Origin of the sequence: Kordiimonas gwangyangensis DSM 19435 = JCM 12864, assembly GCF_000375545.1 — a bacterium.
Taxonomy (GTDB): Bacteria; Pseudomonadota; Alphaproteobacteria; order Sphingomonadales; family Kordiimonadaceae; genus Kordiimonas; species Kordiimonas gwangyangensis.
In genome coordinates this window covers 56,254-517,626 of record NZ_AQXF01000003.1, presented here as the reverse complement: position 1 = coordinate 517,626, position 461,373 = coordinate 56,254, and the positions used below count along the sequence as shown (strand labels likewise).

410 protein-coding genes, 4 tRNA genes, 1 other RNA gene and 2 pseudogenes (2 of these 417 cut by a window edge) are annotated in these 461,373 nt (G+C 57.7%); 190 read left to right on the top strand and 227 right to left on the bottom strand.

The annotated features are described in order from the left end of the window. From ppdK to B150_RS0110685, 7 genes are all read right to left on the bottom strand, one after another. A protein-coding gene (ppdK, locus tag B150_RS0110715; RefSeq protein WP_020399923.1) for a pyruvate, phosphate dikinase crosses the window boundary here: on the bottom strand, nucleotides 1–596 show its 5' portion. 2,065 nt of this gene lie to the left of the window's left edge; the window shows 596 of its 2,661 coding nt (coding positions 1–596); the start codon lies at nucleotides 594–596; its stop codon lies off the left edge, out of view. Between the two features lie 106 nt (nucleotides 597–702). Further along, nucleotides 703–2,901 (bottom strand): glycine--tRNA ligase subunit beta, encoded by a 2,199-nt coding sequence (glyS, locus tag B150_RS0110710; RefSeq protein WP_020399922.1) that lies wholly within the window; start codon nucleotides 2,899–2,901, stop codon nucleotides 703–705. A gap of 3 nt (nucleotides 2,902–2,904) precedes the next feature. Continuing rightward, the gene (locus tag B150_RS0110705) at nucleotides 2,905–3,783 is read right to left on the bottom strand and encodes a glycine--tRNA ligase subunit alpha (protein WP_020399921.1); all 879 of its coding nucleotides are present in this window, start codon (nucleotides 3,781–3,783) and stop codon (nucleotides 2,905–2,907) included. Nucleotides 3,784–3,883: 100 nt separating this feature from the next. Further along, nucleotides 3,884–4,624, bottom strand: a complete 741-nt coding sequence (gene map, locus B150_RS0110700; protein WP_020399920.1) for a type I methionyl aminopeptidase — start codon at nucleotides 4,622–4,624, stop codon at nucleotides 3,884–3,886. Continuing rightward, entirely contained in the window at nucleotides 4,621–4,926 is a 306-nt protein-coding gene (locus B150_RS0110695) for a chorismate mutase (protein ID WP_025896611.1), read from the bottom strand. The genes map and B150_RS0110695 overlap by 4 nt, the downstream gene beginning before the upstream one ends. An 18-nt stretch (nucleotides 4,927–4,944) precedes the next feature. Beyond that, entirely contained in the window at nucleotides 4,945–5,820 is an 876-nt protein-coding gene (locus tag B150_RS0110690; protein ID WP_020399918.1) for a S49 family peptidase, read from the bottom strand. 46 nt (nucleotides 5,821–5,866) lie between these two features. Beyond that, entirely contained in the window at nucleotides 5,867–6,682 is an 816-nt protein-coding gene (locus B150_RS0110685; RefSeq protein ID WP_020399917.1) for a tRNA1(Val) (adenine(37)-N6)-methyltransferase, read from the bottom strand. Between the two features lie 180 nt (nucleotides 6,683–6,862). On the opposite strand from B150_RS0110685, the gene B150_RS0110680 reads away from it, so the two are divergent. Next, on the top strand, nucleotides 6,863–7,891 hold the full coding sequence (locus B150_RS0110680) for a polyprenyl synthetase family protein (RefSeq protein ID WP_020399916.1): 1,029 nt from the start codon (nucleotides 6,863–6,865) through the stop codon (nucleotides 7,889–7,891). 73 nt (nucleotides 7,892–7,964) lie between these two features. Next, nucleotides 7,965–8,041, top strand: a tRNA-Pro gene (locus tag B150_RS0110675). Nucleotides 8,042–8,085: 44 nt separating this feature from the next. Here B150_RS0110675 and B150_RS0110670 read toward each other — a convergent pair. The 4 genes from B150_RS0110670 to B150_RS0110655 are packed head-to-tail and all read right to left on the bottom strand — an operon-like array spanning nucleotide 8,086 to nucleotide 12,001. After that, nucleotides 8,086–8,655 (bottom strand): uracil-DNA glycosylase family protein, encoded by a 570-nt coding sequence (locus B150_RS0110670; RefSeq protein WP_020399915.1) that lies wholly within the window; start codon nucleotides 8,653–8,655, stop codon nucleotides 8,086–8,088. Further along, nucleotides 8,655–9,806, bottom strand: a complete 1,152-nt coding sequence (locus B150_RS0110665) for an aromatic ring-hydroxylating oxygenase subunit alpha (protein WP_020399914.1) — start codon at nucleotides 9,804–9,806, stop codon at nucleotides 8,655–8,657. The genes B150_RS0110670 and B150_RS0110665 overlap by 1 nt, the downstream gene beginning before the upstream one ends. Further along, nucleotides 9,807–10,679: a dimethylarginine dimethylaminohydrolase family protein gene (locus B150_RS0110660; protein ID WP_020399913.1), complete on the bottom strand. Its 873-nt coding sequence runs from the start codon at nucleotides 10,677–10,679 to the stop codon at nucleotides 9,807–9,809. Further along, entirely contained in the window at nucleotides 10,676–12,001 is a 1,326-nt protein-coding gene (locus B150_RS0110655; RefSeq protein WP_020399912.1) for an APC family permease, read from the bottom strand. Before B150_RS0110655 ends, B150_RS0110660 begins: the two co-directional genes overlap by 4 nt. A 230-nt stretch (nucleotides 12,002–12,231) precedes the next feature. Here B150_RS0110655 and modA point away from each other — a divergent pair, with 230 nt between their 5' ends. Beyond that, entirely contained in the window at nucleotides 12,232–12,921 is a 690-nt protein-coding gene (gene modA / locus B150_RS20645) for a molybdate ABC transporter substrate-binding protein (RefSeq protein WP_020399911.1), read from the top strand. Between the two features lie 340 nt (nucleotides 12,922–13,261). Next, nucleotides 13,262–14,164: an MBL fold metallo-hydrolase gene (locus B150_RS0110645; RefSeq protein WP_020399910.1), complete on the top strand. Its 903-nt coding sequence runs from the start codon at nucleotides 13,262–13,264 to the stop codon at nucleotides 14,162–14,164. Between the two features lie 3 nt (nucleotides 14,165–14,167). Here B150_RS0110645 and B150_RS0110640 read toward each other — a convergent pair whose 3' ends face one another. Then, nucleotides 14,168–14,974, bottom strand: coding sequence for a DODA-type extradiol aromatic ring-opening family dioxygenase (locus B150_RS0110640; protein ID WP_020399909.1), 807 nt, complete (start codon nucleotides 14,972–14,974; stop codon nucleotides 14,168–14,170). Nucleotides 14,975–15,298: 324 nt separating this feature from the next. Between B150_RS0110640 and nadA the strand changes: the two genes are divergently transcribed. Both nadA and nadC read left to right on the top strand, forming a co-directional pair. Beyond that, nucleotides 15,299–16,297 (top strand): quinolinate synthase NadA, encoded by a 999-nt coding sequence (gene nadA / locus B150_RS0110635; RefSeq protein ID WP_020399908.1) that lies wholly within the window; start codon nucleotides 15,299–15,301, stop codon nucleotides 16,295–16,297. Nucleotides 16,298–16,316: 19 nt separating this feature from the next. Continuing rightward, nucleotides 16,317–17,159, top strand: a complete 843-nt coding sequence (nadC, locus tag B150_RS0110630; protein ID WP_020399907.1) for a carboxylating nicotinate-nucleotide diphosphorylase — start codon at nucleotides 16,317–16,319, stop codon at nucleotides 17,157–17,159. Here the strand turns inward: nadC and B150_RS0110625 are convergent. From B150_RS0110625 to rpmF, 3 genes are all read right to left on the bottom strand, one after another. Then, nucleotides 17,114–17,557, bottom strand: a complete 444-nt coding sequence (locus B150_RS0110625; RefSeq protein ID WP_020399906.1) for a DUF6869 domain-containing protein — start codon at nucleotides 17,555–17,557, stop codon at nucleotides 17,114–17,116. The genes nadC and B150_RS0110625 overlap by 46 nt on opposite strands. Before the next feature lie 110 nt (nucleotides 17,558–17,667). Beyond that, entirely contained in the window at nucleotides 17,668–18,459 is a 792-nt protein-coding gene (locus B150_RS20640) for a M48 family metallopeptidase (protein ID WP_162139690.1), read from the bottom strand. Nucleotides 18,460–18,612: 153 nt separating this feature from the next. After that, complete coding sequence (gene rpmF / locus B150_RS0110615; protein WP_025896608.1) at nucleotides 18,613–18,798, bottom strand: 50S ribosomal protein L32; 186 nt, start codon at nucleotides 18,796–18,798, stop codon at nucleotides 18,613–18,615. 261 nt (nucleotides 18,799–19,059) lie between these two features. Here rpmF and B150_RS0110610 point away from each other — a divergent pair, with 261 nt between their 5' ends. The 8 genes from B150_RS0110610 (at nucleotide 19,060) to B150_RS0110575 (ending at nucleotide 25,827) form a co-directional block, all read left to right on the top strand. Next, a complete protein-coding gene (locus tag B150_RS0110610) occupies nucleotides 19,060–19,998 on the top strand; it encodes a 2-hydroxyacid dehydrogenase (protein WP_020399903.1) in 939 nt (312 codons plus the stop codon). An 82-nt stretch (nucleotides 19,999–20,080) separates the two neighbouring features. Then, a complete protein-coding gene (locus B150_RS0110605) occupies nucleotides 20,081–21,061 on the top strand; it encodes a calcium/sodium antiporter (protein ID WP_020399902.1) in 981 nt (326 codons plus the stop codon). Then, nucleotides 21,058–21,819: an SDR family oxidoreductase gene (locus tag B150_RS0110600; protein WP_020399901.1), complete on the top strand. Its 762-nt coding sequence runs from the start codon at nucleotides 21,058–21,060 to the stop codon at nucleotides 21,817–21,819. The genes B150_RS0110605 and B150_RS0110600 overlap by 4 nt, the downstream gene beginning before the upstream one ends. 2 nt (nucleotides 21,820–21,821) lie before the next feature. Further along, on the top strand, nucleotides 21,822–22,247 hold the full coding sequence (folB, locus tag B150_RS0110595; RefSeq protein ID WP_020399900.1) for a dihydroneopterin aldolase: 426 nt from the start codon (nucleotides 21,822–21,824) through the stop codon (nucleotides 22,245–22,247). Between the two features lie 382 nt (nucleotides 22,248–22,629). Then, nucleotides 22,630–24,483 (top strand): excinuclease ABC subunit UvrC, encoded by a 1,854-nt coding sequence (gene uvrC, locus B150_RS0110590; protein ID WP_020399899.1) that lies wholly within the window; start codon nucleotides 22,630–22,632, stop codon nucleotides 24,481–24,483. Nucleotides 24,484–24,566: 83 nt separating this feature from the next. Then, nucleotides 24,567–25,118 carry a CDP-diacylglycerol--glycerol-3-phosphate 3-phosphatidyltransferase gene (gene pgsA, locus B150_RS0110585; protein WP_026168316.1) on the top strand — a complete coding sequence of 184 codons (552 nt, stop codon included), beginning with the start codon at nucleotides 24,567–24,569 and terminating at the stop codon, nucleotides 25,116–25,118. 3 nt (nucleotides 25,119–25,121) lie between these two features. Next, nucleotides 25,122–25,376: a molybdopterin converting factor subunit 1 gene (gene moaD / locus B150_RS0110580; RefSeq protein WP_020399897.1), complete on the top strand. Its 255-nt coding sequence runs from the start codon at nucleotides 25,122–25,124 to the stop codon at nucleotides 25,374–25,376. A gap of 1 nt (nucleotide 25,377) precedes the next feature. Further along, the gene (locus B150_RS0110575; RefSeq protein ID WP_020399896.1) at nucleotides 25,378–25,827 is read left to right on the top strand and encodes a molybdenum cofactor biosynthesis protein MoaE; all 450 of its coding nucleotides are present in this window, start codon (nucleotides 25,378–25,380) and stop codon (nucleotides 25,825–25,827) included. Between the two features lie 71 nt (nucleotides 25,828–25,898). Here the strand turns inward: B150_RS0110575 and ftsZ are convergent, their stop codons facing one another. The 16 genes from ftsZ to B150_RS0110495 all read right to left on the bottom strand — a co-directional run bounded on the left by ftsZ (nucleotide 25,899) and on the right by B150_RS0110495 (nucleotide 45,043). Further along, nucleotides 25,899–27,557 (bottom strand): cell division protein FtsZ, encoded by a 1,659-nt coding sequence (gene ftsZ / locus B150_RS0110570; protein ID WP_020399895.1) that lies wholly within the window; start codon nucleotides 27,555–27,557, stop codon nucleotides 25,899–25,901. A gap of 70 nt (nucleotides 27,558–27,627) precedes the next feature. After that, complete coding sequence (gene ftsA / locus B150_RS0110565) at nucleotides 27,628–28,893, bottom strand: cell division protein FtsA (RefSeq protein WP_020399894.1); 1,266 nt, start codon at nucleotides 28,891–28,893, stop codon at nucleotides 27,628–27,630. A gap of 20 nt (nucleotides 28,894–28,913) precedes the next feature. Beyond that, entirely contained in the window at nucleotides 28,914–29,696 is a 783-nt protein-coding gene (locus B150_RS0110560; protein WP_020399893.1) for a cell division protein FtsQ/DivIB, read from the bottom strand. After that, nucleotides 29,693–30,625, bottom strand: coding sequence for a UDP-N-acetylmuramate dehydrogenase (murB, locus tag B150_RS0110555; RefSeq protein ID WP_020399892.1), 933 nt, complete (start codon nucleotides 30,623–30,625; stop codon nucleotides 29,693–29,695). The genes B150_RS0110560 and murB overlap by 4 nt, the downstream gene beginning before the upstream one ends. Beyond that, complete coding sequence (murC, locus tag B150_RS0110550) at nucleotides 30,622–32,037, bottom strand: UDP-N-acetylmuramate--L-alanine ligase (RefSeq protein ID WP_020399891.1); 1,416 nt, start codon at nucleotides 32,035–32,037, stop codon at nucleotides 30,622–30,624. Before murC ends, murB begins: the two co-directional genes overlap by 4 nt. Next, nucleotides 32,034–33,143: an undecaprenyldiphospho-muramoylpentapeptide beta-N-acetylglucosaminyltransferase gene (murG, locus tag B150_RS20635; protein WP_020399890.1), complete on the bottom strand. Its 1,110-nt coding sequence runs from the start codon at nucleotides 33,141–33,143 to the stop codon at nucleotides 32,034–32,036. The genes murC and murG overlap by 4 nt, the downstream gene beginning before the upstream one ends. Beyond that, nucleotides 33,140–34,291, bottom strand: coding sequence for a putative lipid II flippase FtsW (ftsW, locus tag B150_RS20630; RefSeq protein ID WP_020399889.1), 1,152 nt, complete (start codon nucleotides 34,289–34,291; stop codon nucleotides 33,140–33,142). Before ftsW ends, murG begins: the two co-directional genes overlap by 4 nt. Further along, a complete protein-coding gene (gene murD, locus B150_RS0110535) occupies nucleotides 34,288–35,652 on the bottom strand; it encodes a UDP-N-acetylmuramoyl-L-alanine--D-glutamate ligase (protein WP_020399888.1) in 1,365 nt (454 codons plus the stop codon). The genes ftsW and murD overlap by 4 nt, the downstream gene beginning before the upstream one ends. A 6-nt stretch (nucleotides 35,653–35,658) precedes the next feature. Next, on the bottom strand, nucleotides 35,659–36,735 hold the full coding sequence (gene mraY, locus B150_RS0110530) for a phospho-N-acetylmuramoyl-pentapeptide-transferase (protein WP_020399887.1): 1,077 nt from the start codon (nucleotides 36,733–36,735) through the stop codon (nucleotides 35,659–35,661). Continuing rightward, the gene (locus tag B150_RS20625; protein WP_020399886.1) at nucleotides 36,725–38,137 is read right to left on the bottom strand and encodes a UDP-N-acetylmuramoyl-tripeptide--D-alanyl-D-alanine ligase; all 1,413 of its coding nucleotides are present in this window, start codon (nucleotides 38,135–38,137) and stop codon (nucleotides 36,725–36,727) included. Before B150_RS20625 ends, mraY begins: the two co-directional genes overlap by 11 nt. A gap of 42 nt (nucleotides 38,138–38,179) precedes the next feature. After that, nucleotides 38,180–39,655, bottom strand: a complete 1,476-nt coding sequence (locus tag B150_RS0110520) for a UDP-N-acetylmuramoyl-L-alanyl-D-glutamate--2,6-diaminopimelate ligase (RefSeq protein WP_020399885.1) — start codon at nucleotides 39,653–39,655, stop codon at nucleotides 38,180–38,182. A gap of 19 nt (nucleotides 39,656–39,674) precedes the next feature. Continuing rightward, entirely contained in the window at nucleotides 39,675–41,360 is a 1,686-nt protein-coding gene (locus B150_RS0110515) for a peptidoglycan D,D-transpeptidase FtsI family protein (protein ID WP_020399884.1), read from the bottom strand. Next, entirely contained in the window at nucleotides 41,357–41,740 is a 384-nt protein-coding gene (gene ftsL, locus B150_RS20620; RefSeq protein WP_020399883.1) for a cell division protein FtsL, read from the bottom strand. The genes B150_RS0110515 and ftsL overlap by 4 nt, the downstream gene beginning before the upstream one ends. Next, a complete protein-coding gene (gene rsmH / locus B150_RS0110505) occupies nucleotides 41,740–42,720 on the bottom strand; it encodes a 16S rRNA (cytosine(1402)-N(4))-methyltransferase RsmH (RefSeq protein WP_020399882.1) in 981 nt (326 codons plus the stop codon). Before rsmH ends, ftsL begins: the two co-directional genes overlap by 1 nt. Beyond that, complete coding sequence (locus B150_RS20615; protein WP_020399881.1) at nucleotides 42,717–43,184, bottom strand: division/cell wall cluster transcriptional repressor MraZ; 468 nt, start codon at nucleotides 43,182–43,184, stop codon at nucleotides 42,717–42,719. The genes rsmH and B150_RS20615 overlap by 4 nt, the downstream gene beginning before the upstream one ends. 386 nt (nucleotides 43,185–43,570) lie before the next feature. Then, the gene (locus B150_RS0110495) at nucleotides 43,571–45,043 is read right to left on the bottom strand and encodes a S41 family peptidase (protein WP_162139689.1); all 1,473 of its coding nucleotides are present in this window, start codon (nucleotides 45,041–45,043) and stop codon (nucleotides 43,571–43,573) included. Nucleotides 45,044–45,209: 166 nt separating this feature from the next. Between B150_RS0110495 and B150_RS22395 the strand changes: the two genes are divergently transcribed. Together B150_RS22395 and hemN are read left to right on the top strand one after the other, a co-directional pair. Next, nucleotides 45,210–46,448, top strand: coding sequence for a winged helix-turn-helix domain-containing protein (locus B150_RS22395; RefSeq protein WP_020399879.1), 1,239 nt, complete (start codon nucleotides 45,210–45,212; stop codon nucleotides 46,446–46,448). A 108-nt stretch (nucleotides 46,449–46,556) separates the two neighbouring features. Beyond that, nucleotides 46,557–47,912 carry an oxygen-independent coproporphyrinogen III oxidase gene (hemN, locus tag B150_RS0110485; protein WP_020399878.1) on the top strand — a complete coding sequence of 452 codons (1,356 nt, stop codon included), beginning with the start codon at nucleotides 46,557–46,559 and terminating at the stop codon, nucleotides 47,910–47,912. A gap of 171 nt (nucleotides 47,913–48,083) precedes the next feature. Here the strand turns inward: hemN and B150_RS0110480 are convergent, their stop codons facing one another. The 11 genes from B150_RS0110480 to B150_RS0110430 all read right to left on the bottom strand — a co-directional run bounded on the left by B150_RS0110480 (nucleotide 48,084) and on the right by B150_RS0110430 (nucleotide 60,084). Then, entirely contained in the window at nucleotides 48,084–48,713 is a 630-nt protein-coding gene (locus B150_RS0110480) for an OmpW/AlkL family protein (protein WP_020399877.1), read from the bottom strand. A 108-nt stretch (nucleotides 48,714–48,821) separates the two neighbouring features. Next, nucleotides 48,822–49,004 carry a cbb3-type cytochrome oxidase assembly protein CcoS gene (gene ccoS / locus B150_RS0110475; RefSeq protein WP_020399876.1) on the bottom strand — a complete coding sequence of 61 codons (183 nt, stop codon included), beginning with the start codon at nucleotides 49,002–49,004 and terminating at the stop codon, nucleotides 48,822–48,824. Next, entirely contained in the window at nucleotides 49,004–51,259 is a 2,256-nt protein-coding gene (locus B150_RS0110470) for a heavy metal translocating P-type ATPase (protein WP_020399875.1), read from the bottom strand. The genes ccoS and B150_RS0110470 overlap by 1 nt, the downstream gene beginning before the upstream one ends. After that, nucleotides 51,256–51,747 carry a FixH family protein gene (locus tag B150_RS20605; RefSeq protein ID WP_162139688.1) on the bottom strand — a complete coding sequence of 164 codons (492 nt, stop codon included), beginning with the start codon at nucleotides 51,745–51,747 and terminating at the stop codon, nucleotides 51,256–51,258. Before B150_RS20605 ends, B150_RS0110470 begins: the two co-directional genes overlap by 4 nt. A 27-nt stretch (nucleotides 51,748–51,774) precedes the next feature. After that, on the bottom strand, nucleotides 51,775–53,190 hold the full coding sequence (ccoG, locus tag B150_RS0110460; protein WP_020399873.1) for a cytochrome c oxidase accessory protein CcoG: 1,416 nt from the start codon (nucleotides 53,188–53,190) through the stop codon (nucleotides 51,775–51,777). 37 nt (nucleotides 53,191–53,227) lie between these two features. Beyond that, complete coding sequence (gene ccoP, locus B150_RS0110455) at nucleotides 53,228–54,100, bottom strand: cytochrome-c oxidase, cbb3-type subunit III (protein ID WP_020399872.1); 873 nt, start codon at nucleotides 54,098–54,100, stop codon at nucleotides 53,228–53,230. After that, nucleotides 54,097–54,249 carry a cbb3-type cytochrome c oxidase subunit 3 gene (locus B150_RS23025; RefSeq protein ID WP_020399871.1) on the bottom strand — a complete coding sequence of 51 codons (153 nt, stop codon included), beginning with the start codon at nucleotides 54,247–54,249 and terminating at the stop codon, nucleotides 54,097–54,099. Before B150_RS23025 ends, ccoP begins: the two co-directional genes overlap by 4 nt. Continuing rightward, complete coding sequence (gene ccoO / locus B150_RS0110445; RefSeq protein WP_020399870.1) at nucleotides 54,246–54,998, bottom strand: cytochrome-c oxidase, cbb3-type subunit II; 753 nt, start codon at nucleotides 54,996–54,998, stop codon at nucleotides 54,246–54,248. Before ccoO ends, B150_RS23025 begins: the two co-directional genes overlap by 4 nt. Then, entirely contained in the window at nucleotides 54,991–56,439 is a 1,449-nt protein-coding gene (gene ccoN / locus B150_RS20600) for a cytochrome-c oxidase, cbb3-type subunit I (protein WP_020399869.1), read from the bottom strand. Before ccoN ends, ccoO begins: the two co-directional genes overlap by 8 nt. A gap of 10 nt (nucleotides 56,440–56,449) precedes the next feature. Next, a complete protein-coding gene (locus B150_RS20595) occupies nucleotides 56,450–57,190 on the bottom strand; it encodes a sulfite exporter TauE/SafE family protein (RefSeq protein WP_020399868.1) in 741 nt (246 codons plus the stop codon). A gap of 212 nt (nucleotides 57,191–57,402) precedes the next feature. Beyond that, nucleotides 57,403–60,084: an ATP-binding protein gene (locus B150_RS0110430; RefSeq protein ID WP_162139687.1), complete on the bottom strand. Its 2,682-nt coding sequence runs from the start codon at nucleotides 60,082–60,084 to the stop codon at nucleotides 57,403–57,405. Between the two features lie 233 nt (nucleotides 60,085–60,317). Between B150_RS0110430 and B150_RS0110420 the strand changes: the two genes are divergently transcribed. Continuing rightward, nucleotides 60,318–61,058 carry a Crp/Fnr family transcriptional regulator gene (locus B150_RS0110420; protein ID WP_020399865.1) on the top strand — a complete coding sequence of 247 codons (741 nt, stop codon included), beginning with the start codon at nucleotides 60,318–60,320 and terminating at the stop codon, nucleotides 61,056–61,058. A gap of 12 nt (nucleotides 61,059–61,070) precedes the next feature. Here B150_RS0110420 and B150_RS0110415 read toward each other — a convergent pair whose 3' ends face one another. Beyond that, complete coding sequence (locus B150_RS0110415; RefSeq protein WP_020399864.1) at nucleotides 61,071–61,652, bottom strand: biliverdin-producing heme oxygenase; 582 nt, start codon at nucleotides 61,650–61,652, stop codon at nucleotides 61,071–61,073. Between the two features lie 128 nt (nucleotides 61,653–61,780). Between B150_RS0110415 and B150_RS0110410 the strand changes: the two genes are divergently transcribed. Beyond that, on the top strand, nucleotides 61,781–62,965 hold the full coding sequence (locus tag B150_RS0110410; protein WP_020399863.1) for a cation:proton antiporter: 1,185 nt from the start codon (nucleotides 61,781–61,783) through the stop codon (nucleotides 62,963–62,965). 88 nt (nucleotides 62,966–63,053) lie between these two features. Here B150_RS0110410 and B150_RS20590 read toward each other — a convergent pair whose 3' ends face one another. Beyond that, nucleotides 63,054–65,537: a zinc-dependent metalloprotease gene (locus B150_RS20590; protein WP_020399862.1), complete on the bottom strand. Its 2,484-nt coding sequence runs from the start codon at nucleotides 65,535–65,537 to the stop codon at nucleotides 63,054–63,056. A 75-nt stretch (nucleotides 65,538–65,612) separates the two neighbouring features. Continuing rightward, nucleotides 65,613–65,980, bottom strand: an RNA gene (gene rnpB / locus B150_RS22420) — RNase P RNA component class A. Nucleotides 65,981–66,104: 124 nt separating this feature from the next. Between rnpB and B150_RS0110400 the strand changes: the two genes are divergently transcribed. Further along, nucleotides 66,105–66,341 carry a hypothetical protein gene (locus B150_RS0110400; RefSeq protein WP_020399861.1) on the top strand — a complete coding sequence of 79 codons (237 nt, stop codon included), beginning with the start codon at nucleotides 66,105–66,107 and terminating at the stop codon, nucleotides 66,339–66,341. A 66-nt stretch (nucleotides 66,342–66,407) separates the two neighbouring features. Here B150_RS0110400 and B150_RS0110395 read toward each other — a convergent pair whose 3' ends face one another. Next, complete coding sequence (locus B150_RS0110395; RefSeq protein ID WP_020399860.1) at nucleotides 66,408–67,118, bottom strand: TetR/AcrR family transcriptional regulator; 711 nt, start codon at nucleotides 67,116–67,118, stop codon at nucleotides 66,408–66,410. A gap of 268 nt (nucleotides 67,119–67,386) precedes the next feature. Between B150_RS0110395 and B150_RS0110390 the strand changes: the two genes are divergently transcribed. Next, the gene (locus B150_RS0110390; RefSeq protein ID WP_020399859.1) at nucleotides 67,387–68,514 is read left to right on the top strand and encodes an efflux RND transporter periplasmic adaptor subunit; all 1,128 of its coding nucleotides are present in this window, start codon (nucleotides 67,387–67,389) and stop codon (nucleotides 68,512–68,514) included. An 11-nt stretch (nucleotides 68,515–68,525) separates the two neighbouring features. Beyond that, nucleotides 68,526–71,681, top strand: a complete 3,156-nt coding sequence (locus B150_RS0110385; protein ID WP_020399858.1) for an efflux RND transporter permease subunit — start codon at nucleotides 68,526–68,528, stop codon at nucleotides 71,679–71,681. Between the two features lie 70 nt (nucleotides 71,682–71,751). Here B150_RS0110385 and B150_RS0110380 read toward each other — a convergent pair whose 3' ends face one another. Genes B150_RS0110380 through B150_RS0110365 form a run of 4 tightly spaced genes read right to left on the bottom strand, consistent with a single transcriptional unit; the run spans nucleotide 71,752 to nucleotide 75,342 of the window. Continuing rightward, a complete protein-coding gene (locus B150_RS0110380) occupies nucleotides 71,752–72,957 on the bottom strand; it encodes a hypothetical protein (RefSeq protein WP_020399857.1) in 1,206 nt (401 codons plus the stop codon). Nucleotides 72,958–72,967: 10 nt separating this feature from the next. Then, entirely contained in the window at nucleotides 72,968–73,702 is a 735-nt protein-coding gene (locus tag B150_RS0110375) for a peptidoglycan recognition protein family protein (RefSeq protein ID WP_020399856.1), read from the bottom strand. A gap of 3 nt (nucleotides 73,703–73,705) precedes the next feature. Next, nucleotides 73,706–74,602 carry a DMT family transporter gene (locus tag B150_RS0110370; RefSeq protein WP_020399855.1) on the bottom strand — a complete coding sequence of 299 codons (897 nt, stop codon included), beginning with the start codon at nucleotides 74,600–74,602 and terminating at the stop codon, nucleotides 73,706–73,708. Next, nucleotides 74,599–75,342 (bottom strand): TerB family tellurite resistance protein, encoded by a 744-nt coding sequence (locus B150_RS0110365; RefSeq protein ID WP_020399854.1) that lies wholly within the window; start codon nucleotides 75,340–75,342, stop codon nucleotides 74,599–74,601. The genes B150_RS0110370 and B150_RS0110365 overlap by 4 nt, the downstream gene beginning before the upstream one ends. Nucleotides 75,343–75,536: 194 nt before the next feature. Here B150_RS0110365 and B150_RS0110360 point away from each other — a divergent pair, with 194 nt between their 5' ends. Then, complete coding sequence (locus B150_RS0110360; protein WP_020399853.1) at nucleotides 75,537–76,667, top strand: beta-ketoacyl-ACP synthase III; 1,131 nt, start codon at nucleotides 75,537–75,539, stop codon at nucleotides 76,665–76,667. Nucleotides 76,668–76,722: 55 nt separating this feature from the next. On the opposite strand, the gene B150_RS0110355 is transcribed toward B150_RS0110360, so the two are convergent. The 4 genes from B150_RS0110355 to B150_RS22390 all read right to left on the bottom strand — a co-directional run bounded on the left by B150_RS0110355 (nucleotide 76,723) and on the right by B150_RS22390 (nucleotide 81,468). Further along, nucleotides 76,723–77,955 (bottom strand): ABC transporter permease, encoded by a 1,233-nt coding sequence (locus tag B150_RS0110355; RefSeq protein ID WP_020399852.1) that lies wholly within the window; start codon nucleotides 77,953–77,955, stop codon nucleotides 76,723–76,725. Continuing rightward, entirely contained in the window at nucleotides 77,952–78,662 is a 711-nt protein-coding gene (locus B150_RS0110350; RefSeq protein WP_020399851.1) for an ABC transporter ATP-binding protein, read from the bottom strand. The genes B150_RS0110355 and B150_RS0110350 overlap by 4 nt, the downstream gene beginning before the upstream one ends. After that, complete coding sequence (locus B150_RS20585; RefSeq protein ID WP_020399850.1) at nucleotides 78,659–80,155, bottom strand: efflux RND transporter periplasmic adaptor subunit; 1,497 nt, start codon at nucleotides 80,153–80,155, stop codon at nucleotides 78,659–78,661. The genes B150_RS0110350 and B150_RS20585 overlap by 4 nt, the downstream gene beginning before the upstream one ends. A 95-nt stretch (nucleotides 80,156–80,250) precedes the next feature. Continuing rightward, on the bottom strand, nucleotides 80,251–81,468 hold the full coding sequence (locus B150_RS22390) for a GGDEF domain-containing protein (protein WP_162139686.1): 1,218 nt from the start codon (nucleotides 81,466–81,468) through the stop codon (nucleotides 80,251–80,253). 210 nt (nucleotides 81,469–81,678) lie between these two features. Between B150_RS22390 and B150_RS0110335 the strand changes: the two genes are divergently transcribed. The 4 genes from B150_RS0110335 (at nucleotide 81,679) to B150_RS23250 (ending at nucleotide 86,631) form a co-directional block, all read left to right on the top strand. After that, nucleotides 81,679–82,056: a BlaI/MecI/CopY family transcriptional regulator gene (locus B150_RS0110335; protein ID WP_020399848.1), complete on the top strand. Its 378-nt coding sequence runs from the start codon at nucleotides 81,679–81,681 to the stop codon at nucleotides 82,054–82,056. Next, on the top strand, nucleotides 82,049–85,000 hold the full coding sequence (locus B150_RS0110330) for a M56 family metallopeptidase (protein WP_020399847.1): 2,952 nt from the start codon (nucleotides 82,049–82,051) through the stop codon (nucleotides 84,998–85,000). Before B150_RS0110335 ends, B150_RS0110330 begins: the two co-directional genes overlap by 8 nt. Before the next feature lie 133 nt (nucleotides 85,001–85,133). Beyond that, on the top strand, nucleotides 85,134–86,312 hold the full coding sequence (locus B150_RS0110325) for a dipeptidase (RefSeq protein ID WP_020399846.1): 1,179 nt from the start codon (nucleotides 85,134–85,136) through the stop codon (nucleotides 86,310–86,312). A 142-nt stretch (nucleotides 86,313–86,454) separates the two neighbouring features. Beyond that, nucleotides 86,455–86,631 (top strand): hypothetical protein, encoded by a 177-nt coding sequence (locus B150_RS23250; protein ID WP_020399845.1) that lies wholly within the window; start codon nucleotides 86,455–86,457, stop codon nucleotides 86,629–86,631. Nucleotides 86,632–86,644: 13 nt separating this feature from the next. On the opposite strand, the gene B150_RS0110315 is transcribed toward B150_RS23250, so the two are convergent. Then, nucleotides 86,645–87,100: a YaiI/YqxD family protein gene (locus B150_RS0110315; protein WP_020399844.1), complete on the bottom strand. Its 456-nt coding sequence runs from the start codon at nucleotides 87,098–87,100 to the stop codon at nucleotides 86,645–86,647. Nucleotides 87,101–87,198: 98 nt separating this feature from the next. Here B150_RS0110315 and B150_RS0110310 point away from each other — a divergent pair, with 98 nt between their 5' ends. The 3 genes from B150_RS0110310 to B150_RS20575 all read left to right on the top strand — a co-directional run bounded on the left by B150_RS0110310 (nucleotide 87,199) and on the right by B150_RS20575 (nucleotide 92,023). Next, entirely contained in the window at nucleotides 87,199–87,768 is a 570-nt protein-coding gene (locus tag B150_RS0110310; RefSeq protein WP_020399843.1) for a hypothetical protein, read from the top strand. 22 nt (nucleotides 87,769–87,790) lie between these two features. Further along, nucleotides 87,791–91,366, top strand: coding sequence for a hydantoinase B/oxoprolinase family protein (locus tag B150_RS0110305; RefSeq protein WP_020399842.1), 3,576 nt, complete (start codon nucleotides 87,791–87,793; stop codon nucleotides 91,364–91,366). A 180-nt stretch (nucleotides 91,367–91,546) separates the two neighbouring features. Continuing rightward, complete coding sequence (locus B150_RS20575; RefSeq protein WP_020399841.1) at nucleotides 91,547–92,023, top strand: energy transducer TonB; 477 nt, start codon at nucleotides 91,547–91,549, stop codon at nucleotides 92,021–92,023. A gap of 72 nt (nucleotides 92,024–92,095) precedes the next feature. Here B150_RS20575 and B150_RS20570 read toward each other — a convergent pair whose 3' ends face one another. Beyond that, the gene (locus B150_RS20570) at nucleotides 92,096–92,878 is read right to left on the bottom strand and encodes a hypothetical protein (RefSeq protein WP_020399840.1); all 783 of its coding nucleotides are present in this window, start codon (nucleotides 92,876–92,878) and stop codon (nucleotides 92,096–92,098) included. Between the two features lie 103 nt (nucleotides 92,879–92,981). After that, nucleotides 92,982–94,709 (bottom strand): DEAD/DEAH box helicase, encoded by a 1,728-nt coding sequence (locus B150_RS20565; RefSeq protein WP_025896440.1) that lies wholly within the window; start codon nucleotides 94,707–94,709, stop codon nucleotides 92,982–92,984. A gap of 319 nt (nucleotides 94,710–95,028) precedes the next feature. On the opposite strand from B150_RS20565, the gene B150_RS20560 reads away from it, so the two are divergent. The 4 genes from B150_RS20560 (at nucleotide 95,029) to B150_RS23020 (ending at nucleotide 99,481) form a co-directional block, all read left to right on the top strand. Further along, nucleotides 95,029–95,799 carry an energy transducer TonB gene (locus B150_RS20560; RefSeq protein WP_020399838.1) on the top strand — a complete coding sequence of 257 codons (771 nt, stop codon included), beginning with the start codon at nucleotides 95,029–95,031 and terminating at the stop codon, nucleotides 95,797–95,799. A gap of 126 nt (nucleotides 95,800–95,925) precedes the next feature. Next, nucleotides 95,926–97,287 (top strand): cytochrome P450, encoded by a 1,362-nt coding sequence (locus B150_RS0110280; RefSeq protein ID WP_020399837.1) that lies wholly within the window; start codon nucleotides 95,926–95,928, stop codon nucleotides 97,285–97,287. A gap of 11 nt (nucleotides 97,288–97,298) precedes the next feature. Beyond that, on the top strand, nucleotides 97,299–98,924 hold the full coding sequence (locus tag B150_RS0110275; protein ID WP_020399836.1) for a GMC family oxidoreductase: 1,626 nt from the start codon (nucleotides 97,299–97,301) through the stop codon (nucleotides 98,922–98,924). Between the two features lie 116 nt (nucleotides 98,925–99,040). After that, nucleotides 99,041–99,481, top strand: coding sequence for a universal stress protein (locus B150_RS23020; protein ID WP_081611401.1), 441 nt, complete (start codon nucleotides 99,041–99,043; stop codon nucleotides 99,479–99,481). Here B150_RS23020 and B150_RS20555 read toward each other — a convergent pair. Beyond that, nucleotides 99,378–101,066 (bottom strand): ATP-binding protein, encoded by a 1,689-nt coding sequence (locus B150_RS20555; protein ID WP_020399834.1) that lies wholly within the window; start codon nucleotides 101,064–101,066, stop codon nucleotides 99,378–99,380. The two genes, B150_RS23020 and B150_RS20555, sit on opposite strands and share 104 nt — an antisense overlap. A gap of 458 nt (nucleotides 101,067–101,524) precedes the next feature. Here B150_RS20555 and B150_RS0110260 point away from each other — a divergent pair, with 458 nt between their 5' ends. After that, nucleotides 101,525–101,914, top strand: coding sequence for a DUF423 domain-containing protein (locus B150_RS0110260; protein WP_020399833.1), 390 nt, complete (start codon nucleotides 101,525–101,527; stop codon nucleotides 101,912–101,914). Between the two features lie 3 nt (nucleotides 101,915–101,917). Here the strand turns inward: B150_RS0110260 and B150_RS20550 are convergent, their stop codons facing one another. The 3 genes from B150_RS20550 to B150_RS20545 form a co-directional block, all read right to left on the bottom strand. Then, entirely contained in the window at nucleotides 101,918–103,279 is a 1,362-nt protein-coding gene (locus B150_RS20550) for an ATP-binding protein (protein ID WP_020399832.1), read from the bottom strand. Between the two features lie 18 nt (nucleotides 103,280–103,297). Next, nucleotides 103,298–103,969: a response regulator transcription factor gene (locus B150_RS0110250; protein WP_020399831.1), complete on the bottom strand. Its 672-nt coding sequence runs from the start codon at nucleotides 103,967–103,969 to the stop codon at nucleotides 103,298–103,300. Nucleotides 103,970–104,031: 62 nt separating this feature from the next. Then, entirely contained in the window at nucleotides 104,032–104,352 is a 321-nt protein-coding gene (locus tag B150_RS20545) for a PepSY domain-containing protein (RefSeq protein WP_020399830.1), read from the bottom strand. 138 nt (nucleotides 104,353–104,490) lie between these two features. Between B150_RS20545 and B150_RS0110240 the strand changes: the two genes are divergently transcribed. Beyond that, nucleotides 104,491–105,348, top strand: a complete 858-nt coding sequence (locus tag B150_RS0110240; RefSeq protein WP_020399829.1) for a universal stress protein — start codon at nucleotides 104,491–104,493, stop codon at nucleotides 105,346–105,348. An 85-nt stretch (nucleotides 105,349–105,433) separates the two neighbouring features. Continuing rightward, entirely contained in the window at nucleotides 105,434–106,591 is a 1,158-nt protein-coding gene (locus B150_RS0110235; RefSeq protein ID WP_020399828.1) for a glycosyltransferase family 4 protein, read from the top strand. Here B150_RS0110235 and B150_RS20540 read toward each other — a convergent pair. The 4 genes from B150_RS20540 to B150_RS20530 all read right to left on the bottom strand — a co-directional run bounded on the left by B150_RS20540 (nucleotide 106,586) and on the right by B150_RS20530 (nucleotide 110,001). Continuing rightward, entirely contained in the window at nucleotides 106,586–107,590 is a 1,005-nt protein-coding gene (locus tag B150_RS20540) for an aminoglycoside phosphotransferase family protein (protein WP_020399827.1), read from the bottom strand. The genes B150_RS0110235 and B150_RS20540 overlap by 6 nt on opposite strands. A gap of 128 nt (nucleotides 107,591–107,718) precedes the next feature. Next, nucleotides 107,719–108,600, bottom strand: coding sequence for a hypothetical protein (locus B150_RS22385; protein ID WP_020399826.1), 882 nt, complete (start codon nucleotides 108,598–108,600; stop codon nucleotides 107,719–107,721). Nucleotides 108,601–108,760: 160 nt separating this feature from the next. Next, nucleotides 108,761–109,519: an enoyl-CoA hydratase gene (locus B150_RS0110220; protein WP_020399825.1), complete on the bottom strand. Its 759-nt coding sequence runs from the start codon at nucleotides 109,517–109,519 to the stop codon at nucleotides 108,761–108,763. Next, entirely contained in the window at nucleotides 109,516–110,001 is a 486-nt protein-coding gene (locus tag B150_RS20530; RefSeq protein WP_020399824.1) for a MarR family winged helix-turn-helix transcriptional regulator, read from the bottom strand. The genes B150_RS0110220 and B150_RS20530 overlap by 4 nt, the downstream gene beginning before the upstream one ends. Before the next feature lie 242 nt (nucleotides 110,002–110,243). Here B150_RS20530 and B150_RS23525 point away from each other — a divergent pair, with 242 nt between their 5' ends. Together B150_RS23525 and B150_RS0110205 are read left to right on the top strand one after the other, a co-directional pair. After that, a complete protein-coding gene (locus B150_RS23525; RefSeq protein ID WP_020399823.1) occupies nucleotides 110,244–110,891 on the top strand; it encodes a CatB-related O-acetyltransferase in 648 nt (215 codons plus the stop codon). Nucleotides 110,892–110,998: 107 nt separating this feature from the next. Continuing rightward, on the top strand, nucleotides 110,999–112,237 hold the full coding sequence (locus B150_RS0110205; protein WP_020399822.1) for a potassium/proton antiporter: 1,239 nt from the start codon (nucleotides 110,999–111,001) through the stop codon (nucleotides 112,235–112,237). Here B150_RS0110205 and B150_RS0110200 read toward each other — a convergent pair. Together B150_RS0110200 and B150_RS0110195 are read right to left on the bottom strand one after the other, a co-directional pair. Then, nucleotides 112,224–112,430, bottom strand: a complete 207-nt coding sequence (locus B150_RS0110200; RefSeq protein ID WP_020399821.1) for a cold-shock protein — start codon at nucleotides 112,428–112,430, stop codon at nucleotides 112,224–112,226. The genes B150_RS0110205 and B150_RS0110200 overlap by 14 nt on opposite strands. Before the next feature lie 16 nt (nucleotides 112,431–112,446). Then, nucleotides 112,447–113,301: a substrate-binding periplasmic protein gene (locus B150_RS0110195; RefSeq protein WP_020399820.1), complete on the bottom strand. Its 855-nt coding sequence runs from the start codon at nucleotides 113,299–113,301 to the stop codon at nucleotides 112,447–112,449. A 192-nt stretch (nucleotides 113,302–113,493) separates the two neighbouring features. Here B150_RS0110195 and B150_RS0110190 point away from each other — a divergent pair, with 192 nt between their 5' ends. The 6 genes from B150_RS0110190 (at nucleotide 113,494) to B150_RS0110165 (ending at nucleotide 119,581) form a co-directional block, all read left to right on the top strand. Continuing rightward, nucleotides 113,494–114,468, top strand: coding sequence for a patatin-like phospholipase family protein (locus tag B150_RS0110190; RefSeq protein ID WP_162139685.1), 975 nt, complete (start codon nucleotides 113,494–113,496; stop codon nucleotides 114,466–114,468). A gap of 68 nt (nucleotides 114,469–114,536) precedes the next feature. Then, nucleotides 114,537–115,340: an aminoglycoside 3-N-acetyltransferase gene (gene aac(3), locus B150_RS20525; protein WP_040565393.1), complete on the top strand. Its 804-nt coding sequence runs from the start codon at nucleotides 114,537–114,539 to the stop codon at nucleotides 115,338–115,340. A 178-nt stretch (nucleotides 115,341–115,518) separates the two neighbouring features. Next, a complete protein-coding gene (locus B150_RS0110180) occupies nucleotides 115,519–116,091 on the top strand; it encodes a helix-turn-helix domain-containing protein (RefSeq protein WP_020399817.1) in 573 nt (190 codons plus the stop codon). 142 nt (nucleotides 116,092–116,233) lie between these two features. Beyond that, nucleotides 116,234–117,430, top strand: a complete 1,197-nt coding sequence (locus B150_RS0110175; RefSeq protein ID WP_020399816.1) for a glycine C-acetyltransferase — start codon at nucleotides 116,234–116,236, stop codon at nucleotides 117,428–117,430. Between the two features lie 37 nt (nucleotides 117,431–117,467). Further along, nucleotides 117,468–118,496 carry an L-threonine 3-dehydrogenase gene (gene tdh / locus B150_RS0110170; protein WP_020399815.1) on the top strand — a complete coding sequence of 343 codons (1,029 nt, stop codon included), beginning with the start codon at nucleotides 117,468–117,470 and terminating at the stop codon, nucleotides 118,494–118,496. A 116-nt stretch (nucleotides 118,497–118,612) separates the two neighbouring features. Continuing rightward, complete coding sequence (locus B150_RS0110165; RefSeq protein ID WP_020399814.1) at nucleotides 118,613–119,581, top strand: DMT family transporter; 969 nt, start codon at nucleotides 118,613–118,615, stop codon at nucleotides 119,579–119,581. On the opposite strand, the gene trmB is transcribed toward B150_RS0110165, so the two are convergent. Further along, entirely contained in the window at nucleotides 119,511–120,194 is a 684-nt protein-coding gene (gene trmB / locus B150_RS23015; RefSeq protein ID WP_081611426.1) for a tRNA (guanine(46)-N(7))-methyltransferase TrmB, read from the bottom strand. The genes B150_RS0110165 and trmB overlap by 71 nt on opposite strands. A 428-nt stretch (nucleotides 120,195–120,622) precedes the next feature. Here trmB and B150_RS22380 point away from each other — a divergent pair, with 428 nt between their 5' ends. Then, nucleotides 120,623–121,222 (top strand): transglutaminase-like cysteine peptidase, encoded by a 600-nt coding sequence (locus B150_RS22380; protein ID WP_202899428.1) that lies wholly within the window; start codon nucleotides 120,623–120,625, stop codon nucleotides 121,220–121,222. A 24-nt stretch (nucleotides 121,223–121,246) separates the two neighbouring features. Here the strand turns inward: B150_RS22380 and B150_RS0110145 are convergent, their stop codons facing one another. The 5 genes from B150_RS0110145 to B150_RS0110125 form a co-directional block, all read right to left on the bottom strand. Beyond that, complete coding sequence (locus B150_RS0110145) at nucleotides 121,247–121,717, bottom strand: aminoacyl-tRNA deacylase (RefSeq protein WP_020399810.1); 471 nt, start codon at nucleotides 121,715–121,717, stop codon at nucleotides 121,247–121,249. Between the two features lie 101 nt (nucleotides 121,718–121,818). Continuing rightward, entirely contained in the window at nucleotides 121,819–123,510 is a 1,692-nt protein-coding gene (locus B150_RS0110140; RefSeq protein ID WP_020399809.1) for an amidohydrolase, read from the bottom strand. A gap of 31 nt (nucleotides 123,511–123,541) precedes the next feature. After that, on the bottom strand, nucleotides 123,542–124,225 hold the full coding sequence (gene trhA / locus B150_RS0110135) for a PAQR family membrane homeostasis protein TrhA (RefSeq protein ID WP_020399808.1): 684 nt from the start codon (nucleotides 124,223–124,225) through the stop codon (nucleotides 123,542–123,544). Nucleotides 124,226–124,291: 66 nt separating this feature from the next. Further along, nucleotides 124,292–125,446, bottom strand: a complete 1,155-nt coding sequence (locus B150_RS0110130; protein WP_020399807.1) for an alpha-hydroxy acid oxidase — start codon at nucleotides 125,444–125,446, stop codon at nucleotides 124,292–124,294. Between the two features lie 114 nt (nucleotides 125,447–125,560). After that, nucleotides 125,561–126,007, bottom strand: a complete 447-nt coding sequence (locus B150_RS0110125; protein ID WP_162139684.1) for a tetratricopeptide repeat protein — start codon at nucleotides 126,005–126,007, stop codon at nucleotides 125,561–125,563. A gap of 184 nt (nucleotides 126,008–126,191) precedes the next feature. On the opposite strand from B150_RS0110125, the gene B150_RS0110120 reads away from it, so the two are divergent. Beyond that, a complete protein-coding gene (locus tag B150_RS0110120; protein WP_020399805.1) occupies nucleotides 126,192–127,112 on the top strand; it encodes a LysR family transcriptional regulator in 921 nt (306 codons plus the stop codon). 4 nt (nucleotides 127,113–127,116) lie between these two features. Continuing rightward, nucleotides 127,117–127,809: a transporter substrate-binding domain-containing protein gene (locus tag B150_RS20515; protein WP_020399804.1), complete on the top strand. Its 693-nt coding sequence runs from the start codon at nucleotides 127,117–127,119 to the stop codon at nucleotides 127,807–127,809. On the opposite strand, the gene B150_RS20510 is transcribed toward B150_RS20515, so the two are convergent. Continuing rightward, a complete protein-coding gene (locus B150_RS20510) occupies nucleotides 127,810–129,075 on the bottom strand; it encodes an MFS transporter (protein WP_020399803.1) in 1,266 nt (421 codons plus the stop codon). 343 nt (nucleotides 129,076–129,418) lie between these two features. On the opposite strand from B150_RS20510, the gene B150_RS20505 reads away from it, so the two are divergent. The 3 genes from B150_RS20505 to B150_RS0110095 all read left to right on the top strand — a co-directional run bounded on the left by B150_RS20505 (nucleotide 129,419) and on the right by B150_RS0110095 (nucleotide 132,077). Continuing rightward, complete coding sequence (locus B150_RS20505) at nucleotides 129,419–130,009, top strand: HD-GYP domain-containing protein (protein ID WP_020399802.1); 591 nt, start codon at nucleotides 129,419–129,421, stop codon at nucleotides 130,007–130,009. A 140-nt stretch (nucleotides 130,010–130,149) separates the two neighbouring features. Continuing rightward, entirely contained in the window at nucleotides 130,150–130,548 is a 399-nt protein-coding gene (locus B150_RS0110100; protein WP_020399801.1) for a putative quinol monooxygenase, read from the top strand. A gap of 260 nt (nucleotides 130,549–130,808) precedes the next feature. Beyond that, complete coding sequence (locus tag B150_RS0110095; protein WP_020399800.1) at nucleotides 130,809–132,077, top strand: amidohydrolase family protein; 1,269 nt, start codon at nucleotides 130,809–130,811, stop codon at nucleotides 132,075–132,077. Here the strand turns inward: B150_RS0110095 and B150_RS22375 are convergent. Then, nucleotides 132,056–132,709 carry a TetR/AcrR family transcriptional regulator gene (locus B150_RS22375; protein ID WP_020399799.1) on the bottom strand — a complete coding sequence of 218 codons (654 nt, stop codon included), beginning with the start codon at nucleotides 132,707–132,709 and terminating at the stop codon, nucleotides 132,056–132,058. The two genes, B150_RS0110095 and B150_RS22375, sit on opposite strands and share 22 nt — an antisense overlap. A gap of 293 nt (nucleotides 132,710–133,002) precedes the next feature. On the opposite strand from B150_RS22375, the gene B150_RS0110085 reads away from it, so the two are divergent. After that, the gene (locus B150_RS0110085; protein ID WP_020399798.1) at nucleotides 133,003–134,559 is read left to right on the top strand and encodes an AlbA family DNA-binding domain-containing protein; all 1,557 of its coding nucleotides are present in this window, start codon (nucleotides 133,003–133,005) and stop codon (nucleotides 134,557–134,559) included. A gap of 55 nt (nucleotides 134,560–134,614) precedes the next feature. Here the strand turns inward: B150_RS0110085 and B150_RS0110080 are convergent. Then, nucleotides 134,615–134,691, bottom strand: a tRNA-Met gene (locus tag B150_RS0110080). 254 nt (nucleotides 134,692–134,945) lie between these two features. Between B150_RS0110080 and B150_RS0110075 the strand changes: the two genes are divergently transcribed. After that, the gene (locus tag B150_RS0110075; protein WP_020399797.1) at nucleotides 134,946–135,419 is read left to right on the top strand and encodes an OsmC family protein; all 474 of its coding nucleotides are present in this window, start codon (nucleotides 134,946–134,948) and stop codon (nucleotides 135,417–135,419) included. Nucleotides 135,420–135,427: 8 nt separating this feature from the next. Here the strand turns inward: B150_RS0110075 and B150_RS20495 are convergent, their stop codons facing one another. Then, the gene (locus tag B150_RS20495) at nucleotides 135,428–136,021 is read right to left on the bottom strand and encodes a TetR/AcrR family transcriptional regulator (RefSeq protein WP_020399796.1); all 594 of its coding nucleotides are present in this window, start codon (nucleotides 136,019–136,021) and stop codon (nucleotides 135,428–135,430) included. Between the two features lie 151 nt (nucleotides 136,022–136,172). Between B150_RS20495 and B150_RS20490 the strand changes: the two genes are divergently transcribed. Next, nucleotides 136,173–137,369: an alkane 1-monooxygenase gene (locus B150_RS20490; protein ID WP_020399795.1), complete on the top strand. Its 1,197-nt coding sequence runs from the start codon at nucleotides 136,173–136,175 to the stop codon at nucleotides 137,367–137,369. A gap of 104 nt (nucleotides 137,370–137,473) precedes the next feature. Then, nucleotides 137,474–137,656, top strand: a complete 183-nt coding sequence (locus B150_RS0110060; RefSeq protein ID WP_020399794.1) for a DUF1328 domain-containing protein — start codon at nucleotides 137,474–137,476, stop codon at nucleotides 137,654–137,656. Between the two features lie 86 nt (nucleotides 137,657–137,742). Here B150_RS0110060 and mnmA read toward each other — a convergent pair whose 3' ends face one another. Beyond that, nucleotides 137,743–138,909, bottom strand: a complete 1,167-nt coding sequence (mnmA, locus tag B150_RS0110055; RefSeq protein ID WP_020399793.1) for a tRNA 2-thiouridine(34) synthase MnmA — start codon at nucleotides 138,907–138,909, stop codon at nucleotides 137,743–137,745. A 287-nt stretch (nucleotides 138,910–139,196) separates the two neighbouring features. Between mnmA and B150_RS0110045 the strand changes: the two genes are divergently transcribed. The 15 genes from B150_RS0110045 (at nucleotide 139,197) to B150_RS20480 (ending at nucleotide 157,255) form a co-directional block, all read left to right on the top strand. Next, the gene (locus B150_RS0110045) at nucleotides 139,197–140,999 is read left to right on the top strand and encodes a flagellar hook-length control protein FliK (protein WP_020399791.1); all 1,803 of its coding nucleotides are present in this window, start codon (nucleotides 139,197–139,199) and stop codon (nucleotides 140,997–140,999) included. A 23-nt stretch (nucleotides 141,000–141,022) separates the two neighbouring features. Continuing rightward, nucleotides 141,023–141,700, top strand: a complete 678-nt coding sequence (locus B150_RS20485; protein WP_020399790.1) for a flagellar hook assembly protein FlgD — start codon at nucleotides 141,023–141,025, stop codon at nucleotides 141,698–141,700. Between the two features lie 124 nt (nucleotides 141,701–141,824). Continuing rightward, the gene (locus B150_RS0110035) at nucleotides 141,825–143,198 is read left to right on the top strand and encodes a flagellar hook protein FlgE (protein WP_020399789.1); all 1,374 of its coding nucleotides are present in this window, start codon (nucleotides 141,825–141,827) and stop codon (nucleotides 143,196–143,198) included. A gap of 179 nt (nucleotides 143,199–143,377) precedes the next feature. After that, a complete protein-coding gene (gene sciP / locus B150_RS0110030) occupies nucleotides 143,378–143,659 on the top strand; it encodes a CtrA inhibitor SciP (protein ID WP_238322456.1) in 282 nt (93 codons plus the stop codon). A 229-nt stretch (nucleotides 143,660–143,888) separates the two neighbouring features. Continuing rightward, complete coding sequence (gene fliF, locus B150_RS0110025) at nucleotides 143,889–145,601, top strand: flagellar basal-body MS-ring/collar protein FliF (protein ID WP_026168310.1); 1,713 nt, start codon at nucleotides 143,889–143,891, stop codon at nucleotides 145,599–145,601. Between the two features lie 63 nt (nucleotides 145,602–145,664). Next, the gene (gene fliG / locus B150_RS0110020; protein WP_035921221.1) at nucleotides 145,665–146,654 is read left to right on the top strand and encodes a flagellar motor switch protein FliG; all 990 of its coding nucleotides are present in this window, start codon (nucleotides 145,665–145,667) and stop codon (nucleotides 146,652–146,654) included. Between the two features lie 15 nt (nucleotides 146,655–146,669). Beyond that, the gene (locus B150_RS0110015; protein ID WP_020399785.1) at nucleotides 146,670–147,320 is read left to right on the top strand and encodes a FliH/SctL family protein; all 651 of its coding nucleotides are present in this window, start codon (nucleotides 146,670–146,672) and stop codon (nucleotides 147,318–147,320) included. A 15-nt stretch (nucleotides 147,321–147,335) separates the two neighbouring features. Then, on the top strand, nucleotides 147,336–147,689 hold the full coding sequence (gene fliN / locus B150_RS0110010) for a flagellar motor switch protein FliN (protein ID WP_020399784.1): 354 nt from the start codon (nucleotides 147,336–147,338) through the stop codon (nucleotides 147,687–147,689). A gap of 31 nt (nucleotides 147,690–147,720) precedes the next feature. Further along, nucleotides 147,721–148,485 carry a motility protein A gene (locus B150_RS0110005; RefSeq protein ID WP_020399783.1) on the top strand — a complete coding sequence of 255 codons (765 nt, stop codon included), beginning with the start codon at nucleotides 147,721–147,723 and terminating at the stop codon, nucleotides 148,483–148,485. A 56-nt stretch (nucleotides 148,486–148,541) separates the two neighbouring features. Further along, nucleotides 148,542–149,933, top strand: a complete 1,392-nt coding sequence (gene flbD / locus B150_RS0110000; protein ID WP_020399782.1) for a sigma-54-dependent transcriptional regulator FlbD — start codon at nucleotides 148,542–148,544, stop codon at nucleotides 149,931–149,933. 35 nt (nucleotides 149,934–149,968) lie between these two features. Next, nucleotides 149,969–152,101: a flagellar biosynthesis protein FlhA gene (flhA, locus tag B150_RS0109995; RefSeq protein WP_020399781.1), complete on the top strand. Its 2,133-nt coding sequence runs from the start codon at nucleotides 149,969–149,971 to the stop codon at nucleotides 152,099–152,101. Between the two features lie 59 nt (nucleotides 152,102–152,160). Then, on the top strand, nucleotides 152,161–153,180 hold the full coding sequence (locus B150_RS0109990; RefSeq protein WP_020399780.1) for a flagellar biosynthesis protein FlhF: 1,020 nt from the start codon (nucleotides 152,161–152,163) through the stop codon (nucleotides 153,178–153,180). Then, a complete protein-coding gene (locus tag B150_RS0109985) occupies nucleotides 153,177–153,965 on the top strand; it encodes a MinD/ParA family protein (RefSeq protein WP_020399779.1) in 789 nt (262 codons plus the stop codon). Before B150_RS0109990 ends, B150_RS0109985 begins: the two co-directional genes overlap by 4 nt. A 35-nt stretch (nucleotides 153,966–154,000) precedes the next feature. Further along, a complete protein-coding gene (locus B150_RS0109980; protein WP_155860024.1) occupies nucleotides 154,001–156,250 on the top strand; it encodes a hypothetical protein in 2,250 nt (749 codons plus the stop codon). Nucleotides 156,251–156,334: 84 nt separating this feature from the next. Next, nucleotides 156,335–157,255: a DMT family transporter gene (locus B150_RS20480; RefSeq protein WP_020399777.1), complete on the top strand. Its 921-nt coding sequence runs from the start codon at nucleotides 156,335–156,337 to the stop codon at nucleotides 157,253–157,255. Here the strand turns inward: B150_RS20480 and B150_RS0109970 are convergent. The 3 genes from B150_RS0109970 to fliI form a co-directional block, all read right to left on the bottom strand. Next, on the bottom strand, nucleotides 157,252–158,625 hold the full coding sequence (locus B150_RS0109970; protein ID WP_020399776.1) for an aminotransferase: 1,374 nt from the start codon (nucleotides 158,623–158,625) through the stop codon (nucleotides 157,252–157,254). The genes B150_RS20480 and B150_RS0109970 overlap by 4 nt on opposite strands. A 99-nt stretch (nucleotides 158,626–158,724) precedes the next feature. Beyond that, nucleotides 158,725–159,174: a flagellar export protein FliJ gene (fliJ, locus tag B150_RS0109965; RefSeq protein WP_020399775.1), complete on the bottom strand. Its 450-nt coding sequence runs from the start codon at nucleotides 159,172–159,174 to the stop codon at nucleotides 158,725–158,727. Continuing rightward, nucleotides 159,174–160,520: a flagellar protein export ATPase FliI gene (gene fliI / locus B150_RS20475; protein ID WP_020399774.1), complete on the bottom strand. Its 1,347-nt coding sequence runs from the start codon at nucleotides 160,518–160,520 to the stop codon at nucleotides 159,174–159,176. The genes fliJ and fliI overlap by 1 nt, the downstream gene beginning before the upstream one ends. A gap of 312 nt (nucleotides 160,521–160,832) precedes the next feature. Between fliI and ctrA the strand changes: the two genes are divergently transcribed. After that, on the top strand, nucleotides 160,833–161,534 hold the full coding sequence (gene ctrA / locus B150_RS0109955; RefSeq protein WP_020399773.1) for a response regulator transcription factor CtrA: 702 nt from the start codon (nucleotides 160,833–160,835) through the stop codon (nucleotides 161,532–161,534). A 295-nt stretch (nucleotides 161,535–161,829) separates the two neighbouring features. Then, entirely contained in the window at nucleotides 161,830–162,216 is a 387-nt protein-coding gene (locus tag B150_RS0109945; RefSeq protein WP_020399771.1) for a GFA family protein, read from the top strand. A 53-nt stretch (nucleotides 162,217–162,269) separates the two neighbouring features. Here the strand turns inward: B150_RS0109945 and B150_RS0109940 are convergent, their stop codons facing one another. The 6 genes from B150_RS0109940 to B150_RS0109915 form a co-directional block, all read right to left on the bottom strand. Then, nucleotides 162,270–163,112 carry a CheR family methyltransferase gene (locus tag B150_RS0109940; RefSeq protein WP_020399770.1) on the bottom strand — a complete coding sequence of 281 codons (843 nt, stop codon included), beginning with the start codon at nucleotides 163,110–163,112 and terminating at the stop codon, nucleotides 162,270–162,272. Further along, nucleotides 163,109–164,350 carry a protein-glutamate methylesterase/protein-glutamine glutaminase gene (locus tag B150_RS0109935; RefSeq protein WP_035921211.1) on the bottom strand — a complete coding sequence of 414 codons (1,242 nt, stop codon included), beginning with the start codon at nucleotides 164,348–164,350 and terminating at the stop codon, nucleotides 163,109–163,111. The genes B150_RS0109940 and B150_RS0109935 overlap by 4 nt, the downstream gene beginning before the upstream one ends. A gap of 76 nt (nucleotides 164,351–164,426) precedes the next feature. Further along, on the bottom strand, nucleotides 164,427–164,792 hold the full coding sequence (locus B150_RS0109930) for a response regulator (protein ID WP_020399768.1): 366 nt from the start codon (nucleotides 164,790–164,792) through the stop codon (nucleotides 164,427–164,429). Nucleotides 164,793–164,870: 78 nt separating this feature from the next. Next, nucleotides 164,871–165,356: a chemotaxis protein CheW gene (locus tag B150_RS0109925; RefSeq protein ID WP_020399767.1), complete on the bottom strand. Its 486-nt coding sequence runs from the start codon at nucleotides 165,354–165,356 to the stop codon at nucleotides 164,871–164,873. Next, the gene (locus tag B150_RS0109920) at nucleotides 165,353–168,442 is read right to left on the bottom strand and encodes a hybrid sensor histidine kinase/response regulator (RefSeq protein ID WP_020399766.1); all 3,090 of its coding nucleotides are present in this window, start codon (nucleotides 168,440–168,442) and stop codon (nucleotides 165,353–165,355) included. The genes B150_RS0109925 and B150_RS0109920 overlap by 4 nt, the downstream gene beginning before the upstream one ends. Nucleotides 168,443–168,570: 128 nt before the next feature. Then, nucleotides 168,571–169,206, bottom strand: coding sequence for a histidine phosphotransferase family protein (locus B150_RS0109915; RefSeq protein WP_020399765.1), 636 nt, complete (start codon nucleotides 169,204–169,206; stop codon nucleotides 168,571–168,573). A gap of 147 nt (nucleotides 169,207–169,353) precedes the next feature. Here B150_RS0109915 and cysQ point away from each other — a divergent pair, with 147 nt between their 5' ends. Further along, nucleotides 169,354–170,169, top strand: coding sequence for a 3'(2'),5'-bisphosphate nucleotidase CysQ (cysQ, locus tag B150_RS0109910; RefSeq protein ID WP_020399764.1), 816 nt, complete (start codon nucleotides 169,354–169,356; stop codon nucleotides 170,167–170,169). Nucleotides 170,170–170,201: 32 nt separating this feature from the next. Here cysQ and B150_RS20470 read toward each other — a convergent pair whose 3' ends face one another. Continuing rightward, a complete protein-coding gene (locus B150_RS20470) occupies nucleotides 170,202–170,642 on the bottom strand; it encodes an SRPBCC family protein (RefSeq protein WP_020399763.1) in 441 nt (146 codons plus the stop codon). Between the two features lie 142 nt (nucleotides 170,643–170,784). Here B150_RS20470 and B150_RS0109900 point away from each other — a divergent pair, with 142 nt between their 5' ends. Beyond that, nucleotides 170,785–171,378 carry a TetR/AcrR family transcriptional regulator gene (locus B150_RS0109900; RefSeq protein WP_020399762.1) on the top strand — a complete coding sequence of 198 codons (594 nt, stop codon included), beginning with the start codon at nucleotides 170,785–170,787 and terminating at the stop codon, nucleotides 171,376–171,378. Nucleotides 171,379–171,381: 3 nt separating this feature from the next. Here B150_RS0109900 and B150_RS0109895 read toward each other — a convergent pair whose 3' ends face one another. Then, nucleotides 171,382–172,518: a sialidase family protein gene (locus B150_RS0109895; protein ID WP_202899421.1), complete on the bottom strand. Its 1,137-nt coding sequence runs from the start codon at nucleotides 172,516–172,518 to the stop codon at nucleotides 171,382–171,384. A 203-nt stretch (nucleotides 172,519–172,721) separates the two neighbouring features. Here B150_RS0109895 and B150_RS0109890 point away from each other — a divergent pair, with 203 nt between their 5' ends. From B150_RS0109890 to B150_RS0109875, 4 genes are all read left to right on the top strand, one after another. Then, nucleotides 172,722–173,297 (top strand): NnrU family protein, encoded by a 576-nt coding sequence (locus B150_RS0109890; RefSeq protein ID WP_020399760.1) that lies wholly within the window; start codon nucleotides 172,722–172,724, stop codon nucleotides 173,295–173,297. A gap of 10 nt (nucleotides 173,298–173,307) precedes the next feature. Continuing rightward, nucleotides 173,308–174,045, top strand: a complete 738-nt coding sequence (locus B150_RS0109885; RefSeq protein WP_020399759.1) for a substrate-binding periplasmic protein — start codon at nucleotides 173,308–173,310, stop codon at nucleotides 174,043–174,045. A 218-nt stretch (nucleotides 174,046–174,263) separates the two neighbouring features. Next, nucleotides 174,264–175,724, top strand: a complete 1,461-nt coding sequence (locus B150_RS0109880) for a flavin-containing monooxygenase (protein ID WP_020399758.1) — start codon at nucleotides 174,264–174,266, stop codon at nucleotides 175,722–175,724. A 130-nt stretch (nucleotides 175,725–175,854) separates the two neighbouring features. Continuing rightward, nucleotides 175,855–177,450 carry a glycosyltransferase gene (locus B150_RS0109875; RefSeq protein WP_020399757.1) on the top strand — a complete coding sequence of 532 codons (1,596 nt, stop codon included), beginning with the start codon at nucleotides 175,855–175,857 and terminating at the stop codon, nucleotides 177,448–177,450. Nucleotides 177,451–177,462: 12 nt separating this feature from the next. Here B150_RS0109875 and B150_RS0109870 read toward each other — a convergent pair whose 3' ends face one another. From B150_RS0109870 to B150_RS0109825, 10 genes are all read right to left on the bottom strand, one after another. After that, entirely contained in the window at nucleotides 177,463–177,804 is a 342-nt protein-coding gene (locus B150_RS0109870; RefSeq protein WP_155860022.1) for a hypothetical protein, read from the bottom strand. 11 nt (nucleotides 177,805–177,815) lie between these two features. Next, nucleotides 177,816–179,171, bottom strand: coding sequence for a Tol-Pal system beta propeller repeat protein TolB (gene tolB / locus B150_RS0109865; protein ID WP_020399755.1), 1,356 nt, complete (start codon nucleotides 179,169–179,171; stop codon nucleotides 177,816–177,818). Between the two features lie 13 nt (nucleotides 179,172–179,184). Continuing rightward, nucleotides 179,185–180,072, bottom strand: coding sequence for a hypothetical protein (locus B150_RS0109860; protein WP_020399754.1), 888 nt, complete (start codon nucleotides 180,070–180,072; stop codon nucleotides 179,185–179,187). 13 nt (nucleotides 180,073–180,085) lie between these two features. Beyond that, entirely contained in the window at nucleotides 180,086–180,529 is a 444-nt protein-coding gene (gene tolR, locus B150_RS0109855; protein WP_020399753.1) for a protein TolR, read from the bottom strand. Next, nucleotides 180,529–181,260, bottom strand: a complete 732-nt coding sequence (tolQ, locus tag B150_RS0109850) for a protein TolQ (protein ID WP_020399752.1) — start codon at nucleotides 181,258–181,260, stop codon at nucleotides 180,529–180,531. Before tolQ ends, tolR begins: the two co-directional genes overlap by 1 nt. A gap of 39 nt (nucleotides 181,261–181,299) precedes the next feature. Next, the gene (locus B150_RS20465; RefSeq protein ID WP_020399751.1) at nucleotides 181,300–181,779 is read right to left on the bottom strand and encodes a thioesterase family protein; all 480 of its coding nucleotides are present in this window, start codon (nucleotides 181,777–181,779) and stop codon (nucleotides 181,300–181,302) included. After that, entirely contained in the window at nucleotides 181,776–182,822 is a 1,047-nt protein-coding gene (gene ruvB, locus B150_RS0109840) for a Holliday junction branch migration DNA helicase RuvB (RefSeq protein ID WP_026168307.1), read from the bottom strand. Before ruvB ends, B150_RS20465 begins: the two co-directional genes overlap by 4 nt. A 2-nt stretch (nucleotides 182,823–182,824) precedes the next feature. Continuing rightward, nucleotides 182,825–183,445 (bottom strand): Holliday junction branch migration protein RuvA, encoded by a 621-nt coding sequence (gene ruvA, locus B150_RS0109835; protein WP_020399749.1) that lies wholly within the window; start codon nucleotides 183,443–183,445, stop codon nucleotides 182,825–182,827. Further along, nucleotides 183,442–183,939 (bottom strand): crossover junction endodeoxyribonuclease RuvC, encoded by a 498-nt coding sequence (ruvC, locus tag B150_RS0109830; RefSeq protein WP_020399748.1) that lies wholly within the window; start codon nucleotides 183,937–183,939, stop codon nucleotides 183,442–183,444. The genes ruvA and ruvC overlap by 4 nt, the downstream gene beginning before the upstream one ends. A gap of 89 nt (nucleotides 183,940–184,028) precedes the next feature. Beyond that, the gene (locus B150_RS0109825; protein WP_020399747.1) at nucleotides 184,029–184,781 is read right to left on the bottom strand and encodes a YebC/PmpR family DNA-binding transcriptional regulator; all 753 of its coding nucleotides are present in this window, start codon (nucleotides 184,779–184,781) and stop codon (nucleotides 184,029–184,031) included. 198 nt (nucleotides 184,782–184,979) lie between these two features. Here B150_RS0109825 and B150_RS0109820 point away from each other — a divergent pair, with 198 nt between their 5' ends. After that, nucleotides 184,980–185,420, top strand: coding sequence for a GFA family protein (locus B150_RS0109820; protein ID WP_020399746.1), 441 nt, complete (start codon nucleotides 184,980–184,982; stop codon nucleotides 185,418–185,420). Here B150_RS0109820 and B150_RS20460 read toward each other — a convergent pair. Beyond that, nucleotides 185,417–186,496 (bottom strand): Kelch repeat-containing protein, encoded by a 1,080-nt coding sequence (locus B150_RS20460; RefSeq protein ID WP_020399745.1) that lies wholly within the window; start codon nucleotides 186,494–186,496, stop codon nucleotides 185,417–185,419. The two genes, B150_RS0109820 and B150_RS20460, sit on opposite strands and share 4 nt — an antisense overlap. A 121-nt stretch (nucleotides 186,497–186,617) precedes the next feature. Between B150_RS20460 and B150_RS0109810 the strand changes: the two genes are divergently transcribed. Both B150_RS0109810 and B150_RS0109805 read left to right on the top strand, forming a co-directional pair. After that, nucleotides 186,618–188,051, top strand: coding sequence for a YfcC family protein (locus B150_RS0109810; protein ID WP_020399744.1), 1,434 nt, complete (start codon nucleotides 186,618–186,620; stop codon nucleotides 188,049–188,051). Nucleotides 188,052–188,057: 6 nt separating this feature from the next. Next, entirely contained in the window at nucleotides 188,058–188,441 is a 384-nt protein-coding gene (locus B150_RS0109805; protein ID WP_202899419.1) for a DUF4112 domain-containing protein, read from the top strand. On the opposite strand, the gene B150_RS0109800 is transcribed toward B150_RS0109805, so the two are convergent. The 4 genes and pseudogenes from B150_RS0109800 to B150_RS23620 form a co-directional block, all read right to left on the bottom strand. Continuing rightward, nucleotides 188,428–189,207 (bottom strand): DUF817 domain-containing protein, encoded by a 780-nt coding sequence (locus B150_RS0109800; protein WP_020399742.1) that lies wholly within the window; start codon nucleotides 189,205–189,207, stop codon nucleotides 188,428–188,430. The genes B150_RS0109805 and B150_RS0109800 overlap by 14 nt on opposite strands. After that, complete coding sequence (locus B150_RS23630) at nucleotides 189,204–189,593, bottom strand: hypothetical protein (protein ID WP_425311194.1); 390 nt, start codon at nucleotides 189,591–189,593, stop codon at nucleotides 189,204–189,206. Before B150_RS23630 ends, B150_RS0109800 begins: the two co-directional genes overlap by 4 nt. 132 nt (nucleotides 189,594–189,725) lie before the next feature. Beyond that, a pseudogene (locus B150_RS23625) lies at nucleotides 189,726–190,550 on the bottom strand (ATP-binding cassette domain-containing protein); the annotation flags it as partial. Nucleotides 190,551–190,580: 30 nt separating this feature from the next. Continuing rightward, nucleotides 190,581–190,943: pseudogene (locus B150_RS23620) on the bottom strand (ATP-binding cassette domain-containing protein); the annotation flags it as partial. A gap of 210 nt (nucleotides 190,944–191,153) precedes the next feature. On the opposite strand from B150_RS23620, the gene B150_RS22370 reads away from it, so the two are divergent. The 3 genes from B150_RS22370 (at nucleotide 191,154) to B150_RS0109780 (ending at nucleotide 193,868) form a co-directional block, all read left to right on the top strand. Further along, nucleotides 191,154–191,690 carry a PH domain-containing protein gene (locus tag B150_RS22370; protein ID WP_020399740.1) on the top strand — a complete coding sequence of 179 codons (537 nt, stop codon included), beginning with the start codon at nucleotides 191,154–191,156 and terminating at the stop codon, nucleotides 191,688–191,690. After that, nucleotides 191,683–193,233, top strand: a complete 1,551-nt coding sequence (locus B150_RS0109785) for a PH domain-containing protein (RefSeq protein ID WP_020399739.1) — start codon at nucleotides 191,683–191,685, stop codon at nucleotides 193,231–193,233. The genes B150_RS22370 and B150_RS0109785 overlap by 8 nt, the downstream gene beginning before the upstream one ends. A 140-nt stretch (nucleotides 193,234–193,373) precedes the next feature. Then, nucleotides 193,374–193,868, top strand: a complete 495-nt coding sequence (locus B150_RS0109780; protein ID WP_020399738.1) for an outer membrane beta-barrel protein — start codon at nucleotides 193,374–193,376, stop codon at nucleotides 193,866–193,868. 80 nt (nucleotides 193,869–193,948) lie between these two features. On the opposite strand, the gene B150_RS0109775 is transcribed toward B150_RS0109780, so the two are convergent. From B150_RS0109775 to B150_RS20450, 4 genes are all read right to left on the bottom strand, one after another. Next, nucleotides 193,949–196,195 (bottom strand): xanthine dehydrogenase family protein molybdopterin-binding subunit, encoded by a 2,247-nt coding sequence (locus B150_RS0109775; RefSeq protein ID WP_020399737.1) that lies wholly within the window; start codon nucleotides 196,193–196,195, stop codon nucleotides 193,949–193,951. After that, on the bottom strand, nucleotides 196,192–196,662 hold the full coding sequence (locus B150_RS0109770; protein ID WP_020399736.1) for a (2Fe-2S)-binding protein: 471 nt from the start codon (nucleotides 196,660–196,662) through the stop codon (nucleotides 196,192–196,194). Before B150_RS0109770 ends, B150_RS0109775 begins: the two co-directional genes overlap by 4 nt. A gap of 121 nt (nucleotides 196,663–196,783) precedes the next feature. Further along, nucleotides 196,784–197,557 (bottom strand): peroxide stress protein YaaA, encoded by a 774-nt coding sequence (yaaA, locus tag B150_RS0109765; protein ID WP_020399735.1) that lies wholly within the window; start codon nucleotides 197,555–197,557, stop codon nucleotides 196,784–196,786. A 29-nt stretch (nucleotides 197,558–197,586) separates the two neighbouring features. Continuing rightward, on the bottom strand, nucleotides 197,587–198,807 hold the full coding sequence (locus B150_RS20450) for an MFS transporter (RefSeq protein ID WP_020399734.1): 1,221 nt from the start codon (nucleotides 198,805–198,807) through the stop codon (nucleotides 197,587–197,589). Nucleotides 198,808–199,044: 237 nt separating this feature from the next. On the opposite strand from B150_RS20450, the gene B150_RS0109755 reads away from it, so the two are divergent. Together B150_RS0109755 and B150_RS0109750 are read left to right on the top strand one after the other, a co-directional pair. After that, a complete protein-coding gene (locus B150_RS0109755; RefSeq protein WP_025896378.1) occupies nucleotides 199,045–200,337 on the top strand; it encodes a cystathionine gamma-synthase family protein in 1,293 nt (430 codons plus the stop codon). 128 nt (nucleotides 200,338–200,465) lie between these two features. After that, nucleotides 200,466–201,680, top strand: coding sequence for a glycosyltransferase family 61 protein (locus tag B150_RS0109750; protein WP_035921077.1), 1,215 nt, complete (start codon nucleotides 200,466–200,468; stop codon nucleotides 201,678–201,680). Here the strand turns inward: B150_RS0109750 and B150_RS0109745 are convergent. The 4 genes from B150_RS0109745 to B150_RS0109730 form a co-directional block, all read right to left on the bottom strand. Then, nucleotides 201,677–202,150 (bottom strand): nuclear transport factor 2 family protein, encoded by a 474-nt coding sequence (locus B150_RS0109745; protein WP_020399731.1) that lies wholly within the window; start codon nucleotides 202,148–202,150, stop codon nucleotides 201,677–201,679. The two genes, B150_RS0109750 and B150_RS0109745, sit on opposite strands and share 4 nt — an antisense overlap. A 2-nt stretch (nucleotides 202,151–202,152) precedes the next feature. Then, entirely contained in the window at nucleotides 202,153–203,724 is a 1,572-nt protein-coding gene (locus tag B150_RS0109740) for a sensor histidine kinase (RefSeq protein WP_020399730.1), read from the bottom strand. A 96-nt stretch (nucleotides 203,725–203,820) separates the two neighbouring features. Further along, the gene (locus tag B150_RS0109735; RefSeq protein WP_020399729.1) at nucleotides 203,821–204,240 is read right to left on the bottom strand and encodes a VOC family protein; all 420 of its coding nucleotides are present in this window, start codon (nucleotides 204,238–204,240) and stop codon (nucleotides 203,821–203,823) included. Nucleotides 204,241–204,273: 33 nt separating this feature from the next. After that, nucleotides 204,274–204,741: a GAF domain-containing protein gene (locus B150_RS0109730; RefSeq protein ID WP_020399728.1), complete on the bottom strand. Its 468-nt coding sequence runs from the start codon at nucleotides 204,739–204,741 to the stop codon at nucleotides 204,274–204,276. 150 nt (nucleotides 204,742–204,891) lie between these two features. Between B150_RS0109730 and B150_RS0109725 the strand changes: the two genes are divergently transcribed. Next, on the top strand, nucleotides 204,892–206,391 hold the full coding sequence (locus tag B150_RS0109725; RefSeq protein WP_020399727.1) for a PQQ-dependent sugar dehydrogenase: 1,500 nt from the start codon (nucleotides 204,892–204,894) through the stop codon (nucleotides 206,389–206,391). 54 nt (nucleotides 206,392–206,445) lie between these two features. Here the strand turns inward: B150_RS0109725 and asnB are convergent, their stop codons facing one another. From asnB to B150_RS20445, 4 genes are all read right to left on the bottom strand, one after another. Next, complete coding sequence (gene asnB / locus B150_RS0109720; RefSeq protein ID WP_020399726.1) at nucleotides 206,446–208,482, bottom strand: asparagine synthase (glutamine-hydrolyzing); 2,037 nt, start codon at nucleotides 208,480–208,482, stop codon at nucleotides 206,446–206,448. Between the two features lie 56 nt (nucleotides 208,483–208,538). Continuing rightward, entirely contained in the window at nucleotides 208,539–209,630 is a 1,092-nt protein-coding gene (locus B150_RS0109715; RefSeq protein WP_020399725.1) for an aspartate/ornithine carbamoyltransferase family protein, read from the bottom strand. Nucleotides 209,631–209,739: 109 nt separating this feature from the next. Next, complete coding sequence (locus tag B150_RS0109705; protein WP_020399723.1) at nucleotides 209,740–211,185, bottom strand: sodium:solute symporter family protein; 1,446 nt, start codon at nucleotides 211,183–211,185, stop codon at nucleotides 209,740–209,742. Between the two features lie 3 nt (nucleotides 211,186–211,188). Then, complete coding sequence (locus tag B150_RS20445) at nucleotides 211,189–211,584, bottom strand: hypothetical protein (RefSeq protein WP_020399722.1); 396 nt, start codon at nucleotides 211,582–211,584, stop codon at nucleotides 211,189–211,191. Nucleotides 211,585–211,789: 205 nt separating this feature from the next. Here B150_RS20445 and B150_RS0109695 point away from each other — a divergent pair, with 205 nt between their 5' ends. Further along, nucleotides 211,790–213,022 carry a Zn-dependent hydrolase gene (locus B150_RS0109695; protein ID WP_020399721.1) on the top strand — a complete coding sequence of 411 codons (1,233 nt, stop codon included), beginning with the start codon at nucleotides 211,790–211,792 and terminating at the stop codon, nucleotides 213,020–213,022. After that, nucleotides 213,022–213,570, top strand: coding sequence for a MarR family winged helix-turn-helix transcriptional regulator (locus B150_RS0109690; protein WP_020399720.1), 549 nt, complete (start codon nucleotides 213,022–213,024; stop codon nucleotides 213,568–213,570). Before B150_RS0109695 ends, B150_RS0109690 begins: the two co-directional genes overlap by 1 nt. A 6-nt stretch (nucleotides 213,571–213,576) precedes the next feature. Here B150_RS0109690 and B150_RS0109685 read toward each other — a convergent pair whose 3' ends face one another. Continuing rightward, complete coding sequence (locus B150_RS0109685) at nucleotides 213,577–214,644, bottom strand: alpha/beta hydrolase (RefSeq protein WP_026168302.1); 1,068 nt, start codon at nucleotides 214,642–214,644, stop codon at nucleotides 213,577–213,579. Nucleotides 214,645–214,826: 182 nt separating this feature from the next. Between B150_RS0109685 and B150_RS0109680 the strand changes: the two genes are divergently transcribed. After that, nucleotides 214,827–215,180: a GFA family protein gene (locus tag B150_RS0109680; RefSeq protein WP_020399718.1), complete on the top strand. Its 354-nt coding sequence runs from the start codon at nucleotides 214,827–214,829 to the stop codon at nucleotides 215,178–215,180. An 87-nt stretch (nucleotides 215,181–215,267) separates the two neighbouring features. Beyond that, a complete protein-coding gene (locus B150_RS20440) occupies nucleotides 215,268–215,705 on the top strand; it encodes an SRPBCC family protein (RefSeq protein ID WP_020399717.1) in 438 nt (145 codons plus the stop codon). A 32-nt stretch (nucleotides 215,706–215,737) separates the two neighbouring features. Here the strand turns inward: B150_RS20440 and B150_RS22365 are convergent, their stop codons facing one another. Further along, nucleotides 215,738–216,190 (bottom strand): hypothetical protein, encoded by a 453-nt coding sequence (locus B150_RS22365; RefSeq protein WP_020399716.1) that lies wholly within the window; start codon nucleotides 216,188–216,190, stop codon nucleotides 215,738–215,740. 127 nt (nucleotides 216,191–216,317) lie between these two features. On the opposite strand from B150_RS22365, the gene B150_RS0109665 reads away from it, so the two are divergent. Both B150_RS0109665 and B150_RS0109660 read left to right on the top strand, forming a co-directional pair. Further along, nucleotides 216,318–216,653, top strand: a complete 336-nt coding sequence (locus B150_RS0109665; RefSeq protein WP_020399715.1) for an ArsR/SmtB family transcription factor — start codon at nucleotides 216,318–216,320, stop codon at nucleotides 216,651–216,653. A gap of 4 nt (nucleotides 216,654–216,657) precedes the next feature. Continuing rightward, nucleotides 216,658–217,359, top strand: a complete 702-nt coding sequence (locus B150_RS0109660; protein WP_020399714.1) for an HAD family hydrolase — start codon at nucleotides 216,658–216,660, stop codon at nucleotides 217,357–217,359. Nucleotides 217,360–217,366: 7 nt separating this feature from the next. Here the strand turns inward: B150_RS0109660 and ureG are convergent, their stop codons facing one another. The 8 genes from ureG to B150_RS0109615 all read right to left on the bottom strand — a co-directional run bounded on the left by ureG (nucleotide 217,367) and on the right by B150_RS0109615 (nucleotide 223,921). Beyond that, nucleotides 217,367–217,990: an urease accessory protein UreG gene (ureG, locus tag B150_RS0109655; protein ID WP_020399713.1), complete on the bottom strand. Its 624-nt coding sequence runs from the start codon at nucleotides 217,988–217,990 to the stop codon at nucleotides 217,367–217,369. After that, complete coding sequence (locus B150_RS0109650) at nucleotides 217,987–218,667, bottom strand: urease accessory protein UreF (protein ID WP_020399712.1); 681 nt, start codon at nucleotides 218,665–218,667, stop codon at nucleotides 217,987–217,989. Before B150_RS0109650 ends, ureG begins: the two co-directional genes overlap by 4 nt. Further along, complete coding sequence (gene ureE / locus B150_RS0109645) at nucleotides 218,645–219,163, bottom strand: urease accessory protein UreE (RefSeq protein WP_020399711.1); 519 nt, start codon at nucleotides 219,161–219,163, stop codon at nucleotides 218,645–218,647. Before ureE ends, B150_RS0109650 begins: the two co-directional genes overlap by 23 nt. A gap of 9 nt (nucleotides 219,164–219,172) precedes the next feature. Then, nucleotides 219,173–220,888, bottom strand: coding sequence for an urease subunit alpha (gene ureC / locus B150_RS0109640; RefSeq protein ID WP_020399710.1), 1,716 nt, complete (start codon nucleotides 220,886–220,888; stop codon nucleotides 219,173–219,175). After that, complete coding sequence (locus B150_RS0109635; protein WP_020399709.1) at nucleotides 220,888–221,196, bottom strand: urease subunit beta; 309 nt, start codon at nucleotides 221,194–221,196, stop codon at nucleotides 220,888–220,890. The genes ureC and B150_RS0109635 overlap by 1 nt, the downstream gene beginning before the upstream one ends. Nucleotides 221,197–221,207: 11 nt before the next feature. Next, nucleotides 221,208–221,510, bottom strand: a complete 303-nt coding sequence (locus tag B150_RS0109630; RefSeq protein ID WP_020399708.1) for an urease subunit gamma — start codon at nucleotides 221,508–221,510, stop codon at nucleotides 221,208–221,210. A gap of 16 nt (nucleotides 221,511–221,526) precedes the next feature. Then, a complete protein-coding gene (locus tag B150_RS20430) occupies nucleotides 221,527–222,384 on the bottom strand; it encodes an urease accessory protein UreD (RefSeq protein ID WP_238322465.1) in 858 nt (285 codons plus the stop codon). 493 nt (nucleotides 222,385–222,877) lie between these two features. Next, nucleotides 222,878–223,921 (bottom strand): oxidoreductase, encoded by a 1,044-nt coding sequence (locus tag B150_RS0109615; RefSeq protein WP_026168300.1) that lies wholly within the window; start codon nucleotides 223,919–223,921, stop codon nucleotides 222,878–222,880. A 116-nt stretch (nucleotides 223,922–224,037) separates the two neighbouring features. On the opposite strand from B150_RS0109615, the gene B150_RS22360 reads away from it, so the two are divergent. Next, entirely contained in the window at nucleotides 224,038–224,898 is an 861-nt protein-coding gene (locus tag B150_RS22360) for a TolB family protein (RefSeq protein WP_025896368.1), read from the top strand. A 59-nt stretch (nucleotides 224,899–224,957) separates the two neighbouring features. Here the strand turns inward: B150_RS22360 and B150_RS0109605 are convergent, their stop codons facing one another. Then, entirely contained in the window at nucleotides 224,958–228,689 is a 3,732-nt protein-coding gene (locus B150_RS0109605) for a right-handed parallel beta-helix repeat-containing protein (protein ID WP_020399703.1), read from the bottom strand. A 534-nt stretch (nucleotides 228,690–229,223) separates the two neighbouring features. Here B150_RS0109605 and B150_RS0109595 point away from each other — a divergent pair. Continuing rightward, nucleotides 229,224–230,276 carry a helix-turn-helix domain-containing protein gene (locus tag B150_RS0109595; protein ID WP_162139683.1) on the top strand — a complete coding sequence of 351 codons (1,053 nt, stop codon included), beginning with the start codon at nucleotides 229,224–229,226 and terminating at the stop codon, nucleotides 230,274–230,276. Here B150_RS0109595 and B150_RS23010 read toward each other — a convergent pair. The 4 genes from B150_RS23010 to B150_RS0109580 all read right to left on the bottom strand — a co-directional run bounded on the left by B150_RS23010 (nucleotide 230,260) and on the right by B150_RS0109580 (nucleotide 234,358). Beyond that, on the bottom strand, nucleotides 230,260–230,394 hold the full coding sequence (locus B150_RS23010; RefSeq protein WP_081611389.1) for a DUF2474 domain-containing protein: 135 nt from the start codon (nucleotides 230,392–230,394) through the stop codon (nucleotides 230,260–230,262). The genes B150_RS0109595 and B150_RS23010 overlap by 17 nt on opposite strands. Continuing rightward, nucleotides 230,394–231,398, bottom strand: coding sequence for a cytochrome d ubiquinol oxidase subunit II (gene cydB / locus B150_RS0109590; RefSeq protein ID WP_020399700.1), 1,005 nt, complete (start codon nucleotides 231,396–231,398; stop codon nucleotides 230,394–230,396). The genes B150_RS23010 and cydB overlap by 1 nt, the downstream gene beginning before the upstream one ends. Next, nucleotides 231,395–232,813, bottom strand: a complete 1,419-nt coding sequence (locus B150_RS0109585) for a cytochrome ubiquinol oxidase subunit I (protein ID WP_020399699.1) — start codon at nucleotides 232,811–232,813, stop codon at nucleotides 231,395–231,397. Before B150_RS0109585 ends, cydB begins: the two co-directional genes overlap by 4 nt. A gap of 108 nt (nucleotides 232,814–232,921) precedes the next feature. Continuing rightward, nucleotides 232,922–234,358: a homospermidine synthase gene (locus tag B150_RS0109580; RefSeq protein WP_020399698.1), complete on the bottom strand. Its 1,437-nt coding sequence runs from the start codon at nucleotides 234,356–234,358 to the stop codon at nucleotides 232,922–232,924. Between the two features lie 258 nt (nucleotides 234,359–234,616). On the opposite strand from B150_RS0109580, the gene B150_RS0109575 reads away from it, so the two are divergent. Together B150_RS0109575 and B150_RS0109570 are read left to right on the top strand one after the other, a co-directional pair. Continuing rightward, a complete protein-coding gene (locus B150_RS0109575) occupies nucleotides 234,617–235,192 on the top strand; it encodes a class I SAM-dependent methyltransferase (protein WP_025896364.1) in 576 nt (191 codons plus the stop codon). 106 nt (nucleotides 235,193–235,298) lie between these two features. Continuing rightward, nucleotides 235,299–237,980 (top strand): winged helix-turn-helix domain-containing protein, encoded by a 2,682-nt coding sequence (locus B150_RS0109570; protein ID WP_081611388.1) that lies wholly within the window; start codon nucleotides 235,299–235,301, stop codon nucleotides 237,978–237,980. Here B150_RS0109570 and B150_RS0109565 read toward each other — a convergent pair. The 4 genes from B150_RS0109565 to B150_RS0109550 form a co-directional block, all read right to left on the bottom strand. Continuing rightward, entirely contained in the window at nucleotides 237,940–239,193 is a 1,254-nt protein-coding gene (locus B150_RS0109565; RefSeq protein ID WP_020399695.1) for a cytosine permease, read from the bottom strand. The two genes, B150_RS0109570 and B150_RS0109565, sit on opposite strands and share 41 nt — an antisense overlap. An 83-nt stretch (nucleotides 239,194–239,276) precedes the next feature. Further along, nucleotides 239,277–241,403, bottom strand: coding sequence for a TonB-dependent receptor (locus B150_RS0109560; RefSeq protein WP_020399694.1), 2,127 nt, complete (start codon nucleotides 241,401–241,403; stop codon nucleotides 239,277–239,279). A 25-nt stretch (nucleotides 241,404–241,428) separates the two neighbouring features. Beyond that, the gene (locus tag B150_RS0109555; protein WP_020399693.1) at nucleotides 241,429–242,526 is read right to left on the bottom strand and encodes an S-methyl thiohydantoin desulfurase family protein; all 1,098 of its coding nucleotides are present in this window, start codon (nucleotides 242,524–242,526) and stop codon (nucleotides 241,429–241,431) included. Nucleotides 242,527–242,544: 18 nt separating this feature from the next. Beyond that, on the bottom strand, nucleotides 242,545–244,104 hold the full coding sequence (locus tag B150_RS0109550; protein ID WP_020399692.1) for a hydantoinase/oxoprolinase N-terminal domain-containing protein: 1,560 nt from the start codon (nucleotides 244,102–244,104) through the stop codon (nucleotides 242,545–242,547). Between the two features lie 322 nt (nucleotides 244,105–244,426). Between B150_RS0109550 and B150_RS0109545 the strand changes: the two genes are divergently transcribed. Further along, nucleotides 244,427–245,713 (top strand): serine hydrolase domain-containing protein, encoded by a 1,287-nt coding sequence (locus tag B150_RS0109545; protein ID WP_211205940.1) that lies wholly within the window; start codon nucleotides 244,427–244,429, stop codon nucleotides 245,711–245,713. A gap of 62 nt (nucleotides 245,714–245,775) precedes the next feature. Here B150_RS0109545 and B150_RS0109540 read toward each other — a convergent pair whose 3' ends face one another. From B150_RS0109540 to B150_RS0109530, 3 genes are read right to left on the bottom strand one after another with little or no spacing between them, the layout of a single operon-like run. Continuing rightward, on the bottom strand, nucleotides 245,776–246,801 hold the full coding sequence (locus B150_RS0109540) for a histone deacetylase family protein (RefSeq protein WP_025896360.1): 1,026 nt from the start codon (nucleotides 246,799–246,801) through the stop codon (nucleotides 245,776–245,778). A gap of 11 nt (nucleotides 246,802–246,812) precedes the next feature. Next, on the bottom strand, nucleotides 246,813–248,147 hold the full coding sequence (locus B150_RS0109535; protein WP_020399689.1) for an aminotransferase family protein: 1,335 nt from the start codon (nucleotides 248,145–248,147) through the stop codon (nucleotides 246,813–246,815). Then, nucleotides 248,144–249,154 (bottom strand): LysR family transcriptional regulator, encoded by a 1,011-nt coding sequence (locus B150_RS0109530; protein WP_020399688.1) that lies wholly within the window; start codon nucleotides 249,152–249,154, stop codon nucleotides 248,144–248,146. Before B150_RS0109530 ends, B150_RS0109535 begins: the two co-directional genes overlap by 4 nt. 103 nt (nucleotides 249,155–249,257) lie before the next feature. Here B150_RS0109530 and kce point away from each other — a divergent pair, with 103 nt between their 5' ends. From kce to B150_RS0109480, 10 genes are all read left to right on the top strand, one after another. Continuing rightward, nucleotides 249,258–250,193, top strand: a complete 936-nt coding sequence (kce, locus tag B150_RS0109525) for a 3,5-dioxohexanoate:acetyl-CoA acetone transferase (RefSeq protein ID WP_020399687.1) — start codon at nucleotides 249,258–249,260, stop codon at nucleotides 250,191–250,193. A 3-nt stretch (nucleotides 250,194–250,196) separates the two neighbouring features. Further along, the gene (locus tag B150_RS20420; RefSeq protein WP_081611386.1) at nucleotides 250,197–250,673 is read left to right on the top strand and encodes a GNAT family N-acetyltransferase; all 477 of its coding nucleotides are present in this window, start codon (nucleotides 250,197–250,199) and stop codon (nucleotides 250,671–250,673) included. A 2-nt stretch (nucleotides 250,674–250,675) separates the two neighbouring features. Further along, entirely contained in the window at nucleotides 250,676–253,195 is a 2,520-nt protein-coding gene (locus B150_RS0109515) for a CehA/McbA family metallohydrolase (RefSeq protein WP_020399685.1), read from the top strand. Then, nucleotides 253,192–255,204, top strand: coding sequence for a dipeptidyl-peptidase 5 (locus B150_RS0109510; protein ID WP_025896358.1), 2,013 nt, complete (start codon nucleotides 253,192–253,194; stop codon nucleotides 255,202–255,204). Before B150_RS0109515 ends, B150_RS0109510 begins: the two co-directional genes overlap by 4 nt. Continuing rightward, entirely contained in the window at nucleotides 255,201–256,478 is a 1,278-nt protein-coding gene (locus B150_RS0109505) for an APC family permease (protein WP_020399683.1), read from the top strand. The genes B150_RS0109510 and B150_RS0109505 overlap by 4 nt, the downstream gene beginning before the upstream one ends. After that, nucleotides 256,475–256,906, top strand: a complete 432-nt coding sequence (locus B150_RS0109500) for an acyl-CoA thioesterase (protein ID WP_020399682.1) — start codon at nucleotides 256,475–256,477, stop codon at nucleotides 256,904–256,906. The genes B150_RS0109505 and B150_RS0109500 overlap by 4 nt, the downstream gene beginning before the upstream one ends. Next, entirely contained in the window at nucleotides 256,890–258,920 is a 2,031-nt protein-coding gene (locus B150_RS0109495) for a tetratricopeptide repeat-containing sulfotransferase family protein (RefSeq protein ID WP_020399681.1), read from the top strand. Before B150_RS0109500 ends, B150_RS0109495 begins: the two co-directional genes overlap by 17 nt. A gap of 24 nt (nucleotides 258,921–258,944) precedes the next feature. Next, a complete protein-coding gene (locus tag B150_RS0109490) occupies nucleotides 258,945–261,281 on the top strand; it encodes a TonB-dependent receptor (RefSeq protein WP_020399680.1) in 2,337 nt (778 codons plus the stop codon). Nucleotides 261,282–261,357: 76 nt separating this feature from the next. Next, nucleotides 261,358–262,650 (top strand): Xaa-Pro dipeptidase, encoded by a 1,293-nt coding sequence (locus B150_RS0109485; RefSeq protein WP_020399679.1) that lies wholly within the window; start codon nucleotides 261,358–261,360, stop codon nucleotides 262,648–262,650. A 21-nt stretch (nucleotides 262,651–262,671) separates the two neighbouring features. Then, the gene (locus B150_RS0109480) at nucleotides 262,672–264,072 is read left to right on the top strand and encodes a M20/M25/M40 family metallo-hydrolase (RefSeq protein ID WP_020399678.1); all 1,401 of its coding nucleotides are present in this window, start codon (nucleotides 262,672–262,674) and stop codon (nucleotides 264,070–264,072) included. A 75-nt stretch (nucleotides 264,073–264,147) separates the two neighbouring features. Here B150_RS0109480 and B150_RS0109475 read toward each other — a convergent pair whose 3' ends face one another. Beyond that, complete coding sequence (locus B150_RS0109475) at nucleotides 264,148–266,151, bottom strand: S9 family peptidase (RefSeq protein WP_020399677.1); 2,004 nt, start codon at nucleotides 266,149–266,151, stop codon at nucleotides 264,148–264,150. A 386-nt stretch (nucleotides 266,152–266,537) separates the two neighbouring features. Between B150_RS0109475 and B150_RS0109470 the strand changes: the two genes are divergently transcribed. From B150_RS0109470 to B150_RS0109455, 4 genes are all read left to right on the top strand, one after another. Next, complete coding sequence (locus B150_RS0109470) at nucleotides 266,538–268,943, top strand: TonB-dependent receptor (protein ID WP_020399676.1); 2,406 nt, start codon at nucleotides 266,538–266,540, stop codon at nucleotides 268,941–268,943. 80 nt (nucleotides 268,944–269,023) lie between these two features. Further along, the gene (locus B150_RS22355) at nucleotides 269,024–271,033 is read left to right on the top strand and encodes a tetratricopeptide repeat-containing sulfotransferase family protein (protein WP_020399675.1); all 2,010 of its coding nucleotides are present in this window, start codon (nucleotides 269,024–269,026) and stop codon (nucleotides 271,031–271,033) included. A 141-nt stretch (nucleotides 271,034–271,174) separates the two neighbouring features. Then, complete coding sequence (locus tag B150_RS0109460) at nucleotides 271,175–273,247, top strand: S9 family peptidase (protein ID WP_025896352.1); 2,073 nt, start codon at nucleotides 271,175–271,177, stop codon at nucleotides 273,245–273,247. 2 nt (nucleotides 273,248–273,249) lie between these two features. Then, the gene (locus B150_RS0109455) at nucleotides 273,250–275,331 is read left to right on the top strand and encodes a S9 family peptidase (RefSeq protein ID WP_020399673.1); all 2,082 of its coding nucleotides are present in this window, start codon (nucleotides 273,250–273,252) and stop codon (nucleotides 275,329–275,331) included. A 100-nt stretch (nucleotides 275,332–275,431) separates the two neighbouring features. On the opposite strand, the gene B150_RS0109450 is transcribed toward B150_RS0109455, so the two are convergent. Further along, complete coding sequence (locus tag B150_RS0109450; RefSeq protein ID WP_025896349.1) at nucleotides 275,432–276,697, bottom strand: glycerate kinase type-2 family protein; 1,266 nt, start codon at nucleotides 276,695–276,697, stop codon at nucleotides 275,432–275,434. Between the two features lie 395 nt (nucleotides 276,698–277,092). After that, a complete protein-coding gene (locus B150_RS0109445; protein WP_081611385.1) occupies nucleotides 277,093–279,855 on the bottom strand; it encodes a TonB-dependent receptor in 2,763 nt (920 codons plus the stop codon). A gap of 313 nt (nucleotides 279,856–280,168) precedes the next feature. On the opposite strand from B150_RS0109445, the gene B150_RS0109440 reads away from it, so the two are divergent. After that, nucleotides 280,169–280,765 (top strand): glutathione S-transferase family protein, encoded by a 597-nt coding sequence (locus B150_RS0109440; RefSeq protein WP_020399670.1) that lies wholly within the window; start codon nucleotides 280,169–280,171, stop codon nucleotides 280,763–280,765. 50 nt (nucleotides 280,766–280,815) lie between these two features. Here the strand turns inward: B150_RS0109440 and B150_RS0109435 are convergent. The 4 genes from B150_RS0109435 to B150_RS20405 all read right to left on the bottom strand — a co-directional run bounded on the left by B150_RS0109435 (nucleotide 280,816) and on the right by B150_RS20405 (nucleotide 283,110). Beyond that, a tRNA-Ile gene (locus tag B150_RS0109435) sits at nucleotides 280,816–280,892 on the bottom strand. A gap of 62 nt (nucleotides 280,893–280,954) precedes the next feature. Continuing rightward, a complete protein-coding gene (locus tag B150_RS22350; protein ID WP_081611384.1) occupies nucleotides 280,955–282,535 on the bottom strand; it encodes a GSCFA domain-containing protein in 1,581 nt (526 codons plus the stop codon). A gap of 86 nt (nucleotides 282,536–282,621) precedes the next feature. Further along, entirely contained in the window at nucleotides 282,622–282,849 is a 228-nt protein-coding gene (locus B150_RS0109425) for a hypothetical protein (protein WP_020399668.1), read from the bottom strand. 42 nt (nucleotides 282,850–282,891) lie between these two features. Beyond that, nucleotides 282,892–283,110 carry a hypothetical protein gene (locus B150_RS20405; RefSeq protein ID WP_020399667.1) on the bottom strand — a complete coding sequence of 73 codons (219 nt, stop codon included), beginning with the start codon at nucleotides 283,108–283,110 and terminating at the stop codon, nucleotides 282,892–282,894. A 140-nt stretch (nucleotides 283,111–283,250) separates the two neighbouring features. On the opposite strand from B150_RS20405, the gene B150_RS0109415 reads away from it, so the two are divergent. Beyond that, nucleotides 283,251–284,687, top strand: coding sequence for a zinc-binding metallopeptidase family protein (locus B150_RS0109415; RefSeq protein ID WP_020399666.1), 1,437 nt, complete (start codon nucleotides 283,251–283,253; stop codon nucleotides 284,685–284,687). 106 nt (nucleotides 284,688–284,793) lie between these two features. Further along, entirely contained in the window at nucleotides 284,794–285,624 is an 831-nt protein-coding gene (locus B150_RS0109410; RefSeq protein ID WP_020399665.1) for a flagellin, read from the top strand. Nucleotides 285,625–285,720: 96 nt separating this feature from the next. Here B150_RS0109410 and B150_RS0109405 read toward each other — a convergent pair whose 3' ends face one another. The 4 genes from B150_RS0109405 to B150_RS20400 all read right to left on the bottom strand — a co-directional run bounded on the left by B150_RS0109405 (nucleotide 285,721) and on the right by B150_RS20400 (nucleotide 291,714). After that, on the bottom strand, nucleotides 285,721–286,581 hold the full coding sequence (locus B150_RS0109405) for an aspartyl protease family protein (protein ID WP_155860020.1): 861 nt from the start codon (nucleotides 286,579–286,581) through the stop codon (nucleotides 285,721–285,723). Between the two features lie 73 nt (nucleotides 286,582–286,654). Next, entirely contained in the window at nucleotides 286,655–288,739 is a 2,085-nt protein-coding gene (gene rpoD / locus B150_RS0109400; protein WP_020399663.1) for an RNA polymerase sigma factor RpoD, read from the bottom strand. A gap of 43 nt (nucleotides 288,740–288,782) precedes the next feature. Then, nucleotides 288,783–290,696, bottom strand: a complete 1,914-nt coding sequence (gene dnaG / locus B150_RS0109395; protein ID WP_020399662.1) for a DNA primase — start codon at nucleotides 290,694–290,696, stop codon at nucleotides 288,783–288,785. A gap of 85 nt (nucleotides 290,697–290,781) precedes the next feature. Next, nucleotides 290,782–291,714 (bottom strand): LysR substrate-binding domain-containing protein, encoded by a 933-nt coding sequence (locus B150_RS20400; RefSeq protein ID WP_020399661.1) that lies wholly within the window; start codon nucleotides 291,712–291,714, stop codon nucleotides 290,782–290,784. Nucleotides 291,715–291,818: 104 nt separating this feature from the next. Here B150_RS20400 and B150_RS0109385 point away from each other — a divergent pair, with 104 nt between their 5' ends. Continuing rightward, nucleotides 291,819–292,031, top strand: coding sequence for a hypothetical protein (locus B150_RS0109385; RefSeq protein ID WP_020399660.1), 213 nt, complete (start codon nucleotides 291,819–291,821; stop codon nucleotides 292,029–292,031). Between the two features lie 456 nt (nucleotides 292,032–292,487). Here the strand turns inward: B150_RS0109385 and B150_RS0109375 are convergent, their stop codons facing one another. Continuing rightward, nucleotides 292,488–292,943 carry a GatB/YqeY domain-containing protein gene (locus tag B150_RS0109375; protein ID WP_025896341.1) on the bottom strand — a complete coding sequence of 152 codons (456 nt, stop codon included), beginning with the start codon at nucleotides 292,941–292,943 and terminating at the stop codon, nucleotides 292,488–292,490. Nucleotides 292,944–293,206: 263 nt separating this feature from the next. Here B150_RS0109375 and carA point away from each other — a divergent pair, with 263 nt between their 5' ends. Further along, nucleotides 293,207–294,388: a glutamine-hydrolyzing carbamoyl-phosphate synthase small subunit gene (gene carA, locus B150_RS0109370; protein WP_020399657.1), complete on the top strand. Its 1,182-nt coding sequence runs from the start codon at nucleotides 293,207–293,209 to the stop codon at nucleotides 294,386–294,388. A 16-nt stretch (nucleotides 294,389–294,404) separates the two neighbouring features. After that, nucleotides 294,405–297,659 carry a carbamoyl-phosphate synthase large subunit gene (carB, locus tag B150_RS0109365; protein WP_020399656.1) on the top strand — a complete coding sequence of 1,085 codons (3,255 nt, stop codon included), beginning with the start codon at nucleotides 294,405–294,407 and terminating at the stop codon, nucleotides 297,657–297,659. Between the two features lie 76 nt (nucleotides 297,660–297,735). Here the strand turns inward: carB and B150_RS22345 are convergent, their stop codons facing one another. Continuing rightward, nucleotides 297,736–298,794, bottom strand: coding sequence for a calcium-binding protein (locus B150_RS22345; protein WP_020399655.1), 1,059 nt, complete (start codon nucleotides 298,792–298,794; stop codon nucleotides 297,736–297,738). A 290-nt stretch (nucleotides 298,795–299,084) separates the two neighbouring features. Here B150_RS22345 and greA point away from each other — a divergent pair, with 290 nt between their 5' ends. After that, nucleotides 299,085–299,558 carry a transcription elongation factor GreA gene (gene greA, locus B150_RS0109355; RefSeq protein WP_020399654.1) on the top strand — a complete coding sequence of 158 codons (474 nt, stop codon included), beginning with the start codon at nucleotides 299,085–299,087 and terminating at the stop codon, nucleotides 299,556–299,558. 54 nt (nucleotides 299,559–299,612) lie between these two features. On the opposite strand, the gene B150_RS22340 is transcribed toward greA, so the two are convergent. The 4 genes from B150_RS22340 to B150_RS0109335 form a co-directional block, all read right to left on the bottom strand. Beyond that, nucleotides 299,613–300,332 (bottom strand): peptidoglycan L,D-endopeptidase MepK, encoded by a 720-nt coding sequence (locus B150_RS22340; protein ID WP_020399653.1) that lies wholly within the window; start codon nucleotides 300,330–300,332, stop codon nucleotides 299,613–299,615. A gap of 3 nt (nucleotides 300,333–300,335) precedes the next feature. Further along, the gene (locus B150_RS0109345) at nucleotides 300,336–302,120 is read right to left on the bottom strand and encodes a L,D-transpeptidase family protein (protein WP_081611383.1); all 1,785 of its coding nucleotides are present in this window, start codon (nucleotides 302,118–302,120) and stop codon (nucleotides 300,336–300,338) included. A gap of 112 nt (nucleotides 302,121–302,232) precedes the next feature. Continuing rightward, entirely contained in the window at nucleotides 302,233–302,661 is a 429-nt protein-coding gene (locus B150_RS0109340; protein ID WP_020399651.1) for an SEL1-like repeat protein, read from the bottom strand. A gap of 12 nt (nucleotides 302,662–302,673) precedes the next feature. Further along, nucleotides 302,674–303,153 carry an Lrp/AsnC family transcriptional regulator gene (locus B150_RS0109335; RefSeq protein ID WP_020399650.1) on the bottom strand — a complete coding sequence of 160 codons (480 nt, stop codon included), beginning with the start codon at nucleotides 303,151–303,153 and terminating at the stop codon, nucleotides 302,674–302,676. A gap of 281 nt (nucleotides 303,154–303,434) precedes the next feature. Here B150_RS0109335 and B150_RS0109330 point away from each other — a divergent pair, with 281 nt between their 5' ends. The 3 genes from B150_RS0109330 to B150_RS0109320 all read left to right on the top strand — a co-directional run bounded on the left by B150_RS0109330 (nucleotide 303,435) and on the right by B150_RS0109320 (nucleotide 306,515). After that, complete coding sequence (locus tag B150_RS0109330) at nucleotides 303,435–305,132, top strand: hypothetical protein (protein WP_155860019.1); 1,698 nt, start codon at nucleotides 303,435–303,437, stop codon at nucleotides 305,130–305,132. Between the two features lie 86 nt (nucleotides 305,133–305,218). After that, on the top strand, nucleotides 305,219–306,178 hold the full coding sequence (locus tag B150_RS0109325) for a TraB/GumN family protein (RefSeq protein ID WP_162139682.1): 960 nt from the start codon (nucleotides 305,219–305,221) through the stop codon (nucleotides 306,176–306,178). Between the two features lie 118 nt (nucleotides 306,179–306,296). Beyond that, complete coding sequence (locus tag B150_RS0109320) at nucleotides 306,297–306,515, top strand: DUF4287 domain-containing protein (RefSeq protein ID WP_020399648.1); 219 nt, start codon at nucleotides 306,297–306,299, stop codon at nucleotides 306,513–306,515. A gap of 44 nt (nucleotides 306,516–306,559) precedes the next feature. Here B150_RS0109320 and B150_RS23005 read toward each other — a convergent pair whose 3' ends face one another. From B150_RS23005 to B150_RS0109305, 3 genes are all read right to left on the bottom strand, one after another. Next, nucleotides 306,560–307,033 (bottom strand): DUF2147 domain-containing protein, encoded by a 474-nt coding sequence (locus tag B150_RS23005; protein ID WP_162139681.1) that lies wholly within the window; start codon nucleotides 307,031–307,033, stop codon nucleotides 306,560–306,562. A gap of 210 nt (nucleotides 307,034–307,243) precedes the next feature. Then, a complete protein-coding gene (locus B150_RS0109310) occupies nucleotides 307,244–308,293 on the bottom strand; it encodes an AraC family transcriptional regulator (protein ID WP_026168295.1) in 1,050 nt (349 codons plus the stop codon). A gap of 196 nt (nucleotides 308,294–308,489) precedes the next feature. Further along, on the bottom strand, nucleotides 308,490–309,176 hold the full coding sequence (locus B150_RS0109305) for a hypothetical protein (protein ID WP_025896326.1): 687 nt from the start codon (nucleotides 309,174–309,176) through the stop codon (nucleotides 308,490–308,492). 354 nt (nucleotides 309,177–309,530) lie between these two features. On the opposite strand from B150_RS0109305, the gene B150_RS0109300 reads away from it, so the two are divergent. Beyond that, complete coding sequence (locus tag B150_RS0109300) at nucleotides 309,531–310,136, top strand: peroxiredoxin (protein ID WP_020399644.1); 606 nt, start codon at nucleotides 309,531–309,533, stop codon at nucleotides 310,134–310,136. Between the two features lie 63 nt (nucleotides 310,137–310,199). Here the strand turns inward: B150_RS0109300 and B150_RS0109295 are convergent, their stop codons facing one another. From B150_RS0109295 to B150_RS20385, 3 genes are all read right to left on the bottom strand, one after another. Further along, entirely contained in the window at nucleotides 310,200–311,513 is a 1,314-nt protein-coding gene (locus tag B150_RS0109295) for an amidohydrolase family protein (protein WP_020399643.1), read from the bottom strand. Nucleotides 311,514–311,621: 108 nt separating this feature from the next. Beyond that, complete coding sequence (locus B150_RS22335; RefSeq protein WP_020399642.1) at nucleotides 311,622–312,215, bottom strand: TetR/AcrR family transcriptional regulator; 594 nt, start codon at nucleotides 312,213–312,215, stop codon at nucleotides 311,622–311,624. After that, complete coding sequence (locus B150_RS20385) at nucleotides 312,196–313,140, bottom strand: sterol desaturase family protein (RefSeq protein WP_020399641.1); 945 nt, start codon at nucleotides 313,138–313,140, stop codon at nucleotides 312,196–312,198. Before B150_RS20385 ends, B150_RS22335 begins: the two co-directional genes overlap by 20 nt. Nucleotides 313,141–313,283: 143 nt before the next feature. On the opposite strand from B150_RS20385, the gene B150_RS0109280 reads away from it, so the two are divergent. After that, complete coding sequence (locus tag B150_RS0109280) at nucleotides 313,284–314,594, top strand: M20/M25/M40 family metallo-hydrolase (RefSeq protein ID WP_020399640.1); 1,311 nt, start codon at nucleotides 313,284–313,286, stop codon at nucleotides 314,592–314,594. A gap of 112 nt (nucleotides 314,595–314,706) precedes the next feature. On the opposite strand, the gene B150_RS0109275 is transcribed toward B150_RS0109280, so the two are convergent. The 3 genes from B150_RS0109275 to B150_RS23240 form a co-directional block, all read right to left on the bottom strand. Continuing rightward, entirely contained in the window at nucleotides 314,707–315,912 is a 1,206-nt protein-coding gene (locus B150_RS0109275) for a DUF547 domain-containing protein (protein ID WP_244873260.1), read from the bottom strand. A 154-nt stretch (nucleotides 315,913–316,066) separates the two neighbouring features. Next, entirely contained in the window at nucleotides 316,067–317,296 is a 1,230-nt protein-coding gene (locus B150_RS0109270) for a DUF547 domain-containing protein (RefSeq protein ID WP_020399638.1), read from the bottom strand. A 71-nt stretch (nucleotides 317,297–317,367) separates the two neighbouring features. Further along, a complete protein-coding gene (locus B150_RS23240) occupies nucleotides 317,368–317,733 on the bottom strand; it encodes a hypothetical protein (RefSeq protein ID WP_155860018.1) in 366 nt (121 codons plus the stop codon). 94 nt (nucleotides 317,734–317,827) lie between these two features. Here B150_RS23240 and B150_RS0109265 point away from each other — a divergent pair, with 94 nt between their 5' ends. From B150_RS0109265 to B150_RS0109255, 3 genes are all read left to right on the top strand, one after another. Further along, the gene (locus B150_RS0109265) at nucleotides 317,828–318,280 is read left to right on the top strand and encodes a MarR family winged helix-turn-helix transcriptional regulator (RefSeq protein ID WP_020399637.1); all 453 of its coding nucleotides are present in this window, start codon (nucleotides 317,828–317,830) and stop codon (nucleotides 318,278–318,280) included. A gap of 150 nt (nucleotides 318,281–318,430) precedes the next feature. After that, nucleotides 318,431–318,856: an organic hydroperoxide resistance protein gene (locus tag B150_RS0109260; RefSeq protein ID WP_020399636.1), complete on the top strand. Its 426-nt coding sequence runs from the start codon at nucleotides 318,431–318,433 to the stop codon at nucleotides 318,854–318,856. A gap of 257 nt (nucleotides 318,857–319,113) precedes the next feature. Beyond that, nucleotides 319,114–319,542 carry a GFA family protein gene (locus B150_RS0109255; RefSeq protein WP_020399635.1) on the top strand — a complete coding sequence of 143 codons (429 nt, stop codon included), beginning with the start codon at nucleotides 319,114–319,116 and terminating at the stop codon, nucleotides 319,540–319,542. On the opposite strand, the gene B150_RS0109250 is transcribed toward B150_RS0109255, so the two are convergent. Both B150_RS0109250 and B150_RS20380 read right to left on the bottom strand, forming a co-directional pair. Beyond that, entirely contained in the window at nucleotides 319,533–319,877 is a 345-nt protein-coding gene (locus B150_RS0109250; RefSeq protein ID WP_020399634.1) for an antibiotic biosynthesis monooxygenase family protein, read from the bottom strand. The genes B150_RS0109255 and B150_RS0109250 overlap by 10 nt on opposite strands. Next, a complete protein-coding gene (locus B150_RS20380; protein ID WP_051078153.1) occupies nucleotides 319,858–320,223 on the bottom strand; it encodes an NIPSNAP family protein in 366 nt (121 codons plus the stop codon). The genes B150_RS0109250 and B150_RS20380 overlap by 20 nt, the downstream gene beginning before the upstream one ends. 79 nt (nucleotides 320,224–320,302) lie before the next feature. On the opposite strand from B150_RS20380, the gene B150_RS0109240 reads away from it, so the two are divergent. From B150_RS0109240 to B150_RS0109220, 5 genes are all read left to right on the top strand, one after another. Continuing rightward, complete coding sequence (locus tag B150_RS0109240; protein ID WP_020399632.1) at nucleotides 320,303–320,986, top strand: ArsR/SmtB family transcription factor; 684 nt, start codon at nucleotides 320,303–320,305, stop codon at nucleotides 320,984–320,986. Nucleotides 320,987–321,157: 171 nt separating this feature from the next. Further along, nucleotides 321,158–322,087, top strand: coding sequence for an aldo/keto reductase (locus B150_RS0109235; protein ID WP_020399631.1), 930 nt, complete (start codon nucleotides 321,158–321,160; stop codon nucleotides 322,085–322,087). Between the two features lie 85 nt (nucleotides 322,088–322,172). Next, nucleotides 322,173–323,033, top strand: a complete 861-nt coding sequence (locus B150_RS22330) for an SMP-30/gluconolactonase/LRE family protein (RefSeq protein ID WP_020399630.1) — start codon at nucleotides 322,173–322,175, stop codon at nucleotides 323,031–323,033. 21 nt (nucleotides 323,034–323,054) lie between these two features. Further along, entirely contained in the window at nucleotides 323,055–323,570 is a 516-nt protein-coding gene (locus tag B150_RS22325) for a hypothetical protein (RefSeq protein ID WP_020399629.1), read from the top strand. 105 nt (nucleotides 323,571–323,675) lie between these two features. Continuing rightward, nucleotides 323,676–323,933: a hypothetical protein gene (locus tag B150_RS0109220; RefSeq protein WP_020399628.1), complete on the top strand. Its 258-nt coding sequence runs from the start codon at nucleotides 323,676–323,678 to the stop codon at nucleotides 323,931–323,933. Here the strand turns inward: B150_RS0109220 and B150_RS22320 are convergent. After that, on the bottom strand, nucleotides 323,926–325,890 hold the full coding sequence (locus B150_RS22320) for a sensor histidine kinase (RefSeq protein ID WP_155860017.1): 1,965 nt from the start codon (nucleotides 325,888–325,890) through the stop codon (nucleotides 323,926–323,928). The genes B150_RS0109220 and B150_RS22320 overlap by 8 nt on opposite strands. Before the next feature lie 189 nt (nucleotides 325,891–326,079). Here B150_RS22320 and B150_RS0109210 point away from each other — a divergent pair, with 189 nt between their 5' ends. From B150_RS0109210 to B150_RS20355, 4 genes are all read left to right on the top strand, one after another. Next, nucleotides 326,080–327,066, top strand: coding sequence for an aldo/keto reductase (locus B150_RS0109210; protein WP_020399626.1), 987 nt, complete (start codon nucleotides 326,080–326,082; stop codon nucleotides 327,064–327,066). 192 nt (nucleotides 327,067–327,258) lie between these two features. Then, the gene (trxB, locus tag B150_RS0109205; RefSeq protein ID WP_020399625.1) at nucleotides 327,259–328,227 is read left to right on the top strand and encodes a thioredoxin-disulfide reductase; all 969 of its coding nucleotides are present in this window, start codon (nucleotides 327,259–327,261) and stop codon (nucleotides 328,225–328,227) included. Nucleotides 328,228–328,389: 162 nt separating this feature from the next. Further along, nucleotides 328,390–330,261 carry a methyl-accepting chemotaxis protein gene (locus B150_RS20360; RefSeq protein ID WP_081611381.1) on the top strand — a complete coding sequence of 624 codons (1,872 nt, stop codon included), beginning with the start codon at nucleotides 328,390–328,392 and terminating at the stop codon, nucleotides 330,259–330,261. A gap of 222 nt (nucleotides 330,262–330,483) precedes the next feature. Continuing rightward, nucleotides 330,484–332,355: a methyl-accepting chemotaxis protein gene (locus B150_RS20355; protein ID WP_020399623.1), complete on the top strand. Its 1,872-nt coding sequence runs from the start codon at nucleotides 330,484–330,486 to the stop codon at nucleotides 332,353–332,355. A gap of 9 nt (nucleotides 332,356–332,364) precedes the next feature. Here the strand turns inward: B150_RS20355 and B150_RS0109190 are convergent, their stop codons facing one another. After that, nucleotides 332,365–332,664 carry a helix-turn-helix transcriptional regulator gene (locus B150_RS0109190; protein ID WP_155860016.1) on the bottom strand — a complete coding sequence of 100 codons (300 nt, stop codon included), beginning with the start codon at nucleotides 332,662–332,664 and terminating at the stop codon, nucleotides 332,365–332,367. Nucleotides 332,665–332,773: 109 nt separating this feature from the next. On the opposite strand from B150_RS0109190, the gene B150_RS0109185 reads away from it, so the two are divergent. Then, on the top strand, nucleotides 332,774–333,667 hold the full coding sequence (locus B150_RS0109185) for a LysR family transcriptional regulator (RefSeq protein ID WP_020399621.1): 894 nt from the start codon (nucleotides 332,774–332,776) through the stop codon (nucleotides 333,665–333,667). On the opposite strand, the gene B150_RS22315 is transcribed toward B150_RS0109185, so the two are convergent. After that, nucleotides 333,664–335,238 (bottom strand): peptidylprolyl isomerase, encoded by a 1,575-nt coding sequence (locus B150_RS22315; protein WP_162139680.1) that lies wholly within the window; start codon nucleotides 335,236–335,238, stop codon nucleotides 333,664–333,666. The genes B150_RS0109185 and B150_RS22315 overlap by 4 nt on opposite strands. A gap of 663 nt (nucleotides 335,239–335,901) precedes the next feature. Between B150_RS22315 and B150_RS0109175 the strand changes: the two genes are divergently transcribed. After that, nucleotides 335,902–336,792 (top strand): hypothetical protein, encoded by an 891-nt coding sequence (locus B150_RS0109175; RefSeq protein WP_155860015.1) that lies wholly within the window; start codon nucleotides 335,902–335,904, stop codon nucleotides 336,790–336,792. A gap of 15 nt (nucleotides 336,793–336,807) precedes the next feature. Here B150_RS0109175 and proC read toward each other — a convergent pair whose 3' ends face one another. The 3 genes from proC to B150_RS0109160 form a co-directional block, all read right to left on the bottom strand. Further along, complete coding sequence (gene proC / locus B150_RS0109170) at nucleotides 336,808–337,641, bottom strand: pyrroline-5-carboxylate reductase (RefSeq protein WP_020399618.1); 834 nt, start codon at nucleotides 337,639–337,641, stop codon at nucleotides 336,808–336,810. A 105-nt stretch (nucleotides 337,642–337,746) separates the two neighbouring features. Continuing rightward, nucleotides 337,747–338,262, bottom strand: coding sequence for a type III secretion system chaperone family protein (locus B150_RS0109165; RefSeq protein ID WP_020399617.1), 516 nt, complete (start codon nucleotides 338,260–338,262; stop codon nucleotides 337,747–337,749). Nucleotides 338,263–338,572: 310 nt separating this feature from the next. Further along, entirely contained in the window at nucleotides 338,573–338,824 is a 252-nt protein-coding gene (locus B150_RS0109160) for an accessory factor UbiK family protein (protein WP_020399616.1), read from the bottom strand. A 178-nt stretch (nucleotides 338,825–339,002) separates the two neighbouring features. On the opposite strand from B150_RS0109160, the gene lgt reads away from it, so the two are divergent. Together lgt and B150_RS0109145 are read left to right on the top strand one after the other, a co-directional pair. After that, the gene (lgt, locus tag B150_RS0109150; protein WP_020399614.1) at nucleotides 339,003–339,842 is read left to right on the top strand and encodes a prolipoprotein diacylglyceryl transferase; all 840 of its coding nucleotides are present in this window, start codon (nucleotides 339,003–339,005) and stop codon (nucleotides 339,840–339,842) included. A gap of 2 nt (nucleotides 339,843–339,844) precedes the next feature. Beyond that, complete coding sequence (locus B150_RS0109145; protein WP_020399613.1) at nucleotides 339,845–340,909, top strand: class I SAM-dependent methyltransferase; 1,065 nt, start codon at nucleotides 339,845–339,847, stop codon at nucleotides 340,907–340,909. Here B150_RS0109145 and B150_RS0109140 read toward each other — a convergent pair. Continuing rightward, nucleotides 340,857–342,209 carry a hypothetical protein gene (locus B150_RS0109140; RefSeq protein ID WP_155860014.1) on the bottom strand — a complete coding sequence of 451 codons (1,353 nt, stop codon included), beginning with the start codon at nucleotides 342,207–342,209 and terminating at the stop codon, nucleotides 340,857–340,859. The genes B150_RS0109145 and B150_RS0109140 overlap by 53 nt on opposite strands. 89 nt (nucleotides 342,210–342,298) lie before the next feature. Between B150_RS0109140 and pgeF the strand changes: the two genes are divergently transcribed. Continuing rightward, nucleotides 342,299–343,060 (top strand): peptidoglycan editing factor PgeF, encoded by a 762-nt coding sequence (gene pgeF, locus B150_RS0109135; RefSeq protein ID WP_020399611.1) that lies wholly within the window; start codon nucleotides 342,299–342,301, stop codon nucleotides 343,058–343,060. A 156-nt stretch (nucleotides 343,061–343,216) separates the two neighbouring features. After that, nucleotides 343,217–344,149 (top strand): ribose-phosphate pyrophosphokinase, encoded by a 933-nt coding sequence (locus B150_RS0109130; protein ID WP_025896303.1) that lies wholly within the window; start codon nucleotides 343,217–343,219, stop codon nucleotides 344,147–344,149. 85 nt (nucleotides 344,150–344,234) lie between these two features. Here the strand turns inward: B150_RS0109130 and B150_RS0109125 are convergent, their stop codons facing one another. Continuing rightward, on the bottom strand, nucleotides 344,235–345,032 hold the full coding sequence (locus B150_RS0109125) for a substrate-binding periplasmic protein (protein WP_155860013.1): 798 nt from the start codon (nucleotides 345,030–345,032) through the stop codon (nucleotides 344,235–344,237). 368 nt (nucleotides 345,033–345,400) lie between these two features. Between B150_RS0109125 and B150_RS0109120 the strand changes: the two genes are divergently transcribed. Genes B150_RS0109120 through ychF form a run of 3 tightly spaced genes read left to right on the top strand, consistent with a single transcriptional unit; the run spans nucleotide 345,401 to nucleotide 347,901 of the window. Next, on the top strand, nucleotides 345,401–346,027 hold the full coding sequence (locus B150_RS0109120; protein ID WP_020399608.1) for a 50S ribosomal protein L25/general stress protein Ctc: 627 nt from the start codon (nucleotides 345,401–345,403) through the stop codon (nucleotides 346,025–346,027). Between the two features lie 51 nt (nucleotides 346,028–346,078). Beyond that, on the top strand, nucleotides 346,079–346,798 hold the full coding sequence (pth, locus tag B150_RS0109115) for an aminoacyl-tRNA hydrolase (protein WP_020399607.1): 720 nt from the start codon (nucleotides 346,079–346,081) through the stop codon (nucleotides 346,796–346,798). After that, nucleotides 346,798–347,901 carry a redox-regulated ATPase YchF gene (gene ychF / locus B150_RS0109110; protein WP_020399606.1) on the top strand — a complete coding sequence of 368 codons (1,104 nt, stop codon included), beginning with the start codon at nucleotides 346,798–346,800 and terminating at the stop codon, nucleotides 347,899–347,901. Before pth ends, ychF begins: the two co-directional genes overlap by 1 nt. On the opposite strand, the gene B150_RS0109105 is transcribed toward ychF, so the two are convergent. The 8 genes from B150_RS0109105 to B150_RS22310 all read right to left on the bottom strand — a co-directional run bounded on the left by B150_RS0109105 (nucleotide 347,898) and on the right by B150_RS22310 (nucleotide 354,777). Further along, a complete protein-coding gene (locus B150_RS0109105; protein WP_020399605.1) occupies nucleotides 347,898–348,374 on the bottom strand; it encodes a putative signal transducing protein in 477 nt (158 codons plus the stop codon). The two genes, ychF and B150_RS0109105, sit on opposite strands and share 4 nt — an antisense overlap. A gap of 29 nt (nucleotides 348,375–348,403) precedes the next feature. Beyond that, complete coding sequence (locus tag B150_RS0109100; protein WP_020399604.1) at nucleotides 348,404–349,036, bottom strand: hypothetical protein; 633 nt, start codon at nucleotides 349,034–349,036, stop codon at nucleotides 348,404–348,406. A 51-nt stretch (nucleotides 349,037–349,087) separates the two neighbouring features. Then, entirely contained in the window at nucleotides 349,088–349,741 is a 654-nt protein-coding gene (locus tag B150_RS0109095; protein WP_020399603.1) for a hypothetical protein, read from the bottom strand. A gap of 70 nt (nucleotides 349,742–349,811) precedes the next feature. After that, nucleotides 349,812–351,119, bottom strand: coding sequence for a metal-dependent hydrolase family protein (locus tag B150_RS0109090; RefSeq protein ID WP_020399602.1), 1,308 nt, complete (start codon nucleotides 351,117–351,119; stop codon nucleotides 349,812–349,814). A gap of 92 nt (nucleotides 351,120–351,211) precedes the next feature. After that, nucleotides 351,212–352,096, bottom strand: a complete 885-nt coding sequence (locus tag B150_RS0109085; protein ID WP_020399601.1) for a DUF3108 domain-containing protein — start codon at nucleotides 352,094–352,096, stop codon at nucleotides 351,212–351,214. 64 nt (nucleotides 352,097–352,160) lie between these two features. Further along, nucleotides 352,161–352,841 (bottom strand): LrgB family protein, encoded by a 681-nt coding sequence (locus tag B150_RS0109080; RefSeq protein ID WP_020399600.1) that lies wholly within the window; start codon nucleotides 352,839–352,841, stop codon nucleotides 352,161–352,163. Then, a complete protein-coding gene (locus B150_RS20350) occupies nucleotides 352,838–353,203 on the bottom strand; it encodes a CidA/LrgA family protein (RefSeq protein WP_162139679.1) in 366 nt (121 codons plus the stop codon). Before B150_RS20350 ends, B150_RS0109080 begins: the two co-directional genes overlap by 4 nt. 29 nt (nucleotides 353,204–353,232) lie before the next feature. Further along, the gene (locus B150_RS22310) at nucleotides 353,233–354,777 is read right to left on the bottom strand and encodes a methyl-accepting chemotaxis protein (protein WP_020399598.1); all 1,545 of its coding nucleotides are present in this window, start codon (nucleotides 354,775–354,777) and stop codon (nucleotides 353,233–353,235) included. A gap of 159 nt (nucleotides 354,778–354,936) precedes the next feature. Here B150_RS22310 and B150_RS0109065 point away from each other — a divergent pair, with 159 nt between their 5' ends. Continuing rightward, a complete protein-coding gene (locus B150_RS0109065; protein ID WP_020399597.1) occupies nucleotides 354,937–355,389 on the top strand; it encodes a MaoC family dehydratase in 453 nt (150 codons plus the stop codon). 5 nt (nucleotides 355,390–355,394) lie between these two features. Here the strand turns inward: B150_RS0109065 and B150_RS0109060 are convergent, their stop codons facing one another. After that, nucleotides 355,395–356,024, bottom strand: a complete 630-nt coding sequence (locus tag B150_RS0109060) for a protein-methionine-sulfoxide reductase heme-binding subunit MsrQ (RefSeq protein WP_020399596.1) — start codon at nucleotides 356,022–356,024, stop codon at nucleotides 355,395–355,397. After that, the gene (gene msrP, locus B150_RS0109055) at nucleotides 356,024–356,986 is read right to left on the bottom strand and encodes a protein-methionine-sulfoxide reductase catalytic subunit MsrP (RefSeq protein WP_020399595.1); all 963 of its coding nucleotides are present in this window, start codon (nucleotides 356,984–356,986) and stop codon (nucleotides 356,024–356,026) included. The genes B150_RS0109060 and msrP overlap by 1 nt, the downstream gene beginning before the upstream one ends. Nucleotides 356,987–357,413: 427 nt before the next feature. Between msrP and B150_RS0109050 the strand changes: the two genes are divergently transcribed. After that, nucleotides 357,414–358,022 (top strand): PAS domain-containing protein, encoded by a 609-nt coding sequence (locus B150_RS0109050; protein ID WP_020399594.1) that lies wholly within the window; start codon nucleotides 357,414–357,416, stop codon nucleotides 358,020–358,022. A 9-nt stretch (nucleotides 358,023–358,031) separates the two neighbouring features. Here B150_RS0109050 and astB read toward each other — a convergent pair whose 3' ends face one another. The 4 genes from astB to B150_RS0109030 form a co-directional block, all read right to left on the bottom strand. Next, nucleotides 358,032–359,366, bottom strand: a complete 1,335-nt coding sequence (gene astB, locus B150_RS0109045; RefSeq protein ID WP_020399593.1) for an N-succinylarginine dihydrolase — start codon at nucleotides 359,364–359,366, stop codon at nucleotides 358,032–358,034. Continuing rightward, entirely contained in the window at nucleotides 359,366–360,844 is a 1,479-nt protein-coding gene (gene astD / locus B150_RS0109040) for a succinylglutamate-semialdehyde dehydrogenase (RefSeq protein ID WP_020399592.1), read from the bottom strand. Before astD ends, astB begins: the two co-directional genes overlap by 1 nt. Then, entirely contained in the window at nucleotides 360,841–361,896 is a 1,056-nt protein-coding gene (locus tag B150_RS20340; protein ID WP_020399591.1) for an arginine N-succinyltransferase, read from the bottom strand. The genes astD and B150_RS20340 overlap by 4 nt, the downstream gene beginning before the upstream one ends. Before the next feature lie 100 nt (nucleotides 361,897–361,996). Further along, on the bottom strand, nucleotides 361,997–363,265 hold the full coding sequence (locus tag B150_RS0109030; protein ID WP_020399590.1) for a hydrolase: 1,269 nt from the start codon (nucleotides 363,263–363,265) through the stop codon (nucleotides 361,997–361,999). Nucleotides 363,266–363,562: 297 nt separating this feature from the next. On the opposite strand from B150_RS0109030, the gene B150_RS0109025 reads away from it, so the two are divergent. Beyond that, complete coding sequence (locus B150_RS0109025; RefSeq protein ID WP_020399589.1) at nucleotides 363,563–364,285, top strand: response regulator transcription factor; 723 nt, start codon at nucleotides 363,563–363,565, stop codon at nucleotides 364,283–364,285. A 77-nt stretch (nucleotides 364,286–364,362) separates the two neighbouring features. On the opposite strand, the gene mmsB is transcribed toward B150_RS0109025, so the two are convergent. From mmsB to B150_RS0109000, 5 genes are all read right to left on the bottom strand, one after another. After that, nucleotides 364,363–365,256, bottom strand: coding sequence for a 3-hydroxyisobutyrate dehydrogenase (gene mmsB / locus B150_RS0109020; RefSeq protein ID WP_020399588.1), 894 nt, complete (start codon nucleotides 365,254–365,256; stop codon nucleotides 364,363–364,365). Nucleotides 365,257–365,280: 24 nt separating this feature from the next. Beyond that, nucleotides 365,281–366,333 carry an enoyl-CoA hydratase/isomerase family protein gene (locus tag B150_RS0109015; protein WP_020399587.1) on the bottom strand — a complete coding sequence of 351 codons (1,053 nt, stop codon included), beginning with the start codon at nucleotides 366,331–366,333 and terminating at the stop codon, nucleotides 365,281–365,283. Between the two features lie 3 nt (nucleotides 366,334–366,336). Then, entirely contained in the window at nucleotides 366,337–367,476 is a 1,140-nt protein-coding gene (locus B150_RS0109010) for an acyl-CoA dehydrogenase family protein (protein ID WP_026168288.1), read from the bottom strand. Nucleotides 367,477–367,573: 97 nt separating this feature from the next. Further along, entirely contained in the window at nucleotides 367,574–370,384 is a 2,811-nt protein-coding gene (locus tag B150_RS0109005) for a M16 family metallopeptidase (RefSeq protein ID WP_020399585.1), read from the bottom strand. 138 nt (nucleotides 370,385–370,522) lie between these two features. Beyond that, nucleotides 370,523–372,028 carry a CoA-acylating methylmalonate-semialdehyde dehydrogenase gene (locus B150_RS0109000; protein WP_020399584.1) on the bottom strand — a complete coding sequence of 502 codons (1,506 nt, stop codon included), beginning with the start codon at nucleotides 372,026–372,028 and terminating at the stop codon, nucleotides 370,523–370,525. Between the two features lie 624 nt (nucleotides 372,029–372,652). Between B150_RS0109000 and B150_RS0108995 the strand changes: the two genes are divergently transcribed. The 4 genes from B150_RS0108995 (at nucleotide 372,653) to B150_RS0108980 (ending at nucleotide 377,341) form a co-directional block, all read left to right on the top strand. Next, a complete protein-coding gene (locus tag B150_RS0108995) occupies nucleotides 372,653–373,849 on the top strand; it encodes a DUF547 domain-containing protein (RefSeq protein WP_020399583.1) in 1,197 nt (398 codons plus the stop codon). Beyond that, the gene (locus B150_RS20335; protein WP_425311191.1) at nucleotides 373,740–375,155 is read left to right on the top strand and encodes a DUF547 domain-containing protein; all 1,416 of its coding nucleotides are present in this window, start codon (nucleotides 373,740–373,742) and stop codon (nucleotides 375,153–375,155) included. Before B150_RS0108995 ends, B150_RS20335 begins: the two co-directional genes overlap by 110 nt. Nucleotides 375,156–375,188: 33 nt before the next feature. Continuing rightward, nucleotides 375,189–376,400: a DUF547 domain-containing protein gene (locus B150_RS0108985; RefSeq protein WP_020399581.1), complete on the top strand. Its 1,212-nt coding sequence runs from the start codon at nucleotides 375,189–375,191 to the stop codon at nucleotides 376,398–376,400. A 44-nt stretch (nucleotides 376,401–376,444) separates the two neighbouring features. Further along, nucleotides 376,445–377,341 (top strand): LysR family transcriptional regulator, encoded by an 897-nt coding sequence (locus B150_RS0108980; RefSeq protein WP_020399580.1) that lies wholly within the window; start codon nucleotides 376,445–376,447, stop codon nucleotides 377,339–377,341. Here the strand turns inward: B150_RS0108980 and B150_RS0108975 are convergent. Continuing rightward, entirely contained in the window at nucleotides 377,338–378,132 is a 795-nt protein-coding gene (locus B150_RS0108975) for a hypothetical protein (protein ID WP_020399579.1), read from the bottom strand. The genes B150_RS0108980 and B150_RS0108975 overlap by 4 nt on opposite strands. A 6-nt stretch (nucleotides 378,133–378,138) precedes the next feature. Next, the gene (locus B150_RS20330) at nucleotides 378,139–379,251 is read right to left on the bottom strand and encodes a sensor histidine kinase (protein WP_020399578.1); all 1,113 of its coding nucleotides are present in this window, start codon (nucleotides 379,249–379,251) and stop codon (nucleotides 378,139–378,141) included. 318 nt (nucleotides 379,252–379,569) lie between these two features. On the opposite strand from B150_RS20330, the gene B150_RS20325 reads away from it, so the two are divergent. The 3 genes from B150_RS20325 to glmS are packed head-to-tail and all read left to right on the top strand — an operon-like array spanning nucleotide 379,570 to nucleotide 383,794. Continuing rightward, nucleotides 379,570–380,571, top strand: coding sequence for a phytanoyl-CoA dioxygenase family protein (locus B150_RS20325; RefSeq protein WP_162139677.1), 1,002 nt, complete (start codon nucleotides 379,570–379,572; stop codon nucleotides 380,569–380,571). A gap of 34 nt (nucleotides 380,572–380,605) precedes the next feature. Then, a complete protein-coding gene (glmU, locus tag B150_RS0108960) occupies nucleotides 380,606–381,973 on the top strand; it encodes a bifunctional UDP-N-acetylglucosamine diphosphorylase/glucosamine-1-phosphate N-acetyltransferase GlmU (RefSeq protein WP_020399576.1) in 1,368 nt (455 codons plus the stop codon). A 3-nt stretch (nucleotides 381,974–381,976) separates the two neighbouring features. Continuing rightward, entirely contained in the window at nucleotides 381,977–383,794 is a 1,818-nt protein-coding gene (glmS, locus tag B150_RS0108955; RefSeq protein WP_020399575.1) for a glutamine--fructose-6-phosphate transaminase (isomerizing), read from the top strand. 54 nt (nucleotides 383,795–383,848) lie between these two features. Here glmS and B150_RS0108950 read toward each other — a convergent pair whose 3' ends face one another. Next, nucleotides 383,849–384,346, bottom strand: coding sequence for a general stress protein (locus B150_RS0108950; protein WP_020399574.1), 498 nt, complete (start codon nucleotides 384,344–384,346; stop codon nucleotides 383,849–383,851). A 233-nt stretch (nucleotides 384,347–384,579) separates the two neighbouring features. On the opposite strand from B150_RS0108950, the gene B150_RS0108945 reads away from it, so the two are divergent. Next, nucleotides 384,580–384,783 carry a CsbD family protein gene (locus B150_RS0108945; RefSeq protein ID WP_020399573.1) on the top strand — a complete coding sequence of 68 codons (204 nt, stop codon included), beginning with the start codon at nucleotides 384,580–384,582 and terminating at the stop codon, nucleotides 384,781–384,783. Nucleotides 384,784–384,829: 46 nt separating this feature from the next. Here B150_RS0108945 and B150_RS0108940 read toward each other — a convergent pair whose 3' ends face one another. Together B150_RS0108940 and B150_RS0108935 are read right to left on the bottom strand one after the other, a co-directional pair. Beyond that, the gene (locus tag B150_RS0108940) at nucleotides 384,830–385,264 is read right to left on the bottom strand and encodes an ASCH domain-containing protein (RefSeq protein WP_020399572.1); all 435 of its coding nucleotides are present in this window, start codon (nucleotides 385,262–385,264) and stop codon (nucleotides 384,830–384,832) included. A gap of 208 nt (nucleotides 385,265–385,472) precedes the next feature. Then, nucleotides 385,473–387,740, bottom strand: coding sequence for a TonB-dependent receptor (locus B150_RS0108935; RefSeq protein ID WP_020399571.1), 2,268 nt, complete (start codon nucleotides 387,738–387,740; stop codon nucleotides 385,473–385,475). A gap of 246 nt (nucleotides 387,741–387,986) precedes the next feature. Between B150_RS0108935 and B150_RS0108930 the strand changes: the two genes are divergently transcribed. Further along, complete coding sequence (locus B150_RS0108930; RefSeq protein WP_211205937.1) at nucleotides 387,987–389,009, top strand: LacI family DNA-binding transcriptional regulator; 1,023 nt, start codon at nucleotides 387,987–387,989, stop codon at nucleotides 389,007–389,009. Here B150_RS0108930 and pgmB read toward each other — a convergent pair. Both pgmB and B150_RS20320 read right to left on the bottom strand, forming a co-directional pair. Beyond that, nucleotides 389,006–389,659, bottom strand: a complete 654-nt coding sequence (gene pgmB, locus B150_RS0108925; RefSeq protein ID WP_020399569.1) for a beta-phosphoglucomutase — start codon at nucleotides 389,657–389,659, stop codon at nucleotides 389,006–389,008. The genes B150_RS0108930 and pgmB overlap by 4 nt on opposite strands. Continuing rightward, on the bottom strand, nucleotides 389,649–391,994 hold the full coding sequence (locus B150_RS20320; protein ID WP_020399568.1) for a glycoside hydrolase family 65 protein: 2,346 nt from the start codon (nucleotides 391,992–391,994) through the stop codon (nucleotides 389,649–389,651). Before B150_RS20320 ends, pgmB begins: the two co-directional genes overlap by 11 nt. 180 nt (nucleotides 391,995–392,174) lie before the next feature. On the opposite strand from B150_RS20320, the gene B150_RS0108915 reads away from it, so the two are divergent. The 3 genes from B150_RS0108915 to B150_RS0108905 all read left to right on the top strand — a co-directional run bounded on the left by B150_RS0108915 (nucleotide 392,175) and on the right by B150_RS0108905 (nucleotide 396,477). Further along, nucleotides 392,175–393,437: an MFS transporter gene (locus B150_RS0108915; RefSeq protein ID WP_020399567.1), complete on the top strand. Its 1,263-nt coding sequence runs from the start codon at nucleotides 392,175–392,177 to the stop codon at nucleotides 393,435–393,437. Nucleotides 393,438–393,674: 237 nt separating this feature from the next. Next, nucleotides 393,675–394,265, top strand: a complete 591-nt coding sequence (locus tag B150_RS0108910) for an N-acyl amino acid synthase FeeM domain-containing protein (protein ID WP_020399566.1) — start codon at nucleotides 393,675–393,677, stop codon at nucleotides 394,263–394,265. A gap of 160 nt (nucleotides 394,266–394,425) precedes the next feature. Continuing rightward, nucleotides 394,426–396,477: a sensor histidine kinase gene (locus B150_RS0108905; RefSeq protein ID WP_020399565.1), complete on the top strand. Its 2,052-nt coding sequence runs from the start codon at nucleotides 394,426–394,428 to the stop codon at nucleotides 396,475–396,477. 7 nt (nucleotides 396,478–396,484) lie between these two features. On the opposite strand, the gene B150_RS0108900 is transcribed toward B150_RS0108905, so the two are convergent. Beyond that, the gene (locus tag B150_RS0108900) at nucleotides 396,485–397,105 is read right to left on the bottom strand and encodes a response regulator (protein WP_020399564.1); all 621 of its coding nucleotides are present in this window, start codon (nucleotides 397,103–397,105) and stop codon (nucleotides 396,485–396,487) included. Nucleotides 397,106–397,256: 151 nt separating this feature from the next. Here B150_RS0108900 and B150_RS0108895 point away from each other — a divergent pair, with 151 nt between their 5' ends. The 3 genes from B150_RS0108895 to B150_RS0108880 all read left to right on the top strand — a co-directional run bounded on the left by B150_RS0108895 (nucleotide 397,257) and on the right by B150_RS0108880 (nucleotide 402,166). Further along, nucleotides 397,257–397,607 (top strand): ArsR/SmtB family transcription factor, encoded by a 351-nt coding sequence (locus tag B150_RS0108895; RefSeq protein ID WP_020399563.1) that lies wholly within the window; start codon nucleotides 397,257–397,259, stop codon nucleotides 397,605–397,607. A 309-nt stretch (nucleotides 397,608–397,916) separates the two neighbouring features. Then, nucleotides 397,917–401,039 carry an efflux RND transporter permease subunit gene (locus B150_RS0108885; protein ID WP_020399561.1) on the top strand — a complete coding sequence of 1,041 codons (3,123 nt, stop codon included), beginning with the start codon at nucleotides 397,917–397,919 and terminating at the stop codon, nucleotides 401,037–401,039. 44 nt (nucleotides 401,040–401,083) lie between these two features. Further along, nucleotides 401,084–402,166: an efflux RND transporter periplasmic adaptor subunit gene (locus B150_RS0108880; protein WP_020399560.1), complete on the top strand. Its 1,083-nt coding sequence runs from the start codon at nucleotides 401,084–401,086 to the stop codon at nucleotides 402,164–402,166. 35 nt (nucleotides 402,167–402,201) lie between these two features. On the opposite strand, the gene B150_RS0108875 is transcribed toward B150_RS0108880, so the two are convergent. The 5 genes from B150_RS0108875 to B150_RS20310 all read right to left on the bottom strand — a co-directional run bounded on the left by B150_RS0108875 (nucleotide 402,202) and on the right by B150_RS20310 (nucleotide 411,661). Further along, nucleotides 402,202–403,200: a hypothetical protein gene (locus tag B150_RS0108875; RefSeq protein WP_020399559.1), complete on the bottom strand. Its 999-nt coding sequence runs from the start codon at nucleotides 403,198–403,200 to the stop codon at nucleotides 402,202–402,204. 110 nt (nucleotides 403,201–403,310) lie between these two features. After that, complete coding sequence (locus B150_RS20315) at nucleotides 403,311–405,833, bottom strand: glycoside hydrolase family 3 protein (RefSeq protein ID WP_020399558.1); 2,523 nt, start codon at nucleotides 405,831–405,833, stop codon at nucleotides 403,311–403,313. A 49-nt stretch (nucleotides 405,834–405,882) separates the two neighbouring features. Next, nucleotides 405,883–407,397: a tryptophan halogenase family protein gene (locus B150_RS0108865; protein WP_020399557.1), complete on the bottom strand. Its 1,515-nt coding sequence runs from the start codon at nucleotides 407,395–407,397 to the stop codon at nucleotides 405,883–405,885. A gap of 88 nt (nucleotides 407,398–407,485) precedes the next feature. Further along, complete coding sequence (locus tag B150_RS0108860; RefSeq protein WP_155860010.1) at nucleotides 407,486–410,449, bottom strand: TonB-dependent receptor; 2,964 nt, start codon at nucleotides 410,447–410,449, stop codon at nucleotides 407,486–407,488. A gap of 186 nt (nucleotides 410,450–410,635) precedes the next feature. Next, nucleotides 410,636–411,661, bottom strand: a complete 1,026-nt coding sequence (locus tag B150_RS20310) for a LacI family DNA-binding transcriptional regulator (protein WP_025896278.1) — start codon at nucleotides 411,659–411,661, stop codon at nucleotides 410,636–410,638. A 194-nt stretch (nucleotides 411,662–411,855) separates the two neighbouring features. Here B150_RS20310 and B150_RS0108850 point away from each other — a divergent pair, with 194 nt between their 5' ends. From B150_RS0108850 to B150_RS0108835, 4 genes are all read left to right on the top strand, one after another. Beyond that, entirely contained in the window at nucleotides 411,856–413,013 is a 1,158-nt protein-coding gene (locus tag B150_RS0108850; RefSeq protein ID WP_020399554.1) for an MFS transporter, read from the top strand. Nucleotides 413,014–413,071: 58 nt separating this feature from the next. After that, nucleotides 413,072–413,650: a choline-binding transcriptional repressor BetI gene (gene betI, locus B150_RS0108845; RefSeq protein WP_020399553.1), complete on the top strand. Its 579-nt coding sequence runs from the start codon at nucleotides 413,072–413,074 to the stop codon at nucleotides 413,648–413,650. A 317-nt stretch (nucleotides 413,651–413,967) separates the two neighbouring features. Then, the gene (locus B150_RS0108840) at nucleotides 413,968–416,292 is read left to right on the top strand and encodes a TonB-dependent receptor domain-containing protein (RefSeq protein ID WP_025896275.1); all 2,325 of its coding nucleotides are present in this window, start codon (nucleotides 413,968–413,970) and stop codon (nucleotides 416,290–416,292) included. Nucleotides 416,293–416,368: 76 nt separating this feature from the next. Next, entirely contained in the window at nucleotides 416,369–417,469 is a 1,101-nt protein-coding gene (locus B150_RS0108835; protein WP_020399551.1) for an alkaline phosphatase D family protein, read from the top strand. 73 nt (nucleotides 417,470–417,542) lie between these two features. Here the strand turns inward: B150_RS0108835 and B150_RS20305 are convergent, their stop codons facing one another. Continuing rightward, the gene (locus B150_RS20305) at nucleotides 417,543–418,682 is read right to left on the bottom strand and encodes an alkaline phosphatase family protein (protein ID WP_211205936.1); all 1,140 of its coding nucleotides are present in this window, start codon (nucleotides 418,680–418,682) and stop codon (nucleotides 417,543–417,545) included. 128 nt (nucleotides 418,683–418,810) lie between these two features. Next, nucleotides 418,811–419,605: a helix-turn-helix domain-containing protein gene (locus B150_RS0108825; RefSeq protein ID WP_020399549.1), complete on the bottom strand. Its 795-nt coding sequence runs from the start codon at nucleotides 419,603–419,605 to the stop codon at nucleotides 418,811–418,813. 149 nt (nucleotides 419,606–419,754) lie between these two features. Here B150_RS0108825 and B150_RS0108820 point away from each other — a divergent pair, with 149 nt between their 5' ends. The 4 genes from B150_RS0108820 to B150_RS0108805 all read left to right on the top strand — a co-directional run bounded on the left by B150_RS0108820 (nucleotide 419,755) and on the right by B150_RS0108805 (nucleotide 422,496). Further along, nucleotides 419,755–420,165: a hypothetical protein gene (locus B150_RS0108820; protein WP_020399548.1), complete on the top strand. Its 411-nt coding sequence runs from the start codon at nucleotides 419,755–419,757 to the stop codon at nucleotides 420,163–420,165. 163 nt (nucleotides 420,166–420,328) lie between these two features. Continuing rightward, nucleotides 420,329–420,700 carry a YciI family protein gene (locus B150_RS0108815; RefSeq protein ID WP_020399547.1) on the top strand — a complete coding sequence of 124 codons (372 nt, stop codon included), beginning with the start codon at nucleotides 420,329–420,331 and terminating at the stop codon, nucleotides 420,698–420,700. Beyond that, entirely contained in the window at nucleotides 420,697–421,950 is a 1,254-nt protein-coding gene (locus B150_RS0108810) for an RNA polymerase sigma factor (protein ID WP_020399546.1), read from the top strand. Before B150_RS0108815 ends, B150_RS0108810 begins: the two co-directional genes overlap by 4 nt. 117 nt (nucleotides 421,951–422,067) lie before the next feature. Then, the gene (locus B150_RS0108805) at nucleotides 422,068–422,496 is read left to right on the top strand and encodes a YciI family protein (protein ID WP_020399545.1); all 429 of its coding nucleotides are present in this window, start codon (nucleotides 422,068–422,070) and stop codon (nucleotides 422,494–422,496) included. A gap of 96 nt (nucleotides 422,497–422,592) precedes the next feature. On the opposite strand, the gene B150_RS0108800 is transcribed toward B150_RS0108805, so the two are convergent. Continuing rightward, on the bottom strand, nucleotides 422,593–424,515 hold the full coding sequence (locus B150_RS0108800) for a TonB-dependent receptor domain-containing protein (protein WP_020399544.1): 1,923 nt from the start codon (nucleotides 424,513–424,515) through the stop codon (nucleotides 422,593–422,595). Between the two features lie 55 nt (nucleotides 424,516–424,570). Next, nucleotides 424,571–425,041, bottom strand: a complete 471-nt coding sequence (locus B150_RS0108795; RefSeq protein WP_020399543.1) for a DUF1203 domain-containing protein — start codon at nucleotides 425,039–425,041, stop codon at nucleotides 424,571–424,573. Between the two features lie 204 nt (nucleotides 425,042–425,245). On the opposite strand from B150_RS0108795, the gene B150_RS0108790 reads away from it, so the two are divergent. Both B150_RS0108790 and B150_RS20300 read left to right on the top strand, forming a co-directional pair. After that, a complete protein-coding gene (locus B150_RS0108790) occupies nucleotides 425,246–426,007 on the top strand; it encodes a substrate-binding periplasmic protein (RefSeq protein WP_155860008.1) in 762 nt (253 codons plus the stop codon). Nucleotides 426,008–426,101: 94 nt separating this feature from the next. Continuing rightward, on the top strand, nucleotides 426,102–427,529 hold the full coding sequence (locus tag B150_RS20300; RefSeq protein WP_020399541.1) for a mechanosensitive ion channel family protein: 1,428 nt from the start codon (nucleotides 426,102–426,104) through the stop codon (nucleotides 427,527–427,529). A gap of 67 nt (nucleotides 427,530–427,596) precedes the next feature. Here B150_RS20300 and B150_RS0108780 read toward each other — a convergent pair whose 3' ends face one another. After that, a complete protein-coding gene (locus B150_RS0108780; protein ID WP_020399540.1) occupies nucleotides 427,597–428,166 on the bottom strand; it encodes a type 1 glutamine amidotransferase domain-containing protein in 570 nt (189 codons plus the stop codon). Nucleotides 428,167–428,184: 18 nt separating this feature from the next. Next, nucleotides 428,185–428,667, bottom strand: coding sequence for a pyridoxamine 5'-phosphate oxidase family protein (locus B150_RS0108775; protein WP_020399539.1), 483 nt, complete (start codon nucleotides 428,665–428,667; stop codon nucleotides 428,185–428,187). Nucleotides 428,668–428,949: 282 nt separating this feature from the next. On the opposite strand from B150_RS0108775, the gene B150_RS0108770 reads away from it, so the two are divergent. Next, nucleotides 428,950–430,107, top strand: coding sequence for a DUF748 domain-containing protein (locus tag B150_RS0108770; RefSeq protein WP_020399538.1), 1,158 nt, complete (start codon nucleotides 428,950–428,952; stop codon nucleotides 430,105–430,107). Here B150_RS0108770 and B150_RS0108765 read toward each other — a convergent pair. From B150_RS0108765 to B150_RS0108735, 7 genes are all read right to left on the bottom strand, one after another. Continuing rightward, nucleotides 430,099–432,255 carry an efflux RND transporter permease subunit gene (locus tag B150_RS0108765; RefSeq protein ID WP_020399537.1) on the bottom strand — a complete coding sequence of 719 codons (2,157 nt, stop codon included), beginning with the start codon at nucleotides 432,253–432,255 and terminating at the stop codon, nucleotides 430,099–430,101. The genes B150_RS0108770 and B150_RS0108765 overlap by 9 nt on opposite strands. A gap of 142 nt (nucleotides 432,256–432,397) precedes the next feature. Continuing rightward, nucleotides 432,398–433,075 carry a hypothetical protein gene (locus B150_RS0108760; protein ID WP_020399536.1) on the bottom strand — a complete coding sequence of 226 codons (678 nt, stop codon included), beginning with the start codon at nucleotides 433,073–433,075 and terminating at the stop codon, nucleotides 432,398–432,400. 226 nt (nucleotides 433,076–433,301) lie between these two features. After that, nucleotides 433,302–433,643: a hypothetical protein gene (locus B150_RS0108755; protein ID WP_155860007.1), complete on the bottom strand. Its 342-nt coding sequence runs from the start codon at nucleotides 433,641–433,643 to the stop codon at nucleotides 433,302–433,304. Nucleotides 433,644–433,647: 4 nt separating this feature from the next. Then, a complete protein-coding gene (locus tag B150_RS0108750) occupies nucleotides 433,648–433,842 on the bottom strand; it encodes a hypothetical protein (protein ID WP_155860006.1) in 195 nt (64 codons plus the stop codon). Between the two features lie 125 nt (nucleotides 433,843–433,967). Then, nucleotides 433,968–434,057, bottom strand: a tRNA-Ser gene (locus B150_RS0108745). 75 nt (nucleotides 434,058–434,132) lie between these two features. Then, nucleotides 434,133–434,540 carry a thiol-disulfide oxidoreductase DCC family protein gene (locus B150_RS0108740; protein ID WP_020399533.1) on the bottom strand — a complete coding sequence of 136 codons (408 nt, stop codon included), beginning with the start codon at nucleotides 434,538–434,540 and terminating at the stop codon, nucleotides 434,133–434,135. Then, a complete protein-coding gene (locus tag B150_RS0108735) occupies nucleotides 434,537–435,889 on the bottom strand; it encodes an HTTM domain-containing protein (RefSeq protein ID WP_020399532.1) in 1,353 nt (450 codons plus the stop codon). The genes B150_RS0108740 and B150_RS0108735 overlap by 4 nt, the downstream gene beginning before the upstream one ends. Nucleotides 435,890–436,089: 200 nt before the next feature. On the opposite strand from B150_RS0108735, the gene B150_RS0108730 reads away from it, so the two are divergent. Together B150_RS0108730 and B150_RS0108725 are read left to right on the top strand one after the other, a co-directional pair. Continuing rightward, entirely contained in the window at nucleotides 436,090–437,070 is a 981-nt protein-coding gene (locus B150_RS0108730; protein ID WP_026168285.1) for an NAD(P)H-dependent flavin oxidoreductase, read from the top strand. A gap of 107 nt (nucleotides 437,071–437,177) precedes the next feature. Continuing rightward, nucleotides 437,178–438,266 carry a dipeptidase gene (locus tag B150_RS0108725; RefSeq protein WP_020399530.1) on the top strand — a complete coding sequence of 363 codons (1,089 nt, stop codon included), beginning with the start codon at nucleotides 437,178–437,180 and terminating at the stop codon, nucleotides 438,264–438,266. On the opposite strand, the gene B150_RS0108720 is transcribed toward B150_RS0108725, so the two are convergent. Continuing rightward, nucleotides 438,263–439,192: a carbon-nitrogen hydrolase family protein gene (locus B150_RS0108720; RefSeq protein ID WP_020399529.1), complete on the bottom strand. Its 930-nt coding sequence runs from the start codon at nucleotides 439,190–439,192 to the stop codon at nucleotides 438,263–438,265. The two genes, B150_RS0108725 and B150_RS0108720, sit on opposite strands and share 4 nt — an antisense overlap. Before the next feature lie 279 nt (nucleotides 439,193–439,471). On the opposite strand from B150_RS0108720, the gene rplU reads away from it, so the two are divergent. The 14 genes from rplU (at nucleotide 439,472) to B150_RS0108650 (ending at nucleotide 453,719) form a co-directional block, all read left to right on the top strand. Next, a complete protein-coding gene (rplU, locus tag B150_RS0108715; RefSeq protein ID WP_020399528.1) occupies nucleotides 439,472–439,834 on the top strand; it encodes a 50S ribosomal protein L21 in 363 nt (120 codons plus the stop codon). 29 nt (nucleotides 439,835–439,863) lie between these two features. Then, on the top strand, nucleotides 439,864–440,115 hold the full coding sequence (gene rpmA / locus B150_RS0108710; RefSeq protein WP_020399527.1) for a 50S ribosomal protein L27: 252 nt from the start codon (nucleotides 439,864–439,866) through the stop codon (nucleotides 440,113–440,115). Between the two features lie 221 nt (nucleotides 440,116–440,336). Further along, entirely contained in the window at nucleotides 440,337–442,520 is a 2,184-nt protein-coding gene (locus B150_RS0108705) for a methyl-accepting chemotaxis protein (RefSeq protein WP_020399526.1), read from the top strand. Nucleotides 442,521–442,641: 121 nt separating this feature from the next. Then, on the top strand, nucleotides 442,642–443,715 hold the full coding sequence (obgE, locus tag B150_RS0108700) for a GTPase ObgE (RefSeq protein ID WP_020399525.1): 1,074 nt from the start codon (nucleotides 442,642–442,644) through the stop codon (nucleotides 443,713–443,715). Nucleotides 443,716–443,726: 11 nt separating this feature from the next. After that, nucleotides 443,727–444,860: a glutamate 5-kinase gene (proB, locus tag B150_RS0108695; protein ID WP_020399524.1), complete on the top strand. Its 1,134-nt coding sequence runs from the start codon at nucleotides 443,727–443,729 to the stop codon at nucleotides 444,858–444,860. Between the two features lie 12 nt (nucleotides 444,861–444,872). Continuing rightward, on the top strand, nucleotides 444,873–446,138 hold the full coding sequence (locus tag B150_RS0108690; RefSeq protein ID WP_020399523.1) for a glutamate-5-semialdehyde dehydrogenase: 1,266 nt from the start codon (nucleotides 444,873–444,875) through the stop codon (nucleotides 446,136–446,138). Nucleotides 446,139–446,140: 2 nt separating this feature from the next. Beyond that, nucleotides 446,141–446,788: a nicotinate (nicotinamide) nucleotide adenylyltransferase gene (gene nadD / locus B150_RS20295; protein ID WP_202899380.1), complete on the top strand. Its 648-nt coding sequence runs from the start codon at nucleotides 446,141–446,143 to the stop codon at nucleotides 446,786–446,788. Then, nucleotides 446,789–447,184, top strand: a complete 396-nt coding sequence (rsfS, locus tag B150_RS0108680; protein ID WP_020399521.1) for a ribosome silencing factor — start codon at nucleotides 446,789–446,791, stop codon at nucleotides 447,182–447,184. It abuts the gene before it with no gap. A 94-nt stretch (nucleotides 447,185–447,278) separates the two neighbouring features. Continuing rightward, entirely contained in the window at nucleotides 447,279–447,740 is a 462-nt protein-coding gene (rlmH, locus tag B150_RS0108675; RefSeq protein WP_020399520.1) for a 23S rRNA (pseudouridine(1915)-N(3))-methyltransferase RlmH, read from the top strand. Between the two features lie 61 nt (nucleotides 447,741–447,801). Continuing rightward, complete coding sequence (gene gpmI / locus B150_RS0108670) at nucleotides 447,802–449,382, top strand: 2,3-bisphosphoglycerate-independent phosphoglycerate mutase (protein WP_020399519.1); 1,581 nt, start codon at nucleotides 447,802–447,804, stop codon at nucleotides 449,380–449,382. Then, the gene (locus tag B150_RS22305) at nucleotides 449,369–450,592 is read left to right on the top strand and encodes a murein hydrolase activator EnvC family protein (protein WP_162139676.1); all 1,224 of its coding nucleotides are present in this window, start codon (nucleotides 449,369–449,371) and stop codon (nucleotides 450,590–450,592) included. The genes gpmI and B150_RS22305 overlap by 14 nt, the downstream gene beginning before the upstream one ends. A 50-nt stretch (nucleotides 450,593–450,642) precedes the next feature. After that, entirely contained in the window at nucleotides 450,643–451,989 is a 1,347-nt protein-coding gene (locus tag B150_RS0108660) for a S41 family peptidase (protein WP_020399517.1), read from the top strand. A 57-nt stretch (nucleotides 451,990–452,046) separates the two neighbouring features. Then, nucleotides 452,047–453,237, top strand: a complete 1,191-nt coding sequence (locus B150_RS20285; protein ID WP_020399516.1) for a divergent polysaccharide deacetylase family protein — start codon at nucleotides 452,047–452,049, stop codon at nucleotides 453,235–453,237. A gap of 14 nt (nucleotides 453,238–453,251) precedes the next feature. Then, nucleotides 453,252–453,719, top strand: coding sequence for an RNA pyrophosphohydrolase (locus tag B150_RS0108650; protein ID WP_020399515.1), 468 nt, complete (start codon nucleotides 453,252–453,254; stop codon nucleotides 453,717–453,719). A 71-nt stretch (nucleotides 453,720–453,790) separates the two neighbouring features. Here B150_RS0108650 and B150_RS0108645 read toward each other — a convergent pair whose 3' ends face one another. The 6 genes from B150_RS0108645 to B150_RS0108620 all read right to left on the bottom strand — a co-directional run bounded on the left by B150_RS0108645 (nucleotide 453,791) and on the right by B150_RS0108620 (nucleotide 460,679). Next, nucleotides 453,791–454,198, bottom strand: coding sequence for a F0F1 ATP synthase subunit epsilon (locus B150_RS0108645; RefSeq protein WP_020399514.1), 408 nt, complete (start codon nucleotides 454,196–454,198; stop codon nucleotides 453,791–453,793). A gap of 20 nt (nucleotides 454,199–454,218) precedes the next feature. After that, a complete protein-coding gene (atpD, locus tag B150_RS0108640) occupies nucleotides 454,219–455,637 on the bottom strand; it encodes a F0F1 ATP synthase subunit beta (protein WP_020399513.1) in 1,419 nt (472 codons plus the stop codon). A gap of 26 nt (nucleotides 455,638–455,663) precedes the next feature. Further along, nucleotides 455,664–456,557 carry a F0F1 ATP synthase subunit gamma gene (locus B150_RS0108635; RefSeq protein WP_020399512.1) on the bottom strand — a complete coding sequence of 298 codons (894 nt, stop codon included), beginning with the start codon at nucleotides 456,555–456,557 and terminating at the stop codon, nucleotides 455,664–455,666. 23 nt (nucleotides 456,558–456,580) lie between these two features. Further along, nucleotides 456,581–458,113 (bottom strand): F0F1 ATP synthase subunit alpha, encoded by a 1,533-nt coding sequence (gene atpA / locus B150_RS0108630; protein ID WP_020399511.1) that lies wholly within the window; start codon nucleotides 458,111–458,113, stop codon nucleotides 456,581–456,583. Next, nucleotides 458,113–458,673: a F0F1 ATP synthase subunit delta gene (locus B150_RS0108625; protein ID WP_020399510.1), complete on the bottom strand. Its 561-nt coding sequence runs from the start codon at nucleotides 458,671–458,673 to the stop codon at nucleotides 458,113–458,115. Before B150_RS0108625 ends, atpA begins: the two co-directional genes overlap by 1 nt. A 311-nt stretch (nucleotides 458,674–458,984) precedes the next feature. Beyond that, nucleotides 458,985–460,679, bottom strand: a complete 1,695-nt coding sequence (locus B150_RS0108620) for a glycosyltransferase family 2 protein (protein ID WP_020399509.1) — start codon at nucleotides 460,677–460,679, stop codon at nucleotides 458,985–458,987. Nucleotides 460,680–460,881: 202 nt separating this feature from the next. Between B150_RS0108620 and B150_RS0108615 the strand changes: the two genes are divergently transcribed. Further along, on the top strand, nucleotides 460,882–461,226 hold the full coding sequence (locus B150_RS0108615; protein ID WP_020399508.1) for a hypothetical protein: 345 nt from the start codon (nucleotides 460,882–460,884) through the stop codon (nucleotides 461,224–461,226). Nucleotides 461,227–461,286: 60 nt separating this feature from the next. Here B150_RS0108615 and B150_RS0108610 read toward each other — a convergent pair whose 3' ends face one another. Continuing rightward, a protein-coding gene (locus B150_RS0108610) for a primosomal protein N' (protein ID WP_025896255.1) crosses the window boundary here: on the bottom strand, nucleotides 461,287–461,373 show its 3' end. The gene runs 2,133 nt beyond the window's last position; 87 of the gene's 2,220 nt are visible here — the last part of the coding sequence; the start codon falls outside the window, past its right edge; its stop codon occupies nucleotides 461,287–461,289.

Here is a 461,373-nt window from a genome sequence, read left to right as displayed (position 1 = left end):
AACGGGTAGCCCAGTTCTTCCTCGGCTTTCGCTTTGAAGGCGTGGGCAATTTCCTGCCAGTCGTCTGCATCAAGGTCTGTGTCGAGGTCGACGCCCTTTTCTTCCTTGTGCAGTTCAATCAGTTCTTCGAAGTGGTAGTGATCAACACCAAGCACCACATCGGAATACATCTGGATAAAACGGCGGTAGCTGTCCCAGGCGAAACGGGCGTTGCCGCTGTTTTTAGCCAGGCCTTCAACCGTTTTATCGTTGAGACCGAGGTTCAGGACAGTGTCCATCATGCCCGGCATCGACACCCGCGCGCCGGAGCGGACGGAAACAAGCAGCGGATTTTCTTCATCGCCGAATTTGGCACCCACGCTCTTCTCGATCGCGACAATCGCCTGGTTCACTTCGCTTTCAAGCGTATCCGGGTAGGTGCGGCCGTTAGCATAATAATAGGTACAGACCTCGGTGGTAATTGTCAGTCCCGGGGGCACCGGCAGGCCGAGGGAGGCCATTTCTGCAAGGTTCGCGCCCTTGCCTCCAAGGAGGTTTTTCATGTCGGCACGCCCTTCAGCAGCGCCGTCACCAAATCTGTATACCCATTTGCTCATGTTAAGCAGTCCTTTACCGCACCGCCCACGTCCCCTTGAGGCGGTGCTGAGTTAGGTCTTGAACACTGGCCCGTTCTGTTTTGTGTTGGCCCAGTACGGTTAAAACTCAGCCTTCTATGAGGCTGAAATCGGCAACGGTATTCACCGCCGCCCGAATTTGGCTCAGAAGCGCAAGCCGGTTAGCCCTAAGCGCTTCATCATCTGCGTTCACGGTCACGCGCTCGAAGAAGGCATCAATCGGTGCCCGCAGTGAAGATAGCGCGGCCATGGCCTTTTCAAAGTCCTCGACCATCAGCGCATCTTCGGCATCTGCTGCCGCCGTCTTGAGTGCGCTTGCGAGCGCTTTTTCTTCCGTGTCCGTCAGCACACCCGCATCCACCGCCTGATCAAAGCTGCGGCCATCCTTCTTCTCCTCAATGCGGAGAATATTGGCGGCGCGCTTGTAGCCGGCGAGCAAGTTGGCCCCGTCTTCCGTATCAAGGAAGGCGGAGAGCGCAGACACGCGCGACAGTACGCGCACGAGGTCGTCATCACCCTTTGCGAACACAGCGTCAATCAGGTCATGGCGAACGCCTTGGTCGCGCTGTTGAACCTTCAGACGGTCCGCGAAGAAGGGCAGAAGATGATCTTCGATTGTGGCTGTCACATGACGCAAAATAGCCTCTTCGCGGGCATCCTCGGAAGCGCCTGCGACCATAAGCCCCAAGTAAGGCTTCAGCGGCTTCGCTGCGTTGACGAGGGTTTCCGCAAGTTCAAGCCTTACGCCGTTCTCCGTGATCAGGCGAATGATGCCAAGCGCGGCGCGGCGAAGGGCGTATGGGTCCTTCGACCCGGTCGGGCGTTTATCAATCGCGAAGAAGCCCATGAGGGTATCGAGCTTTTCGGCAAGCGCGACCGCTACCGACACCGGTGCGGTTGGGCAATCGTCATTGGGGCCTGCGGGCGCATAGTGGTCACGAATGGCATCTGCCACTGCGTCGCTTTCGCCCTGCGCTTTGGCATAGTAGCGGCCCATTACACCCTGAACCTCAGGGAATTCGAACACCATGCCGGAGACAAGGTCAGCTTTCGCGAGCTCTGCGGCGCGCTCAGCCTCATCCACATCACAGCCGGGGATGAACTGCGCGAGATAGCGCGCCAGCGCCTTCATGCGCTCCACGCGGTCAGAGACACGGCCAAGCTCAATATGGAACACAATGTCCGCGAGCTGCGGCAGGTTGTCTTCAAGCTTGTGCTTGAGGTCCTGTTCCCAGAAGAATTTGGCGTCCGACAGCCGCGCAGTCAGCACGCGCTCGTTGCCAGCTGCGACCATCTTGCCACCATCAGTGGGTTCGATGTTCGACACGGTGATGAAGAAAGGTGCCAGCTTGCCCGTCGACTTGTCGCGCGTGACAAAATATTTCTGGTCCTTTTTCATCGTCAGGATCAGCACTTCTTCCGGCACGCTCATGAACGCGGGGTCGAAGGAACCCATGATAGGTACCGGCCATTCAACAAGGCCAGCGACTTCCGCGAGCAGGCCCTTGTCCTCAACCCACTCGACACCCTTCTCAGCCGCCAGCGCTTTCGCGCGGTCAGCGATCAGGGTCATGCGCTCAACCGGATCCAGCATGACCTTATGGTCAAGGAGCTTGGCTTTATAGTCCGCAAAATTGTCGACTGCAAAACTGTCCGGAGCCATAAACCGGTGCCCGTAGGTAACGTTGGTTGCTTCCATTCGCACAGCAGAGGGATAGGGCTTCCACTCGTTTGGAGCTTCCTTTACGTCTTCCTTAGAGATGGTCTTTGTCTCGCCAGTCTCTATCTGGAAGGGAACCAAACGGTCATTAAACACACAAAGAATACTTTGCAGCGGGCGTACCCATTTGAGGCTGCCCTCGCCCCAGCGCTGGGACTTGGGCCACGGGAAGTTGCGCACTGTCTGCTCAAGAACCTGAGCGACAACCGAAGCGGTTTCCTGGCCTTTTTTCTCAATAATCGCATAAAGGAACGTGCCTTTGGGGTCTTCCCGTTCTTCGCACTCATGCCGCGCAACCTTTGCACCGCGCAAGAAACCCTCAATGGCTTTCTCTGGCGCGTCGATGCGCGGGCCGCGGCGTTCCTCACGCACATCAGGCGTACCCAGCGGTAAACCGGAGACCGCGAGCACAAGGCGGCGCGGTGTAGCATAGGCTTCGGAAGCCTCAGCCTTCAGCCCTGCATCCTCAAGCCCCTTGAGCACCATGACTTCAAGGTCCTCGGACGCTTTTTTCTGCATGCCTGCGGGAATTTCTTCCGAGAAAAGTTCGATGAGAAGATCAGCCATGACTTATACCTCCCATCCGTTTTTCTTGATCCAGGCGGCGCAGCATCCTTTGGCAAGGTCGCGAACCCGTCCGATATAAGCCTGTCGTTCCGTCACCGAAATAACCCCACGCGCGTCGAGGAGGTTGAACGTATGGCTCGCGCGGATGCACTGCTCATAGGCAGGTAGTGGCAGCTCGGCTTCGAGAAGCTTCGCGCATTCGTCCTGCGCTTTCTTGAAGTCTTCAAACAGCTTGTCTGTGTTCGCAATTTCGAAGTTGTAGGCCGACTGCTGACGCTCATTCTCAAGGTAAACGTCGCCGTACGTGGCGCCCGCACCGTTGAAGTCGAGATCATAAACATTGTCCACGCCCTGCACGAACATGGCGAGGCGCTCAAGCCCGTAGGTCAGCTCACCTGCGACCGGGCGGCAATCAAAACCGCCAACCTGTTGGAAATAGGTATATTGGCTGACCTCCATGCCGTCACACCAGACTTCCCAACCAAGCCCCCATGCACCAAGCGTCGGACTTTCCCAGTCGTCTTCCACAAAGCGGATATCATGCAGCTTGCTGTCAATCCCGATGGCCTTGAGGCTGCCGAGGTAAAGCTCCTGCATCTCAGCCGGGCTCGGCTTCAGCATCACCTGAAACTGGTAATAGTGCTGAAGGCGGTTCGGGTTTTCACCATAGCGGCCGTCGGTCGGACGGCGGCACGGCTGCACATAAGCGGCTTTCCAGTGGTCGGGACCAAGTGCACGAAGTGTCGTTGCCGGATGGAATGTGCCAGCGCCCATTTCCATGTCATACGGCTGCAGGATCACACAACCCTGTTCGGCCCAGTAATTCTGGAGCGTCAGAATGATTTTCTGGAACGGCATCGCGCCGGTATTCGGGGACGACATAATCGTTGGCCAACTCTTGAAAAAGACGAATCTGCTACTCAAAAATATTGCGGTGCAACCTAACCACTCGCCCCTATGCGGTCAAGCAAGAGAATCCCTGCTAGTCCGTAAGAACAATTGGCGCGCCTTTGGTCACAATGAAAGTATGTTCGAACTGGGCACCAAAGCCCCCGTTCGCGAGGCGAAGCGTCCAGCCGTCGCTATCTTCCACATATGACCTGCTGCGGGTGGCGAGGAACGGCTCGATGGTCATCACCTGCCCTTCCTTGAGGCGCTGGCGGTCGCTCGGGTGGTAGATGTTCGATACCGTCGGCTCTTCATGAATCCAGCCGCCCACACCATGGCCGTTCAGGCCCTCGATGATGCGGTAGCCGTATTTGCGCGCTTCCTTCTCGACAGCCTTGCCCACCACGTTCAGCGGCTGGCCCGCGCGGGCCGCAAACATCGCCTTGCGCTGCGCCGCTTTGGTTGCCTCGAGAAGCTGCAACAGTTCAGGCGCCACTTCACCTACCGGGAAGCTGGCACCCGTATCGGCAAAAAATCCGTCTTTCTCGGCCGAGACATCGATGTTCACGAGTTCACCTTCCTTGAGCGGAATGTCACCCGGAATACCGTGCGCAATGGCGCTGCCGACAGAAATGCAGGTATAGCCCGGAAAATCATATGCCAGCATGGGCGCGGACTTGGCTCCGCGCTCTTCAAGCATCTGGCCGCCCATGGCATCAAGCTCGCGCGGGGTGATGCCGGGGCGGACCGCAGCGCCCATTGCGCGCAGAACGTCGCGGCAAATCGCACCAATTTCCTTCAGCTTTTCAAGCTGGTCCGGGCCGTCAACTGTCATATCTCACCTTTTTCACGGATCCGCTCATGGTGCTGGATCACCTCGCGGATAATAAACTGCAGGAATTTCTCGCTGAACTCCGGATCGAGGTTCGCGGATTTTGCCAGCGAGCGCAGACGTTCAATCTGCGCCTTCTCCCGCCCAGGGTCAGCGGGCGGCAGGTCATGTTCTCTTTTATAGAAACCGACTGCCTTGGTTATTTTGAAGCGTTCCGCGAGCATGAAAACAAGCGCGGCATCGATGTTGTCGATGCTTTCGCGGTAGGCTGTCAGTTGGGCCTCATGGTTGGGCTGTTCTGCCACAAATTCCTCCGTCAAACACTATAGACCAAACCGGTTCCAGAACAGGCGCTCTTCAATGGCGGAGAGAAGACCGCCGGGCAGATCGGCCATGCCGTCAAACCCACTGCCTTCGTCAAAACCACCGCGCCTGAGACCAAGCAGCGAACCAAATCGTGGCTTCTTCTCACCCACAAGCCGGAACCTGACCTTCTTGCCGAACCGGTCCCGAAGTACGCTTCGCATATCACCAATATCGTCAATGAGACCCTGCTTGACGGCATCGGTGCCTGTGAAAACATCCCCGGAGAAAATATGCGTCCGCAGCCCTTTCAGACGCTTACCCCGGCGCTCCCGCACCAAGGACTTGAAATGCTCGTGAATGTCGCCCTGAATGGCTTTAAGCCGTTCTACATCCTCTGCTTTTTCATCTTGAAAAGCATCAAGCATCGCTTTGCTTTCACCGGCAGTATAAAGGCGACGTTCAATGCCGAGTTTTTTGATGGCTTCGGTGAAGCCAAACCCGCTTGAAACCACGCCGATACTGCCAATGATCGAACTCTCGTTCGCGTAAATCTCGTCCCCCGCCAGCGCGAGCATATAACCGCCTGACGCCGCTACATCTTCGGCGAAGGCCAGCACCGGCACATGTTTTTCCCGCGCGAGATCACGGATGCGCTTTGTGATGAGCGCTGACTGCACTGGCGAACCGCCCGGCGAATTGATCTGAAGCGCAACAGCCGCGAGACCCGGCATTGAGAATGCACGCTCGAGCTGGCCCGCCAGCGACGCCAGATTGAGGCCGGAGCGGAACCGCTTGCCGGGCGCAATAACTCCATAAAGCCGCACCACCGCAACAAGGGGGGGCGGGTCGCCAAAAATGGCGCATCTGAGCTTATGGAATGTCTTCGCTATCATCCGTCTCTGTTCACCGGTTTATTGTGTTCCGCAGTTCTTAACGGCTTTAACGCCCACGCGCAAAGGCTTTAAGGTCAAGCGCGGCGCCGTCCCACAAAATAGCCTTGGCTTCCTTGGTATATCTTTCCACGTCACCATGGAGCGCAAGGCCCGGCAGAATACTCGCCGTGCCGTGGGTTCCTTTACGCCCCTGAATGATAACGCGTTTCGCTGGCGCACCGAAGCGCGGCCATAGCGGCATGATCTGGATATCACCCACCCGGCGGTAAAGCTGCGCGATGACCTCATCCACCCGGTCGGCCCTGTAGATAATGGAGACCGTGCCACGGTTCTTGACCTTGTGAATGCAGAACCGCACCCAGTCTTTGAGGGCCGCGCTTGAGTCCATATGGGCAAGGCCCTTATTGGCAACGGGCGGCCTGATGCCCTTGCCGTCCGCGAGATACGGCGGGTTCACCATCACATGGTCATAGGTTGCCTCAGGGCTGGACAGGTCTGTGATGCAACCCTTCTCCACGCTCACCTGATCCTCAAGTTGGTTGTAGGCGATATTGCGGCGCGCGAAGGAAAGCATGTCATCCTGAATATCGATGCCGTGCACCAAAGCCCCCGGCACCCGGCGCGCGAGGCAAAGTGCGGCACCGGCCGAGCCCACGCCGCCCTCTATTATACGGTCCCCGGCTTTCGCGGGCACACAGGCAGCAAGCATGACCGTATCCATCGACACCCGGTAGCCGTCACGCGGTTGAATGAGCTTGATGGCCCCACCCAGAAAATCGTCCACGCTGACGCTATCATCCGCTTCCGCGCATGCCAGCGTTCCACCGTCGGGATCGTCATTCAGGACTGTCTGGTCATTCATAAGCACCCGCCATCAATGCGCACATTTGTACGTATTTACCTTTTATTCATTTTTAGAGCGCGATTGTACGTCGAATTTGCCTGCGGTCAAACATCACAGGCGTGTGTTCGCCTTGCCTTCGAAAAGTTTGGGGGCTATTGTCCGCGCACAAAAAATAGCACGAACAGCAACGGGGTCACCATGTCATCTAATGTCGTATCCATCCACGGGCACCGCAGCGCGGATACCGTGAACAATCCGATCAAAACGCTTCAGGCGCTGGTCGCGGATGATATGAACCTTGTGAACGAGTTGATCCTCGAGCGCATGCAAAGCCCGGTGGCCCTTATCCCTGAGCTTGCAGGCCACCTGATTTCCTCTGGCGGCAAACGCCTTCGCCCGATGCTGACCCTCGCTTCCGCGCAGATGCTAGGCTATGACGGCAAGCGTCACATCGGCCTCGCGACAGCTGTTGAATTCATTCACACCGCGACCCTCCTCCATGACGATGTTGTGGACGAAAGCAACATGCGCCGCGGCAAAAAGACCGCGAACCTGATCTGGGGCAATCAACCCACTGTTCTCGTCGGTGACTTCCTTTTCAGCCGCGCTTTTGAGCTGATGGTAGAAAGCGATTCGCTACGTGTGCTCAAGATCCTGTCGAACACCTCGGCAGTTATTACCGAAGGCGAAGTGCTGCAGCTGACCACCGCCAATGACCTCTCCACGTCGGAAGACAAATACCTGGAAGTCATTAGCGCAAAAACAGCGGTGCTGTTTGCTGCCGCCTGTGAAGTTGCGGGTGTCGTGTCCGAGCAAGGCCGCGAAGTTGAAGAAGCGCTTGATGCATATGGCAAATACCTCGGCATCGCCTTCCAGCTTGTTGATGACGCGCTCGACTATTCCGCCAAGCAGGTAACGCTTGGTAAGGAAATTGGTGATGACTTCCGCGAAGGCAAAGTCACGCTGCCGGTTATCCTCGCTTACCGCCGCGGCACAGACGAAGAAAAAGCCTTCTGGAAACGCACCGTGGAACGCAGGCGCCAAGAAGAAGGCGACCTCGAGGAAGCCATCCGTGTCATGACGAAACACGACACGCTGGGCGGCACCATCGAACGGGCGCGGCATTATGGCGCAATGGCCAAGGATGCCCTTGGGATTTTCAAGGATAGCCCGGCTAAAACAGCGCTCCGCGATATTGTCGACTTCTGCATCGAGCGCGCCTACTAAAATACCCTTGCATGGGCGAAAAGCTTCGCCTATATAGTCGCGCACCAATTGGCCCGTCCCACTTTATTCCTGTCGGGGAATAGCTCAGCCTGGTAGAGCACTGTGTTCGGGACGCAGGGGCCGGAGGTTCGAATCCTCTTTCCCCGACCATTTAAAAGCCGCCCTCATGTAGGGCGGCTTTTTCTGTTTCTGAACTAGATGGCCTGCGCGACGACTGCCCGCAAGCGCAGCAAAACTTCTGCTTCAAACCACGGGTTCTTCTTGAGCCAGATATTGTTGCGTGGACTGGGGTGCGGCAGCAGGAACCTGCCACCCGCGCCATTTTCAGGGTCGCGCACAGCTTCGGTCAGGGTTTTGCCTTTGAGGTATGGCATATGCCAATCCCGCGCGTAGGTGCCAATGACAAGCGTGAGGCTGACATCCGTCAGCATGGCCATCAAAGCTTGTCGCCACTTGGGCGCACATTCGGGCCTTGGTGGCAGGTCGCCGGACTTTCCGGTGCCAGGGTAACAAAAGCCCATGGGCAGGATCGCAACCTTTGTGGCGTCATAGAATGTCGTGCGGTCCACGCCCATCCATGCCCGCAAACGGTCCCCGCTCGCATCATCAAAAGGGATGCCGGTTTCATGCGCCTTGCGGCCCGGCGCTTGGCCAGCGATTAAAATACGCGCTGATGGTGATATCTGAAAAACCGGCCGCGGTGCATGCGGCAGAACTTCCGCACAGTACGTGCACGCGCGTGCGTCGGTGATCACGTCAGACATCAAGTGTTTGCGGGCTTCTGCCGGTAACAAGCGCTTGGCACAGCCTCGCGAATGCGCCGCGCGCTATCAAGCAGGCAGACTTCTGTTTTCGCAAGCGGGCCTGCCGTGAAGCTGGATGATCCCATGCCGTCCTGCACCCTGTTGATAATGGCCGTGTCTTCCGCATTCACTTCTCGGTTGATGCGCCAGTTGAGGTACCGCGCAGCTTTCATTTCGCGCCGGTCGTCAGGTAGCACGTAAGCAATTTCGCGGATCAGAGTCTCATTCGGGGATACGGGAATGAACTGCATGAAATCGATCTGATCGGGATAAATATCAAACGCAAGGTTGGGCCACAGGCGGTAATAAACCCAGTGTTTCTGCTTATCATCCGGCAAATGCTCGACCCGCGGCAGAAGCTTCTTATAGGCACGGGTGGACCAACTGTCCTTGCGAGTCTCCATCACGTCACCCCACATTTTGTGGATATCGCCCTTCACTTCCATGCCGTAACTGTTGCCCACAAGGCCCGAAAGACCGGGGTGCGCCACCGGGATGTGCAGCGCATCAACATAGTTGTCCGCAATCTGTTTCCAGTTCACCGTGCGCGGCCGCAGGGTGATGCGGCCAAGCGGCGTCATATCTTCCATGCGGTAAGGCAATATTTCATCGATATAGGGCGCGAACTGGTCAGCCACACTCGGGCCATCCTTGCTGCCGTCCATCTTCACCCAAACAAAACCAAGAAAAACCTCGGTTCTGACCGGTGCAAGCGGGTGTTCAGCACGGTCAAAGGCTTCAAAGTCACGCTCATAGGGTACGTTGATCAAGGCACCCTCAAGGTCCCAGGTCCAGGCGTGGTAAGGGCAACGGATGCGCCCCGGACAACTGCCCTGATTACCTTCAAGCAAGCGCGAACCACGGTGCCTGCACACGTTATGAAACGCCCGCACACTGCCGTCCTTGCCGCGCACGGCGACAATGCGTTCATTGAGGATATCGAGCGTCGCAAAATCACCGGCCTTGGGAATATCATTGAGATGGCACACCAGTTGCCAGTTTGGGCGAATGACCGCGTCCATTTCGGCACGGAAAAAATCCATGTCGCTATAGGTCCATGATGGCAGGCTTTCATATGCGCCTGTTGGTAAAACCCGGTCATCCATGCTCATTCACTCCCTGACAAGGGGCCGCGTCAGGCAGGTTGGCCCGCCTTCGCCCTTGCGGCTGATTTCGTCACCCACATAAGTCTGCACCCGGCAGCCCGCCGCTTCAAGTCGCGCTTTTGTGAGCGGCAGCCGGTCAAGCATCAATGTGTCACGCGGCCCAACCGCCAGCACATTGCAGCCCATCGGAATAAACTCTTCCTCCGGTACCTCGACAAAACTGATGCCAAGGCCCGTGAGCCAGTTCAGGAAACTGTCCGGCATCAGCGGGCGGTATATCAGCGCCAAATCGCGGTCGAGCGGGCTGATCATCGACATCAAGTGGAAGACATCGTCAGGATGGTCCGGCGCAGGTAGCGACACCACATGCACCTCAACTTCATCACCAAGGAGCTCCTGCAGCTGCCGAATACCTTCCGCATTGGTGCGCGGCCCCTGCCCCACCGCCAGTTTGGTCGCGTCCAACCAAATAAGGTCTCCGCCTTCGATGGTGCCGGGTTTCTCAATACGACCGAGGAGCGGGAATCCGTGTTTATTCAGGAAATGGGCGTTGATTTGCGGCTCATTATTGCGGCTGGCGCGGCCCATGTTACACAGAATCAGACCTTTGGGGCTTACAAGCAGCGCATCACGGGCATAGATACTGTCAAGTGTCAGGCTATCATCACCTGGGAGCGAAAGCACTTCCGCACCGCCAGCTTTCAGCATCCCCAGGAACGTCTCATGTTCGACGATCGCTGGGGCCAGCTTTGGCGCCTCGTGGAAGCGGAGGGTTTGCCACTCGTCCTTTATCTTCGCATCTGACTGATAAGCCGCCTGTGGCGTTCGCACAGCCACTACCTTGATGGCACCATATTCATTGAAGCCAGCGAGTTTCATGAGTTTTCCTTCCTTTCAGCCTGAACCTGCATCCAGACATAGACGGGCACACCCGCAAGCAGCAGCAAAAAGCCCCAATACACTGCATCGCGCCCGGAGCCTGCGATGGCCCAGATGGTGTAAAGAAAACCGATGATTGAGGCGATTGTATCACGTACCCGCCTGAATTTGGATGGACTGGGTGTCCGGACAGAAAACAGCCATGCCGCCGCGGTCGAAAAGGTGATCGGGATCAATGCCGAAAGGGTCGAAATCAATATCAGGAATTCAAACGCAGCCACGAGGCCGTCAACATAATTGAATACCAGCACAAATGACGCCAGCATACCACCCACGACAAAGCCAAATGCGGGCGTACCGCTTTTGGTCAGCCGCGCGAAACGGCGTGGGAACAGACCATCGAGCGCAGCTGCCATGGGCATGTGCCCTGCCACCAGCAGGTTCGCGTTCACGCCGCTCACCGTCGCAATAATAGCGACAGCAGCAATCACCAGCGCCCCAATCGGGCCAACGAGGCGGGTGGCCGCATCCGCAAGCGGCGCGGTTGAATTGACGAGGTCTTGCGCGGGCACAAGACCAAACACCGCAACCGAGACCGCGAGGTATAGCACCACGACGACCATGACCGCAGCAATGGTGGCACGCGGAATTGTTTTGGCGGGGTCTTTTATGTCGCCCGCCGGAATTGTCGCAACTTCAAAGCCGATAAAGGCCCACATGGCCAGCACGCTGGCAGCCGCAAGCGCACTGAGCGGCGGCTCGCTCGGGGTGAGCATGGTATCGAAATTCGCGCTCTCGATACCAAAGAGGCCGACGGTCGCAAGGAACAGGAGCGGCAACAGTTTCGCAAGGCTCGTCACAAGCTGGAAGACACTGCTGTCCTTGATGCTCCGGCAATTGAGGTATACGAGCGACCAAATAATCAGGAGCCCGGTACCTATTGCTAGTGTGTTGGAGGTGCGGAGTATGGGCAGGAAGACGGAAATATAACCAAGGCTGGCAACGGTCACCGCTGCAACAGCCGTCCACAATGATATCCAGTAGCCCCAGGCCATAAGGAAACCGGCAAAACCGCCAAACCCGGCGCGGGAATAAGCGTATGGCCCACCCTCCTTCGGTACGCGCCGCGCCATGAATGCAAGCGCGAGCGCCATGGCGATGGTGCCAGTGCCAGTCACGACCCAGCTCATGAGGCCTAACTTACCATAGGGTGCCAGAACGGTCGGCAGCATAAAAACACCAGAACCAACCATCATGCCGATGGCCAAGCCCCAGGTGCGCCAGAAGCCCATGACGCGCGGCTTTTCACTCTCCACCAGCATTTCTCCCCCGCTGATCTAACGTGAGCCTAGAGCAGGCACAAGGGAAGGCACAACGGAAAATTCATATATCACTTGCTGGTGAGGCAACTTGCGGCATGTAGCGATGCCCCGTAAAACCATGGGGAAGAAAAAAGGACCCGCCCATGTGCCGCCGCCTCTCTACCCTTCTCGTATTCCTGTCTCTCGTACTCACTAGCAACTTGGCGCAAGCCACGGAGCGAGAGGGAACAGTGACTATATTTGCCGCGGCCAGCCTGACGGACGTGCTGCCTGTCCTTGCTGAGGAATGGATCAAATCCGGCCCGGCCCACGCCCCGCGCTTCTCATTTGGCCCCAGCGCTACCATGGCGCGGCAGGTGGCAGCAGGTGCACCCGCCCATATTGTGCTGTCTGCCAACCCGGACTGGGTGAAGTATCTCGCGGATAAAGACCTGCTCACCGGGTCGCCTGTCACCGTAGTGCAAAACCGCCTTGTGCTTGTGGTGCCCGGCGCAGGCCATACGTCTACCACCGCCCTGACAGCGGAACGAATATCTGAGCTTATCGGCGATAAAAAACTGGCCATCGCTGACCCATCCGTGGCACCTGCTGGCGCATATGCAAAGAGCTATCTGGAGGCTATCGGCCTGTGGGACACACTTTCTGGCAGGATTGCGATGGGCTCAAACGTACGGCAGACGCTCACCCTCGCTGAACGGGGCGGCTTGCCCGCCTTTGTCTACGCCACCGACGCCAAACGCAGTACTAAAGTGAATATTGTCGGGGTGGTGCCATCAGACGCTACACCACCGATCCTCTATGCCGCCGGCAGAACAAAACTGGCAAGCGGTGCCGCAGACAGTTTTTTCGCCTTCCTCTCGTCCCCGGCGGCTGCCCCAATCTGGGCCGCTTATGGCTTCGAGCCATATGTATCAAAATAAAACACCTCAAACTGCACCAAAATGAGACATTCTCGTACCCGTTTGATACAGCCAATTTTAGCTAAATAATAAGTCATTGATTTATATTAACAAAAAAACTGGCACGGGGGTTGCGATTACATGCGCGAACCCGGTGCTCCGGCTGCCACCAGAAACCGGGATCAGGAATTTTCAGGGTCACATCCAGCTGCCACTGACCGTGACCTGACGAAATCGAAGTCCGACTGCACCTCAATGCCCCACCTCAATCCGCTGGTGCAGTCGGCTTCGACCCATTTCCCTTCCCTCCGCCAGCATTTCGGTTTACCCCTTGGGCTCTTGCTCAAGTGGGAGATTGTTCATGGGCCCAGAATTCATTCAGGATTTTTCCGCTCTCTACGGTGAACCGGAGAAACTGAGCCCACTTGTAACCCGCGTTCTTTGCAAGAATCCAAGCCCTTTCACCTATACGGGCACCGGCACCTATCTCGTCGGAGAGCATTCTCTGGCTATTATCGACCCCGGGCCGGACATGCCCGAACACGGTGAAGCAATTTTGGCAGCCGCGGGCGAGCGCCCCATCACCCACATTCTTGTCACCCATAGCCATATCGACCACTCGCCCTTGAGCGCATGGCTGGCCGAAAGGACGGGCGCTAAAATCTATGCGTTTGGCGCACACGGCGCGGGCCGGAAAGGTGGCCTCGCAGGCGAGGATGTTGAGGCTGGAGCAGATTGGTCATTCAAGCCCGACGTGCTGCTTGAGGACGGTGAGATCATTGATGGCGGTGAATGGACCATGGTAGCGCACCATACGCCCGGCCACACCGCCAACCACCTGTGTTTCCATCTGAAGGAGGAGAATGTGCTGTTCGTGGGCGACCATATTATGGGTTGGGCCACGACAGTGATCGCGCCGCCGGACGGTGACATGCAGCAATATCTGGATAGTCTGCGCAAGGTGGTGGACCTGGGCGTGGACAAGCTATACCCAACGCACGGGCCTTCGGTCGACAATCCGGACAAGTTTGTGCGTGCCGTTATCACCCACCGCCGCATGCGCGAGGGACAGATCGTGAACCTGCTGCAGGAAGGTCCCATGACCATAGCAGACATGGTCGAGCGCATGTACCGGGAGGTCAACAAGGCCTTGCACCCGGCCGCCGCTCGCTCAGTCCTTGCGCACCTTATATCATTGGTCGAAGACGGCCGTGTAACGTGTGAGGGCGACGCAACCCTGCACGCGACGTACAGCTTGCCCTAACCGTTACCCACCGAAACGGTAGCAGGAATATGCCTTGCCCCCGATCATTTCGGAAAAATCCAGCTTGCCTTTCTCGGCATGCGCCGCACCCACGGCAACCATCAACGGCAACAAATGCTCTTCGCGCGGATGCGCTGCCCTTGCGCCTGGTGCGTTTTCCCAGGCCAGCAAGTCTTGCCAACGCTCCTCTGGCGTATGCTTGGTGAGTACCTCTTGCAGCCAGCCATCGAAATCAAGAGATGCACCGACACCAGGCCTGAAAATGGCACGAAGGTCATGGAAACTGCTGCCGCTTCCTATGATCAGCACACCTTGCTCACGAAGGGCAGCCAGAGCTTTCCCGATTTGCAGATGCAATGCCGGGTCAAGCTGTCGCTGTAACGACAAGGTAACCACAGGCAACTGCGCCTCATGGTCAATAATCATCATCGGTACAAACACAGCGTGATCAAAGCCGCGCATGTCATCGCGTGCCGCAGGAACACCTGCTGCCTCGAGCTTGGCAATGATCTGTCCTGCCAGCACCGGATGGCCGGGCGCCGGGTACCGGAGTTTGTAGGTGTGGTCCGGAAAACCATAATAGTCATAGAGCATGCCTGGGCGCGCAGCACCGGTCACCGTCGGCCTGTCGCTCTCCCAGTGTGCCGACACAATGAGCACCGCTTTCGGGCGCTCTGGCAACGACGCCAACAGGCCTTCAAAATAGACCTTCAGGCCGTCATAGGCACCAGGTCCCAGCGGTTGCGGCAGGTCAGCCCAGAAACACGGGCCACCGCCGTGGGTGATGTAAAATGTGGGTTGTCTTGTCACGCGATATTCTCTTTGCTTTCAAGATTGTCAGCCCTCGCTCACCAGATGTAAGATTGGTACTTACAAAATGTAAGTAGGCATCAAAAGGTAAGCATGGATTGCGTAGCGAATTCGTTGCGCCCGTAAGCCATATCGCGCGCCAAACCTTGAAACCACCAGCATGCACCGCGATATGAAGCATGCCGCCCACCGGTGAACTGGGGCTAACAGAAGAGCCAATAAATCCTTGATTGCCAAGACAGGGTTGGCCCGGTATCAATGCGGCAGATTTTGGCAGAGACACGACTGGCAGCGCCAGTTGGGGCTAACAAAAAGAAGTAGACGATGAACCTGATCAATAACCCACATGTTGACCCTACCCTTGACCTCGTGGCGGAAATCAACCGCCTGCGCGAAGAAAAGAATGCGGTCATTCTGGCCCACTATTATCAGGCGGGTGAAATCCAGGACATCGCGGACTTCGTGGGCGACAGCCTCGACCTTTCCCGCAAGGCTGCCGAGACCGATGCAGACATGATCGTATTCTGCGGCGTGCGCTTCATGGCGGAAGTGGCAAAAATCCTCAGCCCGAAGAAAAAGGTTGTGCTACCTGACCTCAAAGCTGGCTGTAGCCTGGAGGACAGCTGTCCGCCGGACGAGTTTGAGAAGTTTGTAAAAGCGCACCCCGATCATATGGTGCTAAGCTACATCAACTGCTCTGCCGCTGTTAAAGCGCATACGGACATCATTGTCACAAGTTCGAACGCCGAGCATATTGTGCGCCAAATCCCCGAGGATCAGAAGATTATTTTCGCGCCGGACCGTCACCTTGGTGGTTTCCTGTCGCGTAAGCTGGGCCGGGACATGCTGCTGTGGCAGGGCACCTGCATCGTGCACGAACTGTTCAGCGAAAAAGAACTGGTTAAACTGAAAGCCAAACACCCGGGCGCGCCCGTCGCTGCCCACCCAGAGTGCCCGGACAATATCGTCCAGCACGCGGACCATGTTGGCTCCACCAGCTCCATCCTCAAGTTCGCGACCGAAACCGACGCGGATACCATCATTGTAGCGACCGAGCCCGGCATCATCCACCAAATGGAGAAAGCCGCGCCGCACAAAACCTTCATCGGTGCACCGGGCGCTGACGGCAATTGCAGCTGCAACACCTGCCCGTTCATGGCACTCAACACGATGGAGAAGCTTTACCTTTGCCTGCGTGATGAAGGCCCGGAAATTGAGCTGGATGAGGAAACGCGCGTTGCCGCTGAAAAGCCGCTCCGCAAGATGCTTGCAATGAGCCCTACATTAGGTGCCGCCAAGGACGTGTCCGCGATTGGCGCTTAACCGCACAGGGGAATCCGCCATGACAGTCTTTCCGCTCAACGACGCTGAAATCGAAGCCTTCATCGACGTCGCCTTTGCCGAGGACATCGCCACTGGCGACGTGACCTGCGCGACCGTAATACCGGCTGAAGCGCGGCTGACCGCCACGATGAACGCGCGGGAAGAGATGGTCGTCGCGGGCTTACCGCTTTTAGCCCCCATCTTTCACCGGCTTGATTCTGACTGCGTGGTTACCTACCGCGCACAAGACGGGGACAAGGTTCAACCGGGTGCCACACTTGCCGTGATCGAAGGCAAGGCACGTGCGCTGCTGTCTGCCGAGCGTACGGCGCTCAACATCGTGCAGCATCTCTCCGGCATCGCTACGCTCACCCGGCGCTATGTCGATAAGCTTGACGGCACAAATGCGCGCTTGCTGGATACGCGCAAGACCATCCCCGGCCTCAGGAAGCTCGGCAAATATGCGACAGCCATGGGCGGCGCAAAGAACCACCGTATGGGTCTTTTTGATGCTGTCATGATCAAGGACAACCACATTGCTGTGGCGGGTTCAGTGCAAGTGGCAATCGCTGGTGCCAAAGGCGCTGGACGCAACGATATTCAGGTTGAATGCGACACGCTTGAGCAGGTGCGCGAAGCGGTGGACGCGGGCGCGAACAGCCTGCTTCTGGATAACATGCCGCCATCCATGCTCAGAGAAGCCCTTAAAATCGTGGACGGCCGTGTGCCGTGCGAAGCCTCAGGCGGCGTGAACCTGGATACAATCCGCGCGATCGCGGAAACAGGCGTCGACTATATCTCGGTCGGGCGGCTCACTCAGTCCGCCGCGGCGGTTGACATCGGCCTCGACTTTTCTGCCTGAGCCAAAATAGCGCCATGATGGGCCCGAATGCCGGGCAATTCGCCCGCAAGGCGGCTCCAACTATGTTCGTGGAGTGCCCCCTTCCAAACGCACGACAGCGCCACGCAGAAGTTCCGGTTTTCTCGCGCTGCCTCAATCAAAAGCCCCAGCACATCATTGCCGTGGAAGTTGATCAGGTCCTCAAGCGGGCCGGTGCCAAGGAAGGACAGCGCCTTGTTGTTGTCCGCTTCCACCATATTGACGATGACCCAGATCACCCGAAAGGCGATCTTGGCATCCTCGCGGCATAGTCGCCACATGGTTTCAACAGCTCTGAATTCGCTTGCCTCAATGGCCCCGTCATTGAGGAAATATGCCAGATAGTTTCTGGCAAGTTCCTGGATATCACTCTCGGTCATTTTGCACCCCTGTCACATAAAAGTGTGACGCCCCAAAAGGTTACCCCATGACTCGGGTCTGCCTCAAAAAAGCAGGGTGCGCAAATGACCGAGCGCTTTTATCTAAAATTTTAACGAGGATTATACTCGGATAGGTAGCTATCCATCTTGTCAGACAACCGCTTGATGCGCTGATCATCAGTCGGGTGCGTAGACAGCCAAGCCGGTTGCCCACCACCGCCGTCTTTCATGGCTTTCATCTTTTTCCAGAGCCTGACAGCTGCCCGCGGATCATAGCCAGCGCGCGCCATATAGCGCGTACCGACATCATCTGCCTCAAGCTCCATCGCCCGACTATGGGGAAGCTGTACAAAGCCCTGAGCGGCAAGCGCACCAAGGGTTACAGCTATTTGGGACATTTGCTGATCCTCGGTTGTGGCGCCCACTGCAACGCCAACACCAGCGATTGCCATATTCTGTGCCTGTACCCGGCTCATCTTCTCCGCGCCGTGACGCAGGATGGCGTGTGCGATCTCGTGCCCGATAACCGCAGCCAGTTCCTCATCGGAGGTAAAGCTATCGACCATTTTTTTGTAGACCGCGATCTTGCCGCCCGGCAGCGCCCAGGCGTTGAGCACATCTTCGTCGATGACCACAAACTCCCATGGCATGCCCGGATTATCGGAAATCGCCGCGATTCGCCGGCCAATACGCTGGACACGCTTCGCGTCGGCTGTATTCGTTTCCACATCTGCGGTCTTCTTCACTTCATTCATGGCCTCAAGGCCGAGGGCTGCGTCCTGGCTGGGCGGAATGGTGATGAACTGCGACCGTCCGGTCACTTCGTTGGTGGTCATGCAGGCGGTGAGAAGAAGGGCAGCGCCCGCGGCCGTAATCTGGGCCTTGAACTTGCTGATAGGCATCGTGTTGTCCCCAAGTTTGTAGTCCGAGGTTTTCAGCATACTCAACAAGATGGCAACGGGAAGGCAAATCTGATGCGCGCATCAAAAGCAAAGAAAAAGCCGGCCCATATTGGACCGGCTTTTTCTGGAATTCCGTTTCCGGAAGCGTAAGGCTTAGTAGTCGCCTTTGGGCTCCAGAACCTGCTTACCACGATACATACCTGTCTTCAGGTCGATGTGGTGACGCAGCTTGTACTCGCCAGTGTGCGAGTCTTCCTGATAGTTTACGGCTTTCAGGGCATCGTGCGAACGACGCATACCACGGCGAGAGCCAGTTACTTTTCTCTTAGGTACTGCCATTTTTCTAACCTTTTCGCTCGCCGGGGTCCGCCAGAGGCGCCACCGGGCAACACTTAAGGGCTCGCAAACACGCGAACCCCTTGATTCGAGGCGCGCACCATAAGGGGAGCCCCTTTCAATTGCAAGGAAAACCGACACACGTATGTATCGCCTTTCGTTCGGGCGCACAGATAATTGATTCTTCCACTCTTTTCAAGCAGACATTTCGCTAAATCGCCCTATCTTCTCGCCACAGGAATTCGACAAGACGAGAGGGACCCCATGACACGCATCCTGTTCTACCTGCAAGACTACAGCCATGATATCTGGCGCGAGGCGATCAAGCGTGTGGACCCATCAGTGGAATTCCGCAGTTTTCCCGATTGGGGCAGCCCTGATGATGGCCCTGCCTACGCCTTTGTCTGGGAGCCCGAACCCGGCCTTCTGGCACGCTATACCAACATCAAAGCCATCTTCTCGCTCGGCGCGGGCATCGACCACCTGACCCGCGACCCGGACCTACCCAAGAATGTGCCCATCATCCGCATGGGCGACGACGGCTTGAAGGAAGGCATGGCGGAGTTTGTCGCCATGAGCGTGTTGATGCACCACCGCGGTATGCCGCAGCTTATGGCCAAACAGCGCAACCGCGACTGGGGCCGCTACTTTGCCAGTGCCGCAAAAGACGTTCGGGTTGGCATCCTCGGTTATGGCGCTCTCGGGCAGGTTTCTGCCGCTGCTCTGAAACCATTCGGTTACGACCTTGCTGCATGGTCCCGCACTCAGAAGCCCGCCGAAGAGGGCATCACGCTTTATCACGGCGCAGAAAACCTGAATGAGTTCCTTGCGCGCACAGATATTCTTGTCGGGCTGCTACCCAGCACAAAAGAGACTGCAGGCCTCCTAGATTTTGACCGTCTCTCGCTTCTGCCAGAAGGCGCCAGCGTCATCAACGCCGGGCGTGGCAGCCTTATTGTGCTCGATGACCTCATGGCGCTTCTGAATAGTGGCTACCTGCGCGGCGCAACTCTTGATGTCTTCCCGGAAGAACCGCTTCCGAAAGATCATGCACTTTGGGGACTAGACAATGTGCTGATCACTCCCCATATCGCAGCGATAACGCGTCCAGATACCGCCGCAGAATATGTGCTGCGTAATATAGAAAAATTGGAACGCGACGAGACAGCGGAAAACGTTCTGGATTTGACGCGCGGCTACTGACTTTGCTTTTCAGGGCCCGAGTACCTATATATGCGCTAAGCGGCGAGTTTTAGGCCGTGTGTAACAAGGATAAGATCACCATATGGCATACCTTCAAGTTGTCGCCGGTATAGTACTCTTGGTTGTTGCTGGCGACTTTCTGGTCCGCGGATCTGTATCCCTTGCGATGCGCGCCGGGATATCCAAGCTCGTTATCGGCCTTACGATTGTTGCCTTCGGCACCTCAGCCCCTGAAATGCTTGTCGGTGTTGATGCCGTGCTTCAGGGCGCGCCAACCTTGGCCATCGGCAACGTGGTCGGCTCCAACATCGCGAACGCGCTTCTGGTGGTGGGGGTACCTGCCCTCTTGGCCCCCGTGGCCTGCTGCGCCCCCAAGGTTGGGCGCAACCTCGCCATGATGCTGATTGCAACAGCACTTTTTATCGCCCTGTCGATGGACGGCAAGTTTGCTTATATGGAAGGTGCCATCCTTCTCGTGGGCCTCGCCCTTTTCCTTGGCTACTCGGTCATGGCGCGCAAGGCCTGCCCAGTTGAAGCAGCCGCACAAATGGCGGAGATGGAAGAACTGGACCGCAAGCCGGACGGATACGGTGTCGCATTGCTTTGCCTTTTTGGTGGCCTCGCGGGTCTTGCCATTGGTGCCGACCTGCTGGTCATTGGCTCTGTGCAGATCGCAACGGAATTTGGTATTCCGGAAGCCGTCATCGGCCTCACGCTCGTCGCCCTCGGCACAAGCCTGCCAGAGCTTGTAACCTGTGTGATGGCAGCTATTCGCGGCCACTCCGATGTGGCGATTGGCAACGTAATCGGCTCAAATATATTCAACATTCTAGCCATTATGGGTGTGGCCCCACTTTTTGGTACCATCCCGGTACCGGAGACATTCCTTGAAGTTGACCTTTGGGTCATGCTCGGCTCCAGTCTCCTCCTCATCCCGTTTGTTAAAATTCGCAAACAGGTCGGGCGCTTGGGCGGCATCATGATGGTCGCACTTTATATCGGTTACCTCGTATATCTCGCGCACTCTACAGAAAGCGCCGCTGTAATGGGGCTGACACTGTGAAGCGCGCACCTCGCACCGTACTCGTAACGGGTGCCGCGCGGCGCATCGGGCGAGCCATCGCGCAGGACCTTGCCGCCCAGGGTTGGCACGTGGCCGTGCACTACCATGGCTCCACTGATGACGCCGATATGGTGGTCGAGGAGATCGAAGCCTTTGACGGCCGCGCCGTGGCGGTCAAGGCTGACCTCTCTGACGCTGCTGAAACGCTTGCGCTGGTCCAAAATGCAGCGGAAGCACTTGGTGCACCGCTTGCAGCGCTTGTAAACAATGCGTCGCTGTTTGAGGATGACCGGATCGATACCTTCACACCGGAAAGCTGGCACGCGCACATGAGTGTGAACCTGCTCGCGCCTGCGATATTGACCCAGCAGTTCGCGGCACAGCTGGCTGATGGTGTGTCGGGCAACGTCATAAACATGATCGACCAACGTGTCCTGAAGCTCAATCCGCAATATCTGTCCTACACGACATCCAAGGCGGGCCTGATGACCTTGACGCGGACAACGGCACAAGCCCTTGCACCGCGTATCCGCGTAAATGCCATAGGGCCCGGTCCTACGCTGCCGAACCACATGCAGGGTGACGATATGTTCGCGCGTGAGGCTTCGTCCGTGCTGCTCGGCTACGGCCCGAACCTGACAGAAATCTGCGCTGCAGTGCGTTTTCTACTTGAGACTCAATCGATCACAGGGCAAATGATTGCGCTTGATGGTGGCCAGCATCTTGCGTGGCGTACCGCCGATATCCTGGAGGACTGACCATGGCGCAAGACGACGCGACCCAGAAATCAAACATCGTGCATATGCCCTATGCTGATGCGTCGCGCTCTGTGCGGCACGTTTTCGTGCGCGGCTATGAAACAGTCGCCCAGATCGGTGTATGGGAGCACGAGAAGGACACCCGCCAGCGCATCCGTCTGAGTGTGGACCTGTCGGTACTCGAAGATGGCGAGCATCATGACGATCAACTCGTTAAAGTAGTATGCTACAACGAGATTGTCATCGGCATCCAAAAAATCCTTGCCGAGGGTCACATCAACCTTGTTGAAACGCTGGCAGAGAGAATCGCCCAGATGACCCTGGAGGACCCCCGCGTGGTAACGTCGCGGGTGAAGGTAGAGAAGCTCGAGGCGGTTGAGGGCGCACAAAGTGTCGGTGTTGAAATCGAACGCCGCCAACATGCTTAACAAAGCTTAACCAATTAGTAACAATCGGCTTTTCCGAGGCTTTTCGCGCGGAAAGGCCCGAGAAGTTGTACACACCGAATCAATGGCTGCCATAGCCCCAAATTCAACACAAGACGGCAAAGTCCAACAATAAAAAAATATCGCCTTGACTGGCCCTACCCTTATATAAATCAACGACTTAGCAATAGTGCACAAAAAATAAGCAAACCGTAAAAAACCTAGTGTTACAGCGATGTTGCAATGACAACACCAAACTTTCCCACAAGGTTATCCACAGGAAACGTGGAAATCTTTTTGGCGAATCAAAACATAAAAGTCGAACATTGATTCTGGTGTCTCAATCCGGCACAAGTTGAGTGGAATTCACGCAAGGAAGGGCGTCGTGACTGAGGGATCGCTCGAAAAAGGCATCGATACCATCAAGAGCCATGTAAAGACCGCGCCAACGGCTGCGGGGGTTTACAGGATGCTCGACCGTCATGGTGATGTGCTTTATGTCGGCAAGGCGAAAAGCATCAAGAAGCGCATTGTCGCCTATACCCAACCTAAACGATTACCCAACCGTTTGCAGCGCATGGTTGCCGCGACAGAGACCATGGTCTTTGTCACCACCCGCACCGAAGCCGAAGCACTACTGCTGGAAGCGTCGCTGATCAAGCGCTTCAAACCGCCCTTCAACGTGCTGCTGAAGGACGACAAATCCTTCCCTTACATCATGCTGCGCGAAGACCATGAATGGGCGCAGATTGCCAAGCACCGCGGTGCCCGCAAGCACAAGGGCCAGTATTATGGCCCGTTCGCAAGCGTGTCCGCGGTCAACCGCACCCTGAATACGCTGCAGAAAATCTTCCAGCTTCGCTCCTGCACCGATAGCACGCTTGAAACACGCACTCGGGCCTGCTTGCTTTATCAGATCAAGCGCTGTTCCGGCCCCTGTGTCGGCCATGTCTCAAAGGGTGAGTATAATGACATGGTAAGCGAGACACGCGCCTTCCTTGAAGGCCGCACCTCCGGCATTCAAAAGAAACTCGCCGCCGCGATGCAGGAAGCCAGTGACGCGCTTGAGTTTGAAGTCGCGGCCATTTTCCGCGACCGACTGAACGCCCTAACCCACATCCAAAGCCATCAGTCCATGGTCAACGCCATGGTCGATGAAGCGGATGTGATTGCCGCAGCTGAGGTGGGCGGCCAGGTGGGTATTCAGGTCTTCTTCTTCCGTGCCGGGCAGAATTGGGGCCACCGGGCCTATTTCCCCAAGCACGACAAGACCGATACCCTGCCCGAGGTGTTAGGTGCTTTCATCGGCCAGTTCTACGACAACAAACCTGCGCCCAAACTGGTGCTGCTGTCCCACGCCGTGCCTGAGCAGGAATTGCTGATGACCGCCCTTTCAGACCGCATGGGCCGCAAGGTGAGCCTGACGGTACCCGAACGAGGCAAGAAGGCCGATGTTGTGCGTGAGGCAGAGCGTAACGCCAAAGAGGCGCTGGAGCGACGACTGGCGGAAAGCGCGAGCCAGGCACGCCTTCTGGACGGTGTGGCAGAGAAGTTTGGCATGGCAGAGCCACCCAAGCGCATCGAAGTCTATGACAACAGCCATATTCAGGGCACCAATGCCGTCGGCGGGATGATCGTGGCAGGACCGGAAGGCTTCATGAAAAACGCCTACCGCAAGTTCAATATCAAATCCGAGGACGTCGCGCCCGGCGACGACTTTGGCATGATGAAAGAAGTGCTGGAACGCCGCTTCAAACGCCTCCTCAAGGAAGACGCGGACCGTGAGCGTGGCCACTGGCCTGATGTGTTATTGATCGACGGCGGCAAAGGCCAACTTTCAAGCGTGATGGAAATCCTCGAGGATTTGGGCGTGTCCGGTGTCACCGTCGTTGCCATCTCCAAAGGGCCGGACCGGAACGCAGGCCGGGAACAGTTCCATATTCCCGGGCGCGAGAGCTTCATGCTCGCGCATACAGACCCGGTTCTCTATTACCTTCAGCGCCTGCGCGATGAAGCGCATCGCTTCGCCATCGGAACCCACCGCAGCAAACGGTCTGGCGATATTAAGAAGTCGCCGCTCGACGGAGTATCGGGCATTGGTCCCAAACGCAAAAAGGCACTGCTGCACCACTTCGGCTCAGCCAAGGCAGTGGCGGACGCCGACGTGCGCGACCTTGAGGGCGTTGAGGGTATTTCGCGCGCCATGGCCCAACACATTTATGACCATTTCCACGGCTAGATTTCACATGCCGGTGACGGAGATTGACGCTAGTGTCAATTCCGCTATGGTGTCGACACAATCAAGGCGTGGGTAGCATCAGAATGTGGACAATACCAAATTTACTGACACTTTCCCGGATCTTCGTGATCCCGGTACTGGTTGCGTCATTTTTCCTTGATCAACCACTCGGCAGTCATATCGCCTTTATCACCTTCGCCCTTGCCGGCATCACCGACTTTTTTGATGGCTATCTTGCCCGCGCCACCGGTTCGGTCTCCAAAATCGGCGTCTTCCTTGACCCCATTGCGGACAAGCTTATGGTCGCGGCGGTCATCGTCATGGTGGTCTACGCACAGTGGGTAAATGGTGTGCATGTCATCGCCGCCGTCATCATCATGTGCCGTGAACTGCTAGTCTCCGGCCTGCGTGAATTCCTGGCCGGTGTGCATGTCAGTGTACCGGTATCCATGCTGGCAAAATGGAAAACGACTGTGCAGATGCTAGCCCTCGGTATGCTGGTCTGGTCCAAAGGCGCGGTCGAATTTGGCCTGCCAGCACAGGAAATTGGCATCGCGGCGCTTTGGATTGCGGCGGTTCTCACGCTCTACACCGGCTACGATTACCTGCGCGCCAGCCTCAAACACATGGTCTAGGCCATGGCGCAGCTTCTGTATTTCTCATGGGTGCGCGAACGTATTGGCAAATCGGAAGAGCAGTTCGACCTGCCAGACGGTGTGCAAGACGTCGCAGCCCTGATTGAAGTCCTCCGCGAACGTGACAACGGTTACGCCACAGCGTTTGAGGACCTCTCCCGCATTCGTATAGCCGTCGGCCAGTCCCATGTCGGCACGGACCACACGATCAGCGATACCGACGAAATCGCCTTCTTTCCACCGGTGACAGGAGGCTGATGTGGCCAGCATCAGCGTGCAAGCAGATGATTTTGATATCACGGGCGAAATAAACGCACTCAAGGCAGACCGTGTAGACATCGGCGCAATTGTGACCTTCACAGGCACCGTGCGCGACCTTGATGGCTCCCTCACATCCATGACGCTCGAACACTACCCCGGCATGACCGAACGTGAATTGCAGGCTGTCGCAGATGAGGCGGAGGCACGATGGCCACTACAGGCATGCCGCGTCATCCACCGGTATGGCACATTGTCCCCGGGCGAGAATATCGTTCTCGTGATCACCATGAGCGCGCACCGGCATGCGGCCTTTCAAGCCGCCGACTTTCTGATGGATTTCCTCAAGTCACGCGCACCGTTCTGGAAAAAAGAAGAAACCGGCGAAGGCGCCACATGGGTTGACGCGCGGGAGAGTGACGAACTGGCCCTCAAACGCTGGAACAGCTGAACAGCGAGATAGACGATGGCACAAAAAAAGCCGGGCAGATGCCCAGCTTTTTGTTTTGGCTCAATAGGAGCTTAGTTCTGCTGACGCTTCAGGAAGCTCGGGATTTCAAGCTGATCCTTGGCTGGCGCAACGGCCGGGCGTTCCTCTGGCGTTACACCACCCAGGGTCGGCTCCTGCTTCACCGCACCTGCGTCATTTGACGGCGTCTGGCGCGCGACCGGTGCTTCCGGTTCGCCAGAACGCAGCCCAGCTGTCATGAGCTGGAACAGGCTGCGCTTCTGCGGTTGTGCTTCAGTTTCCTCTTCTGCCACCACAGGCTGCTCCTCGGTGCGCTTCTCAGGCGAACCGCTGGCATAAGCCGCTTCCTGGAAGGCATTCGGCTGACCGAGGGAAATCTGGTTCGCCTTTGGTGTCATCGGTGCGTCAGCGATGAAGGTATCTTCACCCTTGGCAGCTACTGCACGCTCCTCAAGTTCGTCCTCAACAGCTTTTGGCGCTTCTACTTCGGCCGCAGGCTCTTCGGCTTCAAACTCGATGGTGTGCTCGCCGGTGGCTTCAGCATCTTCCGGCGTCTCAAGCGCTTCCTGAAGGGCTGCCATGGCAGACATCAGGTCGTCAGCTTTGTCTTCCGCTTCCGGCTTCGCTTCTTCGGCAACAGCAACCTCTACAGGCGCAGTGACTTCAGCTTTCGGTGCCGGCTTTTCTGATACTGGCGGGGTCTCGATCCTGTCGCGGCGCGGCATCGGCATCTGCACGTTGCCAGCACCACCTTCAATGCCCGTTGCAACAACGGACACCCGTAGACGGCCTTCAAGTTCCTGATTGAAAGCAGAACCGAACACGATCAGCGCATCAGGGTCAACCTGGTCACGCACCATGTTCACCGCTTCATCAACTTCATACAGCGTCATGTCCATGCCGCCGGTTACGTTGATGATAACGCCCTTTGCACCTTTGAGCGACGCTTCTTCTAGAAGCGGGTTCGAGATCGCAGCAGCCGCCGCGTCACGTGCACGGGTTTCACCGTCCGCTTCGCCCGTACCCATCATCGCCTTGCCCATTTCGGACATAACGGTGCGCACGTCCGCGAAGTCGAGGTTGATAAGGCCCGGCATAACCATAAGGTCGGTAATACCGCGAACGCCCGAGTGCAGCACTTCGTCTGCCATGTTGAACGCGTCTGCAAAGGTGGTACGTTCGTTCGCGACGCGGAACAGGTTCTGGTTCGGGATAATGATCAGCGTATCAACGTGGCTGGCCAGCTCCTGAATGCCGGACTCCGCAATCTTCATGCGGCGCCCGCCTTCAAAGTGGAACGGCTTTGTGACCACACCAACGGTCAGGATACCCTTTTCACGTGCCCGGCGTGCGATCACAGGTGCTGCGCCGGTGCCCGTTCCGCCGCCCATGCCCGCTGTGATGAATGCCATGTGGCAACCGTTCAGGATATCGTCGATGGTGTCGACAGCTTCTTCCGCTGCGGCTTCACCAATCTTCGGCTGTGCGCCAGCGCCAAGGCCCTGCGTGATTTCCACACCCAGCTGGATGCGGTTGTCGGCCTTCGCGTTTGCAAGCGCTTGTGCGTCGGTGTTCGCGACAACAAAATCCACGCCCTGAAGTTCAGCAGCGATCATGTTGTTGACAGCGTTACAGCCCGCACCGCCAACACCGATCACCGAAATCTTCGGCGTCAGTTCAGTCAGTTCTGTGTTTCCAAAATCGATAGACATTGCCCAATACCTCCGTTTGATCCCTTGTATCTTGCCCGGCACGCCAAAACCAGCGCTACGAGCCCGCCCGTTAAAAGTTTTCCCGTACCCAGCGCGACAGACGGCTCAGCGCGCTTGCTGGGGGTGGGGTTCGTTTGTTTTTTCCGACCTTGCCAACGGTGTCCTCTACCGGTCGCTTGGCTGCATAGATAAGCAGCCCTACGGCTGCGGCGAATGTTGGCGCCTGTGCGGCCTGCGGCAGACCGTTCACAAGTTCGGGGCGACCGATCCGCACCTGGCGGCCCATCACCCTGCTTGCAAGGTCACGCACCCCTTCAGCCTGCGCGACCCCGCCTGTCAGCACGACACGGCGGCCAGCAACACCGGCAAACCCGCACGCTTCAAAACGTTCACTGATAGTGGTGAAAAGAAGCTCAAGCTCTTTCTGGATCACGCCTGTGAGTGCGCTCCGGCGCATACGTACAACAGCGTCATCACGCTCTTCGCCCAGTTGTGGCACTTCGATCTCCAGCCGCTCGTCGAGCGAGTCAACCGTGGCCGCGCCATTGAAGGTTTTCAGCCGCTCGGCATGCTCAAATGGGGTGAGCAAGGAGCGCGCTACCTGTTCTGTGATTTGACCGCCACCAATCGGCAGCACTTCTGCGTGCACGAGCGAGCCTTGCGCAAACACCGCGATAGACGTGGTGCCCGCACCGATATCAATGCAGGCCGCACCCATCTTGGCTTCATCTTCCACAAGGGTGGAAAGGCCCGCCGCAAACGGAGTTACTACTGCACCAGCAACGTTCAAGTGCGCCCGGCGCACACACGCCTGCAGGTTCTGGAGCGGGCCAGCCGCACAGGTCACTACATGAAGTGCGACACTCAGCTTCTTGCCGTACATGCCGAGCGGCGCTTTGATGCCAAAATTGCCGTCCACGGCGTAAGCGGCAGGGAATGCGTGCAGCAATCCGTCTTCGGCGAAGTCGACTTCCTCCTTCGCGAGGGCTACGGCTTTATCGAGGTCGCTTTGGCTGACGGCATGGCCCGCGATATCCACATTCACTTCAACGATACGGCTTTTTGGCTCGCCGCCCGAGAAGGTGAGATACACGTCGCTGACTGTCGCACCCGCCATTTTCTCCGCCTGGTCGACAGAGGCGCGGATCGCGTGCTCTGTGGCTTCCATGTCAACAATGGCGCCACCTGAGACACCGCCGTCACACGCGCGGTTGCCAACACCCTTCACGCGGATATGCCCGCCCGCATCAATTTCAGCGATCAGGCAAGCCACTTTGGCCGACCCTACGTCGAGCGCTGCGATCAATCCTTCAGGTGTGCCGTTCACGGTTTTCATTTGGCCTAACTCAATACTTTCTACGTTGCCCAACCGGTGCCATCCATCAGGCGGTGACCGTCCGGCGATACTCTCATAATCATCCTGTCTGGCAGGCGCATATCAATGACACTGACCTCGCGTTCAAGCAAGCGATACTGCGTTTGAAGTTCGGCAAATTTTTGCCACGCGGTTTGCGCGTCATAGGGTGCCGGAGCGCCTTCTGGCAGCTTCACGCGGACGCCATTGTCAAACACTAGGTCCCAGCGGCGGTCACTGACGCGCACAGCGGTTTTCACGCGCGCAGAAAGTTCAGGGTATTGGTCAAGTAGCGCATAGAGATCATGCGCGCCTTGTTCCGCCCCGGTACCCACAACCAGCATCAGATGTGCATAGTTTTTCAGGCCATGGCTCGTGATCACATGGCCGCTCTCATCAATCAGGCTGATCGTGCCTTCACGCTGCCACAGCGCAAAGGGTTCACGTTCTGTCAGTTGGATTTTGAGCTTGCCGGGCAGGATGCGTGTGACCTCGGCCTTTTTGACCCATGGCAACAGTTCAAGCTGTGTGCGGATATTTTCTAGATTGATCGACAGAAGCGGCACGCCCTTGTCCACATCAAGGGCAGCCAGCACGTCGCTACGGTTGGCGCGCACGAGGCCGTCAAGCTCGAGGTCATTGAGCACAAACCCCGCATCGCGGGAGCGTTCCATGAACCAGCTGTCGATGGTCGGAGCAAGCCAGGTACCATAGGCAACGCCGCTCGCGATCAGCCCGAGGGTGAAGATTAGCCCACGCTTGTGCTTGAGGGCGGTCTGGATCATGCCTCACCTGCCCCGGCCTTACGGCCGATGATGGCGATTTCCCACTCAAGGTCGACGCCCGAATGTGCTTTCACCTTCTCGCGCACCATTTCGCCCAAGGTCTCAACGTCTTCCGCTGTTGCTTCGCCGTGGTTGATGAGGAAATTACAGTGCTTTTCAGAAACCTGCGCATCACCGACACGGAGCCCACGACAGCCTGCAGCGTCAATCAGCTCCCAAGCCTTTTTACCTGCCGGGTTCTTGAAAGTGCTGCCGCCGGTGCGGGTGCCAATGGGCTGGCTTTCCTGTCGCTCGTTTGAGATTTCAGACATACGCTCAAAAATCTCAGCCTCGTCGCCCGTTTTGGTGTGGAAGGAGGCACGCAGGAAAATCAGGTCTTTGGCAGCTTCCGACTTGCGGTAGCTGAAACCAAAGTCTTCCGCGCGCAGTTCATGCACGTGGCCGTAACGGTCAACTGCATGGGCATGAATAAGCACATCAGCGATTTCCTTACCGTAGGCCCCCGCATTCATACGGAGGGCACCACCGATCGTGCCCGGCACGCCGACCATGAACTCAAGGCCCGCGAGACCCGCTTTCGCGGCAGCGCGTGCCACATGCACATCCATCGCGGATGCGCCGGCCTTCACCACATCACCGCGGATTTCAATTTCGGAGAACGCGCGACCGAGCCGGATGACCACGCCTTCCACGCCCCCGTCGCGCACAAGGAGGTTGGAGCCCACGCCAATCACCGTGAGCGGAATGTCACTCGGCACATGGCGCAGGAATGAAACAAGGTCAGCCTCGTCGGCTGGTTCAAACAGCACATCGGCCGGGCCACCGGTCTTGAACCAACTGAGCCGCGACAACGGCGCACCTTCTACAAGGCGGCCTTTTACGTGTGGCAACCGGTCGATAAAGGCATAGTGTTTTGTCGCAACCATCATTGTGATTTCTCCATCGCCTCAAGTGCGGCAGGCAAATCGTTGGCCCACTTCGTGATTGATCCGGCGCCGAGGCAGACGACAACGTCGCCTGGCCTCGCACGCCGGTGAACGGCCTCAGCGAGGTCCGTTTCGCCATAGATTACGTCGACCTGCCGGTGCCCGTGATCCTTGAGGCCAGCGGCCAGACCGTCACGGTCCGCGCCCTCAATCGGGCTCTCACCCGCCTCATACACAGGCGCCACAATGACGGTATCCGCATCATTGAAGCAGGTGCAAAATTCTTCAAACAGGCTCTTGAGCCGCGTGTAACGGTGCGGCTGCACCACGGCGATCACGTTGCGGTCAAAGCTTTCGCGCGCAGCTTTCAGCACGGCTGCAATCTCAACCGGGTGGTGGCCATAGTCATCGATGATGGTGATGTCGTTCACCACACCTGTTTTGGTGAACCGGCGCTTCACACCGCCGAAGTTGGCAAATGCGGCCTTGAGCGTGGCGTCATCAACCTGCATCTCAAGCCCGACCGCGACGGCAGCGAGCGCGTTTTGCACGTTGTGCATGCCCGGCATCGGTAGTTTCACACCGGCGATCAGGCGGCTGTCACCGCCGGTGCGGTCCCGCACCGATACGTCAAACGATACGGCACCATGTTTGGAGACAACATTCACCGCGCGCACATCAGCCTGCGCGGAGGTGCCGTACGTGATGTATCTGCGACCATGCAGGTGCGAGACAAGCCCCTGCACTTCAGGGTGATCGATGCACAGGATGGCGGCACCATAAAACGGAATACGGTCCAGGAAAGCTTTGAACGCCTCTTTCTCCGCATCAAAGGTGCCGTAGAAATCGAGGTGTTCTGCATCCATGTTGGTGACTACAGCAATGGTTGCCGGAAGCTTGACGAAGGTACCGTCGCTCTCGTCCGCCTCAACCACCATCCAGTCGCCCTCACCCAGCCGGGCGTTAGTGCCGTAGCTGTTGATGATGCCTCCGTTGATAACTGTCGGGTCGATGTGCGCAGCTTCAAGAACTGCGGCTACCATCGACGTCGTGGTAGTTTTTCCGTGTGTGCCGGCGACAGACACACACCATTTGAGGCGCATCAGTTCCGCCAGCATTTCAGCCCGACGCACAATAGGCAGCAGCTTTTCGCGCGCAGCAACCAGCTCTGGGTTTTCTTTCTTGATCGCGGAAGAGATAACAACAACCTTGGCATCACCGAGGTTTTCGCCCGTCTGCCCGATTTTCACATCAATGCCCATGCCGCGCAGCCGCACGACGTTCGCATTCTCCGCCGCATCGGAACCCTGCACACTATAGCCAAGGTTGTGCATCACCTCGGCAATGCCGGACATACCAATGCCGCCAATGCCAATGAAATGCACAGTGCCGATATCAAACGGGATACTCTTCATCGGGTCTCGCCCTCCTTACTCGCGATACTCTTTACAATGGCTGCCAAACGGTCTGCCGCGTTCAGGCACGCAACACCACGCATGGCTTCGGATGCGTTCGATAGCGTGCTTGGGTCAGCCAACAGGTCTGTCAATTTCTTGGCCAATGCCTCAGCCGTGAATTTGGCTTCCGGCATGACCCAACCGCCACCCGCGCGTTCAATCACACCGGCGTTTGCGGTCTGGTGATCGTCCGCCGCGATGGCAAGCGGCACCATGATGGCCGGGCGCCCCATGGCGGAAAGTTCCGCCACGGTGGATGCGCCAGACCGGCAAATCACAAGGTGGGAGCGCAGCAGGATGGCGCCCACATCGTCAAAATAGGCTTCAACCGTGTGTTTGATACCAGCCTTCGCATAAGCTTCGCGCACACGTTCAACGTCTTCAGGCCGTGCCTGATGGGTAACCTCCACCCGGCTACGAACTGGCATTGGCAGGGAGGCAAGTGCTGCCGGCACTACGTCAGAGAGGATACGCGCACCCTGGCTACCGCCAATCACCAACAGGCGCACATCGCCAAAACCGAAGGGGACCGAATAAGCGATGTTCGACAGTTTGGAAATCTGGCGGCGGACCGGGTTGCCCGTTACTTCTGTATAAGCTGCGGCTGGGACCCGTTCGCTATGCTCCAGCGATAGCGCCACAACACGCGCTCCCTCCGCCATAAACCGGTTCACACGCCCTAGCACTGCATTCTGCTCATGAAGCACATAAGGCACGCCCTTGCTTCGCGCCGCCAGCACTGCAGGCATGGACGGATAACCGCCAAAGCCAACCACAACAGCTGGCGTGCGTTTTTTGAACTGGCCGCGCACCTGAAAGGTATTCTTGATGATCGAGAGCACGGACCGCACCTTGCCCATCAGCCCGCCACCCATGTGGCTTGAGGTATCGAGCACATACCGGTTCACGTCCACGAGCGCATTCTTGATCGCATCGCCACGCGGGTCCGTGACCAAGAGCACGTCATAGCCATCACGCGACAGTACGTCAGCAACGGCCTCAGCCGGCATCATGTGCCCACCAGTGCCGCCTGCTGCCAGTACGATGTAACGCGCATCGCTCATTCAGCGGCCCTCCAGCCAAGGGGGTCCATGCCCGGCTTGATAAAGCGGTTGCGGCGTGTAAGCGCCAGCACCATGCCCATACCAATCGCGAGCGCGAGCATCGAGGAACCACCGGCCGAGATGAACGGCAGGGTCATGCCTTTGGACGGCAGAAGCGCAAGGTTCACACCGATGTTGATGAGTGTCTGAAGGCCGAACTGCATAATAAGGCCCGCAGCCGCCAGCAAGCGGAATGGGTTCTCTTCTTCAAGAAGGTGTGCAAGGCCGCGAACAACAAGGCCCGCGAACAGGATCAGCAGCATCACACATGCGATAGCGCCGAACTCCTCGCCCACCACAGCAAAAATATAGTCAGTGTGTGCGTCTGGCAGGTGCAGTTTTACTGTGCCCTCACCCGGTCCCTTGCCCAGCATGCCGCCACTCTCGAAAGCCTGCATGGCTTTGTCCATCTGGTAGGTGTCGCCGCTTTCAGGGTTGATAAAGCGGTCGATACGGCTCGCGACGTGGGGCAGCAGTGCGTAGCCAAGGCCAAGCCCCAGAATACCAACAACGCCCGCCAGCATCAGCCACATGAGCGGCAGCCCAGCAAGCGCCATTTGCGCCATCCATACGGTGCTAACGAGCACGGTCTGGCCGAAGTCGGGTTGCAGTACCAGTAGCATGACAACGAGCATATAAAGCCCGAACGCCACTTTCTTCGCGGGGATTTTTTCATCCGTGAAGTGGCTGGAGAGCACCCATGCCGTCGTCACGATAAAGAAAGGTTTCAGGAATTCGCTTGCCTGGAAAGTATAGCTGCCAATTTGCAGCCAGCGGGTAGCGCCCTTGATCTCAGGCCCGATGATCAGCGTGAGCACGGTGAGGCCGAGCATCACCGGGAAGCCCAGCACCGCAAAGCGCCGTACAAGCTGAACTGACATCATGGAAATACCCAAGACTGTAAAGAAGGCGAGCGTCAGGAAAAACGCTTGTTTCTTCACAAAGTGCAGCGGGTCAAGTCCAAGCCGTTCCGCCACCGCCGGGCTTGCCGTCAACGTCAACCAAATGCCGACGGTGATCAGCACCAGAATAAGCGCCAGCATCCAGCGGTCTACTGTCCACCACCAGCGAGAAAGAACCGAGTTGTCACTGCGTGAGAAGGCAATCATGCGGCTTCCTCCTCAATCTTTTTAACGAGGCTGCGGAATACTTCGCCGCGCGCTTCAAAATCACGGAATTGGTCAAACGCGGTGCAGGCCGGCGACAGCAGGATCACATCGCCTTCCGCCGCACTTGCAAATGCTGCATCAATGGCATGCGAAAGGTCGGCGCAGTCCGTCACGTCAACACCGCCACCCACATCATGGGCGATGGCGTCTGCGGCTTCGCCAATCAGGTAAGCGTGTTTCACACTTGTCATCAGCGGCAGAAGCGCACTGAAATCTTTTTCCTTGGGGCGGCCACCAGCAATCCAGTGGATACTGTCAAACGCCTTCAGGGCCCGGGACGCTGCGTCCACATTCGTCGCCTTGCTGTCGTTCACGAAGCGTATACCACGAACATAAGCGATGGTTTCCTGCCGGTGCACAAGCCCGGGGAAACTGCCAAACGCCTTGAGAATATCTTCACCATGGAAACCGAGGATACGGCCTGCAGCATAGGCTGCAGCCATATTCTGCCAGTTGTGGCTACCAAGCAGCATGGGCGCATGCGCAAGCAGATCGCCATAGGATACCGCTTCACCGTCCAGCGCATCGAAAAGCTCGCCGTCCAGCACATACACACCGCCAGACACCGGCTTCTCGACCGAGATCGGCACCGCACGGCCGGAAACACCGGCAATCATCGCGGCACCGTGCCGGTCGTCCACACTGATGATGGCGACGGACTGGTTGTCCTGCATATCAAACAGGCGCTTTTTCGCGCGCACATAGCCGTCAATATCACCGTGCCGGTCCAAGTGGTCCGGCGTGATGTTGAGAAGGATGGCGATATTGGCGTTAAACGCTTTTGTCAGGTCCAGCTGGAATGAGGACATCTCAAGCACATAAACACCGCCTGCATCGAGCGGGTTCAAGGACAGCACACCTTTACCGATATTGCCGCCAATGGCCGAAGGGCGGCCACAAGCTTCAACCATATGGCCGATAAGTGCTGTCGTCGTCGACTTGCCGTTGGTGCCGGTAATCGCAACCACCTTGTGAACCGGAAGGTCGGTGCGTGCGGCTTCAAAAACGTCAAAGTCGCTGATGATGGGCGTACCCGCCTCAGCGCACTTGGTCACAAGCGCATGAGGTTTCGGGTGCGTGAGCGGCACACCGGGCGCCAGCATCAAGGCATCAAGCTCGCCCGCGTCCATCGCATAAAGGTCATGGGCTGCATGATCCACAGCCGCACGGCGTTCCTCCGCGTCATCCCAAGCGAAAACGTCCGCGCCCGATGCCTCAAGCGCGTGCACCGCCGCAACGCCTGTGCGGGCCAGCCCAAAGACGCCGATCTTTTTATCTTTATATGCCGGGGCGGTGATCAATCTCGCTTACCTCAGCTTCAGGGTTGCAAGGCCAACAAGCGCGAGGATCACGGCGATAATCCAGAAGCGGATCACAATCGTGGGCTCAGCCCAGCCTTTTTGTTCATAGTGGTGATGGAGCGGCGCCATGCGGAAAACCCGCTTGCCGGTCAGTTTGAAGGAGAACACCTGCACAATCACCGAAATGGTCTCAAGCCAGAAGAGGCCGCCAATGATGGCCAGCGCCACTTCATGTTTGGTGATAATCGCCATGGTCCCAAGCGCGCCACCGAGCGCGAGGGAGCCAGTATCGCCCATGAACACCATTGCAGGCGGCGCGTTGAACCAGAGGAAACCAAGCCCCGCGCCAATGATGGCACCGGCAAGAACAGCCAGTTCACCTGCGCCCGCAACATAGGTCACACCCAGATACTGCGAGTACACCGTACTACCCACCAGGTAAGCAATGAAACCGAAGGCCGCAGCAGCGATGATGACAGGCATGGTGGCGAGGCCATCAAGGCCGTCCGTCAGGTTCACAGCATTGCCGCACCACACGACCACGAGCATCGCAAACGGAATATAGAGGAAACCAAGGTCAATCAGCAGGTTCTTGGCAAACGGAAGCGCCAAGGTCGGGCTTTCAAGGTCCGCAACCATATAGGCAACTGCGCCCGCGATCGCGAATTCGCATGCGAGGCGGATCTTGCCCGAAACACCGTCAGAGGTGCGCTTGGTAACCTTCAGGTAGTCATCAACAAAACCGATGGCACCGAAACCGAGTGTGACAGCTAGAACAGCCCACACATAAGGGTTCGAAAGGTCCGCCCACAGGAAGGTGGAGACACCGAGCGCAAGCAGGATCATGAAGCCACCCATAGTGGGTGTACCAGCCTTGTTCACGATGTGGCTTTGCGGGCCATCTTCCCGGATTGGCTGGCCTTTTTTCTGTTTTGCCTTCAGCCAGCGAATGATTTTCGGGCCGAAGATGAAACAGATGATCAGCGCCGTGAGAACCGCGCAGCCAGTCCGGAAAGTGAGATAACGAAAGAGGTTAAAAAAGCCGTGTTGCTCCGCGAGCGGGGCTAAAAGGTTATAAAGCATGACGAACTCCCAACATTCTGTCAGCGCTATCGTCGGCAGCTTCGCGTTCGTTGATTTCGAGTAAATCATCAACCAACTGACCAAGCCCGGCGCTGTTTGCCCCTTTTATCATGATCGCATCGCCATCGCGCAGCATTTCCGCGATATTTCTCGCAGAATTTTTTTCCATTTCCCAACGTTCGGTATTGATTTCTGCCGCACGGCCAACTTTGGCCATACGCGGCCCGAATGCGATGACCCGGTCAACGCCGAAACGTTGTAGGTCGCGCACCAGTTTCAGATGAATTTCTTCGCTTTTCTCGCCCAGTTCCCGCATGTCCGCGAGCACCGCGATGCGGCGACCAAAACCTTTGGTCGGCGCGAGCGAAAGCCGGCGCAGCGCTGCTTTCATGCTGAGCGGGTTGGCATTGTAGCTATCGTCAATAAGCGTGCAGCGCGAATGACCAAGCTGCAGCGCATGGATACGGCCACGACCCGGTTCTGCCTGCAACTGCGCGAGCGCGAGGGCGGCATGACCGAGATCACCACCCGCGGCTTTGACAGCTGCGAGCACAAGAAGACTGTTCAGCACCCATTCGCGGCCTGGCTGGCCCACTTTGTAGGTGACTGTTGTGCCAAAAATGTCTGCGGTCAGACAGGTGCACGTACCGTGTTCCGTCATGCGCAGCGGCTTAACGTCCGCTTCGCCCGTTACAGACACAGTAATGAACTTCCGGCCACTCTGTTTCGCTTCCGCCTTCAGGATGTCCGCCCATTCATGGTCAACACCCAGGATGGCAACACCATCTTCGCTAAGCCCTTCAAAAACTTCCGCTTTTGAGCGCGCGATGTCTGACAGTTTCTTGAAGTTGGCTGCATGCGCCGCACCAATCGCGGTGATTACAGCGATATCCGGGTTCACGAGTTTTGCGTTGACGTGAATTTCGCCCGGCGCATTCATGCCAAGCTCAAACACACCGAAGCGGCTTTGGCGCGGCATGCGCGCCAGCGAAAGCGGGACCCCTACATGGTTGTTGAAGCTTTTGATGCTGGCGTGGGTTGCCTCGGTGCGCTCAAGCGCTTGCCGAAGCGCCTGTACTACGCTCGTTTTTCCGGCACTACCCGTCACAGCAATGATTTTGGCTGGAGCCCTGCGCCGCGCCTGTGTGCCCATGGCACGGAGCGCGTCCATCGTATCCGGCACATGCACAAGACGAAGGGCAGGAATGTCCTTGCCAGCCACATCCTCGCACACCAGTGCCGCCACTGCGCCGCGCGAGAAAGCATCGGCGACATGGTCATGTCCGTCTTGCCGTGCGCCCTTGAGCGCCACAAAAAGATCGCCCGGCAGCACATCACGGCTGTCGGTTTGCACACCATCCGCATACCATGGCTGCGCGCCTGCCCCGCCGCACGTTGCCATCAATTCTGCCGATGTCCATAAAGGTTCGTTAAAGTCCACGTTTCAGCCCCCGTTAGCCCCACTGACCTGCCCTGACGCCCCTGTCAGAATTTCCCGGACAGTCCCAATGTCCGAAAATGGCAGTATTTTATCGCCGACGGTCTGGCCCTCTTCATGGCCTTTACCGGCAACGATCAACATATCCCCCTGGCCAAGCGCGGCCATCGCGGTCTCAATGGCTTGCCTGCGGTCGCCCACTTCGGTGGCGTTAGGGCAGGCAACCAGAATATCCTTGCGGATCGCGCTTGCTTTTTCACTGCGCGGATTGTCGTCCGTCACATACACATGGTCCGCGAGCGCGGCGGCAATCTCACCCATTTGCGGGCGTTTGCCTGCATCGCGGTCACCACCACAGCCAAACACAACATGCAGGCTGTTCGGGTTATGACTGCGCGCGGCCTTTAAAACGGTTTTGAGGCCGTCTGGCGTATGCGCGTAATCCACGAACACCGAACCACCACTCGCGGTCTGGCCGATCAGTTCCATGCGCCCCGGCACACCTTTGAGCTGCTCAAGTGCAGCAAAGACAGCCTCAGCGTCGCCACCGGTCGCGAGCACAAGGCCCGCTGCCACCAGCGCGTTGTGTGCCTGAAAGTCACCTACAAGCGGCAATTCGATGGCATAGGCGCTACCGCAATAGCTAACCTCGATGCGCTGGCCGGCGGGTGTTACTTCCTGCGCCACCAGTTGCAGGACCGCGTCCTTGCTTCGACCAACTGTGATCAGCGACAGGCCACGCGCCCACGCGATATCCTCAAGGATGCAGCCCCATGGGTCATCAACATTGATAACCGCAGTGCCGCCGGGGCCAATCAGGTCGCCAAACAGGCGCGCCTTGGCGTAAAAATAGCCCTGCTCGGTCTTGTGATAGTCAAGATGATCCCGTGTCAGGTTGGTGAAGGCCGCCGCCCTGAGGCGCATACCGTCCAACCGGAACTGGTCAAGGCCGTGGCTTGAGGCTTCAATCGCAACATGGTTCACACCTTTGATCGCCAGCATATTGAGCGCGCGGTGTAGCGCCATGGGGTCAGGTGTTGTGAGCCCGCCCGGCTCCTGATAGCGCTCTGAGCGCACACCAAGCGTCCCCATGCTGGCAGCTGGGCTACCGATTACTTCCCAAATCTGGCGCGCGAAATCAGCGACGGAGGTTTTACCGTTGGTGCCAGTCACCGCAACCTGCACTTCGGGCTGACGACCACAAAAACGGGCAGCAAGCTGCGCGTAACGGCGGCGTGGGTTCACATCCTCGATCACCGGAACGCCGACATCAGCGGCATTAAAGCCGTCTGTCGTCAGGACCGCTGAAGCACCGGCGTCAACAGCCGCCTTGATAAACAAACGGCCATCCACCTTGGTGCCAGGAAGTGCGACGAACAGGTCACCGGCCTTCACAGCGCGGCTGTCCACGGTCATGCCGGAGATTTCAACATCCCCCGCAACCGTTGCACCCCCAAGAAGCTGTGCCAGTGTCAGCGCCATTTACCGCCGAAATCCTTCCTCAGTCTTTCTCAATCATCATGGCGAGCTGTTGATAGAGCCCGTCATCCTCACGCTTTGGTGCCACGCCGAGAAGCGGTGCAGTCCGAAGCACAACGTTTTTCACCACAGGCGCCGCTACCCAGCCGCCCGCGCGGAAGCCGAAAGTTTCTTTCGTACCGCGCGGTTCATCCAGAAGGGCGAACACCACATAGCGTGGGTCGTCCATCGGGTAGACGCCAACAAAAGAGGAAATCAGCGCGCGAGTGTCGTAGCCGCCCGCAACCGCTTTCTCTGCCGTGCCTGTTTTGCCCCCAATCCGGTAACCGACTGCATCAGCCCGGCCGCCTGTGCCTTTGGTGACAGCAAGACGAAGGAGCTGACGGATTTTCCGGCTGGTTGACTGCGAGATCACCTGCTTTCCTGTCCGCCAGGCGTCAGGATTCTCAACAACTGTGGCCGCATTAAGTCGCCCGCCGTTCACCATTGCGGAAATGCCGCTGGCGAGCTGAAGCGGGCTGACGGCGATGCCGTGACCATAGGAGATCGTCATGGTCGAAATCTTGCGCCAGGTCTCAGGATAGAGCGGCGCCCCCACTTCCGGCAGCTCGATATTGGATGGCTGCAGGAGGCCGATATTGCTCAGGAACGCTTGTTGACGCTCAGTCCCAAGATCAAGCGCCATCTGCGCCGTGCCAATATTCGACGAGAAGGCAAAAATCTCCGGCAGGGTCAGATAACGCGATTTCGGGTGGTCGTCATTGATGGTGAAGCGCGCGATGCGGATCGGCTTCGTGGCATCATAGCCATCATTAAGTGTTGCAACACCCTGGTCAAGCGCGGCCGCAAACGTGAAGGTCTTGAAGGTGGAGCCAAGCTCGTAAACGCCTTGTGTCACGCGGTTGAAACGCTCCTGCCCACCCGCACCAGACACGCTGTTCGGGTCAAAGTCAGGCAGGCTCACCATAGCGATCACTTCGCCGGTGTTCACATCCATCACGAGGCCCGCTGCACCAATAGCCTGGTGCGCGCTCATCGCGGCCTCAAGCTCATCGGTCAGCGCATATTGTACGCGGGTGTCGAGCGAAAGCTTGATCGGCTGGTCAATCATCGACTTGTCGGCGAGGCGGTCGTTGAAGTAGCGCTCAACACCGCCAAGGCCGTTGCCGTCAACGTCCACAAAACCGAGGGTGTGGGCCGCGAGGCGACCATGGGGATAAACCCGCTCTTCCTCACGCTGGAAATAGAACGCCGGGATGCCAAGCGCATTCACCTGCCATTTTTCACGCGGCGACAGTTTGCGCTTGAGCCAAACAAAGTGACGACCTGAGGCAAGCTTGCTCTCGACTTCAGCGAGCGAAAGATCCGGCAGCACGGATACCAGCTTCACCGCGGCCTCGTGTGCATCCTTGATTTCCTGCGGGTTCGCGTACAGCGAAGCGCCTTCGAGGTTGGTTGCCAGCACCTCGCCGTTACGGTCACGAATGTCTGCGCGCGAGAACTGCACCGCTGGCACCTCAATCTGACGGGACGCCACCTGCACTTCTTCAGGTGTCGACAAGCCAAGCTCAACCGTGCGCACCATCATCACCGCAAAGGCGGCAAAAAACAGCAAGACCGCAACCATCAACCGGTTGCGGGCTACCTCAAGCGCGCTCTTTTGCTGTCCTTCAAGTGACAGCCCTGCGTAGGATGATGCCGATCTCACAGACTGGTTCCTTTCTTGGCTTTCGGCTTGGCTTTATCGTCTTTTTTCTCTCCCCGGGCGGGCAGCAGCACGCCCGGGTCTTCTTCCGCCTCAACGCCCCGCGGGCGGAATGGAATGGTGGTCGGATCCTCAAGAATCTGCTCTGCCTTCGGTGGCATCAGCGCGAGGAAACGTACTGATTTGTCCTGCAGCGCCCGTGGGTTGGTGAGATACGCCCACTCAGCCTCAAGCACACGAATGGCCTCCCGGTCTTCGTGGATTTGCGCGGCAATGGCCTTCACCTTGTCCGCCCGCTCCTGCACGGCAAGCTTGAGCTGAAGCACAGCAGCACCAGCGATGATGGCGGTAATGGCGACAAGAATGGTGAACAGACGACGCATCAGCCTCTCCCCTTCTTGCCGCGCGATGCGGACCACGCAGGTGCTTCGGTGCGAGCTGCTGCGCGAAGCCGGGAAGAACGAGAACGCGGATTACGCCCCATCTCTTCCTCACCCGGCTTCACGGCTCCCCTGCTCTGCAGCTCGAAAGTAGGTTTTGGACCAGCGTCAACAGGCCCCGGCAGGTGACGACTGCCACCCGCGAGATTGCCGCTACGCTCGGCCATGAAATTCTTGACGATCCGATCTTCAAGTGAGTGGAAGCTCACCACTACAAGCCGGCCCTCAGGCTTCAGGATCGCTTCCGCGCCCATAAGGCCGCGCTTGAGTTCACCCAGTTCGTCATTCACATGAATACGGAGTGCCTGGAAAGTGCGCGTTGCCGGATGCACAGCGCGCTGCCCTTTCTTGACCGGCGGACGGCCAAGAATGCGCTCAATCAACCCTGCAAGGTCCTTGGTGCGCTGGAACGGCTTCTCAGCACGGTCTTTAACAATCGCTGCCGCAATGCGGCGCGACTTACGCTCCTCACCGTATTCATAAATGATGTTGGCAAGCTCTTCCTCGCCATAGGTATTCACAACGTCGGCCGCGCTTTCGCCCGACCGCGCCATGCGCATATCGAGGGGGCCATCTTCCTGGAAGGAGAAGCCGCGCTCGGCCTCATCAAGCTGAAACGAGGACACACCGATATCGAGCATCACACCGTCGATGGCGTCATAGCCCGCCTCAGGCAGCAGCGTCGCCATGTCGCCGAAACAGCCTTCAACGATAGCAAAGCGGTCACCAAACTCTTCAGCAAGTGGGGCCGCACGCTTGATTGCGTCCGGGTCGCGGTCAATCGCGACCACACGGCAATCAGCGGCCTCGAGCACCGCGCGGGTGTAACCACCCGCACCAAAGGTGCCGTCCACATAGGTTTCGCCAGCGCGTGGTGCCAGCGCCTCAACAACTTCATCAAGAAGCACCGGAATATGGCTCATGCCTGCCCCCCACCACCGAACGGCGGAAGCTTGGGTGCGGCTTCAGCCGCATGAGAAAGCTGATCCTTGAGGTGCGCCTGATATGCATCGGCACCCCAGATCTGGAATTTGCGGCCAAGACCAACAAATGTGGCGTGGGTATCAATACCTGCGGCATCGCGCATTTCTGCGGGCAGCATCACGCGCCCTTCAGGGTCGAACCCAAGCTGGCTGGCACCGGCAAGAATGGCGGTAGCGACGGACATCTGATCGGGGTTGAAGGGTCCAAAGTCGCCGTAAAGCCGGTCGGAAAGCTGCTCAAGGAAAGACATGTCCGCGCCTTCAATGCAGGGGAAATTCAGCGGACGGTAGACAACGATACCCGGGAAGTGGCTGGCGGCCACGGCCGAACGGAAAGACGCAGGGACCGAGACCCTGCCCTTCTTGTCGACCTTGTTTGTGAATGTGGACAGGAAAAATGCCATTGCCCAACAGTCCCCCGGTTTTTGCCCACCGCACCTGCCGCCAAACAGCGCGCGGTCGTCCAGAACGTCTTCTGAACCTATTTGGGATACCATGGTTTTTTATGGTTGGTCAATGGGACAACATGGGAATTAATGCATTTTCATGGGTTCCTGTTTTCACCTGAATATCTTTAATTTCCTTTTATTTTCATAATTTAACGCTGTTTGTTCCCGCTATGTTTTCACCAAAACGGGTGTTTGGGAATTCTCCCCCAAAGCCCGCTTTATGGGATTTCATGGGAACAGGGGCGCAAACAGAAAAAAGGGCCACACAAATGTGCAGCCCTTGATGGTTTTATAGTCCGGCCTTGTACGCGCAGGTCGCGCGCTGCCCTGCTCTGGCGCGGTTATTTGTTGGCGCGCAGTTTTGTCACCAACGCGTTGAGCACAACATCGTCCTTGGCGGGCACAATGGGTGATGTGATGGGCAGGTCAGGGGTGACACCGTCCGACTTGCGTTCGCCAGATGGGCGGATGATATGAGCTTTGGGGAAGCCGACCGAAATACCGGTCGCCGGCAAGGTGAAGGTTTCCATCGCACCATAGGTGGTTGCCATGTCCGACGTTTTTTCACCCGCAATGACACCAAAGCCATAGTCCTGCACCATCGCCGCAACTGTCACAGCGTTTGAATAGGAGTGACGGTTGATGAGCACATAGACCTGCCCTTCAAACTGCGCGCCGTCCCGCGGCTCCGCAAATGGTAGGTCAAATTCGAACATTTCACCCCGTGGGGTCTCCGCATATTTTTGCGCGAACACCCCCGAGACACCACTAGCTGCATCCGCATTTGCATCAAGCCGCGCCTGGTTGGACGCCGCCGCTTCATCACTTGAGCGGATCAGGAAAGCCGAGTTGAAGCGAAACGGTTTGTCGGCGAACCATGCCAGCATGGGATCGCTGAACGAGTTGTCGCCGCCCGGATTGTCCCTGAGGTCAATAATCAACTTGCGTGCCCCGCCCTCGATAAAACCCTCAAACGCGCTATCGATGAAAGCGACAAAGGCACTGTTGTCCCAAACCTCGTCCGGATTTTCAGCATTATAGAATGGGCCCGGCCGCAGATAAGCAATGCCACCGTCCAGCATTTTCTGAACGCGCTCAACCGAGCTTAACGCGAACTGTTCGGGTTGTTTTTCCGCCTCCTGCGACTGCGCTTCCCGCGTTGTGGCGGGCACGGTCACGGTGCGGGTCATCCCGGCTTGAGTGCGGAGCGTCAGCTCAAAACTCGGCACTTCGCCGATCTCAAGCCACAGATATTGTGGGAAAGAAAACTCCAGCAGGGAATGGGCAATATAGTCGGTATCGGCTGAGATGTTTGATGCCACACGGTCCAGCCAATATTTCATCGGCTTACCGTTAAGGCTCAGCATCTCATCGCCTGCGCTGATCTCCGCCAGGCCGGAATAATTCTCCCCCACGTAGGCGCGGCCATCAACAATGCGCGGGTAAATGGGGAAGTTCACACCGCCCTGCTCGCGGAACCTCGCATAGACAGCGCGCGAAAAATCTATCCGTGCATGGGCGACATTGCCGTAAGCAACAAACTTCTGGAATGCGACCTTCACATCAAACAGGCTGAGCGGCGTATTGAAAGACGCCAGCGTTTCGGTGTAGAGCGCATCATAGGCCTCCTTGTCCCGGTGGGCGTATAGGTCCGCATGCGCGCTTTTGAGGCTAGCGTAAAGGGCTTTAAAGTCAGACCGGATATCCTCCACCGCAATGATGCGGTCATCGCCTTCTTCTTCTGCGTGGATTGGGAAGGCTATAAGTAGCAGAAAGGCAAATGCCCTCGCTGTGTCAAAAATCATTCTTTTCATTGTCATCTCCAATTTGCCAATCAGGCACCTCGTTGATGCGAGTTGCGGCAGGAACAGTCCATGGCCGCGCGCTCCTATATTCCTGACAAAACCCTGACAAGCTTGAAATTACGCCTGTTTTCAGCTTTTCAACTCCGCTACCATCTGCGCCATGGATACGCCTGACATGAAAAAGAGAGCAATCAGCACACCCTTCAAGCTTGGGTACTGGACGGTATTTCCCGACACTGGCCGTATCACGCGCGGGGAAGAAACGATTGTGCTTGAACCCAAAGTGATGGGACTTCTGGAGTTGCTCGCTGGTGCGGACGGTGCTGTGCTGTCGCGTACCGACATTGAAAGCCAGCTTTGGGCCAATGTGTTTGTTGGCGAGGATACGGTTGCACGCACCGTCTCGCGCCTGCGCCGAGCGCTGGGCGACAGCGCCCAGAACCCGAGCTATATCGAAACACTGCCCAAACGCGGCTACCGCCTGATCGTACCTATTGAGCCTATCGAAGAAAAAACGGCGACGACCGGTGCACACAAACCCAAGCCCCGCTTTGCCATGGCATTGGCGGCCTATCTGGCAATTGCAGCGCTTGCGATCTACCTTCTCATCCCCGCGCCACAATCAAACTCCGAAGCAGAAAGCCTTACCGCGCGGGCGAATGACCTCTATATGCAGTTCACCCGCAGCAATAATGAGGCTGCAATAGCGCTTTATGAAAAAGTGCTTGCGATGGACAAAGACTATGCACCCGCGCAAGCGGGGCTCGCGAACGCCCTTGTGCAGCGTGTCATCCGCTGGCCCGCTTCACAGGATTTGGAGGGTGCTGGAAGCCTGGGTGAAGCCCTCGAGCGCGATATGCATGAGAGCGAGCCCGCAACCAAAATACTTTCCCGTGCCACAGCCCTCGCGGAACGCGCAGTGCGGCTTGCACCACGGGACGCAGACGCGCTCAAGGCCCTCGGTTTTGCGTACACGGCCCAAAACCGGATCGACGAGGCTGAAGCGATATATGAGCGCGCACTGAGCGTCGATGAAGACACATGGGAAGTAATGATCAACCTCAGCGAAATTCACACCATCAAGGGCGAGGCAGCTGAGAGCATCACCATGCTTGAGCAGGCGTTCGACACCATGGCACGTGTCTACCATCAGGAGCCACAGCGTGTAGGCCCATGGCAAGCCGCTGTTGGTGCGCTTGTGGGCAAGAAAAAGGAAGAAGCCGGCGCCCCGCAGGAAGCGGAGATATGGTACCGCCGCACGCTCGAAATCTCGCCGTTTGAACCGGAGGCTACCAAACGGCTCGCGGCGCTATTGCGGCAAGCTGGCGACGTGGCGCAGGCCAACCGTCTGTGCACCACCTTGCAGGAAAAGCTGGGCGCCGATGCGGCTTGCCCGGTTTCGGTCGCACCCTAAAAAGCGGTTATATTAAAGCCCTAATCCCGCCCCAGTTGACCTCGGTCAATTCTATTGCTCGTGACCTGCGCTAGGGAGAGCATAGGTCAGATGTAACGGGAGTAGACGATGCAGGCGTCCCATCACGCTTTACTCAAACGCAACACTCAAGTGCCGCGCTACACAAGCTATCCAACGGCACCACATTTTTCTGCCGCTGTGGGGAATGAAACCTTCACCGGCTGGCTGATGGAGCTTGAGGATCATGCCTCGCTATCGCTCTATTTCCACATACCCTATTGCCGGCAGATCTGCTGGTATTGCGGCTGTCACGCCAAGGCGACACGCAAGTACGAACCCGTGGAAGCCTATGTGGAAACACTGCTGACCGAGATTGAACTTGTCGCGAGCCGCCTTTCGGGCGGCCAGACAGTCAAGCATATCCATTTTGGTGGTGGTTCGCCCAGCATGCTGTCCGCAAATGACTTCACGCGCATCATGGCGCATGTGCGGCAGTATTACACCGTCGCACATGGTGCGGAGATCGCCATTGAGCTTGACCCACGCGAAGTATCGGAGGCCAAAGTCGCGGCCTATGCCAAAGCGGGCGTTACCCGCGCAAGCCTCGGCGTGCAGGATTTTCACGAGACAGTACAGAAGGCCATTGGCCGTCGCCAGCCCTTCCATGTGATTTATGATGCCGTTCAGCTGCTGAAGGACTACGGCATCCGCGACATCAACATGGACCTCCTTTACGGCCTGCCGCACCAGACCATCGCGGACATCGAGGAGAATGTGGATTTTGCCTCCGCACTGAGCCCGAGCCGCATCGCGCTTTTTGGCTATGCCCATGTGCCGTGGATGAAAAAGCACATGCGTCTGATTGATGAAGACGCTTTGCCAAACGGCGCCGAACGACTGGCTCAGTTCGATGCCGCGGCAAAACAGCTGGCGGAGCGTGGCTATACCGCCATCGGCCTCGACCATTTTGTGCGCGCGAGCGACGAGATGGCGAAAGCCCTGCATGCACGCACCCTGAAGCGTAATTTCCAAGGCTACACAACGGACGATGCTGATGCCCTGATCGGCTTTGGTGTGTCGGCCATCAGCGCGTTGCCGCAGGGTTACGCGCAGAACACGCTTGTGGCAGCGGATTATGAAAAAGCCGTCAGCGCGGGCAATCACCCAATCATCAAGGGGCGCGCACTATCGAGCGACGACCGTATCCGCCGCGCCGCCATTGAAGAGCTGATGTGTTTCTTTGAACTCGACCTTGAGCTTTTCACCGCCAAGCACATGCTGCCGCGCGACTATCTGGATGATGCACTTGGTGAACTGGAAGCACTGGCCGAGGAAGGGCTTGTGAAGATGAAGGGCCGCAAGGTCATTGTGCCAGCAGATGCCCGCCAGGCGGTGCGCCTCGCCTGCGCGGCTTTTGATGCCTATCTGAGCCCAAGCGCGCAGCGCCACGCACAGGTCGCATAAACACATTGTTCCATTGCCCGGGGTTCCCAATCACACCGGGCACAACTGAACCCGCAACACACCATGTGTCGCGGGTTCTTTTTGTTTATGGATTCACATGACGCAAACAGGGAAAAGCCCGCGACATCGTCATGCCGCGGGCTTCTTTTTTCGGAATCGCTCGGGTAGGGGTCAGAAGCGATAACCGAAACCTACACCAAGAACCCATGGATCGAGATCCACGTCGGCTGTTACCGCGCCACCATTGATGGACACATCGGTGTTCAGCCAGAGTTTCTTGGCATCAACGTTGAAATACCAGTTCTCTTTGATCCGGAAATCGACACCAGCCTGAAGCGCGTAGCCGAAACCGTTGTCATATTCGATATCGTTCACAGCACCTGGGTTGGAGCTATAGAAGAAGGTGTAGTTGAGGCCTGCACCAAGGTATGGCTTCACATCACCTTCAGGGTTGAAGTGATACTGCAGCAGCAGGGTCGGCGGCAGCGCCCAGGTGTGACCGAGGTCCACATCACCGATTGCGGTGCCAAGTGCCGATACATCGTGCTTCGAGGTCGCGAGGATCAGTTCAGCCGCCACATTCTGGGTGAAGAAATAAGTGATATCGAGTTCCGGCACGATGGAGCTGTCTACTTTGGCTTCACCGCCGATCGACACCGTGGAGCTTTCGTCAGGCGCCACATCAATCGCGCGCAGGCGAACGAGCCATGGGCTGTTGCCGCCTTCGGCCATTGCAGGAGTTGCTACAGCCCCAAGAGCCAGGGCACATACAGATGCTTTCAGGAGGTTTGAGATACGCATGGGTTTTTCCTCAAAATTTGTTCTGAAGCCTTGATACAGAACGGCGGGGAAAAACGGCTTGACGATTGTCAAATCTATAACAATTTCAACGCACTATGCGGCGGAATGTCACACCTTGCCGCGGTTATTTGAAGGTATTTGAGGCTCATCATCCTCATCATCGAAAAGAATCCGGTGTGCGGCCCCGTCGAGGTCCTCATATTGGTTGTTTTTCATCGACCAAAGAAAGCCCGCGAGCCCGATAAGCCCAAGCGTGAGCGCAATTGGAATCAGGTAGAGAAGAATTTCCATCAGCCCCTCCGCTTCAGGTTCAGGCGGAACGCATTCATGATCACCACAAGCGATGAACCAGACATGGCAGCCGCCGCCACAAGCGGTGTCACATAGCCAAGCACCGCCACAGGAATGGCGATGATATTATAAAGGATGGCGAGACCAAAGTTTTGCCGCACCAGCCGCGTTGAGCGGTGCGCGACATCGATGGCCTGCACCACCGGCATCAGCGCCTCACCCTGAAATACAATATCAGCAGTATTTTGCGTGATATCAATGGCGCTTGAGGGCGACATGGAAACATGGGCCGCCGCAAGTGCTGGCGCGTCATTGAGGCCGTCCCCCACCATCAGCACTTTTGCGCCTTCACGTGCCAGCGCTTCGAGATAATCCCGTTTTTCAACCGGACTGACTTCGGCTTTATAGGACGTGATGCCAGCCTGCTTGCTGACATCCGAGACCACCGCCGTACGGTCGCCGCTCAACAAGCGCACATCGATATGACGGCGCTTCAGTTCCGCAATCACATCAGCCGCGTCACTGCGCAACCGGTCTGAGAAGGCATAACGCGCGCGCACATCGTCACCAACCTGAAGCCAAAGCTCGAGCGCATTATCCTGCTGCGCCGCTGTCTGGTCACCGCACCATGCGCGGCTACCAAGGCGCATTTCCCAGCCTTCGATCTCCGCACTCAGGCCACGGCCGGGATGCTCGGTCACCTCAAGCTCCATAAGCTCACCGTCATAGGCGGCGCTTAACGCGCGGGCGAGCGGGTGACGGCTGTGCGCCGCAAGCGAAGCCGCGAGGCGCATGTCAGCATTGGAATAGTCATCCGCAATCAGCTCAGGGTGGCCGATGGTCAAGGTGCCGGTTTTATCAAAAATAACGGTGTTGACCTCAGCGAGCTTTTCAAGCGCGTCGCCTGACTTGAGCAGGATACCGGTTTTCATCAGCCGACTGCTGGCCAGCACTTGCACCACCGGAACGGCAAGCCCAAGCGCACAAGGACATGTGATAATAAGTACCGTCACAGCGTGCAGGAGCGACACCTGCCACGGTGCCTGCATGAAAAGCCACCAGCCAATGAAGGTGAGCGCGCCCATGGCATGCACGACCGGGGTATAGAGACTCGCCGCCTTATCCGCCAGCCGCACATAGCGCGCGTTTGCCTGTTCCGACACTTCCATCAACCGCACGATTTCGCTGAGCAGGCTTTTCTCAGTCGCTTTCGACACCCGCACCTGAATGGGGGCTGAAAGATTGAGCGTGCCCGCGAATACTTCCTGCCCGGCTTCCAGCTTCTCCGGCAGGGTTTCGCCAGTAATCAACGAACGGTCAACTTCCGAGCGGCCCTTTTCAACAGTGCCGTCCGCCGGGATATTCTCACCCGCCGCTACAAGCACCAGCATGCCTGCCTTCAGTTCCTTGATCGGCACCTGTTGGGCCTGACCGTCTTCAAACACGGTTGCCATGCCGGACAGGCGGGAGAGCAGGTCAGTGGCGGTTTCCCGCGCCTTGCCTTTGGCACGTGCGTCAAGATAACGGCCAATCAGCAGGAAAAAGAGCAGCATGACCGCGCTATCGAAATAGACATGCTCGCCGTGGCGAAACGCCTCAAAAAGGCTCATGGCACAAGCCAGGGTGACAGCGATTGAAATCGGCACATCCATATTGGTGTGTCCCTGCCGCAGTACCGCGATGGCAGAACGGAAGAAGGGCTGCCCGGCATACAGCACCGTCGGCAAGGCTATAAGAGCCGAAAGCCAGTGGAACAGGTCCCGCGTGGCCATGCCCATGGTCTCACTGTCCGTTGACCAAAGTCCCACCGAGATCAGCATCATGTTGCCAGCCGCGAACCCAGCCACGGCAATCGCGCGCAGGAGGGACCGGGTTTCCTCGTCCACCGCGTCGGCGGCTTTATCAAGCGGGTGCAGACGGTAACCAAGGTTGCTGACTACAGTTGCCAGATGGTCGCCGTATTCGCGCGCGCCGGTCCAGCTCATGTTCACCCTGTTGGTGCTCATATTCACCCGGGCATGGGTAACACCGTCTTCCGAGCCCAGCGCATTTTCAATCAACCGGATGCACGCGGCGCAGTGAATGCCTTCAACACCGAGGGTAAGGTTGAAGCCGCCCTCGTCCATCTCATTGGCAAGGCGCGAAAAGCCACTGCCCTTGGTAACGCTTGCGGCGGCCGCATGGGCCGCCTCACAACCGGGGCAGCAAAAGTCCTGTCCCGGCGCTGTCTTTTCTCCGCAGTGGAGGCAGGTCACGGCTTGTTCACCACGACGCGCTTATGGGTCTGAAACTCTTCATCCCCGCGGGTCGCAAACACCCGCACGTCCCAAAGCCCCTCGACCGGGAAATCAACCGCGGCGCTATAAACGCCGTCCGTGCTTTCCGCGAGATCGAGGGCGAAGTCCATGCCGTCCTGAGTGGGACGCATGAATTCCACCTTCGCAATGGCGCCGGTAAGCGCACTGCCTTCCGCATCACGGAGCGAGTATGCAAGCATGCGGTCACCGGTCAGCACAATCTCACCCTTCCAGCCCAGTTGCTTCTGCGCTTCGGCAGCCGCCACGGTCCTGTTGTAGGCGAGGCCCTTGTCGTAGGCGTGGTCGGTCACCACACCGGTGTGGGTCGATGTCGCCATATAAACGAAGATGCCGTCAATGATCGCGACAAAAACAAAAAAGCCGACGAAGTACCAAGGGATCAACCGGTCCCGTTTGGTCATGCCTGGGTCTTCAAATCGTGCCATGCTCATCATCCCTACTCCCGGCGCGCCTTAAGGCTTGCCGCTCATGAATACGCCGTCATAGTCGGCAGCGTTTGCGCCGCCCACTTCTTCAAGACGGAAATCAACATTTTCGCGGGCGTCCGCTGGTTTGTCTGCCACCACGAACACACGGAAGTGGCCAACGCTGTCAGCATAGACGTGCAGTTGATCGGCTTTGATCTCACCCGCACCTTGCACACGAATTTCCACATTCTCAAGGCCTTTGACAGACAAGCTATATACCTTGTCCTCATGCGCCTTATTGAGGATTTTCACGTCATAGCCATTGCGGATGCGACCGTCAGAAAGCTTTACAAACAGCGGGTTGCGGTCATACAGCACATGCAGTTCCACGGGTGCGCGGTTCATCAGACCAAAGAGCATCACCGCACCTACAAGGGTGATGATGGCCGTGTAATATACCGTACGCGGACGCATGAGGTGCGAACGTTCCTTGAGGCCCGCCTCACGCGCTTCCTGGTTATGCGTGGTGTCATAGCGGATAAGGCCGCGCGGCAGGCCAAGCTTGTCCATGATGCCGTCACAGGCATCTACACAAAGGCCACAGGCGATACACTCCATTTGCAGACCTTCGCGGATGTCGATACCGGTTGGGCACACCTGAACGCAGGCGGTGCAGTCAATGCAGTGGCCGCGGTCGTCCCAGCTGTCGCCCTTCTTGTATTTGCCGCGTGGCTCACCGCGCTTCTCGTCGTAGCCGATGATGAGCGTGTCCTTGTCGAACATCGCGCTCTGGAAGCGGGAATACGGGCACATATACATGCACACCTGTTCACGCGCGAAACCGGCCATCAGGTAGGTGGAGAATGTGAGCGCCAGCACCCAACTCATGACGCCCCATGGCACATCGAAATGGATGATCTGCTCAAGGAGCGTGGGCGCATCGTTGAAATAGAAGACCCAGGCACCGCCCGTCAGCAGCCCAATGACCAGCCAAAGGCTGTGCGTCAGCGCCATTTTCCAGATTTTCTCGAACCCCCAGCGAGCTTCGGCGAGGCGCATGCGCTTCACACGGTCGCCCTGTACGATACGCTCGACCCAGACAAAAAGGTCAGTCCAGACCGTTTGTGGGCAGGCGTAACCGCACCAGACACGGCCAAAGAGGCTGGTCACGAAAAAGAGCGCGACCGCCGCGAGGATGAGAATGCCGGTGAGGTAATATACCTCCTGCGGCCAGATTTCGATAAAGAAGAAATAGGCACGGCGCGCGGGCATGTCGATGAGGATAGCCTGATCAGGCGCATGCGGCCCCCGGTCCCACCGCAGAAACGGTGCAAGATAGTAGATGCCAAGGAGAACCACCATGGAAGCCCATTTGAGTTTCCGGAAGGTTCCCCAGACACGCTTTGGATACACGCGCGCCTTTTTGGCAAAAAGTTGGATGGGGGCTGCATTATCACTCATGGCACATACTCCGCGCTTTTGGCCCGAAAGTGGGGAGTTATTCCTCCCCACCCCCTAGCGAGTGTACATAGATAGCAAGCTGGCGAATGGTGTTGGCATCAAGCCGCGCTTCCCAGGTAGGCATTACACCATGCTTCGGCTTGCGAACCTGTGACATGATGTCCCCTTTCTCGGAACCATAGAACCAGATGGCATCTGCAAGGTTTGGCGCACCAAGTGCGCTGTCACCAAGGCCGTTGTCACCGTGGCAGGATGCACAGTTATCCGCGAACACTTGTGCACCGGCCTCGCTGTCTTCCGCCCGGCCCGAGAGGGCGAGCACATGGTCTGCAACATCGGCGATTTCCTCGCCAGAGAGCATGTCACCAAAGGGCGGCATTTCAGACAGGCGTGTCTCTTCATGCGGGGAGCGGATACCGACACGGATGGTCTCATGGATACTCTCAACGTCACCGCCCCACAGCCAGTCATCGTCGTTGAGGTTCGGGTAACCGGCCGAGCCTGCACCGCCGGTGCCGTGGCAGGTTGCGCAGTTGTCCTTGAAGGCAGCCGCACCACCGGCAACCGCAAAGGCATAAAGCTCCTCGTCAGAGCGGATTTCTGCGAAGGACGCATTCTCGAACCGCTCAAGGTAAGCCGATTTCCGGGCACGGATTTCAGCCTGTTGTTCCTTGAGCTGGTCATACTGTGTCCAGCCCATGGTGCCCTGGGTGCCGCCACGCTCACCATCGCCCGAGAGGGTCGGCCAAGCGGGGTAAACCACCCAGTAACCGATCGACCAGATAACGGTGATGTAGAAGACAATCAGCCACCAGCGCGGTGCCGGGTTGTTGAGTTCCTTGATGCCGTCCCAAGTGTGACCTGTGGTCTCGACACCGGAGACTTTATCGATTTCGTTATTCTTGCTCATAGCTCATCCCCTTTGAGAGGAATATTTTTGTGCGATTCCAGTTTGGTCTTCATTTGCGGCTGGTAGGCCCAGATGGCGATGCCGCAAAAGACGCCGAAGAAGAACAGGAGGCCCGTCAGCCCGGCGTTGTTGGAGAGCCAGTCAATCATTTGCCGCCCTCCCCGTGGCTGGAGCGTGCTTCACCGTCGTGCACATAGTCCTTGAGTTCCGCCATGGTGCCGAGCACCTGGAGGTAGGCGATCAGCGCATCAAGCTCGGTCGTGATCGGCTGACCATCGAAGTTGCGGTAGTTCACCTTTTCGCCGTAGCGCTCAATGAGGCCATCGTGATGGTCGCTCTCGCCCTGTGCTTGCGCCATGGCGTCATTATAGGCGTTCTCGATCATCTCTTCGGTGTAGGGAACACCCGCCATCTTGAGCGCCTTCATGTCGGACCCGATGCCCTCCAGTTTCGCAACCTTGTGCGCGAGGTGGGCATAGGCCGGCATGATGCTTTCCGGCACCACCTGCTGCGGCTTGATCATGTGCTGAACGTGCCAGTCATCCGAATATTTGCCGCCAACGCGTGCGAGGTCCGGCCCTGTGCGTTTGGAGCCCCACTGGAACGGGTGATCGTACATGCTTTCAGCCGCCAGCGAATAGTGGCCGTAGCGCTCTACTTCGTCACGCAGCGGACGGATCTGCTGGCTGTGACAGTTGTAGCAACCCTCGCGAATGTAGACATTCTGGCCCGCAATCTCGAGCGGGGTGTAGGGCCTGACGCCCTTCACCGGCTCGATCGTGGTTTCCATCCGGAAGAGCGGCAGGATCTCGATAATGCCGCCGATGGACACCACAATCACCACAAGGATGAGCATCAGGATGGAGTTTTTCTCCACTTTCTGGTGTTTGTTAAGCATGTGCTGCCTCCGCACCTTGCGTGTCGTCTTCCTCAACCGAAGGGACATTGTCCCCCCGGATGGTTTTGACGAAGTTGTAGACCATGATCAGCGCACCCGAGAGGAACAGGAGCCCACCAAAGGCGCGGATCAGATAGAAGGGATGCATGGCCATCACGGTTTCGACGAAGCTGTACTCAAGGAAGCCCATGCTGTCGTACGACCGCCACATCAGGCCCTGCATGATGCCGGACACCCACATGGCCGCGATATATAGCACGATGCCGATGGTCGCGATCCAGAGGTGCAGGTTCACGAGACGCAGGGAATAAAGCTCTTTCTTCTTCCACAGCACCGGCACGAGGTAATAAAGCGCACCGAAGGAGATGAAGGCCACCCAGCCAAGCGCGCCAGAGTGTACGTGACCAATGGTCCAGTCGGTATAGTGGCTCAGCGCGTTCACGGACTTGATCGACATCAGCGGACCTTCGAACGTGCTCATGCCATAGAAGGCGAGCGAGACGATCATGAAGCGCAGCACGGGGTCTTCACGCAGTTTGTTCCACGCACCCGACAGGGTCATCATACCGTTGATCATGCCACCCCAGGACGGCATCCACAGCATGATCGAGAAGGTCATGCCAAGGGTCTGCGCCCAATCCGGCAGCGCGGTATAGTGAAGGTGGTGCGGGCCGGCCCAGATGTAGATGAAGATCAGCGACCAGAAGTGCAGGATCGACAGACGATAGCTATAGACCGGACGGCCAGCGCGCTTCGGCACAAAGTAGTACATGATGCCAAGGAAGCCGGCTGTCAGGAAGAAGCCTACGGCGTTGTGGCCGTACCACCACTGAATGAGCGCGGACTGCACACCACCCCAGAGCGAATAGCTCTTGGCTTCAGTCAGCGAAATCGGGATCGAGATATTGTTGCCAAGGTGCAGCACAGCCACCGTCACGATGAACGCAAGATAGAACCAGTTGGCCACATAGATGTGCGGCTCGTTCCGGTTCTTCAGCGTCATCAGGAAGACGATGAGATAAGCCACCCAAACGAAGGTGAGCCAAAGGTCAGCGTACCACTCCGGTTCCGCATACTCCTTGGCCTGGGTCACGCCCAGCACATAGCCAAGCGCCGCCATCACGATAAAGGCCTGATAGCCCCAGAAGGTGAATTTGGCCCAGCCATCGCCCCAAAGGCGCGTGCGGCAGGTGCGCTGCACGACAAAATAGCTGGTGGCAAACAGAGCGTTCCCACCGAAGGCGAAGATCACCGCGGAGGTATGAACGGGCCGCAAGCGACCAAAGGTGAGATATTCACCGAAGTTGAGGGCCGGGAAGGCCATCTGCAGCGCGATGAACACGCCAACAGCAAAGCCGACCACGCCCCAGAATACGGTGGCGATCGTGAAAAGCTTCACGATATCGTCGTTATAGTTCGGTTTTTCAGCGAGATTAGTCATAGACCTGCCCTTAGTGATTTCCTGGCAAAATCATGCCCCCAGCGATGATAAAGAGACTGAGACTGTTGAAGACCATCACGCCGCGCGCGAGGGTCGAGAAACGGATTGGCAGGTGGTCGAGTGCATAGCGCCCCCCTGCTCCGGTGAGAAAGAGTGCGGGCATGGTGCCCACGCAGAACGCCGCCATACCGAAAGCGGCGGAGATAGGATCTGCGGTTGCCGCCACTGCCATCAGGGCAGCAGCAAGCAAACCACAGGGTAGGAACCCGAGGGTAACCCCCAGCGCATAGCGGTGCCACGGCGTGGGGGACTGGAAAAACGGTTTGGCAACGCGGCCAAGGCCTGCACCAAAGCGCGCGACCCAGCCGTTCAGAAGGCGTGGGCCCATGCTGCGCTTGAGGCTCGGTACCGCGCTTGCAAGAAACAGCACACCGGCAACCGTGAGCAGCACCACGGCGATACCGCGCTGCAGCGGCACACTGAACACCATGCCCGAAAGGCTGGCGGCGAGAATGCCAAGCAGCATGTAGGTTGTCATGCGGCCGAGGTGATACGGCATGAGCGCGAGGCCACGCACACGTGCAAACAACGACGGTGTCTTCTCAAGGCTTGCGGTTTGCGCAACGACAAACGGGCCGCACATGCCCACACAGTGGGTTGCGCTGCCCATCAAGCCACCCAGAAAGAGGGTCAACAGCAGACCGCCATGGTCGCCAATAACCGCCTGACAATGGGAGAGAAGAAATTCCACGGGAAGCCTCGTTCGTTACATTCGGGGAGAACTTACTTGAGACTACGCGTAAACTGATTGACATTTGTCAAAATGCCGCGACGCCTGCGACAGGTTGTCTCAAGCATCGCGGAAAGCTTAAACCTTCTTGGGGATTTCTGTCCAGAACCTCAACCCCTTGGCGAAGAAAGACGCCGAGAGCGAGTAGGTACTTGAAGCGCTGAATTGCGCGTCTATCCGGCGGTCGCAGCCGATATCTGGGCGGTCAGTTTGGCCTGCATTTCGTCTTCATCTATGGGCTTGGCGATATAGTCATCCATGCCGGCATCTATGCATCTCTGCCGGTCACCGGCCAGCGCATGGGCTGTCATGCCGATGATGGGTGTGCGGTAGGGTCGCTCCGTTTCCTCGAAGGCGCGGATGGCAGCTGTGGCTTCAAAGCCGTTCATGCCCGGCATCTGCACATCCATCAAAATGGCGGCGTAGCGATTTGCCTTGGCAAGCTCGACAGCCTTGTCGCCATTTTCCGCGACATCGAAGGGCATGCCGTAGTTCTCAAGGTAGAAGCTCGCCACCAGCACGTTGGCTGGGTAATCTTCCACCAGCAAGAGCTTACGGCCCTCATCCGGGCTATCCCCTTCCGGTGCTTCCGTCAGCGGCGGGGACGAGATGGCAGTGCCCGGCGCAAGCGGTAGTGCTACCGTGAAGGTAGACCCCGTGCCTTCAACGCTGGTGAGCGAGATATAGCCGCCCATGGCTTCCGTGAGCGTGCGGCTGATCGCAAGGCCAAGCCCCGTGCCACCATAAGTGCGCGAGATGGTGCTATCCGCTTGAACAAACTTGTGGAACACCGTTTCAAGCTTCTCGGCCGCGATACCGATACCGGTGTCCGTCACGCTCAGCTCAACAGTCGGCAACTCCTCCCCCGGTTCCTGCCGGAATGCTGCAGACAGCACCACTTTGCCGCGCTCGGTGAATTTGACCGCGTTGCTGCACAGGTTCAGGAGGATCTGCCTAATGCGGGCGGGGTCGCCGATGAAAAAGCGGTGGTCGCCGAGGCGTTTATCGAGGCTCACACTCAGCTTCTTGTCTTCCGCCCATACGGAACTTATGCGGATCACATCATCGAGGAGCTTGGGTAGGTCGAAAGAGATGGCTTCAATCTCGATATTACGGCTCTCGATCTTGGAGATATCGAGTAGATCGTTGATCAGCTCCAGAAGACCATCGGCGCTCAGTTGAAGGGTCTTGAGTATATCGCGCTGGGTTTCATTCAGATCACCCTTGGCGGATAGCATTTTCGACAGGCCCAAAATCGCATTCATCGGCGTGCGAATTTCGTGGCTCATGTTCGCGAGGAATTCACTCTTGGCCTTATTGGCCTCCTCCGCATTCAGCTTCTCGGCTTCGAGGAGCACAGAAACCACACCTTTCGCGGTGTCGATATCATCTTCTGTCCAAGGCTCGGAACGTTGGCTTACGATCTGCTTCCAAAGTTCAAACGAACTGCGCGGGGTCAGGCGGTAACCCGCACCGGTTTCCTCAACCGGCTTTTCAGGGTTGCCTGCCCACACCACTTCCTGCACCTGGGCATCGCGGAACCAGATGATGTAATTGTGGCTTTTGGCACTGATCGGCACTGCAAACAACCCGCCGGTGAGGTTTTCAAGCCCCTCGACACCTTTGAAGAAAGTCTGCGCATCATCGGTATAGATATGGGTCCAGTCGTCCTGTTTGTTGAGCCACTCCACAAGGTGGCGCACAATCTTCTGGGACGGCGCATGGCCGTAGCGCAGGATATCCGGGAATACTTTCACAACAAGACCGCTGGCTTTCAGGGCTTCACACGCCAGTTGGTGTGTCTGATCCAGAAGCTGGTCTACAGACGCTTTGGCGTCCACTTTTGAGGCGAGCTGGCGCACAAGTGCCGTGCGTTTCTCATGCACCTCACGCCGGGCGACATCCTCAAGTGTCGAGAGCTGGGCCGAGAAAATATGCCCCATGATCTCACAGATGTGCCGCACAGCATAAGGCACATGGTGCGGGCTGTTGTGGTGACAGGCAATCAGCCCCCACAATTTGCCATTCTGGATGATCGAGATCGACATCGACGCCTTGACGTTGATGTTCTCGAGATACTGGATATGCACAGGCGACACGCTCCTGAGCATGCACTGGCTCATATCCAGCGGCTCACCGCCCTGTGGGTCAAAAAGCGGGTGAATGGGCACAGGCTTGTAGCTCGTATCCGCAATCAGGCGCAGATACTGCTGCATATAAAGCCTGCGCGCCTGCTCCGGAATGTCTGAGGCCGGGAAATGCAGTCCCTTGTAGCTGGGCATAAAGTCCGCACGGTCTTCTGCCACCACCTCGCCGTGCCAGTCCGCGTCAAAACGGTACAGTTTCACCCTGTCAAAGCCGGTGATCTGCCGCACGCTTGTAGTCACATGGTCAAAAATGGCGGGCAGCTCAGTGGCGCGGTGCAGGCCAATCGCGAAATTGCGCAATTGGTCCAGAAGCTGGCTCGAAGGCGGTGCTTCTTCCGGGATGAATTCAAACTCAATAATCAGGGACTTGCCGCTTTTGTGCGCGACAGCGTCACAGGTGCGCTCACCCAGCGTCACCTCAAGCGTCTGGATCGGTTGCAGGGGCGCATTCCGTGCAATCTGGTGAAGGGCCTCAATCTGATGAGGTGCAACAAAGTCGGTAAGGCTACGGCCAATACTTTCTTCCGCGCTGATGCCCAGGAACAGCTCGCAGTTTGTACTGATGCGCTGGATGGTCAGTTCAGGGGAAAGTACGACAAGAAGCCCGTGCGGCTGGACAGAACCGGGTATGTGAATAGGTTCGCTGGCACAATGATCCAGCGCTTGCCGCAGTTGATCTTCTGTTAATTGTTCCCTTGGAACGCTCACCTGTTTCGACCCCCGAAATATGCAAAGCGTTATCGTCAATTAAGCCGATAAATTTATGTTCGTCACCAGAATTCGCACCATACCCTTCTTTACGCGTCCCTTATCGACCGGATAGGTGGCCCGAATGGCCTTTTTGTACACTTTTAGACAGAGTTAGAGGGTGATGTATGCTCACATGTGCACACATTCACGATGTTTTTTCCCCAAGTTTGAAGAAAGATCGGAGTGGCCCGATGAAATTGGAAAAGAATCCGGAATATTTGCTGGAGCACAACAACCTACTGCGCACTTTGAAGCCGTCTGACAAGGAAGTGCTTCTGCCCCATGTCACACCTTTTCCGCTTAAAGCGGGCCAGTCGCTCTATGAGCCGGGCGATGATGTTCAGCATGCCTATTTCCCGTGCGATGCGTCGCTTGTTTCCTTCATGGTGATGCTGGAGGACGCCCGTGCGGTTGAGACAGCACTTGTGGGCCGTGAAGGCGCCGTCGGCGGGATAGTGAGTAACGGGCACCTGCCCGCATACTGCCGCGCTGAAGTACGTTTTACCGGCATGGGTATTCGCATCCCGTCAAAGGAGCTGGAGCGCGCCAAGGCGCAGTCCAGCAGTATAGCTCACCTTTTCGCGCGCTATGCAGACTGCCTGATCGCGCAGGTGTTCCAGGCTGTGGCCTGCAATGCCACCCACACAATCGAGCAGCGCGCCGCGAAATGGCTATTGGCGGCCATCTGCCGCACAAACGATAAACTCATCCCCATGACGCAGGAACAGCTTGCCAGCATGCTGGGCGTGGGCCGCAGTTATGTGGCGCGCGTGATGGCTGGCTTCAAGGCCAACGGCAGCGTTGAGACCCGTCGGGGTCGCCTGCTGATCCGTGATGTTGAAACACTGAAGGACATGGCGTGCTCATGTAACACCTTGGTGCATGAACATTTTGAGACCGTGCTGCGCGGCGTATACCCGCCGGAAAAATAGGTTTGCACCAGTCTATTGCTTTTCACCCGCGAGCACATGGTCGCACGCAAGCCTGACGGCTGTGAAAGAGGCCTTGGCTTGGGTAACCGCCCGAACGGTATCCACCCGTGCTTCGCTTTCATACAGGAAGGCAAGGAACTTGCGCCAGTGCGCACCGGTTTCCGTGCCCTGCCCGGCAAAGAAGTGGTTGGTTACCCCGGCTTCAAGCCCCAATTCGCGCGCCAGATGTTTGGAAATCACCTGCCCGCCAAGGCCGGAACCTTCCTTGACATAGAGGTAGCCCATGAGGGCGCTGAAACTCTCAATCGCGGGATAGTTGGTGCGCGGCACAAACGGCAGCTCAAACTCATGAATTTTATGGTCCGCCTCGATAAGCGAAAGCACGTCAGTCTCTTCAAAGCGCGTGGTAGCCGCGGTTCGACTGCCCTCCATCGCCGAATAGGCAATGTAGAAAGCATTGAGGATACGACCATATTGCGCGCGCGTGATCGCTCCCCGGTGCAACGGCTCAAGAAGCGGATGCACATGCAGCGCTTCGTGCAGGTTGTCGGTCTCGGTGCGCAGGCTTTCAAGCAGGGTGCTGGTCGGTGTCATCAATAAACTGTTTAATCGGTCCGGTTGCTACAATAGGCTGGTCATACAGGAGGCCATCACGGGGATAGCACCATGGAAATATGCTTATTTCAAGACACGCGCAGAACAGGCAGCTTTAAGGGACACATATGACCGGGTTATTGATTGTTGCCGCACTGACCATCCTTGTCACCCTCATCGCCCGGCGCCTTGGCACCACGCCCATGACAGTGCCGATGGTTTTCATCGCAGCCGGTGTAGGCCTTGCCCAAACAGGCTTGCTACCAGCGGAGGGGGCGCAGGAAGGCCTGCATTTCCTGGCAGAAATTGCCCTCGTCATCCTGCTGTTTCTGGATGCGGCCAAGGTCAACCTGCGGGAGCTTCTGGCGGAACGCACTGTGCCCCTTCGCATGCTGGTGCTCGGCCTGCCAATTGCGGTGCTGCTCGGCACCGTCGCCGCGGCGGTGTTCCTTCCCGGCTGGCCGGTTTTTGCACTCGCCCTGATGGCAGCGATCCTCGCGCCTACTGACGCCGCGCTTGGCCAACCCGTACTCACTGACGAACGTGTGCCTGAAATGGAACGGCAGACCCTCTCGGTCGAAAGTGGTCTCAATGACGGGCTGGCGCTACCCTCTGTGCTTCTGTTCGCAAGCCTCGCGGCCGCCACCGCAGACGGTGACGGCAGGAACTGGCCGCTTTTTATCGCGAGCCAGCTTGTGCTAGGCCCCTTGGTCGGCGGGCTTGTCGGCTATCTTGGCGGCAAAGTCATCCTGCTCGCTGACCAGCGCGGCCTTAGCACCGGCACGCATGAGGGTATCGCCACCATTGCCTTCGCCTGCGCGGCCTATCTCGGCGCAACCCTGATGGACGGCAACGGTTTCATCGCCGCCTTTGTCGCGGGCATTGCTTTCGGCTATGTGGTCAAACGCCAGATTTCGTTCGTTTACGAATTCACCGAAAGTGAAGGCAAGCTCCTCAGTTGGAGTGCCTTCTTCCTTCTTGGCCTAACGCTTGTGCCGGAGGCGATTGGTAAACTTGACGGTCCCATGCTTGCCCTCATCCTCACCAGCCTTTTTGTCATCCGCCCGCTCGCCATCTGGCTCTCGCTTATGGGCACGGGGTTGCCCGCCCGCACCAAGCTGTTCCTCGGCTGGTTTGGCCCGCGCGGGTTGGCGACCGCACTCTTTGCACTGCTGATTGCGGGTAAAACCGACCCTGAATACGCTGACCCCGTGCTGATGATTGCCATCAACACAGTCTGGATTAGTGCGCTTCTCCACGGGTCGACCGCAGCCCCTGCCGCCGCTTGGTATGGGCGCAAGACGGGCAAATAAGCACCGCACAAATCCCGCACACTTTGCGCACAAAAAAGGGGGCTTAGCGCCCCCTTTCGCACAGTGTTTGCCCAGACTTGTTGGGCTTTTATTCGGTACCGGTGTCGCAGTGCCAGCAAGCTTCCCCGAGCTCGCTACCGATCGGGCTTCCCGGCGGCACAGTCGCCGCAGCCGGTTCCTTCACAGCAGGCGTGCGTGCCCGCGCCATGGCATCACCGATGCGTGCAATCAAACCGCTAGCGAAATGAGCGTTGGAACGCTTCAGCTTTTCAGCCTTGGCCTTCAGACCCATTAGCGCTGCACGGGTTTCAAGCCGCACCGCTGGCGCCACATCTTCACCGAATGTCAGGCCAATAAGCCGCTCGGCATAAAGGCTTGCCACCAACTCCCTCAGGCCTTGCTGCGTGGCGTCCTCACCCTTACTGAAGTCCATCAAGCTATTGCTCGTGCGGGACAAAACAAACCCAAGCCCCGGATGTTCCGCACTCGCATCCCCTTGCGCATCAAGCCTGACAAGGCGTTCAGGCGCCAGGAGGGCATCGAAACTCAGGGCTGCCGCGCTTGAGGCCGCCTGCATCAGGTCAAACGCCGGGCGGCCAGCGCCGTCAAACGCCTCACGGCCGAACTGTGGGTCACCGTCCGAATAGCCAAGCGGCGACAGTGTCATCAGCACCTCATCCTTCACGTCCAGCGCCTCGGGCGACAGGGTTTCAAGGATCAACGACAAGGCTTTCTCCTGCCGTTCCCAAGGCACGACTGTCGGCGCGGGGCGGCCATCCCCCTCGTGACGGTAGACAAAGTCCATACCGCCAAGGCTTTTGGCTGCCGCATCAAGCTGATAGCGGTGGTAAAGGTAAAGCGGCACGATCTTGGTCTGAAGCGCGGTCAGCGCTTCGCCGTCGCGCAGGTTATCCATGCCAAAACGGTCAAGCGCGATACGGCGTACCTTCAGCGTGTTTTCAAGGCTTGCCAGCGGGTCAGACCCCGTGTCCCACACCGCGCCCCGCGCGTGGCCCGTGCTAACGCTGCGGCTGTCGGGGTCGGATACATAAAGGTGGCCGTGCGCGTCCGCCTCGCGGATCAGCTCAGCTTGCGCTTCCGCGTCTGGCTTACCGTTATAGTCACCATAGAGGAACTTCGCCGTCCATTTGTCCCACGTGCCGATACCAACGCCGTAAGCGTGGGAGAAATCAAGCGTGCCATCCTCGTTCGCGCGCACATCCGGTGCCGGATAGTCCATCACACTCGCGCGCTCATCATAGGTGCTCGCGCCCATATTGTGCGCGAAGCCAAGCGCGTGGCCAATCTCATGCGCGGAAAGCTGGCGAATACGCGCAAGCGCCAGTTCAACCGGATCATCCGCCGCGCCGGTGCCTGTCTTCTCAGCGCCCGCAAGCGCTTCAAAAATCTTGATATCCTGACGCACACGCAGGCTACCAAGCAGCACAACGCCGCGCAGCACTTCTCCTGTACGCGGGTCGGAAACCGCCGCACCGTAGGACCAGCCGCGCGTTGCGCGGTGCACCCAGTTCACCACATTGTAGCGGGCGTCAAGCGGGTGAACGCCTTCCGGCAGAACTTCCACAGTGTAACCACCCGGATAGCCGGCCGCCGCAAACGCATCAGCCCACCACATGCCGCCCTCAAGCAGCGCACCGCGGATCGGCTCCGGCGCGCCGTTGTCGATATAGAATTTAATCGGGTTCTTTACTTTCCCGTTTTCGTCCTTCTCAAGCCGGAAACGACGCGCGAGGCGCACAACCGTATCGCCCGCGAGCGGGGCGGACATATCCACGTAGGTCATGCCAATAAGCGCCGCGCGGTCGTCATAAAGGCGCGTCTGATAACCAGCATCGGGCAGTTTGATAAGCGTGGTGTGTGCGATCAATGTCACCGCTTCAGGGACCGGCGTGGTCTGGCGCACTTCGCGGCCAGGTTTGTCGGTCGCGAAGGTGACATAGGCATCGAACTCGCCGTTCTCCGGGAACATGAAGGCGGCTTTGGTATCCACCAGCGAGCGGTCTTTCACGAGCGAGAAGCTGCCCTCGCCCCGGCCTTTGAGGCGTGCGGCAACGCCAACAGCGTCACGGGTCAGGAAGGAGGAGAAATCCACCAGCAGGCGGCCTGTCTCAGCGTCCTCTTCCATAATATCGCCAGACCAGATGATCGACTGCGCGAAACTGGTCTCGACCGCGCGCCTTTCAGCCGTGCTGTCCGCCGTCGCGCGGAAGTTATGGTTCTCCACCATGGCGACAACCTTGTTGCCCATACGGCGGAAGGCGATGATCTCACCGCCCGCTGGCACGCTGCGGTCAAGCCCCACGGGGTTAGAGCCAAGGCCACCCGTGAGGTAAGCCGCGTAAATATAACGCCCGGCAATGCCGTTCTCGTCCGGCTTGTCGAGCGCAAGCAGTACGCGCGCCTTCGCGTGGTCCACATAGGTGGACACAAGGCCGTCCTTGAACTCAAGCCCTTTGGTAGCCTCCGCAAAGTCGGCGTTCGCTGCAAGGCTCAGAGCTACAGACGCCGCGCCGACCATCAGTCCGCGGGTGAAGAATTTCGTGAAAGTCATACACTGTCCCCTTTGATCTCTTTGCAGGAACATTAGCGCATGAAATACGGATTGGAAGGGAAAGCTTGAAGTTAAAGCGGCAGATGGCCTGTAAGCCGGGTTCTGTCCCTGCAAGCAGGTGATGACCATTCCTCTAGGCCCTGTGTTGCCACAGGGCTCAAGCAACCTACCACGACGGGGGCGCAGAAACCCGCCCTGCCCTTAAAGGCAACCGTCCATTTGGTTTTGCTCCCGGTGGGGTTTACCCTGCCATCCCTGTTACCAGGGACGCGGTGCGCTCTTACCGCACCCTTTCATCCTTACCATGCGTACATGGCGGTTTGCTTTCTGTGGCACTTTCCCTGAGGTCGCCCTCGCCGGCCATTAACCGGCACCGTGTTTCCGTGGAGCCCGGACTTTCCTCCCCCGCGCAATTGCGCGGCGGCGGCCATCCGGCCATCTGCCGCCAGCCTTATGGTCACGAGTGCGGCCCCGCGTCAAGGCTGTTGAAACAGCGATCAAAATGGGGCACAGTCCGGCCACGCCGTGTTTTGAGATGTGGCTAGTGTTAAAGCCCAAGGAAAAAGAATGAAAAAACTGTTCGCGATTGCCGCCCTGATGACCGCCAGCCAACTGCTGTCTGCATGCAGCATTTTTGAAAGCAAAGGCGACGAAATCATCTTTGATACGACCCTCGGCCCGGCCACCGAAAGCCAAGTAGCGAGCCTGCCGAACACCCTCAAAGGTGACAGCGACAACGCGCGCTACTCCTCGGAAGCTCTCAAGGGTGATGGTATGGAATCGCTGGACGGTACTGGCAAGTAAACGCCTAACCGCACCAACAAAAAAGCCGCCTCACCGGGCGGCTTTTTGCTTTCTGGGAGGCAGCTATCAAGCCTTATAAAGCTTGAGGAAACAGCTGACAGCGTCTTGCGTCTGCTCCTTGATCTCGGCTTCGGTGATCTCAGCCGCCATGCCAATCTCGCGCATGAAATGCAGCTTGCCCTTGAGGAGCGTGATGAGTTGGCCGCTGGCTTTCTCGATATTGTCGATCTTGAGCTCACCCTTTTCCGTCCAAGCGCGGATAAAGTCCTCAAGCTTCTCGTTCATCTCAGCCGGGCCTGCCTGCCAGAAGATCTGCGCAAGCTCGGGCCCTTTGGCGGCTGCGGCCACCAGCACCCGGTGCATGGCCACCGCCTTCTCGCTCAGGAGCAGGCGGGCATATGTTTCCGCCACCACATATAGGTCTGATTCGAGCGTATGGTCTTCCACCATCTCAAGCGCGGCGTCCGGAAAGTATTTGGCGATCGTGATGTGGATCGCTTCCGAGAAAAGCTGCTCTTTGGATGAGAAGTGGCTGTAAACGGTTTGTTTCGATACGCCTGCCCGCTTGGCAACCTCATCCATGCTGGTGCCGTCAAAGCCATTCTCAAGGAACAGGACCGACGCCGCATCGATAATCGCTGAGTTTTTCTCCTCATCACGAGGACGCCCGCGAGAGGGACGATTGTCTTCTTCCATGTGCGATGCGGTATGCGCAGTCTGGCTTGATGTCACGGCTTGGCCTTTCCGTTCCCTGGATACTTTTGTGGCGCCTTCCATAACCGCTTCCGCAGGAAACTGCAAACACGGCGTCAGGCTTTTAGCTATTTTTTAGACTTATGGGTCTACAAATACTGTATCGCCATGACCATATGCAAGTGTTCAAATGCCCCTATGGCGATTTTACGTTACGGAAATAGGCAAAATAATTTCTGGACTAGACAGTCCAGTTTCCTATATAAGCGGCAAGACAACGATAATGAAAGTCAGCGGCCGCCAAGGTAACCGGGCCATGACACACTGCCACGACAGACCGTAGGGAACGCTCATGAGCACCAACAAGAAACTCGTCAAAGCCGCTGCGATTGCCGCTGCCGCCGGCATTTTCGCCACCGTCTTCGCGCTGAGGCTGCCTGCCGACAGCACCGAGACAAGTGGCCTGAGCCGCGCGCTACCCGTGCGCACTGCTACCGTGAAAATCGAAAACGGCTATCACGCGCGCCGCACCTTCACAGGCCGCGCCGTACCGGGCCGGGTCTCATCGATGGCGTTTGAGCTTGGCGGGACGGTATCCGAGATTAAGGTAGACCTCGGCTCCCACGTGAAAGCCGGGGATGTGCTGGCGGAACTGGATACTGCGCGCCTCAAGGCGCAGCGTGCCCAGCTGATGGCAGAAAAAGACGAAGTGGCAGCGTCGCTTGACCTTGCGGAACGTACGCTCAAGCGGGCGCAGGAAACTTTCCAGAACGGCCATACATCAGCCCAGCGGCTTGATGAAGCGGAAGCCAATGCCATCAGCCTGCGGGCACGCGCCAAACGCCTCGAGGCTGGTATTGCGGCCCTTGATGTCGATGTCGCGAAATCAGAGATGCGCGCGCCATTTGACGGCGTGATTACCGCGCGTCTTGTGGACGAAGGTGTTGTTGTGGGCGCAGGCGCGCGCCTCCTTGAGCTATCAGAAGACAGCCGCATGGAAGCTCATATTGGCATGCCGCCTGAATATGCGTTGGCTGTTGAAGACGGTGCGAAGGTCGAACTGCGTGGCGGCCGCCGCCAGCAGATTGACGGTGCCACTGTGCGCGCCGTGGTGCCTACGATCGAGGGCCAGACCCGTACCATGATGGTGACCTTTGACCTGCCCGAAGCGCAGGCCAGCCGCGGCGAACTGATCACCGCTGTGGTGAACGACTGGCAGGAAACTACGGGTACATGGCTACCGATCCGCGCCCTGTCGTCTGACGTGCGCGGGCTGTGGCGCGTTTACAAGGTTGAGGACGGCGGCGACGGCCCGCATGTGCGGTTCGAGAATGTGCAGGTCCTTTATACCGACACCAACCGCGTGTTTGTAAGCGGCACCATCTCTGACGGTGACCTGATCATCGCGGACGGCGTTGAACGCCTCGCACCCGGCCAGCGCGTGACCGTGCTGGCTGACAATCCCGCCCCACGCGGTTAAGGAGCGCGCAGATGCAAGGTTCGCTTTATAACCACCCGCGGGTCGTGTGGCTTATCCTTCTTCTCATCGTTATTGCCGGTTTCAACAGCTTCTACACCATGCCGAAGCTTGAAGATCCGCACATGGAAAGCCGCATTGTGCAGGTGACCACCCTTTACCCCGGCGCTGATGCCGAACGGGTTGAGGCGGAGATTACCGAAAAACTTGAGCGCAAGATGCGCGAAGTGCCGGAAGTAAAGACGCTGAGGAGTGTATCGAACCCCGGGGTATCACTGATCACGGTGGAACTTGAAGACAGGGTTGATGACGCCAAGCCCATTACCGCCCGCCTTCGCGACAAAGTGGCGGAGGTGACCGACCTGCCAGCAGGCTCCACCGCGCCAGATTTTTCCGACACGCGCATCTACGCGCACTCTGCCATCTTCTCCCTGACATGGCATGCGGATAGCCCCATCAACTATGCCATCCTAGGCCGCCACGCGCGGGAGATTGAAAGCCGTATCCGTAATATGTCCGGCACGGACTTTGTTGACGTTGTCGGCCTGCCGGAAGAGGAAATCCGCATTACTGTGGATGACGCTGAACTGGCCGCCTACGGCATGACCATGTCGGACGTAGCGTCGCGCATTCGCGGCTCGGACGCGCGCGGTGCGGCTGGTGTGGTCTCGGACGGTGAAAACCGCATGGTAGTGCAGGTTTCCGGCGCGCTTGATAGCCTTGCCCGCATTCGCCGCATTCCGCTGGGGCTCGACGAAAACGGTGCCAGCCTGCGTGTGGGAGATGTGGCAAAGGTAGAGCGCGGCTTTGAAAACCCGCCGGGCCAGCTTGCCTACCTTGGCGGACATTATGGTGTCGCCATTGCCGCGCGCATGTTCGAGGATAACCGCATTGACCAGTGGTCCGAACAGCTTGGTCGCCTGATGACGGAGATGCAGGCAACCCTGCCCTCCTCCCTCAAGCTTGAGCGTATTTTCGACCAGCGCGATTATGCCGACGAGCGCCTACACGGCCTGATGGGCAACCTGGCGGAAGGGGCGCTTGTGGTGCTTGTTGTGCTGCTTGTCTCCCTCGGTTGGCGGGCGTCGCTTGTGTCGGCGTCCATCCTGCCGCTCACCATCCTCGCATCGCTTGCGATCACCGACATGATGGGCCTGCGTATTGAGCAGGTGCTGGTAACCGGGCTGATCGTGGCGCTTGGCATCATGGTCGACAACGCCATTGTAATCACGGACGAGATCCAGCATTTGCGCCTCAAAGGCGTTCGCCGCTCTGTCGCGGTTGCCATGACCGTGCGCAAGCTTTGGCTGCCGCTGATGGGCTCTACCCTCACCACCATTATCGCCTTCATGCCGCTTGTGCTGATGCCCGGCAACGCGGGCGACTTCCTTGTGGGTGTGCCTGCCGCTGTTATCTCATCGCTCATCGCGTCTTATGTCATTGCCTTCACCATCATCTCCGCCGTGGCGGGCCGTGTGGTTGAAGGTCGTGACCCGAACGCGAGCGAGAGCGAAAAACAGGAACGTGTCTGGTGGCGGGACGGCGCGAGCGCAAAGTGGCTCGCCGGGCCGTTCAAGCGCAGCCTGCAGTGGTCGGTCAAATATCCGGTGCGTTCGATGATTGTTGCAACCGCCATCCCGGTTATGGGTTTTGTGCTGGCGGGCCAACTGACAGAACAGTTTTTCCCGACCAGCGACCGCAACCAATTCCGCATTGAAATTTACATGCCGGGCCAGACCGCGATTGAAGAAACCCAAAAGGCGGTTGAAGCGGTGCAGAAGCGGCTGGCCACAGACGATAGCGTGCAAAGCTCTCACTGGTTTATCGGCGTGCGCCCGGCCAAATTCTATTACGCGATGGTCGCGCAGACAGACGGTCTCGTGAATGCCGGTGTTGGCGTGGTGACGGTGGACCATTTTGAACTGATCCCCGACATGATCCCGCGCCTACAGGATGAACTGACGGAAATGATCCCCGAAGCCATCGTGCTTGTGCGCGAATTTGGCACCGGCCCACCTATTTCCGCCCCCATTGAGGTGCGTGTGCTCGGCCCGGACCTTGCCACGCTTGAGCGCATCGGCGACGATATCCGCGAAATCCTGAGCAAACTGCCCAACGTGACCATCACACGCTCGAGCCTCAAGGCAGGCCGCCCGATGGTCACCGTGGAAGCGCGTGAGGATGACGTGTCGGTCACCGGCATGACACTCAGCCAGGTCGAGAGCCAGCTTCAGGCGCTGACAACCGGTATCACCGCCACCTTCGTGATTGAAGAAACCCAGCAGGTGCCCGTGCGTGTGATTGCGGACCGTGCCAGCTGGCAGGATATCAACTCCATCGCAAACATGAGCCTGATTGGCACCAACACGCGCCTCGAAGAAGACCGTTCCTTCGCCGATGTGCCGGTGTCCGCTGTGGCCGACGTGAAGCTTTCCACCAAAGTGGGCACCATTGAGCACTACAATAGCGTGCGCATGAACAAGGTCATGGCTTACCTTGAGTTTGACGTGCTGCCCGAAGTGGCGTTCCAGGCGATGAACAGGGAGCTTGAGAAGGCCGACCTGCAAATCCCGCCCGGCTACAAAGTTGAGTTCGGCGGCGAAAGCGAGGAACGCAACGAGGCTGTGGGCCAATTGTTTGGTACCGCTGGCCTTCTGATGGTGATGATGCTGCTTGCCATCGTGCTCACCTTCAACAGCTTCCGCATGGCGTTCGTGACCTTCGCAGCCGCCGTGCAGGCAGCAGGGCTTGGCCTCTTCTCGCTGTGGTTCTTTGGCTACCCGCTCAGCTTTGTGGTGATCTTCGGCTTGATGGGCCTTGTGGGCCTTGCCATTAACGCAGCTATTGTCATCCTGTCGGAGCTTCGCGGCATGCCGGAAGCGCGTGCCGGTGACCCTGACGCCGTGGTTGAAGGCGTGATGAAAACCGGGCGGCATATCCTCTCGACCACCATCACCACGGTGGGGGGCTTCATGCCGCTTATCCTCGCCGGTGGTCAGTTCTGGCCGCCCTTCGCTGTCGCCATCGCGGGTGGTGCCTTCCTCTCCATGGTGGTGAGCTTCTACTACGCGCCGGCAGCCTTCCTGTGGATCACGCGGCGCAGGCCCGTGACTGCGCCAGGCGAAGGCAGCGCGCACGCCGCCAAGGAAGCATCCGCCCACAATTCCTGATGCAGGCAAGACAAATAAAAAGAGCCGGGAAAACCCGGCTCTCTTTGTATTCTGATTATAGCCGAATGCCCTAGTTCAGGAGCGGCGCCATACGCGCCAGTGCCAGCGCCTGATTGTCATCATCTTCCATCGCGCGCACAATGTTTGCCGCGAGATCGAGGTTGGCGTTCTTCAGCGCACCGTTCAGAAGTTTGAGGCGGATAACATCACGCTCATACGCGTCTTCCACATCTTCCACTTCGTCCAGCACTTCTGTCATCTTGGCAGTGACAAGGTCACCAGCGCCATTTGCGCGCAAGGAGGCAAGGTAGCCCGCTTTCGCGTCTACATCGTCAAAATATTCGGTGCGGGCGATGGCGCTATCAAGGTTGCCTAGGGCTGCCTCAACCGGGCCGACCTTGCGGGCAAAGTCCGGCAGCAGCGCGCCGTCACGCAGGCGTTCGCCGTGCAGCACGGCAAGGTCATAGCTTGCGCGGACAAGCGCTTCATCCATGCCTGCGTCATACATGGCGCGGGCACGAAGCGCGGTAGCTTCTGCGCGGGCTGCGATACCCACAACACCCGGGAACAGTTCATCCGCTTCAGCAAGGTAAGCGTCCCGCAGCTCCGCATTGCCTTTGCGGTCCGCGATGACCGCGAGGTTGATGATACCGCGGTAGCGCTGGTCCGTACGGTCAAGCGCGCGGATATCAGCGTCCAGATCCTGAACATTCACTGTCGTGAGCGCGGCTTCGGGCGCGCGGGCCAGAAGGGTCAATTCGCGCCAGAAAGCCCGGCTGCGATTTTGCATCTTGCCAAGTGCGACGCGCGCATCGGCCAGCTCACCATTACCAATGGCTTCCTCAGCTACTTCGGCGAGCACCGTGTCCTTGATGCCTTCGTTTTGCAGTTCATCCGTCAGCGCCAGCGCGCCCGACATATCGCCCGCGCGTGCAAGCAATGGCACAATCTCTTTGATCTTTTCCTGCGTCACGAAGGAGATGTTCACTGTGCGCGCTTCATCCAGCGCCAGCATCAGGGTCTGAACCGCCTGTTCCTTCTGCCCGGTCTCAATCATTGAGGAGGCTACACCAACCAGCACTTTCGCGCGCTCAACACCAAACTCTTCTTCAATCACTGTTTGAAGGGCTGATGTGAATGCGCAGTCGCGCGTGGGTGCCTGAAGACATGCCAGCGTCTGGCCGTTGGGTTTATGGTCTGTCGTGAAAGGGTTTTCCTGGGCGAATACTGGCGTTGCCATGATACCCATCATCGTGGAAAGGAGCAGTGTTTTCATTTTTTATCCCCTATTGGCCTGATTGGCCCGCGATATCTTCCAGAACGGCGGCGGTGCCGATGTCGATTTGGCCAGTTACAGCCTCGGGCCGCCAATGCGCCTGGAAAGCGCGAACTGCAAACTCTGTTGTGGCGCCGAAGGACTGAGTGTCACCTATATGGTAGCCAACGATGCCTAATTGTTTGTTAAACTTCATGACATTGGCATTTTTTTGACCACGTTCAGCGATCACAGTTTTGTCATGTCCGGCCAAGGTAGACCACAGGCCGTAGCCCTTCGCTGCAAGCTGGGCCCACGGGAACAACTCGCCAGGATCTATCTTGCGGTCAGGTGCGATGTCGCTATGGCCGATGTACGCATCTCTTTTGATGTCGTGACGCGCGGCAATGCCGTCAAGAAGCGCTAACAGGGATGTGATCTGTGCGCGCGGGAAAGCGCGGTAGCCAAACTCGTGGCCGGGATTAACCAGCTCAATACCGATAGAATTATGGTTCAGGTTCTCCCGTCCGCGCCAGAATGAGACACCGGCATGCCACGCACGCTTGGCTTCATCCACCAGCGCAAAGATGCGGCCGTCTTCTTCAATCAGATAGTGTGCGGAAACTTCTGCTGCCGGGTCAACAAGGCGGTTGAGCGCCGCAGCGCCCGTTTCCATGCCGGTATAATGGATAATGACCGTATCCGGTTTCACGCCCGCAGGACGCTCATTCCAGTTCGGTGATGGGTAACGGATGAGATCAGCCATGAGCTAAACCGCCGCCCGGTCCTTCGCGACCTCAGCGACGCGCTGCGAGCGCATGTTGTTGCGCAGGGTCACCACCAACACACCGATGAGGGTCAGCACACCGCCAAGCGCCATGCGCCATGTGAATTCTTCGCTCATGATCACCACACCGGCGATCACCGCCACCACAGGGGTGAGGAGGAAATACGGCGACACGACTGATACTTCATATTTACGCAGCAGATGGTTCGCGGTGCTGTGCCCGATAACGGAGGAGCCAATGCCGCTATAAAGCACTGCAAGCCAAGCGTTGGTGCTCGCGGTTTTCACCATTTCCACCTGCCCGCTTTCAAAGGTGAAGGAGAGAAGGAGCGAACCTAGAACGCCCGCAACACCAACCCACGCCTGTGTTGTAACGGCGCGCACATCCTTCAGGCGCCGCATCAGGATCGCCGCGATGGAATACATCAGCGCGCCCACGGTCATCACAAGAAGGCCTTCCCAATATTCAAACACCGTGGGGTCAAGCCCGAGCGCAAGCACACCCGCGAAACTGAGCGCAATGCCCGCCGCCCGCTTCCAGCCCACGGTTTCGCGCAGCACGATGATGGCAAGGAGCGTCGAGAACGGCACATTAAGCTGGGAAGCAATCGCCACCGAGCCTACCCCGTCCGACAGGTATAACGCCCAGAAAACGCAGCTGAAGTGCAGCACACCAAGGGTTACCGCCGCAATCGCCAGGTCTTTCATACGCCCCGGCACAATACGCAGGAACGGCAGCAGCACGATCACCACGGCTGCAAAACGAATGGCATTGGCCATCAGAGGTGAGAAACCTTCCACCGCCCATTTCACGGCAAGGAAGTTGAGGCCCCAGACGATATTGATCATCACCACGAGGAAGATATCGAAGACTTTCAACCCTGTTTCCTCTCGCGGTCAGCCATGACCTGGTCATAGGCTGCGTTAATCTCTGCAGCGCGGCGCGTTGCCACCGCGATAAAATCGTTCGGTACACCGGCCGCGATCAGCCGGTCGGGGTGGTTCTCCCGCACCAGCTTGCGGTAGTGGACTTTAAGGTCCTCATTGCTGATGGACGGCTTCACGCCAAGCACACCATAAGGGCAGCTTGGGTCAGCGCCAATGTGCCGGTGTACAAGCTCAGCGATTTCGTCCTTCGAGAAACCAAAGATATGGGCGACCGCACGAATATAATTCAGCTCGTTTGGGTGCACCTCGCCGTCTGACTTGGCGATGAAAAACAGCGCTTCCAGAAGGTCATGCAGTACCGCGCGGTTGCCACGCATCAGGTCCGCAATCTGCTTCGCGTAGGCATCAAACCCGGCGGTATGCTGGCGCGCCATGTCAAACACACGGCCCACATTGTGCATTTCCTCAGGTGGCACACGGAACACCTGCTTGAAGGCGTCCACTTCCTCGCGTGTTACCCTGCCGTCCGCCTTGGCCATTTTAGCCGCAAGCGCAATCACACCAATGGTGAAGGTCACATTCCGGGTCGCATCATTGCCGCCATTCGCGCGCACCGTGGCTTCAACACCCGCGTCGACGGCTGCACCGGCCACAATACCGATAAGAGCGCCAATAGGCCCGCCAATGGCGAGCCCCGCTGTTCCACCGATAATTTTTCCCCAGATCGACATATCTGAGAGGTAGCACAGCGAATTAAGCCATCCTACAGAAAACTAAGCCATTTTTTGCATGGCAGATATTCCGCACACGAAGGGCAATCATAGGTTGGCGCGCACGGAAAAAGGCAGTATATCTGGGCGCCCTTGTAACAGCGCTGTCACAAAAAGCGCTGACTGTTATTTGCTGAATTGAGGAAAACCAAGGCATGGTCGATGTAGTCATTTCTGGCACGGGTCTTTATGTTCCGCCCCACCGGATCACCAACGAAGAACTCGTGAAAACCTTCAACGAATACGTTGACCAGTTTAATGCCCACCACAAGGCTGACATTGACGCTGGCCTCGTGGCGCCCAAGCAGCACTCAAGCGCAGAATTCATTGAAAAAGCATCGGGCATCAAAGCGCGCCACATGGTGGACGTTGAAGGTGTGATGGACCTCGACCGCATGATGTCCAAAATGCCGGAAGGCGGGCACGGCGACGATGAGCGCCCCTGCTTCCAGGCTCATATGGCGCTTGAAGCCGCCAAGGACGCGCTCGCGCAAGCTGATGTGAAAGCGGAAGAGATCGACCAGATCATCTGCTCCGCCGCTGTACTGCAGCGCTATTTCCCGGCTATCGGTATTGAAGTACAGCACCACCTTGGTACCAAGGGTTCCGCCCTTGATATGGTGATGGGCTGCTCATCCGCGACCTATGGCCTCATTGCCGCCGTGAATGCCATCAAGTCTGGCACCGCAGACCGCATCCTGATGATCAACCCGGAGATTTTCTCCACCATGGTCAACTTCCGTGACCGCGACAGCCACTTCATTTTTGGCGATATCGCGACCGCAGTGGTGCTGGAACGCGCTGACCTCGCCCGGGGCAAGGACCAGTGGAAAGTGAACGGCACCAAGGCCGCAACCCAGTTCTCGAGCAATATCCGCTCACACTATGGCCCGATGACCCGCCTTGACGATGACAGCCTGTTGCGCCGCGACATGTTCTTCATGCAGGAAGGCCGCAAGGTATTCAAGGAACTGCTGCCGCTGGTGACCGAGTTTATCTCAAGCCAGATTGAGGACGCTGGCCTCAAGGTTGAGGACCTCAGCCGCATGTGGCTGCACCAAGCCAACATCAACATGAACATGTATGCCGCGAAGAAACTTCTGGGCCGTGAGCCGGAAGCGAATGAGGCACCGACCGTGCTTGACGAATACGGCAACACCGCAGGCGCAGGTTCCGTGGTTGCCTTCCACAAACACCGCGGTGACCTGAAGGCCGGCGACAAGGGCATCATCTGCTCCTTCGGCGCAGGTTATTCGATCGGCAGCCTGATGGTTGAAAAGCTCTAGAGAGAGCAACGATATTCAAGTGAAAAGGCGCACCCACCGGGATGCGCCTTTTTCTTTATTCGTATCTGAGCGCATCGATAGGATTGAGCTTTGACGCCCGTCGTGCCGGGTAAAAGCCGAAAAACAGGCCCACTGTCGCTGAGCCAAAGAGCGCGAGGATGACATAAACGGGGTCCATCACCACCGGCCACTCGGCATAGTGCGCCACAAGGCCTGAACACAGCGCGCCCACAGCCAAACCCACAAGCCCACCCACAAGGCAAAGCGTGATCGCTTCAACAAGGAACTGCACAAGGATATCCCGCCCGCGTGCGCCCACAGCCATACGCAGGCCAATCTCCCGCGTGCGTTCGGTCACCGACACCAGCATGATATTCATGATGCCGATACCACCCACCACAAGGGAGATAGCGGCAGACGTCGCCAGCAGCATGCCCATGGTGTTCTGCGTCGCTGTGCGTGCCTGAATGAATTCAGACATATTGCGCACGTCAAAGTCAGCCTGGTCGCCGGGGCGAATGTTGCGCCGTTCCATCAGCACCGCTTCCACCTCTTCCTGCACCCGTGCCATAGAAGCACCGTCACGCACCGAGATGAACATCATCTGCACCGGTTCCGCGACCGAGCCTTCACGGCCTGCGAGCCGCGTGCGCGCGGTTGAAATGGGCACAAGAATGGTATCGTCCTGATCGCGGCCCATGCCGCTTTGACCCTTTTCTTCAAGTACGCCAATCACTTCAAACGGGACGTTCTTGATGCGGATACGTTCCCCAATCGGTGACTGGCCGCCAAAAAGTTCGGTCGCGATGGTCTTGCCGATCACGGCCACCTTGGCCTTGCGGCGAATGTCTTCGTCCGTCAGCCGTGAGCCTTCAGCAACATCCCACGCACGGGCAACATGATAGTCCGCATGCACTCCCTGCACGCCGGTCTGCCAGTTTTTATTGCCATAGACAATCGCGCCCGAGCCATTCACCACGCCCGAAATAGCAGCAATATCAGCGACACGGTTCCTGAGCGCGGTGACATCCTTTTCCTCGAACGACTGGCTGGTGCCTGCGCCCGACTGCCGCCCACCCATCCCGCTGGAGCCGGGCCGTGCGATCAGGAGGTTGGTGCCTAGGCTTGAGATAAACTGTTCCACCCGCTGCGATGCACCGGTGGAAATGGACGCCATGGTGATCACGGCGGCGACACCAATAATGATGCCCAGCATGGCTAGCGTGGTGCGAAGCGCGTTCAGGCGAAGCGCTTCAAGTGCCACGATGATGGTTGCAAACAAGGTCATTGTGCTGCCCTTTCGCTCTGGCGCACATCGTCTATGATACGACCGTCCTTGAAGTGCAGGCAGCGCGAGGCATAGGCCGCCACATCTGCGTCGTGCGTGACCATCACAATGGTCATGCCCTCAGCATTCAGACGCTGAAAAAGTTTGAGCACTTCAACCGTGGTCACACTATCGAGGGCACCTGTTGGCTCGTCGGCAAAAATAAGCTTGGGGTTGGTCACCAGCGCGCGGGCAATGGCCACGCGCTGTTGCTGCCCACCCGAAAGTTCATTTGGGTGGTGATCCATGCGCTGATAAAGGTCCACCGCCGTCAGTGCGCGCTCGCAAAGCGCGACTGCGTCCGGGCCGCTGATGCCCGCATACCTGAGCGGCAGCATCACATTGGCAATCGCACTGGTGCGCGGCAGCAGGTTGAACTGCTGGAACACAAAGCCGATCACCTCGTTCCTGAGGTCCGCAAGGTCGTCACGGCTCATCCCCGCAAGGTCACGGCCATCGAGTTTCACGCTACCGCCTGAAGGCTGGTCAAGTGCGCCGCAGATGTTCATAAAGGTGGACTTGCCAGAGCCTGACGGCCCCATGACCGCCACAAATTCGCCGGGCATGATGGTTACGTCCACACCGTCGAGCGCTTTCACCACCTGGCTACCCTGATAATAGTGGCGGTACAGGCCCCTGGCTTCAATAACGGGGATTATCTCGCTCATCCGCGCGGCCTTTCCTCACGCACCACCACTTTGGCACCCGCATCAAGGCCCCGGATCACTTCGGTATGGTCGTCGTCCGACAGGCCGAGGAACACATCGACCAGGTCAAGCTTGCTATCTGCTCCAAGCACCCATAGCTTGACCCGACGCACATTTGCGCGGGCCGATTTGCCGGCCTCGTATTTCGCCCACTGTTCATCGGTCAGGATATCTTTCATCACCTTGTCGAGCGCGGCTTCCATGCGCTGGCGCGCCTGCAGGCGGTCATTGGTGCCGTTGGCTGGCGGCGGGCCCATGCCGATACCACCACCACTTTGGCGGCCCGCCATGGCCTGTTCGCGCATTTTGCTAAACTCGGCCTGCAGCGCCTCGGCCTGTGCGTCCGTCAGTTCAAGCTCCGCCTTGAAACGCTCTATAAACTGGTTATTGCGGCCACTGACCACGCGGGGTGGTTCGTTCAGGATTTCCGCAGGAATAACAGACGGCTTGAAGCGCAGCGCCTCGTTGGCGACACGCAGCACGTCATGCTTTTCGCCGGTGAAAATTTCCACGTTCGCGGTCATGCCCGGCAGCAGCACCTTACCCGGGTTACGGGCGGAGATGACCACCGTGTAGGTCACCACATTGGCTTCCTCCACGGGCGCGAGGCGTATCTGTTTGACCGTGCCGTCAAACGTGCGGTCCGGGAAGGCATCAACACTGAAGGACACGCGGTAGCCTGACTGCACGCTGCCGATGTCAGCCTCGTCCACATCCGCTTCCACCTGAATTTCAGAGAGGTCCTGCGCCAGCTGGAACAAAACCGGCGCCTGCAGGCTGGCCGCCACTGTCTGGCCCACGTCCACACTGCGGGCAATCACCGTGCCCTTGATGGGGGAGCGGATTTCGGTGCGGTCGAGGTCAATTTTGGCCTGGTCGAGCGCGGCTTCGCGCTGCACGACTGTGGCTTTGGCGTTTTCAAGCTGTGCCTGTGTGCTGACAATATCCGCCTGCGCACTGGCGTAGGCCGTTTCCGCACTATCAAGCGCGCTGACGGACACATTGCCGCGTTTTTCAAGGTCTTTCTGGCGCGCGAGGGTGCGTTCCGCCTCGCGGAGCTGCGCTTTGGCGCGCATGATGGCGGCTTCCTGAATGGTCACATTGGCGCGTGCCACTGCAAGCTCGGCTTCTGTCTGCTTCACCCGGGTCGCAAAGGTTTGCGGATCGATGCGGGCGAGAAGCTGGTTCTCCTCCACTTCGTCATTATAGTCCGCGTACATTTCAGCAACCTGCCCCGAAAGCTGGGAGCCGATGTCGACCGTGATCAGCGGACGCACGGAACCGCTTGCGGTCACGCTGCGGCTGATGGAACCGGTGTCGACCGGTTTGGTGACAAAGCTGCCAACGGCGGCTTCGCTGCCACCGTCATCGCTGGTGAAGTACCATATGCCAGCGACCCAAATAAGCGCGGCAACGGCGAACTTGATAAACCGGTTTCCTGACTGACGTTTCATTATGCTCTCTCAACGGGATATGCTTTGAAAGTAGTACGCACACGACAAGGCACACCCTCCGCAAGAGGGCGCAAAAACTTTGATATTAGAGCGTGTTATTCAGCCGGAGGTACCGGCGGCATGCTGCCCGCCTCGGCGATCTGGCCTGCGCCCTGCCGCTGCGCCGCTTTCATGGCCTTATAGGCCGCGTCCAGCATGCCGTCTGTCACCAAATCATCCCCGCGTGCGGTCATCACACCCATGCTAAGGGTCAGTGACACCTCACGGTCATTCACAAGGAAAGGTGTGTCGCACACCGACGACCGCACCCGGTCAGCCACAAGGGCCGCGCCCTCCTCCGAAGTACCGGGCAGCAGCAGCACAAATTCCTCGCCTCCAAACCGGCAGAACACATCCTGCGCGCGGCGGCCGCCCATCACCCGCTCGCCAAACTGGCTCAGCACCATATCTCCCACAAGGTGGCCGTGGCGCAGGTTGATACGTTTGAAACGGTCGATATCAATCATGATCAGCGACACTGGCTCCGATAGCCGGCGCGAGCGTGCGACGACGGTCTTGATCACGGTCATGAAGGCCCGGCGGCTAAGCGCCTGTGTGAGCGGGTCCATCATCGCCTGTATCTTCAGCTCATTCTGCAGCCGCTCCGCTGTCATGATGATAACAGTGAGCGCGAGCATGAGCACAAAGATCATTGATTCGACCTGTGTCCAGACCGCAAGGTTGAGGCTGTCGAAATGCATCACGGTTTCAGGCAGTTGCCGCCACTCGTAGGAGCGGTAGACATGGAACAGGCAGTGGCCGAGGAAAATCATCGCCGCGATGGCGGCACCGACGGAGGTACGTTTGACGATGCCCCGGTAGAAAGCGCGCCTTCCGCCAAGGGCTTTCACCAGCGTCACGACCGTGCCGAATGAGAAAATGGCGACAAACGCCGAGAGCAGCGCACCGCGTGCTGCCCCGTTATAACCCCCGACCACATGACTTGAGAGCGTGATGCCCGCCGCGAGCATCAGCGCAAAGGCCACATAGGTCAGCGCTTTTGAGCGCACGGACCAGAATGTCGCGATGGAAAGCCAAACCACCATATGACTAAAGAGGATCAGAAGATCGCCGAGCAGCATGGTGACCATCGTCGGCCCGGTGGGTGTTGGAATAAGGAGATAGCTGCCAAAGCTTGCGGCAATGACGCCAAAAGCCGCCCCGCGCAAGCCCATGGTACCAAGGTTGGCAAGCCAATGCGCCGTCAGCGCAAGCGATGCCAGAATGAGCAACAAGGTCGTTGCCGCAATCAGGGTTGGAACGTCCAACGTCAATGAGCTCCCCCGCTCGTGATCATTCAGCCAATATGCCCCAGCCGGGCAACACTTTAGGGATTCTCGCGCATAATGCAAACCCATCCTGCATCTCGTCGTGCGCGCACCACCATTCGCCGCAATTTTCCTATGCTTTCAAAAATATATTTGACGTCCTACTACAGCTGTAGTACCTAACTTCTACACATGTAGTAGAAAAGGTTCCGAACGATGGCAGGCAATATCAAACTCAGCGACCAGCAATATCAGATCGTGCAGACGCTCTGGCAGCTTGGTGAAGGTTCCGCGAAAGACGTGCAACAGGCGCTTGATGACCTGTCGCTCGCGCACACCACCATCGGCACCGTGCTGTCGCGGCTTGAGAAAAAAGGCGTGCTGTCGTCCGAGACCCGTGGCCGTGAACGCATCTACCGCGCCGAGATTGATGAGAGTGACGTGAAACGCTCCATGGTCTCCTCGCTTGTCTCGACCCTCTTCAAGGGTGACAGCAAGGCCCTGCTCGCTCACCTCGTGCGTGAAGGCGATTTTGATGACGGTGACCTCAGCGACGTGAAAGCGCTTCTCGAGAAGGAAAACGAAAATGTTTGATCTGATTGCAGATATGCCGCTCGTGGAACTTTTCATCAAATTCATGATCGCGAGCACCGTGATGATGGGTGCTGTGTGGCTCGCGGAAAAAATTGGCCTGATCAAGACGCCGGACTTGGCCGAGCTTGCCTGGAAACTGGCGATTGCCGGTTCCTTTGTGGCGCTATTGCCGGTGGGTGATTGGCTTTCGGGCCCCATTACCATCGAGCACACACGTGCCGCCCAGCTTGTGCAGCAGATTGAGGATGGCCGCCCGCTTTCAAATGTGGCGCAGCGCGAATTTACGCCGCGCGCCCTGCCGGATAACGATATTCCCACAAATGGGAAACCAGTAACGCGAGACGAACAAACAGAGCCGGGACAGCCGGCCATCATTACCATGACCATGACGTCAGAAGACTTGGTCAGGTCCGCAACGCCGCCCAAGGCGACCCCAGTGCACAAGACCGTGACACACGATGTCACCGGCACCGAGCCAGCGATGCCCGAGGCCGACAGCGAGGATATAAAAAGCACGAGTTTCCTGAGCGGTGTTGCGGACCTGAGTACCAAACAACTGACAGCCATTCTGTGGGGTGTGCTTGCGCTCCTCACCACCGGCGCCCTTGCCTGGGCTTACCGGCTGGCGGTCAAGGACCTTGGCAGCCGCACCCGTGTGGATGCCGAACATGATGCCAACAAAACACTGCGGGAAATCTGCACCCAGATTGACACACGCCATGTGCCGTACCTGAGCCGGTCGAGCGATATCAAAAGCCCGATCTGCCTGCCGCGGCGTGAAATCTGCTTGCCTGACTGGGCGTTCGACGACCTGCCAAAGGCAGAGCTCAAGAGCCTGCTGGCGCACGAGATGGGCCACATGGTCCGCCGTGATCCCTTGATGCTCATGGCACTGCAGACGCTTTCCCGTGTCTTCTTCTTTCAGCCGATGTTTATCGTGGCGCGCAGGCGGCTGACGGATATCGCGGAACTTGCCGCGGATGAATGGGCAGCCAAACAGCTTTCGGACGCAAGAGCCGTGGCAACCGCGCTGTTTACCTGTGCGACCAAAATACAAGAAAACCGACAGATACAATGGGGATTAGCAATGGCTGGAAACAAATCCATGCTTAAAACACGGGTGGAGCGCCTGATTGGTGCGGAACGCCTGCCTTTCAAAAATGCCGGCATGGCCGCCAAAGGCACCCTCACAGCCAGCATGGTTGTGCTTGCCCTCGGCCTGCCGTCGATCCAGTTCGCAGAAGCACTGACCGCTGACCGCGATATCAAGGAAGAACTGGCCCAGGACCGGGCTGACAAACAGCGCGAACGCATGGAAGAGCGCCGCGTCGAAGCGGAAGCACGCCGCGCTGAAGCCCGTGCCCGCGCCGAAGAACGCCGGGTCGAGGCACAGGCCCGCGCTGAAGCAAAGGCTGAAGCCCACGCTGAAGCACGCGCCGAAGCCATGGCGTTTGCAGAAGCGCACGCAGAAGCTGCTGCTACAAATGCGGAACTGAGCACCGCGCTTGCCAGCATGGGTCTCTCGGGCGCCACAGGCACCTATGAGATCGACGGCGACAGCTTCACCTTCACGAGCGATAGTGACGACAAACACGCCCGTAAGGACGGCAGCCGCAGCAGCGTGAGCATCAGCAACCGTGGCGGCAAAACCTCCGGCAATATGGTGTGGGTGGAAAACGACCATGTCGTTAAAGCTGAGTGGACGGGCAAGTTCGAACTGTCTGACGACGAACGCACGGTCAAGTCCCTCACCCGTGGTGGCGAGCTTGAGCTTGAAACCAAAGGCGAAGGCCCGCGTCGCCGCGCCATCTTCGAAGACGGCAAAGGCGGTATCGAAGTCACCTACTGGGTGGACGGCGACAAGGCGGCCATGGACCGCAAAGGCGAAGAGTGGGTTGCAGATACGCTCCTGACCCTCATCCGCGAAACCGGCCTCAATGCTGACAAACGCGTAACACGCATGCTCAAGTCTGGTGGTGTGAAAGCGGTTCTGGACGAGATGGATACGCTCGAGAGCGACTATGTCACGCGCCTCTACAGCACGCACCTCGTCACGCAAGCCAACCTCAAGGACAAGGAAATCGACCGCCTGATCGACCGTCTTTCCCGCCTTGAGAGCGACTATGAAACCCGCCTCGCGCTCACCACGCTTCTGATGGAAGAAAAACTGAGCGACAAGGCGATGCCGAAAATCCTCAAGGCCGCTGAGAATATCGACAGCGACTATGAGCTGCGCCTGCTGCTGACGCCTTACCTCGACAAGTTCGGCGTGAACAAAAAGACGATGCAAACGCTGATCACCCTCGCGAACCGTATGGACAGCGACTATGAAATCCGCCTGCTGCTGAGCCCGTCCTTTGGCAAGGTCGACCTTGACGACGCCATGATGGCGGACCTTCTTGAAGTCGCCAGCCAGATCGATAGCGACTATGAGCTGCGCCTGCTGCTGAGCCAAGCGGTGCACGGCAAAAAACTGAGCACCAGGAATGTCGAGAAACTGGCCCGTATCGCCAGCGAGCAGATCGACAGCGACTATGAATCGCGCCTTTTCATGGGTGCCTTCATTGAACAGATCAAACAGTCGTCCGACGCGACCGAAATCCTGATCTCCAAAGTGGGTCATATCGACAGCGACTATGAGCGCCGCCTGACCATCAACATGCTGGGTTCCTACGGCAAGATGACGGAAAAGTCGTGGCTCATGCTTCTGGATGCCATCCGCGGTATCGACAGTGACTACGAGAAAGCACAGTCGCTTGTTGAGCTGGGCACCATGCTGCCGGACGGCAACAAGAAGATCGATGACGCTTACCGCGCTGTGCTTGAAAGCATCGACAGCGACTATGAGCGCGGCCGGGTGGCCGGCATGGCTCCGACCCGCGCGGCACGCCCGCCGCGCGCTGAGGTGGCACCTGTTCCAGCGGTTGAGCCAACGGGCATCTAAGCAACATCAAATGCGTTTCACAACTGTCCCTGGGGCACCTTCGGGTGCCCTCTTTTTTTTGCTTTCCCCCTGCCTTTTACTGGACAAGTGCAAATTCCCCCCCACTATCATTCGCAGAAATGGGGAGAGGATCATGAACAAACGGTGGGTCAAAATTCTTGGCGGGCTTGCGCTCGTCGTTGTGCTGTTGCTGGTGGGTGCCCGCACCTTCGGCCCCGGCATTCTGGAACGCAGCCTCAACCGCCGCATTGACCACAGCCCCTTTAACCTGAGCACGGAAGCGCTCGCCCTCCACAAGTCCCTTATGGTGATGGACTGGCACGCCGACACCCTGCTCTGGAGCCGGGATATCCTTGACCGTGCCGAGCGTGGGCAGGTTGACCTGCCGCGCCTGCAGGACGGTGGCTCCGCCATCCAGATGTTCACCACGGTGACCAAAACGCCGCGCGGGCAAAACGTTCATGCGAACGACGACACAAGCGATAACATCACGCTTGTGAGCTACCTTCAGGGGTGGCCGAGCGAGACCCACAGCAGCCTTCTGGCGCGCGCGCTCTATCAGGCTGAAAAGCTGCAGGATGTCATTGGCCGCTCGGGTGGCGCCCTCATGTGGGTGCGCAACAAGCGTGAGCTGGAGGTTTTCCTTGAGACGCGGCAGAACACAATCGGCCAGAAGCCGATCGCGGCCCTTCTCGGCACTGAAGGCGCGCATCCGCTTGAAGGTGACATCAAGAATGTCGACCGTATGTATGACGCCGGTTTCCGCATGGTGGGCCTCACCCACTTTTTTGACAATGAACTGGGCGGTTCGCTGCACGGCGCCACCAAGGGTGGCCTAACCGACTTTGGCCGCGACGTGGTCAAACGCCTTGATGAACTGAATATCATCATCGATCTTGCGCATTCCTCCGTCGCCACCGCGAAAGACACCTTGGCGATCACCAGCCGTCCGGTCGTGGTGTCCCACACCGGTTTCCGGGGCGCGTGTGACAGCGAACGCAATTTCCCGGACGAGCTGATGAAAACCATCGCCGAGCGTGGCGGCATCATCTCCGTCGGCATGTGGCAGCAGGCGATTTGTGGCACCACGCCTCAGGCTGTTGCCAACTCCCTCGCTTACGGTATCAAGCTTGTGGGGGCTGACCATGTGGCCCTCGGTTCCGACTGGGACGGCGCCGTGGCTGCCATGCCATCAGACCACCTGCCCGCGATCACCGACGCACTCCTGAAGGCTGGTGTCTCGGAAGAGGATATCCGCAAGGTCATGGGCGGCAGCAGCGTCGCCTTCCTGCAGCAGTGGCTGCCGGAATAACGCAGCATATACAATAGACTAGACTTTCGGGGCCGATAAAATTCACTACAATTTTATCGGTCTCTTCACTCATGCGTGAGCTTCTGGCAAAAGCACATCAATAACCACTCACAATTCATTTCAGTTTCAGGGTTCAGGGACCATGATCGAAAGCATTTCCAGCCAGAATTCGCTGCACATTGCGCCGTCGCGCATTTCCACCAAAGCACCGGAATCGAAAATCAAGATCGACCTTGATGACGCACCGCGCAGCAAAGTGCGCGTTGAGGCGTTGCACACGGACCGTGGCAAGGGCCTCAAGATCGATATCAAGGCTTGATTGAAGCTAACCCTCAGGGACGCCGGAAGGCGTCCTGCACTGCCTGCTCAAGGGCAGACAGAAAACGCGACCGGTCTTTTTGACTGAAAGACGCGTTGAAACCCCGGTCTTCCCCCATATCCCGAAGCTGTGACTTTAGCTCCCGCATCGCCAGTGCCATGCCGATATTCTCAGCGGTGAACAGGCGCCCGCCATGGCCCATAACTGTCGCACCCTTCTCAAGCGCACGCGACGCCAGCGGGATATCGCCGGTCACACAGATGTCGCCCTCGCGGATATTCTCCACAATCCAATCGTCGGCGGCGTCAAAGTCACCGGGTACAACAACCTTTTTGATATTCTCACCCACCTCAAGCCGAAGCCACTGGTTGCTGACAAGGTGCAGCACGAGGTCATGCCGATAAGCGACCTTGAGGGCCTCGTCCTTGACCGGGCAGGCGTCGGCATCGATGTAGATTTCAGGTTTCATCCTGTTTCCCTTGGCTTTACCCCGTGCCCATTAGCATGGTGCATTACCCCTAAACAATGTTATGTATCGGGACCACCATAAAAAGAACGGTATAAGTCATGTTCCGATTAACAAAAACGATCACCAGCCTAACGCTTGCGCTTTGCCTCAGCCTGCCCATCAGCGCGCAAAACGCCCCAAGCGAAGAAGACCGTGAACGCGCCATGGAAGGCATGAGCTTCATGCTGCGCCGCGCCGAATTTGTGCGTCTGCTGGCTGCCGAACACCTTGGTTACCTGAACGCAAACCGCGACAAGGCGGCTTTTTTCACGCTTGAGGAAGCCTCACAGGTCATGGCCTATAACCTCATCTGCGAAGATGACACCATGGAGCCGCGCCAGCTCAATAACATCGCGGCGCAAACCACCTTGCAGGTGTCGCTCCTTATGGAAAGCTCACCTGCCGGTAAAACCATGGCGGAGACGATCAAGAGCATGGACCCAGCGGCCCGGCTTGAGCTGGTGGCGGACGTTTCAACCGCAGTGCTCATGTTCAAAATCGGCCGCAGGCGTGGGCTTTTTGATGCGCTTTTGACCGACTTTGGCAACAAACGTTTCTGCACCGGCATGGGCGCTGACATGCGCCGCCGCTATAACGGCCTTGTCGCCAACCTGCCTACTGAAGAATAAAACGAATTTCCGGGGGATATCTGTGTTTCAGTTCTGGATCGACCGTGGCGGCACCTTCACCGACATCGTAGCAAAGCATCCTGACGGGCGGCTGACGAGCCACAAATACCTCTCCGAAGCGCCGGGCCAGTATGCCGACGCCGCCGTGCATGCCATGCGCGATATCATGGGCGTGGCTGAGGATGCGACCTTCCCGTCCGGCGATGTGTCGGCCATCAAAATGGGCACCACGGTTGCCACCAACGCACTGCTTGAGCGCGACGGCGAACCCACGCTCCTGCTGATCACCAAGGGCTTCAAGGACGCGCTTCTGATTGGCCAGCAGCACCGGGCCGACCTCTTTGCGCTGAAGCCTACACGGCCCGAACCCCTCTATACTGATGTTATCGAAGCGCATGAGCGCGTAAGGGCGGACGGCACGGTTGAGCAGGCGCTGGATGAAGCAGCCTGCCGTGAGGCACTTGAGGATGCTTATGCGCGCGGCCTGCGTGCTGTCGCCATCGCCTTTGTGCACGGTTACCGGCACACGGCGCACGAGGAACGTGCGGGCGCGATTGCGGCTGAAGTTGGTTTCACGCAAATCTCCATGAGCCACAAGGTCAGCCCGCTGATGAAACTGGTGCCGCGCGGCGACACAACGGTGGCGGATGCCTACCTTTCCCCCATCCTGCGGCGCTACGTCAATCAGGTGCAGGATGCTGTGGGCGACACGCGGCTTTATTTCATGCAGTCGAACGGTGGCCTCGCAGCCGCGGGCGCCTTTGAGGGCAAGGACGCCGTGCTTTCAGGCCCTGCTGGCGGCATTGTGGGCGCGGCCAAATCCGGCGCGCGGGCGGGTGTAAGCCACCTTATCGGTTTCGACATGGGCGGCACCTCTACTGACGTCAGTCATTATGCGGGCGAATATGAACGCGTGTTCGATACCGTGGTCGCGGGCGTACGCATGACCGTACCGATGATGGACATTCATACCGTGGCAGCGGGCGGCGGCTCCATCTGCACCATCCGCGATGGCCGCTTCCAGGTTGGCCCGGCCTCCGCCGGTGCCTACCCCGGCCCCGCCGCCTATGGCCGTGGCGGGCCGATCACGGTAACGGACTGTAACGTGCTTCTGGGCAAACTGCAGCCGGACCTGTTCCCTGCTGTGTTCGGTGAAAAAGGCGATGAGCCGCTGAATTTAGATGCGACCCGCGCGGGCTTTGAAGCCTTGCGGGAAACGCTAAAGGCTGACACCGGCACGGACATGAGCCTTGAGGAAATGGCAGAAGGTTTCCTCCGCGTCGCGGTGGAACATATGGCGCGCGCTATCAAGAAGGTTTCGGTCATGCGCGGGCATGACATCAAAAAATACGGCTTGCTTACCTTTGGTGGCGCGGGCGGGCAGCATGCCTGCCTTGTGGCGGACGCGCTGGGCATCACCCGTGTGGTTGTGCCGCCGTTCTCAGGCGTGCTTTCCGCCCTTGGCATGGGCCTCGCGGACCAGCGGGTGATTGAGGAACAGGCGCTGGAATGTGTGCTTGATGACATGGCGACCATTCGGGCAGCGACACAAACAGTTGAAACCCGCGCAAGCGATGCACTGGCCACGCAAGGTGTCCCGCACAGAAAACAGACGCTACACACAAGCGTACGCCTCAAATATCAGGGCACGGACACCACACTTACCATCCCGTTTGCCGATGCACACAGCATGCGCAGCGCTTTTGAAGCCGCGCACAAACAAAGCTTTGGTTTCACCGAGAAAGACCAGCCGATCATTGCCGAAGCTGTGGAGGCCGAAGCGGTGGGCGGCGCGACCGAGGCCGCGCTTGATATCAGAGCCACGGGACTGGAGACGCAGGCGCAGCATAGCCGCACTTTCTATACGGAAGGCGCGGTGCGCAAGGCTGCCATCCACACACGGGAACGCCTCAAGCCCGGCCACAATGTGCCGGGGCCTGCAGTGATCCTTGAGAACGGTGGCACCACGCTGGTGGAGCCGGGCTGGACCGCGACATTGAGCGCGAACGACACCCTGATGCTCACCCGCACCGAAGCCAAAACCCGCAGTGATATCGCGCTTGGAACAGTTGACCCCATCATGCTGGAGATATTCAACAATCTCTTCATGTCGGTGGCGGAAGAGATGGGTGGTGTGCTCGCGAAAACAGCGCACAGCGTGAATGTGAAGGAACGGCTGGATTTCTCCTGCGCGGTGTTTGACGCCGACGGCCAGTTGATTGCCAACGCACCGCATATGCCGGTGCATCTGGGCAGCATGGGCGAAAGCGTGAGCGCGATCATGCGCGCACGTGCGGGCACCATGAAACCCGGTGACGTTTTCATGCTCAACGACCCGATGGCGGGCGGCACCCACCTGCCGGATATCACTGTCGTAACACCCGTGTTTCTGGATGACGCACAGGCACCTGCCTTCTACGTTGCTTCCCGCGGGCACCACGCCGATGTGGGCGGGCTTTCGCCGGGCTCCATGCCGCCGCACTCTAGGACGCTCACGGAAGAAGGCATCCGTTTCACCGATTTCCATCTGGTGAAGGAAGGCACATTTGCGGAAGCCGATGTGACGGCCGCGCTCAAGTCCGGCCCCTATCCCGCACGCAACATCAGCCAGAACCTTGCTGACCTAAAGGCGCAAATTGCCGCCAACGAACGTGGTGCTGCGCAAGTGAAACGCTTGGTGAATGACTTCGGCGCTGATGTGGTTGCCGCCTATATGGGCCATGTGCAGGATAATGCAGAAGAAGCGGTGCGCCGCGTGATCGCGAAGCTGAAAGACGGTGAAGCGCGCTACGGTATGGACTGCGGCGCCGAGGTGTTGGTCAAACTGACCGTGGACCGCGATGCGCGGGAAATCACGGTCGATTTCACTGGTACGAGCGACACCCAGCCCAATAACTTCAACGCCCCCCTTGCTGTTACCAAAGCCGCGGTGCTGTATGTGTTCCGCACGCTGACGGGCGAGGATATCCCGCTGAACGCGGGCTGCCTCAAACCCATCCGGCTGATTGTGCCCGAAGGCTGCATGCTGAACCCGGATGCGGGTGCCGCTGTGGTGGCTGGCAATGTGGAGACAAGTCAGGTGGTCACGAACGCGCTGTTTTTGGCCGTCGGCACCATGGCGGGCGCACAGGGCACCATGAACAACCTTACTTTCGGAAATGAGCGCTACCAATATTATGAAACCATCGCGGGCGGCACCGGTGCCGGGGATGGCTTCACCGGCACTGACGCGATCCAGAGCCACATGACCAACAGCCGCCTGACGGATGTTGAGGTGATGGAATGGCGCTACCCGGTGCTGATCGAGGAATTTGGTGTGCGCGCGAACAGCGGCGGCGCCGGCAAATGGACGGGCGGCTGCGGTGCCACGCGCACCATACGCTTCCTTGAGGACATGGAGCTTGCCATCCTCTCAGGTCACCGCGCGGAAGGACCTCCGGGCCTCGCGGGTGGTAAACCCGGTGCACCCGGCATTACCCGCGTGCAGCAGCCGGACGGGTCCAAGCAAACGCTTGAGGCCGCTGATCAGGTCACGCTCATGGCTGGTGGCACTGTCACCATCGAAACACCGGGCGGCGGCGGATACGGGGCCGCCTAGCGCCCCGTTTGCGTTTTAGCGCCAATAGGCTTATGCTGCGCCACCGGAACACAGGCTTGCACAGAAGCCTATGTGCCTGGTGGGGGTATAAGGCTGCAGGGGAAGCAGCCGGACACTTAAGGGGAACTATTCGTCACGACAGTGGAGCATGAAACAACTTCTAAAAAGAAGGGGATCACCATGCGTTCCACATTACCGACGTTCAAGCGTACCGTGGCAAGCGGCCTGATCATTGGCCATGCCTTTGCCACACTCGCGGTAACCGGGGTTGCTACCGCCATTCCAACCAGTGCGGCATACGCCGCGGATGAGCCGCAAAACGGCTATTGGCTGGCTTCGCGCTGCAAGGGCGCACGCCTCGCCTATGAGGCCAAACGCGACGACATCTCAGGCCATGTGACCGTGCTGTATGATATCGGCGCCGATGGCCGCACAGATAATATCCGTGTTGTTGAGAGTGTGCCGGAAGGGGTCATGGACCAAAGCGTCACCAACGCCGTGCGCGGCTGGCGTTATTTCGCCTACATGAAAGACGGTACGGAGATGGGCCGGAAAGACGTGAAGCTGACTTTCACCTATGGCCATGAAGAAGCGGAAGCGGGCAAGGAATGCACGCACACGCCGCTGCCCGAGAAAACGACAGCCTCGCTGAAATAGTCAAAACATCAAATCCGGCAGTAGCGCGCATGGCCGCTGCCGGATTTGATAATGGCTGGTCTATACCCGCGGTTAGCGGCGCATAACACATTCATTGCCGCGTTTGACGAACGGGCGCGCGCAGTCCCAGTCGTGGCCGGTGTAATCAAGATGCGCATTTTCCGGCAGCTTGATGGGGGCACAGGCATCGCCCTGCGATTGGTAACCGCGCTCACATTCCCAGTCACTACCATGCGTGCCAAGGAAGCCGTTCGCAGGCACAGCGATGGCCTGACAAGTATTGCCCACAGCCTTGAAGCCACGGTCACAGCGCCAACCGGAACCATAGGTATCGGTGGTCAGATAACCATTTTTCGGCACATCGATTGCGGTGCACATCTCGCCTTCTTTGCGGAAACCCCGGTCACAAGCCCAGCCAGCGCCGAAGGACGTGTCGGTCAGGTAACCGTTTGCTGGCACTTTCACCGCCACACAGGTTTCGCCTTCCTGCCGGAAACCACGGTCGCAGCGCCAATGGTCGCCCGATGCGCTCAGGTAGGCGTTCTCAGGCACTGCCATCGCGGTACATTGTTCATCCTTCAGGACAAAACCACGGTTACAGTCCCAGAGGCGGCCATAGTCATTGCCGGTGACATAACCGTTGTCTGGCACCTGAATTTCGATGCAGCCGTTGCCTTCTTTCATGAAACCCGTATTGCATTGCCAGCCACCTCCATAGGATTTGGCCTGAGCATTCGCGGGTATGCCGCCCGGCGGTGTTCCTTGCGCATATGCGGGCGCAACAGCCACAGATGAAAAAAGCAAAATGGCCAGCAAAGCCAAGGCCTTGCCGGAGAAAGTCTTTTGGGATGTCATTGTTTTGCCTTTCAGGCAACAGGAACTGAATGCTCGCGCCGACCGTGCCAGCGCGAGCCTGAAATCTATGTGCTTCTACCCATCAGGGCACAGCACCGCAGTCTCACGCGTTTTCGCGCTTGCTCTGAGACCGCTCAATATTTTGCAGCATACGTGCAAGGCCTGCGCTTGAGGTATCACCCTCGCCCTTGCGCGGCGGCACGACACCACCACGGTTGCGCGGCTTTTTATTGCCACGGCGTGGGCTCGCGCCGTTTTCGCCACTTGCTTCAAAGCGGCGGTCACGCTGCTGGCCTTCACCGTCCGAACGGCGCGCGGAACGCTCGTTCCGGCCATGACGCTCATTGCGCTCATTGCGGCCATTACGGTCGTTCCGGTTACCACGCTCTGTGCGGTCAGACCGTTCCTGACCGCGGCCTTCGCCTGCTTCCCGGCGCGGACGTTCATCACTGCGGCGGCGTTCACCGTTGTTGCGGCGGTTATTCTGTTCGCGCGCTTCACCAGCATTGGCGTTACGCGGCTTGCGGCCTTCACCACCTTCGCGGCGCTGACCCCGGGCTTGCTGAGCGTCAGCCTCGCCCGCTTCACGCGGTTTGCGGGCTTCACTGCGACGGCCGCCGCGGCTTTTGCTGGCTTGTTGTTGGCCGTTCCTGCGGCCACCGGCGGAACGCTGCCCGCGCGGTTCAGGCGCCACATCTGGCCCTTTCGGCCCCTCGCCTTCCACAGGAATAACAATGCCGGTCAGTTTCTCGATATCACGCAGGTAACCACGTTCGGTCTCGTCACAAAGCGAGATGGCGATCCCTGTGTTGCCCGCACGCGCTGTACGGCCAATGCGGTGCACATAGACTTCCGGAATGTTCGGCAGCTCGAAGTTTACAACGTGCGAAACGCCGTCCACGTCAATGCCGCGCGCGGCGATATCGGTGGCCACCAGCACAGGCACACTGCCTTTACGGAATGCCAGCAGGGTTTTCTCGCGCTGGCTTTGGCTCTTGTTGCCGTGGATAGCGCCTGACGGGATGCCCGCGTCTTCGATATATTGCGACACCTTGTTCGCGCCATGTTTGGTACGCGTGAAGATAATCGCCCGCTCCACGTCCTTGCCCTTGAGGATATCAACAAGCGCCGCGCGTTTTTCGCCTTTCGACATATGACGCACGCTCTGCTCAATCCGCTCAATGGGTTTGGACGCTGGCGCAACCGAGATTTCCATCGGGTTATTCAGGAAATCATCAGCCAGTGCACGGATCTGTTTCGGCATGGTCGCCGACAGCAGCGCCGTGAGACGTTCCTTCGGCAACGCTGCCATGATGCGGCGGATCGCCGGCATGAAGCCGAGGTCGAGCATCTGATCAGCCTCATCGAGCACCACAACGGTGGTCTCGTCAAGACGGATCGCGCCTGAGCGCATGTGGTCTTCCAACCGACCCGGTGTTGCCACCAGAATGTCAAGACCGCGCGCCATGGCTTTCACCTGCGGACCCGGACGAGCACCGCCCACAACAACCGTTGCGTGGTGGCGAACGTTTTTGCCGTAAGCCTTGATGCCGTCGGCAATCTGGGCGGACAGTTCACGGGTCGGTGTGAGGATCAGTGCGCGGCAGCTTTTGGGCCGCGGCGGGCGCCCGATCTCATGCACTTTGTGGAGGATCGGCAGCACGAAGGAGGCGGTTTTACCGGTACCTGTCTGTGCAATGCCTACGATATCGTGACCCGCGATCATGGCAGGGATTACGCCAGCCTGGATGGGAGTCGGGTTAGTATAGCCCTCGGCCGATACGGCACGAAGGATAGGCTCGGCAAGGCCAAGCTCATTAAAATGCTTCAAATTAAAGCTTTCTTCCGTCGTTGCATGCGGCAAACCCGGCCGGTGCCTGCAACGTTTTAAATCATGGAAGCTCGCGGAGAATAGCTGCCGGGTTATCATTGCGCCAAAGACGCTTCTTGTTGGGCGGTCACTTGCCGCCATGGCCGTCAACGACTGTATTTGTCGTTATCTTCGCTCGGCACTTGGGGGCCATAAACCACGAATCGCGAGAAATAGCAAGGATATTGCGGCATGGGGCGCTTGGGCAGTCTTTGATTGCAAAGCAGCAAGCGGCCCGTATAACCTTGGCGGGAACACGAGTAGTACAAAGGGAAATGGTATGCGTTCATGGGTTAAGGGGCTCACTGTTGCTGTTATCGGCGGTGCAACAGCTGCACATGCGGATGATACGGCCAATGAAAAAGATCCCCTGTGGCAAATGTCTTCCTGCACCAACCCCGGCCTTTCCTATGCTGTGAAGCGCAAGCGCCTCTCGGGCGAAATTCATGCGCTTTTTGACATCAGCGCCGATGGCGACGTGGAAAACATCCGCATTCTCGAAGGCGACTTCGAGGAAGGCATGAGCGACTATGTCACCCGCGCCCTCAACCGCTGGAGCTATTTCGGGTATGTAAAGAACGGTGAACTCGCCGCCCGCAAGGATGTGCCCATCACCTTCACCTATGGGCCGGAAAAGAAACGCGGCTGCATGCACACGAGCCTGCCTGAGCCGCCGTCCACCCTTGGCGACCCCACCGACCCGTACCAAAGCCTGCTGCAGTGTACGGAGTTGATGATGCCGCGTAAAGCCGCCCGGCGCAAAGACCCCGGCCATGTGCGTTTCAGCTATGACATCAGCGCGGACGGCGCTGTCAGCAACCTTCAGGTGCTGTCAGCCACGCCAGACGACCGCTATGTCGAGGAAGCAACCGATGCGCTGGATAGCTGGAAATATCAGGAATTTATCCAGACCGGCGAAGCCATCGCCCGCCCCGGCATGGTGGTGGACTTTTATTATGGCGAACTGCCGGAAGGCGCCAATTCGGACCGCTGCACCTATGCCCCGTGGGACGCTACACAGCAAATCATGCGCCGACGCATGATCCAATAGGTCCATACCTCCATCACAGCTCCTTGAATATGCCCTTCCCTATTTGACTCGCAATCATTGCGGCTTATTGTTATTTTCTGGACTACATAGTTCCGTTATAGGCATCAACCGTGTTGGGGGACACTAATGACTGCGTCAGTGGAAGGCGGCACGAACGGGAAGCGTGCCAAACTAAGTGATATTCCGGGTGAAACCGGCTGGCCCATCCTTGGGCATACCTTGCGTGTGATCCGTGACCCTGTGGGGTTCGGGCGCTACATGCGCGAAACCTATGGCGACATCTACCGTTCGAACAGCTTCTTCCGCGATTCCGTCAATATGATGGGGCCGGAAGCCAATGAATTTGTGCTGATGGATAAGGGTCGCAATTTCTCAAGCGAGAAAGGCTGGAATGCCTTCCTTGGCCGCCTGTTCCCGCGCGGCCTGATGCTGATGGACTTTGACGAACACAAGGCCCACCGGCACATCATGGCCGCCGCCTTCAAGACCGGCCCGATGAAAGGCTATCTTGAGCGACTGAATGACGACATGCCCGCACGCATCAAAGCGTGGGGGGAGAAAAAGAATTTCGCCTTCTACCCGGCCATCAAACAGCTGTCGCTTGATATGGCGACCACGGTGTTCCTTGGCCTGGAGCCGGGCAAGGAAAGCGAGAAAGTGAACAAGGCGCTGACCGACATGGTTGCCGCCTCTATCGGTGTGGTGCGTGTACCCCTGCCCGGCAGCCTGATGGCCAAGGGTGTGCGGGGCCGCGCCTTTATGGTGGAATTCCTGCGAGGCCTCATTCCCGAACGAAGGGTCGGTAATGGCACGGATATCTTCACCCAGCTTTGTCAGGCGAAGGACGATGAAGGCAACACCTTCACTGATCAGGAAATCATCGACCATATGATTTTCCTTTGGATGGCGGCACATGACACCATCACCAGCTCCGTCACCACCTTGGTGTATGAGCTTGGCCGTCACCGCGAATGGCAGGAAAAACTGAGGGAGGAGATCAAGTCTCTCGGCCTCAATGACGACCGCCTGCCCTATGAGAAGATGAACGACCTGACGCTCACGGAATATGCTTTCAAGGAAGCTTTGCGCATGAACCCGCCGGTGCCCGCTGTGGCGCGTGAGACGGTGCGTGATGTGGAATTTGGCGGCCATACCATCCCGAAAGGCACGATGGTTGGTATCTCCATGGTAGCGACGCACCGGGACGCTGGCGTGTGGGACAAACCCTCCACCTTCGACCCCATGCGCTTCTCGGTTGAGGGCGGCATGCGGGAGCGGCACCGCTTCGCGTGGATACCCTTTGGCGGCGGCGCGCACATGTGCCTCGGGCTTCACTTCGCCTATATGCAGGCCAAGGTCATCATGACTCACCTGCTTCCGCATTATGATATCCGCCTGCCGGAAGGCTACAAAACCACGTTCCAGATCATGCCGCTTATCAAGCCGGTGGATGGCCTACCTATAACGCTTGAAAAAATTGACGCCTGAGCGGAGCCCGTATGAGCGAGAAAACTTTTGACTATATCGTCGTGGGTGCAGGCTCGGCGGGATGTGCGCTGGCCGCACGCCTGAGCGAGGACAGCCGCATTTCCGTGCTCCTGGTGGAAGCGGGCAAAAAAGACGGCCAGATGGCGGTGAATGCACCTGGCATGCTGATCAAGGTAGTGCCGCCCAACCCGCTGAACTGGAACTATTGGACCGAAGCGCAACCGCACCTGGGTGGTCGTCGCCTGTATTGGCCGCGCGGCAAGGTGATGGGCGGCTCATCCTCCATCAACGGGCTTCTCTATGTGCGTGGCCACGCCCGTGACTATGACGAATGGGCGCAGATGGGCTGCACCGGCTGGAGCTTCGATGACGTTTTGCCCTACTTCAAAAAGTCGGAAGGCAGCGACCGCGCGGCGGATGAGTTCCACGCAACCGACGGCCCCTTGAAAACCAGTCAGCACACGTCAGCCAACCCCTTGAACCTGGCCTTTCTTGAAGCCGCCCAACAAATGGGCCTGCCCTATACGGACGACTTCAACGGCCCTACCCAGGAAGGTGTTGGCTGGTATGACCAGACCATCCGGGACGGCCGCCGCCAAAGCGCGGCGCGAGCCTATATCTGGGAAGCGAAGTCGCGCCCTAACCTGACCATTTTGACCGAAGCGCAAGTGCGCCGCGTGATCCTGAAGGGCAAACGCGCCACCGGGATTGAGGTCAGCCGAAAAGGCAAGGTGGAGACATGGCATGCGGGCCGGGAGGTGATCCTCTCAGGCGGCGCCATCAACAGCCCGCAACTGCTGCAACTGTCAGGCATCGGTGACCCGAAAGATATCCAAAGCGTTGGGTTGCCTGTCATGCACGAGCTCTCTAGTGTGGGCAAAAACATGCAGGACCATCTGGACCTCACTGTCTACGCCCACCTCAAGGACCCCATATCCGTGTACCGCTACCAAGCACCGCACCGCGGCCTGCCGGAACTGTTCAAGTGGATGCTGAAAAAACCGGGTGTACTGTCTGACTGCGTGACCCCGGTGGGCGCATTCCTCAAGACCGACAAGGCGCTTGAGCGCCCCGACATCCAGTTCCACATCATGCTGGCAATGGCGGACAAACCGCACGGTTTTGAGGATGCGCACGAGCATGGTTACGGCATTCACGTATGCCAACTGCGGCCTCACAGCCGCGGTACGATAAGCCTGTCATCCAGTGACCCGCTCGCGCACGCGAAGATCGACCCGGCCTATCTCTCCGCGCCTGAGGACCTGCGGGTGATGCGCGAAGGCGTGAAAATGGTGCGCCGGCTGATGCACCAGGACGCGCTGATGGCCCTGACGGCACGAGAGAAAGACCCGTGGTATGGCGTGGATATCGACGATGATGCCGTCACCGAAGCATTGATCCGCGACAAGGCGGAGACAATCTACCACCCGGTTGGCACCTGCGCCATGGGACCGGCTGAGAACAAGTCCAGCGTGGTGGACCCGGAACTGAAGGTGATTGGCATAGACGGCCTGCGCGTGGCGGATGCCTCGGTCATGCCGCGCCTTATTGGTGGCAACACCAACGCGCCAACCATCATGATCGCCGAAAAATGTGCCGACATGATCAAGGCGTCGCTGGCGATGGAACCAGCATGACATGATGTAACCGAAGGACTGTGGCAACCACCCCTGCGGGGTTGACCATTATCAAGGACTGCCCACTCCCCCTTCGGTAACGTTTGTGCGAAACCGATAACCGAAGGGGGTTTTTCATGCCTAAGAAACAACATTATCTCGTCGCGGTAGACGGCAGTGAATGGGGCGAGCGCGCTGCGGACCACGCCATCACACAGGCCCGCATGACCGGCGCGGATGTGACGCTTGTCACCGTTATTCCGTGGTCAGGCTATCAGCCGATCAGCATGGAGGACATCGCCGTGCGGCCGCTTGAGAAAAAAGAGGAAGAACGCCTCGCAAGCGAAGAAATTCTCGCCCCGATCATCGCCCGCCACAAAGATAGCGGCGTGACAATCAAGGCTGAGTTTTTCTGGGGTCACCCGGTGAAGGTCATCCGCGAACAGGCGAAAAAACTGAAGGCACACCAAGTGTTTATCGGTCGTCGTGGTCGTTCGCGTGTGGCTGATCTGATTCTTGGGAGCGTGGCCAATTCGCTTGCCCACTCCCTTGGGGTGCCGATCGTTCTCGTACCTTGAAGACTTCCCCTTTCGCGGCCTTGGCGCGGGCTTCAACGGCGCGCGCCATGGTCTCGAACAGCTTTTCCGGCTCCACCGGCTTCGAGTGGTAGCCATCCATGCCTGCCTCGAGGAAAATCTCCCGGTCGCCCTCAAGCGCGTGGGCAGTGAGCGCGATGATCGGCGTCATGCCTGCCCGCCCCATGAGGGAACGGATCAGTGACGTGGCTTCAAGCCCGTCCATCACCGGCATGGAAATATCCATCAGGATAAGATCAAACGGCCCGCTGACCTGCATGGCCTGAACTGCCAGTTGGCCGTTTGGCACCACGACTGCCTCGTGGCCGCGACTTTCCAGCAATTTCTCAATCAAGGTCTGGTTCACCGGATTATCTTCCGCCACCAGCACACGCCACGGTCCGGTATCTTTCACTTCGCGTTCGCTTGTTTCAACAGCGTCCGCGCCGGTGCGTTCGTCCGCCACCGAAACCGGCAAGGTCACCGTGAAGGTCGAGCCTTTGCCAAGCGCACTTTCAACCCGAATGGTGCCACCAAAGAGATCAACCAGTTCCTTGCAGATGAAAAGCCCAAGCCCGGTTTTGTTGAAAAGCCGCGCCATGCCCTGTTCGTCCACGCGCAGTTTCTCGAAAAGTCCGCTCAGCCGCGCGGCCGGAATACCAACGCCGGTGTCTTTCACTTCAATCTCAAGGTCGCCCTTCTCCGCCGTACCGCGGTAACCGACAGTGAGAGATACGGTGCCGCGGTCGGTAAACTTGAACGCGTTCGAGAGAAGGTTCACCAACACCTGCCGCAACTTATGGGCATCGGTGCGCACAAAGGCGGGCAGGTTTGGCGAGAGGTCCACCACCGCCTTCACACCCTTATAGGAACCCGACGAGGCAAAAAGGTTCATCACATCCTGCATCAGGCGCGGCAGGTTGAAGGCTTCTTTCTCAAGTGTGCTCTGCCCCGCCTCGAGAAGCGAAAGCTCAGTCATCTCGTTCACAAAATCCAGAAGCGCCTGGCCTGAGCGCACCAGCAGGTCTACATATTTACGCTGTTCATGGTTGAGCGTGGTGCCGGACAGCAGGTCGGCAATGCCAAGCACACCGTTCACCGGTGTCCTGATCTGGTGACCGATGGTCGCGAGAAACTCGAGCCGGCCTGTCTTGTCCGGCGTGGCAGCATTTCCGTTCGCCGCCACTGGAGAAGGCTGCTGCGGCATCAAGGGTTTATTGTTCGCCACGCTGAACTGGATGAGACACAGAGGGTCCGAACGTTCCTCATTCACCGGCTTCAAAGAATGCAGGTATTTGCGCGCCTTGAGCGGCTGGATGAAGATATTCATCGCGCCCAGCTCGGCGATACGCGCGCTGTCGGACGGCGGGAGGCGCACTGACGTACCGTCATTCAGCGCACCTTCAATTTTCATCAGGATCGGGGAATGACGGATTGAGGGCAACACATCAAGGAGAGTGCGGCAGCAAGCGACCTCGCTTTCGATGCCTGTCAGTTGCGCCATCCAACGGTTCCACAAACGAATGTCGAACTGCGGGCCAACAACAACAAAGCCCATATTGGCGGTATTGATAATCTCCTGAAGCACTACGGTCTCCTTAGTTCACGACCCAAGATGCCTAAAAGCAAATGGGAGCACGACACATAACGTGTCACCACACACTCCCAACCAATGCCCAAGCTACCGCATGCCCTAAACGTTTCAGACTATGAAACCGGTATCATTCCCAAACAGATACCATCCAAAACGTGACCCAATCCGTGCGATATACATTACTCTCATCCCGCATTTGGCTTACACCAAATGCGCGCACACCGTGCCAAATACAATCTTTACTCAAGTAACTGTAACACAAAACATCTGGTTGCCAAGCGCCATTCGTTAACCTTTTCGTCAACGGATTTTTGCTTTGCTATAAATGGCTTGTGCTGATGTCAGCCCCACCTCATGGGGGATCAGCGCTTGCCAACGTGTGTGCAAAAGCTATCATCGCGCACCGGTAAAAAGCTTCAAGCTCGAAAATATTTAGGAAAAGGGGCGATTTCATGAAATCAGGCTTAATTATCACGTTTGCCGCGATCAATGGTTTCATTGCTACAAGCGCCTCAGCCCTTGGCTCCCACATGCTGGCGAGCAAACTTGGCGCGGGGGGCGGCGCCCTTTTCGCCCAAGCCGCGACATTCCAGTTTTTCCATGCCCTCGCCATGCTGGGCGCGGCCTTTGTGGCTAGCAAGAGCGAGGGGAGCCTTGCAGGCAAAGCCGCGTTCGCTTTCCTCATTGGCACAGTGTTGTTTTCGGGCACACTTTATATGATTGCCCTGATGGGCCGCGGCATTCTGGGCCCTCTGCACTGGCTGCCCCCCATTGGCGGGCTGTGCCTGATGGCCGGCTGGCTGATGCTGGCGGTCGCCGGTTACCGCATGAAGGAGCGCTAGGCCCTATTTCGCTGGCAGACGCAGGATGACCGCAAGGCCGCCAAGGCTGGCTTCCTCGAGGTAGGCGCTGCCGCCATAAAGCTCCACAATGTCACGCACAATGGCGAGGCCAAGGCCGGTGCCCGGCACATGTTCATCGAGCCGCTTACCGCGCTCGAACAGGGTTTCGCGTTCGTCCGCCGGGACACCGGGCCCGTCATCCTCCACACGGATATCCATGAACGGGCGGCGCAAGGTCTCGTCCGCGCGCGTGGCCGTGATAGTCACATGCCCGCGCGCCCACTTGCCCGCGTTATCAACGATATTGCCGAGCAATTCGTCAAAATCCTCGCGCTCGCCGTCAAATTTGAGGTCGGGCGCACAGCTTACGTCCACCTTCAGGTTCTTCTCGCGGTTCAATCTTTCGATCGCCCGGCCAAGTTTTTCCACCCGTTCCTGAATGGCGAGACCGGGACCCGAGCCACCGCCCGCAATGCGCGCGCGTTTAAGGTGGTGGTCTATATGCTCACGAATGTTTTTCGCCGCCACGCCGATGGTCTGGCCCTTCTTGGACGTATCCGCCTCCACCTCGTTCATGATCACGCTGAGCGGAGTTTTGAGCGCGTGGGCGAGATTGCCAACATGGGTGCGCGCGCGGTCCACCAGTTTTTCATTCTGGTCGATAAGCGCGTTAATCTCCTGCGCGAGTGGTCGCAGGTCCTCAGGCCAGGTGCCGTCAATACGGCTACGGTGACCGGAACGAACCTCGGATAAGCTGCGCCCCAGATTGCGGAGCGGCCTTAGGCCATAAGCCACCTGGATAACCAGCGCGAGGGAGACTGTCAGCATGATGAAGGCGAGCGCACCCATCAGCAGCCAGTTGAAGCGGGCGATGGCGTCCTGCACTTCCGTGGTGTCGGTCGCAACCTGATAGCGGAAAATACGGTCAGCTTCCGGCAAAATGATATCCCGCTCCGCCACGCGCAGGCTCTGCCCGTCAGGCCCCGCCACTTCGCTGAGCTTGAGGGAGAAGGCACGGGTGCCCAGTTCCGGCGTCAATTCAAAATCCCACAAGCTGCGGGAGCGGAACGGGTCTGCGCCTACTTCGGAGATTTGCCAGTACCAGCCCGAATAGGGTGCGGCAAAACGCTGGTCGAGAAGTGGCTGGTTGAACCGGAGCACCCCGTCAGGCGAGATTTCGCTGATACCGACCATGGTGTCGATCTGCATCTCAAGCTTGCGGTCGATGTCGGAGAGCACATAGGTGCGGAAGGCGAAGGAAAGCAGCATGCCGCCCACGGCCAAGGCCGCCGCCGACCAAAGGACGGCGGAAAGCAAGAGCCGCCCGGTGAGTGAGCGGAAAAAATGCCCCCGTGTGCGTGTCACCCCGCTAACACCCCCTTGTTATTTCTGGCCTTCCTGCCATTCCAGCCGATAGCCAAGGCCACGCACTGTAGCGATGATCGGCACATCCAGTTTCTTGCGGATCCGGTTCACGAACACTTCAATCGTGTTCGAATCCCGGTCAAAATCCTGATCGTAGATATGTTCGGTAAGTTCCGTGCGCGACACCACCTTGCCCTCATGGTGCATCAGGTACGAAAGCAGTTTGAACTCTTGCGCCGTCAGCTTGATGGCGCGGCCATCCACGCTCACACGGCCATTACGGGTATCGAGAAGCACAGGACCGCAGGAGAATTGTGGGCTTGATTGACCAACCGAACGGCGAATGAGCGCACGCAGGCGCGCCAGCAGCTCTTCCATCACAAACGGTTTGGTCAGGTAATCATCCGCGCCCGCGTCAAGGCCTTCGACCTTGTCGGTCCAGCCGTCGCGCGCGGTGAGAATTAGCACCGGCATTTCCTTACCGTCAGAGCGCCAGCGTTTGAGGATGCTGGCGCCGTCCATCACCGGCAGGCCAAGGTCAAGGATGACAGCGTCATAGGGTTCGGTGTCGCCTAGAAAATGGCCGTCTTCGCCATCCGCCGCGTGGTCAACCGAATAGCCGGTGTCCACCAGGCTCTGGCGCATTTGTTCCGCTAACGCTTCATCATCTTCAACAATCAGTACACGCACTTTTTCTGTCTCCTCGCTTGCGGTACACAGCCTCGCCACATATTGCTGCGGCAGTGCTTAAGTTATTGTGTCCGCACAATTTCACCGGTGCGGGCGTTGACAATGGCCATAACAACCCGGCCATCTTTTCGCCTTACGCGCAAATCATACTGCCAGCCTCGGTTGGTACGCCGGATTTGCTGGCCTACCACCACGCCATTGAGTTTCGATTCCACGATGCGCTTGATTTTTGAATAAGGCATCACGTCGCCGCGCTTGATGGCCTCAAGCACGTCATCCTGTTCATCCATGGCGTGAACTGGCGGCAACAATAAGGCATGGCCCGCGCCGAACATCGGCACGGTCAGGACCAAAAGCAGGAAGATGTAAATCAGTCGTGTCATAGGCTATACTCTTAGTGCCGCAGCGGTGAACGCATGATGAACCATCTTTGACCGTGATCAAGGCGAAACACGACCGGCCGATCCATATTCGTGCGCGAACCTATCTAATAGGGCCGAAACCAGACGGAGGCAAATTCGATGAAATCCATTCTGCTCCCCCTCACCCACGCGGTTGATGCGGACACCATCACCAAAACCGCAGCTGACCTTGCGCTCAGGCAACAAGGGTCACTGACCGCGCTTTTTATCCGGCCCGACCCGCGCATGGCCATCCCCTTTATGGGTGAAGGCCTGACGGCGGAAATGATCCAGCATCTGTGCGACACGGCAGAGAAAGAAGGCAAGGCAAATGCAGCCAAAGCCGAAGCTGCTTTCCGCGAGATCGTGAAAGCCAAGGGCCTCGCGGTTGCCGAGGAAGGTGAGAAAGTTGCCACACCCCGCGCCCGCTGGCGTGAGGTGACGGGGCAGGTATCAGACCACGCGGGCCGTTCCGCCCGAACGGCAGACATCACCGTTTGCGCGCAGCCAGACAGCGAAATGCCCGACAGTGATGACATTTTCCATGACCTTATCTTCCGCTCCGGTCGCTCGGTCCTCATGGTACCGGCGAGCTATAGCGGCAGTGTGGGCAAACATGTGATGATTGCCTGGAATGGCCGCGCAGAGGGGGCACGGGCCGTTGGTGGTGCTGTGCCACTCCTGAAGGGTGCGGACAAGGTCACCGTGGTCCAGATCGGCGACGTGGACCCTGTGCGCCCCGACTATGAGGATGTGGAAGACTATCTCATTGAGAATGACATCACGTGCGTCACCCGGCATGAGGAGGACCGCGGTGACAGCATCGGTGCGCAGCTTCTCGATATCGCGGCGGAGATCGGCGCGGACTGTGTGGTACTAGGCGCCTATTCCCACTCCCGCTGGCGGGAAATGGTGCTGGGCGGCGCCACACGCTATATCGTCAGCAATGCCAAATTGCCCATTTTCATGAGCCACTAAGGCCAATTCAACCCATGGAGAATCCGGTGCAACCCAAAGGCGTGCGCCGGATATTCTTGCTTGCAACACCCGTTCAGGGGTAAGAATGGAAAAACGCGTTTCCGTTCAGGAGCATATGGTGGCCCCGAGACCACGCATTCTGCATGTTTTCCCGTCCTTTGAAGTGGGCGGTGCGCAACGACGATTGGTGAGCATCATCAACCGACGGCAGGGTCACTTTACCCACAGCGTTTTTGCCATGAACGGCTGTTATGACGCGCTCAAGCTGGTGCGCGATATCTCTGTTCCCAAGGACGACCTGCCAAGTTTCCCCAAGAAAAGCGGCCTCGCCGCCATGCGGGAATGCGCCCACCTGCTGGACGAATACGCGCCGGACCTTCTGGTTACCTATAATTGGGGCAGCGTGGAGTGGGATCTCTCGAGCCTGCTCGGCAAACGCTGCAAGACCGTGCATGTGCAGGACGGTTTCGGCCCCGATGAAGTGGGGCGCGAGAAATTCCACCGCCGTATTACCCGCGCCTTTGCCTACCGCCGCGCGGATGCGGTTGTGGTGCCGTCCCGCACGCTGGAGACCATTGCATCAAAAAGCTGGCGCGTGCGCACGGACCGGCTGCACTATATCCCGAACGGCATTGATGTGGACCGGTTCATCTGCCCACCCGACCCGAAGGTGCTGGCGGAATTTGAACTTGAACCCACGGACCGCATTATCGGCACGGTCGCGGCCCTCCGGCCCGAGAAGAACATCGGCAAGCTGATTGAAGCCTTCGCACAGATCGCCGACCTTTACCCCACCACCAAACTGGTCATTGTGGGGGACGGCATTGGCATGAAGCCGCTCAAAATGCTCGCGGAACGGATCGGGCTTTATGAACGTGTGGTCTTCACTGGCAATATGGCGCACCCCGAGAGCATCGTGCCTGCGTTTGAGCTGTTTGCCCTGTCCTCGGACACTGAACAAATGCCCATTTCCGTCATCGAGGCGATGGCGGCGGGCCTGCCGGTTGTCTCCACCGACGTGGGTGATGTGGCGGGTATGGTCAGCCGTCAGAACGCGGCCTATGTGCAGGAAAATTCGGCAGGGGCGCTCGCCCGTAACCTCTCCGCGCTTCTCGACAAGCCGGAAGCCGCCAAGCGCATCGGCGCGGCCAATCAGGCCAAGGCCAAGCGTGACTATAGCCTTGAAGGCATGATCGACCGCTATGACGGGCTTTTCATGCAGCTGCTTGGCCGGGCGTTATAGGCTGACGTTCGGGTAATCCGGCAGCATGGACAGGACACTTTTGCGCACGCGCTGAAGCGCCGGTGCCTTCAGGCAGCCATCAATATAATTCACCACACGCGGGATGTGCTTCAGGTAGACGTGTTTGTTGTCACGGCGGCTGAGGCGCACAAAAATGCCCGCAATCTTGGCGCTGCGCTGCGCGCCAAGGAGGGTCATATCCCCTAGGAACGCATCACGATCCATCTCTGGACGGCCCTTAAAGTAGCGCGCCAGCACTGCCTCCCGCACATCTGCCGGGATATCGCAGCGCGCATCTTCCACAAGCGAGATGAGGTCATAAGCCGGGGAGCCGATAAGCGCATCCTGATAGTCGAGGAGCGCACAGTGCGCCATCTCGAACCGGCCACCCACAATCATCAGGTTGTCCACATGGTAGTCCCTGAGCACAAGCGCGCGGCGGTCGGCTGCCACACCGGCTAGCGCTTCCTCGAACGCGCCAAGGAACTCCTGCCGCTCATCGCGGCTCACGGCCTCGCCGCGCACGGCAGGCACAAACCAGTCGACAAACAGGGCCGCTTCCCGGCTCAGGTTCGGCATGTCATAGGGCGCAAGCGTGATGTCTGTCGCGCCAGCCGCGCCGTGCAGGTGAACAAGGATATCAGTCGCGATCAGATATAGGGTCGTGCGGTCGGTGCCAGCCGCCAGCAGGCGGGTGAAAGTGTCGTCGCCCAAATCCTCAATCATCGCGAAGCCGCGCTTGCGGTCTTCGGCGTAAACCTCTGCCACACGCAGGCCAAGGCCGCGCAGGTGGGCGGTGATATCAAGGAAGGCGTCGATATTTTCATGGCTTGGCGGCGCATCCATCAGCATGCGCTGTTCGCCGGCCAAATTCAGGCGCTTGTAGGAGCGAAAGCTCGCATCCGGGATAAGCGGCACAACATCCGCCTGCCCCCAGCCATGCAGGCCCATAAAATCATGCTGATCGTCCGAACGCGACAAAACACCTGCATCAGCCATATAATACCAATCCCCCGAATTTCGCGGAAACCCTGAAGCATTTGATGAGACCACAGGGAACGCACGCCGTCATATGTTCTTCATATAGCAGGCATGGCGGTGAGCGCAAACATCATGCGCGTGCGAGACTAGTCACAGTAAACTGAAACCCTATTGTCAATGTGCGTGACCCTGAACAGGAGACCACCAACTTTGACGAAGCCTCCATCCTTTTGCCCAATCCGGGCAGAGGAGGCATTGGCTGTGTTCACGAGAATGAAATCCCTTCCCACATAGAACAAAACATATTCCAGAGGCTCAACCTCGTCGCCGTCGTTCCAGAGCGCGACACTTGGTATGGTATCTATTCGCAGCGGGCCTATGAGGCCGTCAAAAATTGAATGATTGAAGCCAAGCTGCTCAAAGGCATCGGCTTCGGGATTGTGGAAGTAAACACCCCGCAGATTGGCCATATCCGGTTTCTTGGTAAGATTATCAACCCACGAGACAAGATAGTCTCGCGTAGTCAGGTCTTGGGCCAAGCCCTTCATCTGTCGACAGGTGGTACCGAGATTCCAGTTCATCCATGAAAGAACAGCCGCGCCAATGATAAGCACTCCGCAACAGAAGATGCCTCCGGCCTTTAGTGTTCTGTGCTTTGTGTGTGTATCAACCCGATAGGTGCCAAGGAGCAGCAACGCGCACACAACATCCGCCCAGAATATCTTCGCGAGCTCCGGTGCATCCACGCCCGATGCGACATGCAGCACCACAAAGCCAATCATGCTCACAAGCGCAATAAGCCGTGCGGCGGGCCGCCGGTGCGGGGCCCATACTGCCATGATGAGGAAGAAGCCAATGATGCCGAACAGCAGCGCGCGGTGCTGCATCATGAGGGTGAGCACCGGGTCATGGGCCAGCTCCACCCCATAAAGCGCTTCAAGCTTGGCCGCGCCTGAAATACCCGCCACCGGCAACAGGTGCACAAGGCCCGCCAACATGAAGGCCAGTTTGTCGTATATTTCCCGCATGGCTGAAATCTCCCCTGCTTCCCGCGGGGCATCATTCCACCATCGCGCGGGCTTGGCAACGGCATCACAGGTAATAGATAGGCCGGGCGCTGGGGCCCGGCCTGGTCCCTCCATGGCACCCGCCAGAACACCACGAAGGAAGGGATTCTGTCTTCGGCCTTTAGCCGAAGTTTGGTTCGCGTTTCTGCATGAAGGCCATGATGGCTTCCATCACCTCAGGCGAGGTGAGCTGCGCGCTGAAAAGCTTGCCTTCTTCCACCATGCGCTTTGCGACCACGCTGGTGTCGCCACGCATCAGCGCCTTGGTGTGCATCAGCGCCTTCGGCGCTTTCTTGGCCAACGCTTGTGCCGCTTTGGTGGCCGCTGGCACAAGCTCCTCCGCTTTCAAAACGCGGGAGACAAGGCCCATGCCGTAGGCTTCCTCGGCCCCCACCCGTTTGCCCAGCATGAACATTTCCGCGGCGCGGGCATGGCCGATACGGGCCGGGAGAAGGAGCGACGAGCCAGCCTCAGGCACCAGCGCGAGGTCCACAAACGGGGCCTGCAGCACAGCAGCCTCTGACGCATAGACAATATCAGCATGCAACAGCATGGTGAGGCCCACACCAACCGCGATACCGTTCACCGCCATCACCAGCGGCTTTTTCGCCGTCAGCAAACACTGCAGGAACTGCTGCACCGGTGCGTCTTCACCAAGCGGCGGCGTGTCGCGGAAATCGGCGAGGTCATTGCCTGAGGTAAACGCGTCACCTGCGCCGGTGAACATGATGGCGCGTACATCGTCGTCATCATCCGCGTTTTTCATCGCCGCCACGATGGTGGCATACATGGCATGTGTCAGCGCGTTTTTCTTGTCCGGCCGGTTGAAGGTGATGTAAAGCACCCGGTCTTTGAGTTCGGTCTTGATATGGTCGCTCATAGGTCCTGTCCTCTCGTCATAATCTCATCCTCGCTGTCATCGAAATCATGCGCGCCAAAATCTTCGGCGCGTTCGATGATCGTTTCAAAAAAACGGGACATCAGCGCCCGCTCCTCATCCGTGAAACCCTCGAGCAATCTTTCGTTGCTTTGCCGGATCACGGATTTTGATTTCTCCACCGTATCCCGGCCATAGGGCCTCAGGTACAGTTCATACGCCCGGCCGTCCGACGCGCTTGGGCGCCGCTCGACAAGGTCGTTTTTCTCCATGCGGTCCACAAGGCCAGACGTGGCGGCATTCTTGAGGCCAAGCGCAATCGCCACCTGCCCCATCGTCGCCCCCTCATGCTTGAGGAGATAGAGAAGCACGGCATTTTGCGCCGCAGAGATGCCGTAACGTGTCATCAGCACCCGGTCAGCGGCACGAAAAATCGCCTTGTATCCGAGGTGCAGCAGATGAAAGACCCGTGGTTCCATCGGCATGATGCGCCTCCCTTATTTATTTCGCATGTAAACTAATATAGTTCGTATCCGAAATATAATGGCTGTGCAAGCGGATTCTGTTCATCAGGCTTGCACCTGCAGACCTGGGGCATTATCTAGAACCCGATATCTGACGTTAAGGAGCATCCTGCAGATGAACAAAGCCGCCTGATCCACCCCGGACCCCGAGACATCTTGGCGTTTGGGCGATAAACTTCCCAAAACGAGATAAAGGCTTTGTCATGCAGACATCCGACACGAGCGCCGCACCGAGCGCGGACACCCGCTTCCCCCTGCCCCACACCGACCGCGTGGTTTTCCTCAAATCTGTCGTAAGCGGCCCGAATATATCGGTCGGCGACTATAGCTATTATGACGACCCCGAGCACGCGACCGAGTTTCAGGCCCGCAATGTGCTTTATCATTACGAACATGTCGGTGACCGGCTTGAAATCGGGCGCTTCTGCGCGCTGGCGACCGGCACCACCTTCATCATGAACGGCGCCAACCACCGCATGGACGGCCCCTCCACCTTCCCCTTCCCCATCATGGGCGGAGCATGGGGCGAGCATATGGACCTGCTGATGGGCCTGCCCTCCCGCGGCGATACTATTGTGGGCCATGATGTATGGTTCGGCTTCCGCACGCTCATCATGCCGGGCGTTCGCATCGGCCACGGCGCCATAATCGCCTCCGGCAGCGTGGTGACGGAAGATGTGCCGCCCTACGCCATTGTCGGCGGCAATCCGGCGCGGGTGATGAAAATGCGCTTTGATGATGTGACGATAACGCGCCTGCTGGACCTTGCATGGTGGGATTGGTCGCTTGAGCGCATCACCGCCAACATCCCGGCGCTGATGGCGGGTAAGTTGGACGACCTGAAGCCATAAGTACGCGCCCAAAATAATACCAGGCGGGCGGCTTCATAATTTCGCCCGCTTGCTTATAGTATAGGCTCCCTACCAAACCCCATTCCCCAAGGAGGACCACGAGGACCATGGAAGTGCTGCTGTTTGCGCTCTCGGGCATTGCTGTGATGAGCATGCTGATCGTGCCGCTTTCGTCGAAAGTGCAGGCACCGATCCTGCTGCTGTTCCTTGGCCTTGGCATGGTGCTGGGGGAAGACGGCCCCGGCCGCATTCATTTTGACGATTTCAGCTTCGCCTATTCCATTGGCTCGGTGTGCCTTGCGGTTATCCTGCTTGCCGGTGGCTTTGATACCAAACTACGCGACCTCAAGGTGGCGGGCACACCAGCGGGACTTCTCGCCACGCTCGGCGTTGTGTTCACTGCCGTTATTGTGGGTGTGGCCTACCACCTCATTCTTGATGCGCCGCTCGCGGAAGGTTTGCTACTGGGTGCGGTTGTGGGCTCCACAGACGCCGCGGCAACCTTCATGCTGCTCACGCACTCGGGCGTGAAACTGAGGCCCCGGCTCAAGGAAACCTTGTTCATCGAATCCGGCCTCAATGACCCGATCGCCATTTTCCTCACCCTCACCTTTGTCGCCATCGTCGACACGGGTGCACCTCTTGAATTTGGTACGCTGTTCACCGCTGCGCCCAACTTCATTCAGCAAATGGGCATCGGCTCAATCGCCGGCATTGCCATGGGCTATCTCGCGGCATGGACCAACCGCAAAATCACCCTGCCCACCGGCCTGAACCCGCCGTTTTTCCTGATGTCCGGGCTATTCACCTACGCGGCAACGGCGCTTGCTGGCGGTTCCGGCTTCCTCGCCGCCTACCTCTTTGGCCTGACAGTCGCGGCCAGCGGCGGCAAAAGCGAACGGGAGGAAGCCAGCCGGGACCGCGTCGCACACTTCCATGAGGGTTTTGCCTGGCTGGCGCAGATTGCCATGTTTGTGATGCTCGGCCTGCTGGTGGCGCCGTCGGAGCTGCATGTCATGCTGCTGCCGGGAATCCTGCTTGCCATCGTGCTGATATTTTTCGCCCGCCCCATCGCGGTGTTCCTGTGCCTCAGCCCGCTTGGCTTCACCACGCGGGAGAAGTTTTATGTCGGCTGGGTGGGGCTGAGGGGGGCGGTGCCCATTTTCCTGTCGATCATCCCGGTCATCAGCCCGGGGCCACTGACGCCGCACTTCTTCAACCTTGTGTTCATCATCGTCGTTGCGTCGCTGATGGTACAGGGATGGTCAATCGGCACTGCGGGCCGCGTGTTCGGCGTGGTGCTCGGTCGCGATGATGAGGAAAAAACGGCGGCTAAAGACGCTTGAGGCCGGTTGCCACCGTGCGGCCGTTGGGGCCATCTTCACGCTCGAAAGATACAAGGTCATCTTCCCACAGTGTATCGAGGCCCGACGCCTTGATGGCGGAGATATGTACAAACACGTCGTCACCGCCCTCGTCCGGCGCGATGAAGCCGTAACCTTTTTCAGGGTTGAACCATTTTACCTTGCCGGTCGCCACGTGCGCCCCCGTCTTTTCATTCTTCCACTGCGCGTACGCTCTCGCCGCCGCAATGCTCATCAATGCCTTCTGTCAGCACATCCATGCCGCAATAGGGTTTAGACCCAAATACAGGAAGCCCCCCGTCTTGCACAAGGCTTTCGTAAGCCTGCCGCATACGCGCGACAACTGCCGGGTCGGTTTGCGGGCTGAAGGCCATATGGGGTTCAGCATCAAGCGCCCAGCCGTAGGGCACCACGCTGCCCGGTGCAATATCGCCAGAGCGCACATGTGCCGCCACATTGACAGCGGAGGTAAGCACAAGGTCTACCCGCCCGTAGAGCAGCTGTTTGAACCCAAGCTGGATATCATACACCGCAGAAATTTCCGGGAAATCACGATCGTGCAGGAAGGCCATCATGGCGCTGTCCTGGCTTGTGGCGATGCGGAAGGCTTTGGCGTCCTCGGCACTGTTGAGCTTGATGTCTTCCCGGCCCTTGTTGCCGAAGAAATACATTTTGTCACCTTCCATCACCTGGCCGACAAACTGGAATATTTTCTCGCGCGCCGGGGTTTTGACCATGGCGTAAATCAGCAGGTTCTTGCGTTCCTGCGCCATGCGGTAGGCACGCGGCCACGGGTATAACTCAATGTCATAGTCAAAGCCCGCACGCGCCAGCACCTTGCGCACCGTCTCGGTCGCGCGGCCACGAACCACACCATCCTCTTCATAGGAATAGGGATACCAGCTTTCGGCGATCACCTGGAGGCGCGGCATCCCGGCGCTGTCGTCAGCGCTTGCCGGGCCGCATGCTGCAGCCAAAACACTCCAAAGAGCCAAAGCAGCACAGGCAAGCCGTGCCGCCGGGCGTTTCGCCGCGAAGGGCTGCATAAATCTAGCTCCGATCCCCCACCGTTAAAAACGGTCCGTCACGAACTATAAGCATATGATTTTTAAGATGCAATTCCAGCGGCTGCAAAAAATGCAAATTTGGGAAAACATCCCGCGCATAACTTTAGATATGCCAAATACACGTAATAAGGTATTCTTTGTCGCCAACCATTTTCTGAGGGGGAGATGACCATGCCACAGTTTGACCGTGCGCTCGTGCTGTCGGGCGGTAATGTGAAGGGGGCCTATCAGGCGGGTGCTGTCAAAGCACTCTTGAACCACACTTTCCCTGACGGCTCCCGTTTTGAACCCAATGCCATTTATGGTGTTTCGGTCGGCTCGCTCAACGGCGGTTTCCTCGCCGACCGTGCCGGGCGCGCAGTGAGAGCGGGCCAAGCGCCGGACTGGCCCGCCATCGGGCAGGAGCTGGAAAATTTCTGGACAGACAATATCACCAGTTTCAAATCCATCGGCAAAAAGCGCGGCACGCTGAGCCTGCTCTCCAGCGTGCTGTTCGGCAAGTTTGATGGCCTCACCACCATGGACGGCGCGGCTGCGCTGGCGCGCGCCAATATCGATCCCGATAACCTGCGTGAAAGCCCGGCCTATTATACCTGCGGCGTCACCAATATGGCGACGGGGGACTATTTTGATGCCGATGTCGGCACCTTCGGTAATAACATCCTCGACTATGTCATCGCCTCCACGCGGGAGCCGGTATCCATGCCGCTGATGTGGATTGGCGACATGCCGATGGCGGATGGCGGCGTGCGCTCCATTGCGCCCCTCAAGCCCGCCATCAAGCGCGGCGCCAAGAACCTTGTGGTCATCGCCATGAAGCCCGAGCAGCTTGAGCCTGAGTATGCGCGCAAAAACTTCCAGAGCATCCTCAAGCTTCTCAAGCGCACCATCAGCACGCTCACGTCCGAGATCATGAACAATGACCTTGAGGAAGTGAAAAAGGTGAACCGTGCCTGCAAGCTGGGCGGTAATGAACTACTGGCGGCGGGTAAACATATCGTCGAGTTTATCGAGGTACGCCCCGAAGACCGCCTGCCCATTGATGTGACCGACTTTGACAGTGTGGATATCGCCAACCTCATCGCCATGGGCGAAGCGGAAGCCAAAGCGGCGCTGGCAGCCGGCTGGCAAACCGGCGCGGACTGACGGCCTTGTGATTTTGGTGGTCCGCAGCGCGCCCCTATCATGCGGCCAAAAGCATGAAGGGCGGCGCCGTGATCACTGTTGAAAAGCTTACTCACCAACTCCGCACCCTTGGGCTGGCGGCAGGCGACACCGTGATGGTGCACGCCAGCCTGCGGGCGCTCGGCCCTGTAGAAGGTGGCGCGGACGGTGTAATGGCGGCGCTTCTCGCCTCGGTCGCGCCGGGCGGTACCGTCATGGCCATGGTCTCGTGGGCGCACTCGCCATACGAGGAAACCTTGAACGGCAAGCAGATGAGCACTGAGGAGCAGGACGCCTGGCCTGCCTTTGATCCCAAAACCGCACCGCCCGAACCGGAATACGGCGTGCTCAATTCAGCCCTCCTCCGCGTGGCTGGCGTGGAGCGCAGCAACCACCCCGACAGTTCCATGGCCGCGGTTGGCCCTCATGCCGCATACCTCACCCACCCACACCCGAAGGACGACGCCTATGGCCCCGGCTCACCGCTTGAGCGGCTAGTGAACATGGGCGGCAAAGTGCTGCTCCTCGGTGCACCGCTTGATGCTGTTACCGTGCTCCACTATGCCGAAGCGCTGGCGGACATCCCGAACAAGCGCCGGGTCACTTATGAGGTGCCGGTGCTGGACGCTAAAGGCCGCAAGGTCTGGCAGCAGGTTTCGGAATGGGATTCGAACGGCATCCTCGACTGTTATGCGGCGGAGGACGGCATGGACGCGGTTGAGCAAATCGCCCGTGATTATGTGGCTGATGGCAGGCACCGGGAAGGGGTGACGGGCGCGACAAAATCCCATTTATTTGAAGCCGCCGATATTGTAAAATACGGCGTCCGCTGGCTTGAAAAACGCCACGGATAGCGGCGCGTAAAAACCCGCACAAACACCGCGCAGTTTCCGCGCATATCCCGCACAGATTTTGCACACTTCCCGCGCAAAGCCCGCACACTTTCCGCACACTCCTTGCACAGTTTTCCGCCCTTTACCTCGCGCAAAAATTCAATATAGTGAACGCCATCCTTAATCACACAGGTGAAACATGGCACGCGGCTCCCTCCCCGACGTGGGACAGAAAATCAAAGCCCTCAGGACTGAGCGCAAGCTGACGCTTGATGGGCTTGCGAAGGCATCCGGTGTGTCCAAGTCCATGCTGTCGCAGATTGAGCGCGGGCTAACGAACCCCACCCTCGCCACAATCTGGAGCCTGACCCAAAGCCTCGGTATTGATATTTCGAGTCTTCTCGGCGAAGCCGGGAATGGCGCCGATAAAGCGCCCGCGCTCGAAATTGTGAAGTCGTACCAGACGCCTGAAATCCAAAGCGCGGACGGTAAATGCACGCTCCGCATCCTTGGCCCCATTGACCTTGTCTCGCATACGGAATGGTATGATATGAGGCTTGAAGCTGGCGGCAAGTTGAACTCGGACGGCCACGGCAGCGGCACGGTTGAACACCTGACGGTGCTTGAAGGCAGCCTGTGGGTGAAAAACGGCGGCGCCAAACGCCAGCTCGAGGTGGGCGACACTGCCCGCTATGAGGCCGATGTGCCGCATGTGATTGAAAACAAGGGCGACAGCCCGGCGCGCGCGCTGATGATGGTCATCACGCCCTAAGCGCACAATATGGCGGAAAATTTCCGCACAAGAACACCATATTGAACAAAAGTGCAGTATATTGAATTTCTCGCTGGAAATCGGACTGATTTTTGATATGCTCCCGGCACTTTGAAAGACCGACCCCAAGGAGGACACCCGTATGAGCGACCGCTACACAACATACCTTCAGGAACAACTCGCTGAAGTGAAGGAAGCGGGCCTTTATAAAAGTGAACGGGTGATCACCACGCCGCAATCCGCCGCTGTTCATGTGGCAGGTGCGGGCGATACGGACTATATAAACTTCTGCGCAAACAACTACTTGGGCCTCTCGAACGACCATATTCTGGTGGAAACAGCCAAGGAAGCCTTGGACAAACATGGCTACGGCATGTCGTCCGTGCGCTTCATCTGCGGCACGCAGGATGTCCATAAGGAGCTTGAAGCCAAGCTCGCCAAGTTCCTGAAAACAGAGGATGTCATCCTTTACCCGAGCTGCTTTGACGCCAACGCCGGACTTTTCGAGACGCTACTCGGCCCGGAAGATGCGATTATCTCCGACGCGCTCAACCACGCCAGCATCATTGACGGCGTAAGGCTTTGTAAAGCCCAGCGTTTCCGCTATGCCAACAACAATATGGCGGAGCTTGAGCAGTGCCTGAAGGATGCTCAGGGCGCGCGTTTCCGCCTGATCGCCACGGACGGTGTCTTCTCGATGGATGGTATCCTCGCGAACCTCCCCGCCATCTGTGATCTGGCTGAAAAATACGACGCCATGGTCATGGTGGACGATAGCCATGCCGTTGGTTTCATTGGTGAAACTGGCGCTGGCACGCCTGAGCACTTCGGCGTGCAGGACCGTGTTCACATCATTACCGGCACGCTTGGCAAGGCGCTTGGCGGCGCCTCGGGTGGTTATACCGCAGCATCGAAGGAAGTGGTGGATTGGCTCAGGCAGCGTTCGCGCCCTTACCTCTTCTCCAACACCCTTGCGCCGGTGATTGCAGCGACGTCTATCAAGGTGCTGGAGCTGTTGGAACAGGGGTCTGATCTCCGTGACCGTGTGCATGCAAACGCGGCCCAATTCCGCGAAGGCATGGAAAAACAAGGTTTTACGCTTGCGGGCGCTGGCCATCCGATCATCCCGGTGATGCTGGGTGATGCGGCACTTGCCGCCCAGATGGCAGAAAAACTGTTGGCGGAAGGCATCTTCGTGATCGGCTTCTCCTTCCCGGTTGTGCCGAAGGGCCAGGCCCGTATCCGCACGCAGATGTCTGCCGCGCACACACCAGAACAAATCGACCGCGCCGTCGAGGCCTTTGGCCGCATTGGGCGCGAACTCGGCGTGATTAAATAATCCGCCACTTGAGGGACCCTCTAAGGGACAAAGAGCCATGAAAGCACTTGTAAAAGCAAAAGCAGAGACCGGTATCTGGATGGAAGATGTGCCCATGCCGGAAGTGGGCCACAACGACGTGCTCGTGAAGGTCAAGAAAACCGCCATCTGCGGCACCGACGTCCACATCTACAACTGGGACAAATGGGCCCAGGACACCATCCCGGTGCCGATGCATGTGGGCCATGAATTCTCGGGTGAGATTGTTGAGCTTGGCTCTGAGGTCAAGGGCCTTACCATTGGCCAGCGGGTGTCGGCTGAAGGCCACATCACCTGCGGTCACTGCCGCAACTGCCGCGCGGGCCAGCGTCACCTGTGCCGCAACACCGAAGGCATTGGCGTGAACCGCGCCGGCGCGTTTGCTGAATACATCTCTGTGCCTGCAGTCAACATCTGCCCGCTGCCGGACGGGGTGTCGGACGAACTTGGTGCCATCCTCGACCCGCTCGGTAACGCCACGCACACCGCGCTGTCGTTTGACCTTGTCGGCGAAGATGTGCTGATCACCGGCGCCGGTCCCATCGGCATCATGGCTGTCGCCATTGCCCGCCGTGTGGGGGCCCGCAACGTAGTGATCACCGATGTGAACGACTTCCGCCTCGACCTCGCGAAGAAGATGGGCGCAACGCGCGCCGTGAACGTCACGCGCGAGAGCCTGCGTGACACCATGGCGGACCTCGACATGCACGAAGGTTTTGACGTGGGCCTCGAGATGTCCGGCGTGCCGCAGGCGTTCGGTAACATGCTTGAGACCATCAACCACGGCGGCAAGCTCGCCCTCCTCGGCATTCTGCCCGAAGGCACCGGCATCAACTGGAACCATGTGATCTTCAAGGGCCTGCAGGTGCACGGCATCTATGGCCGCCGCATGTTCGAGACTTGGTACAAGATGATCGCGATGCTCGAGAGCGGCCTCGACATGAGCCCGATCCTCACGCACCGCTTCGGTGCGGACGACTTCCAGAAGGGCTTTGACATCATGCGTTCGGGCCAATCCGGCAAGGTCATCCTCCATTGGGCTGCATGAGCAGCGAAAAACTAAACCATGGGCGGCTTGACGGCCGCCCCTGCCCCGCCTAAGAGAAAGTCAGCAAAACATATCAACTGGCGGACCGCCGATTTTCTCACCATGCGAGGCCCAACATGCATGACTATCCGCCGGGCGCCTTCCTCAAAGGCCTGATCCTCGTTTCCACCACTGTTATCTTCTGGGGCATCCTGCCGGTTGCGCTGGTGTTTGCGCTTTCGGAACAGGACGGCACCACCATCACCTGGTTCCGTTTTCTGGTAGCCGCAATCGTGTGCACAGCCTATCAGGGCTGGAAAGGTCGGCTTGGTGAATTCACCCGCCTTAGCCTCAGGGACTGGGGCTGGCTAATCCTCGCCGCCATCTTCCTGATCGGCGATTATCTGCTGTATATCTATGGCCTCACCTATATTGACCCATCGGCCATGCAGGTATTCTCGCAAACCACACCACTTTTCATGGCGCTCGGCGGCATCATCTTCTTCAAGGAGAAGCTGACAAAACTGCAGGGCCTGTGTTTTGTGGCACTTTTTGTCGGACTTGGCATGTTCTTCAACTCCGCCATCGGCAACTTCGAGATGGGGGAGACCAATTTCATCATCGGCGCTATCCTTGCCGTGGTCGCGTCCTTCATCTGGGCGCTTTATGCCATGCTGCAAAAGCTGCTGGCGGACCGGCTGTCTGCCATGAACATCCTGCTGTTCATCTATATCGCCGCGGTCTTCTGCCTGTTTCCGAAAGCCGAACTGGAGAGCTTCAAAGCGCTCACCGGGGCCGACTGGGGCATCCTGATGTTCTGTGCCTTCAACACACTGGTGGCCTATAACGCCTTCTCGGAAAGCCTGAAATACTGGCCGACCACACACATCAGCTCGGTCATTGCCATCACGCCGCTTGCAACTATTGTCGCGAGTTATGTGGGCAGCCGCCTGTGGCCGGATACGGTGCTGTTTGCGTCTGTCAACATGGTTGGCTGGGCCGGTGTTGTGCTCACGCTCGTAGCGATGGTAGCGTTCAACTTCCGCCGCAAACCGCCGGTGCTCGGCCAAGTTCGGCCACGAGCTGCCAGAGCGGCTGGCCGCTAGCCTTATACTTGGCTTCAAACGGTGTGATGGGGTCCGCCGCTTCATAGGCGGTAAGCGTCCCCTCATGCCCCGCAAGCGCAAGGGCCGCCGCAAACTCCTCCAGATACAGTTTCCAGTTCGAGCGAAGCTCCAACCGCCCACCGAGGGCCACGATATCGCGGAACACCGGTGCCCCGTGCCAGCGGCGCTTGAGGTGCTCGGACTTCGGCCATGGATTGGGATAGAGAATATAATGCCGTTCCGGCCGCCAATGCCCCTGATGCGCGAGGCGAAAAAAATCATTCAGGTCTGCCCGCACGAGGAACAGGTTCTCAGGCTCACCGCCCTCCCGCTCCCGCGTGATGCGGCTTTCGGACTTGTCGACGCCAATGATGCAATAGTCCGGGAACTGGCGCGCGAGGGCTCGGCTACTGTCCCCAACCCCGCAGCATGAATCGAGAATAAGCGGGCGACCGCTTGCGCCAAGGAATGCACAGGCAGAATCAAAAGCAGCCTGGGTGTGCTCACTCACCGGCTTCAAGAACGGGTTATCCAGATGCCGCCGGACCGTTTTTTCCAGATTTGGGTGCACACCATCCTGGTTGGTGAAAATTTTTTTTGAGTTCGCTTTCACGTCATTTTCCCGGTTTTGAAACACGCCACAGCCAAATCCGCCCCCCTGAAAAGCATCAAAAAGTGACCCATATCGGGAATACAACTTTTTAACCCTTTGAAATATAAAACAAAATAACCCCGAAAACTCAACTCAAATTTGTGTGGGTATTTATGTCAATTTGAAGTGAGTTTTACCCAAAACGCCTAAATATTTCAGCGATTTATCATAAAAAATGGCCTTTAAAACCTTGTTAAGGCCCTCCGCACAAAAGATTGCATCCAGATTTTCGCGATTCTTTCCACGCGAAGGCAGTGACGGGTTTTCTGGATCCGTCATGCGAGGAAAGGAGAAGGTTTCGGCTTCAGCCGGAGACGCAAATCCCATCAGGCAGAAACATGTTTTATCGCACCGGTTGTATTGCGGTGTTTGGAACGGGAGTTGATGCCGTGATTGCTACATTTAAATATCTTTTTCTCGCTTTTACCCTGTCTGCCTGCATGGGCGCTGAAGGCGCTGGCCCGTGGCCGCTGTCTGGCCCTATGCCACAAGGGGAACGTGTGCCCGGCCCGAAAGCCTTTGAGCTTTACTGCGCTGAAAACCCGGCCGACTGCACGGTGCCGAGTAACCCCACCTTCAAACACGCGCTTGGCCGCATCGATTTTGAGCTGCGCCAGATTATTGAACCAACCGAGGAAGCCCCTGGCAGCGACGTTTGGCAGCGCCTTGATGAAGCCGGGCCCGGCGACTGTGAGGATTTTGCGCTCACCTTCCGCCACCGCCTGCGCCAGATGTACCCGGCATTTTCCGCCGCATTCCGTATTGCCACAGCCTACACGGAAGAAGGTCAGTATCATGCCGTCCTGTCAGTGGAGACAACGGCGGGCACCTTTGTGTGCGATATTCGCTTCCCAACCTGTCGCACATGGGAATCCCTTCCCTACCAGTGGCGCATGCGCGAAATTGCCGGCAGCACCACGTGGGAAGTGTTTGACGATGAAAGCATCCAGACCGCAACGGCTGCCATTCGTAAGCGCGGCAGGCGCTGATATACCTGCCGCGCTTAACCGTGTTTAGTGTGGCCGGGAAATGGACGCCAGCTCGGCCTTGGCGGTGAGCCGGGCGAAATCCCGCCGCGCCAGATGCACAAGACTCCTGTGGTCACCAGCTTCCATATAGATCTCGTCATAGTCTGTCAGGTTGCTGTCGATAATCATGGGGATGCCATAGGCTTCGGCGCACGCGGGCACCGCACCGGGGTCACAGTCTGCGAATATCTCCCGCGCCTCGTCTTCGCTGGCGAGGCCAAGGCGTTCCTGCCGCATGTGGCTGAGCTCAGCAAGGTCCACCCGCCTGTTTGCTGGCACGACAGCGACAAGGTAGCCGGAATCGGATTTCAGCAGCACGCCTTTGGCGAAGCTGTTGCCTGAGATGTGCGCGGCTTGGGCAATGCGGGTTGCCACCACTTCGCGCTCATGGGGCATCAGGTCATAGGGAATGCCGCAGCTATCCATATGGCGTTGCAGCATGGGGGCAATGGTCATCGAAACCTCCTTTGGTCACAGCGAAGCTGTCCTCATATGGGCATGGAGGTATGAGGATGGATTGAGCGGGAACTATAACATTCCCGCCTGAATTTGGAAAATCACGGCTGCTTGACTGCCTGACGCGGCGGCAACTCATACATGGTTTTACCGCCCACCACTGTGCGCAGTACCTTGTTCTGATCCAGCTTTTCCGCCTTCATCTCAAAAGGATCATATGCAAGCACAACAAAGTCCGCGAGGTAACCGGGCTTGAGGATACCTAGCCTGTCTTCCTGATAGCCTGCAAAGGCATTCTCCGCCGTGTAGGCCTTGAGGGCCTGCACAACCGATACCTTTTCATCCGCGATCCAACCGTCCGGATTCTTGCCGTCAAGCGTGCGGCGGGTGACGGCGGCATAAATGCCAAGAAGTGGCTTGAGCGGCGCGACCGACCAGTCAGACCCGAAGGTGACATGCGCCCCCGCTTTCATGACAGAGCCAAGTGCATAGGTGCCCTTCAGTCGCGCCTTGCCGATGCGTTTCTCCGCCCAGCGGCCATCATCAATCAGGTGATAGGGGTGCATGGAGGCGATCACGCCAAGGTCATCAAAACGCTCAATCGCGGCAGCGGTCAGGTGCTGGGCGTGTTCGATACGGAAGCGCAAGTCCTCGCGCGCGACCTTGCCCTCAACGCGTTCAAAAATATCAAGAAGCTTGTCATTGGCCTGATAGCCGATGGCATGCACGGTGACATGCAGGCCCGCCTCAGCGGCGCCCAGCACGTCCGCCTCCAGTTCTGGAAGGTCGGCGACCGGGAAACCGCTAGTATCTGGCTCGTCCGTATAGGGCTCGTAGAACCACGCCGTGGTGGAGCCGAGTGAGCCGTCGACAAACCCCTTGAGCGCACCCCAGCGCAGCCAGTCATCGCCCCGGCCATTTTCCTTCACATAGGCGGCCATGCGCTCCCACTCCGCAAGCGGGGTGAAGGAATAGACGCGGATGGACATCTCACCCTTCGCGCGCAGGCGCTGGAATGTCTCGAGTGAACGCCAGTTGTAACCCATATCATGCACCTGTGTGACGCCGTTCTCGACCGCGTGGCGCATACCGCGCAGGAATGCTTCCTCCATCGCGGCATCGGAAAGCGGGGGAATAACTGCAAACACAAGGTTGGCCGCATTGTCCTTCAGCACACCGGTGGCGCGGCCAGCCTCATCGCGTACGATCACGCCGCCCTCGGGGTCCGGCGTATCAGCATCGATGTCCGCAAGCTCAAGCGCGGCGGTGTTGGCGAGGATCATATGCCCATCAAGGCGGGAAACAGCGACCGGCACGTCGCCTGTAAGCTCATCAACCCACGCACGGTCCGGCAGTTCACCGCCCCATAGCTCGTGGTCCCATGAACCCTCGACAATCCATGCGCCCTCAGACGCGGCTTTTGCGGCCTCGCCGATACGGCGGGCGAACTCTTGCGGTGTGGCGGCGTCGCGGAGTTGCACTTGCGCAAGCCCAACCGAGCCCATTTCAAAATGCACATGGTTGTCCATCATGCCGGGCATGAGGAACCTGCCATTCAGTAGGATGGTTTCCGTATCGGGACCCATATGGGCCGCCATGTCTTCCGCGCGGCCCACCGCAAGGATGCGGTCGCCTTTGACGGCAATGGCTTCGGCGTCGACCGCATCGCTGCGCCCGGTCCAGATTTTGCCGCCGGTATAGACCTGATCGGCGACCTCAGCAGCGAAGCTGGCGGCTGACAGGGCTGTGGCAAAGAGAGTGGCGGTCGCCAGACGGCGAAAGAGCGGTTTCATGTGCAATGGTCCCCCCGGACAAATGCCATGCCTAGCTGAGCGCGCTCCCCGGCTGCATGACATAAACATAGATGGTGATGAAGTGGCACGCGCTGCCGGCCATGACAAACACGTGCCAGATGGTGTGCGTATACGGCACACGCTTGAGCGCATAAAAAAGCGCGCCAACGGTGTAACAAAGACCACCGGCGATCAGCCACCAGATGGCGGCTGTCGGCAGCCGGTCCATCAACTCGCCAATCATCAGCACACCAGCCCACCCCATACCGAGGTATAGCAGCAGGGAAACAGGGCTGAACTTGCGTGCGGACTTTTTGATAAAACCCCGAAACTTGAGCGCAGTGCCGAGTATGGCAGCGCCCCACGCCCCAATCATCACCCAGATGCCCGCTGTTGTGGGCAAAGTGATAAGGGCAAAGGGTGTGTAGGCACCCGCGATCTTGAAATAGATGGAGCTATGGTCAAGCATCTTCAGAAACGGCGTGAAGCGTGAGCGGAAAAAGCTGTGATAAAGTGTGGAGCAGACATACATGACCACCATGCAGCCGCCATATAGAAGCGCTGCCGCCATGACACTGACACCGCCAATTTCCGCCGCTTTCAGGATCAGGAAAACAAGGCCAACAGCCGCAAGAACCGCAGCCACACCGTGGGTGATGGCATGCCAGGCTTCTTCTGTCGGGCTATAGTCGCGGATGGGTTTGGCGATAGACACGTCTGTACTCTCCAGTTTGTTCTGCGGCGACTATAGCAGAAAAGCGCCCAATTTCCCTAGCGCCCTTTACCGGCCCATAACCCGGCGCACATGATGGGGGCCAATGTCAGCGATGTTGCGGCACCCGAGCAGCAGCAAGTCGCGCCTCAGTGCATGGAGCAGAAGGCCGAGCACGCGGGACACACCCTTCTCCCCACCTGATGCCAGCCCGAACAGGTATGGCCGCCCAAAGGAGACCGCATCCGCCCCCAGCGCCAGTGCCTTCAGCACATGCACCGCGCGGCGTACACCACCATCGAGGATCAGTTCCATGCTATTGCCAACCGCGTCGCGCATGGGGGCTATACAGTCCAAGGGGGCTGGCACGCTGTCAAGCTGCCGCCCGCCGTGGGTCGATATCATCACCGCTGTGGCACCCGCATCGCGCGCACGCACGGCGTCTGCCGCGGACAGAATACCCTTGATGGCAAAAGGCCCACCCCAGGCTTTGGCAATGGTTTCCGCGTCATTCCAGCCGATGTCACCATCAATCTGGCTATTGATATACTGGATTACACCGAGCGTACCGTCCTTCAGGCCGTCTTGCCGGTGCACCACGTTCGCGAGCTGGAAATCCGGGTAACGCAGTAGATTGAGCGACCATTTCGGGTGCGCAACAAAGCTCATGAGGCTCGATAGCGTGAATTTGGGCGGCATGGTCAGGCCGGTGCGAGCGTCCCGCTCCCGCCCGCCGGCCACCGGCACATCCACGGTCAGGCAAAGGGAAGTATAGCCCGCCGCCTTCGCACGCTCGACAAACTCAAGCGTCAGGCCACGGTCCTTGTGGATGTAAATCTGGAACATCTTGGGGCCGGCTTTCGCCGCCGCAATCTCCTCGATACTGGTGGTACCGAGGGTGGAGAGTGAGTACATCAGCCCCGCCTTCTCCGCCGCGCGGGCGACCCCCAGTTCTTTCTCGTGGTGAAAAAGCCGGTTCATGCCGGTAGGGGAGAGGATGATGGGGGCTGCCATCTCGGCACCCAGCACCTTGGTGCTCAGGTCCACATCAACGATGTTGCGCAGGTATTCGGGCACCAGTTCATAATCATCGAACACATCGGTGGACCGGCTGAGGGTCCATTCGTCCCCGGCGGCGCCGTCAATATAGTGGAACATGGGCGACGGCAGCGCGCGTTTGGCGGCTTGCCGAAAATCCTCATACGTCAAAAGCTTGCGGCCCATAGGCACCTCCCCATTGCGGGAACGGTAGCGCCGCCTATGTTTGCTGGCAATTCCAAAAAGAAAATGGGCTGGCCAAGGGGTTCGGTGGCCAGCCCATAAGCGCATGTCTGAAGGTTAGCTTTGTGCGTTACACCGCGCTTCAAACGTGCCACTTACCTGTGACGGGCTGATATCATTGGCCCGGCAATAATCTTCAATCGCGCCTTCATGGTTACCGAGCGCCGCGCGAGCGTTCCCCCGGTTCACATAGGCTTTCCAGTAGCCATCATCAGCAGCGATGGCTGCATCGCAGGCTTCAACGGCGGCTTCGGCGTTGCCGAGGATATTTTCCACCGCGCAGATTGAATTGAGGGTTACCGTACGCTCCCGCGCTGTGATGTTTTTTTTCACCGCCTTGCGGAAGCTGGTGAGTGCATCCTCAAGCCGCCCTTCCTCAAGGGCTGCGTTACCGCTGGCGATATAGCGGTCCTGCGAAAGGTGGTAAGTTGTGGGGTCTGCCTGCGCTGCCGTAAATCCGGCGCCGATCAGGCCGATGCCAATAAGGGCATACATCCTGTTCATATTCATATCTCCAAGTGTCCTCGCTGTCGTTCGGCGAACGGGATGTGTGAAGATGTCCGCTTAAGACGTGTCTTCATGCATAAAGTTGGGGGAGAGCACACCCCACTCGCCGTGTGTCTTTATTTTTGCACTGATCTGCCGTACAACAAGTTATGAAAAGGTGCTAAATACATGAGTGAAATTCATGAATAATCGTCTTCTGAAGTTGGCGCAGGCTGCGCCCTATCTTGCTGCCATGCATGAAGCACGCAGCTTCACCAAAGCTGCCGACCTCATGAATGTGCACCAGACGGCGGTAAGCCACCGCATTCGCGCGATTGAAGACCTGATCGGTGTCCAGCTTTTTGAGCGCACCACCAGAACGCTGACCTTCACGACGGCAGGCGAAATTCTGTGCGCCGCCGCTCACGCCAACATCACTGACCTTGAAGCTGCGCTTCTTCGCGTACAGGCTAAAAAGCGGTCCAGCACCATTCGGGTATCGGTGCCGCCGAGCCTTGCGATGAAGTGGATAGTGCCGCTGCTGACGATGGCAAAAACAGCGGGGCTCGATATCTCCGTACAGGCACAAACCCGGCTCGTGGACTTCGCGCGTGACGACGCTGATGTAGGCATTCGTTACGGCCTTGGCCCCTACCCCGGCCTCAGGACCATCCGCCTGAGCCGGTCCTACATGCAGCCGCTCGCGAGCCCAGCCTATATTGAGGCAAACGGCATTGATCTCGCCAAACCATGGGCAAAACCGATCGATATCCTGATGGACCACACAACGGAATCCGACCCCATTCCTTTCGGCTGGGCCGAATTCAAAGCCAGCGAGCCCGCATTTACGCAGAAGATTGAGCCCATCAGCTTGTTTGACCGCACAGACCTAGCGCTGCAGGCGGCCACCGGCGGGCTTGGAGTCGCGCTTGGCCGTACGCTCCTCTATGAGAACGATGTGAAGATGGGCTATCTGGTGCCGCTTGGCGAGCCGAAGCCGGTGGAGCCGTCCGACTGGCTGGTGACCTCTTACGAATTTGCCGAAACGCAGAAGTTCAAGGACTTCACCCGTTGGATCACCGAACAGGTTGAACGCACCATCTGCCTAGAAACCCGGAGCTGACGCCATGTACCGCACCCTTGCTCTTGTGCTTTTCCTCTCGCTGCCCTCTCACGCCGATATGCTGCGTGTTGGCACCACGGGCGATTATCAGCCGGTATCGTGGTGGAACACGGAGACACAGGTGTTTGAAGGGCTCGACATTGAGCTGATCAAGTCTTTCGCCGCCGAGAACGGACACGAGATTACCTTCGTGCGCACCACATGGCCAACCATGATGGCAGACCTGCAAGCCGGTAACTTCAGCATCGCTGTCGGTGGTATCTCAAGCACGCCGGAGCGCGCAAAAGTCGCGCTGATGTCGGACACTATTCATCTTGACGGCAAGGTAGCACTGGTGCGCTGCGGCGAGCAGGAAGCCTATGATAGCCTTGAGGAAATTGACGCGCCCACCGTGCGGGTGGTGGAAAACCCGGGTGGCACCAATGAAAAGTTCGCCCGCGCGACCCTGAAGACGGCAAAGCTCACGGTACTGGCGGACAATCATGAGCCCTTTGATCATCTCAAGGCGGGTAAGGCGGATGTGATGTTCACCGATGCACTTGAAGCCACGTTCAAGGAAGCGGAAGGGGACGGCCTTTGCGCGGTGAATGCGGACACACCCTATACCGAAATCCACAAAGTGTTCTTGTTCGCGCAAGACGAAGGCGCGCTTCGGGACACTTTCAACACATGGCTCGCCGGGAAACAGTGGGACTGATCAGGTATCAGCCTCGCAGCCTTCGCCCTCTGCCTCTGTCTCGGCTCTTGGATCAAGCTCGAACGACGCCGGGCTCACACCCTGGGCAAAAACAAAGTCTGCGCTTTCTTCCGAAGGCGCGGCTGCACGCTGCGTCATGCGGAAAATTGTAAAGGCCGCCAGAAGCGCCGCTGCCACCGCAAGGTGCATGAACAGCCCGTCTGGCCCCAAGATCTGCATCACAATGGTCGCCACCATCGGGCCAACAATCGCGCCAGCCCCATAAAGCAACAGCAAGGACGCGCTCGCGGGCACAAAATCTTCGGGCTCGAGGAAGTCATTGGCGTGGGCGATTACAAGGCCGTAAAGCGGCAGCACAAGCCCCCCCATAAGTGCGCCAAGCAGATAGAGCGCATCACCCGGCGGGAACAGGCCCATTACGGCCACGGTACCGAGCGCGGAAATCGCCACCGCAATACCCGCGATGACAAAACGGCGGTCCATCTTGTCGGACAGACGACCGAAGGGCCACTGCGTCAGCACACCACCACCGACCACAAGGGTCATGAAAATGGCGATCTTGTCGGTCGGCAGCCCCTTGCCTTGCGCGAACACCGCACCGAGCGCCCAGAAAGCACCCGTGATAAGCCCTGCGCCAAAACAGCCCGCAACACCCACCGGCGAGACGCCAAACAAGCGCTTCAAGGTCATGCGGCGCGGCTCGGAGAGTGCGGGTGTCGGCGTCGAGGTCAGGGTGATCGGCACCAACGCGACGGAAATGATCACCGAAACAAAGATGAAAAGGTCATAACCGGATGGTGGCGCCATCATCAGGAACGCCTGCCCTGCCGCCGTGGACGCGAGAATGACGACAAAATAGACCGACAGCACCGTGCCACGGTTGAGGTTCGATGAACGTGCATTGAGCCAGCTTTCTGTCACCAGACAGAGGGCGGCAAAACAAACACCGGTCAGCGCCCGCAGGATCATCCAGCTAATGGGGTCCACGAACACGGCATGGCAAAGCGCAGCGGCGGACGCCAGCGACGCGAAAGCTGAAAACGTACGGATATGCCCCACGCGGGCGACGATACGCGGTGCGAACAGGCTGCCTGTCACAAAGCCCGCATAGTAGCTGGACATCACAAGGCCGATCAGCAGCGTCGGGAAGCCCTCAAGCCCAGCCCTCACACCAAGGAGCGAAGCCTGCAACCCCATGCCGAGATTGAGCGCACCAGCCCCAAGGAGCAGCGCAAAAATCCCGATCAATGTGGCACGCAAGGTCATAATTCCCCTTTACTGACAGCAGCTTGTGGCAAATTCAAGTCTGTCCCTCCTATACCTGAAAAATTTTATCCTGCCCACAGGCAAGAGTGCATCCGCCAAAATTCGTTCCGCTACTGCGCACCAACGGAAAGTAGCGCGGACCAAAAAATTTCAGCCTACATCGACGGCTCCACGATTTCGGCCTGAAAAAGCCCAGCTTTCGTTTAGCGTTTATCTTTTTTTAAACATGATTTCGGATAATACTCCCTTAACGGGTATTTACCATATTTGCGCCACCAGATTAATTTGACCGAATTGGCGTAGTATTCACCCGTACAATTAATGCACTATTGGGGTTCATACCGTGAATTTTCAGTTTGGCCGGGAGACCAGAAATCTCGCAGTTGCGCACCTGATAAAGGATTACACGCTCGCCTTTATCGCGCTTCACGATCAATATACCTCCGGACACTGTAATGAAGTTGCCGTCATTGCAGCCAAAGCTGCGCGAGACCTCGGCATGACACCGGAAGATATAGAGAGGATTGCACTGGCTGGTGATCTGCACGACCTCGGCAAGCAAGGCATCCCCAGCAGCATTCTCGCAAAGCCAGGCAAATTGAGCGCATCGGAATACCGCCTTATTCAGGACCATGTACAGATTGGCGTTGACCTACTCAACTCCATTGGCTTTGACTCCACCGTGGTGCGGTATGTCGCCGAACATCACGAGCGGCTCGACGGTTCCGGTTATCCGAACAATCTCAAGGGTGATGAAATCTCCCTCGGCGGGCAGATTATCGGCGTGGCGGATGTCGCGTCGGCCCTCATGTCAAAGCGCACCTACCGGACCGCTGCCACAAAAGCGGAAGTTGAAGCCTTTTTCAAAGCGGAAGGCCCCTCGCGCTATGACCCGCATGTGGTCAAAGCCGTTCTAGCGCATGTGACCGACTAGAGGCTTCCGGCCCACTTTCCACTTATTCACTGACAATCTGATGGCTTGATATAGGCTGCCGGGCGGCTTACACATTTGTTGTTGAACCTCACGGAATTGGGCGGCGGGGATGCAAGGTACGCCTTTCAGGGGAACGGACAATGAGCATTAACCGTCGGCATTTTGTCATGGCAACGGGGGCAGCAGTCGCTCTGGGCGGCACGCTGAGCGCGGCACCTGCCAAGGCAACAAAGGGAGGCACCACCATGTTTGGACTGATTGGAAAATTCACAGCAAAAGCAGGCACTCGCGATGAACTGGGCAGCATTCTGCTTGAAGGCATCGGCGGCATGCCCGGCTGCCTGAGCTATGTCGTCGCCACCGACCCGGCGGACGAGAACGCCCTCTGGATTACCGAAGTCTGGGACAGCCGCGAAAGTCATGAAGGCTCGCTCAAGCTGCCAAGCGTGCAGGACGCCATCAAACGCGGCCGCCCGCTGATTGAAGGCATGGAAATGGTCGCCACCACCAGCCCCATCGGCGGCCACGGCCTGGCGTAACCCCCGTAAGTCACTGAGATCAATTTGATTTCCTGAAGCCGAATGCGTGAGACCTTCGGCTCTTGCGCCGTGACACCTTATACTATACGTTCGTATAGTATAAGAAAAACGACACCACCATGCACTGAGAAAACCACCCGTAGCCATGCCTTCGCGCGCACTACGGGGCAATCGTGCTGCGCGCGCCATGGGTCCGCGCGGTTAAAACATGTGTGGCGGCAGGCAAAAGACCACCGCACGAGCTTTCAGGAGCATCGAGGATGAACCGACTACTTCTTGCATTCATGTCAGCGGCCGTTTTCGCCGCCCCCAGCCTGGCGGATACCACCGTTATTCACGCTGGCCACCTTATCACCGAGCCCGGCAGGCCGGTGCTTGAAAAGCAGTCCATCATTATTGAGGATGGCAAAATCACCGAGGTCAAAAGCGGCTTTGTGGACGGCGATGCGGTGATTGACCTTCGCAGTGCCTATGTCATGCCCGGCCTCATTGACATGCACAGCCACATCACGCTCGATGGCAACGTCAATGTGGCCGACCTTGTCACCTCCATCCGGGGTGCGTTCATCAATCGCCAGGCAGATCAGACACTCTCGACCCTGCCCCGCCTCAAAGAGATTTTGCACAAGGGTTTCACGACCATTCGCAACCTTGGTGATGTCGCCAGCATTAGCTATTCGCTGAGCCGCGCGCTTGACGCAGGCATCATTGACGGCCCACGCATGATTGCGGTCGAACCTCAGTTCGGTGTCTCAGGCGGGGACTATGACGCCCACACTTTCGGTGTGCGGCAGGAACTCGAACCCAACTTCAAAAGCCGCGGCACTTGTGATGGCGCTATTGACTGCCGCCGCGCGGTGCGCGATGAAATCCATCGCGGCGCGGGCGTCATCAAGCTGCGTATCGCCGGTATGGCACTGATGGACCCCAAAATTGACGCCATTGAGTTCAAGGACGAGCTTGAAGCGATTGTAGAGACCGCGCACAAACTGAACCGCAAGGTGGCGACGCATACGCCCGGCGCGCCGCAGGCCACCCAGCAGGCCATTGAGGCTGGTGTCGACACCATCGAGCATGGCCCCTTGAGCGATGAAAACATTGCCGCCATGGCCAAACACGGCACTGCCTACACCCCCACCATGCTGACTGTCTCGCTCGCAAAGCCCATGATGGAGGCGGCGGGCCTGCCAGACCAGATGCCCGTGGTACAGTCCAGCGTACTCAAAGCCTACAAGGCAGGTGTTCCGATCCTTTTTGGCTCTGACCTGCCGGTCTCACCCATCGCCAAACTGCATGAGGAATTCCGCCTGATGCAGGAAGCTGGCTTGCCTGCTGATGTCGCCCTCGCATCCGCAACGATCACGGCGGCACGCGCGCTTGGGCGCGAAGATAGCCTCGGCTCCATTGAGGCAGGAAAAAGCGCGGATATTATCGCGGTCAAGGGCAACCCGCTTGAAGACCTTTCGGTCATGGCCACCGTTGGTTTCGTGATGAAGTCCGGCAAAACCTACAAGTCGGAGGGTTTCTGATCGTCACCATGCGGGTCGGTGCCGCCCATTAGTGCACGAAACACGGATATATAGGCTGCGGAAAGCGTGCGCTGCATGCCCTCATCTTCAAGGTCTATACCGAAGATTTCAGCCAGCTTGGGCTGGAAAAACAACAACCCAAGCTCTGTGCTCATCCACACAAGGGCGGCGAGCTCCGTCGGCACGTCGCCCTTGCCTCCGCCCCCCTCGCGCTGCGCTTTGATGAAATCTTTGAGCGCATTGTAGCTATTCTTGACCATGGGAAGCGGCTCATCGTCCTCCATCAAGGTACGGTGCAGGAAGCCCATATCGTCCGGCACGCGGCGGAAAAAGCGAAAGCGCTCAAGGAAACGGTCTTCATATACCTTCATGTCCAGGGTGCCGACTTGCGGCTCGCCGCCATCGTCCCACTTTTCCTCAAGGTGCTTGCCCACGGCCTCGTAAAGGTCGCGCTTGGAACCAAAATGGAAACGCGCCAACCCCTTGGACACCCCCGCCTCTTCCGCGATGTTGGCGATAGAGGCACCCTCGAACCCGCGGGTCGCGAACAGGTGCAGCGCCGCGCGGATCAGGCGCGCGCGCCCGTCTTGCACGGTATCCGCTGTGTCGCTGCCTATGGCTTTTGCCGTCATGTGTAGCACTCCCCACCTTCGGGGCCTGTTCGCCCCGCCCATTATGCTTAGCGCAACAAAGCCGTCCGCCACAAGGCAGGACGCGAACGGGTTGGGGATGCGTCCAAATAAAATGTCCCGCACCAGAAAGTGCAGGGCTTAAAATTGGTAGCCGAGGGGCGCTACGGACACCCCCAAATAATAGTATTTTCCCTTAAAACATAAATACTTAGATCATTTAAGAATGTCAGACTCGCCGAAGCTCTCGTTATCGTTTACAACAATAGCGATAATAAACAACCATGAGACGATGAGTGGCGAAGAAGCAATTGGAAGACTGGGAGGTAGCGGTTATCCGTCGCCTACTCCTGCTAGGTGTCGACAACGCCGGGCAAAAACTTTTTAAGCAGGACATAGCATTTCTCTTTTCTCGCCCAAGACGAACAATTAACGTCGGTCGCATCGTAGAAATCGCAGATGATCATGAACGCTATGCAGGGATTGCCCCTGCGACGGAAGAAGAGGCTAGGCAATTTCTCCGTGATTGGCAGGAAATTAACTTCCCAGAGAATCCTATCCTAGAACGCGACCTTGGTCCCACGCATCCCAAAACACTGGCGGCAATTTTTCAACCTCGTGGCGACGACGAAGAAAGAATAGCTGTTTCTGAGACAGATACCGTCGAAGGAAAAGCAAGCTTTAACTGGGGCTCAAAAGAAGAATACGGTCGGACCATGGCCGGATTTGCCAACAATCGAGGCGGTTACCTGCTGTTCGGCGTCGAAGACAAAACATTCAAGATAGTAGGAATCGCGCCTGATCGGATGCCGAAGTTTGATCCGCGCAAGGCAAACCAATATCTGACCCGCACGTACAATCACCACCTCAGGTTCGAGATTGGAGATTTTTCCATTGCCGGAAAAACGGTTGGCGCCATGTATGTCTATCAATCAGAACACAAGCCTATTGTCTGCAAGAATGACGACGGCAAGCTTTGCTCGGGTGATATCTATTTTAGGTATCCCGGTGAAACGACAAGGATTAAAGAGCCTGAACTACGTAAGCTGCTCGAGGAACGTGGGCACCAGAACGAGCAAGACATTGTGAATATTCTGCAGCGCATCGCTGACATTGGGGCGAACAATTCTGCCGTAATTGACCTTACAAAAGGAACCATTGAGGGCAAGAGAGGTCAATTCGTGTTGCCTACTGAGTTGATCTCACAATTAAACTTCATCAAAGATGGTGAGTTCAATGAACAAGAAGGCGCACCAACACTTAATGTTGTCGGTGAGCTTAAGGCAGTTCCAACAGGCAGTGTCGCCATCAAGAAGGTCAAAGAAAACCTGACCGAAAGAGACATTCTCGGGGACTTCGTCGAACAGAAAGAGGTGGGAAATCCTACCGAGTACATTGAAAGGCAGTGCCATGAGCAAGCTAGATGGATGCCCATCTACTACTATGCTCACCTTGCCGGATTTTCCCACAACGAACTTGCCGACTTTTTAAAGAGTTCCAGTTCCCCATACACAGGACGTGTAGCGTTGCATATTCAGCGGGTCGAACTCGACAAGCTACCTTCCAACATCGCCTCCACTAGAGAAAAGGGCCATTGGGTAGCGGACCTATTGTCAAATGGCACAGTCAACATCGCCAGTGAAGAGGACGCAATATCTGCACTAAACGCTATTTGCTGCTTCGACACAGACACCGTGGACCAAGACTACAGCATTACTCTACTACGAGAGGTTTTTGCCAGGTTTGGAACAAATACTGACGCAAAAGTGCGAGGCGCATTTAGGCGAGCCTGTTGCTATCTTGACCGTGCTTACTTCAGACACCAGCTACCCAAAGCGGCCTCTGAGGAGTAAACAAAAACGGCCCCCGAAGTTAATCGGAGGCCGCCGCACCCTCAGGGGGTAATGATGGTAGCCGAGGAGGGACTTGAACCCCCGACACGCGGATTATGATTCCGCTGCTCTAACCAACTGAGCTACTCGGCCAAAATGTAAAAGCTTCAACGCGTTTGCGACTACTCGGTACAACTCGAAAACAGGCCACACGGCCGTTGAAAGCTGCGCCGGTATAAAAGAGGGTCGCTGCGCAGTCAAGACGATTTTGTCACAAATTTGTGCCCCGCGCTGCCCCGCGCCAGCCAAGGCGCTGTGGTCCTTTGCCTCATATCCAAATTGGCCCTGCCGTATGTGCCGAATTTCCAGTATCCTTGGTGCCACATCACGGCAGAGAAAGGGACGCCATGAGCAAGGAACATCATTACCATAGTCGGGTTACCTGGACAGGGGCCGGCGATGAAGGCACCAAAAACTACAAAAGCTATACGCGCAACTATGATATCGACATGGAGGGCAAGGCCAAGATCCTTGGCTCGTCAGACCCGAATTTCCGTGGCGATCCCGCGCGCCATAACCCGGAAGATATCCTCGTCGGCGCAACGTCGGCGTGCCACATGCTGTGGTACCTGCACCTGTGCGCGGTGAACGGCATTGTGGTGACCGAGTACACCGACGCCGCCGAAGGCATCATGGATGAAGGCGGTGAGGGGGAAGGTGGGCACTTTACCAAAATCATCCTCCGCCCCAGCATCACAATCACGGCGGAGAGCGACGCGGAGAAAGCAATGTCGCTGCATCATGTCGCCAATGAGAAATGCTTCATCGCCAATAGCCTCAAATGCCCGGTGGAACATGAGGCGACAATTACCAAGGAATAGGCTTCAGCCTATTTGTCGCCGCGGTAGGCGAGCACGACATCAATGGTGTGTTCGGTGAAGCGGTCGCGGCGGGCTTTGTCCACGCCGTCCAGCTTCATCACCGTCAGCATCTGCGAGGCCGCGAGGAGGATACGGGCATCGTCCCTGTCCTCCCGCTTGCGGCCGTCGGTTGCGGAATTGAGGATTGCGGTCAGCTTGTCGAGGATGATGGTCTGCTGCGCGATAAAACGTTCGCGGATCGCGGGCGCGAAATTCGTGCTCCAGTTCAGCCAGACCTGCGCGTAGGCACGCTCTTCCTCCGCGCGCCTCACCGCCTGCTCCGCAAGCGCGGTCAGGAGTTCGGGTACGCTCAGGCCTTCCGCCTCCACATCCTCAAAAATGGCGAGGTTGCGGGCGGCCACTTCATCGAGCACACTTTCAATCAGCGCTTCGCGGGTCGGGAAATAGACAAAGGTGGTCGCTACCGAAACGCCGGTCCGCTTCGCGATATCGGCATGTTTGGCTTCGCCGATTCCGCGTTCCGCAAACAGTTCAACCGCGGCTTCCAGCAGCTGACTGCGGCGTTCCTCTGGGCTGAGCCGTGTGCGCCTTTGCTGTTCCAACAGTAATATCCCCTTACATCATCAGTTCTTTTTGTAACGCTGCGCACGCCACACAATCAAGCACCATCACCATGCTTGAGATACTATTGACAATATTATCAATAACTGTGACACTCCCAACCCTGTCAGGAACAGAAGCGGGGAAGGCATCATGACGACAGAACCAAAGGTCACACAGTTCGCAAATCCGGCTGAATGGCGCGACAGCAAGCGCTATCTTTGGCCGCTCCCGGTCCTGCTCGCGGGTATCCCGCTGCTTGGCTGGTGGCTTTACGCGCGCACCGGCAACGAATGGACGCTGTGGCTATCACCGATCTTCTTTTACGTTCTGATCCCCATCATTGAGATGGCCTTTGGGGAGGACAACTCAAACCCGCCCAAGGAAGCCATCCCGTTCCTGCGCGATGACCCTTTTTACCGCTGGTCCGCCTTTGCCGCCCTGCCCGCGTCCTACCTCGTGTGGATTATCGGCGCCTGGTATGTGGCGGTGATGGACCTTTCGTGGTCGGCCTATCTGGCCGTCACGGTCGCGAACGGGTTGATGGGCGCGGGTGCCCTCAATACCGCGCATGAGGTGGGCCACCGGCGCGACAAAACGTCGATCAACGTTGCGCGTTTCCTTCTGTGCCTGTGCGGCATGGGCCATTTCCGCATAGAACACAACCAAGGCCACCATGTGCAAGTTGCCACGCCGGAAGACAGCGCCACCGCCATGATGGGCGAAAGCTTTTACGAGTTTGTCACCCACGAATTGCCGGGCGGGGTGAAACGCGCTTGGGCGCTTGAGGCCGCGCGGCTTGGCCGCAAAGGCAAATCCGCCTTCTCGCTGGAGAATGAGGTGTTTGCCAATACACTCATCACCATCGCCATGTACGGTGCGTTTGTCGCTGTGTTTGGCTGGATTGTGCTGCCGTACCTGATTGGCGGTGCGCTGCTGTCGAACCTTATGCTTTCAAGCGCAAACTATATAGAGCATTACGGCCTGATGCGTGGCAAGCGTGAGGACGGCAAGTATGAGCGGGTGCAGCCGCACCACAGCTGGAACGCCAACCATATTGTCTCGAACGTGATGCTCTATCACCTGCAGCGCCATTCGGACCACCATGCCCATGCGGAGCGGCCTTACCAGTGCCTGAGGCACTTTGATACGTCGCCGCAGCTGCCTGCTGGCTATTTCACCATGTTCATGGCGGCGTGGAACCCACCCATATGGTTCGCCATCATGGACAAGCGTGTGGCCGAACAGCACGGATATGACATGACGAAGGCATATATAAAGCCATCGAAACGCGCGCGGTTGATGGCCAAATTCCACCGCCCGGCCGAAAAAATGCAGGCGGCAGAGTAATTTGCCGTCTTGACCAGTTTTTTATAATGCCGCGCTCATCCCCCTGCTGAGAATTGATACAGGCCTCGCTAAGCTCAAATCATCAAACAGACAGGAGATGAACCATGCTTGGTTGGGCATTAACTTTCTTCATTCTGGCAGTGATTGCAGCCGCGCTTGGGTTCGGTGGCCTCGCAGGTACGCTTGCTTGGGCAGCTAAGTGGCTCTTCTTTGCCTTTATCATCCTCTTTATCGTTGCGCTGATTGCCAATATTGTCAGTGGCCGTCGGACGCCACCGCCGCTTTGATTTAAGCGGATGATGACCAAACAGAAAACGGGCGCCCCTCAATTTGAGGAGCGCCCGTTGTCTTTAAATCCAGGGGGCCTATTCGCTCAGGCAGCGCTCAGGCGCGGATCGGCGCTTTCTGCACGGTCAATCCAGCCACCACCGAGTACACGGTCACCAGCATAAAACACCGCAGCCTGACCCGGCGATACACCCGCCTCGGCATTATCCAGCACAAGGCGCGCGCGCCCACCATCCTCAAGGAACAAGGTTGCCGGCACACCCGGGCGGGTGGAGCGGATTTTGGCGGCGACCTTAATGCCTTCCGCCGGCACAGCTTCGCCAATCCAGTTCACGTCCTTGACGCCAATCGCGTTTGTGAGCAGCGCTTCCTTGGGGCCAACGATAACCTGCTTTTTGGCGGGGTTCAGTTTCACCACATACAGGGGCTCGGCCGAGCCACCAACACCGATACCCCGGCGCTGGCCGATGGTATATTTCACGATGCCTTCATGGGTGCCGAGCACATTGCCGTCCACGTCCACAATCTCACCCGGCTCAAGCGCGCCGGGGCGCAGCCGTTCGATCACGTCCACATAGCGGCCCTCAGGCACAAAACAGATATCCTGGCTGTCCGGCTTATCCGCGACCGAGAGGCCGAAGCGTTCCGCGTGTTCGCGGGTTTCCGTCTTGTCCATATGGCCGAGCGGGAAGCGCAGGAAGTCCATTTGTTCCTGCGTGGTCGCAAACAGGAAGTAGCTCTGGTCCTTGCCGCTATCATTACCGCGCACAAGATGGGCCTTGCCGCTTGCGTCCACCACACGCTGCACATAGTGCCCGGTGGCCATACAGTCAGCGCCAAGGTCACGCGCGGTATCGAGCAGATCCTTGAACTTCACCGTCTGGTTACAGCGCACACACGGGATCGGCGTTTCGCCCTTGATGTAACTGTCGGCAAACTCTTCCATCACCTGGTTCTTGAACCGGCTTTCATAGTCGAGCACATAGTGCGGAATACCAAGTGCTTCCGCCACGCGGCGCGCGTCATGGATATCCTGGCCTGCACAGCAGCTGCCCTTTTTCTGGACCGCGACACCGTGGTCATAGAGCTGAAGCGTGATGCCCACCACGTCATAACCTTCTTCCTTGAGAAGCGCCGCGGTAACAGAGCTGTCCACCCCGCCAGACATGGCGACGACAACGCGCGTTTCAGCGGGCGCGCGGTCGAAGCCGAGACTGTTTTTGCCCCCCGAATAAGTTGCACCTTGTGCCATGCTTTATATTCCTACCAGTTTCATCCAGATTTGAATTCAGCCGTGCATATAAGCCTTAGGCCGCGGCCATGCAAGCGTTTCCGCCTTATTTTCCCGTCAGCTTTTTTTGCCCGGCAAGATCGACCGCAAGCTGCATCATATCACAGCCTGCCGCCCACTGCTTGCCCGTTTTCCCTTGAAGAAACAGCGCTTTCAAAAACTGGCCCGGCCCTTGCTTATGTAGGATCGAATTATCCCGTCCTGCGGCAGAAGCGGAAGTCAGGGCACAGGTAACACGGTACTAGGAAATGAACGCGATTGACCAAATGATGCAGGCGCAGGGCGCCAATTCAAGTCAGGCCATAGCCTCCTTCTTCAGCTCGCAAAAAGCTGGTGAGGGGGAAGAAAGCGCGTTTGCAGCCGTCTTTGCAAACCTGATGCAGAATTTCGCCGCTGATGGCACGAAGGAGATCACCTCTCCCGAAGCGATCAAGGCACTTGATGAACTGTCGCCTGCGGAAGCGGAGTTTCTTGCCTCCCTTGGTGTGCAGATCCCTGCGGCGCAAGAACCAGCCAGCTTCCAGCCCGGACTTTATACGGACGCCGCACAGGCCAGTGGCGCTACGGTGAATTTCCAGAAGGTATTACCAGCTTCGCTTATCAATATCGCAAGCGCCGATGGTAATGCCTCCGACGGCACCACCACGATTGCCGATATTGCCGCCCTGCCGGAATCCGCCAAGGCTGAACTGCTGCAGGCCCTCAAAGGCATGGAACAGGCAGGCAAGGCCCCTGCCCTGACCCTTAGTGCCGCTGACGGCGAAGCGCACATTCTGCCGGTTGCGGAACTTGAAGCCCTGATCAATGGCACGCAAGCTGGCGATGCTGTGGTTGATGCACCAGTTGATGCTGCACCAGCGACAGCCCCCGCTGCCCCTGTGGCCCCGGCAACGCCTGCCGCGACTGCAGCCGAAGTTGAAGAACTGGTTGCCCAAATGCAAGGCCCGGACGGCGCGCCGGTTGACCCGGAACGTATTGCCGCCTTCCTTGACGACAAGGGCATCGAATATCCTGACTGGCTGAAATCAGCGCTTGCGGACATTACACCTGAGCAGGCTGACTCTGCAAAAGCGACGGCCGCACAGCAAAGCGCTGCAGCCACCGCTGCTGCGGCAGCTGCGAGCGCACAGGCGGCAAACGCGCAGGAAGCCAATACCCAGCAGAAACAGGCTGAGCAGGCACAAAATACGCCGGACGGCTATATGGTCGCCGCCAACCAGCCCCAGAATGCGAACGCGCAGCAAAACGCGAACGGCAACGCTCAGGCTGGCAAAAAGGCCAATACTGCAGCGCTGGCTGATAAAGCGCCTGCGTCGATGAACCAGACAGCAGACGGAGCGCAGAGCAAAGGCGAAGCACTGACCGCCCGCGCCATTGACCCTGTTGTGGCCCGGTCAGAGACGGCACTGCCACCAAATGTGGCGCGTGACCCTGCGCTAAGCCTGACACCCGAGCGCCTTGCAGGCATGCAGCCGGGCTCGGCGGGTGAGATGGTATCGGCAGGCCTTTCCGGCATTCGCGGCGACGGCGGTTTTATGTCGAGCATGAGCCTTCTTGGCGGCCACGCCTCACGCGGGCTTCAGGGCCATGTGGCAAAACAGCTGAATATGAGTGTGTCGCGCGCCGTCAAGGCGGGTGAGCAGGAGTTTACCATGCGCCTCGACCCGGCCGAACTGGGCCGTGTGCAGGTGAAGCTGAAGTTCATGGAAGGTGGCCGCGTGCATGCGCAGGTGGTGGCCGAACGCCCTGAAACCCTTGAGCTGTTGCAGCGTGACGCCCGTGGGCTTGAACGCGCCATTCAGGGGGCTGGTGCCAAGGCACAGGGTGCCACCATCGAATTCAGCCTCGATCAAGGCGGCAATCAGGAAAGCGCGGGCAAGGCTTTTGCCGAAGCCGTGCAACAGGAAAAAATGCGTGATGCCCTCGCGGCACGCTCCGCTGGTGGGCATGCCCTGCCGTTCGGGGAAGATGATGCCAGCATGGAAGACATCCCGCTTGAAGACATTCTCCCTTATGTCGATGCCGAAACCGGCCTCGATATTCGGGTATAGGTTAGGAAAAGAAGGTAGCAGCTATGGTTGACGGTGTAGGCAGCGCAGCAAGCACATATCAGACCGCCGGGGACAAAGCCGCCGCGACACTCGCGGGTAACTTTGACGACTTCCTCGTGCTTCTGACCACGCAGCTCATGAACCAGGACCCGATGGACCCGATGGACAGCGGCGAGTTCACCCAGCAGCTTGTGCAGTTCTCGGGCGTTGAGCAGCAGATCAAGACCAACCAGAACCTTGAAACGCTGGCGAGCCTGACCCTGATGAACCACCAGAGCTCCATGGCCTCCTATCTTGGCAAGGACGCGCTGGTACCGGGCCTGATTGGCAAGTTCGACCCGGCGTCGACCACAGGCCAGAACGAAGTTCATTGGCGCTACAACCTCCCGGCTGAGGTTGCTGAAGCCAAGATCGAAGTACGGAATTCCTCAGGCGAGGTTGTGTACACCGGCAACGCCGAAACGGCATACGGCACCCACGACTTCACCTGGAACGGCGAACTGGCGGACGGCAGCACAGCCCCCGCTGACAGCTACAAGCTGAAAATCATCGCCAAGGATGAGGACTCACAAATTCTTGATGTCGGGATCGCGGTACGCGGCACCATCCAGTCCGTGGACCTGACAGGTACCGAGGCGCTGTTCAACATTGACGGCAACTATGTGTACCAGACGGATATTGTGCAGCTCTACAACAAGTAGACGCTGAGAGTATGAGTGGCGGGTCGAAGCACCCGCATGCCAATGGATGGTCAGGTGACCCCGGCGGCAAGAGCAGAAAGCCCAAAGCCAGTGAAAACGCAAAAGAGAGTTTAGGAGAAGTAACATGGCATTCACTGCTCTGGCAGCAGGCGTATCGGGACTCCAGGCCTTCACCGAAGGTGTTGGTGTCATCGCCGATAACATCACGAACGTAAACACGATTGGTTACAAAGAGACCCGTTCGCGGTTCTCGACCCTCGTAACCGAAACCGCAGCACTGTCGTCCTATTCACCGGGCGGTGTGCGCGCATTCTCTGACACCCTTGTGTCCAAACAGGGCCTGTTGCAGCCGTCCGGCTCCGCGACTGACCTGTCGATCGACGGTGCAGGCTTCTTTGTTGTGCGCTCCGGCGCGCGGGCTGAAGATACCAACGGCGAGTTTCTTTACACTCGCGCAGGTGCCTTCAACCAGGATGACGAGGGCTTCTTCAAGAACACCGCAGGTCTCTACCTGATGGGCTGGCCGACAGATTCGACCGGTGCCGTCAGCGCAAGCAACCAAAGTGACTTGAACGAACTGCGCCCGATCAACATCAACAACCTCAACGGTTTTGGTGCAGCAACCGGCGACGTGTCCCTGCGTGTAAACCTTGACACCGACACGGCGGTAAACTCGGTCTATGATACCGCGGCTCCAGGCGATATCGCTGACGGCACCGTCACGGCCGACTTTGAAACCAACATCACCATCTATGACAGCCAGGGCCGTTCGCACCTCGTAAACGTTGCTGCTGTCAAAACCGGCGTCAACACCTGGAACTATGAGATCTATTTTGACGACGATAACGCTGTTGACAGTGCTGCTCATCCAGATGGGCTGATTGCATCGGGCCAACTCAAATTCAATGACGACGGCTCGATCAACCTTGATGGCACGGCAGCAGGGTCCACGATGCTGGACTCTACGGGAACCGCAATCACCTTCCCAGGGGATTCAATTCCGATTACCTATGCAACGGCCAATGGCACGCGTGTGGAAGACGGGGAAATCACCTTCGACTTCGGTGACGACGGTTCGAAAAACGGTTTCGTACAGTCCTCGACCGAATCCGCACGCCTGTCCTTCAGCGTTGACGGTGCCGCTTTCGGTAACATCAACGGTGTGGAAATCGGTGAAGACGGTATCGTAACCGCTCTGTTCGACAACGGCCTGACACTCAGCGTTTACAAGCTGCCAATCGCCGTGTTCCAGAACCCGGATGGTCTTGGCCGCCGCCAGGGCAACGCCTTCGGCTCGTCCGACCTGTCAGGTGAAGTGAACCTGCAGCACCCGGGCGAAAGTGGCGCGGGCAAGGTGGCACCAAATTCGCTCGAGCAGTCGACCGTTGACCTCGCAAGCGAATTTGCCGAGCTGATCAAGGTACAGCGTGCGTTCTCCGCCTCCACGCGGATCATCACCACGTCTGACCAGATCCTCGAAGAGCTGACGAGGCTCTAATATCGTCCAGCTAATCACTGGCTGATATCTCTTTTGCGCGAGCCGGGTGGTCCATATGGGCCACCCGGACTTGTTTGGAAGCGGCAAAAAATTAATGCGAATTTAACCTTGAGGGTTAGGCATTTTTTAAACGCCGTGTGCCTAAACTTCACCCTGCCGAGAAAAAGGGTATGAAGTTGATGGCACGTGAAGATATGAAAACAATGATTGTCGGGCCGACAGGCAAACCGCTCACGCTCGACGATTTGCCAAGCGTCAATACGCAGCGTTGGGTCATCCGGCGCAAGGCGGAAGTTGTCGCTGCTGTGCAAGGGGGCCTCCTCAGCCTTGAGGATGCCTGCAAGCGTTATTCGCTCTCGGTGGAAGAGTTTCTGTCCTGGCAGAAGTCCATCAATGAAAATGGTCTCGCCGGCCTACGCACCACGCGCCTCCAGAAATACCGCAACGCCAAATCCGCCTGATCACGGGCGGATACCGGGGCTGAAACAGGCTCCACCGTGCCCCCGGCACAACGCCTGCGCGGGCGCTTTCACCGCATCGCAATAATTCCCGAATATTTTCCTTTACATTTATAGGCAAAATTTGCCTAGATTTAACTATCTGTTTACCGTGACAGCGTAAGTTGGGGCCATGTCCCGATCTGGCACGGATGGGGGACGCAATGCGGGTGCACAATTTCCGAGGTGGGTGTTGAACGGTTTTCTCCAGTTTTTAAGGAATCTCGGCACAGGTCGGCTTGTCCTTCTAGCAGCTGTGGGCTTTGGCCTTATCGGCTTCTTCATGCTGATCATCGGGCGGTGGCAGACCTCCCCGATGACAACGCTTTATTCTGATCTCGACCCGGCGAATGCCGCAACGATTGTCGAGCGTCTGGAAAGCGAACAGATCCCCTATGAAACCGATGCCGGTGGCCGCATCCTGCGTGTCCCGCGGGATCAGGTTGACCGTCTGCGCCTCACCCTCGCCGGTGAAGGCCTGACAGGCAGCATTGTCGGCAAGGAAATCTTCGACCAGGACAGCGGCTTTGGCCGCACGAGCTTTGAGCTTAACGTGAACTATGTTCGCGCGGTCGAGGGGGAAGTGGCCCGCACCATCAAATCGCTCTCGAGCGTTTCTGAAGCCCGCGTCCATATTGTGATGCCTGAGCGGCGGCCCTTCCAGCGTGAAGCGTCCGAGCCGTCGGCGTCCATCTTGATCCGCACCAATGGTGCCGGTCTCACGCGCCGCGAAGCGCAGGCCATCCAGTCGCTGGTTGCGACAGCGGTGCCCGGCCTGTCGCCGGAACGTGTCACCATTTCAGATACCACCGGTCGCCTGCTCACTGACGGCGCAGCCGAACGCGGCCAGCTTGGCGGCTTCTCCAATATGGAGGAAGCACGCCTCGCCAAGGAACGCCTCTACCGCGACAAGATTGAACAGCTTCTGGCCCGCCGTGTGGGCGAAGGCCGTGTGCGCGCGGAAGTCGCCGTTACGATGGACAACAGCCGCACGACCACAAGCCAGGTCACCTATGACCCGGATACACAGGTCGTGCTCTCATCCAACGTGATTGAGGAAGAAAGCGAAGACAGCGATCAGGTTGGCGGCCAGGTCACCATGGCGAACAACCTGCCAGATGCGCAGGGCATGAACCCGAATCCGTCGAGCACGTCATCAAAAACGCAGGAAACCACGAACTTCGAGAACTCGAAGACCGAAACGGTGACCGTGCGCGAACCGGGTACACTGACGCAAATTCGTGTCGCGGTTCTGGTGGACGGCGAACGCACGCTGGACGCGGAAGGCAATACCACAAACTATGCCGAACGCGGCGACGACGAGATCGAACAGCTACGCAACCTTGTGCTGACCGCCATTCCTTACAACGAGGACCGCGGTGACCTCGTGACTGTCGCAAGCATGCGGTTTGTCGACCCCGCACCGTTTGAAGCCAGTGAAGCGGCCTTCAGCTTCTTTGGCCTCAATAAAAACGACCTTATTGAGATTGTGACCGAGGGCGGCATCTTTGTGGTGATCATCCTTCTGATCCTCCTTGTGGTGCGCCCGCTTGTCATGCGCATCATCGAGGCGATCCCCGATGCACCGCCGCCGCCAGACCCAAGCCAGATTGAGGACCGCACCCGCGAAACGCCGGCGATTGCGGGCCCCGTGACCGGCAACGGCATCACCCCTGAACTGATGGCGCTTGCAGCCTCCGGCAACGAGGACGCGGCACTTGCCATCCGTCTGGCACGCGAAAGCGGCCAACTGTCATCCGATACCATGCGCACGGACGCCAAGATCGACGTCGCGCAGGTTGAAGGCCGTATTCAGGAAAGTGCGATCAAGAAAGTGGCGGACATCATCCGCGCCAATCCGGATGAGTCGGTTGCGATTGTTCGCACCTGGCTTTACGCCGACTAATCGCGCCTAGGCCGCCAAACAGTATAATGAACCAAGGGTAACGAAGTGGCAGATATCACCAAAATGTCCGGATCGCAGAAGGCAGCAGCCTTCATGCTTGCTATCGGCGAAGAACATGGTCGCGCGATCTGGGAGAACCTGTCTGAGGATGAGATCAAGGAACTCTCCTCACACATGTCCATGCTTGGCTCGGTTACCGCGAAGGACGTGGAAGACCTGTTTGTTGAATTTGCCTCAAAGGTTTCGACCGTGGGCAATCTCAATGGTTCGTTTGAAAGCACCGAACGCCTGCTCAAGAAAATGCTGCCCGGCGACCGTGTACAGCAGATCATGGACGAGATCCGCGGGCCCGCGGGGCGCACCATGTGGGACAAGCTGGGCAACGTGAACGAAGTGGTGCTCGCGAGCTACCTGAAGAACGAATACCCGCAGACCGTTGCCGTGGTGCTGCAGAAAATCAAGGCCGAGCACGCCGCGCGTGTGCTTTCGGTACTGCCTGAGGATTTCTCGATGGAAGTCATCATGCGCATGCTCCGGATGGAAGCGGTGCAGAAAGACATCCTCGACAAGGTTGAGCAAACGCTGCGGGTTGAGTTCATGAACAACCTCGCGCGCACCAGCCGCCGTGACAGCCACGAAACGATCGCCGAGATTTTCAACTATCTCGACCGGTCGGCCGAAAGCCGCTTCCTTGCCGCCCTTGAAGACCGCAACCGTGACAGCGCGGAACGTATCCGTGCGCTCATGTTCACCTTCGAGGATCTGGCGAACCTTGATCCGTCCGGCGTTCAGACGCTGCTCCGGAACGTGGACAAGGACAAGCTGGCACTGGCAATGAAGGGGGCGTCCGATACTTTGCGCGACCTCTTCTTCTCCAACATGTCCGAACGCGCGGCCAAAATCCTGCGCGAAGACATGGAAGCCATGGGCCCCGTACGCCTGCGCGACGTGGACGAGGCCCAGATGGAAATGGTGAACAAAGCGAAAGACCTTGCGGAAGCTGGCGAAATCCTGCTCTCCGACAACAAGGGCGAAGACGAGCTTATTTACTAGGAACGGGACGTTTAAATGGCTGAGCCAGTTAAATACCGATTTGATCAGGCCTTCGATGGCGGTGCCAAAAGCCGCTTCGATGAGGAACTTGAACGTGTGCGCGCCGATGCTGACCGCATCAAGAATGACGCATACCATCAAGGCCTTGAAGATGGCCGCCGTCAGGCGCTGTCCGAAATCGAGAATGCGACCAAGGGCCTGCTCGCGCAGATCGAACAGGCAGCCCATGGCCTTTTCTCGCAGCGCGCGCAGCTTGAAGCCAGCCTGAAACAGGAAATGGTGCATCTGGCTTATGCGATTTCCTCGAAGCTTGCGCCGGCGCTTCTGCGCGCGCATCCGCTCGCGGAAGTGGAAGCGCTGATTGAAGATTGCCTCGCCACCATGATCAAGGAACCCCGGCTTGTGGTGCGGGTCTCGGAACAACTTGTGGACGCTGTCAACGACCGCATTGAGGACCTCAAACAGGCGACCGGCTTCCCGGGTGACATCGTGCTGGTGGGCGAACCATCCTTTGGTGATCAAGACTGCCGGGTCGAATGGCCGGATGGCGGGACCGAGCGGCGGCACGACATGACCGTCGCGCAAATTGAAAATGCAGTGCAGCGCTTCGTGATGCCGGAAGATGTACCGGCGCCGGCTGCAAAACAAGAAGATGCTCAGGGTTAGAGAGGAACAAACTGAATGGCAAACGACCAGGACAATGACGTAGGCCTGCAAAACCTGTCAGACGGCAGCAGCAAGTCACCAGATCTTGCGCCGAAGGAAGACGGGCAGGTCCGCTCCGCACAGGAACTCGAACCGGTGTTCGACGTACCCGTGCGTGTGCAAGCGGTACTGGGCAAGTCGACGCTCGAGGTAAGCCAGCTTCTCAAGCTTGCGCCTGGTGCCGTGATCGAGCTTGACCGCAAAGTGGGTGAAGCCATCGATATTTATGTGAATAACCGGCTGGTTGCCCGGGGAGAAGTGGTTCTGGTTGAGGACCATTTGGGCGTTACCATGACCGAGATCATCAAACTTGATGGCGGCGTTGTTTAGACGGCATCAGGAATAAGGGGGCGAACGCGCAATGAGCACGATTTTCGGCATGCTGACAGCCTTTTTGCTGGTGGGTGGTGCCATATGGCTTGGCGGCTCACCGCTGGCTTTCATCAACCTGCAGGGCGTGCTGATTGTGGTACTGGGCACCTTTGCCGTGACCGCCATCAGCTTCCGCATGCAGGAAATGATCACCCTGCCGGTGAACATCTGGCAACTGCTGCGCCACGGTCAGCGTGACCCGGCGGAGGAAGCCGTGAAGGTGCTGAAAATCGCCGTGGAAAGCCGCAAGCACAATGACGTGCTGATGCTGGAAAAGCTTTTGCCGCGCCTCAAGGACACGCCGTTCCTGCATCAGGCCATCCAGCTTGTGGTAGACGCGGCAGAGCCGGACGAAATTGAGCAGATCCTGCGCCGCGAGGCCAGCACGGCCTCTGCCCGACACATGCGCGCTGTGGACTTCCTGCGCCGCGCCGGTGACGTGGCACCAGCCATGGGCCTTATCGGTACGCTGATCGGCCTTGTGCGCATGCTTGGCAACCTCGACAACCCGGCTGAAATCGGCCCGGCGATGGCGGTTGCGCTTTTGACGACATTCTACGGCGCTGTGCTTGCGCACCTCGTGTTCATTCCGCTTGCCGCGAAGACCGAGCACTGCACCGACGAAGAGCAATTGGTGAACAATCTTTATTCCATGGGGGCAACCTCGATCCGGCGCAAAGAGAACCCGCGCAGGCTTGAAATGCTTCTGAACACAATTCTGCCGCCGGCTAAACGGGTTACGTTTTTCAAATAGGCGGATAATCGCACATGGGCTGCCACAGGCAGGCGGCCATGGTACGGAGACGATAAATGAGACTACTCATTGTGGGCACCTTGAACGGGCAACTGGGCGCAGCCAGCCAGATCGCGATCGAGCGCGGCGCGAAAGTGACACATGCCCCGGATATTGATACCGCCCTTGGCACCCTGCGCACACGCGGCGCAGACCTGCTGATGGTTGAGGTATCGCTCGACATTCCGGGCCTTATCCCCAAACTGCGAGCTGAGCACTTCTCAATCCCGGTGGTGGCATGTGGCATTGGCACGGACCCCAAGATTGCGGCGGCAGCCATCCGTGGCGGCGCCAAGGAATATATTCCCCTGCCCCCGGACGCTGAGCTGATCGCAGCGGTGCTTGAGGCCGTCACAGAAGATAGTCAGGCTTTCATCTACCGCGACCCGATCATGAAAAATGTCGCCGCGCTTGCGGAACAGGTTGCGCCGAGCGAGGCCAGCATCCTGATCACCGGTGAAAGCGGTACGGGTAAGGAAGTCATGGCGCGCTTTGTGCACCAGAAAAGCCGCCGCGCGAACAAGCCGTTTGTCGCAGTAAACTGCGCCGCCATCCCTGAAAACCTTCTGGAATCCGAGCTTTTCGGCCACGAAAAAGGCGCCTTCACCGGCGCTGTCGCACGCCGGATTGGTAAGTTCGAAGAAGCCGATGGCGGCACCCTGCTCCTTGACGAGATTTCCGAGATGGACGTGCGCCTGCAAGCCAAGCTTCTGCGCGCCATTCAGGAACGCCAGATCGACCGTGTGGGCGGTGCGAAGCCAGTTGATGTGAATATCCGCATCATCGCCACCTCGAACCGCAACCTGCAGGAAGCGGTCAAGGAAGGCAATTTCCGCGAAGACCTTTTCTTCCGCCTGAACGTGGTGAACCTACGTGTGCCGTCCTTGCGTGAACGTCCGTCAGACATTGAAGCGCTTGCCGGGCACTTCGCCAAGAAATACGCCGAAGTGAACCATGTGCAGGAGCGCAAGCTGTCACCAGACGCGATCAAGATGCTGCAATCCCATCGCTGGCAGGGCAACGTGCGTGAGCTCGAGAACACCATTCACCGCGCGGTCCTTCTCGCAACCGGTGATGAAATCGGCACGGGCGCCATCCTGCTGCCGGACGCAAGCGGCAACATCACCTTTGGTGCCGCGCCCGTCATGGCGAACGTTTCAGCGCCCACAGGCGGCATGAGCGCCGACGGTGCGGACGGCATGAACGGTGACGACAGTGCGGCAACGCTTGTCGGCAAGACGGTCGCGGAAGTGGAGCGCGAGCTGATCATCGACACACTCAAGCACTGCCTTGGCAACCGGACACACGCGGCAAATATCCTTGGCATTTCTATACGTACGCTCAGGAACAAGCTGAACCAGTACCAGACCGAAGGTGTCTCCATCCCGCAACCCGGCACACAGGTTTAGGGCTATAGAGGCGCAATGGTGAAAAGACCAAAAGCATGAGCGACACAGCTTCAGGCAATAACCCACAGGATGGGGGTGGCGGCGGCCCGCTGGGCGGCTTCAACCTGAATGCCGTCCTCAGTGGCGTTCGCTCCACGGACGTAGCCTTCGCGCTTGGTATGGTGGGCATTATCATGATGCTTATCATGCCAATGCCCAGTTGGCTTCTGGACGTGATGCTGGCGGCTTCCATCACCTTCTCGGTGATGGTGCTCATGACCTGTATCTTCATCACCAAACCGCTGCAATTCAGCAGTTTCCCGACCGTTCTCCTGATCGCCACCATGCTCAGGCTGTCGCTCAACATGGCGTCAACCCGGCTGATCCTATCGGAAGGGCACACCGGCACGGACGCCGCGGGCGCGGTGATTGAAGCCTTTGGCGCATTCCTGATGGGCGGCCAGGTCGTGATCGGTATCATCGTGTTCGCGATCCTCGTTATCGTGAACTTCATGGTGATCACCAAGGGTTCCGGCCGTATCGCCGAAGTGGCGGCGCGCTTCAGCTTGGACGCCATGCCCGGTAAACAGATGGCAATCGACGCCGACATGTCGGCCGGCTTGATCGACGAAGCCGAAGCCAAGGTCCGCCGCAAGGAGCTTGAGGACGAAAGCACCTTCTTCGGTTCCATGGACGGTGCGGCCAAATTTGTACGCGGGGACGCCGTCGCCGGTATCCTCATCACGCTCATCAACATCATTGGTGGCATCATCATTGGCGTAGTGATCAACGATATTTCGTTCTCGGACGCGCTCAATCAATACACCATCCTGACGGTGGGTGACGGCCTTGTCTCCCAGATTCCGGCGCTGATTGTGTCGACCGCCGCCGGTATGCTTGTGACCAAAGCGGGCGTTACGGGCCGTACCGATCAGGCGCTGTTCGGCCAGCTCAGCGGTTATCCGCGTGCGCTTGGCGTAACCTCCGCGCTGCTCTTCGGCATGGGCCTGATGCCCGGCATCCCCTTCATTCCGTTCGCGCTTTTTGGCGGTACGCTCGCTTATATGGCATACGCCATCGGCAACAAGCGGGAGAAAGAAGCAGCTGCCGAAGTTATCGCCACCAAGGAAGCCGAGCATAAGGCTGTGCCTGCGGAAGAGCCGATCAGCTCGGCCCTCGCGCTTGACCAGCTCAGGCTTGAACTCGGCTATGGCCTCCTGACGCTCATCAATGACGACAGCGGCTTCCGCCTGACCGACCAGATCAAGGCGCTCCGGCGCCAGCTCGCAAGCGAGATGGGCTTTGTCATGCCGTCGGTGCGTATCCTTGATAATATGCAGCTCCCTGCCAACACCTATGTGCTCCGCGTCAAGGAGACCGAGGTGGGTCGCGGCGATATCCGCCCCGGTATGTTGCTCGTCATGGACCCTGAAGGCCAGCCGGTACAAATTCCGGGTGAAGCCACCACCGAACCGGCCTTCGGCCTGCCCGCCACATGGGTTGACCCCGGTGCGCGTGAGGAAGCCAGTTTCCGTGGTTATACGGTTGTGGACGCCGCAACGGTCATTACCACGCACCTCACGGAAGTCATCAAGGACAATATGGCTGAGCTATTGTCCTACGCGGAAACGCAGAAGCTGCTGGACGACCTGCCGTCCGATCACCAGAAACTGGTGGCCGACATTGTACCGAGCCAGATCACCACATCCGGTATCCAGCGTGTGCTGCAGGCACTGCTGTCCGAACGTGTGTCGATCCGCGACCTGCCGACCATCCTCGAAGGTGTGGCGGAGGCCACGGGCTTCACGCAGAACATTGTCTCGATCACCGAACATGTGCGCACGCGCCTTGGCCGCCAGCTTTGCTCGGCCTACTCGAACATGCAGGGGCTGGTGCCGCTCATCACCCTGTCGCCGGAATGGGAGCAGGCATTCGCGGAAAGCCTTGTGGGCCAGGGCGAAGAAAAACAGCTCGCGATGGCGCCCTCGCGCTTGCAGGAGTTTATCAACTCCGTCCGCATCATCTACGACCAGCAGGCGGAGCGCGGCGAACAGCCGGTGCTGCTCACCAGCCCGCTCGTGCGCCCCTATGTGCGGTCGATCATTGAGCGTTTCCGCCCGGCGACTGTGGTCATGAGCCAGAATGAAATTCACCCGCAGGCGAAAATTCGCACACTCGGGCAAATTTAACGATAAGAACGGGGCCCGGCCATTTGGCCGCCTCCCGCAACTGAGGACAGATACGGCATATGCGCCTTAAAACCTTTCACGCGAAAAACATGAGCGCGGTGATGGACCTGGTGCGCAGCGAACTGGGCCCGGACGCGATCATCATCCAGATCGAAGAAGGCAAGGCCGGTGTGCGCGTGACCGCCGCGCTTGAGGCTGGCGCCACACCACCGCCGCCCAAGAAAGCGCCCAGACCGAGGGAAACCCCGCTCGCCTATGAGGCGGAGCATCCCTTCCCCCGCGCGCGCGAGTTCGACAGCGGCGACATCAGCGCCGTGCTCAATCACCACGGCCTGCCGTTTGATACCGCGTCCCACATCAGCGAGGCCGTGCGCGCCGTGGAAGCAGCGACGCTTTCTGAAGCTTTCTCAAGCGCGCTTGAAAATGTCATCAAGTTCAGCCCGATCACCGATGCAACCACGCGGCCCGTTATGCTGGTGGGCCCACCCGGTGCCGGTAAAACCATTTGTGCCGCCAAACTGACGGCGGATGCCGTGCTGCACGAACGCCCGGTGCACCTGATCTCGACCGATACGGTCAAGGCGTCTGGTATTCAGCAGCTTGACCATTTTGCGCAGCTGATGAAACAGACGGTTTCCACCGCAGACACGCCTAAAGAACTGGAAGCAGTGATCCGCGCGAAGAAAAACGCGGGCGGCCTCACGGTGATCGACACACCGGGCACCAACCCGTTCAACATTGATGAGCTGAAAGAACTGCTGAAGTTTATCCAGACGGTGGACGCAGAACCGGTGCTCGTAATGCCAGCGGGCCTTGATGCGCTCGACGCGCAGGAGATAGCTGGCGTTTTCGCCAAGATGGGCTGCCAGCGTTTCATCGCCACCCGGCTTGATGCGGCTCGGCGCTACGCCAGCATGATCATGGCGGCGCGGCCCGGTTACCTTGCACTTGCCGCCATCAGCCGCAGCCCCTTTGTGGCAGAGGGCCTCGAGACCGCCACACCAATGACAGTTTCAAAGATTATCACGGCCCTGCCCGGACGCCGCAAGACCGACGACAAGATGGATAAAAACCAATGACCGATAGCCCGATGACAAGAGATAAGGAAACGCTGGAGCGCCGCCTGATCACGGTGGCAAGCGGCAAGGGCGGTGTCGGCAAGACGTGGCTTTCCTGTACGCTGTCGCACGCGCTGGCCACGGCTGGCAAAAACATCCTGCTGTTTGACGGTGACCTTGGCCTCGCAAACGTGGACATCCAGCTTGGCTTGATGCCAGACCGTGACCTCGGCCAGTTCATCACCGGTGAAATGTCGCTCCGTGATATTGCCTGCCGGTATGAGGATCAGGGCGGCACCCATTTTGATGTGCTGCCGGGCAAATCCGGCTCTGGCGCGCTGGGCAGTTTGACCAAGGAAACATTGGTCAAAATCCGCACCGGCCTGACCGCCATGGCCAGCCGTTATGACCATGTGCTCCTTGATCTCGCGGCGGGTATCGACCCGTCTGTGACCACGCTGTCGAAGCACAAAGGCAAGGTGCTTGTAGTAATGACCGCTGACCCAACGTCGCTGACGGATGCCTACGCGTTCATCAAAATCACCGCCATGCGCAATCCCGGTGCTGACCTTTCCATCGTGGTCAATAACGTGGCATCGAAGCGTGAGGGCGAGAAAGCCTACGAGGCGATCAAACGGGCCTGCGAAGGATTTTTGAAGATTTCACCGCCACTTGCCGGTATCATCAAGAATGACGCCAAGGTTGTTGACGCTATCCGCGCACAGGTACCGCTGCTTGCACGGCACCCGCAGTCGGAAGCGGCAAGCGACATCAAGGCGCTGGCGGCGGTTGTCGCCGGGCGATAGGCCGCACACCCGCGGCCTCATTTTTGGGGAACGCGATGAGCGACATATCCGGAGCACCGATGCCCAAGGCTGTCGACCCGTTAAACCGGGTGACGGACAAGGCCGGTACTGTCTCCAAGGACCCCCAGAAAGGTGACACCACCACCGGCGATAAACACGGCGAACAAAACACACGCAACGACCGGTCGGAGGCCGCCCACGCGCGTGACCCGGCTGTGTCCATCTCCGCGAGCGCCGCGCATCTTGAAATTGGCGAACGGCTGAAGAAGCAGGTCAACAAGGTCGACCTTGAAGGCCGCCCGATCATCGTGACCGAAACCGCAACCTTTGCGCTACGGCCCGACGCCGGCCTGCGTGCAGGCGACGATGTGGAACTGCAGATCGTGGAAGCCGGCAAGAAGCTGGCCGCCGACCTTTACATGAAAAATGGCCGCTATATCGACCCGCCAGTGCGCCTGCAACTGGTGGTGATTGCGATCCATGCGCCTATTGGCGAGAACGGTGAGCTGCAGCAAACACAGGTGCAGAACAGCCCCTCCTATGGTGGCGGACGCACCATGATGCCGACCGAGGACCCGGAAGCGCTGGCCAACCTCTTTGGCGCGCGGGCTTCGAGTTTGCCAAACGCAGTGACCAACCAGCCGGTGAGTTATGCCGCGCCCCGGCCACCGTTCCAGCCGCTGCCGCCGCAAGACCTGCCTCAAGCGCTGGTGGCTGATAACCCGGACAAGATTGGCGCACGCTCGAGCAGTTCGGACCTCGCAACCCTGATCGCAGCACAGCAGGGGCAGGCACCGCGCCCGTTCCCCTACCAGTCAAGCACGCCGCAGGCAGCTTTCATGCCCGGCGCACAGCCAAGCAGAGACCCGTCGCACCTGATCCCCAAGTCCCCGCTCACCGCGATGGTGACGGACGGGCAGGCGCAAGGCCTTGGCCCCACCCTCCCCGCGTTCAGCGCCGATGGCAGCGCACGTGTGCTGCAACTGATGGACCTTGCGGTCAGCCGTGTGAACCCGGCGGAAGTTGCGACGGTGAACACCGTGCAACCACTCGCGCCCGAAGACGCCAAAACCCTGCCGCTCACGATGGCGGCGCTCACCAAGCTCGGTAGCCCGCTCGCACGGGTGGAAACCAACCTTGGTACCTTTGTCATGGGCCTCAAGGCCGCGACACCGCTGATGGGCGAACAGGTGCGCGTGAGTGTGCCAGAACCTGTAGCAGCGCAAGCCGCAACAGCACCTGCGGCTGTGACCGGCTTCAAAGCGCGGCTGACGGCAGACCCCGCGCACACGCCGCGCAATGTGGTGATCAATCTGGTCGCTGACCCGGCCGCCGCAGACCCGGCCAAACAGGTTGCCACTGTGAAGGCTGTGCATATCGCCCGCGCTTTCCTCGCCGCCGATGGCCCCCGCGCCGACCTGCGCATTGAAACCACCGCCGGGCTGATAACGGTGACCTTGCCGAACGCCATGCGGCCCACGCCGGGCTCAGGCATTGAGATTGGCTTGCCACTACAAGCGGACAGTGCCCCCCTGCCGCCAAGCGCCACCTATGCCCCGCCATTGGTGCCGACAGGCGCCGTGGTGCCAGACCCGGCGACCATGACAGCCCTCAGCCACCACGCGTGGCCCGCGCTTCATGAGAGCATGGCCGTGCTTGCCGCCCATGACCCTGCCGCCATGAGCCAGCTTGCCACCCGCTCCGCCGACGGCGGCGGAAAACTTGCAAACAGCCTGCTCTTTTTCCTGGCCGCCGCCGGGCGTGGCAGCCCCGAGGCGTGGCTTGGCAAGGAGGCGACCGCTGCGCTTGAACGCCACAACCGCAGCCTTCTTGATATGCTCAAGCAGGATATTGCTCAGCTTATGACCCGCGCGACAGACGGCGCAGGCGAATGGCGGCAGGTGCTGTTGCCGCTCGACGCGCGCTCGGCTGATATGCCGCTCATTGCCATGCTGTTCGGCCAAGGCCCGCATGTGGACCCGGACCGCCAGCACGGTGGTCGCGACGGTGAGAGCGAGCGGGACCGCGAAGACATCCGGCGCTTTGTGCTTGAGGTGCAGTTCTCCATCCTCGGCCCCGTGCAGCTTGACGGCGTGATCCGCGGCCAGCGTTTTGACCTCACCCTCCGCACCGCCATGGCCCTGCCCGGCAGCCTGCGGACAGACGCCATGCGCCTCTTTGACGATGCCATTGCCGCAAGTGCCTTCACCGGCCAGCTTTCCATTCAGGAAAAAACCGCCTTCCCGCTTGATGTTGCGGCGATCATGGCGGGAGGTAAAGCCTAGGCCCACCTCACCGACAATTCGCTTGACCATGCGCCAAAGCCTGTTACTCCGGTTTGGCGCAACAAAAAGACAAGCGAGGCAGATATGGGTGTTTTTCTGGCATTTTTCGGCTGCGTGCTGATATGGGGCTCCACATGGTACGCGATTGAGCTGCAGCTTGGTGTCGTGCCCAAGGAATGGTCGCTCGTGTACCGCTTTGGCCTCGCGTCCCTCGTGCTTTTTGCCATCTGTTTCATCCGCAAGGAACGCTTGCGTATCCGCCTGCAGAACCACCTCTGGATGGCGATCACCGGCATGACCCTGTTTTCCACCGGCTATGTCTTCACCTATTGGGGCACGGAATATCTGACATCGGGCCTTGTGGCGGTGACCTTCTCCATGCTGTCGTTCCTCAACATTGTGAACGCGCGCATTTTCCTTGGTAACCCGGTCACGCCCAGCACCATTGGCGCGGCGCTCATTGGCATTGCAGGCCTTGTGCTGATTTTCATGCCTGAGATCACCGTGCTGACGCTTGAGGATGACACCACGCTTGGTGTTGCGCTCTGCCTGGCAGCCACGGTCATGGCGTCTATCGGCAACGTGTCCGCGGGCGCAGCCTCTACACGCTCCGTGCCCGTGCTGTCGTTCAATGCCTGGAGCATTGGTTACGGTGCGCTCACCAACCTTGTGTTTGCGCTGGCATCCGGCAAGCCCATCGCCTTCGACCCACATGCGCCTTATGTGCTGTCGCTCCTTTACCTCTCCATCGTCGGCACGGTGATTGCCTTCACCATGTATATCTGGCTGATTGGTAAAATCGGTGTGGGCCGCGCGGCTTATATGGCGGTGATGGTGCCGGTGGTGGCGCTGGTCATTTCCACCTTCATGGAAGGTTTTGTCTGGACCATTGAGGCGGCTGTTGGCCTCGCGCTCGTGGTTGCGGGCAATGTGCTGATGATCAACAGGAAAGCGAAAGCGGTAACCCCGGCCGCGCCCGACTGTGTGGAGCCTGAGAAGCTTTAATCAAGCCGGGACTGCACGTCATCCAGCGCTTCGCGCAGCACCTTGCCGATAAAGTCGATCTCACCGTGGTTGAGGATGAACGGCGGGCACAGCACCAGCACGTTGCCCACAGGCCGCACAATAAGGCCGCGCATCAGGCACGCCTGCCCCACATGCTCACAGATCGCCAGTTCAAGCGGGTACTGCTCCCGCGTGGGCTTGTCTTTTGCAAGCTCAATGCCTGCCATCAGGCCGCTGACCCGCGCCTCACCCACAAGCGGATGGTCCTCAAGCGCCTTCAGGGTCCGCTTGAAACGAGGGCCGGTATCCTTGGCGATCTGACCAACGAGGTTTTCGCGTTCGAGAATTTCAATGTTCTTCAGCGCAACCGCCGCCGTTACCGGGTGTGCGCTTGTGGTAAAGCCGTGCTGCAGCACTGCCTCGCGCCCTTCAATCACACCCGCGATCTCATCACTGATCACCGCGGCGGAGATGGGCAGGTAAGCGGACGACAGGCCCTTCGCAAGCGCCATCATATCGGCCTTGAAGCCAAAGGTTTCCTGCGCGAACCAGTTACCGGTGCGGCCAAAACCTGTCACCACCTCATCCGCGACCAGAAGCACATCATGCTTGCGGCAGATGCGCTCTACCTCCGGCCAGTAAGTCTCTGGCGGGATAACAGCCCCGAGGGTGCCCTGTATCGGCTCACCCCAGAAAGCCGCCACATTCTCTGGCCCTGCCTCAAGAATACGCCGCTCGATGTCCCGCGCGGCGTGGAGGCCGAATTCGTCCGGCGTCATGTCGCCGCCCAGCCGGTACCAGAACGGCGCCATGGCGTGGATCACATCCTTACCCGCCTTGAGGCCAAAGTCATCCAGCATGGCTTTGTTGCCGTTCAGAAGCGTGGTGGCGATGGTGCTGCCATGGTAGGCAAAGTCGCGGCTGATGATGATGCGTTTGCTGTCCTTGCCCTTCAGCTTCCAGTATAGCCGCACCAGCTTGATCAGCGTTTCATTGGCTTCCGAGCCTGAGTTGGCGAAAAACACCTTGTTGAGGTGCTTGGGCGCATGTTCGGCAATCTTGGCGGCCAGCGGCCCGGCGTAGGGGTTCGCGACGGCCGCGAACGAGTGATAGTAGGACAGGCGTTCCATCGCCTCCGCCGCCACTTCCGCCAGTTCCTTGCGGCCATAGCCCACATTCACGCAGCCAAGGCCGGCCATGGCGTCCAGAAGTTTGATATTCTGCCCGGTGACATAACAGCCCTCGGCATGGTCGATGACAAAAGGTGGTGCCTGCCTGAGCGCACTGGGGTCCGTGAACGGATGCACATGGTGCGCACGGTCCGCATTCTGGATCGCAGCCAGGATTTGCTCGTTGCTCATGTCAGCCATAACGGTCCCTTCCCTCACCGGACTTTCGCCCATAGCATGCGGGCGAACGGCCAGTGCAATCAAGTGCTTATTTTTCAATCGATTAGGGAGGTACGGGTCTCAGCGGCGCATCTTCAGGTGCTGGCTGTCGGCCATGGCGTCCTGCCGCGCGTGGTTCTGGATGCCCAGCTCGTCAAAGGCTTCCTGCTCTTCCTTGGCTTCCTTGGCCTTCTCGCGCTTCAGCTCCATCTCGCGCGCGATCTCATAGGTCTTGAGCTCACGGAAACAGTCTGCCACGCGGTCGCGGTGCGCTTCCACTTCCTCGTCTTTTTTTGCGAGGTCGCGGCGCAGTTGCGCCTGCTTGTTGCGCACCCCTTCAAGGTAAGCCCCGAGCGTGAGGGCCGAAACCTCGGACCCGTTATAAAGCCGGGACTGCTCAGCGCGTTCATGGTCAAGCTGCTCGATCATGCCGGCGATGCTGTCACGCTCCGCCTGCATGACAGCGAGCACGCGGCGCTGCTCATCCAGTTCCCACTTGCGCAGGCGTATGATGCCGTCAAGCCGGCTCATCAGTTAGTGCCCCGGATGTTCATGGCCGCCGGGCCCATCTCAAGGATCTGGCGCAGGCGCTGGTAGCCTTCCGAGAGGCCGGTGCTGTCGTCCTTCCACTGGCTGAGGAATTCCTCAAACGCGTCATTATAGCCGATGGCGGCATCCACATCCGGGTTGCTGCCCTGCCGGTACGCGCCAAGGCGGATCATCTCTTCCATATCGGAATAGGTGGACATATAGCGCTTGGCTTCGCGCACGATCAGGTTCTCATCGTCCGAATTGCAGCGCGGCATGGTCCGCGAGATGGACTTGAGGATATTGATCGCCGGATAGCGCCCGCGCTCCGCAATCGCGCGTTCCATCACGATGTGGCCGTCAAGGATACCGCGCACGGCGTCCGCGACCGGTTCGTTATGGTCGTCGCCTTCTACCAGTACGGTGAAAAGCCCGGTGATATTGCCTTGCCCCCGGGGGCCCGGCCCCGCGCGTTCGAGAAGGCGCGGCAGCTCGGTAAACACCGTGGGCGTATAACCCTTGCTCGTTGGCGGTTCGCCGCCCGCAAGACCAATCTCACGCTGCGCCATCGCAAAACGGGTGACACTGTCCATCAGGCACATCACGTCCTGACCACGGTCCCGGAAGTATTCGGAGAGGGTGAGCGTAAGGTGCGCGGCCTGGCGGCGCATCAGCGCGCTCTCGTCCGATGTGGCAACCACAACGACCGAACGGGCAAGGCCGTCCTCACCCAGGTCATCTTCGATAAATTCCTGCACCTCGCGGCCCCGCTCACCGATGAGGCCAATAACGCTGACATCAGAATCAGAATGCCGCGCGATCATCGACAGCAGCACGGACTTACCGACGCCGGAACCGGCGAAGATACCCATACGCTGGCCGCGGCAGCAGCTCACAAAGGTGTTGAGCGCACGAACACCGAGGTCGAGCTTTTCGCCGACTCGCTGCCTGCTGTGCGCGGGCGGCGGGCCAGAACGCAATAATTGCGGTCTTGTACCGGCCCTTATGGGGCCTTTTCCGTCAATCGGTTCACCCAGCGCGTTGACCACGCGGCCAAGCCATGCGGACGACGGGAACACCACCGGTTCGGACTGCATGAGCGTCACCTTGCAGCCGACTCCAACCCCCTCAAGGGCGTCAAAAGGCATGGCAAGGGCGGTCTCATGACGGAAACCAACCACCTCGACCGGAATTTTTTTGAAGGTGCGCGTTTCGATCTCGAGACGGGAGCCAATGGAGATATGTTGGCCGATTCCCGCCAGTTCCACGAGCAGACCACGCACGCCCGTGACCCGGCCGAACCGCTTTTCCGTCTGGATACGTTCTACTTCCTGGATAAGGCTTTGCACGTTTCTCTCGTATCCTGGCCTGACCCCCGCTGGTCGGTCCGAAGCGTTACTGCACAGGTGAATTCAGATGCGCCCAATATGCACATCGCACTTTAAAGATTGGTAAAAGCCACACGCTTTTTAGTCAAACGCCTTCCACCCTCGCGTACTTTTTATTTGGCGAACGCGTTAACCTTCGTTAACATTAACCATAGAAACACGCGTTGGGCGGGAGGGGTCGCCGCATAGGAGGCCTGTCGTGTTTCGGCGGCAGAAAGTACGCCGAGTTGTTTGGCTCATGCCGGAGAACAACCTCAAACTGGGGATTAGAATATGCGCGTTCTCTTGATTGAAGACGATCCGACAATGACCCGCAGCATCGAGCTGATGCTCACCGCTGAGGGCTTCAACGTCTATAGCACCGACCTTGGGGAAGAAGGCCTCGATCTCGGCAAGCTTTATGATTATGACATTATCCTTCTCGATTTGAACCTGCCGGACATGCACGGATATGACGTGCTCAAGAAGCTCCGCACCGCGAAGGTGAATACACCGATCCTGATCCTTTCGGGCCTCACGGAAATGGAAAACAAGGTCAAGGGCCTTGGCTTCGGCGCGGACGACTATATGACCAAACCCTTCCACAAGGAGGAACTGGTCGCCCGCATCCACGCTATTGTGCGCCGCTCGAAGGGCCACTCGCAGTCGATCATCAAGACCGGCAAACTGGCCGTGAACCTTGATACCAAAACGGTCGAGGTTTCGAACCAGCGTGTGCACCTCACGGGCAAGGAATATGCGATGCTTGAGCTCCTGTCGCTTCGGAAAGGCAGCACGCTCACCAAGGAAATGTTCCTCAACCACCTTTATGGCGGCATTGATGAGCCTGAGCTGAAGATCATCGACGTGTTCATCTGCAAGCTCCGCAAGAAGCTCGCAACCGCATCGGACGGCGATAATTATATCGAAACCGTCTGGGGCCGTGGCTATGTGCTGAGGAACCCGACCGAAGAGACTGAAGCCGCAGCAAGCTGAGGTCAGGACAATGGTCAATGAGAAGGTGAAAGTGGGTACACAGGAACGCATTCTGACAAGCATTGCGTTCGTTTTGCTCTGTGCCAGTTACCTCAACCTGAATATCTGGCAGTTAGATATTCTGGGAGCGAAGCCATCACTGTTAATGTTTCTTGGTACACTGGCCGCCATTCTATTGATCGTGCCTGTCCTTTATAAGCATATGCGATAAATGCGAGTTCTAGCCAAACACAGGCGAAACAGAGCGCAATCCGGGCCGCACACTCTCGCGGCCCTTTTTGTTGGGGGATAGACCATGCACAAGGGAAGCTGCCTGTGTGGTGCCGTGCGTTTCACAGTGGCGAGTGATCTCAGTGAGGCCAGCGCTTGCCATTGCAGCCGCTGCCGCAAATGGACCGGCCATTTCCTCGCCGATGCCGAGGTGCCGAGAGATACAGTCACCATCGCGGGTGAAGAGCATATCAAATGGTTCACCATGAGCGAAAAAGCCCGACGCGGCTTTTGCGCCACCTGCGGCTCTTCACTGTTTTTTGACCCGCTCGACAAGGTTAAACACAGCTGGCTTGGCATCGCGCTTGGAGCTTTTGATAGCCCTACCGACACTCACCTCAAACTCCATATCTTTACCGGCGACAAAGGCGACTATTATGAGATTGAGGAAGGTGTGGAGCAGCACCGCTAAAACAAAAAAGGCGGCCACTTGGGCCGCCTTTTCCGTGCGATACTGTTGAACCCCTAGCCGAGCCCCATCGCTTGTTCTGCCGTGCCGTCAGAGGGCACATACATGCCGCGCTGGCCGCGTACGGGGCGGAAGGCATCGGTGATGCCCAGCACGGTTTCAGCGGCCCCGAGGAAGAGCGTGGCGTCGGAGGCCATGCATTTGCGCATGCGCTCCAGCACGTCTTTCTTGGTTTGCTGGTCGAAGTAAATCAGCACGTTGCGGCAATAGATCACGTCGTAGGTGCCCATGCCGATGAAGTTGCTGAGAAGGTTGAACGGCTTGAAGGTCACCATGCGGCGGATATCGTCGCTGATGCGCCACATATCGCCTTCCTGCTTGAAATATTTGATCAGCATCTGAATGGGCAGGCCGCGCTGAACCTCGAACTGGCTATAGGTGCCAGCCTTGGCTTTTTCGAGCACCTGCGTGCAGATGTCAGTGCCCACGATCTCGATGTTCCAACCCTGCCATTTCATCCAGTTTTCGCGCAGCAGAATGGCAAGCGAATAAGGCTCCTGCCCTGTCGATGCTGCCGCGCACCAGATGCGCAGGCGCTTCGTGGAGCCTCGGTTTTTCTCCATCGCTGGCAGAACGTGGTTCTTGAAAAGGTCAAACGGCGTGTTGTCGCGGAAGAAGAAGCTTTCGTTCGTGGTCATCGCTTCGGTGACATCACGAATGAGGCTTTCCTCGCGGCTCATCCTCAGCTTCTGGACAAGGGCATCAAGTGTGTCGAGGCCACGCTTGCGCGCAAGCGGCGTCAGCCGGCTTTCAAGCAGATACACCTTGTCAGGTGTCAGCATCAGGCCGGACCGTTCTTTCAGCATGCCAGCGAGGAATTCAAAATCTTCTGTTCTCATCCGATTCCTCCTTGCAGCCGTGTGGCTGTTGCTTCACCCAGTTTGTCAATAGGAAGTACCTCCGTACACAGCCCCGCGGTCGCAACCGCACCGGGCATACCCCACACCACACTGCTTGCTTCATCCTGCGCCAGCAGCGTACCCCCCATTCGTGTCACTTCACGGCCACCCTTGAGACCGTCATGCCCCATGCCGGTCAGTACAACTGCCAGCACGTTTTCTCCGTAAGCCGCAGACAGGCTGCGGAACAGCGGGTCCACCGCCGGGCGGCAGAAATTCTCTGGCGGGTCGTCGGTCAGGCGCACTGTCGCCTTGCCGTCCACAATCGCCACTTCCATGTGGCGGCCACCGGGGGCCACATAGACTTCACCGGGCATCAGCACCATGCCGTCACGGCCTTCCTGCGTTTTCCAGCCGGTTGCCTGCCCCAGATGTTCCGCGAGGATCGCGGTAAAGGTGGCTGGCATATGCTGGGTGATCAGGATCGGCACATTCGGTGCGCGCTTGAAGCCTTTGAAAAAGTTCATCAGCGCCTGCGGGCCACCTGTGGACGAGCCAATCGCCAGCACTTTCGGGCGCCGGAAGGAGCCAGTGCGCAGGCTGATCGGTGTCTTGGGCGACAGGAGCGATGTGGTCGGCGCTGCCGCCGGTTCGCTCGCACGTGCGCTTGTAAAGGTTACGGGCGCAGCCGGGCGCCGCGCGGTAACAAAACCGCCGGTCGTGGACGCCGCACCAGGGCGCGTAACGCTGACAGTACGCGCGGCAAGGCCCGCAGCTGTCGTGCCACCACCACCGGGCGCACCAAGGTCAGACGCGTTCTGGGGCAGTTCTTCACCGCGTTTCTTACGGCGGCGGGACGCCCATGCTTTGACCTTGTCGACAAGCTCCCGGCGGAAATCGATACTGGCGTTCACAGACCGCGCCGTCTCGGGCTTCGGTACATAATCCACCGCGCCCATCTGCAACGCACGCAAGCTGACCTCGGCGTTTTTGCGTGTGAGCGTGGACGCCATCACAACCTGAAGGTCGGGCTTCATCTCGATCATGCGCGGCAGGGCCGTCAGGCCGTCCATCTCCGGCATTTCAATGTCGAGCACAACGACTTCAATGTCGTTCGACTGTAGCTGCCTCAGCGCCACGGCACCGTTGTTGGCCGTGGTCACAACCTCGATCTCGGGGTCTTCTGAGAGATAACGACACAGGAAGCCGCGAATGATGGCACTGTCGTCCACCACCATCACACGGTACGGGCCACCCTTGCCGGGCTGCGTCGTTGTTTTTGAAACCGCAGAACTCACGCGGATATCCCTATGCTTAAATCAGGCCAACCTGAGAGAATTTTGCCTCGATGATCTCACGGTCAAAGGGCTTCATGATATATTCGTTTGCACCGGCTTCGATGGCGGTGCGAATGTGCGCCATGTCGTTTTCCGTGGTGCAGAATACCACGATCGGCTGCTCCACACCCTCACGCGAACGAATTGCCTTGAGGAACTCAAGCCCGTCCATCACCGGCATGTTCCAGTCCAGGAGCACGACATCGGGCATGTTGCGGTCACAGGCGTCGAGCGCGTCCTGACCGTCAACGGCTTCCTCGATGTCGAAATTGAGCTCTTCGAGGATGCGCCGCGCGACCTTGCGGATCACTTTTGAGTCATCGACGACAAGACATAATTTCATTTGATAAGGTCTCCCAACTCCACCCCAACCGGTGGATACCCATAGTATCTATTAAAATGTATCGTCCGCTACCCGTTTTTACGCGGCTTTGCCATTGCTTTCAAAAGCAAGCAGGCGGTCCACGTCCAGAATGGGCAGCAATTTGTCTTTCAGCCGGTAGATGCCGCGGCTGACTTCGCGCCAGCGCTGGTCCAGGGTTACCGGATTGCGTTCAAAGTCGGCATCATCAAGTGACAGCACCTCACCCACCGTATCAATTTGCAGGCTATAAGGCTCGTCATTATGTTCCACAACCACAGACATGCTCTGCTTGCCCTTCTCGAGCGGCGGCAAGCCAAGACGCTGGCGGAGGTCGATTGCGGTCACGATCTTGCCGCGCAGGTTGAGTACACCCGAGACCCATGCTGGCGCCAGCGGGATGCGGGTGATCTGCTGCGGGTTCAGAACGTCATGCACGCTCAAAACCGGGATGCCAAGGGTTTGCCCCGCAAGCACCACAGTCACAAAATCCTGAGTGCCGGTGCGTACAACGCTGAGATCGTCGCGGACTACAATGTTGCTCATGCCGCATCTCCCTTGATTTTAAGCTGCTGCGCGAGGCTGCGGAGCAGCATTTCCTTGTCAAATTTAGCGATATAGTCGTCGAACCCGGCTTCGTGGCCACGCTGCACGTCCCGCTCGGTCGCGAGCGCGGAGAGCGCGATCAGCGGCAGGTGTTCCCACTTGCTGCCGTCCCGGATCTGGCGGGCAAAGTCGAAGCCGTTCATGTCCGGCATTTCGATGTCGGAGATCACGAGGTCATAGACATGGCCCTCATCCATCAGTTTGAGCGCGGCTTTCGCACTCGATACCGCTTTCACGTCATAACCTGCTACGCGAAGCACCGGCTTCAGCATGCCGCGGAAGAAGTCGCTGTCGTCGATCAGAAGCACGGTTGCGCCCTTCGAGGTGGCAACGTCATCCGATACGCTGCGCGACTTCAGCCAGTCAGCGAACGCCAGATTGAGGAAGTAGGATACGTCGATCACTTCAGACGCTTTGCCGTTGATCACAGCCGAGCCCACAACACCCTGTTTGTCGGACGCGAGCTTGATATCCAGTTCTTCTTCAACGATGTCGAGGATCTCATCCACCGCGAGGCCCATGGTGTATTCACGGTCAGTGAACACAAGAACCGGCTGACGGCCTTCCGTGCGCAGCGACATGTTCGGATGCGCCTTGATAAGCGGCATCAGCGCGCCACGGTACTGCACCATTTCACGGCCGTCGGAAAGTTCGATGGTTTCAACCTCGATCTCTTCAAGCCGGGCGACGAGCGCAAGCGGTACAGCTTTCGGGTTCTTGCCGCCAGCGCGGAACAGCAGCATGCTTTCCTTCTCGCGGCCGGAACCACGGCGAACCTGCTCCTGCATGTCTTCCTCCTCGCGGTCATGGTCACCCACGCCGGAATTGGCTTTGGACGCAATGCCGTTCGGATCAAGGATCATGATCACGCTACCATCACCAAGGATGGTGTTACCGGAATAGATGTCCAGATCCTTGAGGATCGGCGCCACCGGCTTGACCACGATTTCCTCGGTGTCGAACACCTGGTCAACCACGATACCGAAGGTGAAGGCACCCACTTGCGCCACAACGATGAAATCGTCTGCGTTTTCGCGCGCATCAATCTCGTCGCGGGTCATGAAGCCAAGCACTTCATTGAGGTATACAAGCGGCAGCAGGCGGTTACGGAGCCTGAGGACCGGGGTATCCTTGATGGTCTCAATCTTGTGTTCGGAGTTCGTCGACGCCCGCACCAGTTCAAGCACGCTGATCTGCGGAATGGCGTAACGCTCTTCCTGTGCCTTGACAATGAGGCCCGCCACAATCGCGAGGGTGAGCGGGATCTTGATCTGGAAGGTTGAGCCTTTGCCTTCGACCGACACCATGTCGATCGTGCCACCGATTTTCTCGATATTGGAGCGCACCACATCCATGCCCACGCCGCGGCCGGACACGCTGGTGATTTTCTCCGCGGTCGAGAAACCGGGGTGGAAAATGAACTTCTGGATCTGGCTGTCGGACATTGCGGCCAGCTCGGCCTCGGTCGCCAGTTTCTTCTCGAGGATTTTGGCCGAGAGTTTCGCCACCGGAATACCGCGGCCGTCGTCCTTGATCTCGATGATGATATGACCGCCCTCATGGTAGGCGTTCAGGACAATTGTGCCCACTTCGGGCTTGCCCACCGCCATACGCTCGGCCGGGGTTTCAATACCGTGGTCGGCGGAGTTGCGAACCATGTGCGTCAGCGGGTCCTTGATCAGCTCAAGTACCTGACGGTCAAGTTCGGTTTCCGCACCGCGCATGTCGAGCTCGATCTTCTTATCCAGTTCGACCGTGAGGTCGCGCACGATACGCGGCAGTTTCGCCCATGCGTTGCCAATCGGCTGCATGCGCGTTTTCATCACGTTTTCCTGCAGCTCGGTCGTGCACTGGCTGAGGCGCTGAAGCGGCACACCCAGTTCGGAGTTATCCATATTGCGCGTGATCTGCAGCAGCTGGTTCCGGGTCAGCACCAGCTCGGACACCATGTTCATCAGGTCTTCGAGAAGGTCCACGCTCACACGGATCGACTGCGAGGTGCGTTTGCCAGCCTCGCCATGCTGCGCGCCTGCGCCCGCATCGGCCTGCGCGGCAGACGCGGATGACGTGCCCGCCTTGTTGGTTTCGGCTTTTGCCACCGCCTTGACGGCACCGACCATGCAGTCGCGCACCAGCTCGAAGCTCATGACAGCTTCGTCAGCGGTGTCACCGTCCACCTTGCATTCCACCAGCACGTCCTTGACCTGCTTGATCAGCTTGTCGAAGTGCGCGTTGGTGAAGCCCGCTACGGTCACGATCTGGCGTGCAACATTATCAGCAGCGTCCAGGTCATCTTTGAAGATGGCCAGCATCAGGCCCATGAACTGACCTTTACGGAGGTCAGCCGCAGTGCCTGCGAAGAATTTGGAGAGTTCCTTGTCGTTTGCAGCACGCTGGGAGACAAGATGCGCCGCAACGGCAAGCGTATCATCACCGCCCACGCGGTCAAAAAGGCTTCCGCCGGACGGCCCGCCAGACGCGCTGGCAGCAGCCGATGCCGGCTCGTCCATCTCTTCAGGGCCGGGTGCGTTTGCAAACGCTGCCTCAAGCTCTTCAAGCGACACTTCGCCAGCCTTGAGCGGACGGCCAAGGCCAGGGTCCACAATATCGGCGTCCATTGTATCGGGTTCGGGGTCGGGTTCGGCCATGGCGCCTTCCGCAATGGCGTCCAGCCGGGCGATCAGGTCGCTATCGTCCCCTTCCGGTTCTTCTTCCGTCGCCTCAAGACCCGCAAGGATTTCCTTGATCCGGTCGAGGCTTTCGAGAATCACCGTCACCGCATGTTCGGAAACCTGCAGTTCACCGTCGCGGAATTTGCCCAGCACGTTCTCGGACGCGTGCGCCACCGATTCTAGCCGTGGCAGACCGAGAAAGCCGCAAGTCCCCTTGATGGTGTGAACAAGGCGGAAGATGTTATCAAGCACCTCCTTGTTGTTCGGGTCCTGCTCCAGCTTCACAAGCTCAACGTCTACAACGTCAATGCTTTCGCCGGTTTCGGTCAAGAATTCATTTAAAAGATCATCCATATCTCAGTCTTCCCTGCGGATAGGGTGGTGCGAGGCGGGAGCGGACCCCACGCCACTCCGATACAACTCGCACCTTGGCCAAAAAGAGTTAAAAACGTGTAAAACAGATTGATTGCGCACTGGAATTCTCAAAATTTCGGCATTTTTGCTCTGAGTTCCACGGTCTTGTCGCCCAGTTCCGTGACAGATGTATTGCCGCCCGCCTCTGCTGCTACCATGTTCGCGAGGTAGGCGGGCGCGGCACGCGGCTCCAGGTCTTCCTCGTCAAGCGCGCCCTCAAGCGCGGCCTTGACCGGCGTCTGCACGATCACGCGTTCCCCGTCGCCGTGCACCACAATCACATGAGCGCCATCTTCTTCCGTCATGCTGATGCTCATGACACCGCCACGGATCATCGATTCTGCAACAATCAGCGCGAGGTTGAGGAGCACCTTCACCTCGGACTTCGACACGCTGATCGCGGGCACCTGCCAGTCAAGGCTGACCCTGCTGCCGTCAAGGATGGCTTCCACTGCCTTCTGGCATTCACGCACATCAAGCTGCGCGGAGAAGCCGCCCGCGGCACCAAAGGCAAGGCGGAAAAACTGCAATTTATTGGCTGTCTGCCGGGTGGATTTTTCAACCAGATCCATCACCGCGTCGCGCATGGACGGGTCTTTTTCGTCCGCCAGAATCTCAAGGCCATTGTTGATGGCGCCCACAGGGCTCACGAGGTCATGGCACAGGCGCGAACACAAAAGCGCCGCGAAATCCAGTTTCGACATGAAATACCCCTCCCTTGGTCACCCAAAACCGGCCTCACAGGCAATTAAGCCTTGCGATTTACGGTCATCCTGTCAGAACCATAGCCAAGCTTGGCCCATGCGCCAAGAACAGATAGTGTCGCAGATGAAATTTATTGAGGTTTTCCAATGTCGTTAAAACTTGAAGCCCTTGTCACGCCCCTGCTTGAAACGGTTATCAAGGCCGGTGAGGTTGTGATGGAAGTCTATCACTCCGACTTCGAGGTTTTCGGCAAGGATGACAAATCCCCGGTCACGGAAGCGGACCGCCGGGGCGAAGCGGTGATCGAGGCTGCACTCAAGCTCATCACCCCTGATATTCCCATCGTGGGCGAGGAAGCCAAATCAGAAGGCAAATGCCCGGATATCTCCGGCGGCACCTTCTGGCTTGTCGACCCCCTCGACGGCACCAAGGAATTCATCAAAAAAGGCTCGGACTTCACGGTCAACATCGGCCTGATCAAGGACGGCACGCCGATCATGGGAGTGGTCTATGCGCCTGCCATGAACAAGCTCTACTGGGGTGTGGTGGGTGACGGCGCCTGGACCGGCGAAGTCGTGGACGGCAAAGCCGCGAACATCACGCCGACCACCACCCGCAAGGCAGACAAGGATAATCTTGTCATCGTCGCCTCCAAATCGCACCGTTCGCCTGAACTCGAGGACTATCTCTCCAACTTCCCGGGCGCGGAGAATGTGTCGATCGGATCGAGCCTGAAACTCTGCCTCTTGGCAACTGGCGAGGCGGACCTCTACCCCCGCCTTGGCCCAACGTGTGAGTGGGATACGGCAGCGGCGCACGCAGTGCTCCTGGCCGCCGGTGGCACGGTTGAAGTCAAGGACGGCAAGCCGCTCACCTACGCCAAGGACCTCAAGACCTTCCTCAACCCGTGGTTCCTCTGCCGCGCCGACGCGGACTTTGATGTGCCCGCGCTTGAAGGCTAAAACCGAAGCCGGGGTTCGCGCCGGCGCACCCATCAGCCGTAGCGTTTCCTGAGCGCGAGGCTCTCCATTTCCCGCTGGATGATCTCATTGGCGCGCACCACATTGCCTTCAATATAGTCGCGCGCACTTGCGGGCAGGAAATCGGTCGACCACACAAATTCGCAGCCCACCTCACACGCGACCACCTGCATGGTGGCAGTGTGGTGGGTAAGCCGGCTGCCATAGCCGCTGTAGGCCACGCGCATGGCCGCGTCATCCACCGTCACGATCCGTTCCCTGATCTGCACCCCGTTCGCGAAGGTGACAATGCGGTCGTCGCCCTCTCGCTCCACAAGGCTCACAAGGCCGGGCACAAGGCGGGTGTGCACATTATAAACGTCACGCACCGCGTCCCACACCAGCTCGGCCGGGGCGTCGATGAAGGTACGGGTGGTGATTGTCTCTGCCATCATCGGCATCGCGTTAAAGGCCATGACAAACTCTCCTGCAATCAGGCCGTAAAATCCGGCTTTGGGCATTTGATGCATTGCAATCCAGAACGCCCTCGCCTATTTTGTACCAACTAGTATATAAATAGCCCGAATGCAATAATTTTATACCACTTGGAATAAAAATATGACCCCGACCCGCGGCAGGCCCCGTTCCTTCGACCCCGAAAAAGCCATTGAGGCAGCACAAGCTGTGTTCTGGAAACATGGCTATGAGGCCACGTCCCTCAACCAGCTGGCTGAGGCCGTGGGCCTGCATAAACCCAGCCTTTATGCAGCGTTTGGCGACAAGAAGGCGCTCTACCTCAAGGCACTTCAGGCCTATATTGATGCGGCGCAGGAACTGCTGAAAAAAGCGCTGGCGGAGCCGAAACTGCGCGACGCGCTCGCAGCCTTCTACAGAACGGATATCGAGATTTTCATGGCAGACCGCGGGCGCGGCTGTTTCCTGCTCTCAACCGCCGTGCCGGTGGCGGGGCTGATTGAGGAAGCAGGCGAAATGGTGGCCGCCACGCGCAAAAGCGTGGCCGGGGCCCTCACCAGACGGCTCGCGATGGCGCAGGAAGCGGGGGAACTAGCACCAGACCGTGACCTCTTCCCCCTCGTCTCCCTCCTGGCCTCAACCCACATCGCCCTCGCCCTCCGCGCCCGCTCCGGCGAAGATGAGGACGCCTTATGGGCCACCGCTGAGGCCGCGATTGATATGGTGTGTGGGGGATAGGCCTTACTGCGTGAGGGCACTAACACGCACCCTCGTAACCTCAACGTCTTCCTTGTTGGTCGCATAGGCCACATAGAGCCAGCCGCCTGATACCGTGCTTTTGGGGTAGCTGTAGCTCGGGCGTTTGTATTTGCCTCCCTTCAGCATGGGCTGCATGTCTGCCCCGCCTGCACGGAGGAGGAAGGCGCGGGTAAAGTGCTGGCCGTCGGCGCTCAGGCTCAGCACCAGCGGGAAGCGGGCTTTGTGCGCATTGGGGTTGCCCACGCGGTAAACCGTGCCGTCCGGCAAGTTACCGGCACTTTGTTTGGTGCGCGCATCCGGGAAGGGGCTGAGCGCGGGGCGGGACCATGTGACGCCGTCATCATGGCTCACGGATGCGAGTGTCATGAAGCTGCTGGCCTGGTCCCGGAATATCATCACCACCGCGCCGTCTGGCCGCTTGAACAGGCTGGGTTCCAGCTCCCGGCTTGTCGGGCTGTCGGACGGCAGGTTTTCCATCTTGCCCCGTGTCCAGCCACTTATGGCGAGCAGGTCATCGGTATAATAGGGCGTGGCGACAAGGCCGGGTGAGGTGTGGAACGCGCCGATGATGCGGCCTGTAGCCATGAGGTGCGGGTCCTGCTCAATGACACCCGGCACCGGTGTGCCGTCCGCGCCCAGCACGCGCTTGGGCGCACTCCAGCGCACACCGTCCGTGCTGGTAATATACTCGGCATAACCTTCGCGCAGTCCCTCTTCCCAGCCGGGCCATACGTTGATGAAAGCCACAAGCGTTTCACCGTCCGTCCACCAGCCGCCGCTGGTGACAAGCGTGCCCGCCCGCGCGGGTGCCATCACGGTGGGTGCGGGCCAGTGCTTCATATCAGCGCTGGCGCTATAGACCACCGCGGTGTCAGGCGCGTCCTCATCGCGGGCGGAGGACTGCCACTGCACATAAAGCTGGCCCTTGAACATGATGGGCACCGCGCCGTGGTTATAGTGGTTCTCACCCTCCCCCGGCGCGAACACGGTGAAGGTTTCCGCCCCCGGCGCGGGCGCTAGGCCAAGGGTATCCGGCTGGCTCGTATCAAACAGGCCGTCAGCCATGGTCAGGAGCGGGGTGTCACCTTCAGCACACGCCATGCCTGTAATGGCAAGCATGGCCAACGCCATCCCCGCCGCTTTTTTCCACCCGTATTTCAAGGCTTTGCCTCCCCAACTGTTTCGCGCCGATCATCCTCGTCAATAATGCTTATTCCCGCAAGGGTACTTTCCCCTGCCCGCGAGAGCGGCTATGCTCACCCCAAGCCAATTCGCCTGAGCACGCCGCGCGCGGCCCAGGCAACATGCGGGGAGGCACTGTCATGGCCATACTGTTCTTGGGGCTCGCCCTTTTCATTCTCGTCCACCTTATGCCTGTTTTCGCGACCGGCGTGCGCGCCAAGCTTGTCGACAAACTGGGCTTCATGCCTTATCGTGGCATCTTTTCGCTGCTGATCATCGCCTCGATTTACATCATCTACCTTGGCTGGACCGGGACTGAGGTAACCTGGCTATATACGCCGCCGGCGTGGGGCTATCACGTCACCCCGCTACTGGTGCTCATCGGCTTTATCCTGTTTTTCTCCAGCAAGGCGCCAACGAATATCCGCCGCGTTATTCGCCACCCGCAGCTGACGGGCGTGACCTTCTGGGCCGTTGGCCATCTGCTCGCGAACGGGGAGAACCGCTCGGTCCTCCTCTTTGGTGCGCTTCTTATCTGGGCCACTGTTTCGGCCATCGGCGCCAACCGGCGCGACGAAGAATGGGTCAAACCGCCGCGGCAGGTTTTTATTAAGGATATTGTGACTATCCTCATCGGTGTGGCCGCCTTTGTGGGATTCGCGATGATCCACGAGTGGCTCATCGGGGTGAACCCGATGCCGTTCATGATGGGGTAACTTGTTGATTATGCGCTGTTTTGCTCTTCTGCTCATGCTTTTTATGCTGCCCTCAGCAGCCGGGGCCGAGCCTGAGCTGAAACTGCTGACTGAAGAGAACCCACCCTACAACTTCTTTGACAAAGACAGCGGCACTATCAAGGGCAGCGCGGTTGAGATTGTCTCCGCCCTCATGCGCGACGCGGGGGTGAGCTATACCCTCACCCTGCTGCCATGGAACCGCGCCTTCCGTGAAACCCGTGACGCGGCGGGCACCTGCCTTTTTGTTGTCAATCGCACCCCGGAACGGGAAGCCATGTTCGAATGGGTTGGCCCCTTGATCAACGGCGGCTGGGCGGTATACCGCCGCCCGGGCAGCGACATTGTCATCAACAGCCTCGCTGACCTCAAGGGCCACACCATCGCTGGCAAAATGGGCAGCGCCTCCGTCGACACACTCGAAGCCGAAGCCGGAGTCACCGTCACCCGCACCAGCAAGGACGAAATGGCGGCCCGCATGCTGTTCCACGGCCGGGCTGACCTATGGGTCTCCGGTGTGGTGGATGCACCTTCTGCCGCCCGCGCCATTGGTGTGCCGCCACCAGAACTGGCGCTACTCTGGAAACCGGCTGACCTCAGCCTCGCCTGTGGCATCGGCACCGATCCCGAACTGATCAAAAAACTGAACGCGGTGAATGAAACGCTCGACGAGCTTCGTAAACAGGTGATCGCGCATCATCTGGAGGGCTTGCAACTGCCGCAGGATTGAGGCGCGCCGCGTGCGCAAAAAAGCCGCGCAGGTTCCGCACAAACCCCGCGCATATCCCGCACACTTTCCGCACACTTTTGGTGATTTTCCGCGCACTTTCCGCACAGGTTTTGCACACTTTTGGCGCTTTGTGGCAGGGCAGATTTGCCTTTTGCGGCGTGCCACACATTTTACACTTATATAGGTAAAACCACAATGCACGCATGAAGGGGGAAGACATGCTGCTGCGGGACACGTCACCAAGCATCGCCATTATCGGCGCCGGGCTTTCGGGCCTCTGTATGGCTATCAAACTGAAAGAAAACGGCTTTTCCAATTTCACGCTTTATGAGAAAGCCGAAGATGTCGGCGGCACATGGCGGGAAAATACCTACCCCGGCGTGGCCTGTGACGTGCCGAGCCACCTTTATAGCTTCTCCTTTGAACCCAAGGCGGACTGGTCGCGCGTGTTCTCGCCAGGCGGTGAAATTCAGGAATACATTCAAGCCCTTACCGACAAACATGGCCTCCGCCCCCATATCCGATTTGGTGCGAAACTGACCCATGCCGAATGGCAGGATGGTGGCTGGTCCCTGGGCTTTGCTGACGGCAACAATGCCCGGGCTGACTATTTCATCAGCGGCATGGGCGGCCTTCATATCCCGCGCTACCCAGATATTCCGGGTGCGGAACAATATAAGGGAACCGCATTCCACACCGCCAAATGGAACCACGAACATGACCTCACCGGCAAGCGTGTGGCGGTCATTGGTACCGCTGCCAGCGCCATCCAGCTGATCCCCGAAATTGTGGACAAGGTCGCCCGGCTTGACGTCTATCAGCGCACGCCAAACTGGATCATGCCGCGGCCTTTCATGGAATACTCAAGCCGCATGAAGCGCCTGTTCACGCGCTTGCCTCTCCTTGAAAAACTGCACCGCTTGCAGATTTACCTGATGTTTGAAATGCGCTTCCCGCTGTTCCGCCACAGCCGTTTCTTCGCTTCGCACGCGACCAAGATGTTCACCAAGCATCTGGAAAAGCAGGTGAAATCAGAAAGCCTGCGCAAAAAAATGATGCCGGACTACCCCATCGGCTGCAAGCGCATCCTGGCGTCCGACAGCTTCTTCCCGGCCATCACCCGCGAGCATGTGGAGCTGATCACCGACGGCATTGAGCGCATCACCGAGACCGGCATCACCAGCAAAACCGGTGAGCACCGGGAGGTAGACACCATCATCTATGCCACCGGGTTCAAACCGTGGGACCAGATGGAAGATATCACCATCAAAGGCCGTGGTGGCCTTGATATGCAGGATTACCTGAAGGACGGCATCCGCGCGCACCGCACCGTCGCCATGCCCGGTTTTCCAAATCATTTCATGCTTCTAGGGCCCAATAGCGGGCTTGGGCACAACAGTGTGATCATCATGATCGAGGCGCAGGTGCGCTACATCCTTGACCTGATGAAGGCCGCGCGCGCGCACGGCAGCAAGACAGTTGAAGCCCGCGATGAGGCCGCCGATGCCTATGACCGGCAGTTGCAAACTGACCTTGAAGGCACCGTTTGGGCCGGGCACTGCAAAAGCTGGTATCAGGGCGAAGACGGCCGCATCTATACGCTGTGGCCATGGGGCACCCGGCGCTATATGCGCGAGATGAAACGGGCAAATCTTGCCGAATATAGCCTGACTGATTAAATTTTTAAGTAAATTCAAAAAGTTAGGCTGGCAGAATATCCAATAAAAGATGGCACAATCCCTGCTTCCCTAGAATCCGCGCTGCGTGGCCATCGGTCGCGCCCTACAGGATTCTGAGGGAGAGGCCCCCATGGCTGTCGATATCGTTTCATTTGTCAAAAAGTTCACCACACCAGGCTTCACGCCAACGCGCGAGGAGATTGGAGAGCTTCGTTTGGCAGGTGACTGGATCGCTCAACATTACGAGAAGCTGGAAGACAGCAACCAGGACCTGGTGGTGGCTGCCGTCAAGACGGGTATGGAGTCCAAGGACCCGCGCATTGCAGCTATGGCGTTCCACATCACCCATATATTGAGCGGCGACGTGCAATATTTTGCCGAAGCGCTGATCCGCACGCTTCAAGCGGGCGGCGACACTGCGCTGATGAACGGCAGCATGCTCTCCCTCGGTTCGCAGCTTTTCCGCCGCAGTTTGCCAAACCCTGACGGGGCTGCGGTGCTTGCGGGCCGGGACTTCATGCATGAATTTTATTCCCGCATGGTCCGGCAGATCGAGGCGCAGCGGGTTGAGGACGGCGTTCATATCAAACAAGGCTTTGAGCGCACAGGCCGCGCCGTGGTGATCACCACACAGCTCATCTCCCCGCCTCACGCGCCGACTGTCGACAGCATGAAATTTGCCCACTACCTGCAGCGCGGCTTTGGCAAAGAAACCATGATCGTCAACACGATGCAGATCTCGCCGAAACCTGATGGGCTGATGATCCCGAGCGCGCACGGTTCCGAGCAACCCGAACTGCGCGAGGCTGGCACGCTGACCTATGAGGGCGAGGCCTTCAAGTATTTCCAGCCCACGCAGGGTGAGTTCACGCGCGAAGCGATTGCGGATTGTATCCGTGTGATTGAAACCTTTGACCCCGAAATCGTGATCTCGGTGGGCAGCAACAATATGCTGGCCGAACTGTTCGCGGGCCGCGCTTTCGCCTTCCGCTACCCGACCGATGCTGACGTCCCGCTGACCCTGACCAACTATTTTCACACCTGGCGCGAACCCACGCCTGAGATGCTTGAGCGGATCGAGGTAGAGAACCTGAGCGGGCTGTTCCTGTTCGCGAAACATCCGGGTTTTGATACGCCGAAAAAATTCACCGCCCTCACCCGTGCGCAATACGGCATCCCTGAGGACGCCCATGTCTTTGGCATTGTCGGCATGCGGCTGGAGAGTGATGTAGATGCGGCCTGTATGGACATGCTCGAGCGCATCCTTGACGGCGCACCAAACGCCTATTTTGCGTTCGCAGGCCACTTCCCCGGCTATGACGCCACGATGGCACTGCGCCCCAAACTGGCTGCGCGTTGCTGCAGTGTTGGTTTCCAGAATGATGTGATGGCGTTTTATGAGCTGTGTGACAGCTATATCAATCCACACCGCAAGGGTGGCGGCAGCGCGATCATTTACGCAATGGCGGCAGGTCTGCCCGCGCTCAGCACCGCCTATGGGGATGCGGGCGAAGCGCTGGCGACATTGCCACCGATCCCGACCTACGCCGAGCTTGCAGACATGGCTGTCACCATTGCCACAGACCCGGCCTTCGCCGCCGAATACCGGGAAAAATGCAAAACGGCAGCCGCCTCGCTCACGAGCCGCAGGCCGCTGATGGACATGATCATGATGGCATTTGAACAGTATGCGACCGCGATGGAGCAGGAGCAGGCGTCCGCCTAGAACGCGACGCGTTCAGTCTTTGATGTAAATGGAGATATCGCTCAGGGTGTCTTCCGTGACACCGCGAATGGCCGGGTTTTCGTGCTGCATGCAGTCATCCAGCACTGGCATGACCTTATCAAGGTCTAGTTTGCCTTCCATGCGCGCAAGGTGGCCAAGGCACATAATGGCGACACGGGCAACGGTCACACGTGGGTCATTCACGAACCGCAGGCACTGGTCCTGCACCCAGCGCCATTCGGTGTTCCCCTCCACAAGGCCCAAAAGGCCCATGACGATTTTTTCCTCGTCGCCGGAGAGCAGTAACTCCCCGGCAGCGGCTTTATCTAGCGGTACGATCTCGTGGTACTGCAATCACACTGTCCTTAGCGGGTGGTAACCGGCAGCGGCGGTGACCATGCCGGGTCACTGGCGTCAAACGGTGTCGGCACCTGCCGCTCGTTATAGCCCGTAAGGTCCACCGACCACAACGCTGGCTTGCCGCCACGGCCATTCGAGTCGTAAGGCGGTGTGCGGAAGAACATGATGACACGACCGTTCGGCGACCATGTTGGCCCCTCGTCCTGATACGCGTCCGTCAGCAAACGCTCGCCAGAGCCGTCAGGGCGCATCACGCCAATGCGGAACTTGCCGTCACCAATTTTGGTGAAGGCGATCAGGTCACCACGGGGCGACCATACGGGCGTGGCATAACGGCCTTTGCCGAAGCTGATACGGTGCACGTTCGAGCCGTCCGCGTCCATCACATAAAGCTGCTGGCTGCCACCACGGTCCGAGTTGAAGACGATCTTGCGGCCGTCCGGCGAATAGCTGGGTGACGTGTCAATGCCCGGGTCATCGGTGAGACGGCGTTCGCGGCGCGTGCGCAGGTCCATAACATAGACATCGGAGTTGCCGTTGTTCGCGAGGCTCATGACCACCTGATCACCGTCCGGCGAAAAGCGCGGCGAGAAGGTCATGTTCGGGAAATCACCCAGCACCTCGAACTTGTTCGACAGGATATTGAACAGATACACCCGCGGGCGGTCATTATAGTAGCTGAGGAAGGTGATTTCCTGACGGTTCGGCGAGAAACGCGGCGTCAGTACCAGATAGCTGCCATCGGTGAGGAACTGCTGGTTGGCACCGTCCTGGTCCATGATCGCAAGGCGTTTTTTACGGTTCAGCGGCTCACCCTGCTCTGCGATATAAACGATGCGGGTATCAAAATAGCCTTCTTCGCCGGTGAGGCGGCTATAGATGCGGTCCGAGATCACATGTGCGGTGCGGCGCCAGTTGGATACGGGTGTGGTGTAGCCCACACCTTCCATTTGCGCCTCAGCCACCACGTCCCAAAGGCGGAACTCAACCCGCAGGTTGCCGTTCGGCAGCATTTCAAGGCGGCCCGTCACCAGCGCTTGCGCACCAAGTGGACGCCACGCGGCGAAACGCGGGCGGGTGGGCGCGGCGGTAATTTTCTCGATGAAGGCCTTCTGGTCGATGGCGCGGAAAAGGCCTGTCGATACAAGGTTCGAGGTAATCACCTGCGAAATGCTGGCACCAATGTCGGACAGTTTGCCAGTCGGTGTTTCAATATCTTCGGCAGGTGCAAATTCAGGGATGGCGATGGGAACAGGGTTTACCATACCCTGATTGATATCAACGGTGAGCTGCGCTTGCGCCGCCCCCGCGATGCCTGCGATCAGTATGATTACTGTTGCAAATATGCGTCCAATCAACATGCCTATCCCTCGTTTATCCACCCAACATTGATGGGTCGAAATTGAAAATAATCTGGTTCTCGCCAGTCTCGCGTATGTATTCGCTTGCCTCCGGGAACGGCGCACAAAGCTGCACCGCCCTGCGCGCACTTTCGGCAAATACGCGGTAGAAGGCGCGGTCAGGGTCGTTCAGGTCGCCAGCATTGACAAACTCTGGCTTGCCAATAAGACCGCCATCGCTCGAGAGCGTGACCTTCACATTCACCGTCATATCCCGGACACCTTTGGCACCCGCCGGCACGTTCCAGCAGCGCATAACTTTCTGCTGCAAAGCCTGCATCAATGTCGCTGTTGCTACCCTGCCACGAATGCCCGCAAACATATCCGTTTTCGGCTTATCGGCTTTTGGTTCCGGCTTTTTCTCGTCTTTCTTTTCGTCCGAAACCTTGGCCTTGAGTTCCTGTTCCTTTGCCGCCTTGTTCAGGAGCTCTGTCAACCGCTGCGTATTGAGCTTAGACGGTGCCTTCGGCTTCGTCTGCGGCATCACCTGTGACCGAATTTGCATACGTTCCGTCACCTCGGGTTTGGGCTCAGGCTTTGGCTCGGGCTTTGGTTCCGGCTTTTTCTTCGGTTTGGCCTCGGGTAGCGGCACAACCTCTGCTGTCTGCACTGGCGCAGGCTCATCGCGGGAGAGTTGCGGTTCTTCTTCGACCGTTTCTTCCTGCTTTACTTCTTCCGGTTCGGGCTCGGGTGCGACAACACGGTTTTGCTCAGCGATCTCCACAAAGTCGATGGAGATTGGTGGTGGCGCTTCTTCCCGGTCCTTTGCGATATGCGGCAAGCCCACAAAGGCGGCAACCGCGATCCCGACATGCAGGGTCGCGGATAAAATCCAGCCAGTCCGTTCACTCGTTAGGCGCATCGCTCTCTGGTACCTATTTGTTCTGATCCGCGATCAGGGCCACTTTGGTATATCCCGCGCGGTTGATCGCACCGATCACAGCCATCACCCGGCCGTAATCAAGGCGCGTGTCACCGCGAATATAGATACGGGTATCCTTCGCAGCCCCAGCAATTGCCTCAAGGCGCGGCACCAGTTCCTCCATCTTCACTTCAGTGTCGATGAGGAATATGGCGCCTTCATGATTGATGCTGATCTCCAAGGGCTTGCTGTCCTGCGGCAGCGGCTTGGCTGCGGCCTTCGGCAGGTCAACCGGCACACCCGCAGTGAGGAGCGGTGCAGTGACCATGAATACAATGAGAAGTACCAGCATCACGTCCACAAAGGGCGTGACGTTGATTTCTGCGAGCGGCTGGTAGCGCCCCCGCCGGCGGCGTGCCCCGTCCGGGCGGCCGCCCGATGTGACAGTAGCGCCCATTAATGTGTCCTCTCATCAAGCTGACGCGACAGGATCGCGGCAAACTCGTCCGAGAAACCTTCAACGCGGCCAGCGTAGCGGCCAAGGTCGGTCGAGAGTTTATTGTAGCCAATCACCGCCGGGATTGCGGCCACGAGGCCGAGTGCGGTTGCGAGCAGCGCCTCAGCAATACCCGGCGCCACGGTCGCGAGCGAGGTGTCGCTTGCGGTTGCGATGGAGGTGAAGCTGTTCATGATGCCCCACACGGTACCAAAAAGGCCGACAAACGGTGCGGCTGAACCGATGGTAGCGAGGTAGCCAACCTGCCCCTCAAGCCGGTCCATCTCCCGCGTGGTGGTAACGTGCATGGCCTTGTAGATACGGTCCTGCACGGTGACCTTGTCAACGCCCGTGGTGCGGGCACCAAGGCTGCGCTGCCATTCGCGCATCGCGGCGACAAACACAGCGGCAATCGGGTGGCTGGGTGCGCCTTTGAGCGAAGCATACAGGTCATCAAGCGACTGGCCGGACCAGAAACGGTCTTCAAAGTCGTTGGCCTTGCCGCGCGCGTCCTTGAGGCGGGTCCAGGTATTGAAAATGATCGACCAGCTCCAGAGGCTCGCGGTCAGGAGCATGATCATCACAAATTGCACGATGAAGTCGGCCTGCATGAACATGCCGATGATGGAGAAATCAGGCGCATTACCGCCAAGCTGAACCGCTTCCACCCCTTGCACGATTTGGTCTTGCATCAATATCTCCCTGCCACTTCTGGCTTATGTAAATATACTTCAGGTATTTTTTCCGGCCGCTGTGGCCTCATCCATCATGTTCTGCCAACAAATTCTGGCAGAATTGGGCCAACGTTTCGGCCTGCCATCATTTCCTATCACGGCAACAACAAGGTCTGCTTCCGCGACCAGCTTGCCGTTCCGCGTGATCCACTGTTTCACTTCAATCGCGGCGGCGCGCACCCGCTTGACCATGGAGTGGCCGATGAGGATATCCCCCACCGTCGCCTGCCGGTGATATTTCACATTGATGGACGACACCACATAGGTAAGCGGGCCGCCCTCATCTTCAGCCAGTTCAAACAAATGGTTCACGTCCGCGTCGGTGCCGCGAATGCTCTCGGACCGCACCCGTTCAAAAAAGCTGATGTAGCGGCCATGGTAGACCATGCCGCCGATGTCGGTATCTTCATAGTAAACACGGATGGGGAAATGGAAGATGCCGTCTTTCCACTCACCCGCGGCAATTGTACCCGTCACTTTGTATCCCCCAGCATATCCAGTTGCCCGCTGCCGCCAGCCGATGGCGGCGGGGTGAGGCCGAGATGCTTCCAGCCGTCCGGCGACAGCATGCGCCCGCGCGGTGTGCGCTGCACAAGGCCAATCTGCATCAGGTATGGCTCAATGATATCCTCAATTGCGTCACGCGGTTCCGACAGTGCGGCAGCCAGTGTCTCGATACCCACCGGGCCACCTGTGTAGGTGACGCCGATACAGTGCATATAGCGCCGGTCCATGGTGTCGAGGCCAAGGTTATCCACCTGCAGGCGCGTGAGCGCAGCGTCAGCCGCCACCGCGTCTACCGTATCCCGCTCCGCCATCAGCGCGAAATCCCGCACACGGCGCAGCAGCCGCCCGGCGATGCGCGGTGTGCCGCGTGAGCGTGCCGCCACTTCGCGTGCGCCGTCTTCGCTCATATTGAGGCCAAGAAGCCGCGCGCCCCGGCGCACCACTTCGGTCAGCTCTTCCGTATTATAGAATTCCAGCCTCGTTGGGATACCGAAACGATCGCGAAGTGGCTTCGTGATCAGCCCCGAACGCGTGGTCGCCCCCACAAGGGTGAAGCGTGGCAGGTCAATACGCACAGAGCGTGCCGCCGGGCCTTCCCCGATGATCAGGTCAAGCTGGAAGTCTTCCATCGCAGGGTACAGCACTTCCTCAACCGCCGGGTTGAGCCGGTGGATCTCGTCAATGAAGAGAACATCCCGTTCCTGCAGGTTGGTCAGGAGCGCTGCGAGGTCACCGGCTTTTGAGATAACCGGGCCGCTGGTCGCGCGGAAATTCACGCCGAGTTCACGGGCCACAATCTGCGCCAGAGTGGTCTTGCCAAGGCCGGGCGGGCCGAAGAACAGCACGTGATCCATCGCCTCAGACCGCGCACGGGCGGCGCCAATGAACACCTCAAGGTTCTCCCGCGCCTGTTTCTGGCCGATAAATTCGCGCAGGGACTGTGGGCGAAGCCCGGCGTCCAAAGTGTCGCCCGAGCCTTCCGTGCCGCTCACGAGCCTGTCTTCATCTTCCATGCTCATAAGCTACTCAATTCCTTCAACGCGGCGGGCACGAGCTTGGCAACGTCCGCATCCGCACCAAGGTTTGATGCGGCTTTGGCAACGGCGCCGTGTGCTTCAACCGGCTTGTAGCCAAGGTTCACCAGCGCCGAGATCGCGTCTTCAATCGCGCCGCCACCAGCGGGCGCGGCTGGAGCACTACCCGACACCTGCACGCCCTTCGGCTGGAACACGAGGCCGGTGACCTTGTCCTTGAGTTCATTAACAATGCGTGCCGCAACCTTGGGGCCAACGCCCTTGGCGCGTGCGACAGCGGTTTTGTCCTGTGCCGCAATCGCATTCTGAAGCTCGTTCGCGCTGAGCACGGAGAGAATAGCAAGCGCCACCTTCGAGCCCACGCCCTGCACGGATGTGAGCAGCCGGAACATGTTGCGCTCGGCCACTTCACCAAAGCCGTACAGCGTGATCGCGTCTTCGCGCACCACGGTTTCCACATGCACCTGCACCGCTTCGCCGCGCGACGGCAGGCCGGAGAGCGTGCGCGAGGAGCTGTGTACCAGATAGCCGACACCGCCAACATCCACGATCAGCCAGTCGTCTCCGACGCTATCCAAAATGCCTGTCAGCTTTGCGATCAACGGTATTGCCCCCCGAAATTCTGCATGGTCGCCACATGATGCGCATGGCAGATGGCAACTGCAAGCGCATCTGCCGCATCCGGGCCATTTATTTTCACGCCCGGCAACAGAACGCGCACCATGGCGTCCACCTGCTCTTTCGCGGCATGGCCAACACCCACAACCGACTTCTTCACATGGTTCGGCGTATATTCCGCGACACTGAGGCCCGCACGCGCGGGAACAAGGAGCGCAATGCCACGCGCCTGCCCAAGCTTGAGCGTTGAAGTGGGGTTTTTATTGACGAAAGTTTCCTCAACCGCGCAGGACTGCGGCTGCCACTCTGCGATCACGGCTTCAAGACCGTCCGCAAGTTCAACGAGGCGTTCAGCCAGGCTTTTTTTGCTATTCGATGTGACGGTGCCGTTGGCGACGTGGCTGAGGCGCGTGCCCACACTTTCCACGATCCCCCAACCGGTTTTCTGTAGCCCCGGATCAAGTCCCAAAAGCCGCATATTTCCTGCCTAACCTCGCTCCCCAAGGTTTACTTAAAATAAAAGGCCCGCCCGCAAATCGTGGGCAGGCCTCTTTTTTGGCTTATGGCTTATTCAGCGTCAAGTTCGGCCAGGACATCTTCCGGGATGTCATAGTTGCCGAAGACGGTCTGAACGTCGTCATTGTCTTCAAGTGCTTCGATAAGGCGCATGACTTTCTCGGCGCCTTCTTTATCAAGCGAAATCGGCTCTTTCGGCTTCCAGATGAGCTTCGCGCTCTCTGGTTCCTTGCCGAGCGCTTCGGTGAGCGCGGAAACAACAGCGTGAAGCTCAGCCGCGTCGGTATAGACCGCGTGGCCGTCCTCGTCGCTCTCGACCTCATCAGCACCAGCTTCAAGCGCGGCTTCGAACATATCGTCAGCGCCCGCAGCATCAGCCGGGAAGAAGATTTCGCCCACACGGTCGAACATGAACTGTACCGAGCCGCTTTCGCCCATGTTACCGCCGGCTTTGCCGAAGATGGTGCGAACGTCGGATGCCGTACGGTTGCGGTTGTCCGTCAGCGCCTCAACGATGATGCCAACGCCGCCCGAGGCATAACCCTCATAGCGCATTTCATCATAGTTCTCGGCGTCGCCGCCCGATGCCTTGGCAATTGCGCGTTCGATATTGTCTTTCGGCATCGACTGCGCGCGTGCCGTCGCAATGGCGAGACGGAGGCGTGGGTTGCTGTCTGCGTCCTCGCCGCCCATCTTAGCAGCAACGGTGATCTCGCGGCTCAGCTTCGAGAAAACTTTGGAACGCTTTTTGTCCTGCGCACCCTTGCGGTGCATGATGTTCTTAAACTTGGAATGGCCTGCCATGGTTACCCTCTGCAGCTTATCCTAACATTATTGTTCGTGGTTTTGCCGCGCGGGACAGAGAGGCCCGGCGCCAGTTGGCCCTCTTATTAGCAGATTTAAAGCGCTTGAACAGGGGGAAGTTGGCAAATTCGCCCTATAAAGGAGCGCTTTCTTGTGCCAAGCTGCGCCGCGTGCGCGAATACCCTAGAGGAGGAACAAGTGGCAGTACATGAAGGCGGGTGTTATTGCGGCAATATTGCCGTGCGTGTGACGAGCGAGCAAACGCCGGAAGGCTGGACACCGCGCGCCTGTGACTGTGACTTCTGCACCAATCACGGTGCCGCCTGGGTCTCGCACCCCGATGCCACGCTTGAGATTGAGGTCCAGAACGAGGCCGCCATCAACCTTTTTGAGCAAGGCAGCATGAACGCGCGTTTCTGGCTGTGCCAGCGCTGCGGCGTACTAACCTGCGTGACGTGTGACGTGGACGACGAACGCCGCGCTGCGGTGAACGTGCGCGCACTCGCGAAGTACAAAGATTTCCCCGCCCCGACCACTGTTTCTCCCAAGACCTTATCCGGCGACGAGAAAAAAGCCCGCTGGGCCGACGTATGGATGCGCGGCGTGACGGTCAAGGACTGCTGGGATGTCGGGCTTTAGCGGCAGGTTGTGACCTGGCCGAGGGTGGAAAGTACATCGCCGGTTACCTGTTGCCCAGCAATCAGTCCGCCAATCGTGATCCAGTCACCGGCCCAACTCACAAGGCCGCGGTGGTCCATGCTGGCGACCGGTTTATCATCGTAAGCCACCCAGTTATCCTTGGTGAAATCCCACGCGAAGACATGCTTTTGCGGTTTTGACGGCTCACCGTTGTAGCCAATGCCGTTATAGTTATAGGCATTGGGGGTCCCGCCGACAAAGAGCACACGGTTACCTTCAACGTCACCTTCCCCACCCATGCGGTAGTGGCCACGGCCGGGCAGTTGCGGCAGGCGGCGATAGGTGATGGTGGTGGGGTCATTTTCGTCAATGATGCCCATCCAGCCTTCATTGACCGTGTCGAACTGGCGCCTGCCATCTTCGCTCTCGCCCACCACAGCGACACCGTCCGCAATCACGAAGCGATTACCAACAATGCCGCCTGCGTGACCGAATACCGGGCTGCCGGGATAGTCACTTGCCTTGGACCAACTGTCAGTCGCGACATCATAAACCTGCACGTCGCGCACATTGCCTTCATTGTGCCAGCCGGAGACAAGGTAGATATAACGTGCCTTATAGACAAAGCTGACCGTGTCATCGACCGGCAGCGGCATGTCCGCGATGCGGGTGTAGCTGCCCGCGACGGGATCAAAGACAAAATTCTCAGGCTCCGAAACCTCGGAGCCGTCCTTCGCCACGCTGTACCCACCGAAGAGATAGACTTTACCGCCCACGGCCTCCGCGGTTGCGGCAAGACGACCAACATCCACCGGCACATCAGGCAGCACGCGCCAGCTTGTGTCGCCTTCCCGGAACATGAACGCGCTTTTGGATGTGTCCGCCCATCTTTTGCCAGCCTTCAGGCCAGCGAAAGAAAAGAGCGTGGGTTTGCCGTCCACCTCTGTGACCGCGACCGCATTATTGGCGTGCGCTTCCGGCAGTGCGGGCACACAAGCTGTATCTGCCATGCTTGACGATGCACCTACGAGCGCCATCAAGGCGGCAGCACCATGAGCAACCAAAAGCTTCTTCATCAAACCACCCTCCGCATCATGCCTTGAAAATGAAAGCGCAAAACAACACCGCGTGACATCATCCTGCTTAACTGCCAATATTGGTACAACAATAATAAATCAGGCATCTGGAGGCTATTTTATGGCGAGCATTTCCGCCAGTGAAGGAAAGCCGGAAAAAAAGAAGGGGTGGTTTCCGGATTCACTTGTTCTTATTTTTTCGCTGATCATCGTCGCGCAAATCCTGTCTTACATCATTCCTTCCGGTACTTTTGACCGTGTCCCTGCGCCTGAAGGCCTGCATGGGGACATGGTGGTGCCCGGCAGCTTCCATGCCGCTGAAGCCGCGCCAAGCCTTGAACCCTGGCATTTCCTGACCGCCATCCCGCGCGGGCTTGAAAGCGCGCAGGAGATTATCTTTCTTGTCTTTCTTGTGGGCGGCGTGATCGCACTCCTGCGTGCCTCGGGCGCGATTGACGCGGTGCTGTTCCGCGCGGTGCGTGCCTTTGGCGCAAGCCCCGGCATCCTGATTGGCGGCACGCTCGTGCTTTTTGGTGCGGGCGCCTTCACCATCGGCATGGGCGAAGAATATATGCCGCTCATCCCCATCCTCGTGACCATGTGCCTCGCCATGAAGCTCGACAGCATTGTCGCCATGGGCATCCTGTGGGCCAGTTACGGCGTTGGCTGGGCAACTGCCGGCACCAACCCTTTTGGTGTGCTCATCGCGCAGGATATCGCGGGCCTGCCGCCCACCTCCGGCCTGTGGTTCCGTGTGGTATTGTTCCTTATCTGCCTGTTGATCGCTTTTCAGCATATCTATGCCTATGCGCGCAAAATTCAGGCTGATCCCAGCAAAAGCCTTGTCGCCCACGTGGACTATTCCAAGGGTTTTGACATTCCAGAGGATGTCGCCTTCACGTGGCCACGCAAGCTGATCCTCTCGGTGTTTGTGGGCGGTATCGTCTTCTTCGTATACGGCGCGCAGAACTGGGGTTGGTATATTCTGGAGCTGAATACCATCTTCCTCGCCATCGGTGCGCTGACCGCGCTCATTGCCCGCATGGACCCGAACGACGCAGGCAAAGTGTTTGTTGGCGGCGCGGCGGAGATGACGGCAGCGGCCCTTCTTATCGGTTTCGCCCGCGCGATTGAAGTTGTGCTGACCGACGGCATGATTATCGACACCATCATCAACGCCATCGCTTCGCTGCTGGATGGCCTCGGCCCCGATATGGCGGCGCTTGGCATGCTTGGCGTGCAAACCATCACCAACTTCTTCATCCCCTCCGGCAGCGGACAGGCTTTTGTGACCATGCCGATTATGTCCCCGCTTGCGGATCTTACGGGCGTATCGCAACAAACAGCCGTGCTGGCCTACCAGTTTGGTGACGGTTTCACCAATATGGTTGTGCCCACCAGCGCGCTCGTGATCGGGACCCTCGCGCTTGGGAAAATCCCCTATGTGCAATGGGTGAAGTTCGTGACACCGCTTCTCCTCAAGCTGTTTGCTTTCGCGGCGGTCGCCCTCGTCTTCTCCGTCCACTTCGGGGAATACATCGGGTTCGCGAACTAGGGGGTGATGATGGCAGAAGCCGGCCACAACAGCATGAATGAAACCAACCGCACACGGGCGAAGCGCATTTATCGCCTTGCCCGGCTGCTCGACAGTCAATTCAAGTTGCCAGGCACCAGCATCCGCTTCGGCCTCGATAGCATCCTCGGCCTGATACCCGGCGCTGGTGACACGGTGACAGCATTGATGGCCGCCTATATCATTCTTGAAGGCTGGCGCATGGGCGCAAGCAAGGGCACAATTGCCCGTATGCTCGTGAACCTTGTCCTCGACTGGGCCATAGGCTCAATCCCATTGATCGGCGACCTTTTCGACATTGGCTACAAGGCCAACATCCGGAACATCCATCTGCTTGAGGATGAGCTTGGCGTGGCGTTCAAGGACCTTTAGGTTCAGCCTGCGGCTTTTGAATGATGCTCACCAGTGCGCCGCTGATGATCATCAAGAGGAACCATGAGCCAAGCTTGGAGAACGAGACGAGCTGCCAGCCCTCATGCTGGTTGGGGTACAGCCAAATCTTGCCGAATGTGGCGATATTTTCCGCGAGCCAGATAAACCCGGCACCGAGAAAAAGCGCGAGCAGAATGGGCATGCTGTGCCGCCTGCCGTTCGGCGTGAAATAGATGCGGCAACGGGCATACATAAGCACTGTCGCCGCAAACAATAGCCCGCGTACGTCCCAAAAATAGTGATGGGTGAAAAAATTCACATAGATGGCAGCGGCGAGCCCAAAAGGGCTCCATGCAGGTGGGTAGTTGCTGAAACGGAAGTCAAACAGCCGCCACACGCGGGCAAAATAACTACCGACTGAAGCATACATAAAGCCAGAGAACAGCGGTACGCCGCCAATGCGAAAGAAGTTTTCTTCTGGATACACCCACGAGCCCATATGGGTTTTGAATATCTCCATTACCGTACCGACCACATGGAAGATGAAGATAACCTTGGCCTCGTCCCATGTCTCAAGCCGGAAGGCGAGCATGATGACTTGCACAAGAAGCGCGCTCAGGAACAGGAAATCATAGCGGGCGATCAGGGCGTCCGCTGGCCAGAAGAAATAGCTGCACAGGATTAGCGCGAGCAGCACCGCGCCAAAGAGGCAGGCCCAGGCCTGCTTGATGCCAAACCACCAAAGGTCCGACAGGTGCGCCCTCACCGGTCCAGGCTTTCCCGCAGTTCCTCAAGCTCCAGCCAGCGCATTTCCTTCTCATCAAGCGTATCGCGCATGGCCTCAAGCTCTTTCGAGAGGCTCTCGAACCGTTTGAAGTTCTTGGCATAAAGATCCGGGTCCGACAGTTCGGCTTCCATGTTCGATATTTTCATCGACAGCATTTCAACTTCGGCCGGAAGCTGGTCAAGCTCGCGCTGGTCTTTGTAGGAAAGCTTGCTGGCTTTTTTCTTCGGCGCGTCTGCGATGTTGGTGACATTCGCCTTCGGCTTCTCGGTGCGCGCGGGTTCCGCCGCTTTTTCCGTCAGCGCCTTCAGCGCCTTGTAATCGGAATAGCCACCCGGATATTCGGTCACCGTGCCGTCACCTTCCATGACAATCGAACTGGTGACCACGCGGTCAAGGAAGTCCCGGTCGTGGCTCACGAGCAGGATGGTACCCTTATAATCCGCCAGCACTTCCTGCAGAAGGTCGAGCGTATCCATATCCAGGTCGTTGGTCGGCTCGTCGAGGATCATCAGGTTCGACGGCTTGGCGAAATTGGCCGCGATCAGCAGCCGGTTACGTTCCCCGCCCGAAAGCGCATGCACCGGTGTGTTGGCGACAGACGGATCAAACAGGAAATCCTTCAGATAGCTCATCACATGTTTGCTCTCGCCGCCCACAAAGACCCAGTCCCCGCGCCCGCCGGTGAGCACGTCAACAACGGTCATGTCGTCCTTGAGGTCAGCGCGTTTCTGGTCGATGAGGATGGTCTCAAGGTTGGTGCCAAGCTTGATGCTGCCTTCGTCTGGCTCAAGCTCGCCGACGAGAACCTTGAGGAGCGTCGACTTGCCCGCGCCATTCGGCCCGATGATGCCGATACGGTCACCCCGGTTGATGCGGACGGAAAAATCCTTGAAGAGCGTGCGGCCATCATAGGCCTTGGAGATATCCTTGGCTTCAATCACCCGCGTGCCCGAACGGTCGGCGCCCGCGAGCGAGATATTCACCTGCCCCGTGGCCTGCACCACGTTCCGGCGCTCCTTGCGCATGTCATAAAGGCGGCGGAGGCGGCCCTGGTTCCGGGTCCTACGGGCGCTGATCCCTTCAACCGACCAGCGGGTTTCTTCCTTGATAACCTTGTCGAGCTTCTTGAGCGCTTCTGCTTCCTCACCGTAAACCTTTTCCTGCCATTCCTCGAACTTGGTGAAGCCTTCATCGAGGCGGCGGATACGGCCACGGTCAAGCCACAGGCAGGCGGTGGTGAGGTTCTGCAGGAAAGCGCGGTCGTGACTGATCAGCACCATGGCACCGCGCCAGTTCTTGAGGAACGCCTCAAGCCACTGAATGGTGTTGATATCAAGGTGGTTGGTCGGCTCGTCGAGAAGCAGCAGTTCCGGCTCGCCAATCAGGGTGCGCGCGAGTGCGGCGCGCCGCAGCTCCCCGCCTGATGCGGTCGACGGTGCCGCGTCACCTTTGATATCAAGGTCTTCAATCAGCACATCAGCGCGGTAGTCCTGGTCCTGCTCGTCCTCCGGCAGGCCACCCATGATGTAATCCTTAAGGGTCGCATACGCGCTCGCGTCCGGTTCCTGCGGCAAATAAGCGATGCGGCTGCCAGGCTGGACCCAGCGCTCGCCACCATCGGGCTCAATGATACCCGCAATCACCTTGAGCAGCGTGGATTTACCCGTACCGTTGCGACCGATCAGGCAAAGCCTGTCCGTAACGCCGATGTGCATTTCGAGCGCATCGAGAACCGGGTTTGCCCCCCAGTGGAGGTTGATTTCCTTGAGGCTGAGGATTGGTGGCGCCATAATTGCCCTACTTCAGTAACCGGGCCGCAAAAATTGTCGCCCTTGAGATACGCCCGCCTTATACCCAAGTATGGGAAAGACGTTCAAGTCCTGCCTAGAGGCGAGCGAACAAATAACTGTGCGAGGGGGAAGCGCATGGCCACGACAGGTTTCACGACAGAGCTTATTCAAACGGATGATTTGCCGGAAGCGGACAGCATCAATTACCAGCCGCTGGACCGACATCACGCCAGCACGCTGCTCATAATTTCGCTGCTCTCATGGGCCGGGCTCACCACCGGCTGGTCGGTTATCATTACAGTCACTGGGCTTGCTGCGCGCTTCTCTCATGGCTACCTGCTCTACCTTCTGCCGCTGATTGCACTGCCTATCATCATCTTCTTCTGCCGCCTTGCGGCATCCCTGTGCGGCTATGCAGTCCGGGAACAGGATGTGCACTACCGAAGCGGCATTTTCTGGCGCGGCGAGACCTCATTGCCCTTCAACCGCATCCAGCACGTGGAAATAACCCGCGATATCCTCGACCGTTTCTTCGGCCTCTCGAAGCTCAAATTCTTTGCCGCAGGTGGTGGCAGCGCTGACCTCACCATCCCCGCGCTGCGGGAAGAAGAAGCCATCAAGCTGCGCGCTTTCATCCTCGAGAAAGTTGGGGCCGACCATAACGATGACTGACTTCAGCGCGGAAAATCAGGACGCCACAGTGCCGGGGAGCGAATGGCAACGCCTGTCGCCCATGTCCGTCATATATTTTATCCTGCGATTTGTCGTCGGCTTCGCCCGCCAAGGCATTCAGAATCTGGCCATTTTCGGGGGTATCGTGTTCGCGACCGGCAGCAACCGGTTGGGCATGATTGTGTTTGGGATCGGCGTAGCGCTTGTCGTTCTTCTGGTGGCGTCCGTGCTTTCCTACATCAACTTCCGTTTCCGCGTGAACCGGAATGCCTTCCTGATCCACCGCGGCGTACTGCAGAAAAAACGGCTGACCCTGTCGTTTGACCGCATCCAGAATATCGCCATCAAGGAACCCATTTATTTCAGGCCCTTTGGCCTCGTAACCATGGCGCTGGAGAGCGCTGGCTCGGCATCTGAGGAAGTAAACCTTGCGGGCATCGACCGCCGGGTAGCAGAAGAGCTGCGTAAAGCCGTGCTCGCCCGTCCGGCAGTTGCTGAACCTCAGGCTGCCGCTGTGGCAGACGCACTCTCCAACGAGGATAGCGCAGGCGTGCTACTCCATCACAAGGTTGGTGAGTTGGTGCGCTATGGCCTGTCGAACAATAATATGTGGGTTTTTGCGGGTCTTGCCGCCGGTGCCATAAGCCAGGTGGACGACAAAGTTGGCAAGATGATCAACGAATGGCTCAAGCTACCGGAAAGTTATATCGCATCGCTGGATACCATTACAGCCACTCTCCTCGGTATCGCTACGCTTGTTGCACTGTTCGCCTTCATGATGCTGCTGTCGGTCATTGGGGCCATTGTCATTTATCATGATTACCGGCTCAGCTTTGAGGATGGCCGCTTCCTGAGATTGAAGGGCCTGTTTGAACGCTCGGAAACCAGCCTGCCTGAACGCAAGGTTCAGGCACTGGAACTGAAGCAACCATGGCCTGCAATCCTGTTAAAGCGCCGCCACGCCACACTGCTGCAGGTCGGCTTTTCAAATGACTGGGAGGAGGGAAACCTCAACCCCAAACAGTCGAAATTCATCGTACCCAGCCTGACGGACGAGAATACCGCAAAGCTTGTATCGCACCTGTATCCCGATCTGGATTTTGGTGGCATAAGCTTCACAGGTGTCAACCCGATGTACCTGAAGCGCCTGTTCTTTGTTGACTGGGCCAGCCCCGTGGCTTTGCTCTCGGTTTCATTGTCATTTCTGGCCACACCATGGTTCCTGCTTCTGAACCTGTTACCCGCCCTCATACTTCCGTTTATGTGGCTGAATTACCGCAGGTTGGGATATTGGTCGGACGGCAGGTATTTTGCCGTTCGCACCGGCTTAATCGGCCACAAATTGGTCTTATTTCCGCTCCACAAGGCGCAATCAGTGAAGGTCACACGCACGCCGGGCCAACGGCGCCGCGGGCTTGCGACCCTCACGATCAAACTTGCAGGACATAAGGTGAAAATTCCTTATGTCCCGGACCTTGTAGCGAAAGGGGCGAGAGACCATATCCTGCGAGTTATTTTCGCTGGCCACACTCCGTGGATGTGACAAAAACATCACATAAATCAGTAAGTTAAAACAAATCGCACAACGATATTGACTTCTATTTTAGAAGCATTATCTACCCAGCGCGCTTGCACAAAAGACAAGCGTGAAAAAACAACAGACCAATACGAGGATTGAGAATTATGAAAACGAAACTTATGACAGCGACCGTAGCAGCAGCCATGCTTTTTGCAGGTGCGGCTAATGCACAAGAAGACAACAAACACTTCGACGGCTTCTTCCTTGGTGGTGAATTTGGCCACACCTTCAGCGACGCCAATGATGACATTTATTACGGTGCTGTAGGTGGCTACCGCGTACAACTGGCCAACAACATTGTTGTTGGCCTTGAAGGTACGTTCGGCACCGCTGACATCCAGTATCTCGACCATATCTGGACCGTGAACGGTACGGTTGGTTACGCGTTCGGCGCTGAAAAACGCGACCTTATTTTCGGTGGCATCGGCTACGTGAAAGCAAAAGCTTCGGCTGCTGGCTTTTCCGCAACCGGTGACGACATCAGCTTCGTTGCAGGTTACGAGCGCGCCGTGGGTGACAACGTATCCCTGCGCGTGAAAGCTAACGTATACGGCGACGACACTGTGGTGCCGAGCGTTGGTGTGGCTTTCCGCTTCTAATCAGTTAGAGCATTATCAAATGAAAAAGGCGGCCCCTTCTCCCCGGGGCCGCCTTTCTCGTTTTTTTGGCTGTGCGCCGTTTACGCGCTGAGCTGATGCCCGATTGGCAAACGCCGAATACGGTTACCTGTCGCGGCAAAAATCGCATTCGTGATCGCGGGTGCAACAGGTGGCACGCCAGGTTCACCTACCCCGCCCGGTACACCGGTGGTCTCAAGAATGGCGACCTCCACATGCGGGCACTCGTTCATGCGGCACACAGGGTAACCGTCAAAGTTCGTCTGCTCAATGATCCCGTCTTTCGCCGTGATTTCGCCGTGCAGGGCGATTGATGTGCCGAACACAACAGCGCCCTCCATCTGCGACTTCACGCGGTCAGGGTTCACGGCAAGCCCGCAATCCGCCGCGACCCAAGCGCGCGGTACCGAGAGATTGCCATCACCGTCCACAGCCACTTCCACAACAGTTGCCACATAGGTCACAAAGCTGCGGTGCACGGAAAGGCCAAGGCCATGACCCTTCGGCATCTTCTTGCCGTAGCCGGACATCTCAACCACTTTCTTGAGCACACCCTTAAGGCGGGCAGTCTCAAGCGGGTGACGCTCAAGGCTTTCACCATAGTTGAAATAGTCGGCACCGTCTTTCGCGGGGTCGAGCGTACGGTCAGAACCGATCAGCTCCATCCACATGGCGTCCGTGCGTTTGCCAGTGGCTTCCGCCAGTTCATCCACGAAGGAGCCAACAGCAAAAGCATGCTGGATATTGGTCACAGACCGCATCCAGCCAATACGCACATGGCCCCGTGCCCTACCGGCGTCGATCTGCATATTCGCGGTTTCAAACGGGATATCGAGAAGGCCAAGGCCCATTTCCAGCGGCACAGGGTGTTCGGTGGCCGGGTTGAAAATCTCGAAGATCGAAGGAAACGCGGATTTGTGCTTATAGGCGGTTACCTTGCCGTCAGCATCAATCGCCGCTTTCACGCGCTGCGCTGAAATGGTGTGATAGTAGCTGTGCTGCATATCATCTTCCCGCGTCCAGACCATCTTGACAGGCTTGCCTGCGTGTTTGGCAAGGATTGCGGCTTCGGCTGCGAAGTCCGGCTTGGATTTGCGGCCAAACGCGCCACCAAGCAACGTTGCTTCCACATGCACGTCTTCTGGCTTCAGGCCCACATAAGGCGCCACGGTCTGCTGCACCGACTGCGGGTCCTGACAGCAGACCCACATCATAAGCTTGCCGTCCCGCCACTCTGCCGTTGCGGCTGGTGGCTCCATCGGCGCGTGATGAAGGTGCGGCACAAAATAGTCAGCCTCCACTACCTTCGCGGCGCTTGAAAGTGCGCCGTCCACGTCACCGCGCTTGAGGAAGTTTACATCTTCCCCTTCGATGGATTGCCAGAGCGTCTGCTCATAAGCCGCCGTATCATAACCGCCGTTATCGCCAGCCTCGAACTCGGCCGCGAGGGCCTCAAGGCCTTTTTTCGCGGCATAAGTATTGGTGGCAAGGACCGCGACACCGCCAAGCGGTTTGAACATGATCGGCTTCTCGAAAGCTGGCAGCTCTACCACGTCCACAACGCCAGACACCGCCATGGCGGCTTCCTTGTTGTAGCCCTTGAGCTTGCCGCCCAGCACCGGCGGGCGCATGGCGACGGCATAGAGCATGCCTTCGCGCCGAACGTCCTGCCCGAACTGGCTGGAGCCGGTGACAAAATCCTTCATGTAGATATTGCGCACAGGCTTGCCGATGAAACGGTGTTGGTCTTTCGATTTGAACGTAACCTTGTCAACTGCCGGAACCGGAAGTTCCGCCGCGGCCGTGACAAATTCGCTGAAATCAGCGCTATCGCCTGTCGCCTTGTTGACGATACGGTGCTCCCGCGCTTCAACCTGCGACGCGTCAACGTCCCATTTCTTCGCAGCAGCCTGCTCCAGCATCATGCGGGCGGCAGCACCTGCGTGGCGGAAGGTGTCATAGAATTTGCGGATGGACGTGGAGCCATCGGTATTCTGGTCACCAAACTTCTGGTCGCCGAAGGCCGCCACAAAATTGATGCGGCTCCAGTCTGCTTCCAGTTCATCGGCGATGATCTGCGGCAAGCCGGTACGGCTACCCTGCCCCATCTCAACCCGGTGGATATAGATATTCACCGTGCCGTCTTCGCTGATGGACAGATAGTTGGTGGCTTCCAGCATGCCGGATGCTTTTTTGATTTCAGCAAGCAAACCCTTAGACATGAGCGGCGCCGTAAGCACAAGGCCACCAACAATGCCTGCACCCTTCAGGATGCCGCGGCGGGATACGTTTTCAATGTGGAGGCTCATATCGTGCCTCCTTTTACTTTGCCCGATGCCACATCGCGGATCGACTTTTTGATGCGCTGATAGGTACCGCAACGACAGATGTTGCCGGACATGGCGACATCAATTTCTTCATCGGTCGGGTTCGGGTTTTCAGCCAAAAGGGACGCCGCCTGCATGATCTGGCCGGACTGGCAATAGCCGCACTGCGGCACGTCGTTTTCAGCCCATGCAACCTGAAGCGCATGGAGGGTTTCACCGTTCCCCAAGCCTTCAATGGTGGTGACTTCGGTGCCGTCAACATCGTCCATCCAGGTTTGGCAGGAGCGCACGGCCATGCCGTCCACATGCACGGTGCACGCACCACAAAGGCCCGCGCCGCAACCAAACTTGGTACCGGTCATGCCCTCAAGGTCACGGAGATACCAAAGCAGCGGCATTTCACCGTCGCCGTCATAGCTGACAGCACGGCCATTGATTTTGAAATCCATGGGTAATCCCCTCACATTTTCTGACAGTGTGGGGATGAGTATAGCGCGCGAGACGCCTCTGTCGAAACAACTTCTGTTTACCGAAAGCTGCGATTGCTTTGCCTGATCCTACAGACAGACCCTACGGCTGCGGGCGGGAGAAAATCCATTCCGTTGCCGTCGATGCTGCTTCATCAAAGCGGTAGCCTTCAAGGTCAAAGGCCTTCAAGGCTTCCACGTCCGTCAGGCGGTTATCCACCACATAGCGAGCCATCATACCCCGTGCTTTTTTCGCGAGGAAAGAGATCACACGGCCCTTGCCGTCCTTGATTTCCTTGAATACCGGGGTGATCACAGGCGCCTTGAGCGCTTTGAGATTCACCGCGCGGAAATATTCGTTTGACGCAAGGTTCACCAGCACCTCAGCATCCTGTTCCTCAAGGTCCGCCTTCAACTGCTTGGCGATGCGGTCGCCCCAGAAACTATAGAGGTCGCCCCCGCGCCGCGTGACAAATTTTGTGCCCATTTCCAAGCGGTAAGCCTGCATGAGGTCAAGCGGGCGCAGCACACCATAAAGGCCGGAGAGGATACGCACATGCTTGTTTGCAAAAGCGCGGTCCTCGGCACTCATGCTGGTGGCATCCATGCCAACATAAACATCGCCTTTGAAAGCGTCGATCGCCGGACGGGCATTTGCGGGCGTGAAAGGTGTTTCAAAAGCCTTGAAGCGCGCCACATTGAGGTCAGCAAGTGCATCCGATATGCCCATCATGGCTTTGAGGTCATTTGCCCGCAGCTTCTTTGCCTTTTTCGCCAGCATCTCCGCTTGGTCAAGCATACGCGGCGTGTCCGTGCTTTCGGACATATTCTCGCTCTCGAAATCCAGCTTTTTTGCAGGCGACAGGACAATCAGCATAAATACTCTCTCACGCGGTTTGATGTGGCTTATTGCGCGGCGGGTTTGCGCAGTCCCGCAAGACCCCAAAGGATCGTTACCCCAGCCGCGATGACGAGCATAACGAATGCGGACTGATTGACAAGCCGCCATCCGAAATGCTCGAGAATTACACCGGCGGAAAGGGACGCGGTTGCAGTTGTCGCAAACACGATAAACTCGTTCAAGCCTTGCACGCGGCCCTTCTCGGCTTCCGTATGCACTTTGGTGAGCAGGGTTGAGCCGCCGACAAAACAGAAGTTCCAGCCAAGGCCAAGCGCGATAAGTGCAACCGAGAAATTCATGATCTCGATCCCCGAAAGTGCCGTGAGGAAGGCCAGCGCGAAGCAGGCATGGCCCATAAGCAAAATTGGCAGGATGCCAAACCGCTGAATGAGCGAGCCCGTGAACAGGCTTGGCAGGAACATGGCGATCACATGCCCCTGAATAACCGTCGGGCTTTGGCCAAGGAGGCCACAGGCCTTCATGGCAAGCGGCGTGGCGGTCATGACAAAACTCATCATGGCAAAGCCAAGCGCCGCGTTCAGCACCGCCACCACGAATGTAGGTGTGCGCAGGATCACCGAAAGCGGCCTGCCTTTATCCTCCGGCTCTGCATCTGTACCAGCCACGAACGGCTTTTCAAGCGGCCGGAACAGCGCCGCAGGTATCAGCACCAATGCCGACACCAGCCCGGTGAAGATGAAAGCCCCCAGGAAATTGAACGGCAGGAACACGTCATTGAACCAGCGGGTCAGGCTTGGCGCAATGAGCGCGCCAATAAGCCCACCAACGAGCACGAGCGAAATGGCGCGCGCGGCGCCTGAGCTTTCCACGCTCTCTGCAGCCGCGAAGCGGTAGTATTGCGCGCTTGACTGGAACGGCCCGAAAAACAGTGCGCCGAGGCATAGCAGGATAAAGTTTGCGCTGTAGACACCGTATGCCGCCACAAGGGCCGCCGCCACGCCGGCAACCGCACCGAGGCGAAAGCCAAACCGGCGCGAGCGTCTTTGCATCAGCATCGACATTGGGCCTGTGGAAAGCGCGGTCGATAGCACCACAAGCGAAAGCGGCAGGGTCGCGAATGCCTTGTTGGTGGCGAGCACCTCCCCCGCGAGCCCCGCGAAGGTGACCAGCGTCATGCTGCACGACAGGTAACACGCCTGCGCTATCATCAGCACAAATACGTTGCGGTTCTTCGCCCAAAAACTGGTGTCCGTTGCGTGGCTCACGCGGGTCTCCCTACTCTCAAAGCTGTGCAGACCAAAGCACCGCCCGGCAAATTAATCAAGTATGTGCTGAACACTGTTTCCAGTGAAAAACCTTCACACACTGCATCGCCCGCAAAGCCGCGCCAATTAATGGATTCCATTCCAGAATCAGGTTGCAGGGGGGCTTTTTTAAGGGCACAACAGCGCAAAAGATATTCCATTATAATGGAAAAGAAAAACTTCACGAAGGAAGCCCCAATGACTGTCAGCCGTAAGAATTACCGCAAAAAAACGATCGGCAATCACCGCCTGAGCCCTGAAACACAGATGATGGGATATGGCTATGACCCAGCCCTCTCCGAAGGTGCCCTGAAGCCACCTGTGTTCATGACCTCCACTTTTGTGTTCGAGAGCGCGAAACACGGTAAAGAATTTTTCGAGCTGGCATACGGCAAGCGCCAGGCAGCCGAGGGTGAAGAGCCCGGCCTGATCTATTCCCGCATCAACAACCCGGACCTTGAAGTGCTTGAGGATCGCCTCGCCCTTTGGGAAGACGCGGAAAAAGGCCTGACCTTTTCAAGCGGCATGGCGGCGATTTCCACGTGCCTGTGGTCCTACCTGCGCCCGGGTGATGTGATTGTATATTCGGCGCCAATCTATGGCGGCACTGAGTTCCTGATCCGCAACATCCTGCCCGAATTTGGCATCAAGTCGGTCGAGTTCGCCGCAGGCGGCGACAAGCCGACCCTCGCGCCCGCAATCGAGGCAGCCAAGAAGCTAGGCCGCGTCGCGGTGATTTATACCGAGACACCGGCAAACCCAACGAACGGCCTGATTGACCTGCATTGCTGCCGCGACCTTGCGGACAAGCTGGGCGAGGAAACCGGCCACCGCCCGGTCATCATGACCGACAACACATTCCTTGGTCCCGTATGGCAAAAACCGCTGGAGCACGGCGCAGACATCGTCATCTACTCGCTGACCAAATATGTCGCCGGTCACTCTGACGTGGTGGCCGGTGCCGCAGTCGGCAACATGACGGCAATGGCACCGGTGATGGGCTTCCGCACAATCCTTGGCACCATGTGCGACCCGCACACCGGTTGGCTGATCATGCGCTCGCTCGAAACCCTCAAGCTGCGCATGACAGCAGCGGCAGAGAACGCCAAGAAAATCGCCGAATTCCTGCGCGATCACCCGAAGGTCAGCAAGGTGCACTACCTTGGTTTCCTGCGCGAGGATGAACCCGCATACCGCATCTTCAAGGAACAGTGCGCGGGCGCGGCTGGCTCCACATTCGCGTTTGACATCGACGGCGATGAGGCAGCAGCTTTCCGTGTGCTTGACAGCCTGCAGATCATCAAACTGGCCGTCAGCCTTGGCGGCACCGAAAGCCTGATGGAGCATCCGTTTGCGATGACCCATGCTGACGTGCCGGACGATGTGAAACGCCGCCTTGGTATTACAGAGAGCATGCTACGCATTTCCGTCGGCATCGAGAATGTGGACGACCTCATCGCCGACCTCGCACAGGCTTTGAGTGCGGCATAAATCGCAGCCGATAGCTGAATAGAAAAGGCCCCATCCGGGGCCTTTTTGCATTTTGGTCCAACAAGTAAGATTGTACGGCTCGTCCGCATTGGCTAAGACTGATGCAAATCCAATTTGCAGGGCAGCTTATGTTTGACTTTCTTCGACGCGACTGGCGACAAACCTTAGAGCTTGAAGACGCCTGCATATACCCGCAAACTGACGACAGCCGCCCCCCAAGGGTGCGGGGTGGTGTGCGCCACAAAGACCTGCCCCGCGCTTTCCACCATGTTAGCCAACTGAACCGGCAAGCACTTGGTACGGACCACGACTGGCTTAATAGCCAGCCCATGCCAACGACAAGACTGGAAGGGCATGGCCTTTTTGGTGGCACCTTTTTCAATCACTACGGGCACTTCATGGCCGAAAGCCTGCATCGCCTGTGGGCTTGGCATGAGGGCGCCGGGCGTTACGACTATATCGCCATCGTACCTCATGTAGATAAACCGCACGTCAAAACGTCAACTGATGGTCTTCTCGGCTTCCAGAGGCAGGCGCTTGAATATCTGGCCATACCGCTCGACAAACTGCGTTTGATCAAGTCACCGGTGGTCGCGGAACACCTGACAGTACCAGCACAAGCCAGCATCTTTGGCCAGCGCCGCGCGCGTGCCAAAGGCTACACCGCTTTCATGGCGGAACGCGAAGCGCAGTTTTTTGCACGCTATCAGCCGGCAACCATTACACCGCCAGAACGCATATATGTCAGCCGCTCGCCCTATCTTTCGCGCGGCAGTTATGCGGGCGAACGTTATGTCGAACAGATGTTGGCGGAAGACGGCTATTATATCCTACGGCCAGAGACCATGCCGCTTGCCGAACAGCTTCACTACTACCGCCATGCAAAACAGATTGTCTTTGCTGAGGGCAGCGCAATCCATACCACGGAACTATTGGGCACATTTGATGCCGAGGTGGTGGTGATTCTGCGCAGGCGAAACACCTACCGGCAGTGGGTCCCGCTCCTGCACAAGCGCTGTGACCGTCTGGCAGTGTTCAAGGATGCCGCAACCTTGCCCCATCTTGCCGTCAAGAGAGACGGCGCGCCTGCCGGCAGCCTGTCTCTTACGGTTATTGAGCCTGGCTCGCTTGCCAAGTTCTTGCAGGCGAAAGGCTTTACCCGCAATAATAATTTTGATGAGCGTGCCTTCTGGCAAATGGAAGCGGCGGATGTTGCGCGCTATTTGCTGACGATTAGGCTGAACCACACGTTCGCGAACGGCATGATGGAAGCAAACCTGAAAGCATTCCGGCAGGCTTTGCAGCAGCGACCAAACCCCTACCTCAAGGATACACCGCTTTAGGGCTGGGCATACCGGGCCATGACACTTGCACGGTAAGTTCTGCAATCACCTTCATGCTGCACGTCAATGCCGTGAACGATACGCCAGCCGTCGGTGATCTTTACCATGGTGAACTGGTTGACGCCGCAGCCCACAAGCTCATCTTTCATGTAGATCACAAACGGCGCCGATACAGTGGCAAAGCCGGGACCGCCATAAAAAGTCTCAACGCCAAAAACGAGCTCATCGACATCACCCGCATCCAGCGTATCCACCCAAGCTGACCACTTCTCGAAACTGTCTTCCCTGAGCGTACCGTCTGCTGCGAGGCGTTGAAGTGGCGCACCTTCATTCACAAGTGCGCGGATAGCCGCACCATCGCCCGCGCGCATGGCATCAAACAGCTCGTTGACCACATCTTCAGGTGTTGTTTCGGCAAGAGTGGGCGCTGACATGATCATGCCTGCAAGTAACGCGAACACTGCGCGCATATTCAAGCTCCTTTGAGGATGCGTTCGGCCGGTAGCACAATGGTGAAGGTGGTGCCTTTATCGACTTCACTTTCAAGCAGGATGTCACCACCATGCATGTCAATGAACGCCTTCACAAGCGATAGGCCAAGGCCGGTACCTTCGTGGCTGCGGCTCAGTGCAGAGGCAGAGCGCATGAACGGCGAGAAGACGAGCTCCTGCTCTTCTTTCGGGATACCAATGCCGTTATCGGACACCTGAATGCGCATCTGGCCATCAGCATCCATCATGGCGCTCATGCTCACATTGCCGCGGCCTTCAGGCGTAAACTTCACCGCGTTCGACAGCAGATTGAGCACGCTCTGTTTGAGGCGCAGACGGTCGCCGTTCACCTGCGGCAGGTCTTCCGGCACATCGACCGAGACTTTCAGGCTCTTCTGAGTTGCCTGGCCGGAAATCAGCGCATGGCTCTCATGGAACAGCTTGACCATGTCCACATGTTCTTCTTCCATTTTGAACTGGCCGGCTTCGATTTTCGCGAGGTCAAGCACTTCACCCAAAACGTCAGAGAGATGCTCGCTCGAGGAGCGAATGTCCTGAAGATACTCACGGTATTTCTTGTGCCCGATGGGGCCAAACATCTGATCCGCCATAATGGACGAAAACCCGATGATAGCGTTAAGCGGCGTACGCAGCTCGTGGCTCACGTTCGCGAGGAACACGCTTTTCGCCCGGTTGGCCGCCTCCGCTTGTTCCTTGGTGACGATAAGCTCCATCGAGGTCTTTTTCGTACGCTCGACTTCCTGCTCCAGTTCCCATGACCGCTTGCGAAGCGCTTCCTCAGATGACGACAGCGCCTTGTTCGTCGAGCGCAGGTTATCAAGGAGAACCTGAACAGCGTCGAACGAGAGGTTGATCTGGCCAACGAGCAGGCCAAGCTCGTCTTTCTTGTGGCGGCGATGCACGCTGATACGCTGCTCGCCCGGATGCTCCGGGTTGATGCTCGAAATCTTCTCCACAATCTGCGCAAGCGGCTTTGTAAGCCCTTGGTGGAAGGCGAAATAGAGCAGCATCACAAGTAGAAGATTGCGCACGAAACCCGACAGGAATGTCGTCACCGCGCGCGAGAAAAAGGGCTGCAGGCCAACGGCGCGGTCAATAACAACACGCAAGCTACCCGGGCGTTCCGCCATCGTATCAGGAAGCGCGAGCGGGAAATTATAGGTTGCCGTATCGTTGATGAAATAGCGCGCGTAGTTCACGCTGGCTGTACCGAACGAACTGGTGTCACGCTGGTTGCCGGCGAGGACCGAGCCATGGTCATCGAGAATAGCAGCCTCGGCCACATACTCGTATTCCATGAGGCCGGAGACCACCTCCTGCGCCAGATCTGAATCAAGGATGAGCACCGCGCGGGTTGCTGCTTTTTCCGCAACCTGAAGGCTTTTATTCACCTTCTGCGCGAGAATGCCGCCCTCTTCGAGGTAGTCAAGATAGACCTGCCCTGCTGAAAGCACGAGCCCAACGGCAAAAGCAATCACCACCGCGGTGCGCGCAAGCTTGAACGAAATCCTGTCAGACCAATGAAGCTGCAAAGATTATCCCCTCACGTCACCCAGCCGTCCGACCATTGAGCATGGCAAGGATAAAAACTTTATTAATTTTAAGCATAAAAGTAACCGGGCCCCCTGTTACCACACCCCAGTGTTTTCCATACTGGCCCAAGGTTCTTTCGCTGGCAAGGCCTCACCGCGTTGCAGCAGCTCAATTGAGATATTATCCGGACTGCGCACAAAGGCCATGCGACCGTCGCGCGGCGGTCGGTTAATGATCACGCCGCCGTCCATAAGCCTTTGACACGCCTCGTAAATATCGTCTACAGCATAGGCCAGATGACCAAAATTGCGACCACCGGAATATTCTTCCGGGTCCCAGTTGTAGGTCAACTCGACTTGTGCGTCCTCGTCGCCAGGAGCCGCCAGGAACACAAGGGTGAAGCGGCCCGCAGGCACGTCCTTGCGGGCGACTTCCCGAAGCCCCAGCTTGTCACAGTAAAAATCAAGCGATGCGTCAAGGTCGGTCACACGGACCATGGTGTGCAAATATTTCATCTATCTTGCTCCGTGATGAGTGGGTCTCAGGGCCTAAGCCGCGAAAATTTTTGCCATTAAGGCTTCAAGATACTCTTTGTCAGTCGCATCAAAAGCGGAAAACTGGGTCGAATCCACATCGAAAACCGCGATCAATTCGCCTGCGCGGTCAAAAACCGGCACCACGATCTCGGAATTGCTGCGGCTGTCGCAGGCAATATGGTTCGCGAGCGCATGCACATCTTCCACCACCTGCGTCTCACGAGTGGCGGCTGCGGTGCCGCAAACACCCTTGCCGAACGCGATGCGCAGGCAGCCAAGTGTGCCCTGATAGGGGCCGACGATCAGCTCATTCGCTTTCTCAGGGTCCACGACATAAAAGCCGGTCCAGAAGTAGCGGTCGGGGAATGCTTGTGACAGCAGGCACGAAATGGTCGCCATTTGTGCTGTGCGGTTATGCTCGCCATCCAGCACGGCTTCAATTTCCGCCAGCACGGTTTCATATTGTTCGCGTTTATCCATCACACACCTGTTAGCTGAATGTTGCTGATTTTCACTAGGCCTTAGCGCCTCACGCGCGCACTGTCCAGCAATGCACGGGCCTTTGCCTCATTTGTGTACTATATTCCCGGTATATAAGGGGAAATGGGATCAAATATCCGGAGGGCTAGTATGTTGCGGAAAATTCTCATCGGTTTGTTGGCGATTGTCATTCTGGCGGCGGTCGGCATCTGGATCTGGTGGCCTAAAAACCTTGTGGTCAACGGCCCAGTGCTTGATTTCATCACCGGAAGGCAAGCTGATACCCCGGCAGAAAAAACCGTCGAGAGCCGCTTCAAACTGCCTGACGGTTTCAAAATTGGCATTTTCGCCGCTGACGTGCCGCACGCCCGCATGATGCGGGTGACAGAGGCAGGCGACATTCTGGTCACCAGCATGCGCGAAGGCAACGTGTACCTATTGCACCGCGACGAGGACGGCGACGGCAAATCCGATGGCCGCACCCTGCTGTTCTTCGGGCTTAACGTGCCGCACGGCCTCGCGCTCCATGACGGGTACATCTATGTGGCGGAGACGGACCGCATCCTGCGCGCGCGCTTCAACCCTGAAACCCGGATCGCTGGTTCATTAGAGCTGGTGTTCAGCGGCTTGCCCGCTGGCGGCAACCACCGCACACGCACCATCGACTTCGGGCCTGACGGCATGCTCTATGTCACCACTGGTTCCAGTTGCAACGTGTGCATTGAGACCGAACAGTACCGCGCCACCATGCTGCGCATGACCCCGGACGGCGAGAACGCGCAGGTGTTCGCAACTGGCCTCAGGAACACGGTTGGTTTCGACTGGCAACCGGGCACCGGGGTGCTGTACGGCACCGATAATGGCCGTGACCTCTTGGGCGACGACACGCCGCACTGCGAACTTAACCGCATTGAAGAAGGCGCCGATTACGGCTGGCCCTATGCCTATGACGACCAAGTCCCCGACCCTGACTTCGGCAAAGGCAATGAAGACAAGGTGAAAGCCTCCCGCCCGCTCGCGCACGGCTTTGGTGCGCACGTGGCACCCCTTGGCATCAGGTTCCTTGACCCGAAGCTCGCGCCTGAAGGCTATGGTGATGTTGCGCTCGTTGCGCTGCATGGTTCATGGAACCGCAGCACGCTATCCGGCTACAAGGTGGTGGCGCTTCATATTTCCGAAGACGGCGATATTGAGGAGGAAGATTTCCTCACCGGGTTCGAGAAAGATGAAGACGTGATTGGCCGCCCGGTTGACGTGGCTCAAGGCCCGGACGGCTCAATTTATGTCTCTGACGACTATGCAGGTGTGATTTACCGCATTGGCTTTGGCGATATTGCTGTGGATACAGACACCATCAAAGCCGAAGCAGAACCTGCGCCCCAGTCACTGGAAGGCGAAGGGATTGAAGAAGCAGCGGCACAGGGCGCCATCCTGTATGCGGACCATAGCTGTGCTTCCTGCCATGACCCGGCGATGGCACCTGAAGGCACTCAGGCGAAAGTCCTCAAAGACCTTGGCGCACGCTATGACGTGGAAAGCCTGATGGCCCTCTTGGCGACACCTCCCAGCCCCATGCCCAAGCCGGACCTCACTGACGAGGAAAGGCGCGCGGTAGCGGTCTACTTGCTCACGCGTGAGGACACCGAATAAACAAAAAGCCCATCCAGACCGGATGGGCTTTTTTCCTGTCAAGGTTCGGGCGTATCAGCTTGCTGCGCGTTGCCCGGCTTCCGCTGACCAACCGAGCTCCTTCGCACGTTTTGCGGCGAGCGCAGGTATATCTGTCGCGATCAGGTTCTTGTGCAGAATTTGCACGCCCAGCATGTGGTTGATCACCGCGTCCAGCTGTACCTTGCGGGCGCGCGACGTAGCATCGCTCTGCGCTTCCTCGATCAGGTTTTTAACACCCTGTTTGTCCAGCAGGCCACTGGCGTCGAGTGCACTGTCGCTCAAGTGCTCGTCCGCCAGCCCCATCATGGCTTGCCATTTATCCTTGTTGGTCGTCGCAGGCGGCGCCATGAAGGCGAACTTTTCGCGCTCATACAGCGTTTTGGGCAGGAGGCCCTTCATCGCTTCCTTGAGCACATATTTTTCCTTGCGGTCCTTGATGCGGTGAAGCGGCGGAATTTTGACTGCCGTTTCCGCGAGATGGTGGTCAAGGAAGGCTGGCCGCGCCTCCATCGAATTGGCCATATCAACCCGGTCACCACCCCACGTGAGGATCTGCCCTTCAAGCATGGTTTTCGACCACACATATTGCGCGCGGTCGAGCGGATGGCGACCATCGAGCATGGTGCGGTCCAGCCGCTCGGCAATCGCGAGGCCCGGCTTATAGTCCGCGAGTAGCGCCGAACGGTCAGTATTCAAAACACCACGTGCGGTCTCCTCACAGCTAAGCCATGGCTGCAGGCAGCTAGGTGTGAAACCGATACGGTCGGTCAGGTACATGTCGTCATGTTCATCTGCCGCCAGCATGGCGCCAGTAAACAGTTTGTTGCTCTCGCCCAGCATGGATTGCCAGCTTGCGCGCTCGTTTGCGTCCAAATCTTCAAGGCCGTGCAGAAACAGGTCACGCCGGAAGGACGGGTAGCCGGCGAACAGCTCGTCCGAGCCCTCGCCAGTCACCACAACCTTATAGCCAGCGTCACGCACGTGTTGGCTCATCAGATATTTGGCAACAGCGAGCGTGTTGTAAATTGTGCGCTCTGCGTGCCAGACCGTCTTCTCGAAGTGACCATATAGCTGGTTGGCATCAAGGCGAAGGATGTCCTGGTCCGCCCCCGTGGCGGCCGCCATCTCCTGTGCGATTGGTGTTTCGTCATAGGCTTTATCAGTAAAGCCGATGGTGAAAGCCTTCACTGGGCCTTGGCGCATGGCGGCGGAGAGCCCGAGGATCGAGCAGCTATCCACCCCGCCGGAGAGGTAACAGCCAACCGGCACGTCAGCCTGCAGGCGCAGGCGTACGGCTTCTGTCAGCCCGTCGCGCACAGCCTCGATGCTGTCTTCCTCGTTCTTCTTGACCTTGTGATAGTCGGCATCAGGAAATTCAAAGTCCCAGTACGGGCGATCTTCAATCTGGTAGCCAAGGCCTTGGCGGCGGAAGGTCACGATGTGACCAGGCTTCACCTGCTTGATGCCTTCATAGGCCGTGGTGCCTGGCACCATCACCTGCATCAACTGGTGCAACAGCCCTTCATTATTGAAGCGGCGCGGCACGTCGGGGTGCGCCATCACAACCTTGATCTCGGAACCAAACACCACGCCCTGATCACTGGCATGATAATAAAGCGGCTTGATGCCAAAACGGTCCCGCACCAGATGGAGCGCGTCCTGCTTGGCGTCATAAAGCGCGAAGGCAAATTCCCCCCGCAGGCGACGCAGGGTTTCATCCAGCCCGAAGCGCGGCATCAGATGCAGGATGATCTCGCTATCGCTTTTGGTAGCGAAGCGGTCGCCGCGACTGGTGAGGTCGGTGCGGATACGCTGATAATCGTAGAACTCACCGTTGTGCGCCAACATCAGGGTGTCGTCGGCATTCCTGAATGGCTGCCGCGCGCGGTTCTCATTGAGGTCAATGATCGAGAGGCGAGCATGCGCAAAACCCACGCCCTTGCCTTCCATGACCTCGACACCAAAACCATCAGGCCCACGGTGATGCTGGATCGCAGCCATATTGGCCAAAATCTGCGCATTTACGGGGCGATTTTTCTCACGGTAGAAAATTCCGGCTATGCCACACATGTTACTCTCTGCTTTCTTCTTGTTTGTTCCAATGGGTCGCGCAAGTCTGCTGGTGGTCAGACGATATCCATCACCATCTCGGTGCGCTGCACCATGCAGGTGAGAAGCGCCATGCGCATGAAGACCGCGCCGCGGGCCTGCGCGAAGTACCAATTGTGCGGCGTGTTATCGAGCGACTTACAAAGCTCCTCACCACGTGCGAGCGGATGCAGCACAATGGCTGATGATTTGAGCGGCGAATTGGCATCGAGCTTGAGCGTTTTGCCCATCACCTCAAAGCCGTCTGCCACCCAGGCAATGGCGTTGATATAAACCACATCGAGCTCAGGCAGCTCCTCATTCAGGTTGCTGCTTTCGCGAATATTGAGACCCTCACGCATCAGGCCCTCGCGTTGGCCGGGGCCGTAGAGTTCCTCATCGGTACCGTCGTGGATCACCACTACTTCTTCAACGATAGAAGAGAAACGTGTCAGCAGTGTGAGGAAGCTGCGCACCGTACGCATGCGCTTCGGCACACCCACAATACCGATGCGGATTTTCTCGGTCGGCTCCTCCGCCAGAAGGCCCGGCTTCCATTTCATGATGGTGTAAAGGTCCGCGAGCGCCTGGGTTGGATGCTCGTCCGTACCGTTACCGGCATTGATGATAGGAATGCGAAGCGTGCGCATCATTTCCATCACCGAGTCTTCCTTGTTGTCGCGAAGCACAACACAGTCGCCGTAGTTGTTGAACATCTCCGCCACATCCGAGAGGCTCTCCCCCTTTGCGATACCAGTGGTGGAGCGGTCAGTGATCGACATGATGTCGCCACCCAGGCGGTGCCATGCACTCTCGAACGACAGGCGCGTGCGGGTGGAGGGCTCATAAAAAGCGCTGATCAGAAGTTTGCCCGCGAGCGGTTTGATCGGCACCGAAAAGCGCTCAGGGTTTGCTTCAAACTTTGCGGCAAGGCGGAAAAGCTGCAACAGGAGCGGGCGCTCGAATTGTGCAGCGCTTGCGATGTGGCTATTGGACAGCGCCTGCAGGAACTCATGCTCCTCGGTGATTGCTCGTAACAAGTCCTTTGGGGAAGCGTCGCCATAGACATCGGGGCGTGTGGGCTCAAACGTGGCCGCACCGTCAAAGATTGCTTTTTCTGCGCCTACCATAGCGATTTCTCCTGTACGTCGCGCCAAACCAGATAAATCAAAACAACAGGTGCTACGCATGTGAGCACAAGCGCAGGCACCACCAGGGCCTCAAGCCCGGCCGCGGAAATCATGAGACTTCTCCATCAGGGTTTGACCGGGCCTCGCTCAACTCAGCCCAGTCAAAGGTGGGTTTGCTCATCAGCGCAAAAAGCATGACGAGCATGGAAACGGCGGCGGACACAAGCGCCGCCACATAAAAGCCAATGGCAAAATAGGCATAAAGGCCGCTTGCGGTACCCAGCACCATGGCAAGGCTCGCCAGTGTGCCATTGCCTTTGCGGAACAGAAGGCCAACGGCGATGGGCCAGATGGTGCTGGCCACAAAGGCGCCGGTGAAGTGCAACAGGGACCCGAGCGTCGCCATCTTTGGCACACTCAGCACCCACGTGAGCGCACCAAGGCCGAGAATGATGGCAACCGCCGCTTTACGGAGTTCAGGGCCCGAGGCATTCTTGCGCAGGTGACCTTTGTAGATGTCCTTGACGATCAGATCGCTCGTTGCGGCAAGCACGCTATCAAGGCTTGAAGCAAGTGCCGCAAACACCACAACAAACACAAGGATTGCACCACCAAGGCCAAACAGTTTGCCCGCAACAAGTGGCGCCACCATGTCCGGCGACGGCACATTGATGCCAAGCGCCGGTGCCGCAAGCGCAATGAAGCCCGCCACAATCGGGATCGGCAGCCAGAACACTCCGGCAAGCGCATAGGCTTTCAAGCCTACGCCCGGCGCAAAAGCGAACGCCCGCGACCACCAGACGTTCGAGTGAAAGATCTCACCCACGCCAAAGAACAGGTTGTTGAACAGGAACATGATGGACGCTGGCAACAGCAGGTTCAGCAGCTCCGGCCGCTCGGTTTCAAGCTGCGCATGGATGGCGTCAAATCCAACCTCGTTGATGACCAGCACCGCAAGCGCGATGACGCCCAGAAGGATCAGTATGGTTTGCACAAAGTCTGTACCGATCACCGCTTTAAGCCCGCCAAACACGGTATAGAGCGTGCAGATGACGACGATGACCGTCATACCGTAGACGTAGGGGATACCACTGAGCGCATTGATCAGCAGTCCGCCCGCCATGCCAAGACTGATGAGCCAACCAAGGCTGTAGAAGAAGGAAATAACAAGGAAAATACGCCACGCCGTATTGCCGTAGCGCAAGCGAATGAAGTCCCCGCTTGTATAGCCTTCCGGCATCATCTCACGGATACGGCGCGCGAGCGGCGCGAACAGGATAAGCCCTACAGCACCAAGCGAATAACCGACCATGCCCCAGATACCAAGCTGGTAGGCGAGCTGCGGCGCGGTCATGGTGGTGTTGCTTGTCACCCACGTCGCCATGGCTGTTGCAACGGCGAACCCTATACCCACCTTACGGCCCGCCAGCATATAATCGTCAAGCGTGTCGTTATTACGCCCGAGCCGCCACCCAAGCCAGATCCACAACAGGGAAAAGAGGCCTATAATCAGCCAAGCATATGAGCTTGGCAGAACTGCGTCCGCATTCATCATGGATCACTGCTCCGCGTTGGTCGGGGAAATCTGTGGGATGGGTTTGCGGCTACCGCGCAGAAGCACACCGACAAGCGCCACGAACATGGCGGCACCGACAGCAAAGAAGGCCCAGGCACGGCTGAGCGGGTGGTGTGCAACGGTGAACGACATCGGATCTCCGACGAGTTGCCCGTCCGCTTTCAATCGGAAGGTGAAGTCGCCGTCGGCACGACCACTGAGCGTGGTTGCACGGTCAGGGCCGTCATACACAGGACGCCAATTGCCGGAGACATTTTCTTCCAGCACAAAGCTTTTGCCCTCGACATTTGGCCATGCAAGAGTTGCATAACCCGCTGTCAGGCCATTGTCCGAAATGATCAGATCATCTGCTTTAGCCGCAGTTAGCGGCGCAGCCAAAGATGACAAAATCATTACAGTTAAAACGAAACCATATGAGATAAGCGCGTGGATTATCCCGACCCTTTTTGCTTGTACCTCACCAAAAGCGACCTTTATTCGGTCGCAATCTACTGCAATACTATTTTGAATTCAAATTATTTGTTCCGCACAAAAATTCACTTATAAATGGCTCTGCGGAAAACCACCTTGGAGAGAGTTGTACATGCCAAATGTGTCAATAAAACGTATTGAACACGATCTTTTTAACCTTTCCCGTTTTGGCTATAACGAGAAAGACAAAGGCGTATATCGGCAGGGCTTCTCTGAGGCTGACATGGCAGCCCGCCAGTGGATGATGGAGCAATACGAGGCGAATGGCATGACCGCGCGCATGGACGGCGCAGGCAATGTCATCGGTCGCTATGGCGACATGGACAAGCCCGTGGTGATGATTGGCTCCCACCTCGATTCCGTGCCCGCAGGTGGCATTTTTGATGGCACCTTGGGCGTTATTGCGGGCCTCGAATGTGTGCGGGTTATCCGCGAGAACGACATCAAGCTTGATTACCCGATCGAGATCGTAGGGACGAGTGAAGAGGAAGGCCGTTTTGGCGGCATGTTAGGTGCGCAGGCACTGACCGGCACAGTCACCCTGCCCTGGCTTGAAAATGCGGCGGATGAAAATGGTGTCAGCTTGAAGGACGCGATGGCGGCGCACGGCCTCAATATCCATGACGTACTCCATGCCTACCGGCGCCCGGAGGACTTGAAAGCCTACCTGGAACTTCACGTTGAACAAGGGCCCGTGCTCGAGGCCAAGCGAAAATCCATCGGCGTGGTGGACGGCATTTCAGGCGTTTTCAAATGGATTGTTCGGTTGATTGGCAAAGCCGACCACGCGGGTACAGCCCCCATGGACATGCGCTCAGACGCCTTCCTCGGCCTCGCGGACTTTGCGCACGAAATTCAGCGCATCATTGACGAAGAGGGTACAGACAAGTCCCGCATCACCATTGGCCATGTGGCACTCAAACCCGGCTTTCCGCACACCGTGCCGGGTGAAGTGGACTTCACCATTGTGGGCCGCGACCTAGACCCCGTGGTGATGAAGGGCCTCGCGAATGCCTGCCGCCGTGTGCTTTCATCAATCGCCCGCAAGCATCGGCTGATGTTCGAATATGAGGAAATGAGCTGGCTTGAGCCGAAATACTGCAGCACAGGTATCGTTGATCTGATTGAGGAGAAAACCAAGGAACGCGGCTACAGCTACATGCGCATGCCGTCAGGCGCTGGGCATGACGTTCAGTTCTTCTCAGCCATCACCGAAGCGGGGCTCATTTTTGTGCCGAGCGTAGGCGGCGTGAGCCACGCGCCAGATGAACTCACCCACTGGTCCGATATCGAGAATGGCGCGAACGTGCTTCTGGACTGTGTACTCACTTTGGCGAGGGACTGATGCAACGGGATTGCACCAAGGAGCGTTTCCCGGTAATCCACGATAAAGCATCACAGCCGGACCCGGACGCCATGACAGATTATGACGATATCCTGATTTCAATCAGGCGCATCATGCGGGCAATTGACCTGCAATCGAAACGCCTTGTGAAACAGTCGGGGCTCACGGCACCGCAGCTTGTGGTGATGCAGTCGCTGAGGAAAGCGGGTAAAGCCTCGCCAACCCTTGTGGCAAAGGACGTGGCGCTCAGTCAGGCAACCATCACCTCAATTCTCGATCGGCTTGAAAAGGCGAAACTCGTCCGTCGGGAGCGTAGCGAAACCGACAAACGCATCGTCTACGCCTGCCTGACGGAAGAAGGGCAGCGACGCCTTGAGGAAGCCCCGGAACTGCTGCAAGCGGGCTTCCTACGCCAGTACCGCCAGCTCGCGGACTGGGAACGCGCCATGCTTGAAAGCTCGCTCAAGCGTATCGCCGCGATGATGGACGCCGAAGATCTGGACGCCTCGCCCATCCTGGATATTGGCGATATCGACAAGGTCAACTGACCGCATCTATTCGCGCGCCAGATGTTCCTTGAAGAAGGCAACAATCAGGTCATAAGCCTCCTGCGATTCCGGAATTTCCGCATCCATGAAGAAGGCGTGCCAGAAGCCGTCAAACAGATAAAGCTTTGAAGGCACTCCGGCGGCTGCCAAACGTCGGTGCATCACTGTGAGCCCACTTGCAGCAAAGTCGCGGCCACCGGCCAGCAGAAGCGTCGGTGGGAATTTGGCCAGCATGTCCGGATATTCGCCCGGAACCAACAATGGCCCCTTCTCATTAACGGATGAGAAATACGGTAAGCGCATCATGGTGAGCGGCACACCTGTTTCCGAAACTGGCGTGCCACCCGCATAAATCGGGTCAAGCTGCACACTGTCCCCGCCATAATCGACACCGGTGCCACAAAAGGTACCGATGGCACCAGGGGCTGGTGCACCCTTGTCGATAATCCACGCGGTTGCCTGTGCCGTCAGCGCCCCACCCGCAGAACAGCCGTAGATACCAATATGCGTGGCATCATACTGCTTCAGCATCTCGGTATAGACTGCATAAACGTCCTGTGAGCCAGCTGGGAAAACATGCTCAGGTGCCATCCGGTAGTCGACCGTCATCACACGGTAGCCTGAAAGGGCTGCAATCGGGATCGCCTCAACCAGCTCGCCACTGCCCGCGCCCCACATGAAGGCACCGCCATGCAGGTTGATGAGGAGCTTGTCTCTGTTGCCCTCAGTAACACCGCCCGCAGGCTCAACGATCATGACCGGGACGCCCGCAACCGTTTCCTTGCGCACATCAACGTCATACATTGTGCGCATAAGCTCCGCGCGCTTCGTGTTCATAGCATCATAAAAACTGCGCAACTTCTCGATGGGTTCCGAGAGCGCAAGACCGGGGGTCGACGTAATTTTATGCCAGTATGGGCCCGCGGCCTCACTCGCGAAATCAGACATCGGCATTTCAAAGGCAGGCACAGAGACTTTGCCATCCTCCTGAATTGGCCCATCATCAGCAAGACATACTGAACCCGCGCATCCAAGCAGGCCAGCCATCAGAAGTGATCTAAATCGCATGGTCATAAACGCTCTCCCCGTTACTCATCCTTGACCGATAGTGCCCGATGATTCTGAGCATTGCAAACGATTGCATATCATTTCAGCAACTCACCAACTTGTGTTTACGGGTGTGCCACAAGCCCCTTGCATCCATACGTCCAATTGCAACACTCTGGCCACCAAGATTTCAAAACAGCGAGGACACGATGGAACAGACATATAAAGGCAGCTGCCACTGCGGTGCAGTTTCCTACAAGGTAGAAACCGAACTCAAAGACGTTATTTCCTGCAATTGTTCGATCTGCGCCAAACGCGGGCATATTCTCGCTTTCGCGCCTGCTGCCAAGTTTGAACTGCTGAGTGGCAGTGATAATCTCACCGATTATCAGTTCGGGTCAGGCAATATTCATCACCTTTTCTGCAAAACCTGCGGGGTCAACAGCTTTGCTGAAGGCCATATGCCGGACGGCAGCGAAATGCGCGCAATCAATGTGCGCTGCCTTGAGGGTGTCGACATCGAGAGCCTTGAGGTCACGCCAGTGAACGGGAAAGACTTTTAGGTAGCCCAATCCACAAAATCAGACACGCCGGAGTGAGGAAAGCCCCAGCGTGCTTGTCTCCGAATATAGGAACAACCGAGTAGACTGATGACCATCAAAAGTGCTTCCGCCCATGTCCGGCATTCGTTTTCCGTGCCCGCGCACACTGTGTTTGATGCGTGGCTGGACCCGGACCTTCTCGGCAAATGGATGTTCCACCCCGGCATCCAGAATGAAGAAGTGGTCGATATTCATATCGACGGCAAAAAAGGAGGTGGATTCAAGTTTCGGGTAAAACGCGGCGACAGGGTGCATGAGTTCAAGGGTATCTACCTTGATATCACACGGCCCGAGCAGCTGGTCTTTACCTGGATATCAGAGACAGACCCGCGCAACACTGTGATTTCGGTCACCATTTCCAAAACCAGCAAGGGCTGCGACGTGGATGTGGTGCATGAACTGGGCGAAGTGGCGGATGAGATTATCCGCAAGGTAGAAGCCCGCTGGCAGGCGGAGCTGGGTGCGCTGTCGACCACCCTGAACTGAACGGAGCGCCCCGCCTGCCTTCCCGGAGGGAACTAACGACCCACTTTTGATGCAGCAAGCGCGATGGGGATTGCCACAAGGCAGGTGTGCGCAAACATTGCGCCGAGGATGTGCCAGCCCATCGGCGGCCGCCCCGGCACGGCAAGCGAAAGCGGCACCACCACGTAATTCATGATGAAATAGAGCATCACACCGTATGCGGCACCGGCAATGACCGGCTTCTCGGTAAGCACCGGAAACAGTTTGGACGCGAGATTGTAGGCAATCGCCATCAGTATGGTCATAAAGAAATGGAGCCCGAGCCCCAGTAGGCCAGACGGCACCCCGCCCTTATAGGCCTCCGCCCCCTGCACCCCACTCGCGACCGACTGCAGGATAACAATTGGTTTGATACCCCGTGTTACAAAGTGAACGGTGATCGCGTAAGTGATGTCCAGTGCCCCCGCAATACCGCCCCCGATGAAAATAGCTGCAATCTGTTTCATATTGCCTCCCTGCTGCTATAAGATACCAAGCGGGAGCGTCGTCCCGCTTGGCCCGGCCATGCCCGCAGGGGATGGTTGCGAACATAACAGGTTTTCATTATATTAACCCATAAGGGTGAATTTATAGATGATTGTGAAAGAGTCAACACTCGATCAAACTTTGATCGCACTTGCAGATCCGACACGGCGCGCAATTTTGCAGCAACTGTCGGAAGGCGAAGCGCGCGTGACCGAAATCGCTGCGCCCTTTGATATCTCGCTGAACTCTGTCTCCAAGCATATCCGCATTCTGGAGCGCGCCAATCTGGTCAAACGCCGCAAGAATGGCCGTGAACACCTGCTGAGCCTTGTGCCCGAACCGCTTGACGAAGCCGCAGAATGGATCGAGAGCCACCGCAACCTCTGGGCTGCACGCCTGAACGAGCTTGAAAAGCTTTTGAGCGCCAAAGAAACACACGAGTAGACTTGTGGGCAAACTCTCTACCATCGGCTTCGACGCGGACGACACACTCTGGGAAAACGAACAGTTCTTCAAACTGACCGAAGAACGTTTTCAGGAACTGCTTGCAAGCTATATCGAAGCAGAGGACGCCTCCGCGCGGCTTCTGGAGGCGCAGCGGCGCAACCTCGGGCGCTACGGCTTCGGCATAAAGGGTTTCATGCTGTCGATGGTGGAAACCGCGATCGACGCCACGGACGGCCATGTGCCGGCGGCGACCATCGGCCAAATCCTTGAGGCCGGGCGCGACATGCTTTCGCACCCTATCGAGCTTCTGGACGGCGTACAGGAAACGCTGGAAATGCTGGCGCCGGATTACCGCCTTGTGCTCATCACCAAAGGGGACCTGTTCGACCAGGAACGCAAGCTGGCGCAAAGCGGCCTTGGTGAGATGTTCGACGGGGTGGAGATCGTCAGCAATAAAACAGCCGCGACCTATGACCGCATTTTCAACTATTATGGCGACGGCACACGATCAGCCATGATGGTAGGCAACTCGCTCAAGTCTGACGTCTTGCCCGCGATTGAGGTAGGAAGCTGGGGCGTGTTCATCCCCCATGAGCTGACATGGGTAATCGAACACGCCGAAAAGCCCGAAGGCGAACCCCGCTTCAAACAGATTGCAGACCTCGGCCAGTTGCCAGACCTGATCGCCTCACTGCAGGTGTAAATTTGGCCTAGACCTGGCGAAGCCCGCCGGTTTTGACGATAAAGTCAGCGACCTCCGCAACACCTTTGCCTGCCCTGATGTTCGTGAAGATGAACGGACGTTCTCCGCGCATTTTCCGGCTGTCCCGGTCCATGACCGAAAGGTCCGCGCCCACATATTGCGCGAGGTCGATCTTGTTGATGACCAGAAGGTCGGACTTGGTGATGCCCGGCCCGCCCTTGCGCGGGATTTTGTCTCCCGCGCACACGTCAATCACATAGATGGTGATGTCGGCCAACTCGGGCGAAAAAGTTGCTGCAAGATTATCGCCGCCGCTTTCAATAATCACCATCTCAAGGTCGGGGAACCGGCCGCTCATTTCCCTCACCGCCGCCATATTGATGGAAGCATCCTCGCGGATGGCGGTGTGCGGGCAACCGCCTGTCTCCACCCCCATGATGCGTTCCACAGGCAACGCGCCGGAGCGCGTGAGAAATTCCGCATCTTCCTTGGTGTAGATATCGTTGGTGATGGCCGCCACCGAATAGCTATCGCGCATATGTTTACACAGCGCGTCCGTCAACGCGGTCTTGCCGGAACCAACCGGCCCACCGATACCCACCCGCAAGGGGCCGTGATGCGATACAGTCATGACCTGAATAACCTCGTATATTGTGTTTCATGTTTCATCGATGCGATGTCCGCCATAAAGGCGGTCGTCGCCAGATTGTCTGGTGTTGTGTCCTTTGCCTCAATCACGGCTTCCGCCATCACGGCTTCAAGGGCGGCTGTAATCAATTGCCCGTCAGTCTGACCGAGAGGGATGAGCCGCACAGCCGCGGAGACCAAGTTGGCCGCGAACGCATGCAGGTAAGCCTCGAGCACCTGATCAAGCGCAATGCCTGCACCTTTGGCCGCCACACCAACCACCACCGGGTAAGCGTATGGGCCAGACCAAACCGCAGTCAGACGTTCAAGCGCGGCTTCCGGCCACGCCTTTTGCGTCATCTCAAGAAACGCCGCGCCCTGCATTTCGCTTTCGAGCGCCAGTTCTGCCGTCGGCGTGAAGGCGATAGCCAACTCAGCAACCTCAGCCAGCTCGGCTTCAGCTTCATAGGCCGCCTTCAGAAGCACAGCATCACTGAAACCACCACCATGGCGAAGGGTAGCCGCAACCCAAGCCTCAGTGCTCAACCGGTCCGTCACCCAGCCCACATCCACCGCATGCTCCAGCCCATGGCTATAGGTATAGGCCCCGACCGGATAGGATGGGGACAGCCATGTCATAAGGCGGTATAACGCGCGCTCAGTGGTGATGGTGGTGGTCATGGCCGTGCTCGTGGTCATGGTCGTGATGGTGACTGTGGACCTTGGTATGCCCGCCGCCCGAATAGGCGCCACCTTCAGGATTAAAGGGAGCCTCGATGATGGTCGCAGCAGCGCCCAGCCCTTCGACCATATCAAGGATCACTTTATCATATCGGATGCGTAATGACCCTTCCATGATCTCGGTTGCAAGATGCCGGTTACCAAGATGCCAAGCTGTGCGCAACAGCGCATGCGGGCTTTCGCAGCGGATCTCGATAAGCTTTTCAGGCGCTGCAACCACCTCAATCAACTGGTCGCCGTCCGCCAGCAATGCGTCACCTGTTTGTAGCAGGATCGCTTCCTTGAGGCTCAGGAGGATTTCCCGGCCCTTCTCGCTTGTCAGCATGATACGCCGCCTGAAACGGTCATCATACGATAACACGACGCGGTCAGTGGCAGTTCCGTGCCATGTACCCTTGCTCAAAACTTCGTTCGCGGTGAGATGCTGGTGTGCCATTGGTGTGCCTCAATACATGAAATAGCGCTGCGCCATCGGCAACACGTCCGCCGGTTCGCAAGTAATGAGTTGCCCGTCCGCCTTGACCTCATAGGTCTCCGGGTCCACGCTGACGTCAGGCAGCAGGCTATTGTGGATCATCGCGCTTTTGCTCGCCTTCGCGCCACGCGTATCCTCAACCGCTAACAACGCCTTCTGCAAACCAAGCTCGCCAGCGAGGTCACCTTCAAGCGATGCGCCAGACACAAAGGTCACCGCACTTGCCGTCAGGCTGCGGCCAAAGGCACCAAACATGGGCCGGTAATGCACCGGCTGCGGTGTCGGGATGGAGGCATTCGGGTCCCCCATCAACGCGGCCGCAATGGTGCCCATCTTCAAGACCATATCCGGCTTCACACCAAAGAAGGCTGGCGACCACAGCACGAGGTCCGCAAGTTTGCCAACCTCGACCGAGCCAATATGCTTCGACATGCCATGCGCAATGGCCGGATTGATGGTGTATTTGGCGATGTAACGTTTGACACGGAAATTATCGTTGTCGCCCGTTTCTTCCGTGAGCCGCCCGCGCTGACGTTTCATCTTGTCCGCAGTTTGCCACGTGCGGATGACCACTTCGCCCACGCGCCCCATGGCCTGGCTGTCTGACGCGATGATCGAAAACGCGCCCATGTCATGCAGCACATCTTCTGCGGCGATGGTTTCCTTCCGGATGCGGCTTTCGGCAAAAGCGATATCCTCAGGGATACTGGGGTCAAGGTGGTGGCACACCATCAGCATATCCAGGTGTTCATCTACCGTGTTCCGGGTGTAAGGCCGCGTGGGGTTGGTGGAGGACGGAATGAAATTCTCGAACCCCACCACCTTGATGATATCAGGCGCGTGACCGCCGCCTGCGCCTTCAGTATGGAACGCGTGGATGGTGCGGCCCGCAATCGCCTTGATCGTATCCTCCACAAAGCCGCTTTCATTAAGCGTATCTGTGTGGATCATCACCTGAATGTCCATCGCGTCCGCGACCGAGAGGCAGCAATCGATGGCGGCAGGTGTCGTCCCCCAGTCTTCATGCAGTTTGAGGGCACAGGCCCCCGCCCTGATCTGTTCCTCAAGCGCACCCGGCGTGCTGGCGTTGCCCTTGCCCGCAAAGGCAAGGTTCATCGGGAAGGCCTCCGCCGCCTGCAGCATGCGCGCAATGTGCCACGGCCCCGGCGTGCAAGTGGTGGCGTTGGTCCCCGTCGCTGGCCCCGTACCGCCGCCAAGCATGGTAGTAACACCGGACATCAAGGCTTCCTCGATCTGCTGCGGGCAGATGAAATGGATGTGGGCATCAAACCCGCCCGCCGTCAGGATTTTACCTTCGCCTGCAATCGCTTCTGTACCGGGGCCGATGATGATATCAACACCCGGCTGCACATCGGGGTTACCAGCTTTGCCGATGGCGGCGATACGGCCATCCTTGAGGCCCACATCCGCCTTGATGATGCCGGTATGGTCGATGATCAACGCATTGGTGATGACGGTATCCACCGCGCCGTCCGCGCGGGAGATTTGTGATTGCCCCATGCCGTCACGGATCACCTTGCCGCCACCAAATTTCACCTCATTGCCGTAGGTGGTGAAATCCTTCTCCACCTCAACAAACAGGTCAGTGTCCGCAAGGCGCACCTTGTCCCCGACCGTGGGCCCGAACATGGCGGCATAGTCGCCGCGTTTCATGCGGTAAGCCATCAGTCCAGCCCTCCCATCACCTTACCCTGAAATCCGTAAACCCTGCGAGCGCCCGTAAATGGTACCAGCTTGACCGTGCGTTCCATGCCGGGCTCAAAACGCACAGCGGTGCCAGCCGGGATATCAAGCCGCATGCCGCGCGCGGTAGCCCGGTCGAAGACCAGCGCGTCATTCATTTCAAAAAAATGATAGTGGCTACCCACTTGCACCGGACGGTCGCCGGTGTTGGCAACACTCAGCTCAATCGTGTCCAGGCCTTCATTGAGGACCAGATCACCGCCGCCTGCAATAATTTCACCGGGTATCATTCTGGCCTCCTTCAGCGGATCGGTTCATGAACGGTCACGAGCTTGGTGCCGTCCGGGAATGTGGCCTCGACCTGCACTTCATGGATCATCTCCGGCACCCCTTCCATCACCTGTTCGCGCGTCAGCACAGTAGCGCCAGCGGCCATCAGGTCCGCCACAGTGCGACCGTCACGTGCGCCTTCGAGCACAAAGTCGGAAATCAGCGCCACGGCCTCAGGGTAATTCAGTTTCACGCCGCGCTTAAGGCGGCGCTCCGCCACCATAGCGGCGACGCTGATCAGCAGTTTGTCTTTCTCTCGTGGGGTGAGATTCATCAGCTTCTTCCTAAAATCAGAAAATCCAGCGGGACAGAACGGGCGACGCCATGCCCCGATCTGCATCAAGTGCGGCGATAGCTTTCATCATGGTTGCGCGCACATCGCTTGGGTTGGCGTCAGCAATGCGCGCAATCAACAATTCGCCCCTTAAGGTGCAGCCCGCCGCACACGCCACGCCGTCAAAACACTCCCGTAAAATTTCGCGCTTCGCAGCACATCCGGGCCCGATATAAAAGAGCGTCGCGATGGCTGTCGCACCTTGCAGCCGCGCAGCAGAGGCTTGTGGGGTGGCAATATCGCCACCGAGCCGAAAGCCGTCAGCAAACACGAGGCGGCCAGCATGCTTTATCCGCCAACGGTCAAACAGAGAAAGACTGTCCACCGCCTCACCCCGCGCGACGCGACCAAACACGGTCATCTCCGCCATCAGGCATGTGGCGCCCTCAGCGATATCCACATCGTAAGTGCGGGCCAGCGAGCCACCATCAAACACGATTGTTTCCTGCGGCAACCAGTAGAGACACGCACCGGCCCCAACCGCCATACGGTTTGAGACTTTGGCCGGGTCATCAATATTCGCGGCCTTATAGACACGTTCCGCAGCCTGCGTCGTCAACACCACTTGCGTGCCGTCAGTCAGTGCAATGTCAGTATCCAGACAGTCCCCATCGGCAATGCCACCCGTGGTATTGATGAGAACGCCGGTTTTATAACGGTTCGCAAACTGGCGCGGGAAACGCGCCTTGAGGCAACCTTGCTGATACAGGTCGCCAAGCCCAGTTTGGCCCGCACGGGTACGAAAGCCAAGCGTCAGCTTACCAACCGCGCGCTCAAGCCGTGCGGGACTTTTGGGTAAAATATGACGAGGCACACCCAAGGGCGTTACCCTTTGCCTACTGCCTTCATCTTAACAACTTGTCGGCGCCTCAGGCGCATGACCAATAAGGCTGCAGCAACTGCGGCGACCACAAGCGCAACATGGAAAGGCTCGCTTACCAGATGTTTGAGTGCAGCTAAAAGGTCAAAATGCTGGTGATCACCGGCATGCGCGAGCGCGGGCGATGAAAGGGCAAAAGAAACGAGAGAAAAAACCGAGAATTTCATCAGAACACCTATCATTTGGACATAAAATCAGCCCCGATGCCGTGCATCAGGTTTCCTGGTCACAAATCACAGTGTTTCCGAAAACAGGGCCTGCGTCGCACGTTACTGTGCGCCCCAAAACCTTCATTATTTCGCGGAAAAGCCTGCCTTTTTCTTATGTGTGCAGTCTCAACCACCCTTCTCTGAGTTCATGATGGGAAAACAGGTAGCGGATCGTCAACCGAAATTTTGTTGCTGCACAGGGCGGAGGCCGCCTGCCGCTACGCATCCTTGGGCACTGAAAGCGGAATAGTGCGGCCGGTCTCTGAGCTCTCCCGCGCGATCTCAAGGAGGCGCAGCACCGTGAGTGCCTGAGAGGCAGTCACCGGCGGCTCCCCGCCCGAGGCAATACTGTTGGCCAGTGCGTAATAATAGCCCTGATAGCCACCCGTCACGCTCTCAACCGGCTCGGAGCCCTGCGCTGTGTAAAGTTGACCATAGTCAGCCGGGTCTTCCGCTGCCCATATGGCTCCATTTGGCTGGATACCTTCACGCAAGCGCGCCTCTTGCGGATCGAGGCCATATTTAACGTAATTGCCCGCTTCCCCTTCGACTTTATAGCGGAGATTTGGCGCCGCACAGAATGGACTTGAGACCAGCACGGCAAGCATGCCGTCATAGTGCAAGGTAAGCCGGAACATGTCGTCGCTGCGAGCACCCGCACGCGCCATCATAACCTGCGCTGTCAGTGCCTTTGGCATGCCAAAGAGTGTCAGCGTCTGGTCAACAAGGTGGGGGCCAAGGTCAAACAGAATGCCACTACCCTCACCGTCACTTTCGCGCCACGTGTCGCGCACGACGGGGCGGAAACGGTCAAAATGGGTTTCGAAATACCGAACAGGCCCAAGCTTGCCTTCGCTGATCAATTTCTGAACAGTGAGGAAATCTCCGTCCCAGCGGCGGTTGTGATAGATGCTCAGCACACGTTTGTTTTCAGCCGCGAGCTTGATCAGGGCGTCACCATCCTCAAGACGCGTCACAAAAGGCTTCTCCACCACAACATGTTTGCCCGCCCGCAGTGCTGCGGCGGAGAGCGGAAAGTGTGCATGGTTGGGTGCCGTGTTAATGATGAGATCAAGACCATCGTCTGCAATCATCGCCTCAGGGTCTGCATATATGCGCGCATCCGGCCAGTCCGCTGCCGCTTCTTCCACACGCGAGGTACTGATGGCCTTCACCTCAAACGCATCGAGCGCTTTCAGGAATGGCAGGTGAAACACCTTCGCCGATAGGCCGTACCCGATTACCCCTGCCCTTATTGTCATGCGCCTGTACTCCTGATGATCACCCACACCCTATGTCGCAAAATTTGCCGCCACTGACAACGTGCAAGCGCCTACGGTTTACTGTAGACTGCACGACAATGGAGGGGGAAAGCAAAATGAAGACAATATGTTACGTGCTGGCATCCGTTGCTCTTAGTGCCACTGCGGTACTGGCGCAAGACGCACCAACGCGCGAGTTGGTGGAATTTTCCAGCGTCAACACCGACGTAAAGCTGACTATATCTCCCGACGGCCAGTTCGCTGTGTGGGGCGTGGGCACGGATGCAGGCCTTGACCTGTTCATGAGCCGCAAAACCAAGGACGGCTGGGGCGCGACAGAGGCAGTGCCCTTCAATACAGCCGCGACGGAATTTGATCCCTCCTTCGCGCCAGACGGTCGCTCGCTGCTCTTTTTCTCGGACCGCGAGGGCGGGTTTGGCGGTGATGATCTTTATGAAGTCTCATTCGACGCTGAAACCGGGAGCTTCGGAAAACCGGCAAATCTAGGTGGTACTGTCAACAGCAAGGGTGATGATTGGGCGCCGGTGTTGAATGCGAGCGGCACCAAACTGCTGTTCGCATCAGACGGCCATGGCGGCTACGGCAAACATGACCTGTTTATCTCGGACAAAGTTGACGGAGCATGGGCAACACCTAAGAACCTCGGGCCCGCCATCAATTCAGCGCGGGAGGATTTTGACGCGGCTTTCCTGCCCGGCGATAGCCGCATGGTCTATTCCCAAGGCACGTTCGAGGGCGACGGCGACGTACGCCTGCGCTTCGCAGAGAAAGTGGACAAGGTCTGGAGCAAAAAAAGCGAACTGCCCAAGCTGTTCAATTGCCGTACCGGCCTCAACTTCGGGCCATCGGTGAGCGCGGCAGAGCCTGATTGGTTCTACTGGTCTGCCACCTGCAAGGATGGGCGCGGCAAAAGTGACATCTGGCGTGCGCCGATCACGGCACTTGGTCAGCCCTGATATCACGCTTCGCCATCTGTCGGGCGGAAATCCACCCGACAGATTTCTTTATTTCCGAACTAGAGACTATCGAGATCAAACGCTACACGCATAAAGTCTTGCGTGTCAGCGAAGCGACCGCTCATTAGCCATGGCTCTATGCCAAAGCTCGGCTCTTCCTCCGCAACCGGCAAGGTGACGTCGCCGCGCTGCAGCCAAGGCTCAATACCCATCACGCCGTCATCAGGTGCGTCGCCGGCGTCGAGATTGACCGTGCCGTCACGTAGCCAAGGTTCGATACTGACGATGTCATCACCAAAGTCCTCGCCTGAAGGGCGCTGATCACCGCGTTGCAACCAAGGCTCAATGCCAACGGTGCCTTCGTCGTCACCGTCCACGGGCAGCAGCACGTCATCGCGCTGGTTCCACGGTTCGATGCCGACAGTACCATCCGTGTCAGCAGGAACATCAAGCAACACTGTATCATCAGCAAGACCGCCCATACCTTCATCCGTATGGAAGATGCCAAGGCTCATGCTTGACGCAGTAATGGCCTTTTCTTCTGCCACCGTGAAGGTCCAGCTATCCCCGGCAACGCGACCGGAGGAAACCCACTCACCCGTTGGCAGTTCAATACGGGCGAATTGACGACCGACACTTACAACGTAATCGCCAGCGTCCAGCCCTGCGGGCAGTGCGATCTCGAAAGCATCCGACCCTTCTTGTGCGTCACCACGATCTGGATTTGCGCTCGCGACCAGGTCTCCAGTTGCCGCATTGCGCACCTCGAGCGTGCCGCCTGTGTAGCCGAAGTAACTTTTGCCTTCGAAATGAAGGGTGAGGCTGCCGTCAGCGCCAGCGCTTGCTGGCTCAATGGTGATGCCTGCGATACCCGCCACACCCTCAACCGCACGGTAGTCCACCTCAGGGTCGACCGAGAAGCCAACGCCACTTTCAGCGACTTCACCAGTGGTTACCCATTCGCCGTTCGGCAGTTCGATGCGCGCAAACTGGTAACCGAGGCTGACCTCATAGTCCCCTTCTGGCAAGCTGTCCGGCAGGGTAACCGCGAAAACATCGCTGCCTTGCTGTGCATCGCCAAGTTCAGGATCAGCGGTAAACACAACCTCGCCTGTGGCCGCATTGCGTATTTCGAGCACACCGTCGGTATAGCCGTAGTAACTGGTGCCCGCAAAATGCACGGTCAGCACGCCTTCGCCAGATTCGTTCCAGACAAGCGAAATACCGTCCACACCAACAACGTTTTCAACCGGCGTGTAACCCGCGCCACCACCAAGGGTGAAAGCTGTGTCCTCAGCGTCAACGCTGCCACTCGCCACCCATTCGCCGCTTGGCAGTTCAAGGCGCGCGAACTGGCGGCCAACACTAAGCGCATAATCACCATGCTCAAGGGCTTCCGGCAGTTCCACCACATAGGTGTCATTGCCTTGCTGCGCATCGCCAAGGTCAGGGTCAATGGTCAGCACGACTTCGCCGGTCGTCTGGTCGATCAACTCCAGCTTGCCGCCCGTGTAGCCAAAGTAAGTTCGACCTTCGAAGTGCAGCACAAGTTGTGCAGGCGTGTCACCTTCCGCATCAATAACGGTAAAGCCGTATACACCCAGCGCGCCGTCGATCGGTGTAAACACGCCTTCAGCAGGCTCTTCAGCTGGTGGTTCTTCAGCTGGCGGTTCTTCGACTGGTGGCTCCTCGACCGGCGGTTCGTCCACAGGTGGCTCTTCCGCCGGAGGCTCGCTGTTACCGTCCCCAACGGTAAAGCGCCAACCGTCACCACCAACTTCGCCAGAGGTTACCCACTCGCCCGAGGGGAGCTCGATACGGGCAAATTGTCGTCCGATCACCAGCTCATAATTGCCGTCTGCAAGATCGGCGGGGATTGCAACTTCGAAATAGCCTTGTCCCTGCTGGGCATCACCAACGTCCGGGTCGGCAGTGAAAACAACCTCGCCAGTGTCGGCATTGCGAATTTCCACGGCGCCGCTTGTATAGCCATAATAGCTGCTGCCTTCGAACTGGATGACGAGCAGGCCGTCCTCCCCCTCTGAGGGCAGACTGAAATGCACACCGGCAATTCCATCAGCGTCCGGCGTTTCGACAAATTCAACATCACCGGGATAGGTTTGAACCGGGTCACCGGCTGGTGGCTCGTCACCACCATCGCCCGGCTGACCCGTACCTGGGTCCTCAGACGGCGGATTGGCGTCAGGATCGCCATAGGTCACACTGAAGCTCTCACTCACGCTCGACACATTGCCAGCACCATCAACGGCCTCAACAGTGATCTCGTAGGTGCCTTCACGGTTCAGATAGTAGCCGGATGCCGTGGTGTAACCGGCGTATTCGCCGTTCAGATAAACCTTGTAGTAGACACTATCGTCGGAGCCTTCCCAGTAGATCAGCTTGCCGTGATAATACTCGGTGTCATAGTCCTCTGCGTGGGTTACGACCGGTGCCTCCGGTGGCGTGGTGTCGCCAACGGGCGTGGGCTCATACCCCTCACGGAAACCGTAATGATCAGCCACCGTGGCACCGGCACCCGTTTCGGCGAGCGCGGAGCCAGGGATCGGTGCACCGTTTGCGTCCAGCATATCGGTCGGGTCCATGATCTGGCTATTGCCGTCAAAGCCGGTTTCGGCTTTGTGGTCCTCGAACGTGCGGCCATCAAAGCGGGTAACGCCGTTGCCGTCCCAATATACGTTGCCATCAATAACCGCACCGCTCAGGTCCGGACTACCGGAGAATACGAGCGGGTCATTGCTTGCCCACACTTCATCCCCGTTTTCCATCGGTGCGGTGACAACAATGTTGTTGATGATCGTCGGGTTCTTGACCTGCGACACCACGGTGTCCGTAGGGCCGGTATAGGTAACCTGCGGGTATGCTGAGATACCGCCCAGGTACCAACGTGTGCTGTCGCCGCCTTCGCCGCCGGCGTTGATGATGGTGTTGCCTTCAATAACAGCGTCATGCGCCGCAACCATCTGGATACCACTGTCCATCGTATCCCGCACAATGTTGTTGCGCACCGTCGCATTAAATGCGCCTACAAAGCCGGTGTTATCGTCATCATAGAATTCGGCGTCAGTCTCGTAGCCGAGCGAAATACCCGCGCCGGAATTGGGCACATTGGCGGTACTCAGCCCGGTGTGTTCAATTAGGTTATTCTCAATCAGGGCGTCTTTCGAGCCGCCTTTAACGTAAGCCCCACTTGTCGCCGTGTGGTGAATGTGGTTGCCACTGATGACAATATTGTCACCATTGACCACATCGATACCCTCCGCATTGTTCGCCGGATAGTCATCTGTTGTGCCAGCGCGACCGGAACCAAAAATCTCGTTATTCAGGATTTTCACATTGTCGCAGTTTGGCGTGACCTTGATCACGTCACGACCGGAATCGTGCAAGCGGCAATTCTCAATCGTGATATTGCTTGCCGCCTGACCAGTATGGCCAAAGGAGCGGTCGTCATACTCAAGCGCAGTATCAAGCTTGACCACATATTCGCGCCCACCCGACATATCCAGATTGCGGATCGTGCTGCCGTCGGCGTCTATGTCAAAGGTGAAGACCGCATGTGGACCGTCAGCGCCATTCGGGGCTACGATTTGCGGTGTAGCGTCACCCGGATAGCCCGAGACAGTGACATTTGGTGTGTTGAGCTCAAGCCCACCGGGAACTTCGTAAACGCCAGCCCGGATATAAACCGTATCCCCGGGTTGAGCAGCATTCAGTGCGGACTGGATATCGGTGAAATTGCCGGACCCATCCTGCGCCACTATATGTTGTGCCATTTTTCCCTCTACTTCATAACTTGAAGTTAAGTTGATAATTTTGATTCATCTGGCGGGATGGATAGGATATTTTAAAAATATACATCAAAATTCAATTATAATTTATTTAGTATATTTTTAACTTTTACTATTTTAAAACTTAAGATTATTGAGAGATTTTGGTAAAAATTCTCACTATTTTGCAAAACAACATCAAAATCGCTGCAGTCTAGGGCATTTTCGCGCGATAGGCCCACACTAAGCCGCGCCTCTAAATGCCAGTTCACCCGCATTTTCGAAAGCCCTCAACCGGGGCGCGGGACGAGTGCATATATTTCCGATACGCAATCATAGATAGGTGCCCGCGAGCCTGGAACGCACGGAAAACATAGCCCCGCAACCACTCATCCTTGTAAAAATTGTAAAATTTGAGGGGTTGATATGCGCGTCACCCGAATCTATGATCCGCTCGCTTTGACGGACCGGACACCGGTTGTGAACGTCACGGCAAGCCCCGCCAGGCTGTGTAGATTTTTGTCATGTGAGAGCGTGAAAATGAAAAGCTCCTCCGAGCTGATGGCGTGGGCAGATTCCATGGGTGCTGCCACCCTGAAACGATCAGACAACTTCGCCCTGCTGAAACACCAGTTCTGCCTGGATCACGGCGGGCCCAATACCCATATCGACCTGATTGACGACAAGTACATCCGTATCGGCTCCATGCCTGAATACGGTCGGGGCGAAACCCAGTTCCTGCAAGCTGGCAAAGACATCCAGATTGTCACCTCCCGCACCAGCAGGCCAGAGACACTGGCGCTCAAGTTCATTGGCGAGAACTGGTTGCGTTTTTCCTTCACTCTGACCGGGAGCCTGGTGTTCGACCTTGGCGACGGCACACAGGTTGATGTAACCGGCGGCACAAGCTTTTTCGGTGTTTACCCGGCGGGTTATAGCAGCACCGATTATTTCATCACCGGCAGCAACCTTGAATGGGTTTCTGTTGTGATCAAGGCGTCAGAGCTGCAGCGTATTTTGGGCGTGGATCTCAATGAACTGCCGCACCCTATCGCAGACGCGATCGAGAACGCCACCACACCGGTTTTCCATAAGGAAAATTCCATCGATAGCCGCACAGCGCAGATTGTGATGCAGATGCTGCTTGCGGACACACCGCTTTATATGCGCCCCATGTTCATGCTGGCCAAAGCGCTGGAGCTGATGAGCACGTTCCTCGCCAAGCTAAGCGCCGACAATGAGGTCGCCAACAACCAGATTACCCTCTCCGCGCGCGACCGGAAAAACCTCGCGCTCGCGCGGGAGATTGTCTCCAGCGACATGATGACCACGCTCAAGTTGCCAGAACTGGCGCGCATGGTGGGCCTCAACCGCAACAAGCTTTCACAGGGTTTCCGGACTGTGTATGGCGTAACGCTTCAGGATTTCAGCTATGAGCTGAAGATGAAACGCGCGGAGGAATACCTGAAAAACCGCGAAGGGTCGCTGAACGAGCTGGCGGAAATTCTTGGCTACAGGCACGCCAACAACCTGTCGGCTGCAATCAAGAAACATTTTGGCGTGAACCCCGGCCAGCTTAAGGGCCGGGCATAACCGCCCAGCGGATGACGCCAGCCACAACCGTGAGCGCGAGGACACTCCCCCCCCAGATGGCAGCGAACCACAAAAGTCGCCGCCACAGGGGTGTATTTTTTTCCGGCAGCTCCGCCACTAGTGATAGCCCTCGCCCGCTTTGATTTTCCCGCGGAAGATATAATAGGCGTAGGCGGTGTAGCCGAGAATGATGGGCAGGAGTACAGCAGTGCCTATGAGCAGGAACTGCAAGCTATCATCAGGCGCTGCGGCCTGCCATATCGTCACTTGCATCGGCACCATGTAAGGAAAAAGCCCGATACCAAGCCCGATGAAGCACAGCACAAACAGTGTGATTGCCGCAAGGAAGGGTTTGTAGTCTGCCGCGCGACCAAGCGCACGCCAAAGCCAAAGCGCTGCAGCAAGGACCGCGAGCGGTACAATGCCCGTGTAATAGAGCGCGGGCGCGCCGAACCAGGCATCCATGAAATGCGGGTCGAGCGACAGGGTCGCTGCACTGATGATGCCGATGAAAAGAAGAATGCCAACGCCGGACACCCGCGCATAGCGGATGGCTTTGTCGCACAGGCGCCCCTCGGTTTTCATGACAAGCCAAGTAGCACCCAGCAGCGCGTAGCCAACCACAAGCGCCACACCCGTGAGCAAACTGAACGGTGTCAGCCAATCCCACCAGCCGCCGGTGTAGGCGCGGCCTGTTACCTCAACACCCTGCACAAAAGCGCCCAGCGCGATGCCTTGGCAAAAGGTAGCGAGATAGGAGCCCGCCACAAAGCCAAAATCCCAATATTTGCGATGCCCTTCGTCACGCCAGCGAAACTCGAACGCGACACCGCGGAAGATGAGCCCGAGCAGCATCAGAAGCACCGGTACATAAAGGGCTGGCATCAGTACGGAATAGGCAAGTGGGAAAGTTGCAAACAGCCCACCACCACCAAGCACCAGCCAGGTCTCATTCCCGTCCCAGACGGGGGCAACTGTATTCACCGCGGTGTCCCTGTCGTCCGCATGGTCGAGGAACGGGAAAAGAATACCAATACCGAGATCGAAACCGTCGAGGATCACATAGATCAAGATCGCAGCCGCAATCAGGAACGCCCAGATGAGGGGAAGGTCGATCATCATTTTGCGGCTCCTTCTTTGCTGACATGGTTTTCATAGGCTGCTACTGGCGTTGTGCCCGCAGCGTGGCTCGGATGCCCTTTCTCTGGACCTTCGCTTCCATCACCTGGCGTCTTGCCCATCAAGCGCAGGATGTACATGGTACCGGCACCAAAGACGATGAAGTACACAATGGCGAAGATGGCGAGCGAGGTTGCCACTGCCGGTGCCGCGATGGGCGAGAGCGAGTCTGACGTGCGCAGCAGGCCATAGACGGTATAGGGTTGCCGCCCTACTTCAGTCACAACCCACCCGGCCAGCACGGCAATGAAGCCAGACGGCCCCATCAGGACTGCAGCGCGCTTGAGCAAATCGCTGTCATGCAGTTTGCCGCGCACGCGACACCACAGGCTCCAAAGCCCAAGCGCCGCCATTAGAAGCCCAAGCCCAACCATGATACGGAAGGCCCAGAATACAACAGCCGTTGGCGGGCGGTCTTCTTTCGGCCATTCCTTGAGGCCCTGAATGGTGCCGTTCCAGTCGTGGGTCAGGATGAAACTCGCGACATTCGGTAGCTCGATCGCATAGTCAACCCGCTCTTCCTCATCATTCGGGATACCAAACAGGATGAGCGGCACGCCTGCCTTGGTTTCATAGTGCCCTTCCATGGCCGCGACCTTGCGCGGTTGATGCTCAAGCGTGTTCAGGCCATGCATATCACCAGCGATGATCTGGATGGGGGCGACAATCGTGGCCATCCACATCGCCATCGAAAACATGATGCGCGCGGGCCTGTTTGTGCGGTCTTTGAGCAGGTGCCACGCGCCAACCGCGCCCACAACAAAGGCAGTCGTCAGGTAGGCCGCCAGCACCATATGCACAAGCCGGTACGGAAAGGACGGGTTAAACACTACGGCCCACCAGTCAGCAGCCACGAATTGGCCCACGTCATTGATGGCGTAGCCGGCTGGCGTCTGCATCCAGCTGTTCACGCTCAAAATCCAGAAGGCAGAGAAAAGTGTACCGAAGGCGACCATAAGGGTCGCGAAATAATGCAGACCCTTGCCCACCTTATTCATGCCAAACAGCATGATGCCAAGGAAACCAGCTTCAAGGAAAAAGGCTGAGAGCACTTCATAACCGAGGAGCGGGCCAATCACCGGGCCCGCCTTATCGGAGAATACCGCCCAGTTGGTACCGAACTGGTAGCTCATCACGATGCCGGACACCACGCCCATACCAAAGGCCACCGCGAAGATTTTCAGCCAGTAGCGGAAAGCTTCAAGGTAAGCATCATCCTTGGTTTTGAGCCACAAGCCCTCAAGGACCGCCAGATATGATGCAAGGCCAATGGTGAAGGCGGGAAAGATGATGTGAAATGCGACCGTGAAGGCAAATTGCGCGCGGGCAAGAAACTCCGCACTCATGAAATCCGACATTAACCCCTCCGTATCCTTTGGCCTTTGGGATGTTCGGACCCAAGGATACGCGCTTCACACGGCAGGTAAAGGGGCAAGGGTGTCGCAGCCGCCGCGACACCCGTTTTGCTAGACCGCGAGGATATTGCGGAACTGCCACGGGTCATCATGGTCCAGTTCCTCGCGGAAATGTTTGTTGCGGTCCTGAAGCGGTGTCCAGTCGGTATAATGCGCTTCAACAGGACCAAGGTACGGGCGCTGCACTTCAAGGCAGCGCGCGAAATCAATTTCGTCCGTCTCCACGATCCCGGCTTCCGGGTTTTCAAGCGCCCAGACCATGCCCGCGAGGACCGCACTTGAGACCTGCATACCCGTCGCGTTCTGGAAGGGAGCTAGCGTGCGTGTTTCCTCGTTCGACAGGCGCGAACCGAACCACAGCGCATTCTTCTCATGGCCGTAGAGCAGCACCCCCAGCTCATCGATGCCAGTTGCAATCTCGTCCACGCTTAGTATGTAATGCTCCTCCTGCACTTTGCCGGACCCCAGCATTTCATGCAGGCTCAGCACCGCATCATCACTCGGGTGGTAGGCATAGTGGCAGGTGGGCCGGAACTCCGGCGCGGCTTTGTCGCCAACAGTGTAATAGTCCGCGATGGAAATCGCTTCATTGTGCGTGACGAGGAAACCGAACTGCGGACCTTCCGTCGGGCACCATGTGCGCACCCGCGTGTCCGCACCCGGACGGCTGAGCCAGATAGACGCCTGACAACCATCATCGTGCGCATGGGCGCCTTCAGGCATCCATTTTTCGTGCGTACCCCAGCCGAGCTCCGCCGGCTGGTAACCTTCCGCGATGAAACCTTCGACCGACCATGTGTTCACGAACACTCCCGCCGGACGGGGAATGGTACGCGCCTGTGTATCACGCTCCGCAATATGCACCCCTTTCACACCAAGGGATTGCATCAGCTTTGCCCAGCCTTCCCGGTTTGTCGGCACCTGGGCGTCGCGCCCCGTGTCGCGCGCGAGCGTCAAAAGCGCTTCTTTCACAAACCAGCTCACCATGCCGGGGTTGGCGCCGCAGCAGCTAACCGCCGTAGTACCGCCGGGGTTCGCCGCCTTCTCGTCGCGCACACGTTCGCGCAGCGCATAATTGGTGCGTGCAGCATTGTCTGTCGTTTCAAAATAGAAGCCGCCCCAAGGCTCCACGACCGTATCGATATAAAGCACACCCTTGGCGCGGCAGTATTTCATGAGATCGAGCGAGGAGGTGTCGACCGAAAGATTCACACAGAACCCCGCGCCGTGCTCACCAAAAAGGCTGTCCAGCACCTCTGCGTAATTCTCTTCGGTCAGCGCCACTTCAACATGGCGGTAGCCTTGAGCCTTGATATCATCCGCGACGGCGGCTGATGGATCAATCACCACAAGCTTGTCGCGGTCAAAATCAAAATGCCGTTCGATCAGTGGCAAGGTGCCACGCCCGATGGACCCATATCCAATCATGACTATAGGACCGGAGATCCGACCATAATTCGGGTAGTCAGTTCCTGCGCTATAATTCATTTCTACGACACTCCTCAGTTCACTTGAAAAGCAAGGCGCACGCGCATGGGCGTCCCATGTCGTCCTGCACCCTCAAGGCTGCGTGATTTTATGCACCGGTATACCGGTCAATGCTCAAGGTTCATGGAACTAGCACCCGGCAGTGTGAGAGACAACACCTTTGGCTGAAATATGAAGGTTAGCCACCAATTGCGGCACCATGATTGCGGCGCGCTCACTGGCAGGCATATACTGCACGAAAGCCATAGGGGAAATCAGGTGCCAAGCGATATTTCAAATGGATGGGAAGTGGTAGCCAAGAGCTTCATGGACATACGCTCCGATATCGGCACCAAGACTGTCCGCGATTGGGCCAGCGCGTTACCAAAAGGCGCCAACATTCTTGATATCGGTTGCGGCAACGGCCTACCACTTACCGCCGCGCTCGCCCAAGATGGCTTTCACGTTTCGGGAATAGACGCGTCCCCCACTCTAGCCAAGGCGTTCCAAACGAATTTTCCCGAGTTTGATGTTGCATGTGAAGCCGCTGAAAACAGCCACTTCTTCGGCCGAAAATTTGACGGCGCGCTTGCCGTCGGGCTCATATTCCTGTTACCGAAAGCAGGCCAGATAAAGCTTATCCGCCGTGTCGCGGATACCCTCCACTCCGGCGGCAGCTTCCTGTTTTCCGCGCCGGCACAAGAGTGCACTTGGAACGACAGCCTGACGGGCAGGTCATCCTTGTCCCTAGGCATGTATGAATATCGTTCACAGCTTGCCGCAACTGGCCTCGCTTTGAGTGGCAGCCTGACGGATGAAGGCGGAAATCACTATTACTGCGCTCAAAAGGCTTAGCCCCTCGGTAAGCAGCAGAAACCCATATAACGGCTTTACTACCAATTTTGGTAGCTATTATAGTTGGGCGTAACCCTTTCGCACACTCACCGCACAGCCGGAGCCGATGAAAACAGCCTTTCCTCTTTGGATGACCCCCGCAAAAGCAAGCCCGCCGCGCCAACATGTGAATGTGCTCGAGCGCGAAGAGCTATTGCGCAGGCTGGATCATCACAAGGGGCTGAAACTGGCTATCCTCTCTGCCCCGGCAGGTTTCGGCAAAACCACCACGCTCGCATCCTGGCATAACCATCTGACCGCTGGAGGAGATGCGACTGCCGTTTGGCTAACCCTTGATGCCGGCGACAATGACAGCGGCACTTTTGCGCTTTACCTCCTCTATGCACTGCATATGGCCGGTATTGCGCTTGATAGCGCACCGCGGGGCGCAGAATGGGCGCCGGAGCTGCCGGTCCGCACACTGACAGGCTTGTTCCTCGCCGCAGTTGCGGCCCATGGACAACGCGTTGTACTCATACTGGACGCAGCAGAAACCATCGGCAAATCGGCCGCCCATGAGGTGCTGGACCCCATCCTGCGCTATGCACCTGAGGACCTGCACGTCGCCGTTGCCACACGATTGACCGACAACCTCTCGCTCTCGTCCTTGCGCACCCAGGGAGAACTGCATGAGATCGATGCAGAGGCCCTTAAGTTTACACCATTTGAACAGTCGGCCCTATTGCGCGGCCAGTTTGGCAAAGCACTCCTGAAGGATGTGGGGCAAAGGACGGAAGGTTGGCCGGTAGCGCTGCAACTACTCAAGAGCGCCGCCACAAACCAGCGCGACGCTGGCAAAGTGCTGGCGAGCTTTAATGGTACGAATGGCGATATGCGCGACTATGTGGAAGAGCACATTGTGCAGCACCAGCCAGAGCATTTGCGTGATTTCCTGTTCGACATGAGCATTCTGGACGTGTTTGACGCCCAAACGGCGGATGCCATCCGCCGCACACATGACAGCGCACAGCTTATAAAGGATGCGCAGCGCCTTGATCACCTCCTGATGCCGCTTGAGGGCACCAGCAACAGCTACCGCATGCACCCTCTCTTTCGTGAAGCGCTCCATAGCATTTTGGTAGCGACCTCGCCCAAAAGGCTCGAAGAAATCAATCTGTCTGCAGCCCACCATTTCCTTGCCCAAGGGCATATTATCAATGCCATGCAGCACGCACTGGATGCCGGCGCGCCTGAGGTCGCAGGTGACATGCTTGAGCAGGCTGGCGGTATCCTGCTTTGGAACCGGGAAGGTATGTCGCGCATTCGCAAGGCCCATGAACTGCTACCGGAGGAAATCATCGCCCGGCGTCCGCGTATCGGCCTGCTGCGTGCGCTTGTGCTACTTAAGGACGGGCACCTCAATGACGCCCGCCATATCTATGGCCGCATCCTGAGCCAGCGTGAAAATGGTGAGTTCGCTCCCTCCCCGCTTCTGGACTATGACCTTGCTGTCATTGCAGCCACGCTCGCGGTCTATGAAGGTGCGCCACTCCGCGAAAGCGACAGCGACAATCTGGTCAATGCCCTCAACCGTTTTGAGCAGGAAGACAAACAACAGATCGGCTTCGTCTACACAATCCTCTGTGTCTTCAACTTGCAAAAAGGCCACTATGAAGAAGCTAAACGAGTGGCGGAACTAGCCATTCGGCACTTCGATGAGCAGCATTCCATATTTGGCGAAACCTACATCTATGTGCACCTTGGCGTCATCGCTGCCGCCCAAGGGCGCTATGATCTGGCGCATGACTATTACACCAAGGTGCAGGATAGTCAGCGCCGCCACTTCATTGACGACAAAGACCTCCGCCTTGTGCTGAACATCCTGCTAGCTGAATGGCATTATGAGAAAGATGAGCTGGCGACTGCCGAACGCTTGCTCGGCAACATCAACCGGAGGCTGGAGACGGGCGAAGCATGGTATGAAATCTATGCCACCGGCTATACGCTATCGACCTCTATCGCTTACCGCACGCGCGGCCTTGCCGCATGCCTGGCCCTTGGTGACGAGGCCTGTACCTATATCAGGCGCGAGGGGCTGAAGCGGCTTAACCGCCTCGTGATGGCGAATGAAGTGGCCTATCTGTGCTATGAGGGAAAAGTGGGCAAAGCTCGAAAACGCGCGCAGGCCCATAACCTCACTTTCAACAGTTATTATGAGGGCGAAAGCGGCCCGCATTCTGTTCGCGAAACTTATGCCGTGATTAGGGCACTCGCCGTTCTTTGGATTGCCGAGGGTCGCGAGACTGAAGTCATAAGCCAGCTTGAGTATTTCATCCGCGCGGCAACGGCACGCTTTGAAGACCGCGCTGGGCATAAATATGCCTTGCTCACCGCCATCGCACATTTCCGCGCAGGGAACGAAGCCAAAGCATTTGATACGCTTGAGCCTGTGATCGCTTATGTGCGCAATCAGGGCCTCTTGAGGTTCATTCTTGACGAAACACCCTTCGTCACACCGCTTCTGGATGCCTACCTCGCGTCCGGGCGAACGACAGAACGCGACCATGTGGCGTACCTGATCGATCACCTGCAACAAAGCGGCGACGGCGGCACCACCATTGTCATGAGCCGGCGCGAACAGGAGGTACTGTTACAGCTTGCCGAAGGGCATGCTGACAAGGTGATCGCACGAAACCTTGACGTTTCGGAGAATACCGTGCGCTTCCACCTGAAGAATATTTACAGCAAACTGGGCGTAAACAGCCGCCTTATGGCTGTAAGCGAAGCATCGAAACACGACCTTTTATAGCGAGCCAATAGACGACGGTCGCTACACCAAGGCTATCAAGCGCCGGAATGCCCGTAAGCGTGAACACACCGCTTGATGTCAGGAACGCGGCACCAGCGCCCATTGCCCACGCCAAGAATGCGAGAGGTGAGAAGGCGCGACGCGTCCCCTCGGCGCGGGCCAGAACATGCACGATATAAACACCCGCGATTGGCGGGATAAGTACACCGAGAAAGATGAGGAAATCGACAAAATAGTCCCGGATACCGGCGAGCGAGACCATAAGCCCCAAAAGGCCAGCCCCGATCACTATGGTTCGTCTACCAAGGCTTGGGAATGCCTGAGCGAACCCCAGTGATGACGAATAGAGGTTGCTGACATTCGTGGTCCAGCTTGCGAGCACCATCATGATCAGCGCAGGCAAGCCAAGGCCTGTCGCCGTCATGGCAAGCACGAGGTCTTTTTCACCACCCAGCACGCCAGGCAGACCCGCTACCACCAGCACCAGCGGAAAAAAAGAACCAAAGCTGCCAAAGGATGCCCCAGCCACCTGACGTGGCGCCCGAATAAACCGGGCAATATCCGGCAGGATGGCAACGCCCACCATGAAGGAGCCCACAATCACCGATACCGCGGCACCAAAACCCATCGGCGAAGCACCCGCAACCGGCCCCGCCTGCATGATGGCTGGAAGGCTGGCACCGTCCACCACCTTGAGTACGGCGTATAGGAGAATGAAAAGCATCACCGGCACCGCCAGTTTGCTGAGCTTCTCAAGTGCTGCGAAACCATGAAGTGTGGTTGCCGTCATCAAACCGCACCCGGCTACTGTGCAAAGCCACTGCGGTAGCGCCAAACCCAGCACTTCCTGAATTGAAACAGCGAGCGACTGGCCAAAAAGTGCCGCCGTAATACCGAACCAGCCCAGCAATGTGATCGCGACCATGAAACTGACGATACGGCTGGCGCTGGTGCCGAACGCGCTGTCGAGTAGCTGATAGGTGGTACACCGGGTACGAACCGCAACAAACATGGCAGCGCTGGCAATAAACGCGAGAATGATCCCACCAAGGAGGATAGCCGCTGCGCCCTCAGACACACCAAGCGTGGTCAGGATTTCCGCACCTACAAGGAACGCCGGTAAAGTAATCGCTGTCCCCACAATGACAGTGGCCACACGCCAGCCCGGTACAAGCTCGTCATCTGTGGGGTGCAGGGTAATCGGTTCATTCATCGGCTGGATATCCGTGCTTCAGGAAAAACAAGGGCCGGAGCATGGTACCCCGGCCCAGTTGGGTGTTGAGAGGAAAAACAAGACTAGAAACTGAACCCGGCCTCAATACCGAGCACGCGCGGCATGCTGTTGGCGCGCAGGTAGCCGAAGCCCACAAAGCCGAAGTCATTGGCCTGCTGTTCGTTGGTCAGATTGTCTGCAAAGACACCAACAAACCAGTTATCGTTGCGTACCTTCAGGCGCACATTGACGAAGTCTTTCTCACCAACCTCAAATACGCCGCCAGCACCGTCCCACAGCACCATCGTGCCTTGGCGGCGATAGTCTGCGCGGGAAATGAGGTCCCAGCCGTTACCCAGTTCACGGGTATAAGTGAGCGAGAGGTTGACGCTATAGTCCGGCGTACCGGCAGATCGCTGCCCGCCCTTGATCTTGGCATCCGTGATACCGAGGCCACCGGAGAATTCCAGCTCCTCCGTGAGCAGCGCACTGATTTCCAGTTCACCGCCATTGATGTTGGCTTCAGGCACGTTTGTCGTCAGACGGAACGGCGCTTCACCGATAACCGAGGTGAACTGCTGGTCAGAATAGTCGATATGGAACAGCGCACCGTTCATACGTACCCGGCCGTCCGCAAGGGTGGTTTTGAAACCAAGCTCGAAGTTCTTGGTATTCTCGGGTGCCGTCAGGTTGCCGGTGTTGAAGAAACCGAACCGGAAGCCCTCAGCATAAGTGATGTATGTCATGACATCATCACTCCAGTCATAAGATAGCTGCACCTTGGGCTGCCAGCGGCTGTTCTTCGCCGTCTGGGTCACGATACCGTCCGGTGTTGGCACAGGTGTGCTGTATGTGAGATCGGTGTACTGCGTGGTATCGTAGCTGTTTGTGTCGTAGCGCAGCGCGCCTGTCAGCTCTAACTTGTCGGTAACGTCCACGCTTACCTGGCCGTAGCCACCCCAGATTTCATCATTGCGAACATCAGGCCGGTATAGAAGGCGGACCATATCAGCTTCAACTTTCTCAAGGCCTTGCAGCAGCCCGCCGACACTGAGAAGGTTCTCAACTTTGCGGTCCATGTAGGAAAGGCCAACAAGCCAGCGTACAGGCTGGTCCGCGTTTGATGTGAAACGGACATCCTGCGTGAAGGTCTCGAAATTATCAGCGAGGTCCTGGAAGAAGTCGTTGAATGCGTCCGCGTCACCACCGAAAGGACCAAAGAGACCGACACCCGGCCCTTTTTGCCATGAGGCGGAACCGAACAGGTCCTGCTCAATATCGCTATAGCCCGTCACGGACGTGAACGTCCCTACCCCGGTATCCCAATCGAGCTTCGCGGAGAATTCCTTGAACTCGCGGTTTTCTTCACCGCGCACACCGCGTGCCGGGCCCGGTGTATTGAAGTCGTCAATCAGGCTTGCGCTACCAACAACTTCCTGTGCCGCTGCACCAGCGGTCACATCGCTATAGGCACCGCGTACATCAAGCGTGAGGTTATCGAAATCAAACAGCAGGCGGCCTTTCAGGCTGATCTGCTCTTCATAGTCCAGTCCATCACCGTCCGTGCTTTCGATCACACCATCCGTGTTGCGGTAGTAGGCACCAAGGCGGAACAGCACACGGTCTTCCACGATGGGGCCAGAGACCACACCGGAAAGCTTGATATCGTTGCCGCTGCCGTAGGATGCCTGCGCCTTGTATTCCATCTCGTTGGTCGGCTTTTTGGTGACGATATTGATCGCACCAGCAATAGCACCAGCGCCATAAAGCGCACCTTGCGGGCCTTTGAGGACTTCAATGCGTTCAATGTCCGTGAGCGCGCCTTGGTTGATCGCGTCGAGCGAGCCAGCCTGCACGCCGTCCACCACATAGGTCACCGGTGCCCAGCCTTGTTGGCCGGTGGTGATACCGCGGATGGTGATGAAGGTGACACCCGCGCGGAAGGTTTCGCGCATGGTGATGTTGGGCGTCAGGTCAACAAAGTCCTGAACATCGTCAATGCCCGCGCGCTCGATGGTCTGCGCACCGAAGGCTGTCACGGAATCCGGCACCGATTGCAGGTTTTCCGCCCGCCTGCGCGAGGTTACCACAATCTCTTCAAGCATGATCGTCTCACCACTTTCGTCAGCCGCGAAGCTGGCGATTGGTGCAGGCAATATAGTCCCCAGCGCGGTGAAAGCCACGATGGCGTTTCTGGTCCCTGGTTTCATGACAGTTCCTCCCATGGATGCTTGCTTATTGCATGTCTTCGATTGGTACAAAATCTTCATTGAGGCCAAATTGCCGCGGCCCAAACACCGCAAGGGCTTCCGGTGTGCGCATGATAGGCGCAGCCGATGTGGCAATTACCTGAATGCGCTGGCCATAGCGCAGGTGTTCGGCCGGGATAGGCTCCCCCGTTTCCCGGTCGACCATACAGATGAGGTCAGGCACGATGGCCCGTGTGACACCGTTCTCACGCGCGACAAGGTGCTCGTTCTGAAACGTCACCTCCATGCGGCGGCTGGCATCGTCCAGCCCTTCAAGGTGACAGTGCCCGATGGAGAACCCCCGCGTCGTTTCGCGCTTGAGATCAACCACCTTGCCGTCAAAGAGCGTCTTGGCGTGATTATAGTATGGTGTCGTTTTGAGGTAGGCGACGAGAGCCGCCACCGGATCACCCTCAAGCCGGCCTTTGCGGATGGCTTCACCGATACCAAGGGCGAGGGTGAGCGTGCCGTGAACCGCAAAATCCTTCACTTGCCGCCCGATGAGCGGGAAGGAAGATATCATCACGCTGAGGCCCATCTGAATCGCGGTCGCCCGCACCAGCCCCTCGGCGCGTGGACCGCTGTCAGCCTCGATCAACACGGAATTCATATGCTCATCAGTCACCACGAGCGGCGTGGCCGAACAGCCGTAAACGTTGAAGGTAACCATCTGCAGTTCAGGAAACGCGCGGCCCATACCGTCCGCATCAATCACCGGCAAGCCAAGCCGCGCCGCAGCCATGATGGGTAGCGTGGAGTTCACGCCGCCAATCTCGATGGGCAGGATGGCCTTTGCCTTGCGGCCAAGATGTTCCTCAAGCTTGTGGATCGCGAGGTCCATATCCTCGCCGCAACAGGCTTTCTCAAGCAGCACCGGTGGGGAACCAAGCATGGCGGCCGTTAGCACGAGGTCATCGTCATCCAGCTCATCGGCGGTGATCACCTCCGGCACCCCAAACTCCTTGATGGCTGCGTGCGCCAGCATGCGCCCGATATAAGGGTCTCCCCCGCCGCCGGTGCCAAGGAACGCAGCGCCACGGGCAAAGTCTTCAAGGTTATCTGCTGTAATACTGATCTTGCTCACTGGTAATCCCTCGCCTTCCTATGCTGCGCCATTGGTGAAATCGAGCCGCCCGGCCGCTTTCACCCGCACCCGCACGGCACCGCCCGGCACATAGGCAAGCGGCACTTCTTCAATGTCGATGATTTCCACGCTGCCAGCCACAGCACCTGCCTCAACGGCTTTTGCCATGGCTTCCTCTTTCGCCAACTTGAGCGCGGCATCCCGGCCAATTTCCTCATAGGAAACTACCTTGTCCGTCTCCGCCCCGATCTGCGCGATAGCGGCACCGATGGCGTTCGCGACGCCAGCGTGATCAGGCACGATGGTTTGGCTTGTGCCCGCAATCTCGTCGCGGATGAGCACAGCCCCACCGCCCACAAGAATAAGCGGCACGGGCTTGCCGCTGGTTTTCATACGGTCGACACCCTCAGCCACAATGGCGTGGATTTTGGCGACAGCAGCCGAAACAAGGTCCGTGCCCAGCGACGCAACCTTGGCTTTGTCGCCAATGTCGGCATAGCCCGCAGCAACAGCAACATCAGTTGTGGTAAGCGTCCCACCGCCAAACACCCGTCCGTCCTGCAGCAGCCTGTACCCAACGGATTTGGGGCCAACGCTAACACCGCCGTCTGTCTCCAAGACAAGGCTGCCGCCCCCAAGCCCCACAGCAAGCACGTCAGGCATGCGGAAATTGGTGCGGACTCCGCCAATATCGACAGTGACGGAGGATTCACGCGGGTAACCGTTCACCAGCATGCCGATGTCGGTCGTGGTGCCACCGATATCGGCCACAAGGGCGTCTTTCACGCCGGACAGATAAGCCGCGCCCCGCATGCTGTTTGTTGGCCCACTCGCGAACGTGAGAACGGGATAACGCTCCACAAACTCAGCGCTCATCAGCGTGCCGTCGTTTTGGCTGATGTAAAAAGGCGCACTGATATCAAGCTGCTTCAATGCTTTACCAAAGGACCGCACGACGGAGACCGCCAGGTCCGCGAGTGATGCGTTCATGATGGTCGCATTCTCGCGCTCCAGAATACCGATGCGCCCAATGGTATGGGAAAGGGAAATGCTGACCTCCCCCATCTCCTCACGCACGATCTCGGCCGCGCGGTTTTCCATATCGCTGTTGACGGAGGAGAACAGCCCAGTGATGGCGACAGTGCGCAAACCCCGTGCGGAAAGTGCGCGGGCCGCCGTGCGCACTCCCTCTTCATCCAGCTCTGCATTGATGCGGCCATCGTATTGATAACCACCCCGCACGAGATGCACATGCTCGCCGACAGCTTCTGCGATATCAGCGGGCCAATCCATCAAGGGTGGCAGCGCGCGCGCGGCCGGAAGTGCGATACGGATAACACCCACCGGCAACAGGTGGCGGCGTTCAACAAATGCATTGGTGAAGTGCGTGGTGCCAATCATCACACACTGGATTTTGCCGGGCGCTATGGCCGCTTCATCCAGTACATGGGTCAGCGCGGCAACGATACCGCTCTCCACATCTGGCGTCGTGGACTTCTTGCACCATGACAATACCTTTTCGCCATCAAGCAAAACAGCATCTGTGTTTGTGCCACCCACATCCACACCGATCCGCATACAGAACACCCCTCTCAAATTCCAAACAGGGCGCAGCAGGTGCCGCGCCACTTAAGGTTGGGGCGCAATGTCATAATTCCGCAATGCGGCAGGTCGGTAGGTTTCCCGATTAAATTGGTGGGGTGCGTTTTTACGCACTTTTTTTGAGACCTACCAATTTTGGTAGTATTTCAGAGCATGACGCTATCGGAGAGACAAAAGACAGTAACCCATCGCGGTTTCGTGATTCATTAAATAACTGGAAAGCATGGGCAATTATTCCCATATGCGCGAATGCGAGGAGATACTTGCATAAAAACAATTCCAAACTGGGGAAAATTGAATGTTTAAACGAGTGATGGGGATAGCTGCGGGCGCAGTTTTGCTGGCAGGCAGCTGGGGATTTCTGGTGCTGATGAATACGGAAAACGGCTGGCTGCGTGAACCGCTTGTGGATACGCCGGACGATAAAGCCTTCGCTGATGCCGCCGTATCACTGATCGACCGCGAAAGTAATGGCAACGCAGCTTTCATCCTCATGAAGGACGGCAAACCATTTGTGCAGCACTACACATCGGCGGGCACAGCTGTAGACGGTGACACCCTTTTCCAGGTCGCATCACTCAGCAAATGGGTTACCTCCTGGGGGGTAATGCGGCTTGTTGACCAGGGCAAGCTTGACCTTGACGCCCCAGTATCCGGTTACCTCACCCGTTGGCAATTGCCGGAAGGCGACTTTGACAACAATGGCGTGACGGTGCGCAGGCTTCTGAGCCACACCGCGGGTCTGACGGATGGCCTCGGCTATGCCGGGTTCGCGCCAGGCAAACCCGTGCAGCCGCTCACGGAATCGCTCACGAAAGCCGCAGACGCTTCCCCGGGTAAAGAAGGTGTCGTTCGTGTTGGTATCGAACCGGGCACCGAATGGCGCTATTCAGGTGGCGGCTACACGCTCCTGCAGCTACTTATCGAGGAAGTGTCCGGCCAATCCTTCAATGATTTCATGACGGAACAGGTGTTCGCACCCCTTGGCATGACCCGCTCCACCTTCCTTGTTGATGACGGGGACGTCGGGAACATTGCCACGATTTATAACACGGCGGGTGAAGAGACGGCCATGCCGCGCTATACCGCACTGGCAGCAGCCTCCCTTTACACCAGCGCAAACGACATGAGCAAATTCCTCGCCGCACAATATCCGGGCAGCAATGGTGAAAGCGTTGGCCGCGGTGTACTCAAACCAGAAACCGTCGCGGAGACATATGAACCGCACGCTTCTTCACTGGGGCTCGATATCTGGGGCCTCGGCGCAATGCTCTATGCCCCGAACGGCACTGGCGGCCATATCATCGGACACGACGGCAACAATGAACCCGCCATCAACACCGCCGCGCGCATCAACCCTGAAACCGGGGACGGCATCATCGTGCTTGAAACAGGTAATGCCCTGCTCGCCTCCAACGTGGCTGGTGAATGGGTATTCTGGAAAACCGGCAAGGTAGACTTTATCGACCAGACGGTCGCGGCAGGCAGCATGATCATGTCCCTGCTCGCCGGTTGGGCGGTCATCCTGATTGGCGCGATCTGGATGTTTATCCGCGCCTATAAGCGGCGCAAGGTCGCGGCGTAGAATAGGGACCAGAGACAACTCGGGCGGCGCTTAGCCGCCCGATTTCATTCTGCCTCGCCCCACTAGGCGCCGCGCATACCATCAAGAAACCGCGTGAGGTTCAGGCCCAGTGTTTCGCTCAGATAGCCGCCTTCCTGCACAATGACGGTCGGGCATTTGGCTCGATCTGCAATGGCAGCACCAATAGATCTAAAACCATCCGGTGTCACGGCGAGCCCACCAAATGGGTCATCTATGGATGCATCGATGCCGAGCGCCACAACAAGCGCGTCCGGCGCGAAAGCCTCAACCCGGTCGAGCGCGACCTTGAGGGCTTTCAAATAGTCCACATCCCCGGTCTGACGCGGCAACGGAATATTGAGGTTATAACCAAGCCCCTCACCCTCACCCCGCTCATTCGCGTGGCCCCAGAAGAAGGGATAAAAACGTTCTGGGTCGGCGTGAATGGAAACGGTCAGCACATCACTGCGGCGATAGAAAATCTGCTGCGTGCCGTTGCCGTGGTGCAGGTCCACATCCAGAATGGCGACGCGTGGGAAACGGCTTTGTAGGTGGGTGGCGGCGATGCCACTGTTGTTGAAATAACAGAAGCCACCTGCGATATCAGCGGCAGCGTGATGCCCCGGCGGGCGGCATAGCGCATAGGCCATCTGGTCACCTGCCAACACAGCTTCAGCGGCTTCCACCGCCGACCATGCGCTCCAGCAAATGCTGTCCCAGGTATCCCCTGTGATGGGGCTTGACGCATCTGACATATGATAGCCAGCCTGTGCCACCACGGATGCCGGGTATTTGCCGTCGCGCGCAACTGGGCGGATGTCTGGCACAACAGCAGGCGAAGCGCCATCGATATAACTCCAGCGTTTGTAGGCGCCCTTGAGGAACGCGAGATATTCAGGTGTGTGCACCTTGGCGATTGGCCCCATGCCGTGGTTACGTGGCTCAGCGACGTCAAGGCCAGCAGCGCTTGCACCTTCCGCAAGGCGGGCAAGCCGGTCTGGGTGCTCAGGGTTCGGCTGGAACACACCGTTTACCAGAAAATGCTCTGGGAAGTGCGTGGCCTGCTTTGTGGAATAAAATGCTTTCATCATCGGGCTCCCTAAAGGCCTTTTTCACGCACAAATGCCGTCAAGCTGGCGTGCAGCGTGGTGAGAATTTCATCGATATGCTCATCAGTCGCGATCATCGGCGGGCATACGAGGAAATGGTCACCCTCTACCCCCTCACGTGTGCGGCGCGGATAGATGATCAGCCCCTTCTCGTATGCAATATCGCTCAGGCGCAAAAACGCATTCATTTCCTTGGGTAGCGGCCTCATCGTGGCTCGGTCCGCCACCAACTCAAACGCAAGCAGCAGCCCCTTGCCGCGCACATCACCAATGATGGGGAAGTCGGCCATCATGGCTTCCATGCCTGCCTTCAGCTTATTGCCCTTGTCGGTGGCGTTCTCCATCAGCCCCTGCCGCTCGATCTCCTCAAGCACGGCTAGACCGGCGGCGCAGGCGATAGGGTTGCCTGCATAGGTGTGACCGTGCTGGAAACCGCCGTCATCAAGCACAGCTTCCACGATCGGGTCTTTGGCTGTAACGGCGCCCAACGGCACATAGCCCGCACCAAAACCTTTTGAGAGCGCGACGATATCAGGGTTGATATTCCAGTGTTCAGCGGCAAGGAAAGTGCCCGTGCGCCCCACTCCGGTCATGACCTCGTCGTAAATCAGCAGAATGCCAAACTCGTCACAGATTTCGCGCACCCGGCCATAATAGCTGTCCGGCGCCACAAGAGCGCCGGTTGAAGCGCCGCCAATGGGTTCCATGATGAAAGCAAGCACGCTCTCCGGCCCACACTCCAAAATCTTGTCACGCAGCATGTCGGCGTAACGGATGCCGCGCTCCTCGTCTGAGAGGTTGTCCCGGTCCAGATAACAGCGCGGCGCCGGTATCTTGGGCATGGCCTTATAGAGCGGCGTGAAAGGCCCGTTGAGCGGCGCATAGCTCGTGAGCGCAAGTGCCCCAAGCGTGGAGCCATGATAGGACGGACTGCGGGAGATGATCTGCCAGCGTTTGCCCTCACCTTTTGCCACGGCATATTGCCGCGCAAGTTTGATGGCGCTTTCAACTGCCTCAGAGCCGCCAGAGACAAAGAAAACCTTCTCATGCCCTTCCGGGCTTAATTCTGCGACACGGGCTGCCAGGTTCTCTGCGGTTTCAGTCTCGAAATGCAGGCGGTAACCGAAGGTGGACTTCGCCATTTGTGCCTGCATGGCTGCCAGCACATGGGGGTTAGAATGCCCGATGTTCGACACCATCGCGCCGGAGGAGCCGTCAAGATAGCGTTTGCCGTGGGTATCCCACATGTAAACACCATCGGCCCGGTCCAGAAGTGGGCGGCGCAGGCGGGTTTGGTAAAAGAGATGAGACTTGCTCATGGTCATGCTTCCAATGTCGCAGGCACGGCACCATAGGTACGGGCCTCAAGCGGGGTTGCGGAAATCAGGTTGGTCAATTTGGCAAGGAAAGCGGCCTCTGCCGCGTTCAGGTTCGCGCGTGGATGGCTGATCAGGAAAATATCCACAAGCGGCGTATGGTCATAGGGCGGGAGCTGCCAAATACGGCCCGTCGCAATATCGCGCTCCACCACGTGAATGGGCAGCGGCCCGATGCCTAGGCCCGCCATGATCATGCGGCGTACTTCTTCAAGGTTGTTGCTATCACCTGCCAGCTTGTCACTCAGTTGTGCCTGCGCGCGAAGTGCGGCAACCGGGTGCAGCACATCGCCCAGGTTATCGGTCGAGAAAGTCACGCGCTCATAGACGCGCAAATCCTCAAGCGTTAGACCTTCCCTCCCATAAAGCGGGTGTGTCGGCCCACAGAAAAGGCCGAAATGTTCGCGGTAGAACAATTTGCTTCTCAGTTCAGGCTCGGGCTGACGCATAAGGCAGACACCAAAGCTCGCCTGTTTTGAGAGCACCCGCTCAACCACATCCCGACTGCTGAGCACCGAAATCGAGAACGACGTCATCGGATTTGCTGCGTGAAACTCTGAAAGGGCAGCGTCAAGGAGTGGTGTAACCACATGGCTTGCCATACAGAGGTTCACATGGCCCTCAATCGCATCACTTGTGCCCGCGAGAAGGTTGGGCAGCCGGTCAACGGACCCAAAAATCTCCCTGCATTCCTTATAAAGCGCCTTGCCGTGCCGCGTGAGGGCGAAATTGCGTGGGTCGCGTGCCGCGAGTTGGACACCCAGCAAGGTCTCAAGCCGCTTGAGCGCGTTGCTCACCGTCGGCTGCTTCAGCCCCAGAAAGCGCGCCGCTCCCGTGATACTGTTTTCTTCGGCAATCACAACGAACGTGCGCAACAGGTTCCAGTCCATCGACCAGCTTACACCTTGCGGCAACGTGCCCGTTTCACCCGACGATGTTTCATGCTTTTCAGCCATGTTTACATTCATTAAAACTATGTTTGACTTTGTTAAAATAACATAACCAAATGATAGATGTTTGTTGCCGATGATCAAGGGCAATTTATCCGAGGGGGCGTGCGTGAGCAGAAAAATCATCATCACCTGTGCGGTAACTGGCTCCATCTACACGCCGACGATGTCGCCGCACCTGCCGGTAACGCCGGCAGAGATCGCACAGTCTTCGATCGAAGCGGCGGAAGCCGGTGCCGCCATCATTCATTTGCATGCCCGTGTGCCCGAGGATGGCCGCCCGAGTGCTGACCCGGACCATTTTCGTGCCTTCATTCCGGTGATCAATGACTCCTGTGATGCGGTACTGAATATCTCAACCGGTGGCAGTTCGCTCATGTCGCTTGAGACCCGGCTTGCGCCCGCGCGCGCCATGAAGCCGGAAATGTGCTCCCTCAACATGGGCTCAATGAATTTCGGCATCTTCACGCTCAAACGCAAATATGAGAATTGGCAACATGAGTGGGAGCCGCAGCTTCTGGATGCAACGCGCCACACCATGTTCACCAACACCTATCAGGACATTGAAAACATCCTCGCTGATTTGGGTGACGGCGCCGGTGCGCGCTTCGAGTTTGAGTGTTACGACATGGGGCATATCGAAACCCTCGCCTATTACCTGAGGCAGGGTCTGGTGAAAGCACCGCTCTATGTACAATTTGTGCTTGGCGTGATGGGCGGGATTGGTGCGTCCCCTGAAAATCTGCTCGCGATGAAATCCTGTGCGGATCGCCTGCTGGGCGACAATTACCAGTTTTCCGTGCTCGCAGCGGGCCGGCACCAGATCGAGCTCGCGACCATGGGCGTGATCCTGGGCGGCAATGTGCGGGTGGGGCTTGAAGACAGTCTTACCATCCCGCCCGGCAGGCTCGCCACCAGTAATGCCGAGCAGGTAAAAAAGATCAGAACAATCATTGAGGAAATGGGACATTCTGTTGCCACACCTGAGGAGGCACGGCGCATGCTGTGTCTTAAAGGTAGGGGTGCAGTGAATATGGCGCTATAGAACATGATCGATATCAGGGCGGCAGTGAGGGGAGATGCAGCGCTAATCCAGCAGATGCTGGTGGCGATGGCGCACGACCTCGGTCAGGCGTCTGACTACCGGGGTAGCGCTGACGCCATCATGAAGTATGGCTTTGGCGATGAGCCCGCCTTCCATGTGCTCCTCGCCTTCGACGGCGACACACCCCTCGGCATGATCCTGTTTTTCTATGAGTTCTCAACGTGGCGCGGCCGTCCCGGCCTTTACGTGCAGGACATTTATGTCGCGAGTACCGCGCGTGGTACCGGCCTTGGCCGCAAGCTTATTGCGGCAGCAGTGACCGAGGCATCAAAGCGTGGCGCGGTCTACCTGCGCCTCAGCGTGCACGCAGACAATGAAGGCGGGACCGGTTTTTACGACCAGCTTGGTTTCCGCCACGCGGCTCATGAAAAAATGATGGTGCTTGAAGGCGACGCCTTCGAGGCAATGGGGGACAGCTGACAATGAAATATGCACTCATGGGAATACTGGTCGCAGCGGCTGCACAACCGGCCCTTGGTGCGGAACACCCCACACGCATCCCGGTGCTGGAGCAGGTGAAACATCCGCACACCTATTACTGGCGCGAAATGTATATGCCGCAGCTGACCAGTGGCCCTTCTGCCGCCACCTTCAGCCCGGATGGCAAGTCTGTCATCTACAGCATGCAGGGTAGCCTGTGGCGGCAAGCAATAGGTGATGACACGGTATATGAACTGACGGCGGGTGCAGGTTATGACTATCAGCCCGACTGGTCGCCGGACGGTCGCCATGTGGTGTTCACACGCCAGCATGGCAACACCCTGAACCTGATGCTGCTGGACATGGAGACCGGCATTGCAACGGCCCTGACCGGGGGTGATGCCGTCAACCTTGAGCCGCGTTTCAGCCCGGACGGCAGCAAACTGGCCTATGTTTCCACCGCGCTTGATGGTCACTTCGGCATCCATGTGGCCGCGTTTAACGGCAAGACGCTACAGAACAGCCGTCCGCTTGTGGCTGGCAAGATATCCGAGAAATACCGCTATTATTATTCGCAGGCAGACCACGCCATCAACCCGGCATGGAGCGCTGACGGCGATACGCTCTACTATGTCTCCAACCCCGAAACTGCCTGGGGCACGGGGGACATCTACGCCATCTCGGTCTCGAACCCCGGCACGCCCCGGCATGTGATTGCGGAAGAAACCACATGGGCCGCACGCCCGCAGCCCGCCCATGACGGCAAGCGGCTGCTGTACGCAAGCTACCGCGGCCGGCAGTGGCACCAGCTCTGGATCACGGGGGTGGACGGAAAATACCCGCTGCCGCTCACGTTTGGGGACTATGATATCTGGCAACCGCGCTGGAGCCCCGATGACCAGAGCCTCATCTATGTGACCAACGAAGATGGTGGCCTCGCGCTCTATCACCACACCGTGGTTGGTGGTGCACGGCAGAAGGTCGAGGCGAAGAAACGTGTCTACAAGCGTGCGATGCAGCCGCTTGAAATTACACTTGCCGACGACACCGGCAAGCCTGTTGCGGGGCGTGTATCCGTCCTTGGATCTGATGGTCGCCACCATGCGCCCATGGACGCGCGCATCCATGCCGACGACTATATGGACCCTTCCCGCGCCGACCATGAAACCCATTATTTCCGATGCGATACACACTGCACTGTGATGGTGCCGGAAGGCACCGTATCCGTGCAGGCGTCACATGGATTTGAGCACAAACTTGCGACGGCAAAGGTTACGGTCGGCGGGTCGGCAACCCCGCTCTCCCTCACCCTTGCCCGCAATGAGCTGCCCGAAGCTTTTGGCACTTTCACCAGCGCTGACATGCATGTGCACATGAACTATGGCGGCAAATACAAACAGACACAGGCATTGATGGCAGCCGATGCAGCCTCCGAAGACCTGGATATCGTCTATAACCTCATCGTCAACAAGGAAGAGCGCATCCCGGATATTGCCGAGTTTGATACTGGCCTCAAGCGCTTCGGCGGCGTGACCGTCTATCAGGGACAGGAATACCACACCAGCTACTGGGGTCACCTCGGTCTCTTGCATCTGGATGACCACTACCTGACCCCTGATTTCTCAAGCTATTGGCACACGGGCCTCGCGTCGGCCTACCCGACGAACGCGGTGGTGCAGGACCTTGCGCATGAGCAAGGCGCTGTAAGCGGGTATGTGCATCCGTTTGACGGTGCGCCGGACCCGGAAAAGGATGCCAAGGTTACGCACAGCCTGCCGGTTGATGCAGCGCTTGGCAAAACCGACTATCTGGAGATTGTCTCCTTCGCGAACCATGAAAATACGGCCAGTGTCTGGTACCGGCTGCTGAACCTTGGGTTCCATGTCGCGGCGGGTGCGGGCACGGACGCCATGACCAACTATGCCTCGCTCCGTGGCCCCATCGGCCTCAACCGCATATTCCTTGATGGCGTGAAGGCGGATGAACCTGCAAGCCTGAAAGCGGCCATCCGAGGTGGTCAGGGCTTCGTCTCCAATGGCCCGCTCGTGGGGCTTCTGGTGAATGATGCCAAGCCCGGCTCCACGCTGAACTTCGGGGCGGATGGCACGACTATTCAAGTGAAAGCCGCGCTCCGTTCTCCCGTACCGGTGGAGCGGTTCGAGCTGGTAATGAATGGCGAGGTGCTCAAGACATTCGATGTCTTGGATGACGGCACCTCCGCCGATGTAGAGGCAGAGGTGCAGGTGGCAGGGTCCGGCTGGATGCTGGTGCGCGCTGTCGCCAAGGCATCACATCCCTTTGTGCAGGACATCTACACCTATGCGACCACGAACCCGGTGTGGCTCGTGGTTGAGGGCAAACCGCAGACGGCGCCAGAGGATGCCGCCTATTTCATCGCCTGGCTTGACCGCATGGCCGAGCACGCTGGTGCGCGGGACGACTATAACTACGCGTGGGAGCGCGAGGCTGTGCTGGCGGACATCGCCAAGGCACGCAAAATCTATGAGGGGAAACTACAGTGACTTGGGGGCAAAAGGGGCTGCGCACCACCGTAGCTGCATGTTTGATTGTCTGGAGCACGGGCGCGTTTGCGGATGAGCCCGCAGGGCGCTTGATGACGCTTGAGGACCTGCACAATGTGCAGGACGTGAGCGAACCGGCAATCTCGCCAGACGGTGAGACGGTGGCTTACGTTGTGTCCAAGCATGACCTGAAGCGTGACGCTATCATCAGCGACGTGTGGCTGGTTCCGTACGCGGGCGGCACGCCGAAACAGATCACCAAGGCCGACGAGAAAAGCGAGAGCACACCGCGCTTCTCCCCTGACGGCAAAACCATTGCCTGGCTGGGCGCGGACAAAGACGGCAACACACAAGTGTTCGTCCGCACGTTGAAGGGCAGCAAAGCAAAACAAGTTACCCGCGTGAAGGGCGGCATTCTGGAATACGACTGGTCGCCGGACGGCAAGCAGATGGTGGTTTCCGCCTTTGTCGGCGGCGCGGAACCTAATGAGGCTGGCACCACGCCGCCCATCGTGATCGACCGTTTCCAGTTCAAGGAAGACTGGGTTGGCTATCTCGCTGGCGCCCGCCGTCACCTACTGGTGATTGATGTGGTGAGTGGTAAGGAAAATGCGCTCACGAGCGGCGATCAGGATCACTGGTTGCCAGCATGGTCACCGGACGGCAAGTGGATCGCCTATGTCTCGAAGGACCAAGGCGACGCTGACCGCAATATGGATTCAGACGTTTTCATCATCCCCGCCAACGGTTCGGGCACAGCTAAACGCATCAGCAGCTTCAAGGGCACGGACGTAGACCCTTACTGGATGTCGCCGCCGGCGTGGTCACCAGACAGCAAAAAACTGGCGTGGCTGCAAAGTGGTGAGAGCAAGTGGATCTATTATGCCAGCTGGCAACTGACTGTGGCGGACATCGCGACCGGTGAAAACCGGCCGCTCGCGCACGTCGATCGAAACTTTTATACGCCAGAATGGTCAGCCGATGGCGGCAGCATCTACACACTTCTTGAGGGCAACCGTTCCACATGGCTCGTCAAAATTGATGCCGAGAGCGGAAAGATGGAGAAGCTGAGCGACGGTGACCGTTTTGCGCTTGCCTTCGCCCTTTCAGGGAATGACCGCGCGGTACTGCTCGATAGCACGGATGACAAGCCGTTTGAGGTTTATGCGGTTGAGGACACCTTGCGCCAACTGAGCGATCACAACACGTGGCTTGAAGATGTTCGGCTCGGTGAGACGCAGGAGTTTTCTTTTGATGGCCCCGGCGGCCGTATCGATGGCCTGCTGTTGTTGCCGCCCGGCGCGAGCACAACAGACAAACTGCCCACCATCTTCCGCCTGCATGGCGGACCTGTATACCAGTTCAGCCATGAGTTCATGAGCGACTGGCAGATTTATGCGGCTCAGGGTTATGCCGTTGTGGGTATCAACCCACGTGGGTCCTCGGGCCGCGGCTTCGACTTTGCTCGCGCCATCTATGCCGACTGGGGCAATGTGGATGTGGCGGATATCCTTGCGGGCACCGACTATCTGGCGGCGCAAGGTACAACAGACCCTGAGCGCATGGGCGTGGGTGGCTGGAGCTACGGCGGCATGCTTACCGATTATGTGATCGGCCGTGACACACGCTTCAAGGCCGCGATCAGCGGCGCAGGCACCGCCAATATGTTCGGCACCTACGGCCATGACCAATATTCCCGCGAATATGAGCTGGAACTGGGTACACCGTGGGACAACCGCGAAGCCTATGAGCGGGTGAGCTACCCCTTCCTGCATGCGAACGGTATCAAAACGCCGACCATGTTCCAGTGCGCGGAAATGGACTTCAACGTGCCCTGCATCGGTGCGGAGCAGATGTATCAGGCGCTGCGGTCCGTTGGCACGCCAACCCGGCTGGTAATCTACCCCGGCCAGCACCACGGCCTCGTGGTGCCAAGCTATCTGGGGGACCGCATGAAGCGGAACCTTGAGTGGTACGATATGTACCTCAAGCCGGGGGGCAGCCAATGAAACGCGCCCTCGGCACGGCAGGGGTGGTCGCGACGCTGGTCGGTTATGTGATCGGCGCCAGCATCTTCATCCTGCCGGGCTCACTTGCAGGAAGTGCGGGGCCAGCCGTTGTGCTGGCTTATCTGTTTGCAGCGGTGATTGCCGCTTTCTCCTGCCTTGCCGCCGGGCAACTTGGTGCAGTTTTCCCCAACACAGGCGCGGGCTTTGTTGCGGTCAGCAAGCTCCTGTCGCCCTTCGCTGGCTTCATTGGCATCTGGCTGATGCTGGCAGCCTACATTATGGCTATTGTGCTTATCGCGCTTGGTTTTGCTGACTATTTCACCGCCCTGTTCCCGGCGTTTGACAGCACCATGGTGGCGTTCGCTGTCATCGCACTTTTCACCGTCCTGAATACGGGGCGAATTGATATCCTCGTCAGCATTCAGGGCATCCTCGTTGCGGTATTCATGATTGCGCTTGTTGGGGTTTCCACCGGTGGTGTCGTATCGCTTGAAAGCGCCAACCTCACCCCCTTTGTACCAGCAGGCTGGAACGCGGTGCTTATTGCTACCGTACCGGCCTTTTTCTCCTATGGCGGCTTCATGGCGGTGATGGAAATGGCCGGGGAAATCGACAACCCTGGGCGCACCATCCCGCGCGGGCTGCTTATCAGCTTCGCGGTCGTTGTGGTGACCTATATCGCACTCTCGCTCGCGCTCGTTGGCATGATCCCATGGCAGGATCTGGCCACCACAAAAGCGCCGGTCATGGTCGTGGCTGAACAGCTTTTCGGCAAGGCCGGTGCGGCTTTCACCAGCTTTGCCATGATGGGCGCGGCAGCGACCTCCATCAACGCGCTAGTGCTGGTGGCTTCGCGCGACATCTATGCGCTGGCCGAAGATGGTATCCTGCCGAAGACCGTAGCTGGCGAAGGTAGCGCATGGCGCAGTGTGCTGGTTGTCGGCATATTCTCCCTCGCAGGTCTCGCCATGGGCAACAGCATTACCGAATATGCTGTGTGGGTGTCTTCTTTCACGCTTGTATTCCAGATACTCGTGGGGGCGGCACTTATTTATGTGCCGCTCCGTGCGCTTGGCGCCTACGAAGTTTCGGCTTTCAAGCTTGGGCGTGTGGGCATCAAACTCTCCGGCTGGGGCCTGATGCTCATCTCCGCCTTTTTCCTCATTGTCGTTGTCATGGACGCTTTCGCTGAATTTGCATGGGCTGGCGCTTACTTCCTGGTCGGCACAGGCCTTTACCTGCTGCGGCGCAAGAGACAGGAGAGCCCGTCATGATGGAAACCTACCGCGGGGTCGTGCATCCCTGGCTCTGTGACATCATGGGTCACCTCACAACACGGCACTATGTCGCGATGTTCGATGACGCAAGCTATCACCTTGCCCATGCCTGTGGCGTGTCGGTCGACATTGAGAACCATGACACCGGGTTTGTGGACGTGAAGCTGGAAATGGATTTCATCACTGAGCTTAAGGCCGGTGAACTCATCATTGTCAGGAGCGGCATTCTGCGCCTCGGCGGCAAGTCCTTCACGGCGCAGCACAGCATGCACCGCATGTCGGACGACGCACTTGCGGCAACCATGCAGGCGACCTCGGTCGCATTCGACCTCAAGGGGCGAAAAGCGATCCCTCTCAGCGATGACTTTCGCACGAAAGCGACGGCGCTGATGATAGCGGGAGGTGACGATGTATCCGGCCGCTAACATGAGCCACCTCCAGAATACGCTTACACACGCGATGCAGCTTCTGAAGCGCGACCCTGCTGCTGCGCTTCAAGAACTTGAGGGCCTCAAGGATGAATACACAGGACAGCCAGCCGTGCTGCATGGTTATGCCATTGCACTCAGGCAAAACGGCCGCGTTGAAGATGCGCTTGTAGTACTGGACCGGCTGGTGGCACTTGAGCCTCGTTTCGCACACGCATGGTATGAACGGGCGCTGGCTGGCCGCGTTCTCCGGCGCTACCGCCAGTCCCTCTCTGACCTCGAGACCACTGTTGAACTGAAGCCAGATTTTGCGCCAGCATGGCGCGCACTCGGCGATGCTTACGCGGCCACAGAGGACCCCGAGAAAAGCAACCGCGCCTACGAACGCTATCTGGAACTTGGGCGGCTGCCGCCTCTGCTCGAGGAAGCCATGACGGCGATGCACCAAGGCCGTATTGCGGTGGCTGAGGACGCCTGCCGCCGGTATTTGCATGCCCATCCCACGGACGTTACCGCCATTCGCCTGCTCGCTGATATCGGCATCAAGGTTGGCCAGTTCGGCGACGCGGAAAACCTGCTCAGGCGCTGTCTTGAGCTTGCGCCAGACTTCACCTTCGCGCGCTACAATTATGCCTTTGTGCTCACCCGGCAGGGCAAGTTCGAAGACGCGATTGAAGAACTGGATAAGCTGCTGGCGACCGACGGCCACAACCCCAACTATCATGTACTGAAGGCAGCGTCCTATGTGCGGCTGGGGCAATTTGAACCCGCGATCGAAATTTATGAAAGCCTGCTGGATGACGCACCACACCAACCGCGGGTCTACCTGAGCTACGGTCACGCGCTCAAGACGGTGGGCAGGCAAGCGGAAGCCATTGCCGCTTACCGCAAAGCAGTGGAACAGGCGCCAGAGCTTGGTGAAGCCTACTGGTCACTCGCCAACCTCAAGACAGTCACCTTGAGTGATGATGAAGTAATGGCCATGGAGGCCGCGCTAAAGCGCCCTGCCCTTACGCCGGAGGACGCTGCCCAGCTTAGCTTCGCACTCGCAAAAGCGCTGGAAGACCGGCAGGAATACGACCGCGCCTTCAAACACTACGCAGAAGGCAACGAAGTACGCCGCCGCCAATCGGCCTATAGCGGCGATGAGCAGACCGCCAAAACCGAGCGCAGCATTGGCTTTTTTGACAGCGGCTTTTTCGGTGCCCGCAAAGGATGGGGCGCGGATGCGCCTGACCCGATTTTCATCGTCGGCTTGCCACGCGCGGGGTCAACCCTTCTGGAGCAGATCCTGGCCAGCCACAGCATGGTGGAAGGCACACAGGAACTGCCCGAGGTCATCTCCCTCTCGCGACGGCTTGGTGGGAAGAAACATCCGAGCGACCGGTCGCTCTATCCAGACATGCTCGCTGACTTGGGCGCAGGGGATATCCGCGCGCTTGGCGAAGAATATATAGACCGTACACGGCGTTACCGTACCGGTACGCCTTTCTTCATCGATAAGATGCCCAATAATTTTGAGCATATCGGGCTCATTCACCTGATGCTGCCGAACGCTAAAATTATCGATGCACGGCGCCACCCGCTGGCCTGCTGCTTCTCCGGCTTCAAACAATATTTCGCGCGCGGGCAGCGCTTCAGTTACAGCCTGTCGGACATCGGCGGCTACTACCGCAACTATGTCGCGCTGATGGAGCATTTTGATGCGGTCCTGCCGGGCCGGGTGCACCGTGTGCAATATGAAACCTTAGTCGAAGATTTCGAAGCTGAGGTCAGGCGACTGCTTGATTATTGCGGCCTGCCGTTCGAGCCGGGCTGCCTCGAATTCTACAAAAACGACCGCGCGGTCAAGACCGCGAGCAGCGAACAGGTTCGCCAACCTGTTTTCAAAGACGCAGTGGATCATTGGCGCAATTTCCTGCCGCACCTTGATCCGCTGATGCACGCATTGGGGCCGGAGGTGCTCGCGCGCTATCCGGCAGACGGAAGTGGGGGCGGTGGGTCAGATTGACCAACCTTTGAAAAGGAGGAAACCATGCGCAGCAGTAACAAGAACAAGGGGCCAACGGTGACAACCGCTTGGCGCAGGAAAGGAGGGTTCGCCGCGTTGATGGCAAGCACTCTTATCCTGCCACATGCCGCAAATGCGGCTGATGCCGAAGACTATGAACTGGAAGAGATTGTCGTAACAGCCACAAAACGTGCGAGCAATCTGCAGGATGTGCCCGTGGCGGTGCAGGCACTGACTTCGAAAACCCTTGAGGACCTGAACATCAAGGGGTTCGACGACTATATCAACTTCCTGCCAACCGTATCCTATGTGTCTTTCGCACCGGGTCTCGCGCAGGTGTACATGCGCGGTATCTCGTCCGGCGGGGACGGGGTGCATTCAGGTTCGCAGCCCAGTGTGGCTGTCTATCTTGATGAGCAGCCGATCACCACGATCAATAACGTGCTTGATGTGCATGTCTATGACGTGGCTCGCATCGAAACATTGGCTGGCCCGCAAGGTACGCTTTTTGGCTCCAGCAGCCAGGCGGGTACCATGCGCATCATCACCAACCAACCTGACCCATCAGGCTTTGCAGGTGGCTACGACATCAGCCTGAACAAGGTGGAACACGGTGAAGCTGGCTATAGTGCTGAGGCTTTTGTCAACGCACCCCTTTCTGATACTGCGGCCCTCCGTGTTGTGGGCTGGTACGAGGATGAAGGCGGATATATCGACAACGTCTACGGCGAACGGCAGTATGCCGCCTCCGGCATCGAGGTCGACAACGCTGACTATGTTGAGGATGACTTCAACGACGTGCGCACGGCTGGCATGCGTGCGCTCCTGAAAGTTGATCTCAACGATAGCTGGACCGTCACTCCGGGTGTTACTTACCAGAACCAGAAGTCGCGTGGGTCATGGGCGCACCGCCCAGATGACCTTGGTGACCTCAAGTTCCGCACGTTCGGCGACGAATTTGCCAATGATGAGTGGATACAGGGCACGCTCACCATCAATGGCAAAATCGGCGATATCGACGTGGTTTACGCCGGTGCCTATCTTGACCGCGACAATGAAAGCTCAACCGATTACAGTTGGTATGCCGAATATTGGGAAGGCCTGTTGGCCGACTACGGCTATGACTGCCTGTATTATGACGAGCTTGGCGGGTGTGCCGACCCAACCCAGCACATCACCGGGGACGAGAAGTTCAAACGCCAAAGCCATGAGCTAAGGCTTTCTTCGCCGGGCGACAGCCGTCTTCGCTGGATTGCCGGTGCCTTCTATCAGGATCAGGAGCATGACTTTGACCTGCGCTGGGTGGCCCCTGATGTACCAACCGGCGAGGATTATTCACCGGTACCGGGTGAACCGCTTGTCTGGATCACAAAACAGGTGCGCAAGGACAAGGACCGCGCGGTCTTCGGTGAAGTCAGTTATGACCTGACGGATCAACTTTCAGCCACCGCGGGCCTCAGGCTCTACAAGCTCAAGAACTCGCTCGTCGGTTACTATGGTTCGGCATCGTCAACCTATTGTGCGGCGCAGCCATGCCTTGACCACCCGAACCTTGATAAAGCCACCAAGGATGACGGAGCGACCTACAAGTTCAACCTGTCCTACAAGATCGACGACGACAAGATGGTCTATGCCACCTACTCCAAGGGCTTCCGCCCCGGTGGCGTGAACCGGGCGCTTACGGGTGTTGTAGCCCCGGCCTATGAGCAGGACTTCGTTTATAACTATGAGCTCGGCTGGAAAACGTCGTTCCTGAACCGGCGACTGCGCTTCAATGGTGCTGTCTACATGCTGGACTGGAAGAATTTCCAGTATAGCTTCCTCGACTTCTCGATCTCGCCACTGACGCTTATCACCAACGTCGGGCAAGCGCGAACGAAAGGCTTCGAGTTTGACACGGTCTTTGCCGCGACCGAGCGGCTGACCCTGTCCCTCTCGGGCAGTTATAACGACGCGAAGTTGCAGGAAGACTATTATCAGGATGATGACGATCTTCAGAATGGCGTTGTCTCAGCTCCTGACGGCACCCGAATGCCGTTTGTGCCCAAGCTCAAGCTTACGGCCACCGCGCGCTACAGCTTCGAGATCGGCAGCCTGCCCGCCTATTTCCAAGGCTCGTGGTCTCATACTGGCGAAAGCTGGAACAACCTCAAGGTCGCTGACCGGGTGTTGCAGCCTTCCTACGACCTCGTGAACATGGCGATTGGCGTTGAGGGTGACGGCTGGACGGCGGAGATATTCGCCGATAACGTCACAGACGAACGGGCGGTGATCTATGCCGACCAGAATAACTTCGTCGACTTCCCGGTTTATACCAACAGGCCCCGGCGTTTTGGTATCCGCTTTGGCCAACGCTTCTAGAAGCGTGAGTTAAATCTCTGTGCGACACCTCTGGGTGTCGCACATCTGTTTCCAGAGAACTGACAAGGAACATGATATGCGCCGCCTGATTGCCTGCCTCTTCACCCTGTGCCTGACCGTCGCCGCCACCGCTGCCGAGCCGCAAGTCAGCGTGGTGCATGCCGGAAAGCTTGTTGACGTGGTGAACGGCAAGGTGCTGAAAGACCAGATGATCGTCATCACCGGCGACCGCATCACCGAGGTCAAACCCTGGGGCAAGGTGCCTGAGGGCGCTGAGGTGACCGACTGGTCTGACATGACCGTACTGCCGGGCTTGATGGACATGCACACTCACCTTGCGGACGCAGGGCAAAGCGCAAGTGTGCTGGCACCGCTTGAGCTAACGGCGGCAGAGTCTGTGCTGCAGGGGGTCGAGCATGCCCGCGTCACCCTGATGGCAGGCTTCACCACTGTGCGGGATGTGGGCGTGTGGCGCGCATTCAATGACGTAGCGCTGAGGGACGCAATCAACAAAGGCATCATCATAGGGCCACGCATGGCGGTTGTCGGTGCCTATGTGACAGTGCCCGGCGGTGCGGGTGATATCACCGGCCAGGCTTTTGATGTGGAAATCCCCAGGGACCTGCGCTTTGGCGTGGTGCGCTCGCCCGAGGAGGTGCGCGAACGCGTGCGCACACTCATCCAGCACGGCGCGACCTTCATCAAGACACTGGCGACCGGTGCGGTGCTGACAAGCGGCACGCATGTGGGCGCACAGGAACTGAGCGAAGACGAACTGCGCGCTGCGGTCGAGGAAGCGGCAAACTATAATGTTTATGTCACCTCCCACGCGCACGGTGCGGCGGGCATCAAGGCTGCGGTACGCGCTGGCGTGCGCTCGATAGAACATGGTTCGCTGATTGATGATGAAGCAATTGAGATGATGGCCAAACACGGCACGTGGCTCGTGGCTGATATCTATAACGGCGACTATATCGATGAGGTTGGCCGCGCGGATGGTTGGGGTGATGAAATTCTCGCCAAAAATGAAGCCACGACCGAACGCCAGCGTGAAGGCTTTCGCAAGGCGCACGCCGCCGGCGTGAACATTGCCTATGGCACCGACAGCGGGGTGTATCCACACGGCGATAACGGCAAACAATTTGTGTATATGGTGCGCTACGGCATGAGCGAGATGGAGGCCATTCGCTCCGCCACGCTATCGGGCGCAGAGCTACTTGGTTGGGAAGCCGACGTTGGCTCCATTGACAGCGGAAAATTTGCTGACATGGTTGCTGTCAAGGGGGATCCCCTCAAGGACATTTCCGTCCTCGAACATGTGGACGCGGTGATGAAAGGTGGCCGGATCGTTAAGCCGGCGGTGAAGTAAATTATTTAAATGGGTGGAAGAATGAAAAAGATTTACCGGCAGTTTCTGGCTGCAACCGTTGCCTTTGGGGCGATTGCCCCGGTTGCGACCGCAAGCGATGTGCCGTTCCAGGCTGAAGCACGTGAAATTCTGAGCGATAGCATCGCCATACGCACCGTTATGGGCTACGGCAATGTTCCCAAATTTGCACATTATCTGGAGGACAAATTCCTTGCCGCCGGGTTTGCGCGCGAGGACGTGACCCTGATCCCCGTGGGTGAAACCATGGCGATGCTCGTGCGCTTCAAGGGTGACGGCCGCTCAGGCAAGGCACCGATTGTCCTGTCCGCGCACCTTGACGTGGTGGAAGCCATCCCCGAAGACTGGGAGCGCGACCCCTACACACTCATTGAGGAAGATGGTTTTCTCTTTGGTCGCGGCGTGTCGGACAACAAGTTTGGCGTTGCCATGCTCGCCACCACCTTCCTGCGCCTGAAGGCTGAGGGGTTTGTGCCGTCGCGTGACCTCGTAATCGCTTTCTCAGGCGACGAGGAAACCAGCATGGCAAGTACCATGGTGCTGGCGAAACGTCTGGCGGAGGAAGTTAAGCCCGAATTTGCTATCGTAGCAGATGGCGGCGGCGGCCTTCTGGATGAAGACGGCAAGCCGGTTTCCTTCATGGTCGACAGCGCGGAGAAGACCTATGCGTCCTTTACCGTAACGGCGACCAACCCCGGCGGCCATAGCTCGCTCCCGCGTAAAGACAATGCGATCTATGACCTTGCCAAGGCACTGGTGAAACTGGACGCGTTTGAGTTTCCGGTCATGTACAGCGACCTCACCCTGTCCTATTTCGAAAAATCAGCGCCCCTGATCGGCGGTGATGTTGGCGCGGCCATGGCACGCTTCGCCAAAAACCCCAAGGACAAAAAAGCTGCGGCAACCCTGCGCGCGTTGCCGGAATATGTTGGCACCACCGGCACCACCTGTGTGACCACTATGCTGAAAGGTGGCCACGCAGAAAACGCACTGCCGCAATCAGCCACAGCAACGGTGAATTGCCGCATTTTCCCGGGCGTCGGTGTCGCCAAAACGCTTGAAACGCTTAAAGGTGTGGTGGCGAACGACAGCCTCACTTGGACGATCCTTGATAATCCAACCGAGAGCGATGCGTCGCCACTGCGCGAGGATGTATTCGGTGCGGTTGAGCGTGCGGTGCACAACCGCTTTGCGGACATCCCGGTTATTCCGCATATGGCGTCTGGCGCGTCTGACTCGTTGCACTTCCGTGCGGCAGGTATCCCGAGCTATACGCTCACCGGTATTTTCATGAAAGCCGAGGACGAATTTGCCCACGGCCTGAATGAGCGCGTGCCGACGGACAACATCCCCGGCGCACTGAAGATGTGGCACGACCTTGTGACTGATCTTGCAGGCAAATAAGCCCGCGAATGACCGGCAATAAAAAAAGGCGGGGCTGAATTTCAGTCCCGCCTTTCTGTTTGTTAGTGCTCCGCCCTACTTGAGGTAGCGGCCATACCAGTCGATATAGCGTGCGTAGCGGTCCAGCACGAAACTCGGGCGCAGGATGCTGTGTGTCTCCCCAGGATAAACCACCAGCAGAGTATCAATGCCGCGCCGACGCAGGCCCAGATACAGCTGCTCTGAGTTCTGGATCGGTACGTTCCAGTCTTCCTTGCCGCCAATCACCAGCGTCGGAGTAGTTACCTTGCCGATATCGTTGAAGGGCGAGATACGCTCCCATGCCTCGGGGGTTTCCCACGGCAAGCCAAGCTCTGCCTCCCACAGTTTCTGGTAAATATCATGACCGTAGTTGGCGCGGTAAAGCACCTCGCTCGCGCCAGAGATAGCGGCTTTGAAGCGGGTGGATTTGGTGATGACATAGTTGGTCAGGATACCACCATAGGACCAGCCGCCGACACCAAGCCGGTCAGGATCCGCGAAGCCTTGATCAATGGCATAGTCAACTGCAGCGCTCACATCCTCAAAGTCTTTCACACCCCAGTTGGCAAAAAGCACGGCGGAGAAATCCTCGCCGTAACCGGACGAGCCACGCGGGTTGGGAGCAATGATGACATAACCTTCCGATGCCAGCACCTGTGCTTCGGTATAGAAGCCGGCGTCATGCTGCGCGACCGGGCCACCATGTGGCCTGAGAATGGTGGGATAGCGTTTGCCCTCCTCATAGCCAGGCGGGAAATAGAAGAAAGCTTCCACGGTGGTGCCGTCAGCACTCGGAAACTTCAGCTCCTTCACGCTGGCGAGGGTGACATTAGCCAAAAGACTATCATTCTGGTGTGACAGCCGCTCCAGCTTGCCTTTGCGCAGCACATAGACAGCATCCGGCTGTGACGGCGTTGCGCGCACCAGCGCCACCGGCCCCTTGGCGTGAGCGTCAAACTCGTAAGTAGCCGACTGGTCATCAACTACCCGCTTGATCTTGCCTGATTTCACGTCAACGGAGATGAGTGGCATGCGGCCATCGTCTTCGCTGACCGCATAAACGGATTTACCGTCCGGTGCGAAGCTTGGCGAATGAATGGTCCGGTCATAGTCTTTCGTAAGCACACGCGCCTCACCACCCTCAGCGGGTGAAACCGCCAAATGGTTGGTCGCGTACCAGATTTTGGATAGATCCACGACGCTCGCGTAAGCAATCCATTTGCCGTCCGGGCTCCATGCCGGGCTATGGTCCGGCCCCGGATTTGTGGTCACCTGACGCAGGGGATGGCTGTCGGCAGTCGGTTTTACACCTTTGTCAACAACGCCTGACACCACCCAGATATCACTGTTGGTGTTGCTATCAGGCTCCTCGGTGCGGTTGCTGGTGAAGGCAATCCATTTACCGTCCGGGCTCCAGACCGGGCTACTGTCATCAAAGTCGCCGAAGGTGACCTGAACCGGCTCACCTTCACCACCATACACATAGATATGCTGGCGGTAGCGGTCCAGATAGCCAACACCGTCTTCCTTGAACTGCAGCCGGTCGATGACCCATGGCGTGGGCTTGTCTTCGCCGTCAATTTTTTCCGGTTCAGGGCGCGCGTCCGTGATGGTCAGCAGCATCTTGGTACCGTCGGGCGACCAGGCGAAACCGTCCACACCTTGTTTGACATGCGTGTATTGCCGCGCTTCCCCGCCGCGGCGGTCCAGAAGCCAGACCTGACTTTCCTCATCCTTGCCTTTGGCGGCAAGGAACGCGAGGTATTTGCCATCCGGGCTCCAGCGCGGTCTCGAGGCGCTATAGTCATCGCCGCTCATCGGCAATTCGGCGGAGCCGTCAGTTGCAGCAATCCAGACTTGGTTGCGGCGTGTGTCTTTTTCGAGGTCATTGCGAGCAACTGTGTAGGCAACCCATTTACCGTCCGGGCTGATATTCGGGTCGCTAGTGTATTGTATTTTAACGGCGTCTTCAGCCGTCAGGCCCGTTGCCATAGTGGCAGGGCACACGAGTGTGGAGGCGACTGCAAATACAGCCGCAAACATTGTCTTTTTGTGCATCAAAAATCCCCCCTTTGATCACACGTTTGCACGCTACCGTGTGCGGCGTCCGTGCAGACACCCAATCAAAGCAGGATATGGCTCGCGCTGCAATGCAACATTTGCCCCAAAGTGTCTTTTATTTGCCACAGTGAACACTGCAGGGACTTTCAGGTAAGTATTTCTATTATAACATTTTTTCAGGGAATGATGAAAACCACAAAAAAAGGATTCTAAACGTTCCATCTAGTTGACTGGCCGTTCAAATTGGCTGTAGGATTTTTTTGCTAGGGATAGTGGTAAGAAGGGGGCTTTTTACCAAAATATCGTTGTCATTCGCAAACATCGTTTTGCGAAACAGCCCCACTGTTGTCTTGTGGAAAAAATACAACTAGGGAGGAGCTTTGATGTCGGACAGGACAAAAAAAGCACTGATTGGTATGCTGATGGCGTCGAGTGCCATGGCATACATGGTACCAACAGCTTACGCACAGGAAGCTGGTGAAAGCGCTGATGCTGAGGATGATCTTCAGCTCGAAGAAATCTACGTAACAGCACGTAAAAAACGTGAACTTGTTGTCGAAGTACCGATGAATATTTCCACCGTGGGCTCGGTAGAAATTGAGAAGCGGAACCTCGTGAACAAGGAAGACATGTACCGCACGATTGCGGGTGCCGCGAGCCCACGCGGGTCTCTGATCCTGCGCGGTCTTTCGGGCAGTAACTCGACTGCACCGGGCACCACCACCACGTGGACCGATGGCATTCCGTATAACTTCTCCAACCTCTTTGATGTGGAGCGGGTTGAGGTGTTGCGCGGCCCACAGGGTACACTTTGGGGTTCAAACGCGATTGGCGGTACCGTACAGGTTATCACCAAAAAGCCGAACCTTGACGAGTTCGAGGGTCTCGCGACACTACAGTTCGATAAGGAGAAAAACCGTCCGGGCACGGGTGTACGCGCATCGGCCGCTGTCAATTTCCCCATCATTGCGGGTGAACTTGCACTCCGCGTGACGGGTTCGGTCGGCAATGTCGACAAGAAAGTGCTCAACACCTACACGGGTGTGGTTGGCAAGGACGAAGATCATTTCATCCGCACTCAGTTGATGTGGTCGCCGTCGCCTGATACCCGGGTGACCTTCATGCATGTGAATGAGCGCATTTACACCAGTGGTTTCGACGACGTGGATGCCAACTCGCCGACCTACTATTATGATGCCATCCTCACAGCCAACCCGGACGCGCCTTATGGCTATGATGTCGCACTCGACTTCCCGAGCTGCCCGGAAGGCACCAGCCGTACCGAGTGTTTCGGTGGTCAGTTGAACGGTCATGATCCGCTCTTTACGCAATACATGCTGATGGACGATTTCACCCGCGACCGTCAGAACCTGTTTGCGCTGAACATCGAGAAAGACGACATCTTCCCGGGCGCAGACCTGACCTACTCAGGCTCCTACCGCCGGAATGATAACCTCGGTCGTCAGGGCTGGTGGTCGCGTGCGGATGCGAACGACATGTTCCGCACCTGGATTATCGACAAATCCGAGGGCCGCCGCTGGACCCACGAAGTTCGTCTGCAATCCAACAAGGAAGATGCAGCGTTCGACTGGACCGTCGGTGCTTTCTATGACGAAAACGAGACCCTGCCTTCAGGCGACGTACAGTGGCAGTACCACGCTAGCGACGACCGTTCGCGCGCGATTGCCGCTTACCTGTGGGGTTCCTACTGGGGCCTTGGCGACCCGTCGGAGATCGGTCAAACGCTCTATGGCGACGACACCAAGAACTACAACTACACCATCTACAAGTGGAAGAAGAAGGAACTCGCCTTCTTTGGTGAGCTTAGCTACACCTTCGACCTTGGCGATGCCGGTAGTGTGGAGTTGACTGGTGGCCTTCGTTACTATGACCTGAAGGACGACCTGCATGATGAGGTTTCGGGTATCTGGATTGACCCATATGAGCTCACCACGTCGGAAACCATCACCAATGACGGTGAAAACGGCACGCGTAAGAAGTTCAGCATAAACTATATGCCGAACGAGACCCTTGGCATCTTCGCGATCTACTCCGAAGGTTACCGTCGGGGCGGCAACAACGGCCCGAACCCGCCAGCGGACTGCCTGAATGACGAGAACATCGGTTCCTATACCGACCGTTACGCGTCTGACCAGATCAAGAACTACGAGGTTGGCGTGAAGGGTGCGGTGTTTGACCGCCGGATGTCCTTCTCGTCCGCTGTTTACCAGATCGACTGGTCTGGTGTGCAGGCTGACGTTTACATGCCGTCCTGTGGCTTCTCCTACACCGCGAACGCTGCGTCCGCTCGTTCCCGTGGTGTGGAGTTTGAATCCACCACCCAGCTTATGGATGGTTTGAGCCTGCAGGTGAACGCAGCTTACACCAACTCCAAGATGACATCTGATGTGCCGGCACTTGGCGCGGAAGATGGCGACGACATGACCATGGTGCCGAAGTACAACTTCTATGTCGCTCTCGACAAAGAATTTGAGATCTGGAGCAAGGAAGCGTCGGTTCGTCTCGAGATGCTGGGTTACGGCGAATACAAGTCTCACTTCAACGTACGTGAAGACGATATTTCGCCAGCCTACGAGGTTGTGAACCTCAACGCCTCCTTCGGTGTGACCGACAATGCGCGTCTGAGCATCTTCGTGAACAACCTGCTCGACAAAGAGATCATCACCTACAAGCGTTCGCGCAGCCGTAGTGACTGGTCAGGCAACGCGCTCTGGTACACCTATGGCCAGGAACGTAATGTGACAATTCGTCTGGATGTAACCTTCTAAATTCATCCAAGTCGTTTTATGGTGGCAGGCCTTCGGGCCTGCCATTTTTTTGGCCCCATCACTCACGAGGTAAATTCGGCATGGACAAGCAGGCATTCTACCGACATGCGGCAGGCCTTGTGCAGGCAGGCGCATTGGATGAAGCCATTACCCGCCTGTCCGAACACCTGAGCGCAGAACCTAGCGATGAAACCGCCCGGTCCATTCTCGGCAGCGCCCTGATGCGTCAGGGTAAAACGGCCGATGCACTCGCCACATTCACAGAAAACACCTCGCGCCATCCTGCTTCATGGGCCGCACGCGCAGATCTTGGCTTCGCTGCTCTTCAGGCTGGTGATACCACGCTCGCGCTCAAAAGCTTTGAGGACGTGGTCACCCGCAATCCATCATTTTACCTGGGCTGGTGTGAACTTGAACGGCTCCAGTTCGCGCGCGCCGACTATAGCGCTGCCGTGCATGCGAGCGAACAAGCCGAAACCTGCGATCCGCTTGAGGAACCCTACGTCCGCCTCCGCGACCTGATGCGCGCTAATCGCCGCGCCGAGGCTGAAAAAATCGCGCGCCAAATGCTGCAGCAGCAAAGCGGCCACCCCCGCGCCAGCTTTTTCCTCGCCCACCTCGCGAGCACAGTCGGCGCACACGAAGCACGGCGTGATATCCTGCTTGCGAGCCTTGACCGGCACCCAGCCAACATCATGCTGCGCCGCAGTCTTGTGGAAGCCCATGAGGCCATCGGTGCCTACACTGACGCCCTCAACGAAGCGCAAACACTTACGCGCATAAGGCCCGATTTTACCGCTTATTGGCTCCTCAGCCGCATTTGCGGCCATGTGGCAGACTATGAAGGCGCCCTCACGGCTGCCGAAGCAGCAGCGGGCTTGCTCAAGGAAGGTAGCGAGGAATTGGGCAAGGTGGATTTGCTACGCGGCCACGCGCTTAAAATACTGGGCCGCCGCGCGGAATGCGAAGCCGCATACCGGGCTTGCATCGTGAACACGCCAGACAATGGCGCGGGCTGGTGGGGCCTTGCCGACCTCAAGAACTATCATTTCACGGACACGGACAAAAAGGCCATGGCGGAGCTTGCTGGCAACACCGCCCTCCCGGATACCCAGCGCTGTCAGGCGGCTTTCGCCCTGGCCCGCGCGCATGAAAATGATGGTGCAACAGACAAGGCCATCGATTGGTATAAAAAAGCCAATGCCCTGCGCACTGATGCAGCCTATACCCCGGACCGGCACGCGGACTTGTTCGCGCGCATCAAGAAAAGTTTTGATGCCGCCACCCTCGCCCGGCAAGCAGACACCCGCAAACTGAAGGGGCCAACGCCCATCTTCGTGCTCGGGATGCCGCGGGCGGGCTCCACGCTTATTGAACAGATGCTCGCGAGCCATAGCCGCATCGACGGCACGATGGAACTGCAAACGCTCATTCATCTGGAGCGCCGTATCCGTATCGAGGGCGGGCGCCGGTTTGGCAAACAATACCCGGAGTCTGTCGCAGGTTTCAGCGAGGACGAGCTTGCAGCCTTTGGCCAAGCCTATCTGGACGAGACTGCGATTTATCGCGGAAGCGGTGACTTTTTCATCGACAAGATGCCACCGAATTTTGAGCGCGTCGGCCTGATCCACAAAATCCTGCCGCATGCCATCATCATTGATGCCCGGCGCTACCCGGTGGATTGCGGCTATAGCGCCTTCAAGCAGCATTTCGCCGGGGGGCATGACTATAGCTACGACCTCAGCCACATCGGCCACTATTATAACTGCTACCTCGACCTGATGGATTACTGGCAACAGGTCCTGCCGTCCAAGGTGCTGACCGTGCAGTATGAGGAGAATATCAGCGATACCGAAACGGTGGTGAGGCGCATGCTCGCCCATGTGGGCGTTGATTTCGAGGAAGCCTGTCTCGCTTTCCACAAGAACAAGCGCGCGGTGAAAACCGCCAGCAGTGAACAGGTGCGCCAGCCCATAAACCGCAAAGGTGTCGGCGTTTGGACTGCGTTTGCGGATGAGCTTCAGCCCCTTTTTGACAGCCTTGGTGAGGCCACCCTTAAACGTTTCGCCCCATACGCCCCGAAGCACTGAACAATAAACCACGCGCAGCCGCGCTGTTCTCCATGAAAAATTGTATAACGCAAGTAATGCGACAATTGATGTTGCCATATGCGACGCCAGACACTAAGACGATTAGTGCACATTTATTGAAGCTGTTTGGGGGCAGTGAGTATGGGGCTTTTGAGATCAGGCCTGAGCGCGATGATGGTCGCTCTCTGGCTCGCTCTGGCGGTATCGGTCGACGCGCACGCTGAAAGAACCAGCATTGAAGACTTTGCCCGAAGTCCGCGGTTCCAGCATTTTTCAATTTCACCTGACGGTGAGCAACTGCTTTATCAGGAACGTGACGGAGACCAACGTTTTCTGGTTGTCTCCCGCATTTCAGAGGTTGGGCTGACACCCGTACTCAGGCAGCCGATCGGCAGCGATATATATGCAAGTGGTGCGTTCTGGATCAGCAACGACAAATTGTTTGGCTACGACGCGCGCTATAGGGGCGCCTTGCCCACGGTGGAAGAGGAGCCACATGTCACCGCTTGGGTCATGACCTCGGATGGCAAGAACAGGAAGGTACTTTGGGAGGAGACCCCAGCACCGCAAAAGAAGCGCAAGAAAGGTCGCAAGCGCAAACCTACGCACAAGGTAACCTTCAGCCTATTACATTCGCTGCCCGATGACCCTGACTATGTGCTGCTAAACCGCATTGAGGAAACACCGGAGCGGCGCGATGACAACGAACTGGATGTTGTCAGCGACATTTTCCGCATGAACATCAACACCGGCGAAATGAGCCGTATCACCCCGGATCATGGCATAGAAGGCGCGAGGATGTTCCGGTGGGTGCCAGACCATACGGGTGTCATTCGCATAGGATTTGGCGAAACTGGCGAGGATGATGAGCCCGTGCTCCTGGTCCGCAAGGACGCGACCAGCGACTGGACCCGCCTTCATGACAACGACCTGTTCGGCCGTGGGAAGTTTTACCCGATCGGCTTCGGTAGCGACCCAGATATTCTTTATGTATCCTCCTCCCTTGCAACCGGACGTGACGCCATTTACCGGTTCAGCATCAAACAGGGGCGATTGAAGGGAAAAGTTTTTGCCCACGCTGAGGTGGACGCTGAGGCGTTATTCGTCTCGCCCGACTACGAACGCATTGTCGCTGTTTCCTATTATGACGACGAATACCGGCTTGCAATTCTGGATGAAAGCTTCCGCGAGCGTCATGCTAGGATCGCAAAAGCCATCGGCACAGATAAAATCTTCCTCGGCGAAACAGACAAGGCATATTCGCGCCAGCTGGTCTGGGCGGGTGATGAACGGTCCATGGGCCGTGCCTGGATCTATTTTGAGGCATCGGGAAAAGCACTCCCGCTTCCTGATCCCGCACCGTGGATTGATGAAGAAGCCTCAGCCCCGGTGACCAGCGTACGCTACCGGGCGCGTGACGGGCTGGAAATCCCAGCCTACCTGACGCTACCCACGGACCGGGGAAAAAGCGAAAAACTTCCAGCCATTCTCCTGCCGCACGGTGGCCCTTATGTGCGCGACTATAAAACCTGGAACTATTGGGCCCAGTTCCTTGCGAGCCGCGGTTATGCTGTGCTGCAGCCTAATTTCAGGGGCTCATCGGGTTTCGGTTTCCGTTTCTCAGCCATGGGCTTTGGTCAGTGGGGCGACGACATGCAGCAAGATGTCGCCGACGGCGCCAAATGGCTGATCTCTGAGGGCATCGCAGACCCCGGGCGCATATGTATCATTGGCGGCAGCTATGGGGGCTACGCGACACTGATGGGCCTTGTGCAGGACAGCGACCTCTTCCGCTGTGGCGTTGCATGGGCCCCGGTCACCGACCTCAAGAAAATCCTGCAACAGGACAATATGTGGGATGAAGATTATGCGTGGTACTGGCGGGTAACCGGCGGGCGTTCCAGCAAGGAACTGAGGGAAATTTCACCGGTCTATCTGACAGAAAAGATCACCCGCCCGCTGCTGCTGATGCATGGCGACGAAGACGATATCGTGTTCATCGACCAGTCCCGCATGCTGGAAAAGGCGATGCAAAAACGCAAGGTTTCCGCACCATTCCGGTATCTGGAGTTTCCGGGCCTCGGACACCAGATCGAAACACCGGAAGCCAGAGAGCGCTTCCTGCGGGAGATGGAGAGCTTCCTGCTCACCCACAACCCGCCCGGCCAACCAGACAGTTCGCAAAGTAACAAGAGTGACGGGGGTCATAGATAATCATGTTCAAGTTTAAGAATTTACTGGCTGTACCGGCCATGCTGGCGCTCAGTATCGTCACAGCCTCAACTGGTGTTGCGGGCGCGGATAATGAACCAGCCGCAGACACACAAACTATTTACCAGGTCGGCGATTTTACAGGTGACTGGAGTGTCTCAGGCATGAAGCTATCCCCCAACGGGAAGCGCTTGCTCTTCACTCAGGTGGTCAACGGCGAGCTTCAATTGATGGCGGTTGATATCCTGCCGACGGAGCTTCGTGCCCTGACCGTCATCCCTTTTGACAACGACAGCATACCGATCAACCTCCGCTGGGCAACCGACGACCGCATTGTTTTTACCCTGCGGCGTAAAGCGAGGGTGGTGCGGACCAAATATTATGCCTGGTCCGAAGTGCTTATGAGCATGAATGCTGACGGGTCGGACGTGCAACTGCTGCGCACCGACGGGGGTGGTTCGGGCAATCTCAAACACATTGATAACGCTGATGTTGTCAGCCTTCTCAGGGACGACCCGGACCATATCCTTGTAGGAAAATCCAGACGCCGGAACTGGGTTCAGGAGTTTTATGACGGCGCCATCGATGACGTCTACAAACTGAACATCAAAACCGGCGATCTGTCCCTTTATATGAAGGGGCCCAAAATCAGCCATTTCAAATTCCACGACTGGTACGCCGACCAGAAGGGTCACATCCGGTTCGGCTACGGCTATGACCGCAAGGGCAATAGTGTCATGATCATTCGCGGTCGCGGTGATGAAGACTGGAAAGTTCTCAATGACAACGAACTATTTGAAGAAGGCAAATTCCTGCCGCTCCAGTTCGGTGCCGGTGACAACGAATTTTACGTGCTGTCATCGCTTGCGACCGGCCGCATGGCAGTTTACCGGTTCGACATTGCGACCGGCACATTGGGCGACCTTGTTTTTGCGCATGACAGGGTTGATGTCACGGGCATCATATACTCCTTCGACAAAGGCAAAGTGGTCGCTGCCGAATATAATGAGGGCGGGCCCAAGCTGCATTATCTGGATGAAGAATACGGCAAGCTGCGCTCGCTTCTGGCGCGCGCACTCAAGACCGGGTTTTCTCTGTGGTCCACCAGTGACGACGACAAAAACATGATCGTACTGAAAGGTGACGCGCAGGACGCTGGCACATACTATCACTTTGATGCAGCGGCTAAAAAACTCAACTTTCTTGGCGCGCGCATTCCCAAGCTCGACCCCGCCCAGATGGCGAAGATGGAGAGTGTTTCCTATGAGACACGTGACGGCCTGACCATTGATGCCGTACTGACCAAGCCGCGCCTGAGCAAAGGTGAGCCCCTGCCCTTTATCGTGCTACCACATACCCACCCGGACGGTCGGGATTCTGTTTCATGGGACCGGACCGCGCAGTTCCTCGCCAACCGCGGCTATGGTGTTTTCCAGCCCAACTATCGTGGCTCTTCCGGCTTTGGCCAACGGTTCCGCGCCCTCGGCCGTGGTGAATGGGGCCGCGACATGCAAAACGACCTCGTGGACGGTGTCGAATGGATGATTGAAAACGGCCACGCGCAGGCAGGCCGCATTTGTATCATGGGACGTGGTTACGCGGGTTATGCCGCCCTGATGGGTGTTGCACGGGATGGCAACCTGTTCGCCTGCGCTATCAGCCGCGACGCGCCGGTTGATATTCCGGCCATGCTCAAGGCCGAACGCTCGCTGGATGAGGACGATGAACGGTACCAGGAAGTCGCGGGCGACCTGAAGAAAAACGAGCTTGAGAGTATTTCACCGGCCGACTTGGTCGAGAACATCAACAGCCCGGTACTCATCTACCACCGCGAAGACGCCCATTATGAGGTTCAGCATGTCCGGCGGTTTGTGAAGTCCCTCGCCAAAGCAAAAAAGTCGTTCGACTATCTTGAGGTTGAGGAGGCCGAAGGCGCAAACCTCTATGATGCAAACGATGATGACGAGCGTTTCCTCGCACTCGTTGAGGCTTGGCTTTTGAAGGTCAATCCAACCCCGCTCCTGAAGGAAGCGAATGAGGCAGGCAAGGTTGCGCGCATGCAGAAAACAACGGAAAGCAGGCGTTGATTTAAGGGCTTGTAGCAAGATCCTCGCATAACAAAGGGCGCATGATATTTTCATGCGCCCTTTTGTTTACATACCAACACCTAATCTACCGGGCAGAGACCTACTCGATATAAATCGCCCTGAAATCATTGACGTTTGTATAGGTCGGCCCTGTGATCAGCAGCGCATCCAGCGCCTTGAACAGACTATAACAGTCGTTCCGGCGTAAAAACTCCACTGCATCCACACCAATTGTTTTCGCCCGGTGCCAGTCCGCCGGCGCAATCAGCGCACCCGCATTGTCTTCTGATCCGTCGATGCCGTCTGTATCCGCCGCTAGCGCAAAGACTGTGGGGTGTCCCTCAAGGTGATGGAAAAGGGAGGCGAGATATTCGGTATTGGGCCCGCCCTTGCCGTTCCCTGTCTTGGTAACTGTAGTCTCTCCCCCTGAGAGCAACACACACGGCAGCTTAACGTCGCATTCGCCGCTCGCATACTTGATGGCGAGGCGTGCGTGGCGGGCACCCACGTCCCTCGCCTCGCCGATGATGTCGTCACCAAATATAACGGTGTTCACGCCAGCCCGTTCCGCCACATGCGCCGCGGCGCGTAGCGAGGTGAGAGGCCGCGCCAGAAAGATATAGGCGTCGCCGTTCTCCGCCTTGCCGCAGCTGTCGCCGTCACGGCTTGCCCGGTCGAGAAGAGCGCGGAGCGTATCGGATACCGATACACCATAGCGCAACAAGATGTTTAGCGCGTCCCGGGGTGAACCATTATCCGTCACTGTTGGGCCTGACGCAATATCAAGCGGCGGGTCGCCGACCACGTCCGAGATTGAAAAGGTGGTTATTTTCCCCGGCCTCAGGAAGGTAGCAAGCCCGCCACCCTTGACACTGGAAAGCTGGCGCCGGACGGCGTTGATTTCCCTGATATCGGCCCCGGCGTGCATCAGTTTGGTGATGGTCTGTTTTTTCTCGTCGAAACTTAGCCCTTTGATTGGCTGGCAAAGCAGTGCCGAGCCACCACCGGAGACAAGGAATATGGCCTGTTCATCCTCGCGGCGCGTTTTCGCTAGCTCGATCAGTTCTTTGGTGTATTTGATATTGTCTTCGCTCGGGGCTGGGTGGTCGCCTTCCAGCACCCTGATATGCTTGGTCGGCTGGCCGTACCCTCGCCTAGTGATCACCGCGCCCCGCAAGGGGCCAGTCCACGCTGCCTCAAACGCCTGCGCCATGGATGCTGCAGCCTTGCCGGCACCAAGAACAAGCGCGGGCTTCGTGGGGTCCAGATCAAAGAACTGATCCGGCCCGAACGTTGGCCGCGCGGCCGCAACCGCAGCCTCATATAGCTCGCGCAGGAAAACTGCCGGGTCCTTTGTTTCGCTCATGGGCGCATAACCCTCAATTCCGTTAATCGTTGCTGCAATCGGCTTTTGGTGGCGCGTTTCACGCCACCACTGCAACAGCCGCCACAATAGCCGGTCAACTATCATAACCGGGGTTCTGGTGGTCAAGCCGCCTTTTGAGCGCCGGCCAGACAAGATTGTTGGTAACACTGGGCCCCAGACGGTAACCTTCCAAAGCGCAAAGCTCTCAATTTCAAGGGTGTTGGTTGTACGTCCGAGTGAAGGACGACATAGGGATCCGCGCCCATTGGCGCCGTATTAGGCTCCCATGTCGCGGGCAAAGATGGCTTTACTTGACCATATCGCTGCCCCCGAATGGGGAAGCTAGACTATCGAGGGCACGGGTGATGCCCGTACCCTCGATGATATTTCGGCAACTAGAACTGTGTGCGAACCCCGAAGTAGAAGGAGCGGCCCACAACATCATAGTGAACAGGGTTGGTTACCTGCGGCGAAATGAAGTCCAGCGGAGCAACCGGTGGGTCATTGTCGAGCACATTGTTGACCCCGGCGTACACTTCGATCCATTCACGCAGCTGATACTGCGCAGACAGGTCTACATAGACTTGCGCACTGATATTGTTGTCCTCATCCGAGAGCTGCTCAGGCCCCCAAAGCACGTTATATTTGCCAGCGCCGACATAACGCACATTGGCAAACAGGCCATACTTCTCGGTCTGGTACGCAACATTGCCGCGAGCCTTCCATTTCGGCAGGCCGAAGATATTCTCGGCACCGACATCGCCGGCATAGTTCTCTTCATTGGCACCATCCGGGGCAATGTTCTTGTCATAAACATAGCTGCCCAGAAGCTTGACCCCAAGTGTCGCACCATTATTGAGCACTGTCTGGTACTGGGCTTCGAAATCCAGGCCGCGTACGTCATAGGTACCGAGATTGAGAAGCCTGTTGGTCACCGACGCGATAGTGTTGTCCGGCTCAAAGGCCACAAGGTCACAGAAGGCATCGTCGCCCTCAAAACAACCCTGCACAATCGCGCTGCTGGAAATGGACTGAATGGCGTCACTGATGCCGATATCATACCAGTCAACCGACAGCCTGAGGCCTTCAAGCCAATTTGGCGAATAAACAACGCCAAATGTTTTGGTCAGCGCACGTTCTTCCTGCAAATCGGAGTTGCCGGTATTGAGGATTTTCGTGAAGTCCACATTGCCAGTAAACGGGTTTTCGATGTTCTCGAAAAGCAACAGCGTTTTGAGGAACACTTCGCCGATGCTGGGCGCCCGGATGTCACGCGAGATCGTGCCGCGCAAACGCAGCTCTTCGATCGGGTCGAACGTCAGGCCGGTCTTCCAGGTCAGAACCGTACCGCTCGTGCTATAATCGGTATAGCGCACTGCACCGTTGAAGCTGAGCGATTGTCCTGTATCGGTATTAAGGAGCGGCACCAGAACTTCGCCGAAGCCCTCTTTCACATTGTATTCACCCTCAAGCGGCTGTGCGTTCGTGATCAGGAACCCAGCCTGTTCCGAGACGTCATCAACCTCACGCTTGAGCGATTCCTTGCGGTACTCGACACCAAACGCGGTTGAGATCGGCCCGGTCCAGCCCTCAAAGAGGTCCCCGTTCACGGTTGCCGCAACAACGTCCTGCCGCAACTTGGTGTCCGATATGCTGGTGCCGGTTACATAATCAATCGCTGCCGCACTTGGCGAGCCCACACCAAACAGGTTGATGGGCACACAGTTCGGGTTCTGCCCGCTGAGCGCCGAGGCACATACGGCTTCACCGGTAACAGGGTCTGTCACAACATCGGCCGCCAGCGACAGGTTGCCGGGGATCATATTGTTGGTTTGCTGGTTCGAGAAATCGACCCGACCGTACTGATAATAAACATCCCACGTCCAACCGTTACTGAACTCACCATCGAAGCCTGCAACAAACCGCAGGTTCTGTGTCTTGCTGACAGACGTAATCGCCCCAAACTCGGAGTTTGTACGATAAAGGGAGATAGAATCAGTGCCTGATGCATCCATTTCGGCCTGCACACTGTCAGGCAGGTATGGGTTTCCGGATTTGATCGTTTCACCAAAAATGAAGGAATCGATCAGAGCCCCTTCAGAGGCCGACTGACCCGCATTGCCTTCAAAATAGAAATTAAGGCCTTCTGCGACTTCGTAGTTGAACGCCGCCATGATGTTCTTGCGCTCAAGCGGAATAGCAAGTGCGGTCTGGTCGCCGAAATAGGCACCGCTGCCACCCGTCATAAAGACACCACCAATCACATCACCGAGCTGACGCGAGACTGCAGTACCCCCGGGCATGAACTCAAGGTTGCCGAGGGCGGTTCCGTCCGGCAGGGTTACGCCGTTCGGGGATGCGATGAACAGTTTCACGTCCGGCGCGAACATATTTGCTGCGATACCGTCATTCGGGCCCGTATCATCAGGGTTCGCGATGATACCCCAGTGCTCTCTCGACCACTCACGACCGCGTGCGTCCGGCAGACCTTTGCTTTCGTTATAGTCGGCAGCGATCAGCACATGGCCGCGTCCTTCCGCAACATTGGCACCGAAGGCGAGGGAAACACGATAGTTCTCGTTGTCACCTTCGTCGGAAATGCCGTATTGCGCCTCTGCCTTCAGGCCCTCGAGTTGATCGTCATAGCGGATATCAATCACGCCTGAGATCGCATCGGAGCCCCAGGCCGCAGACGCACCACCGGTGACGACTTCAATCCGGCTCACTGCGAGCGTCGGGACAACGTTGATATCCACAACGCCAAACTCGTCCGTAGGCACGTGGCGGCGGCCATTGACAAGCACAAGGTTCCGGTTGCCGCCAAGCCCGCGCAGATCAAGCACGTTGGTCGCGCTACCGCGCGAGTTCAATACCGTTGCTGTTGGCGTTATAGTGCCGGTAAAACCCGGCAACTCGTTGACGATGTCCGCGACATTGGTCGCGCCCCTTGCAGCGAGGTCGTCACCGCCAAGCACCGTTACCGGTGTTGGCGCCTCAAATCCTGATTTCTTGATGCGAGATGAACTGACAACAATTTCTTCCATCTCCAAAAGGTTATTTTCGGTGCTGCTATCCTGTGCATACGCTGGCACGGCGAACAAAATTGCAGCAGTTGATACCGCACTCAATAGCGGCGCTCCCACGTGATATAATCTCATCACATCTCCCTCCGTTTGGATATTTCCCTGGGTAGTGCTTCCGCTCAGTTTTCAGTCTTATTTATTATTAAGGCTGCATTAATAATTTATTATAGCTGCCATGTAAACGCATATGGCTGCTTTATATTTAATTATATCAAATTAAAGCTGCAAAAATGACACTGCACTGCGAACCCAAGGAAGACCGGAGCGGCCGGGTGGCGGCTTCTGTTCAAGGCCAAAGCCAGCAATACGGCGGATCAAGCGAGTGTGCTGACAGTTTTTGTCAGCGCGAGCCTTTAGGTTTCAGGCAAACGAGCAGAAGGAGTTTGCCATGAAACATTATTTCAACCCCATGAGCCGGGCTATCACCACACGCTGGATGTTGCTGGAGGCGGACGTTCCCCATGAACAAGTGTTTGTCGACATCACGAATGGTGACACCGACAGGGCTGAATACCGCGCGGTCAACCCCATGGGCAAAATCCCTGCGCTCTTGGACGGTGACGTTGTCGTCACTGAAGCCGCCGCCATATGCGCCTATATCGCGGACAAGTTTCCTGAAAAGGGCTTGGCGCCCGCGCCTGGCACCCCAGCCCGCGGCTCATACTACCGCTACCTATTTGTGCCCGGCACAACGCTTGAGCCAATGTTCACCATCGCCTCCCTAGGCATCAAGGACTATCCGGCAAGATCCGTCGGCTTTGGCGACATGGAACGCTGCCTCGCCACGATTGAGGCCATGACACCGGAAACTGGCTGGGCGATAGGCGACCGTTTCACCGCGGCCGATGTGGTGTTCGGCGGCTTTCTGGACATGGCGGTACAGTTCGCATGGCTCCCTACCCCAAGTGCAAAAGTCAGTGCTTATGTAGGCCGCGTCAGAGCCCGCCCCGCCTACCAGAAAAGCCGCACTTCCGAGAATGCATAAAAGCAAACAAAAAGGGCCCAGGATTTTCATCCTGCGCCCTTAAAGATTTCTGGTGGGCCCGGAGGGACTCGAACCCCCGACCAAGCCGTTATGAGCGGCCGGCTCTAACCAACTGAGCTACAGGCCCCAACCACGGGCTTCGTGTAGCAAATGGCATGCCCCTTGGGTAGTCCCTAAATGCGGGAAATATTATCTGCTGTCTGCGTTTGTCTCAGCCACGCGCTGCATATGCGCCTCCACATCCGCGACACGCGTGAGAGCACTGGGGCTTTGCCAACTCATCGCCGCCGCTTTTTGTGCGGCTTTGTGCGCGGCTGGCAGGTCACCACTGTCCTCATAGGCGCGGCTTGCCACCATATAGCCTTCCCACGGCAGGATAGCGAGATCATGCAGGCGCTCAACAACGGTCAAACAGTCCTTCAGGCGCCCCATCTCGTATAGGCACATCAGGTGTGCCTGTGCCGCCACCGGCGCGTCCGGGTAGCGCTCAAGGAAATCCTCGACACGGCCTATTGCCTGCTCCGCTGTTCCGGCTTTGCAGTGGGCGGAGGCAACCAAATGCACGCCCGCCGCATTATCCGGCACGAGGTCCGCTGCCTTCTCAAAAGCTGAAGCTGCGTTAGTGAGGGCACCCATGGCGTCATACGCTTGCCCCAGCTGCAGCCAGGCCTCAGGCGAGGACGGCAAGTTGGCGACCGCCTGCTTCGCCATGTCGAGAGCCGCCTCCAAGCGTCCCTCATGGAGGGCTAGTACACTTTGCACCAGCACCTGCTGCGCCTCGGGAATATTGGTGAAATATGTGGCAATCACCTTGGCGACAACACGCGCCACGTCCTTGCGTGCCACATGCCGGCGGTCGAGGCTATAAACACTCCAGTCCCGGGTCAGCACCACGCTTTCGTAGGATGGAAAATAGGCCACATCCGGCAGCCTGTCCGACAGTTCGCCGCACACAGCGCGCAGTACGCTCTTGCCATGGAAGTTTGCCACAATCACATCGTCATCGGTGAAAGTGCGTGCCATCGGCACCGGGGACGTGGTGATGAGGATTTTTTTCTGCGGCCCAACCGAGTTGATCAGCCGGAAAGCCTCCATGAGATAATCACGGCAGCGATCATAGCCCAACTTGCAGAAATGGAACTGGTCGCCATAGCGCTGCATCAGCTTTGCCGGGTGCGGGAACTCTTCAAGAAAGCGGCGCCTTTTGCTGTCCCACCAGCTTTCAACAAGGCCAAGCGTGATCACCACCGTCTCGACCTCGAACACCCTTGAGAAATACTCGAACAACGCCCTCCGACGCTCGATGGCACGCTCGCGGCGAATGGGACGCAAGCCCATCAAACCGCCGTCAATGACGTATCCGTCGCCAATGTCGTAGAGCATGTTTTCTGCGTCTTCCGGGCGAAAGCCATCGCCGCGGGTCAGGATGCCATGGCACCAACTCACTTCACCATGGATGGTCGCCGGGGTGAATTTATTGACGATCACCTGCGGGATAGAGTGCCATTCATCCGCCGTCATGGGAAAGTTGAACTCGGCAACATCGCTGCCCATGTCCCTGAGGCGGGACGCCACTTCAAGGGCAAAACAGCTGCCGAACACAAAGATGGGCTTGCTGGCGTCTATCTGGAATTTGGGCCGCGTTTCCGGGTTGCAGAACGGCGCGAGACGGTCGAAGCTGCCCCGATGAAAGGCAAGCGAAGTATCCCGCGTCGGCGAGAGTATGGCCGCCGCAGAGGTGAGCATTCCAGTATCTGGTTCGAAACTCATAAGGGCTCGTGCTGATTAAACCGCTCGCGTGCAGTTACGCGCCCTTCCTGAATATACCGCCCCCGAACTGGTGTAAAGCTGCGCTCCTAAAGTGCGTCGATCTCTTCCTTGAGGCGTTCGCGTTTATCGGTCGCGATCCGCTCCAGCACACGCACCCGGTCTTCAAGCGCCCGCATTTCACGGCGGATGTCGCTGTCGCCTTCGCGCGCGGCCTTTTTCATCGCATCGGTCTTCGCTTTCATCCACTGGCTAAAGCCCGCGAAAATGAACGAACCGAAGATGATCATCAGTACAAATACCTGTCCGTTTTCCATCTTAACTGTCCTCGCAATGTCGTTTTTATGTTTTGTCGCTCCCTAGAGGGAGTCGATTTCTTCGCGCAGGCGTGCGCTGCGGTCGGTCGCAAGCTTTTCAAGCACCCGCACACGCTCTTCAAGTGCCTTGATGCGTTTATCAGCGTCGGCGCCTGCGCCGCGTGTCTGCAGGTTCTTGGACCTGGCATTTACACTCACCATGATCACAACCGAAATCATCACAATCAATACAACAAACGCGATCATGTCAAAAACGCCCATGCCGCAATCCTCCACTATCGTTATTTATACCCCTTGTATCAATCCGATATAGGGTCACCGCATCGTGATTGCAATGGTGGAAATCTCGCCTTAAGACATCTTGATACATGCTGATAAGAGCAGAACGACGGGAGGGACCCATGACCAAAAAAACCACTTTCATCGCAACCCTTATGATGGGCATGAGCACATTTGCTGGCGTGGCCGCGAACGCCGGTCCCTGCGCGCAAGGCACCTGCGAAAGTGCGTGGAAGGCCGCTGATGGCAAGAAAGCCGACGAAGCCATGGCACTGGCGCGTGACTATGCCAAATTCCTTGATGGTGCCCGCACCGAACTGATGACGGTGAAATCCGCGCGCGACATGGCCGCAGGCATGGGCTTCCGCGAATGGAAAGACGGCACGCGCATCGCGCCCGGCAGCCGCTATTATATCGCGAACCGCGACCGGTCGCTGACGCTCATCATCGGCGGCAAGGCCGATGTGGCGAAGGGGGTGCGCCTTGTGGCCAGCCATATCGACAGCCCGCGCCTTGAACTCAAAGGCCGCCCGGTTGACACCACACAGGGCTTCGCGCTGTTTCAGACCAACTATCACGGCGGCATCAAAACCTATCAGTGGACCAATATTCCGCTCGCTCTCGTAGGCCGTATCGACCGCAAGGACGGCAAGTCGATCGATGTGAATGTGGGCCTTGATGCAAACGACCCCATTTTCATCATACCTGACCTGTCGCCCCACACCGCGCGCGACCAGATGAAACGGACCGGGAGCGAACTTATCGCGCATGAGGAGCTCGACCCTATCGCCGCGTCTGGCCCGCACGGTGAGACCGCTGTGGCTGACTGGGTGTTCGAGCACCTGAAGGAAACTTACGGCATTGACGCGGCTGACCTTGTCTCGGCCGAACTCTCACTCGTGCCTGCCACACGCCCGCGCGATGTCGGTTTTGATCGGCGCCTCACCGCAGCCTACGGCCAAGATGACCGCCTCGCCGCGTTCGCGAGCCTGAAGGCCGCGGCGGAGATGAAAACACCGCCACAAACCACGCTTATCCACCTCGCGGATAATGAGGAAAGCGGCAACGTGAATGTGACCGGTGCCAGCTCCACCTTCCTCACCGACCTTGTGGGCGAACTGCTGTACGCGGAAGTGGGGGAAAGCTACCGCCAGCCGCTCCTCACCCGCGCGCTGCGCGCCTCCAAAGCGCTGTCGATTGATGTGAACCCGGGCGTGAACCCGATGAACCCCGGAGTGTGGGAACTGACAAACGCCCCGCGCCTCGGCCAAGGTGTGAACATCAAGCTTTATGGTCGCGGCTTTAATGCCAACAGCGAATTTATTGCCTGGACGCGCGCCGCGCTCGATGACAAGGCTGTCGCATGGCAGACAACCACATACAAGGTTGGCCGCGCGGGTGGCGGCACGCTCGGCTCAGAGCTTGCGCACTATAATATCGACACCATCGACTTCGGTGTGCCGGTACTCTCGATCCACACCCCCTATGCGGTGAGCGACAAAATGGATGTGCTCGCGCTCAAGGACGGCATCGCAGCCTTTATAACGTACGACAAATAAAGGCAATTTTAGCTATCGCTTCAAATTACCCGCGACTGGTGGCATACTGGTCGCGGGTATAGTTTGCCCTGCGGTGGGGACTGCGGGGCTTTGAAGTGGTGCTGAAATGGTAGATTCAATCAATACCAACGCCGGCAGTTTGCAGGGCGTTCGGAGCTTACAGAAATCCAACTCGCTTTTGCGCACGGACCAGAAGGAACTGGCGTCCGGCAAAAAAGTGAATGACGCCAAGGACAACGCGGCCATCCTCGCGATCTCCAAACTGCTGGAGAGCGACGTGGCAGGCCTTGGCAGCGTCAAGAACTCGCTCGACCGCGCGATCTCAACGTCTGATGTCGCACTGTCCGCCGGGCAGGAAGTGTCATCGCTTCTGCTCAATCTCAAGGAAAAGGCCGTCAAAGCGGCTGATCCGGGGCTTGATGACGCCAGCAGGCAAGCACTCAATAACGAATTCACTGCGCTTCGTGATCAGATCGACAGCATCGTCGGCAGCGCCGAATTTAACGGCACCAACGCGCTTAAAGCGGGCGGCAATGATATTGTTGCCATCAGCGAGGCTGACGGTGGCGGCAGCCTGACCATTCAGGCGCAGGACCTGTCGCTCGGTGGTGACAATGTGGCGCTGAGCGCAACGCAGGGCATCGGTACACTTGCGGACGCACAGGCCGCCGTGAGTGCCATTGAAGATTCGCTTGTAAGCGTCTCAAACGCGCTGTCCGAGATTGGTGCAGGCTCCAGCCGCCTGCAGCAAACCAAGGACTTCACCGAAACGCTGTCGAACAAAACGCAGGAAGGCATCGGTAACCTCGTGGACGCCAACCTCGCCACCACCAACGCGAATTTCGAGGCCAATCAGGTCCGGCAGGCGCTGGGTATCCAGAGCCTGTCGATCGCGAACCGCCAACCGGCTGCGATCCTGACCCTCTTCCAGAACTAACCCAGGGGAACGAGGAAACCCCAGACGCAAGAACCCGGCCTCAGGGCCGGGTTTTTTGTTTGCACATTTCCCGCACACTCTTCGCGCAAAGCCCGCTCACTCGTCGTGCGCAGCGGGTACCTTCTCAAGCCCGATATACAGGTCAAAATTCGCGAAATCGATGGCAACGGGCCGGGCAAATATAATGTCAGCGCCAAGGATCATGGCAGGCACGCGCGATGCGCCGTAGGTGGCAAAAACCGGCAGGTTCGCCGCCAAAAGGTCTCGCCCACGGTAGCTGACGGGGCCGATATCAAGCCGGTCCGCCCGCAGCCCCTCCGCCCGCACGCGCCCCGCGGCAGCAGACAGTGACGTGGTGTTGAACTCGACTGCGCCGCTTGTATTCTCACGCAGCGCGTCCGCGGCACTGCGGTTGAGCACAGTGGCTGCCGCCCCCGTATCCACAATCGCGGGTATCATGACACCGGCCACACTGACATCCACCGCGACCGAACCACGGCCCACGGCGCGGCCGCGCACCTTCTGCCAGGCATAGCGCTCATCTGAATAGGGCATGAAGTCTTCTTCTGGGAGAAGCGTGACCTCCTCGCCCGTCATCACCAGCACATGACCGCGCAGGAAATCCACACCAAGGATACCATAGGGCGCGTCCGGCCCGCTGGCGGCGTCCGGCATGGCGATGGTCTCACCAAGCGTGAGCATGCGGCCAAGCGCCGTAACGCGGTCAATGGGGTAAAACCCCATCTCCCGATTGCCGGTTGCTGTCATGACCCGTGTGGAACGACCGGGAATGGCGTCCAGCCCCACCTCACCCACCAGGCGGCGGTAAATCACGGTGTGGCTTGCGGCCGTATCAATGAGGAAGGGGTAACGGCCATGGGTGTCCACCTGCACATGCACAAGGCGGCGCCCCTGCCCGTCATTGCCAGAGGGTTCCGCCTGCGCGACTGCGCTCACAAGCACCACACAAACAAAAAGGGGCAGCCTGATGAGGCCACCCCATTTCGTATTTCTGAAAGCCCCAAACACCTTAGGTGTCGAGGAAGCTTCTGAGCTGGCGAGAGCGGCTCGGATGCTTGAGCTTCCGGAGCGCTTTTGCCTCGATCTGACGGATACGTTCCCGCGTTACCGAGAACTGCTGGCCAACTTCTTCAAGCGTATGGTCAGTATTCATGCCGATACCGAAGCGCATCCTGAGCACACGCTCCTCACGCGGGGTCAAGGATGCCAGCACGCGGGTCGTGGTCTCACGAAGGTTCGACTGGATCGCCGCGTCAACCGGCAGGATTGCATTCTTGTCCTCGATAAAGTCGCCAAGGTGGCTGTCTTCCTCGTCACCGATTGGCGTCTCGAGGGAGATCGGCTCTTTCGCGATCTTCATGACCTTGCGTACTTTTTCGAGCGGCATGGAGAGGCGTTCCGCCAGTTCTTCCGGCGTTGCCTCGCGGCCAATCTCGTGCAGCATCTGGCGACCCGTACGCACCAGCTTGTTGATCGTCTCGATCATATGCACCGGAATACGGATGGTGCGCGCCTGATCAGCGATCGAGCGGGTAATCGCCTGCCTGATCCACCATGTGGCGTAGGTCGAGAATTTGTAACCGCGGCGGTATTCGAACTTGTCCACTGCCTTCATCAGGCCGATGTTACCTTCCTGGATGAGGTCGAGGAACTGCAGGCCACGGTTGGTGTATTTCTTCGCGATCGAGATCACGAGGCGGAGGTTGGCCTCCACCATTTCTTTCTTGGCGATACGGGCTTCTTTTTCACCCTTTTGTACCGTGCGCACAATGCGGCGGAACTCGTCCACGTGCAGGCCGGTGCGTTCAATCACTTCACCAACCTGATCGCGGATGTTGTTGATGGCAACAGCTTCACCGGCAACAAACGATGCCCAGCCTTTGCCTTTCAGTTTACCAACACGTTCCGCCCAGCCTTCTTCAAGCTCGTTACCCTGATATTCTTCAAGGAAGGCAACACGGCTTACCTTGTGGCTTTCAGCAAGGCGCAGCAGACGGCCCGAAAGGCTCATCAGGCGTTTGTTGAGGCCGTAAAGCTCGTCCACCAGTTCTTCAATACGCATATTGTTGAACTTCACCGACGCCACGAGCGCGATCAGCTCTTCACGCAGGTTCTTGAACCGGCGTTCCTGCGGCGTGGACAGCGTGTCGTTCTGGACCGCAGCCGCAAGGCGCGCATCCTGAAGCTTTGCGTATTTCTTGTAGGTCGCGGTGATCAGCTGGAACTTCTCGATGGTTTCCGGCTTGAGGTGCGCTTCCATGGCCGAGAGGGACATAGCCGCCTCGTCATCATCGTCCTCTTCATCCTCTTCGGATGCGCCTTCGCCTTCTTCGTCCTCGTCGCCTTCGCCGTCTTCATCGTCCTCGTCAGACTTGGCACGGCGCGCAGGTTTTTCCTCGTCCGCTTTCTCGGCTTTCGCCGGTTCCTTGTCTGCCTTCTCGGCTGCCTCAGCGCCTTCTTTCAGCACATCGCCGCCATCTTCATCCTCAAGCTCCGCGCTGTCCGGCTCTTTGCCGAGCGTGGCTTCAAGGTCGATGATGTCGCGCAGCAGCATCTCTTCGTTCTCGAGACGCTCAGCCCATTCGATGATCGCCCGGAACGTGAGCGGGCTCATGCACAGGCCTTCGATCATCGTAGCGCGACCGGCCTCGATACGTTTCGCGATGGCGATCTCGCCTTCACGCGACAGAAGTTCTACCGAGCCCATCTCGCGCAGGTACATGCGCACAGGGTCGTCGGTGCGGTCGCCCGCTTCTTTCTTGTCGGTGGTTTTGAACTCTTCCTGTTCGTCGCTATCGTCGTCATCATCATCGGACGACGCATCGTTATCGCCGTCCTGCTCATCCGGGTCATCACCGTCAATCACGTTGATTCCCATCTCGGAGAGCATCGTCATGATGTCTTCGATCTTCTCAGACGACATTTCCTCGGTCGGAAGGGCGTTATTGAGCTCATCATAGGAGATGTAGCCCCGCTCCTTCGCCTTGGCGATCATCTTTTTGACAGCAGCTTCGGCAGAATCGACGATCGGGCCGGAGGAGCTTTCGTCCGAGCCGGTATCCTTGTCGTCGTCCTGATTCGCATCTTTTGCCATGTATTCTCTCTCCAGATCTGCGCGAATCGCAGTCTATACCATATTAGTTGAAAGAAAACCGTCCTGATTCGAGCCGATAGCCATCTTTATCGGCCTCTTTTTCCTCAAGCGCCCGGAATGCCTCCTGTGCTGCAACAAAGCGGGCGTGGTTTTCTTCGGTCATATCTTCAGCATAGTCGGCTTCCGCTTGCCGGTATGCCGCGTGCGCAGCGGTAATATGCTGGAATCGCGAGACAATATGCTCGAATCCAGTGAGCGCATCTGATAGCGCTGCATCGTCCCAGGCGAACCAGTCATCCCTGAGCGCACGTTCATTCAACAGCTTTTGCAAAGTGGCCATCTCTGGCCTGCCTTCCAAATGGGTAATGACAGCCTCATGGTCAAGTCTTTCCGCGAGCGCGGCTTTCTCTAATAGCGCGTCGCGGATGCCGTCAAGCCCCGGATAGGTGAACTCAAGGTGTGCCACCTCTTCCTCATGTTTGATGAGAATCTCCGGATGGTGGATGAGCGTGATGATGATCAGTTTCTCAATCCGGTCGGTCACCGGCCCCACACCGCGCCCACGCCCGATGGAGGTTTGGCCGAGAAGCCCGGTCGACACCGGCTTGCGCGCGCGGAAACCACCCTGCCCCCTGAGCGCCTGAAAACCGGGGCTGTCACCCGCACGCTTTTGCTGCGTGCTGCGCTGCGGGCGGAACAGCTCCCACAGGCGGCTGCGGAATTCGGTCTGGTAGAGCTTCTTGACGTTTTCGTCCTGAATTTCCGCAAGCGCTCCGAATATTTTTTTCTCAAGGCCCGCGCGGCGCTCAGGCGTATCCACCGGCACACCTGCGGTCAGGTTGTTCCAGAGCACGTTCACAAGCGGGCTCGCGCTATCAATCAGTGCTTCAATGGCCTGACGGCCTTCTTTCTGGACGAGGCTATCGGGGTCTTCTCCGTCCGGCATGATGATGAAGCGGAGCGACTTGCCGGCCCGCAGCATGGGCAGCGAGCGTTCGACCGCACGGCCAGCGGCCCTGAGGCCTGCGTTATCGCCATCAAACGACAGGATCGGTTCATCCGCCATATGCCAGAGGTGGGCGATCTGTTCTTCCGTGAGCGCGGTGCCAAGAGGGGCGACGGCATAATCAATGCCCGCCTGCGCCAGCGCAATCACATCCATATACCCCTCGACCACCATCACCTGCCCGGCGTCATAGGAGGCCGCGCGCGCATTGGCCCAGTTATAAAGCGTGGCACCCTTGTGGAAGATCGTGGTTTCCGGGCTGTTCAGGTATTTGGCCTTGGCGTCCTTACTGAGCGCGCGGCCGCCAAAGGCGATCACCCGACCCTGCCGGTCAGTGATCGGGAACATCAGCCGGTCACGGAATCGGTCATAGGACGGGCCGCCACCTTCCGGCTTGATCAGCATACCGGTTTCAATCAGTTGGTCCTCACCAATGCCGCGCGCGATCATCGCGTCCTTGAGCGCGGTGCGGGCGGCAGGGGAATAGCCCATCTGGAACCGTTCGAGCGTCGCGTCCGTCAGGCCACGGCCCTTGATATAGTCGTATGCCGCACGGCCAATTTGGCCCTTCAGTTGCGCCATATACCATTTGGCGACCGTTTCCATGACTTCCGCGAGCGTACCGCGCTTCTTGTCACGCTCGATCTGGTCGCGGCTTTGTTTGGGCACGTCCATGCCCGCTTCGCCCGCCAGCATCTCCACCGCTTCCATGAACTCGAGGCCCTGTGTGCCCATGACAAAGTCAAGCACGCTGCCGTGGGCACCACAGCCGAAGCAGTGGTAAAAGCCCTTCTGGTCATTGACGGTGAAAGATGGTGTCTTCTCATTATGGAAGGGACACAGCCCGGTGTGTTCACGGCCATGGCGCACAAGCTTGACCTGCCGTCCAACCACGTCGGACAGCGTGAAGCGATGCTTCAACTCATCAAGAAATTGCGGACTCAGCGCCATTCTTTACCCAACCACAGCCTTTTACCGGGAAAGGACCCTTCTAACGTAAGGCAAGAAAGGATAATAGGCCGAATTCCGCGCAGGGCTACAAGGCGCGGAAAGTCTGGCCCCCGTTCGACATCATTTCCTCAAGCTCGGCTTCCATTTCAGCCATCTCCTCGCGAATCCAAGCGCAGAAGCTCTCCACCGGCTTCGGCACCGGCCTTTCAGCGGGTACCAGATAGAAGCAGTGCGCGCTTTTAAGAGGGATACCGTGAATGCATTTCAGCCGACCATCAAAGAGCGCTTCAGCCGCATTTGTGAGCGGCGCGATACCGATACCGCCGCCCACCATCGCCGCCTGCACCAGAAGACCCGAGTGACTATAGCGCCTGCTGACTTCATAGCCGCGGTCGCCAAGGCCGTTGCCTTCGAGCCAGCGCCGCCAATAGCTGCCGTCATTATAACCAAGAAGCGGAAATCGGCCCAGATCATCCACCGTCAGGTCACGGCCCGGCGCGAGCTGCGGCGCATAGACCGGCATATAGTCATCAATACGCACCGGCATCACCCCGTCCGGCAAGCGGTCGATCCGACCACCGCGCACAGCCAGGTCATAGCCTTCCGCGAGAAGGTCAACAATGCGGTCATCCGCATTGAGGCGCACATCAATTTCCGGGTGGCGCAGGTTAAATTTGGCGAGGCGCGGGATGAGCCAAAGAAGTGCAAAGGAATGATAGGCCGTAAGGCGGATCACATTGGCTTCCCGCTTTCGGCTGACCTCTGTCACCGCGCGGTCAATGGCTTCAAGTGACTGACCAACGGCATTCGCCAGCACCCGGCCAGCGATGGTCAGTTCAATCGCGCGTGGGTGGCGCACAAAAAGCGCGGTGCCCACCTGTTCCTCAAGGGATTTCACCTGCTGGCTGACAGCGGACTGTGTGCGCCCCAGTTCCTTTGCGGCCTGTGTGAGGCTGCCATGTCGCGCCGCCGCATCAAAAGCCAGAATGCCGGAGAGCGACTGTAGTTTGTATCGCATCTAATTAGCCTTAGTTAAATTAAGCCTCAGACTTAAAACAACGAATTTGTAATTCGCCCTGTAACGCACAAAATCAACGATAACAGCGAGACAGGAGACAAACAATGACTAAGAAATACGACAGCAAATCAGAAGGCAAGGGTTTCTGGAGCAAACTGGCCACGCTGCTGGCCCCGCAGGACGAGCGCATACTCCGCGATACCCGCGAGATCGAGAAGACGGCAGATGCGGAAGGCTTCGCCCCAAAGGCACCGCGCCGCAAAGTAGCAGCCCCATCCTTCGACACACCGCTTTCGCTCATCCAGAACTACGACTGACGCGAGAGTTTGAGAACCCCAGTTACGACAGCCCGGTTCACCCCGGAATGACTGATGCCGGAGACAGGACAACCCTGCTCCGGCATCATTTTTGTCTATTGAGGTATACCAATACGAAACCGTGTGGGTGAGCTGCCTAAAGCTGGAACACAAGATAAGGAAGAGGAAACGCGAGAATGAAAGGGACAAACAATCCCCAAAACCCTCTCGCCTGAGCTTTACCGTATAGGGCGATACCTGCGATTGGCAAAAGGCAAGTCGCAACGAAGCCCACTATCTGCATACCCGCGGCCTCGCGGCCAATACCCGCGCCAAGCAACCCAATCAAAACGGGAGAGGAGATAATGGCTAACGCAATCGCTAAGGCCGACAAGGTAGCCGAAACAGCACAGACGCCTCCAACCAATACGGACAAGACCCCACTTTGCTGCGAAGCGTCACCCTTCAACGGATTTGCTAGCTCAGCAGCTTCTTGATGGTGCCGCTTGCTTTGGCGAAGTCCATCTGGCCGGCATAACGCTCCTTGAGCACCGCCATGCAGCGGCCGATATCCTTGAGACCTTCGGCGCCGATTTCCGCAACCACCTCACGGCAGGCCGCTTCAACTTCAGCGTCCGTCAGCTGCTTGGGCAGGAATTCCTGGATGGTACCAATCTCTTCGCGCTCACGCTCAGCAAGCTCACAGCGGCCAGCCTCTTCATAGGCTTTGATGCTATCATTACGCTGTTTGACCATCTTCGACAGAATGTCGGTGATCACGGCGTCGTCGTCCCGGTCGTCAGCATTTGCGGTCCGGAGTTCGATATCCTTTTCCTTAATCGCCGCCAGAACGAGGCGGATCGTCGAAAGCTTGCGCGTTTCTTTGGCGCGCATTGCTGCCTTCATTTCTTGATTAAGTTTGTCCCGTAACATTGCCCTGTCACCCTATTTCCTAAATCGGAGGGCGCGATCATACCCGATGCCCCTCCAAAGAGCAAACAGGAAGACGATAATTAACCCATTGATTTTATTGAATATTTTTTTAAATTCTTTACTTGACCCGCTGGGGGCTTACGCTTATTGTCCCGTCAATTTGGCCGCCGCCCAGCAGCCCTCACGGGCGGGCAGATTTACCGGCTAGTCCCTTGTTCTACAAGGGGTTTGTGTGAACCGAGAGGCAGGAGGAAAACGCCCCCATGACCGAATCCACACTACCCACTAAACCACCGGCGGATGATATCACTGCTGTTCTTGTGCTCTCAGATGGCACCGTGTTCTGGGGATATGGATTTGGGAGGGAAGGCGACGCTGTTGGCGAAGTCTGCTTCAACACAGCCATGACCGGCTATCAGGAAATCCTGACAGACCCATCCTACGCGGGCCAGATCATCAACTTCACCTTCCCCCATGTCGGCAACGTTGGCACCAACGCGGAAGATATGGAGCGTGACGTTGCAGCCTCGCGCGGCCTTGTGGTGCGCGACGAAGTGACAGAGCCCGCCAACTTCCGCAACGAAGGGCACCTGAGCACATGGTGCGAGAAGGTTGGCCTTGTCGGCATCTCGGGCGTTGATACCCGCAAGCTCACCCGCCTCATCCGCGCCAAGGGTGCACCCACAGGCGTGGTCGCTTATAATAAAGACGGCAAGTTCGACATGCCGGCGCTTCTGAAAAAGGCGCAGGAATGGCCGGGCCTCAAAGGCATGGACCTCGCGAAAGACGTGTCCGGGACAAAGGACCGTGAATGGACAGGCACACGCTGGGTTCTCGGTGAAGGTTACGGCGTGCTGGACAACCCCAAAGCCCACGTTGTTGCGGTTGATTATGGTGCCAAGGATAACATCTTGCGCTGCCTCGCCGCGACGGGTGCCAAGGTTACCGTTGTGCCCGCCACCGCAAGCTTTGACGAGATCATGGCCTATAAGCCTGACGGCATCTTCCTCGCGAATGGCCCGGGTGACCCGGCTGCGACCGGCCAATATGCCCTGCCCGTGATCAAACAACTGATTGAAACCGGCCTGCCGATCTTCGGCATCTGCCTTGGTCACCAGCTCCTCGCGCTCGCGTTCGGCGGCAAGACCTACAAGATGCATCAGGGCCACCGGGGTGCAAACCACCCGGTCAAGGACCTGCGCACCGGCAAGGTTGAAATCACCAGCATGAACCACGGTTTCTCGGTCGACGCCGACAGCCTGCCCGCAAATGTGAAAGTGAGCCACATCAGCCTCTTTGACAAAACCGTGTGCGGCATCGAGTGCACCGACAAGCCGATCTTCTCGGTGCAGCAGCACCCGGAAGCCAGCCCCGGACCGCAGGACAGCTTCTATCTGTTCGAGCAGTTCATGGACATGATCGAAAAACATAAATCCGCAGCATAAGTATAAGGGGCCACCAATGCCAAAACGCACTGATATCAAAAGCATCCTGATCATCGGCGCCGGTCCCATTGTGATCGGTCAGGCGTGTGAGTTCGATTATTCGGGCACGCAGGCGTGTAAGGCGCTTCGGGAAGAAGGATACAAGGTTATCCTCGTGAATTCGAACCCCGCCACCATCATGACCGACCCCGAGCTTGCAGACGCCACCTATATCGAGCCGATCACGCCCGAGGTTGTCGCCAAGATCATCGAGAAAGAGCGCCCGGACGCGCTCCTGCCCACCATGGGCGGCCAGACCGGCCTCAACACCGCACTCGCACTGTCGCAGGACGGCACGCTCAAGAAATACGGCGTGCAACTGATCGGCGCCAATGAGGACGCCATCGACAAGGCGGAAGACCGCAAGCGCTTCAACGAAGCCATGGCGAAAATCGGCCTTGAGGTCTGTAAAGGCAAAACCGCACACACGATCGACGAAGCGCTGGAGATCATGGAAAACCTTACCGGTCTTCCCGCGATCATTCGCCCGTCCTTCACCATGGGCGGCACCGGCGGCGGTGTGGCCTATAACAAGGAAGAGTTCCTTGAGATCGTGAAATCCGGCCTCGACGCGTCGCCAACCAACGAGATCCTCGTTGAGGAAAGCATCTTGGGCTGGAAAGAATATGAGATGGAGGTCGTTCGCGACAAGAACGACAACTGCATCATCGTCTGCTCCATCGAGAACGTGGACCCGATGGGCGTACACACGGGCGACAGTATCACCATTGCCCCTGCCCTCACGCTCACGGACAAAGAATATCAGGTCATGCGGAACGCCTCGCTCGCGGTACTGCGCGAGATTGGCGTTGAAACCGGTGGTTCGAACGTACAGTTCGCCGTGAACCCGGAAAACGGCCGCCTGATCGTGATCGAGATGAACCCGCGTGTGAGCCGGTCTTCCGCACTTGCATCCAAAGCAACCGGCTTCCCGATTGCCAAGGTCGCCGCCAAGCTTGCGGTTGGCTACACGCTTGACGAGCTTGATAACGACATCACGGGCGTCACGCCCGCGTCGTTCGAACCATCGATCGACTATGTGGTCACCAAGGTACCGCGTTTCACCTTCGAGAAATTCGCGGGCACCCCGCAGCTTCTGACCACCTCGATGAAGTCGGTCGGTGAAGCCATGGCTATTGGCCGCAACTTCGCGGAAAGCCTGCAGAAAGCCATGCGCTCCATGGAGACAGGCCTGACGGGCCTCAATGAAGTGAAGTTCGACGGTTATGTGCCGGGCTCGGGCGACCTGTCGCCGATCCGCCAGGACCTTGGTTTCCCGAAACCAGACCGTATCCTGCGCATCACGCAAGCGATCCGCGAAGGCATGAGCCTCGAGGAAATCAACGCCATCACACACTATGAGCCGTGGTTCCTGCGCCAGCTTGAACGCATTGTCGAGGCTGAGAAAACCGTGTCTGAACACGGTATCCCGACGGATGAGCGCAAACTACGCAAACTCAAGATGCTCGGCTTCTCAGACGCGCGCCTTGGCCAGCTTGCCGGGGTGCCGGAAGGTGCTGTCTTCAAAGCGCGCCACGACATGGGTGTGCGCCCGACCTACAAGCGCATCGACACCTGCGCGGCCGAGTTCGACGCCCGCACGCCGTACATGTACTCAGCTTACGAGAGCTTTGCGGACGGCGAAGGCGCGGAATGTGAAGCCAACCCGACCGACCGTGAGAAGATCATCATCCTCGGTGGTGGCCCCAACCGCATCGGTCAGGGTATCGAGTTTGACTATTGCTGCTGTCACGCCTGCTTCTCGCTCTCGGACGCGGGTTATGAGACCATCATGATCAACTGCAACCCGGAGACCGTGTCCACTGACTATGACACGTCCGACCGGCTGTACTTCGAGCCGCTGACGGCCGAAGACGTGATCGAGATCATCCGCAAGGAACAGGAAAACGGCACCGTGAAGGGCGTGATCGTGCAGTTTGGCGGCCAGACGCCGCTCAAGCTTGCCGCCGCGCTTGAGGCAGCTGACATTCCGATCCTCGGCACAAGCCCGGACGCCATTGACCTCGCGGAAGACCGTGAACGCTTCCAGGACCTTGTTGAGCGTCTTGGCCTCAAGCAGCCGCAAAACGGCATCGCCCGCAGCCACAAGGAAGCGGCGGACGTTGCGGACCGTATCGGTTACCCCGTGCTTCTGCGCCCGAGCTATGTGCTCGGTGGCCGCGCGATGGAGATTGTGCACGACCGTGAAGGCCTTGACCGCTACATCAACGAAGCGGTGCAGGTATCGGGCGACAGCCCCGTACTGGTGGACGGCTTCCTCAAGGACGCGATTGAGATTGACGTTGATGCGCTTTCTGACGGTGAGAACATTCATATCGCCGGCATTATGGAGCACATCGAGGAAGCGGGCATCCACTCCGGCGACAGCGCGTGTTCGCTGCCGCCCTACAGCCTGCCTGTCGGCATCGTGAACGAGGTCAAGCGTCAGGCGCGTGCGCTTGCCAAGGGCCTCAATGTTGTTGGCCTCATGAACGTGCAGTTCGCGGTCAAGGACGGCGTGGTCTACCTAATTGAGGTGAACCCGCGCGCCAGCCGCACGGTACCATTTGTGGCCAAAGCTGTCGGTTACCCGGTTGCCGCGATTGCGGCGCAGGTGATGGCCGGTGCCAAGCTGACCGAATTTGACCTCAAGGACCCGATCACCGAACACGTAGCGGTGAAGGAAGTGGTGATCCCATGGGCGCGCTTCCCGGGTGTTGACGTGCTGCTCGGCCCGGAAATGAAATCCACCGGCGAGGTCATGGGTATCGACCAGAGCTTCCCGATGGCCTTCTACAAATCCCAGCTCGCCGCTGGTGTGAAGCTGCCGATGAAGGGGCAGGTGTTTGTATCCGTGCGCGACAGCGACAAATATGCGCTTGTACCGCTGGTGAAAGACCTGCTTGAGATGGGCTATGACGTGATCGCCACTGGCGGCACCGCTGATTACCTCAAGAACAACGGGCTTGAAGTGAAGCGCGTATTCAAGGTGACGGACGGCCAGCGCCCGCATGTGCTCGACATCATGAAAAACGGTGAAGTGCAGCTTATGTTCAACACCACCGAGGGCAAGCAGGCTATCAAGGACAGCTACGCGCTCCGCAACACCGCGCTTCTGATGAAGCTGCCATATTACACCACGATGGCAGCGGCTGCGGCTGCGGTTCAGGCGCTCAAGGCCCTGCGCGACAAGAAACTTGACGTGAAGCGCCTGCAGGACTTCGCAGCCTAAGCTGCGGCACAATCCAGATAAAAGAAAAGCCGACCCGGTCACCCAGGTCGGCTTTTTTATTGCGCTGTGGTCCCCTCTAGAAGACCACGTTGATATCCGCCACATTGGCGATATCAAACTGCGCCAGCCATACACTGTTGCCGTCCCCAAGGTCGATCATCACGCCGGAGACATTCTGTGCGTTGGTGACTGTGGTTGCGCGCGCGACCACATCATCGATGTCGGTGAAGTCGAAGCCCGTGTGGCGGAGGTCGAGCGTGTCTTCGTCTGCATCAAAGCTCCAGATTTCATCGTCGCCTGAACCCGCGAGGAACCGGAACGTATCCGCGCCTTCTCCGCCGTTCATATTGTCGTTGCCGGTGCCGCCCCAGAGCGTGTCGTCGCCGTCACCCGCCTCGAGGAAGTCGTCACCCGTGCCGCCGTACATCACATCGTCGCCGTCGCCGCCATCGAGCTCATCGTTGCCAGCACCGCCATAAAGGATGTCATTGCCGGTTTCGCCCTCAAGATAGTCGTCACCTGCGCCGCCGCCCATCACATCACGGGAATAACCGCCGAACAGCTGGTCACCACCGGCACCTGCCCAGATTTTGTTGGCGATGTTTGCGATGGCCGAGAAAAATTCATTCTCGCCGTCAGCATAAAGAATATCATCACCGTCACCGCCGATAATGAGGTCCGCGCCGTCACCACCCGCGAGCGTATCGTCGCCGCTACCGCCCGTGATCCAGTCGCGAATGGCACTGCCGAACAGTTCGTCATTACCGTTGGTGCCCTGCTGGATCAGCTCGAAGATGGAATCCAGATCGCCGGTGACCGTATCAGTTCCGCCGCCACCACCGGAGCCGCCGTCACCTTCGATATTTTCCGCCAGTTCACAAAGCGGGATATCGCCATATTCGGCCAGATATTCATTCACCGTCTCCTGCGACAGGTCGACAAGGGTCGGATCGTTTTTGATAATCTCGATGGATTCCGTCAGGGTTGCCTTGGTCTCTTCATCGAGCGGGAACACCAGCAGGCGTTCCAGCAGTTCATCCCAGCTGAACTCCGAGGACCCGATAATTTGATAGGCAAAATCGAATATGCCTTGAAGATCGGAAATTTTGAGATCGCACATTGCATCGTCAGTCATCGCTCTAGCTCCGTTTGTGTGGCCATGGTTTGTCAAAGTTTCCGGTACTGCCCGCACCTTGGGGATGTTGTATTCGGCACCCCAAATTCGGGCATGACCCAAATGGGCTATGTTTTTCCAAACACGTAAAAGGGCGGAACCGCGCAAAGCCGCTTCTGGCTTGCTTTTTAGGCTAAAAGTGGCTAAAGGTTGGGGAACGGCGCCGGCCCCTTGGGTCGGCGCTCCTGTTTTGTGTAGGCGCGGGACATGCGCGCCCGAGAACGATAAAAACGAGATATTGGACGGGATAAATGAACGATAAAGTCCCCATGCTTCAGGATGGTTACGACCGTCTGGCTGCAGAACTTAAAAACCTGAAATCCGTAGAGCGTCCTTCGGTCGTTCAGGCAATCGAAGAAGCACGCGCACACGGCGACTTGTCGGAAAACGCTGAATACCACGCTGCAAAAGAGCGCCAGGGCCACATTGAAGGCCGCATCATGGAGCTCGAAGGCAAGCTGTCGCGCGCTCAGGTGATCGACCCCACCAGCCTCTCCGGCGACAAGATCGTGTTTGGCGCGACTGTCACGCTCGTGGACGAGGATGACGAGGAAGTTGTCTACCAGATCGTGGGTGCCGACGAAGGCGACGTGAAAAAAGGCAAGATCAGCTATCAAAGCCCGATCGCTCGCGCGCTGATCGGCCGCAAGGTTGGCGCTGAAGTTGAGGTGAAAACCCCGGGTGGCGAACGCTACTACGAGGTTCTGAAGCTCGAATTCAAATAAGTCGTCGAGCCTTCACAAGTTTAAGAAGCCCGCCCCTTTCGGCGGGCTTTTTTATTACCAGAAGCGGGGGCGGCCCGTATCCACATGGATGAAGCCGTCGCTTGGGTAATAGCCCACACCGCCAATCCCGTAGCCGAGCGCGGTATCCCGCATTTTCTTGAGCGGCACCCCGCGCATGCGCACGTCAATAGCCTTGCCAAGGATATGCTGGCTTTTGCGCGCCACATTGCGGCCCTTCGAGCGCAGCATGGCATTGGTGCCCGCCGACCGGTGGCCGGATATCACCTCAATCGGCCCTTCAGCGTCCATATCATCATAAAGCCGGTGCAGAAGCATGAACAGCTCAGGGTCCATGCGGATAACCTCGCCGTCCCGGTGGTCACGCAGGAAATAGTCGAGCTTCTCGAGCGCGGATTCCACATAGGCACCGTCCTGCCAGAACACGACCTTGATCTCCTCCTTGGTGTGGACGGAGCGCATGTGAAGGCTGCGCGCATCAAGCTCGGGCGCGATGGCATCCTTGGGCGGCGGCGGGTGTGCGGTTACATCCGCGTCCACAACCGGTAACTCGTCCTCAAGGGGCGGGGCATCAGGGCGAAGTACAGCCGCATTCGCGAGCAGGATCTCACTGCCGGCGGGCGCTGCGCTCACGGCTTTCGCTTGTTTGGAGAGCATGCTTTCATCCTCCTCAAGCGACGTTATGCGCCACACTCCAACACCCACGGCACTCACGACAATGGCCCAATACAGAAGTGTCGAAATCTGTTTTTGCATACGCTAGAACTGGCCCTCCTGTTTCCTGAGTGCTGCCTTCAGTTTGGCGTCGCGGCCATAGATGTCCTGCCCGAAGCGCACATCGCCGCGCTCGTTGACCCATGCGGTCATGTACACCAGATGGATCGGCACCTCTTCACGCAGCGGCACAATCTCGGTTTCAAGGTCGGCGTTCGCGGCGGTCTTGAAATGCTTCCAGACTTCGTCGCTTTCCATGTCGCTGTTGCCGTCCATAAGGAAAACCGCCAATTTTTCGCGCTCCTTCACCCGGATGCAGCCGCTTGAGAAGGCACGGCTACCCTTCTGGAACAGGTCATGGTTCGGCGTGTCATGCAGGTAGATACTATAGTCGTTGTCGACCGAGAAACGCACGAGGCCAAGTGCATTGTTCGGCCCCGGTTTCTGGCGGAACTGATAGCCGGGGAAATCCTCCGCCTTCAGCTTGGCCACATCCACCTGGTCCCACGCAAGTCGCGCTTCGTCTTTGTATATCTCATAGCCGAGCTTCTCGACCACGCTGGGGTCCTTTTGCACCTTCTCAAGCAGGTAACGGCGCGCGATGGAATAGGGTACGGTCCAGTCCGGGTAGAACTTCACGTCATGGATCACACTGCTGAACGCCGGTGTCTGGTGCGCGACCTGCCCGACAATGATGGGCGAGGCCACAGCAATCTCATCATCCTCAATGCCATGCAGATAATAGCCAGCGATGTTCGCAAACACGTATTTGCGACCAAGATCCTGTGGCAGCCAGCGCCAGCGCTCCATCGACAGGCGGATCTGCTCGATACGGTCTTCAATCGGTGTGTTCAGTTCCGCAATGGTTTGGGGGCCGATGATGCCGTCCACCACAGCGCCGGCTGCGGCCTGAAACTCGCGCACGGCTTTCTCGGTGCGTTCGTCATAGGTCAGGTTATCATCACGTTTGATCTCGTCCTCGCCGCTTGAGCCCACAATGCTGCCGAAGAAAGACGCAATGCGGCCAAAGGCACTTTCCTGCCCTTCAATGCGGCCAAGCAACTGCATGCGCGCCCGAATGGCTGGCATGCGTGCGTCCGTGTCACCGGGGCGGATCATCTCGCCCGCCGGGATATCTTCAAGCGGCCCTACCTCATCTTTGAGGCGGGTGTATTTGGCCAGTGCTTCACGCAGCAGGTCATAGTGCGGGTGCTGGGGCGACAGCGCCTGAATGGCCCGCTTCATATCGGTTTCCGACCCGAGCTCGAGCATTTCTTCGAGTGCCGCAGCATAATCACGGTCCTGCGGCAGCAGGAACAGGTCAGGGAAAATCTCGGAAGGCTGGGCACGGCCCACCATCAGGTCATGCACAAAGTGCAGCACAGTACGGCTAAGCGCTACTTCGAGTTCGGCAAGCTCAATATCGCTCGGCGTATCGCCCCTGCGATCTAACAGCCGGTCAAGGTGGTAATCCGCCGGGTTCAGCCCTTCGCTTGCCGCAAAGGAAATGGTTTTACGCCACAGCGACACCCGCTGGTGCCACTTGCCATCTTTCGTGAGCCACAGCGGACGGTAGGACTGGCGCTCGTATAATTTGAGGAGCGCGGCCTGTTGCGGATTGCCCGCATGCGGCACTGCCTTATGAAGCGCGTCCCGGATGAGAAGCGGCATGCCCTTGAGCACATCGGACTGCGCGCGGTCTTCCGTCGCGGCCTCAATAGCGCGGTCGAGCGGCACGGGCACAGCCTGCTCGCTATCGGCGCAGGCTGCATGAAGCGGCAGGAACGACACTGCACCACTAAGCATCAATATAAAGCTGGCAACCCTCATCGCGACGACAATTTCCCATCTGGTTCAAGATGGTTCCATTATCGGGATGCATGGGTCAGCATGAAATTATGGGAAGCGCACGGGGCCATAAAAATGGCATCAGGGGCGAAACTCAGCCCTCATCCGGCGGTATGGCGTCAGGATATGCCGCCAAAAGCTCTTTGGCGCGAGTGCGGCACGCATTGATGGCCGTCTCATCCTTGCAGCGTGCCGTGAAGATATTGCCTGCCCCTTCGGTGTGGTTGAGTACGGCGATGAAATCCCAAGCCGCAGCGTCCGCCTCGCTGTAACCGTCTACATAGCCGCCACCAATGAACACAGCCACAAGGTGCTGTGCTTCGCCAATGCCGCCACAGGCCGCTTTCAGGTAATAGGCAAAGGCCTTTTCCTGATCCGGCTCTGTGCGGTCACCATGGATGAAGCGGCCGCCCAAATGAAATTGGCACCAGATATCCCCCTCGTCCGCACGGCATGTGAGGGTGGTGGTATCCAGTGCCTTGATTTCTGCCCACTCAGCAGATGATGGCAGGTGGGCGCTCATCGCTTGATGGTATCAGGGTACTTCAGGAAGCGGCACACCCGGTGTGTGCTTGCTTGTGCGGATGGTGAGCGAGGTTTTCACGCTGGCCACATTCGGTGACGGTGTCAGTTCGCTTGTCAGGAAGTGCTGGAACGACGCAAGGTCGCGCGCAACAATCTTCAGCATGAAGTCGATCTCGCCATTGAGCATGAAACATTCACGCACCATGGGCCAGCCCTGGCACTGCTTCTCAAACTTCTGCAAATCGCTTTCGGCCTGACTGTGGAGGCCTACCATGGCGAATACGGTCAACCCAAAGCCAAGAGATTCCTGATCGAGGTCCGCGTGATAGCCCCTGATGAAGCCTTCTTCTTCAAGCGCCCGTACACGTCTCAGGCATGGTGGTGCCGTGATGCCAACGCGTTCCGCGAGTTCCACGTTAGTAATTCGGCCTTCAGCTTGAAGGCACGACAGGATTTTGCGGTCGACAGCATCAAGTTTGACACGCCCCATCAGATAAACTCCTTGGTAAACATCCCCGCCCGATCTGCATACTACAGAAGCAAGTTTCGGAAATAAAGTTCCAAATTCACACAATTATATTTCGATCTTTAATCAACGCTGGCATCGCAAAACAATTTGGGTAGTATAAGCGCGCAGGGTGATTCGGGAGCTATATTCACCCCACCAGAAAAATTCAACAGTAAGCTAAATTACTGGTCAATTTCGGGACGAGACGGCCACCACATTGCCGCTTTTTGCGTGGTGTTGTGACAGTTGAAGTGGGTACAAAAGTGGGCAAAGCGTCAGCGTTCGACATGAATGCACTGGACAGTCGTATCAGGGAACTGGTCGCCTACGCGCGTGAGCGCGACGGGGAAGACCGGACCACGCTTTTCCGCAATCTTGTTGACCTTTTCCTCACCGGCAAAGCCCCCATGCGCGAACCGACGCGCGGCCAACTGCTGGACGTTATTGAAGCCCTGCTGCCCCATGTGGAAAGCGAAAGCCGCCGCACCGTGGCTGAGCTGCTGGCCGGGCAATCGAACCCGCCGATGGACCTTGTGCTCCGCATCTGTCGTGACCGCGCAAGCCTTGTGGAAGCCCTTCTCATCAACGCACCGTTTGACGAGGATGAAGTCATTGACCTCATCCGCGAAACGGGCCGCGAACACCACCAGATCATCGCCTCGCGCAGTGACCTCTCTGCCAATGTGTGGATTGCGCTGGCGCGTGCGGCACCCGCGGCACCGCCTTTTGATAGCCGGTCCACCCTCGCGCTGTGGCGCGATGACCTTGGCTTCCAGAAGGAAGGCGCGCCGCAACCGAGCGCGACTGTAACCGCGCTGCACCCAGAGAAAACCGCAAGCCTGCGCATTCTGCGCACCGACGAGGACCTGATTGCGGAACGCGTTTCAGGCAATAACCGTTTGAACGACACCCGCATGGTGGAAGCCGCCAACGACCAACCGGTCGTAAGCGAGCCTCTCGTCGCGACCGAAACACCAGAAGCACCGGAGCCGCCGCACGCTGCACCATCACCCGCACAAGCGGGCAGTGGTGACGGGGACAACGACCTTATTCCATCAGCAGAAGAAGACGCGCCGCTGCGTGACCCCGGCCCCGGCGGCTGGAGCTGGCGTAGCGACCGCGATGGTTTCATCACCGGCATTTCACCCTACGGCTGCAAGCTCCTTGGCAGTGTTGATGCAGCGCTCGGCATGGGCATGCTTGACCTTCTGGGCCTCAACACCAAGCTTGGGCACCCGGTCACGCGCGCGTTCCAGCGCCGCAGCACCATCCATGATGCACCGATCCACCTGCCGGACCTTGGCAAGACCCACCAGCACTGGACGCTGGAGGCGGAGCCCCATTTCAGCGTGGGCGGCGTGTTTGAGGGTTATGAAGGCGTCCTGACGCCGGTGATCGCCACCGCTGGCAGCGTGCATACGGCAATGGAAGACGAAGACCCGCTGTTCCTCGATGACCCTGAGCCGGCGCCGCGACGCGAGCGTGCGGCCAGGACGGCACCGTCGGCTGAAATCCAGAAAAACGTGCTCGATCGTAGCCGGGACGAGAAGATCGCCGCACCTGCCAGCCAGCCGGTGGACACTAAGCCGACGCCTGCACCAACACCGCGCACAAGCCCGATCAGCAACGCGCTTGGCTCCATGGCGGCAGCTGTGGTGCGTGAAGCGGTTGCCGAAACGCTCAAGACGCCGCTGACTCCGCGCGAGGAAAAAGCGCGCTATGCCGGGGACGAAGAAGACACCGCTACTGAAGCGCCGCAAGCACCAGCCGCGCCCGCTGCACCAAGCCAGCACCTGACCGGCGCGCCGGAAGAAGTACGCGCCGCGCTTGATATGCTTGAACAAGCCCTCACCCGTCTGGGCGAGGCTGCGAAAAGCGGGCAGTCCATGCAGGTGCGCCTGCAGTCCGAGATCGCCATGGCGTGCGCCCGCGCGCTGCGCGACCAGTTGGGCGACGACTAGGTCGCTTACTCCCTGCCATCACCGTTCCTTGATTTGGCCATGATCGAAGGTGAGCCTAGCGTGGATGTAAACCAGTTATGGAAGCCATGATGCCGCCATCACGCGCCCGCGCTATTGCCCTCACGCCTGCCCACCCTCGGCGGTTCAGACTGCTTGCCACTGCATTCCTGCTCCTGATCGGTGCGGCGCTGGCATTCCAGGCCGCCTATGCGCAGGACACCCCGGTCGCGCCAAAGCCTGCGCTTTGGAAGCTGGAGGATGCGGACAGCACCATCTGGCTTTTTGGCACCGCCCATAACATGAACCCCGCGATCCGGTGGCGCACCGCCAAGATGGATGCCGCATTCGCGGAGGCCACAATCTTCTACAGTGAAGCGCCTGTTGTGCAGGCGGACGGCGCGATGACGGAACCCCTCATCACGGAGTTTGGCATCAACCGGTCCAATGTGCCGTTTACCAAAAAGCTGAGCGCCCAAGCCAGGAAAGACCTCAAACAGGTTATCGCCAACCTTGGCATGACCGAGGAAGCCATCAGCCAGCTTGAACCCTACCGGCCGTGGCTTGCCGCTGGCATGCTGAGCGCTTTGCTAGGCCACAAAAAGGGCGACGACCCGGACGCCAGCGTGGACAAGGTCCTGTGGCGCGAGGCGGTCGAGAACGGCAAGATGCTAGGCTACTTTGAGACCCTCGAACAGCAATTCAGCGTGCATGGCGCCATGACACCGGAAGAAGAGCTGAAATATTTTGAGGATGGCTTGCGCCAACTCATTGAAGAGCCCAACCTGATCGATGAGATCACCGCCGACTGGCAAGCCGGACGCATCGAGGCGCTAGGCGAAAAGATGAACCGCGCGCTTGAGGGTCAGGAAAGTCTCAAAGAGCGCATGCTGGCCAAACGCAACCATGCCTGGGCTGAGAAGATCGCTGAGCTGATGGACGGCAGCGGCAAGGTTTTTATTGCCGTGGGCGCCGGCCATTTTGCCGGGTCCGAATCCGTTCAATCCCACCTCGAGGAACTGGGCTTCACCGTTACCCGCATTCAATAAGCAGCGCGGCCTCCCTTGCCGATTTTCCTCTTTTTAGACATATATGTTGATATCAACTTATATGTGATTTAGGAAGAAGGCATGACCATAAAAACCCGCAGTCACGCAAGAGGATAAAATGTCATTTCAAGGCTATCTCGATAACATCGAGAAAAAGACCGGGCAAAGCCCGTCAGACTTTCAGGCCCAGGCCGACGCCAAGGGCTTCTCGGACCAGGGCAAACTCAAACCCAGCACCAAAGCGGGAGAGATTGTTGCCTGGCTGAAGGCAGACTATGACCTCGGCCACGGCCACGCCATGGCCATCTACGCCTACCTCAAAGGCAAACGCGACTAGGCCCGCGCACCACGGCGCAGGCCTAGCCCAAACGTGTTACCGGATCAGTTTTCCGCCATCAGTTTGGCAACGCGTGAGGCCACCGTGGCTTCATCCACGCGGGTCCATGTGGTGTTTTCACACAGGCCGCGTTTGCATTCGCTCACTTCAAGGCTGCCGTCCTCAGTCATCGACAAGCGGCCATCCTCACCACGGCGTTTGCCGGGTTCGTAAATCTGGCCACCGGCCCAGATTTCACCCACCGCACGGAAGCGCTTGAGGATCACCTCATCCACTTCCGCTGCATCCTCGGCCCATACGATGGTGCCGCACAGTTTTGAGGTCTTGGCGCTACAGGGCGCGACCTCGATCATTCTGCCCCCACCGGACGATTGCCAGAATCCGGTGGGGCCTGAAGCAGAAGCATCGCCTGAGGGCCCGGCGTATGCTGCCGTTGCCATCAGGGCTGTTGCCACCACCCCAAGGGAGAGGGTTTTAAAAGAAGAATTCAGGTTTGAAAGTCGGGCTGACACGCTCATGTCCATCTCCTCGCTGTCGTCACTCCGTCACACACGCCGGCGGCGGTTCTGGCGAGGCCCGAACTTCGGTTCAGGCCGGTATGCCGCTGCTTGGCGTCCGGATATGATTTAGGGATGATGTGCGCCTGAGGGCTTGCCGATTTCGAAATCGGAATGAGTTTTCAGTTTTCAGCCAGCTTTTTCAGAAATCAGCGAGCGAATTGCCGCAGCCTAGGCCGCGCCCGAAAGCACATTGCGGCGGTATTCAGATGGGGTCAGCCCAGTGCGTTCCTTGAAAGCCCGGTTGAACGGCCCGAGGGAGCCATAACCAAGGTCCATCGCAATGGTGAGCACGGGCACATGGCGTGCGTCTGTGTCCGCCAGCCGTTCCTGCGCCGCGGTGATGCGGTGATGATTGAGGAAGTCTGAGAAATTACGAAAACCCAGATGCTGGTTAATCAGCCGCCGCAGCCGGTGTTCCGGCATTTTAAGCTTGTCCGCCAGAACGCTTATTGTAAGCCCGGGTTCAAGATAGGCTTCGCTCGCGACCAGCGCCTCAAGTGCCTTGAGGTCATAGCGATCTTCTCTTGGTGCGGCCTTCGGGGTTTCCCCCCCCGCGGCATCACCAAAGACAAACAGATCGATTCCCTCGGGGCCCGAGATGCGCCATAGCACAAAAAAGGTGATGCAAAAGAACGAGGCTGACTGCAGCGGCAACAAATAGCGCTTCCACCCCATGTCGAGGAGCCATACCTCTGCAATCATGATACCGAGCGAAATAACCACAACCGAGATGACAAAAATGCTGCGGAACTTCATGCGCGTGCGCATCAGGTCATCCGCCCTGCCCTGCCATATCATATAAACCAGGTGCAGCAGCGTCCCTATCACGATAGCGCCGGAGAGAATGTTGCCCGCCACGTTCAGCGGCTCATCCGCCCTGAAGTGGCTGATGGCAATCATACCGCCAGCCAACAACTTCACCCCCAGCACCAGCCAGTGCCAGGACTTCAACTCGAAATGATCGTCGAACTGGGACAGGCAAAACAGCCAGGCAAAGACACCGTTCATGAAGCAGAGAGGAAAAAGAACGATATCCGTCTCAAGCCCAAAAATTGTAATGGCTGACTTGGAACATAGAAGGTAGGCGATATTGCTGATGGCCAGAACGGCACCAAGACGCCCCCGGATATGGCCGCAGAAATCGCGGATGACCAGAACGGCAAGCCATAACAACAAGCTCATGCAGCCGTATCTCAGTACGTCATCAAGCGTTTCCAAAGGTACCCCCCACCTTATACCACCGAACTTTATCCATATAGGGAAATGCGTCGCCAAAAACCAGAGGTGCGGGTGCTCCTATATTCGAAATGCAGTACGGGAGCGAGCCCCGGCGACACCATAAGTCTAACAGTTGTATATCCATGGTGAGGCCAATTGCGAATGCGGCTAGCAATGAACTATCTGGCGTTACACTTTATTTCTTGAGCTTACCAGTCTCGGACCTAATTGAAGCAGTGATGCCTTGCATGAGGCCCAACAGATGTTGCAACTCATATTCCACTTGCTTCATTTCGTCCCGCACTCGTGCAATTTCACCACTCAACATGCGTTCGTTAACGAGTCTGATGCCATCAACAGTGAAGTTGTGGTATCCGCTACCACTCCCAAGGTTAGGAGCCGCCAATGCGCGGAGCTCGGATCTGAGCCCCTCTAACCTACCTAGCTGCAATTGGAAGTCCGCACTGAGGTGTGTCATGTGCACAGAAAGCGCGTCATTCAATGCCTTTTGCACCGCGACTTTATTCTGCTCTATCGAAATTCTGCGCAGTTCGCTGTGCCCCTCGTTTGCAGCTTTGAGTTCGGCGACTGTCGCGGCGAGTTCCTTTCTTTGCAGTCGGTAAGCAGCGACCAGAACGCTTAAGGTGATAAGGGAAATTAGTGGGTTAGCAAACCCTCCAAAAAAATCTCCCGCGGCACCCCAATCTGCAGCCGACTTAGACAGCTTGAGTCCTGCAACATGCAAAAAATGGAATGCATAGATTCCAAACAGTACGGCAGCTACTGCAAAACCTCGAGTGTATATCGATACAGTCCAATCTTCAGATTTAAATGGGTTCGCCCAAGTGGGCTTTGGTTTCTCTTTGGATAGTTGATTGTCCATACCCCCTCCACACATTGAATGCGCCGCGTTGATTATGCGCTGCTGGGTCGACATTGCAAACCTCTCACTATATCGAGAGTACGCTAAGGCGCTTCCGCGCTACAACGCATCCCTGCAATTGCCACTTGCACATTGTGCACGCACCACCTATAAAAACATAAATCCACTAATAAAGTTGATTATTAATCGCATTCTTCGATTATAGAAATCGACCAATCCCGGTTGCAATTGAGCTCAAGAAGCATAATGTTAGCACCGCTGGCGCGCCAGATGACTCGCCCAAGGGTGAGTGACGGCACAAGCGCCTAAACAGTTTTGAACCTTTATTTTTCACCTTAAATCAAGGAGGGACGCATGGCCGTTCTCGCAGCAAAACCAGCTCCGGATTTCAACGCTGTTGCCGTTATGGAAGATGGCAGCATCAACGAAAACTTTAACTTCAAAGAATACCTGGACGGCGACTACGGTCTGCTGTTCTTCTACCCGCTCGACTTCACCTTTGTGTGCCCGTCCGAGATCCTCGCATTCCACAACCGCATGAAAAAGTTCAAGGAACTTGGCGTGAAGGTTGTTGCAGTATCCGTAGACAGCCAGTTCAGCCACATCGCATGGCGCAACACGCCGACCGCTGAAGGCGGCCTCGGCCCGGTTGACTTCCCGATGGTTGCTGACATCACCAAACAGATCGCACGCGACTATGACGTTCTGATCGAATCTGACGGCGTTGCGCTCCGCGGCACCTTCCTTATCGGCAAAGACGGCCTCGTGTGGCACCAAACCGTAAACAACCTGCCGCTTGGCCGTAACGTTGACGAATTTGTACGTCTTGTTGAAGCCCTGCAGTTCCACGAAGAGCACGGCGAAGTTTGCCCGGCTGGTTGGAACAAAGGCGACGAAGGCATGAAAGCTGACGCTGCTGGCGTTGCTGCATACCTCGGCAAGAACGCTGACAAGCTCTAAGCTTGACGAAAGATACCTGTCAGGAAAGCCCCGGAACTCTCCGGGGCTTTTTCTTTTGTGCGTCTATTCCGCTTTTTGCAGCAGGGCTGCGCGGTCGACCACATCACCGTCCTTGATCACAAGGCTGATGGTCTGTGTGTTGCTGATATCGTCAAGCGGGGACGCGTCAAACACCACAAGGTTCGCAAGCGCGCCCTCTTCCACACCATAGTCAAGGCCAAGGAAATCGGCCGCATCAGTGCTCGCCGCCTTGAGGACTGCAAAACTGTCTAGGCCCGCATCCGAGAGCAGGATCATCTCCCGGTGCACGCTGTAGCCCTGCACAGTGCCCCAGTTGCCGCCGTCGGTGCCCAGAAGGATAGGCACACCAGCCTCCGCCAGCGCGCCCACTGATGTCAGCCGCACCTCAGCCTTGGCTTTGCGTTCGTCATAACTGTCGCGGTAGCGACCGATATTCTTCTCATCCCTATAGGCGGCCTGCACCCGCTCGCTCGCCAGCGCTTGCGCCATCGGCGCTTCAAGGATTGAGCTATCAAAGAAATAGTCGAGATATTCATTGTGGACCGTGATGGTGGGAATGCTCACCGTGCCGTGCGCTTTCAGAAGGGCGGGCATGTCCGCGGGCATGTCGCCCTCGGGCGTGTGGGTCACCGCCGTCGCGCCTGCTTCCACCGCTTCGCGCATATCCTGCCATGTTTGAACGTGCACGACCGTTTTGATGCCGTGTTTGCTGGCCTCGGCAATACCCGCCGTCAAGGTGGTGTTATTGATGGACGGCATGTCATCACTTTGTGAATAGACAAACTTGACCACGTCCGGCTTTTTGGCCGCCAGTTCCGCGACCGAAACACGCGCTTCCTCGGGCGTGCTCATGGTGCGGGTTGGCACGCCATATTCGGTACAGTGACCATTTGGTGCCGTCAGGCACGACAGGCTGGCATAAAGGTCCGCGCCGCCAAACTCGCCCGCCTTTTGCGCCGCGCGCAGAGCCGCGAGCCCTTCCTCATGACCAAACAGGTCCAGGAAGGCCGTGGTGCCCGCGTAAAGATAATGGGTGGCGACGGTGGGTGTGCCCAAGCCCTCCGGCCGGTTGCCCGGTACAGCGTCACCAAACGAATGGGTATGCAAATCAACAAAGGCTGGCGCCAGCCACTTGCCATCAAGCGCAATCACCTGCCCGTCAAACCCGTCTGGCGCTGACGCCGGATGGCCCGCAATGCGACCCTCACGGATAAGAATATTGCCGGTCTCAACCGTGCGTGTTTCAGGGTCGATGATATGGGCGCCTGTCAGGAACAGGTCATCCGCATCGGCAAAAACAGGGGTAAAGCCCGCAGCCGCGACAATTGCCGCGCTGATCAGGGACTGAAATTTCATGTATTTTCTCCTCGCGTTACAGGCGCTTGTGGTCGCGCCCTTCTACACACATTGGGTAGGGACGCGTCAATTCAACCCTTTGAGGATATTTGGTTTTCGGAAAACCACCTATGGCTTCAACAGGATCGCAACTGCATCCGCCGCAAGCTTGGCAAAGGCCTTACACTCACTATCGCCGTCCACTGCAAGGCGACCAACAAAACCTTCATACACAGCCGTCAGCAGGGCCAGAAGGTCCGCGGCAGGGCGCGCCTTTGTCACGCTACCTTGAGCCTGCCCGCGCCTGATGGCTTCCAGCAGGCATTCCTGCAGCGCAGCATCGGTTGCCACCAACCGCTCGCGAACAAGCGCGTTCCGTCCGGCCTCCGCCGTCAGCTCCACATAGAGCCGGGCATCGGCCGCGTTCGTGTCTTCAACCATCAGCCGGATCGCGCCCGTGAGCGCTTTCTGGGCATTGTCGGTTTCCGCCAGATAGGCCGCAAGCTCGGCAATCTCCTCCTGCTCGCGGGCGGCAAGTCCCTCGATAATCTGGTCCTTGCTGGGGAAATAATTATAGACCGCGCCCGCAGACAGTTTCGCCTCGCCACAAATCTGGCGCATGCTCGCACGGTGAAAGCCGTGGCGCACAAAAACACGGGCCGCAGCATCGAGTATCTCGTTGCGCCGCTTCTCCGTCAGCGCTTCATCTTTTGTGCGCGGCATTTCTGTCCTTCCTCAAACCCACATTCTCGCCCCGCACGATGGTGCCGGGCGGCGCGAACAGGCAACGAGCCATCTCGCTCAGGCTTCTTGCCTGCACGAGGTCGCGCCCGATGGCAATAAATTCATGGAAGTTGAGCACAAAGGGATTGATGCTTTCAACCGGTTCCGTGATGCCGAAGGTAACCGGCTCCTCCTCCACCTCGTAGGTACCGAACAGCCGGTCCCACACCAACAGGATGCCGCCGTAATTCTTGTCCAGATACTTGGGGTTAGACCCGTGGTGCACCCGGTGGGCGGAGGGTGTGTTGATCACCCCCTCAAACCACCCGAGTTTGCCGATTGCCTGTGTGTGTATCCATGTCTGATAGCTTGCCACCACCGCCAGCGCGATAAAGGTGGCAAGCGCATCAAAACCGACCAGTAGCATGGGGACAAAAAACAGCCATTCAAACACCCCCTCCAGCCACGACAGGCGGAAGGCCGTGGTCAGGTTATATTCGGGCGACGAATGATGGGTGACATGATAGGCCCAGAATAGCCGAACCTCATGTTCGGCCCTGTGCATCCAGTAATAGGTGAAATCTGCGAGCAGGATCGCAACCACCCACATCATCGGCGTCATGGAAATCTCGAAAAGCGCAAAGGGTGCAATCAGGCCCTGCGTCAAAAACAGTACCAGGCCAAAGGTCATGAGGCTTGAGAGCTCATACCCGACCGCCACCAGTATGTTGGCGACCGTCTCACCAACGCGCCGCCCGGTGGCACGCATCATATCCCAGCCAAACTCGAATATCGCCAGCGGTACAAACACAAGGGTCGCCCATTCAAGAAACGTGATCCAGGGCGCATAGTGTGTGGCAAGCATATCAAGCTTGGCCATCAACGGGTCCATCTGGGCGGCACCCGTCATTATCATGTCCGGCATGGTACTTCCTTCGCTGCAAGCTTATGTATTTTGTTGATTTTATATATAGAACGATCGTTCGTTTTATCAATAGGAAATTGCATCGCCGGCCCTCGCGCGCTAGCGTGTGGCCCAAGGGACAACACGACATAAGGGGAGACACCATGTTTCACACATCCGCGCGCCACATGCTGGCCGCATCCGGCCTGGCGCTGAGCCTTGCCCTGCCCGCCACCGCACAGCAAACCTTGAGCGCGGAGGAGGAAGCCATCAAACAGGCGGTCGAGGCGGACTTCGACGCCCAGCTCGTTTTCCTTGAAAAAATCGTCAACATCAACAGCGACACCCGCAACCCCGAGGGCGTGCGCGAGGTGGGCAAGGTGTTCGACACCGAGTTCAAGGACCTTGGTTTCACCACAAGCTGGATCGACATGCCGGCCGAGATGGAACGTGGCGGCCATTTTGTTGCGACCCACGAGGGCACACCGGGCAAAAAGGCGCTGCTCATCGGCCATATCGACACCGTGTTCCCGACCACCAGCCCGTTCCAGAAGTTCGAGCGTGAAGGTGGCCGCGCCACCGGCCCCGGCATTGTGGACATGAAGGCGGGCGACGCCATCATCCTCTATGCGCTCAAGGCCCTCAAGGCCACCGGCAATCTGGAACAAGGCAGCTACAAGGTGTTTTTCACCGGCGACGAGGAATCGACCGGCAAACCGCTTGATGTCTCCCGCCATGACCTGATCGAAGCCGGGAAATGGAGCGACTTTGCGCTCAATTTTGAGGGCAGCGGCGACGGCACGGCGGTGATCGGCCGCCGCGGTGCGTCCGGCTGGTCGCTGACCACGAGCGGCACACGCGCGCACTCAAGCGCCATTTTCAGCGATAGCGTAGGCGCCGGTGCCATTTTCGAGGCATCCCGCATCCTGCACCGCTTTTATAATGAAGTACGCGGCCCGTTCGGCCTGACCTTCAACCCCGGCGTCATCGGCGGCGGCACCTTTGTCGACCAGGGCGCCAACCCGGCGGCGCAGAACGCTTACGGCAAGGACAATGTGGTCGCGCAGAAAACCGTGGTGCATGGTGGCCTGCGCTTCATGAGCGAGGCCGACAAGGAAGCCGCGCGCGCCAAGATGCGCGAGATCGTGGCCGACCACCTGCCCGGCACATCGGCTGAAATCACCTTCGAGGACAGCTACCCCGCCATGACAGAAAATGACGCCAGCCGCCGGATGCTAGGCGTATTCAGCGATGTGAACGTGGCGCTCGGCCACGGCCCGCTGACCGCCTATCCACCGGAGAAACGCGGCGCGGCGGATTCCAGTTTTGTTGCCCCGCACACACCGACGATGGACGGCCTTGGCGGTTTTGGCGGCAACGGCCACACGCCCGAGGAATGGCTCGACCTTGAGAAACAGAAGTTCGCCACCGTGCGCGCAGCCATCCTGCTGTACCGCCTGATGCGCGAAGAGTAGACGCGGCATATAACGGTGACGATGCCCCGGCCCTTTGCGGCCGGGGTTTCTTTTTGCCGCGAAAGCCCTTGCCCGATATCCGGACGGAGGACATAAGGGCACACCGCCGTGATTATTTGCCGTCCTTCTCGATCCGGCTTTTGATTTCCTGCAGTTCCTCAATGCGGATATTGCCGGTGCGTTCCATGCGCTGGCGGTTCAGCTCCAGCAGTAGCTCCTGCTGTTCCTCGCTGAAGCGGGAATAATTGCGCACCATGGTCGACAAGCTATCGGCCAGAATAGACGAATTGGGCGACAGGCCACCACTTTCAGCCACGACAATGGCGGTCGTCAGTGCTGACGCGTTTTTCTGCAACGCCCCACCATAGTCGCGGGTATTGCCGCGCAGGCTGGTGACATTCCAGTCATCCACCTCAGGGTCAAGCCGGCGCGCCTCCGCCACCATGGTTTTGATGCGCCCCGGCTGCACATAGTCAAGCAGGTGCGCCTTCAGGTCCTTCTGGAAATCGGGGAAATAGTCCTCGAACCGCTCATAGAAGCTCGAGACATAAACCGTCTTGCCGCCCTTGAGATACACACCGCGGTTGGAGTTCACAAATTCCCGCGCATTGGCAGTCAGCTGCGCGTGCAGTTCCTCGCCCGTAAAGGCTTCCTTGCGGATATTGGGGCTGCCAATAATGCCTTCATAAAACCCGTAGATCACCAGCGGGTTGTTGCCCCAGCGTTTGCCAACCACCCGGAAACGAATGTCATTCAAAGAAAGCGGCACGCCCTGCACGGTAACGAGTTTCTTGTCGAGGATGCCACCACGACCATAGAGCAGCTTTTTCATGCTGTTCTGACTGTGTTTGACCAACTCCTCAAGGAAAGCGACATTATGGAGATTGAGCCAATAGGCGATCTGCTCCGCGTCGGTGAAATGCGCAAGGGGGGCGTTATCCGGTATCGCCTCAAGGCTTACCCGGATGCTCGTCAGCACTTCCTGCGCCTTCTTCTCCTCCAGCGCCTGAAGCCAGATGCGGTTGCCCTCATAGGCCGTGTAGACGTTGCGTTTCGCCTTCATGCGGGTACCGAGCGAGCCTTTGATATCAGGCGCGCGGCCCCGGTCTGACATGCCGGTCACCAGCACTACATTTTCAAGGACCGCGGTGAGGTCGTCATAATTGATATGATAGGGAATGCGCATGTCCGCCGCTGCGGGCACCAGCTCCTCCGCATACGCGCGCGGAACTGCAGGCACCAAAGGCGCGAGCGTGCCTGCCGCCACAAGGGCGGCACCAACTGCCAGTTTGCCAAACCTGTACATGCGTAATTCCACCGTGTTCCCCTACCCTTGCACAAGCCTATGAAAAACCGGTTTTGCGGTCAATGCATGTGAGGGCATAGGGTGCATATACGGCCCAGGCGCAAGAAAGCCCCGGCATGGTGCCGAGGCTTCCCCGTATGAGCTTCTGCCTTGAGAAGCCTCCCCGCTATTCTTTCTCGCCCGTCTCGCCCAACTCGTCTTTTTTTGTGCGCTCCACCCGGTCCTTGATTTCCTGCAGTTCCTCAATACGCACATTGCCGGTGCGGGCCATACGCTGTTTGTTGAGGCGCATGAGCAGGGTTTGCTGCTCCAAGGTGAAGCGGGAGAAGTTTTTCACGGAATCGGCCATACCGCTCACGGTCAACGAACTGTCGGAGGCAACTTCGCCGCCCTGCCCGCGCACAATCGCCGTCACCATGGCGGCACCATTGGTCTGCAGCGCCCCGCCATACTCCCGCGTATTGCCGCGCACGCTGGCCACCGTCCAGTCATCCACGTCCGGATCAAGGCGCCGGGAATTGGCGACTTTGGCCTGAATACCACCCGGGATAAGATATTCCAGCAGGTGCGCCCTCAGATCTTTCTGGAAATTCGGGAAATAACTTTCAAACCGCTCATAGAAGCTCGACACATGCATGGTCTTGCCGCCCTTGAGGTAAACCCCGCGGTTCGAATTCACAAACTCCTTCGCATTGGCAGAAAGCTGTTCATGCAGCTTCTCCCCCGTGAAGGCTTCCTTGCGGATATTGGGGCCACCAATGATACCCTCAAAAAAGCCGTAGATCACGAGCGGGCTGTCGCCCCAGCGTTTGCCGACAATATTGAAGCGGATGTCATTGAGTGACAGCGGCACGCCCTGCACGGTGACAAGCTTTTTGTCCAGCATGGCATCATCGCCCCGGTACAGCAGGTTTTTCATGCCGTTCTGGCTGTGTTGTACCAGTTCCTCAAGGAAGGCCACATTGTGCAGGTTCAGCCAGAAGGCAATCTGCTCCGCGTCGGAGAACTGCGAAATCGGTACATTATCCGGCAGGGTTTCAAGCCCGTGGCGGATCATGCCCAGCACCTCGACCGCGCGTTCATCCTCAAGCGCTTCAAGCCAGATGCGGTTGCCCTCATAAGCCGTATAAACATTGCGCTTGGTCTTGAAGCGTGTGCCAATATTCCCTTTGACCGATGGCGCCCGGCTGCGGTCTGACATGCCGGTGATCAGCACCACATTCTGCAGCACAGCCGTCAGGTCATCATAATTGATGTGATAAGGCAGATGGTCCTCGCCGAATGTCGGCACTGTTTGACTGGCCGCTGTGCCCGGCTCTACTGCCTGAAGCGGATGAAAAGTCGCACCGCCAGCCATCAGGCCCGCGATGGTGAGTATGGTAGCAAGTCTAGCCATGATCCCCCCGGATGATTGTTAAACTCAACCCTGAGGGTAAACAGCACAGCCTTTAAACGTCAACCATAAAGTTATGATGTAACATAACAAAATATAAAAACACAACTCACCTCATGCATCCAGTCCAACACCATTTTAACAACCGGCCGCCTAATGTTTTTAGAATGGTGCCACTTGCAAACTTCAAGTGCCTCAGTCAACACTCGATATTTCCATGCAGCATAATCATTGGGTTGATCTTCGTGAGTGTGATAGACGATCGCTTCGCTTAACTCTTCCCCACCCTGAGCATATAAAAACCAAGAAACAAAGTGCCCATACCAACTCTCTGGGAGAAATCCCCCCGCATCCTTATACTTCCTCATAAGAGCCAGAGTGTTTGGTAACGGTTCTACTTTTAGCCAGCGAACACCACGGTCGCGCTGGAAGCTTTTCAAAAAAATCTCTTTCACTCTTGAAATTAAATCGTGCACGATTAAATAGAGGTCATGACGCACTATTGGGGTGCCACACTGGAAACAGGAGACGCACATGGCAGATGATCAAAGGCTGAGCCTCAAGCTCGACGATCAGCTTTGTTTTGCGCTCTATTCCGCCACCAATGCGCTCAAGAAAGCCTACCGGCCTGCGCTATCGGCACTTGGTCTGACCTACCCGCAGTATCTGGTAATGATGGTGCTGTGGGAGCGGGACGAGCAGATGGTCAGCGAAGTGGGCGAGCGCCTGTTCCTTGACAGCGCCACGCTCACCCCGCTCCTGAAGCGCATGGAAGGCATGGAGTTGGTCAGCCGCACGCGGTCCAAAACCGATGAGCGGCAGGTGCTGGTAAGCCTCACGCCCAAGGGCAAAGCGCTCGAGGGTAAGGCAGGCATCGCCCCCACGGCGGCATTCCGTGCCACCGGCTGCACGCCCGATGAGCTCATCTCGCTCCGTGACCGGCTCAAGGAGCTGCGCACCAACCTGATGGCCGCGACGGACGACTAGACTTTAACCACCCCGGCAAGATTGCCGGAAATACTGAACCCCTGTCATCATCTCGCCAAAGGCGGCTGCGACGATGGGTTAAAATGGGAAGCACGATAAATATCGTGCACGATTAAATAGCTAACACTTAAACCTCGAAGGAGACTGACCATGAAACTCGAAAAAACACTCTACACCGCCCATGCCACCGCAACCGGTGGCCGTGAAGGCAAGGCGAAGTCCGATGACGGCGCGCTTGATGTGAAACTCTCCACCCCCAAAGGCCTCGGCGGCGCGGGTGGTGACGGCACCAACCCTGAGCAGCTTTTTGCAGCAGGTTATGCGGCGTGTTTCATCGGCGCGATGAAGGCTGTCGGCGGCAAGATCGGCGTGAAAGTGCCGGACGAGGTTTCGATTTCCTCGAACGTTGGCATCGGCCCGATCCCGAACGGCTTTGGCATTGAAGTTGAACACAATATCTCCCTGCCTGGCCTTGACCGCGAGACGGCTGAGAAGCTTGTGGCAGCCGCGCACCAGGTTTGCCCGTATTCGAACGCAACGCGCGGCAATATCGAAGTGACGCTCAACATCGTCTAACAAACCCCACCCACGCCGCGGCCCTCAACCGGTCGCGGCGGGGTTAAAATTGATGCCATTACGGCAGCGATAATATGCTATCATAAGCGCTGACGCGGGTGCCTGATCGCACCAGTAAATTCCCGCACACTCTTCGCGCACTTTCCGCACACATCCCGCACAGTTTCCGCACATTTCCCGCACAGTGTGCAATGCCGCGCTTTCTTGTAATCTTTCGCCCCCAACCCCATGTCTTGCCCTCAACGTGAGGAGGACACATGAACAAGGACCCCATTACACTAGGCGGTTGCCTTTGCGGGCAGGTTCGCTTTGAAATCAAAGGCTTGCTGCGCGATGTCGTCAATTGTCACTGCAGCATGTGCCAGAAACTTCACGGCAGCATGGGGGCCCATACCAAGGCCAAGAAGGCCGATATCACCCTCACCCGCGATGAGGGGCTGGCGTGGTACAAGTCGTCCGACGTGGCCCGGCGCGGTTTCTGCAAAAACTGCGGCTCCAGCCTGTTCTGGGAACCCTTCGACCAGGACGCCACCGGCATCCTCGCCGGCAGTCTTGATGGGCCCACGGGGCTTAAAACCATGGGCCACATCTTCACGGGCGAAAAGGCTGATTTTTACGAGATAACAGACACTTGCCCGCAATATGAACGCTCGTCAGACGGGGGCTTCAGCGGCGATTACCGGTGATAGGCACGGGCGTCAGCGGGGGCTTCATCGCGCTCTGATAAGCCATAGTCCCGCATTACATGTGCGACCCTCAGGCGGTAGTCACTGAAAATGCCCGCGCGGCCAGCGGCTTGCGCCTGCCGGTGTACCATCAGTTGCCGCCAATTGGCGACCGCCGCCTCATCCCGCCAGAAGGAAAGCGAGAGGAATTTCCCTTTATCCGCAAGGCTTTGGTAGCGCTCGACCGAGATAAAACCATCCATGGTCTCGAGCGTCGCCTTGAGGCCCGCAGCGCGGTCAAAATAGTCCTGCTCACGCCCCTCAGTGGGCATCAGTTCAAAGATCACCGCGATCATGCACACCCCCCGCACAGCTGAAAAACGGCAGTTTTTCGCTACCCCGCGCTAGGCGCAGGAAAGTGCGCTCTTCTTTTAAAATCAGCCGGTTAGCTTGTGCAAAGGTGAAGTTTTCAGCGCCCTTTTTGTCTTCCCTGAGCCGCGCACGGTAGGCCTCGTAAGCTGCGAGGCTGTCAAAACAGATCAGCCCATAGGCGACATTATTGCTGCCCTCATGCGGCATGAAATAGCCGATTAGGTCACCGCCGCACGCCGGGATTATACTCGCCCAATTCTCGGCATAAGCCTCGAATTCCGCCGCCTTGAACGGGTCAATTTCATAACGAATACAACACATTATGGTCACCAGACCTCTCCTTCATATGTGGATGTTGTGGCCCTTATAGCGGCTTGAAGACGCATGATGTTTCGACTATGGTCGAACCATGAAAGAAGGACCCGACATCGCCAGCATCGCCGCCCTCATCGGCGACCCCGCCCGCGCCAATATGCTCACCGCGCTCATGTCCGGCACGGCCCTCACCGCCACGGAACTGGCGGAAGAAGCGGGTGTGACCAAGCAGACAGCCTCCAGCCACCTCGGCAAACTGGAGGCAGGCGGGCTCCTGAAAATCCGCAAGCAGGGACGGCACCGTTACTACCAGCTGTCGGGCGACGATGTGGCGGAACTCCTTGAAAAGCTTATGGGTCTTGCCGACCGCACTGGCCATGTGCGCACCCGCCCGGGCCCGAAGGACCCGGCGCTTCGCACCGCGCGGGTCTGCTATGACCACCTCGCCGGCGACATGGGAATCCAGCTTTATGAAAGCCTGCTCGCCCGTGGTCTCTTGTTCGAACATGAAGGCGAACCAGTGCTGACCCCGGTTGGTCAGCGCTTCATGGCGAGCCTTGGCCTGCCGCTTGAAGACCTCAAACGAGCCAAGCGCCCGCTTTGCAAGGCCTGCCTGGACTGGAGCGCCCGCCGCACGCACCTGGCTGGTAGCCTTGGCGCCGCGCTTCTGACCCACTTCTATTCGGAAGGCTGGGCATCACGCGCTGAGGGCAGCCGCGAGGTAAGGTTCTCCCCCGCTGGCAAAGTGCGGTTTGAAACACTTTTCACCCCCGCATAACCCGCATTCTAATTGTGGCTTGCCGCGCGATCGCGTTTGACAGCGCTGTCAAATACCGCAATACTGCGGGCTGAAGGTTTCATCATGAAATCATGCGCGTGGCGATGAGACCAGAAGCGCTAAAACATTACGATAAAACATAAAATTCAATTCATTACGAGAACGAAACAAATGTCCGAACCGCTCCTGCACGCTCGCCAGAAATATACCCTTGGCCAATCCGGCCTTGCGTTCGGCCCTGTCGCTTATGGCTGCTGGCGTTTTGCTGGCAGCGATGTAAGTGCCGCGAAAGAAAAGATCGAAGTGGCGCTGAGCTGCGGCATGACGCTTATTGATACGGCGGATATTTACGGGCTGGATAGCCCGGCGGGTTTTGGTGGTGCTGAGGAGCTTTTGGGCCAAGTCTTCAAGGCCCAGCCGTCCCTGCGCTACGATATGGTGCTGGCGTCCAAGGGCGGCATCATCCCCGGTGTGCCCTATAATTCCACCAAGGCCTATCTGATGCGTGCTTGTGAGGCGTCCCTGAAGCGCCTCAGGACCGACACCATCGATCTTTACCAGATCCACCGCCCAGACATGCTTGCACCGTTTGAGGAAGTCGCCGATGCGCTGGCCACTTTGCGCGCGCAAGGCAAAATCCGCGAAGCGGGTGTATCGAACTACAGCGCCAGCCAGTTCCGCGCCCTTCAGGCGCATCTTGATTTTCCGCTCGCCTCGCATCAGCCCGAGTTTTCCGCGCTTGAACTGACACCGCTGTTTGACGGTGTGCTGGACCAGTGCCAGGAAGCCGGTGCCTTCGCCCTGGCGTGGTCACCACTCGCTGGTGGCTTGTTGATCAATGGTCAGACTGACGACCCGGCGAAGGCCAAGCGGCTTTATGCTGTTTCTGCAGTCCTTGATGAAATTGCCGCTGCGAATAGCGTTTCGCGCGCGGCAGCCGCACTCGCCTTCACCATGGTGCATCCGGCCCGCGTCATCCCGATTGTGGGCACACAGACACCGGCGCGCATCAAGGACACTGCCGCTGCCGCGCGTGTGAAAATGAGCCGGGCAGACTGGTACCGCGTTGTGGAAGCCAGCATGGGCGAACACCTGCCCTGACACCACGCACACAAAAGCGTGCCTTCCCAAGTAGGCGATCCCCGCTTATGCTGGCGCGGGGAACAGATTTCGTGGGAAGTATAATTTGCGTTTGATCATTGCTGCCGCGCTTCTGGCTGTGGCCACCACTTTAACACCAGCACTGCATGCGGATACCGCGCGCATCCGCCACCTCTGGACCGTCGATACCGGGCTTTTTGAACCCGAATCTGTCGCGATCGATGAAGAGCGCGGCATGATCTACGTGTCCAACGTGGTTGGGTACGGCAAAAACGGCCAAGGCTACCTGAGCCGCATTTCCATGTCCGGCCGAGTGGTGGACGAAAAATGGATTGAAGGGCTGGATGCGCCGACGGGCCTCGCGGTCCTTGGTGACACGCTTTATTTTGCCGACTATGACCAGTTGCGCACCGTTGACCTCACCACAGGCGAACTGACCGCCAGCTACCCGGCGCCGCACGAAAAACCCTGCCTGAATGATGTGGCTGCCTCGAACGACGGAAGGGTCTATGTATCGGCTAGCTGCATCAAAACCGTTTATGTGCTTGAAGACGGCGGCCTGCGCCCCCTCATCGAAGGCCGCGACGCGCTGAATTTCGTGAACGGCATCTATGTGGCGCGGGACATGCTGCTCACCGGTGGCTGGCAAATCTGGATTTGGGACCGCGAGAGCGGGGAGGCGATGGCCAATGGCCCTGTCACGCGCCAGGCCGATGTCCATGACATTGATGGTGTTGCCTGGGACGGCGAGCAATTCATCTTCTCCATGGTCAATGACGCCCGGCTGTGGCGGCTGGCTGCCAGCGGCGAAGCAGCCCCCATTTCGGAAGAGGCTTACCATGCCGTCGATTTCCAGTATGATGACATTACGGGGCTTCTGGTGATGCCGCGCATCGGTGGTGAAGGCGAGCACAAGGTTTCCGCCTACCGTCTCACCTTCGAGTAAGTGAACCGATAGGAGCGTGCCATGCGCCTGATAGTCGCCACCATCCTTGCCTTCATGAGTGTGAAGGCCTTTGCCTATGAGCCGATCCCCGAGCTTGCACCGCTTGCACCCTTTGTGGGCAAGACCTGGAAGAGCGAAGGCGACGGCAGCGACGAAAGCGAAGCATCGGCAGACATTTCCAAATGGGAATGGGCCATGCACGGCCGCGCGGTGCGCATTACCCATGCGGTAGGCGGCGGATCTTATGGTGGCGAAAGCCTCATCCACTGGGACGCGCAACTGCAAAAGATCATCTTCCGCTATCTCACCACCGCGGGCTTTTATACGGACGGTGTGATTACCCCCACCGATGACGGTATTGAGGTGCATGAATATGTGCGCGGTGCCAAAAGCGGCCCCACGGAAGCCCGCTCAGGCTACAAGATGAGTGGCGGTGAAATGCATGGCTGGGCCCAGTTCAAGGTGGACGGCGAATGGGCAGCGCTCAGCGAATTCCGCTATCACGAGACCACAGGCGAAACACCCAACATGGACTAGTCGCCCGCAGGCAAAGCCTGTGATGCGACAATAGGGCACGGTGACGAACGTCAGCGCCATGCCTATATCCCCGGTCAGCCCCCAACTTGTTGCCCGGAGTAGACCATGACTGACACCACCATGCGCCAACCTTCCCTCCTCACCCGCGCACTGCACGCGTTGCCGCTTGTTGGCGCGCTGTTGCGCGACGCCGCCAAAAGTGACGAGGCACTGATTTTTGCCCTGCTGAACGCGATTATGCTTTGGGTGATTGCTGGCTTTGTGTGGGGGATCACCGGCGTTCTCGCGGTTGCCCTTGTGTTGGCGCCCACTGTGCTGTTCAGCGTATGTGCCATGATGCTGGCAGGCGGCAAGATCAGTTAATCGGATAGGTGATCGTTACCGTTGTTCCGACGCTTGGGATCGATTCGATCTCAAGCTGCCCACCGACAATGGCCAGAAGCTTGCTGACAAGCGGCAATCCGATGCTGAGGCCCACATCGCTGCCGTCCGAGGTATAAGCGTCACTTGAGCGCCCGAATACCGAGAGCGCTGCCTCAACCTCTTCTTCCGTCATGCCCGCGCCTGTGTCCGTCACCCGGATGACGTAGGCGTGGTCCTGACGCGACCCGCGCAGGGTCAGCACACCGTGGGTGGGTGAATATTTCACGGCGTTCGACAGCACCTTGATCAGTGCCTGCCTTAGAATGCGCACATCGCCGACGATTTCCGCACTTTCTGCATCTGCATCAAGGAACAGGTGTTTTTCATGCGCGGCAGGCGCGAGCAGATTAACGCTCATACTCACCACTTCTTCGGCTTCAAAGGGTTCCTGTGAAACCTCGAACCGCCCGGCCTCGAGGTCGGAGACGCTCAGGATATCGGTCATCAGTACCAAGAGTTCCTGCCCGTTATTGCGGATAAGCTGCAAGTATTCCCGGAGCTTGTGCCCCTCAATTGGACTATGGGACTGCGCAATCAGCAGGTCAGAGAAGCCGATAATCGCGTTGAGCGGCGTACGAATTTCGTGGCTGATGTTGGCGAGGAAGCTGGACTTGACCTGCAGTGCATCAGTCGCCCGGCGCTGGGCCTCGTCAAGCTCATGGGCGCGCACCAGCAGCGCGTCGTTCGCCTCCGCGAGGTGGGAGGAAAGCGCCGTACGCTCCGCCTGCTCGCGCCGGTACCGAAGGGTGAAAAGCCACATCAGGATGACCGCAAACGCGACCGTGGCCATGGGCACACTCTCAATACCGACGAGCACTCCGGTTGCCGTCACGATGGCGTCAGCAACCATTGCAGTAATCATGACCGCCCAACCGACAAGCGCCACATTCACCCCAAGCCGCGAGCGCGACTTCGCCCGCATAAACACTGTCAGCACCATCACACCCGCGATGGCAGCGACCAGGATATAAACGTTGCGGCTGGCAATCATCCAGTCGAGCGGCGCGAAGGCCGCATTCAGGGTAAAGAGACCGGCGATGCCAAACAGCACCCATACGCCCGGCCTGCTACCGTCCTTGGGGAACAGCCCGTAAGCCAGCGCGTAGAAGAAGGGCAGCATGACAAAGAAGGTTATATACTCAAGCCTGAGCGACAGCGCGTAACTGAGGGAAGGTGCGAACAGCCACTCGAAGTCCTGCACCAGAATAAGGCGCACGGCGATCATCACCAGCACAAAGCCGCCGCTGTAATAATAGCTCTCCCCCGCGTGCCAGAGCGCGAGCAGAATTGTATAGAGGCCGATGGCAACAAAGATGCCTGCATAGAGCATGATCGCGGCAAGCCGCCCCTGCTCCGTCCTTACAGCCGCATCATAATTACGGATGACAGGTGCGGTCAGCAGACCAGCTTGGAAGTGGTAACTGTTAGAGACATGAATGACGATCCAAGTGTCTTTACCGCCATGGCTCAGCAGCATTGGCCCCGGTGGTGCGCCTGCTTCATATTCCGCGGCGGGGAGCGCGGGATCACCATTGCCGCCCAGCAGCTCGACGGTATCACCGTCCGTCGCATAATAGCGGTACACGCTGCGGATTTTGCCCGGCACAAGCGCGAGCGACCCCTCAGGCAGCGAGGCTTTCGCCATATAGGTCACATAGCCAAACGCGCCGTCGTTGCCGCCGAGGCCGCTCATGAAATCAGGGAAACTGTCAATGGGACGGGCGGCCGCATATTCGCTGGGCGCATCTGCCGGTAACAGCAACAGGCCGTCGACCGCGCGCCAACCGCCGATGCGCAGGCCGTCACCATGATCGGGCGCAAACAGCATGAAGGGCGAGACAACCATCAACATGCCTAGCCCCAGCACCGCCACCACCAATGTCCACAGTCTTGGCACGAACAGTCCCCCGGTCCCCAGAGAGTAAACCTATCGTGCCTGATGCCGGGACGCCAGCGGAAAGCAAAGCCGTCAGCCTGCCCTTTCTCATGCCGGATACTGCGAAGGCATACCCGATGCTGCGCCGGCCCCTTGCAGCCGCCACGCCTGCGCCCACCTCAAGGTACAGACACAGCAAGGAGGTGCAAAATGAAACGAACAATCGGACAAACTGACCTGAATGTGGGCGCTATCGGCCTAGGCTGTATGGGGCTTTCTGCCTTCTACGGCGCACCGACAGAAGAACGTGAAGCTATCGCCCTTCTCCACAAGGCGGTCGACTATGGTGTTGAGCATTTCGACACTGCTGAGATGTACGGCCCGCACACCAATGAGACGCTTCTGGGCAAAGCATTTTCCGGCATGCGGGACAAAGTACGCATCGCCACCAAGTTCGGTATCCTCTCGCCAGCGGGCCCGAGCCAGCCAGGTGGGCTTGACGGCAGCCCGGCAAACTGCCGCCGCTCAGTCGAAGGCTCGCTCACGCGCCTGAAGACCGACTTCATCGACCTTTATTACCTGCACCGGCTTGACCCCAACACCCCGGTTGAAGAAACCGTGGGCGCGATGGCCGAACTGGTAAGAGAAGGCAAGGTGGGTGCCATTGGCCTTTCCGAAGTGTCGGGCGAAACTTTGAGGCGCGCGGCGAAGGTGCACCCTATCGCAGCGGTACAGTCGGAATATTCCATTTTCACCCGCGGGATTGAAAATACGTTGTTCCCGGCGCTCAAGGACCTGGGCACCAGCCTTGTGGCCTATTCCCCTCTTGGTCGCGGCATGCTCGCGGGGGCGTTCCAGAACGGGCGCACACTGGATGAAGGGGACTGGCGCTCCGTTGGTGCACCACGTTTCCACGGTGAGAACTTCGATGCCAATCGTGCCCTGGCGGCAGAAGTGATCGCGCTCGCAGATGAAAAAGGTGTAGCGCCGTCACAAGTCGCGCTTGCCTGGGTGTTGGCGCAAGGAGAACACATTGTCTCCATACCCGGCACCACCAAGCTCGCGAACCTGGAAGCCAACCTGGGCGCCTATGATGTGACGCTCACAGGCGAGGACCTCGACCGCCTTGCCACCATCGCGGACCGGGTTGCGGGCAACCGCTATAGTGACCTTGGCATGCGCCTCGTCGACGCATAACCGTACGCTATCGCCGGAAGGGTTCGCCCTTCCGGCTGACTTATCTGGTCGTTCGATTAAAATCATCGAAACATTCCATTGTGGTGCAGCGCTCTTGGGCTTGGCAAACACCGGCCCAGCTTTTATGTAAGGGTCAAGTTTGATTGATCCCGGCTGCGGCCCACGCCGCCCGACATGTTTAGGGGACCAGAAATGGCAGATACGAAACATACCAACCTTCTGATCATCGGCTCCGGCCCGGCAGGTTACACCGCCGCGATCTATGCAGCGCGTGCAAGTCTTAAGCCGATGATCGTGACCGGCATGCAGGCTGGTGGCCAGTTGACCATCACGACAGACGTTGAGAACTATCCGGGCTTCGCTGATGCCGTTCAGGGCCCTGAACTGATGGAAGCCATGCGCCAGCAGGCTGAAAACGTGGGCACCGAGATTGTCTATGACATGATCACCGAGGTTGACCTCAAAGCGACGCCGAAACGCGCCGTGGGCGACAGCGGCACCATCTACACCGCAGATGCAGTTGTGATCGCAACTGGTGCGCAAGCCAAATGGCTCGGCCTCGAAAGTGAGCAGAAGTTCAACGGTTACGGCGTGTCGGCATGTGCTACCTGTGACGGTTTCTTCTACCGCGGCAAGGACGTGATTGTGGTTGGTGGTGGCAACACCGCCGTTGAAGAAGCGCTTTACCTTTCGAACATCTGCTCGAAAGTGACGATCATTCACCGCCGCGATGAATTCCGTGCTGAGCGGATCCTGCAGGAGCGTCTGTTCTCCACCAAGAATATCGAGGTGAAATGGGACACCGTGCTAGATGAGGTTGTTGGCACGGAAAGCCCGCTTGGTGTGACCGGCGTGAAGCTGAAGAACATCAAAACCGGCAACGTGGAAGACGTGGCTGTACACGGTGTGTTCATCGCAATCGGCCACAAACCGTCGACCGAGCTTTTCAAGGACCAGCTGCCGCTTGATAGCGAAGGCTATCTGATCAAGAAGCCGGACAGCACACAAACGGACATCCCGGGCGTGTATGCCGCGGGCGACGTGACCGACAAGGTTTACCGCCAGGCTGTCACGGCTGCGGGCATGGGCTGCATGGCCGCGCTTGAGGCGGAAAAATACATCGCAGAGATGCACCACGCAGCATCTAAAGCCGCAGAATAAGGCGGGCTGAATATAGGATCACAAGGCGGCTTCGGCCGCCTTTTTTTTCGTGCCCTAAAATTTTAGATAAAATTTAACATAAGTATTAATCTCACATTAGAGTGTTACCCTTATTAATAATCACGGGGGTCGAACAAGCCTGCATCAATATGGAGATGGCCAGTGTTCGACGCAGTGAAGAAGTTCGCAGTAAACACCACAATTGGCGGAGTTGATCCGTCTATTCAGGCGCTGTCCCAATCTCAGGCTATGGTTGAGTTTACACCGGAGGGCACCATCGTGTCCGCCAACGAGCTGTTTTGCGCGGCAATGGGCTATGGCCGAGATGAAATAATCGGCAAGCACCACAGCCTTTTTGTCGGCGATGATGAAAAGAAAACGGAGCGCTATAAAGCCTTCTGGGAGGCCCTGCGCGCCGGAATCTATCAGTCCAAGACCTTCAAGCGTTTCGCCAAAGGCCAGCGCCCCTTGTGGCTGCAGGCCATCTATGTGCCGGTGAAAAACCGGAACGGTGATGTCTTCAAGGTCATCAAGTTTGCGACAGACATTACAACGACCGAACTCAAGGCCATTGACGCCGAGAACAAGCTTCATGCGCTCGACAAAGCGCAAGCGATCATCGAGTTCGACCTTGATGGCACCATCATCACTGCCAACCAGAACTTCCTGAATGCCACAGGTTATAACCTTGAGGAGATTGAGGGTCGCCACCACCGCCTGTTTGTGCGTGCAGACGAACTGAATAGCGCGGAATACGCCAAGTTCTGGGCCGATCTTGCGGAAGGCCAAATCAAAAGCGGTGAGTTTCACCGCGTGCGCAAGTCCGGCGAGGACATGTGGTTGCAAGCGTCTTATAATCCGGTCCTGGACCGGGACGGCACCGTGCTCAAGGTGGTCAAGTTTGCGACCGATATAACGGCGGCCAAAATGCGCCGTGCCGAATATCGCGGTAAATTATCTGCACTTGATAAGGCGCAGGCCATCATCGAGTTTGATCTCGACGGCAATATCATTACAGCGAACGAGAACTTCCTCGCCGCCGTCGGCTATGATCTCGCTGAAATTGAAGGCAAACATCACTCGCTATTTGTCACTACTGAGGAACGTTCAAGCGACAGCTATCGCGCATTCTGGGAGAACTTGAAGCACGGCCAGTTCCAAAGTGGCGAGTTTCGCCGGAATGACAAACAGGGCAACGTGGTGTGGCTTCAGGCCACCTATAACCCGATTTTTGGCCCGGACGGCAAAGCCTTCAAGGTCGTGAAATTTGCGACCGATATTACGGCCATGGTCCTCAAGCGTGAGGAAACCGAGCGTGTTGCAGCCCTCGTGGATGAAAAACTTGAGAATATTGTGCAGTCCATCCGCATAGCCAACCGGAAGTCTGATTCGGCGTCATCTGCCTCCAATGAGACCGACGCGATGGTGCAGACCGTGGCCGCCGCCGCGGAAGAGCTCGCCGCGTCGTTTCAGGAAATCGCCAATAGCGTAGGCATCGCGCGCAGTGCGGTTGACAATATGGCCGAAGAAACCGGCGCTGCCGATGTCTCCACACAGGCGCTCAGCGAGGCCGCAGAAGCGATGAACAAAATTGTCACGCTGATCGACGACATCGCCGCGCAGATCAATCTGCTTGCGCTCAACGCTACCATTGAATCAGCGCGCGCGGGCGAGGCTGGCCGCGGCTTTGCGGTTGTCGCCAGCGAAGTGAAGAACCTTGCGGGCCAGGTTGCGCGCGCAACTGCGCAGATCAATGACGAGATCGAACGCATGCAAGATGTCTCTGGTGACGTTATTTCTCGCCTTAGAGTGATCAACTCTGCGGTTGGCAACGTACAGAACAGCGTTACCGGCATTGCAGGCGCCATCGAGGAACAAACCGCCGTCACACGCGATATTTCCGCCAATATGGGGACCGCTGCCACAGCTGTTGCAGACACCAACAGAAACCTGAGAGACCTGTCTGACAACATCACAGTCGCGAACGAACACGCAGAGGAAGGAATAGCCTTGTACCGGCAACTTCAAGGGTAACAAAGGCACAAAAGTTATGAGTGCACTTGTTCATATATTCAGGAAAAGGTTATAGATTTCATAGACTTGATCTAGACCCAAAACCTCGCCCCCTACCAAAGACAGAATGTCACAACTTTTGTATATATTCTGTGCGTGTAATCGTTTACATTCCGCCGCGACAGGGGTCGAATAAGCAAGATGTTTGAGTTGACGGAGAATACCGTCACAGGAGATACAAACTTGTTCGATGCAGTTAAAAGGCTTTACGCTGGCAAAGCCAGTGCAGCTGAAGCCGCGATGCATGCGCTGTCACAATCCCAAGCCATGATCGAGTTTTCACCTGACGGTACGATAGTGGCCGCCAACGATATTTTCCTGCGTGCCATGGGCTATGACCGCCGGGAAATCGTGGGCCAGCATCACCGAATGTTCATGCGCGAAGAGGACCGTTCCTCCGCCGACTATACCAAATTCTGGCAAAGTCTGCGCGATGGTGAGTTTCAGTCCCGCACCTTCTGCCGCGTTGCCAAGGGCGGCCGGCAGATCTGGCTTCAGGCGATCTATGTTCCAGTGGGCAAAGCTGATGGCAAGGTCGAAAAGGTCATCAAGTTCGCGACCGATATCACCGGGTCCGAGATGAAAAACATCGATGCAGAGAGCAAGCTTGATGCGCTTGACCGTGCGCAGGCGGTGATCGAGTTTGACCTTGATGGCCACATCCTGACTGCGAATGACAATTTCCTTGCTGCCGTCGGTTACAGCCTTGAAGACATCAAGGGCAAACATCACCGAATTTTTGTCTGCAATTCTGAAAAGGATACGCCTGAGTACAAGCAGTTCTGGCAGGACCTCCATGACGGCAAGCACCGCAGTGGTGAATACCGCCGCAAGAAAGCCGACGGCACGGACCTTTGGCTGCAGGCAACCTATAACCCGATCATCGACCGCAACGGCAACCCGATCAAGGTGGTGAAGTTCGCAAGTGATATTACGGCCGATAAACTGCGGAACGCCGACTATGAGGGCAAGCTCTCGGCGCTTGACCGTGCGCAAGCCATTATCGAGTTTGACCTGAGTGGCAATATCCTGACCGCCAATGACAATTTCCTTGCAGCAGTCGGCTACCGGCTTGAGGAAATCGTTGGCAAACATCACAGTATCTTTGTCAAATCCAGCGAGCGTGCCAGCGGTGAATACCGTTCCTTCTGGTCATCCCTCGCGAAAGGTGAGTTCCGTACCGGTGAGTTTGAGCGCGTTGGCAAAGGCGGCGATACATTATGGCTACAGGCGAGCTACAATCCGATCTTTGGCCCTGACGGCAAGCCACGCAAGGTGGTGAAGTTCGCAAGCGACATCACGGCCAGCGTGAAAGCCCGTATTGAGGCACAGGAAACCGGCGCGAAGGTTGACAGCAAGCTGGATGATATTCTCGCGAGCGTTGCCGACGCCCAGAGCCGCGCCAGTTCCGCCGCGACAGCATCGACCCAGACCGATTCCATGGTGCAGACCGTGGCAGCTGCCGCCGAAGAACTGAGCGCATCGGCGCAGGAGATCGCGAACGGCGTGTCCGGCGCCCTGCAGGAGGTGGAGAAAACCGCAAACGAAACGCGCGCGGCGGACGACAGCACCAAAGCGCTGAGCGACGCCGCAGACGCTATGGGCCAGATTGTAACCCTCATCAACGATATTGCAGCGCAGATCAACCTGCTAGCACTCAATGCCACCATCGAATCCGCGCGCGCAGGCGAAGCAGGGCGCGGCTTTGCGGTCGTTGCCAATGAGGTGAAAAACCTTGCAGGCCAGGTGGCATCCGCCACCAACCAGATCGCGGGAGAGATCGAGCGCATGCAGGGTGTGTCTTCTGAAGTGATCAACCACCTCGCGTCCATCAATGGCTCGGTCACCAACCTGCACGCGAGTGTGTCTGAAATCGCCGGGTCGATTGACGAGCAGAGCGGTGTGACTCGCGAGATTTCCAATAACATGCTGACGGCCGCTGAGGCCGTGGGTGAAATCAACCGCAACCTGAAGGACATTTCAGGCTCTATCACCCTCGCCAAGCGCAACGCTGAGGAAGGTACGGAGCTGTACCGCAGCCAGCGCAACCGCTAACCAAGCGCATTACCCCAAGGCGGCCAATATCGCCGCCTTGGCTGCCTCGCCCTGCGCCGAGAATGAAATCACATTTCGGCCATCCCCTGCATTTACAAGGTTAATGAGCCCGGCGCCGCTTGGCGACAGGGTGGAAATATGCTGATAGGCTTGGGGTTCCGTCATGCCCACGGCCCGGGCAACTGCGCCCACGGTAACGTCACCCATGTCGATCATCACCAGAAAGCAAATGATCGCTTCCGCCGAGAGACCTGGGTGGTGGGATTTGAAATAGGACGACGCCTGTTCGAGAATCGCCTTGTTGCTCACGGTGTTTGTTACCCCAATCTGGACTTGCCCCTGTGGGCGCTTCATATAGTATGCAAAACAAGGGCTTGCGGCAATGTTTGCGTCACCTCCGCACCCAGGGAGATAGGACATGGATTGGGACAGGCTTCGCATCTTTCATACTGTCGCTGAAAGCGGCAGCTTCACGAATGCGGGTGCACGCCTGAACTGTAGCCAATCCGCCGTCAGCCGCCAGATCCGGTCTTTGGAAGAGAGTCTGAATGTCTCGCTGTTCACGCGGCACGCACGTGGCCTTGTGCTCACACAGGAAGGGCAGGAACTTTATAACACCGCCCGCGAGGTAATGCTGCGCATCGAGGAGACCGAACGCAGCCTGATGGAAAGCCGGGAGCGCCCCTCAGGCCTCTTGCGCGTGACCACCATGGTGACATTTGGCGCCGTGTGGCTGACCCCTCACCTTGAACAGTTCATGAGCGAATATCCGGACATCAACATCCAGCTTATTCTCGATGACGCTGACCTTGACCTCTCCGCCGGTGAGGCTGACGTGGCGATCCGGCTACATGAGCCGGAGCAGGCGGAACTTATCCAGCGTCCGCTCGCCACCTTCCACAGCCATATTTATGCGAGCCCCGAGTATCTGGACAAACGCGGCACGCCAATCACGACCGATGACCTCGACGCGCATGACCTGATCACCTTTGGTGTATCAAACGTGCCCACCATCCGGGGCCTCAACTGGCTGCTGACCGTTGGTAACCCGCGCAAGAACCGTATCCCGCGCCTGCAGATCGATAACCTTTATGGTGTTCTTCATGCGGTTGAAGCGGGCATGGGCATCGCCGTGCTGCCCGACTATCTGGTGCATAACCGCAAGAAGCTGGTGCGTGTGCTGCCAAAGGTGGAAGGCACGCCCTTTAACGCCTTCTACTGTTATGCGCCGGAACTTCGTGGCTCGCTCCGTGTGGCCCTGTTCCGCGATTTCATGATCCGCCAGATCAGGGCCGAGAGTAATATCCTCTAGTTTGCGTCCACCAGTTCTGCTTTGGTGATGACATCACCTTCTTCAAGCGCGAAGGCCGCATCCATGCCCGAAATCACATGCCCGAACACCGTATAGCGGTTGTTGAGGTGGATGTTGTGCGCGGTATTGATGAAGAACTGTGTGCTGCCCGTGTCCTTGCCGGCGGTTGCCACACCCATAGTGCCCACACGGTGGTCACTTTCAAACCACTCTTCACGGATACTGCCCCAGTCATCGGTTGAGGTGTCCGCCACAAGGCCAGCTTGCGCGACGAAGTTGGGGATCACACGCTGCCAGATCATGCCATCCATCTTGCCGGCTTCCGCCAGTTCAAAGAAACTGGCAACGGCGTAGAGCGCTTCAGTACTGGGTGCGATCACTACTTCACCGCGCGTGGTGGTCAACTTGAGGAGCTTGGTCTGATAAGACTGCGCTTTCGCAAATTCTGGCGTGGCGCGCGGCGTGGTGCGCTCCTCAATGGAAGGGTCGAGCGTGATGGCCGCATCGCGCCCACGTGCGGTACCCTTGTTCGCGTCCGCAAACACCTGCAGCGCAGCCTTGCCTTCGTCCGAGCGGCTGAGCACACCCATGGCTTTGTAGGCGCGGTAATATTCATCTGAACTGAGCCAACCGGACGCAAAGCGCACAGCATCGTCATTGGCGTGGAACACAAGACTTTCAAGCGCCGTTGCCGCGAGCCATGAGTTACTCTCCCCCACCAACTCCTTCAGTTTCTTGACGACAATGGCTTCACCCTTGTCGCGGCCGCCAAGCGCACCAATCGCCACCTGCCGCCGATGCACGTCCCCCTTGGACGCAGCCTTGACCAGATATTTCATCGTCGCCTCATCCGCCAGTTGGCCCATTGCGCGCACGGCTTCGATCGCGACGGATTTTTCCTCGCCGTCCGCCAGCTCTATCAGTTTCGGGGCAGCCCCATCGCCAAACTGGCGCAGAACGCGCACAAGCGACATGCGCACAGGGTAGTTGTCGGTAAGGTCAATTGCGTCTTCCACATCTATCTGCGAAAGCACGGTATCGAGCTTGGTGAAACGAGTCAGAAGGTAGGCCGCCATCTCCGCCGTGCCCATTTCCTGCGACAGCAACAGTAGGTTTTCAAAATCCAGCCCCGGCACCGCCTCTGGCGCAAGGCGGTCATAAACAACGGACTGAAGCAGGCCAAATAGCGGCAAGGTGCGGGCATTATCAGGATAGCCTACACCCAAAGGTTTGCCCGGCAATACGCCATTCACCTTATTGATCAAGGTCGCGCGTGCGCCCTCCCCACCCGAAAAACCAAGCGCTGGCAGCAGGTAGTCAACGGCATCTTTGTCAGCAAGCGGCGCCGTGTAGGCAAGCAGGGCGTCCGCGAGCCGGTCATCATGGCAATGCATCGCACCTTTACGGGCATAGGGGCGTGCGCCGTCATTGGACGCCAGATAAGGGATGATTTTATCGCATGCATCACCGCCAATTTGGCCGAGCATGACAAGTGCTTCGAAATTTCCGGTCTCAAGGGCTGCGTCAAATGCAGGAATCTGACCATCGCGACGGTCTGTTGCCTCCCTCAATTGCGCCTTCAAAACATTAAATTCATTAACCTCGGATGTATTTTCAGCTGAAAATGACAGCGTAGGACAAGAAAATGTTAACAGCGCAACAGCCGCGATATGCTTGACCTTCATGGTAATCTCCCCCGCTAATTATTTGTAGATTATAGCCTTTTTCCCGGCATGCAACGCATCATCTTTTAACAATGACAAGCCATTCGTTAATCAAATATGTGTCAGGCATGTGACATGCAAAAAACGCATGGCTGCCACGACACAAAAATGGGTTTTCTATTTGACGGCTGGCCCATATATACCCATCAACGCCGCCGGACACGGGCCACGATCACTCCCCCCGATCTCCCCCCCTGGCTTCGAGTTCAGCGGCGACAAGTTTCTGAGTTTGACGGTTTTCCGTCACAAAGGTCGGTCCCGGGGTTCCTCCCCCCTCCCCCCACTTCCCCCCCGGGGCCGACCCTTTCAGTTCCGTCTCTTCCAAGAGACACGACGAACCTCCCTATGTTGACAAACTTTTTCCAAGGCTCCGGCGATTTGCCGGGGCCTCTTTTTTTGTGAGACCTGTTTCGCTCACCTGCCACGCGTCAGAAGTTCTTAGTGTTTGTGATTTTCCTTTGATAAACTTGTAGGCAAACGAACTGCCTGCCCCGGCACAGACGAAAAAACATGACTTTTAGACGCACGATTCTGGCATCGTTCTATATGCTTTTGGCACCCCTCGCGTGCAGCACTGCACATGCGGAGGAATTCCGCATTCCGGTGTACGACAGCGATGACAGTTTCATCATTCAGGTCCTGCACCTGGCGCTAGCGACCGAAGGCGGCGAGCACAGCATCAAGACATTTGAGCATACCGTCACCCAGCAGCGCACCCTGCGTGAGCTGCAAGAGGGCAAGTTCAATATCTTTTATTCCGGCTATTCGGCGGAGCGCGAAAAGGATTTCCTTCAGGTCAATATTCCGGTGAGCCGCGGCTTACTCGGCTACCGCTTCCTTGCCATCCGCGAGGAGAATAGCGGTGTATTCACCACCGTACGCAGCAAGGATGACCTGCGCCGCCTGGTCAGCTTTGGTAGCAACAGTGCCTGGCCCGATACCGGCATTCTGCGCGCAGCAGGCCTTGAGGTAGTCACAGCGCCATCTGATGCGCTTTGGACCATGCTGAAACGCAACCGCTTCCTTGCCTTCCCGCGCGGCATGAACGAAGCACTGCCTGAAATAAAGCGCGAAGGTGCGGACGCCGAGAACGCCCTGATGCTCGAGCCCCACATGATGGTGGCGTATAAATACGATACTTTCTTCTATGTCCCGCGTGATAAGGCGCATCTCGCCGCTATCGTGGAAAGCGGGCTGCGGGCTGCCTATGAGAACGGCAGCTATATGAAGCTTTTCGAGAATCACCCGGTAATCAAAGCGGCGTTTGACGAAATCCGCACCCGGCCGCGCACTGTGTTCTGGATCGACACACCGGACATGAGCGAACGCACCAAAAACATCCCGGCCAAATACTGGATGACGATTGAGGAAACAGACGGCCTCACACGCGCAGGCGAATGAGGCTATGCCGCGCTCCTAGCCGCCCAGTTCAACCCCACGCTGCTCGGCCGCCGCGAGCGCACGCATCATAAGGTCCGCGAGGCCAGTTTCACTGTGCCCAAGGACTTTAAGCGCTGCCTCGGTCGTACCGCCGGGGCTTGTGACCTGACGGCGGAGTTCACTGGCACTGACCTCGGTTTCTTCATCCATCAGGCGGGCGGCGCCAATAACGGTTTGCCGCGCCAGCTGCATCGCAACATCCGGGCTCAAACCAAGCTCCGCACCCGCATGCGCCATACATTCCACCAGATGAAACACATAAGCCGGACCACTGCCAGAAACGGCGGTCACCGCATTCATCTGCGCCTCATCGGCGATCCAGACGGTTTCACCGACCGCATGCAACAGTTCGCGCGCCAGTGCCTTGTCTGCCACGCTGATATCATCACGCGCTGTCAGGCCGGTGATGCCTGCACCAATGGCCGCTGGTGTGTTGGGCATGGCGCGCACATAAGTCGCGTCAACCGCCACACCGTCTTCAAGCATGCTGAGCGGCACACCAGCCGCGACTGAGATCACCAGCGTCCCCTCATCCGCAAAAGGCGTGAGAAGCGGCAGGATGCCGCCAATCACCTGCGGCTTGACCGCGACAATAATCACCCGGGCTTTGAGGCCGTTCGGCAACGCATGCGCGTTGGTGACAAAATGCCCCTCAGCCATGTTCGGCAAGCAGCTTGGCGGTGCGGCAGGGTCAACAACATAGAGATGTTCAGGCGCAAGCCCGGCACGCAACCAGCCCATGGCCATCGCATGTCCCATGCGGCCACAGCCCATCAAAAGAAGCGGCTTCTCGCTACTGAACCCCTGCATCCCAAGTCCTCCTCACGCGTACAAAAACGGGAAGGGTTTCCCCTTCCCGCATTTTATGTGAGACGCTTTCAAGCGCCAAGCAGAATAGTGCCTTGCCTCAACGCGTTATGCGCTGCCCGCGCATTCCAGCATGGCGGATTCGATGGCTTCCTCCGGCGTCTGGCCACCCCACATCACAAACTGGAAGACGGGGTAGAAGCGCTCACACTCACCAAGTGCTGTTTCCACCATGGTGTTCATGTGGTCTTCGCCGATGGCGCCCAGAAGCGGGTCGTTGGCAAGGCTCGCGTGCCGATAAAGGAGCGCATCTTCCTCAGCCCAATATTCAAAGTGGCCGATCCACATGCGCTCATTGATCAGCCCGATCGTGTGATAAATATCGCTCCTGCGGCCCTCAGGCACGCGGAGATCGAAAAGGCAGGCAAATTGGAGTGTCTTGAAATCTTCGCGCCAGAAAACGCGGAACTGGAGGTCGGTATATTGCCCCGAGATGAACATGGTCAACTCGTCCTCGCCATGGCGCTCGACAGGCCAGTCGTTGGCGCCGGCAAGCTCCTCAGCAAGGTCTACCGGATTGTGGCTCAGAACTTCGGAATGCCCGGTACTTAGCGTCGTGGTCATCTCGTATCCCCCTTGAGATGAAACCGCCGGACTTTGAGGCACCGGCGACTTCAGGTTTCGCCGGTATTATAGTGGTTGTCGTCTTAGTACCAGAATCACGAGATCTGGCTCCCTTAATCTGACTTAACACTATATCTAGCGTGCCAAAGCGCAGACTCTGTGGCAAGGACGAATTACGAAATTACGGATATTTCTTGTGGATAAGGCAGTGAAGCGCCGTTCTAAATTGCTAATTAATGTCGCGTTCGCAAGCTGTTAGAATTTAGACTTCATGCAAAAAATAGATCGCAAGATTGTTGCGCAAACGGAACTATTTTTTGGCAGGCTTCTTCTTGAGAAGCTCGATTTCGGCGCGCAGGTCTTCGTTTTCGCGTCGCGCCTTCTCGGCCATTTCGCGCACGACTTCAAATTCCTCACGGCTCACGAGGTCAAGACCAGCGAGTTGACGGTCAAGCCATGCCCGGAACGTTTGCTCCATTTCACCCTTCACGCTATGGGCTGCACCCACGGCACCGGTGGCAAGTTTGGAGAGATCGTCAAAGAATTTGTTGCTGGTTTGCATGGGTCCGTCCTTCACATTCCTGCCTATCATATGGGCGAAACGAAGCATGATTGCAATGGGCGAGTTGCCGCATGGCACACACCTTCGCGCACCCGCGCGCCGGGATGCCGACTTGCCGGTTGACTTGGCCGCCCTGTCGGGCCAAGCATGACGGCAGAAACAGCTTCAGGAAATCCTTATGTCGCTTCTGAGCCCGCTTGCGGTGATCGCCTATCCCGATATTAATCCCTTTGCACTCGGCCCAATCGAAATGTTTGGGACGGAGCTTGGGATACGCTGGTACAGCCTCGCCTATATCGCGGGCCTTCTGTTCGGCTGGTGGTATATCCGGCGCATCACCACAAAACCAGGCGCACCCATGGCACCAAGCCATGTGGATGATTTCCTGACCTGGGCCATCATTGGTGTGATCGCGGGCGGCAGGCTCGGTTATGTGCTCTTTTATAACCTGCCCGCTTATGTTGAGAACCCGATTGCCATTTTCCGCCTCTGGGACGGCGGTATGTCGTTCCATGGTGGTGCGCTTGGTGTTGTGCTTGCGCTCATTCTGTTCTGCCGCAAACACAAGCTGGACCTCATGCGCGTGGGTGACCTGATCGCTATCGTGACACCTGTCGGGCTCTTCACCGGCCGCCTTGCCAACTTCATCAATGGTGAGCTTTGGGGCCGCCCCACTGATGTGCCATGGGCCATGGTATTCCCAAGCGACCCACTTGGCCTGCCCCGCCACCCGAGCCAGCTGTACGAAGCCTTTGGCGAAGGCATTGTGCTCTTTCTGCTGCTGCAACTGCTTTACCACAAAACACCGCTCGCCAAACGGGCGCCCGGCTTTATCGCCGGCACCTTTTTCGCGGGCTACGGCCTTGTGCGCATCCTCGTTGAATTTGTGCGCGAGCCCGACGCCCACCTTGGCCTGATGGCAGGTATTTCGCGCGGGCAGATGCTGAGTGTGCCGATGTTCCTGCTGGCCGCTTGGCTGATGTATATGGGCATCAAACGCGCGCGGTCCGGCAACTGACCATGAGTCCGCTCAAGGATATTCTGCTGCGGCGTATTGCGCTTGATGGCCCGATGAGCCTTGCGGACTATATGGCCACGTGCCTCATGCACCCTGAGCATGGCTACTACCAACGACAGAGGGTATTTGGCGCCGCGGGCGATTTCGTTACCGCGCCTGAAGTCAGCCAGATGTTCGGTGAGATGCTGGGCCTTTGGTGTGTGGACCGTTGGAACGCCATGGGCCGTCCGGGGCGGTTTAACCTTATTGAACTAGGCCCCGGGCGTGGCACCTTGATGGCCGACATGCAGCGCGCCGCGAAAGCAATGCAGGATTTCATGGATGCCGCACAGATTTGTTTTGTGGAAACCAGCACACAATTGCGGGCACAGCAACGTGAAAAGGTGCCCGGCGCGTCGTGGTATGACAATCTCTCAAAGGTGCCTGAAGGCCCCTCCATCATTGTCGCAAACGAGTTTTTTGATGCCCTCCCGATCCACCAGTTCGAGAAGCGGGAGGGCAAATGGCTGGAGCGCGGCGTTAGCGAAGCGGGCAGTGAGCTGACCCCTGTGCTGATGCCGCCCAGCGCGAAACTCAGCCTCATACCCGAGATAGTGAAATCCGGCCCGGACGGCAGCATCGCTGAGGTATGCCCCGCGGGCCTGACAGTCGCGGGCGAGATTGCGGCAAGGCTTATCGCCCACCCCGGCGCCGCGCTCATCATCGACTATGGCTATAAAACTTCAGCCCCCGGGGACAGCTTTCAGGCCCTGAAAGCTCATGAGTATGTGGACCCGTTCGCGGAGCCCGGCCTTGCCGACCTCACCGCCCATGTAGCGTTTGACCAGCTCGCACACGCCGCAAGTGAGAAAGGCGCCGCCGCGTCCACGATCACGGAGCAAGGTGCATTCCTGATGGCCATTGGCCTTGGTGTACGCGCGCAGGGACTTGCCGCGCGGGCAGACGATGCGGGACAAGCCCGCATCCTCAGTGAACTCAAACGCCTGACGGCACCCGATGAAATGGGCACCCTGTTCAAGGTGCTGGCGCTTCAGTCGCCGTCATTGCCTCCGGCACCCGGCTTTTAAGGACCTTCCGCAAAACATCGATGCTCACCTGCCCATCGGCATGCTGTTCCCCAGTGAAGCGACCAAGCGCGATGATCTGCTGGTTGTTGAAACCGAGCTTTTCCATGGTTTTTTTGAACAGCTCCACACTCTGGGTTTCCTTGATGGTAACCGCGTCCCACGCTGCCATCGCTTGCCAGAACTGGAAAATACCTTCGCCGGGGTCGGCAGGCGACAGCGCTTCGCCAACCAACCGGTTCACCAGTGCGCCGCAACGGTAAACCACCTCAAACTTGCCCTCATCCGGCGCACGCACCATGCTCGTTTCGCGAATAAAATCGGCACAGCGCGTCTCGGCCTTTTGCCACTGGGCTTTGTACTGTTCCTTGGTGGCCGCACCCGTGCGGTACATAAGCTCAAACGCCAGCGCGTCGGCCGCGCCTTCATGCATCCACGCCGCGTCATTGCCAAGCTGGTCCAGCCAGACTTCCTGCTGCCAAAGATGCAACAGTTCATGGGCCGCGAGGGTCGGGTAAAAATCCGTGGACTTGATCGCCCACTCAGCCGCCTTTTTACCTTTGAGAGTAAAGAGTATCTGGTTCTTGAGTGTGCCGCCTTTGGTGTGGCTACCCTCTGTCGTCAGCAACTCCCCCGCCGCCATGAAGACCTGATAGGGTTCACGTGGGGTATAATGGAACATACGCGACAGCATGCGACCGACTTCCGGCAATGACTGCTCAATCCCATTTCGCGCCGCTTCCGGCATGGCTGGGTCCACAACCGTGATGGCGTCCTTCGTTTCCACCACATCCTGCTTACCAAAATAGACAAACTGGTGATCAAGCGCGCGCAGGTCGCGGGTAATCACACGCTCCCCCTCCATGCCGCGATAGCTGGCGGAGACTTTATATTCCTGCCATTCATCGTCCTTGAATACCGTGCCGGTATAATAGCCCATATAAACCGACATGCCGCCGTCGGAGAATTTGGAAAAAGCCATGTAGTTTTTAACCGGCACTTCGGTGAAGCTATCGACCTCTACACCCGTGCAGGTGAAGGCCGCGCCGTCCCGGTGCGTGATGTTGGCGCTGCCGTCCTCTTCGACCGTAAGCTCAAATTCTGGCAACAGGGGCCGCCAGTGGGTCGCGCGCATGCCGTCGACCGGGCGTTCGAAACGCAGCGCATCCACGGGCTCGTCAAAGCAGTATTTGGCGCGCCAGACATCGGCCTCCAGCCTCTCAAACGTGAAACGACCCGTAATTTCCGCGAATGCCGACTGCGCAAAGAGTGTGCACAAAACCAAGCCCAAAAGCTGCCGCATAATTCCCCCAATCTGCAAAAGCATATCCATTCCGCTTTGTGTTTCTTATAGTGCGTGGCGGAAGGCAACTTTAATGACAAAGGCACCGCATGAGCAAGCACCTGAGAGCCCGGAACATTGCACTCCCGCACGCGTTTCTGAGCCGCGAGGATGGCGTATCAGAAGGACTATATGAAGGCCTGAACTGCGGGCCAGGCTCAAATGACGACGTAACCGCGGTTGCGGAAAATCGCCGCATCGCTGCGCAATATGTGTCTGGCAATGCCGGGACGCCGCTCCTGAGCTGCTATCAGGTGCATGGAAGCAATGTCGCTGTCGTGACTGGCGACTGGGGTGAAGTACGCCCCAAGGCAGACGCCATGGTGACGAAGCGACCAGGGCTGATCCTGGGCATCCTGACCGCCGATTGTTGCCCAGTGCTGTTCGCGGATATGGAGGCCGGTGTTGTGGGCGCTGCGCACGCGGGCTGGGGTGGCGCATTCCGGGGCGTGGTGGCAAGCACTGTCACGGCGATGCAGACTTTGGGAGCAAAACGCTGCAACATCCAAGCCGCCATCGGCCCGACTATTGCGCAGCCGAGTTATGAGGTCGGCACAGAGTTTCGCGACCGATTTCTGAATGCAGATACTGCCTTTGAGCGCTTTTTCACTGCGGGCAAAGACACTGAGCATTTCCAGTTCAACCTGCCCGCTTTTGTCCGCTCTCGCCTTGAGAATGCAGGCGTAGGCGGCATTTTTGATGTCGAGGTCGACACGTACACAAGCAACGCACATTTCTCATACCGGCGCACGACTCACCGGAAAGAGCCGGATTATGGCCGCCAGCTTTCGGCAATCATGCTCCCGTCCTGACATCAGTTTTTGTAATAATAATGTGCGGGCGCCCCATTTTGCGCCAATCATCGGTCAAATGCGCACATGGGGGCCCTCACGCCTTTACAGCCCGGTGAAGCGCTGTTAAACGAGGCGCACACGCAACATCTTCATTGCACGGAGGCCTTTATGGGCATGAAGATCCTGACCGGGAACTCCAACCCGGAACTGGCGGAAGCAATCGCCGCCTACCTCAACATGCCGCTCGCCAAAGCGGCTGTTAAACGCTTTTCCGATCAGGAAGTATTCGTCGAGATTCATGAGAACGTGCGCGGTGAGGATGTATTCCTGATCCAGCCGACAAATTTCCCGGCGAACGACCACATGATGGAACTTCTGGTGTGCATTGATGCGCTCAAGCGTGCTTCTGCCCGCCGGATCACTGCAGTGATCCCCTATTTCGGCTATGCCCGCCAAGACCGGAAGCCCGGCCCGCGCACGCCGATTTCGGCCAAGCTGGTTGCCAACCTGATCACGACCGCGGGCGCTGACCGCGTGCTGACGATGGACCTGCACGCAGGCCAGATTCAGGGCTTCTTCGATATCCCGACGGACAATCTTTACGCCATGCCCGTACTGGTGCGTGACCTGAAAGAAAAATACGCCGGCAAGAAGACCATGATCGTATCGCCTGACGTGGGTGGTGTGGTTCGCGCGCGTGCTTACGCTAAACGCCTTGATGCGCCCATCGCCATCATCGACAAACGCCGTGAACGCGCAGGCGTTTCCGAGGTGATGCACATCGTTGGTGACGTGAAGGATTACCACTGCGTACTCGTCGACGATATCGTGGACAGCGCAGGAACGCTCTGCAACGCAGCAAAAGCGCTCCATGAAGCAGGTGCTAGCTCGGTTTCCGCTTACGTGGCACACGGCGTACTCTCGGGCCCGGCCTATGAGCGTATCGCGAACAGCGTGATGGACGAACTGGTGATCACCGACAGCATCCGCCCGACTGAAGCCGGTATCGCCAACCCGAAAATCCGGGTTGTGACCGTGGCACCGCTGCTCGCGGAAGCGATGAACCGCATCGCGCACGAGACCAGCGTTTCAAGCCTGTTCGATTAGTCCTGGGTCTGCCTAGAAATTCAAAAACCCCGGCATCTGTGTCGGGGCTTTTTTTATTTTGGACTAGAGGTTAGGGACGCGGTCCCTACTCCTGCATGATGGCGCTTGCCGGCGCTTCCTGCTCCGCAAGGAACCTTGCAAAACGGCCATCCTCCATGACTTTTGCCAAGAGATCGTTCATCTGCCTCTGGCTCACCGGACCATTTCTCCGCATCAGCACCGGCAGCTCGTAGCGCTGGTCCACCCGTTCCCCGACCCGAAGAACATCACCAAGCTCTGGTTCTGTCTCCAACTGTCGCGCGAGGAATAAGTCATTCAGGACTGCGAGGTCAGCATTCCCACTGATGAGGTGACGAAGCGTGTAAAGCTGCTGCTGCGCGAACACCACATCATAGCGTGCGCGAATCTCATCCGGGTCGGATGTCAGACCGGCGAACGCGTAGTGAAAGCCGAAGGTGAGCGCGATGCGCCTTTTATGAAGGGCGTCAAATACGTCCCGCCCAAGCGGGTTGTCGCGCCGGGCGACGAAGACCTCCTGCCCCTTGATAAGCGGGGTTGAGGTGACAATTTCGTCCGCAAGCTCGCTCCAACCCCAAAGCGGCAACTCAAAGAAGATCATATCGATCTTGCCGCTAACGAGCAGATCATAACGGCGGCGCGCAGGAATTTTGACAAATTCGAACTGATACCCTGCCTGCTGCTCGCTCAAAAATTTGGCGAACGCAACCGACAAACCACCGGAACCTTCTACAAAAGGCTCAAACTGGTAGCCGCCAACCTTGACCGGCACAGCTTCATCGTCCGCACGCAGCATAGCCCCGCACGAGAACACCGTCAGCCCAATTGCCAGCACTACTGAACGCCACACCAAACGAACTATCAACAGCCCCCTCCTTACAATGACTAAACTTTAGCTCGTTTTTTATTCAATGCCCAGAAACCATTGTTTTCAGGCAGGGAATGCGCGGAGTAAGCACCAACCATTCAATCAAAATACCACATTCTACAGCTTAAACTTGAAATAGTCCCGGTTCTGCAACGCCACCATAGCGGTATTCGCCGAATCCGGCTATTTGTGCAAACCGCACCGCACTGCACGTTTGTGCCTTGCATTTCCCGGCATTTCGCGGTAAATCGCGCCCGACCGTTGTGGGATCGCCTGCAACGGGAACCCCGCCCTTGCATCCCTGGAGGAAGTGGCGGTCTCCGGGTCGGATGGTCTGGCCCAGAGTTTTAGTTTGGAGAAATAGAATGGCAAAAGCTGTTACTATCGTTGCTGAGCCGCGCGAACGGATTGGTAAGGGAGCCTCCCGCGCCGCGCGTCGTGCAGGTAAAGTTCCTGCTGTAATCTACGGCGACAACAAAGAACCGGAATCCATCCAGATCCCGCAGAACGAAATCATCCGTCTTCTGAACCGTGGTGGCTTCATGTCCCACACGTTCGAAGTACAGGTTGGCAAGAAAAAAACCACCGTTCTGCCGCGCGACCTGCAACTGCACCCGGTAACCGACCTTCCGATGCACATCGACTTCCTCCGTCTTGGCAAAGGCGCAGAGGTTGTTATGGCAGTTCCGGTTAAAGTTATCGGCGAAGAAAAGTGCCCTGGCCTGCGTCGCGGCGGTGTGATCAACCACACCCGTCACGAAGTTGAGCTGCACGTTCCTGCTGACGCGATTCCGGAATTCATCGAAGCAGACATTTCCGCTCTCGACATCAACGAATCCGTGAAAATCAGCAACGTGACCCTGCCGAAAGGCTGCACGCCGACGATCACCGATCGTGACTTCGTTATCTGCGCTATCGTTGCACCGTCGGGCCTCAAGTCCGCTGAGAACGCTGCAAGCGACGAAGACGCTGACGAAGAAAGCGAAGACTAATAACCATGGGGGCGGCTTTCGCCCCCAGTTGTTGCCGGAGGATTTTTCCCCATGCTGCTTTTTGTCGGTCTAGGCAATCCGGGCAGCCAGTATGAGAAACACCGGCACAATGTTGGTTTCATGGCGCTCGACAGGATTGTTGAGCGCCATAATTTTTCCGCTGGCCCCAAACGCTGGCAGGCCGAAACGGCCGAAGGCCGGTTAGGCGGCGAGAAAATCATCGCCATCAAACCGCAAACCTATATGAACAACTCAGGCCAGTCGGTGGGGGAAGCCATGCGCTTCTTCAAACTGACACCGGCTGACGTTGTGGTGTTCTACGACGAGCTTGACCTCGCCTTCGGCAAAATCAAGGTCAAGGTCGGTGGCGGTGCGGCTGGGCATAATGGCATCCGCTCGATGAGCCAGCATATAGGGCCCGACTTTACCCGCGTACGTATCGGCATTGGCCACCCCGGCGACAAGGCACGGGTGCATGGCCACGTGCTAGGCGATTTTGCCAAAGCCGAGCAGAACACGCTCGAGGACATGCTGGACGCGATTGCAAACGAAGCAGGCTATCTGGCGGCTTATGACAATCCGCGCTTCATGACCGAGGTAGCGCGCCGCCTGCAACCGCAGCGGCCAAACGGCAGCAAAAAAACCGATGAGGCAACACCGCCCGCGCCCAAGCGCCCGGCGAAAGCCCCGGCTGAGACAAAAACAAATGAAGGCCCAATGGCCGCCGCGCTCAAAGCCCTGATCGGCCGCGCGGACAAGGGAGACAAATAATGGGTTTCAAATGTGGCATTGTGGGCCTTCCGAACGTTGGTAAATCCACGCTCTTTAACGCGCTCACCAATACGGCGAATGCGGCGGCAGCCAACTATCCGTTCTGCACCATTGAGCCGAACGTAGGCCAGGTTCCTGTGCCGGATGAGCGGCTGTATGCGCTTGCCAAACTGGCAGGCTCCAAAGACATCATCCCGACACAGCTCTCCTTTGTTGATATCGCAGGCCTCGTGCGCGGCGCCTCGAAGGGTGAAGGCCTTGGCAACCAGTTCCTCGCCAACATCCGCGAGACGGACGCCATCTGCCACGTTCTGCGCTGCTTTGAAGACGACGACATCACCCACGTCGATGGCCGCGTGGACCCCGTATCCGACGCCGAAACCATCGAGACCGAGCTGATGCTCGCCGACCTCGAGAGCCTTGAAGGCCGTATCCATGGCTTGAGCCGCCGCGTGCGAGGTGGCGACAAGGAAGCCAAAGCAACGATGGATATGATCGAGCGCATCATCCCGCTCCTGCGTGAAGGCAAGCCAGCCCGTGTTGTGACCATCAACAACGAGGAAGAACAGCGTACGCTGGACGGCATGCAGCTCCTGACCTCGAAGCCGATCCTCTACATCTGCAATGTGGATGAAGACAATGCTGCAACAGGCAACGAATTCTCTGACGCCGTGGCCAAGATGGCTGAAGCGCAGGGTGCAGGTTGCGTGGTGATTTCAGCGGCTGTGGAAGCGGAGATCGCCCAGCTTGAAGACGAAGACGAAAAAGGTGAGTTTCTTGAGACACTCGGCCTCGGTCAAACCGGCCTCGCACGCGTCATTCGCGCAGGCTACGACCTTCTGGAGCTGATCACCTATTTCACCGTAGGTCCCAAGGAGGCGCGTGCCTGGACCATCACCAAAGGCACCAAAGCGCCGCAAGCCGCCGGTGTGATCCACACCGACTTCGAGAAGGGCTTCATCCGCGCTGAGACCATCGCCTACAATGACTTTGTCAGCCTTGGCGGTGAACAGGGTGCGAAGGACGCGGGCAAGATGCGCCTTGAAGGCAAGGAATATATTGTCGTCGATGGCGACGTCCTGCACTTCCGTTTCGCGAACTAAGCGACCGTGAACCAAGAAAATAGCGCCCACGCAACAAGCGCAATGATCAGAAATGCAAGCGGCCCGGTTAGCTCAGGGCCGCTTGTTTTATATTTGTGCCCGCAGTCGCGACATTTGCGGCGGTTGCCACCCGGCGCGGGGATGAAAATCTCCAAAACCACCAACACAGGGAGCCAAAGCGGCGATCTGTAACGTGTGACATTCTCCGACCCGCAGCTTGGACATAGATCAATCGCATCAGCTGCATCCGTATCAACTGCTACCGCAGGCACTTCTGTTTCACGAAGGACCGCTAGCGCCTCGTCATACTCTTCATCCGGCACCCAAAGCCGAAAGCCGAGGGATAGCGCCAGATGCGGCATCACGCTACCTGCTTCAAAATTATCCATGTGTACGAGAAAGCCTGCCTGCTCCAGCAGGGATTTCTTGATCAGAACGTCGGTATAGTCGCTGCTTTCCAACAGGATTTTCAATGATGCCCCCTCACATATGTGAACTGAGCTTATTCAATCCTGATGGCCCTTAGCAAATAGGAAAGTGCCCCCTGAAGGTAGAGGAGGAACGGGCTGTAGTAGTAGTGTAGCTCTCCGCCCCGTGTTTCTTCAAAGATCGTGAGCGCGATGGCAATCAGAAGCGGCGACAGCCTGAGGAGGATCCGGGCTGGGCCAAGGCCGCTGAAGAAAAGTGGCATACGCCAGCGGCCTTCAACAATGCGCTGGGTCAAAATCGGCAATGCCATGCCCATGGACCACAGGACCAGGCAGGCGAGAATCATCCAGTTCAGTTCGGCCAGATCGGGTTTGTCTTCAAACCAGCCAATCGCCGCGCCCGCGAGACCAATCTCGACCGGCAGCAACACAGCAACCAGCGCCACAAAAAACTGCGCACAGCGAATGTAGTAGCGCGCGCCCGTCGCGGCCTTGATGCGCTCCACAAAGGAAAACCATACAAGCGCACCACACAGGATTTGCAGGTTCAGGACAATTTCCCACCACAGGCGCGACCGGCTGAGCCCGGCATTTTTCATGGAATCGAAAAAGGAGATGCTCATGGACGAGAGGATGCAGCCGGTAATCAGCATAGCGATCGCGGTCAGGATTGCACGGTCATGCGACAGTTTGAACTTCAATGCCATCAGCCCCCTTTGGATGGCTGAACCTTAACAGTGTAAAAGTAACGAAAGCGTTTAAATATCGCTGTCACGCGGCGAGGCATGGCGCGCCTTGTTCAGGTACGGCAGGGCGCCCTGCAGGTACATGAAGATCGGCACAAACATATAGAGACGTTCACTACCCCGCACGCTTTCGGTGGCAATGATAAGCGCGACGATGAAGCTTGGCCAGAAAGTTCGTAACCACGCCATGGGATTAAGGCCCAAGTGCTGGCCGCTTTCGCCAAGATTTTCTCGACCCACCAGCAATGTGGTGAATATGGGCATCACGAAGGCGCCAAAGGCCCAAAGTGCAATGGCCATCAGCATCAGCTTGATGACCGACGCCTCAGGCGGAACCGCACGGAACCAATCCAGATATGCCCCGATCAGCAACAGCATGACCGGGTAAGAGACTGAAATAATACCAACAATGAAGTTCACCACCGCGCGCATGCGCCAGCGCCCGTCGGACTGCACCATACGGTCATGATGGCAGAACCACATGAAAGCGAGACAGAGGATTTGGAGGTTGAGCACGATCTCCCACCACCAGCGGGAGGTGAGCATGCCGTCGCCGAAGATATCGGGGGCAAAAAAGAAGCCGACCTTGAAGGCCATGATGACGCCGACAATCAGGAGCGCAAGGGCGCCAAGAAACGCACGCGAGTCTTTAATCCTGAACCCCAAAGCAACATGCCTCCGCTAAATGGCTGGGCGCGGCTGCCCCGTAGGGCAACCGCACGTTCCAAGTGTGATGCTACTTGTTTTTAACGGCTTTGCCAGCCTTCATCACAAAATCAACGTCCATCAGTTCCTCGAGATTTTCGAGTGGGCTGCCATGCATGCCAATGATGTCAGCGTGTTTGCCAGCTTCAATGGTGCCAAGGCTGTCGGACATATTGATAAGATCAGCCGCATTCACCGTGGCAGACTTCAGGATGTCCATCGGCTTCATGCCACCCTTCTGCATCAGCAGTGCCTCACGGGCGTTGGTGCCGTGCTGGGACACACCGCTGTCAGTACCGAAGGCAATTTTCACACCGGCTTTGTGCGCAGTCTCAAAGTGGCTGAGCATGTCAGCGCCAACACGCAGTGCTTTTTCCTTGATAGCCGGGGACATGAAGTTGCTGCTTTTCGCCATGCCAACAACGGTGTCACCCGCAATCAGGGTAGGCACCAGATAGGCGCCGCTTTTCTTGAATAGCTTGATCGATTCCGCGTCCGCATACGAACCGTGTTCGATGCTGTCCACACCGGCGCGCAGGGCAGCATTGATGCCTTCCGCCGCGTGCGCGTGGGCAGCGACCTTACGGCCAAGGCTGTGCGCGGTGTCCATGATTTCCTTCAGCTCGTCATCCGCCATTTGCTGGCCGGTGCCGGTATCGGTGTCGGAAAGCACACCGCCTGTTGCGGTGATTTTGATCACATCGGCGCCGTATTTGATCGCTTCACGCACCGCACGGCGGCAGTCGTACGGGCCGTTACAAATGGTTTTAGCTGTATATTTTTCCAGCAGGTCATGGCGCATGCCGTCTACGTCACCGTGGCCACCCGTTGGTGACACGCCGCCTGACGCCACAATGCGCGGGCCGTCGATCCAGCCGCGGGCAATCGCGTTACGGAGCGCATACATATGCTGCGGTGAAGAGGACCCGAGATTGCGCACGGTTGTAAAGCCAGCCATCAGGGTTTTGTTCGCGAAATGCACACTGTGCATGCCCACTTCCTCAGACGACCAGCGCAGGGTTTCGCTGTCGCCGTTCGGGCCCAGTTCACCTTGCAGGTGCACGTGCATGTCCATCATGCCCGGCATGACAAAGCCGTCCTTGAGGTCGATGACCTTGGCGTCGTCGCCATAAGCGCTCGCATCAACATAGCCGTCCTCAACAGCTTTGATGCGCCCGTCTTCAACGATGACCGATTGTTCCTTCTTCGCGGCTTTCCCCGGCACCGCAAGCAGTTCACCGGCGTGGATGATTGTCACGTCCGCAAGGGCTGCCCCACCAAGTGCGCCCGTTGCAGCAAGTGCAAGTCCCGCCACCGCATTTTTCAGCAACTGTCTCATATTTCTCCCCTTTATGTGCATATGCTGATCTGAATTGGTGCGCAGTCTGTCACAGCCCGCACGAAATTCAAAGTGGTGATGCACGCGAGAAATCAGGAGGAGAAATGAAGCCCGTCGGAGGTCTTGAGCTCCTTCAGATACATACGCACCGTGCCCCAGCTTGATTTGAAGCTCGCGCGCACAGGAAGTGTGTGACCAAGGCCTTCGATCTCCTGAAACCAGATGGGGATACCCTCTTCATCATCGGGTTCTTCACCGCCATGTTTACGGGCGTATTTCTCGGCCTTTTTGCGCGCCTTCTCTTCTTCCTTCAGGCGCTTTTTGATCTGCTCTTCCGTCTCGATGATTTCGCCCGCGATGGTCTCACCCTCAAACTGGCATTTCTGGCTGGGGCCAAAGAAGGGGCTGTGGTTGCTCTCTTCAATGATGGAGGTTTTCTCCTCACAGAGCAGACCGATTTTCATCACATGGTCGCCATCAAAAACCTGCACCTCACGCGGTAAGGTTTCGCCAAGCAGCATCATAACAACGGAAAGCCCGTCCGGCCCACGTTTAAGCTCATCCGGTACTGGCTCGCGCGAATAGTCTTCCAGCCATTTCTTCGGCCAGTCCCGCTCCCAGCGGATAAACTTGCCGTCTTCATCGAACCACATCGCCTTGCGGTAGTCGTCCCCACTCCAGCGCCCTTCAGAGACAAATTCACGCGGCAAGACTTCACCGTTTTTGCCGAGTTTGCCCACAGCCGTGAGCGTCCCGTTGCCCCGGCTAAAAAGGCGCGCCACGCCGCGGGTACGAATATCCATGCGGGCCTGATAGTTTTCCTCGTCATGCACCACCGCGACATCCGCGGTGAACACCACAAAACCATTCCAGATGAAATTATAGGTAGCCTCGATACGCTGGTCATAAGCTGACACAGGGGATGCAAAAAACGCCAACCCGAGCAACACACCAACGAGTGAATGAATAGTCCGCATAACCTCTCCGCACATACCAGCCCCAAGGCAGATTGCCTGATAGTGCTGCCCGATGGAAGCAGGATCAGAGGAGGGGCCAGACAAGCGGCACAATCACCGCTGTCGCAAGGCCATTTGCGGCCATGGCAAAAGCTGCCGCAGCGCCCATCACGTCACTGCGCCGCACGGCTTCCGCCATGCCAATAGCATGCCCGGCTGTGCCCAGCGCCAGTCCCATTCCCACGTCATCATCGATGCCGCACTTCGCCAATATAGGCGGCCCAAAGATGGCGGCAAAAAGGCCGGTGAGGATAACAGTGGCAGCAGAAAGGGAGGCGGACGCACCAATACCGTCCGCGATGGAGATGGCAATGGGTGTGGTGACGGACTTGGAAACCACCGCACCATATAGCGCATCATCGGCTGACAGGATCGCGATGATGCCAAGCGCTGACGTCACGCCAGCCACTGACCCGCCGATGATTGCCGCAGCGACAGCTGCCTTTTCCTGCCGGAGCACACCAAGGTTCCGGTACAGCGGTACTGCGAGCGCCGCCACAGCCGCCAGCAGGCCCGCATAGAGCACGTTGGTGTCCTGCTCGAACGCGGCAAATAACCCCGGCTTCAAAAGAAACAACAGTACCAATAGCACAGTCGGCAGAAGGATAGGATGGAACCAGACACGCCCGCCTGAGCGCCGGTAAAGCCAGTCACCGAGCGCGAATAGCAGCACAGTGACACCAAGCCATATGTAGGGAATACTCATGCTCCGCGTCCTCTGCCGTGAAACATACGGTAGGCGGCTGCCGCCGCCAGTAGTCCCATGACGGTGCTGAGCGTTACGACCAGAAGAAGCGATAGCCATTCAGCCACCACCACATCGCGAAGTTTGACGATACCCACGAGCGGCGGAATGAACAGAAGCGGGAAGATGCGAAACAGGAAACCCGCCCCTGTCGCAACAAAAGCAGGCACCCCGCCATTCCATACAAAGAATACCGTCAACAGCGCCATGGCGAGAACCGCTGACGGTACCGGGAGTGCGAAACCAGCGACCAAGCCCTCCAGCGCGAGAACGAGAAGAACGAAAAAGCCGATACCAACAGTCCCCGCCAAGCCGCTTGTCAAAAGGCTAGTGCCCTCCCCGCCCTTTGGCGTCATGCGCCGGACCGGACCTGACCAAGGAAGCGGTCTGTCTCGGACGCGAGCGAATTGGCCAGCGCCTCAAGCTGTTCGATGGACGCCAGCACCGTAACCGCGCCACTTTCAGAATCGCGGGCTTTGCCCTCAACCAGCTTGGCATTATCGGCGGCAGAGCGTGAACCTTCCGACGCGCGCTTCACTGATTCTGCAATATCGCGGGTTGCGGCGTCCTGCTCTTCCACCGCGGCGGCAATCGCTGTGGCGCCGATATTGATGTTCCGGATGACGTTATTGATGGTGTTGATCGCATCAACCGCAGCTTCAGTCGCGTCCTGCACCGCACCGATCCTTTCGTGGATGCCGTCCGCTGCACGCGCGCTTTCACCCGCGAGGTTTTTCACTTCTGTCGCGACCACAGCAAAGCCCTTACCCACCTCACCCGCACGCGCAGCCTCGATGGTGGCGTTGAGTGCGAGGAGGTTGGTCTGTTCGGCGATCTCGGTAATCAGCGAGACGACAGAGCCAATTTCCTGCGCGCGTTCAGAAAGCACACGGATACGTTCCGCCACGCTTTCCGCTTGCGACACCGCATCATTGGTGAGCTGGTTGGTGCGGTCTACCTGCTGTGCAATTTCAGAAGTGGAGCCCGAAAGCTCGGTCGCCGCACCGGAGACTGCTTCCACGTTCGAGGAAGCATCCTGCGTCGCCCATGTGATTTTCTCGGCGCTTTGCATACCGTCACGCGCCTGCCCCTGAAGGGCAACCGCTGTTGACTTCATGCCGCCTGCCATGGAGACAACCTCACGCACAATCTGCTGTACGGATTGTTCAAATTCCTGCGCCAGTGCTTCAAGCATCGCGCGCTTCTCAGCAGCGGCCTGCGCTTCCTGCTCTACCTGCTGCTCACGGAGGGCTTCGGCCTCAAGGCGGGCGGCATCCGCAGCATCGGCGGCTTCCTTGGCTTCCAGTGCTGCTTGTTCCGCAAGCGCACCGGCTGCGCGGGCGCGCTCCGCTTCCTGAACTGCATTTTCGTGTTCGACCTCAACGGTCTCAAAGAGACCGCGCACAAGATGGGTAACCCAGAAAAGGCCGACGCTCAGCACACCAAAGGCAAGGATTTCAAATCCGGTCTGAAGGAAGTGCCCTTCCCCACCTGAGATATAATAGGGCGCAACAAAGTTCATCACGAGCAGGTAGAGCATTGTGGTGCCGGTGGCGACAGCAAGGCTACGCCAACAGAATGTGGACGAGAGGAGCGCAATTACGGTCGCGAAATAAAGGTGTACATCCTTCTGCCAGGGGTGCGCGGCATAAAGCGCCACCAGCGCACCCACCGTCAGCACCATAAGGAAAGCAAGCGCCATCCGCCCTGCGGTATCAGACAGCACCTTGACAGCACCTGTTGCCAAAAGGGCAAAAACAGTCACAAGACCGGTGAGGACAAGCGTATCGCCGCTATCGGCCCACCAGCCATGCACGAGTGCTGCGGGGATATGCGCCCACAGAAAGACAAGAAGAATTTTGACTACCTTTTCACGGATCGTCGCGAGATTTTCCATAAGCCCCCCTACTGCGTCCTTTTGGCTTGGTGACACCGAATACAACACTGCAGACATGACGTTGATGCAACCATACTGTCGTTCCGTTGTCTATTCGTTAACCGTTTGACTTCCACTACCTACCGCCCCAATTCACTGAGAGAATCAGGGAGTATTCTTATGTTCAAAATTTTCTATGAAGACCTTGTCATTGGTCAAAAAGAGACATTCGGAAGTTATAAGGTGACGCGCGAGGAGGTCATCGACTTCGCGTCAAAATACGATCCGCAACCCTTTCATCTGGACGATGAAGCTGCAAAGAAGTCTGTCTTTGGGGCACTTTGCGCAAGCGGCTGGCACACCTCGGCGATGATGATGCGCATGATGGTGGACCATATGAAAGACAAGGGAATCGCGGGCCTTGGCTCCCCCGGCCTTGATGGCGTAGAATGGAAAAAGCCGGTATTCCCGGGCGATATTCTCTCTGTTGAGGGTGAGACGACCGCAAAACGAGATTCCGCATCGCGCCCAAACATTGGCCTGGTAAAATCCACCTATACTGTGAGGAACCAGAAGGGTGAGACAGTCATGATCATGCGAGGGAACGCAATGATGGCCAAGCGCCCCAAATAAGGGCGTCAGGCGGCTCTCATTTTCCTGCGCCGCTTGGGCAGCAGGCGCGCCAGCAAGAGGACGAGCAGGATAGCACCGTAAATGAGCGGCTCCAGCTGTAGGCCTTTGCGCATCATGAAAAAATGGATAATGGCAAGCGGCGCGATCACGTAAACGAGCTTGTGCAGCCGTTGCCAGTTTTTCGCGCCCAGCCGTTTGATCATGCCCTTGGTGCTGGTGATGGCAAGAGGTGTCAGCATCAGAAAGGCGGCCATGCCGACTGTAATATAGATGCGTTTCAGCACATCGGCCCACAGTTCCGGCCAGTTGAACAGCATATCAAGCCAGATGTAGCTGAGCATGTGCAGGCACACGTAGAAATAGGCGAACAGCCCCATCATGCGGCGGAACATGATTGGTTTGTTGGACGGGATCAACTTTGCAAGCGGCGTGAGCGCCAAGGTAATCAGCAGCATGCGCAGCGCCCAATCGCCCGAGAAACGGTTCGATGTCTCGTTCGGATTGAAACCGAGGTCATTGGGCAGCCCCTGAAAGGCCGCCCACCACTCAGACACAAGCCAAAGCGCGGGCAGAAGCGCGAGCACAAAAACCGCGGGCTTCACACCAAAGCGCCATACCTTGAGTGGCATCGCCATTAATAATTTTTCCTCAGGTCCATGCCCTGATAGAGGTGCGCAACAGCGTCTTCATAGCCATTGAACATCAGGGTTTCGCGGCGGCCGAACTCACCAATGCGCCGCTCCTGCTTCTGGCTCCAGCGTGGGTGATCCACATTGGGGTTCACGTTCGAATAGAAACCATATTCGCTGGGTGCGGATTTTTTCCAGCTTGTCTTGGGCTGGTCTTCCACGAAGCTGATACGCACAATCGACTTGATGGATTTGAAGCCATATTTCCACGGCACCACCAGCCTAAGCGGTGCGCCGTTCTGGTTTGGCAGTTCCTTCCCGTAAAGACCAACCGCGATAAAGGCGAGCTCGTTCATGGCCTCGTCCATGCGCAGACCTTCACGGTAGGGCCAGTCGAGCACGTTGAACCAGCCTTTCACTTCGGGCATCTGCTTCTTGTCAGCCAGCGTTTCGAAGGCGACATATTTGGCGTCAGCCGTCGGCTCGAACTTCTTGATCAGCAACGAAAGCGGTACACCGATCCACGGGATAACCATCGACCATGCCTCCACACACCGCAGCCTGTAGATGCGCTCCTCAAGCGCTTTCATGTCAATGAGGTCTTCAAAGTCGTAAATGCCCGGACGGCCCACATGCCCGTCCACCTTGACCGACCATGGCTTGGGCTGCAAACGCCATGCGTTTTCCGCAGGGTCGGACTTGCCAGTACCAAACTCATAATAGTTATTGTAGGCGGTTACTGCCTCATAGGGCGTCAGCGCCTCTTTCGGGTCATAGGCTGTCTTGGAAAAGGCAAGCGGATTGAGCACCCGTTCCGTCGCTGCGCCTGCGGGGAGCGATAAGCCAGTTACGCCCAAAAGGGCAGCCCCCGCGCTACCACCAATGAAAGCGCGCCGGTTCAGGTATAGCTGCTCGGGCGTAACCTCATTTTCGCTGATTTGCCATGGCTTGCGGGATTTGATCATCATCGCTCGTCTCTCCTTTGATGCCACCCTACCACCGGCGCGACGAAGGTCCAGTCACACCTTGGTCTCAAGTATGTGAGGAAAACGAGAGCGGGCTGTTCTAGACGGCGTCCAGCTCACACGAGTACGAAATTTCCCGACAATCCGCTGTTAGTGAGAAAAAAACACGAGCTAATTACCGTTACAGTAGATCATCTTATGAAAAGTGTTCATGATCGGGGGTTGCGAAAGTTCGCAACATAGCTAAATATTCACCCATAACATAATCAAGCCAGTGTTTCGGCTAACCCCAGATTGTCTATTCTGTTCGAGTGAACAGTGGCAGAATGCCGGCCTCCAAAGCCAATTTGGAAGCATAGATGTCCCGGTCCGCCACTGGTATAAATTTCACACGACAGCCAAAAGATGTTGGCCTTGAAGTGGAGACGATGTGAAGGCCACAGTGTTGATGAAAAGCGTGTTGGAAACACTGCACCACTCCAAAGCAACGCAGGAGTTGGTTCGCTTCTGGCTGAATCTTCCTCGGCCCGATGGCGAGGTTTGCCCAAAACGGTCCGACTTCTCGTCGGCGCGTATCAACGGCTCATTGCCTGAGGTATTTCTGAGCGAATGGTACGGCAATGATGCTCTCGTCGTCGTTCAATCCGGCACCATCCTTGATCGCCTGATCGGCCTCGACATGACCGGCAAAAACATTTTTGACATGACGCCACCTGAACTGGTGCATGACGAACGGCGCTATTATCAAGCGCTGCGCGACCATCCTTGTGCCGGCCTTATCACGCGCTCGATGATCAACTTCGCCGACAAGCCTTTTATCTATCGCACCATTCAGTTGCCGCTTCTGGACCCATTCCATCACGTTCGCTATTTTGTAGGCACCGGCTTCCTGATTGAAGGCGAAGCCATGGAAGCAGAGTTCGGCAAGGTCGATTTCAAACGCGCCAAGCTTGTGGAGCGACGCTTCTTTGATATCGGCGCCGGTGTTCCGGCATCGGGGCCGCAGGGTGTCAACGATAACGCTGGCACCCCGCAGTAGATATTTCACTCAGTTCTGGAAATCGTAAACGCTGCCCAGCTTGAGGATCTGTGTCAGGTCATCAAGCGCGGCAAAACTTTCTTCCATCAGAAGCGGATCACCCAGGTCTTCCGGCATGACACGGTCCCTGTAGTGTTTGCGAACCCACGCCTGCAGCTCGGTGACAAGACCCGCATTCAGTATAGCATTCGCCCCAAGGCCGTTCACATCATCGTCTGAAAGTGCGACCCTGAGCCTGAGGCACGCGGGCCCACCGCCATTGCGCATGCTTTGCCGAACATCCAGATAATCCGCGTGCGTGATAGCACCACCGGACGCAATCAGGCTATCCACATACGCCTTTGTGCTGGGTGTTTCGGCCACTTCACCCGGTAGGATAAGCGTCATGCCTTCCCGGTGCGGGCTGGATATAAGCTGGCTGTTGAACAGATAGCTTTTCACCGCGTCCGCAAGCGGCACATGCGCCTTCGGTACCCTGATGAACCGCATTTCAACGTCACCAATAGCGCCAAGAATATCCCGCTCCAACTGGTCCGGGTTCACAAACGCGTCTTCATGATAGAAGAAAACGTTCCGGTTCGAGACCGCCACCACGTCGTTATGGAAGGCGCCCGCGTTAATGGCCGCCGGGTTCTGGCGCACAAACAGCGCTTTCTTGGGCGACAAGCCATGTTGGCGCGCGACTGCGCGGCTGGCTTCAAGCGTTTGGCGACCAGGGAATATCAAGTCGTCCGCTTTCTCGAAAGCACCACGACCGTATACAAAGAGCGCCACGCCTTCATCGCCATAGTCCGCACAGAAGCGGTTATGGTTTGCCGCGCCCTCGTCACCCATGTGGGTACCACCCTCAAGCGCATCATGGTGCGCAAAACGCTCCCCTTCCGGGAAAATCGCCTTGAGCACGCGCGATGTCACAGGCCATTCGATTGACCGGTGATACATGGCCGCGAGGTTCGCGGGCGTGAAGTGAGTACGGCCGTCTGCGGTGTCTGGCGAGGGTGAGATGGTAGCCGCATTTGCGGTCCACATGGTCGCTGATGATGTGAGGTTGGCCACAAGTGCCGGGCTCGTCTCCCACGCTTTTGCCAGCATGTCACGGTCACTGCCCGTAAAACCATGTGCCCGAAGGGCATGAAGGCTTGGTCGGTCATGCGGCGGTAACACCCCCTGCATCATGCCAAGGCCCATCAAGTGCTGAGCTTTATCTAGTCCCTGCAGCGCACCTTCACGCGGGTTCGCCACGAGGCCCTTGTTGCTGGCCGATGCCACGTTCCCATACGAGAGACCCGCATAGTTGTGGGTCGGCCCCACGATGCCGTCAAAATTTGCTTCGCGCCACGCCATCATGCGTCTCCCTCACGAACCTTAAGACCCGCAGGCAAAGCGCCCACGACCACTTTACCGTCTGCCTGCTCCATAGTGGCGACACCATAGGCGCAGTAATCCGCTGCATAATAAGCGCTCGGGCGATGGTTGCCGGAGAGGCCAATACCGCCGAAAGGAGCCGTTGATGCCGCACCAGTCAGTTGCTGATTCCAGTTCACAATGCCCGCTCGCGCACGCGGATAGAAGGCGTCATAAAGCGCACGACTATCGGACAGGAGGCCGGATGCAAGGCCAAAGCGGGTGTTATTGGCTTCCTTGATGGCCTCATCAAAGTCCGTAACACGAATGAGCTGAAGCATAGGGCCGAACACTTCTTCGTCCGTCCGGTTCTGCACCGCTGTCACATCAATCAAGCCCGGCGTGACGAACGCGTCGCCGCGCTCAAGCCTCTCGCACTTGCGCAAGGCTAAGCCGCCATTCTGGAGAAGCATATCCTGTGCTGCAAGCACCTGCGACGCGGCATGGGCACTGACGAGCGGCCCCATGAAGGCTTGCTCCTTGTCGTCCCACGCGCCCACAGTGATACCGTCCATCACATGCAGAAGCTCGTCCACAAAGGCGTCACCCGCTGCGCCATCAGGCACAATCAGGCGGCGGGCGCAGGTGCAGCGCTGGCCAGAGCTGATGAAGGCGGAAAGCACAGTGATCAGCGCCGCCGCGCGTTTGTCATCCACCTCATGAACAATGAGCGGGTTGTTGCCACCCATCTCAAGCGCCTGGATAACCTCAGGTCGCTCCACAAGCTGGCGAGAGATGGCAAGCCCCGTACGCGCACTACCCGTGAACAGCAGGCCATCAATACCTGAAGCTCCCACAAGTGCTGCGCCAGTTTCGCGGCCACCTTGAACAAGGTTCAATACACCTTTAGGTAGCCCGGCTTCGTCCCAGATTTTCACCATCAGTTCGGCGACTGCCGGCGTCTGCTCGCTCGGCTTGAACACAATCGTATTGCCTGCGATCAGCGCGGGCACGATATGGCCGTTCGGCAGATGGCCCGGGAAGTTATAGGGGCCAAACACAGCCATCACACCGTGCGCACGATGTGCAAGCTTTGAGCGGATGGCGCCATTGACCGATTCCTTGAAGCCTGTGCGCTCAGAATAAGCTTTCAGGGAGATTTCGATCTTGTTGGCCATGGCTGTTGCTTCACCGGTGGCATCCCACAGGGTTTTGCCGGCGTCCTGCGCGATCAGCTTCGCCAGCTCATCCTTGTGTGCCACCAGAAGCTCGCCGTACTTGCGTACGATTTTGACCCGGCCTTCAAACGGGGTCATCACCCAGCCGTCAAATGCAGCTTTGGCCGCATCAACAGCCTGTTCAACCTGTGCGGCCGTTGCTTCATGGCCGGACCAGATGGCCTGAGTATTTGATGGATCGACTGAGCGGAATTCATCCCCAAGGCCTGGGGTCCAAACACCTGCGATGAAATGTGTCATGCGTCGGCTCCTGTCTCGGTTTCCGGTTTCGGCTGCTCGAGCAAGCAATAACGCACAGCGTCTCCTTCCTTGAGCTCAAGCGCCTCAGCAGCCGCTTTCGGCATCCAGACACCGCTTGAACCGTCCACCACATTCGTGAGCACGACACGGAAGTTCTCGATCGACGGGTTGGCAACCAGGTGCGTTGGTTCCTGTCCACCACCGTCAACAAGGCCACCGATGGTCGTTTCCACGCTCTCGCGCGCGGTCCACAAGTCTCGTTTATGGACCTCCATCTCCGGGCCACCATCAAAAATATCTACCGCGCCTGAGAAACGGAATCCTTCCTTCTCAAGGAGGCGGATTGCCGGGCGGGCACCGTCATGCGGTTTGCCGATCACTTCGCGCGCAGCCTCTGGCAACAATGAGGTATAAATCGGGAACTTGGGCATCAGGTCGGCGATGAACTGGCTGTTGCCACGACCGTTGATCTCGTCCGCTTCCTTGAAGCTCATGCCAAAGAAATGGCGCCCGATGGCTTCCCAGAAGGGCGAGTGGTGGTCTTCATCCACCCAGCCACGGATTTCCGCGATCAACTGATTAGAGAAACGATCAGGATGCGCCCCAATGAACATATACCGTGACTTCGCGAGCAGCTTGCCCAGCTTGCCTATGCGGTAATCCGGGTCAAGGAACAGAGTTGCCACTTCGGTCGCGCCAATGAAATCGTTCGACAGCTGCATGATTTCGGTATCGACACGCATCTCCGGCTCGTGGCTCACCTGTGTGATATGCAGCAGGCGGTAGCTATAGAAGGGCTTATCGAGGCCAAGGCCCACGATCAGCGCACTTGTCCCGGCTACTTTACCGGTCTTGAGGTCTTCAAGGATCAGAAGATAGCTGTTTTGCTGGTCGGATGCTGGGGGGGCCTCGAAGGCCTTGATGGACGCCTTGATTTTGGCCTCCAGGGTTGGTCGGTGATCAGGCAGGGTCGTAAGCCCCGTTCCTGTCTTGCGGGCAAGCGCCTGCAATCCATCAAGATCTTGCAATCGTGCTGGTCGCACCACAAACATGAGTTATTCCTCATTTTTAGATCCGGGCAGCATGTGAGGGCCCCGGTTGCCTCATGGCCGCACGGCCATGAAGGGAGAGAAACGCGCCTCTTATCTCCTCCTACGCGTCTCGTCCCTTGGCTTTCACAACGTCGTCGAGTTGACCGCTCGCGAAAGCCATAAGAATCAGTGCAGACAGCTTAGCTCTTTCTTTGAAACTGTCCACACAGACAAATTCATCTGCGCTATGGATCATACCGCCACGAACACCAAGCGTGTCCACATTCGGCAAGCCTGCCGCAGCAAGGTTGTTACCTTCGCAGCAACCACCTGTCGGCACATAGTCTACCTTGATGCCAAGCTCGGCACCACAAGCCTTGATCGCCTCCATTAACATGATGTTGGCGTCAGACAGGGCTTTGGGGGGCCTATTGATGCCGCCATGAAGCGTGACGGTGTAGCGATCCACGCCGTCCCATGCCGCCACAATCTCGCGCACTTTACGCTCAAAATACTCGGCGTGTTCTGGTTCCTTGAGGCGTACATTGAAGCGGCACCATGCCATGTCAGGCACCACGTTGGGCGCAACACCACCTTTTATTACGGCTGGGTTGACCGTCATGTCCTCACGTTCGCCCGTAAGCGACGCGAGGGCCGTGATCATGCTCGATAGAGCAACAACCGCATTGCGGCCATTAAAGAATTCCCGCCCTGCATGCGCAGCTTTGCCACGCACCACAAGGGTGTAATTACCACTGCCCTTGCGCGCGCCGGCAAGCGTGCCGTCGGCAAGCGCTGGCTCATATGTCAGGCCAATATCGGCCGCCTTGGCGCGCTCCGCCAAAATTTTAGCGCTCGCGAGTGAGCCTGTTTCCTCGTCCGGCGACAGCAGGATTTCCCAACCCACATTCTGTGCAAGCGCCGTCTCTTCAAACGCCATCAGCGCATTGAGGATGACGATGATACCGCCCTTCATGTCCGCCACACCGGGACCATTGATGGTGTTGTCATCAAGCCAGACCGGTTCCTGAAATTTGTGATCAAGCGCAAAGACCGTATCAGTATGGCCCGTCATCAGCACCTTGCGGTTGGCGGTCGGGCGTTTGAACAGCCGGATCGTGCGGCCGTTTTTAACCGTGACCACTTCACCTGCCTCGTTGACCGCTTCGCCGTCGTCAAGGTCAATCAGCTCCACCTCTGGCGACAGCACCTTGAACGCATCGAGGATCAGTCGCTCCATCTCGTCAAGGCCGCCCAGATTCCGGCTACCACTATTGACGCGCGACCATGCCAGCACGGTGTCCACCATTTGCTGCTGCCGGGCGTCAATGCCACTCAGTGCGCTTTGAACGTCGGGCTGGTTCTTGAGGTCGGCAAAAGTGGCGGACATGGGAACTCCGTTCTGATTTTATTGCGATCCGCGAGGATGCGGTTTCACCCCTGAGGAGTAAGGGAGGTGACCACCTGCGTCAAGGGCAGGTAAACTTCCGGGATAAACCGCAGAAACCCGCGAATTTCATCGCATCCGCCGCTCGTTTCATCGCATTCGACCAAAGTTCAAACACCTTGGTGCTAATCTTTTTTCACAATTTTTCAAAACAAGCATGAGGAGGACCATATTTTGATTTGTCCTAAGAGAGAACCGAAAAGGTCAACGGGACGAAAAGCAACAGCGAGGAAGTGCGAAATGAAAGCTTTAATTGTCGACGGTGAAGAACTGATCCGCCTTTCCATGAAGGAAGTGATCTCTGTATCCAGTAACTTTGGTGAAATCATGGAAGCCGGAAGCCAGCATGAGTTTCTGGCCAAGACCGCAAGCCACGACAAGCTGTCCCTGATCGTCGTTCACCCATCCAGCCTTGGCAGTGATGGTGCCGATTGTCTTCGCCTCGTTCAGCGGCTGTACCCCGATGCAGCCGTTGTTGCCATTCTCGACCGCGAAGGCCAAAACATTGGCGATACCGGCAATGTTGTGACCGTGCTCCGGAACGCCAGCGTAGGCCAGATGGTGACGGCAATCCGCCGCGCCCTCAAGCTGCCACTTGATGGATTTGGTTCGGTCGCGAACAAGCCTTCCCGTCCAGACGTCCGCAGCGCGCTGAAGCACGAGTTTGAAACCTTCCGTGAAACTCAGGCCCCCAGCCGCCCGGCAATTGACAGCATCGATCTCGGTCGTTTGTCCTATCGTCAGAAGCAAATTCTGTCGATGGCAGCCGATGGCCTTCCCAACAAAGAGATCGCTGCGCGCCTGTCGATTGCTGAAGGTACGGTGAAAGCTCACATGCACGCGATCTTCAAGGTGCTTGGCGTTTCCAACCGTACACAAGCGGTTATCCGCTACGGTGCCGCGGGAAACGTAAGCCCAAAACACGCCCCGCGCGGTGAATGGATGTACGCTGCTGCAAGCTGAGCAACAAGATAAGTTCTGAGTTTAAAAAAGGGCTGCCACTGGCAGCCCTTTTTGCATTTCAGTGTTCTTGAAGCGAGCTAGAGCTTGCCGGCCAGATGCTTGAGCACTCCGGAGAAATCGACACCGCCGTGACCGGCCTCATCCATCGCGGTGTAAATTTCAGCCGCTTTGGCGCCCATCGGTGTGTTGGAGCCGGAAGATTCCACCGCCTGCATGGCGAGGCGCAGGTCCTTGAGCATCAGCGTCGTCGCGAAACCCGGCTTATAGTCGTTATTGGCAGGCGACGTGGGCACAGGGCCCGGCACCGGGCAATAGGACGTGAGCGACCAGCACTGGCCACTTGCGTTTGACGCCACATCAAAAAAGACCTGATCATCAAGCCCAAGCGCACGACCGAGGTTGAACGCTTCCGATACACCGATCATGGAGATGGCGAGCAGCATGTTGTTGCACACCTTGGCTGCCTGACCGTTGCCGGACGGGCCACAATGCACAATCTTGCCCGCCATGGGCTCAAGCACCGGTTTCGCGCGCTCGAACGCTTCTGCCGTCCCGCCAACCATAAAGGCGAGTGTGCCTGCAGCCGCGCCGCCCACACCACCGGACACCGGCGCATCAACCATCTCAAAGCCTTTCTCAGAGGCAAGCGTGGATACTTCGCGCGCCGTGTCCACATCAATGGTGGAGCAATCGATCAGAAGCGCACCCGCTTTCACGTTTGCGAACACTCCCTTCTCGTCTGTATAGACCTTCTTCACAATGGCGCCCGAGGGCAGCATGGTGATGACCACGTCGGCCTCAGCCACGACTTCTTCCACACTGCGGAAGGGCTTGCCGCCACTTTTGGCAAAACCTTCCAGATTGGCCGCAACAAGGTCAAAGCCAAATACGCGGTAGCCAGCACCCAAGAGGTTCTTGGACATGGGCATGCCCATATTGCCAAGGCCGATAAATGCGATTGTCTGTGTCATGATACTCTTCCCTCCCGGTATGGCTCAGATCTTCAGTTCGTCTGCGCCAATATTCGCAAAATATTTCTCAACGTCCTCATCGGACACCCGGTCCAGCGTGTTCGGGTTCCAGTTCGGTGTATTGTCCTTGTCCACGAGGATCGCCCGCACACCTTCAAAAAAGTCTGTGCCGCGCATCACATGATTCACCATGCGGTATTCCATGCGCATGTTGTCCCGGAAATTGTCGAGCACCTCACCGCGCCGTAGCTGTGCGAAGGTCAATTTCAGGCTCGTTGGTGATTTACTCATGAGGATCTTGAACTGCTTCTGGGACCATTCGTCCTCATTCAGCTCAAGGGTGTGCAGGATTTCCTCAACCCGCACGCCAGCGAAGGCGCCGTCAATCTCGTCCATCACTTCGGCCAATGGCGCAGGTTCTGGGTCTGCGTGGAAGTGGTCAAGAGTTGCGCGAGCGTCATCCACGCTTTTGATTTCAGCATCTGCGAACGCCGCAATGACGTCATCAATCTTATCCGACGCCACCACATGGCTTGCGATACCCAGTGCATAGAGGTCCGGTGCCTTGATCCGCGCACCAGTGAGCGCGAGATACATACCAGTCTCACCCGGCAGGCGCGGCAGGAACCAGCCACCGCCAACGTCAGGGAACAGGCCAAGGCCAGTTTCCGGCATGGCGAACAGCGTTTTCTCGGTCGCGACCCAGAGGTCGCCGGGGATCGAAACACCAACACCGCCCCCCATGGCGATACCGTCTACAAGGCTGATATAGGGTTTGGGGAACTCGGCGATGGCGATGTTCATCAGGTATTCGTCGTGGAAGAAATCACGCCATTCGGTCGTGCCCGCCTTGTAGGACTGGGTCACTTTCACCACGTCACCACCGGCACAGAAAGCCTTTTCGCCAGCCCCTACAACCAGCACAGCCTGCACGGACGGCATGACAGCCCATTCGTCCAGCTGGCGCTTGATCTCAACACACATGCCGTGCGTGAGGCTATTCAGCGCCTTCTGGCGATTGAGGGTGATGAGGCCGATATTGCCCCGCGTTTCAAACAGTGCTTCAGCGTCGCTCATAAATCAGTCCTTCAGAAGCGCGCGGGAAATGACCACGCGCATGATCTCGTTGGTGCCTTCCAGAATCTGGTGCACACGAAGGTCGCGCAGGATGCGCTCAATAGGGTAATCCTGCAGGTAACCGTAACCGCCATGCAGCTGGAGCGCCGCGTTGGTCACGTCAAAGCCGGTGTCGGTCACGAACCGTTTGGCCATGGCGGCAGCAGCCGCAGCATCTGATGTTTTGTTCGTCACCTTTTGCGCAGCCGAGTAGAGGAGCAGGCGGGCCGCCTCAAGCTCGGTCGCCATATCCGCGAGGCGGAACTGCGTGGCCTGGAAGTCAGCAATGGCTTTGCCGAACTGCTTGCGGTCCTTGGTATAAGCCACGGCCTCATCAAGCGCGCGCTGCGCACCACCAAGCGAACAGGCCGCGATATTGAGGCGGCCACCATCCAGCCCCTGCATGGCAATCTTGAAGCCCTGCCCCTCTTCGCCCACGAGGTTCGCAGCCGGAATACGGCAATCATCGAACATCACGGCGGCGGTCGGCTGGCTATGCCAGCCCATTTTCTTTTCCTGCGCCCCAAACGACAGGCCCGGCGTATCTTTCTCAACGATGAAACAGCTGATGCCCTTGGCGCCATCATCCGACGTGCGGGCCATCACCACATAGACATCGCTCTCGCCACCGCCCGAGATAAAGGCTTTGGAGCCATTCAGCACGTACTCATCCCCGTCGCGAACCGCTTTGGTCTTGAGGCTGGCGGCATCGGAACCCGCGCCGGGTTCGGTGAGGCAATAGCTGGCCATTTTCTCAAGGGTCGCAAGCTCGCCTACAAAACGGTCGCGCTGATCTTGGGTACCGAAGCAATCGATCATCCATGTCGCCATATTGTGGATGGAGATCATCGCCGCGGTCGACGGGCAGCCCATGGAGAGCTGCTCAAAAATCAACACACTCTCAACACGGCTGAGGCCACAGCCGCCTGCTTCCTCAGACACATAGATGCTGCCAAACCCCAGCTCACCCGCAGCTTTTGCCACGTCCGCCGGCCAGACTTTGTCTTCATCCCAGATGTGTGCATTCGGCGTAATCATATCCGCCGTGAAGTTGCGTGCCATGTCCTGAATGGCGCGCTGGTCCTCATTCAGTGAAAAATCCAAAAGATCCACCTTACTGTTTACATTGCCCAAAACGCCTGCCCAGTGGCGTGTGAGGTGGGCAACACATGTGCGGCCCACCCCGGTGTTTATTTTAATTTTAGTCCAGCTTGTTGCCGTTCTGGTCCCAAACCTCAACTTCGCCAAGGTTCAAGGAACGGATGCCTTCTTCAATTTGTGCCCGGTCACCCACAACCAGCCAGAGGATTTTACCCGGCTGAATGTTCTTGGTGGCCTCAGCCTTGATCGCATCGATATTGAGCGCCTGATATTTTTCTTTCAGGCTTGGCACATAGTCATTGGTGCGGCCAAAGCGCTGGTTCGACAAAAGGCTTGAGAGCACGGAGCCGGAGGTTTCAAACTGCCCCGGCAGGCTGTTGGTCTGGTTTTTGATAAACCGGTCCAGCTCTTCCTGCGTGGCGGGACGATCGCCAAGATAATCGGCGAACTCTTTTTCAAGTTCCGCGAGCGATTCTTTGGTCTTGTCCGTTTGAACCGGTGCGTACACGAGCCACATACGCTGGCCGCGGGCGTCGGTCGTGAAGGTATAGGCACCGTATGCCCAGCCTTTGTCTTCCCGCAGGTTCATGTTCACCCGCGCGGTAAACTCACCGCCGAGGATGCTGTTCATCATTTCCTGGGTCAGGTATGCCTCATCGCCCGTGGATGGGAACAGATGCCCACCAAGGATGAGCGACTGCGGCGAACCCGGCTTGTCCATGATGATGACACGGCCTTTTTCCGGCATTGCCACTTCAGCAATGTTCTTCTCCGGCATCGGGTTCTCGGGCGCTTTCCAGTCACCAAAGGCCTTATTGAGCGCCGGGATGGCTTCATCCATCGTGATGTCACCGACCACAAAGACGGTGGCGTTATCCGGCCTGATCCAGTCTGAGTGGAATTTCACCAGATCATCACGGCTTAGGCCTTCAATTGCCGCCTCGGTCCCCGAACCGGTGTAGGGGATGCCGTAAGCATGGCCGTCACCATACAGAAGCGGCGGCAGCGTCCGCAGCGCAAGCTGCACTGGCTGAGCCTTCTCCTGTGCGATGGTCGCGATCCAGCGTTGGCGCAGGCGGTCCATCTCTTCCTGATCAAAGGCCGGGTTCCGCACGATATCAGCAAAGAGCGCGAGCGACTGGTCAAGCTTGGGCTTGAGTGCAGACAGGGTCGCCGTGCTCATATCGAGGTTGGAGCCCGTGGAGATATTGGCACCGAGCGCTTCCGCTTCAGCCGAAATTTCAAGCGCCGAACGGGTCTTGGTGCCTTCGTCCATCATACCCAGCGCGAAGCTTGAGGTGCCGAGAGGTCGGCCAATGTCACCGGCGTAGCCCGCATCAAACTGCAGCGCCACATTGACGATTGGTACCGTCGACCGTGTGGCAAGCACGACTTTCATACCGTTTTCAAGCTGGCCTTCCTCAATGGGTGGGAAGGTCAGGTCAGGCATTTCGCCAACGGCAGGAATGCCCTTCGAGCGGTCAACATCAGACGCTACCGTCTCATATTTCGGGTACGGCCGGACTGTCAGTTGGTAATAGCCCTGCCCCAGCCACTTGTTGGAAGCAGCCTTCACGTCATCCGCACTCGCGGTATTCAGTTCTTCAACCTGCTTGGCGTAGTGACCCGGATCACCGGCATAAAGTTCTGAGCGCGCGAGCGCTGTTGCCTTGCCGCCAAAACCGCCGATCTGCTCAAGCCCACGAACCTGAGCCGCGAGGATGCTGGCCTTGGCGCGGGAGAGTTCCTCACCCGTTGGGCCATTTTCAAGATACTCGGCCATCACCTCGTTGATCAGACGTTCGACCTCTTTCTCGTCCGCGTCCGGCTTCAGGGTCACGTCAATCTCGAACATGGACGCCAGTTCAAACGGCTGCATCGAGACATTCACGTTCACGGCCAACTGGTTCTTGTACACAAGCGCTTGGTAGAGGCGGGAGTTTTTGCCGCCGCCCAGCACTTCTGCCGCAAGGAACATTTTCGGTGCATCGTCGCTCGTGCGCGGTGCAACTGCCCAGTTGCGGTAGATGCGGCGCTGCGGCGCGCTTTGGTCGACCATTTCTTCAATGGTGTTGTTGGTGCGTGTCGGCACCCATGCCTTGTGCTGTTTGAGCGCAGGACCCGCTTCAATATCGCCGAAGTATTTTTCCATCAGCGGCTTGGCGGTCGCGGCGTCAATATCACCAGCGAGCACAACAACAGTGTTGGCGGCGCCATAATATTCCTTGAACCAGGCTTTCACATCGTCAAGCGAGGCTGCGTCAAGGTCCTCCATCGAGCCGATGGTGGAATGGCGATAAGGGTGCCCAACCGGGAACAGACCTTCAAGCTGGCGGTATTCCACAAGGCCATAGGGCTGGTTGTCGCCCTGGCGCTTCTCATTCTGCACAACGCCGCGCTGCTCATCGAGCTTTTCTTGTGTCACGGCACCAAGGAGGTGCCCCATACGGTCTGATTCCATCCACAGCGCCATATCAAGGGCTGGGGTTGGCACGTTCTGGAAATAGTTGGTGCGGTCAAACCATGTGGTGCCGTTCATGTTGGTGGTGCCAACTTCCTCGAACGGCTTGAAATATTCGTCGTTATAGTTCTCAGAACCGTTGAACATAAGGTGTTCAAACAGGTGCGCAAAACCGGTCTTGCCCTCGGGCTCATCCTTGGAGCCAACATGGTACCAGACACTGACAGCCACAATCGGCGCCTTGCGGTCTTCGTGCACGATCACACGCAGACCATTGCTCAGCGTGAATTTCTCGTACGGAATATGCACTTCCATGTCGAGACCCGGTGCCTCAACGGTCGCCTTGCCACCCGCCGATTTATTATTTGCAGATTGTTCAGGCTGACATGCCACAAGCGCAGTCATCGCGACAGCACCCAAGAGCCAATTTCTGATCTTCATGAGAATCATCTCCCCGCGTCAGGAAGTGAAAGGCCACTTCCTATCCCACCAAAAATGCCGCAGGAGCGCTCAGAACTTGAGACTTTTTGTTATCCGCTCCCCGCAGCGGTTATGCCCGGACAGCAACTGCCGTCCGGGCACAAGAATTTAACCGTTGAGCGTGGGAATTACAAACTCTGCGCCTGAACGGATGCCCGTCGGCCAGCGCGAGGTAACGGTTTTGGTTTTGGTATAGAAGCGTACACCTTCCATGCCGTGCTGGTTAATGTCACCAAATGCGGAGTTTTTCCAGCCGCCGAAAGTGTGGAACGCGAGTGGCACAGGGATTGGCACGTTCACGCCAACCATGCCCACTTCCACACGGTTCACATATTCACGGGCGGTGTCGCCGTCACGCGTGAAGATGCTCGTTCCATTGCCAAACTCGTGGATCGACGGCAGGGTTGCCGCTTCGTCAAAAGTCTCGGCACGCAGGATTTGCAGCGTTGGGCCAAAAATCTCTTCTTTATAAGTGCGCATGCCGGGCTTGACGTTATCAAACAGCGAACCACCCATATAGTAGCCGTTCTCATAGCCCTGCATGTTGTATTTGAAGTCGCGGCCATCGACCACAACTTCCGCGCCCTCTTGCTCGGCAAGATCCAGGTAGCCGCGCACTTTCTTGAGGTGGTCCGCGGTCACGAGCGGACCCATCTCCGCGAGCGGGTCCATGGAATGACCAACCTTGAGCGCTTCAACACGGGGTTTGAGCATCTCAACCATTTTGTCAGCCACGGCTTTGCCAACCGGAACAGCCACGGAGATTGCCATGCAGCGTTCGCCAGCCGAACCGTAGGCCGCGCCCACAAGTGCGTCAGCAACCTGCTCAAGGTCAGCGTCTGGCATGATGATCATGTGGTTCTTCGCACCACCCATCGCCTGGCAACGTTTGCCGTGCGCGGTTGCGGTTGCGTACACATACTGTGCGATCGGGGTCGAACCCACGAAGGACACAGCTTTCACGCGCGGGTCGGTACAAACCGTATCAACGGCTTCCTTGTCGCCGTTCACCACGTTGAACACGCCGTCCGGCAGGCCAGCTTCTTTCCAGCAATCCGCCAGCATCAGCGGCACAGTCGGGTCTTTCTCCGACGGCTTCAGGATATAAGTGTTGCCGCAGGCAATCCCCACGCAGCTCATCCACAGCGGGATCATGGCCGGGAAGTTGAACGGCGTGATACCGGCCACCACACCAAGCGGCTTGCGCATGGAATACATGTCGATGCCGGTGGAAACGTTATCTGAGAACTCGCCCTTGATCAGGTGCGGGATGCCTTGGGCAAACTCTGCTACTTCAAGGCCGCGCTGCACGTCACCCTGCGCATCGGAAAACACTTTGCCGTGCTCGGACGCCAGCGCTTCAGCCAGCTTGTCTTTCTCGCGGTACAGAATGTGCACAAGGTTTTGCAGCACCCGTGCACGCTTCACGACAGACGTGTTGGACCATTCTGCAAAAGCCGCGTCCGCGGTTGCGATGGCGTTTTCTACTTCACCCTTGCTCGCCAGCGCTACTTTACCAGCCTGCTCACCAGTGGACGGGTTGAAGATCGGGCCGAAGCGGCCGCTGGTGCCTTCAACGACCTTGCCACCGATATAATGATGACGTTCGTACATGAGTATCCTCCAAAATGGTTATGTTTGATGCGGCTGGCAAAATGACCGCCTGCATCATGATCCTTCCCCAAAATCGCGGGCAGCATACGCTATGCGAATTTGCAGGTCACCAAGAAGTTTTGCAGCCCTTATTGTGTATTTTTGCACATTATGGATATGGCGCAGTTCACCACGATTCATGGTCAAAAGTGCTATCTGAGGGTTTGGCGAGCGAAGGTTATATAACTATAGATTAATCTGGCGCATTTTATCGGCGCGGATTGATCACGTTCGTGTGCGGAAGCGTGATGACTGTCAGGACAATAACTTACTGTTCAAAGACAACCGCAGCATAGGGCGTCCGCCAGCTCAAGGGTTTAATTTTATCCATTAATTTCAAAACTATAGCAGCAACACAGATATCTCTCTGCACGCCACGCCACCCTGCAATTTGCTGCACTCTCGACCGCAATCATAAAACTATTCCCGCTCCCGAAACCTATGAGGGAGTATTTTTCCCGCAATTCCCCTCTTGATTGACCGCCCGCGACATTCTTGCATGCTCCCCTCAAAAAAATTAGCCTCACTTGTTAGGTTTAGAACGTTCTGAATAGAACAACTTTCCATCGTTTACCGGGGGGTAATATGTTTAAAAAAGCAAAATTCTTTTTGCTGTCACTGATCGTCGTTTTCAGCTCAAGCGCCGGCTTTGCCGCACCAGATGAAAGCAAAATCCCAGAGGTCTTCAGGGGGGAACGCAAAGGCTCACCGATCCAGATCAACTATGATGACTGGAACAAGATCCTTCACTCCACCGTCGTTGAAGCCGGCATGTCTGACCGTTCCTCCGCGTCGGCACCGCAAGCTGAAACGGGCACGCGTGTCGTGCGCGGCAACACCAGTAGCACCCGCAACGAAGGCGCACGGATTGTCTTCCCGGCGTTTGCCGATGAAAAGAATGCCGCGATCGTTCTTAAAATTCGCCAGGAACTGGAAGCAGTGCCGGGTGAGGTGCCCATGCGTGAATGGACCAAGAACGAACAGCTTGCCTACTGGCTGAACCTCTACAACATCACACTCATTGACCTGATCGCCAAAGAATACCCGACCCGCAGTGTCAAGAACCTGACCAAAGGGAAAGATTCCATTTGGGCTAAAAAGGTACTGAATGTGGCCGGTGTTCCGCTGTCTCTCAACGATATTGAGGATATCCTCATCAAGAAATGGGACAGCACCCTTGTCATGTATGGCCTCTTCCAGGGCTATGTTGGCGGCCCCAGCATCCGCCGCAATGCCTACACGGGCGCAAATGTCCACAAGGAACTGGTGGACAACGCCAAAGAGTTCGTAAACTCGAACCGCGGCATGCGCACCAAGGGCTCCACACTCCAGATTTCGGAATACTATGAGCAGTTCAAACCACTGTTCCCGGACTGGAAAGAAGACCTGAAGAAGCACTTCATCAGCCTGACCGACTATGGCCTGCATGGTCGAATTCAGGGCGCCAAGAAGATCAAGGCATCCACAAGCGACTATTACATTGCAGACCTTTTTGGCGGCAGCACTCGCCACGGCACAGCGATGGCGACCAATCCCGCTGCACTCAATGATGCACGTGTGCATGTGAGCTCAGGTCAAAGTGCAGGCAATGCCTCAATGGGCATTGGCTCCTTTACCATGGAAAGCTACGCAGACTTCGGCAAGGCATCGATCGACATGCGCTTCCCGCCCCATGTGCGTGAATACATCTTCCAAATGCGGAAGAACAAATCGACGCAGGACGGCAATGTTGAAGTCGAGGAACTTGAAGAAGGTTCTTCCGAGGACCCATCACAACAATAGGCGGAGAATTGCCATGCCGCAAAAGATGAAAACCTTGCTTGTGGCGGCATTTCTGGCAGGCGGCCTCTGGTCGCCTGCTGCCCTTGCCGATGAAAGCAAGATCGCGGAAGAGTTCCGCGGCGCAACACCTGGTTCCCCTATTGAAATCAGATATGACGACTGGAACGCCATTCTGCAGGCAACGGTGCTGGATGCAGGGATGTCTAACCGTGACAGTGCGGGGTCAGCCCGAGCCGAAACCGGCACACGGGCTGTGCGCGGCAACACAAGCGATACCCGCAACGAAGGCAACCGCATCGCCTTCCCGGCTTTTACTGATCATCCGGACAATCTGGTGATGGTGCGGGAGATCAAGGAAGAACTTGCGGCCATTCCCGCTGATGTTCCCCTCAAACATTGGGATAAAAACGAGCAGTTGGCCTTTTGGCTGAACCTTTACAACATCGCGGTGATTGAAGAACTTTCGGCGGAGTATCCTATCAAGTCACTGAAGAAACTGAAATCAGGCTCCCGCAGTGACCCGGGGCTATGGGACCGCAAAGTCGTGAATGTGGCTGGCCATGCGCTCTCGCTCAACGACATCCATACCATCCTCGTGGAAAAATGGGACAGCTCGCTTGTCATGTACGGCCTTTTCCAAGGCTACGTTGGTGGGCCGAGCATTCAGAATGAAGCCTTCACAGGCGCTACAGTGCACCATCAGTTGGTGGCCGCCGCGCGGGAGTTTGTGAACTCAAACAGAGGTATGCGCCCAAAAGGCTCAACCCTGCAGATTTCCGAATACTATAAGGAAAACAAGGATCTTTTCCCGAACTGGGAAGAAGACCTCAAAGCCCACTTCGTCAGTCTCACCGACTATGGCCTGCATGAGCGCATCAAGAACGCGAAGAAAATCAAAGCCACGACTGACGATTATTATATTGCCGACCTGTTTGGTGGCACGCGCTCAAACGGCAGTGCCCTTGCCAGCAACCCTGCGGCACTCAATGACATGCTGGTGGGTGTGAACGCCGGGCAGATTGCGCCGTCAGGGTCAGCGGCCGCAGCCGGGTCTGCAGGCTCACAAAGCTCAACGCCGACACCCAATGTGAACCAACCAACGGGCGGCCTGCCAAGCGGCGGTCAAATCACGCTCGGCATTGCAGGCATGACGATGGAATCTTATGCGAGCTTCCGCAAAGCCNATATTGAGCTGCGATTTCCGCCCCACGTTGCGGAATATATCCAGCATGTGCGCAAAACCCGCGCAGCACGCGAGGGCAACGTGGATGTTGAAGATATAACCGAGGACAACAACAGAAAATAACCCAAAACCAACACAGACAGGAGACCAGACCTCATGAAAGTCACCCGGTCAAGACTTGCTGCCCTCGCACTTATGGGCAGCATCCTGAGCACGCCAATCCTGGCGGACGAAAACAACATTCCCGCGGTCTTCCGCGGGGAGACACAGGGTTCCCCCGTGGAAATCCGCTATGACGACTGGAACGCCATTCTCAAATTAACGGTCGTTGACGCCGGTATGTCAGACCGCACCAGCTCGTCAGCACCGCGCGCCACGCTCGGTACACGCACCGTGCGCGGCAACACAAGCAGCACCCGGAATGAGGGCAACCGTATCGCTTTCCCGGCCTTCGCCGACTATGACGGCAACCTCGCGGTGCTCGAGAAGATCAAGACTGAGCTGATGGCGGTGCCTGATGAAGCCCCGATGCAGCTGTGGACCAAAAATGAGCAACTGGCCTATTGGCTGAACCTCTATAACCTGACTGTCGTTATCGAGCTTTCGAAGGAATATCCGGTCCGGTCGCTCAAATCGATGCGCAAGAGTTCACGCAGTGACCCCGGACTTTGGGACCGCAAGCTCATGAAAGTCGCAGGCGTTGACCTGTCGCTCAACGATGTGCACGACATCCTTGTTGAGAAATGGGACAGTTCGCTGGTGATGTACGGCCTGTTTCAGGGATACGTGGGCGGCCCCAGCATTCAGGACCGGGCCTATACCGGCAAGAATGTTCACAAGATGCTGGTTGAAAATGCGCGCGAGTTTGTGAATTCCAACCGCGGCATGCGCTTCCGGGGCAGCACCTTGCAAATTTCTGAATACTATAAGGAAAATGAAGCGCTGTTCCCTAACTGGGAAGACGACCTTAAGAGCCATTTTGTCAGCCTGACCGATTACGGCATGCATGGCCGCATCAAAAGTGCATCCAAAATCAAGGCCACGACAGATGACTTTTATATTGCGGACCTGTTTGGCGGCACAACACGTACGGGCACAGCATCGCAAGCCAATCCGGCCGCGCTGACCACCGCCCGCATCGGGGCGAATGAAGGCGCAGAATCGCTCGGCCTCGATATCAACTTCGGCATTGGCGATTGGGATATGGCATCCTTCGCTGACTATCAGCTGGCACCAATCGACACACGTTTTCCTGAGTACACGACCGAGTTCATCCAGCAGATGCGCAAGAACAAAGCGCTCCGTCCCGGTCATGTGGATGTGGAAGAAGTGGACCAGCCCAAAGAGAAAAAAGAGGACGGGAAATAATCTTCCCGCTTTGCGAAGGTCGCGCCAACATATAGACATGGTGCATGTTTGACTGGAACGACCTTCGCTTTTTCCTTGAACTCGCGCGCCGTGGCAAGCTCGCCGCCGCAGCTCTTCGCCTTGGCGTTGACCACACCACAGTGTCCCGCCGTATCGCAGCCCTTGAAGCACAGCTTGGCGTCGCGCTGTTTGACCGCGAAAACAGATCATACCGCCTCAATGAAAATGGCCGCCGCCTGCTTTCGCATGCCGAGAAGATGGAAGCAGACTCGCTCGCGCTCATGGATGAGGTTGCCCCAAGCCTTGGTGGGCCGACAGGTGTCGTGCGCCTGGCCACGCCTGAGGCATTTGGCAGCCAGTTTCTCGCACGCCACTGCATGAGCTTTCATTCCCGCAACCCCGGCATAACCCTGGAGCTGGTGGCGGAGACCCGCTCGCTCAATTTCAGCCGGCGCGAGGCAGATGCCGCGATCACGCTCGCGCCGCCAAGTCATGGCCGTGTCGTGTCAGAGAAAATCGCCGACTACCGCTTACGCCTTTATGCTGCCCCCAGCTACCTGCAGCGCCATCCGCCCATTGTGCGGTTGCCGGACCTGAAGCACCACCATTTCATCTGGTATGTGGAAGACCTGCTGCCGCTGCCGGAACTGCAGATGCTGGATAAAGCCATCTCGGACCCGCATGTGATTTTCCGCACCACAAGTGTCACCGGCCAGGCGCATGCGGCTGAAGCCGGGCTTGGCATCGCCCTCCTGCCCTGTTACCTCGCTGACCGTATCAAAGGCCTCACACCCGTGCTACCGAACGAGCTTTCGGTGCTGCGTGATTTATGGCTGGTGGTGCATGCGGAACTGCGGCCCGAACCGCATATGGACAGGGTTTGTCAGTTCCTCTCGGGCCTTGTGGCGTCGGAACGTCGCGCGCTACTCGGCGCGCTCTAGCCCTCGCTTGTGGGCAGGTATTTCCCGTGCCCGGTTTTGCGAAACAGGTTACACAAGGGACGCAGGTTCCGGCCACATGTCAAAGCTTCCTCCCGCGTTGCCACGAAGGTTAGAAACTCCTGCGGTTCATTGCCGTTAAGACTGATCAGATTATAGCAGCGCTGCGGCATCAGGGGGTTACCCCATGCATCTGACGCACGTTCGCAAAGGTCCAGCGCATCCCGCGCGCTGTCATACAGGCCCTGCCGCGCACTGAGCTGCGCCATCTTGATCATGGAAGACCCGAGCATGGCCATCAGGTGCTTGTTGCTCTCGCCTTCCATTAACGTATTGGCTCGCGACACAAGACCCGCCACCTCTTCCGCTTTATTTTCCTCATAAATGCGGATGCTTTCCGCTGCGAGCTTCACGAACTGGTCTGGCTTGGCGCTTGGCACCAGTGCGGCCTCAATTTCCTCAATCATCGCAATTTTACGCGGCGTGCTTGAGAAGTATGGGCTGCGCTCCACAAGACCAATGCTCAGGAACAGCCACATCTGCCGGTCCCCCTTATCAAATAGAAGCGACTTCAGTTGCTTGAGCTCCACCGGCGCTGTCCGGCTGCGTTGCATCAACCGGTCGTGCAGGGCCTGCGCCTCGTTGCAGTAAGGCGCCCACGTACGGGCCTCACCGGGCGCACTGAGGCAGCTTTCCTTCTCAAACGGGGACGGTTCATCCTGCGCGGTAGCCGCAATACCGAAAGTGAGCGCAAAGCCCGCAGCAGCCGTAAATTTAAGTCTCGTCTTCAACATAATTCGTTATTCCGCGGCCTTGCCAATATTGCGCGACGCGGGAAATTTAAGGCATACGCTCGTACCCTCGCCTTTAGCGCTTTCGATAAAGATGTCGCCGCCATGCAATTGAATGAAGGTACGCACAAGCGACAAGCCAAGGCCCGTGCCTTCATGGCTGCGTGTCATCACACTTTCAATCTGGCCAAATGGCTCAAGCGCGAGTGCGATTTCCTGCTGGTGCATGCCCTCTCCCGTGTCTTTCACTACAAGGGCATAACTGCCGTCCGGCATCACCAGTGTCGCGGCGGTGACAGTGCCCCCGGCCTTGGTGAACTTGATGGCGTTTGACAGAAGGTTGAGGATCATCTGCTTCACAATGCGGCGGTCCGCCCAGATATGCTGCTCGGGCAGTATGTTCCGGTTCAGCTTCAGGCCTTTGTCCCGCGCATTGAACTCCACAATGGGCAGGCATTCCTCCATCAACTCGCCAAGACAGAATTCTTCTTCATCCAGCTCCAACTTGCCGGCCTCCACTTTCGCGAGGTCAAGAATATCGCTGATGATATCCAGAAGGAGCTTACCGCTCCGGTGGATGAGGTGGCTGTATTCCTCGTAGCGTTGCTCCCCAAGGCGGCCAAACACCTGCATGTTCATCACCTCGGAAAAGCCGATGATAGCGTTAAGCGGTGTTCTGAGTTCATGGCTCATCTTGGCCAGAAACTCGGTTTTGGCGCGGCTCGCACGCTCAGCCTCTTCCACCGCCTGCTGCAGTTGCTGCGTACGGCGGCGCAGTTCGGCTTCCGCAGCCTTGCGACGTTTGACCTCTTCTTCCCACAGGAGCGAAACCTTGAACCAACGGGACAGGCCAAGGGCGGTCAGGAACAGCCCGGGCACATAGCCAAATACTGCTACCATCAGGTTCCAGGCATCCTTGCCGGCCATGGCATCCATATGGGGTTTGAGGGCCGTTTCCTCGAGATAGTCCACTAGTGCCGCTGAACACAAAAAGAGGGACCCGAGGAGGATAAGTTTCAACCCGCGGTCGAGTCCCGTCAGCCGCCTGACCTTGGCCAGCAGCGTGATCGGCACCAACAGTACACCGATCAGGATCAGCAGGTCAGCGTGTAGAATACCCATTCAAGGTCCCTGAGTTCAGCATATCCAACGGCACCGGGCGATTTGATTTCGGGATAAATTTCATCGACCCCCCGATTTACTCTCACATAGCAGATGTTAGAGAAAATCCCCACCGCTTGTCTAACACTTCTATGCAGTTTTAGACACAACCTGCGGATATTTTTGTGAAAATGACACCTTGGCTATTCATAAACACGCCAGCATTTGTGTGCTGCGACGAATGTTCGCTTGTGTCTATTGGACTAGAAGGTAAAAGATGAATAACCACTGCTCGTCAAAAGGATAGCCGCGCCGATGCCGCGAGTGCTGAAAATATATATGTGGCCTGTTTGGTTCCTTGGTCTGTTTGGTCAGGCCAAGTCCTTCCGTGCGAACCCGATTATTGGGTCGCGCCTGTTGAACCGGCTTGGTCTGCACATGATGCGTGTTGTGCTGGCACGTTTGGTGGCGCACATCCGCTGGTTCTTCCTCATGGGCAAGATGCCCAAAAAGTTGCGTCAGGACTATGCGCGGGACGGCTTCTGTGTGGTTGAAGGGTTCCTCGACAAGGAAGAGCTTGCGGCTATTCGCGCAGAGGTCCTGTCATCTGCCGGTGAAGCACGCCAGATGGTGCAAGGCAACACAGCCACACAGCGCATTCTGCTGGATCACGCCTATCTTGCGAACAAGCCGAAGCTTCATGCCCTGAGCGAGGACCGGACCTTTGTAAACATGCTGTCGTACGCAGGCGCGAAAGCAACAGCGCCCCTTCTCTATATCCAGCGTATCCGCAATGGCCGCCTTGAGGGGGGTGCAGACCCGCAAAAAACCATGCATTCGGACACCTTCCATCCCACCATGAAAGCGTGGCTTTTCCTCGAGGATGTCACGCCCGAGATGGGGCCCTTTACCTATGTGCGCGGCTCGCACCGCCTGACACGCGAGCGTTTCAAATGGGAATATATTCGGTCCTGCAATGCCGGACGCCTGTCCGACGGCTATTCAGAGAAGGGTTCATTCCGCGCGGGACCAGAAGACCTGACGGCGATGAACCTGCCTGCGCCTGAAGGAATCACCGCCCGTGCTGGCACGCTTGTGATAGCCAACACCAACGGCTTTCACGGTCGCGGTCAGGCCGCCGCTGGCGCCAACCGGCTGGAGATATGGGCCTACAGCCGCCATAACCCGTTTAACCCGTTGCCGGGTTTCGGCCTGCCTTTCATGAACCGCATTGAACATTTTTTCCTGCACGCCTATTGGCGACATATGGATAAAAAGGCTAAAAGTCGGGGTGTTCCATCAAGCTGGCATTTAATTTCTGCACGCGAGATGTTCGACTGAACCATCACCGGCCGCTGCGTGGGGAGCGCTCATTATGCCGAAACAGGATATTGCCGTTGTTGTGCTTGCCGCAGGCAAAGGCACCCGGATGAAATCGAAGCTGCACAAGGTGCTACACGCAATCGGCGGCCAGCCGATGCTGCACCACCTTCTTGCCAGCGTAGAAAGCCTGTCCCCCGCAAAAACCGTGATTGTGGTTGGCGCGGAGCGTGAGCAGGTTGAGGCTGCCGTCGCGGATTGCGAAATCGTTACGCAATCGGAACAACTGGGCACAGGCCATGCTGTCATGATGACAAGCGAGGCACTTGAAACCTATTCGGGCGACGTTCTGGTGCTTTATGGCGATGTGCCTTTCATCCCCACCAGCCTGATGCGGGATATGATCGCCGCCAAGGCTGAGACCGAGAACACAGGGCTTGTTGTACTCGGCTTCCGGCCCTATGACCCGGCTAAATATGGCCGGCTGGTAACGGCCGCCGATGGCAGCCTAGAACGTATTGTGGAGTACAAGGACGCAAGCGAGGCAGAGCGCGCCATCACACTTTGCAATTCAGGCATGATGCTGATTGAAGGCGACAAGTTGTTCACCTGGCTGGACCGCCTATCGAACAAGAATGCCGCCGGTGAATATTACCTGACAGACCTTGTGGAAGTAGCGCGCAAGGACGGCCGCACCGTTGCGGTAGTCGAAGCGCGCGAGGAAGACGTCATGGGCATCAACAGCCGCGAAGATCTCGCGAATGCTGAAGCCGCGTTCCAAACCCGCAAACGCCGCGCCGCCATGGCTGCTGGTGTAACGCTCATCGACCCCGCAACGGTTTACTTCAGCCATGACACCAAGCTCGGCAGCGATATTACCATTGAGCCCAGTGTTTTCTTTGGCCCCGGCGTGACCATTGAAGACGGCGCGACCATCAAGGCCTATTCGCACCTTGAGGGTGTGCGCGTGCGCGCTGGCGCCGCTATTGGCCCCTTTGCGAGGCTGCGCCCCGGTGCAGACATCGGCGAAGGCGCCAAAATCGGCAACTTTGTTGAGGTGAAAAAGGCCAAGCTTGAAGCAGGCGTGAAGGTCAGCCACCTATCGTACATCGGGGACGCCTACATCGGCGCAGACGCCAACATCGGCGCAGGCACCATCACCTGCAATTATGATGGCTTCCTCAAGTTCGAGACCCACATTGGCGCGGGCGCCTTCATTGGCTCCAACTCCGCACTCGTGGCGCCTGTCAAAATTGGCGACGGCGCGCTCGTGGCGGCAGGCAGCGTGATTACAGAAGATGTCAGCGCTGATGCCCTTGCGGTCGCGCGCGGCAGGCAGGCCGAGAAACAGGGCTTCGCCAAAGAGTTCCGCGAACAGCAGGCATCAAAAAAAGCGGCGCAGGCTGCAAAGAAGGGTAAATAGACCATGTGCGGTATTGTTGGCATTCTTGGCGTCACCTCTGCCACGCCCCGTATTCTCGAAAGCCTCAAGCGGCTTGAGTATCGCGGCTATGATAGCGCGGGTATCGCCACCCTAGAGGGCGGGACGCTGGACCGCCGCCGCGCGCCCGGCAAGCTCGAGAACCTTGCCCGTAAACTGCGTGACAATCCACTGACGGGCAATAGCGGCATCGGCCACACACGCTGGGCCACACACGGCGAACCAACGGAAGCCAACGCCCACCCGCACATGACCGACCGCATCGCCATTGTGCATAATGGCATCATCGAGAACTTCCGCACGCTCAAGAAGGAACTCCTTGATACCGGCGTCACGTTTGAGGGCGAAACCGACACTGAAGTGGTCGCCCATCTGCTGACCCGTTACTTGAAGGAAGGTTTGGCGCCACACGACGCTTTTGCCAAAACGCTATCGCGCCTCGAAGGCGCCTTCGCGCTTTGTGTGCTGATCAGCGGCGAGGACAACCTGATGTTTGGCGCGCGTGAGGGCAGCCCGCTTGTGGTCGGTCTTGGCGAAGGGGAAAATTACCTCGGCTCTGACGCCATGGCGCTCGCGAGCCTCTCGAACCGCTTGATTTACCTTGAGGAAGGTGACTGGGCAGAGCTGACACGCGAGAGTGTGCAGGTGTTCGACGCACGCGGTAACAAGGTCGAGCGCAAGGTGGCCATCAGCCAGGTGGCATCCACCATGGTGGACAAAGGCAACCACCGCCACTTCATGCAGAAAGAGATTTTCGAGCAGCCCACCGTCGTCGCGCAAGCGCTTGGCCGCTACCTTGACCCGAACGCGGGCAAGGTGAAACTGCCGGACATGCCGTTTGAGCTGGCGACTGTCTCGAAGGTGACGCTCGTGGCCTGCGGCACAAGCTATTATGCCGCCCTTGTTGCGCGCTACTGGATTGAGAAGCTGGCCCGCGTGCCGGTTGAGGTGGATATCGCGTCCGAGTTCCGCTACCGCGACCCGGTCTATGCATCAGACGGCCTGTGTATCTTTATTTCGCAGTCTGGTGAGACGGCAGACACGCTTGCAGCCCTGCGCCACGCCAAGGAAGCCGGCCAACGGGTGATGGTGCTTGTGAACGTCATGGGCTCCACCATGGCGCGCGAGGCTGATGTGGTGTTGCCCATTCACGCTGGCCCTGAAATCGGCGTTGCCAGCACCAAGGCTTTCACCTGCCAGCTGAGCGTACTTGCCGCTTTCTCGATCAACCTTGCTGCTGCTAAAGGCATGATTGATGAGGCGCAGGAAGACGCCTATGTGGCGGAACTTGAAAGCGCACCCAAGCTGATGGCGCAAGTGCTGCACCATGATGAAAAGCTGCAGGAAATCGCACGCTCCATCGCGCATGCGCGTGATGTGCTTTTTGTTGGCCGGGGCATTCATTTCCCCATCGCCATGGAAGGTGCGCTGAAGCTGAAGGAAATCAGCTATATCCACGCCGAAGGCTATGCCGCGGGTGAGCTCAAGCACGGCCCCATCGCGCTGATTGACGAGCATGTACCCGTCATCGGCATCGCACCGAACGACGATCTGATCGACAAGACAGTCTCCAACCTGCAGGAAATCATGGCGCGCCAGGGCAAAGTGGTGCTGATGTCAGACGATGCGGCGGATGAGGCCGAACATATGTTCGCCTATTTCAAGATGCCGACGGCAGGAGCACTTGTTACCCCGATCATCTACGCCATTCCCGTCCAGCTTCTGGCCTACTACGCCGCTGTAGAAAAAGGCACCGACGTAGACCAGCCGCGCAACCTCGCTAAGTCGGTTACGGTGGAATAGCCTGAAGGGAGAGCGCAGACGCACCCTCCCTTCATTGGTCGTATCCTACGCTACTTAGGCGGCGATATTGTGGGCGTCACCGCGGTCGAAAATTTCTTTCGCGCGTTTGGCTTGGTCACTGTCCTTCGCATCGACGACAACGAGGATGGCACCGTCCTTGATTTCGTCCTCATAGCGCTTGGCAACAAATTCAGGGATACCGGCACCGATAAGCGCACCTGTAAGGCCACCCGCGGCTGCACCCACGCCAGCGCCCGCTGCAGCCGCGACAAGCGTGCCGTACACCACAAGGTTCACACCCGGGATGACAACGGAACCAACTGCCGCAAGGCCCGCTGCAATCGCACCGATCACACCACCGGCCACACCACCAACGGCACCACCTTCAGCGGCTTTTGTTTCACGCTCCACATTGAATGATTTGCCGATGGAACCGTCGGCCGCGACCACGCTGAGCTGCTTTTCGGTAAAGCCTGCGGCCTCCAGTTCAAAAATAGCCTGACGCGCAGCCACAGTGGTTTTGAAAGTTGCTGATACAGTTTTGGACATCATGTCTCTCCGAGCAAAAAGGGGGGATAGTGCAAATGATGATGTCCGCACACGCATCAGCTTTCGATGGTCCACGCATACCCGCCGCATAAAGCCGCCATCAGCGCGCTGGTGCTTGATACCGGCTTTATACCCGCGACCCGCGATCCGTATTCAAAACTGAGGTGGAGGATGGGCATTCTACTAGCGGTTCACCTACCCCCTCCGTGAACCAATTTCAGATCGGGAGATGAGACATGAACAAGGATGTTGTTAAAGGCAAATGGAAGCAGCTTAAAGGTGAAGCCCAGAAACAGTGGGGCAAGCTGACCGATGATGAGCTGGACCAGATTGAAGGTGATGCCACCAAACTGGCGGGCCTTATTCAGGAACGCTATGGCAAATCGAAAGAGATTGCCGAAAAAGAAGTGGAAGAGTGGCGCAAGAAGCACTTGCACTAAGCACACCCTTCTGCGGTTCTGCAAGGAAGCGTGGGGCCTTAGCGCCTCACGCTTTTGTCTGTTTCACGCCCAAGTCGCGCACCACACGGAACCGCTCACACACCAGCAGCATGTCGTTTGAGAAGACCCCGTTCCGCTCAAAATAGCGTTTATGGCTCTCGCGCCATGCGGTGAGGCTGTCGTCCTCCCCTTCCGCAAGCGCAAACTCCTCACTCACATCCTTGAAGCGCACCCAGTCAACCTGTTTGGTTTCAATCACAAGGGCTGGTGTGTCGTCCCAATTGAGCACAATGTCCTTGCGGCCAACTTCCGGCAACGCGGCACCGGTCTCGAAAAAGATTTCAAGTGCCTCGCACGTGGCCGTCTTGCGTCCTGCGCGCACAAGCGCGGTGAGTTCCTTGCACAGCTCTTCATTGTCGCCAAACTGGAAGCTGGCGGCATCGGGGTACAGTTTTTCAAGCTCTTCAAGGGTCATCGTCATCACCAGATAATGCTTAGTAGTCTATGGATGCGCTTCTATGGCACGACCCACGCACACGGTACAGACATTCGCACAAGATAATGCACAAATAATAAAAAAGGCGTTGCCTCCAGAAGGAAAGGCAACGCCAGGCCCCAAAATACTCGGGTGGGAAACCATAGGGGAGTGGTTCGCGCCAGATGAGAGGCGCGAACCTTGTACTCAGGACCTAGAAGTCGTAACCGACGCTGAACTTGAACGAGCGGCCAAGGATGGCACGGCCGTTCGGCGCAGCGGCAGAGCGCGGGTCACTCTCCGTCAGGCCTTTGCTGTCGGTCAGGTTGTCGGCATGAACCTGGAAGAACAGACCGCTGTCGAGGCGAACCTGAACACCGAGGTCAATCTTCTCATAGCCTTCAAGCTTGTTGGTGTTGGCGTTATCGCCCCAACGGTCGCCAATCAGGCTGACGGCGCCATAGAGCGTTGCCGTTGCGTCACCCACAGCAAGTTCGTAGCTCGGGGCAATGCGAACCTGCCACTTCGGCTGGCGCAGAACGGTGTTACCAACGTCAGCTGCCGTGGTGCTGTCGGTGATTTCTGCATCTTGCAGGGTACCGATGAACGACAGGTTGAAGGCGTCATAGGTGAAGCTACCGTCAAGTTCCACACCGATTGCGCGGGTTTTGAACGCCGCTGCAGCGATATCGCTACCAACCGTTGCCGAGAAGCTGTCGTTCTTGTTGTAGAATGCGGTCGCGAACAGGCTGACATAGTCGCTTGAGTATTTCACACCACCTTCAAGCTGTTTCACGCCGTTCACATTGAGGTTGTTTTCGCGCACATCATCGAAGTGCGGGAACAGGGAACCTTTGGAGTAACGGGCGAACACACCGAGGTCGTCGCTGAAGTCATAGTTGATGGCGCCGGTGTAGGACCATGCTTTGTCCTTCAGGTTGACTGCCATGTCACGAACGCCGTCAGGGTAGCCTGGGCCGGAATCGAGGATATAGTCAATGTCGATCCACTCGTGGCGTACACCAACGTCGATCCGCAGCGCATCGGTTACCTGCCAGCTGTCTGCGGCGTAAAGCGCATCAGCCGTCGCATCACCCGAGGACTGGATGCCATAGGCCCAGCAACCGGAACCCGAACCCGCGTCAGCAAGGTCGGAACAGCTGATGGATGCTTCAAGGAAGTCACCGTTTGCGACGTTGTGGACTGGTGTGAAGTTACCGATGGTCCAGAAATCGTCAGACGACCAGTTGGCTTTGTAGTAACCGAAAGTGATGTCGTGTGTGTCGACAACCTTGTTCACGCTGAGGTCGTTGGTGAAGCTCTCAAGCCCCTTTTGCACGACCCAGTGGCCATAGTTCTGAACCCAATCGTTGTCGGAAAGGGATTCGCCGCCTGCCGTGGATACGGATGCGAGGCCAAGGTCTCCAACCTGGATGGCGCCGCCATCTGGCACGAAGCCGTATGTGTCAGCGTCGCCTTTGGTGTAGGACATATTGTCACGAACCGACCAGCCGTCACCAAGGTCAAACTCAGCAGTCAGGCCGGATACCGAACCATCCCAGCCGCGACCTTTTGCAAAGTCGAACTGCTCGGTATCGCCATTGGCATTGACTTGCAGAGTGCGGTAACGCGTGGCGTTGCCGAGCTGCGAGAAAGTGCCAAGGTCGTTACCGGAGTTCAGTGCCTGCGGCAGGTACCACATGCCGTGGTCATCGGTGATACGCGTGTAGGCGTTGATTTCACCGTTCGAGAATTCCTTGGTGATCTGAGCCGTGATCTGGTGGCCCTTCTCGGAATTGAACTCTGCATCGCGGATACCCGGCGACGTGCGCACATAACCGCCAACCATATAATAAAGGCCATCGGTGATCGGGCCGGAGAGGACCGCATCCACACGCTGCTCATCATAGTCGGACGTGGTATATTTCACGCGACCTTCAGTTTCAGGGCCACCCTTCTTCAGATTGAAGTTGAGGGTAACACCCGGCTCACCGTTCGAGAATACGGCGTTCGGACCACCACGCAGTGCTTCAGCAGCGCGGACGGTTTCGTCAACGCGGAAGATGGAGCTCTGCTCGAAGAAAGACAGCATCTCGGTGCCGTAGATTGGCGCACCATTGATGGACATGGTCACAAACGGTGCATCGCCGCCGCCCGGAAGGCCACGTACGTCGATGTTCGCGCCCGCAATACCGCCGGAGCTTTCAGCCCAAACGCCCGGAACAAGCGTGAACAGCTCAGCCGTGCTCTTTGGCCCGGCAAGCCCGATGGTGTCTGCATTCATGGTGGTGATGGCGAAGCTGGCATCCTGCTTCTTAACCCCGGCACCACCTGGGGTACCAAGGACAACGATCTCTTCAAAGGTTTCCATGTCACCTTTGGTGTCTGCGTCTGTTTCCTGTGCGGAAACCGACGTTGCTGTAACAGCAAGTACGGCCGCAATCGCGGTCGTGGATTTTAGTGCTTTATGTGTAAAACGCATGCTTATGGCCCTCCCACGCCTTACATTTCATTCTGCTTCCCGCACTGCTGTGGCGACCTGCGCTCCCCCTCAGCCTGACCTTCACTGGCATAAAGGAGAGATTATTACATATCGAATCGCACGTGAAAGCGGTGATGGATTATAGCTACGCCTCTTTGCAATCGATTGCAATATAAAATTTCAATCGATTGCATAAAACCGACATAATTCTCGACAAACGGGCATGCCAGCATGTAGTAGATGCTTATGACCAAAAGCAAAAATCTGACGATGTCGGACATCGCCCGGCTTGCCGGTGTCTCGGAAGCGACGGTTTCGCGCGCTCTGAAGAACAGTGAGCTTATCAATAAGGAAACCCGCCTGCGCGTGCAGGCGATTGCCCGCGAGCATAACTATAAGGTCAACACTGCGGCGCGGAACTTCCGCACGCAAAAGACCCATACACTCGCTGTTGTTCTCCTTGTGGACAAGGAATGGGGCCACGAAGTCTCGGACGCGTTCCTGATGGTGCTTCTGGGCAGCATCGCGGATGAGGCAGCCCATCACGGCTATGACCTCCTGCTCTCCACCAACCCACATGATATCGATGACCTGGCCGACTATTATATCGACAGCAAACGCGCGGACGGCCTGATCATTATCGGCCAGGGACGTAATGACCCGCGGCTCGACCGGTTGGCGGAAAGTGGCAGGCCCTTTATCGTCTGGGGCGCCGAGATGCCAGAACACGATTATATCACCGTGGGCAGCGACAACCGCAAAGGCGCCTATGAGGCTGTATCGCTGCTGGTTCGGAACGGCCGCACCCGCATTGCCTTCATGGGCGACGCACGCCACCCCGAGATGGAACACCGGCTGGACGGTTATTCAGACGCGCTCCGCGATGCGGGCATCCCGTTTGACGCGAACCTCATTATCCCGACCGACTTTTCCCGTTCCGACGGTTATATGAAAACCGACCACATCATCCTCGACCCCACTTTCAAGTGTGACGCCATTTTTGCCGTGAGCGACAATATCGCGCTTGGTGTGATGAAACGCCTCGCGGAAGCGGAAGTGAAGGTGCCGGAGGAGATTGCCATCGTCGGCTTTGACGACAACCCGCTTGCGGTGTTCGCCACCCCGGGCATCACGACCGTGCGGCAGGATATCCGCCTGGGCGGCAAACTGCTGGTGCGCAACCTGATTGACATTATCGACGGCAAAACCGTTGGCCATGTGGCCATGCCGGTTGAAGTCATCGTGCGGGAAAGCTGCGGCAACGCTTAGGCGCCAATACGCTCCAGCCCTTCGGCTACCAAGACATCCGTATTCGGCAGGATGATATCCGCCTCCGCCAGCACGGTGCTGTCACCAATAGCGATCGCGCGCATGCCTGCGGCCTTGATCGCCGTGACACCGGCGGCCGCATCCTCAACACCGATGCATTCTGCGCCCGTAAGCCCAAAAGCGTTCACCACATCAAGGAAAATATCCGGCGCAGGCTTGCCGTTCGGGATTGCGCCCGCGTCCGCCACATAGTCAAAACGCTCAGCGATACCAAGGCCTGCGATGACCACGGGCGCGTTGCGGCTCGCGGACGCGAGACCGATCCTGATGCCCCTGCCCTCAAGCCAATCAAAGGCATCCAGAATGCCCGGCAGCATATCAGCGGGAGAAATTTCTCGGATGAGGTTTTTATAATCCTCATTCTTCTCGTGCGCGAGGCGGGCTTTCTCTTCGTCCGTAAACGTGCGGTCGGATTTCGCGAGGATGAACTCAAGCGATTCCATGCGCCCCACGCCCTTGAGCTGATCGTTGTCCGCATGATCAAATGGTAGATCGAGCGAATGCGCGAGCCGCTGCCATGCGAGGAAATGATAATGCGCCGTGTCGGTGATCACACCGTCGAGGTCGAAGATGCAGGCCTTAAAGCTCATGCTTGATCTCCACCGCCTCACCGGTTGCAAGTTCAACGCCCTGCCCGCAATGCTCAAAACGGAACGTCTCACCGGAAAGGAGCGTGTAGGTTACCCCCTCCGCCGTCACCTCAACACCCAAGCTGCGGCCCTGGATTGCCACCTTGAAGCTATAGCCCCTCCAGCCTTCCGGCAGGTAGGGCGCGAACGAAAGCTTGCCCGCACCAAAGCGCATGCCAGCGAAACCATAGGTCATGCCCATCCACGAGCCCGCCATGCACGCAATATGCACACCGTAGTGGGTGTTGCCGTGGCGGTTATCGATATCCATGCGGTAAGTTTCTTCAAAAAACTCGAACGCCTTGTCGCGGCTACCAACTTCCGCATTCGCCACCGCATGGATACAGGCCGATAGCGTGCTGTCATGCGTGGTGCGCGCTTCATAGTAGGCAAGGTTGCGGGCCTTGTCCGCCGCGCTGAACTTGTGGCCAAGAAGGGTCTGCGCCAGTACCACATCCGGCTGCTTAAGCACCTGATGGCGGTATATAACCAGTGGGTGATAATTGAGGAGAAGCGGGTAGTTGGACGCAGGCGTGCCGTCAAAATCCCACTCCGGCTTGTCGAAGAAGCCGTCGCACTGTTCGTGCACGCCAAGTTCCACGTTATAGCCAATATACATCTGCTCCGCCGCGCGCTTCCACGCCGCAACTTCATCAAGGCTCAGGCTGATATCGGACGCGAGCGTCCCGTAAGCGTCCGGCGTTTCCTCAGCCATACGTGCCGCAAGCGCCGCTGCATGCTCAAGGTGGTGCTGCGCCATCGCGTTTGTATAAAGGTTATTGTCCGCCATGGCGGTGTATTCGTCTGGGCCCGTGACCTCATTGATGCAGAACTTGCCACCGCGCCGCGTGCTGAAGTGACCAAGGTCCATCCAGATCCGCGCGGTCTCGAACAGCAGCTCCGCACCACCTGCGAGCCAGAAACCTTCATCGCCCGTCGCATCCACATACTGCACGGCCGCATAGGCGATAGCTGCGTTGATGTGATACTGCGCTGTGCCCGCCGGGAAATAGCTTGAGCATTCTTCACCGCCAATGGTGCGCCACGCAAACAGCGCCCCGCGCCTATGCGCCATCAGGCGGGCACGCTCGCGCGCTTTATCAAGAATACCGATGCGGTATTCCAGCAGCGCGCGCGCAACCTCAGGCTTGGTGAAAACAAAAAACGGCACTGCGTAAATTTCCGTGTCCCAGAAATAGTGGCCGTCATAGCCCGCGCCGGTCAGCCCCTTGGCTGCGAGCGCGCGCTTGCCGTCCTTGCCCGCGCTTTGGAACAGATGGAAGATGTTGAAGCGCATGCCTTGCTGCACCTCAAGCCCCGCATCCACCTGGATATCTGCCGCCTCCCAGAAATCGTGGAAGATGCTTTCGTGCTCAGCCAGAAGTGCAGTGAAACCTGCTGTGGACGCCTCCAGCACATCAGCCGACAGCGCAGCCTTGAGCGTATCCGAGTCCAAACCCTTGCCGTCCGAATAGCCCGTGTATTTGATTACCTTGAACGGCACGCCGCCCCTCAGGGTAACTTCGAGCCTCTCACCATGGAAAGCGTCACCGTCCACAGGCGCGCAGTCTGCCTCGCCGTCAAACGCAAGCCGGTATGCCGCCAGCACCATATGATCGCTGCCATGCACACCATGCGTAAATACAGTCACACCGCCTTCGCGGGTGCATGTACCGCCTTCAAGGCAGTCCCGGATAGAAAGCGCACCCGCCCTTGGGTCACCGCCCCGGTCGGTACCGCCGTAACCTGCGTCAAGCCCGGTCTCAAGCGTCACCGGCACATCGGCACCCCGTGCGGTTACTGTATATTCGGTCACGAGCAGCCCCGGCCGCGCCATCGATACAAAGCGGCGCACGGTTACCTCAAGGGTACCCTCAGCCAGCGTCCACACGGTCGTACGGGTGAGCACGCCGTTTGCCATATCAAGCGCACGGGTCTGCTGCTCACATGGGCTTTCGCCCTGAACAAGCTCCTTGCCGTCAGCGGTGAGCCGGAAAGCCTTGGCGTCCGGCACAAGGATCATCTTGTTATTGTGAGAGGCGAAGCCGTAAGCGCTTTCGTCATAGTCGATCTTCTCACGCAGGAAGACACCATTGAGGAAGGTACCCTCGACAGACGTGATGCCGCGCGCCACCGCATCTTCAAACGTACCACGTGTACCCAAATAGCCGTTCGCCTGTGCGAACAGTGTCTCGGACACGGCCTGCGTCGCGCCGCAGAAGCCCTCTTCCTTGAGCTTCCACGCGTCAGGTGTAAACGTCGGCGCGGATTTGGCGCGTTTATCGGATGCACTCACGGCTACTGTCTTCCCTGTTTCGACCCTAGAATCACCGCTATAATATCTTCTTTGCAATCGATTGCAATACTGATATGGTCTTTTCATAAATGCACGGCCGTGGGAAGCGGCCTTGCGCATCAGCCCATGGGAAGGGCATCCTATTTTGCGGGTAAGCCCATAGGGCTTGAGGGAGGTTTCATGAGCGTTTGGCGCATCAAGTTTGCATTGTTTCTGGTCTATTTCGTTTTTGCCATCCTGCTCAATAGTGTCGGCACCGTTATTTTGCAGGTCATGAGCAACTATGACCTGAGGCACGCGGATGCCGCCATCCTTGAAGCGTTCAAGGATCTTTCCATCGCTGCGGTCTCCTTTCTTGTGGCATCCTTCCTGCCGCGGCTTGGCTTCCGCCGCGCCATGATGCTGGGCCTCGCCATTGTGGCCATCGCTGCTGCAGCACAGCCACTGGTGCCCTCGTTCCTCACGTCGAAACTGATGTTCCTCGCGACCGGGGTTTCCTTCGCGCTTGTGAAAGTGTCGGTCTTCGCAACGGTCGGCCTTATCACCGACGGTCAGCGCGAACATGCGAGCACCATGAATGTGCTTGAGGGCATGTTCATGGTGGGTGTCTTGTGTGGCGGTGTGCTGTTTGGCGCCTTTGTGGACGCGAGTGACGCCAAGAACCAGGACTGGCTCAATGTCTACTGGGTGCTGTCTGGCCTCAGCCTATTCAGCCTCTTTATCCTCGCGGTCACGCCCATTGATGAAAGCGCCAGCCATCAGGACAAACCCCACAGCGCGATGGAAGACTTTTTCGACATGCTCAAGCTGGCCATGCGCCCGCTTGCCTTTGTCTTTATCCTCTCGGTCTTCCTCTATGTTCTCATCGAACAGGGTATCGGTACCTGGCTGCCCACCTTCAATAAAGAAGTGCTGATGATGCCCGCCGACATGAGCATCCAGACAGGCGCTGTCATCTTCCCGCTTGCCATCGCCATCGGGCGCTTGAGCGCAGGCGCGGTGATGGCACGCTATTCGTGGTACCCGGTCCTGAACGTCTGCCTTGTTGCCATGGCGGCGCTTGTTATCCTCGTGCTCCCGCTCGCAAGCGGGATTGAAGCGCAGGACAGCATGACCTGGGGCAGCGCACCCATCGCGGCCTTCATCTTCCCACTCATCGGCCTTTTCATGGCACCTATCTACCCCGCCATCAATTCCGCCGTACTGTCCGCGCTGCCCAAACACCAGCACGCCGCCATGACCGGGCTGATTGTGATCTTCTCCGCACTTGGCGGCACTACCGGCTCCATCATCACCGGTCGGGTCTTCGGCGCGCTTGGTGGCGCGACAGCATTTTACCTGTCGCTTGTGCCTATCGCCGCCATCATGGTGACCCTGTATTTCTTCCGCAAACAGACTTTGAGAGCTGCGCAAGCAGCTGAAACCGCCCCGGCGCACGCCTAGGTCGCTAAAAAAAGACTCGGGTTGCAAAAAATCACAGGCCCGGCAGCAAACACACCGCTGCCGGGCCTTTTTGCGTCTCTTTTTCCTTCAACCGACAACTTTAGCACTCATTTTACCCCTTAATGCGCCTTTTGGGTGCAATCCTGTAACCATGAGTTTCCTAGCTGCTTAAAATGCCGAGCGGAGGCCACAGCGCCTTCACCCCAAGCATTCGACCAAGCAACAGGAGACTTTTCCATGCTTACCCAACCCGCCACCGACGCCAAAACCAAGGCGATCTTTGAACTGCGCTACACCGCCTATCTTGACAAGGCATCTATTCGCGAAAACGCGGATCACATGTTCAGTGACCCCTACGACGGCGCACCGAACTGTCATTCCTTCATTGAGTATGTTGAGGGCATGCCAGCGGGGTCGATCCGCGCCTGCGTGTATGAACCGCAAAAGCCTCACCTCATCATCCCGGCACAGGAACTGTTTGCGGATGAGATGGAACGCTACATCGGGCACGACACCCGCGTGGTGGAATCGAACAAATTTGTCGTGCATCCCATGTTCCAAAACAGGGCCATGCGCCTCAAATTCACCTTGTTCAAGAATGTGTTCGACAAGGCGGTTGAGATCGGTGCGGACTATCTGGTCACCTCACCGCGCGCCACGCAGGTCGATTTCTACCGTGGCATGCAATTTGAGCCGATTTCGGGCGTCAAACGCTCACTGGCACTTGATTTTGACGTGGTGCTGATGGCCTGCAACCTGAAGAAGGCCCGCAAACTTGTGAACACTGACCCGAAATACAAGACATTGCGCCGTTTCGGCCTATGTTAAACCATGAAAAGAGTACCGGGGCCCACCTGCCCCGGTACCCAAAAAAACAGGTGCACGACAGGGGATGATCCGCTATTAAACCTTTGGTGACATATTAAACGTATAATATGTATTTGCTCGCCCCGCGCATGATCGGGGCTTCGGGGGTAAAGGACTGAACATGACAGGCTATCTGATTGTCGCATTGATCGACATCGCCGTCGCGCTTTACGTCCTCCGTGTATCCCGGGCCCGAGCAGCCATGGCCTTTGCCTTCCTCTGGTCCTGCTTCGGCATTTGGTTGATTGACCTGCATCTCGCCCACACCATCAAGGATGTGGCGACACTCACCCCCTGGTTTCACCTGATGCGCTTCGGCATGTTCTGTATCGCACCTGCCATGATCCTCTTTTTCACGCTGGTGACACGGGCCGAACAGACAAACCTGCTGAAAGCCATCATTGGCTTGTCTTTCGCGACCAGCGCCGGGCTTTATATTGCCAACCTTGCTTTTGTGCCGAGCCAGCTTGTCGCCGGTGAGAACAGCTTCTCAACCGCGCCTGACATGCTGTCGCACATTCACGAGGCGAATTTCATCTTCGCGAGCCTGTTCAGCATTGCGCTATGCGTGCATGCGCTGCGCACGTCCATGTTCAGGGAACGTCGTCGGGTCACCTGGCTTGTGACCGCCATCATCATCGGCGCCACGCTTGGTGTCGCCAGCTTCCAGTTCAGCAAGCTTTTTGGCCTTGCGGGCAATGTGCTGGGTCTGTCGATCATGGCCTATGCGCTTCTGCGCCATCATGTCATCACACTGGGTCACGCTGTAAACTCCGGCATGACCAAGGCACTGGCATTTGTGGCTGTCGCTTTTGCTTTCGTGGGACTTGAAGGCCTCATGGCGCTCTCCCCGCTCTCGGCGGGTGAGGCAGCACTTATGCGCCTCGTTGCCTTCTTCGGTGCGCTCGAAGGGTACCCACGCCTTGTGCGCGGCATTGACGCACTGCGCGAGCGTTACTTCCTCAAGCCACCCTATAATTTCGACTTTGTCAGCACGACCTTGCTGTCCGGCCTTAAGAATGCGTCCACCCTCAGCGCCTTCCAGAAGCTGAGCGACGAGGTGTTCCTGCGCCTTGTGAAGGTGGAAAATTACCACATCGACCTAAAGGCTGGCACCTTCGGGATAGAAGCCGAATCCGGCTTGGTGCGGCTTTATGGCAGCGCACGTGGGTTCACACACACGCCTGAGAAGGACGCGCGGTTCTATGGCCTTCTTGGTGACGTGGAAGAAACCCTGTTTTATGATGAGGCCGCGCCGGCCCTTAAGGAAGAGTTTGCGCTCAGGCAGGCGAGCGCCGTTGTGCCCGTGATTGCTGACGGTCAAACCGCTGGTTTCATCACGTTGGGCACACCTTTGAAGACAGAGCAGTTCAGCGCGGACGATATTCGCCTGATGGCTTGGTTCGCCCGCGAGATGGCAACGACCGCGGACCGCCTGATTGCTGCCAACCTCCTCGAGGAAAGCCTGAACGACGCCGAGAAAACACTCACCGTCGTGTCTCGCCTGAACGAATATAACCACGATGTTAAAACGCCTTTCTCCAATATCGAGGCACTGCTTCTGGCCGGTGACGCCTTCACCACCGAGGAGCGCGAAGCCCGTATCCTTGAACAGGTGAAAAAAGGCCATGCGCTTGTCGCCACCATGACCCGCATGCTCAAGGGCCAGCACAAGCGCACGCTCACCCGCTTCAACCTCAATGAAGTGATTGAAGACGTGATCGTAAGCTATCCGACCCAGGCAACGGTGGTGAAAACAGCGCTCAACCCGCTGCCGCCCATTGACGGCTATGAGGATGAACTGGGCATCATGCTCTCGAACCTGATGTCGAACGCGTTCAAGGCGCTCGACAAGCCACGCTCCACAGTGATGATCGAGACATGGCACAACAGCCAGACCGATACCATCGGCTGCCGCATTCGTGATAATGGTGTCGGCATGGATGAAGATCGCCTCGCCCGGCTTTGGCAATCGGGTGAAACCGGCCACCGCACAACTGGCGGCACTGGTGTGGGTGCAGGCGTGGTGAAGCGTATTGTGGACAGCCATGGCGGTAGCATTCGCGTATCAAGCGAGCCCGGTGTCGGCACCGAGTTTATCATCACCCTACCGGCCGCCAAGCGCATGAAACCGCGCGATGCCGCGAGCGCTGAACACAAGGCCTCAGCTTAACCCCAAGCTAGCGAATGCTGCGGGTGATGCGCGCCAGCAAGCCTTCAAGCTTGCCCATCGTGACCGGCTTTTCCATATAGTCCTGCATGCCGGCCGCAAGGCATGCCGCGCGCAACTGGTCCGCCCTCGGGTCATTTGACATTCCAACCATATATGGCCGCGCACGACCGGGAAGCGAGCTGGCCCAGCTTTCGGCAAAACCGGTGCCCCGCATCACTGGCGTATGTTCATCAAGGAAAATAACATCAAAACGCTCATGCTCGCACCGCTTGAGGGCGGCGATGCCGTCGCTACACAGCGTTACCTTATGCCCAAGCTGAGACAGCAGGCGTGCACCAATATCGCGGTGTACCTCGTCATCATCCACATAAAGGACGGCAAGCGGTGCAATACGTTCACCCGTTGGCGCTGCCGCCTGTAGCATCTCGACCTCGCCGCCGATCTCGAGCCAGAAGGCGTCAAGTCGCTCCCCTGCACGCGTAATCTGCTCGGCAATGCCGGTTGCGATGTCCGGTGCTGTCGCATCCAGCAGGGCCGTCATATTGCGCATGGTCATCAACCGCGTGCGCAGGTCATGCACCAGCTTCGCCGCGGCTTCCACGTTATTGTCTTGCTTTTTATCGGCCATAGTTCCCCTGCCCGTCGTTCAAGCCTGCCCCGGCCTGATATCAGCGCCCACGCTAAGGTGCTGCGTCCACGCGGTCAATGCGGCGAAATCAATAGTTAGGTAATTACCTAATTATATTGACTCTGTCGCCGCACTCACATTATTTAGCCATATGGCTAATTATCAAGCAACGCTCGATCATGTTTTCCACGCCCTTGCGGACAATACCCGTCGGCAGGTGCTCGAGCGTCTTGCACGCGCGCCCATGACCGTGAGCGAACTGGCCCGCCCGTTCGACATGGCGCTGCCCTCCTTCCTGCAGCATCTGAAGGTACTGGAGGAAAGCGGCCTCATCGTCACTCGTAAGGAAGGGCGTGTGCGCACGTGCGAGATCAACGCATCGAGCCTTACGCCTGTGGAAGACTGGGTGTCCGGGCAGCGGGAGGTTTGGTCCTCGCGCCTCGACCGGCTGGACGCGTTGCTGATGGCACGGGCCAGCGCGGAGGATAGTGAGGAGATTTAGGAGTCGGCGCCGCGTTAGCGGCCTTGGCAATAATCCGCCGCGGCACGCGTCACTATGGTTTATTTGAGGTTAAGAAATTCATCACCTGAAAGGTGGGAAAGATAGGAAAAAATGCTCAAACCATAGGGATAGAGCCAAAAAGCGTGACATTTTTCAAACACCTTGAAGGAATGTCGCGAAGGGGTGTTGCAGGTCACGCAAAAGCGCTTGCCACCCCGGAACGAATAGAGAACTTTTGCGAAACACAAGAAAAACAGATCATCTTCGCGCGCACTGAAAAAGCAGAAGAAACTTCGACAGGGACAGACCATGAAACTGACACGCCAAAGCCTCCAGAACCCCGCGGCCGTCGCCATTGTGACGGCGGTCCTCATGATGCTTGGCGTCATGTCGGTGATGAATATGCCTGCGCAGCTGCTGCCGCAGATCCAGAAACCGATCATCTCGGTCGTCAACTCCTGGCCGGGCGCTTCGCCTGCTGAAATGGAATCAGAGATCGCGGTGCCGGTGGAGGAAGTGCTGATGGGCACGCCCGGCATGACCGAGATGGTCTCGTGGAACATGGCCAACTTTGGCTTCATGCAGCTTGAGTTCGCGCTTGAGACCGATATGACCACCGCGCTCATTGAGGTGATCAGCCGCCTGAACAGGTTGCGCCCACTGCCCGCAAGCGCCGAAAAACCACAGATTTTCATGGGTGAATGGGGTGACGCGAACGATACGCTCATTGACTACTACATCCAGATGGAAGACCTGAACCCCGAGCAGGTCGCAAAGAACCGCCGGTATATCCGTGATGTGATCGTGCCGGAGATGCAGTCGCTCTACGGTGTGTCGCGTATCGAATTTGATGACGGCAGCGGCGGCACGGGCGAACAGCTTCAGATCATCTTTGATCCCTACCGCGCGGCCGAGCTTGGCATTGATATCGCGCAGGTCCCGGCCCGTGTTGGCCGCTCCGCCGATATCTCAAGTGGCTTTGTCGACGTTGGCCGCAAACAATATACCGTGCGCCTCGAGGGCCGCTATGACGCGGATGAGCTCGCGGACCTGATCCTCGAATGGCGCGACGGCCTGCCCGTGCGCCTTGGCGACGTGGCAACGGTCAAGATCGATATCGGTCGCGCCGACGGTTTCATCTACCAGAACGGCAACCCGTCCTTCCGCATGGGTATCTCGAAGAATAACGACGCCAACGTGCTTGAAGCGCTTGAGGGTGTGAAAGCGAAGATGGACCAGCTGAACGCCGGCCCCTTTGCCGAACGCGGCCTCAAGGCCCAGTTCTCCTTCGACCCGAGCGTTTATATCAACCGTTCCATCAGCCTGCTGTCGGGTAACCTGATTGTCGGCATGTTGCTGGCGGTCTTCGCATTGTGGCTGTTCCTGCGCCAGTGGCGTGCAACCATGCTGATCGCACTCGCGATCCCTGTGTCACTTCTGACCACCTTCCTTGTGCTGCAACTGACGGGCCGCACCCTGAACGTTATCTCGCTCGCGGGTCTCGCTTTTGCGAGCGGCATGGTGCTGGACGCCGCCATTGTGGTGCTAGAGAATATCGTGCGCCTGCGTGAACGTGGTGAGCGCCCGCTTGATGCAAGCGACAAGGGCGCCTCACAGGTCTGGGGCGCGCTCCTGGCCTCCACCGCCACGACTGTGGCCATCTTTATCCCGATCATGTTCCTTCAGGGCGCCGTGGGGCAGATGTTTGCCGACCTTGCGCTCACCATCGCAATCGGTGTGACCGTCTCGCTATTTGTGGCGGTGACCATCCTTCCGACGACAGCACGGTTCTGGATGCGCCAGTTGCCCGCACCTGAACAAGGCATCACGATCTGGGACCGCATGACAGATTTCCTGATGGCGGTAACCAACACGCAGCTTAAGCGCTTGCTATGGGTCGGTTGTCTCGTCGGCATTTCGCTGACCCTTATTTTTGTGCTGCGCCCACCCTTCAACTTCATGCCTTCCATGAAACGGGACACGGTAGACAGCTTCCTCTTCTTCCCGCCCGGCACCAACGTTGAAACGGCGGACAAGGAAATCGCGCAGGTGATCGATGCCCGTATCCAGCCTTACCTCAAGGGTGAGAAGGAACCGAAGATCAGCGACTATTTCTTCTGGTCCTTCCCGGGTGCAACCGGCGGCTGGCTTGCCCTCAACGGTGAAGACGGCACGGACCTCACGGAACTGCAGAATGTGGCTCAGATGGAGATCATCTCCGGCATTCCGGATATGTTCGGTTTCACCATGCGCCGCAGCCTGTTTGGCGGCTTCGACGACAGCAACAGCGTGGAAATGCGCCTGATGTCCCCTGACCTCGATGCGGTGAAGAACGCTGCAATGGCAGGCATGGGCATTGTGATGGGAACCATCCCGGGCGCGACCGCAAACCCGATGCCGGACCCCTTCGCCGAAGCAACCGAACTCAGGTTCGAGCCCAACGACGAACGCCTCGCGGAAGTAGGCTGGACCCGGGACGACCTCACGATGGTCGTGCTGGAACTGGGGCAAGGTGCGTGGCTAGGTGAATATTTCGACGGTACCTCGCGGCTTGACATCTACCTTAAGTCAGAGCGTTTCAAAACGCCGGAACAGATGGCAGACCTGCCAGTGATGACGCCGAAGGGCGGGCTTGTACCGCTTGGTGAACTGGCGAAGCTCAAGACCACACTTGGCCCCAACACCATCGCACGCTTCGACCGCGCGCGGGCCTACAGCCTGTCTGTCAACCCGCCGGAGGGTATGTCGCTTGAGGAGTTGATCGCAACCTTGAAGTCTGACGTGGCCCCGCAACTGATGGCCATGCTGCCGCCCGGCAGCTCCATCACATATGCCGGTAGCGCCGCAGATCTTGATGAGGGCGTGGCTGAACTGGTCAACAACTTCCTGCTGGCCGCCGCACTGCTTATCCTGATCATGGCCGGGCTGTTCAAGTCGCTGACCGACGCACTGCTCGTGGCCATTTCCATTCCGCTCGCCTGGGTTGGTGGTGTGCTTGCCGTCAACCTGATGAACCTGATCAACTTCCAGCCGCTCGACCTCCTTGGCATGATCGGTTTCATCATCCTCCTCGGCCTTGTGGTCAACAACGCAATCCTGCTTGTGGAACAAACCCGCCGGGCGGAAAGCCGGGGCTTCAGCCGTGTCGATTCCGTGCGTCAGGCGCTGCGCCTACGCCTCAGACCCATTTTCATGAGCACGCTCACCAGCCTCTTTGGCATGGCGCCGCTGCTGCTGTTCCCCGGTTCGGGCAGCGAGATTTACCGCGGCATGGCAGCGGCGATTGTGGGCGGCATGAGCGTTTCCACGCTCTTTACCCTTGTGCTGCTACCGAGCCTTCTGCAGCTGACGCCCGGCAATAATACGACGAGCGAAGGCGCAGACATGGATAGCGACGACGAATTTGATAATCAGGCGAAAGCGGCTGAATAGCCGCCCGCCCCGCATTTAAAAAACAGGATAGAAACGAGTTTACGATGGCTTTGACTTTATCTTTTCAAACTACCAAAGCAGCGGGCGCGGCTTTTTTCCTCGCCCTCACTGCCCTCACGCCTGCCAGCGCGCAGGACATGTCCCAGATGCCGCCAGCGCAGGTGGAAGTAGCGATTGCCGAAACACGCATGATGGCGCCAGAGATGCTGGTATCCGGCACAGTCATCAGCCTCAACGATAGCCGCATCGCGAGCGAAGTTGAAGGCCCACTGTCATGGATCGCGCAGGTGGGTACGGCCGTGAAAGAAGGCGATGTGATCGCCCGCATTGATGACCGGCTTCTCAAAGTGGCGGCACGCCGCGCGGAAGCCAACCTCAAGCGCCTGCAAGCCAACCTCACCTTCCGTGAGCAGGACGTGAAGCGCTATCAGGAGCTGGCGAAAAGTGACAACACCTCGCAGGCAAAATTGCAAGAAGTCACTGCGCAGCGTGACATGCTGGTGCAGGAAATTGCCGACGCGCAAGTCACCTATGAACGCGCGCAGGGTGACCTCGCGCGCGCTGAAATCCGCGCGCCCTTCCCCGGCCATGTGGTACAGCGCCTCGCCAACAAGGGTGAATACATCAACGTCGCGGACCAGATTGTGCGCCTTGTAGATAATGAGCATATCGAGGTGGTGATCCCCGCACCCATCACCATCACACCCTTCCTAAAGGTTGGTGAAATGGTTGCGGTACACGACGGCCGCACCAGCCGCATGCTGCCGATCCGCACCGTGGTGCCGGTGGGTGACATGGTCTCCCGCATGGTGGAAGTACGCCTGACATCAGAGCCGGATTTCTGGATGGTGGGCACCCCGGTGAAAGTAAGCCTGCCGAAGGAAGAAGCGCAGCAAGCCGTTGCCGTGCCGCGGGACGCACTGGTGATGAAAGGTGATGCACGCTTCGTCTACAAGGTCTCGGCTGACAATACAGCCATTCAGCTTCCGGCTGATATCGCATCATCGATCGGGCTTTGGGTGTCGCTCAAGAGCGGGCTTGAAGAAGGTGACAAAGTGGTGGTCCGCGGTGCGGAACGCCTCATGCCGGGCCAGAATGTCATGATCCAGGATGCCAGCAGCCGCTAACAGCTAGCTGGATTGCACAGAGCGAATGGGCCTCATTATTTGAGGCCCATTCTTCTTTTGATGCGTGCCACATCCTCGCTCAGCTCTTTCAGCATGGCGAGGTTGACGTTGATAGCTTCGGTGATACCGCTCAGGGTTACGTCATAGTGGCGGTCGTCGCTATCAGGCACCGCGTTCCAGCCCGCCATTTCAACATCGGCAAAGAAGGTTATCTTGATCCAGCGGTTTTCCGGCTGGAAATGCTCCATGATGCGGCGGCGCGGCGCGACATCCAGCGGGTTGATCTTGTGTGTCGGCTCGCCCACTGCATAGCTGCGAATGAAATCGATCAGTTCCTCATCATTCTCATCCGCGAAGAGGTAAGGGCTTTCCTTGAGCGCGTTTGCTAGATAACTGCTGACAACCGGCGCTGGTTCCGGCACCACTTCAAAATCGTCCGGGTTCAAATCGAGCGCATGCCACAGGTCACGCTCAAGGCATTCGCCCTCAAGTACCTTGAACCACAGCAGTTGCACCCGCATGGCATCAGCGCCGAACGTATTCAAAAATTCCTCAAGCGCATCGCGGTAATGGCGGCGCGGATGCTGCTCAATAATCTCGTCAATATAGGCGTTGAGGCCGATGCCCGACTTGAAGGCGCCCGCGAGCCACCAGTCAACGACCAGATGTTCCTGACGTTTGAAATAGTAAATCACCCGCACATCAAAGTGCGCCTGCAAGCCCGCCACCAATGTGGCGCCTCCCGGCACAGCCAGATTTGGCGCACTGATGATTACCGCCTCCAGCCCCTTGGCCTTGGCAGACGCTGCCAGCGCCTTGAAAGCGGCATCATGAGTAGCGCTGTCTGGTTGGCCCGCGTGAAGTGCTGGTTCAAAAAAGGCTGCGCTACCCGGCTCACCCTCTAGCTGCAACTGGGCGTCAGCGATACCGTAGCCGCGTGCCAGCAGGGCCGCGCGGTTCGCCGCCAGAAGCGCGCTCACGTGCCCGCTGCTCGCGTGGGTATGGCCGATATGTAGGTATAGCTTGATTGCCATCTGATGCTCCGCCTCGGGCGACAAGCACCCGTTTGCGCACCATATAACGCTGCGAAAGGCGGCGGTGCAATGGCAAATGGGCAGGGCGCACCCTGCCCGGCGCGGATAGCCTATTCAGCCGCGCAGGTGAAGGCGGCACTACCGCGCGGCAGCACCCGCACATGGGCAACGCTGATTTCCGCCTCACCTTCGCTTGCCAGAATGAACGGTGTCGTTGTGTCCGCAAGTTTCGCGGTGTCCCGTTCAAAGCACGCGAGCTTGATGGCAACCTTCTGCCAGTCCTGCCCCACCAGCGCGCGCAGGTGGTCGGTCAGGCGTACGCTACTGCCGCAGCCTTCACCACAAGTCATGCTCAGGTTCACTTCACCCGCTGGCACCTTATCAAGCTTCAGTTCAAAGCTCAGGATACCGCCAGTTTCCGCATAGGGGCTGAGGTCCAGCGAACCGCCGCCATCAATGCTCATGCTGCCGGCTTTACCGCCCTTCCAGTCAATCAGCAGCGCGTCTTCCTGCACATCCTTGTCCGCGGTGCGCATGGTCATCTCGCCGTCCGGCGTCTGGGCGTATGGGCCGCTCATGATCTGGGCGGTGCCGTCCGTGGTGATATAAAGCCGCCACGGCTCAAGCGCACGCCCGTGATAGAGCGTCAGGTCCTCCCGCAGGCCTTTTTGCACACCGTCAACGTCCTCGGGCAGCGCGTCCGGCCCTTCGCCGCCGCCTGCATAGTCAAGGCCGTAGCCAAGGCCAAACAGCGGATCATAGTTTGCATGATGGGGGTTCAGCACGTCCTGCACCGGGGTTTTGGGCCAGGAGAACGACAGCCGCCCGGTAAAATCATGGCGCGGCGTACCGTCCGGCTTACCGATGAGTACATCGGCGATGCCCTCGCCCTCGCTACCCGGCAGCCATGCAGCCACAAAAGCGTCGGACGCGTTGATCTCAGGGCTTGTCCACATCGGACGGCCGGACAGGAACACACTCACCACCGGAATGCCACGCGCCTTGATCGCCTTGATCATCTCAAGGTCGGTTTTGCGGCCCGGCTCATATTCAAGGGTTTCAAGGTCGCCTTGAAACTCTGCATAGGGGTCCTCGCCAAAGACGGCGATGGCAACATCAGCCTCGGCATCTGACGTGCCGTCAGCGTCCAGTATCACCGTGCCGCCCGCGGCTTCCACCGCTGCGCGCACACCGTCATAGACCGATTGCCCGCCGGGGAAGTCGCTATTCTCGTTGCCTGTGCCTTGCCAGCTGATGGTCCAGCCACCCGCCTGTTTGCCAATATTATCGGCCCCGTCACCCACCATCAGCACGGTCATGTTAGGGCGGATAGGCAGCACATGGCCCTTGTTCTTGATCAACACCAGCGATTGACGCACCGCCTGCCGCGCCACATCCCTGTGCGCATCGCTGCCGATCACACCACTCGCACCCGCAAGGCCACGCTCGGACGGTTTTGGTTTATCAAAAAGGCCAGAGCGCAGCTTCATGCGCAGGATGCGGCGTACCGCCTCATCAAGCCGCTCGGTGCTGATCTCACCTGATTTCACCTGTGCCAGAGTGTTTTCCCACAAGCCCCGCCAGTCCTGCGGCACCATCAGGATATCAACACCCGCGTTAAACGATTGCGCGCAGGACACATTGGTGCAGCCCTTCACTTGCCCGTGCGCGTTCCAGTCAGATACCACCGGGCCATCAAAGCCCATCTGGCCCTTCAGCACATCGGTGATCAGGTACCGGTGGCCGTGTACCTTCTCGCCGTTCCAGCTTGAGAAGCTGGTCATGGCGGTTTGCACGCCTGCCTCAATCGCGGTCACATAGCCGGCAGCGTGAATGTCGCGCAGTTCTTCCTCGCTCACCTGCGTGTCGCCTTGATCGTCACCGTCTTTGGTGCCACCGTCACCCACGAAGTGTTTGGCCGTCGCGATCACATGGTTGCCGTCGAGGAATTCAGCCGTGCCAGGCACACCCTGCAGGCCGTAAACCACCTCACCCGCATAGGATTTCACCAGCGCCGGGTCTTCGGAATAACTCTCATAGGTGCGGCCCCAGCGGTCGTTCTGCACCACGGCCAGCGTGGGTGCGAAGGTCCAGTCGATACCGGTCACGCGCATCTCCCGCGCGGTAATCTCGCCCACCTTGCGCATCAGCGCCGGGTCATGCATGGCACCAAGGCCGATGTTATGGGGGAAGATGGTCGCGCCGATGACGTTATTATGCCCATGCACAGCATCACTGCCCCAGAGGATCGGGACGGCAAGGCCACCGTCCGATGTGTCCATCGAGGCATCATAGAAACTATCCGCCATCTTGAGCCATTCAGCCGGTGTCGCATATTTATTTCGGTTCGGTAATGACCCACCGCCATTCAGGATTGTGCCGATGTGATAGCGCTTCACTTCCTCGGGCGTGATATACTGGATTTCAGGCTGGATGACCTGGCCGACCTTCTCCTCCACGCTCATGCGGCTGAGCATGTCGTCAATGCGGGCTTCCATATTCGCGTCAATCTTGACCGGGCTTTCGATATGCGGCCAAGTGACCGCGCCTGTATCTTCCGCCTTCTCGTCCGCGCAGGCCGCAACCATAAGGGCCGTCATCAGGGCAAGGCTTAGGCCCGCGGTGCGGTGCATGTGCAAAGTGACCTTCACATCAGTTCCTTTCAGATCGCATTAATTCGGCTCAAGCGACACGTTTTGCGTGGGCGAGCAAATGGGTGAGAAGTTCATCATGCGGGGGCAGCCCCGCGGCTGTCTTGGCGATGCGGGCATGGGCGTCCCTCAGCCGCGCCTGTACCTCGGCCATATCGTGGGCATCGACGAGGGGATCATAACTTTCCGGCATCACGCCCTGCCCCATGAACACCGCAACCCAACTGGTGGCGGTAAAGAGGTCATAGGCGCGGGGTGGTATACGGCCATAGGCGTGGAACAGGTCCATGCGGCGCGTGAGGCTTTCCGGCACCTCCATCGTGCGGCAAGCATTCCAGAAGGCGCTATCCCGCCGTTCGGTTGCTTTGTAATGCAGGATGAGAAAGTCGCGGATTTCCTCAAACTCGATGCGCGCGAGGAGGTTATACTCTTCCGTATTGGCAGCCTTGAAATCGCCGCCGGGGAAAAAGTCCAGGAGCTTGGTGATGCCCGCCTGGATGAGGTGGATGCTGGTGCTTTCAAGCGGCTCCATGAACCCCGACGACAAGCCAATCGCAAGGCAGTTTTTCAGCCAGAATTTGCGCCTGACCCCGGTCTGGAAGCGCAGGAAATTGGGTTCCGCCAGCGCGTCCCCATCAAGCCCGGCCGTAAGGATACCAAGCGCTTCATCATCGCTCATATGCGCGGACGCATAGACAACGCCGTTGCCGGTGCGGTGCTGTAATGGGATGCGCCAGCGCCAGCCTGCCCTGTGCGCGACGGAGCGGGTGTAGGGGCGTACGGGCCCCGACCGCGCACAGGGTACGGCAATGGCGCGGTCGCACGGCAAGTAGCGGGTCCAGTCGTCGTACCCCGCGCCCAAAGCTTGTTCGATAAGGAGGCCCCGGAAGCCGGAGCAGTCGATAAAAAAGTCACCGTCCACGCGCTCGCCACTCTCGAGCGTGACACTTTCAATGAAGCCGTCAGTGCCCCGAAGCGCGACATGCCCCACCTTGCCCTCAACGCGCTTCACACGCCGGGCCTCGGCGTAGCGGCGCAGGTAGGTGGCATAAAGGCCCGCGTCAAAATGAAAGGCCGAACCGAAGGTGGACATGACGGACGCGGCGTCACCACTTGGCAAGCCGCAGCGGCCCATCTTCGCCGCCACATTACAAATACTGAAGTCCTCAAGCGGCGGCACCGGGCCGCTCGCCCGCGCCTTCAGCCAATAGTGATGCAGGTAGCGTGCGTCCGGGCTGGCGCCATAGAGACCGAACGGGTGGAAATAGCTGTGGCCTTCACGTGTCCAGCCTTCAAACTCGATCCCGAGCTTGTAGGTGGCTTTGGTCTCGGCCATGAAATCGGCTTCGTCGATACCGAGAAGCGCATTGAAAGACCGGATCGGCGGAATGGTCGCCTCGCCCACACCGACGGTGCCGATAGCCTCAGATTCCACCAGCGTGATCGAGACCCGGTGCGCCAGCATGCGCGAGAGCGCCGCCGCCGTCATCCAGCCCGCGGTACCACCGCCAACAATCACGATTTTCTGTGGGAGCTGTTCGGTCATGTCCGCCTGCGCCTTGATGCCTTTTAACAATCAGAAAAATGTGGTGTGGCATCAGGGAGATCAGCCACACCACAAGGGCCCCATGAGGCTAGAAGCGGAAACGCCCGCCAAGGAGAATACGGCGCGGACCGGAGTTGTACCGGAACGGCAGATTCTCGAACTGGAGATATTCGCTCTGTTCTTCCTTGGTGATGTTCACCACCTCGGCCGTCAGGTCGAAATTCTCGCTCACGTGCACCACAAGCTGGGCATCAAGCTGGCCATACGGGCGGATCCAGCGGCCAAGCGAGCGGCTGACATCGCCGTCGTTGAAGCCGAAGTTGCCGTTATAGCGTTTGCTGCGCCATGTGTAGGATGTGCGCGCTTCAAAGAGATCGTTCTGATAGTAGATCTGCGCGTTCGCGGAGTGTTTGGACACACCCGGGATTGGCAGGCCTTCATCGAAATCGTTGAAGCTGGAGCTGGTGCTGTCGGAGAAGGTATAGTTGGCGACAAAGCCAACACCCCAGTCAAAGACATACTGGCCCGACAGTTCGAAACCACGGATGCGGCCACCCTCACCGTTTTCAGGCAGTTGCACGGGGCCAAGGCGCCCGCCCGCCTGATCGTTCACAAACACCGGCACGGTGTTGGTGACGATGAAGCTGTCCACCTCTTTCCAGAAACCGGTAATGGAGACGAGGCCTTCATTACCCATATAGTATTCGTAGCCGAGGTCGAACTGCGTGGCGCGGAACGGATCAAGTTCCGGGTTGCCCGAGCTGCCGTTCGTGAACTCGAAGAGGTTGGTATCCGGGTTCCGGGTGAAGAACGTCTCGAACCCGCGGCCGAGGTCAAACAGACGCTGGCGAGACATCACCCGCGCAGCCGACGCCCGCACTTTCGTGTTTTCATCCAGGTTCAGCACCACGTTGGCACTTGGCAGGATATCGGTGTAGGAGCGCGAGGAGCGGATGGTATCCGCATCACGCAGTACACCGTTCCAGCTATCCGTGCCCCAGTAGGTTGGGTCAGCGCCCGCAGGCGTGCCCTGATCTACCGTCAGGTCGGTACGCACGATGCGTACACCCACGTTCACATGGTAGGTGTCAGCGTCGTCACCGAAGTCCGCCATGATATAGCCGGATGTGGTTTCTTCTTTCACCGCGAACGAGTTCAGCGGGTCGATGAAACGCGCAAACGGGGTATCCGGGTAAAGTGATTGGATCCAGTTGAGGCCATCAACCATCTGGCCGCGATCCTGCGCGAGCAGCGTTGTGGTGCCGCCGTTACCAGAACCCCAGAAGCCTTCGATGGTCTCCACCCGGTCCGGGTTCGAGGTGAAGGTTTCAAACGGGGTAATCAGTGGCGGGCTGTTGCCAAAACGGTTGTTACAGCCGTTTGGAATGCCCGGCGTACCGGCTGGTAGTTCGCATGACTTGAAGCCGATGGCACCGTCCTGGAAGTAGCCGTATGGCGTCCAGTTCTGGCCATAGTCGGTACCGTCAAGCTCACCCTTGCCGCTATAGTCCGCAAGGTAGCGTGCCTGCTCAAAGTCAACATCACGCACCGCATAGCGTACACCGGCGCTGATGGTCACATTACCGCTTGAGATGAACTCAGGGTCATATTCAATGTCGCCACGTACCGAATAGTTCTCAAGGTCGGAGGTGTTATCAAACAGCCAGTGCGACTTGAAGAAACCATAGTTCGGGTTGGAGAACAGGTCCGGCACATCCTCAAGCGTGAAGGACGGCAGTTTGCCGTTCTCGTTGTTGTAGGTGTAACGGAAGTTCGCCGGTGCATCCGGGTTTGCGGCCTGGTGGCTGTAGCCGGTGGGGCTTGAAGCATCCGCCGTCGGCACCGAATACTGGGTGTAGCGCACGTCATTGTTGGCATTGAGGCTCGACATCTTCGCTTTGGCGTAAGCACCCTTGATGCTCGCACGGAACTTGCCGCCGTCATCAAAGTCCATACCAAGCTGGAAGTTGTCTGCCTTGGTTTTGGTGGTCTGCACGAAGGAGATCACCTCAGCCGAGTTGGCAATGAACGTACCCTGCTCGAGCACATTGTTGTTGCCGATGACGATGTCATAGTTCGGGTCAAGGCCCGGGCTCTCAAGGTTCATCGGGAATTTAACCGATGCTTCCTGTGTTGCCACCGTCAGGTCCGAATGGAACCAGTTGGCTTCAAAGCGCACGGCATCCGTGGCCTGGAACTCGGCACCAAGGCTGAAGCCCCAGCGCTCACGTTCCTCGTCACGGTCGGTCACGTAGCGGTATTCAGGGGCGTAATAGTCGTTCACGCTGCCTGCGTCCGCACGGTTGCCAAGCACCCAGTTGCCGCGGTTGTCACCGCCCAGCACGTCTGTGTGCAGGTTCTGTTTATCGTAACTTGCTGTCGCGATCAGGCCGAACCGGTCATTGTTGCGGTAGCCAAGCGCCACCGCACCCGTGGGTTCCCATCCGCCGATGTCTGAGCCCTTGTTCATGCGCACGTTGCCCGCAACTGTCAGCCCTTCTTCCATTTGAAGGGGTGTGCGGGTCTTGAGGTTGATCATGCCGCCGAGGCCGCCTTCCACAAGCGATGCGTTCGGGCTTTTATACACGTCCACGCCGCCAATCAGCTCAGCGGGGATACCCTCAAGCGAGTCCTGCTTGCGGTCCCCACCTTCACCAAGACGGAAAACCTCAAGGCCTGTCAGGAACACTTCACCGTTCAGCACGGTGACGTTCTGGTCAAGGCCGCGGATACGCACCGTGGTGCCCTGCCCGTTTTCGCGGTCGATCTGAACACCAGAAAGGCGCTGCAGTGATTCCGCGATATTCTGGTCCGGGAACTTGCCGAGGTCCTCAGCGGTTACCGATTCCAGAATAAGGTTTGAATTGCGTTTGTTGGAAAGCGAGTCCGCGAGCGAAGCGCGGAAACCGGTCACGGTGATTTCTTCCATTTCGTCCGTGCCAGTGTTGCTGTCCTGCGCAAGCGCGGGACATGCCGCAATCAGGCTGCCGATCGACGTAGCTGCCATGAGCGCGTGACGCCGGAGAAGCCGGCGGCGTGGTAATCCTGTCATTGTTTCCCTCCCAGAATTTCTGACCTCGCTGACCCTTCCACTGACAGCGCTGTCAAAAAATTTACTATTACAACCGCAAGCGCATGTCCAACATTTTCTGGAAGCGCTTCCATATTCATTTTCACAAAAACACCCAAAGCCCTTGCGGCCCAAGGCCTTGAGTTCTGAAAACAGTTTCAGAAAAAATTACTTACACGTCCCCGTGGAAGCCCGTTTGATGAACTCAACAGGCATCAGGATAGGGGTATCAACGTCCGAGTCTCCGCCCTTCAGCATCGCCATCAGTCGGCCCACAGCGGTTTCGGCCATGGCCTCCACCGGCTGGCGGATGGTGGTCAGCGATGGCGAAACGGCGGACGCAAGCGGGATATCGTCAAAGCCCGCGACCGAAAGGCCCCCCGGCACCTCAAGCCCCATCTCGTCCGCCACCACAATCACAGCAGCTGCCATATCATCGTTCGAGGAGAAGATGGCCGTGGGGCGCGTGTGCCCCCTCAGTATCTGTTTCGCGGCGTCCCGCCCGCTCGCAAACTGGTAAGAGCCTTGGGCGATCCAGTCTTCATTGACCGCAAGCCCGGCAGCTTTCATCGCATCCCGGAAAGCACGAAGGCGCGCGCGGGCGTCCGCGTGTTCAATATCGCCAATGATAAAGCCAATGTCCTTATGGCCAAGGGATATCAGGTGTTCGGTCATCTGGTATGCGGCGTGATAGTCGTCAATCTTCACCGAGGCCATGCCGGGGAAATCCTCGCTCGGCGAGATGCGGACCGTGGGCACCTTTTTGCGCGCGAGTGCGGCCAGGATCACCTTGTTGTCGCACACCGGCGGGGTCAGAAGCACGCCGGACGGCCTCAGCTTACTGAGAAACTGTTCAATCTGATCAAGGGTCGTGGTGCGGTCAAACAGCTCGACCACAATATGGTAGCCTTCCTCGCGGCAGCGGTGCATGGCACCGCGCTGCATGCCGGAAAGATAGTCCCCGCGCGGATCATCAAACAGCAGGCCAATAAGGTAGGACCGGTCCCCCGCGAGGCTGCGCGCATAAAGGTTTGGCTGGTAATCCAGCTTCGCAACCGCACGCTCGACCGCCTTTTTCTTGTCCTCACGGACATATTTTTCGCCGTTCAGCACGCGTGAGACGGTGGTTACCGATACACCCGCCACCCGGGCGACGTCCGCAATTGTTGTTTTTGGATTTTTACCGTCGGCCACTGCCACTGAACCCCAGCTACTTGATATGCCTGAAAACGCTTCCATACTAGCGAGCGAATACCAGATGGCAAGCCAGCAATATCACGCCGCGTCACTGGCCACATCTCGACTGTAATCCAAGCGACATAGTTTGGCGCTAGGGATGGCAACCCTTGGCGCTATACTGAAGCACGGACCAGACAGTGACGAGCGAGATGAAAAAAGCACGCATGACAGCACGGGGCCTATGGCCTCTTTTTGGCGCGGTTGCCCTTTTTGTGGCGGCTGGCAGCCTGCAAAATGCGCTGCTTGGCTTCCACCTTGCGGCTGAAGGACTTGATAGCGGGATGACATCTTTCCTCATCGCGCTCTATTTCGGTGGTTTCTTCGCCGGTGCCTATCATGCGCCCAAACTTGTTCGCGCCTTTGGGCAAATCACCGCGTTCGCCCTGCCTGCCATTGCGGCGGGCATCCTGTTGCCGCTTTTCGCTGTCTCGGACAGCCTGCCGCTTATCGCCCTCCTGCAACTGCTGACCGGCTTTGCCATCGCCTGCCAATATGTAGTGGCGGAAAGCTGGCTGAACCTTGAGGCAGACAGTAGCTTTCGCGCCCGACTGTTTGGCCTTTACATGATTTTCTGGTTTGCCGCGGCTGCGGGCGGCCCACTCCTCCTCAGTCTTGGCGAGCAGGAGCTTGCGCCACTCTTCTTCCTTTGTGGTGCCATGATGACCCTGTCTGGCCTTCTGGTTCGGCGCCTCAAGGGCCGCGAATGGCAGGGTGAGTTTGCACTGCCCATGCCGCTCAAACCCGTCTGGCAGGCGTGCCCCACCGGCTTTATCGCTACGCTTCTTGTGGGTATCAGCTTTGGCGCGGTGCTTGGTCTTACCGCAGCTTACGGCCAGCACCGCGGGCTTGATGCGGCGGGGACTTCGGTTTTTGTCGCCGCCTTCATTATTGGTGGTGCGCTCACCCAGTATCTTGCCGGTTTCCTGTCGGACCGCTTTGGCCGCCTGCCTGTACTCTTTGCTTTCACCCTGCTCGCGACCCTCAGTGCCATGGCGCTTCTTTATGTGCGGGCGGATGCCCAGCTATATGCCGCAGCCCTCGCCTTCGGTGCTTTTGCCTTGCCCATTTATGCGCTCGGTGTCGCACAGGTGCAGGACCAGGTGGCCGAGCGTGCCCGCGTGGCCGCCAGTGGTGGCCTGCTGATCCTCAACGGATTCGGCTCTTTTATCGGCCCGCTCCTCATCGCAGCACTCAGCGCACCCTTTGGTCCGGCCGCGCTTTTTATCGTGCTCGGCGCGGCGCATGGCCTGCTGGCGCTTGCGGTTCTCATCGGGGCGTATCTGCCCATAGCGCGGGCAGCCGATTGACCATCACCTCAGGCTGTGGCAGCACTAGGCCAAGGTCTCGTTAAAGGAACATGCCAGAATGCCCAAGGTGGGAATGCAGCCAATCCGGCGGCAACAACTGATTGACGCCACGCTCCGCACCATTGCTCGGGTCGGCTATTCGGAAACGACCGTCAGCCGCATCGCCAAGGAAGCCAGCTTGTCGGTCGGCATCATCTCGCATTATTTTGGTGGCAAGCAGGCGCTGCTTGAGGCCTCGATGGCGTATCTCCTCTTTGAACTGCATGACGCTTTCCTCATTCACCTTGAAGAAGCCAGCACCCCACGCGAACGGCTTTCCGCCATCATCGCCGTCAATTTCGCCCATGACCAATATGCCCCCGGTACCGTGCGCGCCTGGCTCTCCTTCTGGGCGCAGGTGCCCTTCTCGCCCGAGCTTGCGCGCCTGCAGCGCATCTATAACGCGCGGCTTATGTCCAACCTCGCCCATGAGCTGGGGGCCTTTATGCCGCGCGAGGGTGCCCGCACCTCGGCCGAGGTTGTTGCATCCCTGATTGATGGTTTCTGGCTGCGCTCGACCGTGGGGGGCGTGACGCCCGATCTGGTGAAAATCCGGGCGCAGGTTGAGGCGACGCTGGACCGTTTGATAGCGAGTTAAGCGCCCGCACACACCTCGCACAGAATCAGCACAAAACCCGCACACCTTCCGCGCACTTCCCGCGCATATCCCGCACAGTCTTCGCACACATATTGCACATATTTTGGGGCTGAAGCGCGCTCGCAGGTTCTGATTTCCCGAGCACACACTGTAGTTTAGCACGCGCGCCAAAGTTTTGCCAATCGCTCATAAATCCTTCACGAAACCGTAAAGATATCAGCGCATTAAGGCTGCAGCCAATTTTTATTGAACGTCTATTCAATAAAAATTGGCATCAATTATAACATTTAAAAGGCTCAGGATTTATGACACGCAACATGACAAAAACATTGCTGCTCGGGACCGCCAGCCTCCTTGGTTTCGCGGCAGCTGCTCAGGCGCAGGACGCCACAAGCGAAGCCTATGCCGATGACGCGAGCTTCGAGGAAGTCATTGTTTCCGCTAAGAAAACCACCTTCGCGAACAACGCGACGGACACCACCATGCTCGACCAGGAGCCGGATGCCTCGAGCGTTCTCTCCGTCATCGACAACCTGCCCGGCATCTTTGTTTCCGAAGGCGGTGTGCTCGGTTCTGACGATTGGTCCACCACGCTTTCGATCCGCGGTTTCACCGTTGGCCTGTCCGAACAGCAGATCGGCATGACCATCGACGGCCTGCCGAACGGTAATTCCAACTATGGTGGCGGTGCCAAGGCAAACCGTTATATCGACAGCGAAAACTTGATGCGTGCCGAAGTATCGCAAGGTACGGCTGACATTGCGTCACCATCCAACGAAGCCCTTGGTGGCACCATCAACTTCGTGACCTCGGACCCTGAAGAAGAGCAGCGTTTCTGGGCCAGCATCAGCATGGGCGAGAACAACGCACAGCGCTATTTCTTCCGCTATGACACCGGCGAATTCGCTGAAGGTACAAGCGCTTACTTCAGCTATTCCAACCAGTCGAACGACGCCTGGATCGGTGACGCCGGCGGCACCACGCGCGATCACTTCGCAGCGAAAATCGTGTCCGAACAGGACGAATGGAAATTCACTGGCCGCCTGTCGTGGGACGATACGCACGAGAACAACTATCAGCGTATTTCCCTCGCGCAGTTCGAAGAAGACCCCGATTGGGACCGGCTGACCGACACCATCACCGGCATCCCCTATATTGACCAGGTTTACCGTCCGGCATGGGGCACCTTGCGCGAAAACTGGTTCGCCTATGTGAAAGCCGAATACAAGGGCGAGAACCTCGACTTCAGCATCTCGCCTTACTTCCACAAAAACTCCGGCCGTGGTGACTGGGCACCACCATACATGAACATCATCACCGGCGGTGACGTGCAGGAAAACGGCACGGTTTACGGTGGCTCTGTGGCTGCAAGCTACGTCTATTCGGACAGCAATGGCAACCCGCTCGCGCCCATCGCGGGCTGTACGGCCACGCTGACCTTCCCTTATGGCGGCGGCGCACCGGCCAACAACCCGGCCTGTTACGCGGACGGCGCAGTGCCAAACGCTTCCTACCGCCACACGCACTACGGCAAGAAGCGTTACGGGGCCACAGCTGATGCCGCATACCGCCTTGGCGACATCAACACCATCCGCGTTGGTGCATGGTGGGAAAACTCCGACCGTGACGAATGGCGTGACTGGCACCGCATCATCGATCCGAATGTGGGCATCGAATTTGATAACGTGGCTTATTGGCGCCAGTACGACCGCTCATTCGAGACCGAAACCCTGATGCTTTACGCAGAAGACACGGTTGAATTGGGCGCCCTCACCCTGCGCGGCGGCGTGAAAAAATACTATGTCGACCTCACCCGGACGGACAACTTCGGCAATGAAGCTGACATGGGCCTCGAATCCAACTCTGACATCCTCTTCACCGCGGGTGCCATCTTTAACGTGACCGACGACTTCGAGATCTTTGGTGGCTTCGCGCAAAACTTCGCGGCCATCAAGGACGGTGTGATCGAAGGCCGCGCAAGCGAAACCAACCCGAACGTACCAGACCTTGAGGGCGAAACCGCTGACAACTTTGATGTCGGCTTCCGCTACTCGAACGATTGGCTGCGCGCGACCGTGACCGGTTACTATGTGAAGTTCAACAACCGCATCACCTTCGTATCCGCCGGTGACCCGGTAGACGGCGTTGACTATCTTGAGGAAGGCGAAGGCACCTACCTCAACGTTGGCGGTATCGAATCCAAGGGTATTGAGGCCAGCGTTTCGATCAACTTCGCTCAGTACTGGAACCTTTATAGCTCGCTGACCCTCAACGACAGTCAATATACCGAAACCACGGCTGAAGTGGTGGAAGGCAACAAAGTGGCGCTGGCACCTGAGTTCCAGCTTGTTGGCACGCTCAGCTACTATAAGGACGGCGTACGGGCAGGCGTTTCCGCGAAGCACGTTGGCGAGCGTTATGGCGACTTTGGCAACACGCAGGAACTGCCATCTTTCACCCTTGTTGACGCATGGGTCGGTTATTCCCTCGACGAAGGTGTGATCCCGGGCATTCAGGGCATTGATGTCAGCCTCAATGTCTCGAACCTCACCAACAAGAACTATCTTGGTGGCGGTACGCCGGGTTCCTACTTCCTTGGCGCTGATCGTCAGGTCATGGCGAACCTGTCGCTCAAGTTCTAACATCCAGCACTCGCTGGCGCCCTGGCCATCATGCTGGGGCGCCTGCATTTTTAAAGACTTTTCCGGGGAGACCACCATGATCACACGCCGCACCGGCCTGAAACTTCTGGGCGCCGCCGCCGGCGCGACTGCCTTTGCACCAGCAAGCCTTGCTACGCACGATAGCATGCCTGCCACGCAGCCTGCGGGCACCGTCTCCCGCATCCTCTTTGGTTCCTGCGCGAACCAGGACAAACCGCAACCGATCTGGGAGCCGATTAATGCGCTCGACCCCGACCTTTTTATCTTCCTCGGTGACAATATCTATGGCGACACACGCGACATGGATGTGCTGGCCGGGAAATATAAAAAGCTCGCCTCCATCGAGGGTTTCAAGCGTTTGCGCGAGAAAACCCCGCTTATTGCCACATGGGACGACCATGACTACGGCGAAAACGATGTAGGACGCGAGTATCCGCACAAACAGCGCTCCAAAGAACTGTTCTGCGACTTCTGGGGCGAGCCCGCTGACAGCCCACGCCGCCGCAAGGACGACGGCATCTACACGTCCTATATGTATGGCCCTGAAGAGCACCGCATTCAGGTGATTATGCTCGACCTGCGCTGGAACCGGACCGAGCTGACGCATGTGACGCGTGAGGAGTTCAAACGACGCGACCAGATGGCCTTTGGCCCCTACCTGCCCACCACGGCACCGGGCGCTACCATGCTGGGTGAAAAACAGTGGCAGTGGCTTGAAGGCGAACTGAAAAAGCCCGCCAAGCTACGCATCATCGGTTCAAGCCTGCAGTTTATCTCCACCTTCCCGGGATGGGAGGCGTGGAGCCTGTTCCCGAACGAGCGCAAACGCATGATTGACCTCATTCGTGCGACCAAAGCCAACGGCGTGCTGTTCATCAGCGGTGACACCCACTGGGCCGAAATCTCGCTTCAGGATGACGAAAACACGCCCTACCCGCTTTATGACTTCACCTCAAGCGGGCTCACCGAGACCTGGTACAACATGAGCCCGAACGCCTACCGCTTGCCAGGCTGCATGTACACCAAAGCCAACTTCGGCATCATCGAGATCGACTGGAATGTGCCCAACCCGCATATCGTGCTGCAGGCGCGCAATGTGGCGGGAGAGCCCGTATTTGAAAAATCCCTGCTGCTTGACCGCCTCTCTCCCCACTAGACGCTAACGGGCGATCGACCTTCCTCGGCAGGGAGGAAAAGGGTGGAGCCTGGGCATGGGCTCCACCCTTTTTTTATTTGCGCACGGCAGCCTCAATAACTTCGCCGTGCGCCAGCACTTCATGGCTATCCTCGAACGTCAGGCCCATAAGTGCAGCAGCTGTTGGCGCCACCTGATTGAGGGTGACGGTTTCGCCCGCCACCTCGCCGCGCGCCGGTGTATCGGGCCCAAGGAATGCCATCCAGATTTCACCGTCACCGGCAAATTCGCTCACCGCCGTGGTGCCGTCTTCCTTGGTATAGGGGAAGCGGCCGTGGTGTTTCCATGTCTCAAGGCTTTCGCTGCCACGGCCATGGTCTGTGGTTATGATGAGCGAGGTGCGGCCTGCATAGCGCGGGTCAAGCTGCAACCATGCCCACAGGTCTGCAATCGCCTTGTCTGACCGGTGGGCCGCCATGGCGTATTGGTCATAGTGGCCGTCATGGGCAAAGTCGTCTGTCTCGCCCAGCGCTATATAGACGAAATTCAGCTTCTCGCGCTTCAGTGCCTCACGCGCATAGCCCATGGTAAAAGCGTCAAGCCGCACCGTGTCCCACGGGCTTGGCACCTGTTCCTGCAGTTCGTTAAGGATCGCAACGCGTTTGGTATCGCCCTCATAGGCCTCAAAGCCCGCGTTCACCGGCACGCCTGCGCGTTCCTCGTTCACGATATAGGGGAACACATCCCACGAGCCGAAAGCTTCCACCTTGCCCTTGTAGGCCGGCATGCCATTGAGCCACTCAAGAATGGTGCGGTTCGGGTTCAATAGCTTGTCGTTGCTGACAAGGCGTTCATCGTCGGCAATGCCGGTCAAAATCTCGCTATAGCCGGGGTAGGAAAAATGGTAGCGGTTGGTGACATCACCTTCGCTGCCCTTGTCCCGGTTGCCGTACAGCTGGCCATCGCCCGCCACAGTCGACCACAGGAAGGGCATCAGTACTGCACGGCGCTCCTCAGCCGTGTCGCGCCAGTATTTGGCTTTGAAATCAGCGTGGTGTTTCTTGTGGGCGATGTAGGCGTCTTGGTCGAAAAACGCGTTGTCTACGCCGCGGAACACCTCCTGCCAGCGCATGCCGTCAATGGTGACAAGAACAACGGTATCGGTTTTGGTTTCCGCTGCGAACGCACTGCAGGACAGGCTGACGGACAATGCCAATGCTTTAAGAAAGCGCACAAATTCCTCCCTCAAGGTTAGACACAATAACCCGCTAAGGGGCCATGCTTAAAGGGGCACTTTGCGCGCATGCCATGAAGCTTTTTTGTCAGCGCTCAATAAAATTGAATGACTATTCAAAAAAAAGATCAGTTGCCCGATAGCGCGATGCGTGTGGCGTCGTTTGCCGGGAAAAAACTTTCAATCGCGATCTCAGACAGGGTTACATCCACCGGCGTGCCGAACACGGTGATGGTGGAGAAGAAAGATAGCTTGCCTTGCGGCAGCATCAGCTCAAACGGCACAAACACATCACCATAGTCCGTGTGCCCGCCGGGTGTTTCCTCATCCGCCGGATAAGCCTTCAGTTCCTTTTCAAGGTCTACGAGTGTTGGATCTGCGGTTACCTGAATTTGATGGGCGAGGCGCTCGAGCAGGTGTTTCTTCCAGTCACCCAGATTGGCAATGAAAGGCGCGAGCCCACCGGGATGCAGCGAAAGGCGCAGCACGTTGATCGGTGGCTCCAGCAGCGACGCCTCCGCGACCAGCGAGAGGAAAGGTGTAATTGCCGCATTGGACGCCACCATGTTCCAGTGCCGGTCTACAGCGATAGCGGGGTAAGGTTCATGGCCCTTGAGCAGCAGGTCAATCGCCGCCCGCGCAGCCTTCAGCGACGGGTCATCAAGGTCGCGCGCAAGATACATCGGCGCGAAACCCGCCGCGAGCAGCATGGAGTTGCGCTCCCGAAGCGGGATATCAAGGCATTCCGTCAGGCGGATCACCATGTCCCGGCTGGGGGCCGAACGGCCTGTCTCAATAAAGCTCAGGTGCTTTTGCGAAATTTCGGCCTCAAGGGCAAAATCAAGCTGGCTCATGCGCCGTCTCGTGCGCCACGCCTTCAGTTGCCCGCCAAACCGCTGCTGTGTGTCTTGTGCTGTTGCCATTGGTTTTTCCTCGCTGTGATCGTCGGGCCGTTTGCATTCCTCCTTATTGGTACAGGCGAACTAAATTGCATTCAATTACCTCCCAGTTAATCGACACGCGCCCTTGCCTCCCCGATCATAAGGCCATCACCTGAGCAAAGGAGGACCCCATGACGAAGACTGCACATTCATTCCCGCTTCTGAAATTCGCACTTCTGGCCGACGCTGTGGCAAGCGGTGCCACCGGCCTTTTGATGGCCGCAGGCGCCAGCCTCCTGACCGGCATGCTTGGCCTGTCGGCCGACCTGCTTCTCTACTCCGGCCTGTTCCTGCTGCCCTATGCCCTTGCCGTGGCCTATGTGGGCAGCCGCACGTACATCAAGCCCGGCATGGTGTGGCCGATCATCGTGCTCAACATCCTTTGGACGATCGACAGTTTTGTGCTGATCGCGAGGACAGAGGCCACCACCCTCGGCATGGCCTTTGTCGCCTTCCAGGCCGTGGTCGTGTTCGCCTTCGCGGTTGCACAGATCATGGGCATCAAGCGGCAGAAAGCCGAAGGCCGCTTTCAGGCTGCATAAACAACCCTAAACCACCTCTCCCTTGGCTCCCGTCGCACTTCCCCGCGCGGGAGCCATTTTTTTGTCTCTCCAAGCTGTGTGGTGGCGGCACAGAAAAAAATGATACGGTGCTGTCGGACCAGCGCGGACCGGTTCGTCCTGTGAGATGAGAGGAAGTGAGAAGATGCTCTACGCCATTCTTTGCTACAATGATGAAGCCACCATCAGCAACTGGACGCAGGAGGAAGAAGAAGCCTGCATGTCGGCCCTGATGAAGGTGCAGGAACCACTCCTGAAGGCAGGGCGGCTTGGCCCGGTGGCACGGCTTATGCCCACATCGGCCGCCACCACGCTCCGTAAGGATCAGGACCCACCACTTGTACTTGATGGCCCGTTCGCGGAAACCAAGGAGCAGCTTCTCGGCTTCTATATCATCGACTGCAACTCGCTCGACGATGCGCTTGGGGTCGCGAAAGACCTTGGCCGCGCCAATCCGGGCGGTGCGTTTGAGATACGCCCGCTCCTGAGCATGAACGCTGGAACCCTTGAGACGTGAATGACATTGCCAATATCGACAAGACCCTGAGGGCCGTTCGCCCGAAAGCCGTTGCGGCCCTTCTCAGGTATTTCCGCGACCTTGATACGGCGGAAGAAGCCTATCAGGAAGCCTGCCTGCGCGCACTGACCAAATGGCCGGAAAACGGGCCGCCGCGCGACCCTGCGGCGTGGCTCATATTTGTGGGCCGAAATTCAGCGCTTGACGGTGTGCGCCGGGCATCCAAGCTGCAGGCGCTGCCCGATGAGGCCGCGATATCCGACCTTGAGGACGCCGAAGCCGCGATGGCGGAAAGGCTGGACACCGCCGACTATAAGGATGACATCCTCAGGCTTCTGTTTGTGTGCTGCCACCCGGACCTTCCGAAAGTGCAGCAGATTGCCCTCGCGCTCCGGATCGTTTCCGGCTTGTCGGTCAAGCAGATCGCGCGCGCCTTTCTCGTGGGTGAACGCGCGATGGAACAGCGTATCACGCGCGCCAAACGCCGTATTGCGGAAGCCGAAGTCGCGTTTGAGACACCAAGCGCCGCTGACCGCACTGAGCGCCTCGCCGCGGTCGCCGCCATGCTTTACCTTGTTTTCAACGAAGGCTATTCGGCGGCGGGCGAGAATATCGCCGAAGGCCCGAAACTGTGTGAAGAGGCCATCCGCCTCGCGCGTATGCTGCTCACGCTTTTCCCGGCAGAGCCGGAACTGATGGGTCTCTTGGCCCTTATGCTGCTGCAATTCTCACGCAGTGCCGCGCGCTTCAGCGCGGACGGCAAGGTCATACTTCTTGAGGACCAGAACCGTGACCTATGGAACCGGGACATGATCGCCGAGGGCCTTGCGCTCATTGATAAAGCGATGCGCCATCAGGCCCCGGGCAAATATCAGATACAGGCGGCGATCGCTGGCTTGCACGCCCGCGCCTGCAAGCCCGAAGAGACAGACTGGGCCGGGGTGAACGCGCTGTATGAGGCGCTGGAACGCATTACGCCCTCGCCCGTTATCACCCTCAACCGCGCGGTTGCGATCTCGAAGCTTGAAGGCGCAGAGGCCGCGCTTGCGCTTGTTGACCCGCTTGTCGACGCGCTGTCGGGCTATTTCTATTTCCACGGTGTGCGGGGGCATTTCCTCAAGGACCTAGGGCGGGATGAGGAAGCGCGCATTGCCTTCAATCAGGCTATCGCACTTGCCAACACCGCCGCAGAAGCCGCGCATATCCGCGATCAGCTGGACCAGCTCGCGGCACGTAAAACCGGCGGATAAAACTTTCTCAAAAAAAATCAGATCGCCTGTCGGGATGAACTCACTCCGTTCGTCCTATGGGCAACAAAGCGCGATGAGGCGCTGATGTAACTGACACAAAGACCAAGGAGACAAACGATGCGAGTGATGATTCTGATCAAGGCAGACAAAGACAGCGAAGCCGGTAACCTGCCGAGCGAACAACTGCTCACTGACATGATGGCCTATAACGAGGAACTGGTGAACGCCGGTATCATGCAAGGCGGTGATGGCCTGACCCCAACATCGGCGGGCGCGCGGGTGCATTTCAGCCGGGACGGCCATCAGGTCAGCAAGGGCCCGTTCCCCGAACTCGGCCAACTTATCTGCGGCTTCTGGCTCTGGAAGGTGGATTCGCTCGACCACGCTATCGAGTGGGTCAAAAAATGCCCGTTCCCGCTTGAGGGTGATGGTGCGGAGATTGAGATCCGCCCGATGTTCGAGATCGAAGATTTTGGTGACGCCGCCACGCCGGAACTGCGGGTCAAGAATGACGAGCTGCGCGCCCGTACGGAAGGCGCCGCATAACAAGCGTCACGACAGCGATATTAGAGAAGCGATACCGGCGGTGCCTTCATCATGCACCGCCGGTATCTTTCATCCGGCCATTGCCTCCCGGATGAATTAGAAAGCGGCGGTTACAAGCAGGCGCAACTGACGCGGCTTGTTGTAGTCAAATGTCTCCGCCCCGCTGACGACCCAGCTGAAATCATTGAACACATTGAGGAGCTGCGCCCGCATGGTCACATTTGTGCCCGCGACCGGCATGGTATAGCGCGCGCCCACATCCACCGTGACACGCGCCGGTGTGCGGAGCTGATCACCCGCCACAATGCGGGAGCTGGCGTAAGCTTTGCCCACAGCCTCAAGCCCTGCATCAAGACTAAGTCCCTCCATGCCTGGCAGCGCGTAGTTGGCGTAGGCCACCGCGCGGTAACTAGGGACCGCGACTGGGCGGCGATCAAGTGTGCCGTTGTCGTCCGACAGCTTGGCATCAGTCAGCACACCGCCGAGCACCACGTTTAATCCGTCCATCAATGGGCCAGACAGCGACGCCTCGATACCACGGTGCTTCACCGTGCCAATCAGGCCATAGATGTTGCTATCCGGGTTAAGCCCGGCATATGGCTTGCGGGTATCAAAGCCCGCCACGATGAGCGACATACCGCCTTTTAGGTGATAGCGGAAACCGGCCTCGCGCTGGGTGGCGATCACGGCATTCAAAACCGCGTTGCGGTTGGCCGCATTTGCGGGCGCTGTGCCCGCTTCCTCAATGCCACGGCTATAACTGCCATACAGCTCTACCGAGCCCGTGATGCGGTACGCCGTGCCGATATTGTATGTCCAGGGCTTGCTGGTGTTTGCGCTTTCGCCCAACGGGCCCGTGAACCGTTTTTCATAGTCTACTCTCATCAACCCCGCGGAAAGCTGCAGCCGCTTCCATGCCTTCAGATGATAGGCAATACCAAGGCCAAACTGATCAATCTCGTCCCTCAGGTTTGCGGCGCCGGTGACGGTATAATCATCCGCCACTTCAGGCCGTTCACCAAAAGGCGTGGAGCCAAGGTCAAATGCCTCACCGCCACCGAACCTGTTACGGGAAATGCGCGCACGCCCGACAAGGTTGATATGCTGTTCAACATCTTCGCGTTTTACGGCATGACCAATCTCCACCTCGCCCGACCATGCGGTCGCACGCTGAGCCGGGGTCACGATCAGCGTCGTGTCAGCTAGTGCTTCTGGGTCCGCAAGGCCAAATACCTGCGTCACCTTCCGGTTCGGGTCCTCCTGCGAGAAATAGGCACTGGCGGACGCGGACCATGCGGTGCTCAATTGCGCATCTGTCAGCAAACCGACAACACGGCGCTGTCCTGTCTCCCGCATGTCGTGCGGCATAAGGAATTGCCCACGTTCAATCTCACCGGGCAGGAAAGTGCCATCGGTTTTCACCACGAACTTGCCGTCCCGGTCATAGTCGTATTCCCCGACAAAAAGCTGAACCGCGCCGCGCCCGAACGATCGCCGGAAGGTACCGGCCAGCAGCCAACTGTCCTGCGTGCCGCCCTGATAGTTTTCAGCGCCCGCTTCGAACCGCGCACCACCAGCGTAGGAATAACTGCGGTCTGCCGCGCCGTGCTGCAAAAGCGCCTCAAGATAAATGCCGCCAAAATCACCACGGCCCGCCGTGAACAGGTTTTCCGCATCCGGACCGGGACCGCGCAAGCGATAGTCAACCACGCCGCTTGGCCCCGGGAAGTTCACACCGAATGTATTGAGGCCAATGCGCACCGTTGTGTTTTCGATAAACAGGCTGCTGACGCCCGAGCTTTTGACAAAATACCGGCCGTTGAAACGGTAGTTTCCAGCCGCCTCGAGATCGAAACCACGCACAGAGCTTTCATCATAGATGCCAACAGACTCATCACCATTGACAAACCCGTAGGCATCCTCCGCCTCCGTCACAGCGTTCTGTGTCGCCTGTCCATAGGCCCCACCACACCAGAGAGCAGGCACCAGCGCACCTGCAATAACGTTCCGTTTTTTCATTATATTTCCTCGCGACCGTAACCCGGCCCTATGTGTTTGATATGTTTGCTGGCGGTCAGGCGCGGTCGACGCGTGCCAGATAACAGCCACGCCCAGCAGTGTGGGTATGAAGGTATGCGGTCTCGGGGACTGCGAGCATCTCGCGAAATTTGGCGGCTGCGGTTTCACCTTCCACAAGTTGCGCATCGGTCATCATGCCGTGCGCGTCAAAAGCACGAACAGAGATGAGCGAACGCAATTTGATAATCTCCGGCAGTTCACCGGGCGCCATGACACCCAGCTCAGCCCTGTCGCCAACAAAAATGGCGTGGGAAGACCGGTAAGGTGACGCCACATCAAGATGGCAGTGATTGAGGAGGAGCACACGTGCACCCACTTCAAGCTCCCGCAACGAGACCCTGCAGGGCGCGCCGGGGCGGCCATCAACCGTCATGGCATGCACGCCTAAATTCAAAAGTGCTTCATCAGAGAGGCCGTAGAGGTGCGCAAAATGCTGAGCATCAAGCGCCGATACAATAAATTCCATAACCCGTAATCCCGTGTTGTTACGGGCTAAGGATTACGCGGCATCTGATGCGCCGACACTCCGCTCCTTGCTGTCAAATTCAAAAAGGTGGAAAACGGTTTCTATAGCGTCAACGAAAGTATGAAAAATTTTAACCACTTCGTTTTAATCTACTCGAAGTTGGGTCACACTTTCTTCAAACTATCAAAGCTCCGTGGGGATGGGGTGCGCTATAAAATAGCATTGTTGTTTTGCCTTCTGGTCAGTGCTGGCACTGCAGTGTTCGGTGCGGATACACGCTTTCTGACCCATAGTCTGAATAGTGCCACTTTCATTGATGCAGAAGGCAACATGCGCGGGCACCTGCATGCCGGCAGGCGGGCTTTTTATGTAGAAGTCATCCACGCCATGATGGCTGAACGCGGCATGATCTCACCGATCGAAGAAGTGTCGCTTGGCCGAGGTTTCCATCTTTTGGCAGGCCCCGAACGTCATGCCTTTTTCAATGTCATCCGCAATGACCAGCGGCGTGACCTCTATAAATGGGTTGGCCCCATAGATATTTTTCCGACGTATTTTTATGAGCTGAAGGACGCGCCGACCGGCATCAAGTCGATGGAGGATGCCAAAAAGGTCGGGTCTGTATGTGTCCTCAATGGCAACAATCTGGTCTCGCTTCTCGATGGCCTCGGTTTCGAGAACCTGCTGCGTGCAAACTCCAATGACGCCTGCACCAAACTACTTCGCTACAAGCGCGTAAGCCTTGTGACCGGCAGCGAATTTCCGTGGTTCATGACCAATAGCGAAATTTCTCAGGCCTTGGTACGAACGCCCGTCACGGTATCGATTGACGAAGGTTTCATCGCTTTCTCCCTCACTGTAGAGGATGAGGAAATCGCAGCCTGGCAGGCGGCGCTCGACGGTATCAAAGCATCGGACAGGTATGACGACCTGCGCATCATGCACCTGCGCCCTCACAAGGAATAAGCCCATTTTTATGGTGTCTTGATGCCCGCCACCGCCGGTCCCTCTCCACCCTTTATGGCTGCTGCCCTAAACTCTCGCGCCAGAGGAGACCCAAATGGCAGAGACAGACAGCAGCATTGGTGACATCAACCTTGCAGACATCGCAGCAGAAACCGCCAGCCTGAAAGGCTGGGTGATGTCTTATCTTGAACAACCGCAAACCTACAGTCAGTTCGCCATCATTGCAGCCATCGTTGCGATCGCACTGGTTGTCGGCAAAATCGTGCAGAAAAAGATCGCGGAACCGATTGAGGATGACCGCGACAAAATCCGCACCATTCGCAAGATTGCCCCGAAACTCGCGGCGCTGATCGCACCCGGCATTGCCGTGGTGTTACTGATTGCCGCGAACCGCCTGTCGCTTCGGTTCATTGAAACCAACGAGGTCACGGAAACCGCCATTCGCCTCGCCACCATCTGGCTGATGTGGACGGCGGTTCGCAGCCTCGTGAACAGTCCCTTCATCCGCACCATTGGCATGTGGATATTAATACCCGCCGCCCTTTTGCACGCGTTTGGCGAACTGGGTGAGGTGATCGACGCCCTCGAAGCTGCGAGCTTCACCGTCGGCAAGCTGGAGCTGAGCGCCTACACCATTGTGAAAGGCTTGGTGCTGTTCAGCATTCTTTTCTGGCTCGGCAAATTCCTGAGCCAGTCGGGCGGTGAATACATCCGCCGCAAGGACAGCCTGAACATTTCAACGCAGGAGTTGCTGGTCAAACTTTTTGATATCGTGCTCTACATCATCCTGTTTGTCGTCGCGCTTGACCTGATCGGAATTGACCTGACGGCGCTCACGGTCTTCAGCGGTGCGCTCGGTGTAGGACTTGGCTTTGGCCTGCAAAAAATCGCCTCCAACTTCATCAGCGGCATCATTCTCCTGAGCGAACGATCAGTAACGCTTGGCAATCTGGTCGAGATGGACAACGGCACGTTTGGTTACATGCGCAAGCTTGGGGCCCGCGCCAGTGTAATCGAAACGTTCGACGGCAAGGAAGTGATGGTCCCCAATGAGGATTTCATCACCTCCCGCGTGGCGAACCTCACCCACTCCTCCACCTCAGGCCGTATTGAAGTTGCGGTCGGCGTTGCTTACGGCAGCGACCTCAAAGTGGCGCATGACTGTATCCTGTCTGCCGCAGAGAACTACGAGGGCGCGTCCCGCCAAGAGGACTATCTGCCACAGTGTTTCTTGCGGTCCTTTGGCGACAGTTCGGTCGACTTCCTGCTCACATTTTGGGTGGACGATGTGCATAGCGGCCGCTGGCGTGCGCAAAGCGATGTCATGTTCACCATCTGGGAAAACCTGAAGGAAGCCGGCATCGAAATCCCCTTCCCGCAGCGCGATATCCACATCAAGGACGCAAACATCGACTTCCGCAAATCAGAACCCAAACCCGAAAAAGGGAATGGCAACGAGAGCGGGGAAAGCGATGAAGGTACCGATGTTGCACGCCAAGACGACCAAGACGAAGCTGCGTGACACACCAATAAAAAACGGGCCCAAGGGCCCGTTTTCGCTGTGCGGCATGTGTGCATAACCTGTGCAATCAGGCACGCTGCTCCGCGTGTTTGCCTTCACAAAACTCTTCAATCGCTTTGGCGCAGAAAGCGTCCAGGTCATCCGGGTTGCGGCTTGTGACCAATCCTTCGTCCACGACCACCTCCCGGTCGACCCACGAACCGCCCGCATTGATGATATCGGTCCTGAGGCTGGGCCACGATGTCATCTCGCGCCCATCCACGACGCCCGCTTCCACGAGCGTCCATGGGCCATGGCAAATGGCAGCTACCGGTTTGTGCTGCTTGAAAAACTCCTTCACAAAAGCAACGGCTGGCTCATCCATGCGGAGCGCATCGGGGTTATGCACACCGCCCGGCAGCACAAGCCCGTCATAATCGCCAACCTTGGCGTCCATCACCTTGCGGTCAACGGGGAATTTGTCACCGAACTTATCGTGATGCATGCCCTGCACCTTGCCGGTTTTGATGGAGATAAGCTCAACATCTGCGCCCGCTTCCTTGATTTCATCCCCCGGACGCGTCAGCTCAATCTGCTCAAAGCCGTCGGTCGCGAGGAATGCGATTTTCTTGCCTTTCAGTTTACCGTTCTTGCTCATGATATTCTCCTTCTCCAGTTAGCCGTATTTGCGGTTGTCGTGCATATCGGGCGTTTTGCCGGTAAGGTTCGCCTTGGCGATCTCATAGAGCTTCACCATGGCGTTCGATTTGGAGTCCCAAACCTCAGCCTGTTCCACATAAATGCCCATCAGGGCCACGTTGGGGTCGTCCTTGCCGTCCGGGAACCAGGCAGCAGCTTCCGCGTTCCAGAATTTATCAATGAGTGCGCTGTCATCGGTGAAACGCACCGCACCTGATAGCGACACATAGGTGCCGCTTGAGGTGTCAGCATAGGTGGCGCAGACGCGGGCATCTTCTGCAAGTTCTGCAACTTTGTCGGACGCTTTCGATGTGAAGAACCACAGTACGCCGTCGAAGTCTTCCTGTTCGTGCCGCATGGGGCGCGCACGCAATTGACCATGGTCATGGCTTGTCACCATCGCGACCTTGATGGGTTTGATATAGTCCCAGATTTCCTGAGCTTGTTCACGTGTCATCATCGGAACTCTCCTTTTGAGCAGGGGCAGGTCCGGACTTGGCCGAACCGCTACACAGTTGCGGGAAAGGATGATGGAAGGCGGCATCCTTTCGCCGCTTCACTAGGAAAATGAGAATAAAGGGGCTTGGATCAGGAACCGATACCGGTCCCGCAGGCAGATATAAAAAGCAGATAAAATCCCCCGTTTGATGGCGCCTTTATGAGCACAAATGCACTTCCATATGGAGAAGATAGGCCCGCTCAGGCGTCATGGATGCTGAACCTTTTCCCATGAGGCCAGCCCATGACAGCACCTTTGCTCGCGTATTTTGCACGTCACAAAATCCTCAGCTCTGCGCTCGCAGGGCTTGTCATTATTCTCATCGGCGCCCGCCTCTACCTGCCCTATTACCTGCGCGATTATATCAACGATGAAATCCGCAAGCTGGAGAACTATGACGGCCAGGTCGAGCGGGTGAGCGTGTCGCTGTGGCGGGGGGCTTATCAAATCCACGGCATGAACATTCGCAAGGTCTCAGGCGGACTTGATGAACCCTTTGTGGCGGCACGCACCATCGACCTCGCGCTGGATTGGGGGTCGCTCGTACGCGGTCGCATTGTTGCGGAGATTGATATTTACGAGATCGCCTTCAATGTCGCCCAGAACCAGACTGGTGAGGGCGCAGGCTGGCTTGGCTTCATCAATGTCATTTCGCCCCTCAGCGTGAACCGGTTGACGGTGCATGGCGGCCGCATTGCCTATCTCGATTATACCGCCGACCCGAATATCGATCTTTTCATTGAGGATATCGTGCTTTCGATGACCAACATCCGCAACGTACGGGAGGAAGGTAGCAAGCTGCCGTCGCGGCTGGACGCTTTTGGCACATCTGTGGGCGGTGGTGATGTTCGCCTCGCAGGCAACCTCAATATCATCAAGGAAGTCCCGGATTTTGACATTGCGCTGGAGCTGCAGGATGCGGACCTCACCGCCTTCAACGACTATGCCCGCGAGTTTGCTGCCATTGATTTCAGCAAGGGGCGCGTAGGCATCTATATGGAACTCGCGGCTGCGGACGGGCATGTCGTGGGCTATGTGAAACCGGTGGCTACTGACCTCGCGCTGGTGGATCTCGACCAGGACAAAAACCCGTTCAACATCATCTGGGAAGCGCTGGTGTCCGTGTTCATGGAGTTGTTCCAGAACCAGGAGAAGGACCAGTTTGCCCTTCGTGTGCCGCTTGAGGGTAATTTGAACGACCCCGAGCAGGACGGCTGGGCTGCGTTCTGGAGCATCTTCAAAAATGCGTTTGGCCAGGCCTTCACAAAGCAGGAAGACGGCACCATTGAGTTCAATGATGCCTATCTGGAAGCGCTTGAAGAACGCCAAGAGAAACGCCTGAAGCGCGAGGGCAAGGACCCGGACGAGACCGAGCCCCTGCCCGAAACCAGCTCAACCTGAGCTGGCTTCGTCTTCCCGCTTCTGGCGGCCCGCGCGCACGATGTAGGGAAACACCACAAGCGCCATGATGACCGCGAGCCCCGCGCCATATGATATCTCAAGCCCGAAGCGCTGTGAGGGCGGGAAATCCGACAGCGCAAACACCGAGAAGCCGATCATGATGGCGAGCGTGGAGACAACCGCCGGTCGGCTCTGTGTTGAGAGCGCCTCCTTCCAGACCTTGGCACTGCGCATGCTTTTCTCACCCATCTCTTTCATGTGACGTTTGGCGGTCACGGTGAGGTGGAGCATGTCATCCACAATCAGGCCAAGGCAGATATTGATGGCGGGCGAGGAAATAATATCCACCGGCACACCAAACACACCAAGGGTGCCAAGCACAATGGCTGAGACCGAGACCGCACAGACCATCACGCCAACGGACACCATCACAGAGCCCGAGACGATATAGCCGATAATGCCGAACATAACAATGAGGGTCAGGATGCCCGTTGTCATGCTGCGCGCGACGGAGGCCGCCAGTTCGCCCTGGAGATAGTAGGTGCCCCCTGTCGCCGTAATCTCGAACCCATAGTCAAGCGGCAGTTTGCTGATTTCCTCAACGATAGGCAGGCGGTCACGCTCGCGCTCATTCTCCCGCATGCGCAGCATGAAAAGCGCCTGTGTGCGGTCTTCGGTCACGAAGCTTTTGGCGATTGCACCAAACTCCGGCTTCTCGAGGATATCAAGCAGCACGTTCCAAGGCAGCAGGCTGCCGAGCCAATGTTCGTCCCCCTCCGCCATGATGACCGGGAGCGAGATAACTGACCCAACAGCCTCGTGGTCTGCAAACGCATTCTGGAGCTGCCACATGCGGTCATACGCTTCGCTTTCATCAAGCTTCTCAAGGTTTTCGCTACGCACCACAATGAGGAGCGGGTTGCTGCCACCGTTCTCGTCCACATAAAACAGGCCCTTATGAAGGTCAGACTGCTCCTTGAAGTACGAGAGGAGGCTGGGGTCTGTATTGAGGCGCGCAAGGCCGGGCAAGCCAAGGCCGAGCGCCGCCGCGAACGCGACCGTTGTGACCACCGCCGGCAGGTGACGGAACTTGCGTGCGTGTTTTTTGACGCCCTCAGGTGTTTTACCGTCCGCCACACCTTCATGAAGGAACGCAGGATATATTAGATAGGCACATACGAGTGCCGAAAGCGCGCCGATGGTGCCACCCACGCCAAGTTGATTGAGCGGCTTGGCCTCGACAAAGATAAGGCTGAAAAAGCCGAGCAACGTAGTCGCCGCCGCCCAAATGGACGGCGGGAAGGTGTGCGCAACTGTGCGTTTGAGGCGCGCGCCGTGCCCATGCCCCTTCATATTCTGCCAGTTGGAGGTGAGGAAAATCACGTGCGAGAGCGTGAGCACAAAAACAATAATCCCCAGGTTGGCGGTCAGGATACCTATGGGAATGCCCATCAGGCTTTGCACCGTAAGCGTGAGCATGGCAGCCGACGCACAGGCCACCAGCGCACCCAGCACCACCCGGAAGGAACGGAACACCGCAAAGATCACCAGCGCGCTGAGGAAAATGGCACCGGTGGTGAAATTCTTCATGTCACGCATCAGGTTGCGGCGGATCTGCTCCACAATATAAGGCAGCCCGGAAATGCGAATATCGATTTGCGGGGTCTTTTCGCTTTCGACCACCTGCTCAAGCTCTTCAACGAGCGGGGCAAATTTGTCGGTATCAAGAAAGGCGATGACAAAAGTTGAGCCGTCCCCCTCGCCAATCAGCAATCGGCGCCACAGCGGGTTTTCGCGCGCAGCTTCAAGATCACCGGGGCCATTGGTGATGCTCTGCACATCCTTCACACCCTCAATCGCTTGTACGCGTTCGGTAATGCTGGTGATTTTCTCAATGAACGCCGGGTCCTCAATCGTGCCCGGTGTAGTCACATTCAGCAGTACCTGCTGCTGCGACGGGAAAACCTCAGTAATGCGTTGGTTTTTCTGGAAAATTTCACTGTCGGAAGAAAAGAAAAAATCGGATGTGATCTTGGGTTCAAGATCAACTTTCCAAAAGAAAGCCGCCGCGATAACCGCCACAAGAAGTGGCGCGAGTATCGCGGTAAAAGTCTTGGTCCGTTTTGCGTTCGTATCTGGTTCGCTCACGCGCGCCCCCTCGTTCTTGCGCCTCTAACATGGCTAAGAAATGCAGGAGCCTGAGTACCCTGAAACCTTAGGCTCGCTGGAACGGCAATTTGCCGGGCGGCAAAACCACCCGACAAATCTGCTAGGTAAAGCTCTTGGCAGCTTACCCTTGGGTCATGATCGTAACCTTGGCGGATACAATCTGTTCACCGATGCCAAGACCCGCGGTCTCGTCATCCATCACACCCGTTACTTTTACCTTCTGGCCAGCTTTGACGGTCAGCGGCTTGGTCGGGTGGACATCGATGCTTTCACCGCTACGGTCACGAAGCTTGAAGCTGTTGTCTTCGATATCAACTTCTTCAACCGTACCAGAGATTGTCACCATGCCTTCGTCCGGCAGGGCGTCGACGGTGTCAAATTCGGTCTCGGAAGACGCAAATTCCACCGCCTTGTCGAGTGATGCATCAAGGCTGGTTTCGTCATCGCCTGTTGCCGTCGCCATTTCGTCAGCGGCGTCAACAACCGTCACGGACGTCGCGTCAATTTCGCGACCGATACCGGCAAGCTCATCATCCATGACGCCAACGATTTTCACGAGGTCGCCTTCACGGATGGTCAGCTTGGTCACCGATTCCACATCGATGGTTTCGCCACTATCGTCGCGGATGGTGAATTCGGTGTTGCTGTCCACATCATCCACGGTCGCCGTGATCATCACGTTACCTTTCTCAGGAAGCTGGGCAATTTTCGAGATAACCTTGTCACCTGCGACAGCCGCGCCAGAAGCGGCAAACAGGAAACCAGCAGTCACAAGAGCAGTCGTAGATTTGTAAAGCATCGCTTTTCTCCTTACGTCTTTTCGTGCTCCTCGGCTTGAGGCAGGGGAGGTAGCCTGAGCACGAGAGCTGAGTTCAGAGTTACGCAAAGAGAGTCAGGTTTCGATGAGGACAGACAGTCGGCTGTGCTAAGAATCCATAAAGATGGGCAATTACCCGCTTAAATTGAGCCTTTTGCAGGCGGAATAACGACAGCATGGCGGCGAAACTGTGTCGGCGTTGCGTCGCCTATGCCAGCATCATATAATAAGCCGCTACAGCAGTCGCCAGAAGTACAATCGTGCAGGCTGCCAGTGGCCACCACGGATAGGGATTCGAGAGCTGTTCCTGGCTTATTTTGAAGCGGCCCTCATGCACAACAGGGATGTAACCGCGCCGCGCGAGTCTACCGCATGCCTCACGGTATGCACCCTCCAGGGTCTTGCTTGCCGCTTGCACGCTAGGACCATCCCACACCTGAAGGGTTACCCAGGGCGACTGATCATCACGCCAGCCGATTACACCTGGTTTAACCTCGCCTGACCTGATGTGCCTGAAGGACACCTGATCATAAATGTCATCCATGTGCATGTAATCAATGCTCCCGCGAGGATGCGCCTTCTTCGAGCAAGGCTTGCATTTCCTGGCGTCTGATCGCCTTTTCAAGCTTCTCAAGCTCGGCCGTCAGCTTCGCTGAACCAGAACATTCATCCGCGACTGCCGCCCGGCACGCGTCATAAACCCGCGCACGGCCCTCGCCGTCATGGACAGGAAGTTCCTGAAGTTTCAAGAATAGCATCCGGTGGTAATCTGTCACGGCTTGCACCCCAGTTAGCAAGGCAGCCGATGCACAAACGCACGGCGACACATCATATGAGGATGATCAATCAAGCATACAGAAAAGAAAAGAGTAAATGGCGGAGAGAGAGGGATTCGAACCCTCGGTACCCTTGCGGGCACAACGGTTTTCGAGACCGCCCCGTTCGACCGCTCCGGCATCTCTCCGCATCATAGTGCTTGCACCCCTTAGGGGTCAGCGGCGGCGCGCACCCTACTCCAAGCTTTCACCCCTTTCAAGCGCTAATCTTCACTTTGATCAAGGAAGCGGTTCCGCGCGTCAGTATCAGGGATTTGGCAGGTGTCTGTGCGGCCGAACCAGCGGTAGCGATTGCGGCCCACCCAGTTATAGACGGTGTCGCGTAGCGGCTTTGGCACAATCAGGAAAACCGCCATAGTTGGCCATGGGAAACGCAACTGGCTGGCAATTCGTAGCGCTGCACTGGAACGGTCATGCAGCACGCCGTCCTTGAGCAAATAGATCGTATCCAATTCCGGGTTCACGCCAAGGCGCGTGAGTGCGTCGCGTGCATAGTCTGATTGGAGCGCTGCAAAGCGGAACACTTGCTTGCTGTCGCGCGTGAGCACAAAGCGCACCGTGCCGTTACAGAGGTTGCACACACCGTCATAAAAGAGGATCGGCCCGTTCATGGCTTGCGGTCCTCCGAATATGTCTCGAGCCAGTGGTCTTGCGCCAGATACGTGCGCTTTACCGCTGCCAGATTCAGGTCAGGCGCAATGAACCGTTCCATCGGACGGCCATTGACCGACACAAAAGAGTGAGCAAACACCTGCACGTCATCAAGGCCATGTTCAGCCTTGAAGCGGTCATGCAAATAATGGGCGTATTCAAGGATCATGTCTGGCCGGGCAACCATCTTGCGGGCCTGCCTTCCATCCAGATGGTCATAGATATTGATATGCCATGTGCGCCCCGTGTTCGCATCTACAACGCGATAAGCCAGCCCGCCCTCCTTGTCGCGCAACTTCATACGCCACGAAAACCGGTGCCCCTGCTCGTTCCAGGCGACATTACCGTCATAGATATAGGGCCTGAGCGGCAACAGCGCTTGGCTCAAAAGCCATACACACACAAAACCCGCCACCAGTAGGGACGGCTTGAAAGCAGCGTCTTGCATGGGTGCCGCATGCGGTGTTTTGCCCAAAAACTTGCGTGGCCACGAGGCATCGAGGAACAGGGTGGTGCCCACGATGGTCAGCCACGGGAAGATACCGATGTTCCAAAGGAAGTGGTTGGAGATATGGAAACCCGCATAGGCAAAAAACACGACCACCCGAACGCGAGGAATGAGCAGGAGCGGCGCGCCGATGATGTGCAACAGCGCCGCTGCCCATGCCGCCATGACGCCAAAGTCAGGCGAGCGCAGAAGTTCTGCGATAACGCCGGAAAATTCGTCCGCACTGTTCGAGAGCCAATCGCGCAGCGGCAAGCCATTCAGCCAATCGGCGTTCAGCTTCACGATCCCGGCCCAGAGAAGCATGATCTCCATCTGACCACGCGCGAGCCATTGGGACCATGCGGGCATAACCGGTAGCCCGGTGACCGCACCCCGCAGGCGGTCGAGCGACCAAACCCGGTGCGCCGGGATAACCGCGAGCACGAATGCAAGCAGGATGGTGAAATAAAAATGATTCAGATACTGCGCTTTATCGAGCAGGAAGATATAGCTGAACAGCGCGAGCATACCGACAGCCGCCACACGGAAAAACAGCCCTACCATGACAAGGAAGGCGAAGATGGCAAGTAGCTTGGTCACCCATAACATTAGCGCGGGCGGCAGTGGGTCCACCCATTCAAAGCCGTGGTAGCTAAAGCGGAAAGTGGGGAAGAGGAACTTGTCCTCCATCCAGTTGTTGGTTTCATAGCGCCATGCTTCAAAGAGGATAACGGCGCCAAACAGGATGCGAAACAGCGCGAGGGACGCGCCGTCAACGGGCGCAAAAAACCGCTCTTTCCATCCTGCCAGATTGCTGCTCATCGCCTTCCCTACCTACCATCCCTCTCCCTAGCATGCGCCATCTATAGCCGCAAAGACTGATGGTCCATCCGTGATTTGAAATTATTTACTGGACTATATAGTCCAATATCCTATTTTCGCTCTCAGGGAAGTTGACGCAGGGGGCTTTCACCCTACCGTCACGCATTCAAGGTTATTCAAATACAAAGGGACGCATGGCCATGGCGCTACCGCAACAGTTTTCCAATCTGCGTATTCCGGTGATCGGGTCGCCGCTTTTCATCATCTCGAACCCTGATCTTGTGATCGCACAGTGCAAGGCTGGTGTTATTGGTTCCTTCCCGGCGCTCAATGCCCGCCCGGCTCCGGTACTTGAGGAATGGCTGAAGCGCATCACCGAAGAACTGGACCGCCACAACCAGGCCAACCCCGATAGTCCTGCCGCACCTTTCGCCGTGAACCAGATTGTTCACAAGTCGAACGAGCGCCTGATGCATGACGTCGAGATGTGCGTGAAATACAAGGTGCCGGTGGTTATCACCTCCCTTGGTGCGGTCAAGGAAGTCAATGACGCGGCGCATTCCTACGGCGGTGTTGTGATGCATGATGTCATCAACAACCGGTTCGCGAAGAAAGCGATTGAAAAAGGCGCGGACGGCCTGATTGCCGTTGCGGCTGGCGCCGGCGGTCACGCGGGTACACTCTCGCCTTTCGCGCTCATTCAGGAAATCCGCGAGTGGTTTGATGGCCCGCTTGCGCTCTCAGGCTCCATCGCGACGGGCGGTGCAGTGCTCGCAGCCCAAGCCATGGGCGCAGACTTTGGCTATATCGGCTCCGCCTTCATCGCAACTGAAGAAGCCAACGCGGACGAGCGTTACAAGCAAGCGATTGTCGACTATGGTGCCGATGATATCGTCTACTCCAACCTGTTTACGGGCGTGCACGGTAACTATCTCGCGCCGTCCATTGAGGCTGCGGGCCTTGATCCCAAGAACCTGCCCGTGAGCGACCCGACCAAGATGAACTTCGGCTCTGGCGGCAACCAGGACAAAAAGGCCTGGAAAGACATCTGGGGCTGCGGCCAAGGTATTGGCGCGGTGAAAGAGATCGTACCAGCCGCCAAAATGGTCGACCGCCTCGCGAATGAATATTTTGCAGCCAAAGAAAGGCTGATGAACAGTTACGCCAAAGCGGCGGAATAATCGGATTGGGGCGGCTGAGGCCGCCCTTTCTTTTTGTGCTGCACTTGACTTCCCCCTTGCGCCCGGCAACCCTGACGGTTGGGAGTTACAGACTGAGGGGACCATCAATGACATTCGACCGCCGCACTTTCCTCATGGGCGCTGCCGCTACCGGCGCACTGGCATCAATCGCGCCACGTTCTGTGCTCGCCGCAAGCAAGGCGGACCTTGATGCGCTTTATAATCAGGCCATCGTCATCGACACCCTCAGCTTCGCGCGCAAATGGGACGATGAGGAATATGCCGCCGTCGAGCGCTCAGGCTACACCGGCATTATCACAAGCCTTGACCGCTCCTCCCTCAAGGTCGCGCTTGATGAACTTTTGGCCTGGCACCGCAGGGTGGATGAGTTTGGTGAGCGCTACATGTTTGCGCTCAAAGCCGATGACTATCTGGAAGCCAAGAAAACCGGCAAGCTCGCTGTGATGATGAACTTCCAGGACACCATCATGCTTGAAGGTGACGTTGACAATGTGGATGTGCTCTATGAAATGGGCGCCCGCTGTTTCCAGCTCACCTACAACAGCCGCAACCTAGTGGGTGACGGCAGCACCGAACGCACGAACGCCGGCCTTTCAGACTTCGGCGTTGCGGTTGTGGAGCGTATGAACGAGCTTGGCATCATCGTAGATGTTTCCCATTCCGGCAAACAGACGACCCTTGACGCCATCCATCTGTCAAAAAAGCCCATCGCCTTCACCCACACCATGTGTGAGAGCCTGAGGCCGAACCATCCGCGCGCCAAGGAAGACAGCGCGCTCAGGACGTTGGCCGAGAATGGCGGCGTTGCAGGCATTGCAGCCCTTGGCTATTTCATTGGCAAAAACCCGGGCACCGACACCACGATCGAGACCTATGTGGACCATATCGACCACGCGGTGAAACTCATGGGTATCGACCATGTAGGGCTCTCGACCGATTTCCCGGTCCGCGGCATCAAAAGCTGGGCCACAAAGGAGAACTGGTACGACCCGCGCATCAAATTCTACAAAAAAGAATATGACGTGCAGTGGCCCGCGTGGATCCCGGAACTGGATGAGCCGGAGCGGTTCAGGAACCTGCTGCCGGTGCTCGACCGGCGTGGCTATTCGACCGGCGACATGGAAAAGCTCCTTGGCCAGAACTGGTTGCGCTTCTTCCGCGAGACTATCGGCTAGGCTTTAGCGCCGACCACATTCTGCGGCGCCTCATTGACCGTCAGCGTGAATATGTCCGGCCGGGCGTAGTGACCCACAACATCAAGGTCGTACTTCCCGCGCACAATGGCGCTGCGGTCGAGCTCCGCCAATAGCGTGACTTCCTTGCCAAACACCGGTGGAGCCAGCACGTCGCCCATGGGGGAGATGATGCAGCTGCCACCACGGATGAGCACCGTGTCCGGCGCATCACCTTGCACCGGGTGATAGTCCGCCGGGCCGTAGCCGCGCTCCATATACTGGCAAGCGCTCAGCACAAAACAGCGGCCTTCAAGGGCAATGGTTTGCATGGTCGGCAGCCAGACATCGCGGTCATCCACCGTGGGCGCGCAGTAAAACTCCACCCCTTTGCCGTACATGGCCAGGCGAAGCTGCGGCATATAATTTTCCCAGCAGATGGCACCGCCGAGCGTTCCGATCTCGGTTTTGGGGGCCGCGAGAGTGGAGCCGTCGCCAAAGCCCCAAACCACACGCTCAAGCGCTGTGGGCATCAGCTTGCGGTGTTTGCCGATAAGCGCACCGCTTGGCGCATAATAGAGCGAGGTGCAGTAAAGTGTGCCGCCCTCGCGCTCCACCACGCCCACCACGAGGTATACGCCCGCCGCGGCGGCCATTTCGCCAATCGCATCGGCATCCGGCCCCGGCACGGTGATGGCTTGCTCGGCATAGCGCTGGAACATGTCCCGCCCCTCGTTGCTGCGGGAGCCAAGGCGCACACCGAAGTCGAGGCCTTTTGGGTAACCGCCCACAAACGCCTCCGGCAGCACCACAAGCTGCGCGCGCTGCCGCCCGGCGTCGCTGATCAGGTCGCCAAGCTTTTCAAAGGTTTTTGCCTTGTCGAAAAGCGGCGTGCCCGCCTGCACTACTGCGCCGATTACCTTGTCCATGCCGCACTCCTCCATTTGGCCTTGCCAATATCTCTATTGCGCGGGCCTGCGATTATCAAATAAACAAGCGTCGAGCGGGCGCATTCCTTGCGTTTCAGCGCCTTTTCCATTGACTCATGCGCGCATATCCGTATATTCCGCGCGAGTTGGCGGAAGGAACTGATTCCTCTCCGTCACTTTTGCTTTGAAAAAAGCCAGCGGAAACCGCCCAAAGTGTGGGACGTTTCAAAGGGTTTGGTCCACCCGGTTGTCTGCGGCGCACATTAGAAAGGAACATTTATGTTCGCAGTCGTAAAGACAGGCGGTAAACAGTACCGCGTTGCCGAAGGCGATGTGATCAAGGTTGAAAAACTTGATGGCGAAGCTGGCAAAAACATCACTCTCGATCAAGTTCTCATGGTTGGCGACGACAAGGGCGTCAAAGTTGGTGAGCCGCTCGTAGCTGGCGCCAAAGTGACCTTCGAGGTGCTGGAGCAAAAGAAAGACAAGAAAATCGTCGTCTTCAAAAAGAAGCGTCGTCAGAACTATCGCCGTAAGAAAGGCCACCGCCAGGAAATTACGGTTCTGCGTGTGACTAAGATCGCTGGCGCAGCTGCCAAGAAAGCAGCAGCGAAGAAGACTGAAGAAGCAGCTGCTGAATAAGCGGCCCGATTAGATAAAGGAGTACTCTAATGGCTCATAAAAAAGCTGGTGGTAGTTCCCGTAACGGCCGTGACAGTGCTGGCCGCCGTTTGGGCGTAAAAAAATTCGGTGGTGAAGCAGTTCTCGCGGGCAATATCATTGTTCGTCAGCGCGGCACCAAAGTATATCCAGGTGAAAACGTTGGCATGGGTAAAGACCACACCCTCTTCGCACTGACCGAAGGCAACGTGAAATTCTCCAAAGGCAAGGGCGGTCGCTCCTTCGTCTCTGTTGAGAACTAAGATTAGCCAACTATTGGCTGACTGAATTGAAGGCGGGCTTTTTAGCCCGCCTTTTTTCATGCACTCCCAACACCCCACCTTTAGTAAAAACTATGACAGTCCCGATACAATTTGTGATAAAACGACATTAACTAGTTAATTTCCCGACATGGTTACATGGAAAGTGCGTGCGAATAGTATGAGTTAAGCGTTTCACATCATTGGCATTAAAGGGAGCATGTATGCAAAAGGCCCTGAACAACCTCAGCCTCGGTATGCGTATCGCTGTACTGGCCCTCATCCCCCTCGTCATCGCTGTTGTCATGGCAGCTGCCGAAGTCCGATCCGCGCTCGAACGAAATAACGAAGCACGCTCCATCAGCGAACTCTCCGGCTACGCGCCAGAGGTCAGCGCACTCATCCACGAACTCCAGCGAGAACGCGGCCGCACGGCTGGTTTCATAAGCTCTTCAGGCAAGCCCGAACTCACCCGCCTCATGCAGGCCCAGCGCCTTGAGACAGACAAGGCTCTCGCGCTCCTCAAAGCTGCGGATGCCAATCTTGATCCCGCTGCATTCGGTACCAATTTTGTAAAACAGCTCTCGATAGCGCGCAGGAGCATCAGCTCCCTGGCCGATGTCCGCACCGACGTTGATGGCGGCAAAATGACTCTGCCGCAGATGGCAGGCACCTATACCCAGACCATCGCAACCCTCCTCGACGTGATAAAATCCATGGCAATCATCAGCTCCAACGCTGACCTGTCCCGCCAGATAACGGCTTATGTCGGACTGCTTGAAGCGAAGGAGCGCGCAGGCCTTGAACGCGCCATGGGCAACGCGGGATATGCCAACGGCCAGTTCACCCCCCTCACCTACAAACGCTTCCTTGAACTGATCGAAGCGCAGCAATCCTACCTCGATGTCTTCCGCGCTTATGCAGCCCCCACCATTACGGATTTCTATGACCGCACGGTCACTGGCAGCGCCGTGGACAATGTACAGAAAATGCGGGAGTACGCTATTGACCGGCAAGGCGATGTGGCAAGTGGCCCATACGAGGCGACCTATTGGTTTACAGAGATCACCGCGAAGATTGACCTCCTGAAGGACGTAGAAGATTACACCAACACCTTCATTCTGGACCGCGCGGAAGAGAGTGCCGCGGTCGCCAATAGCGCCCTGTGGATATACTCCATTGCGACTTTGCTGGGTTCACTGTTGGTTATCTTTGCGAGCTACGTGATTTACCGCAGCCTCAACATTCCGCTCAGGGACCTTGAAGGCGTGATGCAGACACTGGCAGGCGGCAGGCTTGATGCCAACGTCCCCTATACGGACTACGGCAGCGCCATCGGGCGCATGGCAAACTGTGTCGAGGAATTCAAGCAAAGCGGATTAGAGCGCAAGCGGCTCGAAGAAAAAGCCCTGCGTGAAATGGCTGAAAAGATGGAGGAACGTGAACGCCTCCAGCGTGAAGAAGCGGAGCGCGAAGCCCGGGAGCACGCACGCGAGGCCGCGGCGATGGAAGCCCGCGTACGCCGCGCCAAAACCATTGAAAGCCTGACCAGTGCGTTCGACCGTCAGGTCGGCGAAGCCCTCGCGACACTGGGCGGTGCGAGCGAAGAGCTAAATGAAGTCGCCAAGGCAATGGCACGCCAGGCTGCCGGCAATGAGGAGCAAAGTAACGCTGCGGCAGGGGCTGCGGAGGAAACCAATGCCAATGTGCATACCGTCGCAAGCGCGGCTGAGGAACTGACCGCATCCATCAGCGAAATCAGCCGTCAGGTTGTGGACAGCAGCGGCATTTCACAAAACGCGGTCGCAGAAGCCAATAAAGCGACTGAGATCGTCGAAATGTTAGGCGCGAGCTCAAACAAGATCGGTGAAGTTGTCAAACTCATTACTGACATCGCCGAGCAGACAAACCTGCTGGCGCTCAACGCTACGATCGAGGCGGCACGCGCGGGCGACGCGGGCAAAGGCTTCGCCGTTGTCGCAAGCGAGGTGAAGGCACTGGCGAATCAGACAGCGCGAGCCACGGACGATATCGCCGTTCACGTGCGCGACATTCAATCGGTCTCGCAGGATGTGGCACACGCCGTTCAGGTTATCCGCAAGATTATCGAGCAAATGAGCGAGATTTCGTCGTCCATCTCGGCCGCGGTTGAAGAACAGGGCGCAGCGACAGGCGAAATTTCCCGCAGCGTGCAGGAAGCCAACCTTGGCACGCAGGAGGTGTCGAAACACGTGGCTGGCGTGCGCACGCTGGCGGGCGAGGCTCGGGAAACTGCCGTACAGGTGCGGGGATCATCCGATTCTATCAGTTCCTGCAGCAATCATATGAAAGAAGTGGTCATCCGCTTCCTCAGTGACGTGCGAGCCGTGCAAAATGAGGACGATGAGTACCCTGTCGCAGCCAAATAAATCGCATGGCAAGCAGCTGGTGGCTGACCACCGCCGAACTTTCGTCATTTTAAAGAAAAAATCGCGGCTTGCTGCGCATCTCGCGCTTCCTTGCGCGCACCTGATCTGATACAAGGCGCGCATGAAATTCGTAGACCAGACCAGAATCTATATTCAAAGCGGCAAGGGCGGAAACGGTTGTGTTTCCTTCCGTCGGGAAAAATTTGTCGAGTTCGGCGGGCCAAACGGTGGTGACGGCGGCAAGGGCGGCGACGTGGTGGTTGAGGCTGTCCACGGCCTGAACACGCTTGTCGACTACCGCTACAAGCGTCACCACAAGGCGCAAAAAGGCCAGCACGGCATGGGCCGGAACATGACCGGCGCCAACGGCGAGGACCTCATCCTGAAGGTTCCCGTTGGCACACAGGTGTTCGATGAGGATATGGAATTCCTGATCGCGGACCTCACCAAAGTGGGTGACCGCGTGGTGCTGGCAAAAGGTGGCCATGGCGGCCTTGGCAACACGCACTTCAAGTCGTCGACCAACCAGGCACCACGCCGCACTACGCCGGGCGGCGAAGCGGAAGAAATGTATGTTGTCTTCCGCCTGAAGCTGATCGCTGACGCTGGCCTCCTTGGTATGCCGAACGCAGGCAAATCCACGTTCCTGAGCGTGGTGTCCCGCGCGAAGCCGAAGATCGCCGATTATCCCTTCACCACCCTCGCGCCGCAGCTTGGCGTTGTTGGCGTGGGCGAGAACGAATTTGTGCTGGCAGACATCCCCGGCCTTATTGAGGGCGCGAGCGACGGCGTCGGCCTTGGCACACGTTTCCTTGGCCACGTGGAGCGCTGCGGTGTACTGCTGCACCTCATTGACGGCACGCAGGAAGATGTGGTTGAGGCTTACGAGATCATCATGGAAGAGCTTGAGCAGTATGGCGGCGAGCTCATCAACAAACCCATGATCATCGGCCTCAACAAATGTGATGCGATTGACCCTGAAGAGCTTGAGGAAAAACGCCTCGCGCTGCAGGACGTCTCGGGCCAGCCTGTGCTGACGCTTTCAGGTGTGACGCAGGACGGCGTGAAAGAAGTACTGTCCGCGCTTTGGGATGTGGTCAAGGAAGACAAGGCCAAACGCGCCGAGGAAGAAGAAGGTTCCGCCGGTTCGGAACAGGAAAGCTCCTCGACGGGTGGCGACTGGTCCCCGATTTAAGGTCAGGACCAGTGTCGTCCCTATCCGCCCATGAAGCAGTCAAAGCCTCCCGCCGCCTTGTAATCAAGATCGGTTCGGCCCTGCTCGTGGAAAAAGAGACCGGGCAACTGCGCGAAGCGTGGCTCAAGGCACTCGCGAAAGATGTCGCGGCGCTAAAGGCCAAAGGCACACAGGTTATCCTCGTCTCTTCAGGCGCGATCGCCATGGGGCTTGAGCCCCTTGGTTTTGACCGTAAGCCCGCGAAGCTTGAGGAAGCGCAGGCTGCTGCATCCGTCGGTCAAATTCGCCTCGCCCAAGCATACCAGTCGCTTTTTGGTGCCGAAGGCATGGTCATCGGCCAGATCCTCTTGACCATCCATGACCTCGAAAACCGCCCGAGCTACCTGAACGCCCGCAATACGGTGGAAGCACTCGTTGAACGTGGCGTGGTGCCAGTGATCAACGAAAACGACACCGTGGCGACCGCAGAAATTCGTTTTGGCGACAATGACCGGCTGGCGGCGCGCGTCGCGCAGATGGCGGGCGCGGATACGCTTATCCTCCTTAGCGATATCGACGGCCTGTATGAATGCGACCCACGCGAAAAAGCAGACGCTCATTTCTTTGACCGTGTGGATGCCATCACGCCGGAAATTGAGGCCATGGCAGGCCCACCGTCTGCCATCACGCCCGGCACTGGCGGTATGATCACCAAACTTAAGGCGGCAAAAATCGCGCTCGCCGGTGGTTGCTCCATGATCATCATGAACGGCCATGCGCCAAGCCCGGTCATGCGGCTTGAGGCAGGTGAACGCTCGACCCTCTTCCCGGCTGCGACAGACCCGATGACCGTGCGCAAACAGTGGATCAGTTCCCTGATGGCGCCTCGCGGCTTTCTGCATGTGGATGCAGGTGCCGTGAAAGCGCTACGGCAGGGCGCGAGCCTGTTGCCAGCTGGTGTCACGGAAGTGGACGGTAATTTCGACCGTGGCGACCTTGTTGCATTTGTGGGGCCCGATGGCCATATCGTGGGACAAGGCCTGTCGTCTTATAGTGTTGAGCACGCCACCCTCATGCGGGGCCGCAAGATGCAGGACGCCTATGAGGTACTTGGCCATGTTGGCCGTTCCGCGCTTGTGCACCGCGACGACCTCGTGCTCCTCTAGAAAGGCTTCACCATGGATGAAACACTAGATATTCACCAGATGATGGCCGAGATGGGCGCGCGCGCCAGAGCCGCAAGCAAAGCGCTTGCGCTCGCAAGCACCGAAGCCAAGAACAAGGCGCTCACCATCGCCGCACAGGAATTGCGCACTTCCCGCACAGATATCCTCGAAGCCAACGCAAAGGATATCGAGTTTGGCGAGAAAAAAGGCCTCACAGGCGCGATGATCGACCGGCTGGTTCTCAACAAGGACCGTATTGAAGCCATTGCGAAGGGCCTTGAAGATATTGCCGCGCTCAAAGACCCCGTGGGTGATGTGATCGCACAGTGGGATCGCCCGAACGGCCTGAATATCTCCCGCGTGCGAGTTCCGCTTGGTGTGATTGGCGTTATCTATGAAAGCCGCCCCAACGTGACGGCTGACGCAGGCGCGCTGTGCCTCAAGGCCGGAAACGCAGTGATCTTGCGCGGCGGCAGCGAAAGCCTGCATTCAAGCCGCGCCATCCACGATTGCCTTGTAAAGGGCCTGAAGGCCGCGGGCCTTCCTGAAGCCGCCATTCAGCTTGTGCCCACACGTGACCGCGCGGCCGTTGGTGAAATGCTCACCATGTCCGGCGTGATTGATATCATCGTGCCTCGTGGTGGCCGGTCGCTGGTGGAACGCGTGCAAACCGAGAGCCGCGTGCCGGTGTTCGCACACCTCGAAGGCATCTGCCATGTGTATATCGACGGCGCTGCCGACCCACGCAAGGCACGCGACGTGGCACTCAATGCCAAAATGCGCCGTACCGGTATTTGCGGTGCCGCCGAAACCCTGCTTGTCGACAAAAAAGCTGAAGCCATCGCCATCTTCGTCGTGGGTGCCCTGCTGGATGCAGGCTGCGAAGTGCGCGGTGACACTGGTATGCAGGCGCTCGACGACCGGGTGAAACCCGCGTCAGACGAGGACTGGGACACGGAATATTTGGACGCCATCATCTCCGCCCGCTTTGTTGACGGGGTGGAGGGCGCCATTGCCCATATCGCCGAGCATTCCTCAGGCCACACCGAAAGCATCATCACCGAAGATGCGGCTGCCGCCGCCAACTTCCTGAACAAGGTGGACAGTGCCATTGTTATGCACAATGCATCCACCCAGTTCGCCGATGGCGGTGAATTTGGCATGGGTGCGGAAATCGGTATCGCAACCGGCCGCATTCATGCGCGCGGACCTGTGGGCCTCGAGCAACTGACGAGCTTTAAATATCAGGTCCGTGGCGACGGCCAGACCAGGGCTTGATTTTGCCGCCCCGCCCTATATATGAACTGCTTCCCGAAGCCGGACGCTGGCGTGGTCGCACGGTGGCGCTTTATGGCGGCAGCTTCAACCCGGCGCACAAGGGGCACCGGCGTGTAGCGCGCGAATGCCTGAAGCGGCTGGGCGTAGATGCGATCTGGTTTCTAGTCAGCCCCGGCAACCCGCAGAAAGCTGACGGCACCATGGCTGCGTTTCGTCGGCGCAAGGAAAGTGTAGAGATAATGGTAGGCCATCACCCGCGCATGGTGGTCACCGATGTTGAGCGCAGGCTTGGCACCCGGTTCAGCGCGGATACCGTCGCTGCGCTCAAGCGCGCAATGCCGGAGACAAAGTTTATCTGGATCATGGGGGCGGACAATCTGGCCTCCTTCCACACATGGCGCAACTGGCAGGACATCGCCCGCGCGCTTCCCATTGCGGTTTTTGACCGTCCGGGGTATGCTATGCGTGGGTTAAACGGCCGGTTCGCGCGGCGATTTGCGAGGTTTCGCAAGACGCCAAAAGAACTTAAGGCTTCCCAATCACCGGCTTGGGCGTTTGTGACAATGCCACGTCATCCCGCTTCAGCCACACAGGCCCGCCAGCTGTTAGGTGAAAAATGGCTGCCGGGTACCGAGAGAAAGGACAATTAGTTGCAGGCAACATCGGAGACGCACAGCGTCACTGAAACTCCACAGGCCCTCGCGGCTGAGGACATTCTCAACATCGCGGTTTCTGCCCTTGATGACAACAAGGCCGAGGAAATCACCTCCATCAATCTCGCCGGTAAAACCAGCATCGCTGACTATATGGTCATTGCGAGCGGCCGTTCGCAGCGCCAAGTTGCGGCACTGGCAGACTATGTGATCAAAGGCCTGAAGGCTGAAGGTCACCGGGACCTGCTCGTACAGGGCCAGGAACAGGCTGACTGGGTACTGATCGACGCGGGTGACGTGGTTATCCACATTTTCCGCCCGGAAGTGCGTAGCTTCTACAATCTGGACAAGATGTGGGGCACCGCGCTTGAAGAGAGCGAAACGCTGAACTAAGCGTGCCTGACGATGTGCCCGTGCGACCATGCGTGCGGGCCCTGACAAATGACACAAGCAAAGCCGCCAATACCTTGGCTTTGAAGAGGGTGTTTTGCAGCTTTCCATCATCGCCATAGGCCGGATGCAGCGCGGTCCTGAGCAGCAGCTTATGGACGAATACCTTAAGCGCCTGCCTTGGAAATCCACCGTCACCGAAATCGATATCAAAAAGCAGGCCGCCAACGCTGATGAACGCAAGGCGCGTGAAGCCGAACGCCTGCTTGCCGCCATCCCGGATGGCGCAGCGGTGATCGTGCTTGATGAGCGCGGGCGCGCGCTTTCGTCCCGCGATTTTGCCGGCAAGATCGACGAATGGCAGGTGGCTGGCTACAATAATATTGCGATTATTATTGGCGGGGCCGATGGCCTGCACGAAAGCCTCTACGCGCGCGCTGACCTCAAACTCGCATTCGGCACCTTAACTTGGCCACACATGCTTGTTAGGGTCCTGATTGCCGAACAAATTTACCGCGCGTGGTCAATTAATGCGGGCCATCCCTATCACCGCGACTAAATTTGTGGCAAAACGCTTTTGAACCGCCCATTTTCAGACATATGAACAAACAGGTTAAGCCATGAGTGAGCAAGCAACAAAGACGCCGAAACCCGTAGTGCTCTGTATCCTTGACGGTTGGGGATACCGTGAGGACAGCAAGGACAACGCGATCAAGCTTGCCAAAACACCCAACTATAGCCGCCTGTGGGACAGCGCCGCGCGTGCATGGCTGCAAACAAGCGGTCTCGCCGTTGGCTTGCCGGACGGTCAGATGGGCAACTCGGAAGTGGGTCATATGAATTTGGGTGGTGGCCGCGTCGTGATGCAGGACCTGCCCAAGATTGATGAAGCGATCGCGAACGGCACACTCAACAGCAATGATGAGCTTGTTGCCTTTATCGAGAAGCTGGAAAAAAGCGGCGGCACCGCGCATCTGCTTGGGCTGTTGTCGCCCGGCGGGGTCCACAGCCACCAACGGCATATGGCAGCACTCGTGAAAGCGATTGACGCGTCTGGCGTGCCGGTGCGGGTGCATGCTTTCCTTGATGGTCGTGATACGCCGCCGCGCTCCGCCCTGCCCTACATCGAAGAATTTGAAACCGCGATTGCAGATTGCCGCGACGCGCGCATCGCTACCGTTTCGGGCCGCTATTGGGCCATGGACCGTGACAAACGCTGGGACCGTGTCTCCAAAGCCTATAACGCCATGGTCAAAGGCAGTGGTATCGAGACCGCAGGCAGCGCAACAGAGGCGGTGAATGCGGCTTACGCGCGTGACGAAAACGATGAGTTTGTTGCAGCAACCGTGCTGGGCGACTATCGCGGCATGGCGGACGGCGACGGCCTCCTTATGGCGAACTTCCGTGCTGACCGCGCACGGCAGCTCCTGACCGCCCTTGTTGACCCGGCATTTGATGGCTTTGACCGCGGCAAGTTGGTGAAGTTTGCCGCGCAAGCGGGCATGGTTGAATATTCAAATGCCTTGAATGAATTTCTGGCTGTGCTTTTCCCGTCCGAAGAAATCAAAAACTCGCTTGGTGAAGTTTTGGCGAAAGAGGGCATCGGACAACTCCGCATCGCTGAAACCGAGAAATATGCTCACGTGACCTTCTTCTTCAATGGCGGGTCCGAGGACGTGTTTGAAGGTGAAGACCGTATCCTTATACCGTCCCCAGACGTCGCGACCTACGATCTGAAACCCGAGATGTCGGCGCCAGAGGTGACAGACAATATCGTTGAGGCCATCGCCTCCGGCAAATACGGCGCGATCATCGTCAACTATGCCAACCCGGACATGGTAGGCCACACCGGTGTACTGTCCGCGGCGATCAAAGCCGTTGAAACCATCGATACCTGCATCGGGCGACTGGAAGAGGCCGTGGAGAAAGCGGGCGGCGCACTTATCATCACCGCAGACCACGGTAATGTTGAGATGATGATGGACGAAAGCACCGGCCAACCGCACACCGCGCACACCAGCTTTGACGTGCCGGTTGTGATGATCGGTGGCAATGCCGGCCTCAAGGATGGCCGCCTTGCCGACGTTGCCCCCACGGTGCTTGACCTTCTCGGCATAAAGCAACCCACAGAAATGACCGGCCACAGCCTTCTTGACCGCGATGCGGCCCAAAAAACGGCGGAGCACCGTGCCACTGCATAACGCGCGACACTCAAGAACTTTGCAACGCGCGCTGACATCCAGCGCGCTCGTCGCCCTTCTGCTGTCATCAGGCGCGATGGCGCAGGAACGCAAAGACGCGGCGGAAAGCAACCTCAATCGGCTTGAAGAACAGATCGCTAGAAGCGAAAAGGAAAAGGCGGCTCTTGAGGAAGCGGCGGAGAAAGCGGCGGCCGAAGCGCGCAAGCTTTCTGAGGATCTTGTGGAAGTTGCGAAAGAACTGCGCCTGACCGAACAGAACGCCACGCGACTTGAACAGCGAATCAGCGATCTGGAAGCCGAAGCCAAACACAAAAAAGAGGCGCTTGAGGTCCGGAAAGTTGAGCTCCTGAAGCTCCTGTCCGCGCTTGAGCGGTTGTCCGCTCGTCCTGCTGTCTTCACCTTCCTGCAACCGGAAGAAGCCCTCAAGACCGCACGCAGCGCGTCCCTGATGGGGGAACTTGTGCCCAACATCAACGCTCGGGCCGAGGCCCTCAGGGGCGAGCTTTCAGCCCTTGCCGCCATTCAGGAAAAACTGTCGGCCGAGCGTTTCTCGCTCAAAAATACTTTGGCACAGTTAACACAACATCAACTAAAACTTGGTTCACTTCTTGAGAGGCGCAAGGCAGAGGAAGCAAAGGCCCGCACTGACGCTGAGCGAACCGCGCGCGAACTGATGGACTTTGCCCGCAAAGCCAAGAGCCTCAAGGATTTGATCGACAAACTGGAACAACAGGCCGCAAAACAGGCTGCAAAGGCGCCCGTGCGTGTTAATCCGGTAAATCGAAACCCTGTTGCGCCTGCCGGCAAGCCGATAGCCGCAATGAAGGGCATGCTGCCCTACCCAGCTGCTGGCGCGATTGTTTCGCGCTTCGGTGACCAGGAAGCGGCAGGACATGCAAAAGGCATCAAGATCGCCGCACGGCGCGGAGCGCAGATTGTTTCGCCCTATGATGGCCAGATTGTTTTTGCAGGACCATTCCGTGGCTATGGCCATCTTGTGATCATTTCACACGGTAATGGCTACCACAGTCTACTCGCCGGGCTTGCGGACCTGCAGGCTGTCGTGGGACAGTGGGTATTAATGGGTGAACCGGTTGGCAAAATGCCGGAGCGTACAGACGGTGAAGAGCTGTACCTTGAGATGCGGCAAAAGGGGGATGCAATTGATCCCCTGCCCTGGTTAAGCAAACAGACAGCAAGCGGCAGGTAATTTGCCGCAGCGAAGTTGGTAACGAGTTTTAAAACAAGAAAGGTGTCAACATGCGGAAATTGGTGACGGGTGCCCTCATGGCCTTGATGATGGCGCTGCCTGTACAGGCGGACACGCAGTCAGACAAGGACGACTTCTACGAGCAGCTCGACCTCCTCATGCGCATTTTTGAGCGTGTGCGCTCCGAATATGTTGACGAAGTGGACGACAAGGAAGTGATTGAAGCTGCCATCCAAGGCATGCTGCGCTCGCTTGATCCCCACTCCACCTACCTGAACCCCGAGATTTACCAGCAGGTTCGTGTCCAGATGGAAGGCGAATATGGTGGCCTTGGCATCGAAGTCCAGATGGAAAACGGCGTTGTCAAAGTCGTCTCCCCCATCGATGATACCCCGGCGGACAAAGCTGGCATTCAGGGCGGCGACTTCATCACCCACATCGACGGCGAAGCTGTGATGGGCAAGACACTCACCGAAGCGGTCAAAACCATGCGTGGGCCTGTTGGCTCGCCGATTGTGGTAACCGTTGTCCGCGACGGCGAAGAAGCCCCGTTTGATATTGAAATCATTCGCGAAAAAATCCTCGTCCGTTCGGTGCGTCACCGCATTGAGGACGAGACGATCGGCTATATCCGCATCACCACCTTCAACATGCAAACTGGTGAGGGTGTCGAGAAAGCGATCCATGAAATTGTTGGTGAGCTTGGGAGTTCGCTCGACGGTGTTATCCTTGACCTGCGCAACAACCCGGGCGGCCTCCTTGACGAAGCCATCCGCGTATCTGACGCCTTCCTTGACCGTGGCGAGATTGTCTCGACCCGTGGCCGTCGCCGCCAGAACAATAACCGCTGGTACGCTACCACCGGCGACATGCTCGATGGTGTACCGATTGTTGTACTGACAAACGCCTACTCCGCCTCCGCCTCCGAGATCGTAGCGGGTGCCCTGCAGGACCATCGCCGAGCTGTGGTTGTGGGTGACAAGACATTCGGTAAAGGTACGGTACAAAGCGAAATCCGCCTTGGTCGCGCCGGTGACCGCGCCATCCGCCTGACAACCGCCCGCTATTTCACGCCAAGCGGCCGCTCCATCCAGGAACGCGGTGTGGAGCCGGACATTCAGGTCCTGTTCCCGCGCCGCAATGCGAACCAAGGTACTGCCGGCCCGCGCCGCGAGGCCGACCTTTCCGGTCATATTGAGAATGATCAGGAAAAGCTGGACCTGACCGGCGAAGAGGATATCGCAGCAGAAGTACAAATCCCGGAAGAAGAACTGACGGATGAAAATGGTGAGCCAGTGGATATCCAGCTCAAATATGCTATTAAGCTGTTGAAAGATATGTCCGGCTTGCCTAAATCTCAGGTCGCCGAGGCGCGTTCCGCCACTGAATCCGAATAGGTTTCCCGGAGCCTTTTGGGGCGGGACTGAAACAACAGACCGAAGGAACTGCTGACGGTGCCGTCCAACTGGAATGCTTTATTTGTCGCTTGGGCCATGAGCCTGATCATCGTGATCGGTGGTGGGCTTTTCTTTGAGCTCACCCATGTGCCCGGTGAACACAAGCCTGCGACTGAGCCTGCAAGCGAAGCCCACAGTACACCTGCCACAGAGACGCAGCATGCAGAAGCGGCGGAGGATCTTTCCACCAGCCAGCCTGCGACGCATGACGCGCAGCCGGACGAGACTTTGGAAGATGGTGGGCCGGCGACGCATGACGAAGACACTACCGAGTACACTTCTGCTGAGGCCACAGCCCCACAACAGGACCCGACCACGGGCCTCGCCATAGAACCTGAAACAACGGCCGAGAGTGCGCCCGAGCTTGCCATTTCTGGCATGCTGCCGGTCGAGGCTGACCCCGCACTGCTTGAGACCACAAACCAGGGCCCATTGCCGCGCATTAGCGACGACGGCAGGCGTCCTGTTGAAGTCTATGGTGCTCCCGGGCCCATCGATCGCACCAAGCCGCGTATCGCGCTTGTCGTGACCGATATGGGCATGATGGCACGCAATACCCGCCGCGCCATTGCAGAGCTGCCGCCACAGGTAACGTTTGCCTTTTCGCCCTACGCGCCAAACCTGATCGAATGGGGTGAAGAATCACGCCGCAACGGGCATGAGGTCCTGCTCATGATCCCGATGGAGCCTGAGAACTACCCACAGAACGACCCGGGGCCACTATCGCTGCTGACCGGCTATTCCACCAAAGAGAATGTGGGCATGCTCAAGGCCTCGCTTGGCACCTTCACCGGCTATGTAGGCATCATCAACCACATGGGCTCACGCTTCACGGCGGCTGTTGACAGCCTGCGCCCGGTGCTGGACGAACTTCAAGCCCGCGGACTGATGATCGTGGACAGCCGCGCGTCGCAGTTCAGCCGCGCGGTCAATATGGCACGGGCGATTGGTGTGCCGTCCGCATACAATAACCGCTATGTGGATGATAACCTCTCGGCGGACGCTATCCTTGCTGAGCTGACCGAGCTCGAGAATTACGCGCGGGCGACAGGCAACGCCGTCGGTGTCGCCCACAACTACCCAGTCACCATCAATGCTGTGAACCGCTGGGCTGCAGGCCTTGAAGCGCGCGGCTTTGTGCTGGTGCCCGTTACCTCGGTCGCCGACAGGCAGCCGCTGCCGCGCTAACAGGACTACCTTTCATGAGCAAAGCTGACGACCTTCCCTATCGCCCCTGCGCGGGCATCATGCTGATCAATGGCACGGGCCAGATCTTTGTTGGCGAGCGCATCGACATGCCCGGCGCCTGGCAGATGCCGCAAGGCGGCATTGATGAAGGTGAAAGCCATGAAGAAGCAGCGCTGCGTGAGCTTGAGGAAGAGATTGGCGTCACACCGGGTGAAGCTGAGATCGTCAAGGCCACGGCTGACTGGGTTTATTATGACCTGCCGGACCACCTGCTCGGCAAAGCGTGGGGCGGCAAGTTCCGCGGCCAGAAACAGCGCTGGTTCCTTGTGCGCCTGACCGCCGGTGACGACGCCATCAATATCGAAACCGATCACCCAGAGTTTTCGCGCTGGAAATGGACCGACGCGCAGTCGCTGCTCGCAGAGATCGTACCGTTCAAGCGGCCGGTTTATGAGGCAGTGGTGCAAGAGCTTCTTGGCTGAGGCCAATTTGCATCCAAACAAAAAAGGCGGCCTGTTGAGCCGCCTTTTTCATAACTGAATATCTGTCGCGGTTAGGCAGCGACAACGTCCGCGAGGGCCACCATCCACGCCAGTTCTTTTTCAAGAACCGCGCGCTCAACATCGTCTTTTGCGTCAGCGATGTCTTCGCGGGTGTCCGCGATCTTTTGGTTGAGTTCACCGGTGTCCACTTTGTCGAGCGCAATGGTCTCTTCAGCGAGGATGGTGAGGCCGGACGGGCTGATCTGCGCGAGGCCGCCTTTTACAAAAAGGCGCTCGGGCGTGCCGTTCTCGGTCTCGAAAATCTCAACCACACCGGGACGGATGGTGGACATCATGGGCGCATGGTCCGGCAGTGCAGCGAAGTCGCCCTCGGCACCCGGTACGACAATCATCGCAGCCTCGGCGTCTTTCAAAAGGCGCTCTGGCGAGACGATTTCATAGTGTAGCGTATCGGTCATGATGTCCTGATCCCGTTTTATTAGGCAGCTTCAGCAGCCAGTTTCTCAGCTTTCGCAACAGCCTGCTCGATGTTACCAACGAGGTAGAACGCTGCTTCCGGAAGGTGATCGTATTCACCAGCCACGATAGCCTTGAAGCCTTTGATCGTGTCTTCGAGGGAGACGAGCTCACCCGGAATACCGGTAAAGATTTCTGCCACGTGGAACGGCTGGGAGAGGAAACGCTGGATCTTACGAGCGCGTGCCACAACCAGTTTGTCGTCCTCGGAAAGTTCGTCCATGCCGAGAATGGCGATGATGTCTTGCAGCGACTTGTACTTCTGCAGAACTTCCTGAACCGAACGGGCAACAGCATAGTGCTCTTCACCGAGAACGCGCGGGTCGAGAATACGCGAGGTACTGTCGAGCGGATCCACTGCCGGGTAGATGCCGAGCTCGGCGATCTGACGGCTGAGAACCGTGGTAGCATCAAGGTGTGCGAACGACGTAGCAGGAGCCGGGTCGGTCAAGTCATCCGCAGGTACGTAAACGGCCTGTACGGACGTGATCGAGCCCTTCTTCGTGGAGGTAATACGCTCCTGAAGTGCGCCCATGTCGGTCGCCAGTGTCGGCTGGTAGCCCACAGCAGACGGGATACGGCCGAGAAGTGCGGACACCTCAGCACCTGCCTGCGTGAAGCGGAAGATGTTATCTACGAAGAACAGAACGTCCTGGCCTTCCTGGTCACGGAAGTATTCCGCGAGGGTCAGACCGGTCAGTGCCACACGTGCACGGGCTCCCGGAGGCTCGTTCATCTGACCGTATACGAGGGCTGCTTTGCTCTCGCCGTCAAGGTTGATAACCTTGGATTCGATCATCTCGTGGTAAAGGTCGTTACCTTCACGGGTACGCTCACCCACACCTGCGAACACGGAGTAACCACCGTGGCCTTTAGCGATGTTGTTGATGAGTTCCATGATAAGAACGGTCTTGCCCACACCGGCACCGCCGAAGAGACCAATCTTACCGCCTTTTGCGTAAGGCGCGAGAAGGTCCACAACTTTAATACCGGTCACGAGAACTTCTTGTTCCGTGGACTGGTCTTCGAAAGCCGGAGCTTCAGCGTGGATCGGTGCGGTCTGCTTGTGACCAACCGGGCCGCGCTCGTCAATCGGCTCGCCGATCACGTTCAGGATACGGCCGAGCGTTTCCGGGCCAACCGGTACTGAGATCGGTGCGCCGGTGTCGGTCACAACCGCGCCACGCACGAGACCGTCGGTCGCATCCATTGCAATGGTACGAACAGTGTTTTCACCGAGGTGGGATGCCACTTCGAGAACAAGGCGTTCGCCGTTATTGGTGGTTTCAAGCGCAGACAGGATCGCTGGCAGTTGGTCGTCGAACTGTACGTCCACAACAGCGCCGATTACCTGTGTTACGCGGCCAGTATTCTTAGCCATTTTTTACACTCCTTCGTGTAAGACACTTAAAGCGCTTCAGCGCCCGAAATGATTTCGATCAGTTCTTTGGTGATGTTGGCCTGACGGGTACGGTTGTACGTAATCGAGAGGCTTTCAATCATGTCACCAGCGTTACGGGTTGCGTTGTCCATCGCGGTCATACGCGCGCCCTGCTCGGATGCAGCATTCTCAAGAAGGCCGCGATAAAGCTGTACAGCCACGTTCCGGGGCAGCAGGTCATCGAGGATTGCTGCTTCGTCCGGCTCGTATTCGTAAACCGCACCACCGAGGTCGTCACCGCCCTCGTTCTCGTTTGCGGCTTCCGGCATCGGGGCCGGGATAAGCTGTTGCTTCGTCGTCACCTGCACGAGGGCAGACTGGAACTTCGCGTAAAAGAGCGTCGCAACGTCAAACTCGCCACGTTCGAACATGGCCAGAACTTCGGTCGCGATCGGCTGCGCATCGGAGAAACCGAGGCGTTTGACAGCCGACATGTCTTTCACTTCGAGGATCTTGTCCGCAAACTCACGGCGAAGGACGTTGTAGCCCTTCTTGCCGATGCAGAGGATCTTGACCGTCTTGCCAGCCGCGATCTGCGCCCGAAGGTGCAAACGCGCAGCCTTGACGATGTTGGTGTTGAAACCGCCGCACAGCCCGCGCTCGGACGTGGCAACGATTACCAGCTCAACATCGTCCTTGCCGGTACCGACGAGAAGTGGCGAAGCACCCGGTTGGTCCTTGACGGCAACGCCAAGGCCGGTGAGCACTTTTTCCATCCGTTCAGCATAAGGCCGAGCCGCTTCTGCGGCGTCTTGCGCACGCCGCAGTTTGGAAGCCGCAACCATTTTCATGGCCTTGGTGATCTTCTGCGTCGACTTGACCGAGTTGATCCGGACTTTTAGGTCTTTAAGGCTTGGCATTGCTCAGCCTCTCCTATCAGGTCTTAGCTAAACGACTTTGCAAACGCGTCGAGGATCGATTTCAGCTTGGCAATCGTGTCGTCAGACAGTTTGCTTTCCTTGCGGATCGTCGCAAGAAGGTCAGCATGCTTTGCGCGAACCTCAGCGAGGAACTGCTCTTCAAAGCGGTTGACATCCTTGAGAGCGATCTTGTCGAGGTAGCCACGAACACCTGCGAAAATCGACACAACCTGCTCTTCTACCGGCAGCGGGCTGTATTGCGGCTGCTTGAGGAGCTCGGTCAGACGGGCACCACGGTTAAGAAGCTTCTGCGTTGCAGCGTCAAGGTCGGAACCGAACTGCGCAAAGGCTTCCATCTCACGGTACTGAGCGAGTTCAAGCTTGATCGAGCCTGCAACCTGCTTCATTGCCTTGATCTGTGCCGCGGAACCCACACGAGATACCGACAGACCCACGTTAATTGCAGGGCGAATACCTTTGTAGAAGAGTTCCGTTTCGAGGAAGATCTGACCGTCGGTGATCGAGATCACGTTGGTCGGGATGTATGCGGAAACGTCACCAGCCTGGGTTTCGATAACCGGCAGAGCGGTCAGCGAGCCACCGCCACGGGCGTCGGACATCTTTGCCGCGCGCTCAAGGAGGCGTGAGTGCAGGTAGAATACGTCACCCGGGTAAGCTTCACGCCCCGGAGGACGACGAAGCAGCAGGGACATCTGGCGGTAAGCCACAGCCTGCTTGGTGAGGTCATCGTGTACGATTACGGCGTGCATGCCGTTGTCGCGGAAGAATTCACCCATTGCCGTACCGGCGTAAGGCGCGAGGAACTGCATCGGTGCAGGCTCGGATGCGGTTGCAGCAACCACGATCGAGTACTCAAGCGCACCGTTTTCCTCAAGCGACTTAACGATCTGTGCAACCGTCGAACGCTTCTGGCCAACCGCAACATAGATACAGAACAGCTTCTCGCCATCTTCTTTCGCAGCGTCGTTGATCGACTTCTGGTTAATGAAGGTGTCGATCGCTACAGCGGTTTTACCGGTCTGACGGTCACCAATGATAAGCTCACGCTGGCCACGGCCAACGGGTACGAGCGCATCAATTGCCTTCAGGCCCGACTGCATCGGCTCGGAAACGGATTGGCGCGGGATGATGCCCGGTGCCTTCACTTCCACACGAGCGCGGGTCACGTCCGTCAGCGGACCTTTACCGTCGATCGGGTTGCCGAGTGCGTCGACAACGCGGCCGAGGAGGCCTTTACCAACCGGCACGTCCACGATGGCGCCAGTCCGTTTTACGGTGTCGCCTTCTTTGATGCCGCGGTCGTCACCGAAAATAACGATACCGACGTTGTCGCTCTCAAGGTTCAGGGCCATGCCCTTAACACCGCCCGGGAATTCAACCATCTCACCAGCTTGAACTTGGTCGAGGCCGTAAACGCGCGCGATACCGTCACCAACAGAGAGAACGGTGCCTACTTCAGAAACTTCAGCGTCTGAGCCGAAGTTAGCGATCTGGTCCTTCAGGACCTTGGAAATTTCCGCCGCACGGATATCCATTACTGAACCCCTTTCATGGCGATTGCGAGGTTGTTGAGTTTCGTCTTGAGGCTGTCATCCACCATACGGGAGCCTACTTGAACCGTAAGGCCGCCGAGCAGGCTTTCGTCAACGGAAGCGTCGATTGCCACATCATGGCCGACAGCCGCTTTCAATTTTTTCTCAAGATCACCAAGCTGTTTCTTGGTCAGCTTGCGGGCGCTCACGACATCCGCCTTCACTTCGCCGCGATGGTGCGCGACAAGCTTGTCGAAGGCAGTGAGGGTTGCACCCAGCGCGCTCAGGCGGCGATTCGCCGCGAGCACGCCAAGGAATTTAGCCGTAAGGTCGCCAAGCCCAGCGGCTTTCGCCACACCTGCCACACCCTTAGACTGCTGTTCCCGGCTGTAAAGTGGCGAGCTCACGAGGTCACGCATCTCTGCGCTTTCCTCAAGCATTGCCTTCAGCTTGGAGAGATCGGATTCGACCGCATCGAGCGCTTTGGACTCAGTAGCGAGTTCAAAAAGCGCTATCGCATAGCGGCCGGAAATCCCGGAGACTATCGCTTTGTGCGAGGTCACGTCAGACGTTCCCCTAGGTTAGGCCTGAACCTGTTGAACCTTAGCAGGCAGGGCGAGAAGCCTTGCCTACGCTCAAGTGGCCAGTTTTAACAGGTATTAAAATTATACCTCTCGCGGCTCTGGCCAGCCGAAATGCGTGCTCCCTCTAGCATAGAGATATTCAGCTTGCAAGCCGCCATCGCCCTTGATTTCGATTCTTGTAACATGGGCTCGCCCGGTCAATGACTTACCGGCGAAAAAAGCGCGCTGATACCGCATTTGCCATACCCTGCCGCCCAACATTGTCCGGCAGGACATTCGGGGCCTCAATTTTACTTTTTATCTGCAGGCCGGAAGGTGCCGGCGAATGCCGCCGCTTCTATCCCAAACGGCTCTTCAAACAGGCGTCTGCGTGTATTTTCCACGCTACATGGCAGCCGGTTGGTCCACTGCAGGAACTGCGTATCCACGACTTCGCCCTCACCTGCGCGCTTCAGCAGCAATAGGTTGCGCCTGAAAGCAGGCACTGTAGCCACTGCGCGGGCGGCAAGCGTGGCGGCCATGTCAGGCACCCAGCCGAGCTGGCTCCAGACCGAAAGCCACTGCGCGAGACTGACCTTGGGCTCAGGGTCGCTGCCGTCTGCGGCGTGCGACGAGAAGAGAATATGCCCCTTCGCGCTTTTTGACACCGCCGTCGCGCCGCGCAGCACCTCTTTCTGCTCAAGGCCCGCGAGCGCGCCAAGGCACAGCACCAGATCAACGGGCGAAGAAGTGCCGTGGAATTCATCGAGTGGTCTGTTGAAAATGGAGTTGCCGCGCAGGAAGGTTTCTTCCGCGGGTCGATTTTCAATGCCAGCGAGGCCTTTTACGCCAAATTGATGCAAGGTGGCGAGGTTCGCGCCGAATCCGCAGCCAACTTCAAGCGCAAGGGTTGGCTGCACATAGTCATACACCCAGCGCAGCAGTGGCACATCAAGATAAGTGCGGGCAGCCAGTGCCTTATCCACCTTCGCAACCACCTTGGGGTCAACAGGCTTTCCGCTGACAATATTCAGGAAATCGGACCGGAACTTGCCCGGCAGCACCGCAGGCGTGCCCTGGTAGCTTGCTTCCCACGCCTTACCGACAAGGCGTAGTACCTCGCCGTAGCGGCCATCACTGTACCGGCGCTCGCACTCAATCCCGTGGTCAAGCTGTTGAACGTCAGTTGCCCAATCAACCGTTCCCGCCGGGCGGGAATAGAAGTAGGACGCCGGGCTGAGTTCTTCACCTATAGTACCTGCCATGGCACGTTCAAAATTCTCGCGCCACTGGTGGCATTCATTGCGACCAAGCTTGATGCCCGATGCCTGCTTCGCCAGCATGGCCATCCAGCCGTTGACACATTTCACGGTGAGCTGTTCCACGCTGCGCACCGGGAAGTGCAGCAGTGGCGCTTCGGTCAATTTCACCGACGGTATCTTGCCGCCTTTCGCGTGTAACACCGTGTGATTGCCATTTGAAATCTGGTGATCGAGCAGGATCTTGCCGCCAGTGCGCAAGATCACCTTATAATGTTGTTCGCCTTCACGCACCCGGCACCATTTCATGCTCATGGGCGGATTCGCCGTCATGGCCGCCATGTCCTGCCCTTCGGGCAGCACATAGGTGCGCCACGGGACAAGACCGAATCCGAATTGCGGGATTTTGTCGATCTCAGCCTTGAAAGCCTCAGGGCTTGCCGCGCCAATAAATTCGTCACCGTCGAGGAACACGAAGAAATCCGCAAAACAGACCGACTGGACGGCCTGCATCACACGGGTGAGGAATTCACCCTGGGTGAAGCTGCTTTGCTTGCGATCAAACACCCCAACCCGCCCGGTTTCGCGCGCGAGATTGACAAGAATATCACGGGTATCGTCGGTGGAATTATTGTCCACCACGATCATATAATCGACGAAACGGAGGTTATGGCGCACGAACGGCTCAATAACGTCCCGTTCGTTCTTGACCATGGTGATGGAGACGATGCTGAACGGCTTCTTCATGGGGTAAGCCCTTATCACGAAAACAATGGACAGGGTTCGCGCACTGCGCAAACCGCGGCTGGAAAAATAGCTGTCCTGCTAGTGCCACGCCCGCCCCGCGCGGTCAAGGTAACAGCGCCCTATTTCAATCACTCCCCTGCCGCAATTTGCCCACCTTGTGGGCGTAGAAAGGTGCCAAGGGCTTATGCAAGGGAGTATCGATATGAAACACATGAAGAGCAAAGCACTGCTGGCGGCAGCGGTTGCCATGGGTGGCATAATCGCCCCTGCCGCAACGGTTTCCGCGGACCCGCTGATGGTGGGCCTGGCGCAAGACCAACTGGAAAAGGATCGTGAGTTTGCGCGCAAGCTGCGCGAACTGAAGGACCGTCAACACCGCGAGTGGAACGAACTTCTGGACAAACAGCGTTCCGAAGTTGCGAAACTGACGGGCAAAACCCCTGACGAGCAGCGCAAAGTGCTCGACCGCCACACTGATGAAAAGCGCGAGATGAAAGACCGCCATCAGGAAGAGCTCGAGGAGCTCAAGGCGGAATATCAGGGCTAGATTGGAATTTAACCCCGTGGGTAGCTCGCGGGGTTAAAGCAAAACGGGGCCAACACCCTTTTACATGAAACTGTACGGGTCGATATCCACTTTGATCCGTACATTCTTTTTCGGCTTGATGCGCGACAGCCATTCCCGAATGAGCGG

Excerpts from the sequence above, each read along its gene's own strand:
- glyS (WP_020399922.1), bottom strand. The coding sequence starts at position 2,901 with ATGGCTGATCTTCTCATCGAACTTTTCTCGGAAGAAATTCCCGCAGGC.
- B150_RS0110705 (WP_020399921.1), bottom strand. The coding sequence starts at position 3,783 with ATGTCGTCCCCGAATACCGGCGCGATGCCGTTCCAGAAAATCATTCTG.
- map (WP_020399920.1), bottom strand. The coding sequence starts at position 4,624 with ATGACAGTTGACGGCCCGGACCAGCTTGAAAAGCTGAAGGAAATTGGT.
- B150_RS0110690 (WP_020399918.1), bottom strand. The coding sequence starts at position 5,820 with ATGATAGCGAAGACATTCCATAAGCTCAGATGCGCCATTTTTGGCGAC.
- B150_RS0110685 (WP_020399917.1), bottom strand. The coding sequence starts at position 6,682 with ATGAATGACCAGACAGTCCTGAATGACGATCCCGACGGTGGAACGCTG.
- B150_RS0110680 (WP_020399916.1), top strand. The coding sequence starts at position 6,863 with ATGTCATCTAATGTCGTATCCATCCACGGGCACCGCAGCGCGGATACC.
- B150_RS0110670 (WP_020399915.1), bottom strand. The coding sequence starts at position 8,655 with ATGTCTGACGTGATCACCGACGCACGCGCGTGCACGTACTGTGCGGAA.
- B150_RS0110665 (WP_020399914.1), bottom strand. The coding sequence starts at position 9,806 with ATGAGCATGGATGACCGGGTTTTACCAACAGGCGCATATGAAAGCCTG.
- B150_RS0110660 (WP_020399913.1), bottom strand. The coding sequence starts at position 10,679 with ATGAAACTCGCTGGCTTCAATGAATATGGTGCCATCAAGGTAGTGGCT.
- B150_RS0110655 (WP_020399912.1), bottom strand. The coding sequence starts at position 12,001 with ATGCTGGTGGAGAGTGAAAAGCCGCGCGTCATGGGCTTCTGGCGCACC.
- B150_RS0110645 (WP_020399910.1), top strand. The coding sequence starts at position 13,262 with ATGGGCCCAGAATTCATTCAGGATTTTTCCGCTCTCTACGGTGAACCG.
- nadA (WP_020399908.1), top strand. The coding sequence starts at position 15,299 with ATGAACCTGATCAATAACCCACATGTTGACCCTACCCTTGACCTCGTG.
- nadC (WP_020399907.1), top strand. The coding sequence starts at position 16,317 with ATGACAGTCTTTCCGCTCAACGACGCTGAAATCGAAGCCTTCATCGAC.
- B150_RS0110625 (WP_020399906.1), bottom strand. The coding sequence starts at position 17,557 with ATGACCGAGAGTGATATCCAGGAACTTGCCAGAAACTATCTGGCATAT.
- B150_RS20640 (WP_162139690.1), bottom strand. The coding sequence starts at position 18,459 with ATGCCTATCAGCAAGTTCAAGGCCCAGATTACGGCCGCGGGCGCTGCC.
- rpmF (WP_025896608.1), bottom strand. The coding sequence starts at position 18,798 with ATGGCAGTACCTAAGAGAAAAGTAACTGGCTCTCGCCGTGGTATGCGT.
- B150_RS0110610 (WP_020399903.1), top strand. The coding sequence starts at position 19,060 with ATGACACGCATCCTGTTCTACCTGCAAGACTACAGCCATGATATCTGG.
- B150_RS0110605 (WP_020399902.1), top strand. The coding sequence starts at position 20,081 with ATGGCATACCTTCAAGTTGTCGCCGGTATAGTACTCTTGGTTGTTGCT.
- folB (WP_020399900.1), top strand. The coding sequence starts at position 21,822 with ATGGCGCAAGACGACGCGACCCAGAAATCAAACATCGTGCATATGCCC.
- pgsA (WP_026168316.1), top strand. The coding sequence starts at position 24,567 with ATGTGGACAATACCAAATTTACTGACACTTTCCCGGATCTTCGTGATC.
- moaD (WP_020399897.1), top strand. The coding sequence starts at position 25,122 with ATGGCGCAGCTTCTGTATTTCTCATGGGTGCGCGAACGTATTGGCAAA.
- ftsZ (WP_020399895.1), bottom strand. The coding sequence starts at position 27,557 with ATGTCTATCGATTTTGGAAACACAGAACTGACTGAACTGACGCCGAAG.
- ftsA (WP_020399894.1), bottom strand. The coding sequence starts at position 28,893 with ATGAAAACCGTGAACGGCACACCTGAAGGATTGATCGCAGCGCTCGAC.
- B150_RS0110560 (WP_020399893.1), bottom strand. The coding sequence starts at position 29,696 with ATGATCCAGACCGCCCTCAAGCACAAGCGTGGGCTAATCTTCACCCTC.
- murB (WP_020399892.1), bottom strand. The coding sequence starts at position 30,625 with ATGATGGTTGCGACAAAACACTATGCCTTTATCGACCGGTTGCCACAC.
- murC (WP_020399891.1), bottom strand. The coding sequence starts at position 32,037 with ATGAAGAGTATCCCGTTTGATATCGGCACTGTGCATTTCATTGGCATT.
- murG (WP_020399890.1), bottom strand. The coding sequence starts at position 33,143 with ATGAGCGATGCGCGTTACATCGTACTGGCAGCAGGCGGCACTGGTGGG.
- ftsW (WP_020399889.1), bottom strand. The coding sequence starts at position 34,291 with ATGATTGCCTTCTCACGCAGTGACAACTCGGTTCTTTCTCGCTGGTGG.
- mraY (WP_020399887.1), bottom strand. The coding sequence starts at position 36,735 with ATGCTTTATAACCTTTTAGCCCCGCTCGCGGAGCAACACGGCTTTTTT.
- B150_RS20625 (WP_020399886.1), bottom strand. The coding sequence starts at position 38,137 with ATGGCAACGTGCGGCGGGGCAGGCGCGCAGCCATGGTATGCGGATGGT.
- B150_RS0110520 (WP_020399885.1), bottom strand. The coding sequence starts at position 39,655 with ATGGCGCTGACACTGGCACAGCTTCTTGGGGGTGCAACGGTTGCGGGG.
- ftsL (WP_020399883.1), bottom strand. The coding sequence starts at position 41,740 with ATGCGTCGTCTGTTCACCATTCTTGTCGCCATTACCGCCATCATCGCT.
- rsmH (WP_020399882.1), bottom strand. The coding sequence starts at position 42,720 with ATGAGCCATATTCCGGTGCTTCTTGATGAAGTTGTTGAGGCGCTGGCA.
- B150_RS20615 (WP_020399881.1), bottom strand. The coding sequence starts at position 43,184 with ATGGCATTTTTCCTGTCCACATTCACAAACAAGGTCGACAAGAAGGGC.
- B150_RS0110495 (WP_162139689.1), bottom strand. The coding sequence starts at position 45,043 with ATGAAAAGAATGATTTTTGACACAGCGAGGGCATTTGCCTTTCTGCTA.
- B150_RS22395 (WP_020399879.1), top strand. The coding sequence starts at position 45,210 with ATGAAAAAGAGAGCAATCAGCACACCCTTCAAGCTTGGGTACTGGACG.
- hemN (WP_020399878.1), top strand. The coding sequence starts at position 46,557 with ATGCAGGCGTCCCATCACGCTTTACTCAAACGCAACACTCAAGTGCCG.
- B150_RS0110480 (WP_020399877.1), bottom strand. The coding sequence starts at position 48,713 with ATGCGTATCTCAAACCTCCTGAAAGCATCTGTATGTGCCCTGGCTCTT.
- ccoS (WP_020399876.1), bottom strand. The coding sequence starts at position 49,004 with ATGGAAATTCTTCTCTACCTGATTCCAATTGCGCTCACGCTTGGGCTT.
- B150_RS20605 (WP_162139688.1), bottom strand. The coding sequence starts at position 51,747 with ATGGCACGATTTGAAGACCCAGGCATGACCAAACGGGACCGGTTGATC.
- ccoG (WP_020399873.1), bottom strand. The coding sequence starts at position 53,190 with ATGAGTGATAATGCAGCCCCCATCCAACTTTTTGCCAAAAAGGCGCGC.
- ccoP (WP_020399872.1), bottom strand. The coding sequence starts at position 54,100 with ATGAGCAAGAATAACGAAATCGATAAAGTCTCCGGTGTCGAGACCACA.
- B150_RS23025 (WP_020399871.1), bottom strand. The coding sequence starts at position 54,249 with ATGATTGACTGGCTCTCCAACAACGCCGGGCTGACGGGCCTCCTGTTC.
- ccoO (WP_020399870.1), bottom strand. The coding sequence starts at position 54,998 with ATGCTTAACAAACACCAGAAAGTGGAGAAAAACTCCATCCTGATGCTC.
- ccoN (WP_020399869.1), bottom strand. The coding sequence starts at position 56,439 with ATGACTAATCTCGCTGAAAAACCGAACTATAACGACGATATCGTGAAG.
- B150_RS0110420 (WP_020399865.1), top strand. The coding sequence starts at position 60,318 with ATGAAATTGGAAAAGAATCCGGAATATTTGCTGGAGCACAACAACCTA.
- B150_RS0110415 (WP_020399864.1), bottom strand. The coding sequence starts at position 61,652 with ATGACACCGACCAGCACCCTGCTTGAAAGCCTGCGCACCGAGACCGAC.
- B150_RS0110410 (WP_020399863.1), top strand. The coding sequence starts at position 61,781 with ATGACCGGGTTATTGATTGTTGCCGCACTGACCATCCTTGTCACCCTC.
- B150_RS20590 (WP_020399862.1), bottom strand. The coding sequence starts at position 65,537 with ATGACTTTCACGAAATTCTTCACCCGCGGACTGATGGTCGGCGCGGCG.
- B150_RS0110400 (WP_020399861.1), top strand. The coding sequence starts at position 66,105 with ATGAAAAAACTGTTCGCGATTGCCGCCCTGATGACCGCCAGCCAACTG.
- B150_RS0110395 (WP_020399860.1), bottom strand. The coding sequence starts at position 67,118 with ATGGAAGGCGCCACAAAAGTATCCAGGGAACGGAAAGGCCAAGCCGTG.
- B150_RS0110390 (WP_020399859.1), top strand. The coding sequence starts at position 67,387 with ATGAGCACCAACAAGAAACTCGTCAAAGCCGCTGCGATTGCCGCTGCC.
- B150_RS0110385 (WP_020399858.1), top strand. The coding sequence starts at position 68,526 with ATGCAAGGTTCGCTTTATAACCACCCGCGGGTCGTGTGGCTTATCCTT.
- B150_RS0110380 (WP_020399857.1), bottom strand. The coding sequence starts at position 72,957 with ATGAAAACACTGCTCCTTTCCACGATGATGGGTATCATGGCAACGCCA.
- B150_RS0110375 (WP_020399856.1), bottom strand. The coding sequence starts at position 73,702 with ATGGCTGATCTCATCCGTTACCCATCACCGAACTGGAATGAGCGTCCT.
- B150_RS0110365 (WP_020399854.1), bottom strand. The coding sequence starts at position 75,342 with ATGTCGATCTGGGGAAAAATTATCGGTGGAACAGCGGGGCTCGCCATT.
- B150_RS0110360 (WP_020399853.1), top strand. The coding sequence starts at position 75,537 with ATGGTCGATGTAGTCATTTCTGGCACGGGTCTTTATGTTCCGCCCCAC.
- B150_RS0110355 (WP_020399852.1), bottom strand. The coding sequence starts at position 77,955 with ATGACCTTGTTTGCAACCATCATCGTGGCACTTGAAGCGCTTCGCCTG.
- B150_RS0110350 (WP_020399851.1), bottom strand. The coding sequence starts at position 78,662 with ATGAGCGAGATAATCCCCGTTATTGAAGCCAGGGGCCTGTACCGCCAC.
- B150_RS20585 (WP_020399850.1), bottom strand. The coding sequence starts at position 80,155 with ATGAAACGTCAGTCAGGAAACCGGTTTATCAAGTTCGCCGTTGCCGCG.
- B150_RS0110335 (WP_020399848.1), top strand. The coding sequence starts at position 81,679 with ATGGCAGGCAATATCAAACTCAGCGACCAGCAATATCAGATCGTGCAG.
- B150_RS0110330 (WP_020399847.1), top strand. The coding sequence starts at position 82,049 with ATGTTTGATCTGATTGCAGATATGCCGCTCGTGGAACTTTTCATCAAA.
- B150_RS0110325 (WP_020399846.1), top strand. The coding sequence starts at position 85,134 with ATGAACAAACGGTGGGTCAAAATTCTTGGCGGGCTTGCGCTCGTCGTT.
- B150_RS23250 (WP_020399845.1), top strand. The coding sequence starts at position 86,455 with ATGATCGAAAGCATTTCCAGCCAGAATTCGCTGCACATTGCGCCGTCG.
- B150_RS0110315 (WP_020399844.1), bottom strand. The coding sequence starts at position 87,100 with ATGAAACCTGAAATCTACATCGATGCCGACGCCTGCCCGGTCAAGGAC.
- B150_RS0110310 (WP_020399843.1), top strand. The coding sequence starts at position 87,199 with ATGTTCCGATTAACAAAAACGATCACCAGCCTAACGCTTGCGCTTTGC.
- B150_RS20575 (WP_020399841.1), top strand. The coding sequence starts at position 91,547 with ATGCGTTCCACATTACCGACGTTCAAGCGTACCGTGGCAAGCGGCCTG.
- B150_RS20570 (WP_020399840.1), bottom strand. The coding sequence starts at position 92,878 with ATGACATCCCAAAAGACTTTCTCCGGCAAGGCCTTGGCTTTGCTGGCC.
- B150_RS20560 (WP_020399838.1), top strand. The coding sequence starts at position 95,029 with ATGCGTTCATGGGTTAAGGGGCTCACTGTTGCTGTTATCGGCGGTGCA.
- B150_RS0110280 (WP_020399837.1), top strand. The coding sequence starts at position 95,926 with ATGACTGCGTCAGTGGAAGGCGGCACGAACGGGAAGCGTGCCAAACTA.
- B150_RS0110275 (WP_020399836.1), top strand. The coding sequence starts at position 97,299 with ATGAGCGAGAAAACTTTTGACTATATCGTCGTGGGTGCAGGCTCGGCG.
- B150_RS23020 (WP_081611401.1), top strand. The coding sequence starts at position 99,041 with ATGCCTAAGAAACAACATTATCTCGTCGCGGTAGACGGCAGTGAATGG.
- B150_RS0110260 (WP_020399833.1), top strand. The coding sequence starts at position 101,525 with ATGAAATCAGGCTTAATTATCACGTTTGCCGCGATCAATGGTTTCATT.
- B150_RS20545 (WP_020399830.1), bottom strand. The coding sequence starts at position 104,352 with ATGACACGACTGATTTACATCTTCCTGCTTTTGGTCCTGACCGTGCCG.
- B150_RS0110240 (WP_020399829.1), top strand. The coding sequence starts at position 104,491 with ATGAAATCCATTCTGCTCCCCCTCACCCACGCGGTTGATGCGGACACC.
- B150_RS0110235 (WP_020399828.1), top strand. The coding sequence starts at position 105,434 with ATGGAAAAACGCGTTTCCGTTCAGGAGCATATGGTGGCCCCGAGACCA.
- B150_RS20540 (WP_020399827.1), bottom strand. The coding sequence starts at position 107,590 with ATGGCTGATGCAGGTGTTTTGTCGCGTTCGGACGATCAGCATGATTTT.
- B150_RS22385 (WP_020399826.1), bottom strand. The coding sequence starts at position 108,600 with ATGCGGGAAATATACGACAAACTGGCCTTCATGTTGGCGGGCCTTGTG.
- B150_RS0110220 (WP_020399825.1), bottom strand. The coding sequence starts at position 109,519 with ATGAGCGACCATATCAAGACCGAACTCAAAGACCGGGTGCTTTACATC.
- B150_RS20530 (WP_020399824.1), bottom strand. The coding sequence starts at position 110,001 with ATGCCGATGGAACCACGGGTCTTTCATCTGCTGCACCTCGGATACAAG.
- B150_RS23525 (WP_020399823.1), top strand. The coding sequence starts at position 110,244 with ATGCAGACATCCGACACGAGCGCCGCACCGAGCGCGGACACCCGCTTC.
- B150_RS0110205 (WP_020399822.1), top strand. The coding sequence starts at position 110,999 with ATGGAAGTGCTGCTGTTTGCGCTCTCGGGCATTGCTGTGATGAGCATG.
- B150_RS0110195 (WP_020399820.1), bottom strand. The coding sequence starts at position 113,301 with ATGCAGCCCTTCGCGGCGAAACGCCCGGCGGCACGGCTTGCCTGTGCT.
- B150_RS0110190 (WP_162139685.1), top strand. The coding sequence starts at position 113,494 with ATGCCACAGTTTGACCGTGCGCTCGTGCTGTCGGGCGGTAATGTGAAG.
- B150_RS0110180 (WP_020399817.1), top strand. The coding sequence starts at position 115,519 with ATGGCACGCGGCTCCCTCCCCGACGTGGGACAGAAAATCAAAGCCCTC.
- B150_RS0110175 (WP_020399816.1), top strand. The coding sequence starts at position 116,234 with ATGAGCGACCGCTACACAACATACCTTCAGGAACAACTCGCTGAAGTG.
- tdh (WP_020399815.1), top strand. The coding sequence starts at position 117,468 with ATGAAAGCACTTGTAAAAGCAAAAGCAGAGACCGGTATCTGGATGGAA.
- B150_RS0110165 (WP_020399814.1), top strand. The coding sequence starts at position 118,613 with ATGCATGACTATCCGCCGGGCGCCTTCCTCAAAGGCCTGATCCTCGTT.
- B150_RS0110145 (WP_020399810.1), bottom strand. The coding sequence starts at position 121,717 with ATGACCATTGCCCCCATGCTGCAACGCCATATGGATAGCTGCGGCATT.
- B150_RS0110140 (WP_020399809.1), bottom strand. The coding sequence starts at position 123,510 with ATGAAACCGCTCTTTCGCCGTCTGGCGACCGCCACTCTCTTTGCCACA.
- B150_RS0110130 (WP_020399807.1), bottom strand. The coding sequence starts at position 125,446 with ATGGGCCGCAAGCTTTTGACGTATGAGGATTTTCGGCAAGCCGCCAAA.
- B150_RS0110125 (WP_162139684.1), bottom strand. The coding sequence starts at position 126,007 with ATGAACAGGATGTATGCCCTTATTGGCATCGGCCTGATCGGCGCCGGA.
- B150_RS0110120 (WP_020399805.1), top strand. The coding sequence starts at position 126,192 with ATGAATAATCGTCTTCTGAAGTTGGCGCAGGCTGCGCCCTATCTTGCT.
- B150_RS20515 (WP_020399804.1), top strand. The coding sequence starts at position 127,117 with ATGTACCGCACCCTTGCTCTTGTGCTTTTCCTCTCGCTGCCCTCTCAC.
- B150_RS20510 (WP_020399803.1), bottom strand. The coding sequence starts at position 129,075 with ATGACCTTGCGTGCCACATTGATCGGGATTTTTGCGCTGCTCCTTGGG.
- B150_RS0110100 (WP_020399801.1), top strand. The coding sequence starts at position 130,150 with ATGAGCATTAACCGTCGGCATTTTGTCATGGCAACGGGGGCAGCAGTC.
- B150_RS0110095 (WP_020399800.1), top strand. The coding sequence starts at position 130,809 with ATGAACCGACTACTTCTTGCATTCATGTCAGCGGCCGTTTTCGCCGCC.
- B150_RS22375 (WP_020399799.1), bottom strand. The coding sequence starts at position 132,709 with ATGACGGCAAAAGCCATAGGCAGCGACACAGCGGATACCGTGCAAGAC.
- B150_RS0110075 (WP_020399797.1), top strand. The coding sequence starts at position 134,946 with ATGAGCAAGGAACATCATTACCATAGTCGGGTTACCTGGACAGGGGCC.
- B150_RS20490 (WP_020399795.1), top strand. The coding sequence starts at position 136,173 with ATGACGACAGAACCAAAGGTCACACAGTTCGCAAATCCGGCTGAATGG.
- B150_RS0110060 (WP_020399794.1), top strand. The coding sequence starts at position 137,474 with ATGCTTGGTTGGGCATTAACTTTCTTCATTCTGGCAGTGATTGCAGCC.
- mnmA (WP_020399793.1), bottom strand. The coding sequence starts at position 138,909 with ATGGCACAAGGTGCAACTTATTCGGGGGGCAAAAACAGTCTCGGCTTC.
- B150_RS0110045 (WP_020399791.1), top strand. The coding sequence starts at position 139,197 with ATGAACGCGATTGACCAAATGATGCAGGCGCAGGGCGCCAATTCAAGT.
- B150_RS20485 (WP_020399790.1), top strand. The coding sequence starts at position 141,023 with ATGGTTGACGGTGTAGGCAGCGCAGCAAGCACATATCAGACCGCCGGG.
- B150_RS0110035 (WP_020399789.1), top strand. The coding sequence starts at position 141,825 with ATGGCATTCACTGCTCTGGCAGCAGGCGTATCGGGACTCCAGGCCTTC.
- sciP (WP_238322456.1), top strand. The coding sequence starts at position 143,378 with ATGGCACGTGAAGATATGAAAACAATGATTGTCGGGCCGACAGGCAAA.
- fliG (WP_035921221.1), top strand. The coding sequence starts at position 145,665 with ATGTCCGGATCGCAGAAGGCAGCAGCCTTCATGCTTGCTATCGGCGAA.
- B150_RS0110015 (WP_020399785.1), top strand. The coding sequence starts at position 146,670 with ATGGCTGAGCCAGTTAAATACCGATTTGATCAGGCCTTCGATGGCGGT.
- fliN (WP_020399784.1), top strand. The coding sequence starts at position 147,336 with ATGGCAAACGACCAGGACAATGACGTAGGCCTGCAAAACCTGTCAGAC.
- B150_RS0110005 (WP_020399783.1), top strand. The coding sequence starts at position 147,721 with ATGAGCACGATTTTCGGCATGCTGACAGCCTTTTTGCTGGTGGGTGGT.
- flbD (WP_020399782.1), top strand. The coding sequence starts at position 148,542 with ATGAGACTACTCATTGTGGGCACCTTGAACGGGCAACTGGGCGCAGCC.
- flhA (WP_020399781.1), top strand. The coding sequence starts at position 149,969 with ATGAGCGACACAGCTTCAGGCAATAACCCACAGGATGGGGGTGGCGGC.
- B150_RS0109990 (WP_020399780.1), top strand. The coding sequence starts at position 152,161 with ATGCGCCTTAAAACCTTTCACGCGAAAAACATGAGCGCGGTGATGGAC.
- B150_RS0109985 (WP_020399779.1), top strand. The coding sequence starts at position 153,177 with ATGACCGATAGCCCGATGACAAGAGATAAGGAAACGCTGGAGCGCCGC.
- B150_RS0109980 (WP_155860024.1), top strand. The coding sequence starts at position 154,001 with ATGAGCGACATATCCGGAGCACCGATGCCCAAGGCTGTCGACCCGTTA.
- B150_RS20480 (WP_020399777.1), top strand. The coding sequence starts at position 156,335 with ATGGGTGTTTTTCTGGCATTTTTCGGCTGCGTGCTGATATGGGGCTCC.
- B150_RS0109970 (WP_020399776.1), bottom strand. The coding sequence starts at position 158,625 with ATGGCTGACATGAGCAACGAGCAAATCCTGGCTGCGATCCAGAATGCG.
- fliJ (WP_020399775.1), bottom strand. The coding sequence starts at position 159,174 with ATGAGCCGGCTTGACGGCATCATACGCCTGCGCAAGTGGGAACTGGAT.
- ctrA (WP_020399773.1), top strand. The coding sequence starts at position 160,833 with ATGCGCGTTCTCTTGATTGAAGACGATCCGACAATGACCCGCAGCATC.
- B150_RS0109945 (WP_020399771.1), top strand. The coding sequence starts at position 161,830 with ATGCACAAGGGAAGCTGCCTGTGTGGTGCCGTGCGTTTCACAGTGGCG.
- B150_RS0109940 (WP_020399770.1), bottom strand. The coding sequence starts at position 163,112 with ATGAGAACAGAAGATTTTGAATTCCTCGCTGGCATGCTGAAAGAACGG.
- B150_RS0109935 (WP_035921211.1), bottom strand. The coding sequence starts at position 164,350 with ATGGTGGTGGACGACAGTGCCATCATTCGCGGCTTCCTGTGTCGTTAT.
- B150_RS0109930 (WP_020399768.1), bottom strand. The coding sequence starts at position 164,792 with ATGAAATTATGTCTTGTCGTCGATGACTCAAAAGTGATCCGCAAGGTC.
- B150_RS0109925 (WP_020399767.1), bottom strand. The coding sequence starts at position 165,356 with ATGAGCAACATTGTAGTCCGCGACGATCTCAGCGTTGTACGCACCGGC.
- B150_RS0109920 (WP_020399766.1), bottom strand. The coding sequence starts at position 168,442 with ATGGATGATCTTTTAAATGAATTCTTGACCGAAACCGGCGAAAGCATT.
- B150_RS0109915 (WP_020399765.1), bottom strand. The coding sequence starts at position 169,206 with ATGTCGAAACTGGATTTCGCGGCGCTTTTGTGTTCGCGCCTGTGCCAT.
- cysQ (WP_020399764.1), top strand. The coding sequence starts at position 169,354 with ATGTCGTTAAAACTTGAAGCCCTTGTCACGCCCCTGCTTGAAACGGTT.
- B150_RS20470 (WP_020399763.1), bottom strand. The coding sequence starts at position 170,642 with ATGGCCTTTAACGCGATGCCGATGATGGCAGAGACAATCACCACCCGT.
- B150_RS0109900 (WP_020399762.1), top strand. The coding sequence starts at position 170,785 with ATGACCCCGACCCGCGGCAGGCCCCGTTCCTTCGACCCCGAAAAAGCC.
- B150_RS0109895 (WP_202899421.1), bottom strand. The coding sequence starts at position 172,518 with ATGCTTGCCATTACAGGCATGGCGTGTGCTGAAGGTGACACCCCGCTC.
- B150_RS0109890 (WP_020399760.1), top strand. The coding sequence starts at position 172,722 with ATGGCCATACTGTTCTTGGGGCTCGCCCTTTTCATTCTCGTCCACCTT.
- B150_RS0109885 (WP_020399759.1), top strand. The coding sequence starts at position 173,308 with ATGCGCTGTTTTGCTCTTCTGCTCATGCTTTTTATGCTGCCCTCAGCA.
- B150_RS0109880 (WP_020399758.1), top strand. The coding sequence starts at position 174,264 with ATGCTGCTGCGGGACACGTCACCAAGCATCGCCATTATCGGCGCCGGG.
- B150_RS0109875 (WP_020399757.1), top strand. The coding sequence starts at position 175,855 with ATGGCTGTCGATATCGTTTCATTTGTCAAAAAGTTCACCACACCAGGC.
- tolB (WP_020399755.1), bottom strand. The coding sequence starts at position 179,171 with ATGTTGATTGGACGCATATTTGCAACAGTAATCATACTGATCGCAGGC.
- B150_RS0109860 (WP_020399754.1), bottom strand. The coding sequence starts at position 180,072 with ATGCGCCTAACGAGTGAACGGACTGGCTGGATTTTATCCGCGACCCTG.
- tolR (WP_020399753.1), bottom strand. The coding sequence starts at position 180,529 with ATGGGCGCTACTGTCACATCGGGCGGCCGCCCGGACGGGGCACGCCGC.
- tolQ (WP_020399752.1), bottom strand. The coding sequence starts at position 181,260 with ATGCAAGACCAAATCGTGCAAGGGGTGGAAGCGGTTCAGCTTGGCGGT.
- ruvB (WP_026168307.1), bottom strand. The coding sequence starts at position 182,822 with ATGGAAGATGAAGACAGGCTCGTGAGCGGCACGGAAGGCTCGGGCGAC.
- ruvC (WP_020399748.1), bottom strand. The coding sequence starts at position 183,939 with ATGCGGCTTTTGGGACTTGATCCGGGGCTACAGAAAACCGGTTGGGGG.
- B150_RS0109825 (WP_020399747.1), bottom strand. The coding sequence starts at position 184,781 with ATGGCAGGCCATTCCAAGTTTAAGAACATCATGCACCGCAAGGGTGCG.
- B150_RS20460 (WP_020399745.1), bottom strand. The coding sequence starts at position 186,496 with ATGAAGAAGCTTTTGGTTGCTCATGGTGCTGCCGCCTTGATGGCGCTC.
- B150_RS0109810 (WP_020399744.1), top strand. The coding sequence starts at position 186,618 with ATGGCGAGCATTTCCGCCAGTGAAGGAAAGCCGGAAAAAAAGAAGGGG.
- B150_RS0109805 (WP_202899419.1), top strand. The coding sequence starts at position 188,058 with ATGATGGCAGAAGCCGGCCACAACAGCATGAATGAAACCAACCGCACA.
- B150_RS23630 (WP_425311194.1), bottom strand. The coding sequence starts at position 189,593 with ATGGAAGGTGACGGCACGGTGACCGAATATCCGGGTGGCTATTCCGAT.
- B150_RS22370 (WP_020399740.1), top strand. The coding sequence starts at position 191,154 with ATGGCCACGACAGGTTTCACGACAGAGCTTATTCAAACGGATGATTTG.
- B150_RS0109785 (WP_020399739.1), top strand. The coding sequence starts at position 191,683 with ATGACTGACTTCAGCGCGGAAAATCAGGACGCCACAGTGCCGGGGAGC.
- B150_RS0109780 (WP_020399738.1), top strand. The coding sequence starts at position 193,374 with ATGAAAACGAAACTTATGACAGCGACCGTAGCAGCAGCCATGCTTTTT.
- B150_RS0109775 (WP_020399737.1), bottom strand. The coding sequence starts at position 196,195 with ATGAGCCTCCACATTGAAAACGTATCCCGCCGCGGCATCCTGAAGGGT.
- B150_RS0109770 (WP_020399736.1), bottom strand. The coding sequence starts at position 196,662 with ATGGATTTCAAAATCAATGGCCGTGCTGTCAGCTATGACGGCGACGGT.
- yaaA (WP_020399735.1), bottom strand. The coding sequence starts at position 197,557 with ATGCTGATTGTCCTGTCGCCTGCAAAAAAGCTGGATTTCGAGAGCGAG.
- B150_RS0109755 (WP_025896378.1), top strand. The coding sequence starts at position 199,045 with ATGACTGTCAGCCGTAAGAATTACCGCAAAAAAACGATCGGCAATCAC.
- B150_RS0109750 (WP_035921077.1), top strand. The coding sequence starts at position 200,466 with ATGTTTGACTTTCTTCGACGCGACTGGCGACAAACCTTAGAGCTTGAA.
- B150_RS0109745 (WP_020399731.1), bottom strand. The coding sequence starts at position 202,150 with ATGCGCGCAGTGTTCGCGTTACTTGCAGGCATGATCATGTCAGCGCCC.
- B150_RS0109735 (WP_020399729.1), bottom strand. The coding sequence starts at position 204,240 with ATGAAATATTTGCACACCATGGTCCGTGTGACCGACCTTGACGCATCG.
- B150_RS0109730 (WP_020399728.1), bottom strand. The coding sequence starts at position 204,741 with ATGGATAAACGCGAACAATATGAAACCGTGCTGGCGGAAATTGAAGCC.
- B150_RS0109725 (WP_020399727.1), top strand. The coding sequence starts at position 204,892 with ATGTTGCGGAAAATTCTCATCGGTTTGTTGGCGATTGTCATTCTGGCG.
- asnB (WP_020399726.1), bottom strand. The coding sequence starts at position 208,482 with ATGTGTGGCATAGCCGGAATTTTCTACCGTGAGAAAAATCGCCCCGTA.
- B150_RS0109715 (WP_020399725.1), bottom strand. The coding sequence starts at position 209,630 with ATGGTAGGCGCAGAAAAAGCAATCTTTGACGGTGCGGCCACGTTTGAG.
- B150_RS0109705 (WP_020399723.1), bottom strand. The coding sequence starts at position 211,185 with ATGATGAATGCGGACGCAGTTCTGCCAAGCTCATATGCTTGGCTGATT.
- B150_RS0109695 (WP_020399721.1), top strand. The coding sequence starts at position 211,790 with ATGCCAAATGTGTCAATAAAACGTATTGAACACGATCTTTTTAACCTT.
- B150_RS0109690 (WP_020399720.1), top strand. The coding sequence starts at position 213,022 with ATGCAACGGGATTGCACCAAGGAGCGTTTCCCGGTAATCCACGATAAA.
- B150_RS0109685 (WP_026168302.1), bottom strand. The coding sequence starts at position 214,644 with ATGACCATGCGATTTAGATCACTTCTGATGGCTGGCCTGCTTGGATGC.
- B150_RS0109680 (WP_020399718.1), top strand. The coding sequence starts at position 214,827 with ATGGAACAGACATATAAAGGCAGCTGCCACTGCGGTGCAGTTTCCTAC.
- B150_RS20440 (WP_020399717.1), top strand. The coding sequence starts at position 215,268 with ATGACCATCAAAAGTGCTTCCGCCCATGTCCGGCATTCGTTTTCCGTG.
- B150_RS22365 (WP_020399716.1), bottom strand. The coding sequence starts at position 216,190 with ATGAAACAGATTGCAGCTATTTTCATCGGGGGCGGTATTGCGGGGGCA.
- B150_RS0109665 (WP_020399715.1), top strand. The coding sequence starts at position 216,318 with ATGATTGTGAAAGAGTCAACACTCGATCAAACTTTGATCGCACTTGCA.
- ureG (WP_020399713.1), bottom strand. The coding sequence starts at position 217,990 with ATGACTGTATCGCATCACGGCCCCTTGCGGGTGGGTATCGGTGGGCCG.
- B150_RS0109650 (WP_020399712.1), bottom strand. The coding sequence starts at position 218,667 with ATGACCACCACCATCACCACTGAGCGCGCGTTATACCGCCTTATGACA.
- ureE (WP_020399711.1), bottom strand. The coding sequence starts at position 219,163 with ATGGCACACCAGCATCTCACCGCGAACGAAGTTTTGAGCAAGGGTACA.
- ureC (WP_020399710.1), bottom strand. The coding sequence starts at position 220,888 with ATGGCTTACCGCATGAAACGCGGCGACTATGCCGCCATGTTCGGGCCC.
- B150_RS0109635 (WP_020399709.1), bottom strand. The coding sequence starts at position 221,196 with ATGATACCCGGTGAAATTATTGCAGGCGGCGGTGATCTGGTCCTCAAT.
- B150_RS0109630 (WP_020399708.1), bottom strand. The coding sequence starts at position 221,510 with ATGAATCTCACCCCACGAGAGAAAGACAAACTGCTGATCAGCGTCGCC.
- B150_RS0109615 (WP_026168300.1), bottom strand. The coding sequence starts at position 223,921 with ATGACAATAAGGGCAGGGGTAATCGGGTACGGCCTATCGGCGAAGGTG.
- B150_RS22360 (WP_025896368.1), top strand. The coding sequence starts at position 224,038 with ATGAAGACAATATGTTACGTGCTGGCATCCGTTGCTCTTAGTGCCACT.
- B150_RS0109605 (WP_020399703.1), bottom strand. The coding sequence starts at position 228,689 with ATGGCACAACATATAGTGGCGCAGGATGGGTCCGGCAATTTCACCGAT.
- B150_RS0109595 (WP_162139683.1), top strand. The coding sequence starts at position 229,224 with ATGAAAAGCTCCTCCGAGCTGATGGCGTGGGCAGATTCCATGGGTGCT.
- cydB (WP_020399700.1), bottom strand. The coding sequence starts at position 231,398 with ATGATGATCGACCTTCCCCTCATCTGGGCGTTCCTGATTGCGGCTGCG.
- B150_RS0109585 (WP_020399699.1), bottom strand. The coding sequence starts at position 232,813 with ATGTCGGATTTCATGAGTGCGGAGTTTCTTGCCCGCGCGCAATTTGCC.
- B150_RS0109580 (WP_020399698.1), bottom strand. The coding sequence starts at position 234,358 with ATGAATTATAGCGCAGGAACTGACTACCCGAATTATGGTCGGATCTCC.
- B150_RS0109570 (WP_081611388.1), top strand. The coding sequence starts at position 235,299 with ATGAAAACAGCCTTTCCTCTTTGGATGACCCCCGCAAAAGCAAGCCCG.
- B150_RS0109565 (WP_020399695.1), bottom strand. The coding sequence starts at position 239,193 with ATGAATGAACCGATTACCCTGCACCCCACAGATGACGAGCTTGTACCG.
- B150_RS0109560 (WP_020399694.1), bottom strand. The coding sequence starts at position 241,403 with ATGAAACCAGGGACCAGAAACGCCATCGTGGCTTTCACCGCGCTGGGG.
- B150_RS0109550 (WP_020399692.1), bottom strand. The coding sequence starts at position 244,104 with ATGCGGATCGGTGTGGATGTGGGTGGCACAAACACAGATGCTGTTTTG.
- B150_RS0109545 (WP_211205940.1), top strand. The coding sequence starts at position 244,427 with ATGTTTAAACGAGTGATGGGGATAGCTGCGGGCGCAGTTTTGCTGGCA.
- B150_RS0109540 (WP_025896360.1), bottom strand. The coding sequence starts at position 246,801 with ATGAAAGCATTTTATTCCACAAAGCAGGCCACGCACTTCCCAGAGCAT.
- B150_RS0109535 (WP_020399689.1), bottom strand. The coding sequence starts at position 248,147 with ATGACCATGAGCAAGTCTCATCTCTTTTACCAAACCCGCCTGCGCCGC.
- B150_RS0109530 (WP_020399688.1), bottom strand. The coding sequence starts at position 249,154 with ATGGCTGAAAAGCATGAAACATCGTCGGGTGAAACGGGCACGTTGCCG.
- B150_RS20420 (WP_081611386.1), top strand. The coding sequence starts at position 250,197 with ATGATCGATATCAGGGCGGCAGTGAGGGGAGATGCAGCGCTAATCCAG.
- B150_RS0109515 (WP_020399685.1), top strand. The coding sequence starts at position 250,676 with ATGAAATATGCACTCATGGGAATACTGGTCGCAGCGGCTGCACAACCG.
- B150_RS0109505 (WP_020399683.1), top strand. The coding sequence starts at position 255,201 with ATGAAACGCGCCCTCGGCACGGCAGGGGTGGTCGCGACGCTGGTCGGT.
- B150_RS0109500 (WP_020399682.1), top strand. The coding sequence starts at position 256,475 with ATGATGGAAACCTACCGCGGGGTCGTGCATCCCTGGCTCTGTGACATC.
- B150_RS0109495 (WP_020399681.1), top strand. The coding sequence starts at position 256,890 with ATGTATCCGGCCGCTAACATGAGCCACCTCCAGAATACGCTTACACAC.
- B150_RS0109490 (WP_020399680.1), top strand. The coding sequence starts at position 258,945 with ATGCGCAGCAGTAACAAGAACAAGGGGCCAACGGTGACAACCGCTTGG.
- B150_RS0109485 (WP_020399679.1), top strand. The coding sequence starts at position 261,358 with ATGCGCCGCCTGATTGCCTGCCTCTTCACCCTGTGCCTGACCGTCGCC.
- B150_RS0109480 (WP_020399678.1), top strand. The coding sequence starts at position 262,672 with ATGAAAAAGATTTACCGGCAGTTTCTGGCTGCAACCGTTGCCTTTGGG.
- B150_RS0109475 (WP_020399677.1), bottom strand. The coding sequence starts at position 266,151 with ATGCACAAAAAGACAATGTTTGCGGCTGTATTTGCAGTCGCCTCCACA.
- B150_RS0109470 (WP_020399676.1), top strand. The coding sequence starts at position 266,538 with ATGTCGGACAGGACAAAAAAAGCACTGATTGGTATGCTGATGGCGTCG.
- B150_RS22355 (WP_020399675.1), top strand. The coding sequence starts at position 269,024 with ATGGACAAGCAGGCATTCTACCGACATGCGGCAGGCCTTGTGCAGGCA.
- B150_RS0109460 (WP_025896352.1), top strand. The coding sequence starts at position 271,175 with ATGGGGCTTTTGAGATCAGGCCTGAGCGCGATGATGGTCGCTCTCTGG.
- B150_RS0109455 (WP_020399673.1), top strand. The coding sequence starts at position 273,250 with ATGTTCAAGTTTAAGAATTTACTGGCTGTACCGGCCATGCTGGCGCTC.
- B150_RS0109450 (WP_025896349.1), bottom strand. The coding sequence starts at position 276,697 with ATGAGCGAAACAAAGGACCCGGCAGTTTTCCTGCGCGAGCTATATGAG.
- B150_RS0109445 (WP_081611385.1), bottom strand. The coding sequence starts at position 279,855 with ATGAGATTATATCACGTGGGAGCGCCGCTATTGAGTGCGGTATCAACT.
- B150_RS0109440 (WP_020399670.1), top strand. The coding sequence starts at position 280,169 with ATGAAACATTATTTCAACCCCATGAGCCGGGCTATCACCACACGCTGG.
- B150_RS22350 (WP_081611384.1), bottom strand. The coding sequence starts at position 282,535 with ATGAGTTTCGAACCAGATACTGGAATGCTCACCTCTGCGGCGGCCATA.
- B150_RS0109425 (WP_020399668.1), bottom strand. The coding sequence starts at position 282,849 with ATGGAAAACGGACAGGTATTTGTACTGATGATCATCTTCGGTTCGTTC.
- B150_RS20405 (WP_020399667.1), bottom strand. The coding sequence starts at position 283,110 with ATGGGCGTTTTTGACATGATCGCGTTTGTTGTATTGATTGTGATGATT.
- B150_RS0109415 (WP_020399666.1), top strand. The coding sequence starts at position 283,251 with ATGACCAAAAAAACCACTTTCATCGCAACCCTTATGATGGGCATGAGC.
- B150_RS0109410 (WP_020399665.1), top strand. The coding sequence starts at position 284,794 with ATGGTAGATTCAATCAATACCAACGCCGGCAGTTTGCAGGGCGTTCGG.
- rpoD (WP_020399663.1), bottom strand. The coding sequence starts at position 288,739 with ATGGCAAAAGATGCGAATCAGGACGACGACAAGGATACCGGCTCGGAC.
- dnaG (WP_020399662.1), bottom strand. The coding sequence starts at position 290,696 with ATGGCGCTGAGTCCGCAATTTCTTGATGAGTTGAAGCATCGCTTCACG.
- B150_RS20400 (WP_020399661.1), bottom strand. The coding sequence starts at position 291,714 with ATGCGATACAAACTACAGTCGCTCTCCGGCATTCTGGCTTTTGATGCG.
- B150_RS0109385 (WP_020399660.1), top strand. The coding sequence starts at position 291,819 with ATGACTAAGAAATACGACAGCAAATCAGAAGGCAAGGGTTTCTGGAGC.
- B150_RS0109375 (WP_025896341.1), bottom strand. The coding sequence starts at position 292,943 with ATGTTACGGGACAAACTTAATCAAGAAATGAAGGCAGCAATGCGCGCC.
- carA (WP_020399657.1), top strand. The coding sequence starts at position 293,207 with ATGACCGAATCCACACTACCCACTAAACCACCGGCGGATGATATCACT.
- carB (WP_020399656.1), top strand. The coding sequence starts at position 294,405 with ATGCCAAAACGCACTGATATCAAAAGCATCCTGATCATCGGCGCCGGT.
- B150_RS22345 (WP_020399655.1), bottom strand. The coding sequence starts at position 298,794 with ATGACTGACGATGCAATGTGCGATCTCAAAATTTCCGATCTTCAAGGC.
- greA (WP_020399654.1), top strand. The coding sequence starts at position 299,085 with ATGAACGATAAAGTCCCCATGCTTCAGGATGGTTACGACCGTCTGGCT.
- B150_RS22340 (WP_020399653.1), bottom strand. The coding sequence starts at position 300,332 with ATGCAAAAACAGATTTCGACACTTCTGTATTGGGCCATTGTCGTGAGT.
- B150_RS0109345 (WP_081611383.1), bottom strand. The coding sequence starts at position 302,120 with ATGAGGGTTGCCAGCTTTATATTGATGCTTAGTGGTGCAGTGTCGTTC.
- B150_RS0109340 (WP_020399651.1), bottom strand. The coding sequence starts at position 302,661 with ATGAGCGCCCACCTGCCATCATCTGCTGAGTGGGCAGAAATCAAGGCA.
- B150_RS0109335 (WP_020399650.1), bottom strand. The coding sequence starts at position 303,153 with ATGGGGCGTGTCAAACTTGATGCTGTCGACCGCAAAATCCTGTCGTGC.
- B150_RS0109325 (WP_162139682.1), top strand. The coding sequence starts at position 305,219 with ATGATGCCGCCATCACGCGCCCGCGCTATTGCCCTCACGCCTGCCCAC.
- B150_RS0109320 (WP_020399648.1), top strand. The coding sequence starts at position 306,297 with ATGTCATTTCAAGGCTATCTCGATAACATCGAGAAAAAGACCGGGCAA.
- B150_RS23005 (WP_162139681.1), bottom strand. The coding sequence starts at position 307,033 with ATGAGCGTGTCAGCCCGACTTTCAAACCTGAATTCTTCTTTTAAAACC.
- B150_RS0109305 (WP_025896326.1), bottom strand. The coding sequence starts at position 309,176 with ATGGACAATCAACTATCCAAAGAGAAACCAAAGCCCACTTGGGCGAAC.
- B150_RS0109300 (WP_020399644.1), top strand. The coding sequence starts at position 309,531 with ATGGCCGTTCTCGCAGCAAAACCAGCTCCGGATTTCAACGCTGTTGCC.
- B150_RS0109295 (WP_020399643.1), bottom strand. The coding sequence starts at position 311,513 with ATGAAATTTCAGTCCCTGATCAGCGCGGCAATTGTCGCGGCTGCGGGC.
- B150_RS22335 (WP_020399642.1), bottom strand. The coding sequence starts at position 312,215 with ATGCCGCGCACAAAAGATGAAGCGCTGACGGAGAAGCGGCGCAACGAG.
- B150_RS20385 (WP_020399641.1), bottom strand. The coding sequence starts at position 313,140 with ATGCCGGACATGATAATGACGGGTGCCGCCCAGATGGACCCGTTGATG.
- B150_RS0109280 (WP_020399640.1), top strand. The coding sequence starts at position 313,284 with ATGTTTCACACATCCGCGCGCCACATGCTGGCCGCATCCGGCCTGGCG.
- B150_RS0109270 (WP_020399638.1), bottom strand. The coding sequence starts at position 317,296 with ATGGCTAGACTTGCTACCATACTCACCATCGCGGGCCTGATGGCTGGC.
- B150_RS0109265 (WP_020399637.1), top strand. The coding sequence starts at position 317,828 with ATGGCAGATGATCAAAGGCTGAGCCTCAAGCTCGACGATCAGCTTTGT.
- B150_RS0109260 (WP_020399636.1), top strand. The coding sequence starts at position 318,431 with ATGAAACTCGAAAAAACACTCTACACCGCCCATGCCACCGCAACCGGT.
- B150_RS0109255 (WP_020399635.1), top strand. The coding sequence starts at position 319,114 with ATGAACAAGGACCCCATTACACTAGGCGGTTGCCTTTGCGGGCAGGTT.
- B150_RS0109250 (WP_020399634.1), bottom strand. The coding sequence starts at position 319,877 with ATGATCGCGGTGATCTTTGAACTGATGCCCACTGAGGGGCGTGAGCAG.
- B150_RS0109240 (WP_020399632.1), top strand. The coding sequence starts at position 320,303 with ATGAAAGAAGGACCCGACATCGCCAGCATCGCCGCCCTCATCGGCGAC.
- B150_RS0109235 (WP_020399631.1), top strand. The coding sequence starts at position 321,158 with ATGTCCGAACCGCTCCTGCACGCTCGCCAGAAATATACCCTTGGCCAA.
- B150_RS22325 (WP_020399629.1), top strand. The coding sequence starts at position 323,055 with ATGCGCCTGATAGTCGCCACCATCCTTGCCTTCATGAGTGTGAAGGCC.
- B150_RS0109220 (WP_020399628.1), top strand. The coding sequence starts at position 323,676 with ATGACTGACACCACCATGCGCCAACCTTCCCTCCTCACCCGCGCACTG.
- B150_RS0109210 (WP_020399626.1), top strand. The coding sequence starts at position 326,080 with ATGAAACGAACAATCGGACAAACTGACCTGAATGTGGGCGCTATCGGC.
- trxB (WP_020399625.1), top strand. The coding sequence starts at position 327,259 with ATGGCAGATACGAAACATACCAACCTTCTGATCATCGGCTCCGGCCCG.
- B150_RS0109185 (WP_020399621.1), top strand. The coding sequence starts at position 332,774 with ATGGATTGGGACAGGCTTCGCATCTTTCATACTGTCGCTGAAAGCGGC.
- B150_RS0109175 (WP_155860015.1), top strand. The coding sequence starts at position 335,902 with ATGACTTTTAGACGCACGATTCTGGCATCGTTCTATATGCTTTTGGCA.
- proC (WP_020399618.1), bottom strand. The coding sequence starts at position 337,641 with ATGCAGGGGTTCAGTAGCGAGAAGCCGCTTCTTTTGATGGGCTGTGGC.
- B150_RS0109165 (WP_020399617.1), bottom strand. The coding sequence starts at position 338,262 with ATGACCACGACGCTAAGTACCGGGCATTCCGAAGTTCTGAGCCACAAT.
- B150_RS0109160 (WP_020399616.1), bottom strand. The coding sequence starts at position 338,824 with ATGCAAACCAGCAACAAATTCTTTGACGATCTCTCCAAACTTGCCACC.
- lgt (WP_020399614.1), top strand. The coding sequence starts at position 339,003 with ATGTCGCTTCTGAGCCCGCTTGCGGTGATCGCCTATCCCGATATTAAT.
- B150_RS0109145 (WP_020399613.1), top strand. The coding sequence starts at position 339,845 with ATGAGTCCGCTCAAGGATATTCTGCTGCGGCGTATTGCGCTTGATGGC.
- B150_RS0109140 (WP_155860014.1), bottom strand. The coding sequence starts at position 342,209 with ATGCGGCAGCTTTTGGGCTTGGTTTTGTGCACACTCTTTGCGCAGTCG.
- pgeF (WP_020399611.1), top strand. The coding sequence starts at position 342,299 with ATGAGCAAGCACCTGAGAGCCCGGAACATTGCACTCCCGCACGCGTTT.
- B150_RS0109130 (WP_025896303.1), top strand. The coding sequence starts at position 343,217 with ATGAAGATCCTGACCGGGAACTCCAACCCGGAACTGGCGGAAGCAATC.
- B150_RS0109120 (WP_020399608.1), top strand. The coding sequence starts at position 345,401 with ATGGCAAAAGCTGTTACTATCGTTGCTGAGCCGCGCGAACGGATTGGT.
- pth (WP_020399607.1), top strand. The coding sequence starts at position 346,079 with ATGCTGCTTTTTGTCGGTCTAGGCAATCCGGGCAGCCAGTATGAGAAA.
- ychF (WP_020399606.1), top strand. The coding sequence starts at position 346,798 with ATGGGTTTCAAATGTGGCATTGTGGGCCTTCCGAACGTTGGTAAATCC.
- B150_RS0109100 (WP_020399604.1), bottom strand. The coding sequence starts at position 349,036 with ATGGCATTGAAGTTCAAACTGTCGCATGACCGTGCAATCCTGACCGCG.
- B150_RS0109090 (WP_020399602.1), bottom strand. The coding sequence starts at position 351,119 with ATGAGACAGTTGCTGAAAAATGCGGTGGCGGGACTTGCACTTGCTGCA.
- B150_RS0109085 (WP_020399601.1), bottom strand. The coding sequence starts at position 352,096 with ATGCGGACTATTCATTCACTCGTTGGTGTGTTGCTCGGGTTGGCGTTT.
- B150_RS0109080 (WP_020399600.1), bottom strand. The coding sequence starts at position 352,841 with ATGAGTATTCCCTACATATGGCTTGGTGTCACTGTGCTGCTATTCGCG.
- B150_RS22310 (WP_020399598.1), bottom strand. The coding sequence starts at position 354,777 with ATGGAAAATCTCGCGACGATCCGTGAAAAGGTAGTCAAAATTCTTCTT.
- B150_RS0109065 (WP_020399597.1), top strand. The coding sequence starts at position 354,937 with ATGTTCAAAATTTTCTATGAAGACCTTGTCATTGGTCAAAAAGAGACA.
- B150_RS0109060 (WP_020399596.1), bottom strand. The coding sequence starts at position 356,024 with ATGGCGATGCCACTCAAGGTATGGCGCTTTGGTGTGAAGCCCGCGGTT.
- msrP (WP_020399595.1), bottom strand. The coding sequence starts at position 356,986 with ATGATGATCAAATCCCGCAAGCCATGGCAAATCAGCGAAAATGAGGTT.
- astB (WP_020399593.1), bottom strand. The coding sequence starts at position 359,366 with ATGGCGTGGCGCGAAGCAAATTTTGACGGCATCGTGGGGCCGACCCAC.
- astD (WP_020399592.1), bottom strand. The coding sequence starts at position 360,844 with ATGACACATTTCATCGCAGGTGTTTGGACCCCAGGCCTTGGGGATGAA.
- B150_RS20340 (WP_020399591.1), bottom strand. The coding sequence starts at position 361,896 with ATGTTTGTGGTGCGACCAGCACGATTGCAAGATCTTGATGGATTGCAG.
- B150_RS0109030 (WP_020399590.1), bottom strand. The coding sequence starts at position 363,265 with ATGTCCGCCACTTTTGCCGACCTCAAGAACCAGCCCGACGTTCAAAGC.
- B150_RS0109025 (WP_020399589.1), top strand. The coding sequence starts at position 363,563 with ATGAAAGCTTTAATTGTCGACGGTGAAGAACTGATCCGCCTTTCCATG.
- mmsB (WP_020399588.1), bottom strand. The coding sequence starts at position 365,256 with ATGACACAGACAATCGCATTTATCGGCCTTGGCAATATGGGCATGCCC.
- B150_RS0109015 (WP_020399587.1), bottom strand. The coding sequence starts at position 366,333 with ATGAGCGACGCTGAAGCACTGTTTGAAACGCGGGGCAATATCGGCCTC.
- B150_RS0109005 (WP_020399585.1), bottom strand. The coding sequence starts at position 370,384 with ATGATTCTCATGAAGATCAGAAATTGGCTCTTGGGTGCTGTCGCGATG.
- B150_RS0109000 (WP_020399584.1), bottom strand. The coding sequence starts at position 372,028 with ATGTACGAACGTCATCATTATATCGGTGGCAAGGTCGTTGAAGGCACC.
- B150_RS0108995 (WP_020399583.1), top strand. The coding sequence starts at position 372,653 with ATGTTTAAAAAAGCAAAATTCTTTTTGCTGTCACTGATCGTCGTTTTC.
- B150_RS0108985 (WP_020399581.1), top strand. The coding sequence starts at position 375,189 with ATGAAAGTCACCCGGTCAAGACTTGCTGCCCTCGCACTTATGGGCAGC.
- B150_RS0108980 (WP_020399580.1), top strand. The coding sequence starts at position 376,445 with ATGTTTGACTGGAACGACCTTCGCTTTTTCCTTGAACTCGCGCGCCGT.
- B150_RS0108975 (WP_020399579.1), bottom strand. The coding sequence starts at position 378,132 with ATGTTGAAGACGAGACTTAAATTTACGGCTGCTGCGGGCTTTGCGCTC.
- B150_RS20330 (WP_020399578.1), bottom strand. The coding sequence starts at position 379,251 with ATGGGTATTCTACACGCTGACCTGCTGATCCTGATCGGTGTACTGTTG.
- B150_RS20325 (WP_162139677.1), top strand. The coding sequence starts at position 379,570 with ATGTGGCCTGTTTGGTTCCTTGGTCTGTTTGGTCAGGCCAAGTCCTTC.
- glmU (WP_020399576.1), top strand. The coding sequence starts at position 380,606 with ATGCCGAAACAGGATATTGCCGTTGTTGTGCTTGCCGCAGGCAAAGGC.
- glmS (WP_020399575.1), top strand. The coding sequence starts at position 381,977 with ATGTGCGGTATTGTTGGCATTCTTGGCGTCACCTCTGCCACGCCCCGT.
- B150_RS0108950 (WP_020399574.1), bottom strand. The coding sequence starts at position 384,346 with ATGATGTCCAAAACTGTATCAGCAACTTTCAAAACCACTGTGGCTGCG.
- B150_RS0108945 (WP_020399573.1), top strand. The coding sequence starts at position 384,580 with ATGAACAAGGATGTTGTTAAAGGCAAATGGAAGCAGCTTAAAGGTGAA.
- B150_RS0108940 (WP_020399572.1), bottom strand. The coding sequence starts at position 385,264 with ATGACGATGACCCTTGAAGAGCTTGAAAAACTGTACCCCGATGCCGCC.
- B150_RS0108935 (WP_020399571.1), bottom strand. The coding sequence starts at position 387,740 with ATGCGTTTTACACATAAAGCACTAAAATCCACGACCGCGATTGCGGCC.
- B150_RS0108930 (WP_211205937.1), top strand. The coding sequence starts at position 387,987 with ATGACCAAAAGCAAAAATCTGACGATGTCGGACATCGCCCGGCTTGCC.
- pgmB (WP_020399569.1), bottom strand. The coding sequence starts at position 389,659 with ATGAGCTTTAAGGCCTGCATCTTCGACCTCGACGGTGTGATCACCGAC.
- B150_RS0108915 (WP_020399567.1), top strand. The coding sequence starts at position 392,175 with ATGAGCGTTTGGCGCATCAAGTTTGCATTGTTTCTGGTCTATTTCGTT.
- B150_RS0108910 (WP_020399566.1), top strand. The coding sequence starts at position 393,675 with ATGCTTACCCAACCCGCCACCGACGCCAAAACCAAGGCGATCTTTGAA.
- B150_RS0108905 (WP_020399565.1), top strand. The coding sequence starts at position 394,426 with ATGACAGGCTATCTGATTGTCGCATTGATCGACATCGCCGTCGCGCTT.
- B150_RS0108900 (WP_020399564.1), bottom strand. The coding sequence starts at position 397,105 with ATGGCCGATAAAAAGCAAGACAATAACGTGGAAGCCGCGGCGAAGCTG.
- B150_RS0108895 (WP_020399563.1), top strand. The coding sequence starts at position 397,257 with ATGGCTAATTATCAAGCAACGCTCGATCATGTTTTCCACGCCCTTGCG.
- B150_RS0108885 (WP_020399561.1), top strand. The coding sequence starts at position 397,917 with ATGAAACTGACACGCCAAAGCCTCCAGAACCCCGCGGCCGTCGCCATT.
- B150_RS0108880 (WP_020399560.1), top strand. The coding sequence starts at position 401,084 with ATGGCTTTGACTTTATCTTTTCAAACTACCAAAGCAGCGGGCGCGGCT.
- B150_RS0108875 (WP_020399559.1), bottom strand. The coding sequence starts at position 403,200 with ATGGCAATCAAGCTATACCTACATATCGGCCATACCCACGCGAGCAGC.
- B150_RS20315 (WP_020399558.1), bottom strand. The coding sequence starts at position 405,833 with ATGCACCGCACCGCGGGCCTAAGCCTTGCCCTGATGACGGCCCTTATG.
- B150_RS0108865 (WP_020399557.1), bottom strand. The coding sequence starts at position 407,397 with ATGACCGAACAGCTCCCACAGAAAATCGTGATTGTTGGCGGTGGTACC.
- B150_RS0108860 (WP_155860010.1), bottom strand. The coding sequence starts at position 410,449 with ATGACAGGATTACCACGCCGCCGGCTTCTCCGGCGTCACGCGCTCATG.
- B150_RS0108850 (WP_020399554.1), top strand. The coding sequence starts at position 411,856 with ATGAAAAAAGCACGCATGACAGCACGGGGCCTATGGCCTCTTTTTGGC.
- betI (WP_020399553.1), top strand. The coding sequence starts at position 413,072 with ATGCCCAAGGTGGGAATGCAGCCAATCCGGCGGCAACAACTGATTGAC.
- B150_RS0108840 (WP_025896275.1), top strand. The coding sequence starts at position 413,968 with ATGACAAAAACATTGCTGCTCGGGACCGCCAGCCTCCTTGGTTTCGCG.
- B150_RS0108835 (WP_020399551.1), top strand. The coding sequence starts at position 416,369 with ATGATCACACGCCGCACCGGCCTGAAACTTCTGGGCGCCGCCGCCGGC.
- B150_RS0108825 (WP_020399549.1), bottom strand. The coding sequence starts at position 419,605 with ATGGCAACAGCACAAGACACACAGCAGCGGTTTGGCGGGCAACTGAAG.
- B150_RS0108820 (WP_020399548.1), top strand. The coding sequence starts at position 419,755 with ATGACGAAGACTGCACATTCATTCCCGCTTCTGAAATTCGCACTTCTG.
- B150_RS0108815 (WP_020399547.1), top strand. The coding sequence starts at position 420,329 with ATGCTCTACGCCATTCTTTGCTACAATGATGAAGCCACCATCAGCAAC.
- B150_RS0108805 (WP_020399545.1), top strand. The coding sequence starts at position 422,068 with ATGCGAGTGATGATTCTGATCAAGGCAGACAAAGACAGCGAAGCCGGT.
- B150_RS0108800 (WP_020399544.1), bottom strand. The coding sequence starts at position 424,515 with ATGAAAAAACGGAACGTTATTGCAGGTGCGCTGGTGCCTGCTCTCTGG.
- B150_RS0108795 (WP_020399543.1), bottom strand. The coding sequence starts at position 425,041 with ATGGAATTTATTGTATCGGCGCTTGATGCTCAGCATTTTGCGCACCTC.
- B150_RS20300 (WP_020399541.1), top strand. The coding sequence starts at position 426,102 with ATGGCAGAGACAGACAGCAGCATTGGTGACATCAACCTTGCAGACATC.
- B150_RS0108780 (WP_020399540.1), bottom strand. The coding sequence starts at position 428,166 with ATGAGCAAGAACGGTAAACTGAAAGGCAAGAAAATCGCATTCCTCGCG.
- B150_RS0108775 (WP_020399539.1), bottom strand. The coding sequence starts at position 428,667 with ATGATGACACGTGAACAAGCTCAGGAAATCTGGGACTATATCAAACCC.
- B150_RS0108770 (WP_020399538.1), top strand. The coding sequence starts at position 428,950 with ATGACAGCACCTTTGCTCGCGTATTTTGCACGTCACAAAATCCTCAGC.
- B150_RS0108760 (WP_020399536.1), bottom strand. The coding sequence starts at position 433,075 with ATGCTTTACAAATCTACGACTGCTCTTGTGACTGCTGGTTTCCTGTTT.
- B150_RS0108755 (WP_155860007.1), bottom strand. The coding sequence starts at position 433,643 with ATGCACATGGATGACATTTATGATCAGGTGTCCTTCAGGCACATCAGG.
- B150_RS0108740 (WP_020399533.1), bottom strand. The coding sequence starts at position 434,540 with ATGAACGGGCCGATCCTCTTTTATGACGGTGTGTGCAACCTCTGTAAC.
- B150_RS0108735 (WP_020399532.1), bottom strand. The coding sequence starts at position 435,889 with ATGAGCAGCAATCTGGCAGGATGGAAAGAGCGGTTTTTTGCGCCCGTT.
- B150_RS0108730 (WP_026168285.1), top strand. The coding sequence starts at position 436,090 with ATGGCGCTACCGCAACAGTTTTCCAATCTGCGTATTCCGGTGATCGGG.
- B150_RS0108725 (WP_020399530.1), top strand. The coding sequence starts at position 437,178 with ATGACATTCGACCGCCGCACTTTCCTCATGGGCGCTGCCGCTACCGGC.
- B150_RS0108720 (WP_020399529.1), bottom strand. The coding sequence starts at position 439,192 with ATGGACAAGGTAATCGGCGCAGTAGTGCAGGCGGGCACGCCGCTTTTC.
- rplU (WP_020399528.1), top strand. The coding sequence starts at position 439,472 with ATGTTCGCAGTCGTAAAGACAGGCGGTAAACAGTACCGCGTTGCCGAA.
- rpmA (WP_020399527.1), top strand. The coding sequence starts at position 439,864 with ATGGCTCATAAAAAAGCTGGTGGTAGTTCCCGTAACGGCCGTGACAGT.
- B150_RS0108705 (WP_020399526.1), top strand. The coding sequence starts at position 440,337 with ATGCAAAAGGCCCTGAACAACCTCAGCCTCGGTATGCGTATCGCTGTA.
- obgE (WP_020399525.1), top strand. The coding sequence starts at position 442,642 with ATGAAATTCGTAGACCAGACCAGAATCTATATTCAAAGCGGCAAGGGC.
- B150_RS0108690 (WP_020399523.1), top strand. The coding sequence starts at position 444,873 with ATGGATGAAACACTAGATATTCACCAGATGATGGCCGAGATGGGCGCG.
- gpmI (WP_020399519.1), top strand. The coding sequence starts at position 447,802 with ATGAGTGAGCAAGCAACAAAGACGCCGAAACCCGTAGTGCTCTGTATC.
- B150_RS0108660 (WP_020399517.1), top strand. The coding sequence starts at position 450,643 with ATGCGGAAATTGGTGACGGGTGCCCTCATGGCCTTGATGATGGCGCTG.
- B150_RS0108650 (WP_020399515.1), top strand. The coding sequence starts at position 453,252 with ATGAGCAAAGCTGACGACCTTCCCTATCGCCCCTGCGCGGGCATCATG.
- B150_RS0108645 (WP_020399514.1), bottom strand. The coding sequence starts at position 454,198 with ATGACCGATACGCTACACTATGAAATCGTCTCGCCAGAGCGCCTTTTG.
- atpD (WP_020399513.1), bottom strand. The coding sequence starts at position 455,637 with ATGGCTAAGAATACTGGCCGCGTAACACAGGTAATCGGCGCTGTTGTG.
- B150_RS0108635 (WP_020399512.1), bottom strand. The coding sequence starts at position 456,557 with ATGCCAAGCCTTAAAGACCTAAAAGTCCGGATCAACTCGGTCAAGTCG.
- atpA (WP_020399511.1), bottom strand. The coding sequence starts at position 458,113 with ATGGATATCCGTGCGGCGGAAATTTCCAAGGTCCTGAAGGACCAGATC.
- B150_RS0108620 (WP_020399509.1), bottom strand. The coding sequence starts at position 460,679 with ATGAAGAAGCCGTTCAGCATCGTCTCCATCACCATGGTCAAGAACGAA.
- B150_RS0108615 (WP_020399508.1), top strand. The coding sequence starts at position 460,882 with ATGAAACACATGAAGAGCAAAGCACTGCTGGCGGCAGCGGTTGCCATG.